This is a genomic window from Herbaspirillum sp. DW155 (genome assembly GCF_037076565.1).
GTDB lineage: Bacteria > Pseudomonadota > Gammaproteobacteria > Burkholderiales > Burkholderiaceae_D > Herbaspirillum.
The window spans coordinates 1,610,327-2,066,823 of the sequence record NZ_AP029028.1 but is presented as its reverse complement, the minus strand read 5'-3'; the positions used below and the strand labels follow the sequence as shown (position 1 = coordinate 2,066,823).

The window sequence follows — 456,497 nt, the reverse complement described above, 5'->3', positions numbered from 1 at the left end:
GCAAGGTGGAGGCACGGACCAGAATGCCGTCCGACACACGTCCGGCCATGCCGTCTTCAAAGATCTTCAGCCGCGCGGCGAGGCCGCCGTTGGGGAACCCGTCACCGATCCGCACCCAATAGGTCACCGCTTCCACGCGGTTCTGATGCGCCGCGATGAATTGCGAGCCCATCACGCCTTTCTTTGCTCCCGGCATCTCCAAGGCCAATCGTTTCTGGCCTTTCAGGCTGAAGCCCTGGGCGACGTAACACACTTCCGGAAGATGGATCTTCACGTCCTGAGTCTGCTCGCTCGCATAAGCCAACGCCAGCATCACCATCTGCCCCTCGCCGTTGACGTAAGTACGGGCGAGTACGTCGTCGTAGGGCTGATCCGAACTGCGATCCGTTCCATCCTCGACGTTGACGGTGACTTGAAGGAACGGAGAAGGGACTTCATGCCAGTCCCCAAAACGGGAGGGAATGATGTCATTGAACTTGCCCTTCTTGACGACGTTGACCTCATGTGGAATGAGCAATTGCACCGCGCCGACCGAGGCCACCATGAGCAGCGCGACGACTGTTGCCAGCCCGGGATTCATGGTGAACTTGGCCTTGTCGTCAGGACGGGGCCCGCCCGCCCGCTGGCGCTGCAAGGCTTCAGGTACGGCTACGCCGCGCCAGAGGGCATACCGTACGGCGATCCAGCGCAGCGCCCCGTCGAGCGCCATGATCAGGCCCAAGGCCACCAGGAACAGCAACATCCCGGCGAAACCGTGCAAGAAGCCCTGCCCGGCTGCATCTCCCATATAGAACGTGATGAGCGCCAGCACCATCACCCGCACGGTATTGGCCGTAAAGGAGATCGGTACGATCAGCACGGCCAACACCAGATTGCGGAACAGGGATTGGTGACGCACCAGGTTCATGTACAGCAAGCCAAGCGCTTCCAGCGTAAACAGCGAGTTCAGGCCAGCGCAGGCATCTGCCACCAGCAGCTGGTATGGCCCGATGTAGAGAATCACGCCGCTACGCGCAATCGGATAACCGAACTCGCGCAGAATCAGTTCGGAGGCGAAAGACACGCCGATCTTCAGCGGCTGGGTCAACAGGTCCACCACCGACGCCGGCAATGGCACCATGAACATCATGAAGAAAAACGCGAACCACAGCCGGCGGCAGGTACGCAATCCAAACTGCAGCAGCACGATACCGATCAGGATGGGGATCAGCGAGCCCGCCTCCATGAACAGAACCGTCTGTGACCGACCCAGTACGAAGCACGCCAGTCCCAGCAACAGGAACAGGCCGCCGAGGACCGGAGCCGGCTTGCGCTCGATCAGGCCCTCCTCCCGCAACTGTCTTACCCGCACGAACATGTAACAGCAAGCCACCGCAAGCACGATAGGCCCGTGTGCATTGCGCTCGGTACCCCAGACGCCATGGAACAGGTCGACGAAGCTGGGAATGTACATCGCTGCCAGTCCCGCCACCAGAAGAAGCCAGGGCAGGCCTGAAAAGCGCTGTTCAGGCATGGTCGGGCGGAGGGTTTCGGCAGTCATCTCGTCACTCGCACGAAGGCTGATTTTCAGAACTCGTTGACCACGCTGCCAACCACTGCCACGTGTGCACTGGTAAGTTTTTCAGTCAGGGTGCGCACGGCCGAGATATGAGTCGCGTTGGTCTTCACCACCACCAAACTGGCTCCCGTGCGGGCCGAGATCATGTTGCCATCTGCATACTGGCTGCCGGAAGGCGTATCCACCAGGATAACGTCGTAGTCCTGGGCCAGATCATTCAGCAATTGTGTGAAGTTGGGACGTCCCAACAGCTCCTGTGGATTGGGTGGCGTCGGGCCGGCCGGCAGCACCGACAGGTCCAGCAGATCGGGCACGCGCTGCAATGCATCAGCAATACTGCAGCGACCTGCGATTACGCCGGACAGGCCATTGCGATTGTCCAGGCCGAACAGCGCGTGCTGACAAGGAGAGCGCATGTCGGCATCAATGAGCAAAGTGCGTTCACCGAGCTGCGAGAACACAACGGCTAAATTGGAGGCGATGAAGCTGCGTCCTTCCCCGCTTTCAGGGCTGACGATGGACAGCGACTTGTGCTTGGCGTCCACATCGAACCAGCGCACCATCAACTGGCTGCGCAGCGCGCGCAGTGCTTCGACCTGCTTGCTGAAGGGGTTGTAGGCCGCCACGACTTTTTCACTGACCTTGCTTTCACCCTTGAGCAGATAAGGGTAGTCGAACTGGCGCGACAGGGCCTGCTCAATGTCGGACTGGGTCAGCAATCCCAACTGAATCGCCGCGTCCCCGAAACGCAGACCACGCTCGCGTTGCAGGCGGAGAATACGCTCAGCGTTCTCTGGGGAAAGCTTGCCGCTATCGACCAGGATGGCGCCGATCGAGCGATTTGGCAGGGCCGTGCCTTCGGTGAGTGTCAAGGTTGCTGTAGTCATGTTATTCCCGGAGAATCGTTTTTTTATTAGCGAAGAAATAGCCCTGCCTCAAACCGGCTTGGCACGTCCGAACCAGAAGCGACGACGGCGTTGCACGGTTGTCGGCCGAGAGATCAGACCGAGCACCGGCAGGCCAAGCTCTTCCACCAGATCATGCTCCGAGCGCACCCGACGATTGGCCAGTTCCAGGCCGACGGCCGCGATGACGCCCAGGATCGCGCCGACAAAGAGGGCCAGGATCAGGTTGAGGAAGATACGCGGGCTGGACGGCTGGGGCGGCGGTACTGCCGCCGACAGGAGAGAAATGTCCGACTGATTGGACTGGCCTTCCAGATTGGTCTGCGCGAATCGTTGCGAGGTCAGCTCATAGGCACGCTGCGCGCTGTCGAGTTCGCGGCTAAGCACGGACAGCTCATCACGGGTGCGGTTCATCTCCAGAACCTTGCGCTTCTGAGCCTCGAATTCCGCACGGATTTCCGCTTCGCGCTTGGCCAGAATCGTCGCATTGGTACCCACCGAGGAAGAAATCGAGGCAATGGCTGCGCTCAATTGGGAGCGTAGGCCATCTCGCTCTGCCTTGGCCGCGAGATAGTCCGGGTGATTAGCGCCCAGACGCTTGGATGCCTGTTCGAAACGCGCCTCCGAGGCAGCCAGATTGGTCTTGAGTGTTTGCACCAGCGGATTGGCGTTGACGTCCGGCGACTCGGTAGCGCCACCTGCAGCAGCCTGGCGACGGCGCGAATCGGCTTCCGACAGCGCCGCCTGTGCCATCACCAGTTGCGTGGACAGATCATTGAGGCGGTTGGTCTCCACATCGGTACGGTTGTCGATGTTCGTAATACCGTGCTCTTCCTGGTACTTCGACAGCTTTGCCTGGGCCTGCTCATAGGCATCGCGCAAGACCTTGACCTGATCATTGAAATAAGAGGAAGCCTTGCGGGTAGGATCCAACTTGAGTTGCATGCTCACCTTCTGGTACGAGGCTGCGAAAGCGTTGGCCACCAGCGCGGCAAACTGCGGATCCTGGGCTTTGAAGGTGATGTCAATGACGCTGCTTTCCTTGGAGGCAACCGCATCCATTTTCTTGAGCAGCAGTCCGGCCAGCCAATTGCGGATATCCAGATCGCCGTGGTCATCATCGGCATAGGCATCCTTGACTTCCTGCTGGTCGACAAGCTTCAGGCTATCCACCACGCCCAGCGCCACCGATGGACTGTTGATGATGGCCACCTGTGTCGGCATGAAGCCAGGTAATGCCTGCGGGGCAACCACAAGGCCGGTCACTGGATCGGATGCCTTGTAGTTCAGTACCACCGAGGAAGTTGCCTTGTACTGCTTGGGCAATACCAGGCTGACCACCAGGGCTACGAGCACCGTGATCGAGACGATAAGCAGGATTACCTTGCGGTAAGCCTGAAGGATCAAAAGAAATTGAGATAGATTCATGGGGTTACGCCTCCTGGTTGGCGTCTTCGATAGCTAAACGAAAAAACACTTGCTGCTGCGTAGGCATTACCCGCGCTTAGAACCAGCTTTCCTTGACGTAGACGATGTCATCAGCCTGCAACAGCTCGTCCTTCCTCACATCAATTTCTTGCAGGTTGCCTTCGGCATCCCGGCGCTTGACCATCAGGCCCCGCTCGGTTCCTCGTTGAGTCAAGCCGCCCCCCACCGACAGAGCCTGCAAGACTGTCGTACCGCGCTCCAACCTGTACATACCGGGACGCTGGACTTCGCCGTAAATATAAAAGCGCAAGGCGCGCTCCACATAGACCACATCGTTTGCCTTGACCTCCGGCAATTCGCTCGTGTCGCCGCTGTGGGTAATCGCGTAGATATCGACCAGTTGCTTAGTCACGGTCTTTCCATCATTACGCACGATGGTCAATGCATCACCGCCGTCGGGTGTTACACCTCCGGCAAGCGCGATGACGTCGGCCACGTTACGCTTGCCGTCCAGGGAGTAACGCCCGGGCTTGTTGACCTGTCCCAGCACGGAAACCATTTGGCTCTGGGGAACGGTCACCAAAATATTGACCTGCGGATTGAGCAGATAACCGCCCTTCTTCAACAAGCCGGCGATCTTGGTCTCAGCCTGGGCTGTCGACAATCCACCAACCTTGACCTCACCCACCAGCGGATAACTGATCACGCCAGCCTCGCTGATTCTGGTTTCCAGCGAGAGATCCTCGCTGCCATAGACCTTCACCCGGATGACGTCGCCCGCGCCCAGCAGAATATCGTCGGCCTGGGCAAACAAACTCCAACTGGCAAGCATCAGGCCAACCAACAGGAACACCACTTTTCTCATCATTGTCATTACTCCGCAGTACGTCAGGTTCTTGATTCAGGCGTCATGCGCCCGGATGTTGATCAACACTTGCTTACTTGAAACCGGCCACGCCGCGTGAAATCGCATCCTTGTTCACACTGGGCGCCTCCTGCGCGGCCCCTTCGACCGGCAAGGGCTCTGCAGGCGCAGCGCTCATATCCTTGAACGATTTGGCCTGTTCCGAATATTCGATCTTGGCATCCTTCTTGAGTCGCTCCACCAGTTGCTCGGAAGCCTGGCTCTGCCTCTGCGCCAGCAGATACTGCTGGATCTGCGGAGTCGCCACGGCCAGCGAGACCGGCACACTCTTGATGTCCTGCACCGATGTCAGGATGGCGGTCGGACCTTCGATCACCACAAACAAAGCACCACGCTCCATGTTCTTGAGGCTGGCATTCATCTGCGGTGGCAAATCGGCCGAGGTCTTGACGACCTGCTGACGGCCATACTGGATGCGGTGTGCATCAAGCCATGCAACGACTTCTTCCAGCCGCTTGCCCGGCTGCTCCATCAAGCTGTTGAGCTCGGGCGTCAGATTCGTACCGGCAATAATCAACTGAGAGAACTCATACTGCCTGCGCTGGGCGAACCAGTCAGGGTTCTTGCCATACAGGTCTTCGATCTCCTGCTCCGAAGGACGCGTCGGCGCCTTCACTTTGCGCGCGACGTAGCTCTGTGCCAGCACCAGATCACGCGCCCGCTCCATATCGGCCAGCACCGCCGGATCGATATCGAGCTTGTCCTTCTTGGCCGCATTGACCAGCAATTGCCGTGCCACCAGCCCATCGAGCAATTGCTTGGTCACTTCTCTGCCACCGGTCTTGGCCAGTTCGTTGTTGACCTGGTGGATGGTGATCTCCTGACCATCCACATTGGCCACCACCTGGCTGGAACCGGAGGATGCCTTCTTTTCACTGCAAGCGGCCAAGGCCATCAAGAGCATGGCCGAGACCAGCACCTTCGTGGCGAGACCATCATGCAGTGAAACTGCCGCCTTCCCTTTTTTCATTTGCGCAAGCTCTCTTCTTTTCTCTGTCACTTGTTGCCGGCAGTCTCGGCCGGTGCATGCAGCCCCCTCCCCTGTGAGGAGGCCCGGTCCATCAGTAAGCGTTGTCGCGCTTGATCACCATGCGCACGGTCTGGAAGATGATCCACAGATCAAACATCAGCGACCAACGGCGCAGATACTCCAGATCGAATTCAATGCGTGCCTTCATCTTGTCCAACGTTTCGGTCTCGCCGCGCAGACCGTTGACCTGAGCCCAGCCGGTGATCCCGGGCTTGACCTTGTGGCGCAGCATGTAGCCCTTGATCTGTTTGCGATACAGCTCGTTGTGGGCCACCGCGTGCGGACGCGGACCGACGATGCTCATGCGTCCCTGCAGGACGTTGAAGAACTGCGGCAACTCGTCCAGTGAGCTGGAACGCAGGAAACCGCCGATCTTGGTCAGGCGCATGTCGCCCTTGGTCGCCTGGGTGACCTTGCCGCCATCTTCCATGACCGTCATGGAGCGGAATTTGTAGACCACGATTTCCTCGCCATCCAGCCCGTAACGGCGTTGTTTGAAGATGACAGGACCGGGCGAGGTCAGCTTGACGCAGATGGCGATGACCATCATCACCGGCAGCAGCATGAGCAGGATGCCGGACGCCAGCACCAGGTCACTCAAACGCTTGACGACGTTGTTCGTGCCGGTAAAGGGTGTCTCGCAGATGGCCATCACGGCCATACCGCCCACATAGTCGAAGCGCGCCTGGATCAGGTTGAAGATGTAGATGTCCGGGATGAAGTAGATGGAGGCCGTGGTGTCCTGCAGCTCGTCGATCATCTGCAGTACGCGCGGCTGGGCCGAGATCGGCATGCTGATGTAGACCATGTTGATGTTGTTCTCGCGCACGTACGCGGCCACGTCGGTCATCTTGCCGTGCAGAGGCGTATAGGTCCCGGGAGGCTGGCGATTGAGCTCACGGTCGTCAAAGAATCCCATCAGCTTGATCATCAGGGAGGGATACTTTTCCATGCGGTCGGCCAGCTTGAGCGCGGCCGGATTGACGCCGATGATGATGGCCTTGCGCACTTCTCCTTTGGTATGCAGGTCGCGCATCACGCGCGATTGCAAATGCTGGGAGACGACCAGGCCGACAGGCGTACTGACCACCCAGAAGAAGATCGCCCGCATCGACAGGTTCTGGTAGAAGTCGCAGATGTACGCCACCAGCACCAGTACCGCCGCCACGGCAATCCAGTCCATGACGGGCGCGAACGACGATGGCCCTCTGGGATTGCGCCGCAGTCGGCGCTGGTGAAACTCGGTAAAGAAATAAGACGACAGGAAGAAGGCCATGATGGCGAGCACCCAGTAGTCGCCAACGAAGGGATGCCCATGCGTGCGCACCAGCACCCATAGATAAGCGACGATCAGCGCCGGTTCGACGAAGCGCTTGAATACCATGGTGATGGTATTGGGCTTGACGTTGACCAACGGCAGGCCATCATGCAGGTCGGTCATTTTGGGGGCCTCAGAATTCATAGCGCGAAGTCAAAGAGATGCCGTTGGAGAGATAACTGAAATTGGTGATGTTGGACTGCAGTTTTTCTCGGTAAACCGCCAGCACCAGAGACAGCGAATTCGTGGGCGCATAGGTCAGGCTCAGGCTGGCTTTGTCGTAAGTGTCACGACGATTGGATGGGGTGATCCCTGTAATGATTGACGCGCCGTTGTAGTTACGACGTTCGTGATCGATCAAGCCATCCACGCGAAGCTTGGCGGTGGGCAAATACGCGGCCGCCAAGTTGACACCAGTGGTCAATGCAAAATTAGCGTCGACATCATTGACTCCGCCAATCTCGCGCCAAAGGTTGGCCTTGAAGCCGGTCTTTCCGGTGGCTTGCCACTCGCCAATCAATCTTGCATTGAAACCGCGATAGCCATTGCCGCTAGCGGCCGAGTTGCGTTCACGACGGGTCAATCCCCCAAGAAACTGCAACTTTGTCTCGCCGCTGTACAACCAGACGATTTTGGCCTTGTAATCTTCCTGGGTGAAGGAGTTGTTGAGCGTGCTCGCCCCCACCACCGTATCGAAAGGATAATTCCCGACCGTCCTGCGCGCTTGCACGCCTGCCACACTTCCGCTTCGTGCCGTGTAATCCAGACCCACCTCCGCCAGATTCTGCGTGAAGTTGTTAGCCTGTTGGCTACTCAGGTCATAAGCCAAACCAAATTGCGAGGCTTGAGCACGCACTGTCCAGTCTGGATGCAGTTGCCATGCCGCACTGGCGTATTTGGTATCCATCGTTCGGATATTCGGCACAAAGACCCGCAAGTTCTGAAAAGGGGTCAAGGAGCGAGAATAGACATAGCCGACGTTGCCCGAGAATCGCTCGCCCAACACCCACGCCCAATCCGCCTTGAGATCCCGCGCGTCATTATCAAACTGCTTGAAAAAATCAAAAGTGTTCTTGGTGGCGCTTGCATCCACCAAGATGTGCTGCCGACTGATCATCCGATCAATCCGGATGCCGCCCACCTTGCTTTGAACGTTATCGGACAGCTTGGACGTTCCTAACGCTGCCTCCGCCGCCTCCGGACTGCTTAACCGCAACAAGTTGTCATCATGCAAATACGTGTACTGCACATACGGGACGACCACCTGACCGGGGTCTGCCGCGTATACAAAAGGGCAAGTCAGCGACACCACCAGAGCACACGCTCGCACCCGGGTCTTGCGCTTGCTGCTATTGCGAAACTGCCGTGGCATCACGAATCAGCGCCCTTTCTTTATAGTTTTACTTTTTAAAACAATGGCAACATTTAGCATTCAAATTGCTGCATTGCAACACGCAAAATTTAGGAGTAATCATGCATCATTTTTGAAATTTAGGCAAAAAAATATGATGAGAATTGCCTCACAGAAAAACAATCAGATCATGATACGCGCCAGTCAGCTCGCGGCAATCAGACAAGGACGCATGACTTTGTAGGACAACCAGATAATTTGCGATTTAGCAACAAACACATCAAATCACACAAACTATTTATATCGCGTTGCAGCAAAACTGAACGTTTATCTTGTGACAAGAGTCCCAGCGCTTTGTGCGCGCTGCACAACCCGTTAAGATGCCTTGGCAAAATCCCTTCAGAACCCTTTACAGACATCACAGATTGCTTCATGAACTGGCACACCATCACCTTCCTCGGCGATAGCACCATGACCATTCCAGGCGCCTGCATCCTTGCACTTTGGCTGGGCGCCAACCGGATGTGGCGTCAGATGTTCGCCTGGCTACTTGCCTTCGGCACGGCCATGTCCATCGTCGTCATCAGCAAGTTGCTGTTCATGGGCTGGGGCATCACCCTTCCCGGGCTCAACTTCACCGGCTTCAGCGGCCATACGGCTTCCTCCAGCGCGCTTTACCTGTCCATCGCACTGCTGCTGACCCAGGATGGCAGCCGCACCCGCCGCGCACTGGTACTGGCACTGACGGCGGTGCTGGTCACCGCTGTAGGCCTGTCACGGCTGATGATCAAGGTTCACTCTGAATCTGAAGTACTGCTCGGCCTGCTGGTGGGCGCCGCTGCGGCTTGGGGCTTTGGGCTGTCGCTGCGGCAATCGGCTCCGCCGTTGCGCCACCTGCTGCTACCAGTGGGCCTTGCTGCCGTGCTGATGATGACCGGCTTCGACAAACCCGCCCCTACCCAGAGCTTCCTGCAGGAATTGGCCAAAAACCTGTCCGGCCGTTCCGAACCCTACATGCGCCACGAACCACTCTGATGCGACTACTCTTTTCATGAAAACTGCCGCCCGACTGAAAACCTGACGGCAGCGCAGGCAGAATTTGCCTGCACTTACCTGCTTGAACTCACCCAAAATGTTGTAACTTTTTTATTAATTCTACGAGTTAAGTTGTCAATCGATCAAGCAAAAATCGAAGGCTGTAACAATTTAGGAAATATTTACCACAGTAAAAATAATCCCCTTGACTACCTTGGCCGGTGCCTCAGCGCCTGGCGGCCTCGTCCGGCACGCGCATGGACATGTAACATGCCTCTGCGCCATAGCTTTCCAGGCCCCGCCCCTCTGGCACGTCGGCCAACGCATCGACAGTGAACCCCGACGCCTGCCAGTAAGCACTTGATGCATGCACCGCCACCAGCGTGGCGCGCGGCAAGCCACTCAGTACGCAAAGACGCAGCAATTCCTCCACCAGCGCCCGCCCCAGTCCTGAACCGCGCGCCTGAGGCAGCAATGCCACGTCGTGCAGGTGCAGGCAGTCGGCGCCATCCAGACCGCCCAGCAAGGTATTCAACGCCGGCGCATGACCATACCTGGCTGGATGCATGAAGGCGTAGCCGATCACGTCTTCCGGCGCCTCTGAGGCCATCGCAATCCGGCAGCCCTGAGGAAACAAGGCCAGCCGCTCGGCGAAGACTTCTTGCGCCTCGAAATATGCTTCATGCACCTGTGCCGCGATATGCATCACGCGTGACAAGTCGTCGGCCCTCATCGGGCGCCATTGATAGTGAGTCATGAATGTTCTCCTTGCGGGCAGCGATCTGCGCACTGATCGCCCTGAAAAGAAAACGCCGCAGGGTGGTCAGGAAAGACCCGCCTGCGGCGTTTCAAGGGTGGCCTACGCCACGAATACGAACAAGTCTCCGTGCCAGGACACGGATGCGTCAGCTCGGGACCATCAGAACTGCTCAGGCGGCAGCTGCGCCCGGCTTCAAGGTCTCCAGCACGGCCTGCAGTTCTGCACGCAGCGCATCGATGGCAGCCTCATCCAGGCTGATGACGGGACGTTGCGGCTCCTGCGGCTGCTCGGCCTCGTGGGTGCCATCGAGCTTGTTGCGGGCTCCGCTGATGGTGAAACCCTGTTCGTACAGCAGTTCGCGGATACGACGGATCAACAGCACTTCATGGTGCTGGTAATAACGTCGGTTGCCGCGACGCTTCACGGGTTTCAACTGGGTGAATTCCTGTTCCCAGTAGCGCAGTACGTGCGGCTTGACGCCACACAGTTCGCTGACCTCGCCTATCGTGAAATAACGCTTGGCCGGGATGGGCGGCAAGACGATGGCCGCCGGTTTGTTGACACGATCATTCATAGATTAGACGGACATTTCAACGGGGCTGCCGCTGGAGAGTTCCACCATTTCCTTCAATTTCTGGCTGGCATGGAAGGTCACGACACGTCGCGCCGTGATCGGGATTTCCTCGCCAGTCTTGGGATTGCGACCAGGCCGTTGCGGCTTGTCGCGCAGCTGGAAATTACCGAAGCCGGACAGCTTGACGGCCTCGCCACGTTCGAGTGCGTTGCGGATCTCGTCGAAGAAAGTTTCCACCATGTCCTTGGCTTCGCGCTTGTTCAGACCGACCTGCTCGAACAAAAGTTCGGCCAGCTCGGCCTTGGTCAGCGTGGGCAGGTTCTTGTCGGCCTGCGAACGTGCCTGGGATTCCAGTACGGCACGATGCAGGTCGGCGTCCAGCACGGATTGAAATTCGTTCGAATTCACGTTGTTCATGGCGATGAATGGCTGGGCCTCAACCGATTCCGGTCTGTAATTATTTTCGCTCTCGGACATCACATCAGGCACGCAACCTGGCACCGAGCTTGGCGCTCGCCGCGGCCACCAGTGCATTCACCGCAAGGTCAACCTTGTCATCCTGAAGGGTGTTTTGAGTATCTTGCAAGGTGCAGCGGAACGCAAGGCTTTTTTCGTCCGCTTCAAGCCCACGGCCTTGATATTCATCAAATAAAACAAGGGCTTGCAAGATGGCGCAATCCGCGTTGCCCTGCTTTTCAGCGGCAAAGACGTCCAGCAATTGCTGGGCGGCGACCGATTGCTTGACCACCAGAGCGATGTCGCGGCTGACTGCCGGGAACTTGGAAATTTCCGTATAGGACGGCAGGTCGCGCTGCTGCAGCGCCTCGGCATCCACCTCGAACACCACTGGCGCCAGCGGCAGGTCGTACTTCTGCTGCCACTTGGGATGCAGTTCGCCGATCACGCCGACCACCTTCTCACCCAGCAGCACGTGGGCGGTGCGGCCAGGATGCAGGGCCGGATGTTGCGCCTTGACGAAGCGCAGCGCGCGCGGAGCGAACAGGGCTTCCAGATCCGCCTTGACGTCGAAGTAATCGACATTGCGGGTGGACTGCCCCCACTGCTCTTCGGCGACCGGGCCATAGGCCAGTGCGGCAACGCGCTTGGGCTGCTCGAAGCCGGCAACCGCCAGCGGGCCATCGGCGATGGCAGCGTTCTTGCTGAACACGGCTCCCACCTCGAAGACGCGGATGCGCGCCGCCTTGCGGTTGACGTTGTAACGCGCATTGGCGACCAGACCGGCGATGAGCGAAGAACGCATCACGCTCATCTGGCTGGCGATCGGATTCAACAGCTTGATGGGATCGGCATTGCCGGCGAAGTCGGCTTCCCAGGTGCTCTCCACGAAGCTGAAGTTGACCACTTCCTGGTAATCCTGATCGGCCAACAGGCGGCGGATGGCGAACAGCGAACGGGTGTTCTCGGGCGCGATGCGCATGGCATTGGCAGCCACCGGCGGCAGCGCCGGGATGTTCTCGAAGCCGTACACGCGCGCGACTTCCTCGATCAGGTCTTCCTCGATCTCGATGTCGAAGCGGTAGGACGGCGGGGTCACCGAGAACAGTCCAGGCTGGTAGTCGAACGACAGGCCGAGGCGCTTGAAGATGTCCGACACCATCTCGTCAGTGATCTCCACCCCGATCACCTTGGCCGCGCGGGCGGTGCGCAGCGACACCGGTTCGCGCTTGGGCAGGTTAACGATCTGGTCGTCCACGGGACCGACGCGGGTCTCGGGCGTGCCGCAGATTTCCAGCAGCAGCGCGGTAATGCGTTCGATGTGATCGACCACGGTGGCGAAGTCCACACCACGCTCGAAACGATGCGCCGCATCGGTCGAGAAGTTGTAGCGGCGCGCACGCCCCTGGATCGCCTGCGGGAGCCAGAAAGCGGCTTCCAGGTAGATGTTGGTGGTCTCCAGCGAGACCGCAGTGGCGTCGCCACCCATGATGCCGGCCAGCGATTCGATTTCCTTGTCGTCGGAGATCACGCCGACCCATTCATCGACTTCCACGGTATTGCCGTTGAGGAGCTTCAGGGATTCACCCTTGCGGCCCCAGCGCACGTCCAGGCCGCCATGGATCTTGTCGAGATCGAACACGTGCGAAGGACGACCCAGCTCCAGCATCACGTAGTTGGAGATGTCCACCAGCGCCGAGATCGACCGCTGGCCGCTGCGCTCCAGGCGCTGCTTCATCCACTGCGGGGTGGCGGCCTTGGCGTTGAGGCCACGGATCACGCGGCCGGCAAAGCGGCCGCACAGGTCGGGTGCGGAAATGCGTACCGGCAGCTTCTCGTCCAGGTTGACGGCAGCGGCCTGATAGACCGGGGCCTTCAGCGGGCTGCCCGTCAGTGCAGAAACTTCACGTGCCACGCCCAGCACCGACAGGCAATCCGCCTTGTTGGGGGTCAGCTTGATGGTGAACTTCAGGTCGTTCAGTTGCAGGTAGTCGCGGAAATTCTGGCCGACCGGTGCATCGTCGGGCAGCTCCAGCAGGCCGCCATGATCTTCCGACAGCTTCAGTTCGCGGGCCGAGCACAGCATGCCCTGCGACTCCACGCCGCGCAGCTTGCCGACCTTGATCTCGAAAGGCTTGCCATCGGCACCGGGCGGCAGCACGGCACCGACCATGGCGCAAGGCACCTTGAGACCGGGGCGCACATTGGGCGCGCCGCAGACGATGTTGAGGATGGTGCCGGTATGAACATTGACGCGGCAGACGTTCAGACGGTCCGCATCCGGATGCTTGCTCACTTCCAGCACCTCACCCACCACCACGTTGGTGAAGGGAGGCGCGACCGGTTCGACTTCCTCGACTTCCAGACCGGACATGGTCAGCAGGTGCGACAGTTCATCCGAGGTCATGGTCGGGTTGACCATGGTACGCAGCCAGTTTTCAGAGAATTGCATGATTCAGACTTTCAGCTATCGGCTATGAGCCAGAGGCACGCCGCGACAGCGCGGCGCCCTGCGTGATCGAATTAATTGAATTGCTTCAGGAAGCGCAGGTCGCCTTCGTAGAACAGGCGCAGGTCATTGATCCCGTAGCGCAGCATGGTCAGGCGCTCAAGGCCCGAGCCGAACGCGAAACCGATGTACTGCTCGGGATCCAGGCCCATGTTGCGCACCACGGTCGGGTGCACCTGGCCGGCGCCGGAGACTTCCAGCCAGCGCCCCTTCAGGGGACCGCTGCCGAAGGCGATGTCGATCTCGGCGGAGGGTTCGGTGAAGGGGAAGTAGGACGGACGAAAACGTACCTGCAGATCGTCGGTCTCGAAGAAGGCCTTGACGAAGTTGAGGTACACGCCCTTCAGGTCGGCGAAGCTGATGTCCTCGGCGATCCACAGACCTTCGACCTGATGGAACATCGGCGAGTGAGTCGCATCGCTGTCGACACGATAGGTGCGGCCCGGGGCGATGACCTTGATGGGCGGCTTGTTCATGCGGGCGTAACGCACCTGCATGGGGCTGGTGTGGGTACGCAGCAGCAGGGGCTTGCCCTGGGTATCGTTGCCTTCGATGTAGAAGGTATCCTGCATCGAACGCGCCGGATGGTTCTCGGGGCTGTTCAATGCGGTGAAATTGGTCCAGTCGGTCTCGATCTCGGGACCGTCGGCGACGTCAAAACCGATGGAACGGAAGATTTCCTCGACGCGCTGCCACGAGCGCATCACAGGGTGAATGCCGCCCACGCCGCGGCCGCGGCCCGGCAGGGTGACGTCGATAGCTTCCGCATTCAGGCGCGCCTGCATCTGGGCATTGGCCAGGGCATCGCGGCGTGCGGTCAGCGCGTTTTCGATCTGTTCCTTGGCGACGTTGATGATCGCCCCTTGTACCTTGCGCTCTTCCGGCGCCAGCTTGCCCAGTCCCTTCATCTGCTCGGTGATCTGGCCGGTCTTGCCGAGGTACTTGGCCTTGGCGTTTTCCAGTGCAGCGGCGTCGGGCGCGGCGGCGAAATCAGCCTGCGCCTGCGTGACCAGTTGGCCCAGGAGTTGGTCTAGGGGATTCATGCGGTAAGTCTCGCTCCAATCGAAAATCCGACGACGAAGTCGAAAAGGAAAAAAATCCACGAAACCGTGGATCAAAAACATACGGGGCATCGGTGTAACACCTTTGCCCCGCAGGATTTTGCAGCGCCGGCTGCTCGTCAGACTTGCGTCGGATGTTGCGGCCGGCTACCGCAAACACGCTGTCGATTTAGGCGGCAGCGATGTTGGCCTTCACCTGATTGACGATGGCAGCGAAAGCAGCCTTGTCGGTGACAGCCATGTCGGCCAGAACCTTGCGGTCCAGTTCGATCGCAGCCTTCTTCAGGCCGTTCATGAACACGCTGTAGGTCACGCCGTGCGAACGCGCAGCGGCGTTGATACGGGCGATCCACAGGGCGCGGAACACGCGCTTCTTGTTACGACGGTCACGGTACGCGTACTGACCAGCGCGCATGACTGCTTGCTTGGCGATACGGTAGACGTTTTTACGACGGCCGCGGTAACCCTTGGCGAGTGCGAGGACTTTCTTGTGGCGGGCACGTGCTGTTACCCCACGTTTGACTCTAGGCATAGTAGCTCCTTAGTGTATGGTGAGGTTAAGCGAACGGCAGCATCGCGCGAACGGAGTTCAGGTTCGTCTCATGGACGCCCTCGGTACCGCGCAGTTGACGCTTGTTCTTGGTGGTCTTCTTGGTCAGGATGTGACGCTTGAAGGCTTGACCGCGCTTGACGGTACCGCCCGGGCGGACGCGAAAACGCTTCTTCGCGCTGCTCTTCGATTTCATCTTAGGCATAGCAACTCTGTCCTTTCGGACAGCTCCATTTTTTGATGATTGCAGGTGGCAGCACGCTCGCTGCTCTTGGATGCCTGCTCTCACTTATTTGACAGCGGGATAACCCGCTGCTTTTGCCTGGCGCAGTCACCTGCGCCAGGCAAATCCTTTGTCGGCCTTGGCTGCCGCAAGGTCTGCGGCATGGACGACACCGGGGTGATGTCGCCCTGATACGGCTAACTGCTTAAAACCAGGAAAACTGAAAAAGATATAAATGATTTATTTCTTTTTCTTGGGCGCCAGCACCATGATCATCTGGCGACCTTCCATCTTGGGAAACTGCTCGACCTGACCATACGGCTCCAGGTCAGCCTTCAGGCGCTCCAGCACGCGCATGCCGATTTCCTGGTGAGCCATTTCACGGCCACGGAAACGCAGCGTGATCTTGGTCTTGTCGCCGTCTTCCAGGAACTTGGTCAGGTTGCGCAGCTTGATGTTGTAATCGCCATCATCGGTACCCGGACGGAACTTGACTTCCTTGACCTGGATGACCTTCTGCTTGAGCTTGGCCTCGTGTGCCTTCTTCTGCTCCTGGTACTTGAACTTGCCGTAGTCCATCAGACGGCAGACCGGAGGTTGCGCAGTGGGCGCAATCTCGACCAGATCGACTTCAGCCTCTTCGGAAAGCCGTAAGGCTTCGGCCAGGCTGACGATGCCCAGAGGCTCGTTGTCGACACCCGAAAGGCGCACTTCCGGCGCAGTGATCTCGCGGTTGAGGCGATGCGACTTGTCAGTAGCTATTGCAGTTTCCTTTTAAAATCCAATGAATTAAGCCGTGCTCTTGCGCTGGGAGGAAGCCCTAGGCTTCCCCGTCTCAGGCTTTGGCGGCCACCTCATCCTTGAGGCGCTCCACCAAGGTGTCGATGGACATCACGCCCAGATCGACATTGCCCCGCGCACGCACGGCCACAGTGTTGGCATCCCGTTCTTTATCGCCGACAACCAGGATATAGGGCGGCTTCTGAATAGAATGCTGCCGTATTTTATAGGTAATCTTCTCGTTGCGCAAATCGGTCTCGACCCTAAACCCTTGTTTTTTCAGCGTTTGTGCAACGTTCTGCACATAATCGGCCTGCGCGTCGGAAATATTCAGGATGACAACTTGCGTTGGCGCCAGCCACAAGGGCATCGCACCGGCGTGGTTTTCGATCAGGATGGCGATGAAGCGCTCCAGCGAGCCAACGATAGCGCGGTGCAACATCACGGGCACCTTGCGGTTGTTGTCTTCCGTGACATATTCCGCACCCAGGCGCGCCGGCATCGAGAAGTCCACCTGCATGGTGCCGCACTGCCAGGAACGGCCGATGGAATCCTTCAGGTGGTATTCGATCTTCGGGCCATAGAACGCGCCCTCGCCCGGCAGCTCCTCCCACTCCGAACCGGAGGCGCGGATGGCTTCACGCAGGGCGTTCTCGGCCTTGTCCCAGACTTCTTCTGCGCCGATGCGCTTTTCCGGACGCAGAGCCAGCTTCACGGCCACGTCCTTGAAGCCGAAGCAGTCATAGACTTCACGCACCACGCGGTTGAAGGCGGCGACTTCTTCCTGGATCTGGTCTTCGGTACAGAAGATGTGACCATCATCCTGCGTAAAGCCACGCACGCGCATCATGCCGTGCAGCGCGCCGGAAGGCTCGTTGCGGTGGCACTGACCAAATTCGCCATAGCGCAGCGGCAGGTCGCGATAGCTGTGCAGACCGGAATTGAAGATCTGGATGTGGCCCGGGCAGTTCATCGGCTTCAAGGCATAGGCGCGGCTTTCCGATTCGGTCGTGAACATGTTTTCACGATAGTTTTCCCAGTGGCCGGTCTTTTCCCACAGCGAGCGATCCAGAATCTGCGGCGCCTTCACTTCCTGATAGCCGTTGTCCTGGTACACGCGGCGCATGTATTGCTCCACCTGCTGCCAGATGGTCCAGCCCTTGGGATGCCAGAAGATCAGGCCAGGCGCCTCATCCTGGAAATGGAACAGGTCCAGCGCGCGACCCAGCTTGCGGTGGTCGCGCTTTTCGGCCTCTTCCAGCATGTGCAGGTAGGCTTCCTGGTCTTCCTTCTTGGCCCACGCGGTGCCGTAGACACGCTGCAGCATCTCGTTGTTGGAATCGCCACGCCAGTAGGCACCGGCCAGCTTCATCAGCTTGAACACCTTCAGCTTGCCAGTGGACGGCACGTGCGGGCCACGGCACAGGTCGGTGAAGTTGCCTTCGGTGTAGAGCGAGACATCCTCATTCTGCGGAATGGAGGCGATGATCTCGGCCTTGTAGTCTTCGCCGATGGACTTGAAGTAAGCCACGGCCTCGTCACGCGGCAGCACCTTGCGGGTGACCGGCTCATCCTTCTTGGCCAGCTCGGCCATCTTCTTTTCGATGGCCTGCAGGTCTTCCGGAGTGAAGGGGCGCTTGTACGAGAAGTCGTAATAGAAACCGTTGTCGATGACCGGACCGATGGTCACCTGCGCCTCGGGAAACAGCTCCTTGACCGCGTAAGCCAGCAAGTGGGCGGTGGAGTGACGGATCACTTCCAGGCCGTCCGGATCCTTGTCGGTGATGATGGCCAGATCCGCATCCTTGTCGATCAGATAAGAGGTATCGACCAGCTTGCCATCGACGCGGCCCGCCAGGGCGGCCTTGGCCAGACCGGTGCCGATGTTGGCGGCGACCTGCGCCACCGTGACCGGGTTGTCGAACTGGCGTTGCGAACCATCGGGAAGACGAACTGAAACCATTTTGCACTCCATGTCGGCAGCCTTGCTGCCTTGCCTGTTGAGGGTAATGTCGAAAAGACGGACGAAAAAAAACGCGGACCAGCCGCGCTTTTTCAAAGGACGAAAAAGAACCCGACTAGCGTCGCGTGAAAACCTCGGTGGTAGTTCGCGGTGTCATAACCGGTTTGCCTTTCTCGCTCTTACAGATGAGGGGGGAATGTAATCCGGGAGCCGCTGCCCACACGGGCAGATCAGTCCGAAGCGCCGCATTATAGCAAACTTTGCACGAACATCGGCGCGCTTGCCACACAGCACCACGCCACACCCCGGACGGTACGGCACTGTCGGGCTGCCCGTGCCCGGCGCAAAGGGCGATAACCGGCAAGCCTCTTCACTTCCATCGATCGGAAATGAAGCCACACGCCAAAAAACGAAACGGCATCCGAAGATGCCGTTGCGGTCTCAAGCGAAGCGAATCAAGCGACCATCAAGCGTTGGCCATCGCGGCGCGGCGCGCCAGGATCTTCTCGATCTTTTCCTTGAGGGTAGCCGCAGTGAAGGGCTTGACGATGTAGCCATCGGCGCCCGACTGGGCCGCCACGACGATATTTTCCTTCTTGGCCTCGGCCGTGATCATCAGCACCGGCAGATGCGCCAGCGAAGGCGTCGCGCGGATTTTCTTGAGCAGCGTCAAGCCATCCATGCCCGGCATGTTCCAGTCGGTCAACACGAAGGTCACCGGCAAGGCGCCCGCCTCCAGGATTTTCAAGGCCGAGGAGCCGTCATCAGCCTCCACCATCTTGGTATATTCAAGCTCCTTCAGCAGGCCGCTGACAATGCGACGCATTGTCGAAAAGTCATCAACCACGAGGAAATACTGATCATCTGCCGCCATAGGAAAATTCGTTGCGCCGTGAAATGAGGATTGGAGATGTTATCCGCGAAAAAATTCGGGGCAAGTGTAAAGCATTTGAAATGCTTCCGCGAAACATCTGACCCATTCCTTCATAAAAATTCACTTTTTCTCGCCCGCCATTGACCACCCGCAAACCATGGAGGCCGCCGCCACGCCATCGGCGTCGGCAGCCATCAGCAATCGCGGGGGAATGTATAGAAAGGAAGGGCGGCGCAGAAAAACAAAAAGGAAGCCGCCAGCGCGCTTCCTCTTGTGGATTCCTGCCATGTTTGCATATTCTTCGCCTATTTCTTCACCCAACCCCTCAGCCTCATCAGGAAGCAAAAGAATTGGTAGGCACGATTGGACTCGAACCAACGACCCCTACCATGTCAAGGTAGTGCTCTAACCAGCTGAGCTACGCGCCTATCGAAGAATGCTGCTTAACTTTGCTTAACTTGCTACTCGATAAAACAAAAAAGGAAGCCGAGAACGCGCCTCCTTTTTATCGCTTCGCGCCAATCCGACCATCCCGTACGGGACCAGAAGAATTGGTAGGCACGATTGGACTCGAACCAACGACCCCTACCATGTCAAGGTAGTGCTCTAACCAGCTGAGCTACGCGCCTAACGAAGAAGCGAGAGTATAGGAGGCTTTTTAAAATTTGCCAAGGGGTAAATGCTGAAAATGATGAAAAAGTAAAAATAGTTCTCGTCTTTCAACAGGCATCCGCCCCCCCTGCCCGCGCTCTTCCTATTGCCGCTTGGCCTCGATCACCCCTTTGACTTCACGGATCACCGTCAAGGCTTTCTGCAACTGCTCGGTCGAACCGATCTCGGCCGTGAAGGCCATGCGTGCCTGCCCCTTCACGCTTTGGGTACTGACGCCGATGACGTTGATCTTGTCGCGCAGGAAGATATCGGAGATATCGCGCAGCAAGCCCTGCCGGTCACTGGCCAGCACGAAGATATCGACCGGATACACCGTATCGCGCGCCGGCGCACCCCAGGTGGTCTGGATCACCCGTTCCGGCGCGTGCGAACTCATCTCGGCGAAGTTCTTGCAGTTCACCCGGTGGATGGAAACGCCCTTGCCGCGCGTGACAAAGCCGGCAATCACGTCCGGCGGCGCCGGCTTGCAGCAGCGCGCCAGTTGGGTCAGCAGACCATCCGTGCCGACCACCAGCACGCCCGACTTGGCGCCCTGCACGATGCTCGACGCCCGGCTCTTGCGGGTGATCAGGGCTTCGTCGTCGATCTCGGGCTTCTTTTCCTCGCCCACGTGCAGCGCCTGCTCCACGTGCCGCAGGCTGAATTCCTCCTTGGCCAGCGACAGGCACAGGTCATCGACCTTGGCAAAGCCCAGTTTCTGGGCCAGCTCTTCCAGGTTGACGGCGGTCTTGCCCTCACGCTGCAAGGTCTTTTCCAGCAGGCCACGACCTACCGAAAGTGTCTCCTGCTGCTCGATGGCATTGAACCAGGCGCGGATCTTGGAACGCGTGCGCGAACTGGCCGCATAGCCGGGACTGAGCCAGTCGCGCGAGGGGCCCACGCCGGGGCCGCTCTTGGCGGTGATCACTTCCACCGTCTGGCCATTCTTGAGGGTGGTATTCAACGGCACCATCACGCCATCCACGCGCGCACCACGGCAGCGATGGCCGACATCGCTGTGCAGGTGATAGGCGAAGTCGATGGGCGTGGCGCCGCTGGGCAGTTCGATCACACGTGCCTGGGGCGTGAGCACATAGATGCGCTCATCCAGCGTGGCCGACTTGAGCTTTTGCACCCAGTCGCGGCGCACTTCTTCCTGGTCCACCACGGCATCGGTGACTTCATTCTTCCAGGCCAGCAGCTGGCGCAGCCAGGCGATTTTCTCGTCATATTTCTGCGCCGAGAAATTCGATCCGCCGCTTTCCTTGTAGCGCCAGTGCGCCGCCACGCCGTATTCTGCAAAGTGGTGCATCTCGTGCGTACGGATCTGCACCTCGAGCGCCCGGCCATCCTCGGCCATCACCACCGTGTGCAGCGACTGGTAACCGTTCTGTTTGGGACGCGAGATGTAATCGTCGAACTCTTCGGGAATCGGCGTCCAGATGTTATGCACGATGCCCAGCACCGAGTAACAAGTCTTCACATCGTCGACGATGACACGGAAGGCACGCACATCGTAGAGCTCGGAAAAGTCGATGGACTTGCCGCGCATCTTGTTCCAGATGCTGTAGATGTGCTTGGGCCGTCCGCTGACCTCGGCGCGGATGTCCTGGGCCGCCATCTCGGCGCGCAGGCGTGCGATCGCATTGGCCACGAAGGCTTCGCGCTCGAGGCGTTTTTCTTCCAGCATCTTGGCGATGCGCTTGTAGGTCACCGGCTCCAGGAAGCGGAAGGACAGGTCTTCCAGCTCCCACTTCAACTGCCAGATGCCCAGCCGGTTGGCCAGTGGTGCATACAGATCGAAGGTCTGGCGCGCGTACTGCGCGCTGGCCTCGTTCTCCTGCTTGGTCTCGGCGAAGTAGCGCAAGGTGGCCACGCGCGAGGCCAGGCGCACCAGCACCGCACGCATGTCGGTGGCCATGGCCAGCAGCATCTTGCGCAGGGTTTCCACCTGGGCGGCGGCCTGCTGGGCGGCGTTCTTGCCGCGCAGGACTTCCTGGTTCTGGGGTTGGAAGCTGAGGCTGTGAAAGCGCATCAACTGGCGCACATTGCCCACCAGCTCGGCGATTTCCTTGCCGAAGCGTTCTTCGAGCTTTTCGTCCAGCTCGGGATGCAGCATCTGCGCCTCAAAGGCCAGCCCGGCGATGCGGGTGGCGGCATCGACGTTCAGGGCGGTCAGCACGGTGGCCACCGAGACGGCGAATTGCAGCGCATTCTGCCCGGACAGGATCTGCCTGTCGGCATACAGCGGTTCGAGTTCAGCCAGCGCCTGCTCGACCCGTGCCACATCCTCAGGACCGAGACCGGCAGTGATGGCCGCCAGGCCTTCGCCCTGGGTACTTGCTACCGAAACCATACCCGCTTACTTCTGTGCGGCGACGATGATGATTTCCACCAGCAGTTCAGGACGGGCCAGCTTGGCTTCGACGGTGGCGCGCGGCGGCGCATTGCCGGGAGCGACCCACTCGTCCCAGACCGCGTTCATGCCGGCAAAATCCTTCACATCGGACAGGAAAATCTGGCACGACAGGATCTTGGTCTTGTCACTGCCGGCCTCGGCCAGCAGGCGGTCGATGTGACCCAGCACTTCGCGGGTCTGGCCTTCGATGTTCTGGGTGGCGTCTTCGGCGATCTGGCCGGCCAGGTAGATGGTGCCGTTGTGAATGGCGACTTCGGAGAGGCGCTTGCCGACGTGCAGACGTTGTACTGACATGAAATTTCCTTCCTGGTGAAACCCGGCGCCAGTGAGCGCCGGTGATGATAAAAATTGATCAGACCGGGGACCGCTCAGCCCAGCAGGAACTGGCGCGCCACCTCGATCTGCGATGCATGCATGAAGGTCGGCGCATGGCCCACGTCGGGCAGCTCGACCAGTGTGGCCCTGGGGCCGCGGCGCGTCATTTCCTGCGCCACTTCCGGCAGCAACAGGTCAGACTGGGCGCCGCGCACCAGCAGCGTCGGGCAGCCGATGGCATCGTAGGCCGCCCACAGCATCTGTTCGGCCGCGCTGGCCGCTTCCGGCGTGGTCAGCTTGAACGGCACGGCCAGGCCCAGATCGTAATGGCGCACCCACTTGCCCTCTTCATTCTGGCGCAGCACGTCCTTGGCCAGCTTGTGCCATTCTTCATCGCTGTGTTGACCGAAGCTGGCCGAAATGGTGCGGATGTATTGGGCCGCTTCCTCGAAGGTATCGAAGCGCACGTCCTGGCCGATGTACTCGCCGATGCGCGCCAGTGCGGCACCGTTGAGGGAGGGTCCGATGTCGTTGAGCACCAGGCGGCGGATCGGGTTGCCCGGCAGCGAGGCCAGCGCCATGCCGATCAGGCCGCCCATGGAGGTGCCGAACCAGTCGACGATCTCGGCATCGGCGCGCGCCAGCAGGGTCACCATGTCGCTCACGTACTGCGGCACGGTATAGAACTGCGGATTGGCCAGCCGCCCGGAACGGCCGCGGCCCACCACATCGGGACAGATCACCCGGTAGGTATCGCACAGCTCGCGCGCCATGCGGTCGAAATCGTCGGAGACCCGGGTGACACCGTGCACGCACACCAGCACATTGGGATTGCGCGCATCGCCCCACTCCTTGTAGGCCATGGTATGCAGGCCGGCGGGCGAAATGCACTGCACTGTCTTGACTACGGCTTCAGTCATGGTGAGGGCTTTCCGGATGAAAGAAGACGTCATTCTACCCTCTCACGACAGCTTGTCGGCCGGAAATGACACCCTCGGACAGGATGGAATGCTGTGCGGCGCGCGCAAACGGGCTCTGCGATGGGCATCGGGCAGCCTCATCAAAAAACCGGAGTTTTCCGCAGGAAAAAACGGATGATGTGGCGCAAGTCGCTGCTATAATGCGTCCCTTTTCCGGCGGCCCTCGCCGGCATCCCTCATGCCTGAGTGGTGAAATTGGTAGACACAGCGGACTTAAAATCCGCCGCTTACCCGGAAGGGGGCGTGCCGGTTCGACCCCGGCCTCAGGCACCAGTCACGGTTGCAAAAGCAATTCCGCCGGCCGCGGCTTTCCTGGTCGGATGGTTGCCAATTCCGATGAGGCAGCGAGCCTCATCCATTTCAAGCACATTGAACCCTGTAGAGAAGAGTGTCGCCCGACCGGAGCCGACTTGGCGGCGTTCGTCCATCCATCATGGAGTCTGCCCCAAAGTCCATATTGTGTAATCGTGTGTATAATTCACAATACGCTGCATGGACAGCGCAACCCTCATCAAAAGACTCAAGGCCGACGGCTGGTATCTCGCGCATACGGTAGGCTCGCACCACCAGTTCAAGCATCCAGCCAAGCCCGGCAAGGTGACGGTGCCGCATCCCAAGAAGGATTTACCCCTGGCAACGCAGAAAAGCATTCTCAGGCAAGCAGGCCTGAAATGACGTCCATCAGGAGAACCCCATGCTCTACCCGCTCTACGTCCACAAGGATCCCGACAGTGCCTATGGCGCTGCCTTCCCCGATTTCCCCGGCTGCTTCGCCGGCTCGGACGAACTGCAGCATCTGCCCGCCGCCGCGCAGGAGGCGGTGGAGGCGCATTTCCATGGGCAGGCCGAGCCCATTCCTGCCCCGAGCGCGCCTGAAGACTGGGCTGACGATGAACGATTCCAGGGGGGGTACTGGATGTTGGTGGAGATCGATCTGTCGCGCGTGAACGCCAAGTCAGTGCGACTCAACGTCAGCCTGCCGCAGAACCTGGTGGCGCGCATCGATTCCGTGGCACAGGCGCGGCGCATGTCACGCTCTGCCTTCCTGGCGCTGGCGGCCGAGCATGAAATGCGGGCCGGGATGCGATGACGCCCAAGGCAGGACATCGACAATAGCAGTGAAGGCAGGCACCGGAACTGCCCGATCAGGATGAGGCTCAGCGCTTGAGCAACTCCAGCGCATCCTCCGCCACGCTGCGCAGATTGGTAATGGTGGCATTGAGGTCAGCCAGTTCGGCCGGCGTGGGCGGCTGGTCCATGCCGTTCTTGACCAGCGAGGCCTTGATGATCGTCGCGGCCATCTGCCACGCAGCCTTATTGTGTGCGTCCACCAGTTCCTTCTGGATGCGCTCCAATTCCGCTTTCTGATTTTTATCCATTATCCTTGACGAGGCCGTATGCGAATTTGCCCAGCGTGCTGCGCAGATTCGTGATCGTCCCGATGGAAGACCACTCCCTTGAACTTCCTAACATTACTTTCAGTCAGGCAATTCGACAAGTGATTTTACCTTCATGTCAGCAAACTGCGGGAGCGGCTTCATCCGCTTTCTCAGACACTGATAAGCACCCTGTTACGGTTCTTTACCATCCGTCCAAACCCTGCACTGCGTGAATCCTTTACAATCCACGCCATCCTCTTCTGTCCCGTCTTTCTGTCGCTGGAGATCCGCTGCATGCCGCGCTTGCGTTTTTCTGTTCCGTTTTTCTTCGTCACCTCGCTCAGCCTGGGCCTGACTGCCTGCAGTACAGGCAAGACCGCCTTCTATCATCAGGAGGAATTCAGCGATACCAGCGCCTTCTCGCGCAGCTTCCCCGGCAGCGAAAAAGCCGTCTGCGAAGCCGCCCGGCGCGCACTGCTGGGCCAGGGCTACGTGATCAGCAAGTCGACGGACAATACCCTGGATGGCAACAAGAGCTTCCAGCCCGCCAGCGACAAGCACATGGAAATCGCCTTCCACGTGGTCTGTGCCTCCAATGGCAACGGCAAGAGCTCGACCATGTTCGCCAGCGCCACCCAGGATGGCTACGGCATCAAAAAGAGCAACAGCTCGGCCAGCCTGGGCGTGAGCGTGCTGGGATCGGTGTCGATGCCCTTTGCCGCCAGCGATGATTCGATGGTGCGCGTGTCCAGTGAAACCATCCGGTCGGCCGACTTCTATGACCGTTTCTTCGGTGCAGCCGAACGCTATCTGCTGGTGGACGTCGATGACGACACCGCGCCCGCCAAGAAATGAAGGCCAAGGAAATTCACCCGCTCAGTACTTCCCGGGGATGAACGTGACAATGGCGGCCGAGGCCGCCATTTTTCTTGTCCGGTTTGTCCGATATTGCCGGCTCAACGAGCCCAGTAGCCCGGAGGCGGCGGACGGTGCCAGTGACGATGATGGCCGCGATAGTAGTACTCCCGTTCCACATAGACCGGCGGCGGCGGGTTGACGTAATAGACAGGAGCCGGACGCACATACACCGGCGGCGGAGGCACATACACCGGCGCCGGCGCCACGTACACAGGCGGGGGAGCCACGTAGGCCGGCACGCCGATATTCACGCCGATCGAGACATGCCCGGCCATGGCCGGCGCTGCGCACAGACCGGCGACGGCTGCAAAGACGGCCATGCCGGCCATCATGGGAATCGACTTGTTCACGATAGCTCCTCGTTGTTCTGAATGACGTAGCGTGACTATATCCCCCGATTCCTGACAACTCTAGGCGAAAGCCGTAAGGTTTGTAAGCAAATGCTTCACAATTTATGAGGCGAAAGTGACGCAAATTTACGGCACTTTCGCCTCCAGCGGGCTGTTCAGGCCGACTGGCCTCCTGGCGTACTTCAGGCGGGCATCAGGCCGCGTTCAGGGCCCGCTGCGCTGCCTCGGCCGCCCGCACCTCGGCCAGCTTGGCCACGGTGGTGGCGCAAGCCTGTGCAACTTCGCGGCCCTTGACCAGGAAATGCTGATGGAAGTAGTCATGGTGCTCGCTGTGCGCGTGGAAATGATGCGGCGTGAGCACGGCCGAGAAGACCGGCACCTCAGTGTCCAGCTGCACTTGCATTAGCGCCGAGATGACCGATTGCGCCACGAAGTCATGGCGATAGATGCCGCCATCGACCACCAGGCCGCTGGCGACGATGCCGGCATATTTACCGGTCCTGGCCAGGACCTTGGCGTGCAGAGGGATTTCGAAGGCGCCCGGCAGTTCGAAGAAATCGATGCTGGCGGCGGGCCAGCCCAGCCTGGCCATTTCCTCGGTGAAGGCGATGCGGCACTGGTCGACGATATCCTTGTGCCAGCTGGCCTGGACGAAGGCGATGCGTTGACCGTGGTGGGAAGGGACTGCAGAGAGATGCGCTTGCGACATGGTTCAGGACTCCTGTTCGATGAATAAACAGGGCGTGGGAATGCGCGGCCGCACGCGCAGCCCGAGCAGCTGCGCGACACCGGACATCCCGTTCTCTTTCATCCGGACTGTGACCGTCGGCCCCGGAATCGCACCAGGTCTGCTGACCCCGGCTCGTCGTGGAGACAGGCCGGGCGCTCGCGGGCTACACGCGGCACCGAAGGCGCCGCCTGATTACCGCCGGTGGGGAGTTTCACCCCGCCCCGAGAACTTGTTGCCGCGCAGCGGACCGAGGGTCCGCTGCGATAGCAGCCGCGACTTTAGCATGTGAAGCAAAATGCTGCAGGCGCACCGCTTTTTCTTGCCTCAGCCGCCCTGCCCCACCGCGTCCAACATGCCCCGCGCAATCTCGCGCTCGCCCATGATGACGCGCTGGGCGCCATGCTTTTCCAGATGCTCGATCTCGGCATCGGAATGTGCGCGCGCCACTACCTTCAGGCCGGCATTCAGTTCCAGTGCATTTTCGATCACCTGCCCCGCTTCGAAGACTTCCGGAATCGCCACCAGCAGCCAGCGCGCGCGCTCCACCGCAGCGGCCTTCAGCAACTCGCTCTGGGCCGCATTGCCATACAGCGCCGGCACGCCATCCTGGCGCAGGGCATCGAGATGCTCGCGCTGCGCCTCGATCACCACGAAGGGCTTGCCCTGCGCGCGCAGCTGCTCGCCGATACCACGGCCGACACGACCATAGCCGACCAGCACCACGTGATCCTGCAGGTCGACCGTGGCCGGCACGTCCTGCACGTCAGCTGGCTCGGCGTGACGCGCCTCGTAGCGATCCAGCAGCGAGAACAGCAAGGGATTGATCAGGATCGACAGGATCGCCCCGCCCAGGATCAGGTCGCGCGCCATCGGCGAGAGCAGGTCCAGAGACAGGCCGAGTGTGGCCAGGATGAAAGAAAATTCACCTATCTGTGCCAGGCTGGCCGAAATCGTCAGCGCCGTAGAATTCGGGTGACCAAATGCGCGCACGATCAGCCAGGCCGCCAGCGACTTGCCGACCACGATGATGAGCAGCGTCGCCAGCACCAGCAGCGGTTCGCGCACCAGAATGGAGGGATCGAAGAGCATGCCCACCGAGACGAAGAACAGCACCGAGAAGGCATCCCGCAACGGCAGCGATTCTTCGGCGGCGCGGTGGCTCAGTTCAGATTCGGACAGGATCATGCCGGCAAAGAAGGCCCCCAGCGCGAAGGACACCCCGAACACATAGGCCGAGCCCAGCGCAAACCCCAGCGCGATGGCCAGCACCGCCAGCCGGAACAGTTCCCGCGAACCGGTATCGGCGATACGTTCCAGAATCCACGGAATGACGCGGCGCCCGACGATGAGCATCACGGCCACGAAGGCCACCACCTTGCCCAGGGTCAGCCCCAGCGTCAGCAGCACGGCGTTGCCGGAGAGCGCCTCGCCCTTGCCGCCGAGAATGCCCGAGAGCGCCGGAATGAGCACCAGCGCCAGCACCATGGCGATATCCTCGACGATCAGCCAGCCCACCGCGATGCGGCCGCGCTGGGTCTCCACCAGGCGGCGTTCCTGCAACGCCTTCAACAGCACCACGGTACTGGCCACGGAGAGCGCCAGTCCAAACAGGAAACCCTCGCCGAACGGCCAGCCCAGCAGCCCGCCCAGGCCCATGCCGAGCAAGGTGGCGATGGCGATCTGGGCGACCGCGCCGGGAATGGCGATGTTCTTGACCGACAGCAGATCCTTGAGGGAAAAGTGCAGACCGACCCCGAACATCAGCAGGATCACCCCGATCTCGGCCAGTTCCTGGGCCAGGTCGGCGTCACCGACAAAGCCGGGCGTGAATGGGCCGATGGCGATACCGGCCACCAGATAGCCGATCAGGGGTGGCATTTTCAGGCGATGGGCCAGCGTACCGAAAATGAAGGCCAGGACCAGGCCGGCGACGATGGTGGCGATCAGGGGCGTGTGATGGGGCATCAGTCAGGGATCCTTTCTAATGTGGATGAATTGATTGGAGATGACTGGAGCACTGGCTCATGCCCGTACCTTCATGAAGACTAACACGCGCATGAAGTCATAGGCATGACAAGCACAATCAGCAGAGCGCGCCAACGGCAGACGGCGCCTGGCGCGGCGCCCTCTGCCATTGGGGAGAGCCGCTCAGCTCAGCGCATCAGCGTGCCGACTGCAGGGCGGCGATGCGCGCCTCCAGCGGCGGGTGGCTGGAGAACAGGCCCAGCCAGGATTGACGGCCGGAGATGCCAGACGCCTGCAGGTTCTGCGGCAAGCCATCCGCCTGCAGTCCGCCCAGGCGTCGCAGCGCGTTCATCATCGGCACCTTGCTCCCCATCAGGGCAGCCGCACCGGCGTCGGCGCGGTATTCGCGCTGGCGCGAGAAGTACATCACGATGATGCTGGCCAGGATGCCGAAGACGATTTCGCAGACGAACACGGTGACCATGTAGCCGATGCCGGGGCCGGAATTCTCTTCATTGTTGCGGCGCAGGAAGGAATCGACGAAGTAGCCGACGATGCGCGCGAAGAACATCACGAAGGTATTGACCACACCCTGGATCAGGGTCAGCGTGACCATATCGCCATTGGCGATGTGCGCCACTTCGTGGGCCAGCACGGCTTCCACTTCTTCCTTGGTCATGCTTTGCAGCAGGCCGGTGGACACCGCCACCAGCGAACTGTTCTTGCTGGCACCGGTGGCGAAGGCGTTGGGCTCGCCGTCATAGACCGCCACTTCCGGCATGGGCAGCTGGGCGCGGGTGGCCAGGGTCTGGACGGTCTGCAGCAGCCACAGTTCGGTGGAATTCTGCGGCTGTTCGATCACGCGCGCGCCGGTGGACCACTTGGCGATGGTCTTGGACATGAACAGCGAAATGAAGGAACCGCCAAACCCCATCAGGCCGCAGAACACCAGCAGCATGCCGAAGTTGAGACCGTTGGCAGTGAGGTAGCGGTTCACACCGAGCAGGCTGGCGGTGAAGCTCAAGACCAGCATCACGGCCAGGTTGGTGACGAGGAACAGAACAATGCGTTTCATGGTTTTTCCTGTAGAACAAAAGGGGCCGTACGGGCAAGGTCGTACGGCGGAGCACACGATGGGAATGGGAAATGCGGGCGCAAGAGCGCACGGAGGCAGCCACGGATGCGCCCTGCCCCTCAAGGCAGGCGCGCAACCCGGCCGGTTCATGCCAATGGAGGAGGACGCAACTGGTCGCGCAGGAAGGACGACCAGCTCAGGCTTGCCGGAAAGGCGTGGGGAAACGGCATCCAGTGCAATCCGGGCGTGGCGATGGCCACCGGCAGGGCCGGGTCTTCCAGCTCGCCCTGGGCGGTCGGCTGGTCATCGTCTTCGCTACCGGACGATTGTTCATCGCCGGACAGGCTTTCGTGGCCCGAAAGATCGACCAGGGCATGAGTCCATCGCGCATCGGCGGCCAGACAGGACTCTCCGTGGGCAGACGACGACACCTGGCCGGCGACCGGCAACTGCTCGCGCAACCGTTCACGCAGCTGCAGCTCTCCCGTGGCTGCAAGCAATTGCAGCGGGATCAGCAGAGTCAGCAGCAGGAGCAGCAGTCGGCGCATCAAACCCTTGGTGAACGAAAATGTGAAGAAAACGCGGGTACCGGTATCCGGCAGGCATTTCAAGCGTGTCAGGCGATGGTCAGCATGAACGGATGCGCATTATACGCAAAATCGCTGTTGCGCCGACCCAGCCCGTTCCCCCCGGAAATCAAGCTACCCGGCAAGTTATCCACAAAAGCTGTGAACAAGCCTGTTGATAAGCACCCTCGCAGATTCTGACATGCTTGCTCAGCAAGGGTTTCCTATAAATTGCCCTTGTTTTACACAAATATGAAGAAATTTTCCCGCAGGCACGCCAGCCGTCCGAGGGAGCGCGCCGCATTGGTCGCCGGCATGTGCAAACGTCCATGACCCTCTCGTTGCACGGTACGGATGTCCGGCTTGCCTGCCTTTTCCCCGGCGCACGGGCCGCCGGAAAAAAGAAAGAGACCCAGCGGTCTCTTTCGATCTTTTTCTCAGTGGCCGCTACAGAGGCGCCCTTCAACAGCAACGCCCCACCCGCCCCTTGCCGCCGTAACGGGCTTCTTGCCGTTCCCGGAAGAATTCTTCATAGGTCATCACGCAATGATCCGGATGGGCCGCCTTCATATGGGCCACGTAGGTGTCATATTCCGGCATGCCTACCATCAGGTTCAGCGTGCGGCCGACCTGGCGCCGCCAGGCCATCAGTTGCGCCAGTGCGCCAGGTTTGCTCATGCTGTTCTCCTTGCTGCAAAAAACTTCACTGCGGCGCCACTGCACTGGCCGGCAGGGCCTGGTAGGCCGATTCCTTGACGCTGGGCTGATGGGCAGCGCGCGCCTTCAGGACGGTACGCAGACCAAACACCAGCACGCTCACCACCACCAGCATGAACATCGCGGCCAGACCGGCATCCACGTAGTCGTTGAAGATCACCTGGCGCATCTGCTCGACGGACTTGGCCGGGGCCAGCAGCCTGCCTTCGTCCAGCGCCGCCTGGTACTTGCTGGCGTGCGCCAGGAAGCCCACGCGCGGGTTGGCATCAAAGACCTTCTGCCAGCCGGCGGTCAGGGTGCAGATCAGCAGCCATGCAGTGGGCAGCACGGTGACCCAGGCGAAGCGGTCCCGCTTCATCTTGAACAGCACGCAGGTCGCCAGGATCAGGGCGATACCGGCCAGCATCTGGTTGGAGATGCCGAACAGCGGCCACAAGGTGTTGATGCCGCCCAGCGGATCGACCACGCCCTGGTAGAGGAAATAACCCCAGCCGGTCACGCACAGGCCGGTAGCGGTCAGGCTGGCGGCCCAGGAGTCGGTGCGCTTCATGGGCGGGATGAAGGCGCCCAGCAAGTCCTGCAGCATGAAGCGGCCGGCGCGGGTACCGGCATCCACGGCGGTGAGGATGAACAGCGCCTCGAACAGGATGGCGAAGTGATACCAGAAGGCCATCATCGCCTCCCCCGTCACACCGGAGAGAATCTGGGCCATGCCCACGGCCAGGGTAGGCGCGCCGCCGGCGCGCGAGATGATGGTATGTTCACCCACCGCCTGGGCGGTATGGGTCAGCATCTCGGGCGTGATGTGGAAGCCCCATTGCGAGATCACCTGGGCCACGTTCTCGGGCGTGGTGCCGATCAGCGCGGCCGGACTGTTCATGGCGAAGTAGATGCCCGGCTCGATGCAGGAGGCCGCAATCAGCGCCATGATGGCCACGAAGGATTCCATCAGCATGGCGCCATAGCCGATGAAGCGGGCGTGCTTTTCGTTTTCCAGCAGCTTGGGCGTGGTGCCCGACGAGATCAGCGCATGGAAGCCCGAGACCGCACCGCAGGCGATGGTGATGAACAGGAACGGGAACAGCGAACCCGACCATACCGGACCACTGCCGTCGATGAAGCGCGTCACCGCATGCATCTTCATGTGCGGGGCAATGAAGATGATGCCCAGCGCCAGCGCCACGATGGTGCCGATCTTCAGGAAGGTCGACAGATAATCGCGCGGCGCCAGCAGCAGCCACACCGGCAGCACCGAGGCCACGAAGCCGTAGCCGATCAGCATCCAGGTCAGCTGCTTGCCGTTGAAGGTGAACAGTTGGCCCAGCACGGCATGTTCCTGCACATACTGGCCGCCGACGATGGCCAGCATCAGCAGCACGAAGCCGATCCAGGACACTTCACCGATGCGGCCCGGACGGATGTAGCGCGAATAGACGCCCATGAAGAGCGCGATGGGAATGGTCGCAGCCACCGTGAAGGTACCCCAGGGCGACTCGGCTAATGCCTTGACCACGATCAGCGCCAGCACCGCCAGGATGATGACCATGATCATGAAGGCACCGAACAAGGCAATCACGCCCGGCACCTGGCCCAGTTCGGACTTGATCAGGTCGCCCAGCGAGCGGCCGTCGCGGCGGGTGGAGATGAACAGCACCATGAAATCCTGCACCGCACCGGCAAAGACCACGCCGGCCAGGATCCACAGCATGCCCGGCAGATAGCCCATCTGCGCGGCCAGCACCGGTCCCACCAGCGGACCGGCGCCGGCGATGGCGGCGAAGTGATGGCCGAAGAGCACGTACTTGTTGGTCGGCACGTAGTCCAGACCATCGTTGAACTTGTAGGCCGGTGTCATGCGGGTGCCATCCAGGCCCAGCACACGCTCGGCGATGAATTTGCTGTAGAAGCGATAGGCGATCAGGTAGACGCACACCGAGGCCACGACCAGCCAGACGGCATTGATCGATTCGCCGCGCTGCAATGCGACGTAGGCGCAGGCCCCGGCGCCGCCCAGGGCGACGGCCAGCCAGCCCAGTCTGGAAACCAAGCGGTTCATTGTTCTCCTCCTTGCGGATATGAATTGTTGTGGGAAATCTTGTCGTCGTCGGTGCGTCGGGATATGAAGACCTTGGACGCACTGCGCAGGATGAGCGCCAGTATCGGCATGGCCCTCCCGCCCCACAAGCGCAGCACTACGCAGAGCCGCTACGTAGAACTACGCAGGGCCACCGCTCAAGGTGAAGATTTACGCGGTCTGCGGGTGGCTTTGGGTAGAATCGCGGGCATGAAACTGCGCCAGAAAATCATCTTCCTCGCCATCGTCCCGCTGTGCCTGGCCTTTGCGGCCATCGCGCTGGTGGTGCGTTACCAGGCGGTGGAACTGGCGCGCCAGCAGCGTTCCACCATCGAGACCGCCTACCTGGCCAGCAAGAATACGGAGCTACGCCACTATGTCGACCTGGCCCAACATGCGCTGGCCCATCTCTACGACACCGGACGCACGGATGACGCCATCAAGGAAGAAGCCCGGCGCATCCTGGCCGACCTGGAGTTTGGGGACGATGGCTACTTCTTCGTCTATGACGACCAGGGCCGCAGCATCATGCATCCGCGCCAGCCCGAACTGGTCGGGCGCGAGATGTGGGACTGGCGCGATGCTTCCGGCAGCCCGACCATCCGGCACCTGATCGAACGCGCCCATCAGGGCGGCGGCTTTGAGCGCTACCTGTGGCGCAAGCCGTCCAGCAAGACGGTGGCGCCCAAGCTGGGTTACGTGATTGCGCTGCCACGCTGGGGCTGGGTGATCGGCACCGGCATCTATCTGGATGACGTGGAAGCGGCGCTGGCCCAGGTGGATCACCAGAATTCCGGTTACCTGCACCAGACCATGCTGTTGATCGCCGCCATCGCCCTGGCCAGCGCCCTGGCGGTGGGACTGGCCGGCCTGCTGTTGAATCTGAGCGAACATCGTGTGGCCGATGCCAAGCTGCGCCAGCTGGCCCAGCGCGTGGTGCGCTCGCAGGAAGACGAACGGGCGCGCCTCTCACGCGACCTGCATGACGGCATCAGCCAGTGGCTGGTGTCCATCAAGCTGCAGATCGAAGCGGCGCTGGAGCGCCTGCGTGGCACGCCGGAACAGGCGGCCGCAGCGCGCGTGGGCTTCGAGAAGACCGCGACGCAGATCAACGGCGTGCTGGCCGAAGTGCGTCGCATCTCGCACGACCTGCGCCCGGCCATCCTCGATGACCTGGGGCTGGCAGCCGCGCTCGAACACCTGTGCGGCGAATGGCGCGAGAGCAGCCCGCAGACGCAGATCGTCTTCGAGCACGAGGGGCTGCGCGAGGATGGTGCCGCCCTCTCCGATGTGATCAATACGGTGCTCTTTCGCGTGGCCCAGGAAGCGCTCACCAACATCGCCCGCCACGCCAACGCCAGCCAGATCCGCATGCGTCTGTATGACGGCCACAACCTGCTGATGCTGCAGGTACAGGACAATGGCGGCGGCTTCGATCCCGGCCACGTCGATGATCACTCGCGCCACGGCATCGGCCTGCGCAACATGCGCGAACGCATGGAGGCCGTGGGCGGTGAGCTGGCCATCGATTCCTCGGCCGCCGGCACCAGCATCAGCGCCGTCATTGCCCGTTCTTCTCTCTTCCCTTCGCCCCATGTCTGACGCCACTCCCGCCACTCCCGCCACCACGCGCATCATGCTCATCGACGATCATCCGCTGGTGCGCGACGGCTTGCGCGCGCGTCTGGAAACGGTGCCCGGACTGGCGGTGGTGGCCGAGGCTGGCAATGCCGACGAAGCCCTCGCCGCCGCCGCGCAGCACCAGATCGACCTGACGCTGATGGACATCAATATGCGCGGCGTCAATGGCATCGAGCTGACCGCACGCTTTCATGCGCTGCATCCCGAGATCGCGGTGCTGATCCTGAGCATGCATGACAAGGCCGAATACGTGATGCAAGCCATCCAGGCCGGCGCCCGTGGCTATGTGCTCAAGGACGCGCCCAGTCAGGACATCGTGCATGCCATCGAGGCGGTCCGCTCGGGCGGCATCTACTACAGCGCCGCGCTGGCCCGCCAGCTGACCCAGCCACTGCCGGTGCGCGAGCTGCTGACCCAGCGCGAGCGTGAAGTGCTGCAGCATATCGCCAATGGAGAATCGAACAAGCAGATCGCCCGCGAACTGGACCTGAGCGTGCGCACGGTGGAAACGCATCGCCTCAACATCAAGCGCAAGCTCAATATCGATGGTCAGGCGGAGCTGATCAAGTTTGCAGTGGAGTCGCGCGGCGCGGGCTAGCGGACGTTCACGTCCAGCGTGATCGGGCGGGCGTAAGGAATTTCACTGCGCAGGGCGACGGCATGCAGGGCGATGTCGGCGAAAGCAGCTTCATCAGGCTGGGTAGAAATGCCCTGCTCAGTGCGCCACGCGGCACAGGCGTGCAGCATGCGGATGGAGCCGGCGTGGCAGACAACGATCACGCCCTTGGAAGGCTCGGCCAGCAAGTCCGTGAAGGCCTGCCACATGCGCTGCGCCACGGCGCACAAGGTCTCCCCGCCGCCTGGCGCATAGCCGGGGAGATCGGCATTCCAGCCCTCGACCTCGGCCCAGGGGATGTCGTCCCACAGGCGCAACTCCCAGTGGCCAAAATCCATTTCCTGCAGACGTGCATCCAGCCTCGGCCCGGGCTTTTCCAATGATTTGGCCAACGCGCCGGCCAGCGTTGCGCAGCGCTGCAGGGGACTGCTCACCAGGGGCCAGTCACGCGGCAGCGCCTGCAACTGCGGCAGCAATTGCGCCACGCTCTGCGCCAAAGTCTCGGGTGCCACGGCGATGTCGCTGCGGCCATAACAGGTGCGCTTGTCCAGCACCGGCTGGGGATGGCGAATCAGTTGCAGTTGCATGGTCAGGCGTTCCACCAGCCCGGCAGCGTGACCAGCGCGCCAAGATAGAACGCGGTCTCGCTCAATTGCTGGACCGCGCCCAGGCAATCTCCGGTGTAGCCACCCAGGCGCCGCTGGAAGCGCCAGGCCAGCCAGGCTGCCGCCAGCACCGCCAGCAGCACGCCGGCGGCGATACGCTGCCAGGCCATCATGCCCAGCGCGACCACACCGATCACCGGCAGCACTGCAAAGAGCGAGGCCAGCAGGAATTCTCCAAGGCTCATCTGCTGCGCCAGCGGCTTGGCCTTGCCTTCTTCGCGCACGTAATCCATGCGCCAGATCAGGCAGGTGGCCAGCCAGCGCGAGAGCGGATGGGCCATGCCGAGCGCCGCGAGCACCTGCAACGGCAGCAGCGCCTGCAATGCCGCCAGCTTGCTCAGCAAGAGCAGGACGATGCCGATCACGCCATAACTGCCCAGGCGCGAATCGCGCATGATCTCCAGCGCACGTTCACGGCTGACTGCACCACCGAGGCCATCGCAGACATCGGCAAATCCATCCTCGTGGAAGGCACCGGTGAGCCAGATGCCGGCCGCAGTGGACAGCAGCACGGCCACCATCTGCGGCCAGAACTGCACGGCCAGCAGATACACCAGCGCGCAGGCCCAGGCCACGATCCAGCCGACCAGCGGAAAATAGCGCGTGGCGTGCTGCAACCAGTGCGGCTGGAAGCCCACCCAGCGCGGGATCGGGAGCCGTGTGAAGAATTGCAGCGCTGTGAAGAACAGGCGCAGTTGGTAGAGCGGGCCGTCGCTGCGTTGAGGCGGCGGTGATGTGAAGTCTTTTTCAGACATGCTTTTCGCTGACGCTGGCCGAGGAGAAGGTAGCCATGCGCGCCAGGAAATTGACGGCCGCCCGCAGCAAGGGCAAGGCCAGCGCAGCACCGGTCCCCTCGCCCAGACGCAGGTCCAGCTGCATCAGCGGCGTGGCGTCCAGGGATTGCAGCATGCGGCGGTGGCCGGCTTCATCCGAGCAATGCGAGAACACGCAATACTCCAGCACGGCCGGTTGCAGGGCGGCAGCGACCAGCAGCGCCGAGGTGACGATGAACCCGTCGATGAGCAGCACCTTGCGCCGCTGCGCGGCCCGCAGCATGGCGCCCGTCATGAAGGCGATCTCGAAACCGCCCAGCGCAGCCAATCGGTCCAGTGGCGCAGTAGCGTGCGCATGCAAGCGCAGCGCACGTGTGATGGCATCGGCCTTGCGGGCGATGCCCTGGGCATCCAGGCCGGTGCCGGCGCCCACGCACTCCGGCACGGGCACGCTGGTGAAAGCGGCCATCAGCGCGGCGGCGGCAGTGGTATTGCCGATGCCCATTTCGCCAAAGCCCAGCACGTCGGCTTGCAGCGATTCCGCAAATTGCATCCCCGCCTGCATGGCCGACTCGCACTGCTGCGCCGTCATGGCCGGGCCCTGGCAGAAGTTGGCGGTGCCGGGCGCGACCTTGCGATCCAGCAGGCCGTCGCGGGCGCCGAAATCGTGATTGACGCCGGTATCGACGATGTACAGCGCGCACTCGTTCTGGCGCGCGAAGACGTTGATCGCCGCACCACCGGCGAGGAAGTTCTCGACCATTTGCCAGGTCACGCTTTGCGGGTAGGCCGAGACACCCTCCTCGGTGACCCCATGGTCGCCGGCACAGACCACGATGGCGCACTGGCGCAGCACCGGGTGGTCCGTGCCCTGGATCAGGCCGATCTGGCGCGCCAGACGCTCCAGCGCCCCGAGGCTGCCCAGGGGCTTGGTCTTGTCGTTGATGCGGGCCTCGAGGCGGGACGCCAGCGAGGCGTCGAACGGGGAAACGATGGCGGGAATCTGCATGAAAGGACGCTCTGCGCCGCCGGCTGCGGCAGGATCAAGGGAGCGTCAGTATACGAGATCGCGCCGTTGGCGGCATGGCGACGCTGGCCTGATGGCAAAAAGAAAGGGAGCCTGGGCTCCCTTCTTTTTGCCGCAGCCAGGGTGCTTCAAGCCCTTGCGGCAGACTTGTCGAGCACGCCGAAGATGGTCGAGGCCAGTTCGTTGGCTTCGAACTTGGCCACATAGGCGTCGCCGCCCACGCTTTTCACATGGTCCTCGTTGGCCGAACCGGACAGCGACGAGTGGATGATGACCGGGATATTCTTCAGGAAATCCTCGCGCTTGATATTGCGGGTGAGCGTAAAGCCGTCCATTTCCGGCATTTCCAGGTCGGTCAGCACGAAGGAAATCTTGTCGGCAATCGGCTTGCCTTCAGCGCGGGCTTCAGCGGCCAGCTTCTGGATCTTGTCCCAGGCATCCTTGCCGGTGACGTGCATCTCGAAAGGAATCTCCATGGCCCGTAAGCCCTGCTCGATCAGCGAGCGCGCAACCTTGGAATCATCGGCGGCGATGGCAATGGCACCAGGGCGCATGGAGTGGCCGCTGCTCTTTTGCAGGCGCTCCATCTTGAGATCGCGGTCACTGGGCATGATCTCGTGCAGGATCTGCTCCACGTCCAGCACCTGGGCCAGGCGACTGGTGTCCTTGTCCTGATCCAGGCGTGCGATGCTGGTGACGAAGGCGCCGCCGCTACTGGTCTCGGCCGAGAGCACCTGGCTCCATTCCAGGCGCACGATCTCGTCCACCGATTCGACCGCAAAGGCCTGGGTGCTGCGCGCATATTCGGTGACCAGCAGGATGTTCAGGCCGCTCTTGGGCACACAGCCCACCACGGCCGGCAGGTCGATCACCGAAATGATCTGGCCACGGATGTTGACCATGCCCAGCATCGGCGACTGCGTACCCGCGGCCTTGGTCACCGGCGGCATGGGGACGATTTCACGGATCTTGAAGACGTTGATGCCGAACAGTTCGGAACGCTCGCCATGCGGGTCCGCCCCCAGGCGGAACAGCAACAGCTCGAACTTGTTGGATGCGGTGAGATTGGTTCTTTCATCAATCTCTTTTTGAAAATTATCCATGCCCCCTCCCCAGGATGCGAATGATTAGACAGGCAAACCCCTGCCCCAGCAATGTAGTAGGGAAAAATGGCCGTGGCAATCAGGCAATCACCGATAGCCGGTTTTTTTGACGTTGGGCAAATGTACATGCACCGAAATACCACGCTGGCACTGATGCGACAAGACGCTCCGTGCCGCCAGCACACAAAACCGCTGGGCCGCACCTGCAGAGAAAACGGAGAAAAGGGGAACGAAAAATGCGGCGCAGAAATGAAAAGAGGAAGCCCGAAGGCTTCCTCTTTCAATCTGGAGCGGGAGAAGAGTCTCGAACTCTCGACCTATACCTTGGCAAGGTATCGCTCTACCAACTGAGCTACTCCCGCATGGGAACTTACATCTACTGCAACAGGAGCCGAAGCTGCCTGCCTTGAAACTGGAGCGGGAGAAGAGTCTCGAACTCTCGACCTATACCTTGGCAAGGTATCGCTCTACCAACTGAGCTACTCCCGCATGGGAACCTGCATCTACTGCAACAGGAAGCCGAAGCTGCCTGCCTTGAAACTGGAGCGGGAGAAGAGTCTCGAACTCTCGACCTATACCTTGGCAAGGTATCGCTCTACCAACTGAGCTACTCCCGCATGGAGCGTTTTGGAGGCGGGGGTCGGGATCGAACCGGCGTAGACGGCTTTGCAGGCCGCTGCATAACCACTTTGCTACCCCGCCTTGGGGACACGCATACTACCTAAAACACGTGTTGTTTGCAAACATCTTTTTTGACTTTCTTCGACTTGCGCCGCAGCCAAAATTTCAATGCATGCTCACCTATCACAATAAAAAAAGGAAGCTTTGTTAGGCTTCCTTTTTTCCAAGTAACCTGGAGCGGGAGAAGAGTCTCGAACTCTCGACCTATACCTTGGCAAGGTATCGCTCTACCAACTGAGCTACTCCCGCATCGAAAACAGAACGCTATTATAAGGCGCCGTTGGTATTTGTCAACTATCGATCTTAATTATTTAATTATTTTTTTCTGTTCCCAGCATCGGCATCCTTGATCATCGGCATCGCGCGGCGCAGGTAGTACAGCATCGACCACACCGTCAGCACCGCCGCCACCAGCAGCAGCAGGCTGCCCCACAGGCGGGTATCGACCAGGCCGAACAGGGTGTCGTAGTACAGCAGCATGGGGATGGCGATCATCTGCGCAGTGGTTTTGATCTTGCCCAGCGAACTGACGGCCACCGACTTGGAGGCGCCGATCTGGGCCATCCATTCGCGCAGCGCCGAGATCGCGATCTCGCGTCCGATGATGATGAAGGCGATCACCGGATGCACACGCCCCAGGTGCACCAGCACCAGCAAGGCGCCGGTCACCATGAGCTTGTCGGCGACCGGATCGAGGAAGGCGCCGAAGGCAGAGGTCTGGTTCCAGCGGCGGGCCAGGAAACCATCGAACCAGTCGGTGGCGGCGGCGACGACGAAGATGGCCGTGGCGGCGATCCCCTGTTCGTAGCGGTTCAGGCCAATCTCAGGCAGGTAGTAGACCCCGACGACCAGAGGAATGAGCGCCACCCGCAACCAGGTCAGCAGAATCGGAATATTGAAAGGCATACGTCTTGGTGGGTTGGAGCGGCGTACACGAAAAAAAATTTAACGAATAGTAGCAGAGTCACCCTCTGCTGCGCCCGCCTTTACGTCGGCGGCGGCACTAACGATGGGCGGGACTGGCGGTCTCAATGCAACTGCCGATAGATTTCCTCGGCCAGCTGACGCGAAATGCCTTCCACCGAAGCGAGGTCATCCACGCTGGCATCGGCCACGCCGCGCAGGCCGCCAAAGCGCACCAGCAGGCGCTGGCGACGCTTGGCGCCGATGCCTTCGATCTCTTCCAGGCGCGAACTCTGGCGCGCCTTGGCGCGCTTGGCGCGCATGCCGGTGATGGCAAAGCGGTGCGCTTCATCGCGGATCTGCGCGATCAGCATCAGGGCGGCCGATTCCTTGCCCAGCTCCTTGGGCGCACGGCCATCGGCGAAGACCAGGGTTTCCAGGCCGACCTTGCGCCCTTCTCCCTTGGCCACGCCGACGATGAGACTGATGTCCAGGCCCAGTTCGGTGAGCACCTGGCGCGCCATCTCGACCTGGCCTTTGCCGCCATCGATGAGCACGATGTCCGGCATGACGCCCTCGCCATTGGCGACCTTCTCATAGCGCCGCGTGAGCACCTGGCGCATGGCGGCGTAATCATCGCCTGGCGTGATGTCGTTGATGTTGTAGCGGCGGTATTCACCGTTCTGCATCGCGTGGTGATGGAACACCACGCACGAGGCTTGCGTGGCCTCGCCTTGCGTGTGGCTGATGTCGAAACATTCGGCGCGCAATTCGTCGAGGTCTTCACGTTCCAGTTCCAGCACCTCGGCCAATGCGCGCGTGCGCGCCTGCTGCGAACCCTGTTCGGAGAGCAGCCGCGCCAGCGCGATCGCGGCGCCCTTGGCAGCCATCTCCAGCCATTGACGCCGCTGGCCTTGCGGCTGGAAGGTCAGCGTGATGCGGTGGCCGCACTGCTCCATCAACGCCATCATCAGCGCCGGATCATCGAATTCCGTGCCGACGATGAGCGAGCCGGGGATGAACTTGTCGATGTAGTGCTGGGCCAGGAAAGCCTTCAGCACTTCGACCTCGATGCTGTCCTCGGCGGTGTCCATCGCATCATCCACATGCGTGGGGAAATAAGCGCGGTCGCCCAGGTGGCGGCCGCCGCGCACCATCGCCAGGTTCACGCAGGCGCGACCACCCTGCACCACCACCGCGATGATGTCGATGTCGGCGTCGCTCACCGTTTCCATGCTCTGCTGGTGCAGCACGCTGGAGAGCGAACCGATCTGGTCGCGTACGGCGGCAGCCTGCTCGAACTTGAGGTCGGCCGCGAAGGCGTACATCTTTTGCTCCAGCGCTTCCATCACTTCGCTCTGGCGGCCGCGCAGGAATTTCGATGCGTTCTCCACGTCGATGGCGTAATCCTCGGGACTGACCAGATTCACGCAGGGACCACTGCAGCGGTGGATCTGATGCAGCAGGCAAGGCCGCGTGCGATTGGTGAAGACGGTATCTTCGCAAGTGCGCAGCTGGAACACCTTCTGCAGAATCTGGATCGATTCCTTGACCGCGCCGGCATTGGGGAACGGGCCGAAATACTGGTTGCGCTTGTCCACCGCGCCGCGATAGTAGGCCATGCGCGGGAAGGCATGGCCGGTGATCTTCAGATAGGGATAGGACTTGTCGTCGCGGAAGAGAATGTTGAAGCGCGGACGCAGTGTCTTGATGAGGTTGTTTTCCAGCAGCAGCGCTTCGGCCTCGCTGCGGGTGACCGTGGTTTCGAGGCGCGCGATACGCTCGACCATCATGGCGATGCGCGGGCTGGTCAGGGTCTTCTGGAAATAGCTGGAGACGCGCTTCTTGAGGTCGCGCGCCTTGCCCACGTAGAGCACGTTGTCTTCAGCATCGAAGTAGCGATACACGCCCGGCAGGTGCGGCAGCCGGGCGACCGTCTCCAGCACGACCTCGCGGGGGTCGGGGAGCGGGGAAGCAGGAAGTTCGGACATGAGCGAAAAGCGAAAGACTTACAGCGACTGCACCAGCGTGCGCGCGGCCAGATAGCGCGGATCGGCTTGCAGCGCATCCCATTGCAGCGCCTCGCCACAGGGCAGCAAGGTCGCGCGGCGAGCGGCAGAAGCGGCATCCCTGCCCCCCTGCAAGCCGGCCAGGATGGCATCGGCCTTGTCGGGCGAATTGCAGATCAGGGCCACGTCGCAACCGGCATCCAGCGCCGCTTGCGCAGCCTGCAGCGGACCACCGGCGACACTGGCCCCATGCATGCTGAGGTCGTCGCTGAAGATCACGCCCTGGAAGCCGAAGCGCTCGCGCAGCATGGACAGCCAGATCCTGGAAAAACCGGCCGGTTGCGCATCCACCTTGGGATAGATGACGTGCGCCGGCATCACGGCGGCCAGGCTCATGCCCAGCCAGTCATACGGTGTGGCATCGTCACCCAGGATCTCATCGAGTGTGCGCTCGTCAACCGGAATGGCCACGTGCGAATCGGCCGTGACGAAACCGTGGCCGGGGAAATGCTTGCCGCAATTGGCCATCCCGGCCAGTGCCAGGCCGTGATTGAGGCTCTTGGCCAGCAGCGTGACCACGCGCGGATCACGATGGAAGGAACGGTCGCCGATGACGCTGGAAACCCCGTAATCCAGATCAAGCACCGGCGTGAACGACAGGTCGATGCCACAGGCGCGCAGCTCGGTCGCCAGCACGAAGCCGGTGGCCGTGGCCACCTTGGTGGCTTGCAGCACGTCACGGTCCCACAGCTGTCCAAGCTGGCCCATGGCAGGCAGGCGCGTGAAGCCATCGGTACGGAAGCGCTGCACGCGTCCGCCTTCGTGGTCGACCGTAATCAGGATGCCGGGACGGGCCTGGCGGATCGCGCTGGTCAACGCGACCAGTTGTGCACGGTTTTCGTAATTGCGGGCAAACAGGATCACCCCGCCGGTCAGCGGGTGCTGGATACGGGCGATGTCGGCCGCATCCAGCCGGGTGCCGACCACATCGAGCATCACCGGACCGAGCGGCTTGACGGCTTGATTCATGACTTCTCCACGATGACAAAGGCGACGGCGTATTCCGCTTCGTCGGTGATGGAAACCTGGGCGCTCAGGCCCTGCTCTTCCATCCATTGTTGCAGGCTTCCGCTACACACCACCACCGGCTTGCCGCTGGGCGCATTGAGCACCTGCATGGCGCGCCAGGTCATGGGCATGCGCATGCCCATGCCGATGGCCTTGGAAAAGGCTTCCTTGGCGGCGAAGCGGGTGGCCAGGAAGCGGATGCCACGGGCTTGGACCTTGGCCTTGCGGCGCAGGTATTTTTCCATCTCCTGCGGGCCCAGGATCTTGCCGGCAAAGCGGTCGCCATGCCGTTGCAGCGCCGCCTCTACCCGCGAAATCCGGAGGATGTCGGTACCGATGCCATAGATCATGCGGCGCGCCTCAGCCCCGGGCCTTGATGGCGTCCAGGCGGGCCTTGACCATGATGGCCTTCATCTCGGACACCGCATTGCGCCAGCCCGCGAAGACCGCATGAGCCACCACGGCGTGACCGATGTTGAGTTCGGCGATCTCGGGGATGGCTGCGATGGCCTGGACGTTGGTGTAGTGCAGTCCGTGGCCGGCATTGACCTTCAGGCCCAGCTTGACGCCAGCCTGGACGGCGACGCGGATGCGTTGCAGTTCTTCCTGCTGTTCCTGTTCGCTGGTGGCGTCCGCATAACGGCCGGTATGAAGTTCGATGACAGGGGCACCCGATTCAGCGGCGGCCTGGATCTGCTCGACATCCGGATCAATGAACAAAGAGACGCGAATGCGCTCCTGCTGCAACTGGCGGATCGCCGCCTGCACGTCGGCAAAATGGCCACGCACGTCGAGGCCGCCTTCGGTCGTCACTTCGGTGCGCTTTTCGGGCACCAGGCAGACATCCTGGGGCTGGATGGCACAGGCGAAATCGATCATCTCCTGCGTCACGGCGGCTTCCAGGTTCATGCGCGTCTGCAGCAGCGGACGGATGGCCTTGACGTCATCGTCGCGGATATGGCGGCGGTCTTCGCGCAGATGCAGGGTGATGGCATCGGCACCGGCTTCCTCGGCTTCCAGCGCCGCGCGGATGGGGTCGGGATAGCGCGTGCCGCGCGCATTGCGCAGGGTGGCGACGTGATCGATGTTGATGCCCAGGTCAATGACCGGGCCGGCAGGCTGCAGGAAACTCATGGCGTCAGAAAGCTTCGGTTGAATGATGTTCGGATGTGCTCAGCGCTGCACATGAAGGAATGTGCAGCCAGATCTGGATTGTAGCGGCTCGCGATCCAATGCGGGAGCAGACGGGGCCGGCGGCGCGGGCCGCCGTCTCGTCACAGTTGCATGAGGTCGATCAGGATCTGGCGCGTGTTCAGCTGCGCACCGCCCAGGTGATGCGACAGCAGGTAGCGCATCAGGAACTTGCTCTGCAATTGCGTGGTGGGATCGCTGTAGTCTTCGCGTTCCATATCCAGCAGCGTCTTGCCGGACACCTTGGGCGCGCGGTCGGAAATACGTTCCGGACGCGTGCCCTGCTCCGGATCGACGACGTAGATGCCATCAGGCTGCACGGTCTTGCCGCTGACCACGCAATGACTCCAGTTGCCGGCCACGCCGGTCTGCTTGAGGAGGATGCGTTCGAACTGGCGCAGCACGATGGGGGCATTCTCGCCATGAGCCAGCTTGTTGAGGGTGGCCACGTAATGGTCGAACAGCGCCGGATGCGCGTCTTCGCGCGCCAGCAGCTTGACCAGCAGTTCATTGAGATAGAAGCCGCACAGCAGCGCCGATTTTTCCAGCGGCAGCATGCCGCCCACCCATTCGGCATCGGTCAGCGTGCGCACCTCGGACTTGCCGCTCCACGACAGCGCCAGCGGCTGGAAGGTCTGCAAGGCCCCGCGCAGCTTGGAATGCGGACGCTTGGCCCCCTTGGCCACGAGCGCGATGCGGCCGTGATCCCGCGAGAACACGTCGATGATGAGGCTGGTTTCCTTGTAGGGATAGCTGTGCAGCACGAAGCCCGGCTGCGCCAGTACCTTGTGCTCCTTTTCCGGCACGACGCGGCTGCGCGCGCGCGGCGTGGCCGCTTTGCGCGCGGGCGCCTTGGCGGGTGCCTGCTCCACGGCCGGAGTGGCCGGCGTAGCCGCAGCGGCGACCTGGCCGTCGAGCTTGGAATCGGTGAGCATGGTAGTCATGGATATCCGTCCTGAATGCGTGAAGCCACGTCGTTGGGGCGCGGCGTAGTGCCATGATGATGCCGGAATGTCGCGCGGCCCGCAGAGGGCCGCGCACGGGCTCATTCGTAGCCGTAGGCGCGCAGGCCAGCCTCGTTGTCGGCCCAGCCCGATTTGACCTTGACCCAGATCTCCAGATAGACCGGCCCACCGAAGAGGCGCTCCATGTCCAGCCGCGACTGGGTGGAAATTTCCTTCAGGCGCGCACCCTTCTGGCCGATCACCATGGCTTTGTGGTTGTCGCGTTCGACCAGGATGGCGGCGAAGATGCGGCGCAGGTTGCCTTCCTGTTCGAACTTCTCGATCAGCACCGTGCTGGTGTAGGGCAGTTCTTCGCCGACGAAGCGGAACACCTTTTCACGCACGATTTCGGAAGCCAGGAATTTCTCGCTGCGGTCGGTGATGTCGTCTTCGTCGAACATCGGCGGATTCTGCGGCAGCAGCTTGCGCACTTCTTCCTGCAGACGGTCCAGCTGGAAGCGCTGCTTGGCCGAGACCGGCACCACGGCGGCGAAATCATGATGCGAGGCCACTTCGCGGGCGAAGGGCATGAGCGTGGTCTTGTCCTTGTTGCGGTCAGCCTTGTTCAAGACCAGGATGCAGGGCACGTTGGCCGGCAAGAGATCCAGCACCTGCTTGTCGGCCGGGCCGAAGGTACCGGCCTCGATCACGAACAGGATCACGTCGGCCGCCGTCAGGGTATTGGTGACGGTGCGGTTCAGGGTCTTGTTGAGGGCGTTGCTGTGACGGGTCTGGAAACCCGGGGTGTCGACATACACGTACTGGGTATTGTCGATGGTCTGGATGCCGGTGATGCGGTGGCGCGTGGTCTGGGCCTTGCGCGAGGTGATGCTGACCTTGGCGCCGACCAGTACGTTCATCAGGGTCGACTTGCCAACGTTGGGACGACCGACGATGGCGATGTAACCGCAACGGTAATCGTCATCGGGGGTCTGCGCCGACGCGTCGCCGGCCATGGGGGAATCTATCATGCTGTTCTGGATTGCGTGGCGGATGAAGCCGCCGAAATGGGCTCTGCTGCGACCGTTTCAGCGCGGTCGCCGGTGTTCTTGCCTTCACTGCGAGCCGTGGCCGGCGCGCTCTTCTGCTCCTTGGATTCCTTCGGCGGCTTGGCGGGCTTGCCGCCAGTGGCCGTCGACACCTCGGGACGATTACCCTTGAGCGCCTCGTGCTCGGGTGCATCCGGCTGGATGGTGGCGATGCCGGCCAGCTTCAGCTGGGTGGTGCGGGTGCGCGGCTTGCGCCCCGCCGAAGGGGTCTTGGCCAGGGCCAGCTGCACCGCTTCCAGCGCCAGCTTGGCCGCTGCCTGTTCGCCGGCGCGGCGGCTGCCACCGGTACCGAAGACCTGGATGTCCAGCTTGGGCACCAGGCACTCGATCTCGAATTCCTGGCTGTGGGCGGCACCGTGAGTGGCGATCACGTTGTATTGCGGCAGCGGGATCTTCTTGCCCTGCAGGAATTCCTGCAGCAGGGTCTTGGCATCCTTGCCCAAGGTCTTGGGATCGACGTGTTCCAGCACCGGGACGTAGAGCGAGCGGATCACCGCACGCGCCGCCTCGAAGCCGGAATCGAGGAAGATCGCGCCAAAGAGCGCCTCCAGCGTATCGGCCAGGATCGAGGGGCGGCGAAAACCGCCCGACTTCAGCTCGCCCTCGCCCAGGCGCAAGAATTGCGACAGCTCCAGCCGCTGGGCGATTTCATACAGGGATTGCTGCTTGACCAGATTGGCACGCAGGCGCGAGAGGTCGCCTTCGTCGATCTTGTCGTAACGTTCGAAGAGCAGCGAGGCCACCACGCAGTTCAGCACCGAATCGCCGAGGAATTCCAGCCGCTCGTTATGCAAGGCGCTATGGCTACGATGGGTCAAGGCCTGCTGCAGGAGCGAGGCGTCCTTGAAAGTGTGGCCTAGCCGTTGTTGCAAGAGTTGAGGATCCATTTTTTCATCCGTCATTCAGTCTGCCGCCCCGATACGCGCAGCAGCGCGTGGATCGGGGATTACCAGCCTGACCAGTCAGCGGGATCGGTTCAAAGCAAAGCTGAAAACTGCTCCGGGTCTGCCTCCACAATGCGAAGTTGCCAGTTGGAAACTGCGGAAACTACGAAAGCTGCTGGACCAGGATGCGGCGCGCTTTTAGTGGAAGCTGCCGATCCGCTTGATATCGCCCAGGTTCATCCAGACAAAGAAGGCCTTGCCGACGATGTTCTGGTCCGGTACGAAGCCCCAATAACGACTGTCGAGGCTGTTGTCCCGGTTGTCTCCCATCATGAAATACTCACCCGGCGGCACCGTGCAGGCGAAACCTTCGGCGTTGTAGGTGCACAGTTCGTGATGCGGGAAGGCATCGGGATTGGGCACGAAGTTGGGGGCACGCTCATCGGTCAGGATCTTGTGCTCCACGCCGGTCAGGTTTTCCTGCCATTGCTTATAGTACGTCAGATTGTCGTCGTCCAGATAATCCGGCAGCGCTTTGTAAGAAATTTGTTCACCATTAACCGTTAAGCGCTTGTTTTTATAGACTATTTTATCACCAGGCACGCCGATCACGCGCTTGATGTAGTCCACCGACGTATCCTTGGGGTACTTGAAGACCATGACGTCGCCGCGCTGCGGCTCGCCCACTTCGATGATTTTCTTGTTGATGATGGGCAGGCGGATACCGTAGGTGAATTTGTTCACCAGAATCAGGTCACCGACCAGCAGGGTCGGCACCATCGAGCTGGACGGAATCTTGAACGGCTCATACAGGAAGGAGCGCAGGCAGAACACCAGCGCGATCACCGGGAAGAAGCTGCCCGAATACTCGATCCAGGCCGGCTGCTTCAGGTGGCGTGCCTGCAGTTCGACGCGGCTGCTGGCCACGGCACCGTCACGCTTGATGCCCTGCGCCTCGTCGCGCGCCACGCGGGCATCGAATTCGGCCAGGGCGGCATCGGCGCGTGCACGGCGCTGCTTGGAGAGGAAGAAGGTGTCTGCGAACCAGATGACGCCGGTCACCAGCATCAGGACGAACAGAATGAGTGCGAAGTTGCCCAACAAAGCCTGCATGTTATTTATCTTCCACTTGTAAGATTGCCAGGAATGCTTCCTGCGGAATTTCGACCGAGCCCACCTGCTTCATGCGCTTCTTGCCGGCCTTCTGCTTTTCGAGCAGCTTGCGCTTACGTGAGATGTCGCCGCCGTAGCACTTGGCCAGCACGTTCTTGCGCATGGCCTTGACGTTTTCACGCGAGATGATGGTCGCACCAATGGCCGCCTGGATGGCCACGTCAAACATCTGGCGCGGGATCAGTTCACGCATCTTTGCCGCCACCTGGCGACCGCGGATCTGGGCTGCGGCACGGTGCACGATGATGGCCAGCGCATCGACCTTCTCGCTGTTGATCAGCATGTCCACCTTGACCACATCGGCGGCGCGGTATTCCTTGAACTCGTAGTCCATCGAGGCATAGCCGCGCGAGGTGGACTTCAGGCGATCGAAGAAGTCCAGCACGATCTCGGCCATCGGCATTTCATAGGTCAGCTGCACCTGCTTGCCGTGGTAGCTCATGTTCATCTGGATGCCGCGCTTCTGCGTGCAGAGGGTGATGACCGAGCCCACGTATTCCTGCGGCATGTACAGGTTGACGGTGACGATGGGTTCGCGGATCTCGTCGATCTTGGAGACTTCCGGCATCTTCGACGGGTTGTCCACCATCAGCAGGGTGCCGTCGCGTTGCTGCACTTCATACACCACCGTCGGCGCGGTGGTGATGAGGTCCATGTCGAATTCGCGCTCCAGGCGCTCCTGCACGATTTCCATGTGCAACAGGCCCAGGAAGCCGCAGCGGAAGCCGAAGCCCAGCGCCTGCGAGACTTCCGGTTCGTACATCAGGGCGGCGTCGTTGAGCTTCAATTTTTCCAGCGAGTCGCGCAGGGCATCGTACTGGTTGGCTTCCACCGGGAACAGGCCCGCAAACACCTGCGGCTGCACTTCCTTGAAGCCGGGCAGCGGCGCCGGAGCCGGCTTGCTGGCCAGGGTGATGGTGTCGCCCACGCGCGCGGACTTCAGTTCCTTGATGCCGGCGATGACGAAACCGACCTGCCCTGCCGTCAAGGCTTCACGCGATTGCGACTTGGGCGTGAACACGCCGATGCTTTCAGTGAGGTACTGGGTCTCGGTGGCCATCAGCAGGATCTTGTCCTTGGGACGCAAAGTGCCATTGACGATGCGCACCAGCATGACCACGCCGACGTAGTTGTCGAACCAGGAGTCGATGATCAGTGCCTGCAGGGGCGCGTCCGGATCACCCTTGGGCGCCGGCACCTTGGCCACGATAGCTTCCAGCACGTCTTCCACGCCCAGGCCGGTCTTGGCCGAGCAGGGAGTGGCGTCGGACGCATCGATGCCGATGACGTCCTCGATCTCGCTCTTGGCGTTGTCCGGATCGGCGGAGGGCAGGTCGATCTTGTTCAAGACCGGCACCACTTCCACGCCAAGGTCCAGGGCGGTGTAGCAGTTGGCAACCGTCTGCGCTTCCACACCTTGGGAGGCATCGACCACCAGCAGTGCGCCTTCGCAGGCCGACAGCGAACGCGAGACTTCATAGCTGAAGTCGACGTGACCGGGGGTATCGATCAGGTTGAGGTTGTAGATCTGGCCATCCTTGGCCTTGTAGGACAGGGCTGCGGTCTGGGCCTTGATGGTGATGCCGCGCTCGCGCTCGATATCCATCGAATCCAGCACCTGGGCTTCCATCTCGCGGTTGGACAAGCCCCCGCACAACTGGATGATGCGGTCGGCGAGCGTGGACTTGCCGTGATCGATGTGGGCGATGATCGAGAAATTACGGATATTGTTCATTAACAGACTGGAAACGATGAAAAAAGGCGCTCCGAAGCGGGCAGTGCCCAGCCGAGCGCCTTTGCAGCAGCTTATTCGACCCGGCATTTTACCGGAATTCACAGGGACAAGCCCGACTTTCCGGTACCCCCGCCGTACAACGGCGCCTGGCTGCGACAGCGGTCGTTATTGCCTAAAAGCAATAAATTCACGCAGCCGCACCGGGTCCAGATGGTAATGGCACAGCTCCTGCCATTGCCCATCGGCGCCCTGCCCCATCAGCACCGGGACCAGCTCGTCATAGCGCGCCACCAGGGCTTCATCGGCATCGACGTCGGTCATCTCGATAACGGCGGGAATCTCGCCCAACGCCTGGCGCAGGGCCTCATGCAGGTCTTCGCACAGATGGCAGTAGCTGCGCGAATAGATGATGAATTGCAATGGACGGGCGGGCGCTGCAAGCGGATCGGGGGTGGTCATAGGCTCATATGAAGGTTTTTCCCTCAGCACGGCCGAGAGGCAAGGAAAAAGGCTGCGGCCCGTGGGAGCCGCAGCCTTCATGCTGAAGTTTCTGGCAATTTTCCGGGGAAATTTCCCGTCAGTTGCCGCCGTTCGGGCGCAGCGGCACGAACTGCGAAGAGTCGCCACGCCGCACCAGGACGGCCGCGCGCTTCTTGGCATCCAGCTTGGCCACCAGCTGGCCGAACTGCTTGGTGTCGTTGACATCCACTTCGTTGAGCCGCTGGATGACGTCGCCCGGACGAATGCCGGCCGCTGCAGCAGCGCCACTGACAGCTTCCACCAGCACGCCGTTGTCGACCTTCAAGTCCTTCTTCTGCGCATCGCTCAGGTCGCTCACCACCAGGCCCAGGGAATTGGGCGTGTTGTCGGGCTTGGCCTTCTTTTCTTCGGTCTGCTTGGGCTTGTCGGCTTCCATCTCGACCACGGTCAGGGTGACGTCGCGGGCACTACCCTTGCGCCAGATGTTGACGGTGGCCTTCACGCCCGGCTTGGTGGAACCGACCATGCGCGGCAGGTCGCTCGGGCGCTCGATGGCGGCGCCGTTGTACTTCAGGATGATGTCCCCGGCTTCCAGTCCCGCCTTTTCGGCCGGGCCGCCGGCTTCCACGCGCTGCACCAGCGCACCCTGGGCACGCGCTAAGCCCAGCGATTCGGCCACATCCTTGGTCACTTCACCGATCTGCACGCCGATACGGCCGCGCGTGACGCGTCCGCTGGCCTTCAACTGGTCGGCCACGCGCAGCGCTTCATCGATGGGCACCGCAAAGGAAATCCCCATGAAGCCACCGGACCGGCTGTAAATCTGCGAATTGATGCCGACCACTTCGCCCTTCAGATTGATCAGCGGACCGCCCGAGTTGCCCGGATTGACCGCCACGTCAGTCTGGATCAGCGGCAGGTAGTCGCCGGTATCGCGCGCCTTGGCCGAGACGATACCTGCAGTTACGGTGTTTTCCAGACCGAAGGGCGAGCCGATGGCCAGCACCCATTCACCCACGCGGATCTTGTCGGAGTCGCCCATGCTCAGGCGCGGCAGGTTGCTGCCATCGATCTTGAGCACAGCCACGTCGGTACGCGTATCGGAACCCACGATCTTGGCCTTGAATTCGCGCTTGTCGGTCAGGGTCACATAGACCTCGCTGGCACCATCGATCACGTGGGCATTGGTCATGATGAAGCCATCTGCCGAGATGATGAAGCCCGAGCCCACGCCGCGCGGCACTTCTTCCTGCTGGCCCTGGCCACCCTGCTTGCCATTGCCGCGCGGGGTGCCGGGCTGCTGCTGGCGCGGAATGGGAATGCCGAAGAAGCGGCGGAAGAATTCCTGCATCTCCGGATCATCCATGCCGCCCTGCCCCTGGGCATTCTGGCGCACGCGTTCGGTAGTGCGGATGTTGACCACGGCCGGTCCGGTCCGCTCGACGATATCGGCAAAATCAGGCAGCGCTACTGCAGGCGCAGCCACCGGGGGCGCGGCCAGCACGGCCGGCGCGGCAGCAAGGACGGAAACGGCCAGCAAGGCGCCGGCAAGGGTATTCTTCAAGGGAGTCATTGGAACGGTCTCTATTATTTGGATTTCAGTTCAATAGAATTGGCGACCTGCCGGATCGCCGCGGCAGGCACTTCCCCCACAACGGTGAGCCAATAATCACCCTGGCGACGGCCGAGGATGTTCATGGCGCCCTGCTGTATCGTACCTTCTTCCCGACCCTGGCTGCCAGGCTCGATGAAGACCGAGATCGCGGCCAACCCGTCGGAAAACACGATCTGCAAGACCTCACGCTCCGCCGGGCGGTTCTGGGCCGGTGCAGCACCCGCCGGACCGCTGTCGGAAATCATGCGTCGCACCTGCTGGATCTTGCGGAAACCCGGGGGCGGCGTCACCTGCCAGGCCGACAGATCGACAGGGGCCATGGCCGCCTTCTCGATACGCCAGCCGTGCGTGTCCTTGTAAGTGGGGTTGACCCGGGCACGATCAATACCGCCGATCTGGATCTGGGTGAAGGCAATCTGCTCGATCACCTCGCCCTTGGCATCCAGCGTTTGCGCGCGCAGCAGCAGGCCGGTGGCCTGGTCGGCACAGAAACGATAGCCGTAGCGCAGCTTGTCGCGCGGCGCCAGCACGATGGACTGGCAGGCCCGCCCGGCCACACGCTCGTCGGCATCGGCCTGGATGCGATAGTGGCTGGCAAGGTCCTCCGGACGGGCATCGACGATGGCCGGGAAAACGTCGCGGGTGACCCGCTTTTCCATGCGTACGATGCGCAAGTCGGGCTCGTAACTGGCTACGTCGTCGTTGTCGCGCACGAATTCGCGCGGCTTGCCGTCTAGCAGCTCCAGCTTTTCCAGCTCGCTCTTGCCGGCCACCACGTGGGTGACCCGCGAACTGCGCATCAACGCGGCCTGCTGATAGACAAAACTGCCGGAATAATTGAGATGCTGGGCGGCAGATTGCATTTTTTGCAATTGCGCCAACAGCGCGGAAGAAGCGGAGGCTTCACTGACCGTAGTTGCAGAAACGCCATCCGCCGCTAAAGCGGATGGCGCCAAGGAGAACCCTACCAACGTGGACAGCAAGCACAGTACGCCGTACAGACGCCCGGTCAGATGCATCTTACTTGTCTGCGTCCGAGGAGAAGGCTGCGGAACGGGCGTATTGCGCCGAACTGTAGGAAGGCGAGAAGCGCTGGTGGGCGAACAGGTACTCGTCGATGCGCGGATCGCGCTTGACTTCACCCTGCTGGGCCAGCGAGCTCAGCTGGCTCACGTTTTGCGGATTGCCATTGGTCTCGGCGACGGTCGCAATGGCCGAAGGCACATTGACCGGTGCCGACGCCACCTGGGCCATCGGCACCACCGCCTTGGAATCAGCCGTCACCACGGCCTGCTGCGGCATGGCCACGAAGACTGCTGCCACGGCAGCGGCAGCCGCTGCGGCGCTGGGCATGAGAAAACGTACCAGGCGGCCGGGACGGCGCGCACGGTGGTCCCCATTGGCCGCACCCGCTGCGGTTGCCGTCGCCACGGCTGGCGCGGCAGGCGCAGCCACCGACTGCGCAGGCGCAACCTGGGGCTGCGGCGCGACGATGGCCGGCTCGGCATCTAGCCACGCACTCATCTTGGCGGAGAAGCCAGCGCTGAGGGAAACATCCATCTCCTCCGAACGCAGCACCTCGCCGATGCGATGGTAATCCTCCCAGGCGTCCTGGGCGTCCTTGGAAGAACGCAAGGCCGCAAGGGCAAGGGTCATTTCTTCAGAGCCCAGCTCGCCATCGGCGAGGGCTGAGATCTGCTCTTTGGTCGTTACTTTGGTATCCATGTGCAGTCACCCGGCAAATATCTTAGTTCCATACCCGCTTTATTATTTTCTTTTTGACAACAGGCTTGTCGCCTCATCACCAGCGCTTGTCCGCCGCCGTATCCAGCAGTGGACGCAACTTCTCGGCAATTGCTTCCCGGGCGCGGAAAATGCGGCTGCGCACGGTGCCGATCGGACAATTCATCGCATCTGCAATCTCGTCGTAGCTCAACCCCTCGATCTCGCGCAACGTGATGGCAGTACGTAATTCTTCCGGCAATGCCTCCATCGCCACGTTGACCGTCTGAGCAATCTGCTTGGTGGCCAACATCGACTCTGGAGTGTTGATGTCCCTCAGATGGTCTGCATCGTCAAAAGTTTCAGCTTCTTCTGCATCTGCTTCTGTCGAAGTTGGCGCCCTGCGGCCCATCGTTACCAGATAGTTCTTTGCAGTGTTGATGCCGATGCGGTAAAGCCAAGTATAGAAGGCAGAATCGCCACGGAATTGGGGCAACGCGCGGTAAGCCTTGATGAAGGCTTCCTGCACCACGTCCTCGGCTTCGGCCTGGTCGCGCACCAGGCGCGACACCAGGCGCATCAGCTTGCGTTGATACTTGACTACCAATAGCTCGAACGCCTTCTTGTCGCCACGCTGGACGCGCTCAACAAGCTGTTGGTCAATTTCGCGTTCTGTCGTCAAACCGGGTTCCTTGTTTTTTATAGCCGTGTTGTTTTATCGTCATTGCCTAGGGCAGATGCCTCCAGCTCGGCAATTTTCAAGGCTGCCGGGCTTATTTTTCCAGCATCTTCGCCTTGGCCGTATTGTGACTGATCAACCAGCGGCACGCCACGGAAAGTGCACGGAATGTATCTTCGGAGACGGAATCCGTGAGAATGGGGATAGTACGGGTCTTGCCATTTTCCAGCCGCAGGCGCAGAAACAGCATGCCCGGCCAGATGGTACTGCCCGCCAGGAGCTGGGCCAGTCCGGCTTTCATCACCTGAGGCTTGGCGCGCGCCGACGGCAACAGGTGTTCCACCACGCGGATCTGCCCGGTGCCGGAAATGTGCAGCCAGATCACCTTGCGACCGCGCAACACCAGCGCCAGAGCGAGTGCGGCAGCCAGTATGCAGGCCATGGCCAGAAGACAGCGCGCAGTCCAGGACAGCGAACCCGACATCCCGAACGCCAGCAACACACCGGTCAGCGCCACGCAAAGAGAGGCGAAGGCAGAGACCAGGAGGAGCAAGCGGGAAGGTTTGATATCCGCAGAAACTGCTATCGACATAAGCTGCCCGGGCGGAAGCGGCGCAATGCGCGCCATTAAAACGACAAACCCGGCTTCCGAAGGGAAGCCGGGCCTTGCATTTTACATCTTGCCGATGACCAGGGTGCCGTTGGTGCCGCCGAACCCGAAGGAGTTCTTGACGGCAATGTCGATCTTCATGTCCCGCGCCTGGTTGGCGCAGTAATCCAGATCGCATTCCGGATCCTGGTTGAAGATGTTCATCGTCGGCGGCGACACCTGATTGTGCACTGCCAGCACGGTCAACACCGTTTCCAGACCGCCAGCGCCACCCAGCAGGTGACCGGTCATGGATTTGGTCGAATTGACAACCATCTTGTAAGCATGGTCGCCGAATGCGGCCTTGATCGCGTCGGATTCGTTCTTGTCGCCCAGCGGGGTCGACGTACCGTGCGCGTTCAGGTACTGCACTTCATCCGGATTGACGCCGGCATCGCGCAGTGCATTGAGCACGCAGCGGCGCGGACCATCCAGGTTGGGCGCAGTCATGTGGTAAGCATCGCCGCTCATGCCGAAGCCGAGCAGTTCTGCATAGATCTTGGCACCACGGGCCTTGGCGTGTTCGTACTCTTCGAGCACCATCACGCCGGCGCCCTCGCCCAGCACGAAACCGTCGCGATCCTTGTCCCAGGGACGGGAAGCGGTGGCGGGATCATCGTTGCGGGTCGACAAGGCGCGGGCCGAAGCGAAACCACCGATGCCCAGCGGCGAAACGCTGGATTCGGCGCCGCCGGCAACCATCACATCCGCATCGCCGTACATGATCATGCGTGCGGCAGAGCCGATGCAATGCAGGCCGGTGGTGCAGGCGGTGACGATGGCCAGGTTGGGGCCCTTCAGACCAAACTTGATGGACAAGTTGCCCGAGATCATGTTGATGATCGAGGCAGGGATAAAGAAGGGGCTGATGCGGCGCGGACCACGGTTGGTCAGTTCGGCGTGGGTTTCTTCGATCAGCGGCAGGCCGCCGATGCCCGAACCGATCATGACGCCAATGCGCTCGGCATTCTCATCCGTTACCGTCAGGCCACTGTCCTGCATGGCCTGGATACCGGCGGCCATGCCGAAGTGGATGAAGGTATCCATATGACGCGCTTCCTTGGCGGGGATGTAATCCTCGATATTGAAGCCCTTGACTTCACCGGCGAAGTGCGTGGTGAAGGGGGTTGCGTCGAACTTGGTGACGGTAGCGATGCCGGACTTGCCTTCCTTGATGGCACTCCACGTATCGGCGACGTTGTTGCCGACAGGCGAGATGCATCCCAGGCCGGTAATGACTACACGACGTTCACGAGTGCGGCTCAAGCAATTCTCCTGATACTTTGACCAAAGCCCTTATCAGGCCTTGACTTGCGACTTTGCGTAGTCGATCGCCTGTTGCACGGTGGTGATCTTTTCGGCTTGTTCGTCGGGGATTTCCATTTCGAACTCATCTTCCAGTGCCATGACCAGCTCGACGGTGTCCAGCGAGTCGGCGCCCAGGTCGTCCACGAACGACGATTCGTTCTTGATGTCGGCTTCGGCGACGCCCAGTTGCTCAGCGACGATCTTCTTCACGCGTTGTTCGATATCGGACATAGTGTTCCTCCAGAGGGATGATAGGTTACAAAAGTGCGCGCATTTTAGCAGGTTTGCGCGCGGAAAATTTACTTTTAACTATTCCTGGCAAGATTGCGCCAAGTCCAGCTTAACTGCAAACAAAAGTCGTCAAAAGGACTTGCATCAAGCCCGGAAGACTTGCTTAACCCATGTACATGCCGCCGTTGACGTTGAGCGTCGTACCGGTGATGTAGGCGGCCTGGGGCGAGGCCAGGAAGGCCACCGCATAGGCGATTTCCTCGGCCGCACCCAGGCGGCCCAGCGGGATCTGCTGCAGGATGGCGGCAGACTGCTGTTCGTTGAGCGCCTTGGTCATATCGGTATCGATGAAGCCGGGCGCCACGCAGTTCACGGTGATGTTGCGGCTGCCGATCTCGCGCGCCAGCGCGCGGCTCATGCCGGCCACGCCGGCCTTGGCGGCGGCATAGTTCATCTGGCCTGGATTGCCGGCCTCGCCCACCACCGAGGTGATGTTGATGATGCGGCCGGTGCGGGCCTTCATCATGCCGCGCAGCACGGCGCGCGAAAGACGGCCCACGGCGGTGAGGTTGGTGGCGATGACGCTATCCCACTCCTCATCCTTCATGCGCATGGCCAACTGGTCCTGGGTGATGCCGGCGTTGTTGACCAGGATGGAAAGCGTCCCGAATTCCTTCTGCACCTGTTCCACCAGAGCCACGCTGGCTTCTGCGTCGTTGACGTTGAGGACCGCGCCACGGCCGGCTTCCGGGTCCAGCGCTGCCAGGTACTCGGTGATGGCGGCCGCACCCGATTCGGAGGTAGCCGTACCGACCACCTTTGCGCCCTGCTTTGCCAGTTCGGTGGCGATGGCACGGCCGATGCCGCGCGAGGCGCCGGTCACCAGGGCGACCTGGCCTTGCAGATTCTGTGCACTCATTTCAGCAACTCCAATACTTTGTTCAGGGATTCCTGGTCGACGATGGCCTCACCCACCAGTTCGCCATTGATGCGCTTGGTCAGGCCGGTCAGTACCTTGCCCGGACCGCATTCGACCAGATGGGTGACGCCATCGGCAGCCATCTTCTGCACCGTCTCGACCCAACGCACGGGCGCAGCAGCCTGACGCACCAGGGCGTCCTTGATGGCGGCCGGATCATTGACCACGGCCACGTCGACGTTGTTGATCAGGGGGATCTGCGGGGCGGAAAACGCCACGTTGGCCAGATAGGCCTGCAGGCGATCCGAAGCGGGCTTCAACAGCGAGGAGTGGAACGGCGCCGACACCGGCAGCGGCAGCGCGCGCTTGGCGCCCTTGGCCTTGGCGATGTCGCAGGCGCGGCCCACCGCAGCCTTGTGGCCGGCGATCACGACCTGGGCCGGGGCGTTGAAGTTGACGGCTTCGACCACTTCGCCTTGTGCAGCTTCGGCGCAGGCAGCACGCACATCCTCATCGGACAGACCGAGAATGGCCGCCATGCCGCCCTGCCCGACGGGCACGGCTTCCTGCATGGCTTGCGCGCGGAAGCGCACCAGCGGTACCGCATCCTTGAAGGCGATCACGCCAGCGGCGACCAGCGCCGAATACTCACCCAGGCTGTGGCCGGCGACCAGCGCCGGTGCCTTGCCGCCTGCGGCCAGCCAGGCACGGCAGAAGGCCACGGCGGCCGTCAGCATGACCGGCTGGGTGTTGGTGGTCAGGTCCAGGTCTTCCTTGGGGCCTTCGGCGATGAGCTTGCCGAGGTCGAACTGCAGGGCATCGGAGGCTTCGGCGACGGTCTGGCGCACGACGTCGTTGTCGGCAAAACCATTGAGCATCCCGATCGCCTGAGAACCCTGGCCGGGGAAAACGAAAGCAAATGTTGTCATGCTTGGATGTGTGTGAAGTTGTATAAAAATGCAGTAGATGAGCGAGCAATGTGAAGCACGATGCCACGACGGCGGCGCATCCCTGCCTTACATGCGCACCAGCACGGCGCCCCAGGTGAAGCCGCCGCCCACGCCTTCCATCATGACGGTGTGGCCCGGCTGGATGCGGCCGTCGCGCACCGCCTGGTCCAGCGCCAGCGGAATGGAGGCCGCCGAGGTATTGCCATGTTCGGCTACGGTGACCACCATCTTTTCCAGCGGCAGGCCCATCTTCTTGGCCGTGCCCTGCATGATGCGGATATTGGCCTGGTGCGGCACCAGCCAGTCGACGTCGGTGGATTGCATCTGGGCCGCTTCCAGCGCTTCGCGCGCCACCTTGTCCAACAGGGAAACGGCCAGCTTGAAGACCGCCGGACCATCCATGTACAGATAGGCACTGCCAGCAACGGCGCCGTTGTTGACGCTACCCGGCACGCAGAGGATGTGGCCGTGGCTGCCATCGGCGTGCAGCTTGGTCGCCAGCACGCCCGGCTCCTGCGAGGCGCTCATGACGACGGCGCCGGCGCCGTCGCCGAAGAGCACACAGGTGGTGCGATCCTTGAAATCCAGAATGCGCGAGAACACTTCCGCACCGATCACCAGAACGTTCTTGTGCGCACCGGATTTGATGAAGCTGTCTGCCACCGACATGGCGTACACGAAGCCGCTGCAGACCGCCTGCACATCCATGGCAGGCGCACCGTTGGTGATGCCCAGCTTGCGCTGGACCACACAGGCGGTGCTGGGGAAGCCACCCAGGTGGTCCGGGGTGGAAGTGGCCATGATGATCAGGTCGATGTCATTGGGCTGCATGCCCGCCGCTTCCAGCGCACGCTGCGCCGCTTGCAGGGCGAGGTCGCTGGAGAGCTGGGCCGGTTCAGCGTAGTGGCGCGCGGAAATGCCGCTGCGGGTGACGATCCATTCGTCCGAGGTCTCGATACCCTGCTCGGCCAGCTGCGCGGCCAGTTCGTGATTGGTGACGCGCTTGGCCGGCAGGTAGCTGCCGGTGCCGACGATTTTGCTGTAAGTGGTCATGCCGTCTTCTTGCTCTGTTAGTTCGGTTGATCCAGCGAGACCGGTGCCGACTCGAAAGCCACGGCAGCGGCCTCGGCCGTGCGCCCCTGTCCCTGGGGCATGAGCTCCGCCATGCTGGCGGCAATACGGGCGAGCACATCATACTTGGCCGCGTCATAGGCGCGGCGGATGGCCCATTCGAAAGCGTACACATCCGCCCCGCCGTGGCTCTTGAAGACCAGGCCCTTCAGGCCCAGCAAGCTGGCGCCATTGTAGCGGGAAGGATTGAGGCGGCGCGACAGCGCCTTGATGGCACCATAGGCGATCAGGGCGCCGAGCTTGTTGATGAAGCCCTTCTTGAATTCACTGGTGAGCACCTGCTTGACGAAACGCCCCAGGCCTTCGGACGCCTTCAGGGTCACGTTGCCCACGAAGCCGTCACACACCACCAGGTCGGTGGTGCCTTCGAAGATGTCGTTGCCTTCCACGTTGCCGTAGAAGTTGAGGATGCCCTTCTCATGATCGGCACGCAGCAGGCCGGCAGTCGCCTTGACCAGCTCGTTGCCCTTCATGTCTTCCTCACCCACGTTCAACAGGCCCACGGTCGGTTTGGCCTTGCCTTCCATGACCGCCACCAGGGCCGAGCCCATGAGTGCAAATTGATGTAAATGCTGTGGCTCGCAATCGACGTTGGCGCCGAGGTCGAGCATGTAGGTGGGGCCATCCTTCTGGTTGGGCAGGATGGTGCAGATGGCCGGACGGTCCACGCCCGGCAGGGTCTTCAACACATAGCGCGAAACCGCCATGAGCGCGCCGGTATTGCCGGCCGAGACGGCCGCATGAGCCTGGCCATCCTTGACCAGGGTCACGGCCACGCGCAGAGAAGAATCCTTCTTGCGGCGCAGGGCGACCTCGATTGGGTCGTCCATGGTCACCACTTCCGTGGCGTTGTGAATGCGGATGCGGGCTTCGCCGGCCAGCTTGTATTTCTTCAGCAGCGGCTGCAGCACGGCTTCCTGACCGACCAGGATGAGCTCTGCATCAGGTTGGCGCTTGAGGAAGGAGGCAGCGGCCGGGAGCGTGACTGACGGGCCATGATCGCCACCCATGCAGTCGATTGAAATTTTGATGGTCATCGATTTGATTCAGAGCCTTGCCAGCCCACATTATGAGGCAGATTGCAAAGCCTTCAAAATGGCACACTTGGACAGCGCACCAGATGAAGCTTCACGCAAGCAGGCAGGCGGGTCCGCTGACGGATGCCGCGGACATAAAAAAGCGGCGCAAAATGAACCTCTTGAAACAGAAGCTCATTGCGCCGCTTTTCTCCAAAAACAGCAAGCTCAATGAATGAGATTACTCGTCGTTCTTGGTCTTGAGCACCTTGCGACCACGGTAGAAACCGTTGGGGCTGATGTGGTGACGCAGGTGGGTCTCACCAGTCGTCGGCTCCACAGCCAGCGGGGGTGCAGTCAGAAAGTCGTGTGCACGATGCATACCGCGCTTGGACGGGGTCTTTTTGTTCTGTTGAACGGCCATGATTACTCCTAAACCTTACTTAAGATTGAAAATTTTAACACACCGGATTCCTGTTTTAGGTAAACCCGCCGTGCCGCTGCCCGGCCTTTGCCAGACATTCCCCAACAATACTTGTTACTGCTTCAACTTCTTCAGTACCTCAAACGGGGAAGCCCGTTCAGCACCTTTGGCCTGGTCCGCCACGCCACCATCAGGACAGACGTCATGCTTGGGCGCCACCGGCAGGGCCAGCAGTGCTTCGTCTTCGATCAGGTAGTTCACGTCGAAGGCGGCTGATCCGACGATGACATCGATCTCGTCATCGTCCAGCAGTTCTTCGATGGTGTCGGCTTGCGCCTCATCTTTTGCCAATACCAGCAGCGACTTCGAATCAATCTCGAAATTCAATGCCGTCAGGCAACGCTGACAGATCAGATTAACTGCACCCGACACTGCCAGACTGAGTTGAGCATGTCCCAGCTTGTCGATATCGCCGGACAGAGCCCAACGAATCCTGCCGGAACGGTCAACCGTCTCTTGCGCCAGACGACCTAATTCAGCAACCGGAATCTCACCCTGCGCCTGCTGTTTCAGCCTGCAGAATTCGAACGCGTCAATGACAAATGCATTCATAGCTAAAGCAGAATCCGGAAAACCTGCGATCATAACAGAAAATTTCCTTACCAGTCAAAGCCTTAGCGCGCCAGGTGCGTGTTACGCGCAAAAAAATCCGCCACAGGTGGTAACAAAGACGCTTTGGCGAGGTTTTTCGGCCAAAATCCGGGTTTTACCTGCCAACAGCATCACATTGATCGCTTCCGATATGTCGCAAAATCACCCCAATCCAACACCGGTGCGCCTCATCCTCGGCTCCAGCTCCGTCTACCGCAAGCAATTGCTGAGCCGCCTCGGCCTGCCCTTCGAGACCATCGCACCGGACATCGACGAAACCCCGCACCCCGGCGAGACGCCCGAAGCAACCGCCCTGCGCCTGGCACGCGAGAAGGCCGCCGCCATTGCCGCACGCGTCGGCCCGGCCCTGGTGATCGGCTCGGATCAGGTCGCCACGCTGGACGGACTGCAGATCGGCAAGCCCGGCAATCACGCCAATGCCTTAAAACAATTACAACTGATGCGCGGCCGCGAAGTGATCTTCCATACGGCACTGTGCCTCTGGGATGGCCGCCGGGCCGATGCCGCCGCAGCGGCACAGGTCCGCAACGTGCAAACCCTGGTGCGCTTTCGCCACCTGGACGACGCCGAGCTGAATGCCTACCTGCGCATCGAGCAGCCCTATGACTGCGCCGGCAGCGCCAAGAACGAGGGCCTGGGCATCGCCATCCTGGAGAGCATCCGCAGCGACGACCCGACTGCCCTCACCGGACTGCCGCTGATCGCCCTGACCGGCATGCTGCGCCAGGCTGGCGTGACTTTCTTTGCGGCCGGTGCCGCGAATCAGTAATTGCGGCGCGGATAACCTTCGGCCAGGATGCGCTGCCACACCACTTCGCGCTGCGCCTGGTCCATGAAGACCCATTGCGCCACCTCATCGACGGTCCGGCCGCAGCCACGGCAGACGTCATCGAAGGTCGTGGAGCACACGGCCACGCAAGGCGTGTCGGGGCGCTCGGGTGCAGGCTGGGGGGCGGACGGCAAAGGGAGACTGGAAGACATTGACTGAATCTGCATGAGGAAGGTGAAGCAGCGCGCAGGCGCTTGCCCCGCGCTCAGGTAAAAACATTCACCTGGACGGGGCCGCAATGCTTCATATCTTACCAAGAACCGGCGCCAGCCTCTCCCTACCGACGGAAGGGATATGCACGCGACAGGCAAAAAAAAGCCCGCGACCATCAGGTGCGGGCTTGAATCCAATTTCTTAAGGAGGAGATTGGAGGAGACAGGTGCAACTATAGCGATGCACTCCGGCTGAGTCTGCTTTATTGTGGCAATAGCAGATATTCACGCCGCTCATATCTTTCGTCCGAACGGCGCCACAGGCCCGCTCAGCCGCTCCTCTTCTCCCTCTTCTTCCCCTTCCCTCTCCCCACATTCATCCCATCCGCAGAGGGGTCTGCAGTGCGGAGGTCACCGGCTTCGGCGGATTGCCGCCTTTGCGCTCGCAGGCTTGCAACAGCAGCAGTGCAGACATCAGCAAAATCAGCGCATTCGTTCTCATCGCCGCCCCCATGAATGAATTGTCTTGCATAAAATGCCACCTTCCGCCCGACCTGCCCGGCTGTCAAGCCCATCAGGCGGCGCTACGCAAGCCCTGTTGCGCCACCATTGCCGGGACGGCGCGTGCGGTAGCAAGGTTCTTCTCATAAAGCGCGGCAATCATGTCCGATTGCGTCAACATGCCGGCCAGCTTGCCATCGGCCTGCACCACGGGAATCTGATGCAGCCCGTCCGCCATGCGCGGCACCAGCGCCAGCACCGGCGTATCGACCTGGGCGGTGACGACGGGCCGGCTCATGATCTGGCCGACCACTTCAGGCTTGTCCGAATGCGTGAAAGGCACCCGGTGCAACAGCCGCCGCAACTGCGCTGCCAGGCCGGTGTGCACCTCCACCCCGGCATGCTCGAGGAAGTCACTGCGGCTGACGATGCCGATGACGTGCCGGCCACGATCAATCACCGGCAAGGCCCGCAGGCGGTGCTGCCGCAGCAGGCGCCAGGCCTCGTCCAGGCCGGTGGCGAATTCGACCGCCACCACGTCGCGCGACATCACGGCCGCACAGAGCGTCTGACCGAAGCGGCGGTGATAGGCGCGCATTTCGGTCTGCAGGAAGATTTCCTCCAGATCGTCGCGGCCGATGTCGAGCACCTGGTTGAAATTCTTCAGGACCTCATCCAGATCTTCATGTGAAAACCCCAACCGCGTGATCGGCAATTCATCCCGGGTCTGGTGCGGATGCGGCGAGGCGCTTTGCTGGGCGTGCGGATAGCGGCGCCCGGTGGCGTTGTTGTAGAACAGCGCTGCCGCCAGCAACAGCAGCGAATTGAGCAGCACCGGCGAAAGCACGAAGGCATAGCCCATCTCATGCACCACCGGCCCGCCCAGCACCGCCGTCAAGGCCACTGCCCCGCTGGGCGGATGAATGCAACGCAGCAGGAACATGGCGCCGATGGCCAGCGAAATGGCCAGCGCCGCCGACAGGGCCGGCTCCTGCACCAGCTTCGCGCAACTCACGCCAATCAACGCCGCGCACAGGTTGCCGCCGATGATGGACCAGGGCTGGGCCAAAGGGCTGGACGGCACCGCAAACAGCAGCACCGCCGACGCCCCCATGGGCGCGATCAGCCAGATGGTGCGCGCTTCATGCGGCAGCAGCGCGTAACTGATGAGCCCCACCAGCAGAATACCGAACAGACTCCCGGCGCAAGCGCGCATGCGCTCGAAACGATCCACATTGGTCTTGGCAGGAACAAAACTTTTTAACCACAGCAAGATAGAATCGGGCATATCCGTTCCGAGAAGACGGTTCTCACCAAAGCCTCAATTACATCACAAGATGATACATATGTCCTGTTTGCCGCTCTTCCTTTCCTTTCACCACGCAGGGTCGTTCCAATGAACGCCGCGCCCCGCCTGCAAAAGGACGATTTCGAGGCCTTGTCGGAATTTCGCTACCAGTTGCGCCGTTTCCTGCGTTTTTCGGAAGAGGCGGCGCAGAGTGAAGGCCTCACGCCCCTGCAATACCTGCTCATGCTGCACATCAAGGGCTATCCCGGCCGCGACTGGGCCAGCATCAGCGAGCTGGCCGAACGCCTGCAAGCCCAGCATCATGGTGTGGTGGCGCTGGTGACGCGCTGCGTGAAGGCCGGCCTGGTGGTCCGCCGGCCGGATGACCGCGACAAGCGCCTGGTTCAGGTGCGCCTGACCGAACTGGGAGAACAATACCTGCACCGCCTGGCGCAATTGCATCGCAATGAATTGCACTCGCTGTCGGGGGTGTTCCAGGTCTCGCACATCTCGGCCTTCAACGACCGCGACTGAACCGGCGCATCCCTGTCGAAACCGGGCTTTCGGATCGCCGAAAGCCCGGCGAAAGCAAGCAGCTGTTATGCTTGCGACAACTTGCCATCACCCGCCCCCCCATGACCCGCAAAACCGATCCTGCCGCCCCGCTCGCCCGCGCCATTACCAAGGAAGACGTGGCACGCGCCGCCGGGGTCTCGCACATCACAGTGTCGCGGGTGATCAATACGCCTGAAAAAGTCGCCCCTGCCACGCGCGAGCGGGTTGAAGCCTTCATCAGCAGCATGGGCTACATTCCCAACATGCTGGCCGGCGGCCTGGCCTCGCGCCGTACCCGCATCGTTGCGGCCATCGTCCCCACCATCAGCCATTCGATCTTTGCCGAAACCGTGCGCGGCCTGTCCGAGCAGTTGAGCCTGCAGGGTTACCAGTTGCTGCTGGGGCAGACCAATTATTCGGAAGAGGCGGAAACCGGCCTGGTGGAAGCCTTCATCGGCCGTCGCGTGGATGGCCTGGTCTTGACCGGCGTGCAGCACTCGGCCCGCACGCGCCAGCGCCTGAAAGCGGCCGGCATTCCGGTGGTGGAAACCTGGGACTTGAGCACGCAGCCCATCGATATGCTGGTGGGCTTCAATAACCATGCCGCCGGGCACGCCATGGGGGATTATCTGGTACGCAAGGGCTATCGCCGCATGGCCTTCGTGGGCGGCGAGGACCCGCGCGCACTGGCGCGCTTTGCCGGCATGCGCGATGCCTTGCTGGCCCAGGGCGCACCCGAGCCGGTGCATCTGGTGGTCCCGGTGGGCAGCTTCCTGCAGGCCGGGCGCGAGACCCTGTGCCGGCTCCTGGCGCTGCAGCCGGCCATCGAGGCCGCCTTCTTCAGTAATGACGTCATGGCCGCCGGCGCCGCCCTCGAATGTGCGCGACGCGGCATCGCCGTGCCGCAGCGCATGGCACTGGCCGGTTTCGCCAATCTGGAAATTGCCACCGAAGTGCTGCCCGCCCTGACCACGGTGCAGATCAGCGCGCACGAGATCGGCGTGACGGCGGCCGAGATGCTGCTCACCCGTTTCGATGGACAGGCGGTATCCGAGCCGCTGTGCGACCTCGGCTATTGCATTTTGGAACGCGACAGCGCCTGAACCGGCTGCACCGGCTCAGGGCTCCTCCAGCGCATCCCCGGCCAGTACGACACGATTGCGCCCCAGCCGCTTGGCACGATAGAGCGCCACGTCGGCGCGCCGGGTCAGCTTGTCCAGCGCCTCGCCTGCCACGTGGGTGGCCACGCCGAAACTGGCCGTCACCCTGATCTGGCGATCGCACTCAGTCTCGAAGACACGCTCGGCCAGCGCCGCGCAGAGCTTGTCGGCCACCGCCCCGGCCTGCGCCAGGTCGGACTCGGGCAGCAGGATGACGAATTCCTCGCCGCCATAGCGCGCCAGCACATCCACCTTGCGCAGCAGTTGCGCCACGCACTGTGCCACGCCGATCAGGATGGCGTCCCCGGCCTGGTGACCATGGCTGTCGTTGATGCGCTTGAAGTGATCGATGTCGAACAGCACGACCGACAATCCCCGTCCATAGCGCTCGGCCATGCCCAGCTGCTGCTCGGCATGGGCGTAGAAGGCGCGCCGGTTCAGCACCCCCGTGAGGAAATCCGTGTTGGAGGAAGCCTGCAACTGCGTGATCAGAGCTTCGCGCTCCCTGGCCAGGCTGTTGCGCTCGACCATGCGCTGCTTGAGCACGTGCAAGGCCCGCATCATGGCACCGATTTCATCCTGATGGCGGGCCTCGGGAATCTCCTGTTCCAGCCTGCCTTCCACCAACCCCGCGACCAGATCGGTCGCCTCTACCAGGGGCCGGACCACGCGCCGGCCGATCAACACCACCAGCAACTGGAAGAACAGGCAGGCCAGCAGGGTCAGACTCACCACCAGAATCAGCAGATTGCGGGCGCGGGTATTGTGGCGCTCGGCCTGCCTCTGAAGATCGCTCAGCAGCAGGTCGCGCAGGTCGGTAAGCGGGGCCAGCTGGGGCACGTAGAACTTGAAGAGATCATTGGGCATGGCGCCATAGTCGCCCGACTTCAAGCCCATCTGCAGCAGGAAATCCAGGAACTGGAAGCCGCTATCGAAGTATTCCTTCCCCACCCGCTCCTGGGCTGCCGCAATGTCGGGCCGGCTGCTGTAGCTGGACAACTGCGTATTGACGAACACGCGCAGCAGTTCGATGCGACCGTAGAGGCGGCCGATTTCGATCACCTCATCCTGGGTCAACTGGCGATGCGCGATCATGGGCGCCACGAAGCGCGAGCCGAGCTGACCCGCATATTCGCGCAGCGTAGCCACGCCGCGCACCGCCGACAGCCCATCCCGCAGCAAGGGATCGGCCCGGTCCACCTCGTTGCCCAGCTCGGTCATCACCCGCAGCATCGGCGGCATCAGATCCACCATGCGGGACACCGCCGACGCCACCAGCACGTCCCTGCGATCCTCCGGCGCCAGGGCCGCCACCCGATCAAGGTTGGCGCGCGCCGGGCCCAGGCCTTCCTCCACCAGGCGCACCTTGTCCATGGCCCACGACTGGCGCAGCTGCGGACTGGCTTCCAGCGCCGCATGCAGTTGCGCCAGCGCTGCATCGCTCTCGCTTCGGGCAGCGGCCAGTCTGCCCTGCAGTTCAGCCGGCAGCGGCACACCACTGGCTATGGCCGCATTGGCCGGAGCGCGCTCGGCGGAAATCTTTTCCATGGCCAGCAACGCCAGGCGCAACCTGCGCAAGGCCGGCACACTGTTGGCACCATGGTGATAGGTATTCCATTCCGTCCAGACCAACGCCACCGCAAATGCCAGAAACAGCATCAGCAAGGCGATGGAGATAAACCGGAACAGACGATTCAAGGACATGACAATCCCGCCAAGGAAATCAAACGCAAATGCACATGCATGAGACGAATATAACAAGCCGCAGTCCGGCACAGCACGGCGACTTCTTGAGCGGGAAGAAAATTTGGCCCAGGCATCGCAGCAACGCCGCGACACTGGAAGCCCCCCCCCCTCCCGTAGTCCGGGATGGGCCTGGCGCGAACCCGGTGTTCTCCCCCTCGAAAAACACCTGGCGGCCAAAAACTGCCTGCCCGCAACTCGCACTCCCTCCAGCGCGGAACCGACGGACAAAAAAATAAGGCCCTGACAAAATCAGAGCCTTATCTCTACAACTTCTACAACATGTGAGCCAACTGGCGGAGAGGGTGGGATTCGAACCCACGGTACGGGAAACCGTACGCCTGATTTCGAGTCAGGTACATTCGACCACTCTGCCACCTCTCCGGTTAACTTCGGTCGTTTCACTGCGTGGTGCAGCAAAGACAGCGACTATAGCAGAACTATTTTCAGAAGGGAACTATTTTTTAAAAAAACTTCCAGAAAATTATCTGATCGCCATTGCTTCTGGCAGAAGACGTACTAGCGGAAGCATACTTCATCTATAAAAACAAAAAGCTGAATTGCTTATCATCATCTTGTCATAAATCACTTCTAGCATCCGTAAACTATTTTCTGATGCTTAGCCGTCCTTTGGACCTATCAACTCCGGATTCAGCCAGATGGCTCCCCTTTCCAGCACTTCCTTCCCGCTCGGCGCCGAAGCCGTCGACCTGATCGCCCGCGCCTCGGGAGCGGCCCTGCGTGGCGTCGACGATCCGATGTTGTCATTGCTGCACGAGATCATTGCCCAACGCAAGCTGTCGGCGCTGTTCCAGCCCATCGTGCGCATGCGCAACGGGGAAATCGTGGGATATGAAGGTTTGATCCGCGGCCCGTCCAATACCCCGCTGCATTCGCCGCTGGCGCTGTTCAAAGTGGCGCGCGCGCACAACCTGTCGGTGCAGATGGAATACCTGTGCCGCCACATCGTGCTGACCCGCTTTGCCCAGTTGGGCTTGCAGGGCAACCTGTTCCTGAACGTCTCGCCGGGTGCGCTCATGCAGCCCGAGGCGATTCAGGGAGAGACCCTGCGCTACCTGGAAAAGCTGGGAGTCAATCCGCAACGCATCATCATCGAGCTGACCGAGAACGAGCCCACCTACGACTATGCGCAGTTGCGCAATGCGGCTATGCATTACCGCGACATGGGCTTCCAGATCGCCATCGACGACCTCGGCGAAGGCTTCTCCAGCCTGCGCCTGTGGTCGGAGCTGCAACCGGAATACGTCAAGGTGGACATGCACTTCGTGCAAGGGATCAACCATGACCCCATGAAGCTGCAGTTCGTGCGCTCGATCCAGGAGATTGCCGAGAAGTCCGGCTCCATCGTCATCGCCGAAGGCATCGAATCGCAGGCGGAGCTGCTGACCATCCGCGACCTCGGTATTGCCTGCGGCCAGGGCTACCACATCTCGCGCCCGCTGCCGGAGCCGCCGGTCTCGATCTCGGAGGATGTCAGCAAGACCCTGCGCCGCGACAAGGTGCCGCTGTCGGCCAACAAGTATGGCCCGGGCAAGCGCAGCGCCACCGTCGCCAAGCTGCTGCGCGAGACCCAGTACGTCAGCCCGGAAGTGACCAATGATGCTGCCTACGACATGTTCGTCAACGATCCGCAGTTGCAGGCGCTGCCGGTGGTCAGCAATGGCCTGCCGATCGGACTCATCAACCGCTACAGCATGGTGGAGCGCTTCGCCCGTCTGTATGGACGCGAGCTGTATGGCAAGAAGTCCTGCGCCTTCTTCATGGACCCCAATCCTATCCTGACCGAACAGGACACCAGCCTGCAGGATCTCTCCAACCTGCTGGTGCATGCCGAGTCGCATCACCTGTCCAACGGCTTCATCATCACCGACCGGGGCCAGTACATGGGGCTGGGCACCGGCCACGATCTGCTGCGCGAAATCACGCAGATGCAGATCGACGCCGCCCGCCACGCCAATCCGCTGACGCAGTTGCCGGGCAACGTGCCCATCAACGATCACATCGAATACCTGCTGCAAAGCGGCGTGGAATTCTGCATCTGCTATTGCGACCTGGACCAGTTCAAGCCCTTCAACGATGTCTACGGCTACCGCAAGGGCGATGACATGATCCAGACCACCGGCCGCGTGCTGCAGCAGGCCTGCGATCCCAACCTGGACTTCATCGGCCACATCGGCGGGGATGATTTCCTCATCATGTTCCAGAGCGAAGACTGGGAAAAACGCTGCCGCAGCATCCTCGAGCAGTTCGAGGCGGAAACGCGCGCGCTCTACTACGACGAAGACGTCCAGCGCGGCGGCTACTACACCGAGGATCGCCAGGGCAACCGGATATTTCACCGGCTGGTGTCGCTGTCGCTGGGCTCGGTGAGGATCGAACCTTCGCAATACTCGTCGCCGCACCAGATCGCCTCGGCCGCCACCCGCGCCAAGAAGGAAGCCAAGAAGATCCAAGGCAACAGCCTCTTCATCGAGCGCCGCATCCCGACCACCTTCTCCTGGGCCCTCAAGGACGTTTAGCCAGCGCCACCAGGAAAACGTTTTCGCGCCCTTCCCCCCTTGCTGCGACGATAAAAAAACGGCTGCCTCTTGCGAGACAGCCGTTCTTCATATCAGAAGCCCGAAAAATGAATCAGGCGCCCGGCACCAGCCTGGTCACGCCGCCCATGTAGGGCTGCAGCACCTCGGGGATGTCCACGCTGCCATCGGCCTGCTGGTAGTTTTCCAGTACGGCCACCAGGGTGCGGCCCACCGCCAGGCCGGAACCGTTCAGGGTATGCAGCAGTTCCGGCTTGCCCTGGGCATTGCGGAAGCGGGCCTGCATGCGGCGCGCCTGGAAGGCTTCGCAGTTGGAGACCGACGAGATTTCACGATAGGTATTCTGCGCCGGCAACCAGACTTCGATGTCATAGGTCTTGGCCGCGCCAAAGCCCATGTCGCCGGTGCACAGGGTGATGACGCGATACGGCAGGCCGAGCTTCTTCAAGATGGTCTCCGCGTGGCCCAGCATCTCCTCCAGGGCTTCGTAGGACTTCTCGGGATGGACGATCTGCACCATTTCCACCTTGTCGAACTGGTGCTGGCGGATCATGCCGCGGGTGTCGCGGCCATAGGAACCAGCTTCCGAGCGGAAGCATGGCGAGTGAGCCGTAAATTTCATCGGCAGGGCATCGCCTGCGACGATTTCATCCCGCACGAAGTTGGTCAGCGGCACTTCGGCCGTGGGGATCAGGTACAGCGCGGCGTTCTCGGCCTCGCCTTCCTGGCCACCCTTCCTGGCTGCGAACAGGTCGGCCTCGAACTTGGGCAGCTGGCCGGTGCCGCGCAGGCTGTCGGCATTGACGATGTAGGGGGTGTAACACTCGGTATAGCCATGCTCCATCGTGTGGGTGTTGAGCATGAACTGCGCCAGCGCGCGGTGCAGGCGGGCGATGCCGCCCTTCAGGACGGCGAAGCGCGAGCCGGTCAGCTTGGTCGCGGTATCGAAGTCCAGGCCCAGCGGCGCGCCGACGTCGACGTGATCCTTGATCTCGAAGTCGAAGCTGCGGGGCGTACCAACCTTGCGCAGCTCGACGTTGCCGCTTTCGTCATTGCCGGCCGGCACGGATTCGTGCGGCAGGTTGGGCACGGCCTGCAGGAACAGGGTCATCTGCTGCTGCACCTCTTCCAGACGGGTAGCGGAAGCCTTCAACTCGTCGCCGATGCCGTTGACCTCGGCCATGACGGCAGAAGCGTCCTCACCTTTGCCCTTGAGCATGCCGATCTGCTTGGACAGCGTATTGCGCTTGCCCTGCAGTTCTTCGGTACGGGTCTGGATCTGCTTGCGCTCGGCTTCCAGCGCATTGAAGCCGGCCACGTCCAGGACGAACTTGCGGGCCGCCAGGCGGGCTGCGACGTTCTCGATGTCTTTACGGAGGAGTTGAATGTCGATCATGGGAAGAAATTACGATAGGGTTGATGCTCGAAACCGCGATTGTACCAAGTCGCGCACCCGCTACGGGCTTCCCGTGCGGCCGCGCCGCAATAAAATGCCACGGCAGCGGTAGCGGCCACCGTCCATGCGGGTTACCATGCCGCCCATTGCCTCCCTCTTGAGACCCGTTTGCCCATGTCCGTCCAGCCCGATCCCCGTCCGCCGCGCGAAGTCCCTGTCCTGTTTTCCCTGCTGGGCCTGGTGGCCGCCCTTGCCATCGGGCTCTGGGCCGGCATCCACTACATGTCCAACGACGCCAGCCTGTTCTATGGACTGATCGCCGGCCTCTCCTTCGGCGCCGCCTTCGCCTTCGGCCAGCAGATCAAGAACCGCCTGGTCCCGCCCAAGGAGCGCAAGACCGGCTGGAAGGTGCAGGCGCCGGGTGCCGCCGAGCTGTCCCCCACGCGCGTGGCCGCACAGCAGGCACGCAAGATCAGCGTCGAATTCGATGAAGAAGAAATCCGCACCATCGTGCGCGGCGCCAGGCGCGAGGGCATTGCCTGGCGTGAGGTGGACGACGTGACCATCCGCATCAGCGAGGATGCCCTGCCGCAACCGCAATGGATTCTGGCCGGCAAGAGCGGCGAAGATCACAAAGGCGTGTTGATTCCCAACGATGCCGATGGCCTGGAAGCGCTGATGGAGGCCATGAAGACGCGCCTGCCCGGCTATGACGATGACAAGAGCTATGAGACCGTGATCGCCGCCATGTCCGCCATGGAAGGCAGTTTCCACGTCTGGCACCGCCCGGCCGCCTGAGGCCCGCCTCAGTGCGGCGACTTGCCGCTTCCTGCCAATACCGGTTCCTCTGCCAGCCGCTGCGCCAGGAACTGGACGAAAGCACTCAGGCGCGGCGGCAGGTGACGCGTGGCCGGATACAGCGCCCACAAGTCGCCGCAATAACGTGTCCTGAAACTCCACTGCGGCAGCACCTGCACCAGACTCCCCTGCTCCAGCGCCGGCCTGGCGATGAAATACGGCAGGCTGGCAATCCCCAGATGCCGCAGCGCCGCGTCCAGCCGCACGCCGGTATGGTTGGCCGCATACCTTCCCCGCACCTCGACGTTGACCGATTTGCCCTGGCGGCGAAAGCGCCAGCGTGCATCTGCCGGTGATTCACCCAGGTAGATGCAGCTGTGTTCCTTCAGGGCCTGGGGCTGGGCAGGCGTACCGTGGCTGGCCAGGTAATGCGGCGTGGCGCACAGCAGGTGATCGATGCGCATCAGACGCCGCCCCATCAGCCCGAGCGGCGGCTGGTCGGTGATGCGGATGGCCAGGTCCACCTGGTCGTCGATGAGGTCCATGTAGCGGTCTTCCAGCCGCAGCAGCACGTCCACCCTCGGATGCGCGGCCAGGAAATCCGGCATATGCGGGTGGACCAGCGCATGTCCGACCGCCTTGGGCACGCTCACGCGCACCTGCCCTTGCGGTTCGGTATCGAAAGCGCCGGACACCGACAGCACGGCTTGCGCGGCGCTGAGCATGTCGCGGCAGCGGGCGTGGATCTCTTCGCCGCTTTCGCTCAGGCGCAGCTTGCGGGTGGTCCGCTGCAGCAGTTGCGTGCCGAGGGCTTTTTCCAGGCGGGCGACGGCGCGGCTGATGGCCGAGGGCGTGGCGCCCAGCTGGCGGGCGGCTTCCGAGAAGCTGCCGGTCTCGACCACCTTGGCGAAGACAGCCATTTCGTTCAACAGAGCGATGCTTTGATTTGTGCTCATGGTGCAAAGATCCTTTGCGTCGGTGCCGGATTATCGCAACTTGGTCCGGCCGATACAATGCACGACACTCGCCGCAAGCCACATTGAAAGCCTAGCCATGACCGAACGCCTCTACCTGACCGACCGCGCCCTGCGCGCCGACATCCACGTGCAGGACTGCACCCCGCAGGACGATGGCCGCTACGCCGTGCGCCTGTCGGCCACGCCCTTTCATCCGCAGGGCGGCGGCTAGCCCAGTGATACCGGCTGGATCGGTGACGTGGAAGTGCAGCGTGTGGTCAGCGAAAGTGAAGGCATCGTCCATTACACCGCAGCCCCCATCGCGCCGGGCCCGGCCGTGGCGACCGTCGACGCCGGGCCGCGCCGGTTGCATGCGCGCCTGCATTCGGCAGGCCATGTGATCGGGCAAGTGATGGCGGAACGGGGATGGAAGCCGACCAAGGCCCATCACTGGCCGGGAGAAGCGCGCGTAGTGGGCGTGGCTGCCGCGGCTGATGGGGCTGATGGCGCGGCGCAGGAACTGGTGCCGGCAGAACTGGAGCGCCGCTGCAATGACTTGCTGGCGCAGGATCTGCCCTGTGTGATGGCCATGGAAAACGGCTTGCGGCAGATCGGATTTGGCGATCTACCCGCCTATCCTTGTGGCGGCACGCATGTGGAGGCACTGGGGGAGATCGGGCAGATCCGGATCGAATCAGTGCGGGTCAAGAAGGGGGAGGCCTTGGTTCGGTATGACGTCTTCGCCTGAACACTATTGCTTGCGCGCTTCTTCATCCCACTGCCGCAGCGTATTGAGCTTCTCACCGATCTTGATCTCCAAGCCCCGCGGCACCGGCTGATACCAGCCGGGCTCGGCAATACCGTCGGGCAGATAAGTCTCCCCCGCCGCATACGCATTGGGCTCATCATGGGCATACCGGTATTCATGCCCGTAGCCCAATTCCTTCATCAGCTTGGTCGGCGCATTGCGCAGATGCACCGGCACTTCGCGGCTCTTGTCCTGCTTCACGAAAGCACGCGCCGCGTTATACGCGTTGTAGCCGGCATTGCTCTTGGCCGCCACCGCAAGATAGATCACCGCCTGCCCCAGCGCCAGTTCGCCTTCAGGGCTGCCCAGCCGTTCATAGGTCAGCGCGGCATCATTGGCGATCTGCATGGCGCGCGGGTCAGCCAGGCCGATGTCTTCCCAGGCCATGCGCACGATGCGCCGCGACAGGTAGCGCGGATCGGCACCGCCGTCGAGCATGCGCGTCAACCAGTACAACGCGGCATCCGGGTGCGAACCGCGCACCGACTTGTGCAGCGCTGAAATCTGGTCGTAGAAATTGTCGCCGCCCTTGTCGAAACGGCGGCTGTTGAGCGTCAGCGCATTCTGCAGGAATTCGGCCGTGACCAGTGGCGTGCCGGTAGTGCGTGCGGCCGTCTGGGTCTGCTCCAGCAGATTGAGGAAGCGGCGGGCGTCGCCATCGGCATAGCCGATGATGGTGTCCGTAGCCTGTGCGTCGAATTGCAGGTCGCCCAGCGCCTTCTCTTGCGCACGCTTGAGCAGCTGCTTGAGCTCCTCATCAGTGAGCGACTTCAACACGTACACCTGCGCACGCGACAACAGCGCCGAATTGACCTCGAAGGAAGGGTTCTCAGTGGTGGCACCGATGAAGGTCACCAGCCCGCTTTCTGCATAGGGCAACAGCGCATCCTGCTGCGACTTGTTGAAGCGGTGAATCTCATCCACGAACAGAATCGTGTGCTTGCCCATCGCCAGATTCTGCTCGGCCTGCTCCATGGCCGCGCGGATATCCTTCACGCCCGAAAACACCGCCGAGAGCGCAATGAATTCGCAGTCGAAAGCCGTCGCGGTCAGCCGCGCCAGCGTGGTCTTGCCCACGCCGGGCGGCCCCCAGAAGATCATCGAATGCGGCTTGCCCGACTGAAAGGCCAGCCGCAAGGGCTTGCCTTCGCCCAACAGATGCGACTGCCCGATGACCTCATCGAGCGTCTTGGGACGCAGCGCCTCAGCCAGCGGCGCGGCGGGTTCTTGCGCGAACAGGTCAGCCATGCGCCGCCTCCTGCACATCAGCAAGATCGGAGAAGAAGGACCGCTGCATGGCGGCCAGGGAAATAAAGTTCATAGTCATCAGGATGCGGGCGCAGCGCCGGATTGCAAGGCGCGTTCACCAAAGGCCGTAGTCTAACGCAGCAGGCCGGCGCGAGGGCGATTGCGCGATGAAGGGCTGCGCCGGCGGCCATCCGCCGCAGAGGTTAAAATGCGGCCTGCGCGTTTTTCTTCATATCGCCCTTTTCCCTGCCCTTTCCTCTGCTTTCCATGCCCTTCGTCGTCACCGATTCCTGTATCCAGTGCAAGTACACCGATTGCGTCAGCGTCTGCCCCATGGACTGCTTCGTGGAAGGCCCGAATTTCCTGGCCATCGATCCGGACGGCTGCATCGACTGCTCCATGTGCGTGCCGGAATGCCCGGTCGGCGCCATCTACAACGCCACCGACCTGCCCGCCGCGCTGGCCCATTTCGAGGACCTCAACGCCCGTCTGGCCAAGATGCCGGGCTGGAGGCCCATCACCAAGGCCCAGCCGCCCCTGCCCGATCATGCGCAGTGGAAGGATGTTACCGACAAGCTGCCCCTGCTGCAGATGCCCGAGCCCTGAAACGCACGCGCCTCACATGAAAACAGCCCCGCAAGCGCAAGCCTGCGGGGCTGTTTTCATGTGAGGCGAAAGCCGATCAGTTCTCGAACACGTCGGCACCCTTCGGCACCGTGAAGTTGAAGCTGTTGCCCTTCAACGGCGGATTCTTCTCGAAGCTGTCGAAGCTCAGTACCGAGACCTGACCAAAGGAATCATGCAGTTCCATAGCCACCGGCGTGCCATTCTTCAGGCCGATGCCGATGTTGTCAAAGGTCGTGTCCTTGCTCTTGGGTACGGCTTGCAGCCATTCCAGACCATCCTTGGTGCCGGCTTCCTTGAGTGTGAAGTTTTTTTCCAGATCGTTGCTGCCGAAGAGGATGGCCGCCGGCGAAGAGCCCAGCGCATTGCCCAGTTTCTTGGTGGTGACCTGGTTGAGATCCTTGTCGTAGATGAAGAGTTTTTCCCCATCGGCCTGAATCACCTGCTCATAAGGCTTCTGGTAGGTCCAGATGAATTTGCCGGGACGCGAAAACACAAAGCTGCCGCTGGACGTGTTGACCACCTTGGACGTGCCATTCTCCACCCGCACCATGCGCTGGGTGAACGTACCCTTGGCCGACTGCGTGCTGCTGACGAACTGCTTGAACTGGTCCAGCGCGGCGGCCGAAGCGCGGCCCGGGGTCAGCGCGGTGATGGCGATGGCACCGGCCACGGCCAGAGCGGAAAGACCTGCTGCCATCATCAGGCGGCGCAGCTTGAACGTACGGGCTTGCGCAGGGCGCGAGCGGAAAGCGTTTCTGGAATTGTCCATGTTGTTTGATTCCTTCTTGACTTGACGCCACCGGCAAGGTGGCGGCCGGCACGATGGTGGCCGGCCTTCAGGGCAGGTTGATGAGGAGGGAAGACCGCTTATTCAGCCGCATCGCCGGCACCTGCCGGCACCAGGATTTCACGGTTGCCATTGGATTGCATGGTGGAGACCAGGCCACTTTGCTCCATCTGCTCCAAAAGGCGCGCGGCGCGGTTGTAGCCGATGCGCAGGTGACGCTGCACCAGCGAGATCGAGGCCCGGCGATGTTTCAGGACCACGGCCACGGCCTGGTCGTACATCTCGTCGCCTTCGCCGCCACCGGCACCGGCCGCAGCACCGCTGCCACTGCCACCGCCACCGTCGGCGTCCTCCAGCACGCCTCCCTCTAGGATGCCCTCGATGTAATTCGGTTCCCCCTGGGATTTCAGGTGTTCCACCACGCGGTGCACTTCGTCATCCGACACGAAGGCGCCGTGCACGCGCACCGGCAAGGCCGTGCCGGGCGGGTTGTAGAGCATGTCACCCATGCCCAGCAGGGTTTCGGCGCCCATCTGGTCAAGGATGGTGCGCGAGTCGATCTTGGACGACACCTGGAAGGCGATACGCGTAGGCACGTTGGCCTTGATCAGGCCGGTGATGACATCCACCGAAGGACGCTGCGTAGCCAGGATCAGGTGGATGCCGGCCGCGCGCGCCTTCTGGGCGATACGGGCGATCAGTTCTTCGACCTTCTTGCCCACCACCATCATCAGGTCGGCCAGTTCGTCGATGATGATGACGATGGTTTCCAGCTGCTCCAGTGGCTCCGGCGCATCCGGGGTGAGGCTGAAGGGATTGGGGATCTTCTCGCCACGCTTCTCGGCGTCGATGATCTTCTGGTTGTAGCCGGCCAGGTTGCGCACGCCCAGCTTGGACATCTTCTTGTAGCGGCGCTCCATCTCTTCCACTGCCCAGTTCAGGGCGTGGCCGGCCTGGCGCATGTCGGTCACCACCGGCGCCAGCAGGTGCGGAATGCCTTCATAGATCGACAGTTCCAGCATCTTGGGATCGATCAGGATCAGGCGCACCTGGCGCGGCGAAGACTTGTAGAGCAGCGACAGGATGGTGGCATTGATGCCCACCGACTTGCCCGAGCCGGTGGTACCGGCCACCAGCAAGTGCGGCATCTTGGCCAGGTCGGCCACCACCGGATTGCCGGCGATGTCCTTGCCCAGCGCCACGGTCAGGCTGGAATGGCTGTCGTTGTACACCTTGGAACCAAGGATCTCGGTCAGGCGCACGATCTGGCGCTTGGGATTGGGCAGCTCCAGGCCCATGAAATTCTTGCCCTGGATGACTTCCACCACGCGAATCGACGTCAGCGACAGCGAACGCGCCAGGTCGCGCGCCAGGTTGACGATCTGGCTGCCCTTCACACCCGTGGCCGGTTCGATCTCGTAGCGGGTGATCACCGGGCCGGGATAGGCCGCCACCACCTTGACTTCGACACCGAAGTCGGCCAGCTTCTTTTCGATCAGGCGGCTGGTGAATTCCAGGGTTTCCACCGAGACCGTCTGCTGCGCAGGCGGGGCCTCATCCAGCAGCGACAGCGGCGGCAGTTCGCTATTGAGGTCATCGAAGAGGCTGGTCTGCTTCTCCTTCTGCACGCGGTCCGATTTCTGCACCTCCACGATCTGCGGTTCGATGCGGATCGGCGGGGCTTCCACGATCTTGGCGCGCTCCTGCACCACGCTTTCCTCGCGCTTGACGGCGGCTTCCTGGCCGGCGCGGCGGTCGGCACGGGCAGCGAAGAAGTCGCGCACGGCGAAGAGGCCATCCTCGATCAGGCCGCCAATGCGCTCCACCGCCGCCAGCCAGGACACCTGGAACAGCAGCGAGAAGCCCAGCCCGAAGAGCAGCAACAGCAAGAGCGTAGAGCCCGTGAAGCCGAAGGTCGGCTGCATGGCCGAGCCGATCATTTCGCCCAGCACGCCACCGGAAGAATGCGGCAGCCTGGGTGCGAAGCGATGCATGCGGGTGAATTCGATGCCCATGCTGCCGGTGAGCATGAAGACGAAGCCGACCGCGCGGATGAGCGGTTCCTGCTGGTGTTCCGGCTCCACCGGCTGGGCCACCAGGAAACGGTTGGACAGGCGCCGATAACCGGTCCACACCGAGCGGCCCAGCAAGACGCACCACCACCAGGCCGACAGGCCGAAGATGTAGAGCAGCAGGTCGGCCGTCCAGGCGCCGACGCGGCCGCCCCAGTTGCCCACGTGCGGCACCGAGCTGGCCACCGACCAGCCGGGATCGGTCTTGGCATAACTCAGCAGGATCAGCGCCAGATAGGCCAGCAAGGCCGCCAGCGCCAGCCAGCGCGCCTCCGATAACAGCCGCACCAGACGGTTGGGCATGGGAGGCGCCGGTGTCTTGGTGGTGCGAATGTGGGCTTGACTCGTCTTGGACATAACTTCCGTACAAAAAAATACGCCGTCATTGTAACGGCATTGCATTGGCGCTTCGCGGTTTTGCGCAGGGCGGCGGGAAACCCGCTGCACTGACCGTCATGGGCCGCTATCGTTCTGGTTGTGCTGTCTTTTTGTTCATATTCTGAACAGCGATACTGTTATTCCAAACCCCTCCCGGCTATCGCCGACATAGCGTAATTCCATGAGCCCGAATGAAGGCATGGACTATAATCTTACCCGTTTTGCAGCGCCGCAAACCGCAAACTTGCGCGCACGCAACCGCTTCCCCTGCCCTGGCCGCGCTGGTGTCTACGCCGGCCGGGAATTGAAATCCCGCGAGTCGCCTCAAGCTGCAGAGGCCATCCCGCAACCTTTTTTGATGAGTAGCTTATGAGCACGCCCAAACATGCCAAGGTCCTGATTCTCGGCTCCGGCCCCGCCGGCTATAGCGCCGCCGTCTATGCCGCGCGCGCCAACCTGAACCCGGTGCTGATCACCGGCGTGGAGCAAGGCGGCCAGCTGATGACCACCACCGACGTCGAGAACTGGCCCGGCGACCCGCTGGGCGTGCAAGGTCCGGAACTGATGCAGCGCCTGTTGCAGCACGCCGAGCGCTTCAATACCGAGATCATCTTCGATCACATCCACACCACCAGGCTTTCCGAGCGCCCCTTCCGCCTCATCGGCGACAACGGTGAATACACTGCGGACGCGCTCATCATCGCCACCGGCGCCTCGGCCCAGTATCTCGGCCTGCCTTCGGAACAGGCCTTCATGGGCCGTGGCGTGTCAGCCTGCGCCACCTGTGACGGTTTCTTCTATCGCGGCCGCGAAGTGGCCGTGGTCGGCGGCGGCAACACTGCCGTGGAAGAAGCGCTGTACCTCTCCAACATCGCCAGCAAGGTCACCATCGTGCACCGCCGCGACAAGTTCCGCGCCGAGCCCATCCTGATCGACCGCCTGTTGCACAAGGTCAGCGAGGGCAAGATCGCCATCCAGTGGCACTCCACCCTGGATGAAGTGGTCGGCGACGACAGCGGCGTGACCGGCATCAAGATCAAGTCGACCCAGGACGGTTCCATCACCGAGATCCCGGTGCATGGCCTGTTCATCGCCATCGGCCACAAGCCCAATACCAGCATCTTCGAAGGCCAGCTGGAGATGCAGAACGGCTACCTCAAGACCCGCACCGGCACCGAAGGCTTTGCCACCGCCACCAGCATCGATGGCGTCTTCGCCGCCGGCGACGTGCAAGACCATATCTACCGCCAGGCCATCACCAGCGCCGGCACAGGTTGCATGGCAGCACTGGATGCACAGCGCTATCTGGAAGGCCTCGAATAAAGTAAATTGCTGTAAAATGCTGCACTGCGAGAACTCGCAGCGCAACGGGCACTCCAAAAGCCGGTGACGAGTTGTCGTCCCGGCTTTTTTGTTTCACTCGAGCAATCCAACCAGAAGAATCATCAAGTCCGAGGAAAGCATCGTGCCCTATTATCCGTCCCCCTCTCCTGCGCGCGGCCACTCGCCCGCGCTCAAGGCAGCACTGGCCACCGTGAGCCTGGGTGCCGTACTGATCGCCTGCAGCGCTTCGCGCGAAACGCCCGGGGCGCAGGCCGGCGGCGGCCAATGCGATGCGTCGCGGGCCGACCACCTGATCGGCGAAAACTACAGCGGCTACATCGAACGCCAGGCCCTGGCTGAATCGGGTGCGACCGACATCCGCGTGCTCAAGCCGGGCGACGCCGCCACCATGGACTTCAACCCGCGCCGCCTGAATCTGCACGTCGATCCGGGCCTGGTCATCATCCAGGTCGCCTGCGGCTGAAGGCTGCGCCCGCTTCTGCTAAAGTAGCCATTCAGGGAACTATTCGCTACAGGGGTTGGGTGGCTGTCATGGCGACAATGAAGGATTTCTCGGCGCTCAAGGGATTGCGCCGCGATTTGCAGGAACAGGAAAAAGCGCGCGCACTGGCCTTGGCCGAGCGCCAGCGTCAGGAAGCGGCAGCCCGCGAGGAGGCCAATCTCTTCCGCAACAGCATCGGCGCGGTCGCGCCCTTGCGCCCCACGGTGGTCGACAAGGCCCATTACCCGCCCCAACCGCCTCTGCCCATTCCCCGCCAGCATCTGGCCGATGAACAGGCAGCGCTGCTGGAGTCGCTCTCGGATGAGTTCACCATCGAGACCTTGATGGACAGCGACGAAAACCTCAGTTTCGCCCGTCCCGGCGTGGGCGTGGATGTCTTGAGCAAGCTGCGCCGTGGCAACTGGGTGATCCAGGCCCAGCTCGACCTGCACGGCTATCGCCGAGACCAGGCGCGGGAGGCATTAGGTGAATTTTTGCGCCAGTCGCGCCGCCGCGGCCTGCGCTGCGTGCGGGTGATCCACGGCAAGGGGCTCGGTTCGGTGAACAAGGAGCCCGTTCTCAAGCACAAGGTGCGCAACTGGCTGGCCCAGAAGGATGAAGTGATGGCCTTTTGCCAAGCCCGCGCAGCCGATGGCGGCGCGGGCGCGCTGGTGGTGCTGCTGCGCTCCAGCGAGCGGGCCTAGGGCGAAGGCGAGAGGCCGCCACGACGTCGGCCTCAGGCCGTGGCCAGCGTATCAAGCATGGCCACGATGGCCTCGAAATGCGGCCGTGCCGCTGCATCGGCCGACAGGCAGGCCTGGCGCAAAGCCGCCAGGGTAGCGCGCTGCTTCTGTCCCGCTTCATCGACTGGCTGGCCGTGCGCCAGCAATTCTTCCAGCAGACATCCATAAGCCCGCACTTCCATGGCCTGCACGCCCCAGGCATGCGGCGCGCCGGCATCGTAAAACCAGGCCGCGCCAAAATCTCCCAGCAAGGCTTCCCCTTCCCGATGCAGGATGTTGTGGCCGTACAGGTCGCCATGCACGATGCCCTGCGCATGCAGATGTGCCGCCGCCGAGGCGATATCGCGTGCAATGGCCAGCACCTGGGTCCAGGCCAGGGTGAAGTCTTGTGCATAGACGTCGCGCGTGCAGGATTGCAGGCTGGGCGGGCCGGCCAGGGTCTTGAAATCCGGATCGATCAGGGGCATCACCAGGCCTTGCGCGGCCTGCGGATGTCCTTGCAAGCGCCCCAGCACGGGGATCAGACCGCGATGGCTGCCGGCCGTGATGCAGGCGGCCATTTCACGCTCGGGCAGGCCGTCGCTGGTGACGGCGCCCTTGAAGAGCTTGACCGCCACGGGCTGGCTCTTGTCCTCCACTGTCCAGCGCGCCGCGTGGATCACGCCGGAAGCGCCCTCGCCCAGCTTCTCGGCCAGCTGTAGATCGTCCCAGTCTATGCCCGCCACCTGGGCATTGCGATCCGCCGCGTCCTCCACTGCCCGGCACCAGGGATTGCCCGCCATGGCCAGCCAGCTCAGGCGCGGCAGCGTCAGCAGCCAGTGCGGAAACTCTTCCAATGCATTGGCCGACAGGCGCAGCAGCTCCAGATTGCGGCAGGCCGCCAGTTCGGGCGGCAGGGTGCGCAGGCGGTTACCGGCCAGCATCAGCTTCTGCAGGCGCTTGCACTGTCCGATGCTGAACGGCAACTGCGCGATACGGTTGTCGGTCAGCACCAGCCAGCGCAGCGCGGGTGGCAGCGATTCGGCAGGAACGTGTTCGATGCGGTTGGCCTTGAAACCGATCATCTCCAGCGACGGGCAGCGCCCCAGAACGGCGGGTAACTCGGTAAAGGGATTGTCGGAACAGAAGACGATGCGCAGCCGGTGCAGACGCGGCAGGTCATCTGGCAAGGTCGTCAGTTCGTTGCCGCTCAAGTCCAGAATCTCGAGGGTTTCAGCCAGGGTGAAGATTTCTCGCGGGAATTCGCGCAGGCCGCACGAGAGAGACAGGCGGGTAATGCCTTCCAGGGCGCCGCTGCGCAGTTGTTCCAGGGTGTGCATGCAGAGAAGTGAAGAAACAGACGAAAACGCGGAGTTTAGCAGCCACAGCCCTGGCATTCAGAACAAATCGAGCTGCGCATCATTGCCGGTGGCGCGGCCCGGTACCAGCACAGGCCGCCGAAAACGACTGGCATCCAGCGTAGCAAAAGCCCGGTTGCGATGATCGATGCCCAGGCGCCGGCTGGCCTTCTCGAAGCGCTGATGCAGCAGGTCGGCCCAGACACCCGTGCCGCGCATGCGGGTAGCGAAATCGGCGTCGTAATCCTTGCCGCCGCGCATGTCCTGGATGCGGTTCATCACCCGCGCCGCACGGTCGGGGAAATGCGCCTGCAGCCACTGCCGGAACAGCGGGCTGACTTCCCACGGCAGGCGCAGCACGATGTAACCCGCTTGCCGCGCACCGGCTTCGACGGCGGCTTGCATGACGCGCTCCAGGTCCGGCTCGGTCACGAAGGGAATCACCGGGGCGATCGATACGCTTACCGGAATGCCCGCCTCGGCCAAGGTGCGGATCACCCGCAACCGCCGCGCCGGACTGGCCGCACGCGGCTCCAGCGTGCGGGCAATGGCGGGGTCGAGCGTGGTGATGGTGACTGCGACGATGGCCTGCCCTTTGGCAGCCATCGGCGCCAGCAGGTCGATGTCGCGCTCGATCAGGGAGGACTTGGTAATCATCGCCACCGGATTGTCGCAATCATGCAGGATCTGCAGGATGCGCCGGGTCAGCTGGCGTTCGCGCTCGATGGGCTGGTAGGCATCGGTATTGATGCCCACCGTGATGGTGTCGGGCTGGTAGGACGGCCTGGCCAGCTCGCGCAGCAGCACTTCGGGCGCATTGCGCTTGGCCACCAGCCGGCTTTCGAAATCCAGCCCGGGCGAGAGGCCCAGGTAACTATGCGAAGGCCGCGCGAAACAATAGATGCACCCATGCTCACATCCACGATAGGGATTGAGGGAAAGCGAAAACGGCAAGTCCGGCGAACTGTTGCGGCTGATGATGGACCTGGCGTCTTCCTCGGTGACGATGGTCTTCAGGCGCGGGGCTTCGTCTTCCTCTCCAAGCTCCTCCACAAGTTCCCCCGTAGCAGGAAAACCGATGGCCTGCCAGCCATCGTCGAACTCTTCCCGCGCCACCGATTCGTAACGCCCGCGCAGGTTGGTGACGGCACCCCGGCCCTTCCGGGCGACCTGGCTGCGATGGACGAAGCTTTCCGGCGTGAGCGTGGCGTCGTCCTCGCCGGAAGGCGCCGGCTGGTCCGGAAAAGGCCGGGCAATGCCCTGCGGAAATTTGGGGAAGGAGGCCAAAGGCAAGCTCAACGATACTGTATATATAAACAGTATTTTGCCTTCACTTTGAGGCTACTGCAAATGCTGTTTCAATTTGTCCGGCTGCCGCATTAATCGGTTATGCTAGTTCACCCTCAGCTTCCCGACAGCGAAGAAAGCGACCATCAAGGGGGAACAAGGACCGCCAGAGGTCCCAAGGAGACAAGGATGCAATACCAGGCAAACCGGCCCGGTGCCGGCGCATTGCTGGGCGCCTCGCCGCTGGTGCAGGCCAGTGCCGAGGGCATGCCGGATCTGCAGGCCATCGAACGCTCGCACCAGCGCAGTTCGTCCTACGGCATCACGCGCGGCCAGCGGCCCGATCTGGACTCGCTCTCGCGCGCCGACCTGGCGCAGACGCTGGAAGCCAACCAGACCCTCTCCGGCCACGCCCGCCCGGTCATGGAAACCCTCTACGACCAGATCCGCAATACCCACAGCATGGTGATCCTGTCGGACGCCGAAGGCACCATCCTGCACACCCTGGGCGACAGCGATTTCCTCGCCAAGGCCGACCGCGTGGCGCTGGGTGCGGGCAGTCGCTGGTCCGAACAGTTGCGCGGCACCAATGCCATCGGCACCGCCCTGTTCGAACAGAAGCCGACCACCGTGCATGCCCAGCAGCACTATCTGGACGCCAACCGCTTCCTGACCTGTTCGGCCGCTCCCATCTTCGACCATCGCGGCCAGGTGCTGGGGGTGCTGGACGTCTCCGGCGAATGCGGCAGCTTTCACAAGCACACCATGGCGCTGGTGCGCATGTCGGCCCAGATGATCGAAAATCATCTGCTGGCCGGCAGCTTCCCCGATTGCATCACCCTGCACTTCCACAGCCGCGCCGAATTCGTCGGCACGCTGGTCGAAGGCATCGTCAGCTTCACGCCCGGCGGGCGTTTCCTGGCGGCCAACCGCAGTGCCCAGTTCCAGCTCGGGCTGACGCTCTCGGCGCTGCAATCGCATACCTTTGCGTCCCTCTTCGGGGTGCCGCTGTCGCTGCTGTTCGAGCACCACCGCAAGGCTGCCTCGGGCTTGCTGGAGCTGTGCCTGCACAATGGCATCCGCATCCATGGCCGCGCCGAACTGCGGTTGCGCGACCAGCATTTCCAGAATGCGCGCGAAGCTGTCATCGATACGCCGCACGCCATCCCCGCTGCGCGCCCGGCACCGGCCGCGCGCCCGCATCCGGGCCAGACCCGGCCGGGCCTGCAGGCGCTCGATACGGGCGACGCCCGCATGAGCGCCCTCATCGCCAAGTTGCGCAAGGTGATCGACCGCGACATCCCTGTCCTCATCACCGGCGAAACCGGCACCGGCAAGGAATGGCTGGCCCAGGCCATCCATCGCGAGAGCGCGCGCTTCCGGGCCGCGCAGACCCGTGGTGGCGCAGCGCCCTTCGTGGCGGTCAATTGTTCGGCCATTCCCGAGAACCTGATCGAGGCCGAACTGTTCGGCTATGAAGACGGCGCCTTCACCGGCGCACGCCGCAAGGGCGCGTTGGGCAAGATCGCACAGGCCCAGGGCGGCACCCTCTTCCTCGATGAGATCGGCGACATGCCGCTGGCCCTGCAAGGCCGTCTGCTGCGGGTCTTGCAGGAACGCGCCGTAACGCCGCTGGGCAGCCAGCGCGTCATCCCGGTGGACTTTGCGCTGGTCTGCGCGACCAACCAGCCACTGCGCGACATGGCCGCGCGCCATACCTTCCGCGAAGACCTGTACTACCGCATCAACGGCTTGCAGGTAAAGCTGCCCGCCTTGCGCGAGCGCAGCGACCTGAGTGCATTGATCGACCGCATCCTGGAACAGGAAGGCGGCCCCGATGCGCCGCGTTTTGATGCCCAGGCCCTGGCATTGCTGCAATCCAGCCGCTGGCCGGGCAATCTGCGGCAACTGTCCAACCTGATCCGCACGGCGCTGGCCATGGCCGAGGGTGAGGCCTGGATTGGGGTGGAACACCTGCCAGATGACTTTCTGGAAGAGGCAGCGCCGGTGCAGGCGGCTTGCGCGCTGCCTGCCCAAACGGCATATGAAGAAAAACGCGAAAAATCGCTGACCATGCACGACAGCGAATGGGCCGCCATCGAGCGCGCCCTGCGCAGCCATGACGGCAACGTCAGTGCCGCCGCCAAGGCGCTGGGGGTGTCGCGCAATACGCTCTATCGGCGCTTCAAGTCACGCGGGCACTGAGCGGCGCGAGAGCGTCATATTCCTCATCGGTGAACAACCTTGAGCGCGTCAGGAAGCGCTTGCCGCTGCCGTTCTCCAGCGAGAACATGCCGCCGTTGCCATTGACCACATCGATGATCAGTTGCGTGTGTTTCCAGTAGTCGAACTGGTCAGCGCCGATGTAGAACGGCACGCCATCGATCTGGCCAAGATGCACATCGGTATCGCCCAGCGTGAAGTCGCCGGCCGGATAGCACATCGGCGCACTGCCATCGCAGCAGCCACCGGACTGGAAGAAGATCAGCTCGCCATGCCGCGCCTTCAACTGGCGCAGCAACTCCACCGTGGCCTCGGTGGCCGTCACCCTGGGCAATGCATTCATCGCCGCTCTCCTGTTGGATCTGCAAAAAAAAACGGCGCCGGCCGCGGGGGAAGCGGACCGGCGCCGAAGCTGCCTTGCTGCAAGGAGTCAGACAAGGATCACGCGATCAGAAGAAGCCCAGCGCCTTGGGGCTGTAGCTGACCAGGAGGTTCTTGGTCTGCTGGTAGTGGTCCAGCATCATCTTGTGGTTCTCGCGGCCGATGCCGGATTGCTTGTAGCCGCCGAAGGCCGCATGCGCCGGATACAGGTGATAGCAGTTGGTCCACACGCGACCGGCCTGGATTTCGCGCCCCATGCGGAAGGCACGGGTGCCATCGCGGGTCCACAGGCCAGCGCCCAGGCCGTACAGGGTGTCATTGGCGATGGCCAGGGCTTCTTCCTCATCCTTGAAGGTGGTCACCGACACCACGGGGCCGAAGATTTCTTCCTGGAAGATGCGCATCTTGTTGTTGCCCTGGAAGACCGTCGGCTTGACGTAGTAGCCCGAGGCCAGGTCGCCGCCCAGTTCTTCCCGTCCGCCGCCGGCCAGCACCTTGGCGCCTTCCTGCTTGCCGATGTCGATGTAGGAGAGGATCTTTTCCAGCTGTTCCTGCGAGGCCTGCGCGCCGATCATGGTGCTCTTGTCCAGCGGATTGCCCTGCTTGATGGCGGCCACGCGCTTCAAGGCACGTTCGATGAAGCGCTCGTAGACCGATTCCTGCACCAGCACGCGCGAGGGGCAGGTGCAGACCTCGCCCTGGTTCAGCGCGAACATGGCGAAGCCTTCGAGCGCCTTGTCGAAGAATTCGTCATCCTTGTCCAGCACATCGGCAAAGAAGATGTTGGGCGACTTGCCGCCCAGCTCCAGGGTCACCGGGATCAGGTTCTGCGAAGCGTATTGCATGATCAGGCGGCCGGTGGTGGTCTCGCCGGTGAAGGCGATCTTGGCGATGCGCTTGTTGGAGGCCAGCGGCTTGCCGGCTTCTACGCCGAAGCCCTGCACGATATTGACCACGCCGGGCGGGATCAGGTCGGCGATCAGTTCGATCAGGACCATGATGGAGGCGGGCGTCTGTTCAGCAGGCTTCAACACCACGCAGTTGCCGGCCGCCAGCGCCGGGGCCAGCTTCCACACCGCCATCAGGATGGGGAAGTTCCAGGGGATGATCTGGCCGACCACGCCCAGCGGCTCATGGAAGTGGTAGGCGTAGGTGTCGCTGTCGATGGGGCAGATGCTGCCTTCCTGGGTGCGCACGGCAGCGGCGAAATAGCGGAAGTGGTCGATGGCCAGCGGAATGTCGGCGGCCATGGTTTCGCGGATGGGCTTGCCGTTGTCCAGGGTTTCGGCGGTGGCCAGCAGCTCCAGGTTGGCTTCCATGCGGTCGGCGATCTTGAGCAGCACATTGGCGCGCTCGGCCGGGGAAGTCTTGCCCCAGCTCTTCTTGGCGGCGTGCGCGGCATCCAGCGCCAGTTCCACGTCTTCGGCGCTGGAACGGGCCACTTCACAGAAGGCGCGTCCGATCACCGGGCTGATGTTCTCGAAGTATTCCCCCTTGACCGGCGGCACGAATTTGCCACCGATGAAGTTGTCGTAACGTTGCTTGAAGGGATCGCGTACGCCGAGTTTGCTGATGTCTGCCAGGTTCATGTCGTCTCCGTTGGTTATGGTTGAAATCCCGCCGCGATCCGGGCCGCAGCGGGCGTTCATCCCTCCAGATGGCAAATCGCATGCCAGCCGCCAAAGGCCCGCCTGGCGCGGCGCTTCGGGCCATTGCCTTGTCACGCTGTGTCAGTCTGGCGCAGCGTGGGACAGTGCCGGGCAACACGCTGCAACACCTCGGCGGCCGACCGGGGACGTAAAAAAACCGGCCAGCGGCCGGTTTTTGATGCTGCACTCAGCAGGTCTGGATCAGACGGCATCCGGCCCGGTTTCGCCGGTACGGATACGGATCACCTGTTCCACTTCCTGCACGAAGATCTTGCCGTCGCCGATCTTGCCGGTGCGGGCGGCCTTGATGATGGCATCCACGGCCTGCTCGACCACATTGTCATCCACCACGACCTCGATCTTGACCTTGGGCAGGAAATCGACCACGTATTCGGCACCGCGATAGAGTTCGGTGTGGCCCTTCTGGCGACCGAAGCCTTTCACTTCGGTGACCGTCAGGCCCGTGACGCCGACTTCGGCGAGGGATTCACGCACCTCGTCCAGCTTGAACGGTTTGATGATGGCGGTCACTTGTTTCATGGCAATTCCTCTCTTGGTATGTCGTAAAGAAACGATCTGTTGATCTGTTGAATAGCGGGTAAGGATTGTTGTTTTTTTACTGGCAGGGCCGTGGCACCCTGCCCACTTGCACATTGTCAATCAGGCTCGGACAGCTTTCAACCTTATTGGACAGGCTGGACCATAAAAAGCCGCTTTCAGCCCTCCAGATCGGGAATACGCTCCAGATCCCTGAGCCAGACGGTGGCCTCGCCATCACTGGGCGCACGCCAATCCCCGCGCGGCGAGAGCGAGCCGCCGGTACCGACCTTGGGGGCATTGGGCACGCAGGAGCGCTTGAACTGGCTGGTCTTGAAGAAGCGATAGACGAAGATGCCCAGGTTTTTCTTGATCTGCGGCAAGCTGTACTGGTTGCGCGGGCCGTGCAATCCCTCGGGCCAGTGGCCGAGCGTACGGTCCTGCCAGGCGCTGTGCGCCAGGAAGGCCACCTTCGCCGGCGCGAAGCCATAGCGCAGGATGTAGTAGAGATTGAAATCCTGCAGCTCGTAGGGGCCGATGAAGTCCTGCGTGCGCTGGCCCGGCTCGCCGTCCGAGGCGCCCGGCACCAGTTCCGGGCTGATCTCGGTTTCCAGGATGTGGATCAGCACTTCCGGCTGCTTCAGTTCCAGCGAACCCGATTCGGCCACCCAGCGCACCAGGTGGGTAATCAAAGTCTTGGGCACGCTGGCATTGACGTTGTAGTGCGACATGTGATCGCCCACGCCATAGGTGCACCAGCCCAGCGCCAGTTCGGACAGGTCGCCCGTGCCGATGACGATGGCGCCATGATGGTTGGCCAGGCGGAACAGGTGATTGGTGCGCTCGCCGGCCTGCACGTTTTCGAAGGTGATGTCATAGACCGGCTCGCCGCGCGAATACGGGTGGCCGAGGTCTTTCAACATCTGTTCGCAGCTGGGACGGATATCGATTTCCTGCGCCGCGCAGCCGACCTGTGCCATCAGCTGATGCGCCTGCACCAGCGTGCGGCTGCTGGTGGCAAAGCCGGGCATGGTGTAGGCCAGGATGTTGGAACGCGGCAGGCCCAGCTTGTCCATGGCCTTGGCGCAGACCAGCAGCGCGTGCGTCGAATCGAGCCCGCCCGACACACCGATGACCACCTTCTTCAACCCCGACGAGGACAGCCGCTGCACCAGCGCCTGCACCTGGATGTTGTAGACCTCGCGACAGCGCAGTTCGCGCTGTTCGGCATTGGCCGGCACATACGGGAAACGCGCCACCCTGCGCTGCAGCGGCAATGCCTGCTCCACCGGAATCTGCACATCGAAGCGGACCACCTCGAAGCGACGTACTTCTTCTGCATGACGACGCACCGACTGGCCGAAGGTGGTCTGGTGGATGCGCTCACGCGAGAGGCGTTCCAGGTCGACATCGGCATAGATCACGTGACCGCCTTCGGCGAAGCGCTCGGACTCGGCCAGCAGTTCGCCGTTCTCGCAGATGAGTGCCTGGCCATCCCAGGCCAGGTCGGTGGTCGATTCTCCATTGCCGGCCGAGGAATACAGATACGCCGCCAGGCAGCGCGCCGATTGCTGCGACACCAGCTGATGGCGATACCCCGCCTTGCCCACCACGATATTGGAAGCCGACAGGTTCACCAGCACGGTGGCCCCGGCCAGCGCCGCGAAGGAAGACGGCGGGACCGGCACCCAGACGTCTTCGCAGATTTCGATGTGGAAACGGAAGTCGGGGATATTGCCGATCTCGAACAGCAGATGGCTGCCGAAGTCCACATCCTGCCCCAACAGACGCGTGCGGCGCGTGACGGCGCAATCGGCGCTGCTGAACTGGCGCGCTTCGTAGAATTCGCTGTAGTTGGGCAGGTAGCTCTTGGGCACCACGCCCATGATGCGGCCGTTATGGACCACCACGGCGCAGTTGTAAAGCTGGTGATCGACCTTCAGGGGCATGCCCACGACGAGCGCGGCGCAGATGCGCATGGACGCTTCCAGCACCGATTGCAGGGCCTGCAGGGACGCTTCCAGCAAGGCACGCTGCTGGAACAGGTCTTCGCAGCTGTAGGCCGACAGGCCCAGTTCGGGGAAGGACACCAGGGCAGCACCACGGGCGGCGGCCTGTTCGGCCAGGGCGATGGTGCGCTCGGCGTTGAAGCCGGGATCGGCCACCTTGCAGTCCGGCACCGCCACTGCGACGCGGGCGAAACCGTGGCTGTAGAGATTGAAGAAGGGGCTTTGCATAGCGTGTTCGGGACTCCGTGGACATCGCCATGGCGGCGACGCGTTCTGTTCATTTTGCGTAGAATGCCTGTTCCAGCGGGGCCGAGGGCCGCGCCAACTTTCGCAGGTCACTCGCAGTCCATGGATTATCGCACGCGAATCGTTTCTTCTCTGGCCGAGATCGGCCAACAGCGCTGGGATGCCCTGGTGGCGTCCCAGGCCGAGGGCAATCCCTTCCTCTCCTATGCCTTCCTGCATGCGCTGCATGAGAGCGGCAGCGCCAGTCCCGAATCCGGCTGGGAGCCGCATTACCTGACACTGTGGCAGGGCGATGCACAACAAGAACAACTGGTGGCCGCCCTGCCCCTGTACCGCAAGTTCCACTCTTACGGCGAATACGTCTTCGACTGGGCCTGGGCCGAGGCTTACCAGCGGCATGGCGTGGACTACTACCCCAAGCTGCTCTCGGCCATCCCCTTTACGCCGGTACGCGGCGCGCGCCTGATGGCCATCGACGAGACCGCACGCGGCGCGCTGGTGGCCGCGCTACGGGCGCTGCAAGAGCGAAATGAAGTTTCCTCCACGCACATTCTGTATCCCCCGCCGGAACAGGCGCAGCAGCTGGCGGACGACGGTTTCCTGCTGCGCAGTGGCGTGCAGTTCCACTGGCACAATGAAGGTTATGGCGATTTTGCGGAATTCGTCGACACGCTGGACCGCAAGAAGCGCAAGAACATCCTGGCCGAACGGCGCAAGGTGGCCGAGCAAGGCGTGCGCTTCGTCTGGCTGCGCGGAGCCGAGATCACCGAGGCGCACTGGCGCTTCTTCAATCGCTGCTACCGGCACACCTATGCGGCGCACTATTCCACGCCCTACCTGAACCTGGATTTCTTCCGCCGCATCGGCCAGACCATGCCGCAGCATCTGCTGCTGACGGTGGCCCTGCGCGGCGAGCAGCCGATTGCCTCTTCGCTCACCGTGCATGACGACGACACGCTCTATGGCCGCTACTGGGGCGCGCTGGAACACGTACCCTGCCTGCATTTCGAGACGGCGTATTACCAGCCGCTGGAATTCTGCATCGCCGAGAAGATCACCTGGTTCGAAGGCGGCGCCCAGGGCGAGCACAAGATGGCGCGCGGTTTTCTGCCGCAGAAAACCTGGTCGGCGCACTGGCTGGCGCATCCGGGGTTCTACGATGCGGTGGAGCATTTCCTGTCGCGCGAAAGCAATGGCATCGATGGCTATATTTCCGAGCTGAACGAACACAATCCCTTCCGCGATCCGCCGCGCTGAAAATGCGCAAAGCACCGGTTCGTGCTACACACGGATCGGTTTCAACTGAAATGCGCAAATGATTTAAATTGTTTATATTTTCAGGCTGGCTTACGCTTACCAGGATTTCTGCGCGCCATTTAGGGTTGTCTCTGATGTGGAAGCACAACCATGCGAATCAACTACGCGTTTTTTGATTGCCTGACTCAAGCGTGGATGCAGGCACCACACCGCGCCAAGCCTCCAGGTCTTTCCCGGTGAGTGGGTTGCCCCCGACGCTTGCCAGAATTTCCGCAGGCCATTTTGGCTTGTCTTTGATGTGAAAGCACAACCAACCCACCAGCCCAAATGGAACGGTGAACCATATAAAAAACGCCGTAAAGATTTGCGCCAGCACCATGCCGACACTCGGCGCATGTCGTCCCGGACCAATGAGCGGTTGGCCCCAACACAATGCTCCCCACAATGACTGCGTAGCCGGTGGAATATACGGCCCGTCATCTTGCACAAACAACGGCCCTTCATGTTCCATGAAGCGGCGCACATGTTCCCAGCGGTCTAGCAGTAACTGCACCGCCAGCGCATTGGTGCTGCCGCCCACTTCGAACTGGCCTATCACCGTGGGATCTTGTGGGCTTTGCACTACCACACAAGAAAGCGAAGCGAGTTCTTGGGCGACATTACCTGTGACCACGCGAGAGCGTGTCACTTGGCCGCGTATGCAAGACCAGTCGTAGGTCTGAATTTCATACTTGCCACCACCCCATAGCGGTAGCCAGCGAAACAGCAGCGTTTGATCAAAGAACACATGCACCTTCCCTGCGGCACGGTCAAAGAGTACAGGGGCGTAGCGGTAGCCGGTGATGTCCCAGCGGATAAGGAACCAGACCATTAACACACAGAATACAAACAAACAAAACGACAATCCAAATGCGAAACCGCTGCCCAAACCACCCTGGCCAATCTGGCTAAATAACCACGGGAGCCCTTGTATTCCCACTGAAAGAATTGGTAAGCCCATAAATAATGCACCAAACGCCGCCATGCCTAGCCCACCTGCAATCTGATCGGCGTAAGCCAAACCATGCGGATAGGCTTCCATTGCCAAGCCACCTGTATGGGGTGCGCGACTCACACTCAAACTGTGCGGGGGCAGTAGTACTGCATCGGTGCCAAAGCCTTTAAAAGCAGGATCATTACGCAGAGCAAAAAATGCATCGCTGGCAGCTTGCCCTGTCCAGTCATACAGCACAAAGTCACTCTCATGAGCGGCTGACCCATCTGGCTTGAACGAACCATAGGGCTTACCTTGCGCACCTTCTTGTTGCGCACGCTGTGCAATGCGTGCGGCTTTGCGATCGCCCTTGCTCATCGTTTTTTACTCATCATATTTCGCGGCTGCCGGCCAGGGCAATTTGCAGTGCAAATCAACTACGAGCTTTTTGATTGCCAGACTCATCTTTGGATGCAGGCACCACCCCGCGCCAAGCCGCCAGGTCTTTCCCGCTAAGTGGGTTACCTCCCACGCTCGCTAGAATTTCTGCAGGCCATTTAGGTTTGTCTTTGATGTGAAAGCACACCCAACCCACCAGCCCAAACGGAACGGTGAACCACACAAAGCACGCCGTAAATAATTGCGCCAACACCATGCCGACACTCGGCGCATGTCGTCCTGGACCAATAAGCGGTTGGCCCCAGCACAAAGCGCCCCACAATGACTGCGTAGCCGGTGGAACATACGGCCCGTCATCTTGCACAAACAGCGGCCCTTCATGTTCCATGAAGCGGCGCACATGTTCCCAGCGGTCTAGCAGTAACTGCACCGCCAGCGCATTGGTGCTGCCGCCCACTTCGAACTGGGCTACCACTGTGGGATCTTGTGGACCTCGTACCACCACACAAGAGAGCGAAGCGAGTTCTTGTGCGGTGTTCCCAGTGAACACACGAGAGCGCGTCACTTGGCCGCGTATGCAAGACCAGTCGTAGGTCTGGATTTCATACTTGCCACCTGTAGTTGCCCCCGCAATTCAGGACACTCAGACATCGTTAAGTTACTGATGCTGCAGCCCGTCTGAACTCGCGAGGCGAGCGGTATTTCAGGGCCTTGTGCGGATGGCGCTCATTGTATTGCTCGAAGGCAGAGGCCAGATGCGTGAGCGCCGTAGGCACATCGGGCTTGTCCATGAAGGCGATGTAATCATGCTTCATCGTTTTTACGAACCGCTCCGCCATGCCGTTACTCTGTGGCGAGCGCACGGGCGTGGTCAAGGGCTCCAATCCCAGCTCGCGAGCGAAGCTGCGTGTGCGATGGTCGATGTAGGCCGAGCCGTTGTCGCTGAGCCATTCAATCACCTGTGGAGTCTGCGTGCTTCCAAACCTCTGCTCCACGGCGGCCAGCATCACGTCGCGCACGACATCCCCGCTATGCCCACCGGTAGTGGCCGCCCAGCTGATGGCTTCACGGTCACAACAATCCAGTGCAAACGTCACTCTCAATGCAGCCCCGTCATCACAACGGAATTCGAAGCCGTCCGAACACCAGCGCGCATTACTTTGCTTGACCGCTACGCGACCATCGTGGCGTCGATTGTCGCGTCTCACACCAGGTCGGCGCAGCAGCAACGCGTGCTCTCGCATGACGCGATAGACCCGCTTATGGTTCACGCACGCTTGCCCCAGAGATTCCCGGCTACGTCGCAGCAAAGCCCAGATGCGGCGATAGCCATAGCTCGGCAAGCTCGCGACATACAGCTCAATCTCTTCGAGCAAGCCGCTGTCGCCGACTTTGCGAGCACTACGGCCATCTCGCCATTCCGGGCTCCGGGCTCGTTTTACTGCCACTGCAGAGCGCGCCACACCGAGAACGTCACAGACCACTTTCATTGGTCGTCCTCCGGCAGCAAGGGCGAGCGCGCAATCAGGTTTTTTGACCGGCCCCATTCGACGGCCTCGCGCAGAATCTCGTTCTCCATGGTCTTCTTGCCCAACAGCCGCTGCAGTTCTTTGATTTCCTTGATGGCCGCGGCCAGCTCCGAGGCCGGGACTACCGTCTCGCCAGCCTTGACGGCGGTCAGACTGCCTTCCTGGTACTGCTTGCGCCAACCAAACACCTGGTTCGCGTTCACCCCGTGTCGCCTGGCAACGGCTGATACGGAAGCTCCAGGAGCCAAGGTCTCCTGGACGATGGCTATTTTTTCTTGGGGCGTGCGTCTTCTGCGACGCTCCGGCTCGGTCAGAATCTCGATGTGCTCCACGGTTTGCCTAGTCGTAAAACTGGTCATAAGACTATCCTCTATTTTAAGAGAGTCTTCGTGTCCTGAGATTCAAGGGGCTATTCCACCACCACCCCATAGCGGTAGCCAGCGAAACAACAGTGTTTGGTCAAAGAACACATGCACTTTGCCGGCGGCACGGTCAAAGAGTACAGGGGCGTAGCGGTAGCCGGTGATGTCCCAACGAATCAGAAAGTAAAGAACTACTGTACTAAATGCATTCAGGCACATTATCAAAAATCCCCAGAACCATCCAAGAGAGCCTAGTCTTGCGATAGATTCATAAATGCCGAGAAAAATAATAGGAGAAGACAACAATGCACCAAACGCTGCCATTCCCACCATCCCCGCGATCTGATCGGTGTAAGCCAATCCATGCGGATAAGCTTCGATGACCGAGCCGCTTGCATTGGGGGTGCGACTTACGCCCAAGCTGTGCGGGGGCAGCAGCACGGACTCAGTGCCCAAACCCTTAAAGGCAGGCTCGTTATGCAGCGCAAAAAATGTGTCACTGGCGGCTTGCCCTGTCCAGTCGTACAGCACAAAGTCACTCTCATGGGCGGCTGCACCATCTGGCTCGAACGAGCCATAGGGCTTACCTTGTGCACCTTCCTGTTGCGCACGCTGGGCAATGCGTGCGGCTTTGCGGTCACCCTTGCTCATCGTTTTTTACTCATCAAATTTTTCGCCTTCTGGCCAAGAAAATTTGCAGTGCAAATCAACTACGAGCTTTTTGATTGCCAGACTCATGTTTGGATGCTGGCACCACACCGCGCCAAGCGTCCAGGTCTTTCCCGGTGAGTGGGTTGCCCCCGACGCTTGCCAGAATTTCCGCAGGCCATTTTGGTTTGTCTTTGATATGGAAGCACAACCAACCCACTAGCCCAAATGGAACGGTGAACCATATAAAAAACGCCGTAAAGATTTGCGCCAACACCATGCCGACACTCGGCGCATGTCGTCCCGGACCAATGAGCGGTTGGCCCCAACACAATGCTCCCCACAATGACTGCGTAGCCGGTGGAACATACGGCCCGTCATCTTGCACAAACAGCGGCCCTTCATGTTCCATGAAGCGGCGCACATGTTCCCAGCGGTCTAGCAGTAACTGCACCGCCAGCGCATTGGTGCTGCCACCCACTTCGAACTGGGCTACCACCGTGGGATCTTGTGGACCTCGCACCACCACACAAGAGAGCGAAGCGAGTTCTTGTGCGGTGTTCCCAGTGAACACACGAGAGCGCGTCACTTGGCCGCGTATGCAAGACCAGTCGTAGGTCTGAATTTCATACTTGCCGCCACCCCATAGCGGTAGCCAGCGAAACAACAGCATTTGATCAAAGAACACATGCACTTTGCCGGCGGCACGGTCAAAGAGTACAGGGGCGTAGCGGTAGCCGGTGATGTCCCAGCGGAAAGAAAAGTAGAGAACAGTTCCACCGAAGAGAATCGTCAACAATCCGAATAGCTGAATTCCAAAGCCGAACATTCCATTGTTATGAATAGTGATAAGAAGGTGACACATAAGTAAGAAGAGTGGCGAAAACATTAATGCACTAAACGCTCCCACTCCCACCATCCCTGCAATCCGATCAACATAGGCCAAGCCATGCGGATAAGCTTCGATGACCGAGCCGCTTGTATTAGGGTTGCGGCTCACGCTCAAGCTGTGCGGAGGCAGTAGTACCGCATCATTACCTAAGCCTTTAAATGCAGGCTCGTTATGCAGAGCAAAAAATGCGTCACTGGCGGCTTGTCCTGTCCAGTCGTACAGCACAAAGTCACTCTCATGAGCGGCTGACCCATCTGGCTTGAACGAACCATAGGGCTTACCTTGCGCACCTTCTTGTTGCGCACACTGTGCAATGCGTACGGCTTTGCGGTCACCCTTGCTCATCGGTTTTTACTCATCAAATTTTTCGCCTTCTGGCCAAGAAAATTTGCAGTGCAAATCAACTACGAGCTTTTTGATTGCCAGACTCATGTTTGGATGCAGGCACCACACCGCGCCAAGCCTCCAGGTCTTTCCCGGTGAGTGGGTTGCCCCCGACGCTTGCCAGAATTTCCGCAGGCCATTTTGGTTTGTCTTTGATATGGAAGCACAACCAACCCACTAGCCCAAATGGAACGGTGAACCATATAAAAAACGCCGTAAAGATTTGCGCCAACACCATGCCGACACTCGGCGCATGTCGTCCCGGACCAATGAGCGGTTGGCCCCAACACAATGCTCCCCACAATGACTGCGTAGCCGGTGGAACATACGGCCCGTCATCTTGCACAAACAGCGGCCCTTCATGTTCCATGAAGCGGCGCACATGTTCCCAGCGGTCTAGCAGTAACTGCACCGCCAGCGCATTGGTGCTGCCACCCACTTCGAACTGGGCTACCACCGTGGGATCTTGTGGACCTCGCACCACCACACAAGAAAGCGAAGCGAGTTCTTGTGCGGTGTTCCCAGTGAACACACGAGAGCGCGTCACTTGGCCGCGTATGCAAGACCAGTCGTAGGTCTGGATTTCATACTTGCCACCACCCCACAGCGGTAGCCAGCGAAACAGCAGCGTTTGATCAAAGAACACATGCACCTTCCCTGCGGCACGATCAAAGAGTACAGGGGCGTAGCGGTAGCCGGTGATGTCCCAACGGAAAGAAAAGTAGAGAATAGTTCCACCAAAAAGAAGCATTACCACTCCGAGTAACTGAATTCCAATACCCAAATTTCCGTTTTGATGAATAGAGATAAGAAGGTGACACATAAGTAAGAAGGCTGGCAAAAACATGAACAAAGCCATAAAAGCCATCGCCCCCACAATCCCCGCAATTTGATCGGTGTAAGCCAACCCATGCGGATAGGCCTCGATGACCGAGCCGCTTGTATTAGGTGTACGGCTCACGCTCAAGCTGTGCGGTGGCAGCAGCACCGCATCATTGCCCAACCCCTTGAAGGCAGGCTCGTTATGCAGAGCAAAAAATGCGTCACTAGCGGCTTGCCCCGTCCAGTCATACAACACGAAGTCACTCTCATGGACATCTGGGCCATCGGGTTCGAACGAACCATAGGGCTTACCTTGCGCACCTTCTTGTTGCGCACGCTGTGCAATGCGTGCGGCTTTGCGGTCACCCTTGCTCATCGTTTTTTACTCATCAAATTTTTCGCCTTCTGGCCAAGAAAATTTGCAGTGCAAATCAACTACGAGCTTTTTGATTGCCAGACTCATGTTTGGATGCTTGCACCACACCGCGCCAAGCCTCCAGGTCTTTCCCGCTAAGTGGGTTACCTCCCACGCTCGCTAGAATTTCTGCAGGCCATTTTGGTTTGTCTTTGATGTGAAAGCACACCCAACCCACCAGCCCAAACGGAACGGTGAACCATACAAAACACGCAGTAAACATTTGCGCCAGCACCATGCCAACACTCGGCGCATGTCGTCCCGGACCAATGAGCGGTTGGCCCCAGCACAATGCGCCCCACAATGACTGTGTAGCCGGCGGTACATACGGGCCGTCATCTTGCACAAACAACGGACCCTCGTGTTCCATGAAGCGGCGCACATGTTCCCAGCGGTCTAGCAGTAGCTGCACCGCCAGCGCATTGGTGCTGCCGCCCACTTCAAACTGGGCTACCACCGTGGGATCTTGTGGGCTTTGCACTACCACACAAGAAAGCGAAGCGAGTTCTTGTGCGGTGTTCCCAGTGACCACGCGAGAGCGCGTCACTTGGCCGCGTATGCAAGACCAGTCGTAGGTCTGGATTTCATACTTGCCGCCACCCCACAGCGGTAGCCAGCGAAACAGCAGCGTTTGATCAAAGAACACATGCACCTTCCCTGCGGCACGATCAAAGAGTACAGGGGCGTAGCGATAGCCGGTGATGTCCCAACGGATAAGGAAATAAAGAATGCTTGTACTAAAGACCAAACATATCCATCCAAATAATGTTGAAAAAATTCCGAATTGGTTAAATCTCACAATTGAATCGTAAATATATATACCAGCAAGTGGCGAAAACATTAATGCACCAAATGCCGCCATTCCCACGATTCCTGCGATCTGATCGGCGTAAGCCAGCCCATGCGGATAGGCTTCGATGACCGAGGCACTTGTATTAGGGGTGCGGCTCACGCTCAAGCTGTGCGGTGGCAGCAGCACTGCATCAGTGCCCAAACCCTTAAAAGCAGCCTCGTTATGCAAAGCAAAAAATGCGTCGCTGGCAGCTTGCCCCGTCCAGTCGTATAGCACAAAGTCACTCTCATGGGCGGCTGCGCCATCTGGTTCGAAGGAACCATAGGGCTTACCTTGGGCACCTTCTTGTTGCGCACGCTGCGCAATGCGTGCGGCTTTGCGGTCACCCTTGCTCATCATCTTTACTCATAAAATAGTTAGTATCGGGTCAGCCACGCTTGACTTCCAAGGTATCTTGCACGATGGGCACCCGAGTACGAAGGTCATATATCGTATAGGTAAACCGCACAGACTCTGCGGCTTTCCATGACGGCGCGCCTAGCGGCAGCTTGAGGCTAAATACGTAGTGCCCGCTATCTTTATCTAGCGTCATGGGGGCTGCGCCATCTGTTTGTGGAAGTGCGCTGGCGGGAGAAGGTATCAGCTTATAGGTTACGCGATGGTTTTCGTCACCCGCACTGGCTTCGATGCGAGCCTCCAGCACGTTGGCACTGACATAGTTGGTGTGCCATGTGAGCGTGGCTTTGACCCCGACGGAAAGGGCATTGAAACCGTCGACCTCGGCGGCCAAACCACGCTGTGCCCAGCGAATCATGGCTTCCGCATCGCTCTTGTCTTGTGGCTCTTCGGAGGCTGCGAACTTGCCTTCGCCGCGCTCACCGTTTCCCCAGTAGCTGCGCTTGAGGAAGACTTCATTGAGGTCATCTTCCAGACTCTCTGCATACAGCATGGCTGCAAAACCCAAGACCCCCGCTACAATGCCAATGCCTGTGAGCGACGCTCCCAGTAATTCAGCCGCTGCTGCACCACCAAGGCGAGTGACTACCAGCCGCGAAATAGCAAAGCGGGCAACCGTGGCGTTCGCGAAGGCAATGGTAGTACCGCCTAACAATGTAATGTTAGAAGCCAAGAACAAAATACCTCCGTTTCTATACATAGTCCCCGCTTCTAAGTCTCCCCTCACCAAACGTGAGTGGTATTTAGCAAACGCAGCAATAGCATCAAACCCCGAACTCGCAGCCCCAGCAATCCCCGCCACCAAACGCAGTGATGCCGCCGCCGCAATGCGGCTGGCCAACACCAGCTTGCTACCAGATGCCTTGATTTCAAACACCGCAGCCGCCAAACCAAACCCACCCTCGAACAAGCCCGCACTGCTGCCCATCACGGACATCAAGGTATCGGCATAGGCATAGCCTTCTTCGTCGGGGAGTTTGCTCAATGCACTAAGCAATGCCCGGCACTGAAAGAACCCCACGATCGCCACCACACCGCCCTGGCGTGACCAGAAGGCTTTCTTGCTGGCCAGGGCAAAACTGGCTTGCTCCTGCACCAGATGCAGTGCCGTGGACTTGGGCAGCTTGAAGCTGCGCGATAGTTTGCCCAAGGTGCCTTCGGCCACCACGTCCACCAACTCCTCGCCTTGACGGATGGCTTGGCGGGTGAGTTCAGCCAGTTTGGCCTCGGTCAACATCAGCGGCTGAAACTCGGCAAGCTGTAGCGCGGGGGTGTCGTGGACGCTGAGCTTGCGCAGCGTGTTGCGACTTTGGCGGCGGGTCTGGCGGTTGGTGCTGCTTTTGGTCTCAAGAGTGGTTTCAAAGGTTCTGGGACGAAGGCCTGCTGCCATCGCATCAAGCGTTTCCCCTGTCGGCAGTTTGACAGCGATGGTGACATACCGCTCTGCGCCGGGGTTGAGCATGATGTTCATGATGGCCGCAGTGCGGATATGCACAGCAAATGCCTGCATGACTTTTTCCGGCGTTGCCAGCGCGGCCCCTAGTTGCTTGGCCCGTTGTGGGTCCAGCATGACGGCCTGCAACTGTGCGGCTTGCTGCTGTACCTGGAGCAGGCTATGAATATGCGCTTCATGCTTTTCATGTCGGGCGTGCAGGGCTTCTTTCACGACTTCGGGCAACTCCCCTATCAGTCCATTGATCTTTTCTGCCGTGTCCTTGTGCTTGCCCGGATCGCTCTTGATGGCACTGAACAGCCCCCACGGCTCCAGCATGGCTTTATCGATCCATGTGGCCGGTGCCTCAGGGTCTTTGCCATAGGCTTTGGCTAGCTCTTTTACGGTGATGGGCGTGATGGCACCACCACCCCATATCTTTTCCTGTGCGCCCAGGTGGTCGAGGTACTCCTCGACCTGCTGCCGCGCTGTACCGTGGGCGGCCTGGGGCTTGATGAGCGATAACTGCTGATTGAAGTCGTGACGCACGGTGACGGCCAACGGCGCAGCGGTCAACCACTGCACGTAGTCGCTGTCAAACTTGGCGATATGGGCTTGCCATTGCTCCAGACCCGCCTTGAATTTGTCACGGAACTGATTCAGTTCAGCCATGCGCAGCTTGCCGTGATAGCGCTCGATGCGCGATTGGCTGTCGGCTCTTGCCAGGCCTTCCAAGCCTTTTTGTACTTGCGCTTCCGGCAGCGTGACCCGGTATGTCACGGGATTACTCCCGTTGGCCGTGATGGAGGTACCTGCCGGGTAATACGGTTTTCCGGTTGAACGCTCCTGGGCACGCATCTGTTGCAACTCTTCTTCGGTAATCGTCAGATGTTCCCGATAGACACCGGCGTTACGCAGGTCTTTCTGGTAACTGAGCTTTGCTGAAAAAACCCAGTGCTCGATCATTTCGACGTGCAAGGCGGAACGCAACTTCCAGCTGCGTAATGCATCATGGTCTGTTCCATTGGGATTGGGGCGCCCGCTACCCATGCCTTTTGCGCTTCCACGGCACACAGGCGCAAGTGGTTCAACTGCTCGATCACGCCCACGTCATCCGGCAACATGAGCAAGAGCGATTTGTTGACGTACAGGGTCGGGTGATCGACTTTTTCAGCGGCACGCACGGCGTTTTCAAGGGCTTGCGCTTGTCCGAAGCGGGCGCTGTCGAGCGGGCGCAAGGCCAGCTCAAACGCCTTTTTATACGCAGGGCTGGCCTCCTTCACAAAGTCTGCGACGTTGTGCTGCAGCGACGCCGCATTGAGCGGCAGGCATCCGGTCTTGGGAAACTCGCCTTGCATGACGATTTTTTGAGGATGCAGTTCACGTCCGCGCAAGTCCCTGAGCTTCTTTTTGCCTGCCGGCTTGCCATCGGGGCCGGGCACATCCACCAAGGGATTCTCTGCATACTGCTGGAGCACGGTGGCTGACCACAGACGCGGCGTATAGGCCAGCCACACGGTGGCGATGTTCTTGGCGCCAGCGATACTGATGAGGTGCGCCGGCAAATTGGCGCCGCCACGCGAGCATTGTTTGGGTTCTGAAGCATTGACAAAACCGTCTTGCAGTTTGGCGTACTGCTTAACACTGACCTGATGCATGATTTTGCGGGTCAGTCCGTTGGCCATCACTTGCCAGACATCCCAGCGCTCATTGTGCGCAAAGTACAGTTTGATGTAGCCGGCGCGTGCAATGCGGGCGACGGGCGTGGTCGCTTCGCGTTTGATGCTGGCGAACTCTGCATCGAAGCCCGATGCCCAAGCGTAGCCGGCATCACGCAAGGCTTGTGCATGCGCTTGCGCAACCACCGAGGGCGTGACCACCTGGATTTGCAAGTCCGCACGATGGCAGGCCTGGCACGCAGCCTTGGCGCTCAGTGGCGGCACCCCGGCGATGGCGTTGATGGTGTGGTTGGCGACTTGCTGTTGGTATTCTGCCGCTGCTTCATCAAGCATGTTGTTCTTCCTGAAATCATGTTGTTATCCCTCCCAACCGATTTAGTTTTCTGGCTGCTTCAGCGCGCGCTTTTCCCGATAACGGTCCAATAAGGCAGGCAGGCTCTGGCTGAGTTTGTCACCCTGCTGCACCGCGTTTTTTACTGCTGCAATCAACTCGGCATCCTCTGCAAAGCGACTTGGCATCTGCATGGCGGTAATGGCATAGACTGCGATGTCTTCACCATCGAGTCCCATCTCTCGTGCGCGGTACACCCATTGGTGTAGCTGCTCCTGGGCGTCCGGCTGGAGGGGGCGGGCAGTTTCGTGGCATAGGCTTTTCCACTGCTGGAGCAGTTGCTGCACCAGTGGCACGTTCTCCAGTTGCAGCCACTGCGTGGTGTCCAGTCGCACAGCGGAGGGCGGCAATGTATTCCATGCAGCTTCATGCTCAGATGCATATGTCTTGAGTCTGCCGTTGCCATCATGGGCGATCCACACGCCCTGCCCCAGCAGGCCCTGTTTCTGGGTGGCGGTGAGGGTAGGCCAGAGCACCTCCAGATAATCGGGGTTGTACCAACGCACCCCGGATCTGCGCCGGTGAATACCCATGCCGATGGAGGAGGCACTGAGGCGCACACTGATCTGTGCGGCAGTTTCGGGGCTGACTATCCAGCCACATACCGCCCGCTCAGCCTGTCCGGGATCATCATTGGTCTGCAGTATGTTGACCCGCTGGCCGAGCAGGGATTCTGCATACGACTGCGAAATGCTGCTCTCCATCAATGGGTCGTCCATGCCCGCATCCGTTTCCAGAAAATATGCCGCGACTCGTCGACAATCGAGCGTGATGAGGCGCCCACATGCATCTTCAGACCAACCGACCACATCGGGGATAGCTGGCTTTATCAATGCAACTTCACGTTTGCTTTCACCCAGAAGCTCAAGTGGGTCCGCCAGCTCGGGGGCATAGACCAAATGAAGGTAAGACTGTGGCTGGTGGGCCTTGACCGCGGTAATGGCATCCAGTATGGCGCGACGAAAGTGTGACAACCCTTGCTGTGCGGGATTCATGAGCACTCGTTAAAAGTCTGAAAACATCGATAGGCAGATTTTTTGATCTATTGTTTGCAACACAAAATTGTGGTGGCAATCCGCTTGCTTGAAACGCCCACTACAGGTTGCATCAAGCGTAACTGCAATGTCGGGACTTAGGACTATTCCTCTACTGTTCAGTTCAACGGCTCTTGGCATTTCTGAAAGGCAGTGGCTCCTGCCCCAGCGTGCCGAATGAGAATGAAGAGGCGTAAAAAAGCCGGTCCGTGCATCACACGGACCGGCCTTCACACGAGGAGATGAATGATTCTGTTTATTTGTAGCCGACGCGATCCAGCATCTGCAACACCTTCTGCTGGTTGGCCCCCACCGCACCGACGTTAATGACTTCGGCCTTGAACGGCCCCATCTTCGCCAGCGCCGGGTTCTCCGTCTTCACGCTCTGCACGGCCGGCCATTCATTGTTGCCTTCGGCGAAGTAACGCTGGGCCGAATCGCTGGCCAGGTATTCCAGGAACTGCACCGCTTCGGCCTTGTGCGGGGCATGCCGGGCCACGCCGCCACCGGCGATGTTCACGTGCGCGCCATAGCTCTTCTGATTGGGCCAGACGATGCCGACCTTCTCCATCAGCGCCACGTCTTCCGGCTTGGTGGAACGCAGCAGGCGCGCCACGTAGTAGGAGTTGGAAATGGCCACGCCGCATTCGCCCGAACCGACCGCCTTGATCTGGTCGGTATCGCCGCCCACCGGCTGGCGCGCCTGGTTGGCGACCATGCCCTTCAACACGGCTTCGGTCTTGGCCGCGCCGTCATGTTCCAGCAGCGCGCCGAACAACGACACGTTGTAGGGATGCGAACCGCTGCGGGTACACAGCTTGCCCTTGTTCTTCGGGTCGGCCAGGGCTTCGTAGGTATCCACGTCTTCCGGCCTGACGCTGGCCTTGTTGTAGACGATCACGCGGGCGCGCGTGGAGAAGCCGAACCACTGCGTGCCTTCGCTGCCTTCCTTGCTGTGCAGGTTGGCGGGAATGCGCTCGTCGAGCAGCCTGGACTTGACCGGCTGGAACAGCCCTTCGCTCTGCGCCTTCCACAGGCGCGCGGCATCGACCAGCAGGATCACGTCGGCCGGGCTGGAGGCGCCTTCGCTCTTCAGGCGCGCCAGGATGCCGGCGTCATCGCCATCGACACGGTTGATCTTGATGCCGGTGGCCTTGGTGAAATCGGCGTAGAGGGCTTCGTCAGTCTGGTAGTGACGCGCCGAGTAGAGATTCAATACCTTTTCCTGCGCGACGCTGGAAGCGGCAATGGCAGCCAGCATGGCGCCGAGGACGAGTTGACGGTGGAACATGGACCATCCTTTTCAAAAAGAGTGAACAACCGCCGTCACAGGAACGGCGTTTTCTTTTGGCGCGGAAGGCGGTCCGGGGATGTGGGACTTGGCTGTCGCAGTGGGCGATCTCGGGATCGCCTCGTTGTGAATTCAGGGCGTGACGCCCGAGCGGTTCATGGACCGCTGGCGACTATATCACAAACAAGAAGCATTATCATCTACGCACATCCATCCGGCGCAGCACGATACGAAAACGCCCTTGCCGGCAGCCGCGCGGCAAGGGCGTGTTCAAGCCGATATGAAGCCGTCAGATGACCTTGACCGCAAAGTCCACACCGATGCCGGCCCACCACTCCTGCTCCTTCTGGAACCAGAAGGAAATGCTCGGATGTTCCTTGATGTAGTCGCGGCGGATCTCCAGGTCGATGCGGCTCTTGAGCTTGACCCGAACCTTGTCCAGGTCCAGCGTGATGTGCGCATGGCGGAACATCACCGCCAGCCGCAAGGCCAGCACCGCCTTGGCGAAATCGACATCGGCCAGCATCTCGCTGATCTTCTTGAGGTTGCCCTTCTGCCCGAGGATCAAGGTGCTCATCAGGCGCTGCTCGCGCGTGGTGAACCCCGGCAGGTCGGCATTGGCGATCATGTAGGCCGAATGCTTGTGATAGCCGGTGGGCGAGACCACCAGGCCGGTTTCATGCAGCAGCGCACTCCAGAACAGATAGCGCGCATAGGAATCGGTGGTCGGCTTCAGGATCTGGAAGAAGCCCAGCGCGGTATCGGCCACGCCATGGGCGCGGGCGGCATCGACATGGAAACGGCGGGCGAACTCTTCCACCGAACGGTCGCGGCGGTCGGCCTTGGTGGCGCGCAACTGCAAGTCCCACATCACACCCATGCGCAGGCCGGCTTCCACCGGCGTGATGACCTCGATACCGAACTCCTGCATGAAGCCGATCAGCACCGCCAGCCCGCCCATGATGACGCCGGCACGGTCCGGCTTCATGCCGTCCAGGGAAATCTGGCTGACGTGGCCGAAATCGATCAGTCGCTGCATCAGCTCAGCCAGGCTGGGCAGCGTGACGCGGCCGTCGCCCATGTTGTTGCGGCGGATGGTATCGGCAATGGCACGCATGGTGCCGGAAGACCCATAGACATTGACGCTGGCCGCATCGAAGCTGAACAGATGCACCGCATCTTCCACATGCGAGCGTGCCGAAATGATGGCGCGCTCGAAGGCTGCCGCCGTGATGGCGCCATCGGGGAAGAAGGCCAGGCTCTGGTTGACGGTACCGATGCCGAAAGATTCGACGTGGCGGATATGTTCGCCCAGGCCACGGATGACTTCGGTGGAACCGCCGCCGATGTCGATGACCATGCGTTCTTCACCGGCATCGGAAAGCACGCCGGCCACGCCCATGTAGATCAGGCGCCCTTCTTCCTCGCCGGAAATAATCTCGACCGGATAGCCGATGGCGCGCTCCAGTTCAGGCAGCAGCTCGGTGGCATTCTTGGCCACGCGCAAGGTATTGGTGGCGACCACCCGCACGGCGGTCAGCGGATAGTCGCGCAGGATGGCGCGAAAGCGCGTGAGCGAATCGATGGCGCTCTGGCAGGCCTGCGGCGTCAGGTTGCCGCTCTTGTCGATACCCGCAGCCAGGCGGATGGGGTCACGCGCGCTCTTGATGACGCGTATGCTGTCGTCCTCATACTTGCCGATGTGCAAGCGAAAACTGTTGGAACCGAGATCTACCGCAGCAAACATGCATTTCCTTTCGCAACGGTTACGGGCGGATGGCCCCGCAACAATTGCTAAATAATTTAAACCGCATCCTGTCTCCCAGCCGACAAGATAATGGGCGCGCATTACACTTTGATGACAGCCTGCACCCTGTAGAATGGCGGCTCAGCGACGTCGTGCTGCGTTGCACATATTATTTTATACAATTTATCCCATTTCCCTTCCATGCCCGGCATTCTTTACCTGGTTCCCAACACGCTGGGAAGCACCAACCTTCCTGCCGAACCCGGCGCAGCGCATCCGCTGGAGGCCATCATCCCGCGCCAGGTGCAGGCCATCGCGGCGCGCCTGGATTATTTCGTGGCCGAGAACGCCAAGACCACGCGCGCCTTCCTCAAACTATTGGGGAGCAATACACCGCTGCTCAAGCCGATCCAGCAAATCCAGATCAGCGAGCTCAACATCAACACGCCAGCCGCCGCCCTGCCCGCCTTGCTGGCGCCGCTGCTGGCGGGCCGTGACGGCGGCCTGATCTCCGAAGCCGGGGTGCCTGCCGTGGCCGACCCTGGCGCCAACCTGGTGCGGCTGGCGCATCAGCATGGCATCCAGGTACGCCCGCTGGTCGGTCCGTCTTCGCTCCTGCTGGCGGTGATGGCCAGCGGATTGAATGGGCAGAGCTTCGCCTTCAATGGCTATCTGCCCACCGATTCCGAAGCGCGCGCCAGGCGCATCGGCCAGCTGGAAGATCGTTCCCGCAAGGAGAAGCAGACCCAGCTGCTGATCGAAACGCCCTATCGCAACGGCGCCATGCTGGAGGCCCTGGCGCAATCCTGCCAGCCGGGCACGCTGATCTGCGTGGCGACCGATCTGTCGCTGCCCACCGAAGCAGTGCGCACGCAGACCGCTGCGCAATGGAAGGCGGCGCTGGCAGCGAACAAGGCGCCGGACTTCCACAAGAAGCCCACGGTGTTCCTGCTGCTGGCCGAATAAGCCCACGCCCGTCACCGCAAAATCAAAAGGCCGGTCGCATCAGCAACCGGCCTTTTGCATGGGGCTGCGGATCGGCTTATCGCAACTGCGACAGCGGTGCCGACATCATGGTCTTGGCAAACCCGGCACCGAAGGCCACGCCAAATTTCTTGAGCACGCGTTCGGAGAGATTCTCGGTCTGGGTGTAGTCCACCACGTCCTCGGCCTTGATCACATCGCGCGCCACGCTGTCGACCGTGCCATAGCCATCGGCCAGGCCCAGCTCGACCGCCTTGGCGCCGGTCCAGACCAGGCCGGAGAAGGTATCCGGGGTTTCCTTCAGACGCGTACCCCGACCCTGGCGCACCACTTCGATGAACTGCTGATGGATCTCCTGCAGCATCGACAGCGCATAGTCACGCTGCTTCGGGCTTTGCGGGCTGAAGGGATCGAGGAAGCTCTTGTTCTCGCCAGCCGTCAGCAGACGACGCTCCACGCCCAGCTTGTCCATCAGGCCGGTGAAACCGAAGCCATCCATCAACACGCCCACCGAACCGATCAGGCTGGCCTTGTTGACGTAGATCTTGTCGGCCGCCACGGCGATGTAATAGCCACCGGAGGCGCACATTTCCTCGACCACCACGTAGATCGGTTTCTTGGGGTATTCCTTGCGCAGGCGGGTGATCTCGTCATTGATCATGCCGGCCTGCACGGGGCTGCCGCCGGGACTGTTGATCTTCAGGATCACGCCCACCGAATCGCTGGCGGCGAAGGCCTTGTCCAGTGCCGGGATGACCACGGCCGCCGACCCCTGGCCTTCGGATTCGATGGTGCCGCGGATCTCGACCAGGGCGGTATGCGGACCCAGCGGCTCGCTCTCGATCTTGTTGTAGGCAAAGGCCATCCAGCCACCGACCACAATCACCGCCAGGATGGCAATGCGGAAGAACACACCCCAGCGACGCCGGGCGCGCTGTTCCTTGACGGCGAACAGCGCCAGTTTTTCCAGGACATCACGCTCCCAGCCGCTTTTCTTGTCCTCGCGCACGCTGGCGGGGATGGACGAAGACGGCGGCGCAGAAGCCGGAGAGGAGGAAGACTGAGGGGGACGGTCTTGCGGGTTTTCAGATTCGTTGTTGCTCATAGGCTCACTCTAGGCAGCGCCAACGCGCTGCACTGGTTTTTCCGCGAAGCTCATGCCTCGGCGGGCTGAACGATGTCATCCGGACGCCAAACCACCTGGCCGTCGCGCTCCATCGTCATGATCTTACGCAAATGCGCGCCGGTACAAGGTCCGCCTTTGCATTTTCCGGTATCGGGCGCATAAACCGCGCCGTGTGTTGCGCACATGAGATACAGGCCGCTGGATTCAAAGAATTCTCCCTCGGCCCAATCCAGTTCGACGGGCACATGCGCACAGCGGTTCAGGTAACCGTACACCACCCCGCCATAACGTACCACGAAGCCCGTGGCCGCTTCCCCATGCACCCGCACCGCAAAGCGCTTGCCCAGGCCGCCCTCCAGGAGGGCGCTTGAGGGGCAGATGAAGATATCTTCAGGTGTCGTCACGGGCAGCCGCCTCAGGCGTGCTCATTGAGCCATTGATGCAGCTCACGGATCGAACGGGCTGAATAAAGTGGCGCCAAACTCTGCAATTGCTCCGGCGGATGCGCCCCGAACTCCACCGCCACGCCCTTGGCACCGGCATTGAGGGCCATCTGCAGGTCGTGGGTGGTGTCGCCGATCATCAGGGTGCGGTGCATGTCCTGGCCCAGTTCGCGGGTCAGTTCCTGCAGCATGGCCGGATGCGGCTTGGAGAAGGTCTCATCGGCACAGCGGGTGGCATCGAACTTGGAGAGCAAGCCGGTGGTATTCATGGCCCGGTTCAGCCCGACCCGGCTCTTGCCGGTGGCCACCGCCAGGAAGTAACCCTGCTGCGACAGGTCGGCCAGCATCTCGGGCACGCCGTCGAAGAGGGTCAGGTCCTTGTCCTGGCCGAGATAGTGATGCCGGTAGCGCTCCACGATGCGCGGATAGTACTTCGGGTCCACATCCGGAATGGCCGCCTGCATGGCATCCTGCAAGCCCAGGCCGATCACGTAGGACGCGGCGCTCTTGTCAGGAATGGGCAGGCCCAGGTCGCGTGCGGCCGCCTGGATGCAGCGCACGATGGTGGAGGTGCTGTCCATCAGGGTGCCGTCCCAGTCGAAAACGATCAGGTCAAATTGCTTTCTTGCCATGTGTCGAGCTCTTTCCGCTGGCATGTCCTCCCTGATTGCCGGATCGGCAATTGGCAGATGGACATGCGATTGTGTTAATGCCGGGCAGAAAGTATCACATCCCGGCCCACTGCGTGCACCCCTTCACTGTTCTGTCCCGGCCAGCATGTTGTGCGGCAACAGGTCGCCCTCGGCGCCGCCTTCGAGACTGCGCAGGAAACGCGCGCATTCATCGGGCAGGCCGGCCTTCAGGGTCACCGTTTCGCCGCTCTCGGGATGGCGGAAGCTGATGCGCCAGGCATGCAGGAACATGCGCTTGAAGGCGATGCGGCTGCCATCGGCTTTCTGCAGGGCCTTGTTGAGGGTGAAATCGCCGTACTTGTCGTCGCCCACGATGGGAAAGCCGCTGGAAGACAGGTGCACCCGGATCTGATGGGTGCGACCGGTCTTCAGTTCAGCTTCCAGCAGCGCAAATTCACCGAAGCGGCGCAAGAGCGAAAAGATGGTGTGCGAAGGCTGGCCATCGGCCTGCACGCGCACACGGCGCTCGCCATCCGGGGTGCTGTACTTGAAGAGCGGCAACTTCACGTGCTGGCGGGCATTCTTCCAGTCGCCCTGCACCAGCGTGAAATAGCGCTTGTCGGTAGTGCCTTCGCGCATCTGGTCATGCAGGTTGGTCAGGGCCGAGCGCTTCTTGGCGATCAGCAGCACGCCCGAGGTATCGCGGTCCAGGCGGTGCACCAGTTCCAGGAACTTGGCCTGGGGGCGCGCGGCGCGCAGTTGCTCGATCACGCCATAGCTCACGCCCGAGCCGCCATGGACGGCCACGCCGGCGGGCTTGTCGATGACCAGCAGGTGGCTGTCTTCCAGCAGGATGCGGAATTCGGCGCCGGGCACCACCTGTTCTTGCTTCTCTGCAACTCGTATTGGCGGCACGCGCACCACGTCGCCTTCGGCCAGACGGTAGGTCTGGTCGATGCGGCCCTTGTTGACGCGCACCTCGCCCGAGCGCAGGACACGGTAGATATGACTCTTGGGCACACCCTTGCAGATACGCAGCAGGAAATTGTCGATCCGCTGCCCGGCTTCTTCGTCAGAAATGGTCAGCAACTGCACCTGGGGAAGGTTCTGCGAGGCTGCTTCGCTCCGGGAGGCGGGCGCGGCTGCGGCGCTTTCAGAAGCCCCCCTAGAAAATCTCGCTAAGTCCTTCATTTTGAATATATAATCGTTTGACGCCGATCAAAAAACGGCGTCAGTAGAATAAAAAATGAACATTCTACACAAGAGGAGTCTTCGTCAGCCTCGCTCATTTGCAAAATAGACGAAGGGGGCCCCGAAAACCACGACGCGCGGCATCGCAGACGCAATAAAAGCGCTGCAACGGTTGACAATACAGCCGATCATGCCGCTTGCCTGGTCCACGTAAAGGCCTCGAAACGAGTACGCACCTTCCCTGCGCGAGTTCAGTTTGCACCGCAGTTGCAATCGGACAGCGCGCCTGGAAGTGGAACAGAATTGTTTGGATCATCAGGATAAAAGTCTGGCAAGACTCGCATCCGGTGTTCCGGTTCAGGTCCGCAGCGCACAGCCCCCGGCAAAGCAGTATCTTGCAGCGCAACCGGCAGCAGGCTCATCCGCCCGCCCCTCTTGCAGCGCATTGCCCGGGCCAATGCCGCAGTCCTGGCCGAAGCACCGCGAAGCTTGCCGGTTGATGCAACAGAACCCGATCGCCGTCGCCAACCCATCATCATGTTACGTTTGGCTCCACAGACCAGCTTACCGTCCGCAGTTGCCTGCGCGACCGCCTATGGCGGAGCGCGCGGCGCGGATACGGTGCTGCCCGGCGTTCCCGTCTGCCGCATCCGCGCCCCCTTGTGCTGGAGCGCCTTCTAAGGCGCACTCACACAATCAAGGCAATTCCCTCCCCAATCACTTCGTTCTCGCGTACATCCCCTGTACTTTTGGCCCGCTACCACATACGGACGGGCCATTTGAAGGATCTTCGGATCCCGGAGTGAAAACATGAAACGTATGTTGTTCAACGCCACGCAGCAGGAAGAACTGCGCGTAGCGATCGTCGACGGTCAGAAACTGATCGACATCGACATCGAAACCACCGGACGCGAGCAGCGCAAGTCCAACATCTACAAGGGCGTCATCACCCGCATCGAGCCCTCGCTGGAAGCCTGCTTCGTCAACTACGGCGAAGAACGCCACGGCTTCCTGCCCTTCAAGGAAGTGGCCCGCACCTATTTCAAGGAAGGCATTGACGTCCGCAACGCCAGCATCAAGGAAGCGCTGCGCGAAGGCCAGGAAATCATCGTCCAGGTCGAGAAGGAAGAACGCGGCAACAAGGGCGCTGCCCTGACCTCGTTCATCTCCCTGGCCGGCCGCTACCTGGTGCTCATGCCCAACAACCCGCGCGGCGGCGGCGTCTCGCGCCGTGTCGAAGGCGAAGACCGCCAGGAACTGCGCGAGACCATGGACAAGCTGGACCTGCCCAGCGGCATGTCCGTCATCGCCCGCACCGCCGGCATCGGCCGCAACGTCGATGAACTGCAGTGGGACCTGAACTACCTGATGCAACTCTGGCGCGCCATCGAAGGCGCCGGCCAGTCCGGCTCGGGTGCCTTCCTGATCTACCAGGAATCCTCGCTGGTCATCCGCGCCATCCGCGACTACTTCCAGCCCGACATCGGCGAAATCCTGATCGACACCGACGACATCCACGACCAGGCCCAGCAGTTCATGGCCCACGTGATGCCGGACATGGTTCACCGCGTCAAGCGCTACCGCGATGATGTGCCGCTGTTCTCGCGCTTCCAGATCGAACACCAGATCGAGACCGCCTACTCGCGCACGGTCCCGCTGCCCTCGGGCGGCGCCATCGTCATCGACCACACCGAAGCGCTGGTGTCGGTGGACGTCAACTCGGCACGCGCCACCCGTGGCAGCGACATCGAAACCACCGCCTTCAACACCAACCTCGAAGCCGCCGATGAAGTGGCCCGCCAGTTGCGCCTGCGCGACCTGGGCGGCCTGATCGTGATCGACTTCATCGACATGGAGAATTCCAAGAACCAGCGTGAAGTCGAAGGCCGTCTCAAGGACGCCCTGCACTACGACCGCGCCCGCGTTCAGATGGGCAAGATCTCCCGCTTCGGCCTGATGGAACTGTCGCGCCAGCGCCTGCGCCCCTCGCTCTCCGAAGGCAGCCACGTGACCTGCCCGCGCTGCAACGGCACCGGCCACATCCGCGATACCGAATCCTCCGCCCTGCAGGTGCTGCGCATCATCCAGGAAGAGGCCATGAAGGAAAATTCAGCCGCCATCCACGTGCAAGCGCCGGTGGACGTGGCTGCCTTCCTGCTCAATGAAAAACGGGGCGAAATCCTGAAGATCGAGACGCGCCATCGCGTCACCGTCATCATGATCCCCAACAAGCACCTGGAAACCCCGCACTACAAGATGGAACGGATCAAGCACGACGATCCGCGCCTGGACGACGCCCAAGCCAGCTACGCCATGGCCGAGCAGGCCGATACCGACATCGGCTACAGCAAGCGCCAGAAGGACGAAGTGCGTCCGCGCCAGGAAGCCGTGGTCAAGGGCATCACCCCCGACCAGCCGGCGCCCATCGTCGAACGCAAGGCACCGGAGCCGGTCGCGGCCCCCGTGCCGCCGCCGACTCTGGCTCCCGAATCGGGCCTGCTGGGCAAGATCTTCGCCTTCTTCCGCAAGAAACCGGTCGCTCCGGTGGAAGCCCCGGCACCGGTCGAAGCCAAGGCTCCGGCCAAGCGCGAAGGCGAGCGCAGCGGCCGTGGTGGCGACCGCAATGGCCGCAACCGCAACCGTGGTGAACGCGCTGAGCGTGGTGGCGAGCGCGCCGAACGTGGCGAACGCAATGCCGAGCAGCGTGCAGCACGCGGCCCGGCCGCCGTCGAACTGAAGACGGGCGACGCCACCGAAGCCAAGCAGGCCCGTGCACCGCGTGGCCCGCGCGAACCCAAGGAAGGCCGCGAGCCGCGTGAAGGCCGTGAACTCCGTGAAGGCCGTGAACCGCGCGAGACCCGTGAAGCCCTGCCCCGCGAAGGCCAGGAGCCCAAGGAAGCGCGCCGCAATGAGCCCCGCGAACCTCGTGAACCGCGTGAAGCCCGCGAGCCGCGTGAAGGTCGCGAAGGCCGCGAACCGCGTGAACCGCGCCAGCCCCGTGAACCGCGCGCACCGCGTGGCGAACGCAAGGACCCCAAGGCCGAGGAAGGTCTGCCGCTGGAGGCCGCACTGGCTGCCGGTGCCGCGACCGCAGGCGTGGCCGTGGCCGCCGGTGCCGTCGCCCTGTCCAATGACGCACAGGCCGCCCAGCTCGACGTGGGACAAGTGGAAGCTACCGAAGGCGTGGAAGGTGTCGAAGGTACGGAAGCTGCCGAAGGCGGCACCGAGCCGCGTCGTCGTCGTCGCCGTGGCGGTCGCAACCGTCATCGTCGCGAACGCGATGAGAACGGCAACGTGATCGAAAACGGCGAAGGTGAAGCTGCTGACCAGTCCGACGCCGCTGAAGGCGCCGAACCGGCATTCGTGGCCAGCGCCGCAGCCGTCAGTGTGAACGCCGAGACCGTCGTGGCCGACTCCTCGGCTGCGCCGGTGGAAGTCGCCCAGGCTGCCGTGGCCCAGGCTTCCTTCGCCGCCTCGCCGGTGCCGCAACAAGCCCAGCCCGACGCCGCTGTCCAGGTCGAAAGCGGCGTGAACTCGGTGGAAGCCGTGGCCGCTGCGGCTGCCGAAGCGACCCAGGCCGTGTTCTCGAACCAGCCTGCCATCGAACCGGCTGCACCGTCCATCGATGCCAGCTTCGCCCCGACCCCGGCCTTCGAGCCGGTGCAAGCCCCCGTTGCTGCCCCGGCCGCATCGGAAGCTCCGGTCGATGTGCAGGTGGCGGCTCCGGTGGTGGCCCCTGCTGCGGTGGCCCCGGCCGTGCCGCAACAGATCAGCCTGCTGGATGCCGTCGAAGCCAGCCCGGCTCCGGTGGCCGCCGAACCGGCTCCCGTGGTGGCTGACGCCGCACCGGTCGCTGCTTCCGCAGCCGCTGCCAGCACCGGCAACGGTGCCCAGTGGGACTCGCTGCAGCAGATGCTGTCGCAAGCCGGCCTGACCCTGGCCACTACCGATCCGGCCAAGCTGCGCGCCGCCCAGGAAGCCGCTGCGGCCTTCGTCCCGGCACCGCACGTGCCGCGCGAGCGCAAGCCGCTGCCGCCGCAGTCGACCGAGCCGCTGGTCCAGGTGGAAACCCGCCGTTGAGATGGACCTCAGGGTGTGCCCGCCAGCGGGTGCCCCTGATGGCCTGTACCGTGGCAATGAACAAGGGAGCTTCGGCTCCCTTTTTCATGTCTGCACATCCCGATATGAGGTCTTTGGCGCCCAGGCTCATCGGCAACGGAACGCCTATTTGCGGACAGTTGCCATCCGCTGGCAACGATACAGTTGCGGCGCCCACTGATGCCCTTGCAAGCCAGATCCCGTCCGGGCCGGGCGTTTGGCGGCGACAGGCGCTCAACGTCAGCCGCAGGCATGCGCTATATGCATGATCGTGCATCTACGCCACTGCGCCAGCCGTGCTATCTTTACACACCTGTTACCGCCAGAACGTATGAACAAGCGCGTCATTCCCATCGTCGATTATCGGCAAGCCTCATCCGCCAGCCCGTCAGGTGTCGGCGCGCCGGTGGCCGTCCAGCCTACCGGCCGGCTCTCCGACAGCCTGGGACGTCCGCTGCATGACCTGCGCATTTCAGTCACCGACCGCTGCAATTTCCGCTGCGTCTATTGCATGCCCAAGGATGTCTTCGACAAGCAATACCAGTTCCTGCCGCATTCCGACCTGCTGACCTTCGAGGAGCTGACCCGCGTGGCGGCCCAGTTCGTGGCGCATGGCGTACGCAAGATCCGCCTGACCGGTGGCGAGCCGCTGCTGCGCAAGAACATCGAGACCCTGATCGGCATGCTGGCCGCCCTGTGCACCCCCGACGGCGAGGAAATCGACCTCACCCTGACCACCAATGGCACCCTGCTGAAGCAAAAGGCCGTGGCCCTCAAGGCAGCCGGACTCAAGCGCGTGACGGTCTCGCTGGATTCGCTGGATGACGCGAGCTTTCGCCGCATGAACGACGTCGACTTCCCTGTGGCCCGTGTGCTGGAAGGCATCGAAGCGGCGCACGCTGCCGGCCTCGGTCCGATCAAGATCAACATGGTGGTCAAGAAGGGCGTCAACGACGACCAGATCCTGCCGATGGCACGCTACTTCAAGGGCAGCCCGGCCATCCTGCGCTTCATCGAATACATGGATGTGGGTTCCTCCAACGGCTGGCGCATGGACGAGGTGCTACCCTCCAGCGAGGTGGTACGCCGCATCGCCGCCGAAATGCCGCTGGAAGTGGCCGATCCCAACTACACCGGCGAGACTGCCGAACGCTGGCGCTATGTCGATGGCAGCGGCGAGATCGGCGTGATCTCCAGCGTAACGCAAGCCTTCTGCCAGGATTGCTCGCGCGCGCGCCTGTCCACCGAGGGCAAGGTCTACACCTGCCTGTTTGCCAGCGAAGGGCACGACCTGCGCAGCATCGTGCGCAATGGCAGCAGCGATGCCGAAATTGCCGGTGCCATCGCGGCCCTCTGGGGGCAGCGCGGCGACCGCTATTCCGAACTGCGCAGCGCCATGCAGGACGCGCCGGTGCGCAAGGTCGAGATGTCCTATATCGGCGGCTAGTGCCGCGCGCCTACCCTCCCCGTCTGCATCATGTCTTCCACCGCCAATCTCTACTGCACCAGCCACATTACCGGCCTGGTCCTGGCCGGTGGCCGTGGCACGCGCATGGGCGGCGTGGACAAGGGCCTGCAAGTCCTCCACGGCAAGCCGCTGGTACAGCATGTGCTGGAACGCCTGGCACCGCAGGTCGGCACGCTGGCGATCAACGCCAACCGCTCCCAGCTGGAATATGCGCGCTTCGGCTATCCGGTCTGGCATGACTTGCAGGGGGATTTTCCCGGCCCGCTGGCCGGTCTGCAATGTGGCCTGGCCCATTGCCACACGCCGCTGCTGGCGACCGTCCCGTGCGACTCGCCGCTGATTCCCTATGACCTGGTGGCACACCTCTACGCCGCCCTCAGCGCCCTCAGCGCCAGCGGTGCGCAGGCCGCCATCGCGGTCACTGAAGGCGACCACGGCCGCCAGCGCCATCCTGTATGCTCGCTGCTGCGCACGGACACGCGCGCCTCGCTGGATGCCTTCCTCGCCGCTGGCGAACGCAAGATGGACCGCTGGTTTGCCAGCCTCGCTTGCGTCGAAGTGGCGTTTCCTGACGAACGCGCCTTCTGCAACATCAATACCGGGCTGGAACTGCAACAGCTCGAATCAGAACAATGACCCAACCCAAGACTTCAACGCCCACGCTGCAAGAGATCGTCAGCTGCATCAGCGGCTATGACCCCAACGCCATGACGGTGGCGCGCGCACAAGCCGTGATCCAGGACTTCATCACGCCCATCGAAGCGGTCGAGAAACTGGCTATCCGCAGCGCCCTCTCGCGCGTGCTGGCGCAGGACATCATTTCCCGCATCGACGTGCCGGCCCACGACAATTCAGCCATGGATGGCTACGCCCTGCGCGGCGAGGAGGTGGCCGAGGGCAAGCAAGTGCGCCTGCAGATCATCGGCGCGGTGCATGCAGGCGAGCGCTTTGCAGGCAGCGTCGGCCCCGGCCAGTGCGTGCGCATCATGACCGGCGCGCCGATGCCGGAAGGCTGCGATACCGTGATCCCGCAGGAACTGACCACGCACGCCGATGCACAAGGCGTCACCCTGCCGGCTGGCCGCGTGCGCCCCGGCGACAACCGCCGACTGCGCGGTGAAGACCTGGCCCTGGGCAGCGTAGCCCTGCCGCGCGGCCGGGTGCTGCGCCCTTCCGACATCGGCCTGCTGGCTTCTCTGGGCATCGCCGAAGTGCCGGTGCAGCGCCGTTTGCGCGTGGCCTTTTTCTCTACCGGCGACGAGTTGCGTTCGGTGGGTGAACCGCTCGATGCCGGTTGCGTGTATGACTCCAACCGCTACACGCTGCACGGCATGCTGACCCGCCTGGGCTGTGATGTGCTGGACCTGGGTGTGGTGCCGGACGATCCGGCCGCCCTGGAAGCGGCCTTCCGCAGCGCCTGCGAGCAAGCCGATGCCGTCATCACCTCCGGCGGCGTCTCGGTCGGTGCAGCGGACTACACCAAGCAGATCATGGCCAAGCTGGGTGAGATGAGCTTCTGGAAAATCGCCATGCGCCCGGGCCGGCCACTGGCTTTCGGCCGCATCAGTTCGCGCGGGCGCGATGCCTATCTGTTCGGCCTGCCCGGCAATCCTGTGGCGGTGACGGTGAGCTTTTCCTTCTTCGTGCGCGACGCCCTGCTGCGCCTGGCCGGTGCCGAAGCCAATCCGCTGCCGCGTCTGCGTGTGCAGACCGCAACAGCGATCCGCAAGAAGGCTGGCCGCACCGAATACCAGCGCGGCATCCTGGCCCCTGATGAAGAGGGCCGATGGCGCGTGCGCCTGACCGGCATGCAGGGTTCCGGCATCCTGCGCTCGATGTCGGATGCCAATTGCATCATCGAGCTGGAACATGAACGCGGCGACGTGGCGGCGGGCGAAGAGGTGGCGGTGGTGCTGTTCGACGGACTGGTCTGACACGGCTGCGGCGCACATGAACAAAAAGGACGGCAAGCCGTCCTTTTTCGCATGAGCACTTGCGCAGCCTCACACGCCGTCTGCATCCTCGCCAAGATCCGGCTCGCCGGTACCCAAGAGCTTCTGCGCATTCTCCACCGGCAGGGCTTCCACCGACTTGAGCTTGCGCGTCATCTGACGGGTCCGGGTCTCGGCCTGGTCGATGTTCTTGGCCACGCGTTCCAGCGCACTCTTGGTGGAGGCCAGCACTTCGCCGAACTTGCCGAACTCGGTCTTGACCGCGCCCAGCACCTGCCATACTTCCGAGGAGCGCTTCTCCAGCGCCAGCGTGCGAAAACCCATCTGCAAGCTGTTGAGCAGGGCCGACAAGGTGGACGGGCCGGCAATTGTCACCCGACAGGTGCGCTGCAATTCATCCGACAATCCCGGCCGGCGCATCACCTCCGCATACAACCCTTCGGTAGGCAGGAAGAGGATGGCGAAGTCGGTCGTCAGGGGCGGCGACAGGTATTTCTCGGCAATCGTCCTGGCCTCCCCGCGCACGGCGCGTTCCAGCTCGCGGCCGGCCGTGGCGACGCCCTCGGCATCGGCACGTTCGGCGGCATCGACCAGGCGCTCGTACTGTTCCTTGGGGAATTTGGCGTCGATGGGCATCCAGACCTGGCCCGCGTCTTCCTTGGCACCCGGCAGGCGGATGGCGAATTCCACCCGCTCGCCGCTGGCCGGGACGGTCTCGACGTTCTTGGCGTACTGGTCGGGAGTGAGCATCTGTTCCAGCAGGATTTCCAGCTGCACTTCGCCCCAGGTGCCGCGCGTCTTCACATTGGTCAGCACGCGCTTCAAGTCGCCCACGCCGGTGGCCAGTTGCTGCATCTCGCCCAGGCCCTGGTGCACCTTGTCCAGCCGGTCCGAGACCAGCTTGAAGGATTCACCCAGGCGCTGCTCCAGCGTGGCATGCAGTTTCTCATCCACGGTCTTGCGCATCTCTTCCAGCTTGTGCGCGTTGTCGTTCTGCAGGTCCTTGATCTTGGCTTCGAGCGTAGCGCGCACCTCGGCCATGCGCTGGGCGTTCGATTCGGTCAGCGCCGACAGTTGCTGGTTCAGCGTATCGCCGAAACGCTTGAGCGACATGGCCTGCTCTTCGCGGTTGACCTGCGCCTGCAGCGTGATGGACTGGCGCATGCTCTCCAGTTGCTGGGCATTGCTCTCGTTCAATTTCACCAGTTGCTGCGCGAAGCCATCGATCTGCTGGTTCTGCAGCCCGGCCACGCTGGACATCTGCGTGGCCAGCGTCTGCTGCAACTGGGCGAAATTGGCGCCCAGCTCCTGGCGTGTGCTCTGGGCGCTGGCCTGTACCTGGGCACGCAGCTCGCGCTCGATGCGCTCGCCCGTGTCCTGCTGATGGCGCTGCAGGTCTTGCTTGACCTGCAGCAACGCATCTTCGATCACCAGCGCGGTGTCGTCATCCTGCCGCTGGCTGCCACGCAGCAGGATCAGCACTTGCAGCACAAGGCCGACCACCACCAGGCCGGCCAGGATCATTTCAAAAAGGGACATGAGACCAATCCAGGGCGATTCATTCGGGCTTGTTGCGCATCCAGTCGGCCGTCTGGTAGAGCGCCGCCAGCAGGCGCTTCATCAGGTCTTCCGGCAGGCCCACGTCCTGCATGGCCCAGGTCATGCAGCGCAGCCACTGGTCACGCTCCGAGATGCCGATGGGGAAAGGCAGATGGCGCGCCCGCAGACGCGGATGGCCGAATTTTTCCATGTACAGGCTGGGACCGCCGGTCCAGCCGGAGAGGAACATGTAGGTCTTCTCGCGCGAGCCGTCCAGCGAAGGCGGATGCAGCGCGCGGATGCCGGCGAACTCCGGCTCCAGGTCCATCAGGTCATAGAAACGGTCGACCATCTCGCGCAGCTTGTCAGCGCCGCCGATGAGTTCGAACGTGCTCGGTTGGTTGGGATCTTCGATTTGCATAAGACCGCCATGATACCGCAGCCGGACTGGCGCGTCGGCGCAGTCCGGCAGCTGTTGCCGGCTTTCTTGATCTGCTTCGGATCAGGCCTCGCGCAAGGTCTGCAAGGGCGGACGGCGCAGCACATGGCGCAATCCGGCCCAGCCGCCCAGCGCCGAGCAAGCCGCGCCCAGGCCCATGCCGGCCACCCACACCAGGGGACTGAAGCTCCAGTCGAAATTGAAGACGTAATGCGCCAGCGCCCAGCCAATGCCGGCCGCCCCGCTGGCGGCCAACAGGCCGGCCAGCGAACCCACCAGCAGCACCTCGATGCGCTGGGCGCGGGACAGCTCCTGCCGGGTCGCACCGAGGGCACGCAACAGGCCAGCTTCCCGTACACGTTCATCCTGGGACCCTGCCAGTGCAGCGTACAGTACCAGTACACCTGAACACAAAGTGAACAGGAACAGGAACTCTACAGCTGCAATCACTTGACCGACCACTTCCTGAATCTGTCTCAGTACACTTCCTATGTCCACCACGGTCAGATTGGGAAAATCGCGCGCAAGTGTATTGGCCAGCATCTCCTGCTGCGGTGTCAGGTGTACCGCAGTGATCCAGCTTTGCGGCGTATCGCGCATCAATGTCGGGTTGAGGATCACGAAGAAATTCACCCGCAGTGACCCCCACTCCAGCTTGCGCAGGCTGGTCACCGGCGCCTCCACCAGTTGCCCGGCGATGTCGAATTGCAGGCGGTCGCCCAGCTTAATGCCCAGGGTCTGCGCCAGGCCGCGTTCCACCGAGGCTTCCGGGCGACTGTCGTCGTACCAGCGGCCGGCCACGATGCCATTGCCCGGTGGGATATCGGCCATGGTCGAGAGATTGAATTCACGGTCCACCAGACGCTTGGCGCGGTCTTCCTTGTAATCGTCCGGATTGACGGCACGGCCATTGATCTGCACCAGCCGTCCGCGAATCATCGGATACAGCGCCACATCCTGCACCCCGCCCTGGCGCAGCACCTGCTGCACGCCCTGGCGCTGGTCGGGCTGGATGTTGATGATGAAGCGGTTGGGTGCGTCAGGCGGGGTCGCCTGCTGCCACGCGCCAACCAGATCGCCACGGATCACAGTCAGCAGCAAGAGCGCCATCAGTCCCAGCCCCAGCGCCACCACCTGCATGACGGCCGCGGCCGGACGGCGTTGCAGGCCGTCGATGGCAAAGCGCCAGCTCTGGCGGTCCACCAGCCCGCGCAAGGAACGCAGCGCGCGCAGACAAAGCCAGGCCACCAGCGCGAACAGGCCAAAGCCGCCCAGGAAACCGGCAATGGTCAGTAAACCCAGCTTGAGATCGCCCGCCTGCCACAGCAAGAGACCTGAAAACACCAGCGTGCCCAATCCATAGGTGGCCACGGTGAGCGCCTGCGGTGCGCCCTGCTCGCGGCGGATCACGCGGTTGTGCGGCACGTTGCGCAATTGCAGGATGGGCGGCAGGGCAAACCCGACCAGCAGCAGCAAGCCGGTGGCCACGCCCTGCAGTGCGGGTGCCCAGCCCGGCGGCGGCAAGGCGGTGGGCATGAAACTGCCCAGCCATTGCAGCAGCGCGAAGTGCGCGGCAAAACCGACCAGCATGCCGATGACGCTGGCGGCCAGGCCGATGAGGATGAATTCGGTCAGATAGAGCGTGGTCACCTGCGATTGCGTCATGCCGAAACAGCGCAGCATGGCGCAGGCATCCAGATGGCGCAGCATGAAGCGGCGCGCCGCCATGGCCACGGCCAGCGCGGCCAACATGGCCGACAGCAGCCCGACCAGGGACAGGAACTGCTCGGCGCGGTCCAGCGTGGCGCGCATTTCGGGACGGCCGTTTTCCAGCGATTCCAGACGCACGCCGCGCAATTTCCCGGTGTCGATCTGGCTTTCGATCTGCTTCTGGTAGCGCTGCACCGCCTCGGCCGGCCCGGCGATCAGGAGCCGGTAGGTCACGCGCGAACCGACCTGTATCAGGTGCGTGGCGGCGAGATCGCTTTCACTGAGCATCACACGCGGCGCGAAGTTGACGAAGGCGCTGCCGCGATCCGGTTCCACCGAGATGACGGCCGCGATCTGCAGCGGCAGATCGCCCAGCCTGATGGTCTGGTCCACCTTCACATCCAGCTGCGAGAGGATCTGCGGGTCCACCCACACGGTGCCCGGCCGGGGAATGCCCTCGGCCGGACGGTCAGCGCCATCGGCGCCCTGCAGCCGCACCTGGCCGCGCAGCGGATAGCCTGCGCTGACGGCCTTGATGGACGAGAGCACCGAACGCGCCGTATCGCCCTCGCCGGCCTGGGCCATGCTGGGAAAGACCTGGGTCTGCGCCTGCAGCAAGCCTTGCGCGCCGGCCTGCTGCAGCCATTGGGGCGGCAGCGGCTGATCGGCGGCGATCAGCAGATCGGCCCCCAGCAACTGATGCGCATCGCGCGTCATGCCGGCGCGCATGCGGTCAACGAAGAAACCCACCGAGGACAGGGCCGCCACTGCCACGATCAGCGCGATCAGCAGGAAGCGGAGTTCACCAGTGCGCCAGTCGCGCAGGGTCATGCGCAGTGCTTGTTGGAACATGCGGAAGCCAGGGAAAAAGAATCAGGAAAAATGCCGATAAAAAACTCAGCGCAGCCACACCGCCGCCACGCCCACGGCCAGCAGCACGCAGACGGCGCTCAGCATGCGCAGGCGGCGGCGCATGGCATCCATGGTCGCCACCAGTTGCGCATTCTGCTCGGCCAGGGTGTTGATCAGCTGGCTGGCGTCGAGTTGCTCGGCTTCCAGCTGGGCGATGCGCTGCGCCAGCTGGCCGACGTCGCCCGCGACCGGTGCGGCAGGCGCGGTCTCCACCGCCGTCTTGGCCTTGCGCGTGCGCGACCAGAGATCGCGCGCGCCCTTGACGATGCCGGGGGTGGCCTGGACGACATCGCCCCAGGGAATCAGTTTGATGGCGGATAGCCAGCTCAAGCCCATCTGCAGGTCTCCTCAAGCGGGTTGGATAGGGGCAAGTCGGATACGACTTGTTGCAATTTCGTGGCAGAAACGGACGAACCGGGTAGCTCATCCTTCTTCTAAGACAGGCAAAATGTGATTTTATCCCGACAAGCTGCAAACGCGCCGCGATGCCCTGCAGCCACGGGCCCCTGAGAAACCGGAGTTCCGATCATGAAAGCCCCCCTGTCCCTGCTGGCAGCCGCGCTGCTCCTGAGTGCCGGCAGCGCCTTTGCCGCCGATTGCACCAAGGCCACCACCCAGGCCGAGATGAATGCCTGCGCCTCCGAGACGCTGACCCAGAACGATGCCGATCTCAACGCCACCTACATGGCCTATCGCGACAAGCTGAACAAAGCCAGGCAGAACCAGCTGCGCGAGGTGCAACTGGCCTGGCTGAAGTACCGCGACCTGTCCTGCCGTTTCGAGAGCGCGGCCAGTGCAGGGGGATCGGCGGCCTCGCTGGCACTGCAGACCTGCCTGGCCGACAAGACCCGCCAGCGTGCGGACGAACTGAAGAATCTTGCAGGCTGCAAGGAAGGCGACTTGAACTGCGTGCGCTAGTCAGGACACAAACTTTCATGCTGTAATGCTCGCGTCTGAATACGCAGACAGATTACAGACACACGAATCCACTTGCCCCAGGGAGTCCCTATGAAAAAACTGCTCTTCGCCATGACCACCTTCGCGCTGACCGCTCCGCTGCTGCTCAGCTCCCCTGCGATGGCGCAGAATGCGCAACAGGACAAGATGAAGCAATGCAACGCCGACGCCGCCGGCAAGAAGGGCGACGAGCGCAAGGCCTTCATGTCCTCCTGCCTGAAGAAGGAACAACCCAAGCCGGCCACCCAGCAGGACAAGATGAAGCAATGTAACGCCGACGCTGCCGGCAAGAAGGGCGACGAGCGCAAGGCCTTCATGTCTTCCTGCCTGAAGAAGAACAAATAAACCGGCTCTTCCGGCCCGCCCGACACAAGCGGGCCACCCATGAAAAAACCCGCAAGGCGACTTGCGGGTTTTTTATTGCCTGTGCTGCGCCACGCGAGGAAGGCACGAGGCCCTCAGTGCGGCGTCCGCTTGAAGAAGAACAGACCGGCGCCCACCAGCATGAGCATGCCGCCGAAGAAACGGTTCTGCGTTTTGATCGCCTTCTGGCTGCGGAAGAAGCGCTGCAAGCGGCTGGCGGCGAAGGCATAGCCATGCATCACCACCAGATCCACCGCCACCATGGTCACGGCCAGCACCAGCAGTTGCAGCCACAACGGACGCTCGTGGTCGATGAACTGCGGCAGCACCGCCACCATGAAGACGATGCCCTTGGGATTGGTGGCGTTGGTGAGGAAACCGGTCATGCAGCGCTGCCACCACTGCTGGCCGCGCTGGGCGCGGGCGGCGGCATTGGCCAGATCGATGGCTTCGCCTTCCTGCTCGGAGGGCACCGGGGCGCGCCATTGCGAGAAGCCCAGATAGATCAGGTACAAGGCACCGCAGATCTTGACCACGTTGAAGGCGGTTTCGGAAGCCACCAGCAGCGAGCCGACCCCGGCACCGGCAATGATCAGCACCATCACCAGGGCGATTTCCAGGCCGAGGATGGTGGCACTGGTGCGGCGCAGGCCGTAATTGAGGCCGTGGCTCATGGACAGGACGGCGCCCGATCCGGGCGAGATCGCGATGAGGCAGGCAGCGAAGAAGAAGGTGATCCAGGTTTGATAAGCCATGAAGAACTCGTTGGGAGGGCGCGGCGTGGAATGTGGAGTCACCCATTATAAGCAAAGCAGCAACGAATGCTTACAAATACGTGATGAATTGAAACACTTTCGCGTCGTCTTTCACGTCGACGGGTCGTTATAGGAAGCAAGGCGACACAAACGATGAAGCGATTACGCAAAATCAAGCGCCGAGCGTAACAACCACTTTCTAAAGGAAATTGCCATGAAAACCAAATCCGTCATTGTCGCTTCCCTGCTGACTGCACTGGCCCTGCCGGTGTTCGCACAGACCGGCAGCGCTGCGCCGGCCGCGCCCGCAGCAGCCACGGCCAAGGCGGAAGCCGGCAAGACCGACACTGCGCCCAAGGCCAAGAGCGAACATCACGCCAAGCACAAGAAGTCCGAAAAGTCGGAGAAGTCTGAAAAGTCGGAAAAGAAGGCTGACGCCAAGAGCGAAGCCAAGACCGACACCAAGGCGGCTACCGAGTCGGCCACCAAGACCAAGTAAGACCGTACCGGGCCAGTACCGATACAGATTGCAGACACGCAGCACACACCGTACACACAGTACTACTGACGCAAACCAGACACTTGTCTCCGAAAGGACATCATCATGAAAACCAAGACCATCATCGTTGCCTCCCTGCTGTCGGCCCTGACCCTGCCGGTGTTCGCCCAGACGGGCGCTGCCGCCACCACTGCGGCTCCGGCTGCCACCACCGCCGCCCCGGCCAAGGCTGATGCCGCCAAGACCGAAGCCACACCGAAGGCCAAGGTCCATCACGCCAAGCACAAGAAGTCGGAAAAGAAGGCTGAAAAGAAGGACGCAGCCGGTACCGACACCAAGGCCGCTGCCGAACCGGCTGCCCAGACCAAGTAAGAACTGTACCGGGCCAGTCCCGGTACAGAATGCAGACACGCAGCACACACCGTACATACAGTACGCACAATACTACTGACGCAAACCAGACACTTGTCTCTGAAAGGACATCATCATCATGAAAACCAAGACCATCATCGTTGCCTCCCTGCTGTCGGCCCTGACCCTGCCGGTGTTCGCCCAGACCGGCGCAGCCGCCACCACTGCGGCTCCGGCTGCCACCACCGCCGCCCCGGCCAAGGCTGACGCCGCCAAGACCGAGACCGCACCGAAGGCCAAGAAGGCCCATCACGCCAAGCACAAGAAGTCGGAAAAGAAGGCTGAAAAGAAGGAAGCAGCCGGCACCGACGCCAAGCCGGCTGCCGAGGGCGCCGCCAAGTAAGCCGTCCGCAAGGAGCAGTACACCGGGCGTCTGACGCCCGGACATGTCAGGGATGACAGGGATATCGCCTCCGCGCCATCGGGTTCGGAGGCGATATTTTTTATATCGTTTAAATCATTTGAATTGTTTGAATTTTTTGAATTGCCTGAGCAGTTCAGTCCTGCCGCCAGCGCAGCGCAATGCGCTCACCCGCAGAAGAGCCGGCGAAGTGGGCGCAATCCATGCCGATCCCCGCCGCGAACAGCAAGGCCTCGCCCGCCCATACCAGCGGCAGATACGGGCGCTCCCAGGCCGGCACATCGGCGCTCTGGTATTGCTGCTTGAGACTGCGCGCAGGACGGTTGGCCGCCAGCCTGATGCGTTCACCGCCACTGCGGCCACAGACCTGCAGCGTCTGCGCGCCCAGCCAGCCGGGGTCGAAGCCGGGCCGCGCATCACCTTCAGCGAGGCGTTCGAATACCAGCGTGCCGTAGAAGGCGGGCACATGCACCTGCGCCTGCCCGCTCCAGCGCAGCGACACGGATTCCCCCTCATCGGGCAAGCTGCGGCGCGGCGCCAGGAACACGCGCTCGCGATAGCGGTGCACCTCGCCATCAGGATGGGAGACGCATACCTGCGCCTCCACGTCGGCCTGCAGCAATTGCGTGCGCATCTCCTGCATCCACGCCGCGGAGGGCATGCGCATGCCGCGTAGCGCAAACCAGTGACGCATCAGATTGAGGAAGCGCTGCTCGCTCAAGGCACGCAAGGCCGGCATGCGCAGGTGATCTTCATGGCGGCATTGCGCCAGATCCTGTTCGGCCACTTCGCGCAGCAGTTCCTGTGCGCCTTGCGCATGACCGGCCGCACGCGCCAGGCGCTGCTGGTAGCCCGGGAAGACCTGGCCCAGCGCGGGCATGACCTGATGGCGCAAGGCGTTGCGGGTATAGCGCGGATCGCTGTTGGATTCATCCTCGATCCAGGTGAGCGACCAGCTGCGTGCCGCCGCTTCCAGCTGGGCGCGGGGCACGCTCAGGAAGGGCCGCGCGATCAAGGTGTGCGCATCGCCCAGCAAGCCCGGTGCGGCATTCCATTGATCCATGCCGGACATGCCCGCAAGGCCGCTCCCGCGCAGCAGTTGCAGCAGCACGGTTTCCGCCTGGTCATCCAGATGGTGCGCGCTCAGCAGCAGGCGCGCGCCGTGCTGGCGACACAGCCGCCCCAGCGCGGCATAACGCGCCAGTCGCGCGGCCTCTTCGATACCGCTGTCGGCCACGCGCTCCAGCCGGACGCGCTCGAAGGCGCAGGCGATGCCCCGCTGCGCGCAAAAATCCTGCACATGGATTAGCCAGGCATCCGCATTGACGGAGAGTCCATGATGCACGTGCAGCGCCACCAGCCGTCCACCGCTCTCCTGCTGCCACTGCGCGGCCACCTCCAGCAGCACGGTGGAATCGAGCCCGCCGCTGCAGGCCACGGCCAGCGTGTCGCGGGTGGTATCGAAAGCGGTGGCCGCCAGCGTGGCCTGCAGCGCCTGCCTCAGTGCGCTGGTGGTCTTGCCGGAGGAAGAGGAAGAATGTTCGGACATGAAAAAACAGCGCCGGAAAAGACAAACGCCAGCGAAGCAATCGCTGGCGCCTGGAGTGACGGAAAGAACAAGCGGCAGATTACTCGGCCGAATTCAGTTCCTTGAACTTGCCATAGGCCATCAGCTTTTCGTGACGGGCGGCCAGCAGGTCCTTGGTCTTCATGCCCTGGAACTGGCGCAGCGAATCCGACAGCGCGCGCTTGAGCAGGCCAGCCATCTGCTTGGGATCGCGATGGGCACCGCCCAGCGGCTCATTGACGATCTTGTCGATCAGGCCGATGGCCTTCAGGCGATGCGCGGTCAGGCCCAGTGCTTCGGCGGCGTCAGCGGCACGGTCGGCGGTCTTCCACAGGATGGAAGCGCAGCCTTCCGGCGAGATCACCGAGTAGGTCGCATATTGCAGCATGAGCACCGAGTCGCCCACGGCGATGGCCAGCGCGCCGCCGGAACCGCCTTCACCGATGATGGTGGCGATCAGCGGCACCTTCAGCTCGGCCATCACGTAGAGGTTGTGGCCGATGGCTTCGGACTGGCCGCGCTCTTCGGCATCGATGCCGGGGAAAGCACCCGGGGTATCGACAAAGGTAAAGATAGGCAAACCGAACTTCTCGGCCACCTTCATCAGGCGCATCGCCTTGCGATAGCCTTCCGGCTTGGGCATGCCGAAGTTGCGCATGGCGCGTTCCTTGGTGTCGCGCCCCTTCTGGTGGCCGATCACCATGCAGGCCTGGCCGTTGAAACGGGCCAGACCGCCGACGATGGACTGGTCGTCCGCAAAGGTGCGGTCGCCGTGCAGTTCGTGGAAATCGGTAAAGATCTCGCGCACGTAGTCCATGGTATAGGGACGCTGCGGATGGCGCGCGATCTGGGAGACCTGCCAGGGCGTGAGCTTGGCGTAGATGTCCTTGGTCAGCTGCTGGCTCTTCTTGACCAGGCGCTCGATCTCTTCGGAGATGTCGACGGCCGAGTCATCCTGTACAAAACGCAACTCTTCGATCTTGGCATCCAGCTCGGCGATGGCCTGCTCGAAGCCCAGAAAAGTCGTTGTCGATTTACTCATTGTGTTCCTTTTTCAACAAGTCCGATGATGCGGCGAGAATCGGTGGAAATGCCGGCCCGGTGCGGGTTGCGGCGCGATGATCCCCGGATGCATCGGTTTGCCTTCAAATCTTGGGAGGACGGGAGTATACACCAGCGCTGCCCGCGCCCTCTCCCTCTTGGATCAATAATCGGAGGGCAGCGGATCCAGGCTGCGCCACAGATACCAGGTGGCCACGGTGCGCCACGGTTCCCAGTTCGCGGCGACTTCCCGCGCATCGCTGCGCGAGACCGGCTCACCCGAGAAGTAGCTGATGCTGATGCCCTTGAGCAATCCCAGGTCATCCAGCGGCAGCACGTTCGGGCGCAGCAGATTAAATATCAAAAACATCTCGGCTGTCCAGCGGCCAATCCCGCGGATCTGGATCATCTCGGCAATGACGGCTTCGTCTTCCATCTCCGCCCATTTGTCGGGATGCACCGTCTTGGCCTTGAAGTGCGCCGCCAGATCGAGGATGTATTCGGCCTTGCGCTTGGACAAGCCGCAAGCGGCCAGCCCTTCGGGCCCGGTGCGCATCACCTGGGCCGGCGTGCAGCGCGGACAGGCTTCCAGGAAGCGCTGCCAGACCGCATTGGCGGCCTTGGTCGAAATTTGCTGGCCGATCACCGAGCGCGCCAGCGTGGTGAAGGCGTCGCCGCGCACCGTCAGTTGCAGATCCCCGAATTGCGGGATGATCTTGCGCATGATGCGGTCGCGCTTCATCAGCTCGGCCTTGGCCTCTTCCCAGTAGGCCGGGACGATCAGGCTGGGATCGGCCTCGCTGGCTTTTCGGTTGGTATTCAAATCAAGCTCTCCGCCATTCGGTCAGGCCGCCCGGTTTGTCTTCCAGAATGATGCCGGCCGCGGTCAGCTCGGCACGGAGCCGGTCGGCTTCGGCGAAGTTCTTGGCCGCCTTGGCCGCCTTGCGCGCTGCGATCAGCGCTTCGATCTCGGTTTCGCCCAGACCGTCTGCCGCTGCCACGCCGCCCTTGAGGTACTCGCCCGGCTCGCGCTGCAACAAGCCCAGGATGCCGGCCAGCGCCTTCAGCTGGCGCGCCTGCGATGGCGAACGGCTGCGGTTGACTTCATTGGCCAGCTCGAAGAGCACGGCGATGGCGACCGGGGTGTTGAAGTCATCGTTCAGGGCCTCTGTGAACCTTTGTGCATGCGCCTCATCGGCCTGCAGGCCGCCTGCTTCCGGCGGCACGTCCTTCAAGGCCGTATACAGGCGGGTGAGCGCCTGACGGGCATCGTCCAGGTGGGCATCGGAATAGTTCAGGGGACTGCGGTAGTGCGCACGCAAGATGAAGAAACGTAACACTTCCGGGTCGTACTTCTTGAGCACGTCGCGAATCGTAAAGAAGTTGCCCAGGGACTTGGACATCTTCTCGTTGTCGATGCGCACGAAGCCGTTGTGCATCCAGTAATTCACGAAGGTGTGCTGGTGCGCGCCTTCGGACTGGGCGATTTCATTTTCATGGTGCGGGAACTGCAGATCCTGGCCGCCGCCGTGGATGTCGAAATGCTCGCCCAGCAAGTCACCGGACATGGCCGAGCACTCGATGTGCCAGCCCGGACGGCCGCAGCCCCAGGGCGAGTCCCACTTGGCCTCGTCCGGCTCGCTGGGCTTGGCGGCCTTCCAGAGCACGAAGTCCAGCGGATCGCGCTTGCCGGTGTTCACATCCACCCGCTCGCCGGCGCGCAGGTCGTCCAGCGACTTGCCGGAGAGCTTGCCGTAGCGGGGGAAATCGCGCACCGAGTAATTGACGTCGCCATCGCTGGCCTTGTAGGCCAGGCCGTTCTTTTCCAGCTTGCCGATCAGGTCCAGCATCTGCGGCACGTATTTGGTCGCGCGCGGTTCATGGTCGGGACGCTGCACGCCCAGGGCGGCGGCATCCTCGTTCATGGCATCGATGAAGCGGTTGGTCAGCTGGGCGATGGTTTCGCCGTTTTCGACAGCGCGTTTGATGATCTTGTCGTCGATATCGGTAATGTTGCGCACGTAGGTCACGGCGTAACCGGACGCGCGCAGCCAGCGCTGCACCATGTCGAACACCACCAGCACGCGCGCATGGCCGATATGGCAATAGTCATAGACGGTCATGCCGCACACGTACAAGCGCACCTTGCCGGGTTCGATCGGGGTAAAGGTCTGCTTATCACGCGACAGCGTGTTGTAAATCTTGAGCTCGCTCATGGGATGGGAATTCTGGGTTGGCGGGACCGGTGAGGACGCCTGGTTCATGCAATCTGCGAAGGGCCGGCACCGTGAAGAAGCGTGGCGCTGGCAGGCCCCTGCCTGGGTTTCATTGTTCTAGCAGCAATTGCAACATGAACGGGTCACGGTAGCCAAACCTCTTTTTGTCTTACTTGTTTGATATAAAATGCCAGCTTTCTTCGAATTTCTTCGAGTATAGCATCGATAAAACCATGCCCCCAGAATCACAAGAACAGACATCCATTCATGGTTTGCGCGGTTTGATCAGCAAAACTGCCCACAAGACGGCAGTATTGTCCAGCCTGGTGGCCGCCCTGTTTGCGGTGCCCGCCAGCGCTGCGCATGCCAGTGAAATGTCTGACATCAACAAGCTGATGCGGGCGGGGCAGTATGCCGAAGCACTGACCAAGACCGATGCCGTACTGGCGAAACACCCGCGCGATGCGCAACTGCGTTTCACGAAGGGCCTGATCTTAGCAGAACAAAACCGTTCTGCCGAGGCCATTGCCGTGTTCACCAAGCTGACCGAAGACTTCCCCGACCTGCCCGAGCCGTACAACAACCTGGCGGTGCTGTATGCGGCCGACGGCCAGTACGACAAGGCCAGAGCTGCGCTGGACATGGCCATGCGCACCAATCCGACCTATGCGACGGCGCTGGAGAACCTGGGCGACGTCTATGCCAAGCTGGCCAGCCAGGCTTATGACAAGGCGCTGCAGATCGATCCGGGCGCCAACGTGCCGCAGCCCAAGCTGACGCTGTTGCGCTCACTCAACGGCAACACCACCGGCGGCACCGTGCCGCGCCTGGCCTCGGCCGCCTCCACGCAACGCGATGCCAAGGCCAAGGCCGAGGCGGCTGCCGCCGAGCAGCAGGAACGCAACCGCGCGCTGGCCGCCGAGAAACTGGCACAGCAGGCCGCCGCCGACAAGGCCGAGGCCGAGAAGACCGCCATCGCCAAGGCCACCAGCGACAAGGAAAAGGCGGCTGCGGACAAGGCTGCGGCCGACAAGGCAGCGGCCGAGAAAGCTGCTGCCGACAAGGCCGCCGCAGACAAGGCAGCGGCAGAAAAAGCGGCCGCCGAGCGCGCCAAGGCCGAGAAGGCCCGCGCCGAACAGTTGGCCGCCGAACAGGCGCGCGCCCAGAAGGCTGCTGCCGACCAGGCCGCCGCCGAGCAAAAGCAGAAGGAACTGCAGGCGCAGAAGGACAAGGAACAGGCCGACAAGCTGGCCCGCGAGCAGGCTGCCCGCGCCGAGAAGGAAAAAGCAGCCCAGGCGGCCGCAGAGAAAGCCAAGGCTGACAAGCTGGCCGCTGCCGAGAAGGCGAAGGCCGACAAGCTGGCCGCTGCCGAAAAGGCCAAGGCTGACAAGGCCCGCGCCGACAAGGAAAAGGCCAAGGCCGAAGCCAGCGCCGAACAGGACAAGGCCACCGTGCTGGCGGCCTTGAATGGATGGGCCAAGGCCTGGAGCGACAAGGACGTGCGCAGCTACCTGGGTCATTACGCCAGCGACTTCGAGACACCCCGTGGCGCCTCCCGCAAAGAATGGGCCGAAGAGCGCCGCGCCCGCATCGAGGACAAGGGCCGCATCAGCGTCAAGGTCAGCAATGCCACGGTGAGCATCAACGGCAACATCGCGACCGTGCGCTATCGCCAGATATATAATTCGGATCGGCTGACGGTGGACAGCCGCAAGACCCTGATCTTCGTCAAACAGGGCAATCGATGGCTGATCAAACAGGAACGATCGGGAGGGTAATTGGTGGCTAGCGCTTTGCAAGGGCGTCCCGCGCGCATGCTCGGACGCCTTCTGATGTTGTGCCTGGCAGGGCTGCCTGTGATGGGCAGCGAGGCATCCTCTTCTTCCATTCCGCCGCAAGGCAATACGGTCGGTGCGCCGGCCGCCAAGCCCGATCCGGAAGCCCTGCTCATCGATATCTACAAAGACCTGGGGGCCAACCGCCTGCGCGAAGCCCAGGCCAAGGCCGATGCGCTGGTGGCGGCCTATCCCACCTTCCGTCTCGGCCACCTGGTGCGCGGCGATCTGCTGCTGATGCATGCGCGACCGGTGCGCAACTTCGGCGCGATGGCCGATGGCCCCAGCGACAAGCTCAAGGAACTGCGTGATGAAGCCATGGTGCGCATTCGTTCGCTGCAGCAAAAACCCGACCCCAGCCTGATCCCCAAGGCCGTGCTGCAGGTCGGCGACGACCAGAAAAACGTGCTGGTGGTCGACACCACGCGCTCGCGCATGTACGTCTACGAGAACCAGGGTGGCGATCTGAAGTACCTGACCGACTACTACATCTCGCAAGGCCGCTTCGGCGCCAACAAGACCAAGTCCGGCGACCAGCGCACGCCCATCGGCGTGTATTACGTGAACAATCGCATCCCCGGCCCCAAGCTGCCCGACTTCTATGGCACCGGCGCTCTGCCGCTGTCCTACCCCAATGAATGGGACAAGCGCAACGGCCGCAGCGGCTATGGCATCTGGCTGCACGGCACGCCCTCGGACAACTTCAGCCGCCCGCCCCTGTCTTCGGACGGCTGCGTGGTGCTGGCCAATCCGGATCTGCAGAGCCTGTATTCCACCGCCGAGGTCGGCAAGACGGTGGTGGTGATCAGTCAGAACGTGCAGTTCGTCAACAAGGACGCCCTGGCCAAGGATCGCGACGCCGCTTCGGCCATGCTGGAACAGTGGGGCCAGTCGCTGGAGAATGCGGATGCCGACCAGGTGCTGTCGTATTACTCGCCCGAATTCCGCTCGGCCCAGGGCGAAAACCTGGCCACCTGGTTCAGCCGCCAGCAGAAGAGCCTGAACGGGGCGCGCTACACCAGTGTCAAACTCCGCGATGTCAGCCTGTTCCGCTATCCCGGCACACCGGAAGACATGATCGTCAGCACTTTCACCCAGGAAAGTGCGGTCGGCAAGAGCAAGAACGCGATCCGCAAGCGCCAGTACTGGGTGCGCGAAGGATCGCAATGGAAAATCATTTACGAAGGCAACGCATGATCCTCTCCCGTCGTCACCTGCTGCGCATGGCAGCAGCGTTTTCCCTGTCGGCCACCCTGGCCGCTCCGGTCCTGGCCGCTGACGCGCCGCGCGTGCTGCTCAAGACCAGCATGGGTGACATCACCCTGGAACTGAATCCCGAAAAGGCCCCGGTCTCGGTCGACAATTTCCTCAAGTACGTCAAGAAGGGCCAGTACAACGGCACCGTCTTCCACCGCGTCATCAATGGCTTCATGATCCAGGGCGGTGGCTACGACCAGAACATGCGCGAAAAGCCCACCGACGCGCCCATCAAGAACGAGGCCAATAACGGTTTGAAGAACGAGGTTTATACTGTGGCGATGGCGCGCACCTCGGCACCGCACTCGGCCACCGCCCAGTTCTTCATCAACGTGGCGGACAACCGCTTCCTGAATTACCCCGGCCAGGATGGCTGGGGCTACGCGGTGTTCGGCAAGGTCATCGCCGGCGCGGATGTGGTCGACAAGATCAAGCAGGTGCGCACCGGAGCCGGCGACGTACCGGCCACGCCGGTGGTGATCGAATCGGCCACCCTGGTCAAGTAAGGCCGGCGTCCCTTGACGTAGCCAAGCAGCCAAGGCGGGCCAAAGTCGCCCGCCGGTTTTTTTCATTCCCCCACAAGCAAAGGATTCATCATGGCAGTTCTGCTCACCACCAACCACGGCAACATCAAGATCGAACTGGATGCAGAGAAGGCTCCCAAGACCGTTGAGAACTTCCTGGCCTACGTCAACGCCGGTCATTACAACGGCACCATCTTCCACCGCGTCATCGACGGTTTCATGATCCAGGGCGGCGGCTTCGAACCCGGCATGAAGCAGAAGGAAACCCGTGAGCCGATCGAGAACGAAGCCAAGAATGGCTTGAAGAACGAGCCCTACACCCTGGCCATGGCCCGCACCGCAGCCCCGCACTCGGCCTCGGCGCAGTTCTTCATCAACGTCAAGAACAACAGCTTCCTCGACTACCCGGGCCAGGACGGCTGGGGCTACTGCGTCTTCGGCAAGGTCGTCGAAGGCACTGAAGTGGTCGACAAGATCAAGGGTGTGAAGACCACCCGCGCCGGCATGTTCGCCGACGTGCCTGCGGAAGACGTGGTGATCGAGAAGGCAGAAGTGGTCTGAGACTGACCATTTCCCTCATCGACCATGACTGATTTCCAGTTCATGCAGAAAGCGCAACCGACGGTTGCGCTTTTTGTTTCCGACCTGCATTTGCAGGCCGCCCTGCCCCGCACCACCGAGGCTTTCCTGGCCTTCCTGCAAAGCCATGCGGTACAGACGCAGCAACTGTACCTGCTGGGTGACGTGTTCGAGTACTGGGCCGGTGATGACGACCGTACTGGCCCCTACAACCAACTGATTGCTGATGCGCTGCGAACTGTACAGGGCCACGGCGTGCAACTGTACTGGATGGCCGGGAACCGCGATTTCCTGGTCGGCCAGGCTTTTGCCGATGCCGCAGGACTGACGCTGCTCGATGACCCGCACGTGGTCACCCTGGCTGGCCGCACCCTGGCGCTGGCTCATGGCGACGCGCAATGCACCGATGACCATGCCTACATGGCCTTTCGCGCGCAGGTGCGCCAGCCGGCCTACCAGCAGCAGTTCCTGGCCATGCCCCTGGCGCAGCGCAAGGCCATCATCGAGGGTATCCGCAAGAACAGCCAGGACGCCAACCAGAGCAAGGACATGGCGATCATGGATGTGAATGCCGGCGCCATCGATGCGCTCTTTGCGCAGACCGACACCGATGTGCTGATCCACGGGCACACGCACCGCCCTGCCCTGCATCGTCTCGCCGATGGCAAGCTGCGCTATGTCCTGCCGGATTGGGAATATGACGTAGAGACGCCGCGTGGCGGCTGGATCAGCCTGACGGCCGATGGCGTGCTGCATCGGCATGACGTGGACGGCAACGAGATCGCCTGATCCGGCATTTCACTTCACCGCAGCCGGATGGTCCCGGCTGCAGTTTTCTCTTCAATCGACCAGCCGGTTCAGTTGTGCGGCGTCGAATTGTCCGGCCTCTTCCATGCGCCGACACCCTATCCCAGCTCGCTGCAATGCGGCCAGCACGGCTTCCAGTTGCTGCTCCTGTGCGGCCACCTGATTGATGAGCCCATGCAAGGCTTTCGACAGCGGATCATCGCCATTGGGCATCACGCCATAGGCCGCAAAGAGTCGCGCTGCCGCCTGCTCGCGCCCGCCCGGCGAAGCATTGCGCTCGACGATGCGCGCCGGGTTGCCCACCGCCGTGGCACCGGCCGGCACTTCCTTGGTCACCACCGCGTTGGAGCCGACCTTGGCGCCATCGCCCACCGTAAAGCCGCCCAGCACCTTGGCCCCGGCACCGATGATGACGCCGCGCCCCAGCGTCGGATGGCGCTTGGCGCCCTTGGCCAGCGAAGTGCCGCCCAGGGTCACGCCTTGATAGATGGTGGAATCGTCACCGACGATGGCGGTCTCGCCGATCACGACACCCATCCCGTGATCGATGAAGACACGCCGGCCGATGGTGGCGCCGGGATGGATCTCGATGCCGGTCAGCGTGCGTCCGAGCTGGGAGATGAAGCGGCCCAGCCATTTCAGATCGGCCGTCCAGCAGGCCTTGGCCCAGCGATGCAGGATCACCGCATGCAGGCCGGGATAACAGGTCAGCACCTCCCAGCTGTTACGCGCGGCGGGGTCGCGCTCGCGGATGCTGGCGATGTCTTCTCTGAGTCGGCTGAACATGGTGTGCTTCCTGAAACGTTGAAAGGAAAAAAGCTGCGAAGTGATACAGAAATGGAATGGCAAAAAAAATCGCCGGACACGAAGTCCGGCGATGGTGTCATGCGGGATGACCGGACTTACTTGGGCAAGCGCTGGCGTCGCGCCTCGTACAGACAGACGCCGGACGCCACCGAAACGTTGAGGCTCTCGACCGATCCGAACATGGGAATATTGACCAGCACGTCGCAGGTCTCGCGGGTGAGACGGCGCATGCCTTCGCCTTCGGAGCCCATCACCAGCGCGGTGGGACCGGTGAAGTCGCCTTCGTAGAGACCCTTCTCGGCATCGTCCGAGGTACCGATGATCCACACGCCGCGTTCCTTCAGGTCGCGCATGGTGCGCGCCAGGTTGGTGACGGTGATGTAGGGCACGGTGTCGGAGGCACCGCTGGAAACCTTCATGGCGGTCGCATTCAGGCCCACGGCGCGGTCCTTGGGCGCGATCACGGCATGCGCGCCGGCACCATCGGCCACGCGCAGGCAGGCGCCCAGGTTGTGCGGATCGGTGATGCCGTCGAGGATCAGCAGCAGCGGCGGGCCGACCACGGCATCCAGCAGTTCATCGAGGGTGCGTGCCAGCGACAGCGCGGCGGCCTTGGCCACCACGCCCTGGTGGCGGCGCGTACCGACCATGGCCGCGAGGCGCTGGTCGTCGGCCTGGATGATGCGCACGTTGGCTTCCTTGGCCGCATGCAGCAGATCCAGCATGCGGCGGTCGCGGCGCTCGGCATCCACGTAGATCTCTTCCACCGAGGAAGCCTCGTGGCGGATGCGGGAGGTCACGGCATGGAAGCCGAAAATCATTTTGCTCTTCATAGATCCTGCTTGTGTCTTTCGTCTTGCTCGGGACAGGCGTCCCTCGTTCCATCAAACCCGACCAGCCGCTTGCGGCCAGACCGGGGACATGCTCATCGCTTCTTCTTGCCCTTGCTGAAGCCCTTGGCGGCAGCGCGCTTGCGGTCGGCCTCGCCAGGACGCGCCGTACCGCTACGGGCGGCACCGGCCTTGGCACCGCCCTTGGACTTGCCGGCAGCGGCTGCCGGCTTGGCCGGCGCAGCCTTCTTGCCGCGTGATGCGGGCTGACTTGCAGCGGCTTGCTTGCTGCCACCTGACTTGCCGCGTGCAGCGCTTTCGGCGCGCTTGGCTTCGTTCTTGATCAGGGTGCGGATGCCCGGCTCGTTGACCAGTGACAGGTCGATCTTGCGCGCATCCAGGTCCACCCGGCTGACCTGCACGGTCACGCGGTCGGTCAGCTGGTAGCGGATGCCGGTGCGCTCGCCGCGCAGCTCATGGCGCGCTTCGTCGTACTGGAAGTAATCGGCACCCAGTTCGGTGACGTGCACCAGGCCTTCGATGTAGAGCGCATCGAGCTGCACGAAGATGCCGAAGGTCGCCACGCCGGCGATGGTGCCGGTGAATTCCTCGCCCAGCTTGTCGCGGATGAAGTAGCACTTCAGCCAGGCTTCCACATCACGCGAGGCCTCGTCGGCACGGCGCTCGTTGGCCGAACAGTGCAGGCCCAGCGCTTCCCAGATCGCCAGCGCGCTTTCGCCACGCGGCTTCTTGCCGGCGGCCTTGTCGGTGGCACGCTGCAGCGCCTGGGCCTTGCGCGCGGCGGGCGAGATCGAGGTATTGAGCGCGCTGCTGTCGATGCCCTTGGGTTCGTAGCGCTTGCCTTGCAGCACGGCCTTGATGGCACGGTGCGTCAGCAGGTCGGGATAGCGGCGGATCGGGCTGGTGAAGTGCGCGTAGGACTCGTAGGACAGGCCGAAGTGGCCGATGTTGTCCGGGCTGTAGACGGCCTGCTGCATCGAACGCAGCAGCATGGTCTGGATCAGCACGCCATCCGGACGCGCCTTGACCTTGGGCATCAGCTCGGCATAGTCGGAAGCGCTGGGGGTGTCGCCACCGCCGAGACTCAGGCCGACCTGCTTCAAGAAGGTGCGCAATTGCGTCAGCTTTTCCTTGGTCGGGCCGGCGTGAATGCGATAGAGCGCCGGATGATCGTGACGCTTCAACAGGTCGGCCGCACAGACGTTGGCGGCCAGCATGCATTCCTCGATCAGGCGGTGAGCATCGTTGCGGGTGCGCGGCAAAATCTTCTCGATCTTGCCGGCGGCGTTGCAGACGATGTAGGTCTCGGTGGTCTCGAAGTCGATGGCACCGCGTGCCTGGCGTGCCGTCAGCAGCGCCTGGAAGACTTCGTAAAGATGCGTCAGGTGCGGTACCAGGCCGATGCGGCGCGCCGCTTCCGGGCCCTTGGTATTGGCCAGGATCGAGGCCACTTCGGTATAGGTCAGGCGCGCTGCCGAGTGAATCACGGCCGGATAGAACTGGTAGGCCTTGATCTCGCCCTTGGCGGTGATGACGGCATCGCACACCAGGGTCAGGCGGTCCACGTCCGGGTTCAGCGAGCACAGGCCGTTGGAGAGTTTTTCCGGCAGCATCGGGATGACCCGGCGCGGGAAATACACCGAGGTGCTGCGCTCCAGCGCATCCACGTCGAGGGCGTCGTTGGGCTTGACGTAATGGCTCACGTCAGCGATGGCCACGATCAGGCGATAGCCCTTGCTGCGGCCGATCTTGACCGGTTCGCAGTAGACCGCATCGTCGAAGTCGCGCGCGTCTTCGCCGTCGATGGTGACCAGCGGCACATCGCGCAAGTCCACGCGGTCCTTCAGGTCAGCCGCCTTGACTTCGCTGGGCAGCTTGGAGGACAGCTTCTTGGCGGCATCCGAGAATTCGTGCGGCACGCCGTACTTGCGCACGGCGATTTCGATTTCCATGCCGGGGTCGTCGATGTCCCCCAGTATCTCGACGATCTTGCCCACCGGTTGCGTGTAGCGCGAGGGATGCTCGGTCAGCTCCACGCTCACCACCTGCCCTGCCTTGGCCTTGCCCGGAGGGCCGGCCAGCAGCACGTCGTGGCCGATGCGCTTGTCTTCGGGGGCGACCACCCAGACGCCGTTTTCATTCAACAGGCGGCCGATCACGTGCGTATTGGCGCGCTCCACCACTTCGACGATGGTGCCTTCGGGACGGCCGCGACGATCGGTGCCAGTGATGCGCGCCTGCACGCGGTCGCCGTGCATGACCTTCTGCATTTCCTTCTCGGGCAGGAACAGGTCATCGGTTCCTTCATCGGGCAGCAGAAAACCGAAGCCATCGCGATGGGCCGAGACGCGGCCGAGGATGAAATCGGGCGAATGGGTCAGCTTGTAGTTTCCGGCGCGATCCGGCTTGATCTGGCCGTCGCGTTCCATGGCGTTGAGGCGGCGCGTGAGGCCATCCATTTCTTCGGGCTTGACGCCGAGCGCGGCTGCCAGTGCGGCAGCATTTTGCGCGCCGGACGAAGTACGCAGGATGCCGAGGATCTCTTCCCGGCTGGGAATGGAATAGGGAAATTGGCTCAAAAGTTTCGTTTCGCGCAATTGTTATAAATGCCAAGGCGAAGTGTGCCCAGGCCGACGGATGTGCCTAGTGTAACGGAGTTGCGGCCATTTACCTAACCGCAATACGGGGGCAAAAAGGGGGATGGGCATCGTATTGCAACGAAATTTGCTTCATGGGAATGAAAAAGTTGTTGACAGCGCGCCCAGACTGTCTATAATCACGGTCTTCGCTTTACAGCGCAGCCCACGTGGCGGAATTGGTAGACGCGCATGGTTCAGGTCCATGTGCCGCGAGGTGTGGGGGTTCGAGTCCCTCCGTGGGCACCAAAATAGAAAAGGTCGATTGACGAAAGTCAGTCGGCCTTTTGTATTTTGGGGTCCACGAGCAAGGCGCCTACGCCCTCCTCCTTCAAATTCACGCACTCCGCGTCAAAGCCGTGTCACGGCAGCCTCACCCGGATTGGCGCAGGCGAAATCTTTTATCATGCGCCAAGCCTGCTACCCGGCGGCTCTTCAATCTTTCATCACGACGCATGCCCCACTTCGACAAGTCCCTGGTCTGGTTCCGCCGCGACCTGCGCCACACCGATCACGCCGCCCTCTACTACGCGCTCTCGCAGAGCCGCGCGGTCTGGTGCGTGTTCGTCTTCGATACCGATATCCTCGATGCACTCAAGGCCGAGGGCGTACGGCAGGATCGCCGCGTCGATTTCCTGCTGGCCAGCGTGGCCGAGCTGGACCAGGCCTTGCGCAAGGCCGGCGGCGGATTGATCGTGCTGCACGGATCGGCCGTGACATGCATTGCGGCACTGGCCGCCGAGCTGGAGGTGCAAGCGGTCTTCGTCAACACCGACTATGAACCCGCCGCAACGGAACGCGATGCAGCCGTGGCCCGGGCCCTGCAGAAGACCGGCGCGCAACTGCTGAGCCACAAGGACCAGGTGATCTTTGAAAAGGATGAAGTGCTGACCCAATCGTCCAAGCCCTTCTCGGTCTTCACGCCCTACAAGAATGCCTGGATGGCCAAGCTGGCAGCAGCGGGCGGCGACTTCTACCTCAAGCCCTATCCCGTCGAAAAATATTTCCAGGCGCTGGCCAGGCCGCCCGGTGCGATGCCGCAAGCCCTCCCCACGCATGCGGCACTGGGCTTCCAGCCCAGCAATCTGGACGAACTGAAGATTCCTGTGGGCATGTCGGGCGCGCATGCCCTGCTGGAGGACTTCCTGGGCCGGATCGGCGCCTACGGAACGGCGCGCGATTTTCCGGCAGTGAAGGGTCCGTCCTATCTGTCGATCCACCTGCGCTTCGGCACCGTCTCCATCCGCACGCTCGCGCGCGCGGCCATGCAGGCCATGCGTGCGGGGCAAGGTGGCGCCGGGGCTTCCATATGGCTGTCAGAACTGACCTGGCGCGATTTCTATTTCATGATCCTGCACCATCATCCGCGCGTGACCGCCAAGGCCTTCAAGCCCGAATACGACGCCATCCAGTGGGAGCAAGGCCAGCACGCCGAGGAGCTCTTCGCCGCCTGGTGCGAGGGACGCACCGGCTATCCGCTGGTGGACGCCGCCATGGCCCAGATCAACCAGACCGGCTACATGCACAACCGCCTGCGCATGGTGGTGGCCAGCTTCCTGACCAAGGACCTGGGCATCGACTGGCGCCGGGGCGAAAAATATTTTGCGATCCATCTCAACGACTTCGACCTGGCTGCCAACAACGGCGGCTGGCAGTGGGCCTCGTCATCAGGCTGCGATGCCCAGCCCTACTTCCGCATCTTCAATCCGGTCACGCAGTCGGAGAAATTCGACCCCGAGGGCAAGTTCATCCGCCGCTATCTGCCGCAACTGGCCAAACTGTCCGACAAGCGCATCCATGCCCCATGGACCGCAACACCCGATGAACGCCTCTCAGCCGGGGTAACGCTGGGGCAGAACTATCCGCGTCCCATCGTCGATCATGCGCAGGCGCGCGAACGCACGCTGGCGCGCTATGCGGTGGTCAAGAAAACGGAAAAAGCAGAGTAAGGCGGACACAAAAAACGGACTGCATGCAGCCCGTTTTTTATTCATTCCGACATGACCGGCTCCACCTTCTTGTCCTGATCAAAGCGGATCGGCGGCACCCGCCGCACCATCCACAGTCCCACCAGCGCAGCCACGATGGCAATGGCGATACCCATGTGGATGGCGCCGACCAGCGCCTCGCGCGCGGCCTCCAGCAAGGCCGAGCCATCATGTCCGGCGCGCATCAGCTGGGCCAGCAGCACAGACTGGATGTCATGATTGACCAGCACTTCCGGGTCGCTGAAGTCCTTGAGCCACTGCGCCGCGTGATCCCCTTCCAGGGCCTTCTGCACGCCCGCTCCATACATCTGGCTGACCAGCGTACCGGTGATGGCCGTGCCCAGCATGCCGCCGATCATGCGCAGCGATTGCAGCAAGGCGGTGGCAATACCCAGATGCTCGCGCGCGGCCGCCTGCTGGGCAAACACGGTGAGATTGGGCAACACCAGACCAAGCCCGAACCCACCGGCCAGCATCACCGCCAACAGGAAACCATTGCCGGTGGTGCGGTCGCTCAGCACCACACCCAGGCAAGAAGCGGCGATCAGCGCAAAGCCCAGGTTCATCATCAGGTTGGGATTGGGAATGCGCGTGATGATGCGGCCATTGACGATACTGGCCACGGTGATACAGGCCACCAGCGGCGTGATGAGCAAGCCCGCCTCGCGCGGACTCAAGCCGAAGCCGCCCTGGAACAGCAGCGGCGCATACATCAGCAGCGAGAACATGGAGAATCCCGCCAGCACCGACAGCAGGAACAGGCTGGCCAGCGCGCGATCGCGCAGCATCTCGAAGGGCAGGATGGGTTGCGCCGCACGCTGCTCCCACTTCCACAGCGCATAGAAGGCTGCTGCCGATACCGCCAGCAAGACCAGCATGCCGCTGGTGATGCCACGCTTGGGCAAGAGCTCCACCAGCAATTGCAGGCTGCCCAGCGAGAGCGAGATCAGCAATGCTCCCGGCCAGTCCAGCCGCATCTTGCCAGCATGCTGCATGTGGCGGATGTGCGGCACGAAGCGCCAGACGAAGAACAGCGACAGCACGCCGATAGGGAGGTTGCAGTAAAACACCCAGCGCCAGCCCAACCCTTGCGTGAGGAAGCCGCCCAGCGAAGGACCGACTGCCGTGGCAATGCCGAAAGAGGCCGACAGGATGATCTGCCAGCGCAACCGTACGCGCGGATCAGGGAAGAGGTCGGCAATGGACGCGAAACAGGTGCCCACCAGCATGCCGCCGCCGATGCCCTGCAGGCCGCGCGCCAGCACCAGGAAGAGCATGCTGTTGGCCATCCCGCACAAGGCGGAGGCGCCGACGAAGACGATGATGGACGCGATCACGAAGGGCTTGCGGCCGAAGTAATCACCCAGCCGTCCGAAGATGGGCACGGTGATCACCGAGCTCAACAGGTAGGCCGTCGCCACCCAGGCGTAGAGTTCGAAGCCCTTCAACTCAGCCACGATGGTCGGCAGCGCAGTACCGACGATGGTCTGGTCCAGCGCCACCAGCATGATGACGAAGCAGATGCCCAGGGTGGCCAGCAGGGATTCGCGGAACGGCAGGACTTGGCCGCTGGAGTGGGCGGCGTCGGTATGTAGGGCCATGTTGCGGAGAATGGATATCCGAAGTTGCGCGCTTGCGCCAATCCGCCATTTTAGCGTTGCATGGCGCAGCCCGCAGAGTGCATCACAGCAGCAGTTCGTAGCGCTGCTCGTTGAGTTTCACCCCCCAATGCGAGCCGATGCGCTCTTCTGCGAGGACGAAACCGTGGCGCTGGCAAAGGCTGTGCGCAGCGTGCAGGCCTTCGAAGGTCCACAGGTAGATCGACGGATAATCGCATTCGGCGCAGAAGCGTATCGCTTCGGTCAGCAGGGCATCACCCACCCCGCGGCCGCGCAATTTTTCGGAGGCGATGAACCAGCGCAGCCACGCGCCCCGCTCTTGCGCATGCTGGCCGTCGATGGTCAGCGAACCTTCGACGCGGCCGTGCACGGTGGCCGTCCAGAAACCGTCGCGGCGGTCGTCGTAGCGGCTCATGAAGGCCGCCAGCTCGGTGGCGATACGGGCTTCGAAGTACACCCCGAAGCTCCAGTTCTCGGTGTAATAGGCGGCGTGCAGTTCGGCTACACGTCCGATGGCGCCTGGCAGATAGCCGCGCCGGATGTGGATGTCGTCCATGGCTTGCCTCCCCCGTTGGGCGGCGCTGGCCGTGGTGCCGCCAGGCGCGCCGCAGGCGCCCGGGCGGCATACTCCAGGCTCAGTCGCCAGCGATGGTCATGTGGTCCAGCAGGATGGAACCCGTTTCCTTGGAGCCGCGAATGAGCGTGTCGTTACCCACGGCCACGATCTGGCGCAGCATGTCCTTCATGTTGCCGGCGATGGTGATTTCTTCCACCGGATACTGGATCACGCCATTCTCCACCCAGTAACCCGATGCACCACGCGAATAGTCGCCCGTCACGTAGTTCACGCCCTGCCCCATCAGCTCGGTCACCAGCAGACCGGTACCCATCTTCTTCAACATGCCCTTGAAGGTATCGGCCTTGGTGGTCAGGTCCGAACGCAGCGTGAGGTTGTGCGAGCCGCCGGAGTTGCCGGTGGTCTGCATGCCCAGCTTGCGCGCCGAATAGGTCGAGAGGAAGTAGCCCTGCACCACGCCATCCTTGACCACTTCGCGGCGCACGGTGCGCACGCCTTCTTCGTCAAAGGGGGCGGAACCGACCCCGCCGATGACGTGCGGATCTTCCAGGATCTGGATGTGCTCGGGAAAGACCTGCTGGCCCAGCGAATCGAGCAGGAAGGTCGACTTGCGATACAGCGCACCGCCCGACACCGCCTGCACGAAGGCCCCCAGGAGACCTGCCGCCAGCGGCGCTTCGAACAGCACCGGGCACTTGCGGGTAGTGAGCTTGCGCGCGTTCAGGCGGGCCAGTGCGCGCTCGGCGGCGTAGCGGCCGATGGCTTCGGGCTGGGCGAGTTTCTTCGGATCGCGTTTGGAGGAATACCAGTCATCGCGCTGCATGCCCGCGCCCTTGCCGGCGATGGGCGCCACCGAGATGGTGTGGCGTGAGAACGGATAGCCGCCCATGAAACCACGGCTGTTGGCTGCGATGAAATGCGAGTGCTGCACGTAGACGCCGGCGCCTTCGCTGTTAGTGATGCGCGGATCGGTGTCGAGCGCCGCGGTCTCGCAGCGTTGGGCCAGCGCCACAGCTTCTTCAGCGGAAATGTTCCATGGCGAAAACAGTTTCAGGTCGCGCGGGGCCATTTCCAGCATCTCGGCGTCGGGCAGGCCGGCGCAGTCGTCGATGGCGGTAAAGCGGGCGATGTTGTAGGCGGCCTCGACCGTTTCCTTCAAGGCCTGCTGCGAAAAGTCCGAGGTGCTGGCGTTGCCGCGCCGCACCTGGCGGCCTTCTCCGAGGAACACCGTCACGCCGATGCCCTTGTCCTTGTTCTGCTCGATGGTCTCGATCTTGCCCTTGCGCACCGCTACCGAGAGGCCACTGCCTTCGCTGATGTCGACGGCGGCGTCCGAGGCGCCCTTGTCCCGGGCATAACGCAGGACATCCTGCGCCAACTGCTTCAACTGGTCCTGACTGTGCGTGAATGGGGTATCGCTCATGAGCCTGTTTTCTCTGAAATCCGGGTAAAACGGTTATCATAGCAGCCGTTAAGCTTTATTTCTCGACCTCACGATATGCCCAATGCCAATCGCGGCGCTGTCGGATTCCAATCCAGCGAATTCGAACAGGAATACGACCGCCCCTCCAAGTCCCAGCTCAAGCGCGAGATGGATGCCCTGCAAAAGCTGGGCGAATCGCTGGTCAACGAACCGCGCGACCGCGTAAAACGCGTCCCCATGCCCGAAGACGTGCGCGACGCCATCCTCGAATGCCAGCAGATCAAGGATCACGAAGGCCGCCGCCGCCAGATGCAATACGTGGGCAAGAAGATGCGCACGCTCGAACCCGACGAGATCGCCATCATCCAGAAGACCATCGACAGCTGGCACGGTGCATCCAAGGCCGAAACCGCCGCCATGCACGCGCTGGAACGCCGCCGTGAAAAGCTGCTGGCCGACGACCAGGCACTGACCGAACTGCTGAACCGCCATCCTGAAGTGGACGTGCAGCACATGCGTACCCTGATCCGCAATGCCCGCAAGGAGCAGGCGGAAAACAAGCCGCCCAAGGCCTACCGCGAAATCTTCCAGATCCTCAAGCAGTTGCAGACCCAGGCCGCGCTGGCCAAGGGCGAAGCGGCCGGGGACCAGGACGATGAGCAGGACGACGATGAGCGTTGAAGCCGTGGCACCCGTCGCGCGTGAGGTACTGCGCGTGGGCCTGGTCTCCGTTTCCGACCGCGCCTCCGGTGGCGTCTATCAGGACCAGGGCATCCCGGCCCTGCAGGAATGGCTGGGCAGCGCGCTGTCCAGCCCGTTCGAAGTCGAAACCCGTCTGATCCCCGATGAACGTGAGCGGATCGAACAGACCCTGGTGGAACTGGTCGACGCGGCACGATGCGACCTGGTGCTGACCACGGGCGGTACCGGCCCTTCGCGGCGCGACGTCACGCCCGAAGCCACGCTGGCCATCGGCACCAAGGAAATGCCGGGCTTTGGGGAGCAGATGCGCCAGATCAGCCTGCAGTTCGTGCCCACCGCGATCCTCTCGCGCCAGGTGGCCGTGATCCGCGAGACCGAGGGCCATGCCGCTCTGGTGCTGAACCTGCCCGGCCAGCCCAAGTCCATCCGCGAGACGCTGGAAGGCTTGAAGGACCAGGACGGCAAGGTCAAGGTGCCGGGCATCTTCGCCGCCATCCCCTATTGCATCGACCTCATCGGCGGTCCGTATATCGAGACCGTGGAAGCTGTGTGCAAGGCCTTCCGCCCCAAGTCGGCAATCAGGCCTGCCAGCAAGTAAAAAAAGTAAGTAAGGCAGGCAGCGGCCCGCACAACACTGCGGGCCACCCTTCCCTCAGTTCGGACACTTCCCTTCCTCCGGCCCGCCGCACAGCGTGGCCGCATTGATCAGATCCAGATACTGTTGCAGCCCGGCCGGCGAGATGCGGAAAGGATATTGCTTGTTGGCCGCGTCAGTGGGCGGACGCCAGCTGAACTGCACCACGAACAGTTGCTGTTTCCCCTGATACACCGCCAGTACAGTTCCCTCGCCATAAGGCGCAACTGGACCGGTACGGTCACAGAAGCCACCGCTGACAGACAGCGGGATATTGTTGGTACTGCCATTCTTCTGCGCCATGGCCACGAAGCGGCCCGGACAATTGCGCTGCGCTCCCTGCATCACCTCGCTCAAGGCCACCTGCGCCACGGTCAGATTGCGCGCCTGGATATTGGCCAGCAATCCGGCCTCGGGAAAACTGCGGCGCTGCACGCCCATGTAACCTTCGCGCCAGGAGTCGTGGGCTTCGTTGGCCGGCAGGAAATCCACCATGTAGTCCCCGTCCGGATCGCCATCCATGTAGGCCAGGCGCCAGCCCGGCGGCGGCGAGATCATCAGGTTTTCACCCTTGGGCTGGAACAGCCGGCCCTCAGCTTCGGCATGGCCGGACAGCGGCGCCAGCGCCAGGCTGGCCGCCAGCAAGGGGAGCAACAACGCAGCCAGCGGGCGGCGCGATGGGATGGACTTCATGGGATTTCCTTGTTCGGCGCCGCCATGAGGGCGGCGTTCATCGTATGATGTCAGCCCATTGCAGCAGATGCTGCGTATGACAACGGGCAAGGGCGTATTGTGCTCCCGCGCAAGAGCAGACACAAATGCCCTGCCCCTTCCATCCACAGACCGCAACAGGAACCGCCCTCTCATGTCCGCTCCCCTCGAGACGATCCAGATCGATACCGCCCCCAATCCCACTGCCTCCGTCATCTGGCTGCACGGCCTGGGTGCCGATGGTTCGGACTTCGTGCCCATCGTGCGCGAGCTGGACCTCTCCGGCTGCCCGCCGATCCGCTTCATCTTCCCCACCGCACCGACCATGCCGGTGACCATCAACGGCGGCTACGTGATGCGCGCCTGGTACGACATCTTCGCCCCCGACCTGGTGCGCCGCGAAGACGAATCCGGCCTGCGCGCCTCGCAGGCCGCCATCGAAGCGCTGATCGCGCAAGAGCGCGCACGCGGCATCCCCTCCGAGCGCATCGTGCTGGCCGGTTTCTCGCAGGGCTGCGCGATGACATTGCAGACCGGCCTGCGCCATCCGGAGCGGCTGGCCGGCCTGATGTGCCTGTCGGGCTACCTGCCGCTGGCCGCCACCATCGCCGCCGAGCGCCATGCGGCCAACCATGACACGCCCATCTTCATGGCGCACGGCACCATGGATCCGGTGGTGGTGCTGGAGCGCGCAGTGAAGTCGCGCGAACTGCTCACGCAACTGGGCCACAAGGTCGAGTGGCATGACTATCCGATGCAGCATTCGGTGTGCGGCGAGGAAGTCGACGATATCGGTGCGTGGCTGACGCGCGTGCTGAAGTAAAGGATTGAATGGCAAGAGGAATGCAAAGAATCGTTTGCGCCCCACTACCCGTTCGTCCTGAGTAGCCGCGCCAGCCGCGTATCGAAGGCGCTGCGGGCTGTCCGCCTTCGATACGGCCCTTGCGGGCCTACTCAGGATGAACGGTCTCCAGATAGGCAAAAGGTGAAGGCACAAGGCCCTGGACGCATGCGTCGTCCAGGGCCTTGTGCGTTTGGATAACCGCCTCCTGCGCGACTTCACGCGCAGGTCAAACGGCAGCGATTACTTCAGGCGGAACTTCAGTTCCTCGCCAGCCTGGCGCATCGCGGTCTGCACGGCCGGCACCTTGGCCAGCACATTCAACAGGCCGAAGTCGTGGATCATGCCGTTGTAGCGCACGCTGGTCACGGCCACGCCTGCGGCTTGCAGCTTGCGGCCATATTCCTCGCCTTCATCACGCAACACGTCCTTCTCGGCCGTCTGGATCAGCGTCGGCGGCAGGCCGGCCAGTTGCGCCGGAGTCGCATTCAAGGGCGAGGCGGTGATTTCCTTGCGCTTGGCGGCATCGGTGGTGTAGCTGTCCCAGAACCACTTCATCATGTTCTTGGTGAGGAAGTAGCCATTGGCGAACTGGTTGTAGGAAGCGGTCTCGAAGTTGGCATCGGTCACCGGCCACAGCAGCACTTCCGAACGCAGGGCGGGGCCGCCCTTTTCCTTGGCCATCAGCGCCACGACTGCGGCCATGTTGCCGCCGACGCTGTTGCCGGCCACGGCCAGGCGCTTGCCGTCGACCTTGATCTCCTTGCCGTGCTCGGCCACCCACTTGGTGGCGGCATAGGCCTGGTTGATCGCCACGCCATAGCCGGCTTCCGGTGACGGCGTGTAGTTCACGAACACAGCCACCGCACCCGAGTTGGCCACCAGGTCACGCACCAGACGCTCGTGGGTCGGGAAATCGCCCAGCACCCAGCCGCCGCCGTGGAAGAACATGAAGGCCGGCAAGGTCTTGGTCACGCCCGCCGGACGCACGATGGTCAGCTTGATCTGCTGGCCGTCGACGGTGATGGTCTTTTCCGATACGTCGGCCTTGGGCAGGTCCAGCTTCACGCTGGCTTGCGCACCGACCAGCACGGCGCGCGCATCCTGCGGCGAGAGCTGTTCCAGGGGCTTGCCGCCACCGGCTTCCAGCGCCTGCAGGAAAGATTGGGTGGTCGGTTCCACGCCGGCATCACCGGCGGCATAGGCGTTACCAAAAACCAGGCCGATGGCGGCGACGGCGGCGAGTTGCTTGAACGAGGTCATGATCTTCTTCCTTTTCTCTGATGATCGGATCGGTGAGATTCACCGGGTAGGTGCTGCGAGGGAACTGCTTTCTTGTTGCCTGATACTGCGGTACTGCTCTGGCATACGACGCCAGAAAAATGCGCCTTGCGGCAATAAAACTAAAATCCTATTAAATAGCAAACTACTTATTTAGGCTATTGGCTCTGCGTATAACAGTCCATTCAGGTGATGCCACCTGAGAAGCCGGTCGTAAGCGGGCAGGATTTGTTGCCCCACTCCCGTCGCAATAACATAAAACACTATTTAGTAGCGCGCTATATATTTGACTTTAAAAAAGGGACGCGGCCAGCTCACCCCATCCCTTCAGACCACCCTCTGCTCACTCGCCCGTATTCTTGTGCAGGCGGGCGCGCAAGGACATCAATTCTTCCTTCATCGCTGTCAGCTCGGCGGCGGTCGACTCGGTGGCGCGCAACACTTCGCGCGGCAGATCGGCTGCCTGCCCGCGCAGCTTGTCGCCTTCCGCGGTGAGCGAGATGACTACCTGACGCTCGTCATTGGCCGCACGCTCGCGGGTCACCAGGCCCTGTGCTTCCATGCGCTTGAGCAGCGGGGTCAGCGTGGCCGAGTCCAGCACCAGGCGCTCACCGATCTCGGAGACGGTCAGTTGGTCCCGCTCCCACAACACCATCAGCACCAGATACTGCGAATAGGTGATGCCCAGCTTGCGCAAGAGCTTGCGGTAGAGCTTGCTCATCGACAGCGACGTCGAATACAGCGCAAAACACAACTGGGCATCCAGTAGCGGGGCCACCTTGCGTTTGTCTGTTTTCGAATTCATGCTGCGCAGTTTAGCGAGGCCAAAATTAAATAGCAAGCTATTTAATCAAAATATTTACGGACAGGCGTGGCCGCCTGACCACTACCCCATCTTCCCTGCTCCCCGCACATGCGCGCACATCGGCGCACATGAACGGCCATCATCGCGCACCGTCCACGCGCATGCGTGCACACGCAGATCGCACCGCCCCCGCATCAATGCGGTGACCAAGACTGCGGCAATCATTTTCGGAGAAGCCCGGCCGCCCGGATTCCCAACCACCGGTAGCACCTTCCCGCCTGACGCAATCCTGACGCCATGGCACGCTTCCTGCATGTCTTCTTCGTTGTATACATTGACGTATCCGCCCCTGACTTCACCGTGTCCATCACCTGATCCGGCCCGATGGCTGCGGCAGGCGGGCTCGCCGCCCTGGCCGGTTGCCCGATGCGTGATGACTTCTGAAAGGAATGACGAATGAACCAGCGTGTCTCCCGTTTCCTGCTGTCCACGATGTCCTCGGCCGTGCTGGCCGCCTGTTCCCTGCCCGCGCTGGCGGTCACGCTCAACATCTCCCTGGATGCCGATCCCGGCAAGCTGGACCCGACGCAATCGTCGATGTTGAACGAGCGCATCGTCTACCAGAGCCTCTTCGACAAGCTGCTGGACCTCGATGGCGAAGGCAAGATCGTCCCCATGCTGGCCGAGCGCTGGACCGTGTCCGACGATCAGAAGACCTACACGCTGTACCTGCGCAAGGGGGTCAAATTCCAGGACGGCACGCCCTTCGACGCCAAGGCGGTGGAATTCAACCTGCTGCGCGGCCAGGAGAAGACTTCCCTGCGCCGCAACGAACTGAAATACGTCAGCAGGATCACGGTGGTGGATGACCACACCATCAGGCTGGAGCTGTCCACGCCCTTCGCGCCCTTCCTCTCCATCCTCACGGATCGCGCCGGCATGATGTCCTCGCCGGCTGCCGTCAAGAAATACGGCGAGGATTACATCAACCATCCGGTCGGCACCGGTCCCTTCATCTACGAAGGACGCCTGAAGGGCGCCACGCTCACGCTGAAGAAAAATCCCGACTACTGGCGCGCCGGCCTGCCCAAGGTCGATGAGGTGGTCTACAAGATCATGCCCGACGTCAATGTCGCCTTCAACAACCTGCGCAGCGGCCAGGTCGATATCAGCAACCGCTTCCCCTACAAGGAAATCACCAACGTTCCGGCCAACGCCGGTTACACGGTACTCAACAAACCCTCGCTGGGCTTTCGCGGCATCTACCTCAATACCACCAAGCCCCCCTTCGACAAGAAGGAAGTACGCGAAGCCGTCGACATCCTGATCGACCGCAACGCCATCGCCAAGGTGGTCTACAACAATGCAGTGGCACCCGGCCATTCGCCCTTCTCCAAGGCACAGTTCGCCAATGGTCCCAGCGACGCGCCACCCAAGGTCGATGTGGCCCGCGCCAAGGCCCTGCTCAAGGCGGCCGGCAAGGAAGGCGGCTTCAGCTTCAGGCTGCCCCTGCCGACCACGGCCGATGAATTGCAGGCGGGCCAGATGATCCAGGGCATGCTGCGTCCGGCCGGCATCACCGTCACGCTGGAGAAGACCGAGATCGCCTCCCAGGTGGAGGCTGGCAAAGCCGGCACCTTCGAAGCCCTGTTCCTGGGATGGAGCGGACGCCCCGACCCGGACCAGAACATCTTTGACTTCGTGCATTCCGGCGGCTCGATGAACTATTCGCACATCGCTGCCAGGGAGGTGGACGACCTGCTGCAGCAGGCCCGGGTGGAAGGCGACCAGGCCAAACGCAAGGCACTCTACGACCAGGCCATGACCATCCTGGTCAAGGAAGTGCCCTACCTCTACCTGGTGCATGACAACGTGCTCTTCGGCATCGCCAAGTCGGTCAAGGGATTCCAGTACGTGCCCGATGGCGTGATCCGTACCGCCACCGTCTCCAAGTGAGCCCATGCCCAAGCTACCCAAGCTAGTGAAGCGACTGCTGCTGTCGCTGCCGACCCTGCTGCTGGTGAGCATGGTGGTGTTTTCCCTGCTGGCGGTGCTGCCGGGCGATCCGGTAGCCGCCATCCTCGGCATGGAAGCCACGCCCGAAGCCGCCGCTGCGCTGCGTCTCAAACTGGGGCTGGATGATCCGCTGCTGGTGCAGTACGGACGCTGGCTGTGGGCGGTGCTGCACGGCGACCTGGGCCGCTCCTTCATCGACAACACCCCGGTGGCCGAGGCCCTGTGGCAGCGCCTGCCGGTCACCATCGAGCTGGCCATCGGCAGCTTCCTGGTGGCCGTCATCATTGCGGTCCCGGCCGGCATCCTGTCGGCCGCACGGCCGCGCGGCTGGGCCAATGCCATCGGCACCCTGATCGCACTGTTCGGCATGTCGGTGCCGCACTTCTGGCTGGGCATGCTGTTCATCATCCTGTTCGCGGTCAAGCTGGGCTGGCTGCCGGCCTCGGGCTTCGTGCCGCTGTCGGTGGACTGGCACGCCAACCTGATCGCCATGACCATGCCCATGGTCGTGGCCGGCCTGCGTGAATCGGCCATCCTGATGCGCATGGTGCGCAGCAGTTTGCTGGAAGTCCTCAACGAGGATTACATCCGCACCGCCTTCTCCAAGGGCCTGCGCGACTGGCAGGTGGTGCTGGGCCATGCGCTGCGCAATGCCATGATCCCGGTGGTCACGGCCAGTGGCCTGATGGTCTCGGGCATGCTGGGCGGACTGGTCATCACCGAGAGCATCTTCGGCATTCCCGGCATGGGCAAGATGATCGTCGACGCCATCTTCCAGCGTGACTACGTGACTGTACAGGCAGGTGTACTGGCCGCCACCGTCATGGTGGTCATCGTCAATCTGTGCGTGGATCTGCTCTACAGCGTGATCGACCCGCGCATTGCCCGCTGAACGTTGAATCCCAAGATGACGCCTCCCGACATGAACACCCCCTCCACTGCCCAAGCCCTGCCGGCGCAGCCCCGCTGGCGCACCCTGCGCCGCTTCAGCCGCAACCGTCTGGCGGTGATCGGTGCCGTGATCATCACTGTACTGGTACTGTTGGCGATAACTGCACCGGTACTGGCCCGGTACGATCCGATTTTTGATCAGGACTACGGCAATCTACTGTCTGGTCCCAGTGCCGAGCACTGGCTCGGTACGGATGACCTGGGCCGCGACATCTACACCCGCATGCTGTACGGCTCGCGCATCTCGCTGCAGGCTGCGCTGATCTCGGTCGGGCTGGCCTTTTCGCTGGGCGTGCCCATCGGCATCGTCAGCGGCTACTATCGCGGCGCGGTCGATGCCATCGTCATGCGCGTGGTCGATGCGCTGCAGGCCTTCCCCTCGCTGATCCTGGCACTGGCGCTGGCGGCCGCGCTGGGCGGCGGTTTCTACAATGCCATGGTGGCCGTGGGCATCGGCTTCACCTCGTCCTTCGTACGGCTGGCGCGCGGGCAGGCCATGACCATCCGCAACCTCGACTACGTGATGGCGGCCCGCTCCATCGGTGCGGGACACCTGCGCATCATGTGGCGCTACATCCTGCCCAATGCGCTGGCGCCGCTGGTGATCCAGGCCACCTTTGCGATGGGTACGGCCATCATCGCCGAGGCCGGGTTGTCCTATCTCGGCCTGGGTGCCAAGCCGGAAGACCCGAGCTGGGGCTCCATGCTGCACATCGCCCAGGGCTATCTGAACACCACGCCGATGCTGGCCATGTGGCCGGGTCTGGCGATCTTCCTGGTGGTGCTGGGCTTCAACCTGCTGGGCGATGGCATTCGCGAAGTGTTCGACCCCAAACTGAGCCGCTGAGGAACACCCATGCTCACCATCGAGAATCTCAAGATCGAATTCAAGAGCCACGGCCGCCGCGTTGCGCCGGTCGATGGCGTCTCCTTCTCATTGGGCCAGGATGAAACCGTGGGCCTGCTGGGTGAATCCGGCTGCGGCAAGAGCGTCACCGCGCTGTCCATCCTGCGCCTGTTCCCCATGGCCAGCCAGGCCCGGCTGTCGGGCAGCATCCGCTTTGGCGAACGTGAGCTGCTGCAGGCCGACGACGCCACCCTGCGCGGCATCCGCGGCAAGGAGATCGCCATGATCTTCCAGGAGCCGATGACTTCGCTGAACCCGCTGCACCGCATCGGCGCGCAGTTGAGCGAGATGCTGCGCATCCACACCGCCCTGCCGCGCCAGCAGATCGATGCCAACGTCATTGCCATGCTGGAGCGCGTGGGGCTCGCGCGCGCGGCACAGCTGGTGCACGAATACCCGCACAGCCTCTCCGGCGGCATGCGCCAGCGCGTCATGATTGCCATGGCCTTGCTGTGCCAGCCGCGCCTGCTGGTCTGCGATGAACCGACGACCGCACTGGACGTGACCATCCAGGCGCAGATTCTCGACCTGATGCGCGACCTGAAGCGCGAGCAGCAGACCTCCATCCTCATGATCACCCACGACCTCGGCGTGGTGGCCGAGATGTGCCAGCGCGTGGTGGTGATGTATGCCGGCCAGGTGGTGGAGCAAAGCAGCGTGGAGGATCTCTTCGACCGCCCCGCCCATCCTTACACGCATGCACTGATGCGCGCGCGTCCGGCGCTGGATGCTGTGCCCGGCGCGCCCCTGACCGCCATCCCCGGCAGCGTGCCGCCGCCCGGCACCATCACCCAGGGTTGCCGCTTCGCCGCCCGCTGCGCACGCGCTCAGGACATCTGCCGCCAGGAGATGCCGGCATTGGAAAACCTCGGTGATGGCCACAGCGTGCGCTGCTGGTATCCGCATTGAAGGCAAGGCCATGATTCCACTTCCTCCCCTGCTCGGCGTCCACGGGCTGAAAAAATATTTTGCCGCCGGCGGCAGCACCGTCAAGGCGGTCGATGACGTCTCCTTCAGCATTGCCCAAGGGCAGACCCTGGGCCTGGTCGGCGAATCCGGCTGCGGCAAGTCCACCACCGGACGCAGCGTGTTGCGCCTGACCGAACCCAGCGAAGGCAGCGTGCGCTTCATGGGCCAGGAACTGACCTTGCTGCCCGAGGGCCAGTTGCGTGCCATGCGCCGTCACATGCAGATGGTGTTCCAGGACCCGTATGCTTCGCTGAACCCGCGCATGACCATCGGCGAAGTGCTGGAAGAACCGCTGATCGTGCACAAGCTGCACGACCGCGCCACCCGCAAGCGCAAGGTGGCCGAGGCGCTGGCCATGGTGGGACTCAATCCCGCCTATGCCGCACGCCATCCGCATGAATTCTCCGGCGGCCAGCGCCAGCGCGTGGGCATCGCCCGCGCCATCATCACGCGGCCCAAGCTGGTGGTGGCCGATGAAGCCGTGTCGGCGCTGGACGTGTCGATCCAGGCCCAGATTCTGAACCTGTTGCGCGAGCTGCAGCAGGAGCTGGGGCTGACCTATCTCTTCGTCTCGCACGACCTGGCCGTGATCCGCCACGTCAGCGACCAGATTGGCGTGATGTACCTCGGGCGCATGGTGGAATTAGGCACATGTGAAGAGCTGTACACGAACCCGCGTCATCCCTACACGCAGGCGCTGCTCTCTGCGATCCCACCTGAACATCCGCGCCAAAAACGGGAACGCATCGTGCTGCAGGGAAGCATTCCCAATCCGGCCGCGCCGCCCACGGGCTGTCACTTCCATCCGCGCTGCCCGTCCTGCATGGAGATCTGCAAGACCGAGGCGCCGCCTGCCATCAAGATCGGTCCTACCCATACGGTGGCGTGCCACCTGAGCCGCCCGGAGCCGGCGCTACGGCCGACCCGATAAAATACGCCCCTGAACCAAGAACGAGAGACCGCCATGCCCGCCTTCCCCGACTTCAGCAGCAACCACTATCCCTACTTCTCGCGCCGCAGCGCCGTCTATGCCCGGCGCGGCATGGTAGCGACCTCGCAGCCACTGGCCGCACAGGCCGGGCTGGAAGTCCTGCAACGCGGCGGCAATGCCATCGATGCGGCCATTGCAGCAGCGGCCGCATTGACGGTGGTGGAACCGACCGCCAACGGCATCGGCGGCGATGCGTTCGCGCTGGTCTGGCATGGCGGCAAGCTGCACGGCCTGAACGCCAGCGGCCCCGCCCCGCAGTCGATGTCGGCCGACAAGCTCACCCGCGCAGGCTTGAAGGAGATGCCCAAATACGGCGCCCTGCCCGTCACCGTACCCGGCACGCCCAGCGCCTGGGCCGCCATGGCCAGGCGCTTCGGCAAGCTGGCGCTGACCGACTCGATGGCCGGTGCCATCACCCTGGCGCGCGAGGGTTTCCCGGTCTCGCCGATGGTGGCACATGCATGGCAGGTGGCGCAGCAGAACTTCAGGCGCGAGTTCAAGGAGCCGCATTTCCAGCCCTGGTTCGACACCTTCTGCATCGATGGCCAGGCACCGCAAGCCGGCCAGCTGTGGCGCTCGGCGGGCCATGCCGCCACTCTGCAGGCCATTGCCGAAGACGGCGCCGAGAGCTTCTATCGCGGCGCCCTGGCCGACAAGATCGCCGCCTTCCTGCAACAAGCCGGTGGCTACATGCAAGCCTCCGACCTTGCCGCCTTCCAGCCGGAATGGGTGGACCCCATCGGCGTGAACTATCGCGGCTATGACGTCTGGGAAATCCCGCCCAATGGCCACGGCATGGTGGCCCTGATGGCGCTGAACCTGCTGAAGGCCTACGACTTCAGCGAGCGCGATACGCTGACCACCTACCACCGCCAGATCGAAGCCATCAAGCTCGCCTATGCCGATGGCCTGGCCCACATCGCCGATCCGGCGCACATGAAGGTGACGGTGGAGCAATTGCTGTCGGATGCCTATGCCGATGAACGCCGCAAGCTGATCGGCCCGCGCGCCACGCTGCCGGTAGCGGGCGACCCTTCGCGTGGCGGCACGGTGTACCTGTGCACGGCCGATGCCGAGGGCAACATGGTGTCCTTCATCCAGAGCAACTACATGGGCTTCGGTTCGGGTCTGGTGGTGCCGGGCACCGGCATCGCGCTCCACAATCGCGGCAACAATTTCACGCTGGAAGCCGGACATCCCAATGTGCTGGCACCGGGCAAGCGTCCGTATCACACCATCATCCCCGGCTTCATGACGCGCAACGGCCAGGCCGTCGGCCCCTTCGGCGTGATGGGCGGCTTCATGCAACCGCAGGGCCATGTGCAGATGGTGATGAATACCGTCGACTTCGGCCTCAATCCCCAAGCCGCGCTGGATGCGCCGCGCTGGGAATGGGAAAAAGGGAACAAGGTCAGCATCGAACACACCACCGCCGAGCACCTCTTCCGTGGACTGGGCGGACTGGGCCATGAAGTCGCGTGGTCGGGCAACCAGCTGGGCTTCGGTCGTGGCCAGATCATCTGGCGCAATGACGAAGGCGTGCTGTGCGGCGGGACCGAGCCGCGTACCGATGGCTGCGTGGCGGCCTGGTAAGAAAGCCCCTCGTGAAAAGCCTGGCTGCCCCCTCCCCCGCCGCTGACGCGCTCGCACCCGATATCGAGAGCGAGGATGCGCTGGTGCGCAGTGGTTCGCTGCCCGAATATGTCTATGCGCAATTGCGACAGGACATCTTCGACATGCGCCTCTTGCCCGGCGACCAGATCACCGAGACCGAGATCGCGGCGCATTTCAAGGTCTCGCGCACGCCGGTGCGGCAGGCGCTGCAACGCCTGCAGAACGATGGCCTGATGCAGGGCTATGTGCGCGGTGGCTGGGAGGTGGTGCCGATCGACTTCAAGCGTTTTGCCGATCTCTACGAAATGCGCAAGCTCATCGAGACGCACGCCGTGCGCCGCCTGTGCGCGCAGGCCGCAGACCAGTCGGTACTGGCCGGGCTGCGTGCCACCTGGTGCGTGCCGGCCGGTGCACGCGAACCGGATGGTCCCAAGGCAGCGCAGCTCGACGAGATCTTCCACCAGACCCTGGTGCGCGCGGCCGGCAACCAGGAGATGGCCGAGTCATTTGATCGTTTGACTGATCGCATCCGCATCGTGCGGCGGCTGGACTTCCTGTATGGCGATTGCCTGCATTCGACCTACGAGGAACATGCCGCCATCCTCGACAGCATCGCCACAGGCGACGCGGAGGGCGCAATGCGCCTGATGGGCGAGCACATCGACGGCAGCCATGCGGAGGTCAACCAGATCACCTTGCATCGGCTGCACAGTGCGCGGGCTACGACGACCACCAAGCCGCCGGCTTATGTGTCGGTGCGGGTGCGGCGTTCGTTCTGACCGATACTGACTCCCCCCCTGAAATCGCCCCGGTGCTGTGTTAGGCTTGGCCCCTGATTTCACTTTGCCAAGCGGGGAGACACACATGAAAGTAGCCGTGATGGGCGCAGGCGCCGTGGGCTGTTATTTCGCCGGGATGCTGGCGCGGGCGGGACACGAGGTAGTACTGGTGGGCCGTCCGCAGCACGTGGAAGCCTTCAACACCAAAGGCTTGCGACTGGAAACCAAGACCTTCGACGAGACCATCGCCGTCAAGGCCAGCACCGATCCGGCCATTGCAGCCGGGGCCGATCTGGTCCTGTTCTGCGTCAAATCCCCCGATACCGAAACGGCCGGCGCGCAACTGCGCCCGCACCTCGCCCCCGATACGCTGGTGCTGACGCTACAGAACGGCACCGACAATGCCGAACGCCTGCGCACCGTGATCCCGCAGCCGGTGTCCGCCGCCGTGGTCTACGTCGCCACCGAGATGGCCGGTCCCGGACACGTCAGGCACCACGGTCGCGGCGAGCTGGTGATCGAGCCCGCTGCGCGCAGCCAGCAGGCAGCCGATGCGCTCATCGCCGCTGGGGTGCCCACCGAGATTTCCGACAACGTGCGCGGCGCGCTGTGGTTGAAGCTCATCATCAACTGCGCCTACAACGCCCTCTCGGCCATCACGCAGCTGCCCTACGGCAAGCTGGTCGAAGGCGTGGGCGTGCTGGAGGTGATGGGCCATCTGGTGACCGAATGCAAGGCCGTAGCGGCGGCAGAAGGTGTGACCCTGGCCGGTGACGTGGACGTGGCCGTGCGCAAGATCATCGAGACCATGCCCACGCAGTTTTCTTCCACGGCCCAGGACGTGGCACGCGGCAAGCCCAGCGAGATCGATCATCTCAACGGTTACATCGTGCGGCGCGGACAGGCGCATGGCATCGCGACACCCGTCAACCTGACCGTGCATGCGCTGGTCAAGCTGATCGAGAGCAAGGCGCGCTGATCACTGAAACGCGAAGACCGCTCAGCCAAACAGCCGGGCATCGAACCGGAACGGCTTCTTTTCCAGCACCTTGACGCTCGCCATCTGGGGATGCAAGGGATTGAGCAAGAGATTGAAATCGGTCGGGCTGACCACCGACGGCACCTTCATCACCAGTTGCTTGCCCTGTTCGATCCAGTGCTGGCCGAGGGCCGCCGTACTGACCGGATCGCGGGCAATGTCGGCCCAGTCCGGCGGCAGGCCCGGCACGTAGGCCTTGCGCACCTCGGCATCCGGGACTTCCAGCACGATCAGGTAGTAATGCGCCCGAGGCATCAGCCCGGCCATGTGCACCAGCGATTCCAGCAAAGCCGTCGAAGCGCTGCAGCAGGTGTAGAGCACGCGCAATCCGCGCGGATTCCAGCGTCCACCGCTCAAGGCGGCGCCATTGCCGGACAGGTCATCGGCAGCGTAATGCCCCGGCTTCTCCTTGGCCAGGCGATAGACTTTCAAGCGGCGATCCCGAAGGCAATGCGCGAAAGAATGTCGCGCACCCGGTCATAGCCCGGCTGGGTATCGAGCACCTCCAGCGGCGTCAGTCCACCGAGCGCGGCATTGGCGCGGCGCATCCATTCTGCGGCCAGGCCCTCATCCTCGAACACATCGGCCGCCTGCTCGCGGATGTAGAGCACGCGGGCGATGCGGTCCGATTCCGAACCGGACAGCCGTTCCTTGCGGGAAATCTTGCGCAGGATGGTAGAGCTGGGCAGGCCCAGGCCGGCCAGCAGGGTCTGCAAAGGGATCTGCAGCAGCTCGCGCGCCACGCGCTCGGCGATGATGGCATCCATGCCGTCGCGGATGGTACGGCCCTGGCTGATCGGGTCCATACGGGCGAAACGCTCGAAGTCGCGCGGCCTGGCCCCCAGGCCGGCGGAACGCTTGCTCGCGGCGGATTCGACAGCGGCGCGTGTTGCCATGGTCAACCTCTCATTTGGTCAGGTTCGGACTCTCATCTTAGAAGCTTCCCAAATGAGCGTCAACGTCCCGTCAAATGAGATTTGAGGTGATCAGCGCAGCATCGCCGACATCGCCGACAAGCTGTTGAGCACGCGCACCGCATATTCCGCAGTCGGCGCATCGAATTCGACAGTGACGTGATCGCTGCGCTCCAGGATGGGCAGTTGGCTGAAGAGATCGGCCAGCGCCACCGTCTGCGCCTGCAGGCGGCAGCGCAATGGGCCGCGCAGGGGCAGCACCGGCATGGCAGCCGGGTTGGCAACGAGCGCGGCCACGGCCTGGCGGGCGCGCTCTTCCAGCAGCACGCAGGATTGCTGCGGCGTGAGCGAGTCGCCGCTGTTGGCACCATAGGCCTTCTTGGTTTCAGCAAAAATCGCATGCGGGAACAGCGACTGATTCTCTTCGATGAAGGCATCATCGCCGCTGCCAAAGATCACCGGCACGCCATGTTCGGCCGCCAGTGCGCCATACAGCCCGGCCTCGCCCAGTTCCTGCCCACCCAGCCACACGCGGGCGAAGGCAAAACTGTTGGTGGTGTGGGCGAGGATGCCGCGCCCCTGCGCGCGCGAGTGGTAACCCACCAGCATGACCGCATCGATATCGTGATCCACCCCGCCCATCATGCCCAGCACGCGCGGTTTTCCCAGGACCATGCGCGCCTGCGGGTGCAGCAGGTCCGGCAGCAGATTGCGGAAACCGCCATGCGAATCGTTGACCTTGATGGCCGTGGCACCGGCCGCCAGCGCGCCACGGATGACGGCATTGGCTTCCTCGGTCATCCAGCGCCGCGCACGTTCATATTCGCCATTGCCGGCGCGGGTCTGCTCGGGATGGAAGACCCCGGCGACGCCTTCGATGTCGACGGAGACCAGAATGTTGGCACGTGTGTTCATAGAGCGGTTTTTCCAGGTAGATCGGCAGCACAAGCCAGCCGTTCACGCAGGCTGACGCGCACGTTGCCATCGCGCCCGCGCACGGTCTCGGCCGCGAAGAGCGCATGCACGATGGCTTGCTCCACGCTGTCGGCGGCGGCATGGAACAGCGGGTCCAGCAGGTGATCGGCCAGCAGGGACAGGTGCAGGCACTCGGCCTGGGCCTCGATGCGCCGGGCAGTCGAGAATGCCAGTGCGATATCGCCGCTGCCGTGACCATAGGCCGATCCTGTGCGCGCCAGTCCGGCGCCGGCACGGGTGGCCAAGCGTTTCAGCTGCCGCGCATCCAGTGGCGCATCGGTGGCAAGGATGATGATGATGGAGCCCTTCTCGGGCGCCGTATCGGGCGCTTCGCTCGCCGCCAGCCGCGCCCCCAGCGGATCGCCGGCCAGGATCAGTTCGGGTAGCCGGCCGAAGTTGGACAACACCAGCGCACCGACCGTATAAGCCTGGCCCGACGCACCCACTTCGGCAATACGCGAGGCCGTACCGATGCCGCCCTTGAGACCAAAGCTGGACATGCCGCGCCCGGCGCCCACCGCACCCTGTGCCACCTCTGCCGACAAGGCCTGCATCGCCGCGTCGAAATGTGCGGGCTGCACGGCCAGGGCTTGCATGTCATTGAGATAGCCGTCATTGCATTCCAGCACCAGCGGATTGACGGTGGGCAGGCTGCGGCCGCATTCCGGGTTGGCACGCAAGGTATGGAGAATCTGCGCCGTCAGCAGCGTGCCCACGGCAAAGGTGTTGGAGAGCGCAATAGGCGTTTCCAGCAAACCCAGCTCCTCCAGCTGCACCAGTCCGGCACTCTTGCCGAAGCCATTGATGACGGTGGCGGCAGCCGGCAGCTTGTGAGTGAAGAGATTGCCGCCATGCGGTGCAATCACGGTCACGCCGGTCTGCACCGCACCGGCATCGAGGGTGCAGTGGCCGACCGTGACGCCGGCCACATCGCTAATGCTGTTGTGCGGACCGGCCTGCAGCCGGCCGATATGCGGCACCTGCAAGTTCATCATCAACGCTGGTCGATCTTGGGATCGAGCGCGTCACGCAAGCCATCGCCCAGCAGATTGAAGGCCAGCACGGTGAGGAAGATGGCAATGCTGGGTACCAGCGCCACGTGCGGCGAGGTCACCATGTCGGCGCGGGCTTCGTTCAACATCAGGCCCCACTCCGGCGTGGGCGACTGCGCACCCAGGCCGAGGAAGGACAGGCCGGCCGCGGTGATGATGGAGGTACCGATACGCATGGTGAAATACACCACGATGGCCGAGATGGTGCCGGGGAAGATGTGCTTCCACATGATCGTGGTGTCCGAGGCACCGATGCTGCGGGTGGCCTCGATATAGGTCAGGTTCTTCAGTTGCAGCGTATTGCCGCGCACCAGCCGCGCAAAGGCCGGAATGCTGAAGACCGATACCGAGATGATGACGTTGACCATGCCACCGCCCAGGATGGCGACGATGCCGATAGCCAGCAAGATGCCGGGGAAGGCGAACAGCACGTCGCAGATGCGCATGACGATGCGGTCCCACCAGCCCTCGTAGTAACCGGCCAGCAAACCGAAGACGGTACCAATCACGGCACCGATGGCCACCGAGAAGAAACCCGAAGCCAGCGAGATGCGCGCCCCCATCAGGGTGCGGCTGAAGATGTCGCGGCCCAGCGAATCCACGCCGAACCAGTGGACCCAGGTGGGCGGCGAGTTCAGCGCATCGTAGTCGAAGAAATTCTCGGGATCGAAGGGGACGATCCAGGGCGCGATGATGGCGATGACGATCAGCAGCAGGATGAACACGCCCGCATAGACGGCCAGGCGCTGCTTCTTGAACTTGCGCCAGAATTCGCGCCAGGGGGTGCGGATCTTCTGGCCGGAAGCGGCCACCGCAGCCGGATCGGGCGGCGGCAGCGGCGCACCGGTTTCGGACGTGGTTGCCAGAGGCGAATTGGAGAGCGACATGATTCCCCTCACTTGAAACGAATGCTGGGGTTGATCACGGCATAGAGCACGTCCACCACCAGGTTGATGAAAATGAATTCCAGCGAGAACAGCAGGATCTCGGCCTGGATGATGGGGTAGTCGCGCATCTCGACGGCATCGACCAGCAGACGTCCCATGCCCGGCCAGTTGAACACCACCTCGACCAGGATCGAGCCACCCAGCAGGAAGCCGAACTGCAGGCCCATCATCGTCACCACCGGAATGAGCGCATTGCGCAGGCAGTGCTTGATGACCACCACGGTTTCGGTCAGGCCCTTGGCGCGCGCGGTGCGCACGAAGTCTTCCTGCAGGATCTCGATGAAGGAAGAACGGGTAAAGCGCGCCATCACTGCGGCCACGGCCGCGCCCAGCGTGATCGAAGGCAGGATGTAGTGACGCCAGCTGTCGTCACCCACGCTGGGCAGCCAGCCCAGCTTGACCGAGAAGATCTGCACCAGCAGCACGCCCAGTGAGAAAGCCGGGAAGGAAATGCCCGATACCGCCAGCGTCATACCCACGCGGTCGGGCCACTGGTTGCGCCAGACGGCCGAGGAGATGCCGATGACCAGGCCGAAGATCACGGCCCAGATCATCGCCACGATGGTCAGCCACAGGGTCGGCCAGAAGCGCGCGGCGATCTCTTCGGAGACCGGGCGCTTGCTGCGGATGGATTTGCCAAAGTCGCCCTGGGCGGCCTTGACGAAGAAATTCACGAATTGCTCGGGCAGGGGCTTGTCCAGGCCGAGGTCGGCGCGCACCAGCGCGACCGTCTTGTCGTCGGCTTCGGGACCGGCCGCCAGCCGCGCCGGATCACCGGGCAGAAGGTGCACGAACAGGAAAACCAGGACCGCCACCAGCAGCAGCGTGGGGATCAGGCCTAACAGGCGTTTGATGACAAAGGAAAACATGATGCTCTCTGAAGAAGGCCGCTCGCCCTGGCGGATCGAAGCCTTGCTTGTTGCCGCGACGGGCGCGGGCCCGTCACAGGAATGCGGCCGGCGGCGCGCATGACCGCGCCGCCGGCCGGGTACTGCCGCCTTACTTGGTCAGCTCGATGTTCTCGAACTCGAAGGCCTGGTCAGGCATCACGTAGACACCCTTGAGGTTCTTGTTGCGGGCATAGAGCAGCTTTTCGGTGACCAGGAAGGCCCACGGTGCGTCCTTCCAGATTTCCTGCTGGGCATCCTTGTAGAGCGCTTCCTTGTCCTTGCGATCGGTCAGGGTCAGGGCCTTGGCGATGTCGGCATCCACCTTGTCGTTCTTGTAGTAGGCGGTGTTGTACAGACGCGGCGGGAAAGCCTCGGAAGCCAGCAGCGGACGCAGGGCCCAATCGGCTTCACCGGTGGAGGACGACCAGCCGATGTAGAGCAGACGCACCGGGGCGGTGGCCGGGTCTTGCCAGCTTTCCACGCGTTCCACGCGCTGGCCTGCCTCCAGGGCCTGGATCTTGGCCTTGATGCCGACCTGCGCCAGTTGCTGCTGCAGGAACTGGATGATCTTCACGGCGGTGCTGTGCGTGTAAGCCGACCACAGTTCGGTTTCGAAGCCGTTCGGATAGCCGGCTTCGGCCAGCAGCGCCTTGGCCTTCTTCGGGTCATACGGCCACGGACCGGTCTTGAAGGCGTAATCCACGCCTTGCGGCACCACGCCATCCATCGGGGTGGCATAGCCATTGAAGGCCACCTTCACCAGCGCCTGCTTGTTGATGGCGTAGTTGATGGCTTCGCGCACCTTCGGATTGTCGAAGGGCTTCTGCCTGGTGTTCATCGACATGTAGCGCTGGATGATCGAGGGTGCGGCGATCACATCCAGGTTGGGCTTGCTCTTCAACAGGTCGGCCTGTTCGTAGGGCAGCGGATAGGTGAACTGCGCCTCGCCGGTCTGCATCACGGCCGCGCGGGCGTTGTTGTCGACCACTGGTTTCCAGATGATTTCATCGACCTTGGGATAGCCCTTCTTCCAGTAGCCGTCGAATTTCTCGACCTTCACGTAATCGGTCTGTTTCCATTCCACGAACTTGAAGGGACCGGTACCGACCGGGTGGAAGGCGATGTCCTTGTTGCCGTACTGCTTCAGGGCAGCGGGCGAAATCATTACCGCCGAGGGGTGGGCCAGCACGTTGATGAAGGCCGAGAACGGTTCCTTCAGGACGATCTTGACGGTGTAGTCGTTCAGGATCTCGGTCTTGGCGATGCGGTTGAAGAGGTTGTAGCGTTTGAGCTTGTTGTCCGGGTTGGTCACACGGTCGAAGACGGCCTTGACGGCATCGGCCTTGAAGTCGGTGCCATCCTGGAACTTCACGCCCTGCTTCAGGCGGATGGTGTATTCCAGGCCATCCTTGCTGACCAGGTAGCCTTCGGCCAGCACCGGCACCAGCTTCATGTCCTTGTCGAAACCGAACAGGCCCTGATAGAAGGACTTGGCCATGGACAGCGAGAGCGTGTCGTTGGCGTCATAGGGATCCATCGTGGTGAAGGTCGAATACACCGCCAGCGTCACGGTCTTGGCCGCGAATGCATGCGCTGCGGCGAACTGCAGCGTGGTACCCAGGGCAGCGACAGCCAGCCATTTGGCAGCCGATACACCCTTTTGAGTTGCTGTTGTAGACATGTGGTCTCTCCTGATCAGTAAAGCGAGGTTGGTACGACGTAGTTGAGTTTTACTGCGCTGACTGCATTTTGGTACGACATGAAAACAGGCCGCCGCTCAGAAAGCGCCGGCAATACGGTGCTGGGCCACGAAGTGCCCCGGAGCCACTTCCCGCAATGGCTCCACCCTGGGCTCATCGCCCACCAGCCGGATCGGGCTGGGAATTTCATCGGTCATCAGTTTCTTGCCCGGCTGGCGCAGGGTCGGGTCGGCCACCGGCACGGCCGCCATCAGCTTGCGCGTATACGGGTGCTGGGGATTCTCGAAGATGGCGCGGCGCGGACCGATCTCCACGATCTGCCCCAGGTACATCACCGCCACCCGATGGCTGATGCGCTCCACCACGGCCATGTCGTGCGAGATGAAGATGAAGGAGATGCCCAGCTCGGCCTGCAGGTCCAGCATCAGGTTGACGATCTGAGCCTGGATCGAAACGTCCAGCGCCGATACCGATTCATCGGCGATGACGATCTTGGGATTGAGCGCCAGTGCGCGCGCGATGCAGATGCGCTGGCGCTGTCCACCGGAGAATTCATGCGGATAGCGCTGGCCGTGCTCGGGCGTGAGACCCACGCGCGTGAGCAGCGCATCGACACGTTCCTGTGCGCCCTCCTTCATGCCGTGGACCAGCATCGGTTCCATGATGGAATAGCCGACCGTCATGCGGGGGTCCAGCGAGGCGAACGGATCCTGGAAGATGAACTGGATGTCGCGACGCAACTGGCGCAGTTCCGAATGCGGCAATTGCGCCAGGTCGCACCCGCCGAATTCGACGTGGCCGCCAGCGATGTCGACCAGGCGCAGCAGCGAGCGGCCCGTGGTGGACTTGCCGCAACCGGACTCGCCGACGATGGCCAGGGTCTCGCCCGCATACAGATCGAAACTCACCTTCTCGACCGCATGCACGCGCTGCCTGACGCGACCGAAGATGCCGCTCTTGACGTCGAAGCGCGTGGTCAGGTCGCGTACCTTGAGGATGGGCTGACGCTGGGCGGCAATTTCCGCCTGGGCCTGCAGTTCGCTGGCGATCAGGTCGGGACGTACCTCGGCCTGCGGCACGATGCCAAAGCGCAGCGGCTTGTCGGTGCCGCGCATGGAACCCAGGCGCGGCACGGCGGCCAGCAGCGATTGCGTGTAGGGATGGGCGGGCGCGGCAAAGAGTTGCCTGACCTCGTTCTCTTCCACCTTCTCGCCACGGCACATCACCACCACGCGGTCGGCCACTTCGGCCACCACGCCCATGTCGTGGGTGATGAAGATGACGCCCATCTGCATCTCCTGCTGCAGCGAGCGGATCAGTTGCAGGATCTGCGCCTGGATGGTCACATCGAGCGCCGTGGTCGGTTCGTCGGCGATCAGCAGCGAAGGCTTGCAGGACAGCGCCATGGCGATCATCACGCGCTGGCGCATACCGCCGGAAAGCTGGTGCGGATGGCGGCCCAGCACGCGCCTGGCTTCCGGAATGCGCACCATCTCCAGCATGCGCAGCGCTTCAGCCTGGGCGGCCGCGCGGCTCATGCCCTGGTGCAGGCGGATCGATTCGGCGATCTGTTCGCCGACGGTGAAGACCGGATTGAGCGAGGTCATCGGTTCCTGGAAGATCATGGCGATCTCCGCGCCCCGGATGCTGCGCATGGTAGCGTTATCAGCCTGGGCCAGATCCAGGATCTGGCCGCTGCGGCGCTGGAACTGCAGGCTGCCGCTGGCGATCTTGCCGCCGCCATGTTCGATCAGACGCATGATGGCCAGCGAGGACACCGACTTGCCCGAGCCCGACTCCCCTACGATGGCCAGGGTCTCGCCCTGGTTGACGTGGAAGGACAGGTCGCGCACCGCATCGACGGTGCGCTCGGAAGTAGCAAAGCGCACGTTGAGGTGACTGACGTCGAGCACGCGTTGGGACTGTTGCATCTTGATTCTCTCCTGCTCGGCCGCTTCAGGCCGGTGCTGCGTAAATGGCGGTGACCGGGGCCAGTTCGCCACGGCCATAGGCGCGGTACATGCCTTCGGTATTGAAGGGCAAGGCCAGGTTGCCGTGGGCGTCGATGGCGATCACGCCACCGCGTCCGCCGACCTTGGGCAGGGTCTCGAAGACCACGGCGCGGCTGGCTTCTTCCAGCGACTGGCCGGCATAGGCCATGCGCGCGCCGATGTCGTAGCAGGCGGCGGTGCGCATGAAGGCTTCGCCGGTGCCGGTGGCCGACACGGCCACGGTGGCGTTGTTGGCGTAGCAGCCGGCCCCGATGATGGGAGAATCGCCCACGCGGCCGGGTTGCTTGTTGGTGATGCCACCGGTCGAGGTGGCGGCGGCGAGGTTGCCGAACTGGTCCAGCGCGACGGCGCCGACGGTGCCGAACTTGTGATCGGGGTCGATGGGTTCCCTGGGCCCGGCGGACTTTTCCGCGAAGGCGAACGAGGAAGCATCATGATCCAGCATCGCACGCGACTGGCCGCGCACGCGCAGCCATTGCTCGTGGCGCGCATCGGTATGGAAATAGTCCGGCTCGACGGTCACCGCACCATGGCGCGCGGCGAAGGCTTCGGCGGCGGGGCCGACCAGCAGCACGTGCTCACTGTGTTCCATCACCTTGCGCGCAGCCAGGATGGGGTTGCGCAGATGGGTCACACAGGCCACCGCGCCCGAGGCGAGGTCGGCCCCATTCATGACGCAGGCGTCCAGTTCATGCTTGCCTTCGCTGGTATAGACCGCGCCGTGGCCGGCGTTGAAGAGCGGACAGTCTTCCAGCAGGCGCACCGCTTCGGTGACGGCTTCCAGTGCCGAGCCGCCGGCGTTGAGCACGGCCTGGCCGGCGGCCACGATGTCGGCCAGCGCCTGGTGATAGCGGGCTTCGTCATCGGCCGAGAGGGATGCGCGCGTGATGGTGCCTGCGCCGCCGTGGATGGCAATTACCGGAGTGGTCATGCGTTGGTCTTTCCTTTGGTGGATGCGCGTTTGGGGGCAGTGCGGACGGGCTGGCCGACCGGCGTGGTGCCTGCACGCTGTGGCTGCTGGGCCAGATACAGCCAGGGCAGCACGAATTCGGCCATCTGCGTGGCGGCCTGTACCGAGCGGCGCGCACGGTGCGCCACCGCATCGCACAGCGCCTGGATCAGGATCAGCGCAGCGGCGTCCGAGGTCGGCGAGAGCCGGCCATCGGTCTGGGCATACAGGGTGACGTCGGCCAATGGCACCAGCGGAGAGCCCGGCGTATCGGTCAGGGCCAGCACCCGCGCGCCCTTCTCCACCGCGCGCTGGGTCAGCCATACGGTGTCGGCGGCATAGCGCGGAAACACCATCGAGATCACCAGGTCATCGCTGTCGAGCTTGAAGAACTGGCGCGCCGCCTGCGATGGGCCACCGGCCATCGCCACCGAATTGACGCTGCGCACATAGGGTTCCAGCGTATGGGCCATCAGGCCCGAGAGATAAGCCGAGGCGCCAAAGCCGGTGATGAAGACGCGCTGCGCCGAGAGGATCATGTCGACCGCCTGCTCGCAGTGCTCGGGCGTGAGCATGCGGCGGGTCGCCTGGATGTTGGCGATGTCGCTGTCGAAGGCGGCGGCCATGATCTCGGCACTGGTGGCGGTGCGCTGCACCTGCTCGCGCAGCTTTTCCACGGGCGCCAGGGTGGTGGCGAAATCCGAGACCAGCGCCGCACGGAAGGAGGCATAACCGTCGAAGCCCAGCGCATGGGCGAAGCGGTTGGCGGTGGCTACCGAGATGCCGGCTGCTTCCGAGAGTTCATCGATGGTCATGGTGGCGGCGCGGAAGGGATTGCCCAGCACGTAATCCGCCGTCTTGCGGTGCGACTTGGACAATTGCGGATACAGCTTGCCCACGGCCTGCGCTACCGCACCGGCTCCTTGCAAACTGATGTTCTTCGGTTGTTGTTTCACCGCCCGCTACCCCGTCTTCATTGAACTCTGCCGCTGCGCAAAAAAAAGAGATGAATCATTTAAATGATTTAAGTCATTTACCTCATCCGCTGCCGCGACCGCCCTCTTTATCACCCGACGAGACTGATCAATCCCACCCCGTCCCGCCGAAAAAATGTAAATATATTTTCATTTTCCCGGCGAGTAAAGAAAAAATACTTTCAAAAAACAAATATCGATATAACGCACCAGAAGCACGCGATTGCCCGCATGAAATGCACCAGATGTGCGCCAGTTGCAGGAAGATTCATGGCGCGGCGCACCAAAAATGACGGCAGGAGCGGCGCCCCGAAGACGATAAAATAGGCCCCTTCCCTCCGCCCTGCCCGCTCATGAATATCCGCTTTCTTGAAACCTTCGTCTGGCTGGCCCGGCTGCGCAATTTCCGCCTCACGGCCGAGCGCCTGCACACCACGCAGGCTGCGGTTTCCAGCCGCATCGCCTCGCTCGAACAGGACTTCGGCGTGCGCCTGTTCGACCGCAGCGCGCGCGAGGTGGCGCTGACCGCCGATGGCAGCAAGGCGCTGGTGTATGCCGAGCGCATGGTCAAGCTCATGCGCGAGATGAAGGACGACATGTCCGACCGCGAAGTCTTTGCCGGCGTCATCCGCATCGGCGTGATCGAGTCCATCGTGCACAGCTGGTTTCCGGATTTCCTCGGACGCCTGCACAAGGCCTTTCCGCGCCTGCAGATCGAGATCGTCAGCGACACCACCATCCACCTGCACGAGCAGTTCAGCAAGAGCAATCTCGATCTGGTGCTGCAGGCCGAACCGGTGATCGGGCCGCAGGTCAGCAACATCGCGCTGTGCGAATTTCCGATGCGCTGGGTCGGCAGCCCCAAGCTCGACATCGGCAGCGAGACGCTCTCGCTGGCGGACCTGGCGGCCTTCCCCATCATCAGCTTCGCCCGCAATTCCGGACCGCATGCGGTGATCGAACGACTGTTCTCGGGCAGCGAGCGGGCCGAACGCACGCTGCACATCAATTGCATCGCCTCCGTGGCCACCATGATCCGGCTGGCCACCGATGGCTTCGGCATCACGGCCGTGCCACCGGCCATCATCCAGCGCGAACTCAACGAAGAAAGTCTGCACCTGCTGCGGGTGGATACCGAGTTCCCGGCGCTGGCCCTGATCGCCTGCTTCCGCGCGGATCATGAGAACCCGTTGACCGAAACCGTGGCCCGCATCGCGCAGGAAACGGCGTCCGACTTCGCACTCAATTGGGGCCAGGAGATTGCGCGACTGCCCGTCCCGCCCGGCTGAGATCGCCCGTCCTCCCGCCTGCACGCTGTGCTGCGCGCCGATGAGCGGCCACGCGGGGACAGCACCATCCTGAAGCAAATGGCGCCCCGCTTTTGCTCATAAGATTTTTCAATCAACGCTGCTCAGATTTTCTTGTTGGACAGCGCCCGCCCTGCCTCTCCATACTGAATTCAGACCGGCGCCTTCGGGCTGGCTGCAGTGCTGGTCCTTGCAGCCACGCCGGTCCCATCCATGCAGAACACAACACGGCGCCGTCACGCGGACGCCGGCCACACCTGAGGAGGTTTTCCATGTCCTGTTCCCCATCGGCTACCGCCAGCGCGGCGCTGCCCGCCAACGCTGCCGCCAGCCTGGACGCCACCTACGGCAAGATCGCCTGGCGCCTGATTCCTTTCCTGGTCTTCCTGTTCGTGCTGGCCTGGATCGATCGTGTCAACGTCGGCTTCGCCAAGCTGCAGATGCTGCAGGACCTGCAATTCTCCGAAGCGGTGTATGGCCTGGGCGCGGGCATCTTCTTCATCGGTTATTTCCTCTTCGAGGTGCCCAGCAATCTCCTGCTGGAAAAGATCGGCGCCCGCAAGACGCTGGCGCGCATCACCATCCTCTGGGGCCTGGCCTCGATGGCCATGGCCTACGTCTCCACACCGACGAGTTTCTACGTGCTGCGCTTTTTGCTCGGCATCTTCGAGGCCGGCTTCTTCCCGGGCGTGGTGCTCTACCTGACCTACTGGTTCCCGGCCCAGCGCCGTGCCCGTGTCAACGGTCTCTTCATGACCTCGTTCGCCATCGCCGGTGCGGTCGGTGGTCCCATTGCCGGGCTCATCATGAGCAGCATGGAAGGCGTGGGCCATCTGGCCAACTGGCAGTGGCTCTTCATCATCGAAGGCATCCCCTCCATCCTGGCGGGCTTCGCCGTGCTGGCCTTGCTGCCGGAAAACCCGGCCAATGCCAAGTGGCTCACCGATGCTGAAAAAACCGCCGTCACCCAATCCCTGGCCGCCGAGAACAGCGCAGCGGGCAAACATGTCTCCTTCAAGGAGGCCTGTGCCAATTACCGCGTCTGGATCTGCGCGGCCGTGTATTTCTGCGTGGTCAGCGGCAATGCCACCATCGCCTTCTGGGCGCCGTCCATCATCAAGGAAATCGGCGTGAAGGGTAATCTGCAGATCGGCCTGATCTCCGCCATCCCCTTCGTGGCCGGCACGCTGGCGATGATCTGGAACGGCTTTCACTCCGACAAGACCGGCGAGCGTCGCCTGCACAGTGCCATCGCCACCCTCATCGCCTGCATCGGCCTGATCGCCACCGGCATGACGCTGGGCAATGCGACGCTGGCCCTGTGCGCGCTGACCCTGGCGGCCATCGGCATCCTGGCGGCGTTCCCGGTGTTCTGGTCGATTCCCGCCGCCTTCCTGGCGGGCACCGCAGCGGCCGGCGGCATCGCCCTCATCAACTCCATCGGCAACCTCGCCGGCTTCGTGGCCCCTTACATGATCGGGGCATTGAAGACCAGCACCGGGTCGCTCTCCTCTGGCCTGTACTTCGTAGCCGCACTGGAGTTCCTCGCGAGCTTCCTGGTGGTGATGTTCGTCAAGAAGCACTGATCTTTCCCCCTGGCTGGCCGCATCCCCGGCCCGCCTCTGCTGACTCACCCTGTAGGAACAGAAACTCATGAAGCTGACCTTTACCCTCCCCGATCAATCCACCCTCCAGACCGACATCCACACCCTGGTCATCGCCGGCTGGGCCGGCCGCGACATGGCGGCCATCGAACATCACATCGAAGAACTGGAAGCCCTGGGCATCTCGCGTCCCAGCGCGGTGCCGCTGTTCTACCGCGTCTCGGCCAACCAGCTCTCGCAAGCCGCGCAGGTGCAGGTGCTGGGCGAGGCCTCGTCCGGCGAAGTGGAGACCTTCGTGTTCAACAGCGGTGGCGAACTGTATGTCTCGATTGCCTCCGACCACACCGACCGCAAGCTGGAAGCGCACAGCGTGGCCTTCTCCAAGCAGGCGTGCGTGAAGCCCGTGGGCAGCAGCGCATGGAAGCTGTCGGAGGTGGCCGGGTACTGGGATGAACTGGTGATCCGCTCCTGGATCGAGGAAGACGGCGCCACCCGGCTCTATCAGGAAGGCACGCTGGCTTCGCTGCGCACGCCGGACGACCTGATCGCACGCTTCACGCAAGGCGGCGCCACCCTGCCCGAGGGTTGCGGCATGACCTGCGGCACGGTGGCTGCCATCGGCGGCATCCGCCCTGCGGCGTCCTTCACGATGGAATTGTTCGACCCGCGCCGCCAACGCGCTCTGCGTCACCATTACGTGGCCGAGTCGCTGGCCGAAGTGGCCTGATAAGCAGCCTGATAAGCGACCTGATTCCACGGGGCGACCCAGCCGGGCCGCCCATGCGTCTTTGTTGGATGCGCGAGGCAATGCGATACTTGCGCATCTGCGAATTTGTCATCCGACCACAGCGACTTCCTCCTATGCCCAGCACACTTTCCCAACTGGCCGCCGACCTCGATGCCGGCCGCATCACTTCCCAGCAACTGACCGAACAAGCCCTGGCCCGCATCGCCGATCCGGCGGGCGAAGGCGCGCGCGTCTTCACCAGCGTCTATGCGGACCAGGCGCGCGCGGCCGCCCGCGCTTCCGACACCCTGCGCGCGGCCAAACTGTACCGGTCGCCGCTGGAAGGTGTACCGGTCTCGGTCAAGGATCTGTTTGACGTGGCGGGCGAAACTACCCTGGCCGGTTCGGTCGTGCTGCGCGGCAAGCCCGCCGCCACCGCCCATGCGGCCGTGGTGCAGAACCTGCTCAAGGCCGGCGCCATCGTCATCGGCAAGACCAACATGACCGAGTTCGCCTACTCGGGCCTGGGCATCAATCCGCATTACGGCACCCCGCAAAACATCTGGGAGCGCAACGTCGAAGGCGGCCGTATTCCCGGTGGTTCCTCGTCCGGCGCGGCCATCTCGGTCACCGATGGCATGGCCTTTGCGGCCGTGGGCTCGGACACGGGCGGCTCGGTGCGCATCCCCTCGGCGCTGAACGGCCTGACCGGTTTCAAGCCAACGGCGGCGCGGGTGTCCATGCAAGGTGTACTGCCACTGTCCGCTTATCTGGACTCGATTGGCCCGCTGGCTGTATCGGTAGAATGCTGCGCCATCATGGATGCTGTACTGGCCGGTGAAGACTATGTGTCCGTCGTCGCCCATCCCCTGCGCGGCCTGCGCCTGCTGGCCCCGACCAACATCGTCAGGGATGGCATGGACGAGACCGTCGCCCAGGCTTACCACGCCGCGCTCAACAAGCTCGCCACGGCCGGCGCCGTGATCGTCGAGGAAGAAGTGCCGGCCTTCAACGCCCTGGCCGCCATCAATGCCAAGGGCGGCTTCACTGCGGCCGAAGCCTACGCCTGGCACCGCGCCCTGATCGCCGAGAACGCGGCCGGCTACGACCAGCGCGTGGTCTCGCGCATCCTGCGCGGCAAGGACATGAGCGCGGCCGACCTGCTGGACGTGCTGCATGCCCGCCCGCGCTGGATCGCCGAGGTCAACGCGCAACTGGCCGGCTACGATGCGCTGGTCATGCCCACCCTGCCCATCGTGGCGCCGCGCATTGCCGAACTGCAAGCCAGCGACGACGCCTACTACGCGGCCAACGGCAAGATGCTGCGCAATCCCACGCTGATCAACTTCCTCGATGGCTGCGCGGTCTCGCTGCCCTGCCATGAGCCCGGCAGCGCGCCGGTCGGGCTGTCGTTGGCGGCAGCCGGGGGCGAGGACAAGCGCCTGCTCTCGATTGCCCTGGCAGTGGAAGGACTGCTGGCCGCCTGATCCGCTCATTTGCCCCTCTGACAAGGCTTGCGTACGCGCAAGCCTTTTTTGTGCGCGTTTTTAGCCGCATTTACACGCTGTTACCGACAAGTACTGTCCGACAGGGAACATTCCGGCGCGCCGGACGCCGAATCCACGGAATTTTCATTAGAATGCGCCTTTGCAGCGCAGGATGGCCCCCCGGCGGGCGCCTGCGCTGGATGAACAGACAACAATCCTCCGGCATCAGCCACGACCACTCATCTGCATGGCAACCAAAAAAACAACCCCGTCCGATTACAGTGAATCATCGATCCGTGTCCTCAAGGGACTGGAGCCGGTCAAGCAGCGTCCGGGCATGTACACGCGCACCGAGAATCCGCTGCACATCCTCCAGGAAGTGATCGACAACGCCTCCGACGAAGCGCTGGGCGGCTACGGCAAGAGCATCATCGTCACCATCAACGGCGACGGCAGCGTCAGCGTCGAGGACGATGGACGCGGCATTCCGGTCGGCCTGCACCCGGAAGAAAAAGTCCCGACCGTCGAGATCGTCTTCACCCGCCTGCACGCGGGCGGCAAGTTCGACAAGGGTTCCGGCGGTGCGTATGCCTTCTCGGGCGGCCTGCACGGCGTGGGCGTCTCGGTCACCAATGCCCTGGCCACGCGCCTGGAAATCACGGTCTGGCGCGAGGGCGGCGTGCACACGCTGGCCTTCTCGGGCGGCGATGTCATCGAGAAACTGAAGTCGCGCCCCGCCACCCGCGAGGACAAGAAATCCGGCACCCGCGTCACCGTCTGGCCCGATGCCAAATATTTCGACTCGGCCACCATTCCGCTGGGCGAGCTGCAGCGCCTGCTGCGCTCCAAGGCGGTGCTGCTGCCGGGCGTGAAGGTCACGCTGATCAACGCCAAGACCGGCGATACCCAGAGCTGGCAATACGACCAGGGCCTGCGCGGCTACCTCATGGAGCAACTGGCCCAGACCGGCAGCGGCGAAACATTGATCCCGCTGTTTGAAGGCGAACAGTTCGCCGGCAAGGATGCCGAAGGCTTCGCCGAAGGCGAAGGCGCCTCGTGGGTGGTGGCCTGGACCGAGGAAGGCGCGGTGGTGCGCGAATCCTACGTCAACCTGATCCCCACCTCCAATGGCGGCACCCACGAATCGGGCCTGCGCGAGGGTCTGTTCTCGGCGGTCAAGAGTTTTGCGGAGATGCATTCGCTGCTGCCCAAGGGCGTCAAACTGCTGGCCGAAGACGTGTTTGCGCGCGTCTCCTTCGTGCTCTCGGCCAAGGTGCTGGACCCGCAATTCCAGGGCCAGATCAAGGAACGCCTGAACTCGCGCGACGCCGTGCGCCTGGTGGCTGGCTTCTCGCGTCCGGCGCTGGAGCTGTGGCTGAACCAGCACGTGGACTACGGCAAGAAGCTGGCCGAGCTGGTCATCAAGCAGGCCCAGAGCCGCCTGCGCTCGGCGCAAAAGGTCGAGAAGAAGAAATCTTCAGGCGTGGCCGTGCTGCCCGGCAAGCTGACCGATTGCGAATCCTCGGATGTGACGCGTAACGAACTTTTCCTGGTCGAGGGCGACTCCGCTGGTGGCTCCGCCAAGATGGGCCGGGACAAGGAATTTCAGGCCATCCTGCCGCTGCGCGGCAAGGTCTTGAACGCCTGGGAAACCGAACGCGACCGCCTCTTCGCCAACAATGAAATCCACGATATCGCGGTGGCCATCGGCGTCGATCCGCATGGCATCAACGACACGCCGGACCTGTCCGGCCTGCGCTACGGCAAGATCTGCATCCTGTCCGACGCGGACGTGGACGGCTCGCACATCCAGGTGCTGCTGCTGACGCTGTTCTTCCGTCACTTCCCCAAGCTGATCGAGAAGGGCCACATCTGCGTGGCACGCCCACCGCTCTATCGCGTGGATGCCCCGGCACGCGGCAAGAAGCCGGTGCAGAAGCTCTATGCCCTGGACGATGGCGAACTCGAAGCCATCGAAGACAAGCTGCGCAAGGATGGCTTGAAGGAAGGCGCCTGGAGCATTTCGCGCTTCAAGGGCCTGGGCGAGATGAATGCCGAACAGTTGTGGGAAACCACCATGAACCCGGACACCCGACGCCTGTTGCCGATCAGCTTTGGCGAACCCGGCGTGCAGACTTCCGAAGAGCGCTTCAACATGCTCATGGGCAAGGGCGAAGCGGCCTCCCGCCGCGCCTGGATCGAAGAGCACGGCAACGAAGCCGAAGCGGACATCTGACATGCGCCGCGCCGCGTTCCTGCCTGCCCGCGTGTTCGCCACCGCCCTCCTGGGCGGCCTGACACTGCTGTGCACTGGACCGGTACAGTCGCAACAAGTGGTCCGGTACACCGATGCCGATGGTGTACAGCACATGCGGGTGGAAGCAGCAGACAGTGGCAAGGACAGTACCGGTACGGTTGCGGGCGCAAAGAAGTCCAAGACCATTGTGTACCGGTACACCGATGCCGATGGCGCGGTCCACTTCTATGCGCAGAATCTCGACGACCCGGACAAGCTCATGGCCAGCAGTGCATCGCTGCTCAATCATCCGGGCAGCAAGGAAGCGGTGACGCCGGCCGATCCGCCTTTCGTCAAGACCATGCTGGCCCATCGCGATGCGCGCAAGTACGACAGCCTGCTCACCGAAGCGGCCAGCGAATTCGGTCTGGATGCGGCGCTGTTGAAGGCCGTGATGACGGCCGAGTCCGGCTTCAATGCCACGGCCGTCTCCAGCAAGGGCGCGGTGGGCCTGATGCAGATCCTGCCCGACACGGCCGAGCGCTATGGCCTGCAAGGCGACCGCCGCAAGACCCTGCACCAGAAGCTGACCGACCCGAAGATCAACATCCGCCTGGCTGCGCGCTACCTGCGCGACCTCATGGCGATGTTCCCGCAGCATGTGGAACTGGCCATCGCGTCGTACAACGCCGGTGAAGGCGCGGTGCAGAAGTATGGCAACAAGATCCCGCCCTATCCCGAGACCCAGGGCTATGTGCGGCTGGTGTCGCGTTTCTATGAACTGTATCGCCCGCCCGGTGCGCTGCGCCTGGCTTCCGGCGAGCGCGCCGCCGCTGCCGGTAACGGCGGCAATGCGCGCCTGAAGGTGACGCTGCCGCCGCGCGAAGCGGCCATCAACGATTAACCAAGTCAAACCGAACACAACAAGACAAGCTCCATGACCGATCAACCGACCCTGTTTGACCAAGCTCCGGCGACGCCCGATGGCGAATCGCTGACGCTCTCCACCTTCGCCGAACGCGCCTATCTCGATTACGCGATCTCGGTGGTCAAGGGCCGCGCCCTGCCTGATGTCGCCGATGGCCAGAAGCCGGTGCAGCGCCGCATCCTCTACGCGATGAATGAACTGGCGCTCAACGCCGCAGCCAAGCCGCGCAAGTCCGCCGCCGTGGTCGGCGACGTGCTGGGCAAGCTGCACCCGCACGGCGACCAGTCGGTGTATGACGCGCTGGTGCGCATGGCGCAGGATTTCTCGCTGCGCTATCCCCTGATCGACGGCCACGGCAACTTCGGTTCACGCGATGGCGACGGTGCCGCGGCGATGCGCTACACCGAAGCGCGCCTGACGCCCATCAGCAAGTTGCTGCTCGATGAAATCGACATGGGCACGGTGGAGTTCCAGCCCAACTACGATGGCTCCACCGAAGAGCCGCGCCTCTTGCCGGCGCGCCTGCCCTTCCTGCTCTTGAACGGCGCCTCCGGCATTGCGGTGGGCATGGCCACTGAAATCCCCTCGCACAACCTGACCGAAGTGGCGAGGGCCGCCGTGGCGATGATCCGCAATCCCAAGATCACGCATGCCGAGCTGATGGAGCTGATCCCCGGCCCGGACTTCCCCGGTGGCGGCCAGATCATCACCCCGAAGTCGACCATCGCAGAGATGTACCAGAGCGGCCGTGGCAGCCTGAAGGTGCGCGCGCGCTGGAAGATCGAAGACCTGGCGCGCGGCCAGTGGCAGGCGGTCATTACTGAACTGCCGCCGGGCGTCTCCTCGCAGCGCGTGCTGGAAGAAATCGAAGAACTGACCAATCCCAAGCTCAAACTCGGCAAGAAGTCGCTCACGCCCGAACAGCAGGCGCAGAAGACCGCCATCCTCGGCCTGCTCGACGCCGTGCGCGACGAGTCCGGCCGCGAAGCACCGGTGCGCCTGGTCTTCGAGCCCAAGTCCAAGAACCAGGACCAGACCGAGTTCATGAACACGCTTCTGGCGCAGACCTCGCTGGAGACCAGTGCCTCGCTGAATCTGGTGATGATCGGCGGCGATGGACGTCCGCGCCAGAAGAACCTGACCGATATCCTTACCGAGTGGATCAGCTTCCGTTTCGAGACGGTGACGCGCCGCACGCAGTTCCGCATGCAGAAGGTCAACGACCGCATCCACATCCTGGAAGGCCGCGAAGCGGTGCTGTTGAACATCGACAAAGTGATCCGGATCATCCGCGAATCCGACGAACCGAAGCCGGCCCTGATCGCCGCCTTCAAGCTCTCCGACCGCCAGGCCGAAGACATCCTGGAAATCCGCCTGCGCCAGCTGGCGCGACTGGAAGCCATCAAGATCCAGCAGGAACTGGCCGAGCTGCGCAGCGAGAAGACCACGCTGCAGGACCTGCTGGACAATCCTTCTTCGATGAAGAAGCTGGTCATCAAGGAAATCGAAGGCGACGCCAAGACCTATGGCGACGCCCGACGCACCATCATCGAAGAAGCCGAGCGTGCCACCTTCGAGCAGAAGGTGATCGATGAACCGGTGACGGTGATCATTTCGCAGAAGGGCTGGGTACGCGCGCGCACCGGTCATGGCCACGATGCGACGCAATTCACCTTCAAGGCCGGTGACAGCCTGTATGGTGCCTTCGAATGCCGCACCGTGGACAACCTGCTGGCCTTCGGCTCCAACGGCCGGGTCTACACGATTGCGGTCAATGCGCTGCCCAATGCGCGCGGTGATGGTGTGCCTGTCACGACGCTGATCGAGCTGGCCAGCGGCAGCAGCATCCAGCATTACTTTGCCGGTCCGGCCGATACCACCTTGCTGCTGGCCTCTGATGCGGCGGCCGGTTTCATCGCCAAGGCGTCCGACATGTTTGGACGCGTCAAGGGGGGCAAGAGTTTCTTCACGCTGGACGAAGGTGCGCTGCCGCTGGCCCCCAGCGTGGTGGCCGCTGACGCCAGCGCCGTGGCTTGCGTCTCGGCAAACGGCCGTCTGCTGGTGTTTGGCCTGGACGAGATGAAAACCCTCTCCTCCGGTGGCCGTGGCGTGAACCTGATGGAGCTGGAGAAGAACGAGAAGCTGGTCGCCGCCCAGGCCATCAGCCAGAAGGGTGTGGTGGTTTATGGCACCGGCAACATGAGCAAGCCCAAGGAAATTGCCTTGAGCGGCGAGAAGCTGCTGGCGCATGTGGGCAAGCGCGCACGCAAGGGACGCGTGCTGGAGTCGCGCATCAAGGCGACGGGATTGCGCTCGCAAGGCTGACGCCGGTTCCTCTTCACTGTGAGATCGCCCCCTGTGCAGTTTGACAGGGGGCGATTTTTTTGATGGCTGGCACAACTGATTGCTTCATGGGCAAGGGGCGTTCGAAGCATTTCAAATGCGGGATGGATTATCGGAAAAATGGAAGCGGAGGCAAACATGAATAAGGTCAAGGCAGCGGTTTCCCATCATGAACGGGAAATCGCCGAGCTCCGGGCGAACCATGCTCTGGCAGTCGAATATCTGAAGGCATCCATGGAATCACTGGAGGCCCCGAACGATCGCGTAGCGGGGTTGTTGGCACTGCTGGCAGTACTCAAGACCGTCGGCATGCGGTTGTCAGTCGAACCCGAACGCGAGCTTCATGCCTGAGTTTTCAGTGCTCTCGATCCCTCGTGGCTGAGCAAAAGAGCTTGCTTCAGCCTATCGCCACCGACACCCGATACACCAACACCCCCAGCAATCCAAACGCCCCCGCCAGCATGCAATACGGCGCCCACGCGCGGGCGCGCATGCCATAGCCGATCAGGAGCAGCGCAATGCTGATGACGGGTATCCAGGTGGATGGGCTGTTGAAATCCATGATGCTTGCTCCTTGTCGATGACATCGCTAATCAACCATCTCCTTGCGCGGGCGCTGTCTCTGCACACCCGCGCCGCCATCACGCCATCTGGCTGATGGTCTTCCTGAACCGGCCCAGTGCAGCTACAAACAGGACCAGGCCAATTCCCAGGATGGCCAGCAGTTGCGGCCAGATCACTTCCAGGCCAGCGCCCCGGTACAGTATGGCCTGCCCCGCCGCGACAAAATGCGTGGTCGGGGCGGCCAGCATGATGTCCTGTACCGGTACAGGCATGCTCTCACGCGGCGTGGAGCCGCCCGACAGCAGTTGCAGCGGCAACAGCACCAGTACGGCGAGCATGCCGAACTGCGGCATCGAGCGCGCCAGCGTGGCCATGAAGATGCCCATCGAGGTGGTGGCAAACAGATGCAGCACCGTCACCAGCATGAACAGCGCCAGCGAGCCTTCAATAGGCACCTGCAGTGCCCAGCGCACGATCAGCAGCAGCGAAGCCAGTGCCGCCAGGGCGACCACCGATCCCATCGCCCACACCTTGGCCAGCATGATCTCGGCCGGACTGACCGGCATCACCAGCAGGTGTTCGATGGTGCCGTGCTCGCGCTCGCGGATGAGTGCGGCACCGGTCAGGATGATGGAGAGCATGGTGACGTTGTTGATGATCTCCATGAGCGAACCGAACCAGGATTGCTCCAGGTTGGGATTGAAGCGCATGCGCAAGGCCAGACCCACCGGCGCAGTGCCGGCGGCCTCGCTACGACGCACGAACTGCGTGACCTCGCTGGTGACCATCTGCTGGATGTAGCTGTTGCCGGTGAAGGCCTGGCTCATGCGCGTGGCATCCACGTTCAGTTGCACCGCCGGGGCGCGCCCGGCCAGCACGTCGCGCTGGAAGTCGGCCGGGATGTCGAGCACGAAGGTGTAGTCGCCCGCATCCAGCCCGGCATCCGCCTCGCGCGCCGTAACCAGGCTGGCAGCCTTGAAATGCGGCGGATAGAACAGCGACGCAATGCGCGCCGACAACGGTGAGCCATCGTTGTCGACGATGGCGATGGCGGCGTTGTGCAGGCTCTCCGGCATGGCCGTGGCGGCGACATAGATGGACAGCGTAAAGGTGTAGGCGATCAACACCAGCATGGCCGGATCGCGCAGCAGGCTCCACAGCTCCTTGATGCCGAGGCGGAAGATATTGGACAGGCTGGCAGGAGCGCGGCGCATCTCACTGCTCCTGCTTCTTCAACAGCAGCACCGAGAAGCCCAGGATCGCGGGCGCCGCCACCACCAGCGGCCAGAACGAAGCCCCCAGGTCCCCCACCGCAAGCGCCTTGCTGAACACGCCGCGGCTGATGGTGAGGAAATGCGTGGCCGGATAGATCTGCCCGACCAGCGCCCCCATGCCTTCGAGCGAGGAGACCGGATTCAGGAGTCCGGCAAACTGCACGCAGGGAATGATGGTGCCGATCATAGTCACGAACAGCGCTGCGATCTGGCTGCGGGTAAAGGTCGAGGCCAGCAGGCCCAAGCCGGTGGAGCAGATCACGAAGATCAGCGCGGCCAGCGTCAGCGTGAAGAGACTGCCCTTGACCGGCACCCCGAACACGGTCACCGCCAACACCGTGAGCATGGCGAAATTGAGCATGCCCAGCAGCAGATAAGGCAGTTGCTTGCCCAGCAGAAATTCGGTGCGCGTGACGGGCGTCACGTAGAGATTGAGGATGGAGCCCAACTCCTTCTCGCGCACTACCGACAGGGCTGTCAGCATCGCGGGAATCATCATCAGCAGCAACGGAATGATGGCCGGCACCATCGCCGGCAGGCTCTTCACATCCGGGTTGTAGCGATAGCGCGTCTCGATGGTGGCGGCCTGGCCCACGCGCTGTCCGAGCCGGTGCGTGGCCATGTCGGCCAGCCACAGCTGATGCATGCCCTGCACGTAGCCGCGCACGGTCTCGGCGCGCGTGGGCATGGCGCCATCGACCCAGGCCCCCACTTCCACCGGTTTGCCGCGCGCAATATCGCGGGCAAAACCGGGCGGGATTTCAATGGCCAGCGAAATCTCGCCGCTGCGCATGCGGCGGTCCAGGTCCTGGTAATCGCTGATGGGCGGACGCTCGATGAAGTAGCGCGAGCCCGAGAGGTTGAGCGCATAGTTCTGGCTCAGGCCGGTCTGGTCGCGGTCGAGCACGGCATAGCTGAGGTTTTCCACGTCCAGGTTGATGCCATAGCCGATGATGAACATCAGGATCACCGTACCCAGCAAGGCCAGCGTGGCGCGTACCGGGTCGCGCCGCAACTCCAGGCTCTCGCGCTGGCTGTAGCTCAGCGCCCGGCCCAGGCTGGTGCGCAGGCGTCCGGGGCGTAGCGCAAGGCCCGCAGGACGGCGGTTTGGAGCCGATGTGAGCTTTGCTTCAGGTGCGGGCGGATTCACGCCCTTGGCCGCCGCCTCTTCCAGATAGGCGATGAAGGCTTGTTCCAGAGTTGAGGCACCGCGCTGCCGGATCAGTTCGTCGGGGGTGGCGCTGACCAGCACGCGGCCCGCATGCATGAGCGAGATGCGGTCGCAGCGCTGGGCCTCGTTCATGAAGTGGGTGGAGATGAAGATGGTCACCTGGTCGCGCCGCGCCAGGTCGATCATCAGTTGCCAGAACAGGTCGCGCGCAATCGGGTCCACGCCCGAGGTCGGTTCATCCAGGATCAGCAGCTCCGGCTTGTGCACCATGGCCACGGCCAGCGAGAGCCGTTGGCGGATGCCCAGGGGCAGGCTCTCGGGCAGGCTGTCCATCACCTCCAGCAGGCCGAAGCGCTGCGCCATCTCCTCGGTGCGCGCAGCGATCTGCTCAGGCGGCACACGGTACAGACGCGCATGCAGGACCAGGTTCTGGCGCACGCTCAGTTCGCCATAGAGTGAAAAGGCCTGCGACATGTAGCCCACGCGGGCGCGGGTAGCCATGTCGCGTGGATCGACGGTCTGGCCGAACAGCCAGGCCTGGCCTTCGCTGGCGGGCAAGAGGCCGGTCAGCATCTTCATGGTGGTGGACTTGCCACAACCGTTAGAGCCGAGAAAACCGAAGATCTCGCCGCGCCGGATGCGGAAGTCCACATGGTCCACCGCCATGAAGTCGCCAAAGCGCATGGTCAGGCCGCGCGCTTCGATGGCGATGTCGGCCTCGCGCGCCGGGTCCAGCGGGCTCACCTGCACCGGCTGGTGGCCGCGCCGCTTGTCCGGTGGCAGCAAGGCGATGAAGGCCTCTTCCAGCGAAGCGGTGCCGGTGCGGGCGTGCAGTTCGGCGGGGGTGCCGGTGGCCAGGACCTGACCATCGTCCATCGCCACCAGGAAATCGAAGCGGTCGGCTTCTTCCATGTAGGCGGTGGCGACGATGACGCTCATGCCGGGTCGCTGCTGGCGGATATGCGCGATCAGCTCCCAGAACTGCGCACGCGAGAGCGGATCGACACCGGTGGTGGGCTCGTCCAGGATCAGCAGATCGGGATCATGGATCAGCGAACAGCACAGCCCCAGCTTCTGCTTCATGCCGCCGGAGAGCTTGCCGGCAGGCCGTGTCAGGAAGGGCGCCAGGCCGGTGCCGGTGGTGAGCGTATCGATGCGGCTGCGGCGTTCCTGCGCGGACTGGCCGAACAGGCGGCCGAAGAATTGCAGGTTTTCTTCCACGGAGAGCGTGGGATAGAGATTCTTGCCCAGCCCTTGCGGCATGTAGGCGATGCGCGGGCAAACCTGTTCGCGGTGCCCCGCGCGGCGCATGTCGCCGCCCAGCACCTCCACCGCGCCCTGCTGCAAGGCGCGCGCACCGGCCACCAGCGACAGGAGGCTGGATTTGCCCACGCCATCGGGCCCGATCAGGCCGACCATGCAGCCGACCGGGATCTCCAGCGATACCGCCTGCAAAGCCGGCTTGCTGCCATAGTGCAGCGACACGCCCGACAGGCGCGCCACCGGGCCCTGGCCGAGCGGCTCCTTCATCGCGGAACCTTCACCGCCAGCGTGGCCGGCCAGTCGCGGGCCTCATCGGTGCGTATCCAGGCCACGCCCGGCAGGCCGGTCTTGACCAGCGTCAGATGCTGACGCAGCAGCGCCGGATCAATCTGCGCCTTGACGCGAAACATCAGCTTCTGCCGCTCGCTGGCCGTTTCCACTGTCTTGGGGGTGAACTGGGCGGTGCTGGCGACGAAGGAAATCCGCGCCGGGATCACGTACTGCGGCGCTGCATCGAGCACGATGCGAGCCTCGCCGCCCAGCGCCAGCCGGCCGGCCACGGCCTCGGGCACGAAGAAGGTCATGTAGACGTCGCTCAGGTCGACCAGGTTGAGCAGCTTGCCGCCACTGCCCAGCACTTCACCCGGCTGGGCGATGCGATATTGCACGCGGCCGGCACGCGGCGCGGTGAGCGTGCTGTCATCGATGTCGACCTTGATGCGCTGGACCGTGGCCACGGCGGCAGTCACCGTGGCGCGTGCACCGCTGACCTGGGTGCGCGCGGCGGTCACGGCGGCTTGCATGCCCGCGACGCGGGCACGGTCATCGTCCACTTCCTGCAAGGACGATGCGCCCTCCTTGACCAGCACTTCGGAGCGCGCCAGCCGGCGCCGCGCTGCATCGAGTTCACTCTCGCGCTGGGCCGCCTGGGCCAGGGCGGCCTGATGGTCGCTCTCGCGCACGGCTACCTGGGCTTCGGCACTGGCCACGGCCGAGACCGCTTGCTGCTGGCGTGCCTGCGCTTCGTCGCGCTGGGCCTCCAGCGACAGCACCTGCATGCGCGCCAGCGGCTGGCCGGCGCTGACGAAATCGCCTTCGTTGACGAGGATGGTATCGACCCGGCCACCCAGCTTGGTGGCCACATCCACCTCGGTGGCTTCGATGCGGCCATTGCCGCTGGCGAAGCCCTCGCCGGGGCCGCTCTGGTGCAGGCGCAGCCAGGCGTAGGCCGCACCGCCGGCAAGGATGACGGCCAAGGCAGCGGCCAGCAAAGGTTTCTTGGCGTGAGGGAGCGTCATGGTCGAGGTCCGGAAGAAAGGGGGAAGGCCGTGGCCGCATTGCTGTCGCCACCCAGCGCCGCATACAGCGCCACGGCCGAAGACAGCAAGGCGCGCCGGATCTGTACGCGCTGCTGGCGGGCGCTCAGCAGGTCGCGCTGGGCATCGAGCACGTCGAGGAAAGGTGCGGCGCCGTTGTCATAACGCAGCGTGGACAGGCGCGCCCGCTCGGCCTGGACCTGCTCGGCCGTCTCGGCAATGGCCAGCTGGCGGGTCAGCCACTGGCGGGCGGCCAGGGCATCGGCGACGTCGCGGAAGGCGGCTTGCACGGTCTTCTCGTAATTGGCCACGGCCAGATCGCGCCGCACCTCGGCCAGGTCCAGGTTGTTGCGCAGGCGGCCCGCCGTGAAGATCGGCAGCGAGATGCTGGGCGAGAAGCTCCAGGCATGGCTGCCGTCGCGGAACAGTCCGTTCAGTTCGGCGCTGGCGGTGCCAAGGCTGCCGGTCAGCGAGATGCTGGGGAAGAAGGCGGCACGCGCGGCGCCGATGTTGGCATTGGCGGCCTGCAGGCGATGCTCGGCGGCGGCGATATCCGGGCGGCGCGTGAGCAATAGCGAAGGCGTACCGGCTGCGATATCGGGGAAGACGGTATCCAGAGCAGTGCGCGCCCGGCCGACCGACAGCTCCACCGGAGCGCCGACCAGCAGCGTCAAGGCATTCAGGCGCTGTGCGCGCTGCTGTTCCAGTTGTGCGCCCAGCGCCTGGGCCTGGGTCAGCAGGGTTTCGATCTGGGTCAGGTTCAGGCGCGAAGTGGCCCCGACCTCAACCCGGCGCGCAAAGATGCGATAGCTCTCCTGGCGGCTGGCGATGGTATCGCGGGCAATGGCCAGGCGCTCATCGATCTCGGCCAGTTCCAGCCAGGCATCGGCCACCTGGGCCACCAGGCTCAGCGCAGCGGCGCGGCGCGTGGCTTCGCTGGCCAGGGCGCTTTGCAGGGCAGCGTCGTCGAGGCTACGCAGGCGGCCCCACAGGTCCAGTTCCCAGGTGCTCAAACCCAGTCCGGCCTGATAGGCGCTGCCCACCAGCGGACGGCCGGTCAGGTTGAGATCGGCCGGGGTGCGCGAGCGGTCCACGCCCGCCTGGGCGCCGATGGCGGGAAACAGATCGGCGCGCTGGATACCATAAAGCGCCCTCGCCTCCTCGACCCGCAGGGCGGCAACGCGCAGGTCGCGGTTGTTGGCCAATGCCTGGGTGATGAGGGCCTGCAGTTGCGGATCGCGGAAATACACTTGCCAGACCAGTGCCGGTGCAAGCGCATCGGCTGCATCGGCCTGTTGCGGATAGCGTGCGGCCACCGGCGCGGCGGGACGCTGGTAATCCGGCGCCATCGACTGGCAGGCCGCCAGCATCAGGGGCAAGGCCGCCAACAATGGACGCCAGTGACGCAAGGCACGCAAAGGACGGACTCGCAGTGAGGGCTCGCACATCGTGATTCTCGGCAGTGGCAGGAAATGTGGCGACAAAATGCTTCGCCTTGTGTGTCCACATTATGAAGAGCCGTGCTGAAAACCTGATTGATGTACGTCAGGTTACTGACTGATGAGTCGGTAATTTGGGGGAGGCGTTACCGCACACCGGCGCTGCGCGGCGCAAAGGACGGGCAACAGAAGGAGCAATGGTGAAGGGAAATGCGATGAAGCGTACTGCTACTGTGCTACACCGACCTGATCGATGTAATGGCGCACCTCGGCGTCCACGGCGGCAAACAGCGACTGCAGCTCGGCCAGGCGGGGCTGTGCGCTTTGCGGGGGATCGTTGCGGGATTGGGTTTCCACGCTCTTGAGCAGTTCGGTCAGCACGCCGGCGCCGACCAGGGCGGTCATGCTCTTGAGGCTGTGTGCCTCGCGCTTGACCTGGGCCGCGTCGTCGGCGCGGATGGCCTGCTCCAGCCGGGCGAAGGTGGCCGGGGCGCTTTGGGCGAAGGTGCCGAACATGTGGCGGCAGGCGGCGACGTCGCCGCCCATGGCATCGAGCAAGGGCTCGGGATTGATGTGCTGGTATCGGTTGTCGTTCACGCGTTTCTCCCTGGGGCCGACGCAATATACGCAAGATATTGCTTCTTACCAATTTCTTTTTGACAGCGGGTCCGGCGGTCTGAGCAATGTGGCCTGATGGCTTCATGGCCTTGATGCCGGGTCGTGAGCGGAGACGGTAATACGGTGCAGAAGTTGTAACGTAACCAAGCAGGTCGCGGGCGTCAATCACAACCGCTGCGACAGACGCAAAAAGCCGCCCCATGAGAAGGGCGGCGGGTACTCAGGGGCCATGCAGCGGCCATCCATGATGACCGCCATTCAGTGCAAGCGCGAGGATCAGGCAGCGCGTTCGAGGCGCTGGACGTTGCTGTCTTCGACAGTGCCGATTTCGATCTTGCGCGGCTTCAGTGCTTCGGGGATTTCACGGACCAGCTCGATGTTGAGCAAGCCGTTTTCCAGGTTGGCACCGACCACCTTGATGTGGTTGGCCAGCTGGAAGCGCTGTTCGAAGTCACGGGCGGCGATGCCACGGTGCAGGAAGTTGACCTGCTTGTCTTCCTTCTGCTTGCGGCCGGTGATCTTGAGGGTTTCGTTTTCGGTCTCGATGTCGATTTCGCTGCGGGCGAAACCGGCCACGGCCATGGTGATCCGGTATTTGTCCTCGGCCACCAGTTCGATGTTGTACGGCGGATAGCTGGGCTGATCAGCACGCTGGGCGTTGTCGAACATCTGGGCCAGGCGATCGAAGCCGATAGCGGTACGGTACAGGGGAGAGAGATCAAAGGTACGCATAAAAAAATCCTTTCAAGTAAGCGATGTTTTCGTCGCAGACCTCAACGTCAAGCATCTGCTGGTACCGATCTAGGGATGGGGATTTTTGTTTTCAAGGGATTTTTTTGAAAAAATTCGAGCCCTCTGGACGGCTTCAGGTCAGCAGCAACTATCCTGCTCCTGTCACCCCGCCTTCAACGCCGCCACCAGCGTGCGCAAGGCCGTCTGCGTGCGCGGTTCCTTGAGCCGTGAATGCAGCCTCACCTGCGCCAGCGGCAGGCTCGGCAAGCCCAGGCGTTCGCCGACTTCCACGGCACCCGGCGGCGCACTGCGATGGAGCAGCGCCGATACCGCCAGTCCCGCACTGACCGCCGCGCCCACAGCCAGGATGCCGCCGCCGACGAACACTTCCACCCAGGGGATACCGGCCGCATCCAGTCTGCGCAAGGACAATTCCCGGATGCGGCAGGCCGATGAAAAGGTCGCCACACGCAAGGCCGGCCCCGCCCAGCATTGCGCATCGGGATGGGCGAACCAGCCGATGCGTTCTTCCATCACCAGTTTGCCGCCCCGGTCCTGCGGTTCGCGGCGCACGATGACGGCATCCAGTTCTCCGCGTTCATAGGCCGGCATCAGGTCGTGCGAAGACCCTACCCGCACTTCCACCACCACGCCAGGATCGAGCGCATGCACCTGCCCCAGCGCACGCGGCAGACCGGCACCGGCCACGTGGTCGCTGATGCCCACAGAAAGCCGTACCGGCCCCTGATCCAGCTGTTCCAGCGCGCGTTCATGCGCGGCCAGCAGGTTGCGTGCGGCCGGCAGGAACTGCTGCCCTTCGGCCGACAGGCGCACCTGGCGTGGGGTGCGCTCCAGCAGACGACGGCCCAGGCGGTGTTCCAGTTTTTTGAGCTTGAAGCTGACGGCCGATTGCGTGCTGTCCAGCGCCTCGGCGGCGCGCGTGAAGCTTTGCAGGTCGGCCGTCAGCACGAAGGCTTGAACGGTGTCCAGATCCAGAGGTTTTTCCATGGTGTGAGGCTTCCTTGCGGTCAGGAATCCATGATGACGAATTTCAATCATTGAAATCATCAATCAGTGGTTTTTCAAATCATCGTGCCAGCATAGCATGCAGGGCATGGAGGCTTCGCGCCGCCTGCCATGTTCCATCGTCAACCTCACAAGGAGAGCCTCATGCCCCTGGTCCGCATTTCCCTGTTGCGCGGCAAGTCCCGCGCCTATCGCAGCGCCATCGCCGAGAACGTCTATGAAGCCCTGCGTGAAAGTTTCAACGTGCCGGAGGATGACCGCTTCATGGTCATCAGCGAGCACGATCCGGAAGAACTGGTCTTCAGCCGCAGCTACATGGGCATGGCGCGCACGGATGACTTCGTGCTGATCCAGCTGACGGTCAGCAATACGCGCACGCAGGCGCAGAAGAACGCGCTCTATGCGCGTATCGTCGAGCGCCTGCAGCAGAACCCCGGCATCGGCCCCGATGACGTGATGATCAGTCTGGTCGAGGGCGACAAGGGCAACTGGTCATTCGGGCGCGGGCTGGCGCAATACGTGATCTGAACGTGGCGCCCCATGCGCCCTGCCCTGCATGCCGCGCGCTCACCTGCTAGGATGTTGCGCATTCCAATGATTGCGCGGCTGCCGCGCCTCTTCCATGCCACCTGCGACATCCTGCCTCGTGCCGCAAGCACGCCGCCTGTGCCGTTGCCTTGCCATCCTGCTGCTGGCGGCCGGCCTGGGCGCCTGCTCTTCCTCCGGCAAGTACTACGATCCCAACAAACCCAATCGCACCGAGACGGGCTTTCGCAACAACTATGCGCAACCCGAGCGCGGCTCCTTCTGGAAGTGGCAATGGGAGCGCCTGACCCAGGGCCTGCCCAGGCCGCCTGAAAACAATTACCGGTTTCCCGTCGTCAAGCCCGACCTGGCCTGGCTCAAGGCCAACCATGACACGCCCAGCGTGACCTGGATCGGCCATGCCACGGCCTTGCTGCAACTCGGGGGCAAGAACGTACTGACCGATCCCATGTTCTCGCAGCGGGCCTCGCCGTTCTCCTTCATCGGGCCGGCGCGCAAGGTGCCGCTGCCGATGCAGATCAGCGAATTGCCGCACATCGACGTGGTGGTGATCTCGCACAACCACTACGACCACCTGGACCGGGCGAGTGTGGAGCAACTCAATCTCCAGGCAGGCGGGCCGCCGCTGTTCCTGGTACCGCTGGGGGTGCGCGACTGGTTCCTGGCGCTGGGCATTACCAACGTGAAGGAAATGGACTGGTGGGACAAGACCGTGCTGGACAACCTGGACATCTATTTCGTCCCGGCCGTGCACTGGTCGGCACGCGGCATCTTCGACCGTTCCGAAACGCTCTGGGGTGGCTGGGTGATGCAGACGGCAGCGCAGGCGCCTGCCAGGAAGGCCGGCGCTACGGCACCCGCCTCATCCGAGCCTTTCTCGGTGTACTTCGCCGGTGACACCGGTTACTCCAAGGACTTCCGCGACATCGGCGAGCGCTTCGGCCGCTTCGACCTGGCGCTCATTCCCATCGGCGCCTATGCGCCGCGCTGGTTCATGCAGAACCAGCATGTCGATCCGGCCCAGGCGGTGCTGATCCACGAGGACGTGCGGGCCAAGCGTTCGGTGGCCATCCATTGGGGCACATTCGAACTGGCCGACGAGGCGCTCGACGAACCGCCCAGGGAGCTGGCCAAGGCACTGCGCGAGGCCGGCCTGCCGCAGGAGCAGTTCGTTACGCTCAAGCATGGGCAGACGCTGAAGCTGGATGAGTGAATCAGCAGCGTATCAACGACAAGGCCCGCATCATTTCGGATGCGGGCCCTGGCGAATGGTAGAGAAACGCCGCGATCGCGGCGAATCAAATTACAGCTTGGACGCGATCAGCCTGCCCAGGCGTTCCACACCAGCGCGGATCTGCTCCGGCGGCACGGTCACGAAGGACAGGCGCAGCGTGTTCTTCTGCGCCACGTTGGCATAGAACGGCGCGCCCGGAACGAAGGCGACCTTCTCCTGTTCCACCGCTTCGTTCAACAGCGCGCCGGCATCCAGGTGCTCGGGCAGGGTCACCCAGATGAACATGCCGCCTTCCGGCTTGCTCCAGCTGCAGCTGGCCGGGAAGTACTGTTGCAACGCGTCCAGCATGGCCTGGCACTGGTCGCCGTAGAGCTTGCGGATGGTCGGCACGTGCTGATCGAGGAAGCCGTCCTTGATGGCTTCGTACACCACCATCTGCGTCAGCTGCGCAGTGTGCAGGTCGGTGGCCTGCTTGGCCTGTTCCATCTTCAGGATCAGCGGGCGCGGCGCGACCACGTAACCCAGGCGGATGCCAGGGGTCAGCACCTTGGAGAAGGAACCCATGTAGATCACGCCCGAGGGATTCATCGACAGCATCTTGGGCAGCGGTGCATTCTGGTAGCTCAGGGCGCCATACGGATCATCCTCGATCAGCGGCAGGCCCAGGCGGGCACAGGTTTCCACCAGCTTGAAGCGGCGCTCCACGGGCAGGGTGCGGCCGGTCGGGTTCTGGAAGTTGGGCAGCGAATACAGCATGCGCGCACCACCGGCGATGGCTTCGATGGTCTCGGGTTGCAGGCCGAATTCATCGCTGGGCACGGACTCGAACTTGGCGCCATAGAGCGAGAAGGCTTGCAGCGCACCCAGGTAGCTGGGGGTCTCGACCAGCACCTTGCTGCCTTCGTCGATCATCACCTTGCCCAGCAGGTCCAGGCCTTGCTGGGAACCGGACACCATCAGCACCTGTTCGGCCGTGATCTGTGCGCCATTGGTCGACAGCGATGCCGCGATCCATTCGCGCAGCGGCAGGTAGCCATCGGTGGGGCCGTATTGCAGGGCCATCTTGCCTTGCTGGCTCAGCACGCGGTCGAAGGCGGTCTTCATGTGCTCGACCGGGAAGGTCAGCGGCGAAGGCAGGCCACCGGCGAAGGAGGTGATGTCGGGACGCATCGTCACCTTCAGGATTTCACGGATGGCCGAGCTTTTCATGGCTTCGGCGCGCTGGGAGAACTGCCACTGCAGCGGTGCGGGATTTTCGAGTTTCATACGGGTCGTTCAGTCTGTGTTCGGTGTGAGTGTGCTTCGGGCCGTGCGGCTTCTGCGGCCGCAACAGCCGGTCAGGCGAGGGGTCAGGCGATCTCGGCAATCATTTCGATTTCCACGCAGGCGCCCATGGGCAGCTGCGCCACGCCGAAGGCGGAACGGGCATGCTTGCCGGCGTCGCCGAAGACTTCGCCGATCAGCTCGGAGGCGCCATTGGTGACCAGGTGGTGCTCGGTGAATTCGCCGGTCGAATTGACCAGGCTCATCAGCTTGACGATGCGCTTGACGCGGGTCAGGTCGCCGCCACAGGCCGCCTGCAGGGTGGCGATCAGGTCCACGGCCACGGCGCGTGCGGCCAGCTTGGCGTCGTCGGTGCCGATGTCGCGTCCGAGCTGGCCGACCCATACCTTGCCATCCTTCTTGGCCAGGTGGCCGGAGAGGAAGACGGTATTGCCGGTTTGTGCGTACATCACATAGGCTGCTGCCGGGGTGGCCACGGCGGGCAGTTCGATGTTCAGTGCTTTCAGCTTTTCATAGACGGACATGCGGTACTCCCTGTTGGACAACGCCCGTTTGCGGCCAGAAGGCAGGGGCGTTGCGCGTTGACAAAATGTGAAAAAACAAGTGTTCGATTATCTCAAAAAACCGGGCCTTTAGCCCGCGCCTGCTGAACTATTTCGGCTCGCAAACCCGGTCAGAGCAGCGTCAGCGCCGTTTTTGCAGCCCTCGCCGGGCCAGGCTCAGCGGCGCACTGCCATGCGGCGGCCAATGGCCACCACCACGATCACGGCCAGGGCGAAGAGCATGTTGCTCGCATCCAGCGCTTCATGGGCGATCACGGCGGCGCCCAAGAGGCTCATGAAGGGTTGCAACAATTGCACCTGGCCGACGCGGGCGATACCGCCCAAGGCCAGCCCCTTGTACCAGAAGAAGAAACCGATGAACATCGAGAACAGCGACACATAGCCAAAGGCCAGCCAGGCCGGGCCCGAGGCACTCACACCGTACTGCCAGCCCAGCCACACCGACACCGGCAGCATCACCGGCAAGGCCACTACCAGCGCCCAGGCGATCACGTTCTGTCCGCCCATGCTCTGCGCCAGCCGCCCGCCTTCGGCATAGCCCATGGCGGCGGTGATGACGGCGGCAAAGAGCGCAAAATCGGCCAGATGAAAACTGCCGCCCCCTTCCCGCAAGGCGAAGGCGATCACGATGCCGGAGCCGGCCAGCGCCGCCAGCCAGAAGCCCATCGAAGGACGCTCACCGAAGCGCAACGCGCCGAACAAGGCGGTCGCCAGCGGCAACAGGCCGACCACGACGGCGCCGTGCGCGGCCGGTACGTAGCGCATCGCGATCGAGGAAAACAGCGGGAAGCCCACCACCACGCCCAGCGCCGTGATGACCAGACCGCGCAGTTGTGGCCGGGTCGGGCGCGGCGCCTTGATCCAGGCCAGCAGCACCAGCGCGCAGACCCCGGCCACCACCGCGCGGCCGAAGGCGACGAAGGCCGGATTGAGTTCGGCCACGGCGATGCGGGTAAAAGGTAGCGTGAGACTGAACACGGCCACGCCGATCAGGCCCAGCCACATGCCGCGGCTTTCGTGGCGGACCGGACTGATGGCCGGGGATGGCGCCGTGGAGTTGCCTGGTGGACTGCCTGCCTGCATGAATGCCCCCTGTGGTCGAAATGATGGATTGATATAAATGATTTATACGTTACCGCTACCGGCCCTGCCCTCATCTCTCCTTACAGCCAGATCGCCAGCGCCGAATAGAGCGTCAGCAGGATCATGCTGCCCGCAAAGAGCAGGCGCCAGCGTGGCTGTTCGAGATAGCGCCGCAAGACCGCACCGGCACCGGCCCATAGCGAGATGCAAGGCAGGTTGATGATGCAGAACACCGCACAGTAGATCAGGATGGCCAGCCAGCCGGACTGCTCATGCAACAACGGCATGAAGGCCGAGGCACCGGTAATGGCCATGACCCAGGCCTTGGGATTGGCAAACTGGAACAGCGCCGCAGCCCCGAAGGACATCGGCCGCACCGCCCGCTCACCCGCGCCGGCGACGGCCATGCGGCGCAACTGCCAGGCCAGGTAGAGCAGATAGGCACAGCCCAGTGTCTTCAACAGCACCACCACGGGCGGCACCGCCACCACCAGCTCGCCTATACCGAATGCGCATACGGCCAGCAGCACGCCGAAGCCGAAGGTGATGCCCAGCATGTGCGGCAGGGAACGGCGAAACCCGAACCAGATGCCCGAGGACGTCAGCATGATGTTGTTCGGCCCCGGCGTGATGGAGGAGACGAAGGCAAACGACATCAAGGGCAGCAAGGCTTCGATCATGCCTTGCTCCTCTACGCCGCCGGCGTCAGCGCGAGCACCCGGGCCGGCGCCAGCAGGGCATCGGCGGCGGCACTGTCGCGCGCCAGCACGCGGGCAAACACATCGTGATCGACGTTGCCGCCGGAAAGCGTGATGCCGATCTTCTTGCCGCGCAGCCGCGCACGCAATTGCAGGGCCGCTGCCAGGGCACAGGCTCCCGCGCCTTCGGCGACGTTGTGGGTAGCGATGAAGGCCAGCTTCATGGCATCCATCACTTCATCATCGGTCACGGCCACGACTTCATCGACCTCGGACAGCATCACCTCCAGCGAAGCCTGGTCCGGCACCCGGCAGGCCACGCCATCAGCGATGCAGGTCGAGACCGGCGCCTCGATCTTGCGGCCGGCTTCAAAGGACAGCTTGTAGGCCAGCGCATGGGCCGACACCACCCCGATGATGCGGGTCTTCAGGCCCAGCGCATTGCGGGCCGCGACCGCGCCGCACATGCCCGAGCCCTGGCCGATGGGCACCAGCACCAGATCCAGCGCGGGCTGGGCCGTGAACAGTTCCATCCAATAGGTCGAGACCCCGGCCACCAGATCACGATGAAACGACGCAATCATGTGCAGTTGCCGCTCGGCGGCCAGGCGCTGTGCGTGTTCGCGGCTGTCCTGGAATTCGCGGCCGTGCTCGATCAGCTCCACACCCAGCGCGCGCATGGCGGCATTCTTTTCGCGGCTGTTGCCTTCGGGCACCACGATGGTGGCGGCAATGCCGAAGCGCCGCGCCGACAGGCCGACCGACTGACCGTGATTGCCGCGCGTGGCCGAGATCACACCGGACAGTTGCGGCTGCTGCCGGGCCAGATGATGCAGGTAGACCATGCCACCGCGCACCTTGAAGGCACCGGTCGGCGCGTGGTTCTCATGCTTGACCCAGACCTCGGCACCCAGCGCCTGGTTCAGCAGCGGCCAGCACAGTTGCGGCGTCGGCGCCATGCCGGCGTAGACGATGCCGGCCGCCTGTTCGATCTCCTCCATGCCGGGCAGCAGATCGCGGCCAGTACAGTTGGCCTGGGTGGCTTGGTGGGCAGGGGCGGACAGGCTGGTCATGGCGATGGTCTCCTCGAAAAGATGCGAAACAAGAGCATGGATTGCGGGGCATTCCGACGCATTTCCGCCAGGCCACTTACTCTTGCACTGGCTGATATCCTAGCCGACAATACCGGTACAGTACCTGTACACTTTTCCAAATAGTTTTGAACATTGTCACGGTAAAATGACCAATACAGTTAAGCATCTGCGCAGCATCCCGTCCCAGACACTTGCCAGCGACAGCGCCCTGCCCGGCTGGCCGTTGCTGATACGGGACAGTGGCGAGTCGCTGCTGGACCAGATCGTGCGAGGCGTACGCGCCCGCATCGACGACAAGCTCCTGCGCGGCGGTGCGCGCATGCCCTCGATCCGGCAGTTTGCCGAGGCCCACGAGATTTCCCGCTTTACCGTGGTGGAAGCCTTTGACCGGCTGGTCGCGCAGGGCTATCTGGAGTCGCGCCGGGGTTCAGGCTTCTACGTCAAGGAACGGGTGGCCATCGCCAACGGCTACGGCAACCTGGCCGCACAGGCCGAGGCAGTGGCCGAGGCCGAGCGCGGGCTGGATGTGGTCTGGCTGGTGCGCAACATGTTCCGCCAGATGCCGCCGCACAAGATGCCCGGGGGCGGCCTGCTGCCGCCGGACTGGCTCGATGGCGAACTGATCGCCAATGCCCTGCGCGCCATCAGCCGCGACAATCCTTCCCTGCTGCTGGGCTATGGCACGCCACTGGGCTTCCTGCCGCTGCGCCAGCAGTTGCAGCTCAAGCTGGCCGAACTGGAAATCGCCGCCGCTCCCGAGCAGTTCGTGCTGACCACGGGCGTGACGCAGGCCATCGATACGGTGGCGCGGCATTTCCTGCGGCCGGGCGACGTGATCTTCGTGGATGATCCGGCCTGGTTCCTGATGTTCGGCTCCTTTGCCGCGCTGGGCGCGAAGATCGTCGGCATCCCGCGCCTGGCCGACGGCCCGGACATCGCCCAGTTGCGCGAACTGGCGGCCATCCACCAACCCAAGCTGTACGTGATCAACTCGGTGCTGCACAACCCGACCTCGACTTCGCTGTCGGCCGCCAAGGCCTTTCAGGTGCTGCGCATTGCCGAGGAGCATGACTTCATCATCGTCGAGGACGACATCTATTGCGACATGCACCCCGGCTCGGGCGTGCAGGCCGCCACGCGCATTGCGGCGCTGGACCAGTTGCAGCGGGTGATCTACCTCGGCGGCTTTTCCAAGACGCTCTCGGCCAATTTGCGCGTGGGCTTCATCGCCACCTCGGCCGAACTGGCGCGCAGCCTGGCTGATCGCAAGCTGCTCTCGACCCTGACCACCGGCGAGATCGGCGAACGGGTGGCTTACCGGGTGCTCTCCGAAGGGCACTACCGCAAGCATGCGGAGCGCCTGCGCGCCCGTCTCAACGGCGCGCGCGACAAGGTGATGCGCCAGCTCGAACGGCTGGGCATGGACGTGGGCGATCCGCCGCCGTGCGGCATGTTCCTGTGGGTCGATACCGGGCGCGATACCAACGTGCTCACCGAAGAGGCCATGGAACAGGGTTTCCTCTTGGCACCGGGCAGCCTCTTCTCCCCCGCCCAGCTGCCCTCCACCCGCATGCGCATCAACGTGGCGGGGATGTCCGATCCCGGCATCTGGCGCTTCCTGGAACGGGCGATGGCCGGTTGAGGCCGCCGCACGGCGACCGGCAAATCCAAAAAAACTCACGAAGTGAAGAAAAACGCCAAAAATTGCGGTTGAAAAACTGCAAGTCTCTCCCTATATCCTGCCCACAGACGATCAGCTCTGCCTATTTCACTCATCCATTTCTTCAATAAGGACAACCACATGGCATCCGAAAAACAGACCATGGGCTTCCAGGCCGAAGTCAAGCAACTGCTGCAATTGATGATCCACTCGCTGTATTCGAACAAGGAAATCTTCCTGCGCGAGCTGGTCTCCAACGCCTCGGACGCGGCCGACAAGCTGCGCTTCGAGGCCATCAACAATGGCAGCCTGTTCGAGGACGATCCGGAACTGAAGATCAAGATCAGCTTCGACAAGGCGGCGCGCACCATCACCATCTCCGACAACGGCATCGGCATGAACCGCGACGAGGCCATCTCGCACCTGGGCACCATCGCCAAGTCGGGCACCAAGGAATTCTTCTCGCGCCTGTCGGGCGACCAGCAGAAGGATGCCGCCCTGATCGGCCAGTTCGGCGTGGGCTTCTATTCGGGCTTCATCATCGCCGACCGCATTACGGTCGAGACGCGCCGTGCCGGCACGCCCGCTTCCGAAGGCGTGCGCTGGGAATCCGAAGGCGCGGGCGATTTCTCCATCGAGCAGATCGACAAACCCCATCGCGGCACCGACATCATTCTTCACCTGCGTGAAGGCGAAGATGAATTCCTCTCCTCGTGGCAGCTCAAGTCCATCATCCGCAAGTATTCCGACCACATCTCCCTGCCTATCCTGATGAACAAGGAAGAATGGGATGAGGAAAAGAAGGAAACCGTGCAGAAGGACGAGCTGGAGACGGTCAACCAGGCCAGCGCCCTGTGGACCCGCAGCAAATCGGACATCACGCCCGAGCAATATGAAGAGTTCTACAAGCACGTCTCGCATGACTTCGGCGCCCCGCTGGCCTACACCCACAACCGCGTGGAAGGCCGCAGCGAATACACCCAGCTGCTCTACATCCCGGCACGCGCCCCGTTCGACCTGTGGGACCGCAACAAGCGCGGCGGCATCAAGCTCTACGTCAAGCGCGTGTTCATCATGGATGATGCCGAGCAGCTCATGCCGGTCTACCTGCGCTTCGTCAAGGGCGTGATCGATTCGGCCGACCTGCCGCTGAACGTCTCGCGCGAGATCCTGCAGGAATCGCGCGACGTGCGCGCCATCCGCGACGGCTCGGCCAAGCGCGTGCTGAGCCTGCTGGAAGAGCTGGCCAACAGCGAAGAGCAGGCACAGAAGGACAAGTACACGACCTTCTGGACCGAGTTCGGCCAGGTGTTGAAGGAAGGCATCGGCGAGGATGCGGCCAACAAGGAGCGTATCGCCAAGCTGCTGCGCTTTGCTTCCACCCACAATGACAGCGATGTGCAGAATGTTTCGCTGGCCGATTACCTGGGCCGCATGAAGGAAGGCCAGGACAAGATCTACTACGTCACCGCCGAGACCTGGCAGGCCGCCAAGAACAGCCCGCATCTGGAAATCTTCCGCAAGAAGGGTGTGGAAGTGCTGCTGCTGACCGACCGCGTGGATGAGTGGATGCTGTCCTTCCTGACCGAGTTCGAGGGCAAGGAACTGGCATCGGTGGCCAAGGGCGGTCTGGACCTGGGCAAGCTGGAAAACGAAGCCGAGAAGAAGCAGCACGAAGAGACGCAAGCCGAGTACAAGGAGCTGGTCGAGAAGATGAAGACCGCGCTGGGCGACAAGGCCAAGGAAGTGCGCGTGACCTTCCGCCTGACCGATTCCCCGGCTTGCCTGGTGGCCGACGAGAACGAGCTGTCGGGCAATCTGGTGCGCATGCTCAAGGCCGCCGGACAGGCTGCGCCGGAATCCAAGCCCACGCTGGAAATCAACCCGGACCACCCGCTGGTGCAGCGCCTGAAGTATGAAGAAGCGCGCTTCGACGACTGGTCGCACATCCTCTACGACCAGGCTCTGCTGGCCGAAGGCGGTGCCCTGGCGGACCCGGCCAGCTTCGTCAAGCGTCTGAACGACATGCTGCTGGCCATGGCCGCCAAGTAAATTCGTTCATAGGCCAGACCATGCCAGCGGGCCGTGATGGCTTGTGTGGCAGGAACGCCGCCTGCGGGGAATCTCGCAGGCGGCGTTTTCATTCATATCGGCTTGCAGCCATGATGCTGGCTGGTTAACATCGGCCTATGGAATTGCACTTCATCAATCCCCGCAAGAATGCGCTGGCCTACCTGATCAAGATCCTCTCCGGCTGCCTGATCCTGTGGTACGGCCTGCGGGCGCTGGGGATCGCAGAGCCCTACTGGGCCATGATTTCGCTCATCATCGTGACCGAACCGGACATGACGGTGGCCAAGGCCAACTTCCGTGCGCGGGTGATCAATACGATTTCAGGCTGTATCGTTTCCTGCATTGCGCTGGTGATATTCGGCCCGACCTTCATCGCCATGCTGGCCGCGCTGACGGCGGCCGTGGTGGTGGCCATGCTGTTGCAGAACTATCCCAGCAACTGGCGGCTGGGACCGGCCACGGTGGTGATTCTGCTGTCGGCGGCCTTTACCGGCAACGGACTGCACGAGGAACTGCACCTGGCCTTCATGCGCGTGGGGGAAGTGCTGGTCGGCAGTACGGTGGCGCTGTTGCAGACGGTGGTCTACATGTGGTGGCTGAAGCTGCGCAAGCCCGCAGGCGGGAGTGAGGCGGGCAGCTCCTGAGGTTGCGAAGAAAAGGGAAGAATCCCTAGCCTCAAACTGAAGAAACGGGCGAAAAAAAGCAGGACCGCAGTCCTGCTCAGGTTGATGACGAACCCCGTGTTTTCGAACACGGGGTTTTGTTTTTCAGGCGCAGGTAATTTGCAGATGGTCGATGGCGCAGAAGCCAAGCAATGCGCTCATTTTTCTCTGTAGCCACTTTTGTACGCTGGCATAGGCGTTCAAGCCCGGTAAAAGCGCGCGCAAGCGCGCCACCAGCAGGGCAATCTTCTTCATGTTCTGGGCCGCCGCCGCCAACAAGCACTGCTCGGCGACCTTGCGCAAGCCGCGCATGCGGGCATAGCGATGTCCGTGCAATTGCTTGGCGTCGGCGAAGCTGCGTTCTACCGTTTCCTTGCGTCGGGCATAGATGCGCTTGCCCCATTCGGTACGACGCCGATCATCCACCTTCTCCTTGGAACGCTCCCACACATGGCGCGTCACCACCTTGACCGCATTGGCGCTATTGGTGCATTGCTCGCGTACCTTGCAGCCCCGGCATTGTTCAGGCTTGGATTTGTATTCCCGATACCCCTGCCGATTGGTGGTGCTGTAGTGCAAGGACTGGCCCTGCGGGCAGATGTATTCGTCACGGTAGGCATCGTACTCATACGCCCGTTTAAAGAATGTCCCCGGCTTGTGGTTGGGTGTGCGGTAGCCCATCACGCCGCTGATCTCGCGATTCTCCAGTCCCTGGCAGACGGCCGGTGTGAAATAGCCAGCATCCAGGCCAACGGCCTGTACATCAAATCCGAACGTCTGGCGCTGACGATCCAGGCGTGCCAGATAAGGTTGACTGTCATGGACTGAGGCGGGCGTGACATGGGTATCGGTAATGATGCAATGCTTGGCATCGACGGTGCGGTGATCCAGGTAGAAGAAGCCCTTGGGCTTGTCGTCGCGCACCATGTAGCCGCTCTCGGGATCGGTGCGACTGACCTTGATTTCTTTGGTGGGCGGCTCATCATCATCGTCGCGCTTGAGCGGCTTCTTGCCATGCTCGGCACGGTCGATATCCACAGCCGCATCCAGTTCGGCCAGATAGGCCGAGGGGGTCTGGGTAACTTGAACGTAGTCGAACTTGTTCTTGTTGGCGTTGGCCTTGAGGTGGGTGCTGTCGCTGTAGAGCACACGGCCATCGACCATGCCGCGTCCAATGGCCTGGCGCACGATCTCGTCGAAGATGTCTTGATAGACGGTGGTATCAATGAAGCGGCGGCGCCGGTTCTGGGAGAAGGTGGAGGAGTCCGGCACCTTGTCGGTCAGACGGAATCCGGCAAACCAGCGATAGGCCACGTTGACCTGGACCTCGCGGATGAGCTGGCGCTCGCTGCGGATACCGAAGAGGTAGCCGATGAACAAGAGCTTGAAGAGTACCACCGGGTCCAGTGCCGGGCGGCCATTGTCGGCGCAATACAGATGCGCCACCTTCTCGCGGATGAACTCGAAATCCACCGCCGCGTCGATCTTGCGCAGCAGATGGTCCTTGGGCACGAGCATCTCGATGGTCACCATCTCTAACTCGTGCTGGGCGGCTGTCGGTTTTTTGAGCATGACCGATTAAACAACAAAGCCTTGGCTCTCGCCAGGGCTTTGTCATCAATCTGAGCAGGACCGCAGTCCTGCTTCTTCATACGCTGCGCAAAGATCAGTGCGTCACGCGGGTGGTGCGGCCGTTGGAGAGCAGACGCACACGTTCGCCGACGCGGAAAGGTTCATCGGCATCCTGGGTGATGGCGCGCAATTCGCCGTTATCCAGACGCACGGTGATTTCCAGGCCCGGACGGTTGTTCAGGTGGGCTTCGGCCTGGTTGCCCAGCACGCCGCCGGCCAGGGCACCGACGATGCCGGCAGCCAGGGCGCCGTTGCCGCCGCCGATGTTGGAGCCGGCAGCGATGCCGCCCAGCGCCGCGCCGCCGAGGGTGCCGATGCCGGTCGAACCCTTGTCGATGGTCACGTTGCGGATCGATTCGACGACGCCCATGCGCACGGTCTGTTCACCTTGGGCCTGGTGGGAGTTGTAGACGCTGGCCGAGTTGGGGGTCACTGCGCAGCCGGCCACGAGGGAGCCCAGGGCGGCGATCAAAAGCAATTTCTTCATACAAAAAACTCCGACTGATAACTGTTTGGCCCGTCTCCGGGCGGCGGGGGGAATTCGTGCGTCCGCGCGAACGCAACATGATCGCGCGTTTGGCGCCGGAGCACATAATCCTTTACATCTTAATACAAAGACGTCCCGAGCCGGAAATCCACCGCAATCCGGTGACATCAATAAGCGATGTGCCAGCGGCGATACAGGAAGGCCAGCACGAACAGCGGCCCGACCAGCAAAAACCGCAGATCCTCGAAGAAAGACGGCTTCTTGCCCTCGATGCGGTGGCCGATGAACTGGCCGATCCAGGCCAGCACGAAGACCACCGCCGACACCGGCAGCACCGCTGCGGCAGGCAGCCGTGCCAGCACCACCAGCATCAGCGCCGACATGGCCAGCATGCCCACGGCAAAGGGTGGCGAAAGGCGCAGATACCAGGCCAACGCGGCGGCGGCCACCAGCAGGGCCACGGCGGGAGAAACGCTCCAGCACAGCCCCAGCAGCGAAAACACGATGGCCGGTATGCAGATGCAGTGGATCAGTTCATTCATCGGATGGCGATGGCTTTGCGCATAGCGGGCCAGCAGTGCATCGATGCGGCGGGGGGAATTCATGCTGTCCATGCGGGGCTCCCTGCTCAGTGGCTGTTTAGTGGCTGTTTAGTCTGCTATTGACTGCCCAGGGCCTCAGCGGCCACCGGAAACGTCGATGAAAGTGCCGGTGGCATAGGAGGATTCGTCCGACAGCAGCCACAGGATGGCGTTGGCGACTTCGCCGGCGGTACCGCCGCGCTTCATCGGCACGGCATCCTTGAGCCGGTCCACCCGGCCGGCCTCGCCACCGCTGGCGTGGATGTCGGTATAGATCAGGCCCGGACGCACGGCGTTGACGCGAATGCCTTCGGCCGCCACTTCCTTGGCCAGGCCCACGGTGAAGGCATCGATGGCGCCCTTGGAGGCGGCATAGTCCACGTACTCTCCCGGTCCGCCCAGTTTGGCGGCCATCGACGACAAGTTGACGATGGCCCCACCCTGCCCGCCATGCCGTGTGGACATGCGCTTGACCGCCTCGCGGGCGCACAGCAGGCTACCGGTGACGTTGGCGACCAGCACGCGGGTGATGCGCTCGGCGCTCATGGCGTCCAGGCGCGACTGATGTTCCAGGATGCCGGCGTTGTTGACCAGGGCGGTGACGCGGCCCAGCTCCTGGTCGGTGGTGGTGAAGAGGCGCAGCACGTCTTCCTCTTTGGAGACGTCGCCTGCCACCGTGATGGCCCGCCCGCCTGCGGCGCGGATCTGGCTGGCGACCGACTCGGCCGCCTCGCGGTTGGAGACGTAATTGACGCAGACAGCGTAGCCGCGCTGCGCTGCCAGCAATGCGGTGGCCGCGCCGATGCCACGGCTGCCGCCTGTCACGATGATGACCTTATCTGTCATGTTCAGTCTCCCTTGAATGAATGGCCCGGCGCCTGGCGCCTGGGCGGGTTAAGCTAAGATATGAATTCTTGTGCATTTTGCCGCAAGCCAACCGCCTCTGCAGCCGCGCCATTGTGCACGGGCTGCGATGCAGGTGGCGCTTGCTGAAATTCTTTTCATCCCGGCCGTTTTCATGCCTGCTCGCTCTTCCTCTGCCGCCGCCCCTTCCTCTGCCGCTGATGCTGCTCACAATGGCGATACCGCCACTGCTGATCCCTTGCTGGCCAGCTTTGCGCCGGTGGTGGCGCCGGATACCCGCATCCTGATCCTGGGCAGCCTGCCGGGAGCGGCCTCGCTGGCGGTCCGCCAGTATTACGGGCATCCGCGCAATGCGTTCTGGCGGCTCGTGGGCGAAGTGATCGGAGTTGACCTTTACGCCATGGACTATGCCGCCAGGCTGGCCACCTTGCTGCAGCATCGCATCGGCCTGTGGGACGTGATCGCCCAGGCCCGGCGCATCGGCAGTCTGGACAGCGAAATCCGGGATCACAGCGGCAATGACTTGCTGACGCTGATCGCCACACTGCCGGCGTTGAAGACCATCGCCTTCAATGGTGGTACCGCTGGCAAGATCGGGATCAAGGCGCTGGGCGCCAAGGTGCAGGACTATCGGGTGGTGGTGTTGCCCTCGAGCAGTCCGGCGCATGCGGCGTTGGCGTATGAGGACAAGCGTGCGCGCTGGCTGGCTGCACTGCGCTGATCAGCGCCGGGTGATCAGGGTCATATCGGCATCTTCGACCACGCGATCAATCACGTTCTTGAGGTTGCTGCGGGCGTCGGTAAAGTGGGCTGTGCGCATGGGCAGCCTCCTGCGATGACCGAAAGCTGCACCCTGGCACATGTCCATATTGGTACATGTTGACCATTCCTTTCTTCATTTCCTGAAGAACAGATAGTCATAAAACTCCCCCGAAAACCCGCCATTGAAGATCAAATACTGCAAAGCCTTCGCGAAAAACACGATGGCGCAGAAGACGATGGCCAGCTTCAGGCAGAGGATGAGGTTCTTGAGCATGGCGCAAGTTTAATGGAGCGCGGGCCGCCAGCGCCCACCCCGACGGCAAGCGGACGAAAAAAAACCGCCCGGCCTGAGGGCGGGCGGCAGAGAGCGGCTCTTGAAGCGACGTTCAGAACGCTGGCACCAGCGATCCTTTGAACTCGGTCTCGATGAACTTGCGCACTTCCTCCGACTGGTAGGCCTGCACCAGCTTCCTGGCCCAGGGCTTGTCCTTGTCCTCGGCCCGGGTGGCGATGATGTTGGCGTAACGGCCGCGTGGATCCTCCACGGCGATGGTGTCCTTCTGCAGCGACAGGCCAGCCTTGTAGGCATAGTCATTGTTGATCGAGGCCGCCGCCAGGTCGTCCAGCGAGCGTGGCAGTTGCGCTGCATCCAGTTCGATGAGCTTGAGCTTGAGCTTGCGCGGATTGTCGATGATGTCCAGCGGGGTGGCATTGACGCCGTTTTCACCCACGCCCGGCTTGAGCTTGATCAGACCGGCCTTCTGCAGCAGCAAGAGCGCGCGGTTGCCGTTGGAGGGATCATTCTGGATACCGACCTGCGCACCATTGGGCAACTGCTCCACCGATCTGAACTTGCGCGAGTAGATGCCCAGCGGCGCCGTGATGGTCAGGCCGACCGGTACGATTTTGTAGCCGCGCGCAGCGATCTGGCTTTCCAGGTAGGGACGGTGCTGGAAGGCGTTGGCGTCGAGGTCGCCGGAGGCCAGTGCGGCGTTGGGCTGGAGGTAGTCGCTGAAGACCACGGTCTGGATCTCAAGACCCTCTCGTGCAGCAACTTTCTTGACGACCTCGAAGATGGCCTCGGCACTGCCGACCGAGATGCCGACCTTGATCTTGTTCTTGTCCTGCGCACTGGCGCCGTGCGGCACCAGGACCAGGGTCAGCGCAGCAGCGGCGGCGATGCGCTTGATGATGGCAGCCAATGGCATGGGAACTCCGGAAATGATGAGGTCCGCATCCTCACATGCGCGCGCGTCCGGCAGAAGGAATGAATTCGCATGTCGATATGCGCAAAGCGTGCTGCGGCCGCTGGCGGGCTCTCAAGGCAAGGTATCATTCGGCATCCGCAGGCAGCCTCTCCGGCTGCCGCGCCGTTTCATTCATATCATGCTCATCCGAAGAAAATCCATCGAAGCCCAGGCCAATACCAAGGCCGGTCCCAATCGCCGCCGTCAACAGCTGGAAGCCGACGCCAGCAAACCCCGCAAACCGAAATATGCGCCCGTCACGCTGTCCGAGCTGGAAGGCGTGCGTTACCTGCATTTCGGTACCGAGTGGGTGCAAGGGGCCATGCGCATTCGCAAGCCGGACTGGATCGAGCTGGAATACGCCCAACAGATGATGGCCTGGATGCTCTTCAACCGGGCGCCACGTCACATCGTGCAGCTCGGCCTGGGAACCGGGGCACTGACCAAGTTCGCCTACCGGCAATTCCCGCAGGCGCAGGTGACGGCGGTGGAGCTGAACCCGGCCGTCATCGCCATCTGCCACAGCATGTTCAAGCTGCCGGAGCCGGACGACAGGCTGATGATCATCGAAAGCGATGCCATGGATTTCATCGTCCATGCCGCAACCCACGGCATCATCGACGCACTGCAGGTCGATCTCTACGACGCCACGGCGCGCGGGCCGGTGCTAGACAGCCCCGAGTTTTACCAGGCCTGCTATGACAGCCTGGCGCCGGGCGGCGTGATGACGGTCAATCTCTTCGGCGACCATCCCAGCTACGCCAAGAACCTGCGGGCGATGGAATATGCGTTCGATACCGTGGTCTCGCTGCCGGAAGTCCATGATGGCAATGTCGTGGCGCTGGCCTTCAAGGGTGCGGTGGAATTCGATTTTCCCGAACTCTATGGACGCGCGGCCCTGATCGAGAGCCAGACCAAGCTGCCGGCCAAGTCCTGGGTCAACGGGATCAAGGCCGGCTTGTCGGGCGACTGAGCAGGAGAATGAGGCCAGGCGTGGCGTTGGAGACGAAAAGATAAAATATTTTTATCTTTTTTCCAAAAAAGGCTTGCACGACCCCGACCTCCCTCCTATAATGCGCTCTCTCTTGCAGCACTGAGGCAACAACGAAGTGCAGCAACGGGGCGTTAGCTCAGCTGGTAGAGCAGCGGACTCTTAATCCGTAGGTCCACAGTTCGAATCTGTGACGCCCCACCAAATTTCAAAAGGCCTCCCAACACGAGGCCTTTTTCACTTCCAGGTCGACCTGATCGTTTCAGGAACACCACGGGGCGTTAGCTCAGCTGGTAGAGCAGCGGACTCTTAATCCGTAGGTCCACAGTTCGAATCTGTGACGCCCCACCAACAACGAAAAGCACCACGAGTGATCGTGGTGCTTTTTTTGTTGCTGCATGCCTTGCGGATTTGCAGCCCAAGGATCTTGCCCCCTCGTGCCCTGTTCTGCCCTCTTGCCCCCCTGCCGCTCCTGCCACCTGCTGCGCGCGATGTGTCATTCCCGGTGCGCCACTACTTTTCCTGTGAGAGGTCTGTGGGGCTGACTGCCTTAAACTCGCCGCGCTCTGCCTGGCCCACCGCCACCTTGCGCTGCCGTCCGGGCCGGGTTCGCTTGTGCTCTGTGGCGGTGGGCAAATCGCGCTTCTTCTTCGCGCCCTTGGACATCTGCGACAAGCCCGACAACAACTGCACCAGCGAACTGCGCATGGTCGCATCAACGGCACGATAACAGGCAATCAGTTCGCTCTCCTCCGGGCTGGGCCTGGCGCCGCGTACGCCGGTCAGCACATAGGTGAGATCAATGCCGATCTCCTCCAGGCCGTGCAGATAATAGGCGTCCGGCGCAGTCTCGCCGATCTCATATTTGATTTGCGTGCGCGCGGTGATATCGAGGTGGTCCGCTACCGATTTCTGGGTATGGCCGCAGCGGCCTCGCTCTTCAGCAAGGCGATCACCAAGTATTGTCAAAAATTCAGTTTTATTCGATGACATATGAAAAGGACCTCTCCTAGAATGTTGCTTTCAGTCCAACAGCGAGGAGACATCTTATGGCACAGAAGCAACAAAGCGAACGTAAGCCCGCAAAAGGAGCGACGCGTCTGGTGAATTTTCGATTAAATGAGGCGGAATTCGAGGAAGCCGCCTTGTTGGCGAGACAAACTTACCGCTCGCGTGCCCTGTTTATCCGCACGATGTACCTGCTGGGATTGCGGGCTTATCGTCGCGAGCATCCGGTCGAGTGAATCCGTGCGCCCGGCGTGCGCGCATCAACGGGAAGAAAAATGGCTGCCGCCTGCATCAGAGGCCTGCGTCAGAGGAGGCCGTGCCGCAGCAGGAAACTGCTGGCCGCCTGCACGACCTGTTCCGGTTGCTCCCGGTGAAGGACATGGCCGCACTGCGCCAGTACCTGATACTGGCCCTGCCCCGGAAACGCCGATGGCAGACTGGCAATCATGCGGGGATGCGCCAGGCTGCCGAATTCATCCAGATCACCATGCAGTGCCAGCACCGGACACACCAGACGCGCCAGCATGGGCGCCAGCGACCAGTCCGCAAAAGACGGCGAGAGCCAGGTGTCGATCCAGGCCGAGAGTACCCAGCGCGCCCGCTGCAAGTCGTTGCCGTGATATTTGGCCAGGCGTGCCAGTTGCACCGGGTCGGCGAAGCTGGCCCGGGCATTGCGGATGCCTTGCAAGGTACGGTCTTCGACGAAAGCCTGCGCCGATTCGGTTATGACGACCAGCACCTGCTGCGGCATCTGCGCGGCGGCAGATATGGCCATGCCGCCCCCTACGCTGTGGCCGAACAGGATGGCCTTGGGCACGCCGAAATGCTGCAGCACCACCTTCAGCGAAGCATTGGCTTCGGCGGCAATGAAGTCTGGCGGCAAGGCATCGCTACGCGCGGTGGACTGGCCGAAGCCGGGACGGTCATAAGCGATCACGGGAAGCCCCGTGCAAGCGGCGAGCCTGGCCGGAAAATCACGCCACAAGGCCACGGCGCCCAAGGAATCGTGCAACAGCACGATGGGTGGACGCCCCGCCAGCGGCCCGCCCCACTGGCTCGCGTACAGGACAGCGCCAGCCACCTCGATGGTCTCATCCCGCCGCTCTGCCATGCTCGCTCCTCGTCTCATACGGCTTGCGCCAGCCACAAGATGAACTGCCCGCGCAAATAAAAAGGCGCACCCGGGGGGGGTGCGCCTGAATCAGCCTTCAAGGGGGTATGCCTCCCCCTCAATATACCGGACACGCTATCAGCTTGCGCGACGTGCGAGCCCCAGTATCATGCAGGCGCATGGCTGGTGATATGTTGGCCACGGCCCATCAGTGATGCGCACCACCGCCCAGATAGGCGGCCTTGACCGCCGGGTCGTTCTGCAGCTTGTCGGCGGGTCCGTGCACGGAGATCTTGCCATTCTCCAACACATAGCCGTAGTCCGCAACATTGAGCGCAGCGGCGGCAAACTGCTCCACCAGCAGCATGGTCACGCCCTGCTCCTTCAGGCGCGAGATGATGCGAAACACCTCGTCCACCAGAATCGGGGCCAGCCCCATCGACGGCTCGTCCAGCAGGATCACTTCGGGATTCAACATCACCGCCCGCGCCATGGCCAGCATCTGCTGCTCGCCGCCCGAGAGCGTACCGGCCAGCTGCGTCTGCCGCTCCTTCAGGCGCGGGAACAGTTCCAGTGCGCGTTCCAGGTCATGTGCGATGTCGCCCTTTGGACGTGCCCGGGTAAAGCGCGGGAAGGCACCCAGCAACAGGTTGTCGATCACGCTCATGGTGGCGAAGACGCGCCGCCCTTCGGGCGAATGCGCCAGCCCGAAGCGGGCAATCCGGTGCGAATCCAGGCCGGTGATGTTCTTGCCGCCCAGGGTGACTTCGCCCCCCTTGGGCTTGATCATGCCGGAGATGGCGCGCATGGTGGTGGTCTTGCCGGCGCCGTTGGAACCGATCAGGGTCACCACCTTGCCCTTGGGGACGTCCATCGAAATGCCATGTAGCACCTCGACCTTGCCGTAAGCGGCGTGCAGATTGGAAATGGTCAGCATGTTCAGGCTCCCGCGGGGCTGGATGTGTTGTCATGGGCATCGCCTGCGCCACTGCCGAGGTAGGCTTCGATGACCTTGGGGTCAGCCTGGACCTGGGCCGGCTTGCCTTCGGCGATCTTCTGGCCGAAGTCGAGCACGGTGACGGTATCGCAGATCGACATGACCACATCCATGTGGTGTTCGATCAGGATGATGGTGATGCCGGCTTCGCGGATCTTGCGGATGATGGCGACGAGCTCCTTGATGTCGGGCGCGGTCAGGCCGGCGGCCGGTTCATCCAGCAGCAAGAGGCTGGGGTTCAGGCCCAGCGCGCGGCCGATCTCCAGCAGGCGCTGCTTGCCATAAGGCAGGTTGCGCGCCTCCTCGTTGGCCAGATTGGCCAGGCCCACGAACTCCAGGATGGCCGCAGCGCGTTCGCGTGCAGCCTGCTCTTCCCGCACATAACGTGGCGTTTTGACCATGACGTCGACCACGTTGCTGTCGAAGGTGTGATGCAGGCCCACCAGCACGTTTTCGGTGGCGGTCATTTCACCGAACAGCTGCACGTTCTGGAAAGTCCGCGCCACGCCACCCAGTGCAATGGCCGAGGGCACATTGCCGGAGATCGGGCGACCATCGTATTCCACCACGCCATCGGTAGGACGATAGATGCCGGTCAACACGTTCATCATGGTGCTCTTGCCGGAGCCGTTGGGGCCGATCAGGCCGTGCACGGTTCCCTTGCGCACATCCAGGTCGACGCGGTTCAAGGCCTTCAGCCCGCCGAACTGCATCAGGATCTGGTTCACCTTCAACAGCGTGGCGCCCTCTTCCTTCACCGAGTCGGTGGTGATGACCGCACGCTCCTTGTCACCGGCGACCTGCTGCGCCACCGGCACGTGCTTGGTCAGCACACGGCCAAACAGGCTGCGGCAGAAGCCGACGATGCCATCCTGCAGGTAATACACCACGAACAAGGTCATCAGACCAAAGATGGTCAGGCGCCAGTCGGTGATGTTTTCCAGCTTGTACGAGAAGGCCGCCATGGCAATCGTCGCCACCACCGGCACGGCGATGCCGCGAGCGGTCTTGGTCCCCTTGGCCAGTTGCACGCCAGCGCCGATCACCACGATCACCGCCAATACGGTGGCGATCTGGCGGAACAGCGCGATGTCCGACAGCAGGCTGGGCAACATCACCACGATCAATGCACCGATCAGCGAGCCGATGCGCGACTTGCGGCCACCCATGATCACCGCCAGCAAGAACAGGATGGTCAGTTCGAAGTTGTAGGTATTGGGCGAGATGTACTCTTCCGAATACGCATACAGCGCCCCCGACAGACCGGCCAGCGCCGCGCTGATGATGAAGGCATACACCTTGTAGCGATACACCGACACGCCCATGCAGTCCGAAGCGATGGGGCTGTCGCGCAGCGCCTGGAAAGCGCGGCCGAGGTTGGACTTGAGGATGCGATGCACCACCAGCATGGAGATCACCATCAGGATCGCCACCAGGTAGAAGAACTGCACCTCATTCATCTTCTCGCCCCCGATCATGGGCTTGTGCAGCTTGATGCCCAGCGGACCTTCGGTAAGGAAGGTCATTTCGTTGATCAGGATCTGAATGATGGTTCCGAAAGCCAGCGTCACCATCGCCAGGTAAGGCCCGGTCACGCGCAGCGCGGGTAATGCCAGGATGGCGCCGAACACGGCCGTCACGGCAATGGCCGCCGGCACCGTCACGAAGATCGGCATGCCCAGCTTGAAGAACAGCACGCCGGCCGCATAGGAGCCGATACCGAATAGGCCCGCATGGCCCAGCGAGACCTGGCCGGTATAGCCGACCACGATATCCAGCCCGAACAGCAGGATGGCGTAGATGAGGATGGTTTCGATCAGGTGCAGGTAATACGGGTTGTGCACCACCAGGGGAATGCCGCCCAGCGCGACAATGCCCAGCAAGGACAGCAGCAGGATTTTCTTGTTCATCGCATCAGACCTTCTTGATCGCAGTTTTGCCGAACAGGCCTGCAGGTTTCACCGCCAGGACCAGCAGCAGCAGCACCAGTCCCGGAACTTCCTTGTAGCCGGTCGAGATATAGAAACCGGTCACGGTCTCGGCCACGCCCAGGATCAGGCCGCCGACGATGGCGCCCATGCCCGAGGTCAGGCCGCCGATGATGGCTACCGCAAAGGCTTTCAGACCGAGGGCCGCGCCCATGGTGGCGCCGGTCAGCGTCAGCGGCGCCACCAGCACGCCGGCAAAGGCGGCAGTGGCCGATGAGAGCGCATATGAAAAAGTGATCACCATGCTGGTATTGATGCCCATCAGCCCCGCTGCATCGCGGTCGTTGGAGGTGGCCACCACGGCCTTGCCGTAGATCGACTTGCGATTGAACAATTCGACCGCCGCCATGATCAGCAAGGCGCCGATCACGACCAACACCTGCATGGGCTGCACGTTGGCGCCGAAGATCTGGAAGGGCGCGCCGGAAATCGGCGAAGGGAACGGCAGGTCGTCCTTGCCCCAGATGTTCTCGGCGACGTTCTTGAAGATGATGGCCAGCGCGATGGTGGACATGATCCAGCCGAATTCGGACTTGATCTTGATGGCCGGGCGCACGCCGATCCATTCGACGAAAATGCCCTGCAGGGCCCCGAAGACCAGCACGATGGGGATCATCAGCCAGTAGTTGAGATAAGGCCCGCCGTGGATGTTGCCCACCACGGAGAGCCCGACCAGCGCGCCCAGCATTAGGGCTTCGCCCTGGCCGAAGTTGAGCGTACCGGAAGTGGCAAAGGTCAGTTGGTAACCGAAGGCGATCACGGCATAGATCATGCCGAGCGCGATGCCGGAGAAGACCAGTTGTAAGAGGATGTCCATTGTGTTTCCCAAGAAGCGGCTACCGCCGGGTGGCGGCGTAGAGCTGCGACGATCTCACGGCGACCGGAGCCGGTGCCGTTAGAAATTCGTCAACAGATCGTGTAAAAAAGGCCAGCCCCCGGATCGCAAGGACTGGCCTATTTGACTACGTTGCGTGAAGCGGGTCGTATCTTATTTGCCGAGGATGACGCGGCCGTTCTTGACCTCGCCCATCACGACCATGCCAGGCTTGATGGCTTCGTGATCGTCGTGGGTGAACGGCTTGTCGTAGGTGGTGACCACGCCTTCGACCTTGGTATTGAGGTTTTCCAGCGCAGCGCGGACCTTCTCGCCATCGGTCGTGCCAGCCTGCTTGATGGCAGCGGCCAGCAGCAGGATGGAGTCGTAGCCCTGGGCAGCCGAAACGGCCGACGGCATGCGGTCAACCTTGTAGGCCTTCTGGTAAGCCTCGATGAAGGCCTTGCGCTTGGGCGTGTTGCCGTCCTGGATGAAGGTCTGCGGCATGCGGGCACCGTTGCCGTTCTTGCCGGAGTTGTCGATGAAGTTGCCCATCGACAGCGGCCAGCTGCCGATGATGGGCACGTGCCAGTTCAGCTTTTCCATGCCGTTGGCGATCTGCGCCAGTTCGGGGCCGATGCCGTAGGTCAGCACGGCCTGGGCGCCGCCCTGCTTGGACTTGAGCAACTGGGCCGTCATGTCGACGTCCTTGATGTTGTACTTTTCGACCGCCACCGGGGTGACCTTCTTGTCGGCCAGCACCTTCTCCAGGTCTTCGCGGCCGAGCTGGCCGTAGTTGGTGGAGTCGGCCAGGATGGCGACCTTGGTGAACTTCTGCTTGTCGACCGCTTCATCGGCGATCATCTTGGCCTGGATCTTGTCAGCGGCCGAGGTGCGGAAGATGTAGTTGTCCTTTTCCTTCTCGAACTGCTTGGTGATCACGGTGCCGGTCGCCACGTTGTTGATCACGGGGATCTTGGCTTCCTGGTAGAAGCGCTGCGAAGCGAGCGCCACGCCGGTGTTGATGAAGCCGACGGTGGCGACCACCTTCTCCTTGTTGATCAGTTCCTGGGCGATCTGCACGCCGCGTTCGTTCTTGGCTTCGTCATCACGCTCGACCAGCTGAATCTGGCGGCCCAGCAGGCCACCGGCCGCATTGATCTCGGCCACCGCCAGCTTGACACCATCGCGCATGGAGACGCCCATCGGGGCAGAGCCACCGGTGTAAGGGCCGGAAACGCCGATCTTGATCGGATCCGCAGCCTGCGAAGTGAGCGCCAGGCTCATCAGGGCAGCGGCAACAAAGGCTTGGGTCTTGTAGCTCATGTCATCCTCCAGAATGTAGTTGTTGGCTAGCACGCGAGACGGGCATAGCGCTTTTGGAACCCGCTCCGTGTGAACGAATTCTCCGCTCCCCCCTTCGCTCTGTGGCGAATCCTTGCGGGAGTGTCGGGCCGATTCTGTCCCAGTTTCCTTGCGCCAAACTTACAAGCTTGTCAGGAGCTGTCGCAGCTTCTCGGGCAGTGCGGTGGACTTCTCTTTCCTGAAATCGACCCAGACGATTTTTGCGGCACCGTCAGCATAGATGATCTGCTCATCGGCGGCGTCGCGGATGACATACGTAGTTTCCACACTCGTACGACCCAGGTGGCCTGCCGCCATCTCCACGACGATGCTGGCGGGATACTTCATCTGGCGGAGGAAATTGCAGTGCGCATTGACGATCACCGGCCCCTCCTCGCCAGCGATGGTGGGACCGAACACTTCTTCCAGCCACTCGATGCGGCATTGTTCCATGAAGCGGAAATAGAGCGTGTTGTTGACGTGGCCAAAGGCATCCATGTCACCCCAGCGGATGCGTTGCTGTGATCGGTACAAGGGCTTCTTTGCTGTCTGGTCGGGATGGCTCATCGTGGTCCTTTTCTGGTTTGATTCATCAATGGATGTAATTTTTTTCATGCGCGATGCGCTGAGTCTGTCGCATTTGCGACGCAGTGACGTCCCGCATCACGCACCTCCTTGCGAGTCATTTCCGCGTCATCCTGGCGGCCGATCCGAATTCTGCGCACAACAGCAGTGATCTGGCCAAAACCAACGGGCCATGAGCCCCGCGCGGAAAATCCCCTAAAATACGGCACTTCCGGAAAACCCTCCGGCGCAGCACTCCGCTTGCGTGCATTGTTTCAGACATGCACGTTAGCAGCTGAATAAAAATGACAGTTAAATCACCCTGCCCTCTAGCGTTCTTTCGAAAAATACTTAACAATAGCACGGTCGTTCGAAAACAGGCAGTTCACATAACACGGGACACCCATGACTTCATCTCAAGACTTGCTCGCACAATACGGTCCACGCGAATCGATGGAATACGACGTGGTTATCGTCGGCGGCGGCCCCGCTGGCCTGTCGGCGGCGATCCGCCTCAAGCAGCTGGCCGCGCAACAGGACCGTGAAGTCTCGGTCTGCGTGCTGGAAAAAGGCAGCGAAGTCGGCGCCCATATCCTCTCCGGCGCGGTGATGGACCCGCGTGCGCTGACCGAGCTGATTCCCGACTGGAAAGAGCAAGGCGCCCCGTTGAATACGCCGGTCACCGAAGACCGTTTCCTGTTCCTCTCGGCCACCAAGGCCTACAAGACACCGCACTGGCTCTTGCCGACCTGCTTCCAGAACCACGGCAACTACGTCATTTCGCTCTCCAACGTCACCCGCTGGCTGGGCCAGCAGGCCGAGGCGCTGGGCGTGGAAATCTTCCCCGGTTTCCCGGCTGCCGAAGTGCTCTACCACGAGGATGGTTCGGTCAAGGGCGTGGCCACCGGCAACATGGGCATCAACAAGGAAGGCGAACCCACGGCCGAATTCCAGCTGGGCATGGAACTGCATGCGAAATACACCTTCTTCGCCGAAGGTGCGCGCGGCCATCTGGGCAAGCAACTCATCGCCAGGTACAAGCTGGATGCCGGACGCGATCCGCAGACCTATGCCATCGGCATCAAGGAACTGTGGGAAGTGAAGCCGGAAGTGCACCAGCCCGGCCTGGTGGTCCACACTGCCGGCTGGCCGCTGGCTAATGACACCTACGGTGGCTCCTTCCTGTATCACCTGGAAAACAACCAGGTGGCGGTCGGTTACGTGGTTGGCCTGGCCTACCAGAATCCTTATCTCTCGCCCTTCGAGGAATTCCAGCGTTACAAGACCCATCCGGAGATCCGCAAGTTCTTCGAGGGCGGCAAGCGTATCTCCTACGGCGCCCGTGCGATCACCGCGGGTGGCGTGCAGTCGCTGCCCAAGCTGGTCTTCCCCGGTGGCGCGCTGCTGGGTTGCGATGCGGGCTTCCTCAATGCCTCGCGCATCAAGGGCAGCCATGCCGCCATCAAGAGCGGCATGCTGGCGGCAGAGGCAGCCTTCAATGCGCTGGGCGAGAACCGCCAGGCTGACGAGCTGGCAGCCTATCCGGCAGCCTTCGAGGCCTCTTGGCTGAAGGAAGAACTGCACAAGGCGCGCAACTTCAAGCCCTCGATGAGCAAGGGTCTGGTGACGGGCACGCTACTGGTGGGCATCGACCAGGTACTGTTCGGCGGCAAGGCACCGTGGACGCTGCGTCATTCGCACGCCGACCACGAATGCCTGCGTCCGGCCTCGGACTTCGCGCCGATCGCCTATCCCAAGCCGGATGGCAAGCTGACCTTCGATCGACTGTCCTCAGTCTTCATCTCCAACACCAACCACGGTGAAGATCAGCCCGCGCACCTGACGCTCAAGGACAAGAACGTACCGGTGCAGGTGAACCTGGCCAAGTATGCTGGCCCGGAATCGCGCTATTGCCCGGCCGGGGTGTATGAGTTCGTGAAGAATGAAGACAATTCGGACCGCCTGCAGATCAACGCGCAGAACTGCGTACACTGCAAGACCTGCGACATCAAGGACCCGACGCAGAATATCGTCTGGGTCACGCCGGAAGGCGGTGGCGGGCCGAATTATTCGGGGATGTAAGCGCGCTGCACGGCGCCTTGAAAAACGAAAGCCGCATCCACCGGATGCGGCTTTTTCGTAGGGGCTGGCCTCAGATGCCAGCCGGGCGTTCCGGTGGTGTCCAGCTACCACTCACAATCTTCTCCAGCCAGAACACCCCGATCACGGTCTTCACATCGGTGATCTGCCCATTGCGCACCTGCTCCACCAACTCAGCCAGCGGGGCCTTGTAGATGTCGAGGAATTCACCTTCGTCCAGAGCGCGCTCCCCTTCTTTCAATCCGCGCGCTACGTACAGCACCAGATGCTCATCCGAGTAAGCGATGGCATTGTGGATGGTGCAGACGTATTGCCACTCGGCGGCGGTATAACCGGTTTCTTCCTTCAGCTCGCGCTTGGCGCACTCCAGCGTGTCCTCGCCCGGATCGATCTTGCCGGCCGGGAATTCGATGAACACGCGATCCAGCGGATAGCGGAACTGGCGCTCCATCAGGACGCTACCGTCATCGAACAAGGGCAGCACGGTGACCGCGCCGGGGTGCCTGATATATTCACGGGTGCTTTCCTTGCCATCGGGGAGCACGATGGTGTCCTTCTGGACCTTGAGGAAATGGCCGTCGTAGACCTGACGGCTGTCTTTTTGGATCTCTTTGAGATGGGCGTCCATGATATGAGCGAGGGAGTGAGGGTGAGGAGTGAAAGCGCATGGCGGTGCATTCAGCTCGCACCAAGTAAAAAGGCGCCGATCTCTGACCGGCGCCTCATGGGGCTGCTTCAGGCATGTTGCTTGCGCAGGTAGCGCATCACATAGCCCGGGTAGGCCAACACCAGGAACAGACAGCCGGTGATGGCATAGAATTCCCAGCCCTGCGAAAAGACGTTGCCGATGCCGGCTTCCAGCAGATGGGCGACCACGCCGACGGCGAAATACAGTACCACCAGCTCCAGCAGACGCAACCAGACCGGCTTGACCCAGGCTGCGTCCTTCTTCAGGGGAATCAATCCAAACAACTGCTGGTTGAAGAACGGCAAATTGGCCGCCAGGGCGGCCAACAGGATCACGATCCAGCTGAAGAGGGAAACGTTCATTTCCCCTCTCCCTTACGCCAGGAACTTGCTGATGTAGTTCGCCAGCGTGCTGCTCAGGGCACGGGTGCAAAGATCCATCAGATGGTTGGGCCACAGGCCGATGGCCAGAGCGGCGATACCGTTGAGGCTGAGCACCAGACGCATTTCGGGGGTCGCGACGATCTTGCTGGTGTCAGCAGGCTCATCGAAGTACATGACCTTGACCACGCGGATGTAGTAGAACGCGCCAATGAGCGAGAACACCACGGCCAGCACCAGCAGCCAGATCTGGCCGGTAGCCATGGCAGCCTGCAGCACGGACAGCTTGGCATAGAAGCCCACCAGCGGCGGGATACCGGCCAGCGAGAACATCATGATCATCATCACGGCAGCAAACCAGGGGCTGCGCTGATTCAGGCCCTTGAAGTCGTCCAGGGTATCGGCTTCGAAGCCCGAACGCGACAGCAGGATGATCATGCCGAAGGAACCGAGCGTGGTGATCACGTAGGTCACGGCATAGAACAGCGAGGAGCTGTAGGAATTGACGGCCGAGTACAAGTTGCCATCCACCACGCCGGCCAGCATGCCCAGCAGCATGAAGCCCATGTGCGAGATGGTCGAGTAGGCCAGCATGCGCTTGATGTTGGTCTGCGCGATGGCGGTCACGTTACCCAGGATGATGGACAGGACAGCCAGCACCATCAACATCTGTTGCCAGTGCTCGGCCAGCGGCAGCAGGCCTTCGACCAGCAGACGGAAGGTGATGGCGAAGGTCGCCAGCTTCGGCGCTGCACCCAGCAGCAGGGTCACGGGAGTGGGCGAACCCTGGTAGACGTCCGGCACCCACATGTGGAAGGGCACGGCGCCCAGCTTGAACGCCAGCCCGGCCACCACGAACACCAGGCCGAACACCAGCGGGGTCTGATCGACGGTGCCGGAGACGACGGCGCGGAACACTTCGTTCAGCTCCAGCGCACCGCCGGTCGCACCGTAGAGCATGGACATGCCGTACAGCAGGAAGCCCGACGCCAGCGCACCCAGGATGAAGTACTTCATGCCGGCTTCGGTGGAAGCCGCGTTGTCACGACGCAGGGCCACCAGCGCATACAAGGACAGCGACATCAGTTCCAGGCCCAGGTAGATGGACAGGAAGCTGTTGCCGGAGATCATGACCATCTGGCCCAGCAGCGCGAACAGTGCCAGGGCGTAGTACTCCCCGCCCAGGGCACCGCCGGTGATGCCGCGCACGGTGTTGTACTGGCGCGAGTAGATCAGCGTGACACCCACACCCAGGTAGGTGAACAGCTTCAACAGGTTGCTCAGCGGATCGGACACGTACATGTTGTTGAACGTGTAGACCGTCGCCCCCGTGTTGAGGTCAACAAAGCTCAGTACCGCACACACCACCAGCACTGCCAGGGACAGCAGATAGGTGATGACGCGCTTGCTTTCCGGCAGGAACATATCGATCAGCAGGATCGCGGAGGTCGCAATCAGCAGAAATATTTCCGGATAGACAGGGATCAGATTCATGTTATTCATTTAGTTACTACCGCTTGTGTTGCCCGCTTGTGTGTCGCGACCTTGGCCGCGCCGCCCGACCGGTCATGCCACACCGGCTCGTCTCGTTACTCGTTGTTGCCCAGCTTGTTTGCCGGCGGGACGCGAGCGCCCCGCCCTTTCACTTCATGACTGCGCAGATCAGTTGATCTTGGAGACCGCCACGTGCTTCAGCAGGTCGGTCACCGAGGTCTGGATGCTGTCGGTGATGATGCCCGGATAGATACCCATGACCAGGGTAGCAATCGCCAGCAGGCCCAGGATCAGGAACTCGCGGGCATTCACGTCCACCAGCTCGGCCACGTGGTGATTGGCCACGGCACCGAAGATGACACGCTTGGCCAGCCACAGCGAATACGCCGCGCCCAGGATCAGGGCGGTCGCAGCCAAGAGGCCAATCCAGAAATTGAACTTCACCGCACCCAGGATCACCATGAATTCGCCGACGAAACCGGAAGTGGCCGGCAAGCCGCAGTTGGCCAGCGAGAACAGGATGAAGAAGAAGGCGAAGCGCGGCATCTTGTTCACCACACCGCCATATTGGGCGATCTCACGGGTGTGCATCTGGTCATACAGCACGCCGATACACATGAACATCGCGCCGGAGACGAAACCGTGCGAGATCATCTGCACGATGCCGCCCTGCAGGGCCATGTCGTTGAACATGAAGAAGCCCAGGGTGACGAAGCCCATGTGGGCAATCGACGAATAAGCGACCAGTTTCTTCATATCCTGCTGGACCAGGGCCACCAGACCGATGTAGATCACGGCCACCAGTGACAGGAAGATCATAAAGCCCGACAGCGCATGGCTGGCGTCCGGCAGGATCGGCAGCGAGAAGCGCAGGAAGCCATAGGCACCCAGCTTGAGCATGATCGCCGCCAGCACGATGGAGCCACCGGTCGGCGCCTGCACGTGGGCGTCAGGCAGCCAGGTGTGCACCGGCCACATCGGCACCTTCACGGCGAAGGCCGCCAGGAAGGCGAAGAACAGGACCTTCTGCTCGATCATCGACAGCGGCACCTGGTGCCAGGTCGGGATCTCGAAGCTGCCACCGGACACGTAGTACAGGTAGATCAGGGCGATCAGCATCAGCAGCGAACCCAACAGCGTGTACAGGAACAGCTTGAAGGCTGCATACACGCGGTTGTCGCCGCCCCAGACGCCCACGATGATGAACATCGGGATCAGGGTCGCTTCGAAGAAGGCGTAGAACAGCATCGCATCCAGCGCCGAGAACACGCCGATCATGATGCCCGAGAGGATCAGGAAGGCACCCATGTACTGGGCCACGCGCTTCTGGATCACCACCCAGCCGGCCAGTACCACGATGACCGTGATGAAGGCGGTCAGCGGCACGAACCACAGCGAGATGCCGTCCAGGCCCAGGAAGTAGCTGATGCTGAAGCGGTCGATCCAGGGCGTCTTTTCGACGAACTGGTAACCGTGCGCCAGCGGATCAAAGTGCTGGATCAGCGGGAAAGTAGCGACCAGACCGACCAGCGAACCGAACAGCGAGAGCCAGCGGGCCAGGCCCGGATTGCTGTCGCGGCCCAGTGCCAGGACGAGGATGCCGAAGACGATCGGTACCCAGATCGCAAGGCTCAGGATGGGAAATGTTGACTGCATCATGGTTGTTATGTACTCGGACAGCTTATTTGGCGAACGGGAGCGGCATGAACCACACCAGGAAACCCAGCACCCCGATGATCATCACGAACGCATAGTGATAGATGTAACCGGACTGCCAGAGACGCGTGAATTTCGAGAACCAGCCGACGACCTTGGCGCTGCCGTTGACGAACAGACCGTCGATCAGGCCACGGTCACCCACGGTGGACAGTCCGCTGCCCAGCAGGCGTGCACCGCCGGCGAAGACGACTTCGTTGAACTTGTCCATGTAGTACTTGTTGTCCAGGATGGTGTAGATGATGCTGAACTTTTCCTTGAACCAGGTCGGCACGCGCGGGTTGATCATGTAGCAGTAGTACGCCACGACCACACCGGCAATGGCCAGCCACAGCGGCGCGCTGGTGAAGGCGTGCAGCACCATGGCCACCGGGCCGTGGTATTCGTGGGCCAGCTCTTCCATGACCTTGTGGTTTTCGCCGAAGAAGATCACGCCCTTGAAGAAGTCGCCATACAGCATCGGCGAGATCGCGAAGAAACCGACGATGACCGAGGGAATGGCCAGCAGGATCAGCGGCAGGGTCACCACCAGCGGCGACTCGTGCGGCTTCTGGCCCGGAGCCAGGCCGTGATGGTGCTCGTCATGGCCGTGGTCATCATGCGCATCGTGGGCATGGTCGTCATGCACGCCGTGGGCCGCAGCCGGGGCGTGATGATCGTCATGGCCGTGGGCCTGACCGAAACGCTCCTTGCCGTGGAAGACCATGAAGTACATGCGGAAGGAGTAGAAGGCCGTCACGAAGACGCTGGCCAGCACGGCGAAGTAGGCAAAGCCCGAACCCGGCAGGTGCGATTCGGCTGCGGCTTCGATGATCGAATCCTTCGAGTAGAAGCCCGAGAAGAAGGGCGTACCGATCAGCGCCAGCGAACCCAAGAGCGAGGTGATCCAGGTGATGGGCATGTACTTGCGCAGGCCGCCCATGTTGCGCATGTCCTGATCGTGGTGCATGCCGATGATGACCGAACCGGCGCCCAGGAACAGCAGTGCCTTGAAGAAGGCGTGGGTCATCAGGTGGAACACGGCCACCGAGTAGGCCGAAGCACCCAGTGCGACGGTCATGTAACCCAGCTGCGACAGCGTGGAGTAAGCCACGACGCGCTTGATGTCGTTCTGCATGGTGCCCAGGAAGCCCATGAACAGCGCCGTGATGGCACCGATCACCAGGATGAAGGACAGCGCGGTGTCCGACAGCTCGAACAGCGGCGACATGCGGGTGACCATGAAGATACCGGCCGTCACCATGGTGGCGGCGTGGATCAGCGCGGAGATCGGGGTCGGGCCTTCCATCGAGTCCGGCAGCCAGACGTGCAGCGGGAACTGGGCCGACTTGCCCATGGCGCCGACGAACAGGCAGATACAGGCGACGGTCAGCAGCATCCAGTCCGTACCCGGCAGAGTCAGCTGGGCCAGCTCGGCGCGCTTGGCGAAGACTTCGGTGTAGTTCATCGAACCGGCGTAAGCCAGCAGCAGGCCGATCCCCAGGATGAAGCCGAAGTCACCGACACGGTTGACCAGGAAGGCCTTCATGTTGGCCTTGATGGCGGTCGGACGGGTGTACCAGAAACCGATCAGCAGGTAGGACACCAGGCCCACCGCTTCCCAGCCGAAGAACAGCTGCAGGAAGTTGTTGCTCATGACCAGCATGAGCATGGAGAAGGTGAACAGCGAGATGTAGGAGAAGAAGCGGTTGTAACCCTCATCTTCGGCCATGTAGCCAATGGTGTAGATGTGCACCATCAGAGACACGAAAGTCACCACGCACATCATCATCGCGGTCAGGCTGTCGACCATGAAGCCGATCTCCAGCTTGAGGCCTGCCACCGTCATCCAGTTGTACAGCGTACCGTTGTAGGTGGCGCCGTCCAGCACTGCAAGCAGGGTCTGGAGGGAGATGATGGCGGCAATCAGCACGCCCAGGATGGTCGCGGTATGCGACACCTTGCGGCCAACCACGTTGCCGAAGAATTTGGTACCCAGCAAGCCGGCGATAGCCGAGCCTGCCAGCGGCGCCAGGGGTACAGCAAGAAGAAGATGTGGGTTAAGTTGCCCAGCCATGATGAACCTTATCGCTTATTGGCTGCCCCGCCTGCACCATCTGCTGCAAGGGGGCCTCCCATCTTTAAATGAAATTCAAACCAGAACGCAAAAACAGGACGCTGCGGATGCCGACTCAGCCCTTGAGGCTGTCGAGGTCTTCCACGTTGATGGTATCCAGGTTACGGAACAGCACCACCAGAATCGCCAGACCGATGGCGGACTCGGCCGCAGCCACGGTCAGGATGAAGAACACGAAGATCTGTCCGCCCGCGTCACCGAGGTAATGCGAGAAAGCAATGAAGTTCATGTTGACCGCAAGCAGCATCAGTTCGATGGCCATCAGGAGGACGATGACGTTCTTGCGGTTCAGGAAAATGCCGACGATCGAGATCGCAAACAGGATCGCGCCGATGATCAGGTAATGGGAGAGCGTGATTGCCATGATTCTTGTTCGCCCTTCTTAAGATTGTTGAGCCGGCTTGTCGGACGCAGCAGCGGCGGCGTCGGCAGCGGGTTCATTGCGGGTGGATTCGGCCTTCATGCTGACCAGGCGCACGCGATCCGATGCCTTGACCTTGACGGCCTGGGCCGGGTCGAAGTACTTGCTGTCCTTGCGGCGGCGCAGTGTCAGTGCGACGGCGGCGACGATGGCCACCAGCAGGATCACGGCTGCGATTTCGAAACCGTACACGTATTCGGTGAAGATCAGCTTGCCCAGCGGCTTGGTCTGGCCCAGCGTGTCAGAGGCAGCCGGCACCTGGGACTCGTAGACCCAGAAGCTGTTGAGCAGCACCGCCGCCATTTCCAGCACGATGATCACGCCGATGGTGGCAGCCAGCGGGAAGTAGCCCCAGAAGCCTTCGCGCAGCTTGTCCATGTTGATGTCGAGCATCATCACCACGAACAGGAACAGCACCATCACCGCACCGACATAGACCAGCACCAGCACGATGGCCAGGAACTCGGCCTTGAGCAGCATCCAGAGACCGGCTGCCGAGAAGAACGACAGCACCAGGAAGAGCGCCGCATGCACCGGGTTGCGGGCCGTGATGACGCGTACAGCGGCGATTACCACCAGCACCGCGAACACGTAGAACAAGACAGTTTTAAATTCCATAATCAACCAGAAGTTGGTTCATTCAATCAGCACGGGGACAGCACAGCAGGCCATCCCATCGCAATACATCCAGCACATTGCCGCAAGTCCTGCACCACCCTGCCGGCCGCCCTGTTTTACGCAGGGCCACCCGGCAGTACCGATCAACGGTAGGCAGCGTCGGCTGCACGTGCAGCGGCGATTTCGTTTTCGTAACGGTCGCCCACTGCCAGCAGCATTTCCTTGGTGTAGTACAGGTCGCCCCGCTTTTCACCGTGGTATTCCAGGATATGCGTTTCGACGATCGAGTCGACCGGGCAGGACTCTTCGCAGAAACCGCAGAAGATGCACTTGGTCAGGTCGATGTCGTAGCGGCTGGTGCGACGGGTACCGTCGGCACGCTGCTCGGATTCGATGGTGATGGCCATCGCCGGGCAGACCGCTTCGCACAGCTTGCAGGCGATGCAGCGTTCTTCACCGTTGGGATAACGGCGCAGCGCATGCAGACCGCGGAAACGCGGCGACATCGGCGTCTTTTCCTCGGGGAACTGCACCGTGATCTTGCGCTTGAACAGGTAGCGACCGGTCAGGGCCAGGCCCTTGAACAGCTCGCGGAGCATCAGGCTGCCGAAAAAATCCTTAATAGCTTCCATTTTTAGCCTCAGCCTTCCAACTTATTTCCAGATATTCCAGGGCGACTGGATCCAGATCGCCACGACCACCAGCCACACCAGGGTCAGCGGGATGAACACTTTCCAGCCCAGACGCATGATCTGGTCATAGCGATAGCGCGGGAACGATGCGCGGATCCACACGTACAGCGACAGGAAGAAGAAGGTCTTCAAGCCCAGCCAGATCCAGCCCGGGATGAAGTCCAGCGCGGACACCGGAGCCGACCAGCCGCCGAAGAACAGCAGTGCGGTCAGGATCGAGATCAGGATCATCGCGGCGTATTCGGCCAGGAAGAACATGGCGAAGGACATGCCCGAGTATTCGATCATGTGACCGGCCACGATTTCGGATTCGCCTTCCACGACGTCGAACGGGTGGCGGTTGGTCTCGGCCACACCGGAGACGAAGTAGATCACGAACACCGGCAGCAACGGCAGCCAGTTCCACGACAGGAAGTTCAGGCCCATGGCGGCGAACTGCCCCTTGGTCTGACCCAGCACGATGTCGGTCATGTTCAGGCTGCCGGAGACCATCAGCACCACCACCAGGCAGAAGCCCATGGAGATTTCGTAGGACACCATCTGTGCCGAGGCGCGCATGGCACCCAGGAAAGCGTACTTCGAGTTGGAGGCCCAGCCGGCGATGATGATGCCGTAGACTTCCATCGAGGTGATCGCCATCAGGTACAGCAGACCGGCGTTGACGTTGGCCAGCACGTGTTCCGGCGAGAACGGCACCACCGCCCAGGCGGCCAGCGCCGGCATGATGGTCATCACAGGCGCCAGGTAGAACAGCGCCTTGTTGGCCTTGGACGGAGTAGAGATTTCCTTGAAGATCAGCTTGACGGCATCCGCGATGGGCTGCAGCAGGCCGGCCGGCCCCACGCGGTTGGGGCCCAGACGCACGTGCATCCAGCCGATCAGCTTGCGCTCCCAGTAGGTCATGTAGGCCACGCACACCAGCAGCGGCACCATCACCACCAGGATCTTGACCAGGGTCCACACCAGGGTGAACAGGGTCGGACCCAGGTAGGCCGGGCCTACCGTATTGATTTGGGCGATCAGGTGATCCATTTTTACGCTTTCTCCACGACGATTGCGCCAAACATGCCGCCCAGTGCAGCGGTGGAGGCGTGCGCAGCGGCGACGCGAACCACGTTTTCCGGCAGTTTCTTATCGATGGCCGCGGTCAGCGCAGCGCTGCCCGAGCCTTGCTTGACATTCACCTTGTCGCCTTCAGCCACGCCCAGCTTGGCAGCCAGTGCGGCCGACAGCCATGCCTTGGGTGCCTGGCCGTCGCGGGTTTCCAGCAGCGGCGGCGAGCGGCGTGCGATCGCATCGGCGAAGTAGATGGGCACATCGGCCACGCGCTCCACACCGGCGGGAGCGGCTGGCACGGCCTGCGCTTGCACGCTGGCGATGTTGTTCAGGCGGGCCGACAGGTCGGTTTCCTTGCCCAGCAGTTCGTCGCGGATGGATTCGGCGGTTTCGTACTCGAAGTTTTCCAGCTCCAGCAGGTTGCCCAGCACGCGCAGGACCTTCCAGCCCGGACGCGCATCGCCAGCCGGCTTGACTGTGCCGTTGAAGCTCTGTGCACGGCCTTCGGCATTGACGAAGGTACCGGCGGTTTCGGTGAACGGCGCGATCGGCAGCAGCACGTCGGCGTAGTCGGCACCGTGCTTGAAAGCCGACATCACCACGACCATTTCGGCCTGGTTCAGGGCGGCACGAGCCGCTTGCGGATCGTAGCTGTCCAGTTCCGGCTCGGCGTTCAACAGCAGGTAGGCCTTGCGCGGCTGTGCGAACACGGCAGCGGCGTTGGCGCCCTTGCCCGGGGTCGGCACGGCATTGGCCAGGTAGCCACCAACGGCGTTGCCGCCTTCGGTCAACACGCCCAGCTTGGCGCCGGTCTGTTCAGCGATCCACTGTGCGGCGGCATGCAATTGCGCAGCTTGCGGATGCTGGACGGCAGCATTGCCCAGGAACACGCCACGGCCTTCGCCCGACAGCAGGCTGGCAGCGGTGGCCTTGGCCGCGTCCGATGCGACCACGCCAGCGTAGGCGGCGGGAGCAGCCACACCCTTGGCTTCAGCCACGGCCACGGCCACTTCGGCCAGCGCGGACAGCCATGCCGAAGGAGCGGCGATGATCTTGTTGGCGACCGGCATGAGCAGATCGTCGTCGGTGGCGTGCAGCACGCTGATCTTGGCACCGCTCTTGGCGGACTGGCGCAGGCGGGCCGACAGCAGCGGGTGATCCTTGCGCAGGAAGGAACCGATCACGAAGACGCGGTTCAACTGCGAGAACTCGACGATGGACATGCCCAGCCAAGGCTTGATCTGGCCATCCAGACCGAAGTCCGACTGACGCAGGCGGAAGTCGACGTTATCCGAACCGACACCGCGCACGACCTTCTGCAGCAGGCTCAGTTCTTCCAGCGTGGAGTACGGGGTACCCAGCGCAGCGATGGAATCGGCGCCGTGTTCGTGACGGATGTTGCGCAGGCCGTGGGCGACGTATTCCAGCGCGGTCTGCCAGTCCACTTCCTGCCACTTGCCGTCTTGCTTCAACATCGGCTTGGTCAGGCGCTCGGCGCTGTCCAGCGCTTCATAGGCGAAGCGGTCCTTGTCGGAGATCCAGCACTCGTTGACTTCTTCGTTTTCGAAGGGCAGCACGCGCATGACCTTGCCATTCTTGACCTGGACGATCAGGTTGGCGCCAACGCTGTCGTGCGGGCTCACCGACTTGCGGCGCGACAGCTCCCAGGTACGGGCGCTGTAGCGGAACGGCTTGGAGGTCAGCGCACCCACCGGGCACAGGTCGATCATGTTGCCCGACAGTTCGGAATCCACGGTCTTGCCGACGAAGGTGGTGATCTCGGAATGTTCACCGCGGCCCAGCATGCCCAGTTCCATCACGCCGGCCACTTCCTGGCCGAAGCGCACGCAGCGGGTGCAGTGGATGCAGCGGTTCATTTCCTTCATGGAGATCAGCGGACCGACATCCTTGGGCTCCACGACACGCTTTTCTTCCTGATAGCGCGAAGTCGAACCGCCGTAACCGACGGCCAGATCCTGCAGCTGGCACTCACCGCCCTGGTCGCAGATGGGGCAATCCAGCGGGTGGTTGATCAGGAGGAATTCCATCACGCCCTTCTGGGCCTTGACGGCCTTGTCGCTGGCGGTGCGCACGATCATGCCGTTGTTGACCGGCGTGGCACAGGCAGGCAGCGGCTTCGGGGCCTTTTCGACCTCGACCAGGCACATGCGGCAGTTGGCCGCGATGGACAGTTTCTTGTGATAGCAGAAGTGAGGGATGTACGTGCCGATCTTGTTGGCAGCGTCCATGACCATGCTGCCTTCTTGCACTTCAACCTTCTTGCCGTCTATTTCGATTTCAACCATGGCTGTTTGCCCAAGCTAAATATTCTTTGCCAACGATACCGGCGGAAGGCTTATCGCATCCCGCCCGGCATCCCCTGCCCTGTTCAGATGTAAGCCGGAACCAGGCAGTGTTTGTGCTCGATGTGGTATTCGAACTCTTCGCGGAAATTCTTCACGAACGCGCGTACCGGCATGGCCGCTGCGTCACCCAGCGCACAGATGGTGCGGCCCTGGATGTTGTCAGCCACCGAGTTCAGCACGTCCAGATCTTCCATCTTGCCGTGACCATTCTCGATACGCTCCACCATGCGGTACATCCAGCCGGTGCCTTCGCGGCACGGCGTGCACTGGCCGCAGGATTCTTCATAGTAGAAGTAGGACAGGCGCAGCAGCGACTTGACCATGCAGCGCGTTTCGTCCATCACGATCACCGCGCCCGAACCCAGCATCGAGCCGGCCTTGGCGATGGCGTCGTAGTCCATGGTGGTGTCCATCATGACGTCACCACGGATCACCGGAGCGGACGAGCCACCCGGGATGACGGCCTTGATCTTTTTGCCGCCGCGCATGCCACCGGCCAGTTCCAGCAAGGTGGAGAAAGGCGTGCCCAGCGGAATCTCGTAGTTGCCCGGACGCTCGACGTCGCCCGAGATCGAGAAGATCTTGGTGCCGCCGTTGTTGGGCTTGCCCATCTCGGCGTAGGCCTGCGGGCCCACCTTGAAGATGAAGGGCACGGCCGCGAAGGTCTCGGTGTTGTTGATGGTGGTCGGCTTGCCGTACAGGCCGAAGCTGGCCGGGAACGGCGGCTTGAAGCGCGGCTGGCCCTTCTTGCCTTCCAGCGATTCCAAGAGCGCAGTTTCTTCGCCGCAGATGTAGGCGCCATAACCGTGGTGCGCGTGCAGCTGGAAGCTGAAGCCGGTACCGAGGATGTTGTCGCCCAGGAAGCCGGCCGCACGGGCTTCTTCCAGGGCTTCTTCGAAGCGCTCGTACTCGGCGAAGATTTCACCGTGGATGTAGTTGTAGCCGACCGTGATGCCCATCGCGTAGCCGCCGATGATCATGCCTTCGATCAGCGCGTGCGGGTTGTAACGAATGATGTCGCGGTCCTTGAATGTGCCCGGCTCACCTTCATCTGTGTTGCAGACGAGGTACTTCTGGCCCGGGAACTGGCGCGGCATGAAGCTCCACTTCAGGCCGGTCGGGAAACCCGCACCGCCGCGGCCACGCAGGCCCGAAGCCTTGAGGTCGGCGATGACTTGTTCCGGAGTGATCTTCTCGTTGAGGATGCGCTTGAGCGACTCGTAGCCGCCGCGCTTGACGTAATCCTCGAGGTGCCAGTTCTCGCCATTGAGGTCGGCGAGGATCAGCGGTTTGATGTGGCGGTCGTGCAGGCAGGTCATTTCTTCAGTTCCTCCAGCAGCGCGTCGATCTTTTCGTTGGACATCCAGCTGCACATTTGATGGTTGTTGACCAGCATGACCGGTGCGTCGCCGCAAGCGCCCATGCATTCGCCTTCCATCAGCGTGAACTGGCCGTCGGCCGTGGTTTCGCGATAATCGATGCCCAGCTTGTGCTTCAGGTGATGGGCGGCGCGCTCGCCACCCGACAGCAGACACGGCAGGTTGGTGCACACGGTGATCTTGTGCTTGCCCACCGGGCTGGTGTTGAACATGTTGTAGAAGGTCGCGACTTCCTGCACGGCCACGGCGGGCATGCCGATGTAGTCGGCAATTTCCTGCTGCAGCTCGGCCGGCAGCCAGCCATGTTCCACCTGGGCGATGCGCAGTGCGGACATGACCGCAGACTGGCGCTGGTCCGCCGGGTATTTCGCGAGTTCGCGATCGATTTTCTTAAGGGCTTCTTGACTTAACAGCATATCGTTGGCCATCCATGCGCATCAGTACTGCGCGGTTATTGGATATTCCCCAAACCTGACGGGCTTCCTGAGAAGCCCGCCTTGACTCTTGCTCTTCGACTTACCGGTCGATTTCCCCGAACACGATGTCTTGCGTACCAATGATGGTGACCGCATCGGCAATCATGTGACCCTTGGCCATTTCGTTCAGGGCTTGCAGGTGGGCAAAGCCCGGGGCGCGGATCTTCAGGCGGTACGGCTTGTTGGCGCCGTCCGAGACCAGGTAGATACCGAACTCACCCTTCGGATGCTCGACGGCGGCATACGCTTCGCCGGCAGGCACGCGGAAGCCTTCGGTGAACAGCTTGAAGTGGTGGATCAGGTCTTCCATGTTGGACTTCATGTCCGCACGTTTCGGAGGCGCGATCTTGTGGTTGTCAGTGATGACCGGACCCGGATTGTTGCGCAGCCACTCCACACATTGCTTGATGATGCGGTTGGACTGGCGCATCTCGGCCACGCGCACCAGATAACGGTCGTAGCAGTCGCCGTTCTTGCCGATGGGGATGTCGAAGTCCAGCAGGTCATACACTTCATATGGCTGCTTCTTGCGCAGATCCCAGGCGATGCCCGAACCACGCAGCATCGGACCGGTGAAGCCCATCTGCAATGCACGTTCCGGCGAGACCACGCCCACGCCCACCAGACGCTGCTTCCAGATACGGTTGTCGGTCAGCAGGGTTTCGTATTCGTCGACATAGGTCGGGAAACGATTGGTGAAGTCTTCGATGAAGTCCAGCAGCGAGCCCTGGCGGTTTTCGTTCAGTTCGCGGATGGCCTTCTCGTTGCGCACGATGGAAGCCTTGTACTGCGGCATGCTGTCCGGCAGGTCGCGGTAGACGCCGCCCGGACGGTAGTAGGCCGCGTGCATGCGGGCACCGGAGACCGCTTCGTAGCAGTCGAACAGGTCTTCGCGCTCACGGAAGGCATACAGCAGCACGCCCATTGCGCCCACGTCCAGCGCGTGCGCGCCGATCCACATCAGGTGGTTCAGCAGGCGGGTGATTTCGTCGAACATCACACGGATATACTGCGCGCGCAGCGGCACTTCGATGCCCAGCAGACGCTCGATGGCCAGCACGTAACCGTGCTCGTTGCACATCATCGAGACATAATCCAGGCGATCCATGTAAGGCACGGATTGCAGGAAGGTCTTCTGCTCGGCCAGCTTTTCGGTGGCACGGTGCAACAGGCCGATGTGGGGGTCGGCACGCTGGATGACTTCACCGTCCAGCTCCAGCACCAGGCGCAGCACGCCGTGCGCGGCCGGGTGCTGGGGACCGAAGTTCAGCGTGTAGTTTTTGATCTCTGCCATTATTTGATCCCGTAGTTTTCTTCACGAATGATGCGCGGCGTGATTTCGCGCGGCTCGATCGTTACGGGTTGATAGATGACGCGTTTCTGTTCGGCGTCGTAACGCATTTCGACATAGCCGGACACCGGGAAGTCCTTGCGGAACGGGTGGCCGATGAAGCCATAGTCGGTCAGGATGCGGCGCAGGTCGGAGTGGCCGTCGAAGAGGATGCCGTAGAAGTCGAAGGCTTCACGCTCGTACCAGCCAGCCGAGTTCCAGATCGGATCGACCGAAGCCACGATGGGCAGATCGTCATCCGGCGCGAACACGCGCACGCGCACACGCCAGTTGTGCGAGATCGACATCAGGTGCGACACCACGGCAAAGCGCGGACCTTCCCAGGCACCGTCGCCGTAGGTGGAATAGTCCACGCCGCACAGGTCGATCAGTTGTTCGAAACGGGTGTCGGCATGGTCGCGCAGCACGCGCATGGCCGACAGGTAGTCAGCGGCCTTGACCACTACGGTGACTTCACCGAGGGCCACGGTCAGGTTCTGAAGATACCCTCCAAGCGCATTACGCAGGGCGGCTTCGAGAGTTTCCAATTTTGTCGTCATACTGCCCTCTTAGCGCGCGATGGTGTTGGTGCGCTTGATCTTGTTCTGCAGCTGGATCACGCCGTACAGCAGCGCTTCCGCTGTCGGCGGGCAACCCGGCACATAGACGTCCACCGGCACGATGCGGTCGCAACCACGCACCACCGAGTACGAATAATGATAGTAGCCACCACCATTGGCACAGGAGCCCATGGAGATCACCCAGCGCGGTTCCGGCATCTGGTCGTAGACCTTGCGCAGCGCCGGCGCCATCTTGTTGCACAGGGTGCCGGCCACGATCATCAGGTCGGACTGGCGCGGCGACGGACGGAACACCGCACCGAAGCGGTCCAGGTCGTAACGCGAGGCACCGACGTGCATCATCTCAACTGCACAGCAGGCCAGACCGAAGGTCATGGGCCACAGGGATCCGGTACGGGTCCAGTTGATTACCTTATCCAGCGAGGTGGTAACAAACCCCTCATTCAATACGCCTTCAATAGACATGGCTTACTCCCAATCCAGGGCACCCTTTTTCCAGATGTACCAAAATCCGACAACAAATTCAGCGATGAAGACCATCATCGTGACGAAACCTTGCCAGCCCAGCTCACGCATGGACACGCCCCAAGGGAAGAAGAAGGCGGTTTCCAGATCAAACAGGATGAACAGGATGGCGATCAGGTAGTAGCGCACATCGAACTTCATGCGCGCATCTTCGAATGCCTCGAAACCGCATTCGTAAGGAGAAGTTTTTTGAGCGTCCGGCTTGTGCGGACCAAGAAGACGACCGAGGAGCTGGGGAGCGACACCGACACCGATGCCGACAAGAATAAACAGGAGGACTGGGAAGTAATTTTCGAGGTTCACGATTGGCCGCTATGCGTTGGTTTATCGATGGGAATGATTCTCAATATCAATCAGAAACTTCCTCGACAAAAAGCCAGCTCAGGCACTAAGACCTTCGCTGGCTTTTCATTTCATTTCTATGGTGCCGACGACGAGACTCGAACTCGTACAGCTTTCGCCACTACCCCCTCAAGATAGCGTGTCTACCAATTTCACCACGTCGGCCTGAGACTGCTATTGTACCTTCATTTGTTACTCTTGTTCAATGCACAATCAGCGAAAAAGAAAGATTCTTACTACTTTATTCTGCGATTATTTCCGAATCCGCAAAGGCTTATTTCGGAATCTGATTCGACTGGTCGCCAGGCTTGGCAACCTCGGCCGGCGCAGCGGGCGCGGCAGGTGCTGCTTGCTGGGCCGGAGCAGCCGGAACCTGCAGATTATCCATCACACTGCCGCTTTGCGTCACGTGATGATTACCGATGAAGGTCAAACCCAGGGTTGCCACGAAGAAGATACCCGCAGCCACCGCAGTGGATTTCGACAGGAAGTTCGACGAGCCGGTAGCACCGAAGAGGCTACCCGACGCGCCGGAGCCGAAAGCGGCGCCCATATCAGCACCCTTGCCGTGCTGCAGCAGCACCAGACCGATGATCGCCAGCGCTGCCAGCACCTGAACTACAACCACAACAAAAAACAAAGTATTCATTTAAACAAGTCCACTCTTGATGTTTCAATCGTCAACTGCGGAAGTCTCGAATTATCGACCCCGCAACTGACAAACCCCTTACCCTACTTCAGGCCGCCTTGATGATGGCCAGGAAATCCGCCGCCTTCAACGCTGCACCACCAATCAGGCCGCCATCGATATCGGCCATGACGAGCAGTTGCCCGGCATTGTCCGGCTTCATGCTGCCGCCATACAGGATGCGGACCTTGGCGGCCGCCTCCGCACTCTTGGCAGACAGACGCGCACGCAGCATCGCATGCACTTCCTGCGCCATTTCCGGCGTAGCGGTCTTGCCCGTGCCAATGGCCCAGACCGGCTCGTAGGCCACGACGATGCGCGCGGCATCCTCGACCGTCAGGGCTGCCAGCACCACGTCGAGCTGACCACCCACGACGTCATTGGTCCGGCCGGCTTCGCGCTGCACCAGCGTTTCACCCACGCAGACCACCGGCACCAGCCCAGCCTTCAATGCCGCCACCGTCTTGGCCGCCACCGCCGCGTCGGTCTCGCCGTGATAGGCGCGACGCTCGGAGTGACCCAGGATGACGTATTGCACACCGAATTCCTGCAGCATTGCTGCCGACACTTCACCGGTATAGGCACCAGAAGCGTGCGCCGACATGTCCTGCGCACCCAGTGCCACGGCCGAACCGGCCACCGCACCCTGCACCTGCGCCAGATACGGCGCCGGTACGCACACGGCCACGTCGCACACATCGGCCGGCAGGCCCTCCCTGATACCAGCCACCAGGGCCGCATTGGCAGCCAGGCTGCCATTCATTTTCCAGTTACCGGCTACGAGTTTGCGACGCATAGGCTGAGTTCTACGAGATGGGTGTCAATTTGGATAACCTCGCATTGTAGCCGGACTAGGCGCTTGGCGCAAAGCCGCGCTGTCCAGACCGCGCATCGGCGCTTGCCGGATCACAATTCCAGCATGATCTTGCCGATGTGTGCGCTCGATTCCATCATGGCGTGTGCCTGCGCAGCCTGTTCCAGCGGGAAGCGCTGGTGAATGACCGGCTTGATCTTGCCCGCCTCGATCAGCGGCCACACCTGCGCGCGCAGCTTGGCCGCAATCGCAGCCTTGAACGCCACCGGACGCGGACGCAAGGTCGAGCCGGTAATGGTCAGACGACGGCGCATGACCTGACCCATGTCCAATTGCCCTTTGCTGCCACCCAACTGGGCAATGAAGACCAGGCGGCCATCATCGGCCAGCGCCTTGATCTCGCGCGGCAGGTAGTCACCGCCCACCATGTCCAGGATCACGTCCACGCCACGGCCACCGGTCAATTCCTTGACCACCGCCTCGAAATCCTCGGTTTTGTAGTGGATGGCACGCTCGGCGCCCAATTCTTCACAGGCGCGGCACTTCTCGGCGCTGCCTGCGGTGGCAAAGACACGATGGCCCAGCGCACGGGCGATCTGGATGGCCGTCACGCCGATGCCGGAGGAACCACCCTGCACCAGCAAGGTTTCTTCACCTGACAATTGTCCACGGTCGAAGACGTTACTCCAGACAGTGAAGTAATTTTCCGGCAGGGCCGCTGCCTCCAAGGCACTCAAGCCTTTGGGGACCGGCAGGCACTGCGCCAGCGGGGCGGCACAGTACTCGGCGTAACCGCCACCCTGCACCAGGGCACAGACCAGATCGCCCAGCTTGAAACCGCTGTCGCCCAGGTCGCCTGCCACGATCTCGCCGGCCACCTCCAGGCCCGGCAGGTCGGACGCGCCCGGCGGCACCGGGTAGTTGCCGGTGCGCTGGAACACGTCCGGACGGTTCACGCCCGCCGCATGCACCTTGATGAGTACTTCACCTGCCTTGAGCTCCGGCAGGGGCCGTTCGCAGGCCTGCAATACCTCGGGCCCGCCGAATTGCTTGATCTCGATTGCGCGCATGTGTCCTATCCTTCAGTTCAATGGAGTGTGATGGGTCTCAAAGCGACGCCGCCGCCCGCGCCGCCGTGTCATACAGCCCGGACGCATTGCGCAGCAATTGCGCGGCCTCGCCGATGGCCTGATTGGGAATGCCGCTCTCGGCCTGCACTTCGATCAGGCAGCGCTCGCGCACCTCGCGGTACTTCATGCACAGCGCCTGCCCGGCCGCAGTGGTGGAGAACAGCAGTTCCTTGCCGGCCTTCTCGCTCTTGACGTAGCCGGCCTTCACCAGCTTCTTCAAGGCATAGGTGACCACGTGGGTGTCCTCGACGTTCAATACGAAGCAGATATCGGCCAGTTTTTTCTTGCGGTCACGGTGATTGACGTGATGCAACAGCGATACCTCGATAGCCGTCATGTCCTTGGCGCCAGCGGCCGCCATGCAGCGCACCATCCAGCGGTTGAAGGCATTGCTGGCCATGATGAGCGCATATTCGAGCTCGGAAAGCTCGGCACTGCGCTCGGACACCAGGTGCTGGGAAGACACGATCTTGGTCGGGCGCGACGGCTTGGCGACCTCTTGCGCATCAGGCTGGACGGGGGTGGACGTCTCGTTGTTCTCTTGGCTCATGGGAAGCGGGCGGGTCTGGACGACGGAATGACAACACTATAGCGCAAACACTAAATAAATAATTTATCGACATATTGTTTATATTTTCTTTGAAATGTAATATCCGCAAAAAAGCAGGGCATCACCCGCAGACGCACCTGGACCCCGCCGGCGACATCGACGGGCTCTCAACACAATCACCGGCCAGGCGAGAGACACATGCAGCCACCCCAGCTCCACCCCTTGGGCGACCGCGCACTGCTATGCAGTTTGCCGGCCCCTGCCACCCTGCCCCAGCAGCAACGCATCTGGGCCCTGGCCGAACTGGCCGGCACATGGGAAGAAGTCAGCGAAGTCGTGCCCGGCATGAACAACCTGACCCTCATCGCCAAGCGCCCCGTCACCGACCTCGAGACCCTGGCACAACGCATTGAGAAGACCTGGCCCAAGCTCAGCGGCGAACGCAGCGCCGGACGCACGGTCGAGATCCCGGTGATCTACGGAGGCAGCGGCGGCCCCGACCTCGACAATGTGGCGCGCCACACTGGTCTGTCGACGCAGGAAGTGATTGCGCGCCACAGCGGCGCCGAATACGTGGTCTACTTCCTCGGCTTCCTGCCCGGCTTTGCCTACATGGGCGGACTCGATACCAGCCTGGCGACTCCGCGCCACACCACCCCGCGCGTGAGCATCCCGGCCGGCTCGGTGGGCATCGGTGGCGAGCAGACCGGCATCTATCCCATGGCCTCACCCGGCGGCTGGCAACTCATCGGCCGCACGTCCCTGCAATTGTTCGATCCCGCCCAGCAACCGCCGACGCTGCTGCGTCCCGGCGACCGTGTACGTTTTACCGTGGAGCGCGTGGCCTCATGATAGAAATCATCCAACCCGGCATGCTGGCCTCGGTGCAGGACATGGGCCGCTTCGGCCATCGCAGCCTGGGCATCCATCCCGGGGGTGCCCTCAATGCCCTGGCCCTGGCCAGCGCCAACCTGCTGGTCGGCAATCCCGTCGAGGCGGCCGGAATCGAAATCACCATGGGCGTGGCCGAGCTGCGCTTCACCCGCGCCACCCGCATCGCCCTGGGTGGTGACGACATCGGTGCCACGCTCGATGGCAAGCCCATCGCGGCCTGCTGGAGCCTGCCGGTGCAGGCCGGCAGCGTTCTCAAACTCAGCCTGGCTCCTGCCGATTCGCCCGAGCAGGCGCCGCGCCACAGCATGCGCACCTACCTGGCCGTGGCTGGTGGCATCGATGTGCCGCTGGTGCTGGGTTCGCGCAGCACCGACCTGAAAGCCGGTTTCGGCGGCCACCACGGACGCGCCCTGAAGCGCGGCGACAAACTCCCCATCGGCGATGCGCAAAGCGCTTCTGCAGCAGTACACGGCCCCGCCTTCGGCGTGCGTTCGCCGCGCTGGAGCGGCCTGGCGCTGCGCGCCGATGAACACAGCCAGCACGTCACCCTGCGCGTGTTGCCCGGCCCTGAATTCGAGCAGTTCAGCAAGAGCGCGCGCGAAGCGCTGTGGTCCGACACCTGGCGCGTCACACCCAACAGCAACCGCATGGGCTATCGCCTCGAAGGCCCGGAACTCAAGCGCAAGCAAGGTCGCGACATGCTCTCGCATGGCGTGGTGCCGGGCGTGATCCAGGTACCACCCTCGGGCCAGCCCATCATCCTGATGGGCGATGCACAGACTACCGGCGGCTATCCCAAGATCGGCGTGATCATCGGCGCGGACCTGTGGAAGCTGGCGCAAGCCCCGCTGAACGCCACGTTGCGGCTGGAGCCCTGCGAGATGGCCGATGCTCTGGCCGCCGCCGAAGAACAGCAACGCTATCTCGACTCCATCCGCGCCACGGTCGCCGCACTGGACTGGTCGCGCGCCACGCTCTACAAGAAATAAGGGAACGCCATGCATATCGATCTCAATGCCGACCTCGGCGAAGGCTGCGACACCGACGAACAACTGCTGACCCTGGTCAGCTCTGCCAACATCGCCTGCGGCTGGCATGCAGGCGATGCCAACACCATGCGCCGCAGCGTGCGCTGGGCGATCCAGAATCACGTGGCCATCGGCGCCCACCCCAGCTTCCCCGACCGTGAAAACTTCGGCCGCAGCGCCATGCAACTGCCGCCCGAGGAAATCGTCAGCGGCATGCTCTATCAACTCGGCGCGCTCGACGCCATCGTGCGCGCCGAAGGTGGCCGCATGACGCACGTCAAGCCGCACGGCGCGCTCTACAACCAGGCCGCCAAGGATGCCGTACTGGCCAATGCCATCTGCGCGGCCATCCGCACCTTCAATCCCGAACTGAGCCTGTATGGCCTGGCCGGCAGCGAACTGATCGCCGCCGCCCGCCATGCCGATCTCAATGCGGTGGAAGAAGTCTTCGCCGATCGCGCCTATGAGCCCGATGGCAGCCTGGTCGCACGCAGCAAACCGGGCGCCATGATCGACAACGATGCCGATGCCATCGCCCAGACCCTGATGCTGGTCAAGCAGAAGAAGGTCAAGGCCATCGACGGCAGCATCGTCGAGGTCAATGCACAGACCGTGTGCCTGCACGGAGATGGCGCGCATGCCCTGGATTTTGCGCGCCAGATTCGGGCACGCCTGCACGCCGAGCAGATTGCCGTACGCGCGGCGTTATGAACGTTTTTTCCCGCATCGTCGCAGCAGGCGGGAAGGACGGCCCCCGCTGTTGATTGAAGGTCGTCGCAAACTGTAGTTCCGTTCCAAAAACCACAAGAAAAGTCGCCGATCCGAGGCCCATGAGGTCGCAGGAAAAGTCACGCCCCTACGCCTGAGCATTCTTCGAAAAGGCAGACTGGGCGCGGCTTTCCGCGCCATGGCTGGCATGGACCTTGCACACTGGCGTATGGATTTTTTCTCATTCAACTAGGGAGTTTTTCATGGAGAGTTCGACACTGCTGCCGCTGATCGGGATACCGATCGTCGTGGCCGGTTTTGCCTTGCGTTTCAACCCGCTGCTGGTGGTCACGGTCGCGGGTCTTACCACCGGCCTGTCGGTCGGAATGGACTTCGGCATGCTGCTGGAAACCTTCGGCGAGAAGTTCGTCAACAGCCGTTCGCTGGCGACCTTCCTGCTGATCCTGCCGATCATCGGCCTGCTGGAACATTACGGCCTGAAGGAACGCGCCCAGGCGTGGATCTCCAGCATCGCCAGCGCCACTTCTGCGCGCATCCTCATGCTCTACTTCATCCTGCGCGAAGGCACGGCCGCACTGGGCCTGATCTATCTCGGCGGCCAGGCGCAGACGGTGCGCCCGCTGCTGGCACCGATGGCCGAAGGTGCAGCGGTCAACGCCTATGGCGAAGACCTGCCGCAACACATCCGCGACAAGATCAAGGCCCATGCCGCCGCCTGCGACAACATCGCCGTGTTCTTCGGCGAGGACATCTTCATCGCCTTCGGCGCGGTGCTGCTGATGGATGCGTTCCTGAAGGAAAACGGCATCACCAACATCGAGCCGCTGCACATCGGCCTGTGGGCCATCCCCACTGCCCTGTCGGCACTGGTGATCCACATGTTCCGCCTGACCCGCCTCGACGCTTCCATCCGCCGCGATGTCGATGCGTGGAAAGCCACCCAATCCGCTGCCAAGGTGTCCGCATGAATACGCTCATCTCGATCAACCGCATCTACTACCTCATCGGCATCATCGTCATGATGCTGACCGTGATGACCCTGCGCGACAAGGGCAATCCCAAGCGCTTCCCCACGGCGCTGTTCTGGTTCCTCTTCGGCGCCGTGTTCCTGTTCGGCGACCTGCTGGTGGAAAACCTGGGCAAGTCCATGGCCCACCGCATCATCGGCGGCACCGTCATCATCATCTCGCTCATCGCCGGTACCGGCATGCTCTCCATGGGCAGCTACGCGACCTCCACGCATGACGAGCGCGTGGCCTCTTCCAGGAAGCTCGGCAACTGGCTGTTCTTCCCGGCCGTGCTGATTCCGGTCATCACAGTGGCCTGTACCGTGCTGCTCAAGGGCGTCTCGATTGGCGGCCTGATGCTGCTGGACCAGAAACAACTGACCCTGGCCGCACTGTGCGTGGCTTGCGTGTGCGCGCTCATCGCCGGTTGCGTACTCACCCGCGGCACGCCGCTGCAGGCAGTGCGCCAGTCGCGCCGCCTGGTGGACTCCATCGGCTGGGCCGCCATCCTGCCGCTGATGCTGGCCATGCTGGGCGGCGTCTTCGTCGCCGCCAAGACCGGTACCTCGGTGCAGCAGGTGGTGAGCCTGTTCGTCAATCCGGACAATCGCTTCCTGGTAGTGGTGATCTACTGCGTGGGCATGGCGCTGTTCACGATGGTGATGGGCAATGCCTTCGCGGCCTTCCCCGTCATGAGTGCAGGCATCGCCCTGCCCTTCCTGATCGTGGGACACCATGCTGATCCGGCGCCGCTGGTGGCCATCGGCATGTACTCGGGCTACTGCGGTACGCTGATGACGCCGATGGCGGCCAACTACAACATCGTGCCCGCTGCGCTGCTGGAACTGAAGAACAAGTACCAGGTCATCAAGGTGCAGATCCCGACCGCGCTGACGCTGCTGACGGTGAACGTGTTCCTGATGTACTTCCTCGCCTTCCGCTGATCCACAACGGAGGCCGGACCTGACCGGACATGGCGTCTGGTCAGGTCGCCTTACACTGTTTCAAGGAGTCCCCCATGCAACTCACCCTCGAACGGGCAGAAGAATTTGCCCGCATGCCGCTGGCCTATCTGCGCCAGGAATATCCGAACCACATCATGCATCTGCTCAACGACGACGGCGACGTGCTCTCGCCGCGCGCGATGCATCCGGTCTTCTATGGCTGCTATGACTGGCACTCGGCGGTGCACGGGTTCTGGCTGCTGCTGCGCTGCTTACGCCAGTATCCATCCCTGGCAGTGGCAGACCAGATCACGGCAATCTTCGACGAGCATTTCACCCCTGAGTTGATGGAACGCGAGACGGATTATTTCCGCGCGCCCAACCGTGCGCCCTTCGAACGTCCCTACGGCTTTGGCTGGCTGCTGGCGCTGGATCAGGAACTGCTGATGTCGGCTCATCCACGTGCGGCCGGATGGCATGCGGCGATGAAGCCGCTGACGACCGAAATTCGCCGCCGCCTGCTCGACTACCTCTCCAAGCTGAGCTATCCGATCCGGGTAGGTGCGCACTTCAACACCGCCTTCTCGCTGGCACTAGCGCTGGACTATGCCCGTCACGTCAACGACGCAGAACTGGAGACGGTGATCGTCGACTGGTCGCAGCAACACTACGGCAAAGACACCGATTACCCGGCCCACTATGAACCGGGCGGGGATGAATTCATCTCCGGCGCACTGACCGAAGCCCTGTTGATGAGCAAGGTGCTGACGCCCGATGCCTTCGCTGCCTGGTTCGATCTCTATCTGCCGCGCGTGGCCGAGGTGTCGCAGCTCATGCATCCGGCCCATGTGTCCGACCCCACCGATCCCAAGGTGGCTCACCTCGACGGCCTGAACCTTTCTCGCGCGTGGTGCATGAAGAATGTGCTGCGTCACCTTCCTACAGCACACGCCGCCCGTAGCGCTATCGAGGCAGCCATCCAACGCCACATCGCCGCATCCATCGACCAGGTGGTCGGCAGCCACTACAGTGGCGGTCACTGGCTGGCCACATACGCCATGCTGGCCCTGGAGGACTGAGCCACACCGCGCAGCAAAGCAACAAGAAAGAACAAAGCCCTCGCTCCCGGTCACGGAAGCGAGGGCTTTTTGCTGATGCGTACAGAGCGCCTACTCAGCCACTTCCTTGCGCAAGGCCGTCTGCCCGGACTGTACCGGTACAGTGGACGAGATCACCCGCGCACTGCGCTTGAAGGTGAAATACGCCCAGGCCCAGTCCGCCATCACCATGATGCGGTTGCGGAATCCGATCAGGAAATACACGTGCACGAACAGCCAGAACAACCACGCCGGATAGCCCGAGAACTTGAGCTTGCCGACCATCGCAATGGCAGCCCGGCGCCCGATGGTGGCCAGCGATCCGTAATCCTTGTAGACGAAGGTCTCTGCTGCCCGCCCTGCAATGTGATGCTTGATGTTGCGCGCCGCCACCCGCCCCATCTGCTTGGCCGCCGGTGACACGCCCGGCACCGGCTTGCCTTCCGACTGTGCGGCGGCCAGGTCACCGATCACGAACACTTCCTCGTGGTCACCGATACAGAGCGTCGGCGTGACCGGTACACGACCAGCACGGTCCACCGGTACACCCAGCTTCTTGCCCAGCGGCGAGGCCGCTACACCTGCCGACCAGATCACGGTGCGCGTAGCCAGGCTCTGCTCGCCATCGAAATTGGCATAGCGCACGCAGGTCTCGTCAATGTGCACCACACGGCAGCCGGTGCGCACGTCCACGCCGAGCTTGTGCAACTGTTCGCGCGCCTTCTCGGACAGATCCTCCGGATACGCTCCCAGCACGCGCTCGGAACCTTCCACCAGTACCACCCGCGCCGAATGCGGATCGATATTGCGGAATTCGCCCGACAAGGTATGCCGCGCAATTTCCACCAGCGTACCGGCCATCTCCACGCCGGTGGCGCCACCGCCGATGACGGTGAAAGTCAGCCATTCCTGGCGGCGCCGTGCATCGGTCTCGCGCTCGGCGCGTTCGAAGGCCATCAGGATGCGTTTGCGAATCTCGAAGGCGTCTTCCAGTGTCTTCAGGCCGGGGGCCAGCGTGCGCCACTCATCGTGGCCGAAGTAGCTGTGCGTGGAGCCTGCGGCAACGATGAGGTAGTCATAGCCGAGCACGCTGCCGTCTTCCAACGTGACGGATTTGCCGGCGGTATCGATCCCGGTCACGGCGGCCATCAGCGTGGTGAGATTGCGCTGCTGCGCCAGGATGGCGCGGATCGGTGCGCTGATGGCCGGGGCCGACAGCCCGGCCGTGGCGACCTGGTACAGCAAGGGCTGGAACAGGTGGTGATTGCTGCGATCGATCATGGTGATGCGCACATCGGCATGGGCCAGTTCACGCGCAGCGGCCAGACCGCCGAAGCCGCAACCGATGATGATGACGTGGGGCATTGCCTTCCTTTCAAAAGTAACGTGTTGTTCTGTCCGCGCATGCCGGTCACTTGGCGTTGTGACCTGGCGGCGCAGCTGTCCCCTACTCTCTATTCGGATCTGCAGGTCTATCTGCAGGCATGACCGCGCCTCCCCTGATGAGCGCGGCACACCGGAACCTTGATGTCCCTCAAAGCAGACGGACAGAATCGCATACTTTTGGTTCGAAATCACTTGGGCAGATTGTCCGCATCCTCTTGCGCGCATAAAAAAAAAAATCCCCCGGCCTTGCGGCACGGGGGATTTCCTTGTTGCCTGTGCAGGCAGAAGGATTACTGCGCTTCTTGCCCAGCGGCAGCGTCGCCTTCTTCAGCCTGGGCAGCCTTCATCGACAGCTTCAGGCGGCCGCGGTCATCGGTTTCCAGAACCTTGACGCGCACTTGCTGGCCTTCCTTCAGGTAGTCGGCCACGGCGTTGACGCGCTCGTTGGCGATCTGGCTGATGTGCAGCAGGCCATCCTTGCCCGGCAGGACCTGGACGATGGCGCCGAAGTCCAGCAGCTTCAGGACGGTGCCTTCGTAGACCTTGCCCACTTCCACGGAAGCGGTCAGCTCTTCGATGCGGCGCTTGGCTTCCTGACCAGCCGAGGCATCCACGGAGGCGATGGTGACCACGCCTTCGTCGCTGATGTCGATCTGAGTGCCGGTTTCTTCGGTCAGCGCGCGGATGACGGCGCCGCCCTTGCCGATCACGTCACGGATCTTTTCCGGATTGATCTTGATGGTGATCAGACGCGGTGCGAAGTCGGACAGCTCGGCACGGCCGGCCGGCACGGCTTCCTGCATCTTGCCCAGGATGTGGTGGCGGCCTTCCTTGGCCTGCTCCAGCGCGACCTGCATGATTTCCTTGGTGATGCCCTGGATCTTGATGTCCATCTGCAGGGCGGTAATGCCGTTGGCAGTACCGGCCACCTTGAAGTCCATGTCGCCCAGGTGATCTTCATCGCCCAGGATGTCGGTCAGCACGGCAAACTTGTTGCCTTCCTTGATGAGGCCCATGGCGATGCCGGCCACGTGGGCTTTCATCGGCACGCCGGCGTCCATCAGGGCCAGGCAGCCACCGCACACCGATGCCATCGAGGAGGAACCGTTGGACTCGGTGATTTCCGAGACCAGGCGCACCGAGTAGCTGAACTCGTCAGCGGCCGGCAGCGCAGCGATCAGCGCGCGCTTGGCCAGGCGGCCGTGGCCGATTTCGCGGCGCTTCGGAGTGCCCACGCGACCGGTTTCGCCGGTGGCGAACGGAGGCATGTTGTAATGGAGCATGAAGCGGTCGGAGTATTCGCCCAGGAGGCCGTCGATCTTCTGCTCGTCGCGTGCGGTACCCAGGGTCGCGATGACCAGGGCTTGCGTTTCGCCACGGGTGAACAGGGCCGAGCCGTGGGTACGCGGCAGCACGCCGGTACGGATCGAGATCGGACGCACGGTGCGGGTGTCCCGGCCGTCGATGCGGGGTTCGCCTTCCAGGATCTGCGAACGCACGATCTTGGCTTCCAGGTCGAAGAGGATGGAACCGACTTCGGCAGCATCCGCAGCCACGCCGTTGTTGGCAGCGGCTTCAGCGACCAGGGCTTCGTTGACCTGGGCCGAGACAGCCTTCAGCTTTTCGGTACGGGCCTGCTTGTCCTTGGTCTGGTAGGCTTCGCGCAGCGGGCCTTCGGCCAGCTGTGCCACGCGCGCGATCAGGGCTTCGTTCTTGGCCGGGGCGGTCCACTGGACTTCCGGCTTGCCGCCGTCACGCACCAGGGCGTGGATGGCTTCGATGACGGCCTTGGACTGTTCATGACCGAACACGACGGCGCCCAGCATGACTTCTTCGGACAGTTGATCGGCTTCGGATTCCACCATCAGCACGGCGGTTTCGGTACCGGCCACCACCAGGTCCAGCTGCGAGGACTTCAGTTGCGAAGTGGTCGGGTTCAGCACGTACTGGCCGTCGATGTAACCGACGCGGGCCGCGCCCACGGGGCCGTTGAAGGGGATGCCGGCCAGCGACAGGGCAGCCGACGCACCGATCATGGCGGGGATGTCCGGATCGATTTCCGGGTTCACCGACAGCACGTGGATGATCACCTGCACTTCGTTGAGGTAGCCTTCCGGGAACAGCGGGCGGATCGGGCGATCGATCAGGCGCGAGGTCAGGGTTTCCTTTTCGGAAGGCTTGCCTTCACGCTTGAAGAAACCGCCGGGGATACGGCCGGCTGCATAGGTCTTTTCGATGTAGTCGACGGTCAGGGGGAAGAAGTCCTGGCCGGGCTTGGCTTCCTTGCGGGCCACGACGGTCGCCAGGATAACGGTGTCTTCCACCGACACCATCACGGCGCCAGAAGCCTGGCGAGCGATTTCGCCGGTTTCCAGGGTCACTTGATGCTGACCGTACTGGAAGGTCTTGGTTACTTTATTGAACACGGTATTTCCTTTCTTTTATGGAGCCGGCCCCGACTGTGTCCGCGGTGCACGGCTTCCTTTTGCCGACAGATTTTCAGGCGCTGTCGTTCACCTCACCACAGTGGCCGGCGAAACCGGTCACTCACGACGAACGCGGCATTGATCACACAAACAGCCTGCCGCGATGAAACGATGATGCATTCCTGCCCGAGGGGGGCGTTTGCGATGACGCTCGCTCCGGCTTATGCCTGAGCTTGCGGAATCGCAAAAAACAAAATGCCCGCGTCAACGAGTGACGCAGGCATTTCGTGGTGGTCCGAGGCGCACACCCCGAGACCCAGACGCGGAGTCAAATTACTTGCGCAGACCGAGTTTCTCGATCAGGGCGCGGTAACGGTCAGCGTCCTTGTTCTTCAGGTAGGACAGCAGGCTCTTGCGACGGTTGACCATCTTGATCAGGCCACGACGGGAGTGGTGATCCTTGACGTGGGCCTTGAAGTGGCCGTTCAGGTCGTTGATACGTGCGGTCAGCAGCGCCACTTGCACTTCCGGAGAACCGGTGTCGTTCGTGCCGCGGGCGTTTTCGGAGATAATGGCAGCCTTGGCTGCTTTTTCGATGGACATTGCTTTTACCTTTCACAAGCGGTGTGCGGAGCGTCGGAAAATTCCTGCCCTGCATACCGTGAACAAAAAATGAGAATCCGGTCAAACCGACCGGACGCGAAATTATATAGCAAAAAGTCATTCCGACCAACATTGGCAAGCAAGCGCGTCCGCCAGCCGGCCAATAACGCGGCGCCGCTGCCACAGAATGCCGGAATGACAATCCAACCAGGAGTCGACATGCAATCCCCCGCTTCCCTCATGCAAGCCGCCCGTCCCAGGCTGGCTGCCGCCCTGTTGGCCGCTGCCGCGCTGTCGGGCTGCGCTTCCCTGCTGCAGCCACCGGTACAGCCGGGCGAACCTGAAGACCAGGTGGTGGCCCGCCTGGGTGCGCCCACCAACGTGTATCCGGACGGCAACGGCCGGGTCTTCGAATATGCGGCAGGCGCCTTCGGTCAGTACCAGTACATGGCCCGCATCGGCGCGGACCATCGCCTCATTTCCTATGAGCAAGTCTGGACCCTGCAGAATTTCCACGCCATCCGCCCCAAGCTCGACACCAAGCTCGACGTCCTGCGCTGGGTCGGCCGTCCCACCGAAGTGACGCGCTATGCGCGCATTCCCTTTGAAGCCTGGAACTACGGCTTCAAGGAAAGCGGCGTCTGGAATTCGCAGATGACGGTGTACTTCAACGACCAGGGCATCGTGGAAAAGGTCGAGAACGGACCGGATCCGCGCTTCGACGATTCGCGTTTGCGCAACTGAGAACAGCACGCGGGCGTTACGCCTGAGCAAGAAAGAAAGGCTGTCCGGATCGCTCCGGACAGCCTTTCATTTTTCAGCAGGGCGATCTGCGCAACATCAGATCACGGTGGCCAGTGCCAGCGTGAACAGCAGCGCCAGCACCGAGACCAGGGTTTCCATCACGGTCCAGGTCTTGAAGGTCTGCGGCACGGTCATGTTGAAATACTCCTTGACCAGCCAGAAGCCGCCATCGTTGACGTGCGACAGGATCAGCGAACCGGCGCCGGTGGCCAGCACCATCAGTTCCGGGCGCACGCCGCCCACGGTAGAGACGATGGGGGCAACGATGCCGCAGGCGGTGGTCATGGCCACCGTCGCCGAACCCGTCGCCACGCGGATGAGCGCCGCCACGAACCAGCCCAGCAGCAGCGGCGAGAGATGCGCATCGGTAGCGATGCCGACGATGGCCTTGGAGACGCCGCCATCCATCAGGATGCGTCCGAAGCCCGCACCCGCACCCACCACCAGCGTAATGCTGGCGATCGGTGCCAGACATTCGTTGGTGAACTTCAGGATCTGGTCGGCCCCGAAACCACGGGCGCGGCCGAAGGTCCAGAAGCTCACCAGCGTGGCGATCAGCAGGGCGATCACGGAGTTGCCGATCAGCCTCAGGAAATCATTGGCGAAGGTCTTGGGCGCGAAGAACAGGTCGGCCCAGCTGCCGATCAACATCAGCACCACCGGCAACAGGATGGTGAAGAGCGTGATGCCGAAGCCCGGCAGTTCACGGTCCTTCTTGCCCTCGTCGACGAACTGCGAGACCAGCGGATTATCCGGATTGGGGATCACCACCCTGGAGATCAGCTTGCCGAAGATCGGGCCGGCAATGATGGCCGTAGGAATACCGACGATCAACGCATACAGGATGGTGCGGCCGATGTCGGCGCTATAGGCGGTCACCGCCAGCAGCGCGGCCGGGTGCGGCGGGATCAGGCCGTGCACCACCGACAGGCCGGCCACCATGGGGATACCGACCAGCACCATGTTGGTACCGGTGCGTCTGGCGACGTTGAAGGCAATCGGCACCAGCAGCACGAAGCCGACTTCGAAGAACACCGGCAGGCCGACGATGAAGGCCACCGTCATCATGGCCCAGTGCACGTTCTTTTCACCGAAGGCCTGGATCATCGTATTGGCGATGCGCTCGGCACCGCCCGACTCGGCCATCATCTTGCCCAGCATGGTACCCAGACCCACCACCAGCGCGATGTGACCCAGGGCACCACCCACGCCGGTCTCGAAGGCCTTGACGATATTGCCCATCGGCATGCCCACCGCCAGGCCCAGCACCAGCGACACCACAATCAGCACGATGAAGGGATTCATCTTGAATTTGGCGATCAGCACGATCAGTGCGATCACCGCTACCAGTGCATAGACCAGTAGCGCACTTCCTTGTACAGCCTCCATCTGTTGCTCCTCTTCAGAAGGTAAAAGACACCGCCAGCGATACAGCACCCCTGCCGGCAAACATGAACTGCCACATCCACAAATCTTTTATATCGTTTAAATCTTTTATTTTTTTTGTTCTTTTCGTTCTATTCATTCGTCACTGCACATGACCAGGCAGCGCCAGGCACTGCCCTGCCGTGACCAGGCTCAACGCTTGAAGGCCACGCAATCCACCTCGACCTTGCAGTCCACCACCATGCTGGAGACCACGCAGGCGCGGGCCGGCGGGTTGGCGCCGAAATATTCCTTGAAGACCTTGTTGAAGGACGGGAAGTCGCGTGCATCATCGAGCCACACGCCACAGCGCACCACGTGCTCGGGGCCGTAGCCGGCTTCCTTCAGGATGGCCAGCACGTTCTGGATGGCCTTGTGCGACTGCGCCACGATGCCGCCGTCGATCACTTCGCCATTTTCCATGGGCACCTGGCCCGATACGTACAGCCAGCCATCAGCGGCGACCGCACGCGCAAAGGGAAGATGCTGACCACCGGTGCCACTGCCGCCTTCCACACCAAATCGTTGAATGCTCATTGCTGCTCCTCTGTTGAACTTGAATTTGAATTTGAATTTGAATTTGAAAAATCGATTTGAAACCTGAAGTTAAGAATCCAGCCCTGACGTTTTCTGCACCGTGCGCGCCAGGAAGCGTCCCGCACGGGCGCTGGTGGCCTGCTTGTCCTTGCCGCGATAGGCCAGTTCTCCATTGACCCACACCGCCTCGATGCCATGTGCGGGCTGCATGGGATCGGTGAAGCTGGCGGCATCGCGGATGGTCTCGGGATCGAACAGCACCAGATCGGCGTGATAGCCCGCGCGTACCAGACCACGCTGCGCCAGGCCGAAGCGCTGCGCCGACAGGCCGGTCATCTTGTGGACCGCCGTGGCCAGCGAAAAGAGTTTCTGCTCGCGGCTGTAATAGCCCAGCACGCGCGGGAAGGCGCCCCACAGGCGCGGGTGCGGCAATGGATCGTTGGGCAGCCCGTCAGAACCCACCACGGTGGCCGGGTGCGAGAGGATGCGATTGACGTCATCGTCCGCCATGCAGTGATACACCGCCCCCGCCGGCATCAGGCGCGCGGCTGCCGCATGCAGGTCGACACCCCACTCGGCGGCGATCTGCTTCAACATCTTGCCGCCCTGCTCCGGATGGGGCTCCGACCAGGTGACCTGGATGTCGTAGTCGGACGTCACCTGTTTGAGGTCCAGCGTGGACGAGCTGGCGGTATAGGGATAGCAGTCGCAGCCCACGTGCTGGTGGCGCGAGGCCGCTTCCAGCGCTTGCAGCACTTCGCTGCTGCGCCCCCAGTTTTCCACGCCGGCGCACTTGAGGTGCGAGATCACCACCGGCACCCGTGCATGCTTGCCGATGCGGAAGGCTTCTTCCATTGCATCGAGGATGTCGGCGAACTCGCTGCGCAGGTGGGTGGCATACAGCCCGCCGAATTGCGCCAGCGGCTCGGCCAGAGCCACCACCTCTTCAGTGGGCGCATTGATGGCATTGCCATAGGCCAGGCCGGTGGATAGTCCCAGCGCACCATGTTCGAGCGCCTCGCACAATTGCGCGCGCATGCCGGCGATTTCTTCGTCGGTGGCCGCGCGGTCGAGGCGATCCATATGGTTGTTGCGTAGCGCCGTGTGCCCCACCAGCGCGGCCACGTTGATCGATGGCTGAGCCGCATTGACGGCCTCGACGTAGCTGGCAAAGCTGGGATAGTGGAAGGCTTCGGACTTGCCCAGCAGATTCATCGGGTCCGGCGGATCGCCCTTGAGCGTGACCGGTGCAGCGCTGATGCCGCAGTTGCCGACCACTACCGTGGTCACGCCCTGCGACAGCTTGGGGAACATCTCGGGCGTGCGGATGACGTTGGTATCGTCATGCGTGTGCACGTCGATGAAGCCGGGCGAAAGCACGCGGCCACGGCCATCGATTTCCTGTGCGGCGCGCCAGCCGTCAAGCTGACCGATGGCGGCGATACGGCCGGCGCGGATCGCCACGTCGGCCGGCACCGGCTCGGCGCCGCTGCCATCGATGACCAGCGCATGGCGGATCAGGGTGTCACAGTGTTGGTCGCCACCTGCAGCATGCGCAGTGGATGTCATGTCAGTCTCCCAGGGGCTGGTGCAGGTCACCGCCGCCACGGTGCGCGTCGAGCACGTACTTGAGGCGGCGCAGGCGTTCCTGGCTGCTTTCCTTGTGCAGCAGGGCCAGCTCCAGCACCAGCATGTCCAGCGTCGCCATCATGGCGTAGCGCGACGAGGACGGTTTGAAAATCAGGTCGGTTTCCAGCGTCTTGATGGGCAGCAGCACATCGGCCATCTTCGCCAGCGGCGAGCCCAGTGCGGTGATGGCGATGAGCTTCACGCCGTATTCGCGCGCCACTTCACAACTGGCCAGCAGCTCCGGCACGCTGCCGGTGGTGGAGAAGACCAGCAGCACGTCATCCTTGTCGAGGGTGGCCGCCACCATCTTCTGCAGTACCGCATCGTGATAGGTCGCCACCGGACGGCCCAGGCGCACCAGCCGGTAGCGCGCCTCGTCGGACATCATGGTGGAACCGCCCCCCATGCCGAAGCAGTAGATCATGCGCGCCTCCAGCAGCAGGTACGCGGCTTGCATGAGCATCTCCGGGTTGAGCATGGCGCGGTTCAGTTCCAGCACGGCGTGGATGTCGCGATAAACCACGTCGGCCAGTTCCGGCGGCTGGTCGGAGGGCACCGTTCTGGCCCCATCGAAAAAGCGCTGCCCCACGGCCACCGCCTGCGCCAGCAGGAACTTGAACTCGCGCACATCGCGGCAGCCCATGGCCTTGGCAAAGCGCGTCACGCTGGCCACCGACACCCCGGCCTTGTCGGCCAGTTCGCCAATGCTGGCACTGGCGGCCGCAGAGAGATCGCCCAGGATCGCTTCGGCCACCTTCTGTTCGGCAAAACGCAAGGTGCTGCTGCGCTCGGTGATGCGGGAAATGATGTCCAGTGTCTGTGCCATGGGAAGGAAAGAATCAGTCTGCGGGAACCTGCCGGCGAAGAAGAAACCGGCCCCGGAGGGCGCCATGCAAACAATTTATGTTATTTACTAACACGGCGTAAACATACTAGATTCAAGGATATTATTACGTCAATCCTAATTTCACAGGAATTAAATCGATGAGTGATACAAATTACCAAGCACAGTTTCAGGCCGGCATGATCGACCCGCTCAACAAGGGCTTGGGCGCACTGGCCCAGCCGCTCGCGCCGCATCAGGCTGGCAGCGTGCGCTGGAACCTGCTCAATGAAGACATCAGCCTGCCGGCTGCGGTGCTGTATGAGGAAAAGATCGCGCACAACCTGAAGTGGATGCAGGATTTCGTCGGCCAGTACCAGGTCAAGCTGGCACCGCACGGCAAGACCACCATGGCGCCCAAGCTGTTCGCGCGCCAGCTCGACACGGGCGCCTGGGGCATCACCCTGGCCACCGCCCATCAGACCCTGGCCGCCTATCACCACGGCGTGCGCCGCGTGATCATGGCCAACCAGCTGGTGGGCAAGCGCAACATGGCGATCATCTCGGACATGCTGGCCGATCACTCTTTCGAGTTTTTCTGCCTGGTCGATTCGGCCGCGCTGGTCGATCAGCTCGGCCGCTTCTTCGCCGAGCGCAAGCAAACCCTGAACGTGCTGCTGGAACTGGGTCCGGCGGGTGGCCGCACCGGCGTGCGCGACGAAGCGCAACAACAGGCCGTGCTGCAGGCCGTGGCGCGCTGGGACAGCATCGCGCTGGCCGGTGTGGAAGTGTATGAAGGCGTGCTCAAGGAAGAGGCCGACATCCGGCGCTTCCTGCAACGTGCGGTGGCCTGCCTCAAGGAGCTGGCCGCAGAAGGCCATCTGGCGCGCCGCCTGGCAAGGGGGCCGGCCGTGCTGACCGGTGCCGGCTCGGCCTGGTACGACGTGGTGGCCGAGGAATTCGGCCAGGCCGACATCGGTGCGCCGCTGGAGGTGGTGCTGCGCCCGGGCTGTTATCTCACCCACGACGTGGGCATCTACCGTGCCGCGCAGTCGCAGATCCAGGTGCGCAATCCGGTGGCGCACAGCATGCGCAGCCAGTTGCAGCCTGCCCTGCAACTGTGGGCGTACGTGCAATCGATCCCCGAATCCGACAAGGCGATCATCGCCCTGGGCAAGCGCGATGCCGCCTTCGACGCCGGACTGCCGGCCCCGGTCACGCGCTTCCGCCCGGGCCAGGACACGCAACCGCAAGCCACCCCGGCGCACTGGGAAGTGACCGGCATGATGGACCAGCACGCCTACCTGAAGATTGCCGAGGGCGACGACATCCGGGTCGGCGACATGATCGCCTTCGACATCTCGCATCCCTGCCTCACCTTCGACAAGTGGCGTCACCTGGTGGTGGTGGATCAGCGCTTCGATGTGACCGACATCGTGCAGACCTTCTTCTGATGCAGCGATGGGCGCCAAGAACATGAGCAAACCCATCCTCGCCTACGGCGAAGCCATGGTCGAATTCAACCAGCGCATCGAGTCGCCGCGCCAGTACCTGCAGGGCTTTGGCGGCGACACCTCCAACTTCGCCATCGCCGCAGCCCGCCAGGGTGCGGCCTGCGCTTACCTCAGCGCAGTGGGCGACGATCATTTCGGCCAGGACCTGCTGGACCTGTGGCGGCGCGAGAACGTCGATGCGCAACACGTGGCGGTACAAGCCGGTGGCAGCACGGGCCTGTATTTCGTCACGCATGACCAGGAGGGCCACCACTTCCACTATCGCCGCGCCGGCTCGGCGGCCAGCCGCTATCGCACAGCGGACCTGCCCTTGCAGGCCATTGCTTCTGCGGGCGCGCTGCACCTCTCCGGCATCAGCCTGGCCATCAGCGAGAGTGCCTGTGACGCCGGCCTGGCGGCCCTGGCCCATGCCCGCGCAGCGGGCGTGACCACCTCTCTGGACACCAACCTGCGGCTGCGCCTGTGGCCGCTGGAACGTGCGCGCGAGAAGATGGCCGAGGCCTTCCGGCTGTGCGATGTCTGCCTGCCGAGCTGGGAAGATGTGTCGATGCTGACCGGGCTGGATGACCGCGATGCCATCGTCGATCAGTTGCTGGACTATGGCGTGAGGCTGGTGGCCTTCAAGCTGGGCCACGAAGGCTGCTACGTAGCCACGCCGCAAGAGCGCCGGATGGTCGCGCCCTATCCTGTCGTGGCGCTGGATGCGACGGGCGCGGGCGACTGCTTTGGCGGAGCCTTCATGGCCGAGCTGATGGCGGGGAGCGATCCCTTCCGTGCGGCGCGCTACGCCAACGTCGCCGCCGCTCTCTCCACTACCGGCTACGGTGCGGTGGAACCCATCCCCCGCCGCGCCAAGGTAGAAGCCGCACTCCAGGCTGCTGCCTGATCGCAGCCATTCACCGGGGCCGCCGGTTTACAGCCGGCGCGCCACGAAGAGCATGCCGGCCACCGGCTGGCGCACTTCTTCGCGCAAGACCTGGTCGCTGTCGTGAAGAATCTCCAGCCCCTCGGCCTGCAAGCGGGTACGCACATAATCACGGCCATGACGATAGCGTCCGCTGGCATGCAGGCAATATCCCTCCCCGGCCGCATCCTGCGGCGTCAGCGCCTCCACCGTGAAGATGAAGTAGCCGCCCGGTTTCAAGGCGGTGGCCACCGCCCTCAGCACCCCGTGCAGATCCCCGAAGTAGATCATCGCGTCAGCGGCCGTCATGAGATCCCAGGACTGCGGATGACGCCCCAGGTAGTCACTGATCTCGGCCTTGTCGAGCTGGTCGTAATGGCCGGTCGCGGCGGCTTTTTCCAGCATCTTGCCGGCCAGGTCGATGCCGGTCAGATGGCGTGAATACGCCCGCAGCCCGAGACCGCACAGGCCGGTGCCGCAACCGATGTCCACCGTAATGAACTGGCGCGCCGGCTGCGCCACCAGCGCCACCCCCTGGGCGATCAGGCTGGGCCCGCGATAGCCGAGGCCTTGCAGCAGATGGGTTTCGAAGGTCTCGGCATAGCGGTCGAAATGCGCTTCGATGTAGCGGTCCGAGGCGCGCGCCGGCACGTCGCGCTGCGAGCAGGCGGCCAGCATGTGGGCCGCAATCGGATTGTCGGGTTCGCTGGCCAGCCATTGGCGATAGGCTTGTGCCGCTTCTTCCAGACGCCCCAGAAAGTAAAAGGAAATCCCGACCATCTGCCAGGACTTGCCCTCCATGGGCGGCAGCACGTAGGCGCGACACTGATAGTGCGACGCCTGCATCTTGTCGCCGGCCGCTTCGAAGAGGCTGCCCAGATGCAGCAGCGACGGCACGAAATCGGGCGCGATGGCCACGGCGCGCTCAAAGGCGGCGATGGCCTCGTCATTGCGGTTCTGCTGCAGGCGGGCCGCGCCCAGATTGTTCCAGACCGTATGGTCTTGCGGCGTGATCTCCAGCGCCGCACCGTAGGCCTGCGCCGCCGCTTCCAGCTCGCCCAGCGCGAACAGCACATTGCCCAGGTCGTTGTGCCAGGCCGGATTGTCAGGTTCGAGAGCGCTGGAGAGTTCCAGCTTGTCCAGCGCCTCGGCGTGGCGGCCGGCCTGATGCAGCCAGATGCCGTAAAAATGCAGCGCCACCGGTTCGATGGGATCTTCTTCAAGCACCGCCTCATAGACAGCGCGGGCCTCTTCCAGCCGGCCGGCCATATGGGCATCGATGGCCGCGTGCAGGCGTGCCATGGGGTGCGGCTGGATTTCCAAACTGTGCTGCGGCTCAGGCATGGCCTGCTCTCCCCTCGTAAAGCGCATGCGGCGCGGCATGGTCGACCCGCGCTCTTTACATTGTCTTTACAAGTCTGCAGCAGACTGTCCTTTCGGGCAATGCCTGATTCACCGGGATGTTTGCCCGACGCTACAGGCCTGCCAGGCTGTGACCGATACTCCCCAGCCGGCGCAGTGCCTGGTCCAGCTCGCGGGTGAAGGGATGGCCGCAGCAGATACGCAGGAAATGGCCATAGCGGTTGGAATTGGAGAAGATCGCCCCCGGCGAGACACCCACGCCCTCGGCCAGGGCGCGTTCGAACAACTGCTGGGAACAGACCTGCACCGGCAGCTCCACCCACAGCCCCACCCCGCCATTGGGGACGTTCAGGCGCGTACCTTCGGGAAAATAGGCCGCAATCGACTCGGCCATGCGTTCGCGCTGCTCCTTGAGCAACTGGCGCAGGCGGCGCAGGTGGCGGTCGTAGGCGGGGCTGGCGATGAAATCGGCGGCGGTCACCTGAGTCCATTCCTCGTTGGCGCGGGTATGGGTGAACTTGAGCATCTTGACCCGTTCATGCCAGCGTCCGCCATTCATCCAGCCCAGCCGCATGCCCGGCGCCAGCACCTTGTTCAGGGACGCACAATAGATCACATTGCCGCTGCGGTCGCGGCTCTTGAGGCTGGACGGGGCGGCGCTGCCGTCGGCCAGCTCGGAGTAGGCGTCGTCTTCGATCAGGGGCAGGCGCAATTCTTCACACAGGCGTACCAGCTTGTCCTTGTGCTCGTCGGGCATGATGCAGCCCAGCGGATTCTGCAGATTGGGCACCACCACCACGCCCTTGATGTTGCCGTAGGTACGCACCGCCAGTTCCAGCGCTTCGACCGAGATGCCGGTGTGCGGGCTGGTGGGGATTTCCAGCGCCTTCATGCCCAGGTTTTCCAGCGCCTGCAGCAAACCGAAATAGGTGGGCGACTCCACCGCAATGGTGTCGCCCGGCCCGGCCACGGCACGCAGGGCCAGGTTGAGCGCTTCGATGCAGCCGTGGGTGACCACCACTTCTTCATGATCGATGCGCATGCCGTGATGCAGTGCGCGCCGCGCCACCGCCTGGCGGAAGGTGGCATTGCCGTTGTGCGGCATGGCGCTGGTGAGCAGTTCGGGCCGCTCGCGCAGGGCGCGCATGGCGGCCTGCTTCAGGGTTTCCACCGCATACAGTTCGGGGGCACAGGTCATGCCGGAGAGGTCGATGCGGGGCGCACCGCTCTGGCGCAAGGCGATGTACCTGGAGACCTTTTCATGGATGCCCGCGTATTGCTCGGGATCGATCGCCATCAGGCTCTTGGGCTCCTGCACCGGGCGGATCGCCGAGCGGCGCGGCTGGCGCACGAAATAGCCGGAGCGCGGACGCGCCTCCAGCCAGCCGCCCTCTTCCATATGGCGCAAAGTCTGCAGGGAGGTCGACAGGCTGACCTGGTGCTGGCGCATCAGGTCGCGGACCGAGGGCATGCGATCGCCCGCCACCAGGGTGCCGGACTGGATGGCGCCCTGGTAATGCTCGGCCAGACGTCGATACAGCGGCTGGCGGCCGGTTTCCGGGGTGCCGGGCAGCGGTGCCGCAGGCGCGAGATCGGGGAGGTGCAGGCGGGTATCCATAACAGTCATCATCTTATTGAGGCTGAGACCAGAACAGATACAGAGTAGGCCAAATGCAGGGGTAACAGAACAAAAAAGCGCCGCCTGTTGCGCAGCAGAGTGCATTTTCCTGTGCCTGTTTGCCTTGGGCGGCCCTGCCTAGACTGCAGGCTGACCCATCAACAAGGAGAACACCATGCCCAGCCCGCTCCCCGCCCGGACCACCACGCAAGCGCTGCCCCTGCTGCCGGGCCAGCCTCTGCAACTGTGGCTGCCCGCCGGCACCCAGTTGCTCTGCCATGCTGCCGAGTTGCGGGTAACCGAACCGGCGCAATGGCAACTGGACCGGCTGGTCAGCCGCCAGACCCGACTCGCCGATGGCGAACGGCTGGTGTTGTCGCAGGCGGGCTGGATTGGCGTGCTCTCGCCGCAGGGTGGCGAACTGCTGTGCCTGCGTCCTGTTGGCCGGCCCGGGTGGGCGTCGGTGACGGCGCTGCTGCGCCGTCTGCAGCAGTCGCGTCCCCGCCTGGGTTGGGGGCCGGGACGCTGACCGGCTTCGTCGCAGAAATGCAGATTTATCGGCCCAAACACGGCCTGCGTCAATGAATCTGCAAGTTAACTGATATTTCAGTCATCAACTTGCACAAATAGTGAGAATGCAGTGAGGGAAGTGATGCGACAGTTTCGGTAAAACATTACACTTCATCATCCGTAGAAGATGAAATGTTATGCCGACCACAACCTCCCTCGCCAGCGTCGCCCCGGATGCCATCCCGGCCCTTTCCGAACAAGAGACTTTCGATCTGACCCCTGTTTCACTCTGGAAAGAGGATTACAGCGGCTTGAAACGCCTGTTCGACCAGTGGCGCGCCGAAGGCGTCACCGACCTGCGCAGCTACCTCACCCAGGATCACCGCCGTGCACAGGCCTGCGCCATGCAGATCCGCGTGGTCGATGTGAACCGCCGCACCCTGGAATGGTACGAAGCACGCGACCTGGAACATCTGGTGGCGAACCTGGACAAGGTGTTCCGGGATGACATGATCGAGACCTTCATCGATGAGATGGTGCAGCTGTGGAATGGCGGCACCACTTTCTCCAGCTATACCGTCAACTACACCCTGGGCGGCAAGCGGCTGGACATCCAGCTGTCCGGCCGCATCATGCCTGGCAGCGAAGAAAGCTGGGACTACGTGCTGCTGGCTATTGAAAACGTCACCGAACGCGAGACCGCGCGCAAGAAGCTCTCGCGCAGCGAAAACTATGCGCGCGGGCTGTTCGAATATTCACCCATTTCGCTGTGGGTGGAAGATTTCAGCGCGGTCAAGCGCCTCTTCGATGATCTGCACCGCATCGGCATCACCGACTTTCGCACCTTCACGGACGTGCATCCTGAATTCGTGGAGCGCTGCATGCAGGAAATCCGCGTCATCGACGTCAACCTGCAGACCCTTTCCATGTTCGGTGCGCCGGACAAGGCGACCTTGTTCTCGCGCCTGTCCGACGTATTCCGCGACGACATGCGCCCGCACTTCAACGAACAACTGATCGAGCTGTGGAACGGCAACCTGTTACATCAACGGGAAGTGATCAACTATTCGCTCAGCGGCGAAACACTGCACGTACACCTGCAGTTCTCGGTCTTCCCCGGCCATGAAGACAACTGGGACCTGGTCCTGGTGGCACTGACCGACATCACCGCCCGCAAGAAGGCCGAAGCCTATCTGGAATTCCTGGGCAAGCATGACGAACTGACCAAGCTGTACAACCGCGCCTACATGGTGGATGAACTGAACCGCCTGGAGCGCAAGGGCCCCTTCCCGATCAGCGTGATCGTGGCCGACCTCAATGGTCTGAAGGAAGTCAACGACGAGCTGGGCCATGCCGCCGGTGACGCCTTGCTGCGCCGTGCCGGCGAGGTGCTGGGCAAGGCGGTGGAACGCCCCGGCAGCGTGGCGCGCACCGGGGGGGACGAATTCGCCATCCTGCTGCCGGCCACCGACGAACGCGGCAGCCAGTTGCTGATGGATCAGATCCAGAAACTAGTCGAAGTGAACAATCAGTACTACTCGGGCCACCCGCTGAGCCTGTCGATGGGCGCGGCCACCGCCACACCGGGCGAACGCCTGGAACACGTGGTGCAACGTGCCGACACCCTGATGTATGAAGCAAAACGCCATTATTACGCCACCACCCCCGGCCTCGAACGCCGTCATCCGGACAACTGAGGCGATGTCCACGCCTGAGGCCTGTCTGCGCGAAGAGCTGGCCCTGGCAGTGGGCGCGGAAACGCTGGCGGCCGATCTGCTGCGCAGCAGGCCCGGCCAGCAGGTCCACACGCTGGTCCACCGCCTCCAGCGCCTGCCGCATCATCGACCTGCCGGGCGCGTGGATCACCGCATCAGCGAACGCAGTGCGCAGGATGCCGCGCTGTGCGCACAGCTGGCATCTTTCATCGACACTTGAATTGATCTGAACGAAAAGGGAAGTTGCTCAGGCCGTGGTCGAGATCAGTCCGCCGACCACGTTCTGGTTGACGATATCTTCGACGATGGAGCCTGTCAGGTCAGGTTCGGACTTGAGCAGCAGGGACAGCTGCGAACTGAGCCCCTGCCCGGCAAAGATGCCCGAGCCGTCATAGACGCCCGAGGTGCTGCCCGGCATGACGATGCTGCCCAGCACGCCCTGGTAGTAGGACTGCGTGGCCTGGTTCTGGGTGAGATCGGAGGAAGTGCCCGCCGATGAGCCGGCATTGACGATGGAATTGAACAGCCCGGCCGCGTTGTAGGTCTGCGCCGAATTGCCGGATGATCCCCCGCCCAGGGTGACGATCACCGACGCCTCCGAAGACAGCTCCACCGCCTGCGCGACGGCCGCAGGATTGCTGCCGGCGCTCACCGGATTGGTGGTCGAGGGGAGACTGCCCAGACTGTAAGGGTTCGGGCTGCCCAACGAATTCAAGGAGGAAGAATCGATCACCATATTCATACCGGCCATGCGGGATATGCAGTAACAGGTCTACATGGGGATTCTAGGAGACTCCTGCCTGCCCGGCAAGGCCGAACGGACGGCGGTGGCTGGCCGGAATGAAAAACACCCGGCATAAGGCCGGGTGTTTCTCGTTCTACAGGAAGAAAGTCAGGCTGACTCAGTGCGGAGCTTCGCCATGTTCATCCTTGGTCTGCACGATGCTGACTGGCTTGCCCTTGAGCCGGCGCCAGATGTAGACGCCATAGCCGGACAGGCCATACAGCACGAACAAGCCGAACAGCACCTTGGACGGATCGCTGGAAATGAGCACCAGCGCCACCACCACCAGCAGCGCCGCAATGAAGGGCACCGGCTTGCGGAAGTTAACATCCTTAAAACTGTAGAACGGTACATTGGTGACCATGGTGATACCGGCATACAGGGTGATGACCCAGCCGTACCAGCTGAGGTCAGTGCCGGCAAAGCGCAGGTCATCCATCAGCCAGACGAAACCGGCCACCAGGGCGGCTGCCGCCGGGCTGGGCAAGCCCTGGAAGTAGCGCTTGTCGACCACGGCGATGTTGGTATTGAAGCGGGCCAGGCGCAGCGCCCCGCCCGCGCAGTACACGAAGGCCGCCAGCCAGCCCAGCTTGCCCATGCCGCGCAGCGACCATTCATAGACCACCAGAGCCGGGGCGGCACCGAAGGAAACCATGTCGGACAGGCTGTCGTACTGGGCACCGAATTCGCTTTGGGTGTTGGTCATGCGGGCCACGCGGCCATCCAGGCTGTCCAGCACCATGGCCACGAAGATGGCGATGGCGGCGAAGTCGAACTTCAGGTTCATGGCCATGACGATGGCGTAGAAGCCGCAGAAAAGCGCGGCCGTCGTGAAGGCATTGGGCAACAGGTAGATGCCGCGCGAGCGCCGCCGCGCCACGACCTGCCCGGCCTCGTCCAGTTGCACCGCCTTGGGCTTGCGCAGGGATTTCGGGAAGGGAATGCCGGCTTTGGCCTTGCGTCGTCTTAGTGTGGGCATCGATGTCTATCAGTGAGGAGGACGGAAATCGCAGCATGCAGTCTGCGTGCGGGCCTCATCCGTGGCGGCACGGTGAGGCCATCAAGGTGTGATCAGAGTTCGGCCAGAATGGTTTCGGTGGCCGAGACCTTTTCACCGACGGTGACCTTGGGAGTGGCCGTCAGCGGCAGGTAGACGTCCACGCGCGAGCCGAAGCGGATGAAACCGTAGCGCTGGCCACGTGCCAGGGTGTCACCGGCCTTCACATAGCACAGGATGCGGCGGGCGATCAGGCCGGCCACCTGCACGCAGGTCACGCTGTGACCGCTGGTGGTGGTGATGGCCAGGGCATTGCGCTCGTTTTCCAGCGAAGCCTTGTCGAGGTCGGCATTGACGAACTTGCCGGGGAAGTACTGCACCTTCTCGATCTTGCCATCCACCGGGGCGCGGTTGGAGTGAACGTTGAAGACGTTCATGAAGACGCTGATCTTCAGGGCTTCGCGGTCGGTGTAGGGGTCATGGGCACGGGCCACCACGACGATGCGGCCATCGGCCGGCGACAGCACGGCATTGGCGGCTTGCGGAATCACGCGCGGCGGATCGCGGAAGAATTGCAGCACGAACAGCGCGATGATCCACAGCGGGAAGGACCAGGCGCCGCAGAAATAGGTTGCCAGCGCTGCCACGACCACGGCGATGGTCAGGAAGGGCCAGCCTTCGCGGGCGATGATGGGATGGGGATAGTGGTTATTGTTCAATGTTGCTCCAGGGATCGCGCGGTACTCGCGGAAAGTTCAAAAGTAAAAGCGTGCCTATTCTAGTCCAGCGCCCGTTAAATGCAATGAAATGCACCGCCCGGAAGCCTGTGGCGGTGCATTGCGGGCCGATGGTGCGCTGTTTTTGAGGAGCGAAGCTGCGCCGCCTCATGCGCGGCGCCTCAGGTTGACTGCAGGGTGACCTCAGCGCGGCTGCGGACGCGAGAAGCTCAGCTTGAGTTCGTTACGCGCCAGACCGCGCGGACCGCTCAGTTGCATCTGGCCGATCAGAATCGTCACTTCGGCATCGGCGTAATCCAGGCCGGTCACTTCCGTGATCTGGCGCAGGTCGCCCTGACGGCGCTCTTGGGGTTCGTCGGCGATGATGCCGGGCGGCTCCTTGGCCAGCGGTGCACAAGCCTTCACATTGCTCACCAGCCGCTGGTAGGCGCGCCCCATGTCAGCGGGCGAGGGATAGCGCCAGATGCAGGTATAGACCGAGGAATTGCTGGTAATGGCGCAGCTCTCGGCGCCATCGAGCATGAAGTTGGAGAGATAGATGGGACCGCGCTTGTCTTCCTTCATCACCGAATCGGGCCCATCCTTCTTCCAGCCATCGAAATGCGATTGCGACTGCTGGTGGATGGCGCGCAGGTCGGCGCAGATGTCGGCGTGGGCGGTACTGGCCACCAGGGCGGTAAAGAGCGGCAAGAGCAGCTTGGTGAAAGTCCGCATGATGAGATGATCTTCTTGAAACGGAAAGGGAGGCCGATTATAGCCTCCCTCCCTGCCAACCCGAGGCGGTTGACGATTCTTGACATGGCCACCGAGGGCGGCCGGCGGGTTACTTGAAGCGCACCTTGCCCACCAGGCGCATGGTGACGGTAGATTCGCCCGGTTCGAAGCTGGGCTCGGCGACGCTGTCGCTTTCCTGGGCGATGTTGTTGCGCATCATCATGGACTTGGCCATGGGGGCGGCGGCCGGCGCCGCATAATTGCCGGAACCCTCGAAGTCCACGGTATCAATCACGGCATCCGACGGGGCACGATGCATGGCATTGGCGATGAAGCCGATGCGCTCTTCGAGATTGCGATATGTGGCGTTGACCAGCGTGGCATCCAGCTTGCGTGCAGCGGCCGGGCTGAGGCCGAATTGCAGGCCATTCAGGCTCATCAGCGCTTGTGCGGACGAGACGGTCTTGGGCAGTGCGGCCAGGTTCTCGGTGGTCATCTCCAGATACTGACCTACGCGCCACCCCACCACCTGACGCGGCCTGGCCGGCTGGCGCGGCTGCTGCGGGCTCACCTGCGGCGGCTCGGCATAGACGGCGTAGGTGTAGTAGCCGTAGCTCTTCAAGACCGCTTGCGGGTCCTGACGCCTGAGCAGCTCGATACCCTGCTTCATCTTCTGGTTCACGCGCGAGGCGGCGGCGGACTTGTCCTTGTCCTGCTCCTCGACTTGCAGTGTCACGCGCGCCTGGTCGTTGGGCACGCTGATCTCGCCGTTGGCCGGTACTACGACCAGGGTGCCGCTGGTCGGCACGGGGGCCGGGGCGCTGGCGGACATCTGGGTCTGGGCTTGCGCAGCGATGCAGGCAGCGGCCAGGGCCGCGCCCAGCATCAGTTTGCGGGAAGGTGTCATAGGAATCCTCTTTATTCTTGGTCGGGGACGGGTGAAGATAGCTTCATATGGGAAGCAGCTACCCGCCACTTCGACGACCAGTGTAAAGAATTGGTTCTTGGCCAAGTGCAACAAGCCGTAACGACAAGGCAATGCCCTGCCCCCCCCCCTTTTGTCTGCGGACGAAAAAAAACGCCACGGCGAAGCGTGGCGTTTTTCTCATCAAGAGACCGATCAGTTCTTGCTTTGGTCGACCAGCTTGTTGGCCTTGATCCAGGGCATCATGGCGCGCAGCTTCTCGCCCACGATTTCGATCTGGTGTTCAGCGTTGATACGACGACGCGACATCAGGGTCGGTGCACCGGCCTTGTTTTCCAGGATGAAGCTCTTGGCGTATTCGCCGGTCTGGATGTCTTCCAGCACCTTCTTCATGGCAGCCTTGCTCTCGGCGTTGATCACGCGCGGGCCGGTCACGTACTCGCCGTATTCGGCGTTGTTGGAGATCGAGTAGTTCATGTTGGCGATGCCGCCTTCATAGATCAGGTCGACGATCAGCTTCAGTTCGTGCAGGCACTCGAAGTAAGCCATTTCCGGCGCGTAGCCAGCTTCGACCAGGGTTTCGAAACCGGCCTTGATCAGTTCCACGGTACCGCCGCACAGCACGGCCTGTTCGCCGAACAGGTCGGTTTCGGTTTCTTCGCGGAAGTTGGTTTCGATGATGCCGGCACGGCCGCCGCCGTTGGCGGTAGCGTACGACAGGGCCAGGTCACGGGCGGAGCCGGACTTGTCCTGGTGCACGGCGATCAGGTGCGGCACGCCGCCACCCTGGCTGTAGGTCGAACGCACGGTGTGGCCGGGAGCCTTGGGGGCGATCATGATGATATCCAGGTCAGCGCGCGGCACGACCTGGCCATAGTGGATGTTGAAGCCGTGCGCGAAGGCGACGGTGGCGCCTTGCTTGGCGAAGGGTGCGACGTTTTCGGCATAGACCTGGCCGATGTTTTCGTCCGGCAGCAGGATCATGATGACGTCGGCATCCTTGACCGCTTCGTTGACTTCAGCGACCTTCAGGCCGGCTTGTTCAGCCTTGTTCCACGATGCACCACCCTTGCGCAGACCAACGGTCACCTTGACGCCGGAATCCTTCAGGTTCAGGGCGTGGGCGTGGCCTTGCGAACCGTAACCGATGATGGTCACGTTCTTGTTCTTGATCAGGGACAGGTCTGCGTCTTTGTCGTAGAAAACTTTCATGATTTTTTCCTATGTTCCGAGTAACTCGAATTTGAATGTATGTATGTGTGTGTGATGCGTACTGCTGGCGCGGTCGATCAGATCTTCAGGATCCGTTCGCCGCGGCCGATGCCGGAGCCGCCGGTACGGACCGTTTCCAGGATCGCGGTGCGATCCAGGGCGTCGATGAAGGCGTCCAGCTTGCTCTTGGCGCCGGTCAGCTCGATCGTGTAGGTCTTTTCGGTGACGTCGATGATGCGGCCACGGAAGATATCCGCAGTACGCTTCATCTCTTCCCGTTCCTTGCCCACTGCGCGCACCTTGATCAGCATCAGTTCGCGCTCGATGTGCGCGCCTTCGGTCAGATCGACGACCTTCACCACCTCGATCAGGCGGTTCAGGTGTTTGGTGATCTGTTCGATCACATCATCCGAACCCGAGGTCACGATGGTCATGCGTGAGAGGGTCGAATCTTCGGTGGGTGCAACGGTGAGCGTTTCGATGTTGTAGCCGCGTGCGGAGAACAGGCCCACGACACGGGACAATGCGCCGGCTTCGTTTTCCAGCAGCACAGAAATGATATGGCGCATGTTAGAGATCCTCCGAACCCAGCAACATTTCAGTCAAACCCTTGCCCGCCTTGACCATCGGCCAGACGTTCTCGGTTTGATCCGTGATGAAGTTCATGAAGACCAGCCTGTCCTTCATGGCGAAGGCTTCGCGCAGCGCGCCGTCGACATCGCCCGGTTTCTCGATTTTCATGCCGACGTGACCGTAGGACTCCGCCAGCTTGTTGAAGTCCGGCAGCGAATCCATGTAGGACTCGGAATAGCGCGAACCATAGTCGATCTGCTGCCACTGGCGCACCATGCCCAGGAAGCGGTTGTTCAGGAGAATGATCTTGGGCGTCAGGTGATACTGCTTGCAGGTCGCCAGTTCCTGGATGCACATCTGGATCGAGGCTTCACCGGTGATGCAGGCGACCGTCGCGTCCGGGTTGGCCATCTGCACGCCCATGGCGTATGGCAGGCCCACGCCCATGGTGCCCAGGCCACCGGAATTGATCCAGCGGCGCGGCTTGTCGAAACCGTAGTATTGCGCGGCCCACATCTGGTGCTGGCCGACGTCGGAGGTGATGAAGGCATCGCCCTTGGTCACTTCCCACACCTTCTGCACCACCGATTGCGGCTTGATGAATTCGTCGGAGGTGGCGAACTTCAGGCAATCACGCTTGCGCCATTCGTTGATCTGCTTCCACCAGGCATCCAGCGCCGCGCCGTTCTGGCGGGTCTCGGCCGAATCCAGTTGCGCCAGCAGTTCCTGCAGCACGTCCTTGACGTTGCCCACGATGGGGATGTCGACCTTGACGCGCTTGGAAATCGACGACGGATCGATATCGATATGAATGATCTTGCGGGCATGCGAGGCGAAATGCTTCGGGTTGCCGATCACGCGGTCATCGAAGCGCGCGCCGATGGCGATCAACACGTCGCAATGCTGCATGGACATGTTGGCTTCGTAGGTACCGTGCATGCCGGGCATGCCCACGAACTTGTCGCTGGAGGCGCGATAGGCACCCAAGCCCATCAGGGTATTGGTACAGGGATAGCCCAGGCGATCGACCAGCTTGTTCAGCTCCGGCGCCGCATTGGCCAGGATGATGCCGCCGCCGGTGTAGATCATCGGGCGCTCGGCCGACAGCAACAGCTGCAGCGCCTTGCGGATCTGGCCCGAGTGACCCTTGTCGACCGGCTTGTAGGAACGCATTTCCACCGCCTTCGGATACTCGTAGGCGCAGGTATGCATGGTGATGTCCTTCGGGATATCGACCAGGACCGGGCCGGGACGGCCGGTGGTGGCGATATAGAAGGCCTTCTTGACGGTTTCCGCCAGATCCTTCACATCCTTCACGAGGAAGTTGTGCTTCACGCAGGGGCGGGTGATACCGACGGTATCGCACTCCTGGAACGCGTCCTGGCCGATGGCGGTCGACGGCACCTGGCCGGAGATCACCACCATGGGAATCGAATCCATATAGGCCGTCGCCAGGCCGGTGACCGCATTGGTCACGCCGGGGCCGGAGGTGACGATGGCCACGCCGACCTTCTGCGAACTGCGCGAATACGCGTCCGCAGCGTGCACGGCGGCCTGTTCGTGACGAACCAGGATGTGCTGGAATTTGTCTTGCTTGAAGATTGCGTCGTAGATGTAGAGGACGGCGCCACCAGGATAGCCGAAGACGTGTTCAACACCCTCTTCAGCCAGGCATCGGACGAGTATGTCCGCGCCGGTGAGTTGCTCAGCACTCATGCTGCTTCCTTTCAAGGTCCATTGGAAATTGATCGGATGTTCTCTCCTGACGGAATCGCATTCGTCGTCTTGCCGGCAGCATCCCTTTATTGTGCGGTCACGCCGTTTCTGCGCTCCAACCGTAGTGGAGTTTGAAACGCCGCTCAACGCGACTCGTTCAGCCTTGGATCAAGTTCGACTTTTACTGATTCCTCGCGCTTGTGGCGCGGGTTAGAACAAACAAGCTTTAAACCTATAAAGCGCTTCCTCGAACCGGCACGACCTTATGTGAAGCACCGGCGAGAAATAAAAACGCCCCAGATGTGGGAGGCGGAGAACAGGACAGTAATGCGTTGCATCATTTTGGTCAAGCGAATTCCGGTGAAATCGTTGCCAATACTCGCGTTCCCGCCTGCCTGCACGGATAAACTTCAGGACAAAGAGGGCCATTTTTGCTAGGATTCGGTCTGCTTTTTGACGATTTATTGCATTTTTCGCATCTCAGCCGACCCACATGAAGGTTTTTACCTGATTTGATCGGCCATACCCATCCGGCACACCGTATTGCATGGCAACTGACAAAGAACTCTCCGATTTTCTTGAAAGTGTCGAACGCCGCGCCTTCAAACAGGCGGTGTATGCCGTGCGCAAGGATGAAGCCGCGTTGGACATCGTTCAGGATGCAATGATCAAGCTGGCCGAGAAGTACGGCGACAAGCCGGTGGATGAGCTGCCGATGCTGTTCCAGCGCATCCTGCAGAACACCATCCATGATTTCTTCCGCCGCGAAAAGGTGCGCAACACCTGGGTGAGCCTGTTCTCCAGCTTTGGCGGCAATGGCGGCGACGGCGAGGGTGCCGAGGATTTCGACCTGCTCGAGAGCCTGGAATCGGAAGACGGCTCGGAAGCCGCCGAATCCAGCGCCGACAAGGTGGAGCGCCAGCAAACCTTGAATCTCATCGATGCCGAAATACAAAAGCTGCCAACGCGTCAACGGGAAGCATTCCTGATGCGTTATTGGCAGGACATGGACGTGGCGGAAACAGCCGCCGCCATGGGTTGCTCCGAAGGTAGCGTCAAAACCCATTGCTCCCGCGCAACGCACGCGCTGGCTCAAGCTCTCAGAGCCAAAGGAATCTCATTATGACCAACAAGGAAATGCAATTCGCCTACAAGGTGAAGCTGGCGCTTGACGCCAATCTTGACAACCTGTCCGACGACACGTTGCAAAGCCTGTCGGCCGCGCGCCGCGTGGCGCTGGCGCGCAAGAAGCAGGCGCCGATCCACAAGCGCGTGGAGCAGCCCGTGCTGGCCGGCGCCTTTGGCGGCACCCTGACATCGCCTGAAAAACCGTCGTGGTGGAGCCGCCTGGGCGTGGCTGCCCCGCTGCTGGTGGGCATCATCCTGTTCGCCGGCATCTACCAGCACGAAAATGCCAAGCGCGTCAGCTACCTGGCTGACATCGACGCGGCCGTGCTGTCCGACGAGCTGCCGCTGTCGGCCTATCTGGATCATGGTTTCAACGCTTTCCTGGCTGAAAAGGGACAATAAGACGATGCAAAAAACCACCGGCACTTCTGTCATGGCTTCCGCCCGCTTTTCGCGCATTGCGCTGGCGCTGGCGGTGCTGGCCGGTGGATTGAGCTGCGCCTGGACGGTCGCGCAGAACGCACCGGCCACCGCGCCGACCTCTGCTGCGGCTGCCGCACCGGCTGCAGCAGTCGCACCTCCCCCTCCCGCTGCCCCGGCAAACAATGCAGCCAGCGCAACCGCAGCGGCGAGTCAGCCGCCCGCCAATGCGGCTGCCGCTCACGCCAACAAATCGGGCGGCAAGCTGCTCCCGCGCAAGACCGAGAACCGTCTGGCCTGGGCCAATCTGTCCCCTGCCCAGCGCCAGGCGCTGGAGCCGCTGACCGGTGAATGGCCGCGCATGAGCGAGCTGCAGAAGGAAAAATGGCTGGAGATCGGCCGCCGCTACGCCAAGATGAAGCCGGAAGAACAGCAGCGCCTGCATGAACGCATGCGCGATTGGGTCAAGCTGACTCCGGCCGAGCGCAGCGCCGCACGCACCAATTACGCCCGCGCCAAGAAGCTGGATGCGGAAGAAAAGCACGAGCAGTGGGCCAAGTACCAGCAGCTTTCCGAAGAACAGAAAAAGAAGCTGGCCGAATCCAAGCTGCCCAAGCGCGTCGCCAAGCTGCCCACCTCGCCGTCTGCGGCGGCGCCGACCATTCAGCTGCCCGCTGAAGCACTGGAGCGCCCGCTGCCGGTCGCACCGGCACTGGTGCCGGCACCTGCCCCGGCGGCAGCCCCTGCACCCGCCGTGGTTCCGGGCTCGCAAGCCACGCCGGTACCGGCGATTGCGCCGACCGCCGCTGCCACCACGACCGTGGCATTGAGCTCGGCGGCAGCACCGGCTCCCGCCGTGACCACCACGACAAACGACAGCAAGTAAGCCGCAGCTGCGAACATCAGCTTCCGAATCCGGCATCACCCTGGACGCTGGCGTCCACCGCACATGGCCTTAAGCCCGTGCGTCAGGCAGGACACAGCGCACCACCCTCTTCCCGCTGAACCCCTCCTTGCTCTGCCTCAAGCACCCGCATAGGCAAGCGTCTCCGATTGCATTACCATCTGCCGGCCGCAGCGCACGCTGTCGGCCCAATATCTTCACTCCACCCAAGCCAGAATGGAACAAACAGGAACCATGCCGGAACTCACCACGCCCTCCCTGCGCCGCCGTATGAGCAGCATGCTCTATGAGTCCATGCTGCTGTTTGGCGTCCTGTTCATGTCGGGCTGGCTGTTTTCCACGCTGTTGCAGCAGCGCCATGCGCTCTACCTGCGCCACGCGCTGGAAGGCTGGTTGTTCCTGGTGCTGGCGGTGTACTTCATCTGGTTCTGGACCCACGGTGGCCAGACCCTCGCCATGAAGACCTGGCGTTTCCGCGTGGTGGACCGCAACGGCCAGCCGCTGCGCGCGTGGCGTGCCGGCCTGCGCTTCCTGCTGGCCTGGCTGTGGATCCTGCCAGGACTGGCGCTGGCCTCGCTGGCACGCGGCCAGGCCTGGCTGCTGGTGCTGATCCCTGCCGCCAACCTGCTGCTGTGGGCCATGACTGCCCGCCTGGACCCGCACGGCCAGTTCCTGCATGACCGCCTGGCCGGCACCCGGCTGGTCGATGCTCTTCCGGTTGCCAAGGCTGCAGCGGCCGCTCGCGCCAAGTCATGAAGCCGACATGAGCGCGTCGCTGCGCTCTGTTATGCTCTGGGGCGAACGCATGCAGCCGCATGCCCCCCCCCGTACCTGATCGCCCGGACTGACGCCCGCATGATTTCACGCATCTCCAGAACGCTGCTCCTCATCCAGTTCGGCATCGCGATCCTGTTTTACTTCCTGCTGCGGCATTTCGACTGGTCCATCCCGGCCGCGGCGGCGGGCGGACTGTTGATCGTGCTGCTGCTGCGCGCCCAGATCACCGCCAACAGCTTCTTCCTGACCTGGCCCTATCGCGGCCGCACTTCCAATCCCGTCGAGATCAGCTGGCTGCAAATGGCCACCCTGTTCCTGCGCGAATACCGCGCCACCATGCTGTGCTCTTCCTGGGCCATGCCCTTCCTGCGCTTCGACCAGTTCAGCTATCCCGACACCACGTCGCTACCGGTACTGCTCATCCACGGATACGGCTGCAACAGCGGCTACTGGCGCTGGATGAGCCTGGAACTGCGCGAAGCCCACATCACCCATTACGCGCTGGACATGGAGCCGGTCTTTGGCAGCATCGACGACTACGCCCCGCTGGTCCATGCGGCCGTCCAGCGCGTGCTGGCCGAGACCGGGCAAAAAAAGATCGTCATCGTCGCCCACAGCATGGGCGGACTGGCCGCCCGCGCCTACCTGCGCGACCACGGCTGCGACCGCGTGGCGCGCGTGATCACGCTGGGCAGCCCGCATCACGGCACTGCCATCGCCAACTTCGGCATCGGCATCAACTGTGGCGAGATGAACTGGCTGGGCCGCTATGAAGAAGGACGCAGCAGCGAATGGCTGCAGAAGCTGGCCGCCACCGAAGAAGCCGATGCGTTGAGCCACATCGTGTCCATCTACTCCCATCACGACAACATCATTTCGCCGCAAAGCTCGGCCCATCTGGAAGGCGCCTGGAACATCCCCGTCATCGGCATCGGCCACGTCGCGCTGGCGCTGGAACCGTCCATCCAGAAGCTGGTGATCGACCTGATCCACAACGCGCGCGACTGAGCAACGCCGCCCCCAAAAGCAAGATGCCGTCCGGCAAGCGCGGGACGGCATCCTGACAAACGCTGCGCAGCCTGAGGCTGCCTGCGTGAAGGGGGAAGAGCTTACTTCTTGGAAGCTTCCTGAATCTTCTTGCCCGCTTCTTCCATCTTTTCACCGGTCTTCTGGGCCAGATCCTTGGCGCCTTCCTTGGTCTTCTCGTAGGCTTCCTTGGCATCGGCCTTGGCCTGGTCCAGGGCGCTGTCGAGCTTGGAGCCGGACTCGGCCGCCTGGTCCTTGGACTGGCCGGTCACTTCATCGAGCTTCCTGCCGGCATCCTGCACGGCGCCATCGATTTTCTTGCCCAGCGTTTCGGCCGGACCCGGTTCTTCCTTCTTCTGGCAGGCCGACAGCAGGGAGATGGCGGCCAGGCTCAAGGCCGCACCGGCCAGCAGTTTGGACATCTTGTTCATGTTCTCATCCTTTCCGTTCATGGTTGACGATCCCGTCGTAGCGGGATTGGCGGTGACGATAGCACAGGGACGAGCCGCTGCCCGCCGCTGCGAAAATTGCTTACATTTCTTGCAAATCCGTCGATCATCGGGAAACGTCGGCGAACATCAGCATTTCTTCCTCCGAGAACCCGGCTGCGCGGCGCGCCTCGATATTGAAGGGGCCACGCAAAGGCGGAGCCCGATGGCGCTGGCACAGTTCCGCAAAGGTGCTCACCGGATCAAGCTGGCGCTGTTCGCAGAGCCAGTTGAACCAGCGATTGCCGATCAGCACGTGGCCGACCTCATCGCGCATGATGATGTCCAGTATCTCGGCGGCCGCCAGGTCGCCGGCCTGGGCCAGCTTGGCCCGCACCGGCGGTGCTGCGTCCAGGCCGCGCGCCTCCAGCGTGCGCGGCACCAGGGCGATGCGGGCCAGCACATCGCCCTTGGTCGACTCGGCCATGTCCCACAAGGCGTTGTGGGCGGTGAAGTCGCCATAGGCATGGCCCAGCGTGGCCAGGTGATCGGCCAGCAGAGTGAAGTGATAGGCTTCCTCGTCGGCCACGCGCAGCCAGTCGTCGTAGAAATCGCGCGGCATGCCGGCAAAGCGCCAGACCGCATCCAGCGCCAGGTTGATGGCATTGAATTCGATATGCGCCAGGGCATGGATCAGCGCCGCCCTGCCCTCCGGCGTGCCCATGGAGCGATGCTTCACCTGCAAGGGCGAGACCAGCTCGGGACGCACGGGACGGCCGGGAATGCCGCTGCCGGACTCGGTGGCGGCCAGGTCTTCGGTTTCCAGAGGTAAGTGGCCCTGCAGCCAGGTTGCGCGCAAGGCACGCACAAACCTGCACTTGGCCGCGGGATGTCTCTCCTTCAGGCAAGACAGCGCGGCGCTACGCAGGCTGGTGAATGAAAAGACTTCATCTGGGGACGGGACGTGATCCAAGGAGCTGACTTTCAGGGAAGGTAAAATACGGTTGAGGATGATGGTTTTGTCTCCATATGAAGACAAATGTCCGCCATGACAAGGCATCAAGGCATCCACCACCGACCGGCAGATAACGAGGAGACAATTTTATTATGGCAATCTACCAATTGGCGCAGGACATTCCCGAGATTGACGACACCGCCTTCGTGGCCGAGTCGGCCACGGTGGTGGGCAAGGTCAAGATGGAGGCGAATTCCAGCGTCTGGTTCAACGTGGCTATCCGTGGCGACAATGAACTCATCACCATCGGCGAGAACAGCAACGTGCAGGAAGGTGCGGTATTGCATACCGATCACGGCTATCCGATGGTGATCGGCAAGAACGTCACCGTGGGCCACCAGGCCATGCTGCACGGCTGCACCATCGGCGAGGGTGCCCTGATCGGCATCCAGGCGGTGGTGCTCAATGGCGCCAGGATCGGCAAGAACTGCCTGGTCGGGGCCGGTGCCCTGGTGACCGAGGGCAAGGAGTTTCCCGACAACTCCCTGATCATCGGTGCGCCTGCCAAGGCGGTTCGCCAGTTGAGTGAAGAAGATATCGCGCGCATGCGGGCTGGCACCGACAGCTACGTGCAGCGCGCGCAACAGTTCAAGACCCAGCTCAAGCGCATTGCCTGAGCGGGCAAGCAAAGGAAACGATGAAAGACACGCTGCAAAAATTCCTGGTCGACAACGCGCCCGTGCGGGGCGAGCTGGTCGAGATTTCCGACACCTGGCGCCAGGTGCAGGCGCGCCGCGACTATCCCGTTGCGGTCCGCACGCTCCTGGGTGAAATGCTGGCCGCCTCGGCCCTGCTGTCGGCCAATCTGAAGTTCAACGGCATGATCGTCATGCAGATCCACGGCGATGGTCCGGTCAAGCTGCTGGTGGTCGAATGCGACTCCGAGCTGCAACTGCGCGCCACCGCCAAGCTGGCCGATGGCGCCGAGATCGCCGACGAGGCCAGCCTGACCGATCTGGTCAATGCCAGTGGCAATGGCCGCTTCGTCATCACCCTCGACCCCAAGGACAAGCTGCCCGGCCAGCAGGCCTACCAGGGCGTGGTGCCGCTGGATGGCGAGAGCGTGGCCACCGTGATCGAGAACTACATGCTGCGTTCCGAACAGCTCGATACCAAGCTGTGGCTGGCCGCCGACGAAAACGTCTCGCGCGGCCTGCTGCTGCAGAAGCTGCCCTCCATCGGCGGCACCGCAGCCCCGACCGCCAAGCCGGAAGGCGAACTGGAAGCCTGGAACCACATGGTCATGCTGGGCGATACCTTGAAGCGCGAGGAATTGCTCTGCACCGACATCGCCACGCTGATGCATCGCCTGTTCTGGGAACAGACCATCCGCGTGTTCGATCCGGTGCATCCGCAATTCCACTGCTCCTGCTCGCGCGAGAAGGTCGGCAACATGCTCAAAATGCTGGGCCAGGAAGAAGTCGCCGAAGCCCTGTCACAGATGGAAAAACTGGCCATCGACTGCGATTTCTGCGGCCAGCATTACGAGTTCGATGCAGTGGATTGTGCGCAGTTGTTCGTGGCCGATGTGGGTGGCGCGAGCGAGGCCGGTGACGCGCGGCATTGAGCCCTCCGCGACGATCGGTCAGCCATGAAAAAACGCCATCGGTTTGAAGCCGATGGCGTTTTTCCTTGTGAGCCGGACTCGCCCGTCACTCCGCATCCGGCACCAGCAGTGCCATCTGCTCCGCATCCAGATACGTCCACTCCCCTTCTTCCAGTTCCAGGGCCGCCAGCTGCAGGCCACCGATGGCGGTGCGCTGCAAGGCGCTGCAATGGTTGCCGGCCGCCGCCAGCATGCGCTTGACCTGGTGATACTTGCCCTGCTCCAGCACGATTTCGAGCAGATTCTCGCCCAGCTGGCGGCAACGGGTGGCGGCCAGCGGTGCCGGTTCGTCATGCAGCTGCACGCCCGCCTTCAGTTGCGCGATCAGGGCATCAGTGACCGGCTCGGCCGTGGTGGCCGCGTAGACCTTGGGCACGTGGCGCTTGGGTGAGGACTGGGCGTGAATGAAAGCGCCGTCATCGGACATCAGCAGCAGGCCGGTCGTGTCGTGATCCAGCCGGCCCACCGGCTGCACGTCACGCCAGGTGAACTGTTCGGGCAGCAGCGTCAACACTCCCGGATGGTGGCTGGGCTTGCGCGAGCATTCGATATTTTGCGGCTTGTTGATGGCGATGTAGACGTGCTCGCGGTATTCCCAGTCTTCCTCGAAGATGGTCAGCACCAGGCCATTGGTATCCGGCGTGGCGCGGTAATCGTCCACCACTTCGCCATTGATCGACACTTCACCATCGTCGATCAGTTCACGACAATATTTGCGCGAACCGAAACCCTGCGATTGCAGGATGCGGTCCAGGGTCAGCTTGGCCATGTCAGCCTTCTCCTTGTTCGTTTTGTTCTTGCCGGCCGGCCTTGGCCTGCTTCGGTTCCAGTATCTGGCGGGCGATGCCGCGCAGGATGTTGACCTCTTCGGTCTCCAGCCGGGCGCGCGAGAACATGCGTTTCAGGCGCGGCATCAGCTTCTTGGGGTTATCTGGGTTGAGGAAATCGATGGCCACCAGCGCCTGTTCCAGATGCGCGAACATGCCCTCGATCTCCGCCACGCTGGCACTCTGCCCGTGAAAGCCCACCTCGCCCGGCGCGCGCGCATCGCCGCTGGTCTGCATGGGGCCGCCCTGCACTTCCAGCTCGGTCATGCGGCATTCATAGGCCAGCACCTGCACCGCCTGCGACAGGTTCAGCGAGGAATACTCGGGATTGGCCGGAATATTGAGCAAGGCATTGCACTTCTGCACCACCTCATTGGGCAGGCCGAAGCGCTCATTGCCGAACAGCAGCGCGGCGTTCAGCCCGGTATCGCGCGACAGTTGCCCCGCCAGCTCGCGTGGCGAGACCACAGGCGGCGAAAATTCCCGCAAACGGGCGCTGACGGCGGCGGCGAAGTTGCATCCCTGCAACGCTTCTTCCACGCTGCCGACGATGCGTGCATTTTCCAACACATCGATGGCGCCGCTGGCGAAGGCAATGGCTTCATCTTCCTTCACCGCGTCCGGAAAGCGCGGATTGACCAGCACCAGCTCCGAAAAGCCCATGGTCTTGATGGCCCGTGCGGCCGAGCCGATGTTGCCGGGACTGCTGGTATTGACCAGCACGAAACGCAAACGGCTGAAAAGAGATTGTCCTGACACTTGCTTGTTCATTTAAAATAGCGGGATTCGCGCCCCAGGATAAGACATTGGCAAAACGTCAATATTGCAGCAACGAGGTCAACCCAGGTCGACCGTTGTTCCTGCCCCTGGACTGCATGGCAAACCCGCAAGCATAACAGCCGCGGGTGGCGCAACGCTCATTAATTTCATCGTCGCACTGGTTTGACTGCCGGGTTTCGCCTGGCCAGCTGTTCCGCATGTTTGTCGCGGAGGGCCGGCCGGTCGGCCATGGCGACGATGAGCAACGCAGCCATCGTCTTCGATGGCCGCAATTTTAACGGAACCATCGGAATGATCATCCCACCCATGCTCAATACGGCGATCAAGGCAGCCCGCCGCGCCGCTACCATCATCAACCGCGCGTCCTTCGACGTGTCGCTGCTGAAAGTGTCGAAGAAGGCCCACAACGATTTCGTGACCGAAGTCGACAAGGCCGCCGAGGATGCCATCATCGACGTGCTCAAGAACGCCTACCCCGACCACGCCATCCTGGCCGAGGAATCCGGTGCTTCCGACAACCTGCACGATGAAAACGAAAACGTCTGGATCATCGATCCGCTGGACGGCACCACCAACTTCATCCACGGTTTCCCGCAATACTGCGTCTCGATCGCCCTGCAACAGCGCGGTGTCATCACGCAAGCCGTGGTCTACGACCCGACCCGCAACGACCTCTTCACCGCCTCCAAGGGTGCCGGCGCCTACCTGAACGAAAAGCGCATCCGCGTGGGCAAGCGCGACAAGATCGCCGATGCCTTGATCGGTACCGGCTTCCCCTTCCGCGACCTCGATGGCCTGAACGAATACGTGACCATGTTCAAGGTCATGACCGAGCACAGCGCCGGCCTGCGCCGCCCGGGCGCCGCTGCCCTGGACCTGGCCTATGTGGCTGCCGGCCGCCTGGATGGCTTCTTCGAGAAGGGCCTGAAGCCCTGGGACATCGCCGCCGGCTCCCTGCTGGTGACCGAAGCGGGCGGTATCGTGGGCACCTTCAAGGGTGACTCCGACTACCTCTACAAGGGCGACGTCATCGCCGGCAGCCCGAAGATCTTCGCGCAGCAGGTCAATCTGCTGTCCGAATTCGCCTGAACGGCGCTGCTGCAATAACCCCGTCTCCTCATTGCGTCCGGCATTGCTGCTATAGTGCGGCTACCGGCGCAGACCGAGGAGACGACATGAACATCCCTTCCCAGCAAGCCAGCAACGAGCAGACCCATTGCGCGTTGCCGCCCGGCTACCACAGCGTCACTCCCTACCTGATCGTCAAGGCCTCGGCGGAAGCCATCGCCTTCTACCGGCGCGCCTTCGACGCGGCCGAGATCATGCGGCTGGACGGCCCGCACGGCAAGGTCTGGCATGCCGAGATCCAGATCGGCAATGCGCGCGTGATGCTGGCCGACGAACATCCCGAACTCGGCTTCCTCAGCCCCCAGACCCTGGGCGGCGCCGGCGTGAGCCTGCTGGTCTACGTGGCCGATGTCGATGCCGTCTTCACCCAGGCGTTGGCGGCCGGCGCGGTCCAACTGCGGCCGGTGCAGAACCAGTTCTATGGTGATCGCTCCGGCACGCTGCGCGATCCCTTTGGCCATGTCTGGTCGATTGCCACGCATATCGAAGACCTCAGCAATGAAGAAATCTGCGCGCGCTCGCGCGAGATGCTGGCGCGCCGCTGCAAGAAGCTGGCTGACGAAAAGAACTGAATCACCCCCACCAGAATACGCACGAAAGCACCATGCCCTTTGCCCTCAGCGACAACCGCAAGATCCACTATCAGGTCGAGGGCAACGGCCCGCCCCTGCTGCTGCACCACGGCTTTACCAGCAGCCTGGAAGCCTGGCGCTTCTTCGGTTTCACGGCAGTGCTGCGCGAGCACTATGAGCTCATCCTCTTCGATGCGCTGGGCCACGGCCAGAGCGACAAGCCGCACGATCCGGCCGCCTACACCCAACTGCAGCGCTGCCGCGATGCGCTGGCCGTGCTCGATGCGGTGGGTATTGAGCGCGCCCATTTCTTCGGCTATTCGCTGGGCGGCTGGGTCGGTTACGGCCTGGTGCGCCATGCGCCCGAACGGCTGCACAGCATGATCCTGGGCGCAGCGCACCCGTATGAAGATCGCAGCTGGGACGGCTTCCACGGCATCGACGGACGCGACCCGGAAGCCTTCATCGCCACCTTCGAAGGCTTGCTCGACGAACGGATTTCGCCACAGGTGAAGATGCTCATCCGTGCCAATGACCTGGTGGCGCTGGCCGCTGCCGCCCAGCAGCCGCGCCCTTCGCAGGAAGACCTGCTGGCCCGCATGGAGCTGCCCTGCCTGCTCTTCTGTGGCGACGCCGATGCCCGCCATGCGGCGGTCCAGCGCACGGCGGCCCTGCTGCCGCAGGGAGAATTCGTCAGCTTGCCGGGCGTCACGCACTTCGGCGGACTGATGCAAAGCGCGCTGGTTTTGCCACCGGTGCTCCGCTTTTTGGCGCGCCAGCAAGGATGAGCTCAAGCCCGCAGCTTCTCAAAATAAATCACGTGATGCGCGGGTTGCGCTGTTATACTGCGGCCTGCGCGGCGTATAGCCAGTCAAGTCCGCGCCCTCCTCCAGTTCCAACCCGTTTGCCTGCGACTGGCGCCCGTACGGGGCCACAGGCCAAACCCAATTTCAGAGTCTCATGTCATTTTCCGCGCTCGGCTTGTCCGACGAAATCGTTCGTGCCGTTTCCGAACAAGGCTATACCTCCCCGACCCCGATTCAGGCCCAGGCCGTCCCCGCAGTGCTCTCCGGCGGTGACCTGCTGGCCGGCGCCCAGACCGGCACCGGCAAGACCGCCGGTTTTACCCTGCCGCTGCTGCAACGCTTGTCCACCATGCCGCGCCAGAAGATCAACGGCCACCTGCCGATCCGCGCGCTGATCCTGGCGCCCACCCGCGAACTGGCCGCCCAGGTCGAAGAAAGCGTGCGCCAGTACGGCAAGTATTTGCCACTGACTTCGGCCTGCATCTTCGGCGGCGTCGGCATCAATCCGCAGATCACCCTGTTGAAGCGCGGCGTGGACATCCTGGTCGCCACCCCCGGTCGCCTGCTGGATCACATGCAGCAAGGTACCGTGAACCTGCAGCACATCCAGATTCTGGTGCTGGACGAAGCCGACCGCATGCTGGACATGGGCTTCATCCGCGACATCCGCAAGGTGCTGGCCGCCCTACCGCCCAAGCGCCAGAACCTGCTGTTCTCGGCCACCTTCGCCGATGAAATCAAGAAGCTGGCCGACAGCCTGTTGAACAACCCGGCCCTGATCGAAGTGGCCCGCCGCAATTCCACCGTGGAAGTGATCGCGCAAAAGATCCACCCTGTCGACCGCGACAAGAAGCACCCCATGCTGGCGCACCTGATCAAGACCCACCAGTGGAAGCAGGTGCTGGTCTTCACCCGCACCAAGCACGGCGCCAACAAGCTGGTCGAACAGCTGGCCCGCGACGGCATCACCGCCATGGCGATCCACGGCAACAAGAGCCAGTCGGCCCGCACCAAGGCGCTGGCTGAATTCAAGGACGGCAAGCTGACCGCCCTGATCGCCACCGACATCGCCGCACGCGGCATCGACATCGACCAGTTGCCGCACGTGGTCAACTATGACCTGCCCAACGTGCCCGAAGATTACGTCCACCGCATCGGCCGCACCGGCCGCGCCGGCGCTACCGGCGAAGCCGTGTCGCTGGTCTGCGTGGACGAACGCGACCTGCTGCACGACATCGAGCGTTTCATCAAGCGCGAAATCCCGGTGGAAGTGATCGCCGGCTTCGAACCCGATCCGACCGCCAAGCCGCAACCGATCCAACTGCGCAGCGGCCAGGGCCGTCACCAGAACGGTGGCGGGCGCGGCGGTCAGCGCAGCGCCCCGCGCAAGCCGGCCGGCAGCGGCAATGCGGCAGCGCCCAAGCCGGCCGGTGGCAACGCCGGTCATGGCCAGGCCGCCAAGCCGCGCACGGCAGCCAATGGCAACGGTAACGGCAATGCCGCCCGTGGCCAGGGTGGACGTGGCAATGGCGGTGGCAATGGCAGCAATGGCGGCAATGCCGGCAACGGCGGCAACAATGCCAACCGCGCACCCAAGCCGGCCAATGCCAACAGCCAGCCGCGCAATGCCGGCCAGCAGCAGCGCCAGGGTGGTCCGCGTCCGTCGGCCCTGACCCACGGCGGCCAGCGCGCAGCGGGCAAGTAAGTCAGCAGGCTGCCCCTGCTGCCAGACATCGTTCATCGTCCATCACAAGAAAAGGAACGACATGAGTGTGACCGTCATCAAGGCCGACCTCGGCAACGCCGCCCACGCGGCAGCGCTGTTCGAGACCCTCAATGCCTACGCTTGCGACGCCATGGGCGGCGGCCAGCAGCTCTCCGACTACGTGCGAGAGAACCTGGCCGCCGAGCTGAAGAAGCGTCCCACGGCCTATGTCTTCCTGGCCTTCGATGGCGATACCCCGGCCGGTCTGGCGACCTGCATCGAAGGTTTTTCCACCTTTTCCTGCAAGCCGCTGCTGAACCTGCATGACCTGGCGGTGATGCCCGCTTATCGCGGCCAGGGCGTGGCCCGGCTGCTGCTGGCAGCGGTCGAGGAAGAAGCCCGCAAGCTGGGCTGCTGCAAGCTCACGCTGGAAGTCCTGGAAGGCAACACAGTGGCGCGTTCGCTGTATCGCTCCTGCGGCTTCGAGGGTTACGAACTCAAAGCTGAAACCGGCAAGGCCATGTTCATGCACAAGCCGCTGGCCTGAGTGCTGCCTGCCTGAACGCAAATGCCCGCATCTGATGATGCGGGCATTTTCGTTTTTGGGCCTGATCCTTCACGTGCCATCCGCCCTTGTGCGCCAGGCTCCGGATATCACGCCGGGCAGCATGCACAAACTTTCATACAGCCGCTTAGCCAGGCCCGGAGCGGGCTCCAGCCTGGTCGCGGAGCAGCTGTCATCAAGCCGCCATCGCCATCCCGCGCGACTTGCCGGAGCTGAGATAGCTGGCGATGGAATCCTGCGTCACTTCGCCCAGATAGCTGCCATCGTTGGCGATGACCGGCATCCAGCTGGTGCTGTGCTTGTACATCTTGGAGAGCACCACGCGCAGGTTCTCGTCCGGTGCGGCATTCATGGTGAAGGGCCGCACCTTGTCCTCGGCCACGCCCGTGTTGCCGCGCACGTCGCGGCGGGTCAGGTAACCCAGCGCCCGGTTGTCGGCATCGATGATGGTGAGATAGCGCGCATCCTGGTCATCCATCAGCGCCAGCGCCTGGTCGCAGGACACGTCCGGCCGGGCCGTGGCCGGGGTGGTCGCGGCCTCGCCGGCACGCACCAGCAGCAGGCGCTTCAGGGTGTGATCCTGGCCCACGAAGGCGCTCACGAAATCATCCTTGGGGCGCGCCAGCAAGGTATCGGGATTGTCGAACTGCACCAGTTTGCCGGCGCGAAAGACGGCCACCTTGTCGCCCAGCTTGATGGCTTCGTCGATGTCGTGGCTGACCATGATGACGGTCTTGTTCAGCTGGCGCTGCATCTGGAAGAACTCGTTCTGGATCGATTCGCGGTTGATCGGATCGACCGCGCCGAAGGGTTCGTCCATCAGCAGTACCGGCGCGTCAGCGGCCAGGGCGCGGATGACGCCGATACGCTGCTGCTGCCCGCCCGACAATTCACGCGGATAGCGCTTGAGGAATTTCTTCGGGTCCAGCGCCACCATGGCCATCAGCTCGGTGGCACGCTCCTGGCAGCGTTTCTTGTCCCAGCCCAGCAAGCGCGGGACGATGGTGATGTTTTCCTCGATGGTCATGTTGGGGAACAGGCCGATCTGCTGGATCACGTAGCCGATGTGGCGACGCAGTTCCACCTCATCGATGCCGGAGGTGTCCTGGCCGTTCAGGAGCACACGGCCCGAGGTCGGGTTGATCAGGCGATTGATCATCTTGAGGGTAGTGGTCTTGCCGCACCCCGACGGGCCGAGGAAGACGCAGATCTCGCCTTCGGCCACCTTCAGGCTGACGGCATCCACCGCCTTGACCTGCGTGCCATCCTTTTGAGTGTAGGTCTTGCTCAGTTGGTCCAGTTCGATCATTTTTGTACTCCTTTCGGTGTCAGGATTTTCTGCAGACGTTGCAGCAGCGTGTCCGCGATGATGGCCAGCACGCTGATCATCACCGCGCCCACCACGAGTTTTTGCATGTTGCTCTGGCTGATCGCATGCAGGATCAGCACGCCCAGCCCGCCCGCGCCAATGACGGCGGCAATGGCCATCACGCCGATGTTCATCACCACCGCCGTGCGCACACCCCCAAGGATGACCGGCACGGCCAGCGGCAGGTCCACCATGCGCAGGCGCTGCCAGAAGGTCATGCCGATGCCGATGCCGGCTTCCTTGATGCCGGCTTCGATGTTCTCCAGCGCCAGGTAGGTGTTTCGCATGATGGGCAGCAGCGAATACAGGAACACGGCGGTAATGGCCGGCAAGGGCCCGATGCCGGCGCCGAATTGCGAGAACACCGGAATCATCAGACCGAAGAGCGCGATGGAAGGCAGCGTCAGCACGATGGTCGCCAGTCCCATCAAAGGACCGGCCAGCCAGCGCACCCGCACGATCAGGATGCCCAGCGGTACGCCGATGGCAATGGCCAGGCTCACCGCAATGCCCACCAGTTCAAGATGCTGCAGGGTCAGGTCGAGGATGTTGCGCCAGTCCGAGTGCAGGTATTGGAAGATGTTCATGGTTCCCTCCTCAGATCAGGCCGGCTTGCTTGAGGAAATCGGCGGCCACCTTGGCTACCGGTTCCTGGTCGATGTCGACGCGCTTGTTCAGTTCGGTCATGGTGGCCGTGTCGATCTTGGCGGCCAGTTCGTTCAATTGTTCGGCCAGCCTGGGGTTCTTCTCCAGCACCTCCTGACGCACCACCGGGGTGGCCTTGTAGGCGGCGAAGTATCCCTTGTCGTCCTCCAGCAATTGCAGGTCGAAGCCCTTGATGCGGCCATCGGAGGCATAGGTCAGGCCGACGAACAATTGTTCATTCTTCAGCGCCGTGTAGACCAGACCCGGGTCCATCTGCTTGACCTCGCTGCGGTCCAGCCTGAAGCCATACAGCGCCTGCATGGGACCGAGACCGTCAGGGCGCGAAGCGAACTCGTAGTCCACGCCCATGAGGTGCGGCTTGCCACCCTCCTTGTCATCCTCATTGATGCGATCGGCGAGATCCTGTAGTGAACGGATGTGGTACTTCTCTGCCAGCTCGCGCGGCATGGCGAAGGCGTAGGTGTTGTTCAGTTCGGACTCGTTGAGCCAGGTCAGGCCGCGCGGCGCGTCCAGTTCCTTGACCTTCTGGTAGATCTGGTCGGGATCAAGCTTGTCCTCGATGTGGTTGTAGACGATCAGGGCGGTGCCGGTGTAATCCCAGACGATATCGAGCTGACCGCTTTCCAGCGCCGAACGCATCAGCGTGGTGCCAAGGCCGTTCTTCAGTTCGGTGTCATAGCCCTTGGCGCGCAGGTATTGCGCGGTCATGTCCGAGAGCAGCAATTGCTCGGTGAAGTTCTTGCCGCCGATGACCAGGTTCTGGGCCTGCGCACGGGCCGTGCCGAACAGGGCCAGCCCAATTGCGAGGGCGCACAGGGCGTATTTTGCGATGGTCTTCTTTGTCATGCTTTCCTCTCTGCCGCTGTGCCGGGATCTGCTGGCGTGCGGTCGTTCTTGTGATGGAAATGAGCTGCCGGATCAGGTGCGCAGCCCGCGACGCGCCAGGTAGAAACCCGACAGCGAGGTCACCAGGGCATCCAGCACCAGCGCCAGCAAGGCGGTGGCGGCCGCACCCAGCAGCAGTTGGCCGTGATTGTTCAGGTAGATGCCGGGGAAGATCAGGCCACCCAGGCTCTCGCCGCCGATGAGCATCGACAGCGGTGCGGTGCCCACATTGATCGCCAGCGCCGTGCGGACGCCGCCGACGATGATGGGCAGCGCATTGGGCAGCTCCACCCGGAACAGGATCTGATGCGGCTTCATGCCGATGCCGCGCGCGGCTTCCTTCATCGACGCCGGCACGTTTTTCAAACCCTCGTAGGTATTGCGCACGATGGGCAGGAGCGACGCCAGCCACAAGGCCAGGATGGTCGGGCCATTGCCGATGCCGAAGGCGGCCAATGCCAGCGCCAGCACGGCGATGGAAGGAATGGTGTTGCCGATGTTGAAGATCTGGATGAACTTCTCTGCACTGCGCTGCGCACCCGGGCGGGACAGCGCGATACCGGCCGGAATGCCGGTGATCAGGGCCAGCATCATCGAACTGAAGACCAGTTCCAGATGCTTGCCGGTGTAGTACACCAGGTCACCGCGATATTTCTGGATGACGTCCGGGCCTATCCACCAGACCAGGCCTGCAAGGACCAGCGCAAAACCGAACGCGCCGGCGAAGACGTGACGAACACGTGTCATGTTACCCCCTGTTGGTATAGCCGAGGCGACATGACGCCGCGACGACGGGTTTCTGGGATCAAGTTTTAAAGGGTTCGCTTGCCCGCTGGGCATATCGTTTGGATGCGAACCGAAAGCTGCAAAGGCAGCGATGAAACCGAAGCGATGACGCCAGCCCCGGCATGATGCATACCGGACAGGGATGGGAACGGGTCACCGTGGAGAACGGGAGAGCATTCGCGCTGCCAGCCGGAAATTTGGACAACCCGCACTCTGCGGATCGGACACTGCTAAAGGGTCGTTGTTGAACAAGTAATGTCGCGAAGACAAACGATAGTTTAGAGCAATCGCTTAATGCTGTCCAGCAATGAAACAATGTAAATCGATAACTTACTGATCTGAAGCACTTTTAAAAGTTCCCAACGGCAGTCAATATGCTGTCAAAAGTGGTCATCGTGAAAACCGCTGGATCGGTGCTATCCCTTGCCCCACGGGGGTTCCGGCCGAGCTTGAGGGTTGAGCAAGATGGGCAAAAAAATCGCCGGCCCCTTGTTCAGGAACCGGCGAATTTTTTGTGACACGGCGCTGACCAGCCCGATCCTGCCCCGCGTTCATTTGCCGCGCGACAGCTCCAGCCCCGCATTGCGCGGCAGCTTGCCGCTGATGGGCACCGAGGCCACCGAGAACAGGCCGATGACCAGGAAGGCCGGCCAGAAGTCGGCTTCGACGATGGTGGCATGGCCCTGCAGGTGGTTCGACAGTTGCAGCACGATCCCGGCCACCGTCACGCCCAGGCCCAGCGACAGTTGCTGGATCACGCTGGCCAGGCTGGTGACACGGCCGGCGTCGCGGCTGTCGATGTCGGCATAGGCGATCGAGTTCAGGCAGGTGAATTGCAGCGCCGGGAACACGCCGCCCATCAATACGATGGTGACGATCAGCAGATAAGGCGTATGCATGCTGAAGATGCCGTAAGCCGCCAGCGCAATGCCGGCAAACACCGCATTGACCATCAGCACGGTACGGAAGCCATAGCGACGCAGCACCCGGCTGGCCAGCAGACGGATGAAGAGCGAGCCGAACGCCGAGGCACAGGTGATGCTGCCGGCCTGGAAGGCGGTCATGCCCAGCCCTTCCTGCAGGGCCAGCGGCAACAGGAACGGCACCGCACCCAGGCCGATGCGAAACAGCGAGCCGCCCACCACGCTGGCATGCAAGGTGGGGATGCGCAGCAGGCGGAAGTCCAGCAGCGGATACGGGATCTGGGTGGAATGGCGGTAATACATCACCAGCGCAATGGCGCCGATGGAACACATGGCCACCGGCGTAGCGCCGTCGACCAGATGGCTGCCGAACAGCGACAGGCCCAGCATGATCATGGCCGCCCCCACCGAGGTGAGTACAAAACCCTTCACATCCAGCGGCGCCGGATCGTCTTCCTTGAAGTTCTGGATGAAGCGCTTGGCCAGGTACAACCCCAGGAAACAGAACGGGATGTTGATCAGGAACACCCAGCGCCAGTGGAAGTAAGTCGTGATGAATCCGCCCAAAAGCGGCCCGACCACCGGCCCCAGGAGCGCCGGCAAGGTGAGATAGCTGACCGCCTTGACCAGTTCGGATTTGTCGACCGAACGGGCGATGATGACGCGTCCCACCGGCACCATCATGGCTCCGCCGATGCCCTGCAGGAAGCGCGCGGCCACGAAGGTCACCAGCGAACCGGAGACGGCGCAGAGGATGGAGCCGGTCATGAAGACGATCATGGCCGTGCTGAAGACCTTGCGGGCGCCCAGCTTGTCGGCCATCCAGCCCGAGATCGGGATGAACACGCCCAGCGCCGCGACGTAGGCGGTCATGGCCAGTTTCAGGGTGATCGGGTCTTGATTGAGGTCGCGCGCCAGCGCGGGGAGCGAGGTGGCCAGCACGGTGGCGTCCATGTTTTCCATGAACAGCGCACAGCCGACAATGAGCGGAATGAGCAGCGAAGGTCGCACGATTGGCAACAGGGCGGATGACAGTGGCGGAATTTCAGGGAGGTTCTTGCGCCTCCTGAAGTTGCAGAGTTTAACCCAGTTGGCCTTTTCTTGCGGGCAAGCCGTCGGATCGGTGCAACGATATGAAGCCTTTGGCAGACAGATCGCCGCTGGATGGGAAGTTTCTCTGGACCCTGAACGCCCAGATTTCCGAACGCAATCACGGCGCCCGCAGCTGAGCCGCCCTACTTCTTCATCGCCTTCATGCGCCGGGCGGCCAGCTCCACGGTGTGGAGCTGCTGCTTGCGCTTCATGGATTTCCAGTCCTTGATTTCATCCCGGGTGCGGCCGCAGCCGGTACAGATTTCGTGCTTGAGCTTGCAGAGGGATACACAGGGGCTCTTGACGTCTTTTCCCAATTCGGTCTTCCACTTCATTCATGACAGATCCGACTGTACTGCAATGCGGCGAAGGCTGCTGGCGGCCTGGCGAAGCAACGGAAAACGGCGCCGCACAAGGCCAATAAAAAGGCCCGCATCCTTGCGAATACGGGCCAGCCCACGACTACCTTTGCTACTTACTACGGTTGGAACAGCCGCCTGCTTTCCCCGAGTACCAGTCTTTCAAGCAAGCGACTGTGCGGGAGTATCCGGATTTAGACGGCCCGTGAGGATAGGAAAAGTCTGAAAAATCAAGATGAAGTTGTATTGACTGCTATTCCGTTTTGCCGGATTGCACGCTCCTGTCGGATTTTTCTGGCTTGTCCTGCTTGTTGTCCTGCTTGTTGTCCTGCTTGAAGCGCGTCACCAGCAACTGGTTGATGCGGTTGCCCTCGATGTCCACCACCTCGAACTTGAAATCCGAGAAGAGCACGAAATCGGTCTTCTTCGGAATCTTGCGCAGCATGTACATGATGAAGCCCGACAAGGTTTCATAGCCGACCGGATTGGGATATTCCTCGATGTCCAGTTCGTTCATCACATCGTTCAAGGGCGTCAGGCCATCCATGAGCCAGGAATTCTCATCGCGCCGCACGATCTGCTGCTCTTCCTCGGTGATGGCCAGCAGATTGCCCATCAGCACGCCGGTCACGTCGGTGATGCTGATGATGCCCACCACCAGCGCATATTCATTGACCACGATGGCCAGGTCTTCATCCATGGCCTTCATGCGTTCCAGCACTTCCCACAGGTTCAGGGAATCGGGGATGGACAGCGGCGTATGCACCAGCCCCTTGTCGGCCAGGGAAAATTGTTCACCCTTGAGCAGGCGCTTCAACACATCCTTGCTGTCGATGTAGCCCAGCACCGCATCGATGTGCCCATCGCAGACCAGGAAGCGCGAATGCGGATGGTCGATGATCTTCTGGCGGATCGTGTCTTCGCTGTCGGTCAGCAGGAAATAGACGATGCTGTCCCGTGGCGTCATGGCCGACGGCACGTAGCGGCTTTCCAGCTCGAACACGTTTTCGATCAGGTGATGCTCCTGCGTGAGCAGCACGCCGGCCTGGGCACCGGCATCGACGATGGCGTGGATCTCGTTGGGCGTGATCACGTCCTGGCGCACCTGTGGCAAGCCGAACAGCGTGAAGATCGACTTCGACAGACTGTTGAAGAACCACACCAGCGGCTTGAACAGGGTTTCCAGCAGCAGCATGGGCTTGACCAGCACCACGGCCGCACGCTCGGGTGCGGCCATGGCCAGGCGCTTGGGCATGAGGTCGGCAAAGAGGATGAAGAAAGCCGTCACCGCAAGGAAGGACAAGGCGAAACTGATGTTTTCCAGCATCGGTCCGGTGTAGACGGTGCTGACGATCTCGCGCATGTGCGGCGTCAGGGCCGGCTCGCCCACCACGCCACCGAGGATGGCCACGGCATTGAGGCCGATTTGCACCACGGTGAAGAAGTTGCCCGGCTGGGCTTGCAACGACAGCACCCGGTCGGCGTTGTGTACGCCCTCCTTGGACATCATTTCAAGACGGATCTTCCGGGAGGCGGCGATGGAAATCTCGGCGCAGGAAAGAAAGGCGCTGACCACGACCAGGAGCAGGATCAGCAGCAGACTGGTGAATATGCTCATGTTGTTCTTATCTCATTGATTTGACGTGACATTCTCTCGCGCAACGGGGAGAAAAAGCAAATTCACGTCAATCGCGGGCCGCATGAAGCCTGGCGCCTGTGGGCGGCCCCGCATGAGATCAAGCCCGCAGAAATCGCGGTCACGGCGTCAATACACGTCGCGCCGGTAACGCCCTTGCCCGGCCAGCGCCTGCAGGACGTCTTCGCCGAGGATGTCCTGCAGCGCCCGGGCCACGCCACCGGCCATGCCCTGCAGGCTGCCGCAGACGTAGAGGCTGGCGCCCTCCTCCACCCATTGCCGCACGGTATCGGCGGCTTCGACCAGCTTGTCCTGCACGTAGATGCGGCGCTCCTGATCGCGCGAGAAGGCCAGATCCAGCCGTTGCAGCCAGCCCTGCGCCTGCCACTCTTCCAGCTCCTGCTGGTGGAAGAAATCGTACTGGCGCGAACGTTCGCCAAACAGCAGCCAGTTGCGCCGCTGCCCGGCCGCCACGCGCTGGCGCAGATGCGCGCGCAATCCGGCCAGGCCGGTGCCGTTGCCGATCAGGATCAGCGCACGGTCATCGGCAGGACCGTGGAAACTGCTGTTGCTGCGCACCCGCAGGGCAATCTCCTGCCCCGGCTGCGCATGCAAACCCAGCCAGCCGGAACCCAGCCCGGCGCGCCCATCGGGCAGGTGCATCAGGCGCACCATCAGTTCCAGCGCGCCATCCGCGGGCAGCGAGGCAATCGAATAGGCGCGATGTGGCAGTGCCGGCAAGGCCGCCAGCAGTTCGGCGTCCGGCAGCGTGCGCAGTTGCATCAGGGTGTCGGCCGCTTGCGGCAACATCCGGGTGACCAATGCGCTGCGCAGAGTCTCATCCTGGCGGCCAATGGCCTGCAGGAAGGCATCGACGGCCGCCGCACTATTGTGCGGGCCGATCTCGGCGATATCCCCGGCCTGCCAGTCAGGTGCAGGCAGATCCAGGGGCGTGAGGCGCACATGGAAGACCGGCTCGCCCACGCTGCCCGGATTGAGCACGCGGCGCTCTTCCAGGCGCCAGCGGCCATAGGCCGGCGCACTCCAGTCGGCCTCATCGCTGTGGCCGCTCAAGACACCGAGTTGATGCTGCCAGTGGCGCAGCGCGCCTTCATCACCGTTGTCGACCTCGATGGCATCGAACAGCGGCTGCGCATGACGGCGGCACAACCACGCGTGCAGTGCATGGCCGAAGGCGCAGTACTGTTGATAGCTGCGGTCGCCCAGCGCCAGCACGCCAAAGCGCAGCGCCGGCAGCGCCGTCCCTGCGCTGTCGCCCAGGCGCCGGGCCAGTGCGGCGGCATCGTCGGGGGCATCGCCTTCGCCGGTGGTGCTGGCCACAAAGAGGGCCAGCCGGGTAGCTGCCAGATCGGTATCGCTCAACTGTCCGGCCGGCAGGACGCGCACCTCCAGGCCACCTGCACGCAAACTTTGCGCGGTCTGCCAGGCCAGTCGCTCAGCTGTACCGGTCTGGCTGGCAAAGACGACCAGTGCAGTATCCGGGCCAGTGACCGGTACAGTTCCCCAGGCGGTTTGCTGGCGCTGCTGCGCACGGCGGTATCGCAGCGCCGTCATCACGCAGAACACCAGGTAAGTCAGCGCCACCAGCGCGGCCATCAGGTAACGGGTCTGCATCATGCCGCTCACTCCAGCATGGCGGCCAGGGCCGGGGTGAGGCTCTCGCGGAAGCCATCGGCTTCGCGGGTGATGAAAAGAGCGGCAATCCCGCGCTCACGGGCAAAGGACAGTCCGGCCTCCTCGCCCAGTACAGTGAGCACCGTGGCCAGGGCATCGGCCACCATGCATTGCCGGTGCAGTACCGTGACAGAGGCCGGTGCAGTGCGCACAGGTGTACCGGTACGGGGATCGATGGTGTGGGCATAGCGGTGACCATCATGATCGACATAGCGGCGATAGTCGCCCGAGGTGGCAATCGCCAGGCCGTGCAAGGCCACGACCATGCCTGGGCTGTCATCCTGGGGCGGGCGTTCCAGCGCCACCCACCAGGGCTGGCCATCGGTCTTGACGCCCTGACCGGACAACTCGCCGCCGACCTCGGCCAGCCAGCTCACGCAGCCGCACTCCCGCAGCGCCTGCGCCACCCGATCCACCGCGTATCCTTTGGCGATCCCGGAAAAATCCAGATGCACGCCCCCTGCCTGCTGCACCTTGCGCTGCGTGCGATCGAGCACGATGCGCTGCCAGCCGCAGCGCTGGCGCGTGGCCTCCAGCAGCGCCGCATCGGGCGGGCGGAAGGCACCCTGCTGCACGCTGCCGGCCCCGAATCCCCACAGGTCCACCAGCGGGCCCACGGTCGGATCGAAGGCAGCTTCGCTATCGACGGCCATCGTCAGGGCCGCATCCAGCACGGTGAAGAAACCCTCCGGCAATGCATGCCAGCTGCCTGCGGGCGCGCGGTTGAAACGGCTGATGTGCGAGCCGGGCTCCCAGGTGCTCATCTCATCGATGACCCGCTGCAATTGCGCCTCGACCGCGGCGGCGATGGTCTCTTGCGCCACGCTGCGCGCGGCCAGCGCCTGCACGCTCCAGGTCGTGCCCATGGTACGGCCGGACAGGCTGTGCGCCACGACGCCAGCGGGCAATATGGGCGGGGCTTGCAGGTCGACGGGGATCAGTACGCGGTGGGACATCGGCATCTTCGTCAAAGAAAACGGCGCCTGCATTGCAGGCGCCATCGGGGTCGATCAGCGTGGTTCAATCAAGGCAGAAGCGCCTCAGGGCAGCACTTCGAACGTGGCGATGTACATCGCACGGCGCTCTTTGGCCTGCGGCAGCGAGGTCTTGTTATCCGAGACCGTGGCTTCCATCCAGTACATGCCGGGGCCCGCCCACTTCACGCTGAATTTGCCCTCGGCATCGGTCTTGAGCTTGCTGTCCTGCAGCTTGTCGCGATAGCGGATGCCGCCCGGCACCAGTTCCACTTCCAACTCCGGGGCCGGCTTGCCATCGAGCAGGAGCTGGAAGGTGGCGGTATCGCCCGCCACCAGATCGGTGGGATGGGTGATGGGCTGCAACTCCAGGCCCACGCCGGTGGGCGCCAGTGCGGCCTTGGACGGCTTGCCGGCAGTGACGAAGGTTTCCACGCGGCTGTTCACCTGGGTCACCTTCAGTTCGGTGGCATTGGCCGGGACTTCCTTGGCCAGGGTCTCGGCGGTGCCGCGCCAGCGTTTTTGCTGGCCATCCACCTTGTAGCTGGCGAAGACGCCATTGTTGACCACGGCGATCTTGTAGGTGCCGGGCTGGCTCAACTGCACGTCGAAGGTGCTGCGGTACTTGCCGGTGGCGGCGTTGACGGCCTGCACCGGCTTGCCGTCGGGGCCGGTCACGACCAGGCCCTCCAGGCGCAGCGGGAAGTGTTCGAAGTAGAACAGGTCATTGGACACGGCCGCATCCACCGTGACCCAGGGATCATTGCCGGAGAGCACGGTGGCCGAGGGCAGCAGCCACTGGCGGTGGGCGTGGGCCGACAGAGGCAGGCTGATGGCCAGGGCCAGCGCGGCGATCTTCATGGAGCGGGCAGCGAAATGCTTGAGGGAAAACGACATGGCAGCTTCCTTTTTTCTGGTTGATCTTGAAGTGGATTCGGGACGGCTCAGGGCTTCAATTCCAGCGCCACGGCACCCAGCTCGCTGGTGCCTTGCGCCTTGGCGCTCTGGGCCGACCTGGGCGGCCACTGGAACGGCACCTTGACCAGCTCGCGGCCGCCGACTTCACGGGCGGCTTCCACCATCAGCACATAGTCGCCCGGCGCCAGATTGGCGATGGGGCCCTTGCCCGCGCCGAAATTGAGTTTTTGTTCACCAGGAGCGCGGGTGGCACCGCTGACGCCATCGATGGGCATCTGCTGCTCACGCCCGCTGCGACGCCACCACTGGCGCATGTCCTTCAACCACTTCTCGCCTTCCTTGTCCTTTTTCTTCACGTCGTACCAAACCGCCAGGTTGGCGGCCACGCTCTGGTCGGCGCGTTCGATCCAGGCGGCCAGGTAGGGACGGTGGTATTCGGCCACGTTCAGGGTCGGGATCTCGATCTTGATGTTCATCTCGGCCGCGCCCGCCGGGGCGGCCGAGGCAAACAGCGCCGCCATGGCCAGGGCCAGGGCAGTCGGTTTCAACAGGGCAGACTTGCTACGCTTCATGGGACCTCGCTAAAAAACAGGATGACTGGCTGCAAGCCGCAAAGGCTTGTCTGGCTGAGGGAAACGACGAATTCAGTGAATGAAGATCAGGGCCAGCAGCAACGGCGCCACCAGCCCCAGCGCCACCAGCGGCCAGGTCGCCGGGCGCTTGCCGGCATGCATCTGCAACAGGAACAGACCGGTGATGCAGAACACCAGGCAGGCCACCGCAAAGACGTCGATAAACCAGCTCCAGGCCGCGCCCGTATTGCGACCCTTGTGCAGATCGTTGAAGTAGGAAATCCAGCCGCGGTCGGTCTTTTCGTATTCGACCTGGCCATCCTCCAGCGCCACCCGCAGCCAGGCATCCCCACCCGGACGCGGCAGCGCCACATAGACTTCATCGGCCGACCACTCGGCGCTCTGCTGGTCCACCGTCACCGCCAGATCGCGGCTGATCCAGTCGCGCACGGCCGTCGGCAGCGGCGCCTTGCTGCCACCCTTGGACTCAGAGGCTGCGGCCTGCTGGCGCAGCGGCGCCAGCAAGGCGGCCGGCAGCGTGCCGGTGCGGTGCGTGACCTGCGGCCTGGCCTCGATCTGGGCGGCGTGGTTCAGCGTCAGGCCGGTAGCAGCGAAGACCAGCATGGCCACAAGGCAGATGCCCGAACTGATCCAGTGCCACTGATGCAGATGCTTGAGCCAGAAGGCCCGGCGTTTCTGGTCCGGAACGGCAGGCAGGGAAGGAGCGGCAGCGGGCTTCATGGAACGGCGGCGGGATCGTGAGCGAGCGAGGATCAGCGCCCTCGCACCAAATAATAATAGTTCTCAATTATATCTGGACTGAGGCGCACATCGCCAGCCGTTGCAAGCACTTTTACTTTGCGATACATGACGATACAAAAACGGCATCCCGTCCCACCGCAGTGGAATGAGATGCCGTCAGCACTACAATGCGCGAGCGTGATTCAGCGCAACAGCGCGTAAGGTCCGCCCTTTTCCAGCGCCCGCTGGTAAGCCGGTCGCGCGTGGATGGCTTCGAGGAACTTGAGCAGGTTGGGAAAGCGGCCATCCAGTCCGCCCCGCGCCCGCATGCCTTCCACCACGAAACTCATCTGGATGTCCGCACCGCTCAGGGTCTTGCCGGCGAACCAGCCATCCTTGCCCAGCTCCTCTTCCATGTAGCGCATCTGGCGCTCGATCTGCGGCGCCACCAGGCGGCTGCGCATGCCGTCGGCCAGCAGGTTGGCAATCGGCCGGATCAGCACCGGCACCGCCTTGGGCATCTTGCTGAAGATCAGCCCCAGCAACAGCCAGGGCATGGCCGAGCCCTCGGCGAAGTGCAGCCAGTAGCGGTAGCGCAGGCGCTCGGGGGTGCCGGCGGCCGGCAGCAGGCCGCTGTCTGCACCGTAGCGCTCCAGCAGGTATTCGACGATGTTGCCCGATTCCGCAATCGTCAGATCGCCATCGGTGATGACCGGGGATTTGCCCAGCGGATGCACCTTCAGCAGCTCCGGCGGGGCCAGCATGGTCTTAGGGTCGCGCTGGTAGAACCTGATCTCGTAGGCCAGGCCCAGCTCCTCCAGCAGCCACAGTACGCGCTGGGAACGGGAGTTGTTCAGGTGATGCACGGTGATCATGGCACGGTCCTTGTAAAATGCGAGGCGATAACTCTAACATCCACCACGAACCTGCTCCATGGCCGTCACGCCTCTTTACAAACAATTTGCCGACCAGCTCGCGGCCTCCATCCGCGACGGCGTACTGCGCCCGGGCGAGCGCATCGCCTCGGTGCGCATCGCCAGCCAGCAGCACAAGGTCAGCGTCACCACCGTGGTACGCGCCTACGAACTGCTGGAAAGCCGCGGCATCATCGAAAGCCAGCCGCAATCCGGCTACTTCGTACGCGAGCAGCCCGACGCCATTGCACGCCCCGTGGTGAAACCGCCCTCCCGGGCCGACCATCCGGCCTGGCAGGAATCGACCGAGGTCGACGTCAGTCGCCTGGTGCTGGCCACGCTCAAGACCATCCAGCAGGACGGCACCGTGCCGCTCGGTTCGCCCTATCCCAATCCGGCGCTGTTCCCCTCGCACCGGCTGGCGCAATACGCCGGCCGCATCGCGCGGCATGCCAGCCAGTCCAGCGTGTTCGACGATCTGCCGCCGGGCCACCCGGACCTGCTGCGCCAGATCGCCCGGCGTTATCTCGAAAACGGCCTCAAGGTCGATCCCGAAGAAATCGTCGTCACCGTCGGCGCCACCGAAGCCATCAATCTCTGCCTGCAGGCCGTGGCCCGTCCGGGCGACACCATCGCGGTGGAGACACCGACCTTCTACGCCATGCTGCACGCCATCGAACGTCTGGGCATGCGGGCGCTGGAAATCCCGACCGATCCGCAGCGCGGCATCGACGTGGGGGTACTGGAAGAACGGATGAAGACGCAGCCGGTGGCGGCCTGCATGGTGATGCCCAACTTCCAGAATCCGCTGGGTTTCCAGATGCCTGACAGCGAAAAGGAAAGACTGGTGCGCCTGGCCGGGCAACACCAGATGCCGGTGATCGAGAACGCCGTCTATAGCGAACTGTATTACGGCAATGCCCACCCCTCATCGCTGAAGAACTATGACGGCGAGGGCCTGGTGCTGCACTGCTCGTCCTTCTCCAAGAGCCTGACCTCAGCACACCGCATCGGCTGGGCCATGCCGGGGCGCTATCGGGCGCAGGTGGAAAAACTCAAGTTCCTCAACACGCTGGCCACGCCCACCGCACCCCAACGCGCCATTGCGGAATACCTCACGCAAGGCGGCTACGAACGCCACCTGCGACGCGTGCGTCGCGCCTTCGCCCAGCAGCGCGACATGATGCGGCACTTCGTGCTGCGCTTCTTCCCGGCCGGCACGCAGGTGTCCGAGCCGCAGGGCGGGTATGTGCTGTGGGTGGAATTGCCGCATCGGGTTGATGCGATGGAGTTGTATCGCCGCAGCCTGGCGCTGGGGATCACGGTGGCGCCGGGGCGCATCTTTGCGGCGACCAATCGGTACAGCCATTTCATCCGCTTGAATTACAGCTATGCCTGGTCGAAGGAGACTGAGCAGGCCTTGAAGCTGGTGGGGAAACTGGTGGAAGAACTGGCGGGGTGAGCTTGCTTTGGCGTGTCTTCGATACGGCGCTGTCGCGCCTACTCAGTCCGAACGGTTGCATGGATGCAGCCGAAAACAAAAAGCCCGTTCGCACTGATTTGCGCTGGCGTTTCCCTTCGACAAGCTCAGGACTGGCTTCGACACGGCGCTATCGCCCCTGCTCAGTTCGAACGGTTGTATGGATGTAGCCGAAAACAAGAAACCCGTTCGGACTGAGCAGGGGCGATAGCGCCGTATCGAAGGCGCTCCGTCAGCAATGCTTACTGAGGCGACACCAGCAAGCTCACGCTCCCGGTCCCATCCTCATTCATCTCGACCTTCACCACACCAGCCTCTTCCAGCGCCGACAAAAACCGCCGCAAGGTACTCATGCGCAATTGCGTGCGCTTGGACAAGCGCGCCAGCGACAGCGCCCCGCCCTCCTTCTCTTCGGCATCCGCCTGCAGGGTTTCCACGATCAGCAGCACTTCAGGCGGCACGCCCATCTGCTGCGCGCGGGCCTGCAGCCCGGCATCCGGCTGGGCGGACATTTCGATCACGCTCATGTCCACCTCCATCACGCTGCCGAACGCTGCACCGCCGAACGCGACAGCAGCACCGGAATGGATTTGGAAGTCGGCGTGCGCGCCTTGTCGGCAAAGCTTTCCAGCGGCACCAGCGGATTGGTCTCGGGATAGTAACTGCCGATACAACCGCGCGGAATGTCATATTCCACCAGCAGGAAACCTTCGGCCCGGCGCTCCACGCCGTCATCCCAGACGCTGGTGATGTCGACCCATTCACCATCCTTCAAACCCAGCATCTGCAGGTCCGCCGGGTTGATGAAGACCACCCGGCGCTGGCCGAACACACCGCGATAACGGTCGTCCATGCCATAGATGGTGGTGTTGTACTGGTCGTGCGAACGGGTAGTCATCAAGGTCAGCAGCTTCTCGCCATGAATCGCGCGGGCACGATGGATGGGCGTGTCCTTGGGAATCTCATGGACGATGAAATTGGCCTTGCCGCTGGCGGTCTTCCACACGCGGTCGCGCGAGGCCACGCCGAGATGGAAGCCCCCCGGATTGGCGATGCGTTCGTTGTAGCCCTTGAAGGCGTCATACACCTTCTCGATGGCGTCGCGGATGCGCGAGTAATCTTCGGCGTACCACAGCCAGTCGATCTTCGGACCATTGTTGCGCGACTTCATGGTGGCTTCGGCCAGGTGCGCGACGATGGCCGTCTCCGACATCAGGTGCTCGGAAGCCGGCTTGTTGATGCCGTAGGAGACGTGCACCATGCTCATCGAATCTTCCACCGTCACGCCTTGCGGGCCGGACTTCTGCAGGTCGATCTCGGTGCGGCCCATGGTCGGCAGGATCAGCGCATCCTTGCCATGCACCAGGTGGCTGCGGTTGAGCTTGGTGGTGATGTGTACCGTCAGGTTGCACGAGCGCATGGCCTCGAAGGTGCGCGGCGTATCGGGCGTGGCCATGGCGAAGTTGCCGCCCAGTCCGATGAAGACCTTGGTGCGGCCTTCCAGCATGGCCATGACCGAACCCACGGTGTCGTTGCCGTGATGGCGCGGGGCCTTGAAGCCGAACACCTGTTCCAGGCGATCCAGGAAGGCCGGCGTCGGCTTTTCATCGATGCCCACGGTGCGGTCGCCCTGCACGTTGGAGTGGCCGCGCACCGGGCACAGGCCCGCGCCCTTGCGGCCGATGTTCCCGCGCAGCATCATCATGTTCGACAGCAGCTGGATGGTGGCCACTGCGTGCTTGTGCTGGGTCAGACCCATGCCCCAGGTGGCGATGACGGCCTTGCCCTTGACGTAGACCTGGGCCAGCTTCTCGATGTCCTCACGCGAGACACCGGACTCGGCGATGATGTCGTCCCAGCTTTCCGCCCGTGCCTGGGCGGCGAATTCCTCGAAGCCGGCGGTATGTTCCTCGATGAACTTGACGTCGATCACGCGCTCGGTGCCGGCCACCTTGGCCGCGTCATCCAGTTCGATGGTGCGCTTGATGACGCCCTTGATCAGCGCCAGGTCACCGCCCAGCGTGGGGTGGATGAACATGGAACTGATGCGGGTGCTGCCCATGGTCAGCATCTCGACCTTGCTCTGCGGATCGGCAAAGCGTTCAAGGCCGCGCTCCTTCAATGGATTGATGGCGACGATGGTGGCACCGCGCTTGGCCGCGTGGCGCAGTTCGCCCATCATGCGCGGGTGATTGGTGGCCGGGTTCTGGCCGAACAGCAGCAGCGTGTCGCAATGATCGAAGTCTTCCAGCAGCACCGTGCCCTTGCCGATACCGACGGTGCCCGGCAAGCCCACGCTGGTGGGCTCGTGGCACATGTTGGAGCAGTCGGGGAAATTGTTGGTGCCGTACTGACGCACGAACAGCTGGAACAGGAAAGCGGCTTCATTGCTGGCGCGCCCGGAGACATAGAAGTCCGCCATGTCCGGATCGGGCAAGGCGTTCAGGTGCTTGGCCATCAGTTCGAAGGCGGCGGCCCATTCGATCTTCTTGTACTTGTCGGTGGCGGCGTCGTAGACCATGGGATGGGTCAGGCGGCCGTGTTCTTCCAGTTCGTAATCCGATTGCTGCATCAGCTCGGTGACGGTGTGCTGCTCGAAGAACTCGGGGGTGACGCGCTTCTTGGTGGCTTCTGCGGCCACGGCCTTGACGCCGTTTTCGCAGAATTCGAAGGTGGAGGTATGCTCGCGGTCCGGCCATGCGCAACCGGGACAATCAAAGCCGTCGGGCTGGTTCTGCGACAACAGGGTACGCAGGCCACGGCCGTCGGCCACGTGTTCCTTGACCAGGTTCAGCGCGACGTATTTCAGCGCGCCCCAGCCGCCTGCGGGTTGATTGTATTGCTCGATTCTTGGTTTGGAAGGCATGATGTCTCAGGATGGAGTGGAGTCCAGTGTAGAGCAAGTCTAGGCCACGCCAGCGGCCACCGGAATGCACAGGAAGCCCCGCCGGATTCAAGTACAGTGCCCGTCAATCAGCGCGGTCAAACGCACTTGCCACCTCTGATCGTTTATCTGCCCTCCTCTTGCGCGCGATCACGGGATCGCTCAGTCATCCAGCGGCAAGGCCAGGGTTTCCTTGATCTCTTCCATCACCACATAGCTCTTGGACTGCGCCGCGCCCGGCAGCTGCAACAGGATATCGCCCAGCAGCTTGCGGTATTCGGCCATGCCGCGGATGCGCGCCTTGATGAGGTAATCGAAGTCGCCCGACACCAGGTGGCATTCCTGCACTTCGGGAATGCGCAACACCTCGCGGCGGAACTGCTCGAACATGTTGCCGGACTTGTGATTGAGCGTGATTTCCACGAACACCAGCAAGGTCGCCCCCAATGACTCTGGATTGACGCGCGCGTAATAGCCGCTGATCACGCCATCGCGCTCCATGCGCCTGACCCGTTCGATGCAGGGTGTGACCGACAGGCCGACCTGCTCGCCCAGCTCCTTCATGGAGATGCGGCCATCCTTTTGCAGCACCGCCAGGATGCGGTGATCGAGCTTGTCGAGGGTACGGATGGACTGTTGCTGAGTTCTCATGAAATTTTCCCGTTTCAGCGCGATTTTCATGAAATTTTCATGAAATCACCAATAAATACGCGAACAAACACTACTTATTCGCCAATATGATAGCTGAATCTTCTAATCCAACAGCCTTTTGCAGCGGCATCATCAACACGGGGAGTTCAGCATGCGCGTCGTCATTCTTGGAAGCGGTGTCATCGGGGTCACCAGCGCCTGGTATCTGGCCAGGGCCGGCCACGAGGTGACCGTACTGGACCGCCAGCCCGGCCCCGCGCTGGAGACCTCGTTCGGCAATGCCGGCCAGATCTCCCCCGGCTACGCTTCACCGTGGGCTGCCCCCGGCATTCCGCTCAAGGCGATCAAGTGGATGTTCCAGGAGCACGCCCCGCTGGCCATCCGCCCCGACGGCACGCTCAATCAACTGCGCTGGATGTGGCAGATGCTGCGCAACTGCAATGCCCGGAGCTACGCCGTCAACAAGGAACGCATGGTGCGCCTGGCCGAATACAGCCGCGACTGCCTGCGCGACCTGCGTGCCGACGTCGGCATCCCCTATGAAGGCCGCCAGCAAGGCACGCTGCAACTGTTCCGTTCGCAAGAACAACTCGATGGCGCCGCCAAGGACATCGCCGTGCTGCAGGAAGCCGGTGTGCCTTTCGAACTGCTCACCCCGGAACAACTGGGCGGTGCCGAACCGGCGCTGGAGAAAGTGCGCGGCAAGCTGACCGGCGGCCTGCGCCTGCCCAACGATGAAACCGGCGATTGCCAGCTCTTCACCACGCGCCTGGCCGAAATGGCCGCGCAACTGGGGGTGAAATTCCGCTATGACGTCTCCATCGACGCCCTCACCATGGCCGGCGGCAAGATCGCCGGCGTGGTCTGCGGCAAGGAACTGGTACAGGCCGACAGCTACGTGGTCGCCCTGGGCTCCTACTCGCCGCAACTGCTGCGCGACGTGCCGGGCCTGCCGGCCATTCCGGTCTATCCGCTCAAGGGTTATTCGATCACCGTGCCCATCACCGATGCCTCGGCCGCGCCGGTCTCGACCATCCTCGACGAAACCTACAAGATCGCCGTGACCCGCTTCGACGACCGCATCCGCGTGGGCGGCATGGCCGAGATCGTCGGCTATGACACGGCCTTGAAGGCCAAGCGCCGCGCCACGCTGGAGATGGTGGTCAACGACCTCTTCCCCGGCGCGGGCGATACCAGAGAGGCCAGCTTCTGGACCGGCCTGCGCCCCATGACCCCGGACGGCACGCCGGTGGTGGGCGCCACGCCAGTCTCCAACCTGTACATCAACACCGGCCACGGCACGCTGGGCTGGACCATGTCCTGCGGCTCGGGCCAGTTGCTGGCCGACCTGATCTCCGGCCGCCGCCCCGCCATCGCCCATGAAGACCTGTCGGTGGCGCGCTACCTGTCCGCGACCGGCGAGATGCGCACGCCGCGCCTGGCGGAGGCCTGATCCTGCAATAGTCTCTTCTGCTTCCCTCGCAGAATGGTTGGCCGGAGCAGATTGCTCCGGCCTTTTTTACGTCCGCTGTCAGGCCAGCGACAGCGTGGCCGGTCTGCGTACCCCGGCCGATGCAGGCGCCACAGCCACCGCTTCCCCGGCATCGGCAGGCAGCCTGAAGGCCTGCATCAGCGTGACCAGCTTGCTGGCCTGGGCGCTCAGGCTCTCGGCTGCGGCCGCCGACTCCTCTACCAACGCAGCGTTCTGCTGGGTCACGTTATCGAGCTGCTCGACGGCGGTACCGACCTGGGCGATGCCCTGGCTCTGCTCCTGGGTCGATACACCGATCTCGCCCACCAGCGCCGCCACCTGACGCACCTGCGTGACGACGCCGCCAATCGCCTGCGAAGCCTCCTGCACCTTGGCATAGCCGCTATCGGCCTTGGCTACGCTCTCCTCGATGAGGGTCTTGATTTCGCGCGCGGCCTGGGCCGAACGCTGGGCCAGGCTGCGTACCTCGGTGGCCACCACCGCAAAGCCACGTCCCTGCTCGCCCGCACGCGCGGCCTCCACCGCCGCATTGAGGGCCAGGATATTGGTCTGGAAGGCGATGCCATCGATCACCACGATGATTTCCTTGATGCGTTCCGAGCTGGAGGCGATCTCCCCCATCAGCGCCACCACCCCCGAGACCGCTTCACCGCCGTGGCTGGCGGCCTGGCTGACGGATTCAGCGCGTTTGACGGCCTCGCTCACGGTCTGCGAATTGTTCCGGACCGAACCGGTCAGCTCTTCCATGGACGCGGCGGTCTCTTCCAGGTTGGAGGCCTGCTCCTCGGTGCGCTGGCTCAGGTTCAGGTTGCCGTCCGCGATCTCGGCTGCACCGGTATCGATGGCGTGGCAGCTCTTGTAGACCTCCTGCACCAGATGTGACAGGCGCAGTCGCATCCCTTCCATGGCCGCCAGCAGGCTGTGCTGGTCGCCGCTGCGCAAGCGCACCGGACTGGCCAGGTCACCTTGCGCAATCGTCTGCGCCACTTCCCTCGCGTACAGCGGTTCGCCGCCCAGCTGGCGGGTGATGGAACGCTGGACCAACGCACTGAAGGCCAGGCCCAGCACTACCATCGCACCCAGCAGCGCCACCAGCATCCAGGCGGTGCGCTCGACGCTGGCCGCCGACCGGTCGATGTGCTCCTGCACGGCCTGGTCGTACTGCTTGACGATCTTGAGGAACACGTCGCGCAGCTTGACGTGGGCAGGATCGGTATTTTTCTGCAACTCGGCCAGCGCACCGGCGACGTCGCCCTGATCAGCCTTCTCCATGAGACTCTGGAAAGATTGCCGATAGACCGGCCAGGCCTGGTTCAAGGCTGCCACCAGCGGCTCCAGTTCGGGGGTCTTGTCTGCGTGCTGCAGATAGTCGAAGGCTTCCTGGATCTGCGCCTCCGCTTTCTGATTGAAGGTGCGTGTAGCGGCCCGCGAATTGGGGTCGCCTGCGTTCGGATAAATATAGGAATACCCGCGTCTGAAGTGAATCGCCATGGCCAGCGCGGCCGTATTGAGCGTTTGCATCGGCGCCAGCCGTTCCTGGTACATCTGGCGCTCCTGGGCGCTGATGCTGCGCAGACTCAGAATGCTCCAGCTGACCATCACCAGCATGGCCAGCAAGAAAAGTGCAGACAGCAGAGCAAGCCGCGCAGAAACGCGCAGCGTTTGCAGAAAAGACATGGTGAAGCCTCCCAAGTGCAACGTGGTCTAGTTGTGGTTACCTTCGCAGCCCCTGCTGACCGCCCGGCTCCCGCCCGACGCGCCAGCACTGCGAATGACATCGCCAGGCCTGTGTTCGGCCTCTTGTACGATGTCGGTCTAATTTACACCAGAGTGAGCCCAAACATGAAGAAAATTGCCAATAATGCGGCTCAGCGACCGGAGTGCATCGCCCCAAGCGCCGCCGGATGGGTGGAAGGGACCTGCCCTGTCATCTTTTTGAACATCGTCGAGAACGCCGCTGGCCGTTCGTAGCCCAGGTCATAGGCAATGGCCGTCACGGAGTGCCCTAGCGCCAGCCGCGAGATGGCATTGACGATGCACGCGCGCAGGCGCCATTGCTGGAAACCCATGCCCGTCTGCGCCAGGAATTTGCGGTTGAAGCTGCGTTCGCTCATGTGCAGTTGCCCGGCCCACTCAGCCGGCCGAGAGCGGATCGTAGGAGCACGCATGAAGTTGCGGCAGAGCTCGCCCAGTTTGTCTTCCTGCGGCAAGGGCACATGCACGGGGATCTCGCGGGCGCGCCCGATCTCGTGGAGCAACAGATGCATCAGCGTTTCTTCGCGGCTGTGCGCGGCGTAGTGCGGATCGATGCGAGTGGCCTCGATGAGCAGTTCACGCAGCAGCGGATGCACCTCCAGCACCTGGCAGGTGCGCGCTGCGCGCGGCGCAGATTCCGGCTCGACGAAGGCGCTGAAGGTGGTCACCGGCAAGAGCATGCGGCTCTGATGTTCGCGCCCGGACGGAATCCATACCGCGTGCTGCGGCGGCACCACCCAGGCCCCGTCTTGCGTGACCACCTGCATCAGCCCGCCGAGTCCAAACAGCAGCTGCGCCCTGCGGTGGCTGTGCCACGGCTGCAGCGAACCGCTCGCATAATCGGCCCCGGCCGCCACCACCGGCCGGGCGATGCCATCCACCCGGTCGATGGGCAGCGGAGAACGAGACGAAGGCTTGCGCATGCGATGACCTCGGTTGGCGTGAATCCGTGGATTATGGCTCGAGCATCGAAAGTCCGTCAAAACGCAGCCATGCAATCACCCTGGCGTATATTCAAACATTGTTGACCAACCATCGAAAGACAGCCAAGCCACCCTGCTCTACCGTACGGGCTTTGACTGACCTGTTCCGCAATGAACCCACCCATCCTCTCCGGCATCCTGGTCGCGCTGATCTGGGGCATCCAGCCCGTGATCTCGCGCTACGGCTTCCAACAAGGGCTCACGCCACTGGACGCCACGCTGATGCGCTTTCTCACCAGCGGCTTGCTGATCCTGCCCTTTGCCTGGCGCCGTGGCGTACTCAGTGCATGCGGCGTAGGCTGGCGGCGCGGGCTGGTGCTGTTTCTGCTGTCCGGCCCCTTGTTCAGCCTGGTGCTGGTGGCCGGAGTCAACTATGCACCGGCCTCGCATGGCGCGCTGATCCATCCTGCGCTGACGCCCCTGTTCGGCATGGCCATCAGCCGCTTCGCACTGGGGCAGCGCGAACGCATCTCGCCGTGGGGCGTGATGCTGTTGCTGGCGGGCCTGGCACTGGTGGGCCTGAACGGCCTGCTCGCCAGCGGCGGCGTAGCGCCAAACGGAGCGTGGCGCGGCGACCTGCTGTTCGTGCTGTCGGCACTGATGTGGTCGAGCTACCTGGTGCTCAATCGCACCTGGAAGATTGCCCCGCTCGATGCGGTGGCACTGACGCAGGTACTCTCGCTGGCCTGCATGCTGCTGGCGTTGCCGTGGCTCGGAGTACAGACCTTCAGCAAGCCCCTCTCCGCCCTGCTGGTACAGAGCGCCTATCACGGCGTGCTGGTGAGCATCGTGAGTGTGGCCTTGTTCAACTGGGTGGTTGCGCGGCTGGGCGTGAAGGCGCTGATGCTCAATGCGCTCTCGCCCATGTTTGGCGTGCTGGCCTCGGCCTGGTTACTGGGCGAGGCGCTCTCGGTATCGATGATGGCGGGGGCGGCAGCGATTGTGGCCGGCCTGGCGGTGGCGCTGCGGAGTCCGCGCCGCGCGCCATCGCCAGCCGACCCGCGCCGGCTGCCCTGACCTGAGCGGAAGCGTTCAGGGGCGCACGGCCCCATTGACGGCCAGGTAGACCGCGTAGAGCGAGGTCGTGGCCGTGATGAAGAGACGATTTCTGCGCGGCCCGCCAAAGACCACATTGGAGACCACTTCCGGCACGAGGATCTTCCCCAGCAGCGTGCCATCGGGCGCATAGCAATGCACGCCATCGCCGGCCGAGGTCCAGATGTTGCCCTGGTCATCCAGCCGGAAACCGTCGGCCAGGCCTGGGTCGATAGTGGCAAACACTTCCCCGCCCTGGAGGGTGATGCCATCCACCACATCGAACACACGGATGTGATGCGGCCCGCCTGCGCGGTGCGTGAGGCCGGTGTCGGCGATGTAGAGCCGGCTTTCATCGAGGGAGAACGCCAGACCGTTGGGGCGTTCGAGCGCACTGCTGACTACGCTGATTTGTCCGCTCGCGCCATCGATGCGATAGACGTTGCAGGCACCGATCTCGCTGTCGGCCTTGTAGCCTTCGTAGTCGCTGTTGATACCGTAGTCCGGATCGGTGAACCAGATCGAGCCATCGGACTTGACCACCACGTCATTGGGCGAATTGAGGCGCTTGCCCTGCCAGTGCGAGGCCAGCGTTGTGATGCTGCCATCGTGCTCGGTGCGCACGACGGAGCGGCTCCCATGCAGGCAAGCGACGATGCGGCCTTCGCGGTCCAGGGTATTGCCGTTGTTGAAGTGGGACGGCTGGCGGAACACCCCCGCCCCGGCGCCTTCGGACCAGCGCATCAGGCGGTTGTTGGGGATATCGCTCCAGATCAGTTCCTGGGTGGCGGGCAGCCATACCGGGCCTTCGGCCCAGCGGCAGCCCTGGTAGAGGCGATCGAGCTGGGCGGTGTTGATGACCAGTCGGCTAAAGCGAGGGTCGAGGTGCTGGAAGGGGGTTTCTGGGAGGGGCATGGGGTGTCTCCTGCGTGGTTGGGTTTTAGCGGCAATCGAGACGGCGGACGGACAGGTGGTCAGTGCTGACATCGGTGCCGATGCTGATGTTGTTGACACCGCTGCGGACAACGAGCCTTCGGGGGTGACGTAAGGTGCCTGAGCGTTGATGTCACGGCCAGCGTATACGCTGATCTCTTCGCCTCGGAGCGTTCTTCTGTTTGTATTATCAAAGGCAATTTTTCGGTTCATCGCATATTTCCGGGGAACGCGGCTTTGAATTTGAGGAAGAAGTACTCCTCATCTCGATATCCGTATGAACTGCGCCGACTTTCGCGGAGGCTATTTGGTTTAAGTTATGCCGATACTGCGGTATTGCTGGCGAACCAGCTATAGTAGCTTTCCTCAACTTCTGCCGGAAAGGTATAGCCGATGGATTCGAGCAATCAATGATGGTTTCGGCCAAGGCGCTATCGTAGCTGTCGCCACGGCTGCCAACCGATGGCACAATGCCCGTCTCCGCTAGACGTTCACTATAGCGAATCCCGACGTATTGGGATCCACTGTCAGAATGAAGGATCAGGTTACCGTTACCTTGAGGCTGGCCAGCTTAGAGCGTCTGCTTCAGCGCAGCCAACTTTTGAATGCCATCCTTGCAAAGTATCTATCTTTACTATCTAGTGGAATTTAAGTACGGTTATCGCTTCAAGAAACAATGCCCCCGCCCCTCCCTTCGACAGGATAAAAAATGACGGCAGCACACTCCCCGACTCCGGCCCTGATTTCCCATACACCCGACGCCTCGGACGACCTAGGCGAAATCTTGCAAAGCACCAGAACGCGATTGCGTAACGCCGGCGATTTACCGCACGGCGACGTAGGGTACCAGATTGAATTATTGGAAGAACTGTCGCGCTTTGAACTGGGCCGCTTCCTGCTCAAGAATCGCGGCCTCAACGCATATTGGACTCACCAACTGGTCACCTATTCTCCAGAGTCCGTTCAACACACTAATATGCGGGGACTCGAACGCTGGACGTTCGAGAAACTACCGGCCGCCCAAGCTACCCGCGAACGCTACGGCATCTTCCGCCGCCATCTCCAGGCGCTGGTGCAGCACGGCCAAGTGCTGGCGTCGATACCCTGCGGCTGGATGGGAGAATTACTATTGCTTGACTATGGCCCCAATCCTGACATCTCACTGGTCGGCATCGATCTCGATGCGCAGGCGCTGAAAGGCGCTCAGGCGCTTGCCCAGCAACAAGGTTTATCCAAGCATCTGACGCTGCGCTGCGAAGATGCTTGGAGTGCGGGAGCAGAAGCCGAATTTGATGTGCTGACCAGTAATGGCCTCAACATCTATGAAACGGACGATAACCGTGTGATCATGTTGTATCGCGCCTTCTTTCGCGCACTGAAGCCGGGCGGGACGCTAGTAACCAGTTTCCTTACGCCGCCGCCAACGCTGTCTACGCAGTCACCATGGAACATGAATGAGATCGAACCGCAAGCGCTACAATTACAGCACTTGCTGTTCGTGCGTATCATCGAAGCCAAATGGAACGCGTTTCGCACGCATGCGCAAACTCGGGCCCAACTTGAAGAGGCGGGTTTTACCGATATCGTCTTTGACGACGACCGTAGCCGCATGTTTCCAACGGTCATTGCAAAAAAACGCTGAGCAATTGCTGCTCGGACCGTGGGGATTTTGTTTAATATCTTCCACTGACAAGCGTCCTACTCTTCACCAAATAAAAGCCCCGGAATTCCGGGGCTTCAGGTTGATGACGAACCCCGTGTTTTCGAACACGGGGTTTTGTTTTTCAGGCGCAGGTAATTTGCAGATGGTCGATGGCGCAGAAGCCAAGCAATGCGCTCATTTTTCTCTGTAGCCACTTTTGTACGCTGGCATAGGCGTTCAAGCCCGGTAAAAGCGCGCGCAAGCGCGCCACCAGCAGGGCAATCTTCTTCATGTTCTGGGCCGCCGCCGCCAACAAGCACTGCTCGGCGACCTTGCGCAAGCCGCGCATGCGGGCATAGCGATGTCCGTGCAATTGCTTGGCGTCGGCGAAGCTGCGTTCTACCGTTTCCTTGCGTCGGGCATAGATGCGCTTGCCCCATTCGGTACGACGCCGATCATCCACCTTCTCCTTGGAACGCTCCCACACATGGCGCGTCACCACCTTGACCGCATTGGCGCTATTGGTGCATTGCTCGCGTACCTTGCAGCCCCGGCATTGTTCAGGCTTGGATTTGTATTCCCGATACCCCTGCCGATTGGTGGTGCTGTAGTGCAAGGACTGGCCCTGCGGGCAGATGTATTCGTCACGGTAGGCATCGTACTCATACGCCCGTTTAAAGAATGTCCCCGGCTTGTGGTTGGGTGTGCGGTAGCCCATCACGCCGCTGATCTCGCGATTCTCCAGTCCCTGGCAGACGGCCGGTGTGAAATAGCCAGCATCCAGGCCAACGGCCTGTACATCAAATCCGAACGTCTGGCGCTGACGATCCAGGCGTGCCAGATAAGGTTGACTGTCATGGACTGAGGCGGGCGTGACATGGGTATCGGTAATGATGCAATGCTTGGCATCGACGGTGCGGTGATCCAGGTAGAAGAAGCCCTTGGGCTTGTCGTCGCGCACCATGTAGCCGCTCTCGGGATCGGTGCGACTGACCTTGATTTCTTTGGTGGGCGGCTCATCATCATCGTCGCGCTTGAGCGGCTTCTTGCCATGCTCGGCACGGTCGATATCCACAGCCGCATCCAGTTCGGCCAGATAGGCCGAGGGGGTCTGGGTAACTTGAACGTAGTCGAACTTGTTCTTGTTGGCGTTGGCCTTGAGGTGGGTGCTGTCGCTGTAGAGCACACGGCCATCGACCATGCCGCGTCCAATGGCCTGGCGCACGATCTCGTCGAAGATGTCTTGATAGACGGTGGTATCAATGAAGCGGCGGCGCCGGTTCTGGGAGAAGGTGGAGGAGTCCGGCACCTTGTCGGTCAGACGGAATCCGGCAAACCAGCGATAGGCCACGTTGACCTGGACCTCGCGGATGAGCTGGCGCTCGCTGCGGATACCGAAGAGGTAGCCGATGAACAAGAGCTTGAAGAGTACCACCGGGTCCAGTGCCGGGCGGCCATTGTCGGCGCAATACAGATGCGCCACCTTCTCGCGGATGAACTCGAAATCCACCGCCGCGTCGATCTTGCGCAGCAGGTGGTCCTTGGGCACGAGCATCTCGATGGTCACCATCTCTAACTCGTGCTGGGCGGCTGTCGGTTTTTTGAGCATGACCGATTAAACAACAAAGCCTTGGCTCTCGCCAGGGCTTTGTCATCAATCTGAAGCCCCGGAATTCCGGGGCTTTTATTTCCTCGGACTTGGCCGCAATGTCGATGTCTCCCTTAGGCGCTGCTACATCGCTGCCTACCTGCGTGTAGCGATTACCCGCCACGATGCTCACGTTCCCATCCGTGCTGCCCACCGTAGAAGCAGAGGCGGTCTGCCCCTGCGTCTTCCCGTCATGGCTTTGCTCACGGGTGCCTATGGTCACACCGAAGCCTGTACCCATCACACCGCTCGTAGTCTCCTTCCGGAAACTGTTCTGCGTTTTGTTATCCACGGCAGCAACGATGTTGACGTTGTTACCGGCGGCAAGGCCGGTGCCTTCCGTGGAAACAACATTGCTGCCCTTGATATTGATGTCATTACCGGCGCGCACCGCTACCGTATTGCCCGAGAAGGTCGTCCCCTGATTGATCGCCTGGCTGCTGCTGTCATCGGTAGTCACCGTGCGCGTGGCCAGCATGCCGCCGCTGTCGCTCTTCTTGTGCTGGTCTCGCGCACTAGCGGTACTTACATCGGTGCCGATGTTGATGTTGTTGACCGCCGTTGCAGACAACGAGCCTTCGGCGTTGACGTAGGCTGCCTGTGCGTTGATGTCGCGGCCCGCCGTGACGCTGATCTGCTTGCCCTGTACCGTGCTGCCGATGGCGTTGTCACGGTTGACTTCGGCGCGGTTGTCGTTGTCCCAGGTGATTTTTTCTTGGGACGTTTCGTGCACCGTGGACAGGTTCACGTCACGTTGCGCAACCAAGGTCACGTTGTCCGCAGAGGTGCTGCTGGCCTTGAGGTTGATGTCCCTCCCTGCTACTGCGGTGAACGAACCATTGGTCTCGGAGACCGACATCGATGCGCTCTGGTTGATGTTGGTGCCACTGGTGACCGCATTAGCCGTTGCTACCGTGGTGGAAGCGCTGTTGATGTCGCGACCCGCACTTGCCACCAGCGTATTACGCGCATCGATGGTGCCGCCGATATTGTTGATGTCCTGTGCAGCCGCCACACCCACCGCACCGCCACTGATACGCCCACCCAGGTTCTGCACGTTATTGCCCGCCAGCGACACACTCTGCCGCCCGGCAATCGTGCCCCCGCTGTTGACGATATCCTGTGCCGCCTGGAAGGCCACGTCATTGCCCGCGATCAGCGTGCCCTGACCGGTCACTTCCACATTGGCGGCGTGGATATAGACCTGCGGCACCAGCACTTCCTGCGTGCTGCCATCGGCCAGCGTCACCGTCTGCTTGACCAGTCAGGCGATCAGTAGCTAGAGGTATGAGGGGATCTATCTAATCTTTAGAAACGAAGCTCATGGCAGCCCCTTATTCTGTTCCATATAAAATCCACCTCAATTTTCTCTGCATAGGTTCAGTAGAGCTATCACAAAAGCTCTCCGATTTAACAGACAGCCTAAGCACTCCAGGTGACAGCTCCACAAGATTCAGATCATTAGAATGCTCTAGGATTTGCTTTCGGTCATGCCCAACTTTTACCCAAAATGCCTCACCCAACCACATCGGTGATCCGATGGCTTCAATATAATTTTCTCGAAAAAGCCATTTTCCAGGATTTACAGAAGTGTCGATCTCCACCTGCTCAAGCGGAGGTGGTAAGCCATTCGACTTAGTAGGTAAATTCCCGTAATCCCGTCCTGCCGCTTCATATTGAAGCGGATCTCGGACATTTTGCCAGTAATCGTATTCGACATCGGAAACCCATGCCTGTATAAAACCCTCTTTGTGGATAAATGACTCAATCCACTTCGTCCAATCTCCTGCGCTCCCTTTGTCTAGCTCCTCAATAGAAACAATGCAAATAGAAAATTTAGGTAAACTGGCAAAGCCGAAACGTAAGCCATCTATTTCCAGCGGACGATTCCAACATCCCTGCTGAGCAACTTTCCTAAGATAGAGGTCTGGTGAAATCGGTTCGCCTTCACCATTTTCCTTAAATTCCACCTTGGCATTGGCAGCATTTAGAATCTCGATAATCGTCTCCAACGCTTCCACGTCATTCACTCCGTTGCTCTGATCGTTCCGCCAGATTTCCAGCTTACCACTACGCTCGACTTTCTCGGATTGAACTTCAATCTCGAAAACTATTTTCAGTTTTTCCAATCTTTTCTGGCTCATTTATATTCCTTCACAATTACCGTAACTCCGTGACTCTTCCCATATTCAATTAAATCTTTAGCAGCGACACTTCCTCCGGGTTGAACACGAACATCTAACACCATAGTTGCCGGCACGTCATTCACAGTCGCGTAACTTGTCGCCAGGTCTCTGATGTGGTCCTGCATTCGACCGAGCCATCCGGCCCCATTTGTATCAACCGACTTAAGACTAACTAGCACGTTACCTTTTTGAAAATCAACCAATGGGAATTTCCCATTATCCAACTGCCCGACGTTAAACCAGTCCTTATATTCACTTTTAGCTAAGGAAGCTTCAATTAAGCTCCCACGTTCTGTCGGCGTTAAAAGCCATACATCAGCGAGATTTTTATTGGCTGCTTTTGCTGCAGCTGTTGTTGCATCTACAGCCTCACTGGACTTTACGCCAATCTGTACTACTTCATTTGCAGCTGATTCCGCCTTCGCTACTTTTCCAATCGGAACAGGAACGGCAAGGGTGAGCCACGATCCTGTATTCATACCCAACGCAAACGCATCGCCTCTTTCGTAAGCATCAGCGATTTTATTACGCTGTTCGTCTGAAATTCCTTGAATCAGTTTCCCAGTTACTGCTGGATTTAATGCCATCAGGACATTTCCGAGTGCCTTTGCAACATCGCGTTGAGCTTCCTCGCTACCGTTTGCAGCCTGTATTAGTCTAAAGAACGTGACAGTCAGAAGCTCACCGGTTTCCCCAACGACACTTGCAAGACGCGCAGCAACCCCTTTTACCTCATCAAGCCCAGATAAAGTGGAGCCTGCTTGAGCGATGGTATTCTCATATTGCTGTACAGCAGCCACGGACAAACGAATATCATTTTTTCGAATAAGATCCGCTGCCGCTGACCTAACTTCTTGCCGAAGCGATTCGCATTTCTGAGAATTCACACCTTGGCAGGAGGCCAAGGCCGCATCTCTCTCTTGATCTAAGATTTCCAGCCTCTTTTGCTCTTTGCAGTCTGAGTCATTTCCCTTAGCGCATCCAGCTTTAACTTTCAATAATCGATCGATTTCATCGTGGTTTAGGAAGTTGTTAATTACTTCGTTATAAGCGGTTGCTCCTCCCGTAGTCCCTCCAACAGCCGCACCCACAAAAGTACTCGATAACCCTGTCAACACCTTCACCACGTCAGGATCAACGCCCGCCTCCTTCAAGGCGGAGGATACGTTCGGCGCTGTCAATGTCCCCGCTGCTGCACCAGCTGCACCGGCAAGACCTCCCGTCATTCCACCCACAATCGTGTGTGCCAGAACTCGCATCGTCCCATCCGGCCCCCAGTTGCTTTCAAGCGTGCTGGCCTGATCATTGAGTTCCTTTGCCACAGCTGGATCGGTTGCTGCGCTTGCCTGCGTACGTAAGTCAGCAGCCTTTTTCTGCTGTTGCTCAGCATAGTCACCAATCAACTTGGAAGCCTGCTGCCCAAACGCCTGCGTAATCTTCGCCTGCGCCTCCACATCCTCACGCAGCTGATTACCATCCCAGTTCTTCGTCAGACTGTTGCTGCTGTCCTTGCCCGTACGCACAGACGTATCCAACGAGGCCACCGTTTGATCAGGGCTTTGTCCAGTCTTAGCCTGCTGCGCCTGTGCGTCGGTGATCTTCACAGCACCACCAGAAACACCGCTGCGCGTCACGCTGGTTTCACTCCCCGATGCGTTGCCGATGCCAGCACCGCCACCCGGCTTGCCGCCGGACATTCCTGCGCTAACACTCTGGCTCTCCGCCGAATACTGGCTACGATTCTGGATATCACTGCTGGTGAGGGTTCCTGTAGTCAGGCTGTTCTTGCCCTGCTCCACCGCCTGATCCGTGCTGGCGATCTGTGCGCCCTTCAGGTCCGTGTTGCCCTTGACGTTGATCTGGAATCCGCCATTACCCGCCATGATCCCGGCCTGTTGACCCACGCTGGCGTAATCCGCATCCACACGACTACGGCTCGCACTGATACTTCCTCCAGAAGCGGGGCCTATCGTGGCACTGCCGCCAATGCTCTGATCGCGGCTCTTGAAGGTGCTGGTGTCCTGCACACTGGCAATGTTCAGATCACGCCCCACATTCGCCACCACCTGCTCACCTGCCACGGTGGCACCGACCAGATTCGTATCGCGTCCCGAATCGATATTGACCTGCCCACCCGCACGCACCTGCGTTATGACGTTGGACACATCCTTGCCATCGCTGTTACCCCGGCTGCCTGCTGCATTGGCCGTAACACCAAATTGAGTCTTGGTCCCAAACTGCGCAGTGACGCCAACACCCCACGACGACGACGAGCGGTCGCTATGCTGTTCATCCGTATTTTGTGCAGCGATGAGATTGATATCGTTGTCCGCCTTCAACGCCAGATTGCCCTTGGCGTTGATGTCGCTGCCCGCGATGGTGATGTTGCTGTTGGCCCCATCGCCTGTGGCGCGGATGCTCATGTTGCCGCCAGAGGCCACGGTTGATCCGCGCTGGGTCACCGTGTTCTGCTCAGTACGGCTGCTGTTCTGGCTGCTACCGATGGTGGCACTGATGCCGATATTGGCCGAACCTTCCTCAGCGCCCTTCTGCATCTCACCCACGGCACTGTAGGCCGCCATGCCCGCAGTCGCCGCAGCCAAGGCCTGTACCCGGCCATCCTTGGTCTTGCTTGCCGCATCAGCCATCTGGTCTACCGTCTGGATGGCAGAGATCACCGGGCTGGTCACTGCCACCGTCAGGCCGCTTTGTTTGTACTTGTCTTCGGTGGTGGTTTTGCTGGCTTGCTCGGCTGCTTTTATTTCCACCGACTTGGCCGCGATATCGATATCTCCCTTAGGCGCCATCACATCGCTACCCACTTGCGTATAACGATTCCCCGCCACGATGCTCACGTTGCCATCCGTGCTGCCCACCGTAGAAGCAGAAGCGGTCTGCCCCTGCGTCTTCCCATCATGGCTTTGCTCACGTGTGCCTATGGTCACACCGAAGCCTGCGCCCATCACCCCACTGGTGGTCTCCTGACGGAAATTGCTCTGCGTACTGTTATCAACGGCCGCCACGATGTTGACGTTGTTACCTGCGGCAAGGCCGGTGCCTTCGGTGGAAACAACATTGCTGCCCTTGATATTGATGTCATTGCCCGCCCGCACCGCTACCGTATTGCCCGAGAAGGTCGTCCCCTGATTGATCGCCTGGCTGCTGCTGTCATCCGTGGTGACCGTGCGCGTGGCCAGCATGCCGCCGCTGTCGCTCTTCTTGTGCTGGTCCCGTGCGCTGGCCGTGCTCACATCCGTGCCGATGTTGATGTTATTGACCGCCGTTGCAGACAACGAGCCTTCGGCGTTGACGTAGGCTGCCTGTGCGTTGATGTCGCGGCCCGCCGTGACGCTGATCTGCTTGCCCTGTACCGTGCTGCCGATGGCGTTGTCACGGTTGACTTCGGCGCGGTTGTCGTTGTCCCAGGTGATTTTTTCTTGGGACGTTTCGTGCACCGTGGACAGGTTCACGTCACGTTGCGCAACCAAGGTCACGTTGTCCGCAGAGGTGCTGCTGGCCTTGAGGTTGATGTCCCTCCCTGCTACTGCGGTGAGCGAGCCATTGGTCTCGGAGACCGACATCGATGCGCTCTGATTGATGTTGGTGCCGCTCGTTACCGCATTGGCCGTTGCTACCGTGGTGGAAGCACTGTTGATGTCGCGGCCCCGCGTTGATGCGGTAGAGCGCATTGTTGGGCAGCGTCAGATCGAGATTGGCAATGCGGATGCTGGCCGCGCCTGACGTGGCACCCGATGCGCCCGACACCGACGAGGCCACCGCCCGGACCGAGTTGGCGCGATTGGGACCGGCACCGCTGGTCGGCGTCACGTCCAGCTGGAAGTTGGTGACGATATCCTGCGACTGGTACGGCGCATTGTCATAGCGGCGATCATCGGCGCTGAAGGTGTGGCTCTTGACGTAGGTGTAGCTGGCCGAGCCCGTCGAGACCACGCGCTGACGACCCAGCGGGCCGCTGTTGTTGATGGCTGTGCCGTTGACGCTATCGCCGGCCAGCGTGCCGCCCGCGATGATCTGGCTGGCGTAATTGTTGACGCTCCCGGCCACCAGATTCATGTTGCCGCCAGAGGTGATCATGCCCGGATCGCTCTTGGTGACGACCGTGCGCGTGATCTGCTCGGTGCCGTCGTAGATGGTCCATTCTTTGACCATACGACCGTGGAGATTATTGTTGAATGCAGCGATGGCGTCGTTCAAGGCCTGATACAGCGGCATTGCCGCATCATGGATGGCTTTCCATTGCTCATGCTTCGGCAGCCAGGCGTCATACTCCCGCTGGTAGAAAGGATTGGCACAATCGTATTCGCCGCCGCAACTGATCGTCATGGATGGGGCTACCGGCTCCTCGGGAACGACCGTCGTGGGACGGGGAATGCCAAAGATGTCCCAGATCCTGTCATCTGGTCCATACACAAATTGCTCAGGTACCGCAGGCGTGCTCGTATAGTCGCCGACCCAGGCAGCCTGTTTGGGAATATAGGCCACGCCGACTGTGCCGCTTGCACCGCGGCTGTAGGTAAACGGTGGTCCGTATTTCTCAAACGGATATTGAGTCGAGGGCAGCAGAAGCCTGAAGTTGTCCTCATCGCCCATGGCGCGCCAGTTCTCCGGCGCGATCAGCTGACCACTATCCTGATTAATGATCAGGACGCTTTTACCATCGATCAGCTGCGACGATCCATTGAGCCTGAAATTGACAATCCGATTCCCCGGCCCCGTCTGATCCGTCGTCTCCAGATGCGCATTGGTGTTGTTGATGGCACCCGCGGCAATCGTCAGGTTGCCATCCGCATTGATGGTGGCGCTGGTGTTGTTGATCTCACGGGCGCTGCCGGTGGCCCTCTTGTTCGCATCCAGCGCGCCGCCGATGGCCATGTCACCCACCGAATAGATCAGCGCGTGCTCGCTGTTGTTGATGACACCCGCGCCGATGTCGAGCCGGTTGCGCGCCGCAATCACCGGTGCGCTGGTGACGCCATCCACGGTCTCGGCCTGGTTGTTCAACACGTCCGCGCCGATGGCGATGTTGTCGCCATAGATGCGGCCGGTGCCGATGTTGTTGACGGTGCTGCTCTCGATGATGGTGTTGACGCCATCGATCAGGCCACGGTTGATGAAGGTGTGGATGTCGGTGGCCTTGAGCCTGAGCGTATTGCCCACCAGCGAGCCGCTGGCCTGGTTGTCGATGGTGGCGGCGGTGAGCATGAGCGTGCCGCCCGCACCGACCGCACCGGCATTGGTAAAGGTGCCGGCCGTGCGCAGATCGATGTCGCCGCTAGCCCCTATCTGGCCCGTATGAAGTATCGACGCCACCAGGTCCAGGCGCAGATCCTTCTGGCTCAAGAGCTTGCCGCTGCCGGTGAAGGAATAGGCTAAAACGCTGGTCTGCTGTCCGGCGATGATGGTGCCGTTGCTGTTGTCCACGGCCAGCGTGCGGCTGGCGGGATTGGCGTCGGTCAGGCTGGCGCTGTTGGTGGCGGAGATGAGGCCGGCGGTGTTGTCGATGCGCTGGCTGGCGGTGAGCGCAATGGTGTCGCCCCGCAGCGCGCCCTGACGGTTGCTGATGTCGGCCGCCGCGATGTTGATGGTGGCGCCTTCGATGCCCTGGTTCTGGCCCTGGGTGTTGTCGTTGCGCACCGACGCGGCCTGTACGTTGACGGTGCCGTCCGAACGCATCAGGCCGCCGCTGTTGTCCACGCTGCCGCTGCCGGCCCGGATGTCCACGCCCTGCCTGGCCTGCATCGCACCGCCGCGATTGCTGGTGCCATTGCTCTCCACGGTCAGGCTGCCATTGGCGCCGATCACGCCGGCGTCGTTGTCGAGGCTGGCGGTCTTGAGGGTGATGTCGCCGTTGGACGAGACATTGCCGCGATTGACCAGCGCGCCTGCCGCAACGCTCAGCGGACCTTGCGCGACAATGCCGCGCGTGCTGCCGGAATTGCTGTTGCGCACGATGCTGCTGCCGGCATCGATGGTCAGTGCATCGCCCGCCTGCAGCAGGCCGCCGTCATTGCCAATCTCGCCGCTGCGGATGTCGAGCTTGCCTTGCGCGACGATGTTGCCGCCGCCGTTGTCGAACGCGCCGCTGGCAATGCGGATGTCGCGCTGCGCGCCGATATTGCCCTGGCGATTGTCGAAGGACTGGTTCTGGCTGTCGATGCGAATGTCGTTGGCGCTGAGCTTGCCGCTATGGTTGTCGATGCCAGCCGCCGTCAGCGTGAGCGATTGCGCCGCGCTGACCTGGCCCTGGTTGCTGAGCGTCCCGCTGGTCACCACGCTGACCGCATCACGGCTGGAGGCCAGCGTGCCCTGGTTGGACAGGCTCGCGGCCTGGACCTCCACGCTGCCATTGGCGCCCACCGCGCCGCTGTTGCTCACGCCTTGCGCGGCGTCGATACGCAGGCGGTCGCCGGCATTGATGCCACCGCTGTTGCCCAGGCTGGCCGCCTTGAGGGTGACGGACTGCGCTGCTTCGATGCGGCCGCTGTTGTTCGTGCCGCCGCTGGTGGCGACGTTCAATGCGCCCTGGCTCGCACGCAAGGCGCCGCTGTTGTCCAGGGTAGCGGCATTGACGGCCGCGTCGCCGGTGGCCTGCAGCGTGCCGCTATTGCGGATGCCGCCGGCAATCTGCATCGCCAGGCTGGCGTTGCTGCCGATGCTGTTGCCGTTGTCGAGGCTGGCGGCGGCGATCTGCACGCTGCCCTCGCCACCGATGCTGCCGCTGTTCTGCACTGCCCCGCTGGCTTGCACGTTCAGCGTGCCGGCGCTGGCGATGCTGCCGGCGTTATCCAGTGTGGCGGTGTTGAAGGTGGCCGCAATCTGGCCGCCCATCTGACCGGTATTGCGCAGGGCACCGGCGGTCTGCACGGCCAGCACGGCGTTGGCGCCGAGGCTGCCGCTGTTGGTCAGGCTGTCCGCCTTGAGAATGACGGACTGCGCGGCCTGCATGCGGCCGCTGTTGCTGGCGCCTGCGCTGCTGCTGACGGTCAGGGTTCCCTGACTCGCCAGTACGGTGCCGCTGTTGTCCACGGTGGCGGCAGCGAGGTTAGTATCGCCCATGGCCTGCAACGTGCCGGCGTTGCTGATGCCGCCCGATGTCTGTACCACGAGCTTGGCGTCGCTACCGATGCTGCCGCGGTTGCCGAGACTGGCGGCGGTGATCTGGATGCTGCCCTGACCACTGAGACTGCCACTGTTCTGCATCGCCCCGCTGGCTTGCACGGTCAGCGTGCCGGCGCTGGCGATGCTGCCGGCGTTATCCAGTGTGGCGGTGTTGAGGGTGGCCGCAATCTGGCCGCCCATCTGACCGGTATTGCGCAGGGCACCGGCGGTCTGCACGGCCAGCACGGCGTTGGCCCCGAGGCTGCCGCTGTTGGTCAGGCTGTCCGCCTTGAGAATGACGGACTGCGCGGCCTGCATGCGGCCGCTGTTGCTGGCGCCTGCGCTGCTGCTGACGGTCAGGGTTCCCTGACTCGCCAGTACGGTGCCGCTGTTGTCCACGGTGGCGGCAGCGAGGTTGGTGTCGCCCATGGCCTGCAGCGTGCCGGCGTTGCTGATGCCGGCCGATGTCTGTACCACGAGGTTGGCGTCGCTACCGATGCTGCCGCGGTTGCCGAGACTGGCGGCGTCGATCTGGACACTGCCCTGACCACTGAGACTGCCACTGTTCTGCACCACCCCGCTGGCTTGCACGGCCAGCGCGCCGGCGCTGGCGATGTTGCCGCTGTTGTCCAGACTGGCGGCGTCGATCTGGACACTGCCCTGACCACCGAGACTGCCGCTGTTCTGCACCGCCCCGCTGGCTTGCACGGCCAGCGGTCCGGCACTGGCGATGTTGCCGCTGTTGTCCACGGTGGTGGTGTTGAGCGTGGCAGCGCTCTTGCTGCCCAGCTCGCCGGTATTGCTGAGGCCACCTGTGGTCTGCACCGCCAGCAAGCCGGTGGCGGTGAGGCTGCCGCTGTTCTCCAGGCGGCCATCGGCGGTCACCACCGCCTGCCCCACCGAGGCGCCGATGCTGCCCGCATTGCGCACGCCCACACCGTGCTCGGTGGAGGTCAGGTAGATGTGCCCGGCATACATGCCACCCAGTTGCGCCACGTCGATGGCCAAGGCCGGCGCAGCGTCGGCGGGGACCACGCCGGGAACCACGCTGGCGTGATCCGCGCTCACCGTGTTCAGGCCCGCACTGACCTTCAGTTGCGGCGCCCAGATGCCGGCATTGACCTGCACCGCGCGCGCGATGATCTCGGCGTAGTCGGTGCGGCTGGCGTCCATGCCATTGCCTTCGATGCTGACCGCACCGCTGGCCACGCGATAGCTCTCCAGGTTGCCGTTGACGACTTGCGGCACGCCCGTGGTGAGCGTGGCGCGGCTGGCATTGATGAAGCCGCAGCCCGAGCAGGTGATGCCGGCCGGATTGGCCACCACCACCTGCGCCCGCCCCCCGGCCACTTCGAGGTAGCCGCGCAGGTAGCTGGGGTTGGCCGAATTGACCTGGTTGACGATCACCCGGGCCGCGCCCGTGGCCAGCCAGGGATTGCCCGCCACGTAGCCACCGAGCTGGGTGGTCGTGGTGCCCTGGGCATTGTTGAGGATGGCGCCATTGGCACCGACATCGAATTGCCGATAGCGGTTGACCGATACGCCGGCCGTGCCCGGTGTCTGGATGTTGATCACCGGCACGCCATTGGGCGTGACCAGCACGGTGGGCTGCTGATTGCGCGGGGCGTTGCGGTCGCCCAGGATCTGCGCATGGGCCACGGTGTTCATGGCCAGCGCCAGCGCTACGGCCAGCAGCGAAAAACGCAGGGCCGACGGTAACAGGTCCGGCATCGTGGCCGCACCGGCCGGCGACCGGCCATGGTGCTGGATGCTGGAAGCGATTTCTGCAACGGCCATCAGTTGGCCGCGATGCCGGTTGAAAACCAGCTTGTAACGCTGACGATTCATGCTCACCCCGGGTTTTGTTGTCGTTATGACCGGCCACCGATTTGTTGTTTGTCGTTGCCAGTCAGCAATTTTTTGCTTGCCAGGTGCAGGATGTTAATTTAGGTTAACGAGGAAGGGTGATTTTTCATTACGCGAGAAGTTTTCCTGTCGGAAAAATCCAACATTTGTTTTTATTCCATTACTTTTTCTTTTGAAGCCTTGGCCGGTGCGGCTTGGGGCCGTGCTCACCATGTTTTCAGCTTGCCGTTTTCCTTCCTCCAGACTTGTCCTGATCCTTGGCCTGAATCTGCTCACTCCCCTTGCCCTGGGGCAAACCGCCGTCAATCCCGAGCAATTGCAGCGCGAACGTGAACGCGCCCTGCGCCAGCAGCAGGAGCAGCGGCCCGACGTGAATCTGGGCACACCGGCGGCGCCTGCGATGGCGCAGGATTTTCCGGCGCAGGAGCAACCCTGCCGGACGATTTCGTCGATCAGGCTGGAAGGTGACCAGGCCGAACGTTTTGAATTTGCGCTCGACAGCGTGACCGGGCCGCAGGGCGCCATCGGGCGCTGTCTCGGCTCGAAAGGGGTGAACCTGGTACTGGCGCGGGTGGAGAGCGCCATCGTCGCGCGCGGCTACACCACCACCCGCGTGCTGGCGCGTGCGCAGGATCTGTCGCGCGGGCAGCTGGTGCTGTCGGTGGTGCCGGGACGCGTGCGCCACATCCGCTTTGCGCCCGATGCCGATCCACGCGGCACCGCCTTCAATGCCCTGCCGGTCAACGCGGGCGACATCCTCAACCTGCGCGATATCGAACAAGGGCTCGAAAACTTCAAGCGCCTGCCAACCGTCCAGGCCGACATCAAGATCACGCCCTCCGAAGATGCCGCTGCCGAAGCGGGCGACAGCGACCTGGTGATCGAGTACCAGCAAGCGTTTCCGTTCCGTCTCACGGCAACGCTGGATGATGGCGGCGCGCAGGCCACCGGCAAATATCAGGCCGGACTGACCCTGGCCTATGACAACTGGTGGACCCTCAATGACCTCTTCTACGTCAGCATGAGCCGCAGCCTGAATCACTACGGCGACCACGGCAGCCAGGCCTATACGCTGCATTACTCGCTGCCCTGGGGCAACTGGCTGGCGGCCATCACGATGTCGGGCAATCAGTATCACCAGACCGTGGCCGGTGCGTTTGAAAACTTCGTCTACAGCGGCCGTTCGGAAACCACCGAATTGAAACTCTCGCGTCTGGTCTATCGCAATGCCGCGAGCAAGACCACGGTGTTCGGCAAAGGCTTGCTGCGCAAGGCCTACAACGCCATCGACGAGCTGGAGGTGGCGGCCCAGCAGCGCCGCACCACGGCGTGGGAAGCGGGGCTGAACCAGCACCAGTATCTGGGCGAGGCCGTGGCCGATGCCACGCTGGCCTATCGCCGTTCGTTAGACACCCAGGGCAGTGAACCGGGTACGCCCTTCGACCTGCCGCAGGTGGGCACGCACTATGGGCTGTGGCTGCTGGATGCCTCGCTCAATGCGCCCTTCCAGCTGGCCGGTGCCAGGATGCGCTATGCCGCTACACTGCGCTCGCAGTGGAACCGCGGCAGCCTGCCGCCGCAGGATCAGTTCTCCATCGGCGGGCGCTATACGGTGCGCGGCTTCGATGGCGAACTGAGCCTGCAGGCTGAGCGCGGCTGGTTCCTGCGCAATGAAGTGGCGGCGGGATTGGGCGAGAGCGGCCAGGAACTGTTTGCCGGCATCGATACCGGGGCGGTAGCAGGACCGACGGCGCAGTTCCTCACCGGCCAGCGGCTGACCGGCGCGGCGCTGGGCTTGCGCGGCAGCCTGTTCAAGCTGAGTTATGAGATGTTCGTGGCGACGCCGCTGGCCAAACCGGCGGGCTTCCAGACGGCAGCGGTGACCGGCGGATTCAACCTGCAGTGGGCCTTCTGAGCGCGGCACGTGGTGCCGGAAAAATCCGACACCATCCCCTGTCAATGGCTGACTGCCGGGCCGTGGCGATTGCTCAATAATGCGCTCACATGGACCGCATCACCACCGCGCCCGACGCGTCGGGTTCTTCGACCGCATCATCGTCATCGGCTCCACCGGCCGATGCCCGCGCGGCAAGGGCTTGGCGTATCACGATGCCGATGACCATCTGATCCACGATGAAGATGTGTTGGGGCCCCTGAAGGCCCTGGCCATTCCGCCGGCTAGCCAGAACTACGTGGCGCGCACCCTCCGAATGCGCGCCGCGCTCAGCGTGCGCGGCGGAAGGTCAGGTTGTAACGGCAGCGCCCGGTCAGTGCATGCTCGCCGTCGCGCAAGGTGTCGATGCCGTGGAAGGCCAGCCGTGCCGCTCCGCCCCACACCACCACGTCGCCGCTTTCCAGTCGCATGCGTTGCGGCTTGTCGGTGCGCGCCATGCCGCCGAAGAGAAAGGTGGCGGGCAAGCCCAGCGAGACGGAGACGATGGGTTGCGCCATGTCCTGCTCATTCTTGTCCTGATGCAGGGACATGCGCGCACCGGGGTCATAGCGATTGACGAGGCAGGCGTCCGGATCGAATCCGGCAAATCCCGCCGTCTCTGCCGCTCGCACGGCCAGCGCCATGAAGGCGTCGGGCATGGGTGGCCAGTCGCGTTCGGCCAGGGGATCGAGCGACTGGTAACGATAGCCGCGCCGGTCGGTGACCCAGCCGAAGCGGCCGCAATTGCTCATCGCCACCGACATGCGAAAACCGCCCGGCGTCTGCATGTGGCGCAGGGGTGAGGCGGCCAGCACGGTCTCGATTCCCGCCATCAGCTGCGCAGCCTCCTCCTCGCTGACGAAGGCGCGCAACAGCAGCGCACCTTCCGTGATGCGTTCCACGGAAGGATCGCGCGCGAGCCCGGCGAAGAGGTCGCCGGTCATGGAGTACGCTCCGTGCGCGGTGGCGCTCGCTCGATGAACTGGCTTACTTCGTCCAGCGTCGGTGCGATGAAGTCGCGCGAACTCAGGGCTTCGCCGACCAAGGCATAGTCCTTGCGACTGCCCTCGTTCCAGCTGCCGCCGTAAAAGAAGATCACTACCGGCAAGCCTTGCGCGAGGGCGAGACCGGCCTTGCCAAGAACATGCATGCGCGACTCCGGCAATGAATGAAGGGCTATTGTAGCTGCGCAAGCAGAAGCCTTCAGGCGCCCTCATCCTCCAGTGAAGCCGGCACTGCCCTGGCCGCCGCTTCGCGTGCCAGCAGGGCGGCCTTGCGTTCCACGCCCCAGCGATATCCGGAGGCGCTGCCATCGAGCCGCACGATGCGATGGCAGGGAATGAGCACGGCAATCTCGTTGCGTGCGCAGGCGTTGGCGACTGCCCGTACGGCCTCGGGCTGGCCGATGTGCGCGGCCAGTTCGGCGTAGCTCAGGGTGACGCCCGGCGGCACCGCGCGCAGGGCTTGCCAGACGCGCTGCTGGAAGGCCGTGCCCCGCACGTCCAGCGGCAGGGACGCGCCCTGTTGCGGATCGTCCAACGCCGCCAGCACCTGTGCCAGCGTCTGTTCGAAAGCGGCATCGCCGGGAGCGAGGTCGGCTTGTGGGAAACGGTCCTGCAGTTGCCGCACCAGGGTCTCGGGATCGCTACCCAAGGTGAGCGCGCAGATGCCCTGCCCGGTGGCCGCTACCAGCAAGGCGCCGAGCCAGCATTGGGCAACGGCGAAGCGGATCTTCTCGCCCGCACCGCCGCGCCGGTAGACGGACGGCTTCATGCCCAGCTGCGCCGCACTGTGCGTATAGAAACGTCCGCTGGAGTGAAAGCCGGCTTCGTAGAGCGCCTCGGTCACGCTGGCACGCTCACCGAGTTGCGCACGCAGGCGGGAGGCGCGGCATGCATCGGCATAGGCCTTGGGCGTGACGCCGGTGTGCTGCCTGAAGAGACGATGGAAATGGTAGCGGCTCAACCCCACAGCCTCGGCCAGGGTGGCGGTATCGGGAGTCTGCTCGGCCTGATCGATCAGACGGCAAGCCTGCGCGATGGCGCGGGCCTGGCGCTCCTGCAAGGGAGGCTGGTCAGGCTTGCAGCGCTGGCAGGGACGAAAACCGGCGGCCTCGGCAGCCGCACAGCTGGCGTGGAAGGCGACGTTCTTGCGCAGGGGCGTGCGCGCACCGCAGGAAGGTTTGCAGTAGACGCCGGTACTGCGGACCGAATACCAGAACCGGCCATCGGCCGCCCCATCGCGCTGCTGTACGGCCTGCCAGCAGGCGTCGGGATCGGGTGCGGTGGGCGGATGGGAAGAAGTCAGGGTCAGCATGCGGCGCTCCTCGGATCGGATGCCAGTGATGGATGCCAGTAATTCTAGGCGCGTGCTGACGGGACCGCACTCCGCTGATTGCTTTTGAATTCCCGCACCAGGGCAAATGCTGCATACGATTATTCAATGATTGAGGCGCTGAATCATTGAATAAGCGCATCATCGTTTTTTGCCCTCACTGCGAGAAGCGGATGCGCTGGCGTGACTTCACCGGCTGCATCACGTGCTCCAGCGGCAGTTCATGCGATTGCTTGACCTTCTTCAGGGTGATGTTGGATTTGACGTTGGTCACGCCCGGCAGGCGCAGCAGCCGCGTCATCATGAATTCGGAAAACGCCGCCAGGTCGGGCGCGACGATGCGCAGGATATAATCGCCCTCCCCCGTGACGGAGAAACACTCGGTCACTTCCGGCATCGCCTCCACGGCTTTTTCGAAGAGTTCGCCACGGGTTTCGCCCTGGCGGTCCAGGGTTACGGTGGTGAAGGCGGTCACGCCCAGGCCGACCACGGCCGGGTCCAGCACGGCGGTGTAGCGCTCGATGACGTGGGCTTCTTCCAGGCGCTGCACGCGGCGGCTGATCTGCGAGGTGGACAGATGGACTTTCAAGCCCAGGGCGCTGTTGGTAATATGGCCGTCCCGCTGCAGCTCGGTCAGCAATGCCAGATCATAGCGATCCACGTTGATGATGCTCATTTGTCTCTCCAAAGTGTGTATTTAAGAATTATTTGTGCATATTATCCGCTATATTGCGCAAAAAACAATCACAAATTGCACTCCCGGCGCAATAAACTCTTCGAACAGGCCGCACTTGCCGGCCTTCCCCACACGAGGAGACACACGATGGGCCATGCAGAATCCCAACTCACCAGCGCCGCCACCGCCACCGGTAGCCGCGACCTGTTCGACAATCCCATGGGCACCGACGGCTTCGAGTTCGTCGAGTACACCGCCGCCGACCCGGCCGCCATCGCAGGCGTGCTGGAGCTGATGGGCTTCACGGCCGTGGCGCGTCACCGCTCCAAGAACGTCACCCTGTACCGCCAGGGCCAGATCAACTTCATTCTCAACGGCGAACCGGGCAGCAATGCCGCCGCCTTCGCGCAAGTGCACGGGGCCTCGGTGAACGCCATGGCCTTCCGCGTCAAGGATGCGGCCCATGTGTACAAACGCGCACTCGAACTGGGTGCCGAAGGCGTGCAGGCCAAGCTGGGACCGATGGAACTGAACATTCCTGCCATTCGTGGTATCGGCGGCTCGCTGCTCTACCTGGTGGACCGCTATGGCGACAACGGCTCCATCTATGACGTCGACTTCCAGTTCTTCCCCGGCGTGGAGCGCAATCCCAAGGGCGTGGGCCTGACCTACATCGACCACCTGACCCACAACGTGATGCGCGGGGCGATGGATACCTGGTCGTCGTTTTATACCCGCCTGTTCAATTTCCGCGAGATCAAGTATTTCGACATCGAGGGCAAGGTGACCGGCCTGCGTTCGCGCGCCATGACCAGCCCCTGCGGCAAGATCCGCATCCCCATCAACGAGAGTGCCGACGACAAGTCGCAGATCGAGGAATTCATCAAGCAGTACAACGGCGAAGGCATCCAGCACATCGCCCTGGGCACCGACGACATCTACCAGACCGTGCGTGCCCTGTACGCACGCGGGGTGCCGCTGCAGGACACCATCGCCACCTACTACGACCTGGTGGAGCGCCGCATTCCCGGCCACGGCGAAGACCTGGCGGCCCTGCGCGAACTGAAGATCCTCATCGACGGCGCGCCCACGGCAGGCCAGGGTCTGCTGCTGCAGATCTTCACCCAGAACCTGATCGGTCCGGTGTTCTATGAAATCATCCAGCGCAAGGGCAATGACGGCTTTGGCGAAGGCAATTTCAAGGCCCTGTTCGAATCCATCGAGCTGGACCAGATGCGCCGCGGCGTGATCTGATTCCACGGCCGGCCTGGCTGGCCGCCCTTTTGCGGGCATCAAACAAAAGGCGCAGCGCCCTCCTCGGGCCTGCGCCTTTTCACTTACTTACGTTCTCCAACTCAAGCTTTACCGCACGCTGCCGTAAATCAACACATGCAGCATCGCAATACCCTCGCCATCCCTTGCGCCCTCAACGGGCTGGAGTTCGCATGAACGTCGCGTATGAACAAGAACAAGCTGCCCACGCCCCACGCGCAGTGGCAGACACGCTGGCCCATGATCCCGCCGAGCTGGTGGCGCACCTGAGCCACCGCATCCTGATCCTGCAACAGCAGGCGCAATCGCTGGCGCGCTTCCCCGGCAACCGGGATGGAAAGCAGCAGCGCCAGTTGCTGCAGCAGCAGATCCGCACGCTTTACCAGCAATTGTTCGCCCTGGAACAGCAGCAGGCGCAGATGCGCATGCGCAGCGAGAACTATCTCAGCATGGCGCTTTCGGTCGCCGCCCATGCCGCACACCATCACGCCCACGGCCAGGCGCTGCAGCCGGCTTTGTAAGTCCGGCCTGCGCGCGCACGAAGCTTCATATCCTTTTCAATAGCGCTGGCATGGCGGCAAACCGTCATGGTCAGTGGCAACGCAATGGCGAACGGTGGTGACGGACGTGGCGTGCTCAGGACGACTACCGGAAGGCCGAAATCGGTGTCAGCTTCTTGTCGCGGGGGATGTTGAACTTGGTCTTGGGGCCGAACCACCTGGTCCACAAGGCGTCGATCTCGCCGGCTGTTTCCATCTCGGCCAGGGCCTGGTTGACGGCATCGAGCAGCCTGCGCTCCCCCTTCTTGACGCCCAGCGCGGTCGGTTCCCAGGCCAGCGCGCCCTCGACGAAGCGGAAGCGTCCGCCTGATTCACTGACGAAACGAATACCGGAGGGTACCGAAATGGCCAGGGCGTCGGAACGCCCCTGGGCCAGCGCCAGGAAGGATTGCGGGGTATCGGGGAAAGTCAGCAACGTGGCCTTGCGCAGCAGGCGACGCACAGCCTGCTCCGGGGTGGAGCCACGCGCGACGCTGATACGCTTGCCGTCCAGGTCCGATACCAGGTTCAGGCCGGAGTCGCTGAAGACGATCAGCTTGAGCGGATTCTGGTAATGCGAGGCAGTGAAATCGATCTGCCGCGCCCGTTGGCGGGTATAGCCCAGCGCCGCCGACACCAGGTCGACGTCGCCATGCATCAGCGCCGGCAAGCGCTCCTCCACCGTCACGCTACGCTGCCGCATCTTCACGCCCAGCTTGCCCGCAATCGCATTGCACATGTCGACGTCGAAACCGACCATCTGGCCACTCTGCGGATCGGAGAAAGCCAGCGGCTCATTGTTGGCCAGCGTGGCGCAGATCAGCGAGCCGCGCTCCTGGATCTCGTCCAGACGGTCGGCATGCGCGGCAGCGGGAACCAGCCAGGCACTGGCCACCAGCAAGCTGCCCATGCCCAGTTGTTTCAGGTGCTGCGAAATCTTTTTCATGCTTCTCCTCGTCGAGTGTCGAGGATAGCCCGAAACAATCCCCGATGTCACTCGCAGTAGCCACTTGGCAGCATCATTGCCAACAAAAAAATCAGCGCCCATAAAAAGGCCGCCCAGCAGGGGCTAGGCGGCATCTGGTATGACACGTGGCGCGGTAGCAGCCTCTGTCTGCATCGACCCGGCGTACGACGGCGATGCGGCCCTTTTCATCGTGTTCGAGGCGATAGACCACCGCCTCGGTGATGACCTGCACGCCGCTGTCTTCGGTCTGCTGTGCCGCCAGTCCGCCGTGGTACTGCGCATCGATGGGGGTACAGCGGCAAAGCCTTGAGATGGCTTTGCCGCCCAATCCGGATTTCCCGTGGCACGTGCGGCTTGTGCCATTTACAATACCGCCTCACCCCTGCCATCCCCTGCCTTCCCGCAGAACAAGACCTGGTTTCGATGCTTCACTCCCCTTTCCGCCACCGCACAGACACCCGCACCGGCCTTTGCCTCCCCTTGCTGCGCCTGCTGGCGCTCGCTGTCCTGATGCTGGGCTGCCTCCGGGCCGGGGCTGCCGAGATTCGCCAGTACCAGTATCACCAGGTCTTCATCAGCACCTGCCGCGCCGATCCGCGCAGCGACACCATCCGCATGTACTGGAAGGACGCCAGCGGCACGCCGCTGGGCAACTTCAGCCGGCTCGACGCGCATCTGCGCAGCCAGGGGCAGGAGATGGTGTGCGCCACCAATGCCGGCATCTACGACAAGCAGTTGCAACCGCTGGGGCTGTACGTGGAAGGCGGCAACCAGTTGCGCAAGCTCAATACGCGCAAGAACGCCTATGGCAATTTCTATCTGCAACCCAATGGCGTGTTCGTGCTCAGCGAGCGGCAGGCCTATATCGTCGAGACCGACGACTACCAGGCCGAACTGGGCCTGTGGAATGGCGTGACGCGCTATGCCACGCAATCGGGCCCGCTGATGATCGTGGACGGCAAGATCAATCCCCGCTTCGACCCGGCCTCGGCCAATACGGTGGTGCGCAACGCGGTGTGCCTGGACGCGGCCGGCATCGTCACCCTGGCCATCGCGCGCAATCCGATCAGCTTCTACGATTTCGCCAGTTTCCTTCGTGATGAACTCAAGTGCAGTGACGCTTTGTACCTGGATGGCAGCATCTCGCGCATGTATCCCACGCTGGAAGCCAATATGGGTCCGGCGTTCGGGGCCATGATTGCGGTGGTGAAGCCGCACGCGGGGAAGTAGCCGGAAAGCCAGGCAAAAAAAGCCCGCAGCCAATGAACTGCGGGCAAGTTCCCTATCAAGAGGGAGGTTGAAGGAACAGTTCAACCACCTGTACGACTGCGGGCCGCAAAAAAAAGTTCGGAAAGATTTTTCACCCGCATGGCCTGTTCGGGCCTCGCGGCCAGGTGCCAGGAAAGCCGCTTCATCTGCTGCGCCAGATACGCCATTGCGCCATCCTCCCGCCCAAAAGAAAGCGCCGCAACAGTTACCTGTTGCGGCGCATTGCAGTGCTGTTCCCACTGCGGGAGATGGGTGCGGTTCTTGCCGTTCTTGTTGGCTCTTGTTGTAGTCGGTGCTGCGCTTACTTTTGCGTACCGGCGTTGCCGCCCGGCGTGCTCGGGCTGGTGGTCGAGGAATCCGATGGCGTGGTCGGAGTCGGGGCGGCCGGGGTGGCGGTCGAGCCGCCAGCGGTACCGGAGTCAGCCGGTGCCGGAGTGGTCGGGGTGCTGCTTGCCGGTGCCGGCTCGGATGCGGCCGGCGGGGTGGCGGCCGGGGTTGCCGGCGCTTCGTCGCGCTTGTTGCAACCGGCCAGGACAGCGGTGAATACGGCGGCAGCCAAGAGGGTGTGGCGAATCTGCATATGTTGCCTCCAAAGGTTGTTGATGGGATTTGCCGAAATGCACTGAACCAAGCACGGCATGCGTGCTTGCCCGGATTCGACAGCTTCTGGACACCGATTATTCCCGCTCTGGCGGTCTCAGGCTGTCAGAAAACGGCGCATCTTCATGTCAGCCATCGCAGGCAATGTGATTTTGATGACAACACTTCTTCACCCCAAAAAGCCGTATCATCGCCCTCCATGACGACCTTCACCGCCCGCTTCCCTGCCCTTGTCATCGCCTTGCCGGCCCTCATGCTGGCCATGACGCTCCCCACTGCCGCCCATGCCGGGATCACACCGGTATCGCCCGCGCAATGCGCCCGGATGCAGGCCAGCAAGGTCATCACGGCGGGTAATCCCGTACCCTGCTCCCGCCTGGCCACCGTGAGCTTCGACTACACGGACTTCGACGGCGCGACCCGGCAAGGCGCCGTGGTGGTGCTGGATGCGGTGGCGCCGCAAGTGGAGTCACTGTTCGGCGAACTGCTGCTGCGCTCCTTCCCGCTGGCCGGCGCCCGCGCGCTGGAAGCCTACGAGGGCGATGACCAGCGCTCGATGGCCGACAACAACAGCTCCGCCTTCAACGGCCGGCCGGTGACCGGGGGCGGCGGCTGGTCCAAGCATGCCTATGGCGCGGCCATCGACATCAATCCCCTGCAGAATCCCTACGTCAGCCAGGCCGGCAGCCCGCAGCAGGAAGTCCTGCCGCCGCAGGGCGCGGCCTGGCTGCAGCGCACGCCGCCACGGCCCGGCATGGCCGAGGAAGTCATCAGCGTGTTTTATGAACATGGTTTCCTGGTCTGGGGCGGCCAGTGGAAGCAGCCCATCGACTACCAGCACTTCGAAATCGGCAGCCGCAGCTTCATCCAGACGCTGGTGAGCCTGCCCAAGGCACAGGCGCGCGCCGAGTTCGAGCGCTATGTCGCGCGCTACCGGCAATGCGTGCATCCGGCTGCTGCCGCCCAGAGCGACGACGATGCCCCCGAAGACACCCGCTTGCGCGATCAATGCGCTGCACGCCTGCGCAGATAAGCGGCCGTAAAGACGCGCACCGACAGTCCACGCGATACAGGTAAAGATCCGCAAGTTTAAGTAAGCGGGCGCAGCAAGCTCCTGGTGCGCGCCTATACTGCCCCGGCAATACCGGTCTGGGCGCAGGCCCGGGTGACAGCCTTACTTGAGGAGTGCACGCATGTCGATCAATTCCGTTTCCAACGTCCATCAAACCAACACCAACACTACTGCCGCTGCCCAGCAGGCGCCGAAGAAGCAGGGTGTCAATTTCAACGACCTCCTGAAGGCCACCACACAGTCCACGCAAGTGGCCCAGTCCACTGCCTCGCAACCCAGCAGTACAGATTCCAGCACCATCACCACGACACCGACCCGTACGGTCTGAGCGTAACGACGCTGGCAACAAAGACAAAGGCCGGACAGTGTGCAGACACTTTCCGGCCTTTGTCATGACAGTCAGGCGAAGTGGCCCGGTACAGTTATACTGCGACGTCAGCCGCGCGCTGATCGAAGAACTGTACCGGTACGCCGCCGATGGCGCCGAGCGAGTGTACTGGCATACCCATCACACCAACGCCCGGGCGCGCCGGCTTTATGACACGCTGGCCATCGATTCGGGCTTCATCGTCTATCGCAAGAACCTGTAATACGCTCACCGCTTACGGCTGCGCATTGGCCTCATTGAGCGCATTGACGATATCGGCACGCTTGAGATCGGGCGCGAACTGCTGGATGAAATCGAAGGCATAGCCGCGCAGATAGGCGCCGCGCCGCACCGCCAGACGGGCGATGTTGGCCTTGAACAGGTGCGAGGCATTGATGGCCACCATGTCCGTGTGCTTGCCCTGGTCCACCGCCATCGAGGCCACCAGACCCACGCCCATGCCCAGCGAGACGTATTGCTGGATCACGTCGGAATCCATGGCGGTCAATACGATGTCGGGCTCGATGCCGGCCTGGCGGAAGGCTTCATCGATGTGGCCACGGCCGGTAAAGCCGACGTCATAGGTGATGAGCGGCCAGGTGCCCAGGTCTTCCAGCGAGACCTGTTCCAGCCCCAGCAGCGGGTGGCCTTGCGGCACCACGATCACGTGGCTCCACGTATAACAGGGGAAAGACACCAGCTCCTTGAATTGCGACAGGCCTTCGGTGGCGATGCCGATATCGGCCTTGCCCGAGATGACCCATTCGGCGATGTGTTCCGGCGCGCTCTGCTGCAGGGCGATGCGCACCTGCGGGAAGGCATCGCGGAAAGCCTGCACCACGCGCGGCAGCACGTAGCGCGCCTGGGTGTGGGTGGTGGCAATGGAGAGCGTGCCGCTCTGCTCGCCGGCGTATTCCTTGCTGGCGCGGCGCAGGTTCTCGGCTTCCAGCAGGAGCCGCTCGACGATGCCCAGGATGCCCTTGCCGGGTTCGGTCAGGCCGGTCAGGCGCTTGCCGTTGCGCTCGAAGATTTCCACGCCCAGTTCTTCTTCGAGCTCGCGGATCTGGCGGCTCACGCCGGGTTGCGAGGTGAAGAGCACATTGGCCACTTCGGTCAGGTTGAAGCCGCAGCGCGCGGCTTCGCGGATGGAACGCAGCTGCTGGAAATTCATCGTGCCTGCCCTCCTTGTTTCTGCGCGAAGACCTGCAGGCGACGCGGACGCACGACCAGGGTCTCGCCATTCTTCAAGCCCAGTTGCGCAAACCGTTCATTGGGAATGACGGCTTCGATCAGCTCGGCATTGTCATCGCGTTCCAGCTCCAGTTGCGCCAGCGGGCCGATGGCGTGTGCACGACGCAGTTGCACCACGATGCCTTCGGCACCGGGGGAATAACGCTCCACATCGAGATCATGCGGACGCACGAAACCGACCCCGGCCGCATCGCGGATATCATCGTGGCCGGGCGCTGCGAAGCGCGCGCCACCGGCATCCAGTACGCCTTCATGCAGACGGCCGTGGAACAGGTTCACATTGCCCAGGAAGCCGTAGACGAAAGGCGAAGCGGGATGGTTGTACACCGTCTCGGGCGTGCCGATCTGCTCCACTTGTCCCTTGTTCATCAGCACCACCTGGTCGGCCACTTCCAGCGCTTCTTCCTGGTCGTGGGTGACGAAGATGCTGGTGACGTGCAGTTCATCATGCAGGCGGCGCAGCCAGCGGCGCAGTTCCTTGCGCACCTTGGCATCGAGGGCGCCAAAGGGTTCGTCCAGCAGCAGCACGCGCGGCTCCACGGCCAGTGCACGGGCCAGCGCGATACGCTGGCGCTGGCCGCCCGAGAGTTGCGGCGGATAGCGGTCGGCCAGCCAGTCCAGCTGCACCAGCTCCAGCAGGCGCTTGACCTTCTCGCGGATGACGGCCTCCGAGGGACGCTGCGCACGCGGTTTCACACGCAGGCCGAAGGCGATGTTCTCGAACACGGTCATGTGCTTGAACAGCGCATAGTGCTGGAACACGAAACCGACCTGACGTTCACGCACGTGACGCGCCGAGGCGTCTTCGCCATCGAGCAGCACCTGACCCGAATCGGGCGATTCCAGACCGGCGATGATGCGCAAGAGCGTGGTCTTGCCGCAGCCGGAGGGGCCCAGCAAGGCCGTCAGTTCGCCCGCCGGGAAATTGAGGGACACGTCGTTGAGCGCGGTGAAGCTGCCGAAACGCTTCTGGATGTGATGGACTTCGATGCTCATGATGACTCCTTAAGCTTGTTCGCTGGCGCTGTGCTGCTGGTGCAGCCGCCATTCGATGACACTCTTGACGGCCAGCGTGACCAGCGCCAGGAAGGCCAGCAGCGAAGCCACGGCAAAGGCGCCGGTGATGTTGAATTCGTTATAGAGGATCTCGACCTGCAGCGGGATGGTATTGGTCTCGCCGCGAATGTGGCCGGAGACCACCGAGACGGCGCCGAACTCGCCCATGGCGCGGGCGTTGCAGAGGATCACGCCATACAGCAGGCCCCACTTGATGTTGGGCAGCGTGACGTGCCAGAAGGTGCGCCAGCCGGAGGCGCCCAGGACCAGCGCGGCTTCTTCTTCCTCGCTGCCCTGCGACTGCATCAGCGGGATCAGTTCGCGCGCCACGAACGGGAAGGTCACGAAGATGGTGGCCAGCACGATGCCCGGCACGGCGAAGAGAATCTTGATGTCATGCTCGCGCAGCCACGGGCCGAAGTAGCCCTGCAGGCCGAACAGCAGCACATAGATCAGGCCCGAGATCACCGGCGAGACCGAGAACGGCAGGTCGATCAGGGTCAGCAGCAGGTTCTTGCCGCGGAACTCGAACTTGGCAATGGCCCAGGCGGCGGCCACGCCGAAGACCAGGTTCAGCGGCACGGCGATGGCGGCAGTGATGACGGTCAGCTTGATGGCGGACCAGGCATCGTCCTCGGTGATGGAGGCGACATAGACATCCCAGCCCTTGCGCAGCGCCTCGTAGAACACCGACACCAGCGGCACGAACAGAAACAGCGTCAGGAACACCAGCGCGATGCCGATCAAGAGCGCACGCACCCACCAGGGTTCGGTGATGGCACCGGGTGTCAGCGGCGGCTCGCCACGGGCAATCGCGTTGGCTTGCGGGGCAGCACTCATCTCAGATCCTTTCCGGCTGGCCGCGCTTGCGGGTCCAGGCTTGCAGCAGATTGATGGTCAACAGCAGGATGAAGGAAACCAGCAGCATCACCATCGCAATGGCGGTCGCACCGGCGTAGTCGTATTGCTCCAGCTTGGTGACGATGAACAAAGGGGTGATTTCCGAGACCATGGGCATGTTGCCGGCGATGAAGACCACCGAGCCGTATTCACCGGAAGCGCGCGCAAAGGCCAGCGCAAACCCGGTCAAGAGGGCCGGCAGCACGGTCGGGAAGATCACCCGCGTAAAGGTCTGCCAGCGGCTGGCACCGAGGCTGGCGGCGGCTTCTTCAAGCTCGCGCTCGGCTTCTTCCAGCACCGGTTGCACGGTACGCACCACGAAGGGCAGACCGATGAAGGTCAGCGCCACCAGTACGCCCAGCGGGGTGAAGGCGACCTTGATGCCCAAGGGCGCGAGCAGCTTGCCCAGCCAGCCGTTCTGCGAATACAGCGTGGTCAGGGCGATGCCGGCAACCGCAGTGGGCAAGGCGAAAGGCAGGTCCACCAGGGCATCGATGATGCGCTTGCCGGGGAAGCGATAGCGCACCAGCACCCAGGCCACGATGCCGCCGAAGATCACGTTGAGAAAGGCGCCGATGAGCGAAGCGCCGAAGCTCAGGCGATAGGAAGCCATCACACGCGGCGAAGTCACCGCCTCGATGAAGCCGCCCCAGGTCAGGGTGAAGGTCTTCAGGAACAGCGCCGACAGCGGAATCAGCACGATCAGCGCCAGGTAGAAGATGGTGAAGCCCAGCGACAGCCGGAAGCCGGGCAGCACGCGCCGGCTGGTGCCGCCGGCAGCCTTCGCTGGCGCGGCCACGGGGGCGGCAAGGGATACAGGGGATGCGGACATGTCGTTCTCTTGTTATTACAAATGCGACTATAGGTGAGCGATATTCGCACCCACTAGTTATAAAGAGAACGAAGCTTTTTGCATGTCCTTAGAAGAAAAGCGCATAAAGCACGGCAGGAAACCGGCTTGATGCGCTCAAGATGTAACGGAATGAAGTGAAGAAAAAAGCTTCAGACGATGCGTTCCAGCAATTCCAGCAGCCATTGCTGGCCTTCGGTCCAGTCGCCCAGGCCGGATTCGGAATTGATGTGCCCGCGTGCGCCCACCGAACGGAATTGCGCACCCCAGGCCTCGGCCCAGTGACGGGCGCGCTCGGCGCTCATCCAGGGATCGTTGTCGCTGCCCACGACCAGGGCCGGATACGGCAGCTTGTGCCGCACTGCTGCACTCAGGCTGAACTTGACCGGATCAGCCGGCGCCACCAGCAAGGCAGCCACGATGGGATGGGCCGATCCCTCCGCTGCGGCTTGCAAGGCAGCCGTGCGATGCACCGTGGTCAGGCAGCCGAAGCTGTGCGCCACGATCACCGTAGGCCGCCCATCACGCGCCAGCACTTCGCCCAGGCGGGCCGACCAGCGCGGCAGGTCGGGCGTTTCCCAGTCGTCCTGCCTGACCCGCTCGAAGGCCGGATACAGCCGCTGCCAGCGCGATTGCCAGTGCTCCGGCCCGCTGTCGGAGAGGCCCGGGGCCACCAGCACGCGAAAATCCGCCAGGCGTGCCGGGGTAGTCGAAGAAGAGGGAGACGACAGACTCATGCAAGCCTCGCAGCAAGGGAAGAAGTCATGCAGTATGCCTCAGGCGGCGTCCCTGAGGCCGAGCAAAGTGTCCGGCAGACGCGCGGCCGGGATATCCCACAAATAACCTTGCGCCAAAGTGGACTGGGCCAGTGCCTGACAGTACCAGGCCAGTTTATCGAACACTTCCCGGCTTTCGACGCGCTTGAAGAAGATGCGCACCCCCTGCTCGGCCGCCCGCAACAGCAACAAGGCCACGCTGTCGGGATCGGCCAGTTCGCGCGCATCGACCTTGATCAGATCGGGCCTGACCTTATCGAGCAGGCCCAGCGCCTCCAGCGGACTATTGGCCGACACGCCCAGGCGAAAACCATTGCGGCGGTAATTGTCCAGCACGTAGTTGAGCAGCCAGCGCTGGTTGGGCGTGACCACCGGCAGTTGCAGCACGATGCGCTCATGCGGCAGCTCCAGCGCCTCCAGGATGCGGCGATAGGCCACGCCGTGATTGTTGTTGACGGCGGCCAGCAGGCGCGCATGGACCGACAGGTGCAGTTCCGGCGCGTCGTCACCGACCTGGCGGTAATAGTTGATGGCGTGCAGCATGCGGCACAGCCGGTCCAGTTCCACCGACTCGTCGTCGCTGGCGGCCTGGTCGAGCAACTTCCACAGATGCAGGCCGTCATCGACGGCCGAATGGCTGCGGGCAAAGGCCTCGCAGGCGACGATGTGGCCATCGTCGAAGCTGCGCACCGGCTGGAAGGCCGAGGTCAGCGAGGTATTGAAGAAACGCCCTGCGGCGCGCCCCTGCTCATCCAGCCAGACCTTGGAGGACGTTGCGCCGCCGGGCTGCTGCGCATCGAGGCGGGCCAGATAAGCCTTCAGTGCCTGATATGCCATCGGGCCTGCTCCTGAAAAAATGATGCCGCCCGGCCGGAATGAACGGCCGGGGCGGCCAGACGATCACAGCTTGGCGATCGAGACTTCGGTGGCCTTGACCAGTGCCACCACTTCGCTGCCGATGGTCAGGCCCAGGTCCTTCACGGAGCGGGTGGTGATGACCGAGGTCACGATACCGGCCGGGGTTTCCACATCCACTTCGGACACCACCGAACCTTCGATGATGGCCTTGACCTTGCCCTTGAACTGGTTACGGACGTTGATTGCTTGAATGGTCATGCTCTGCTCCTTGATGAAACGGCGTCGGCACCTGCCACGCCGCATGGGTTGAAATCAAATCGGGTAAAACTCTCAAAAACCTGTACGGACTCCATCAGAAACCGTTCGGACCGAGTAGGCCCGTGAGGGCCGTATCGAAGACGCACCGCAGGCCAAACCTGACAGCACGCTCCGGAGCGCCTTCGATACGCGGCGATGCCGCTACTCAGGACGAACGGTCGTCGTGGCACAACCTCTACAAATCGGCTGAATCATTCATGGCGGTGAAACTCACACCGCCCACTGCACCTGCTGTACGCCACGGGGCGTGAAGAAATCTTCAGATGGCTCTGTAACCGCCTCGCTACCGGGATGACGCAGCACGCGCGCCAGGATGGCTTCTTCCAGCGCGGCAAACTGCGCCTGGCCGCGTGAGCGCGGACGGGCCAGTTCGATGCGCTGGTCCAGCGCCACATGACCATCCTCGATCAGCAGCACGCGGTCGGCCAGGGCGATGGCTTCCTGCACGTCGTGCGTCACCAGCAAGGCAGTGAAACCACGTTCGCGCCAGAGCGATTCGATCAGGGTCTGCATCTCGATGCGGGTGAGCGCATCGAGCGCGCCCAGCGGTTCGTCCAGCAGCAGCAATTGCGGGTCGTGTACCAGTGCGCGCGCCAGGGCCACGCGCTGGCGCTGGCCACCGGAGAGCACGGCCGGCCATTCGCCGGCACGCTGATCCAGGCCGACCTGGCGCAGCGCATTGAGCGCCTGCGGCGCGGCCTGCCTGGGCAAGCCCAGCGCGACGTTGGCCTGCACCCGCTTCCAGGGCAGCAGGCGCGCATCCTGGAACATGATGCGGATCTCGGGTGCGCCGCTGCCTTCGTGTTCATAGAGGACTTCGCCGTCGCTGGCCTGATCCAGCTGGGCCACCAGTCGCAGCAAGGTGCTCTTGCCGCAGCCGCTGCGGCCGACGATGGCGACGAATTCGCCGGGTGCGATGTCCAGATCGATGTCGTGCAACACCGTGCGGCCGCTGAAGGACTTGGACAAGGCGCGCAGCCTGAGGCCTACGCCGCGGCCGGCGGCACGGCTGACTTGCTGGTGTTCATGGGTGTCATTGCGCATGATGGTTTCCTGATGCATTCATGGGGCAGGTCATTGGTAGCCGGGGTGCCAGCGCAGGAAGAAGCGTTCCAGCGCCCGCGCCGCGGTATCGGCCAGCTTGCCCAGCAAGGCGTAGAGCAGGATGCCCACCAGCACCACATCGGTCTGCAGGAATTCGCGGGCATTCATGGTCATGTAGCCGATGCCGGCCTGCGCCGAAATGGTCTCGGCCACGATCAGCAGCACCCACACCAGGCCCAGCGCAAAGCGCAGGCCGACCAGAATGGAAGGCAAGGCACCGGGCAGGATCACGTCGCGGTACAGCGGCCAGCCCGAGAGGCCATAGCTGCGGGCCATCTCGATCAAACCCTGGTCCACCGAGCGGATGCCGTGGAAGGTATTGAGGTACACCGGGAAGAACACGCCCACCGAGACCAGGAACAGCTTGGCCGTCTCGTCGATGCCGAACCACAGGATCACCAGCGGGATCAGGGCCAGCGCGGGAATGTTGCGCACCATCTGCAGGGTGGTATCGAGCAGCAGTTCGGCTGAACGCAGGCTGCCCGAGAGCAGGCCCAGGATCAGCCCCAGTCCGGCGCCGACCGCAAAGCCGGAAGCCGCGCGGCCGCTGGAGACGGCCAGGTGGTGCCACAGCTCGCCGGAGGCCGACAGGTTCCACGCCGCTTTCAATACGGCGAAGGGTTCCGGCAGGATGCGGCTGGACAGCCAGCCGGCCTGCGCCGCGATCTCCCACCACACCAAGAGCAGGACGGGCAGCAGCCAGCCGACCCAGGCGCCACGCGGCTTGCGGGCGGCCCGGGCGGCGGCCTTGGGGCGCGCCTGCTCCTGCGGTGCGGTGCTGGCGAGAACGGGATTGGATGCGCTGGTCATGGCGTCCTCAGCTGGCCGACACGCGCACCGGCGCGGCCTTGGGCAGTTCGGTATTGCCGACGATCTCGCCGAAGGGACCGGTCAGGTTGTGCCCGGCCAGGTCTTCACGCCGGGCCCGCGGCAACAGCGGGAACACCAGTTCGGCAAAGCGATAGGACTCTTCCAGATGCGGATAGCCGGAGAGGATGAAGGTATCGATGCCCAGGTCCGCATACTCCTTGATGCGTGCGGCAACCGTCGGGCCATCGCCCACCAGCGCCGTGCCCGCGCCCCCGCGCACCAGGCCCACGCCGGCCCACAGGTTGGGGCTCACTTCCAGCTTGTCGCGGCGCCCGCCATGCAGGGCGGCCATGCGGCGCTGCCCTTCCGAATCCATGCGGGCGAAATTGGCCTGGGCCTTGGCGATGGTCTCCTCATCCAGGCGGCTGATGAGTTCATCGGCGGCGCGCCAGGCGGCCTCGTTGGTCTCGCGCACGATCACGTGCAGGCGGATGCCGAAGCGCAGCGTGCGGCCCGCCCTGGCAGCGCGTTCGCGCACGCGGGCGATCTTCTCGGCCACGGCGGCGGGCGGCTCGCCCCAGGTCAGGTAGACGTCGACCTGCTCGGCGGCCAGGTCGATGGCTTCGTCCGAGGAACCACCGAAGTACAACGGCGGATAAGGGGTCTGCACCGGCGGATAGAGCGCCTTGGCGCCCTTGACGCGCAGGTGCTTGCCCTCGAAATGGGTCTCTTCGCCGGTATGGGTCTTGGTCAGCACCTCGCGCCAGATCTTGAGGAATTCGTCGGAGACTTCATAGCGTTCGGCATGGCTGCCGAAGACGCCATCGCTCTCCTGCTCCACCGGATCGCCACCGGTGACCACGTTGATGAGCAGGCGGCCATTGGAGAGGCGGTCGAAGGTCGCGGCCATGCGTGCCGAGAGCGTCGGCGCGGTCAGGCCGGGGCGCACCGCCACCAGGAATTTCAGGCGGCGGGTGGCATCGATCAGGCTGGCGGCAGCGACCCAGGCATCTTCGCAGGAACGGCCGGTGGGCAGCAGCACGCCGTCGTAGCCCAGCGTGTCGGCGGCCACGGCGACCTGTTTCATGTAATCGTGGCTGACCGGGCGGGCGCCCTCGGAGGTGCCGAGATAACGGCTGTCACCATGGGTAGGGATAAACCAGAAAACGTTCATGCTTGACTCCTGTGCTGCTGGACTGGGGTGTTCGGGAAAAGCGTCACTTGAGAACCGCGTCGCTGACCTTGAGCGGCTTGGGGATCAGCTTCAGTTCGTAAAAGGCGTCGGCGATCTTCTGCTGCTCGGCCAGCACCTTGGCATCGACCGGCTTGTAGACGTGGGCATAGCGCTTGAGGCCGGTTTCGATGATGTCGGCATCCAGGCCCTGGATGGGCGCCAGCTGGGCCGCCGCTTCGGCGGTGTGCGTGCGCACCCATTCGCCTTCGCGGGTGATTTCTTCCAGCAGGATCTTCTCCACTTGCGCATTCCTGGTCGCGAAGGGACGCGCACTCAGGAAGAACTGATGGTGATTGACCGCACCCACGCCCGTGGCCAGGCGGCGTGCGCCGACCTGTTTTTCGGCGGCCGCCTGGAATGGATCCCAGATGGCCCAGGCATCGACGGCACCGCGCTCAAAGGCGGCGCGTGCATCGGCCGGGGCCAGATAGACCGGCTGGATGTCGCTGTATTGCAGGCCTGCTTTCTTGAGCAGGGCCACCACCAGCCAGTGCACGTCGGAGCCCTTGTTGAAGGCGATCTTCTTGCCCTTCAGCTCGGCCACGCTCTTGATGGGGGAATCCTTTTGCACCAGCAGGCCTTCGGCATCGGGGGTCGGGATTTCATAGGCGGTGTAGACGAAATCGGCACCGGCTGCCTGCGCAAAGACCGGCGGTGCTTCACCGACGTAGCCGAAATCGACCGAACCCACGTTCAGCGCTTCCAGCAATTGCGGACCGGCCGCGAACTCGGCCCATTTCACTTCCACGCCCAGCGGTTGCAGGCGCTTTTCCAGCGCGCCGTGGGCTTTCAACAGCACCAGGGTATTGGCGGCCTTCTGGTAGCCGATGCGCAGCAGCTTGGTTTGCTGCGCCTGGACCGGGGCGGCACCGAGGGTGAAGGCCAGCGCGCCCAAGGCGATGGCCGACAGGCGCTGCAGGGTGCGGCGACGCGGGGAGTGGATGGTCTTGTTCTTGTTGACGGACACGATGTTTTCTCCAGATTCCAGAATGCGGGCGTGCAGAGGGCCTTCCGCTCTACCAGCCGGGTCTTTTTTCAGTTCGGATTGCGCTGCCGGATCAGGTCCGGCCAGGTTCAGTTCAGTAGGACACGCTGTATTGCAATTGCGAGAACGGAATCTCGCGGAATTCTTCAGGCGCCACCTTGTGCAGCGCCAGCAGGCTGGCCGAGAGCTGCTCCACGCCTTCATTGACGCGGGCCTCGATGGGGGCATCCAGCACCAGACCCGTTTCTTCACTCCAGGTCACCTGCGCCTCGGTGGCGTAGATGCTGGGCAGCACGTGCTTGGGGTTGAGCGAGGACAAGACCGGGCGCAGCGCATAATCCAGCGCCAGCATGTGCGACTGACTGCCGCCGGTGGCCAGCGGCAGCACCAGCTTGTTGGTCAGGCCGAACTGCGGCAGCAGGTCCAGGAAGGCTTTGAGGATGCCGCTGTAGGCCGCCTTGTAGACCGGAGTGGCGACCACCACGGCCGAGGCTTCTTCGACGGTGGCCAGTGCGGCCTTGATGTCGGCATCGTTCCAGTCGGCGCGCAGGATGGCCTGGCCCGGCAGGTCGCGCACGTCCAGGCGCGCATAACGGTGTCCGAGCCGGGCCAGCTTGTCGCCGACGTGGTGCAACAGACGGGTGGAGCGGGAGGGTGCCGAAGGACTGCCGGCCAGTAACAGGATGGTCATGTCGTGTGCTTGTGCTGGGGGGTGGATGGAACCGGCCAGGCCGGTTCCTCGTGCAGGGTCAGGTCACTTCTTGTTGGGGGCGTAGAGCTGGTCGAAGGTGCCGCCGTCGGCGAAGTGCGTCTTCTGTGCCTTCTGCCAGCCGCCGAAATCCTTGTCGATGGTCACCAGGTTCAGCTTGGGGAATTGCGCAGCGTACTTGGCGGCGATCTTGGGATCGATGGGACGGTAGTAGTTCTTGGCGATGATCTCCTGGCCTGGCTCGGTGTAGAGGTACTTCAGGTATTCCTCGGCCACCTTGCGGGTACCGCGGCGGTCGGCCACCTTGTCCACCACCGCCACCGGCGGCTCGGTCAGGATGGAGATCGACGGCACCACGATGTCGAACTTGTCCGGGCCCCATTCCTTGAGCGAAATCAGGGCTTCGTTTTCCCAGGCCAGCAGCACGTCACCGATGCCGCGCTCGACGAAGGTGATGGTGGCGCCACGGGCACCGGAATCGAGCACCGGCACGTTCTTGAAGAGCTTGGCGATGTAATCGCGGGCCGCGTCGTCGCTACCGCCCTTCTGCTTGGCATAGGCCCAGGCCGCCAGGTAGTTCCAGCGGGCGCCGCCCGAGGTCTTGGGATTGGGGGTGATGACGGAGACGCCCGGCTTGATCAGGTCGCCCCAGTCCTTGATGCCCTTGGGGTTGCCCTTGCGCACCAGGAACACGATGGTGGAGGTATAGGGCGAGCTGTTGTGCGGCAGGCGCTTTTGCCAGTCGGCCGGCAGCAGCTTGGCCTTCTCGGAGATTTCGTCGATGTCGTAGGCCAGGGCCAGGGTCACCACGTCGGCATCGATGCCATCAATCACCGAACGGCCCTGCTTGCCCGAACCGCCGTGGGATGCCTTGATGGTCACGTTGTCGCCGGTCTTTTCCTTCCAGTACTTGGCGAAGGCCTTGTTGTAGTCGGCGTAAAGCTCGCGCGTGGGGTCATAAGAGACATTGAGCAGCGAAATATCGGCCGCATGCGCCAGCGCGGCGGCTTGCGCCAGCACCAGGGCGGCGGCGACCGATTTGATGATCTTCTTCAGCATATCCGTTCCCGAATGTTCTGTTGTTTTGGAGCGCACAGGTTAATAAGCCTGCTGACCAAAAAGAACGAATACTTTCTTCTCTCGATATGCGGAAAACAGATATGAAAGAACAGCGCGCCGGAATAAGGACGGCAATCTATATAACCAAAGCCTTGGTTGGGAACACGGCCGTGCGAAAATCCTTACACCCTGCCCGGCCCGCCCGGCGCCACTTTGCGCCCCGCCCGCACGGCCGGATGAAGCTCTCGTCACACAGGAAAAGCACGTATGAACTTTTTGTTCTTTTCACATTGTGGTATAACCTTGACATTCATATTGCAACGCACCAGGCCGCACCATGAAAAAAGAAGCTGCAGGCGACACAGAACAGATTTCGATCCAGGTCATCGAGCGCATGGTGTCGCTGCTCGACGCGCTGGCGGAGTATCCCGATCCGGTAAGCCTGAAGGAATTGTCGGCGGCGACCGACCTGCATCCCTCCACCGCGCATCGCATCCTCAACGATCTGGTGGTCAAGCGCTTCGTCGACCGGGTGGAACCGGGCACGTATCGCCTGGGCATGCGCCTGCTGGAGCTGGGCAATATCGTCAAGAGCCGGCTGTCGGTGCGCGAGGCGGCGCTGGACTTCATGCGCGCGCTGCACCGCAAGACCCATCAGACGATCAACCTGTCGGTGCGCCAGGCCGATGAAATCGTGTATATCGACCGCTCCTTTTCTGAACGTTCCGGCATGCAGGTGGTGCGCGCCATCGGCGGCCGCGCGCCGCTGCACCTGACCTCCACGGGCAAGCTGTTCCTGTCGGTGGACGATCCCAAGAACGTGCGCGCCTACGCGACCCGCACGGGGCTGGCCGGCCACAACAAGAATTCCATTACCGATCTGGCCAAGCTGGAGCGCGAACTGTCGATGGTGCGCGCGCTGGGCTATGCGCGCGACAACGAGGAACTGGAACTGGGCGTGCGCTGCATGGCCGCCGGGATCTGCGACGACAGTGGCAAGCTGGTAGCGGGGCTGTCGATCTCGGCGCCGGCCGACCGTCTGCAGGATGACTGGGTGGATGACCTGGTGAGCACGGCCAGCCAGATTTCCTCGGCGCTGGGGTATCGCAAGGATCGCAGCTGAAGCTTCATATGGCAGCCCTGGGCAGCCCTGCACAGTCAATCAGGCAATAAAAAAGCGAACCCGAAGGTTCGCTTTTTTATTGGAGAAAGGGAAGAAAAAGAATCAGCCCTCGTCTGCCCGCACCATCTTCATGCGGGTCAGGTTGGGCTGGTCTTCCACCAGCCACTTGCGCATGCGGGTGGCATCGCCCACGTGCGAGAGGCGGCCCTTGGAATCGAGGAACACCATCACGATGGGACGACCTTCGATGCGGGTGTACATCACCAGGCAGTGGCCGGCTTCGTTGATGAAACCGGTCTTCTGCAGGCCGATGTCCCATTCCTTGTTGGAGGTCAGGCGGTTCGAGCTGTTGTACTGCATGGCATGGCCGCTGGGTTCGACCATGTACTTGGGATCGGTAGAGTACTGGCGGATGATGGGGTAGTTGTAGGCCGCCACCACCAGCTTGGCCAGGTCGCGGGCGCTGGCCACGTTCTGGCTGGACAGGCCGGTCGAATCGACGTAATGGGTATCCATCATGCCCAGCGAGCGGGCCTTGGCATTCATGGCCGCCACGAAGGCCGGCAGGCCGCCCGGATAGTTGCGGCCCAGCGCGGAGGCGGCGCGGTTTTCGGAGCTCATCAGGGCAATATGCAGCATGTCGTCGCGGCTCAGGGTGGCACCCACGCGCAGACGCGAGCTGCTGTGCTTTTCGCGGTCCACATCGTCATCGGTGACGGTGAGCACTTCTTCCATGTTCTGGTGCGCTTCGACCACCACCAGCGCGGTCATCAGCTTGGTGACGGAGGCGATGGGCAGGGCAACTGAAGAATTCTTCTCGAACAGGACTTGCGAGCTTGCCTGGTCGATCACCAAGGCCACGTTGGAACGCAGCGCCAGCGGATCAGGGGTGAGGTTCAGGCCGGCCAGGTCGCCCGCCGTCATCACCGGCGGCACCACCGGCACCGAGGGCGCGGCCGAGACACGCTGGTAGCTGACATGACGCTTGCCCTTGACCACGCTGACCTTGCGGACCAGTTTTTCGCGGTTGTTCAGGGAGCCTTTGGCCACCGTCTTGCTGACGGCCTGGGCCGGTCGCTTGGCTACGACTTTCTTGGCCGGCGCTTTCCTGGCGGCGTTGTTGACCGTCTGGGCTGCGGCAGGGGCCAAACCAGCGTGGATGAAGAGTACGGATGTGAAAATGGCCAGCGCTGTTTTGATCATAGGTGGAACTCCCCCCGAATTTACCCTGAAAGTACACAAGAGAAACGTCGGCAGTGTAGCAAAAAGCAGATTTTTCGCAAGAGAATTAAGACGTTAGCGCATTTTTTTAAACGCGTTTCTATCTCTCGCCCCGGCCAAGTGCCCCACACTTTTTCGGGATTTTCCTGCAATTTTGCCGGGTTGCTGCTCAAATTTTTCGACTTTTATCAAGCAAAACCCAGGCCAACGAGACGACATCATTCTCAGTTTAGCTGTCAGCAATCGGTCACAATGAGGATAACAGACGGCAATACTGGCCCCAGATGTTCGCTTTACGATGTTCTGGAGTGAACGAATAACGAGGGAGTGTCACACAGCGTTGACGCCTTGTCTCCTGCCATCAGAGGCGAAAACACGGCGTCAACAGTCTTGTTCATTGCGCTCAGGACTTGCGCGCCTCCAGCATGGCCACATCGATGGAGAAGGAACAGGCGGCATCGAGTTCGAAATAGGCTTTCACTTCCTCGGGGGCAGCCTGCCAGAGCGCGCGGATGGCGGTGATATGGTCTGGGGGCGTACGCATGCGGGCCACCCAGGTGTCGAATTCCAGGCGCAGCTTCCAGGTCTTGTCGCTGGCGATGGCAAAACCGGCCGCCTCCAGCAGCTTGCGCCAGGAGTTCAGGCTGATATTGCGGACATGTGAAGTATCGCGCAGCAATTCGATGGCCTGCACATAGGTCTCGGCCAGCACGTCGGCGGGGGCAGCCGTGTCGATGACGATGAAGCGTCCACCCGGCTTGAGCACGCGAAACACTTCACGCAATGCCTGCGGCAAGTGACGCCAATGGTGAGCCGAGAAGCGCGTGCAGACCAGATCGAAGCTGGCATCGGGAAACGCCAGCCGGTCGGCGCTGCCCTGGCGTACGGCCAGATTGTGCATGCCACGCTCTGCGGCAGCCTTGGAGACCACGGCCAGCATCTCGCCGGACAGGTCATAGGCAATCACTTTCTCCACCACCGGCGCCACCGCGAAACTGGCATGGCCGCCACCGCAACCCAGGTCCAGCACACGTGCGTTGGGCACGGAAGCGGCAATCTGTGCCAGCTCCTGCAGGTCGGCCCCCTGGGCATGGACGGCACTGGTGAGATAAGCGGCGGCGGTGCTGCCGAACTGTTCGGTGACGACTTGCTGATGGCTGCGCATGGCGGGGCTCCTGGGCGATATGAAAGAAAAGACAGTAGTGCAGTGGATGAGCCGCCAGTCTAGCGCCTTCATATCCTGTTACAAGTGAAGCATTTATACTATTACCCCGACCACCACCCTGCCCCGCCCATGGAACCCGATCTGGCCCGCCGCGCCCTTGGCGACTTCCTCAAATCCCAGCGCGAACAGACCGCGCCCGCCCAGGCCGGGCTGCCGCACCTGGCCTACGGCCGGCGTCGCACTCCCGGCTTGCGGCGCGAGGAGGTGGCGCAGTTGTGTGGTATCAGCGTGACCTGGTACACCTGGATCGAGCAGGGACGCACCGATTCGGTCTCGCCCCAGGCGCTGGCGCGTATCGCCGATGCGCTGCACCTGCCGCGCGCCAAGCGGGCCTATCTGTTCGAACTGGCGGGCAAGAAGGATCCGGTGTCGCCGGAACAGCAGGCCGCCACGGCAGTGGCACCGGAAATCCTGGAAGTGGTCAGCCAGTTCCGCGCCCCGGCCTATCTGCTGGATCGCTACTGGAACGCGGTGGCCTGGAATCCGGCTGCACGCAAGCTCTTTACGGGCTGGCTGGATGGCAAGGAGAAGCTGCCCAATCTGCTGCGCTTCATGTTCGCCAGCAGCGCTGCCCAGGCACTGACGGTGGAATGGGAGCAGCGGGCGCGGCGCCTGGTGGCGCAATTCCGCGCCGATAGCGCCAGCCTGCTGGATGATCCGGAACTGCTGGCGCTGGTGGAGGAATTGTCGGCGGCCAGCCCGCACTTCCAGCGGGCCTGGCATCTGCAGGATGTGGTGGAGCGCGAAGGCGGCGAACGCCGCTTCCGGCATCCGCAACTGGGAGAGTTGCTGTACCGGCAGGTCAATTTCCACGTGGCCAACCGGCCCGACCTGAAGCTGGTGACGCTGATGCCGGGTGCCGTCGCCGCCGCTTGAATCTGGCTGAGCTGATTACCTGCGCACCACGAAAGCAACGCCGATCACGCCCACCAGCATGCCCAGCGCACCGATGAGGCTGAAGGCTTCGCCAAACATCAGCCAGGCCATCACGGCCGTGGTGGGCGGCGTGAGATAGAGCAGGCTGGTGACGCTGGTGGCCGCACTGCGGCGGATCAGGGCAAAGAGCAGGAAGATCGCGCCGATCGACAGCGCCAGCACCGACCACAGCAGTGCACCGATGAATTGCGGCGTCCAGTGGACGTTGCTGACATGCCAGTCCAGCCCTTCCAGGGCCACTGCAAAGGGCAGTACCACCACGATGGACGCCATGAACTGGATGGCGGTGCCGGTGCGCAGATCGAAGTGGGCGCAGTAGCGTTTCTGGTAGAGCGTGCCGGCAGTGATGCACAGCAAGGCGAACACGCACAGCGCGATGCTGGCGGTGGACAGGCCAATCAGGGAAATCTTGTTGGCCACCACCAGCCCCACCCCGCACAGGCCCAGCGCCAGGCCGATCCACTGGCGTCCACGCACCGATTCCCCCAGCAGGGGCGCGGCGAAGGCGGTGAGAATGGGTTGCAGACCAACGATGAGGGCCGACAAGCCGGCCGGCATGCCGATCTTGATGGCGCACCAGACCCCGGCCAGGTAACCGGCCTGCAGCAGCACGCCGGCCACCGCCACATGGCGGATGCGGCCATGCGGCCAGGGCGCGCGAAACAGCAGCACCAGCGGCAACAACACCACCAGCACGCCAGTAAAACGCAACAGCAGGAAAGTCAGGGGCGGCGCATACGGCAGGCCGAACTTGGCCACGATGAAGCCGGTACTCCAGATCAGCACGAACAACAAGGGCACCAGGCTCATCAGGAGCTGGCGGGGCCGGCGGGGGCCGGCGGCGGATTGCATCATTTCTTTTCCATCAGCGGGCGCGGGGAGGCGTCCGGGTCATCTCGTCATGCGCTCCAGCGGGCTGCGTGGAGGCTGGCAAGCCTTATCGTTTGTATATGAACGGCTACGGTTTGTTCGATATCTCTGCCGTAACCGCCCGCCATCGTAACCGCAACCGGGATTTTGTGCTCGCGGGCATACGCGAAGACGGCTTCATCCCGCGCGGCCAGACCGGCCAGGGTCAGCTTCATCTTGCCCAGGCGGTCGCCTTCGTGGGGGTCGGCGCCGGCCAGGTAGATCAGCAACTGCGGGGCGAAGCGCTGCTGCAAGGTGTGCAGGGCCGCACGCAGGGCCTGCAGGTAATCGGCATCGCCCACGCCATCGGGCAAGGCGACGTCGAGGTCGCTCTGCTCCTTTTCGAAGGGATAGTTGTTCTCTCCATGCAGCGACAAGGTGAACACCGATTCATCGCGCGCCAGGATGGAGGCAGTGCCGTTGCCCTGGTGCACGTCCAGATCGACGATGGCCACCCGGGCGGCGCGACGTTCGGCTTGCATCAGCCGGGCGGCGATGGCGGCATCGTTGAAGACGCAAAAACCTGCACCGTGATCCGCATAGGCATGATGGGTGCCGCCGGCCAGATTGACCGCCACCCCATCGCTGAAGGCCGCGCGGCAGGCCGCAATGGTCGCGCCCGAGGAGCGGCGGGAACGCTCCACCATCTGCGGCGACCAGGGAAAACCGATCTCGCGCTGCTCGGCCGGCGTCAGTGCACCGGCACTGGCGCGGGCGATGTAATCGGGATGATGTGCCAGCGCCAGCTCACCATCGCTGGCGGGCTGGGCTTCATGAAAATCCAGGCCGGGGACGGCCGCCGCCGCCCCTTCCCGGATCATCCGGTATTTCACCATCGGGAAGCGGTGGCCCGGTGGCAGTGGCAAGACAAAGTGGTCGCTATAGAATGCCTTCAATTTTTCTCATCCTTTTCATCTATGCTGCATTGCAACAAAAGACCTTGCTGCGTCGCGCAAACGATTGCGCGCCATGTTGCGATAACCGGTTTTGGTGCTGCAGCACAAAAGCTCATCTTTAATGGCATGGTTGCTAATAAACATCCTCAGATCCTCGCTAAGTCATTGATTAGACTTGGATCAACTTTGAAGCGCTTTTCAACATTCCCGCGCGATGAAACATTTGACTTTATGCACGATTGAACTAGAATCGCCTTGTGCATCGCATCATATTCAAAGAAGAAATTACATCGGAGATCCACCTTTCAAACCTGATCGGTCCGTAAGCAATCACTGTCGCTGCCTTGTTCATCAACCCATCAAAGAGAAGGATGTTTCAACATGACGACCTACACCGAGCAATTTTCCGCTGCAGCCAAAGCCAACGCCGAAGCGCAAATCGCCCTCTTCAACCAGTTGGCCAGCAAGACCTTTGAAGGCGTGGAAAAACTGGTGGACCTGAACCTGAAGGCCGCCAAGTCCTCGCTCGAAGAAACCCAGGCCGCTGCGCAAAAGCTGTTCTCGGCCAAGGACCCGCAGGAATTCTTCACCCTGACCAGCTCGCATGCCCAGCCGACGCTGGAAAAGTCGGTGGCCTATGGCCGTCACCTGAGCGGCATCTTTTCCAGCACCCAGGCTGAACTGACCAAGGCGGCCGAAGCCCAGATCGCCGAAGTCAACCGCAAGGTTGTCGCAATGATCGACGAAGTGGCCAAGAATGCTCCTGCTGGTTCCGAGCAAGCCATCTCGATGTTCAAGTCGGCCATCGGCAACATGAGCGCCGGCTACGAGCAGTTCACCAAGAACGCCAAGCAAGCCGCTGAAGTGCTGGAAGCCAACGTGACCAACGCCGTGGACCAGATTTCCCAGGTCGGTGCCAAGGTGAGCCGCGCTGCCAAGAAGTAATCCCCAGTTTCACTGGCAGATACAAATGCCCCGGTCTGGCCGGGGCATTTTTTTGTCCTGCGCCAGCGTGCAGCGCCTCAGTTGCTGATCTGGAACTCGGCGTGCAGTGCGCGCAGACCTTCCTGCATCTTTTCGAAAGCCGGCTCGACCTGCGTGGGGTCGCCCTTGACGCCCAGGTCGATGTGGCGGCGGGTCTTGTCGTCGCCCACGTGCGGCAGGCTGAATACCTTCACCAGCGGGAATTGCGCCTCGATGGCTTCCATCAGCGGGGTCAGGGTCGATTCCATCGCCTCGAACACCAGCATGGAACGCTCGGCCCAGGCCTGGCGGTGGAACTGGTCGGCATAATGCGTTTCCAGTACCCATTCGAACATCGGCCAGGCCATCACCGGGAAGCCGGGCGCGAAGTAATGCGCCCCGCTGCCGCTGGTGTTGTTGAGCCAGAAGCCGGGAATCTTGTTGTAGGGATTGGGGATGATGGAGGCGCCCTGCGGAAACTCGCCCATCTTCAGGCGGTGCAGATTGTCCGGCGCGTTGAAGTCGGGCGTGGTGCCGGCTTCACGGCCCATGTCGGCGATGCGCTCCTGGATCTTTTCTTTCGCCTCGGGATGCAGCATCAGCGGCACGCCCAGCGCGGCGGCGGCGCACTGGCGCGTGTGGTCGTCAGGGGTGGCGCCGATGCCGCCGGTGCAGAAGACCACGTCGCCGGTAGCCAGGGTGCGCTTCAGGGTGGCCGTGATGCGCTCGGGATCGTCGCCGAGGTACTCGGCCCAGGACAGTTGCAGTCCGCGCTGGCTCAGCAGCTCCAGGACCTTGGGAAAATGCTTGTCGATGCGGCGGCCCGAGAGGATCTCGTCGCCGATGATGATGAGTCCGAATGCCATGAGTCTGTCTGCCCGAAAGTTGATGAAACACTGCGGCGATTATGCCCGATTCAGGCGGCCCACGGATCGGCCTGCCCGGCCCGCCACCGGCTGCCGCGCTGCTGCAACTGGCGTCAACGTGGCGTCACGTCGATGATGTCGGCGTCCGGCGGGCCGTCAGGCGCCTGGCCGCGGCGATATCGCAGCAGCGCTTCCAGGCAGTAGAACTGGAACCACAGGGCGGTGAAGACGAACACCAGTACATACAGCCAGATCGCCACCCCCGCCAGCGCCGGCAGCAGGATCACCGACAGCACCCCGCCCAGCCACAGCAGCGTGGGCGCCGCGCCCAGCGCACCGGCGACGGTGCCCACCGCCAGCAGCGGCCAGCGATGCAGGTGCAGCACGGCGCGTCGTTCGTCGGCGCTGGCGTAGTCGGCCAGGGTGTCGTAGGCCATGACGCGATAGGTCAGCCAGCCCCACAGCAGCGAGTGGATCACGAAGGCCAGCGGCGGGATCAGGAAGGCCCACAGCGTAGCCAGCCACAGCAACGTGAAGACAGCGAAGCACCACAGCGAAGTCCAGAGGCTGCCGGCCACGCTGCCGCCGTGGCGCTTGTCCAGCATCGGATAGTGGCGGTTGCCGATGTGGCGGGCGATGGCCGGGATGGTGAACAGGCCCACGAACACCAGCGCGGTGAGGATCATCAGCGGCAGCAGCGTCCACATGGCCAGGAGCGGCACCAGCACCGTCTTCAGGGCACCCATGCCGAACCAGGCCAGCATGCCGCCGATCTCGCCGAACATGCCGTGCGAGACGAAGTAGCCTTGCAGCCAGTCGATGATGGGTTGCAGTCCCAGCCACAGGCACACGGCCCACAATCCCAGCGAGACGACGAAGGGCAGCACCGTCAGCCACAGCATGCGGATATGCAGTTGCGCCAGCAAGGCGCGTCCGAAGGAGGCGATGAACAGGCGCATCAGCGGGGCTTGCGTCGGGTCAATTCCACCAGGCGCTTGACGCCCAGCCACTGCTGCGCCCAGAAGCCGCTGCCGTAATCACGTCCCTTGCCGGCCGGCGGCGGCAGCTGGTCGCGTATCCCGGTCATGGCGAAGCCCTTGCTGAAATGGGCGGTGCGGAAGATCACATCCCAGATCGGGAACAGCACCGCGAAGTTGTGCCCGCCCAGGGAATTGCGGCCACGGCTTTCATGGCCCAGGCCAATGGCGTGATGGGTGCGATGGAAGCGCGGCGACACCAGCAGGTACTCGCCAATACGCCCGAAGTGGATGCGCACGTTGGCATGCTGCAGGCTTTGCAGCATGCGCGAGAGCGAGACCAGCAGGATGTATTGCGAGGGCTCCACGCCGATCAGTACGGCGATCAAACCGAAGATGATGTCATGCACCAGGTTGTCCAGCACGTGGTCGCGGTCATCGCTCCACAGGTTCATGTTCTGCTGGCTGTGGTGCAGGCTGTGCAGCGCCCACATCCAGCGCACGTTGTGCTGAGCCCAGTGGTAGGCGTATTCACACAGGTCCAGCACCACCATGTAGAGCAGGAAGCTCACCAGCGCGCGATCGGTCACGCCGGGCCAGATCTGGTCGAGGTTGAAGGTACCCCAGCCTTCCAGGTGCAGGGCTTCCAGCACATAGGACAGCGCCGGGTCCAGCAGCATGAAGGAGAGGATGGGGATGATGCCCAGGCGCTGCAGCACGGTGTAGATGAAATCGTTCCAGCGGGCGTACGGGTCGGTGATGGGATGGACCGGAATGGCCGCCTCCAGCGGACGCAGGATCAGGAACAGGATCACCAGTTCGCAGATGCCCACCAGGACGAATTCGGTGCCGGTGAAGGCTTCTTCGACGAATTCCCCCATGCCGATGAAAAACACCAGCGGTTGCACCAGGGTCTGGAACAGCCAGCCCTGGACGGCGGCAAAGAGGTCGGAAATGGTCTGGATCATGGATAACGTGGCTTCGGTATAACGATGACGGCGCCCGCTCCCCTCCCCTGGGCCGGCGCCGCTTGGACTTGCGGGTGGCGGTCAGCGTTCCTTGGCGGCGGCGAACAGATGGCGGTAGGCCGGATGGTCCCGCAGCGTGGCAAAGCAGAACCCCTTCTGCTCCAGTCCGCTGATGAGCGGCTCCAGCACGGCCGGCGCCCACGGGTCCTGGCGCGACCAGATGCCCATGTGGGCGAGGAAGATATCACCATCCTTGAGTCCGGCGAGCGCTTTCTTCAACAGCATCGCGTTGGGGAATTTGTCGCTGGGCAGTTCATCCCCCGAGAAACCGGCCGGTGCCCAGGCCACGTGGGCATAGCCGCACCCCTGGCCAGCCTTGAGCAGGTTGGGGGTGAGCCGGCCACCGGGGGCGCGCCAGAGCGGATCGAGCTTGTGGCCGGTCAGTCGCTGGAAGCGCTCATCGACCTGTTTCATTTCTTCACAATACTGGGCCGGCGTCCACTGCAGCTTCTTGCCGGCTTGCGCACCAAATTGAGGACGCACCTCGATCTTGCCATCAGGCAGGTCGCGCACCACGTAGACGTGATCGAACGTGTGCGTACCGAAGGCGTTACCCTCCGCCACCAGCCGCTTCCACAGCGGCGCCCAGGCGGGGTCGAGGGAATAGTCGCCGTGGATGGTCTTCTCGTTGGCGAGGAAGAAGGTGGCGTTGATATGGTGGCGCTGCAGGGTCTGCTCGATCAGCTCGGCCTGGGACTGGCTGCCGGTATCGAAGGTCAGATAGATGTGGCCCTTGCAGGCCGGGGCCGCCGGGGCCACCGGTTGCGCCACTACCTGGCCGGCCGCCAGGATGGCGAACAGGCACAGGCCGCGCAGGGAATGCTGAGAAAAGGACTGCATCATTGATAAGCCGTCAGCGGTGAGCGAAGATCAGATATCAGGAGCGCGGTTGTACAGGTAGATGCCATGCGGCGAGCGCCCCACCGGGATCACCTTGGTCACCGAGCGGCTGGCCAGGTCGATCACGGCCACCTTCTTGACCCAACGCAGCGTGGCCCACATGGTCTTGCCATCGGAAGTCACTTCCATGCAGTCGGGGCCGCCCGGCACCTTGATGGTCCCAACGTTTTCCAGGGTATGCATGTCGAGCACGCTGATGGTGTTGGCCACGCGGTTGGAGACGTAGACGAAACGCTTGTCCCCCTGGGCACGGAAATTGTGGGCGCCGATGCCGGTCTTGATCTTCTTGACCACCTTCTGGGTACGCCAGTCGACCACGGCGACGTAATCCGCGCCCATGATGCCCACCAGGAGGTACTTGTTGTCCGGGGTCATGATGATCCCGGCCGGCAGCTTGCCCACCGGCATGGTCCATTTGACCTGCTGGGTGGCCAGGTCGATGGCGCTGATCTCATCGCTGCCCTGCTGGGTGATGAAGGCGGTGGTGCTGTCGTTGTCGAAGGCGATATGGCTGGGGGTCTTCGCCAGCGGGATGCGCTTGGACAGCTTCAGATCCTGGCCGTCATAGGCGTAGACGTCAACGCGGTCCAGGCGCAGGCCAGTGGCGACGAACCATTTCTGGTCGGGGGTAAAGCCGATCTGGTAAGGGTCGATGATGTCGCGCAGCTTGCGTTGCACCGCGCCGGTCTTGGGATCGAGGAACAGCAGCTGGTTACCGGTAGCGCTGGCCACGATCAGGGACTTGTTGTCCGGGGTGGCCATCAGGTGGTGGGGTTCCTTGCCCACCGAGAAGGTCGAGAGCTCCTTCTCGCCGGTTTCGTCCAGCAGCGACACGGACGCGTCGCCGGAATTAAGCACCACCACCACGTTGGCATGGGCCGGGGCGGCCACCAGGGACAGCACGGCCGAAGCGCATGCTGCGCGCAGGGAAAGGGATAAAAGTTGGCTGAATCGACGCAACATGACGAACTTTACTCAAAAATGCCTGATCTATCGTGCAAGAAGCACGTCCTCGGATACTAACGCTTGCCAGGATGATCCCGCTGACAGTCCTCTGACGCAATATGAAAAAATTCTAGATTTTTGGTTTACACTGCCTGCCGATCCGGTCGCATGACGCCACCGGGGCGGCCTGAAGGCCAGCCGCAGCGGGCCTGGAGCCCGATATGAAGATCAGTGCAAGGATGTTTCCAGCAGGCATCCCGCGCGGTCAACATTGGTCAGCAAGCCCGCAGTAACGGCCGCCACCCCATCCCCTCACCGAAAGGAAACCGATGTCCACCATCACGACAGCTTCCGGGCTGCAATATGAAGAAATCAACGTTGGCGCAGGCGACGAAGCCAAGGCCGGCAGCCATGTCACCGTGCACTACACCGGCTGGCTGCAGAATACCGACGGCACCGCCGGCAGCAAGTTCGATTCCAGCAAGGACCGCAATGACCCGTTCGCCTTCCCGCTGGGCGCCGGCCACGTCATCAAGGGCTGGGACGAAGGCGTGCAGGGCATGAAGGTCGGCGGCATCCGCAAGCTGATCATCCCCGCCGGCCTGGGCTATGGCGCCCGTGGCGCGGGCGGCGTGATCCCCCCGAACGCCACCCTGATCTTCGAAGTCGAACTGCTGGCCGTCTGAGCCCGCGGGAGGAGAGACATGAGCACCCTGCAAGAACAGTTCGAAGCCGCCGTGGCGGAATCCAAGAGCCTGCCCGAGCGTCCCGACAACATGACCCTGCTGAAGATGTATGGCCTCTACAAGCAGGGCAGCAATGGCGACGTCCAGGGTGAACGCCCCGGCATGACCGACTTCGTGGCCCGCGCCAAGTTTGACGCCTGGGCTGCGTTGAAGGGCAAGCCGCAAGCCCAAGCGCAGCAGGAATACATCGATCTCTTCAATGAACTGAAAGGTTGATGCGGCAACAACGGCGGCGTCTTGTGAATGCCCGCCGTCAGCCGGAAATGCCACGGGCGCACCTGCCATGCAGGTGCGCCCGTTTTGCTTGGGTGTGGTCCTGCCGGATCAGCCCTTGAACACATCCGGATTGAGGAGGTTGGGCGGACGCTGGCCCGACAACGCAGCGATCAGGTTGTCGGCCGCACAATTGGCCATCGCCAGACGCGTGGGCGTGGAAGCGCTGGCGATATGCGGAGTCAGCACCACGTTGCCGAGATCGAGGAATTCCGGCCTGAAGGCTGGCTCGTTCTCGAACACATCCACCCCGGCTGCGGCGATGCGGCCTTCACGCAGCGCGGCAATCAGCGCGGCATCATCGACGATGCCGCCACGGGCGATGTTGGTCAGGGTGGCCGTGGGCTTCATCAGCGCCAGTTCGGCTGCGCCGATGGTGTGATGGGTATCTTTCGAGTAGGGCAGCACCAGCACCACGTGGTCGGCCTGTTGCAGCAGTTCTTCCTTGCTGACGTAGCGGGCGTTGTTGGCCCGCGCTTCCAGCTCGGGCGCCAGGCGTGAACGGTTGTGATAGAGCACCTGCATGTCGAAACCCAGCGAACGGCGCGCAATGGCCTGGCCGATGCGGCCCATGCCGATGATGCCCAGGGTGGCACCGTGGATGTCGGGACCGACGAAGCTGTCATAGCTCCATTTCTTCCACTTCCCCGCGCGCAGGAAGTGCTCGGATTCGGTGATGCGCCGCGCCGCCGCCATCATCAACGCCCAGCCAAAGTCGGCGGTAGTTTCATTCAGGACATCAGGCGTATTGGTCGCCATCACGCCGGCCTGGGTGGCGGCACCCACATCGATGTTGTTGTAACCCACGGCCATGTTGCAGACCGCCTTCAATTGCGGATTGGCGGCGAAAAGAGCGGCCGTCACCGGCTCGCTGGGCGTGGTGAAGAGGCCATCCTTGCCCTGGGCTTTGGCCTGCAGTTCAGCGGCAGTGTAGATACGGTCATCCTGATTGGATTCGACCTCGAAATGCTGCTCCAGGCGGGCCAGGACTTCAGGGAAGACGGCGCGGGCGACGAAGATCTTGGGTTTCATGCGGGTCTCGTTGTCTCGGTTTCGTTATCGGAAGGGGTGGAACACTCAGAAGAACAGGAAGCTCATGACGATGAACAGCGGGACGAGGATCGCCCCTGACCAGGCCAGATAGCCGAAAAAGCTGGGCATGCGGATGCCGCGCTCCTCGGCGATAGCCTTGACCATCATGTTGGGGGCATTGCCGATGTAACTGTTGGCCCCCATGAAGACGGCACCGGCCGAGATGGCCGCCAGCGTCGAGGCCAGCGGCCCCATCAGCTCGCGCGCGTCGCCCGAGGCCGTGTTGAAGAACACCAGGTAGGTAGGCGCATTGTCGAGGAAGGACGACAGCAGCCCCGTCATCCAGAAATACATCACGTCGTCGGGCTTGCCATCCGGCCCGGTCACGGCCTGCACCACGGCGGCGAAAGCGCCCTCTTCACCCGCGCGCAGCATGGCGATCACCGGAGCGATGGTGAGGAAGATGGCGGCAAAGAGCTTGCCCACTTCCTGCATCGGTCCCCAGCTGAATTCATTGCCGGCGCGCGCCGACTTCGGCGTGAGCCACAGCGACAGCAGGATCACCAGCAGCAAGGCGCCATCGCGCAGCAGGTTCTGCCACTCCAGCGGCGTGCCCAGCAGCTCGGCGGCCACGCCCGGCTTCCACAGGCCGCTCATGAGCACCAGCCCGATCACCGCGCCCAGCAGCACGAAGTTGAGCCTTCCTTCCAGCCACAGCGCCGAGTCCGGCGTGGGATCGACCGGCCGACGCTCTTCACGGTTGAGGTAGAAGTGACGGTCCAGCAGATAGAAGATCAGCAGCAGCGCACCGCACAGGAAAAGCATCGGCCCCAGCAGATGGCGCGCGGTCCAGAAGAAGTCCACGCCCTTGAGGAAACCCAGGAACAGCGGCGGATCGCCCAGCGGCGTCAGGGAGCCGCCCGCATTGGCCACCAGGAAGATGAAGAACACCACCACATGCACCGTGTGCTTGCGGTCATCATTGGCACGGATCAGCGGACGGATCAGCAGCATGGCCGCCCCCGTGGTGCCCGTGAGGCTGGCCAGCAGCGTACCCAGCGCCAGCAGTCCGGTATTGAGCGCAGGCGTGCCATGCAGGTTGCCGCGCACGCAGATGCCGCCCGCCACGGTGAAGAGCGCGGTCAGCAGGATGATGAAGGGCAGGTATTCCGCCACCAGCGCATGCACGCTGATGGTCAGGGCGGCGTGCGTGCCATGCAGCACCGCGAAGGGCAGCAGGAAGGCCAGTGCCCAGGCGGCGGCGATCTTGCCGAAATGGTGATGCCACAAGACCGGCGCCACCAGCGGCAGCACGGCAATGGACAGCAGAACACCGACAAAGGGCAAGGCCCAGAACAGCGAGAGGCCGGCGCCATCCAGCTCGGCACCCCAGCCCGGCAAGGGCAGGAGCGACGCGAACAGGGCAAATAAAGCGAGGGGTGCGAATCGGATCAGCAAATGTCGTCCTGATGGAATGCAGAAGGAGAAACTCCCCGCCACCGCCTGCCGCGCAGGCCATCACGGGGAGTCACACTATAGCAGCCGACCTGCCGCCCGCACGCAAAAACGCCCGGGTGAAAAAACTTTCAGGTATGACCCGATCCGGTCAAGCCTTGATCTGGAACACCTGGCGCAAATAATTCACATAGGCCGGGTCATCGCACATGTTCTTGGAAGGCGTATCGGACAGCTTGGCCACCGGCTGGCCGTTGCAGCGGACCATCTTCATGACCACCTGCAAGGGCGTATAGCCCAGGTCATTGGTGAGATTGGTGCCGACGCCGAAGGCCACCTTGGCGCGGTCCTTGAAGCGCAGGTAAAGCGCGCGCACCTTGTCGAAGTCCAGGCTGTCGGAGAACACCAGCACCTTGCTGGAAGGATCGACGCGATTGTCGCGGTAGTGCTGGATCAGGCGCTCGCCCCATTCGAAGGGATCGCCGGAATCATGGCGCGCACCATCGAAGAGCTTGCAGAAATACATGTCGTAGTCGCGCAGGAAGGCGTCCATGCCATAGACGTCCGAGAGCGTGATGCCGAGGTCGCCGCGATACTCGCGCGCCCACATCTCGAAGGCGAAGGTCTGCGAATCGCGCAGGCGCGGACCCAGCGCCTGGCAGGCCTGCAGGTATTCGTGGGCCATGGTGCCCAGCGGGGTCAGGTCGTGCTGCATGGCGTACATCACGTTGGAAGTACCGGCGAAGTGCTCGCCCATGTGCTGCTTCATCTCGTCGATGACTTCGGCATGCCAGCTGCGCGAGAAGCGGCGACGGGTGCCGTAGTCGGCGATCTTGCAGCCGGCCAGTTCGGCATCATCGGTGATGACCGACATCTTCTTGCGCAGGCGCGCCCTGCCCTCTTCCAGGTCCGGCGAGCGCTGCGTGGCGCGGAAATACACTTCATTGACGATGGCCAGCACCGGCACCTCGAACATGATGGTGTGCAGCCACGGGCCCTTCACCTTGATCTCGATCTCGCCATTGCCGGCCGGGTCGGGCTGGACGGTGATGTACTTTTCGTTCAGGTGGAACAGGTCCAGGAAATCGACGAAATCGCTCTTGATGAAACGCAGGCCGCGCAGGTAGTTCAGCTCGTCTTCCTTGAAGCGCAGGCGGCATAGCGCGGCGATCTCGGCGCGGATCTCATCGACGTAGGGCGTGAGGTCGATGTTCTCGTTACGGCATTTGAATTTGTATTCGACCTGAGCGCCGGGGAAGTGGTGCAGGACCACCTGCATCATCGTGAATTTGTACAGGTCGGTATCGAGTAGGGAGGTGATGATCATGAAGTCCGGATGCGGAGCTGCCGCATGCTGCCATGTTGATGGTCCACGTGCATGGCGGGCCGCCCCGGAGCGGTCCGCACGATGCGCTGGTCACGCCCTGGGGCGTGGCGACCGCTATCTTAACCGAGATCGACCAGGGCAAAGCCCCCTGCCATGAGGGGGCTTTGGCGCGACTGAGCGGGAAGGCAAGGCCGGATTACCTGGCCGCCGAGGCCGGGCGGCGTCCACGCACGTAGGTGGGCGGCGGCAGGTAAGCGGCGCCATCCAGATAGTGCCAGTCGCGCATGGTGCTGCGCCCGTCCTTCTGCGAGACCAGGCCGACGAAGGCGCCCATGGTGGATTGCTGGTCCAGCGCGCGGAAACTCAGTTCGCCCAGCGGCGACGACCAGTGCAGGCCGCGCAGGGCTTCCAGCAGGGCCTCGCCTGCCGCGCCATCGCTCTTCTTCAGGCCGGTGGCGATGGCCATCATGGTGCTGTAGCCGAGGACCGCCTGCAACTGCGGGCGCTCGCTGAATTTCTTCAGATAGGCTTCCAGGAAGCGCTGGTGCTCGGGCGTGTTGATCTGCTCCCAGGGGTAGCCCACGGCGAGCCAGTCGCGGATGGCTTCACTCTGGCTGGCATCCAGGCTTTGCGGACCGGGCGAGGTCATCGACACCACCCGCACGCCATTGAACAATTGCTGGCGATTGCCGGCCTGTACGAACTTCTGCAGGTCCTCGCCAAAGGTGGCGTTGAAGATGGCATCGGGACGCGACTGGCCAATGGCCCGCACCACGTCGTCGGCCTTGATCTTGCCCAGCGCCGGCCATTGATCGTTGACGAATTCCACGTCCGGGCGAGCCTGCTTCAACAGCATCTTGAAACTGGCCACGGCACTCTGGCCATATTCGTAGTTGGGCGCCACCATGGCCCAGCGCCGGCCCGGCATGCGCACGGCCTGTTCGGCCAGCATGGCTGCCAGCATGTAGGTCGAGGGACGCACGCGGAAGGTGTAGCGATTGCCCTTGTCCAGGGTGATGGCGTCGGACAGCGCATCGCCCACCACCAGCACGGTCTTGCTGCGGGCGGCTTCACGCGCCACCGTCAGGGCCACATCGGAGAGCATGGTGCCGGTCAGCACGTCGACGTGCTCCTTGCTGACCAGTTCTCGCGCATTGCGGGCGGCCTGGTCGGCATCGCCCTGGTCTTCGCGTGTGACCAGCTGCAGCGGGCGGCCATGGATACCGCCGGACTCGTTGATCTGCTCCAGCGCCAGCGCCAGGCCCTTGCTGTAGGCCTGCCCGGCGCTGGAGGAGCGGCCCTGGCTGTTGATCTCGCCAATGCGGATGGCCTCGGCAGCGTGCGCCGCCAGCGGCAGCGCCAGGGAAACAGCGACTGCCAGCGCGCCCAGCAGGGCCGGCAGCAACGACAGACGGAATCGGGGGGAGGACTGGGGGCCTGCAGCGTTCACGCCGGGACTTCCTTTTCTTGATGCGCGACAAGCAGCGTCACACCGGGCAGCCTGGCTCCATGCACCGGAGCGGCAGGCCACAAGACCCTGGCGGCGACTGGGCTTATCGCGCGCTTGTTTATTTACTTATACGTAATCTGTATAAGCCTCATTTGTGGGAAAAATCGAATTACCTTAAAATACAAGGCTTTGCGGCGGGTTGCGCAGCGGCATCATGAGAGCCTTCAGCGGGACTCCAGGGGGCGTTCACAAGACACCGGAAGCCGGCCAATGCACCTCAACCACAGGTTGACCAGCCGCAACATGATTTTAACCGTGCCATATTGCCATCAATTGCGGCGCAGTTAGCCATCGGTTTGAAGAATTTTTACAGATAGGACAGTTATGACCCACGTTGTCACCGATTCCTGCGTCCGTTGCCGCTATACGGATTGCGTGGATGTTTGCCCGGTGGATTGTTTCCGCGAAGGCCCCAATTTCCTCGCGATTGACCCCGACGAGTGCATCGACTGCGCCGTGTGCGTGGCCGAGTGCCCGGTCAATGCGATCTACGCGGAAGAAGACGTGCCGGCCGACCAGCAGCAATATATCGCCCTGAACGCCGAACTGTCCCGCAGCTGGCCCTCCATCACCAAGACCAAGGCACCGCTGCCGGAAGCCGAGGAGTGGAAGGACAAGACCGACAAGCTGCAATACCTGCAGCGCTGATTGCTGCGGAGAATCAAACGGTCCGGGCCTGTCCCGGTCCACAATGGCGGTTGCGCATCCAGCCCGGCGGCATCTTCGCCACGCCAGATGCGCAGCCGTTTGTATTTGGCCGCCGGCAACACCCCTGAGAGCCTCATGGCCGGGCGTTAGCGCCCACGCGCATCGCCGGCCTGCTGCACTTCTTTTACCTGGCCTCTCCCACCGCCAGCGGCCCCGCCGCCAGCCCGCGCGCCGCGCAAGGGAAGAGCCGCTCTATTGATCTGATCTACTGAAACAGGAATATCAAGAAATCATGGAAAACAATGTCCAGACTGCGGCAGTCAACGGCGTCATCGACGCCGATGCCGTCATCATCGGCGCCGGCCCGGTCGGCCTGTTCCAGGTGTTCGAGCTCGGCCTGCTGGAAATCAAGGCGCATGTGATCGATTCCCTGCCGGTCGTCGGCGGCCAGTGCGTGGAGCTGTATCCGGACAAGCCCATCTATGACATCCCCGCCGTGCCCGTCTGCACCGGCCAGGAACTGACCGACAACCTGTTGAAGCAGATCGAGCCCTTCTCGCCCACTTTCCACCTGGGCCAGGAAGTGACCGTGGTGAACAAGCGCGAAGATGGCCGTTTCGACGTCGAGACCTCCACCGGCACCAAATTCATCACCAAGACCATCTTCATCGCCGCCGGCGTCGGTTCGTTCCAGCCGCGCACCCTGAAGGTCGAAGGCATCGAGCAGTTCGAAGGTTCGCAGGTGTTCTACCGCGTCAAGGACCCGGCCCTGTTCGAAGGCAAGAACATCGTCATCTGCGGCGGCGGCGACTCCGCGCTGGATTGGGCGCTGAACTTCGTGGGCAAGGCTGAATCGGTGATCCTGCTGCACCGCCGTGAAGAATTCCGCGCTGCGCCGGCCTCGGTGGCCAAGATGAAGGAACTGTGCGAACAGTACGAAATGCAACTCCTGATCGGCCAGGTCACCGGCACCGAGATCAAGGATGGCAAGCTGGCCGAAGTCAAGGTCACGGGCGCCGATGGCGTCACCCGTCGCCTGCCGCTGGACATGCTGCTGGTGTTCTTCGGCCTGTCGCCCAAGCTCGGCCCGATCGCCGAGTGGGGCCTGGAGATCGAGCGCAAGCAGCTGAAGGTGATGGATACCGAGAAGTTCGAGACCAACGTCCCGGGCATCTTCGCCGTGGGCGACATCAACACCTATCCGGGCAAGAAGAAGCTGATCCTGTCGGGCTTCCACGAAGCCGCGCTGGCCGCCTTCGGCGCTGCGCCCTACATCTTCCCGGAAAAGAAGATCCACATGCAGTACACCACCACCTCGCCCAAGCTGCACAAGATCCTGGGCGTGGAAAGCCCGGTCTTCGACTGATTTTCCGTCGCCTGACCACCAGGGCCGCTGCAAGCGGCCTGCAGAGCCCCCGTCCGGTACGGGGGCTTTTTTTTATGAAGGTTTTTGCAAAAACCTGTGGGGCCGGCGCCACTGGTCTGACCAGCAAGCGGGACATAAGGCAAAGCGTGCTATGCTACCGCGTCGCAACAAGGAAAAAGTTGACAAATTTGAAACACTCGGATTTGTCAGCCAATGATCGTCGCCAAACGTTTGTGGCACATGCTTGCTGCGCGCCTGGTCCGGGCTATCCGCCTGGACGGGCAAGCCAGCCGGTGCTTGTATAAAGGTCAGCTATGCTTTATCAACTGCATGAACTCAATCGCGCGTTCCTGAACCCCATGATGCAATGGGCCGAAACCTCGGCCAAACTGTTCTCGGACCCGGTCTCCCCGCTCGCCCACACGCCTTTCTCGCAACGCATCGCCGCCGGCTATGAGCTGCTGTATCGCCTCTCCAAGGAATACGAAAAGCCGCCCTTCAACATCGGCGAAGTCCCGGTTGACGGCAAGCCGGTCGGCATCATTGAAGAAGTGGTCGAGACCAAGCCCTTCTGTCGCCTGATCCATTTCAAGAAAGACCTGTCGGCCCGCCAGAGCGCAGCCTTGAAGCAGCCCACCGTGCTGGTGGTGGCGCCCCTGTCCGGCCACCACTCCACCCTGCTGCGCGAGACCGTAAGGGCGCTGCTGCAGGAACATGACGTTTTCATCACCGACTGGACCGATGCGCGCATGGTTCCGGTCGAGGCGGGTGACTTCCACCTGCACGATTATGTCTATTACGTGCAGGACTTCATCCGCACCCTGGGCCCGGACGTGCACGTCATTTCCGTCTGCCAGCCCACCGTACCGGTGCTGGCGGCCATTTCGCTCATGGCCAGCGCCAACGATCCCAAGCTGCCCAAGAGCATGACCATGATGGGCGGCCCCATCGATGCCCGCAAGTCGCCCACGGCGGTCAATGACCTGGCCACCGAAAAGCCCTATTCCTGGTTCGAGAACACGGTGATCTATAGCGTGCCGGCCAACTACCCCGGTTTCGGCCGCAAGGTCTATCCGGGCTTCCTGCAGCATGCCGGCTTCGTGGCCATGAACCCGCGCCGCCATGCCCAGAGCCACTGGGACTTCTACATGCACCTGCGCAACGGCGACGATGCCTCCGCCGAAGAACACCGCAAGTTCTACGACGAGTACAACGCCGTGCTGGACATGCCCGCCGAGTTCTATCTGGAGACCATCAAGGTGGTCTTCCAGGACTTCAACCTGGCCCGTGGCACCTGGGAAATCGAAGGCAAGCTGGTGCGTCCGCAGGACATCAAGTCGGTCGCCCTGTTCACCATCGAAGGTGAGCTGGACGACATCTCCGGTTCCGGCCAGACCCAGGCGGCACAGGAACTGTGCAGCAGCATCCCGAAATCGCGCAAGCAGCACTTCACCGTGCCCAAGGCGGGCCACTACGGCATCTTCTCGGGCCGCCGCTGGCGCGAGATCGTCTGCCCCAAGATTGGCGAATTCATCCGCGCCAACGCGTAAGCACGGCCATCAGCACAAGAACGGCGCCCCGTCCCGACGGTGGCGCCGTTTTGCTTTGATCTGTCGGCATGATCTGCCGGCATGACTTGGCGCCGGTTTGGCCGGATAATAGCGCCCTTATTCCGTTGAACTGCCTGACCGCCGTGCCGCCATCCGCCACCACCGCCACCACTGCCTCAGCCACCCTGGCCGACCGCCTCGAAGACCTGCTGCCGCAAACCCAATGCACCAAGTGCGGCTATCCGGCCTGCCGTCCCTATGCCGAAGCGATGGCCGAAGGCCGCGCCGCCTACAACCAGTGTCCGCCCGGCGGTGCCGAAGGCGTGGCGCGGCTGGCGCAGGTGCTGGGGCAGCCGGTGATCCCTTTGAATCCCGCCAACGGCAGTGAACAGCCGCGCCGCCTGGCGGTGATCGATGAAGCCATCTGCATCGGCTGCACACTGTGCATCCAGGCCTGCCCGGTCGATGCGATTGCGGGAGCGGCCAAGCAGATGCATACCGTGATCGAGTCGCTGTGCACCGGCTGCGACCTGTGCGTGGCGCCCTGCCCGGTCGACTGCATCAGCATGGTCGAGGCCACGCCGGGCCGCACCGGCTGGCAGGCCTGGAGCCAGGAGCAGGCCGACGCCGCGCGCGCGCGCCACGACTGGCGCACCCTGCGCCTGAAGCGCGACAAGGAAGAAAACGATGCCCGCCTGGCCGCCAAGGCCGCCGCCAAACTGAAGGAAGTGGAAGCGGCTGCAGCCGGCACACCCGAGGAGCAAGCCGAACTGGCCCGCAAGAAAGCCATCATCCAGGCCGCCATGGAGCGCGCGCGCCTGAAAAAACTGCAGGCCGAACAAGCCAGCACCCCGACCGACAGCCAACAGCCATGAATCCGACCAAACGCCGCGAGATCTTCGAGCGCCTGCGCCAGGCCAATCCCACCCCCACCACCGAACTGGAATACACCACCCCGTTCGAGCTGCTGATCGCCGTGCTGCTCTCGGCCCAGGCCACCGACGTCTCGGTCAACAAGGCCACGCGCAAGCTCTACCCGGTGGCCAACACGCCCGAGGCGATCTACCGCCTGGGGGTGGACCAGCTCATGCCCTACATCCAGACCATCGGCCTGTACCGTACCAAGGCCAAGAACGTCATCGAAACCTGCCGCATCCTGATCGAGCAGCATGGCGGCCAGGTGCCGGAGTCGCGCGAGGCGCTGGAAGCCCTGCCCGGCGTGGGCCGCAAGACGGCCAACGTGGTGTTGAATACCGCCTTCGGCCATCCCACCATCGCGGTGGATACGCACATCTTCCGGGTGTCCAACCGCACCGGCATTGCACCGGGCAAGGACGTCGATGAGGTCGAGCGCAAGCTGATCAAGTTCGTCGCGCCGGAATTTCGTCAGGATGCGCACCACTGGCTGATCCTGCACGGGCGCTACACCTGCATCGCGCGCAAGCCGCAGTGCTGGAACTGCATCATTGCCGACCTGTGCGAATTCAAGCAGAAAACGCCACTTCCGGCCAAGGGCGTCTGAGGCGCGCTAGCGCGCAAGGCCGTGCATGCGCGCTATCGGCACCCAGCGCTGGTCCTGAACTTCATACAGGGTAAAAGTCGGGTTGAGCAGGTCGCCTTCCTCATTGAAGGCCACCGGTCCGCTCACCCCCTCGAAACGCAGCCGGTGCATCGCCCGGGCGACGGCATCCGGATCAGTACTGCCGGCATGGCGCAGGCCGAGGATGATGGATTGCGCCGCTTCATAGGCGAAGACGGCATAGAGGTCCATGTCCGAATCGAAGCTTTCGCTGTAACGCTGGCGGAAAGTCTTCCAGCCCGGCATCTTGTCCTGCGGCGGCCCCGGCTCCAGCACCAGGGCGCCATTGGCATCCATCCCGGCGCCCATCAGGAAGGGCAATCCCAGCGTACCCGGCGAGGCCATCAGCCGCGCATCGAGCTGCAGACGCCGGATCGACCTGGCCAGCACAGCCGCCTGCCAGTCCAGGCCACCAAAGAAGATCAGGTCAGGCTTGAGTTGGCGGGCCTGCAGCAGCGGCGCGTTGAAATCGGAGGTCTTGTCGCTGACGTTGTAGCGCGCCAGCACCTTGCCGCCCTGCGCCTCCACTTCGCGGGCGAACTGCTCGGCCAGACCCTGGCCGAAGGGAGTGCGGTCATCGATGGTCACCACCGTACGTGCGGCCAGCTTGCCCACGGCATAGCGCGCCGACCAGCGGCCTATGCTTTCGTTATTGGGAATGGTGCGAAAGATGCGTGGATACGAGAGCGCCGTCAGCTTGCGGCTCATCGCCGAGGGGGTCACCTGGATCACGCCGGCGGCATGGTAGACCGGCGCGGCCACCAGACTGGTGCCGCTGGTCCAATGCCCCACCACGCCGATGACGTGCTGGCCGACCAGATAGCGCGCCACATACTCTGCCGTGGCGGGATCGGCGCGGTCGTCCTGGGAAACCAGCTTGAGCCGGTAACGCTTGCCCCCGATGATGAGGCCGCGCCGGTTGGCCTCGTCCAGCGCCAGCTGCACGCCATTGCGCATGCTGCGGCCCACGCTCATGGAAGGACCGCTCAAGGGGCCGGCAAAGCCAATGGCCAGCGTCTGCTCCCCGTCACCCAGCGCATCGCTGGCCGGTGCCGCGCTGGCGCCCTGGGCGCACCAGCACGACATTGCCACGGCGAGGCACGCCAGGGGCCACGTCCATGAATACGCGCGGCGCGCTGACCGGATCGGGCTTCCACCAAAACGCATGCATTATTCCTTCTCGCTGCCCGGCCTGGCGTTCCCCCATCGCGCCATGGCGATGCGGCCGGGTCCTCTCTTGGATGAATTATTCTGATGCTTGTCTTTGGGAAAGAATATTACTTCATCTGCGCATACCCTGCCGCAGGCTGCACAGCGGCCTCTGAAGCGGGACGCAGACCGGCGTAGAATAGCGCTTTGTCCCCGATTGACGCACCGCCATGTTCACGCCGTCCCAGCACGATGTCCGCCGCTTCTTCTGCGAAGCCTACCGCAAGCACCAGGGCAACCAGGTGCTCACGCCCCTGGAAGCCATCGCCCGCGACTGGATCCTGCAGCACCCCGAATACCACGATGCCCTGCGCGACGTCGAAGAAGCGCTGGCGGCCGACTATTCGGTCGAACGCGGCCAGAGCAATCCCTTTTTGCATCTGTCGATGCACCTGTCGATCACGGAACAGATTTCCATCGACCAGCCTCCCGGCATCCGTGGCGCCTTCCAGCTGCTGGCGCAGCGCCGCGGCTCGGAGCATGAGGCCCATCACGAGATCATGGAAGCCCTGGGCGAAATGATCTGGAATGCCCAGCGCAATGGCTTGCCGCCGGATGGGGCGGCTTATATCGAGAATATCAAGCGGCGGGCGCAGGGCTGATCAGCAAGCCCCGGGCTCAAACCGCCGTTTGACCAGGACGTGCGCGCTGCAGGAGATCAGGAATGCGCGCCACCAGCCCCTGATCCATATGCATCTTCTGCAGGCAAGCTGCAAGATAGGCAGGATCTGCAATCAATCCCAATGCCTTGTCATAAGCAACATCGATGCTCTGGCCATAGGCCAGACGCGCCTTGTCCCAGGCTGCTGCCGGAATGATGCCCCAATGCTGGATCATCAATGCCAGATCGATCAGGTCACGGCTCAAGGCGGATTTATCGCCCCAGCGGTCAGCGTTGGCCAACAGCTTTTCGGCATACATGTCCTCGCGTGAAAGGACAGGAACGCCCAGTCGCGCATTCATACCGCCTGCAACGGCAATACGACCCTCGCTGACCACCTCGAACTTGACCGCCACGCCATCGACCTTGACGAAGGTCCGGATGCCATAGCGATCCGCACGCACCTCTCTGGCCAGCTCCACAGGCGCTCGCAGCATGGCACCCAGGGAGGCATTGGTAATGGTGTTGCGCAATGCACGGTATCCGTCTTGCGAACTGCAGAGAAAATCCACATCCAAGGATTCCCGATACTCATCCAGCATCAGGACAATGGCCGTGCCGCCCCCAAAATAACAGCCGCAGGCCAGCAGGAAATCAGCATCCAGGGAAGAAAGCAGCTGCGCGATACGGCGATGATGGGGTCGCTCAAACATGCAGGATGCCATGGCCATATTGGCGCACCAAGCGGTCCAGCACAGCACGTTCCCGGGGATCCAGCGCTTCCTGGTCGACGAAGCGCCAGTTGCGCTCATAAAGGTCGAACGCCTCCTCGCCCGTAATCGCATCATGGGGATCACGGTTCCATGCGATCAGGCGCAGCTGGGGAAGGTCCCCGATCAGAAGGAGATCGGCTGTAGCGTTCATGAAACGATTATGCATCATGAACAAATCATTATCAAACCACTCTGCCGGCGCTCACCGCACCAACTGAAGGCAACAAAAAGCCACGCCGCAACACCCAGCCGGCGTGGCTTTTCCCATGCAGGACAGGCGCAGCTTACTTGCGCACCACCAGGCTCCCCGGCAGGCTGTGCAGATAAGCGGCGATGTCGTTGATGTCGCGGTCGGTCAGGGGCTTGGCCTGGGCCGACATGATGGCGTTGTTGCGCCCGTTCATGGCGGTGTCGCCACGGCGGTAGGCGGTCAGGGCGTGCTTGAGGTAGTCGGCGTGCTGGCCGGCCAGCTTGGGATAGCCCGGATCGATGGGCGAGTTGTAGTCCTTGCCGTGGCAGGAGGCGCAGTTGTACTTCTCCACCAGCGCGCGGCCATTGGCCACGTCGGCGGCGCCGGCCGCTTGCGACAGCAGGGCCGTGGCGGCCAGCAGCGACAGGGCAATCAGGTTGTTCTTCATCTCGTGGCTCCCCCTTACTTCTGCTGCGAATAGTAGGCGGCCAGGTCGGCGATATCCTGATCCGACAGCGTGGCGGCCACGCCCATCATGGAAGGATGCTTGCGCTCCCCCTTCTGGTAGGCACGCAGCGCGTTTTCGATGTACCTGGCGGACTGGCCACCCAGCATCGGCACCTGATAGACCTCGGGATAGCTGGCCTTGTAGCCAGGAATGCCGTGGCAACCGATGCAGTTGGAGATTTTGTTTTCGGCAGCCTTGGCATTGCCAACGATGTCCGCCGCGGACGCACTGGCAAGCACGCCAGACAAGGCAAGAAACACGATGTGTTTTTTCATGTGAGCAGGGTAAGTGATTGGACTTCCCATCCGTCCCGCATCAACCTGCGCGACGGACACCCGACGAAACGCATCTTTTGCTGCCAGCGGCAAACTTTTTCGTGCTTGTTCGATTGCCCTGGTGTTGCAGGTTTGGCTGTTCTGCTGTGGCTCAACCGGTGTTTCGGCTCAAGCGTGTCTCTCCACTCCCCCTGCCTTGCGCAAAAAACGTTTTCGATTCTAACCAATAAAACCGGCAGCGTCATCCCTGCCCGCAAACCCGGCCGATCCGCCGCAATCGCCCGCCCGGCCTTGCCAGACGGGCGATGGAGAGATTATTTGCACTGCAACATCAAGGGCGTGCCCTCGCACTGACGCCAACGCTAGGCGACATGCCGCGTCGCCTGAACATGCATATCTTGCCCGCGCTCAACTGAAGCCAGGCGCGGTTGCGGGTCACGCTGGGGCGGGCCACCTTCACCCTCATCATCGTCGTCCTCGTCGTCGCCGGACGCATCCTGCACCGCCGCATTGTTTTTTTGCGGCAAGATGAAGAACAAGGGCCGTGCGACGAAACGGCGCAACACCGCACGCATGGCGATATTGCGGGCGCGGCGCGGGAGGTCGCGCGAGCGCAGCGCCAGCGCCAGGGCACAGGCGAAGGCCACCGCCACCGACAGCAGCGCGGTGACGGCGACACCGCCTGCAGCCAGCCAGAAGGCCGGCGTCAGCAGGCTCTCCCAGCCCAGGCTGAAGACGGCCGCAGTCAGGGTGCCCGCCGCCAGCGTGACATGGCGCACATCCAGCGGCAGGCTGAAGAAGGCCGCCACCACCGGCGCCATGCCCAGCAGCAAGGCCAGCGCCACGCTGCCGGCGATGGTGGCGACATTGCGCTCCAGCCAGGCAGCGCAACGCTGGGCGCGCAAGGCGCCCAGGCCATGCACCAGGCGGCGGTGATTGGAGACCACTTCGCGCACCCGGCGCAGGGCGAACCAGTTGTCGGCAAAACCCGCCGCCAGACTGGCCAGCCACAGCAGCACACCGGTCAGCGCGGCATACAGGGGCGTGGGGCCCACCAGCGAGAGCGCGGCGATGGCATGGCGCGCCGCATCGGGCGGCATGGGCTTGCCACCCAGCGCAAACCAGCCCAGCGCGCACAGAGCGGCCGTGACCGGGATCACCCCCAGCAGGTTGCCAAAGATGCCGGCCGACTGCGAGCGCAGCAATTGTCCGGACTCGCCGATGAGGTCGCGCATGCCTTCGGCATCCAGGTCGCCCATGCGCGCAGCCAACGCGGGCGCAGTCACGGCGGGCTGGCGTGTGGCCAGCACACCGCCCAGCGCGGCAATGAGCAGGAAACTGGCGGCATAGTTGAGCGAGGCCAGCGCGCCATCGACGAAGTGCACCACGCCCAGCGTGGACAGGCTCTGCTTGACCAGCGCCGTGGCGGCGATGACCGCTCCGCCCAGCAGACCGGCCCGCATCACCCGGCGATAACCGGCACCGTCGCGGGCGATGGCCTGTTCACGGTGGTCGGCATTGCGCTCCACCATCTTGCGCGCCAGCAGGGCAAAGCTGCGCCGCATCAGGCCGCGCACCGAATCGCGATGATGGTGCGCCGAGATCAGGTCGCACAGCAGCAACTGCATGCGCCCCGCCCCGGCCAGCGCCGCCGGCCTGGCTGCCATGCCCGGTACGGCCGGACTGATGACCGGCCCCGGCACGCCGGAGCGCACGTCGATCAGACGCCCGATGCGCTGCAGATGCGCGCGCATGCGTTCGACGCGATAGACCAGGCTGACCGACACGCCATACTCATCCAGATGCGCATAGATACGATCAGTCTGCGCATGGCACACCGCCACCAGCATGCGCACACTGCGCAGGGCGCCCAGATCGCCCGGCTGCGCGCGCAGCCAGGCCTCCATCTCGCGCCGCAGCGCCAGGAAAGGCGTGGCGCGCATCGGCATCTTGGGTTCCAGCCGCTGGCGGAAGGCCGGGCTGATGCCATCGGCCACCACGGTGGTGGTGAGATAGGTGATGGCCTCCTCGATCTGCTGCCAGTACATGTGCGAGATGCCGTCGTCGGCCATCAGCTTCCACAGGCGCTGCAGCAATTCATTGTCCAGTTCGAGCAGCCAGGCGGCATCGTCCGGGTCGGGGAACATCGCCGTAAAGAGCGAAGACAGGTCGGTCGGCGACAGGTGGCGCGGCAGGATCAGCCGCGCCAGACGTTCGGAGAGTTCGCCGAAAAAGCCGGGTTCATGCGGCAGGCCGGTGGTGGAAAAGAGTTCGGGACCGCTGGCTTCGCGCAGGGTCTTTTGCAGCGCGTTCTGGACCGTGCGGCGCACGTCGCGGTGCTGGTCCAGCCAGTCCAGCATGATGGCCAGCCGCTGGCGCCGCACCTGGTGCCAGGCCTGGCGGTCCAGCAGCGACACCGCCGGCCGGTGACGCAGCCACTCGGCCACGTCGATCATCCAGTTGGCCCGCTCGTGCCAGCTGGCAGCGGGATCGATGCGGCGCATCAAGACCTCGATCTGCCGGCCCACATCATGACGGTCCATGTAACGCGCCTGCATGCCGTGACGCATTCGTCTCCACACCACCAGCATCTTGAAGAAAAGAAATTTCATAGGCAGTGAGCGCCTGGGGCGCTGTCAGTTTGTTACATGCGTAGCCACTGATATAGGAACGATTACGCCAATTTCAAGCGCTCGCTGGGGTGGGCAACTTTTCCCTTATACTCAGAGAAATGTCCGGCATGGCTGCTGCAATGCCGCATCCTCCCGACACCCCGACCACTGCAACCTGACAAGGACAGCATCCATGCCAGATCATTCCGCCGCGCCCGCCACCCCGATCAAATTTTCCGGCAGTGAGCACTACGTCGCCACCGATGACCTCAAGCTGGCGGTCAATGCCGCCCTCACCCTGCAACGCCCGCTGCTCATCAAGGGCGAGCCCGGCACCGGCAAGACCATGCTGGCCGAGGAAGTGGCGGCCGCACTGGGCCGTCCGCTGCTACAGTGGCACATCAAGTCCACCACCAAGGCCCAGCAGGGTCTCTATGAATACGATGCCGTCTCGCGCCTGCGCGATTCGCAGCTGGGCGACGAACGCGTCAAGGACATCCACAACTACATCGTCAAGGGCGTGCTGTGGCAAGCCTTCACGGCCGAGGAACCGGTGGTGCTGCTGATCGACGAGATCGACAAGGCCGACATCGAATTCCCCAACGATCTGTTGCGCGAGATCGACCGCATGGAGTTCTACGTCTACGAGACGCGCGAGCTGGTGCGCGCAAAGCATCGTCCGCTGGTGGTCATCACCTCCAACAACGAGAAGGAGCTGCCGGATGCCTTCCTGCGCCGCTGCTTTTTCCACTACATCAAGTTCCCGGACAAGCAGACCATGCAGCAGATCGTCGACGTGCACTTCCCGCACATCAAGCGCGACCTGCTGGCACGGGCGCTGGATGCTTTCTATCAGGTGCGCGACGTACCGGGCATCAAGAAGAAGCCCTCGACCTCGGAACTGATCGACTGGCTCAAGCTGCTCATGGCCGAAGACATCCCGCCCGAGGCCCTGCACAACCCCGACAACAAGGCCGTGGTGCCGCCGCTGCACGGTGCGCTGCTCAAGAACGAGCAGGATGTGCACCTGTTCGAGCGCCTGGTCTTCATGTCGCGCAACCACCGCTGAGCCTTTTGCCCCCACCGGAGCCGCCATGCAATTCCTCTCGCCGATCACCTTGAAGGGCCAGTTCGCCACCGTCGAGCCGCTACATCCCGAGCATCACGATGCCCTCATTGCCGCCGTCTCGGACGGCAAGCTGTGGAAGCTCTGGTACACCGCCATCCCCAAGCCGGAGAACATGCGCGCCGAGATCGAACGCCGCCTGCATCTGCAGCAGCAAGGCAGCATGCTGCCCTTCGTGATCCGCCGCAACGATACCGGCGCGCTGTGCGGCATGACCACCTACATGAATGCCGATGTCACCCATCGCCGCGTGGAAATCGGCTCCACCTGGTACGCCGCCAGCGCCCAGCGCACCGGCATCAATACCGAGTGCAAGCTGATGCTGCTGACCCACGCCTTCGAGGACATGCACTGCATCGCCGTGGAGTTCCGCACCCACTGGATGAACCAGCAATCGCGCGCGGCCATTGCGCGGCTGGGGGCCAAGCAGGATGGCGTCCTGCGCAACCACCAGCGCATGCCGGACGGTTCTTACCGCGATACGGTGGTGTTTTCCATCATCGAATCGGAATGGCCGACGGTGCGTCGTCATCTCCAGTTCAAGCTGGGCCGCTGAGGCCGCTCGCAGGCCGAACCCATGCTGATCGATTTCTTCTACACCGTGAAACAGGCTGGCGTGCCGGCCTCCATCAAGGAATTCCTGACCCTGCTGGAGGCGATGGACAAGCAGGTCATCTCGCCTTCACTGGATGAGTTCTACTATCTCTCGCGCCTGACACTGGTGAAGGATGAGGCGCATTTCGACAAGTTCGACCGTGCCTTTGGCGCCTACTTCAAGGGCATCGACACCCTCTTCGAGAAGCGGCCGGAGATTCCGCTGGAATGGCTGGTCAGGCAATTGCAGCGCGAGCTTACGCCCGAGCAGAAGGCCGCGATAGAGAAGTTCGGCTATGACAAGCTGATGGATCGCCTGAAGCAATTGCTGGAAGAACAGAAGGAACGCCACGAAGGCGGCAGCAAATGGATCGGCACCGGTGGCGTTTCGCCTTTCGGCCACGGTGGTTACAACCCGGAGGGCATCCGTATCGGCGGCAAGGGTGGCCAGCGCAGTGCAGTGAAGGTGTGGGAAGAACGCGAATATCAGGACTACGACGGCGAACGCGAACTCGGCACGCGCAACATCAAGGTGGCGCTGCGCCGCCTGCGCCGCTTTGCACGGGAAGGACTGGACGAAGAACTGGCACTGGACGACACCATCCGCGCCACGGCCAGCAATGCCGGTTACCTGGACATCCGCATGCAACCCGAGCGCAAGAACAAGATCAAGGTGCTGATGCTCTTTGACGTGGGCGGGTCCATGGATGACCACATCGCCCGCACCGAGGAACTGTTCTCGGCCGCGCGGACCGAGTTCAAGAACATGGAGTTCTTCTACTTCCACAACTGCGTCTATGACTACCTGTGGAAGAACAACCGCCGCCGCCACGCCGAGCGTTTCCCGACCTGGGACGTGCTGCGCAAGTACACGCCGGACACCAAGCTCATCTTCGTGGGCGATGCCACCATGAGCCCCTACGAAATCATGCAGCCTGGCGGCGCGGTGGAATACAACAATGCCGAAGCGGGTGCCGAGTGGCTGCAACGCTTTACCAGCAGCTTCCCGCATTTCGTCTGGCTCAATCCCGAACCGGAAGGGGTATGGCAATACCGGCAATCGATCACCCTGATCCGCCAGCTCATGAACGGGCGCATGTTCCCGCTGACCATGAACGGGCTGGAAGGGGCGATGCGACTGCTCAGCAAGTGAGCCGCCCCCCTCTGGCAAAACAAACTGCCGTTCGGCCTCGCCGCCTTGGTGGAACAAACTACCGTTCGGACTGAGTAGCCGCAACGCGGCGTATCGAAGGCGCGCCGTCAGGCAATCATCGGAGCGCCTTCGATACGCCGCAAGCGGCTACTCAGTCCGAACGGGTTGTGAGGACTCAGACAGCCACCGGCGTATAGCCCGCTTCCTCGATGGCCTCGGCAAACTGTTGTGCCGGCAGGCTGCTGTCGATGACCACGCGCTTGTCGGCCACTGCGATATCGACCCTGGCATTGGCATCCACATCCTTGACGGCCTTGGTGATGACGCCGGCACAGTGGTTGCAGGTCATGTCATTGACGGTGAAGGTGGTGCTCATGGCGTTTCCTTTCATGAAATGAGGACAATGCCTGAAGCTTAAACCTTCCTGCCGTGGCAAGGTCAAGCGCAGGAATGGACATCCATGCGAGAATCGGGCTTGACCTTACCATCATGGGAAGGATGATGATGCAAGCGTCGATTCATCCTTCCGGAGCTGTTGCCATGCGATCCTCTTCCCCTGCTGCCGCCGAGATCAGCCTCGACATCGAAGGCATGAGCTGTGCCTCCTGCGTGATGCGCGTGGAAAAGGCGCTCAAGAAAGTGCCCGGCGTGACCGCGGTCAGCGTGAACCTGGCCACCGAACGCGCCAGCATCGCCACCGCCGATCCCATCGCCCCCGCCACGCTGATCGCCGCCATCGAAAAGGCCGGCTATCAGGCGCACCAGCATCTCCCCGAAGACACCGCGAAGCCGGCTGCCAAGCCGCGCTTGCCCGGCTGGTGGCCGGTCGCGCTGTCAGCCGTTCTTTCGCTGCCGCTGGTGCTGCCCATGCTGCTGGCCCCGCTGGGGATCACCTGGAGCCTGCCGCCGCTGTGGCAATGGCTGCTGGCTACCCCGGTGCAGTTCTGGCTGGGCGGGCGCTTCTATCACGCCGGCTGGGGCGCATTGCGGGCGCGCTCGGGCAATATGGACCTGCTGGTAGCCCTGGGCACCAGCGCGGCCTACGGGCTCTCGCTCTGGCAATGGCTGAGCATGCCGGTCATGGATGAGCACGTGATGGCCACGCCCCATCTCTACTTTGAAAGCTCGGCCGTGGTCATCACGCTGGTGCTGCTGGGCAAGTGGCTGGAAGGCCGCGCCAAGCGCCAGACCGCCGATGCCATCGCCGCGCTCAATGCCCTGCGTCCGGATCGCGCCCGCGTGCGCCGTGACGGGCAAGACATCGAGCTGCCGCTGGCGCAGGTGCGCGTGGGTGACCTGGTGGTGCTGCGCCCCGGCGAACGGGTGCCGGTCGATGGCGTGGTGCGCGAAGGCCGCAGCCATGTGGACGAAGCGCTGCTGACCGGCGAGAGCCGTCCGCAAGCCAAGGACGTCGGTCACAGGCTGGCTGCCGGTGCCATCAATGCCGAGGGCGTGCTGGTGTTCGAAGCCACCGCCATCGGCGCCGAAACCATGCTGGCGCGCATCGTGCGCATGGTGGAACAGGCCCAGGCGGCCAAGGCGCCGATCCAGCGTCTGGTGGACAAGGTAAGCGCGGTCTTCGTGCCGGCCGTGCTGCTGCTGTCGGCGCTGACCTTCCTGGCCTGGGGCTTGCTGGCGGGCGACTGGCAACAGGCCCTGCTCAATGCCGTGGCGGTGATGGTCATCGCCTGCCCCTGTGCGCTGGGCCTGGCGACGCCCACGGCCATCATGGCCGGCACCGGCGTGGCGGCGCGCCACGGCATTCTCATCAAGGATGCGCAGGCGCTGGAGATCGCCCATCGGGTCGACGTGATCGCCTTCGACAAGACCGGCACCTTGACCATCGGCCGTCCGCGCCTGACTGAACTGGCAGCGGCCGATACCAGCGGCACCGATGACGAGACGTCATTGCTGGCCCTGGCAGCCGCCCTGCAAGCGCGCAGCGAACATCCGCTGGCGCGCGCCGTGCTGGAAGCCGCAGCGGCGCGTCAGGGCTTGCCGGTACCGCCGGCCAGCCAGGTGCGCAGCGTCGCCGGGCTGGGCATCGAAGGGGAAGTCCAGGGCCGCGCGCTCTGCCTGGGCAGCAGCCGCTGGATGCAGCAGTGGCAGGCCAGCGCCCCCGCCCTGCAAGCGCGCGCCGAACAACTGCAGGCCCAGGGCCGCACGCTGTCCTGGCTGGCAGAGCGCCGTGCAGAAGGCGTGCAGATCCTGGGCCTGCTGGCCTTTGGCGACGAGATCAAGCCCGGTGCGCAACAGGCCATCGCCACCCTGCATGCGCTGGGCGTGCGCACCGCCATGCTCAGTGGCGACAACCAGGGCGCCGCGCAGCAAGTGGCTGCCGCCCTGGGCATCCGGGAAGTCCACGCCGAAGTGCTGCCGGGCGACAAGGCCGCGACCGTCGCTGCCCTGCGTGAAGGCGGCGTCCACGTGGTGGCGATGGTCGGCGATGGCGTCAACGACGCGCCCGCGCTGGCGGCGGCTGACGTGGGCATCGCCATGTCCACCGGCACCGACGTGGCCATGCAGGCGGCCGGCGTGACATTGATGCATGGCGACCCGGGTCTGGTGGCCGATGCCATCGACATCTCCCGCCGCACCTACGGCAAGATCCGCCAGAACCTGTTCTGGGCCTTCATCTACAACCTGGTCGGCATCCCGCTGGCCGCCTTCGGCCTGCTCAACCCCATGCTGGCGGGCGCGGCGATGGCCTTTTCCAGCGTCAGCGTGGTCAGCAACGCCCTGTTGCTGCGCCGCTGGCGGCCGCATGCGCCCGTCAACACACAGGAGTGAAGATGAATATCGGAGAAGCCGCCCGCGCCTCGGGTGTCTCGGCCAAGATGATCCGCCACTATGAAGAAACGGGGCTCATTCCCAAGGCCGGCCGCACCGACGCCGGTTACCGCGTCTATAGCCAACGCGACGTCCACCTGCTGCGCTTCATCCGCCAGGCGCGCCAGCTGGGCTTCTCGATGGCCCAGGTGAGCGACCTGATCGGGCTGTGGCTGGACCAGTCGCGCTCCAGCCGCAAGGTCAAGCAACTGGCACAGACCCACATCGGCGAACTGGACCAGCGCATCCGCGAATTGCAGACCATGAAGAGCACGCTGGAACGGCTGGTGCACGACTGCCACGGCGACCACCGGCCCGACTGCCCCATCCTCGACGCCCTGGGCTCGGATTGCTGTGCCAGCCAGGCGACGCCCGCATGAACCCGCTGCGTCGAAAGCCAGCACCGCCCACACGGCGTGGATGATGGAGGCGATCCTGCAAAAATGGTAAAAATATTCACCTGCTGAAAATATTACCGGCCTGCAGCCCGCGCCCGGACTTGGGGCGATAATCAAACTTCATATGCCGTTCAAAACCGGCTTATCCGGGCCGCTCCGGCAAAGCCAACGCAAGCGAGGGGAACGCCGTCATGCCACAGACCAACCACCTGAGTTTCGTCGAGACTGACAAGCTGCGCATCGGCTTTGAAACCAGCGGCCCGCCCGAGGACCCCGCCGTGATCCTGCTGCATGGATGGCCGGATGACGTGCGCACCTGGGATGCCTTCCTGCGCCCACTGCGCGCGGCCGGCTACCGGGTGATCCGCCCCTACCTGCGCGGCTGCGGGCCCACCCGTTTCCTCTCTGAATCGACCCCGCGCAGCGGCCAATTGTCCGCGCTGGCCACGGACCTGATGGCCTTTGCGGACGCCCTCGGGCTGCAGCGCTATTGGGTCATCGGCCACGACTGGGGCGCGCGGGCGGCCTATATCGCGGCGTCGCAGACCCCGGAGCGCATCATCGGCTGCATTACGCTGTCGGTGGGCTGGGGCACCAATACGCCGGACCAGAAACTGTCCCTGCAGCAATCGCGCAGTTACTGGTATCACTGGTACTTCGCCACCCCGCGTGGCCAGGCCGAGCTACGCGCCGACCGCCGCAGCGTTGCGCGCTTCATGTGGAATACCTGGTCGCCCTCCTGGAAATTTGCCGAAAGCGAATTCGCCAATACCGCCGCCTCCTTCGACAATCCCGACTGGGCCGATATCTGCGTGCATTCCTATCGCCATCGCTGGGGCTTCGTGGACGGCGACCCTGCCTATGCGGCGCTGGAAGCCAGGCTGCAGGAGACCCCGCGCATCATGGTGCCGACCCTGCTGCTGCACGGCACCGAGGATGGCGCCAATCATCCGGCCAGCTCCGAAGATAAGGAACGCTACTTCGGCAATGACTACCGCCGCGTGCTCATCCCCGGCGCCGGTCATTTCCCCCAGCGCGAAAAGCCGGACGAGGTGATTGCGGAAGTCCTGGCCTGGCTGGGCCGCCCGGCCTGACTGTCCGGCTTCAGTGGCAGCCGCCGCCGTGGCTGCCGAGCCTGGCCGGCTTCATGTCGTCTGGCAGGCTGGCCAGGCCCTGCAGGATGCCGCAGTCGCGCGCCGGCTGTTCCATTTGGCACTGGGCGCGCAACTGGTGCAGCTGTTCCTGCAGCGCCTGCAACTGCGCGATGCGCTGGGCGACGTGGCCGATGTGCTTGTCCAGCAAGGCGTTGACCTCGCCGCAATTCTGCTCGGGTGCATCGCGCAGGCGCAGCAGTTCACGCACTTCGTCCAGCGTCATGTCCAGCGAACGACAATGGCGGATGAATTGCAGCCGCTCCACGTGGCGCGCGCCATACAGCCGGTAGTTCGACTGCGAACGTGTCGGCTCGGGCAGCAGCGCTTCCTTCTCGTAATAACGGATGGTTTCCACCGGGCAATCAGCCTGGGCGGACAGCTCGCCGATCTTGAGCGTATCCATGTGATCCTCGCTTGACCTTGTAGTTACTTCAGGGTTTTTAATATACCCCTGAAACCTGTTGGCTGCACAAGGAGCACCGGATGGCTGCACATACCCACACGCACGATCACGAACATTCGCATGACCATGACCATGAGCACGGCCATGCCCATCGTCACGTCCCCGAGGCGCACGGCTGCTGCGGTGGCCATGCGTGCGGCGGCGACAAGGCGGCCTCTGCGCCGGTTGCGGCTGCGCGCCTGGAGGGCGCGACCGAAGAGGCGGTCTTCTTCATCCAGAAAATGGATTGCCCCACCGAAGAAAAGCTGATCCGCGAACGTCTCGCGCAGATGCCCGGCGTGGGCGCGCTGGAATTCAACCTGATCCAGCGCGAACTGACGGTGCAACACCAGTTGCCCTCCATCGCCCCGCTGGTCGATACGCTCAAGGCGCTGGACATACTGCCCGCCGTCAAATCCGATTCCCTCGATGCCGAGGCCGGTCGCGACGCCCCCGACCAGGCCGCCGCCTACCGCATACCGGCGCGCCGCTGGGCGCTGCTGGGCCTGGCCGGTGTCGCTGCGCTGGGCGCCGAAGTGCTGGCCTGGACCAGCGGTGATGAACGCTCGCTGCCGGTGATTGCGCTGGCGCTGGCCGCCATCCTGCTGGGCGGCCTGGGCACGCTCAAGAAGGGCTGGATCGCGCTGCGCAACTTTTCGCTGAACATGAACTTCCTGATGTCGCTGGCCGTGATCGGCGCCGCCGTTATCGGCCAGTGGCCGGAAGCCGCCGTGGTGATCGTGCTGTTCACCCTGGCCGAGATGATCGAGGCGCTCTCGCTGGACCGCGCCCGCAACGCCATTGCCGGCCTGATGGCGATGACGCCCGACATGGCCACCCGGCGCGGCGAGGACGGTGTCTGGTCAACTGTACCGGTCCGTACCGTGACAGTCGACGACACTGTACGGGTCGCCCCTGGGGAACGTGTACCGCTGGATGGCCTGGTACTGTCCGGGAGTACCAGCATCAACCAGGCCCCCATCACCGGGGAAAGCATACCGGTACAGAAAGAGGCCGGTGACCCGGTGTTTGCCGGCACCATCAATGAGCAGGGCGCCTTCGAGATGCGGGTGACCGCTGCGCAGGGCGACTCCACGCTCGCGCGCATCGTCAAGAGCGTGCAGCAGGCGCAAGGCCAGCGCGCGCCGACCCAGCGCTTCGTGGACAACTTCGCGCGCTACTACATCCCGGCCGTCGTGGTGATGGCCGTGCTGGTGGCGGTGCTGCCGCCCCTGCTGGCCGGTGCGCCCTTCCAGCCCTGGCTGTACAAGGCGCTGGTCCTGCTGGTGATCGCCTGCCCGTGCGCACTGGTCATCTCCACGCCGGTGACCATCGTCAGCGGCCTGGCCTCGGCGGCCCGCCACGGCATCCTGGTCAAGGGCGGGGTCTACCTGGAACAAGGCCGCCTGCTGCGTGCGCTGGCACTGGACAAGACCGGCACCCTCACCTTCGGCAAGCCGCGCGTGACCGATGTGGTGTCACTGCAAGCGGATGCGGACCAGCCAGCCCTGCTGCAACTGGCCGTCTCGCTGGCCGCGCGCTCGGACCACCCGGTCTCGCGGGCCATCGCCGATCGGGAAAATATCGTCACCCTGGAGGTCAGCGAATTTGCAGCACTGGCCGGACGCGGCGTGCAGGGGCGCATCGCCGGTCAATCGCTTCACCTGGGCAATCACCGCCTCATCCACGAGCTGGGCCAGTGCAGCCCGGCACTGGAAGAGCGCCTGCAAGCCTTCGAGAAGCAAGGCAAGACCACCACCCTGCTGTGCCGCGAAGGCCAGCCGCAATTGCTGATCGCGGTGGCCGATACCGTGCGCCCGAGCAGCAGGGAAGCGGTAGCCGAGCTGCGGGCGCTGGGTGTGGACGTCATCATGCTGACCGGCGACAACAGCCACACCGCGCAAGCCATTGCCCGAGAGACCGGCATTGACGATGCCCGCGGCGACCAGTTGCCCGACGACAAGCGCAAGGCCATCGAACAGCTCAGCGCGCGCCACGGCGTACGCGGCGTGGGCATGGTCGGTGACGGCATCAACGATGCACCGGCACTGGCGCGCGCCGACATCGGTTTCGCCATGGGCGCGGCCGGCACCGATACGGCGCTGGAGACGGCCGATGTGGCCCTGATGGATGACGACCTGCGCAAGATCCCCGACTTCATCCGCCTAAGCCGCAAGGCCCATACCGTGCTGGTGCAGAACATCAGCATCGCGCTGGGCATCAAGGCGGTGTTCCTCGCGCTGGCGCTGGCGGGCATGAGTTCGCTGTGGATGGCGGTGTTTGCCGACATGGGAGCCAGCCTGATCGTGGTCTTCAACGGCCTGCGGCTGGTGCGCGGTTTGCGCCAGCGCAAGGCCGCCGCCTGAGTCCGGCCGTACAGGTTGCCCGGCGCCGCGCCGAGCGTCTATACTGCCGCCCATGATGCTGCGCGCAAAATTCCTCCTGCTCTGGCTGCTGGCGCTGGCGATTCCTCTTCAGGGTGTCGCCGCCGTCTTGCAGGCGTGCGCGCCGGCCATGCAGCATCACGCTCCGGTAGCGCAGAGCCCGCAGATGCCGCATGAGCATCATGCGCATCACGAACATCAGGCACAGCATGACGATCACGCCGGTGACGTTGCGACCATGCAGATGGCCACCGCCGATACCCCCGATACACAGCATCAGCAACACCACGCCAACGCCTCCTGCAGCTTCTGCGCCGCCTGTACCGTCGGCGGCCTGCTGCCGCTGGCCTTGAGTGCGCCGCCTGCCCCTGATCTTCCCTCGCGTGAATTCATCGCGCTGCCGGCTTCCGGCTTCGTCGGCTATCTGCCGGAAAACCCCGACCGGCCCCCTGCCCTCGCCTGATCCCGCCTTGCGCACAGTCCCGTGCGCCCAGCCCCTGCGCGTGCCCTGCACGTGCAGCCGATGACCATCATCATCAGACGAGGATTCCATGATCCCCCACGTTTCACGTCCCTGGCGGGCCGCTGCCGTGGCCGCCTGCGCGCTGCTGGCCGGCTGCGCGCAACTCTCGCCCGACGCCGGTTTCGCCCAGGTCGAGCAAACCAGCCACCAGCGCCTGGGCCAGACGCCCGCCTGGAACCGCACGCCAGAACAAGCCCAGGCCAGCAGCGAGCGCGTGCGCCAGTTGCTGCAAGCCCCGTCCGGCACGCCACGTCTGGCCAGCGCCGACGATGCCGTGCAGATTGCACTCATCAACAATCCCGACCTGCAAGGAGAGTTCGCTGCGCTCGGCGTGGCCGAAGCCGATCTGGTGCAGGCCGGCCGCCTGCCCAATCCGGGCCTTTCCTTCGCGCGCACCCATGCAGGCGACGACATCAAGATCGAGCGCAGCCTGTCGCTGGGCCTGATGCGCCTGCTCACCTTGCCGGCCGCCTCGCGCATCGAACAGCGGCGCTTCGAGCAGGTGCGCCTGTCGCTGGCGGCGCGCGTGCTGGCTGTGGCGGCACAGACGCGCCAGGCCTATTACCAGGCGGTGGCCGCGCAACAGGGCCTGCAATATCAGGAACAGGTCGCCGATGCGGCAGGTGCGGCGCATGAGCTGGCCGCACAGATGACCCGGCTGGGCAACATCAGCCAGCTCGATGGCGCGCGCGAGCAGTTGTTCTATGGTCAGGCGCAGGCCAGTCTGCAACAGGCACGCCGCCTGGCTGCGCAGCACAAGGAGACGCTGGCGCGCCTGCTGGGACTGGCACCCGATTTCGCTTTGCCCGGCCAATTGCCCGCACTGCCCCGGCAACTGGATGAGCTAGGCGACGTCGAGCAGCAAGCCCTGCAACAGCGCCTCGACGTGCAAGCGGCCCGCGCCGAACTGGAGGGCCTGCAAGGTTCGCTGGGCCTGACCCGCGCCACACGCTGGGTCAACGTACTGGACCTGGGCGCGCTGCGCACCTCCGAGAGCGGCAAGCCGCCAGAGACCGGTTACGAAATCTCGCTGGAGATTCCGCTGTTCGACTGGGGCGAGGCGCGTGTGGCCAAGGCCGAGGCGATCTATCTGCAAGGCGCGCACAAGCTCGCCGGCGCCATCCTCGATGCACGCGCACAGGCGCGCCAGGCCTGGCGCGAACGGCAGGATGCCTACACCCTCGCGCGGCGTTATCAGGACCAATGGCTGCCGCTGCGCCAGCGCATCGCCGAAGAAAATCTGCTGCGCTACAACGGCATGCTCATCAGCGTCTTCGCCCTGCTGGCCGATGCCCGCGAACAAGCCGCCACCGTCAATGCCGCCATCGAGGCCCAGCGCGATTTCTGGATCGCCGACGCCAGCCTGCAACAGGCCCTGGGAGGCCGTCCCCAACAAGGAAAGCAACCATGAACCCGACCGACAAAATGCGCAGACATTTCCTGCAAGGCGCGGCCCTGGCCGTGACAGCCGGCGCCGTCAGCCGCGCCGGCGCGGCTTCCCTGCCCGAAGCCGCGCTGCAATCCAGCGCGGCCACCCAGCCGCCCCTGCAACCGTCCAGCGGACGCCCCTATCAACCGGTCGTCACCCTCAATGGCTGGACCCTGCCCTGGCGCATGAAGAATGGCGTCAAGGAATTTCATCTGGTGGCTGAAGCGGTCGAGCGCGAGATCGCTCCCGGCATGAAGGCCAAACTGTGGGGCTACAACGGCCAGAGCCCCGGCCCCACCATCGAAGTGGTGGAAGGCGACCGGGTACGCATCTTCGTCACCAACAAGCTGCCCGAAGCGACCTCGGTGCACTGGCACGGCCAGCGCCTGCCCAATGGCATGGATGGCGTATCGGGCCTGACGCAGCCGGCCATTCCACCGGGCAAGACCTACGTCTACGAATTCACCGCCAGACGCGCCGGCACCTTCATGTATCACCCGCACGCCGACGAAATGGTGCAGATGGCCATGGGCATGATGGGCTTCTGGGTGACGCATCCCAAGGATCCGGGCGTCATGCGGGTGGACCGGGATTTCGTGTTCCTCATGAATGCCTACGACATCGCGCCCGGCGCGGCCGTGCCCAAGGTCAGCACCATGCTGGACTTCAACCTGTGGACCTGGAACAGCCGCGCCTTTCCCGGCATCGACCCGCTGGTGGTGCGGCAGAACGACCGCGTGCGCATCCGCGTGGGCAATCTCACCATGACCAATCATCCGCTGCACCTGCACGGCCACGAATTTACCGTCACCGGCACCGATGGCGGCTGGGTACCGCCTGCGGCGCGCTGGCCCGAGGTCACCACCGACATTGCGGTAGGCCAGATGCGCGCCATCGAATTCGACGCCACCGAAGAAGGCGACTGGGCCCTGCATTGCCACAAGGCGCATCACACCATGAATGCCATGGGTCATGACGTGCCGACCATGATCGGGGTGGACCAGTCCAAGGTGGTCAGCAAGATCAGCCGGCTCATACCCGACTACATGGCCATGGGCGACAAGGGCGGCTCGATGGGCGAGATGGAAATGCCCCTGCCCGACAACACCCTGCCCATGATGACCGGGCGCGGCCCGTATGGGCCCATCGAGATGGGTGGCATGTTCAGCACCGTCAAGGTCAGGCGCCACCTGGCGCGGGACGATTACCGCGATCCGGGCTGGTACCGCGCGCCGGCCGGCACGGTGGCGCGCGAATGGCAGGGTGAAATGCCCGAGGCGCGGCGCGCCGCAACCAAGGCCAGCCAGCCGGGACCGGCCACGCTGGAGGTGGTCAAGCCGGGGGGCCATTCAGGACATCATTGAATTCCCGACTCATTGAGCAGCTTGATCATCACATTATTGAATCATCGATTTTTGACGCAGCGAATCCCCTTCGCTGACGACTTCATGAAAGGAAACTCCATGTTGCGAACTCTCCTCCTCAGCACTGCCCTTCTCCTGCCCGCGCTGGCCGCCCATGCCCAGGCCGATGCGCCCCGGGTCGATGGTGAAATCCGCAAGGTTGACGCCAGCAATGGCAAGCTCACCATCCGTCATGGCGACATCCCCAATCTGCAGATGAGCGGGATGACGATGGTGTTCAAGGCCAATCCCGAGATCGTGGCGCGGGTGCGCGAAGGCGAGAAGATCAGCTTTACCGCCGACCGGGTGGATGGAGCGCTGACCGTCACCTCCCTGGAAGAAAAGCGCTGACGTGCACGTGGCCGGGACGACGCGGGCCGTGTCAAATTTCGTCGTCCCGGCGACCATCCTGCGGGAAACTTGGCGGTATCATCGAGGCTCCATCCAGAACAGGCGGTCATCCCGCCACACAACAAAGGAGACTCCGGCATGCCCCAAGCGATCGAGCAAACCCCTTCGGCCTATGGCTATCCGCTGCTGATCAAGCAGTTGCTGCACAGCGCCCTGGCCACTGCTGCCGAGCAGGAAATCATTTACGGCGAACGCCGCCTGACCTATGCCGGTTTCTACCAGCGGGTACAGCGGCTGGCCAACGTCCTCAAGGAAATGGGGCTGCAGCGTGGCAATACGGTGGCGGTGATGGACTGGGACAGCAACCGCTATCTGGAGTGTTTCTTCGCGGTGCCGATGATGGGTTGCGTCTTGCAGACGGTCAACGTGCGTTTGTCGCCGGAGCAGATTGCCTACACGCTCAATCATGCCCAGGCCGATGTATTGCTGGTGAATTCGGATTTCATGCCGGTGTTGAAGCAGATCCGGGGTGAGCTCAACACCCTGACGCGTTGTGTGCTGCTGACCGACGATGGCAGTCCCTGCCCGCGCGGTCCGGGCTTTGCGGGGGAATACGAAGCCTTGCTGGCCGCAGCCGCCGACCATTACGACTTCCCCGACTTCGACGAAAACGCCCGCGCCACCACGTTCTACACGACCGGCACCACAGGCTTGCCCAAGGGGGTTTATTTCAGCCACCGGCAACTGGTGCTGCACACGCTGGCCACCACGGCCGGGCTGGCACTGGCACCGCAGCAGGGGCGTCTGCACCGGGATGACGTCTACATGCCCTTGACGCCGATGTTCCATGTCCACGCCTGGGGTCTGCCCTATGTGGCGACGATGGCAGGGGTCAAGCAGGTCTATCCGGGGCGCTATGTACCGGACACCATTTGCAGGCTGATCCGCGAGGAGAAGGTGACGTTTTCGCATTGCGTGCCGACCATTCTGCAGATGGTGCTGACGTCGGAGCAGGCGCGCGATGCGGATTTGTCGGGCTGGAAGATGATCATCGGCGGCTCGGCGATGACGGGCAGTCTGGCGAAGATGGCGCGTGATCGGGGGATTGATGTGTTCACCGGGTATGGGATGTCGGAGACTTGTCCGGTGCTGACGCTGGCACAGGTGCCGACGGAGGAACTGGGCGGCGAGCGCGAAGCCAGTCTGCGCGTGAAGACCGGGCGGCCCTTGCCGCTGGTGGCCTTGCGCACGGTGGATGGCGATATGAATGATTGCCCGCGCGATGGCAAGAGCACCGGGGAAGTGGTGGTGCGCGCGCCCTGGTTAACCCAGGGGTACCTGCATCAACCTGAAGCTTCGGAAGAATTGTGGCGAGGTGGGTGGTTGCATACGCAGGATATCGGGCATCTGGATGGCGAGGGCTATCTGCAGGTGACGGACCGGATCAAGGATGTCATCAAGACGGGGGGCGAGTGGGTATCTTCGCTGCAGATCGAGGACATCATTGCGCGGCATCCGGCGGTGGCGGAGACGGCGGTCATCGGGGTGAAGGATGCGAAATGGGGAGAGCGGCCTGTGGCGCTTGTTGTGCTGAAGAAGGAGGCTGGCGAGGTTAGCGAGGAGGATATTCGGGTGCATGTGCGGGCGGCGGCTGATGCGGGGATTATTTCTCGTTACGGGGTGCCGGATCGGGTGCGGTTTGTTCCTGAGTTGGCCCGGACCAGTGTCGGGAAGCTTAACAAGCGGGTGATGCGGGAGCAGTATCCTGTTGCTGACTGATCTTCTTTGTGTTTTTTATTGATCTTGTCTTGGCTGGGTGTTTTTCTGGTTGTTCGGTTTGGCGTAGTCTGCACGGATTGCTTTCCTGCGCTCTAGCTTAATTAGAATTCATTTCATAAATAGGGTCTGTTAACTTTTTATCGTGCGTGTTAACTTCTTCGTATGGCACGAAGAGAAGAACTAACAGACGAACAATGGGCGATTCTGGAGCCGCTGATACCAGAAACACCTAGACGTGATGATGGGCGTGGACGCCCGGAATTGCACAGCAACCGCGCCGTCATGAACGGGATTCTCTGGGTGCTACGCACCGGTGCGGCCTGGTGTGATTTGCCAGATCGGTTCCCCTCTGGCACGACATGCTTCCGAAGATTTTCGCGCTGGGTCAAGAGTGGCGTGCTACGGCACATACTCGAAGCACTGGCGCAACACCTCGAAGAGGTTGGCCAAATCAATCTTTCCGAATGCTTTATTGACGGCACGTTTGTGTTGGCAAAAAAAGGGGCCCAAAGGTCGGAAAGACCAAGCGGGGCAAGGGTACGAAGCTCATGGTTATTGCAGACGCTACTGGTCTTCCACTCGGCGTGCACACGTCTTCTGCTAGCCCACATGAAGTCACCCTTGTCGAGGCTACCCTCGATGAGATTGTCACAGTGGGACGACCCGAACGAATTATTGGGGATCGCGCCTACGATAGTGATCCGCTCGATCAAAGACTTGCTGCCAAAGGCATTGAACTGATCGCACCACACAAGAGCAATCGAAAAAGAGCGGTCACTCAAGACGGCCGGGCGCTGCGCCGATACCGGCGCCGATGGAAGATCGAACGACTGTTTGCCTGGCTTAATGCCTTCAAGCGTGTACTTACCCGATGGGAGCGTTGCGCCGATCATTACACAGGCTTCGTTCATCTCGCTTTCTCCGTCATCCTCATGCGGCGCTATTTATGAAATGGGTTCTATTTTCTCTCTCCGGTCGGAGCCGAGCGCCGGGGGGCAGAAGCACTGCTTCTGCCGGCAGCCGCTCACTTTTCTTGTCTCGCCAAGAAAAGTAAGCAAAAGAAGGCGACCGCAGCTGCGCCGCCCTCCTTCGGAGGGTCCCCGCTTCAGAGACCAACAAAACGGGGAAAATAGAGTCGCTTCGCTCCGACTATTTTCCTGATCCGTTTTGTTGCTCTCTGAAGCGGCGGCGCAGATGCGGACGGCCGAAACGGCTCGCCTTCGGCATCGTGAGACCTCCTACTCGCCTTCAGCTTTGCGTTGGCGTTGTTTAGCCTTCGATACGTCGCTGCGCGACTACTCAGGTCGAACGGACAGTAAATTATTTAAACAATAAAAACCCAAGCCCTCGGATCGAAGAAAAATCGATGCCGCAGGCGAGCCCCCCCCCAAAGCCGAAGGCGAGTCGGAGAAGTGCGAGGCCGAAGGCGAGCCCGTTTGGACTTTCCCCATAGAGCCAGCCGCCGCAGCGGAGCGAAAAGTGGATCAGAAGAATAGTCGGAGCGAAGCGACTCTATTCTTCCCACTTTTCGCTTCGCTGCGGCGGGAACCCTCCGAAGGAGGGCTGGCTCTCTGGGGTCGCCTTCTTTTGCTTACTTTTCTTGGCGAGACAAGAAAAGTGAGCGGCTGCCGGGCCGCCCCCGGCGCGTTCTCCCGACCGGAGAAAGAAAATAATTAAGCTAGAGCGCAGGAAAGCAATCCGTGCAGACTACGCCAAACCGAACAACCAGAAAAAACCCCAGCCAAGACAACAAAACAAAAACCACAAAAACAAAAACGCCGCCCAACAAAAACCAGGCGGCGTCCCGATAAAACAAAAAACGGATCAGTTAAAGATCACAGTCTTATGCCCATTGAGCAAAATCCGATGCTCGGTAAACCATTTGACAGCCCGCGCCAACACCACGCATTCAATATCCCGCCCAATCGCAGTCAAGGTATCCGGCCCCATGGAATGGTCAACGCGTTCAACACCCTGCTCGATGATCGGCCCCTCATCCAGATCACCCGTCACGAAGTGCGCAGTAGCCCCGATGAGCTTAACGCCCCGGTCATGCGCCTGATAATAAGGCTTGGCTCCCTTGAAGCTAGGCAGGAAGGAGTGATGAATATTGATCGCCCGCCCGCGCAAGGCCTCGCACATCTCAGGCGACAGAATCTGCATGTAGCGCGCCAGCACCACCAGATCGATCTGATTGGCGTCCACGATCTCCATGATCCGCTGCTCCTGAGCACGCTTGACCTCGACAGGCGCCCCCGTCGCCAACGGCAGATGATGGAAGGGAATGTTATAGCTTGCAGCCAGCTGATAAAAATCAGTATGGTTAGACACGATCGCCGGAATCTCCACCGGCAGCAACCCGCTCTTGTAACGGAACAGCAGATCGTTCAGGCAATGACCGATCTTGGACACCATCAACATCACACGCGGCTTCTTGCCCGCATCATGCAACTGCCAGTTCATCTGCAAGGAATCGCCCAACACACCGAAGTCCGCCCGCAGCGCCGCATCCGACACCGAAGCATCCTCCGCCGAAAAATGCACCCGCATGAAGAACAGCTTGGACTGCGCATCGCCAAACTGCGCCGAATCGATGATGTTGCAGCCGTGATCGGCCAGAAAGCCCGAGACGCGATGCACGATGCCGCGCTGGTCCAGGCAGGACAAGGTAAGAATGTATTCCGGGTGAGCCATGAGTGAACTGAGCAATGAAACCAAACGCCAGCGTCCCACCGGCACCGCCACGCAGCGGCGGCCACCGGCCCGGCAGGCCGGGTAAAGGACGAAAGGGACGAAAGGCGCTATTGTCGCACGGCCCGGCCATGCGGACAAATCCGCACCCGCAAAAGCCCGCACGGTACGCGTCAAAGCGTGGTCATTCCACCAGAAATCACCGCAGATCGGCGCAACTTGATAACAAATCGCGCCCGCGACCGGAAATTATTTCCAACAGGAAATCCAGTCGAAAATCCGCCTGGCCCGGCCTCAGCCCGCCTCCTCATCGGATGGCAGCCGGCGCTGCACAGCCGGCACCACCCGCAGGGGAGCTCAGGCCGTCTTCTGCAACAAGTCCTTCTGCTCGTGGCCGCCGCCGACCTGCAGGTCGCCCGCCAGCTGGCCACCTTCCTCGATCACCAGCTTGCCGTAACGGATCTTGCCGGTCACCTTGCCGCTGGAATAGATCACCAGCTTCTGACGCACCGTCAGATCGCCATCGAACTCGCCGCGGATCTCCGCCAGATCGATTTCAGCCGAGCCCTTGAACGCGCCACGCTCGGCAATCTGCACCACGCGGCAATTGATGGTGGCCTGTACCTTGCCTTCGACCACCAGCGTATCGCAATCCTCGATCTCGCCCTTGACCTTGATGTTGGGCCCGACGGTGAGCTTGCTGCCGCTCTCTTCAGTGGCCGCCGGCGCGGTGGTGCTGGAAACCGAAGAAGGGTATTGGGTAGGTTTGTTGACGCTGGTCACATTGCCGCCTGTAGAAGAAGAGACGTTGCCCGCACTGCTGAACGGGGAATTGGTCGAACTGGTTTCGCGTTTGCCGAAGAGGGATTCCGAGCGAAGCATGTGATCTCCTGAAATGGTGGTGCCTGATGCGTAAAAATCTACGCGCGAAAAAATAGCCTGCGTCAAGGTGCGCACGAAAGACGCGCACAACGTGGGACGAGAACGGTTCCTCCGGGCGTTCGCGCGGGAGAGATGAACAGTCCGGGTGCGATGCCTGCAAGCATTGCCTCGAAGGAAACCTGTGCGATTCGGCAGGATGCCTTTTGCAAAGTTCACCGCAAATTTGTAACAGTAAAAGCACTGTTTTTCTGCAGTGAAGACAAGGCAAATTATTTATATTTTGAAGCGCCTTGTAACTAAAAAAAATGTAACAGTTGATGGTGCGAAGGCGTCGCCATAAGGCGACACACGGCGACCTAAAATCCGCTCTGGATAAAGCTTTCCGAACAGTAACGCCATTCCTGAATGATCCATTCCCGGCAATTCCAACGGATCAAAAACTTAGAATTTATCCCCTTCCGTTTTTTATGAAAAAGGCCGCCTTATACCGCACGGATGAGCCCCAAGCAGGTACCGGTATCGATGTGTCCTGATGTAAGCGTTGAAAATGAATGTCATGCGGCCAGCACAACCGCGCCCGCCGATTTATGATGTGGCACATCGCACGGCTGGCACAGCACGCACTTCCGTACTGCGGCCGTGGCCCTCTCCTCTTCCCTGAACACACCATGAGCAACGATAGGATCCCTTCGCCGGAATCGCTGGATTCCTTTGGCGCGCATCTCTTCCCGGCACACCGCCACTCGGCCGCCGCCCGCACGGTAGCCGCCCTGATCGCCGGCATCAGCTGGTTTGCCTTCGTGGCGCAGACCGACATCACCATCAGCCGTTTGCTGGCGCGCGGTGGTGGCGTGCTGGATGGGCTGGACCGGCTGACCATGTATCTGACCAACCTCACCATCCTGATGAGTGCCTTGTGCTTTACCTCGCTGGCCCTGTCATTGAAGTCACCGGTGAGCCGCTTCTTCCGGCAGCCCTCCGTCATCTCGGCCGTGGTGACCTATCTGGCCTTCGTAGGAATCGCCTACAACCTCTTGCTGCGCCATCTGTGGACCCCGACCGGGTTCCGCGCCCTGGTCAATGAGAGTCTGCATACGGTGGTGCCGCTGCTGGCCATCGTGTATTGGATTTTTTTCGTGCCGGTGTTCCAGGCGTCGCTGAGGAAGTCGCTGCTGTGGCTGATCTATCCTCTGGGCTACCTGCTGCTGACCCTGTGGCGGGGAGCGCTGTCGGGCTTTTACCCGTATCCCTTCATTGACGTCAACGCGCTCGGCTATGCGCGCGTGATCCTCAACGCCAGCCTGTTGCTGGCGGCCTTCGTGGGATTGATGGGATTGTTCATCGCGGTCAACCGCTCGGGCAAACCGGTCCTGCAGCGCAAATAGCGCGTGCAGGCTGCATGATGACGGGCTGGTGTGAAGACCGGACCGAGCGTCCGGCCAAGGCTCAGGTCAGCGGTTCGGTAATGGCCAGGGCCAGCACGAACAGCATGCAGGCACTGAAGCCTGCGCCGATGAGCACGTATTGAAAAGCTTTGAGCATGATGAATCCCTCGACAAACAAGACCGCAAAGACGTCGGCGCAACCTGCCGTCCCCTGGCGCGGCCCGCCCGCCTGGCCCTCCCACGGGCCGGGAAGCCCGGATCGATACCGGGGCGGTGGCTGAATTCTAGGCCGATCACGGCGCCGCGATAGCATCCTAGCCTGTCTTTTACTCAATCTTTCACTGTCTCTTGGGGCAAAATTCATCATTTCCGTGGTTGCAAGTATGATCGGAAAGACACATCCTTGTCATACGGTCGCGCTATGCTCCTGCCCCGCTACGCGCCAAACCCCGACAACAATATCCGACAGGAAACCCATCCATGAGCAAGCACGACGACGACATCGCCGGCAGCCAGCCTGCGTCCAGCGATACCCCGCAGATCCCGCAACAACCCGGCCGCCGCCGCTTCCTGGGCAGCATGGCGGCCCTCAGTGCCGGCACGACCCTGGCCGCCTGCGCCACCGAAGGCCAGGGACCGGTCGCCTACCCCAGCGGCAACCCGGCCGAGTCCGCCGCGCTGGACCGCGCCCTGCGCGAGAACGTCAAGACCATCGTGGTGATCTACGCCGAGAACCGCAGCTTCAACAACCTCTTTGCCGACTTCCCCGGCCTGGAAAAACCGCTGTCGTCCGTCAAGCCTTCGGAGTACCAGCAGCGCGATCGTGACGGCAGCCTGTTGAAGCAACTGCCGCCGGCCTGGAGCGGCGTGGTCAGCCAGGAGCAGACCGTCGAAGGCGTGACCTATGCGGCCGGCAAGCAATACCAGACCAACCTGCCCAACGCCCCCTTTGCCCTGAAGGGCCCGCAAGGCGAGGCATTGCCGCTGGGCCTGGTCACGCGCGACCTGTGGCACGTGTTCTACCAGAACCAGATGCAGATCAACGGTGGCAAGAACGATGGCTTCGTGGCCTGGGCCGACTCCGGTGGCCTGACCATGGGCCATTATGCGGACACCCGCTACAACCTGCGCCTGTGGGACGTGGCGCGCGAGTTCGTGCTGTGCGACAACTTCTTCCAGGGCGCTTTCGGCGGCTCCTTCCTGAACCACCAGTACCTGATCTGCGCCAGGCCGCCCTACTATCCGGATGTGATGAATTCGGTCTCGCGTACCCAGGTAGCCAAGACCAGAAACAATGATCCGCTCTCGCCGGAACTGGTCCCCGCCGAAGGCAGCCCGGCCAGTGCCATGGACGGCCCGCCAAAGTTCGGCCCGAGCGCACTGACGCCAGATGGCTACGCCGTCAACACCATGGCCCCGCCCTACTGGCCGACCTGGAGCCGCGACCGCAACAACCCCGCCTATGCCGAACCCAACCAGCCCAGCGTGCTGGTGCCGCAGACGCACGAGCACATCGGTGACAAGCTCAACAAGAAGGGCATCGACTGGGCCTGGTATGCCGGCGCGTGGCAGGCCACGCTGGATGAGTTCAAGGATTCCAAGGGCATCCCCAAGATCCCCAATTTCCAGTATCACCACCAGCCCTTCAACTACTTCAAGAACCTGGGTCCGGAAAATCCCGCCGAGCGCAACAAGCGCCTGCGTGACGGCGGCCTGGGCGACGAGTCGCGCACCAACCGCTTCCTGGCCGACGTCGAGGCCGGCCGCCTGCCGCCGGTAACCTTCTACAAGCCGCAGGGCAACCTCAACCTGCACGCCGGTTACGCCGATGTGGCCTCGGGTGACCGCCACATCGCCCACATCGTCAAGAGCCTGCAGGCCAGCCCGCAGTGGAAGAACATGGTAGTGGTCATCACCTTCGACGAAAACGGCGGCTGGTGGGATCACGTCGCCCCGCCCAAGGGCGACCGCTGGGGTCCGGGCACGCGCGTGCCGGCGCTGGTGATCTCGCCGTTCGCACGCAAGGGAACGGTGGACCATACCGTGTATGACACCGCATCCATCCTGCGCCTGATCACCCGCACCTTCGGCCTGGAAAAACTGGATGGTCTCAAGGAGCGCGATGACGCCATGATCGCGCGCGGCCAGCAGCCCATGGGCGATCTGACCAACGCGCTGCAGTTCAAGGCCTGACCGGCTCGAACAATCTCTGCCTCAACCGGGCCCCGATGGCATGCATGGCTTGCCATCGGGGCTTTTTTCCGTCCCTGACAATCGTTAGCCTCCTGATCTGCTGCTTGCTATTCTTGTGCAACGCAAAGACGAGAAGAGCGAGCGTTTCAGAGCATGATAAAGTACCGGGCTACCGTCTCTGGACGGAACCTGCATCAGCCACCTCACCGTGCGTTGCAGCCTGATTACTGGGGAAATACGTGAAGATCGAGTCAATCAGATTAAAAAATTACAAGACGTTCCGTGACGTACATCTCACGGATATCCCACCCTTCCTGGTCGTGGTCGGCGCCAACGGCGCCGGAAAATCTACGCTGTTTGACGTCTTCGGATTTCTCCACGACTGTCTGAAAGGCAATGTAAGACAAGCCTTGGACAAACGCGGCCGGTTCAAGGAAGTCCTCAGTCGCGGAGTTTCAGAGGATGAAAGTATCCTCATCGAGATTCAATACCGTATGCCAATTACTGACGTGGAACGGCTCGTCACCTACTCGCTGGAGATTGCCGAACAGGACGGATTACCGTTCGTCAAACGCGAAGTATTGCGTTATAAGCGTGGCCGTTATGGCAGTCCCTACCGTTTCCTGGACTTCACCAACGGCTCGGGATTCGCCATCACCAACGAAGAGGATTTCCATCAACCCGACGAATCACTGGATCGTGAACATCAGACCGTAGCGTCAGACACCTTGGCCATCAAGGGCTTGGGGCAGTTCGAGCGATTCAAGGCGGCCAACGCGTTCCGGCAGTTGATTGAATCATGGCACGTGTCCGATTTCCACATTACTGCAGCGCGAGGCCGCAAGGAAGCTGCCGGAGATTCAGAGCATCTATCAGAGACGGGCGATAACCTTCCTCGAGTAGCCTTGTATCTTCATGAGAGATTTCCTGAAAAATTTCAGGAAATCCTTCAAATCATGGCGCAACGCGTTCCGGGCATCAGCCGGATCGAACCCCGGCTGATGGACGATGGTTATCTCACCCTCAGGTTCCAGGATGGCTCTTTCAAGACGCCCTTTCTGGACAGATACGTATCGGACGGCACGATCAAAATGTTTGCCTATCTGGTGTTATTGCATGATCCGGTCCCTCACCCCTTGCTGTGTGTCGAAGAGCCGGAAAACCAGCTTTATCCGAAGCTGATGACTGAGCTGGCTGAAGAGTTCCGCCTCTACTCCAACCGTGGACAAGTCCTCGTGTCAACGCACTCCCCGGACTTCCTCAATGCACTGAATCTGGAAGAGGTGTGCTGGCTGGTCAAGAGAGATGGAACAACGGAGATACGCCGCGCCAAAGATGATCCTCAAATCGCAAAATACATGAGCGAAGGGGACCAGCTCGGCTATCTGTGGAAACAAGGATTTTTTGAAGGGGCCGACCCGCAATGAGGCCGGAACTCGTCTTTCTTCTTGAGGAACCGTCTGCAAAAGCCATGCTGGAAACGCTGCTGCCAAGAATCCTCAATCCCTCGGTGCATCATCGGTTCATCCCATTCGAAGGCAAGCAGGATCTGGAAAAACAACTCGAGCGAAAGCTTCGAGGCTATCTGAATCCTGCAGCGCGCTTTCTGATCATGCGCGATCAGGACAGCCATGCAGACTGCAAGGCTTTGAAGGCCTCGCTACTGACCAAGTGCGCGGACGGGGGCAAAGGAAACGTTTCTCTGGTTCGGATTGCCTGTCGCGAGCTGGAGAGTTTTTATCTGGCAGACCTGGGGGCTGTGGAGTCAGCACTAGGTGTCCCTGGACTGCACAAACTTCAAGGCCACGCGAAGTATAGAGATCCAGACCGGCTTGGATCGCCCAGCATGGAACTCAAGGAGCTGACGCGTGGCAGATACCAGAAGGTCGGCGGATCCAGATTGCTTGGATCACATCTGGCTCTGGAAAACACGCGTTCCTCCAGTTTTTCAAACCTGATCCAAGGTATCAAGCGGCTTGAACGACAACTCCTGAATTTGGACCCATAAGCGCTGCGGCGATGTGACTCGCCGGCCGTTCCAAGGAAGCGGGACAAGCGGTCAGGCCAGCCAGGGCGGTGCCGTCTCGCGCAGGTTGATCTTCTTCGGAATCAGCTTGAGCGCCAGGAAGGTATCGGCAATCTGCTGCTGCTCGTCCAGGATGGCATGGGTAATGGGCAGCGTGCCGTAGCTGTAGCGGCGTACCACCACATCCAGCACCCCCTTGGGCAGCCCGAGGATGCCGGCCAGTTCGCTGGCGTAATCGTCGGGGCGGGACTTAGCGAACTCATCCACCTTGGCCAGTTCCTCCAGCGCGATGCGGATCAGGTCGCCATTGTCGCGGGCATAATCGCGCGTCGAAAAATAATAGGCGCGATTCTTGACCACCCCGTCGGCATCGGCCAGGATGCGCGCCTTCAGGGTCTGCTGGGCCGCCGCCAGGTAAGGCTCCCAGATGGCCCAGGCATCCACCGCGCCGCGCTCGAAGGCCGCGCGCGCATCGGCCGGGGCGAGCCATACCGGGGTGACGTCACCATACTGGAGCCCGTGCTTCTCCAGCAGCTTGACCAGAAAGTAATGCACGTTGGAACCCTTGTTCAGGGCGATGCGCTTGCCCTTCAACTGCGCCGGTTGCTGCAGGCTGTCATCCTTGACCAGCACGGCTTCCACAAAGGGACGCGGTACCGTCGCCCCCACATAGACCAGCGGCGTGCCGGCCGCCTGCGAGAAAATGGGCGGCGCTTCCCCGACATCGCCGAAATCGATGGAGCCCGCGCCCAGGGCTTCGAGCTGCACCGGTCCGGCACTGAATTCGATCCACTTCACGGTCGCGCCCAGCGGGGCCAGACGCTGCTCCAGCGTGCCATGGGCGCGAATGATGCTCAGCGCCCCCTTCTGGTAGCCCACACGCAATTGACGCGTGGCGGCGTGCGCCGCACGCGGGCTCAGGAGCGCCGCCGCACCCGCTGCACCCAGTGCCAGTCCGGCTGCAACGAGGCGGCGGCGCTTGCTGCTCAGTTCCACTGCGGCCAGGGCACGGTGGCGTTTGTCTTCTTGCTGCGGCATGCGGGCTCCGTCTTTCATGGTTGAGGTCAGGGAATCGAGGTGCACAGCTTATCCAGCCGCTCTCATGCTGCGAACGAATCATTCCTCAAGTGCATAGAAGAAAAGCGGATAAGTCGCGCCATGCATACAACACCCATCTCATCCGCAACCACATTTTTATATCACGTTATGATATATTTGCCGCTTATTCCTTGACCACAGGCGTTCTCCCTTCTTACTGGCACGACGACGGCTGTCCAACCCGGCTCCTCCATGAAACACAAACGCGACTACACCGCCGACCGGCGGCTGCCCCTGCTATGCGCCATCGCCGTGCTCATCGGCGCGCTCTCTACTGGCGCAGCCTGGCTGCTGCTCAAGCTCATTGCACTGTTCACCAACCTGTTCTATTTCCAGCGGCTATCCTTTGACGCCGTTGCACCGGCCGGCCATACGCTGGGCTGGATCGCCGCACTGCTGCCGGTGGCGGGCGGGCTGATCGTCGGTCTGATGGCGCGTTACGGCAGCGACAAGATCCGCGGTCATGGCATCCCCGAAGCCATCGAAGCGATTCTTTTCGGCAAGAGCCGCATGTCGCCCAAGGTCGCGCTGTTGAAGCCGTTGTCTTCGGGCATCGTCATCGGCAGCGGTGGTCCCTTCGGTGCCGAAGGTCCGATCATCATGACCGGCGGTTCGGTCGGCTCGCTGCTGGCGCAATGGCTGCACCTGACGGCCGCCGAGCGCAAGACCCTGCTGGTCTCGGGCGCCTGCGCCGGCATGACGGCGATCTTCGGTACGCCCCTGGCGGCACTGCTGCTGGCAGTGGAACTGCTGCTGTTCGAACTGCGCCCGCGCAGCCTCTTGCCGGTGGCGCTGGCTTGCGCAGTGGCCGGGTTCCTGCGGCCCTGGGTGGTCGAGGCCGGCGTGCTGTTTCCCTTGCAGGTGGCGCCGGTCACGCCGGTCGCGCTGCTGTCCTGCTTCATGGCGGGTCTGGCCAGCGGGGTGCTGGCTGCCGTGCTGACGCTGGCACTGTATCGCATCGAGGATGGTTTTCACCGGCTGCCGCTGCACTGGATGTGGTGGCCCGCACTCGGTGGCATCGCTGTGGGACTGGGCGGACTGCTGCAGCCGCGTGCGCTGGGGGTGGGCTATGACGTCATTGCCGATCTGCTGAACCAGCACATGCTGGTCTCGGCGGCGCTGGCGCTGCTGCTGGTGAAGGCGGTGATCTGGCTGCTGGCCCTGGGCTCGGGCACCTCGGGCGGGGTGCTGGCACCGCTGCTGATGATGGGGGCCGGCCTGGGACTGGTGCTCTCGCCCTGGCTGCCGGGCGGCTCTTCAGGGCTGTGGCCGCTGGTGTGCATGGCCGGGGTATTGGGCAGCGTGCTGGGTGCGCCGCTGACGGCCATCGTCTTCGCCTTCGGCCTGACCCACGCGGGCAATGCCCTGCTGCCGCTGATCGCCACCACGTCGGTGGCCTATGGCGTGAACGTACTGTGGATGAAGCGTTCCATCATGACCGAGAAGATCGCGCGGCGCGGCTTGCACGTGCATCGGGAGTACGGTGTCGATCCGCTGGAACGGGTCCACGTGGAAGACCTGATGTCGCCGCCCCAGGCACTGGAAACGGATCTGCCTGCAGGTCAGGCACTGGCGCTGTGCCGCTCGGCAGGCCATACGCATCGCTACTATCCGGTGATTACGCACGGGCAGCTGGTCGGCATGGTCGCGCTGAGCCGCTTGCAGGCAGCCGATCCGGCCGAGGCTTGCGGTACGCTGCTGGAGCCCGATGGCGGCTATCTGCTGCCGCACCTGAGCGCCCGCGCTGCGGCCGGCGCCATGGCGCGCCTGGGAGTAGCGCGCCTGCCGGTGGTGGCCGGTCCGCAGCGGCGGCAACTGGTGGGGATACTGTCGCTGTCGGACCTGGCGCGCGCCAGCGCCAGCCATGCCGAAGAAGAATCGGTGCGGGAAAAACTGCTGGGCAACTGAAGCGTGCCGTGGCCTCAGATGCCACCGCTGAGCTTGCACATCAGGTTGTCGTGAGAAACCAGGATCACGTTGATACCGGCATTGCCGTTGTCCATGCGGAATTCACTATTGCCGTTGGACAGCGAGATGATGCGCACGGCCCGCGTGGCCGTTTCGGTCATCACGGTTTCTGCCGCCATGTTCAGGCAGGTCAGCACGCAGCCGCTGCCGGCCGCGCAAGTGCGGGTGATATCACTGGCCACCGGCGTGGGTGCGACAGCGCTGGCAGGAACCGGGACGGCCACCGCAGCCGCTGCCTGGGCTTGCGCGGCGTTATCCGAAAAGATCAGCAATGACAGCGGCAGTAACAGCAGGGCGACCTGGGTGGACGAGCGCAGACGGAGCGCAGGCATGGATGTTCCCCTTTTTTCTGGATGGATAGAATCGGGGGCTATTGCATCACAAACAAAAAAAAGACGCACCTTCTTGCGAAAGCGCGCCCAAAAGTAAGCCCCCCTCAGGGCTTCCCGGTAATCCTGTGGAGATGTCCCGCAACGGCAAGGGCCGGACATCGGCAAAACAATTCGGTCAGACTCGCGCTGCAAGTTGCCATCCGAAAACATCTGCGCTTGCTGATCGGCTGGTCCTGCGTAGTGCAGCTGGTATGGATGAGACTTTACGTTTTTGTTGTGCCACCCTGTATCGGGAGCTTCCTGAGAACGCCACGAAATGCATCAGGAATTTCCTGATGCACCATCCCGGCGGCCGACGCCATCGCCATCACCCCTTGGGGGCAAGGATTTGCGGCAGATCAAATTGGCATATGGATATGCGCAATGATCCTTTGCAGGAATGTGGATTCCCCGTTACAGTGCATTCCCAGAGCAGATTCAAATGCGGCGCCACTTTTCAGATAGAACTGGGTGCCGCGAATCGCTCTTCCTCCGGATTCCCTTCCCCTGCCCCTGCCGACGCGCGCCGCGCATTTTTGATAGCATGCGGGCATGGATACCTCTCACACCCCCGAATTGAGCGCGCTGACTGACTCGGCCGAGTCAGCCAGCCTGGGCCTGTCGGCCGTCGTCGCCGGCCTGCGCACCTCGCGCGAAGTGACCAACAAGATCCGCTACCGTGGCGAGATCCGCGAGATCCCCTCGCGCGAAGCCATGCAAAAGCTCTTGCAGCATCTGCAGGCGGCCTTGTTCCCGACGCATTATGGCCATACCGATTTATCCGATGAGACCATCGATTATTTCGTTGGCAGCCAGTTGAATGCGGCGCTGGCCATCCTGCGCGAGCAGGTGCGTCGCAGTCTGTATTTCAGCAGTGATGTGGAGGTGGATGGGCTGCTGCGCGAGCGCGCCACGGCCATCACGCGGGACTTCGCCCATCAGTTGCCGGCGGTGCGGGACATCCTGGTCAGCGACATCCAGGCGGCTTATCACGGGGACCCGGCGGCTTCCAGCATTTCAGAAATTTTGCTGTGCTACCCCGGCACCACCGCGATCATCTACCATCGCCTGGCGCATGCCCTGCACCAGCTGGGTGCGCCGCTGCTGGCGCGCCTGATCGCCGACATTGCGCACTCGGCCACCGGTATCGACATCCACCCGGCGGCGCAGATCGGTCCGAGTTTCTTCATCGACCACGGCACCGGCGTAGTGATCGGCGAGACCACCATCATCGGCCGCAACGTGCGCCTGTACCAGGCCGTAACGCTGGGTGCCAAGCGTTTCCCGCAGGAGGCTGACGGTTCACTGGTCAAGGGCATTGCGCGCCATCCCATCGTCGAGGATGACGTGGTGGTCTATGCCGGCGCGACCCTGCTGGGGCGCATCACCATCGGCCAAGGATCGGTCATCGGCGGCAATGTCTGGCTCACGCACAGCGTGCCGCCGGGCAGCAACATCTCGCAGGCGGAGATGCTCAGCGACTGCCGGCAGCCCTGATCTCCTTAGTGACTGCGTGGCATCGGGGCGCGTTCACAGGGGATTGCCGCCAGTGCCGGGGCTTGCTGTTTTTTGGTCTTGGCGTGGTGTTTTTCTGGTTGTTCGGTCTGGCGTAGTCTGCACGGATTGCTTTTCTGCGCTCTAGCTTAATTATTTTCTCTCTTCGGTCGGAGCGGAGCGCCGGGGGGCAGAAGCACTGCTTCTGCCGGCAGCCGCTCACTTTTCTTGTCTCGCCAAGAAAAGTAAGCAAAAGAAGGCGACCGCAGCTGCGCCGCCCTCCTTCGGAGGGTCCCCGCTTCAGAGACCAACAAAACGGGGAAAATAGAGTCGCTTCGCTCCGACTATTTTCCTGATCCGTTTTGTTGCTCTCTGAAGCGGCGGCGCAGATGCGGACGGCCGAAACGGCTCGCCTTCGGCATCGCAACACCTCCGACTCGCCTTCGGCTTTGCGTTGGCGTTCTCTAGCCTTCGATACGTCGCTGCGCGACTACTCAGGTCGAACGGACAGTAAATTATTTAAACAATAAAAACCCAAGCCCTCGGATCGAAGAAAAATCGATGCCGCAGGCGAGCCAACCCAAAGCCGAAGGCGAGTCGGAGAAGTGCGAGGCCGAAGGCGAGCCCGTTTGGACTTTCCCCATAGAGCCAGCCGCCGCAGCGGAGCGAAAAGTGGATCAGAAGAATAGTGGGAGCGAAGCGACTCTATTCTTCCCACTTTTCGCTCCGCTGCGGCGGGAACCCTCCGAAGGAGGGCTGGCTCTCTGGGGTCGCCTTCTTTTGCTTACTTTTCTTGGCGAGACAAGAAAAGTGAGCGGCTGCCGGGCCGCCCCCGGCGCTCCGCTCCGATCGGAGAATGATAAGAATTAAGCTAGAGCGCAGAAAAGCATTCCGTGCAGACTACGCCAGACCGAACAACCAGAAAAACACCACGCCAAGACAACATCAACCAAAACCACAAAAACAAAAACAAAAACCAACTAAGAAAAGAAGAAAACATTCTTAGCCACAACACCAACAGAGCGCTCTAATAACGCCAAAGTGAAAATCGCAAAAGGAAACTCTGGCATGTCATTAGAACTCTTCTGGTTCCTCCCAACATCAGGCGACACCCGCTACCTGGGCAAATCCGACTTCGGCCGCGCCCCCACGCTCGAGTACATGCGCCAGATCGCCATCACCAGCGAAACCCTCGGCTATGACGGCCTGCTGATCCCCACCGGCGCCTCCTGCCTGGACCCGTGGGTAGTAGCCGCCAGCCTGGTCCCGGTCACCCAGCGCATCAAACTGCTGGTCGCCCTGAGAACATCACTGGGCGGCCCCGGCCCCTCTGCAAGACAAGCCGCCACCCTGGACCAGGCCCTGAACGGACGCCTGCTCCTCAACGTCGTCCCCGGCGGAGACGCCACCGAACTGGAAGCCGATGGCGTCTTCCTCAAACACGACGAACGCTACGAAGCCGCCGACGAATACCTCACCATCTGGCGCAAACTGCTCCAGGGCGAAACCGTCAACCACGACGGCAAACACTTCCGCATCCGCAACGGCCAGCTGTTCCATCCATCCGTCCAGCAACCCTACCCGCCCCTCTACTTCGGCGGATCATCCCCCGCTGCCCACGACCTCGCCGCCAAACACGTGGACGCCTACCTCACCTGGGGCGAACCACCCGCCGCCGTCAAACAGAAGATCGAAGACGTGCGCGAACGCGCCGCCAAACACGGCCGCACGGTGCGCTTCGGCGTGCGCCTGCACGCCATCGTGCGCGAAACCACCGCCGAAGCCTGGGCCGATGCCGACCGCCTCATCAGCAAACTCACCGATGAGGACATCGCCCGCGCCCAGCAAAACTACGCAAAGATGGATTCAGTAGGACAACAAAGAATGGCCGCCCTGCACGGCGGACGCCGCGACAAGCTGGAAATCGCCCCCAACCTGTGGGCCGGCGTGGGACTGGTGCGCGGTGGCGCCGGCACCTCCCTGGTCGGCGATGCGGCGACCGTGGCCGAACGCCTGCAGGAATACGCGGACCTGGGCGTGGATACCTTCGTGCTGTCCGGCTACCCGCACCTGGAAGAAGCGATCCGCTTCGCCGAACTGGTCTTCCCCCTGCTGGGCAAGACCGCCGTCACCTTGCGTGACCGCGCACAGACCGGCGGCGCTTTCGATATCCGCGCCGCCGCCTCGGCCTCCTGAACGCAACGGCGCGTCAGGAAATCAGCCTGATGTAAGCCGCCGCATCAAGAAAGCCCTCCGCCGAAAATGGCGCGGCCGGCTTGAGCCTGAAGATCCATTGCTCATAGGGTGCGCCATTGATGGCGTCAGGGGTCTCGGACAATGCCCCGTTGATGGCGATCACTTCGCCATCAACGGGAGCATGCAAGTCCGAAGCCGTCTTGTTGGACTCGACGATGCCCGATTCAGCACCGCGCGCCAGCACCTTGCCCACGGCCGGCATGTCCACATACACCAGCGGCCCCAGTTGCTCCTGGCCGAAATCGGTAATGCCGATGGTCAGCGTGCCATCGTCTTCAAGCTTGACCCATTCGTGAGTCTCGGCATAGACCAGATGATCCGGAATGTGCATCACTGTCTCCTCATGTAAATGATTTACTTGGTCTCAGCCTTGCTGCCATCGGCAAACACCGGCTCGCCCAGGTTGAGCATCAGGCGGTTGGCCCAGGCAAAGATGGCCACCGAGTGGATCAGGTCGAGTACTTCCAGCTCGTTCAAGCCCACGTCATACAGCGTCTTGATCTGCGCCGCCCCGATCTCGCCCGGGGTCTCGGTCAGCTCGGCCGAGAACCTGGCGATGGCCTGCTCGCGCGCATCCACACCGGCACCATAGGGCGTATCGAACACTTGGCGCACCGTATCGTTGCGCTTGGCAAGCTGCTCGAAACGCTGCGCATGCACCGATGCGCAATACACACAGCCATTGATGCGCGAGACCACCAGCGAACCCAGCTCGCGCTCGGCACGCGACAATCCGCCCGGCGCGTACATGATGGCGTTGAAGGCCGCCGACCGCTGACGCAGGATGTCCGGCTGGTGCGCCAGGAACAGGTAATAGTCCGAGGTCTTGGCCTTGGGATGGCTCTCTTCCAGCACCTTGATCTGGTCCTCGCTGGCCGCTTCCAGCTGGATCACGTCCAGCCAGGCATCCCATTCCAGGGTTTCATTGGTAAAGCCGTTGGCCTTGATGATGTCGCTCATGTCGACTCTCCTTACTGGGCAGCGGCAGCACGCATGGCCTTCAGGCCCGCGACCACGCGCAATTGATAGGACACGAAAGCGATCAGCTGCGACAGCGCCACCACCGCAGGCGTGCTGATGCCAGCGACCGGCAGTTTCTCGATGGCCGCCTTGTCGCCTTCCACCGGGCGCTGCGTGAGCGCGCGCGTGAAGACCAGCATGGCCCGCAAACGGCCCTCCGGCAACTGCTCGGGCTCGCCACGCTCGGCCACCGCCAGTTGCGTCGCATCGGCCGGCACGGCCAGCGCACGTTCGCGGTAGTGCGCAGCCAGATCGGACGCACCCGCCAGACGGCAGGCGTACAGTGCCACCAGCAGGCGCTCGTCCAGACCTATCCCTTCCAGAGCCGGATCGAACAGCGTGTCATAGCTGCCCTGCGAAGCCACGGCCACCTTGTCGCGCTGATGGCGCAGGCCGTGCAGAGGGGTGCCAGCGGCCAGGCCGGCCAGCTGGTCGATGACATCCTTGCTGATGTCGTAGACAGGGGTACTCATGAAATTTCCTTTGTGGATGTGTGCCTGGCCAGCGCGTCGCGCAGGAAGTGCTGCGCCTGCTGCCAGGCGTCGAGATCGGCGCGGGCATTGGCGGCGGGTTCACCGCCACCGGTACTGATGCGCCCCGACACCGGATGCGCATAGGTGGTCTGCGTGGTCGGGACAAACGGGAACAGGATCGAATGACCGGCATGGGCATAGTTGCGCCACACCACCGGCCAGGGATGCGCTACCTCGGCCAGCCTGTCACGCACCATCGCGCAATACAGACTGGATGGCCAGGAACCATCGTCTGTGGCCGACAGCAGCAACACCGGTCCGGCAATCTTCTCCACCGGAATGCGGGCGCGCGCCACCGCCTCCGGATCTTGCAGCGCCGTCAGCATCGCCAGTTCATGGCGATGCGGCGACGGGCCTTCGTCAAACGGCGCCCAGCTGGCTGTGCGATTGCCCTGCCACTGATGCGGCAAGGGTTCGCCGCGCAGCAGCCAGGTCGGGCCTTCCCGCCCTACCGCCGGATCGGCCGCGTTCTGGCCACTGTGGACCAGCGCACTGGGCACATAGGCCAGCACCGCCGAGACCTTCTGCGGGAAGGTCGCCCCCAGCAGCAGCACCAGCTCGCCGCCGCGCGACTGGCCGCTGATGGCCACGAAATCGTGCAGCGGTTTTACTTCGGCACGCAGCCAGTCCAGACCGCGTTCGAAATATTCCAGCGGGGTATTGGAGATGTAATCCGACAGGCCCGGCGCCTTGAAATACGCCAGCGCGAAGGCGGCATAACCGCGCGAAGCATACAGCGCCGCACGCGGTTCGTTGATGCCGCCACCGGACCCGTTGAGAATCATCACCGCCGGATGCGGTCCGGGCGTAGCCGGCAGGAAGAGCGTGCCTACCAGCCCCTGCTCCCGCACCTCGCGCCGGGTCACCCCGGCAGCAACCAACCGCTGTACCAGTTCGGTACTGGCTGGCGCACACGGTGCCAGGCCCGGCTGATCCAGCGAAGAGACCGTCAGCGTGGTCACCAGCGGTGCCATGACATCGGCGTGGAAGTTGTCGCGGCGGCCGTCTTGCACCGGCTTCTGCGACCACAGCAAGCCCATGGGATCGATGCCGTGGTAATCGCCATCGATGGCCGGGTTCATGCTCACGTCGACGTGGCCGTAGGCATCGGCGATGTAGCAGGCCGTGCTGCGCCACTCCGCCCCGTTGCGCAGGGTGGACGAGGAAATGCGCACCGGCTCGCCCGGATGCGCACCCCGCACGATGATGCGGCGGGGCACGTCGATCAGGTCGTCGGCCGGGCTGACCTCGATGGAGAAGTTGGGCATGGCCTTACTTCTTGTCCTGGGTCACCATCATGGCCGTGGTGCGGTCGCTGCTGATGGGGGTGACCTTCAGGCCCTTCCTGGCGGCCCAGATGTTCTGGTAGTGATACAGCGGGATCACGCCCACTTCATCGGAGACCGTCTTGGCAGCGCCGCGCAGGATGGCTTCGCGCTTGGCGGCATCGAACTCGGCGGTCGAATCGGCCAGGGCCTTGTCCACGGCCGGGCTGCTGTAGTGATTCCAGTTGGAGGCACCGATGCCCTTCTTGGGATCGACCGTGCCCAGCACGTTGACCAGCGCATAGCTGGCTTCACCGGTACCGTTACCCCAGGCCAGCACCGAGACCGCGAACTCGTTCTTGTTGGCGCGCGAGGAATAGGACGCCCACGGCAGCACCTCGACCTGGGTCTTGATACCGATGCGGGTCCAGAACTGGGCCACGGCCTGCATGGTTTCCGGTGCTTGCGGATAGCGGTCGTTGGGCACGTGGATGGTCAGCTTGAAACCTTCCGGGAAACCGGCCTCGGCCAGCAGCTTCTTGGCCTGTGCGGCGTCGAAGGGAATGTTCTTGATCTCCGGGTTGTAGCCGAAGGTATCGGCCGGCATCCACTGATTGGCCTCGGTGGCCGCGCCCTGCAGGATGCGGTCGATCAGCGCCTTGCGGTTGATGGCCAGCGACATGGCACGGCGCACGCGCACATCCAGCAGCGGGTTCTTCTCCAGCGGCTTGCCGTTGTTGTCGGTGATGAAGGGACTCGGACCTTCATGGAAGCTCGGCTGGATCAGCAGCACGCGCAGGCCGTTGTAAGGGTAGACCTTGACGTTGGGTGACTGCTTCAGCTTGGCAAGGTCGGAGACCGACACCTTGTCGATCACGTCCACATCGCCCGACAGCAGCGCTGCAGTGCGTGCCGCGCCATTGTTGATGTAGCGGTAGTTGACCTTTTCCCACAGGGCCTTGCCGTTCCAGTAATCGTCGTTACGTTGCATCACCACGCGGTCGCCCGGCGTGTAGGAAACGAACTTGTAGGGGCCGGTACCGACCACGGCCGCACCGCTGTTGTAGTTCTCGGTGGTGGATTTCTCACCCACGTGCTTGCTGACGATGTGCACCGAAGCCAGGTTCAGCGGCAGGTCCGGATTGGGGATGTTGGTCTTGATGACCAGGGTCAGCGGGTCTTTGGCGGTGACCGATTCCACCGTGCGCAGATAACCGGCGAAGGTGGCCACGCTGCCCGGAACCGCGCGGGCGCGCTGGTAGGAGAAGATCACGTCGTCGGCGGTGAAGGGCTTGCCGTCCTGCCACTTGACGTTGGGGCGCAGCTTGAACTCCCAGGTCTTGGGGTCGATGTTCTTCCAGCTCACGGCCAGGCCCGGCACCAGCTTGTTGTAGTCGTTCTGGACCAGCAGATCCCAGAAATGCAGGTCCACCGAACGGTCGCCGGCGTGGTTGTTCAGTTGCGGATCCAGCGACGAGAGCGGATCGGCAAAGGCGATGTTGAGGTTCTGCGCATGCGCCGCATCGGCAGCGGCAGCCAGCGCCGCGCCGGTCAGGGCGACGGCCAGCAGGCGGGTCAGGAGGGTTTTCTTCATGGTCGGGTTCCTCTGTGGTCAGGGTGGAAGCACTACGGATACATCAGTTCGGGGCTTTCTGGACGGCCCCCTTACTCCCGTTCGGACTGAGTAGCAGCGAAGCTGCGTATCGAAGACGCTGCTACAGCGGCATCGGCGCCTTCGATACGGCCCCAGGGGGCCTGCTCAGTCCGAACGGCAGGTAGAACATTTCAACAAAACTTATCAACGGCCCTCATTGAGATGGCAGGCACTCATATGCCCCGGTGCGATCTCGCGCAACAGCGGCTGCTCTTCGCGGCAGCGCTGCGTGGCATGCGGGCAGCGCGGGTTGAAGTGGCAGCCAGTCGGCGGGTTCAGCGGACTGGGGATCTCGCCCTTGATGGCGGTGAATTCCTTCTTGCGCGCGCCCATGCGTGGCACCTCGGCCAGCAGCGCCTGCGTATAGGGGTGGTTGGGCTGGCCGAACAGTTCACCCACCGGCGCACTCTCCACCACGCGGCCCAGGTACATGATGACCACGCGGTCCGACACGTGCTCCACCACGCCCAGATCATGGCTGATGAAAAGATAGGTCAGGCCCAGTTGTTCGCGCAGGTCCATGAACAGGTTGAGTATCTGCGCCTGGATCGACACATCCAGCGCCGCCACGGCCTCGTCGCACACCAGCATCTGCGGCTGCACGGCCAGTGCCCGCGCAATGCCGATGCGCTGGCGCTGGCCACCCGAGAACTGGTGTGGATAACGGTCGCGCAGGGCCGGATCGAGACCGGCGCGCAGCAACTGCTGGCAGACATAGGCATCGAGGTCGCCCTCGACCTTGCCATTGACTTGTGCCGCTTCGCCCACGATCTGGTCGATGCGCAAACGTGGATTCAGGCTGGCATAGGGATTCTGGAAAATCATTTGCACCTGCAGCCGGGCCTGGGCCTCTTCCTTGCTGCTGAGGCTGGCGCGGTCGCGGCCATTGACCAGCACCTGGCCATCGGAAGGATCGAGCAGGCCGCAGGCCACCCGGCCCAGCGTGGACTTGCCGCAACCGGATTCGCCGACCAGCCCCACCACCTCACCCGGCAAGACCTTCAGGTCCACCTGATCCAGGGCATGGGTGACGGCCGGCGGACGGCTCCAGCCGCGCGCCTGCAACTGGCGTTCCAGCCAGCCCTGACGGCGCTCGCCGAAGCGGCGGCTGACGGCGCGGGTTTCGATCAGGGGAAGGACGGCCTTATCCATGGTGCTCGTTGCTCTGTGTGCTTGGGGTCGGGTGATAGCAGCGCACCCGGTGCGCCGGCAGCGGTTCGCTGATCGCGGGCGCCACCAGACACTGCTGCGAGAGACGCTCGCAGCGCGCAGCGAAAGCGCAGGTCGGCGGCAGGTGCAGCAGGTTGGGCGTCATCCCCGGAATCTGGCGCAGGCGCGCACCGCGCCGGTTGTTGCTGGGCAGGCTGCCGATCAGGCCTTGCGTGTAGGGATGCAGCGGTGCATCCAGCACCGCGTCCACACTGCCCTGCTCGACGATGCGTCCGGCATACATCACCGCCACTTCATCGGCCAGACCCGCCACCACCGACAGGTCGTGCGTGATCCAGATCAGTGCGGTGCCGTGCTGGCGCGCCAGCTTCTGCACTTCCGACAGGATCTGCGCCTGGATGGTCACATCCAGCGCCGTGGTCGGTTCATCGGCGATGATGAGGTCGGGCTTGTGCAGCATCGCAATGGCAATGGCCACGCGCTGGCGCATGCCGCCCGAGAGTTGATGCGGATAGGCCTGCAGTCGTTCCTCGGGACTGGCGATGCCCATCATGCCCAGCGTATCGCGCGCCAGTTCGCGCGCCTGCTGGCGGCTGAGCCTGCGGTGTGCCAGCACGGCATCGACCATCTGCGCTTCGACCTTCAAGACCGGGTTCAGGGTCATCATCGGATCCTGGAAGATCATGGCGATGCGGTTGCCCTGCAATTCGCGCAGGGAGGTCTTGTCCATGCCGACCAGATCGCGGCCCTGGAACAGGATCTCGCCGCCGACGATGCGCCCCGGCGCATCGACCATGCCGAGGATGGAAAAACCGGTCACGCTCTTGCCCGATCCGGACTCGCCCACCAGCCCGAGAATACGGCCACGGCCGACCGACAGCGAGACGTCATCGACGGCCGGCAAGACGCCTTCGGGGGTAAAGAAATGCGTGCGCAGATTGCGCACTTCCAGAGTGGGCGCGCTCATTTCTGCCACCGTGGGTTGAGGATGTCGCGCAGGCGGTCGCCGACCAGATTGATGGCCACGATCACCACCAGCAGCGTGATGCCGGGATAGAAGCTGATCCAGTATTCGCCCGAGAGCATGTATTGGTAACCATTGGAAATGAGCAGGCCCAGCGAGGGTTCGGTAATGGGCACGCCCAGGCCGAGGAAGGACAAGGTAGCTTCCAGCGTGATGGCGCGTGCCACCTGCAGAGTGCCGATGACGATCAGCGGCGGCAGGCAGTTAGGCAGGATGTGGCGCACCATGATGCGCCACGAAGACAGGTTCAGGCCCCTTGCGGCTTCGACGTATTCCTTGCGCCGTTCCACCAGCGCCTGACCGCGTGCGGTGCGGGCGTAATACGCCCACTCCAGCACCACCAGCGTGGCCATCACGTTGAAGATGCCCTTGCCCACATAGGCCAGGATCAGCATCGCCACCAGAATGGACGGGAAGGACAGCACCAGGTCGGCAAAGCGCATGAGCAGCGTATCGAGCTTGCCGCCCGCATAGGCCGCCAGCAGACCGATCAGGGTGCCGATCACGCCTGCGATCAGGGCCGAGCCCACGCCGATGCCCACGCTGATGCGCAGGCCGTAGAGGATGGCCGAGACCAGATCGCGACCCTGGCCATCGGTGCCCAGCCAATAGGTGAACGTCCCCGCACCATTGGGGCTGCCCGGATGCAGGCGCGCATCGAGCACATCCAGCTGCATCAGGTCATACGGGTTCTGCGGTGTGATCCACGGGGCGGCAACGGCACCGACGATGAGCAGCAGCACGATCACCAGACCCAGCATGGCCGAGCGCGAGGCCACGAAATGGCGCATCACGCGCCGCCACGGGGACTCGCGGCGCGGGGCCTGAAACGCAGACAGCTCGGCCACGCGGGCGCGCACCTGTTCTTGCGTCATCCTCACTTCGGTCTGCGGCGCGCTCATGCACGGGCCTCCACCCGCACGCGCGGGTCCAGTAGCTTGTAGAGCACATCCACCACCAGATTGATGGTGACGAACATGCAGACGATCACCATCAGGTAAGCCACGATGACAGGACGATCCAGCGCATTGATGCTGTCCAGGATCAGCTTGCCCGCACCGGGCCAGGCGAAGATGCTTTCAGTGACCACCGCAAAGGCAATGGTGGAGCCGAACTCCAGCCCCACCACCGTCACCAGTGGAATGAGCGTATTGCGCAGCACGTACATCAGCACCACGCGTGCCGGTGACAGGCCCTTGGCACGAGCGAACTTGACGTAATCCATCGGCAGCACTTCACGCACATTGGCGCGGGTCAGACGGATCACCAGCGAAATCTTGAACAGCGAGAGATTGATGGCCGGCAGGATCATGTGACGCCAGCCATCGGCGGTGAGCCACGACCACTGCACGCCGAACAGCTCGGCGGTCTGGCCGCGTCCGCCCGAAGGCAGCCAGCCCAGCGTGACCGAGAAGGCCATGATCAACATCAGGCCGATCCAGAAGGTCGGCAGCGAAAAACCGAAGATGCTGGAGGTCATCACCAGGCGCGAGAAGGGATGATCCGGCTTCATGCCGGCAAACAGCCCCAGCGGCACGCCTACCAGCAAGGCCAGCAGCAGCGCGGCGAAAGCCAGCTCCAGCGTGGCCGGCAGTCGCTGGAAGATCAGCAGGATGGCCGGCGTGTTGTAGACGAAACTGTTGCCCAGGTTGCCGTGCAGCGCGCCATTGAGGAAGGCCAGGTACTGGCGCCACACCGGCTGGTCCAGTCCCAGTTCCTTGATGATGCGCAGACGGTCCACCTGATCGACGTCCTGGCCGATCAGGATATCGACCGGATTGCCGATCATGTGCAGCCCGAAGAAGACGATGACCGTCATCAACAGCACCACCATCAGCGCCTGCAGCACGCTCTTTGCAATGGCCGCACTCATGCAGGCAACTCCCAGGGCGCTTCGGTCCACTCGTCGCCTTCCAGTTCCGGTTCTTCATAGGACTGGATGTTGCGGTAGTGATACTCGACGTCTTCGCTGTACATCAGCGCGGCAATGCCCTGCGCCAGACGGTAGGCACCATCGCTGATGGCCGGGATGTCGCCGGAGACCGTGCCGTGGCTGGCGGCGGCCGGATAGCAGAAGCAATGCACACGTTCGAGGCCCGGCAGGCTGCCGGGGGTCTTCTGCTGGAATTCGAACACCGGTCCCAGGTAAGGCGAGTCGGCCAGTTCCTGATCTTCTTCGCCAGCCGGCGGGGTGTAGCGGTCGCTCCAGTTGAGGATGTGCGGGGCGATGTCCTTGAATTCGCTGCGCAGGCTCCAGTCGATCTTGAAGCCGGTGGAGAAGAACAGGAAATCCAGTTCCAGCGGCCCGCGATTGGTCTGCAGCAGCAGCGTGCCGTCCGCCTTGATGTCGACCGATTCGATGGCGGTGCCCAGCAGGAAGCGCGCATTGGCAAAGCGCGAGACGCGGCGGGTGCTGCCCGAGGGCGGCGGCACCTGCTGCGCATTGACGTAATGACGGATGCGCCACTTCCACTCATCCGGCAGATGCAGGTGGCCATTGACCAGACCGGGGCTGCCCGATCCCTTGCCCTTGTTGATGCGCGGCAGATCCTTGCGGCGGATCAGCAGGTCCACGCGCGCCGCGCCCTCTTCCAGTGCCGTGGCAGCGCTGTCCATGGCCGAGGCGCCACCACCGATGACACCCACGCGCTTGCCCTTGAGGCTGGCATAGTCGAACAGGTCCGAGGAATGCGCCCAGCGATCGCGCGGCAACTGATCAGCCAGCGGCGGCAGGTAGGCACCACCGAGACCATCGCGGCCGGTGGCGACCACCACGCGGCGCGCCAGCACGGTCGAGGTACCGGCCGGCGATTGCAGTTGCAGTGCCACGATGCCGTCGGCGCGCGGCTGCACGGCCAGCACGCGGTGTTCGTTGCGGATGTCGAGCTGCATCACGCGGCGGAACCAGCGCAGGTAATCCATCCATTGCAGGCGCGGGATCTTGTCCAGCGCTTCCCAGGCGGCCAGCCCGAACTGGGCCTCGAACCAGGCGCGGAAGGTCAGCGCCGGAAAGCCCAGGGCAGGACCGGTCAGGGTCTTGGGCGAACGCAGGGTTTCCATGCGCGCGGTGGTGGCCCAGGGGCCTTCGAAGTCCTTGGGCGACTGGTCATAGATCACATTGGGAATGCCCAGGTGCGACAGCGCCACCGAAGCCGCCATGCCGGCCTGGCCGCCACCGATGATGGCCACGTCGATCACCGGCATGCCATCGCGTTCGATGGCCGGGGTCCACGACTTGCCGGGCAACGTCAGCCATTGCAGGTCCTGGCGCAGGCGCGCCTCCAGGGCGGCCAGCCCCAGCGGGTTAGCAGCCTGGTCAGAATGGCTCAGGGTCGGTTCGGTCTCTTGCATATCGCCTCGTCAAAAGCATGAAAAGACGCCACAGGCCGCATGGCCTGTGATCGTCTCGATTCGGGTTTTGTGATGCAACGCCCTTCCCGGTTGACGCTGCTTGCTTGGGTTTTTACTACGGTACTGCGTGCTGCGAAATCATTTACAACAATTCGTCATGCAGGCTGGCGTCGCGTTTGACGAAGCCCTGCAAGGTCGTGCGCGCGGCCTTCTCCACGGCATCGATCAGGCGTTGCGTCACGCCCTCGACCGGTTTGCCATAGGGCGTGACCACGCCAAAGTAAAACGGAATCTCCACCGCCAGCCGCTTGACCACCATGCCCTCGATGGGCATGCCATAGGCCGTGGCCGGCTCCACCAGCGCCACCCCCAGCCCGGCACGCGCGGCCATGATGGCGTTGAAGGAGGTGTTGGTATCGATGGCCACATCGAGCCGGCTGTCTTCGCCCAGTGCCGTTTCCACACGCTGGCGCAGACGATAGCGGTTGGACATGGTAATGACGCGCTGCCCCCGCAGGGCCGCGCGCGTGAGCTTGTCCTTGCCCGCCAGCGGATGATCGGCGCGCACCACTGCCACGCAGGGCGCTTCGCCGATCCAGTGCAGGTCCAGTCCGCGATGGGCCACCGGCAGCGAGGTCAGCCCCAGGCTGACGGTGCGGTGCAGGACCGCATGCACCACCTGCTCGGCAGAGGCGCTGCGCAGGTGGACATGCTCCGGGAAGGTGCAACGCGAATCGGCAGCCAGCAACTGCAGCGCCGACGGCGCGATGGTGGACGCCAGCGCCGGCGTGGCGATCAGATGGACCGGATGGACTTCTTCGCGGGCGATTTCCTGGGCCCGTTGGCGGATGCTGCGCAGGCCCACCAGCGAGCGTTCCACTTCCTCATAGAGCAGGAAAGCCTTGGCCGTGGGCGTGACGCGCGGACCGTTGCGGTCGAACAGGGCATAGCCCAGCTCGGCTTCCAGATCACCGATGGCCTTGCTGACGGCCGGCTGCGAACGACCCAGGCTGCGACCGGCACCGGTCACGCTCCCCAGGGTCATTACGGCCGCAAATGCCTCCAGCTGATTCAGGTCCATCGAAATCGCATTCCTTGATCAAAGTGCTTGCATATGATTTTCGAATTATAGGTTTGCTTGTATTCTATTTCAGTATAATAATTTTGTATAAGCAAATGCATGAGGCGTCCGGGGACCGGGAATCCCGCCGCCCTCCTGTCTTGCGGCCGGGCCCGTCGAAATGCTTTACATCAATTTTCGATAGTCGAATATACAAATGCGCGCAAAGTCGTATTCCAAATAAGGACGGCGGCGTTACTGTGTATGTACGGCCTTTGGCCAATCCTGCTCAACTGGAACACGCTGGACTCTCCGGAACACCGTCATGAATGCCCCCACCCCCTGTCGCCCGCCGGCCGATCTTCGCTTCCCCATCTACCTGGACTATGGCGCCACCACGCCGGTCGATCCGCACGTGGCCCGCGTCATGTGCGACTTCCTCACCGACAAGTTCGGCAATGCCGCCAGCAGCTCCCATCCCTTCGGCTGGGAAGCGCGACGCGCGGTGGAGCAGGCGCGTGCGCAGGTGGCCGGCCTGGTCGGTGCCCGTCCCGATGAAATCATCTGGACCTCGGGCGCGACCGAATCCAACAACCTGGCCCTGAAGGGAACGGCCCATGCCCTGCGGGCGCAGGGTCGCGGCAAGCACCTCATCACGGTGGCGACCGAACACAAGGCCGTGCTGGACACCATGCACACGCTGGAAAAGGCCGGTTTCGAGGTCACCTACCTGCAACCCGGCGCGGATGGCCTGATCACCCTGGCGCAGTTCCGCGCGGCGCTGCGCCCGGATACGCTGCTGGCCTCGGTGATGTACGTGAACAACGAGATCGGCGTGATCCAGCCCATTGCAGAACTGGGCGAACTCTGTGCCGCGCATGGTGTGGTCTTCCACGTGGATGCCGTGCAGGCGGCCGGCAAGATCGCCATTGACCTCGCGCAGCTGAAGGTGGACCTGATGTCCTTCTCGGCGCACAAGGTCTACGGTCCCAAGGGCATCGGCGCCCTCTACGTGCGCCACAATCCGGACCTGAAGCTGGAAGCCCAGATCGATGGTGGCGGCCATGAAAACGGCATGCGCTCCGGCACCCTGGCCACGCACCAGATCGTGGGCATGGGCGAGGCCTTTGCGCTGGCGGGCGAATTGCTGGAAGAAGAAGGACGCCGCATCCGCGCCCTGCGCGACCGCCTGTGGTCGGGGCTGGCGGCGTTGCCGGGGGTGCAGTTGAACGGCAGTGCCGAGGCGCGCGTGCCGCACAACCTCAACGTCAGTTTCCCGCCGACGCGCTATGGCACGCTGGGCAGCCAGTTGCTGGGCATTGCCGTATCGGCCGGCTCGGCCTGCAACTCGGCGGCATCCGCGCCCTCTTTCGTGCTGCTGGCCATCGGCCGCTCACCGGAAGTCGCGCGCAACGCCGTGCGCTTCTCGCTGGGACGCGGCACCACCGAGGCCGAGATCGACTACGTGGTCGCCACGGTGCGGCAGGTGCTGGCGCATGAGGTCGAGGCGGCCACGCTGGCCGGACACTGAAGCCGATGGCCCGGAGCAGTTTCTGCCAAACAGAAACCGCAAGATGGAACGCCTCATCCTGAGACGCGCAGCTGCCGAAGATGTCCATCCGTCACAAACGACCGACCATATTCCGACATGATCGGATGCGGGGACAGGCGCAAACTTGGTGAACCCCCGCCCCAAGATCGCCCTCACTGCCCTTGCATCGGCCATTGCCATTCGGCCTACCGGGGTGCCGGATCATCATGGCGCGCCCGGAGGCAAGCCATGCCTGCCAGCGCATCGCAAGTCCCCGCCAACACACCGCAGCCGGCCTGGCATGGTCATTGCAAACCCGCCCCGGCACGACACATCCATTTCAAGATTTCAAAAAGGGGGTTCCATGAAGTTTGCCAAACCGGCGCTGGCTGTCTCGCTGGCCCTTCTAGAACCCATTTCATAAATAGGCGTGAGTGCGAGCGAGTCCCGTTTGGGATGAAGTGCAAGGCGCGAATTTGGGTCAAGACTGGGCGTCTTGACCCAAATTCGTAACGCAGCAATTCGCCCAAACGGGCCGCTCCCTGCGGGTTCTGTCCAGAAAGGGCGCTGGCCGCGTTGCGCTCCTTGCGTGTGGCACCGCCACACGACGCGTCGCGCGCCTTGCCAGCGCCCTTTCTGGACAGAACGCATCTCACGCCTATTTATGAAATGGGTTCTAGGCATGTCCACCCAACCCGCGCATGCCGATGCACTGGCCGACATCCAGAAGGCGGGCACGGTGCGCATCGCCGTGCCGCAGGATTTTGCGCCCTTCGGCTCGGTCAATGCAGAGCTGCAACTGCAGGGGCTGGATATCGACGTGGCCAGGCTGATCGCGCAGAAGATGGGCGTGAAGGTGCAACTGGTCCCGGTCGCCAGCGCCAATCGCATCGCCTACCTGCAGACGCACAAGGCCGATCTGGTCATCTCCACCCTGGGCAAGAATGCCGAGCGTGAAAAGGTGATCGACTTCTCGCAATCCTATGCGCCCTACAACAACAGCGTCTTCGGCGTAGCCTCGGTCAAGGTGAGTGGTCCGGCCGACCTCGCCGACAAGACCGTGGGCGTGGCACGCGGCACCTTCCAGGATCTGCAACTGACCGACACCGCGCCCAAGAGCGCCACCATCAAGCGCTACGAAGACAACAATGCCATGATCTCGGCCTACGTCTCCGGACAGGTGCAACTCGTGGGCACGGGCGACTTCGTGGCCTATGCGCTGGCGGAGAAGGCGCCCGACAACAAGCCCGTGCTCAAGTACATCATCAATGAATCGAGCTGCAGCGTCGGTCTGAACAAAGGCGAAGCGGCCCTGCTGGCGAAGGTCAATGAGGTGCTGACGGCCGCCAAGAAGAGCGGCGAACTCAACGCGATCGTGCAGAAATGGCTGAACGTCCCCCTGCCCGCGAGGATGGCCACGACCTTCCAGTAAGCAGAAACGAAAATGGCCCGCCAGGGCGGGCCAGACGCTGTGCAAGGGGAAGAGGCGGCTTACTGGTAAGTGGTCGCGATCTTTTCCGGCAGCGGCACGTTGAGCCACTTCTTGACGATGCCATTGAGTTCACCGCTCTTCTTGGCGGCGGTCAGCGCATCGTTGACTTTGGCCATGAGCGCAGGCTCGCCCTTGTTCATGCCCACGTAGCAGGTCGAGACATTGATGATGTATTTCAGCACCGGCTTGTTGTTGGGGGTCTTGTCGGCCAGCGCATAGGCCACGAAGTCGCCCGTGCCGACGATCTGCACCTGACCCGATACGTAGGCCGCGATCAGGCCGTTGTTGTCTTCGTAGCGCTTGATGGTGGTGCTCTTGGGAACGCTCTCGGTGAGCATCAGGTCCTCGAAGGTGGAACGCGCCACGCCCACGGTCTGGTTGGCCAGGTCAGCCGGGCCTGCGATCTTGATGGCGGCCACGCCGAACACACTATTGTTGTAGGGCGCATAGCCCTGCGAGAAATCGATCACTTTTTCGCGTTCGGCATTCTTGCCCAGGGTGGAGATGATGAGATCGATCTTGTGCGTCTGCAGGAAGGCCATGCGGCTGGAGATGGGCACCGGCACCAGCTCGGCCTTCACCCCCAGGCCCTTGGCGACCAGCCTGGCCACGTCGATATCCAGGCCCTGCAGCTGCAGGTCGGAGGTGACCGAGCCATAAGGCGCAAAGTCCTGCGGCACGCCGATCTTGACCACGCCGGCCTTCTGGATATCGGCCAGGTTGTCAGCCTGCACCAAACCTGAGGTGACGGACAGCGCGGCCATCAGGCCCAGCGATGCAGCGGTGGCGGTCTTGATGAACTTCATGGTGTTTCCCTTGTGGTCGTTGAATAGGAAAAATGATGCAGCCGGGCAAAAACCTTAAGAAATCCCGGAATGGTCCTGCCCGCACCCTGTCCGGCAAACATATGGAATCACCGGCAGTGTGTCGCCTGAAGCTCTGCAAGGAACATGCCAGCACAGCATGGATGGTATAAACAGTTTCCGCACCGACAGGCTTCACGCTGCCCGCCTCCCTGCTTGCAGTATCGCTGTGGATATCGGTCATGCCGGCAAGGGGGGGCGGCTGAAGTTCTAAGTTTTGCGGGGACTGCCGTCCCATCCCGCTCCCTGCGTCCATACCTTGCTACAGAGGGAAAGCGAGCCCTGGACGTGATCCCCGCACGCGCCACGATCATAACGAAATCTAAATGATTGCAAACCCTGTCCCGTGAGGCGGGTTGCCAGAAATATGCTTGACACGACAGCCAAGCAGGAATAAAAAGCGGGGGGCGCGCGCGCTGTTGCGATCCGCTGGATATCAGCGCCAGCATTCCCGCCACATAAGAGCGGCCAGATAAAAATCGTAAAATCAGAGAAATTACTACGTCTGTTTTTACGATCGAAGTTATATTGCCGCAGGCACTCTACCAATGTCGTTCCAGACCAATCAAAAGGGAGATACCTCCATGCCCAAGCGTTCCAAGACACCCGAGCCAGTCGTGGTGGTTCCGCCGCAATTCCTGACCGAGCCGGATGGCTTCCTGAATGTCCCCGTGAGCCGCAAGACGCGCGACCACATCCATCATCTGAAGAAGAGCATGCGCGTCTCCAGCCAGGCCGAGGTGATCGAAAAGGCCGTGGCCATCGTCCGCGCCATCGACCTGGCCGCCAAGGGCGAACTGCCCGAAAACTGACAGATCCTCGCCGCAACCGGTCCCGGTTGCGGCCTCGCCTGCCGTCCTTTCCTGCCGTCCTTTCCTGTTCCTCCCCCTTTGCTCCAGTCGTGCGCTCCGGTGTGCAGCGATGCATCGGGTGCAGACTGTACCGGCAATAAAAAAGGCTGCCCGATCAACGGACAGCCTGCCTGCCAATACCTGCGGCGATTACATCATGCGCCACGCACCTGCTGCGGCAGCCGGAAGATCGCCACCTTGCTGGCCAGCTCTGCGGCCTGCCCCTGCATGGAACGCGAGGCGGCGGCAGCCTGTTCCACCAGCGCGGCGTTTTGCTGCGTGACTTCATCCATCTGCGCCACTGCCTGGTGCACCTGTTCGATACCGGCGCGCTGTTCGTCACCGGCGGCGCTGATCTGGCCGATGATGGTATTGACCTGGGCCACGCTGTGCACGATTTCCTGCATGGTCTGGCCGGCCTTCTTGACCAGTTGAGCGCCGGAATCGACCTTCTCCACCGAATCCCCGATCAAGACCTTGATTTCCTTGGCTGCAGCGGCCGAGCGCTGGGCCAGGCTGCGCACTTCGGTGGCCACCACGGCAAAGCCGCGTCCCTGCTCGCCGGCACGCGCCGCTTCCACCGCCGCATTCAGGGCCAGGATATTGGTCTGGAAAGCGATGCCGTCGATCACGCCGATGATGTCCACGATCTTGCGCGCGGAGGCATCGATGGCATCCATGGTGGAGACCACGTTACCGACGATCTCGCCGCCCTGGCCTGCGATGTGCGATGCGGCCTGCGACATCTCCGCAGCGTGGCGGGCGTTGGCACTGTTCTGCTGGACGGCGGAGGTCAGTTCTTCCATCGAGGAAGCGGTCTCTTCGAGCGAGCTGGCCTGATGCTCGGTGCGGGCCGAGAGGTCCTGGTTGCCGGCGGCGATCTGCTGGGACGCCGTGGCGATGGTGTCAGTCCCGGTGCGCACGTTGGAGACGATATCGACCAGCGCGGCATTCATCTCGCGCAGCGCGCGCAGCAGTTCGCCGGTTTCATCGGGTGCATGGTCGCTGATGGTCTTGGTGAGGTCGCCATTGGCCACCTTGCGGGCGGTATCGAGCGCATCGGCCATGGGTACCGTGATGGAGCGGCTGATGGCCAGCGTAGCGATCAGGCCGAGCAGGATCGCCACGGCGGCCGACACGCCCAGAATGGTGGCCGACGTGACGTAGGTCGCATGGGCGGCTTCGCTGGCCTCGTGCATCTGGGCCTCGAACAACGCGACCAGCTTCTGCAAGGTGGCCAGCAGTTCACCCTGGGTCTTGTAGCGCGGACCGAAGAGCAGGCGCTGTCCTTCCACATTCTGGTTCTTCAGGCCGAGGGCCACGACCTCGCCGGTGAAGGCGAAATAGGCCTTGCTCTGCTCGTCGGCCAGCGCGGCAAGGCGGCGGCCTTCATCGGTGACCACATGGGATCGCAAGAACTCCAGTGTCTTCTGATATTCCGCCAGGTCCTTGTCGATGGATTGCTTGTTGCTGGCCATCTGCGCATCATCCTCAAGGAGGATGATGTTGCGCGCCGAGCGGGCGATATTCATCATCAGGAATTGCAACTTCTGGGCCGCATTGACTTTGGGATAAATACGCTCGCTCAACTCGGAGGAGGTGTCATCGAGGGAGGACATGCGCGTGATGCCGATGGCGGTGATGATCACCAGTAACAGCAGAAGCGCGGCAAAGCCGGCAGACAGACGTGCGCCGAGGCGAAGACGACGGAGAGGATTCATGTGGATTCAGAAGTGGAGGAAACAAGACTGCGCAGGGTACCAGAGCGTCAATGATAAGCCGGACGGTTCCTGGCCCCGGGGCGGAAAAGAGGGGCAGACACAGGTCTGATCGGCCGTTGGAAGGCAGCGTCAGGTTGGATGGGATCTCTTGAGTCGTCCTTGCGCGTGCGTCCGGATACCGTGCAGACAGACAGCCTGCACATTTCCACCAGCTTGCCGGACTATGACGAGACGATCCGGTTCGCAAAGCCGGAAAAGCGGCAGCTTTACCGCGCAAGCGCTGGTTTGGAGCGCGGGTGAAGTCTGGTATAAACGGGGGGGGAACGTCATCCGCCCCCCCAAAAAATACCGCGGACGACACTCTCGCCCCCCCCGAACCCGAGAAACGAGCAAGCCATGACCCAGCGCCCCCCTCTCCCGCTTCACCCCGACCTTCGCGCAGCGGACTCCGCCCTGCGCCAAGGTGGATCTGGTGGTCAACAGCAAACGCGGCACCGGGCCGCTGACATTGCACTATTGCAAGAGACTTGTTCCACTGACTGACCACGTTACTGATAATTACCCATAGTTATTGATTCGCTGAACAGCGCGTACGACCCACGCGTCGATTGACCCGGCCAGCCCCGGCGGCATTCTGCCGTCCGGTCTGGCCAGGCTCCGTCACCACGCCAAGGGTCGGCATGACATTGACTGATTCCGCAGGATCACCCCTTCCCCCCTCAAGGACCTTCTCCATCATGGCTGATACAGACCAACATTTTCTCGTCGTCGATGATTTCTCGACGATGCGCCGCATCGTCAGCGGCCTGCTCAAGGAGCTCGAATACACCAAGATCGTGGAGGCCGATGATGGCTCCACGGCACTCAAGATTCTCGAATCAGGCGCCTCCGGCATCACTTTCGTGCTGACCGACTGGAACATGCCGGTCATGGATGGTCTGACGCTGTTGAAAAAGATCCGCGCCACGCCTGCCCTGTCGCATCTGCCCGTGCTGATGATCACGGCGGAAGCCAAGAAGGAAAACATCGTCATGGCGGCCCAGGAAGGCGCCGATGGCTATATCGTCAAACCCTTCAACGCCGCCACGCTCAAGGAAAAGCTCGAGAAGATCCTGGCGCGCCGCGCACAGATGAAATAAGGGGGCGCCATGGATATCCCCGCCAATGACGACCAGCAGGAACCGCAAGTGGGCAGCATCATCAAGCAGGCCTCGATGACCACCCGCATCCACCGCACCATCTATACCCTGGAGAGCCGGATCATCCAGCAGGAAGCGGGCGTGCAGCGCTCGGAATATCGCGTCCTGCTGGAACGTGATGTCATCAAGGACTGGACCGAGGGCGACGTCGCCCAGTATTTCGGACTGGACATCTACTGACCCTGGTGGCCGCGGCGCCGGCCACTTTCTGTCACACAGACGGCAACCTGCGGGTTGCCGTCAGATTGATGACAAAGCCCTGGCGAGAGCCAAGGCTTTGTTGTTTAATCGGTCATGCTCAAAAAACCGACAGCCGCCCAGCACGAGTTAGAGATGGTGACCATCGAGATGCTCGTGCCCAAGGACCACCTGCTGCGCAAGATCGACGCGGCGGTGGATTTCGAGTTCATCCGCGAGAAGGTGGCGCATCTGTATTGCGCCGACAATGGCCGCCCGGCACTGGACCCGGTGGTACTCTTCAAGCTCTTGTTCATCGGCTACCTCTTCGGTATCCGCAGCGAGCGCCAGCTCATCCGCGAGGTCCAGGTCAACGTGGCCTATCGCTGGTTTGCCGGATTCCGTCTGACCGACAAGGTGCCGGACTCCTCCACCTTCTCCCAGAACCGGCGCCGCCGCTTCATTGATACCACCGTCTATCAAGACATCTTCGACGAGATCGTGCGCCAGGCCATTGGACGCGGCATGGTCGATGGCCGTGTGCTCTACAGCGACAGCACCCACCTCAAGGCCAACGCCAACAAGAACAAGTTCGACTACGTTCAAGTTGCCCAGACACCCTCGGCCTATCTGGCCGAACTGGATGCGGCTGTGGATATCGACCGTGCCGAGCATGGCAAGAAGCCGCTCAAACGTGACGATGATGATGAGCCGCCCACCAAAGAGATCAAGGTTAGTCGCACCGATCCCGAGAGCGGCTACATGGTGCGCGACGACAAGCCCAAGGGCTTCTTCTACCTGGATCACCGCACCGTCGATGCCAAGCATTGCATCATTACCGATACCCATGTCACGCCCGCCTCAGTCCATGACAGTCAACCTTATCTGGCACGCCTGGATCGTCAGCGCCAGACGTTCGGATTTGATGTACAGGCCGTTGGCCTGGATGCTGGCTATTTCACACCGGCCGTCTGCCAGGGACTGGAGAATCGCGAGATCAGCGGCGTGATGGGCTACCGCACACCCAACCACAAGCCGGGGACATTCTTTAAACGGGCGTATGAGTACGATGCCTACCGTGACGAATACATCTGCCCGCAGGGCCAGTCCTTGCACTACAGCACCACCAATCGGCAGGGGTATCGGGAATACAAATCCAAGCCTGAACAATGCCGGGGCTGCAAGGTACGCGAGCAATGCACCAATAGCGCCAATGCGGTCAAGGTGGTGACGCGCCATGTGTGGGAGCGTTCCAAGGAGAAGGTGGATGATCGGCGTCGTACCGAATGGGGCAAGCGCATCTATGCCCGACGCAAGGAAACGGTAGAACGCAGCTTCGCCGACGCCAAGCAATTGCACGGACATCGCTATGCCCGCATGCGCGGCTTGCGCAAGGTCGCCGAGCAGTGCTTGTTGGCGGCGGCGGCCCAGAACATGAAGAAGATTGCCCTGCTGGTGGCGCGCTTGCGCGCGCTTTTACCGGGCTTGAACGCCTATGCCAGCGTACAAAAGTGGCTACAGAGAAAAATGAGCGCATTGCTTGGCTTCTGCGCCATCGACCATCTGCAAATTACCTGCGCCTGAAAAACAAAACCCCGTGTTCGAAAACACGGGGTTCGTCATCAACCTGACGGCAACCTGCGGGTTGCCGTTTTTCTTTGCGGGCTGCGCAGGCCCGTGCCGCACGCATTTGCGAGCAGGCGAAAAGCATGGCATCATCGCGCGCCGCATTTCCACAAAGAAATACAATCGAGATTTTCTGTGAAACTGCGGGCAGGTAAAAGCAGGTATAACGTAACCAACAATGATACTCATCCGTTAAGAGCGGACTATCAGGACTGTTTCATTTTGGGGATGTGAATCGACGTGGCAGTGTTAATCGTAGAGCATCCAGGCGAAGGGCCGGGGGTTGCGCTGAAGGCCTTGCATGCAAGCGGATTACCGATCAGGACTGTGACAGCATTGTCTGGGCTGGAAGAGGAGATTCAAAAAAAAAGCCTGCCATCCTGATCGTCGAGACGCACCGGCTCACCACAGGTTTGCGTCCTCTGGTGGCCGATCTGCGGCAGAAGTTTCCGATGTTGGGCATCGTCGTCATCGGCGAGAACCTCAGCGAGACCGTGCAGGAAGAAGCGCTGCACGACGGCGCGGATTACTTCCTCCCCAAACCCATCAGGGAAGGCCTGCTGCTGGCGACCGTCTGCTCCTTCCTGCGACGCCTGCGCATTCTGCACCTGCCTGTCGCCGGCACGACCGAAGCCTGGACCCTGTATCGCCGTCACGGCACGCTGGTCAGTCCCCACAATGAACGCCTGGCGTTGAGCGAGCGGGAATGCGCAGTGCTGACCACACTCTTCCTGAGCCCGCATTTCCCGGTCAGTACGGAACAACTGATGCATGCGCTCAACATCACGGCCGAGATCATCGACCCGCATCGTATCGATACCATCATCTATCGCATCCGGAAGAAGCTGACCCAGCTGGCGCACACCCGCTTCGAGATCCGGAACATCTATGGCAGAGGATTCATCTGCGTGGCAATGAAAGAAGGTGCGGCCTTTTATGTTTGGGATGGATAACAGCGAATTGGCCAGGCTCAGCCAGATGGCCTGGAAGCATGTCTCGATCGGCTCCCTGGGCCCCGGCTATGAACTTGGCCTGCTGGGCGGGCTGGGGGCTATGCTGGCATGGGCGCGCGTACGCTGCCGCCAGCTGCATCGACAGCTGCACGAAGCGCGTGCCGCCAATGACCGGCTACGCCAGCAGGCGCTCTACGATGATCTGACCGGCCTGCCCAACCGCTGGCTGCTGCAGCAGCGCATCGCGCGGGCCATCAGCCGCGCGCAGCGCGGACAAGCCTGCTTCGCGCTGTTGTTCCTGGATCTGGATGACTTCAAGTCGGTCAATGACGGTCACGGTCACGCCGCCGGCGACCTGCTGCTGATGCAGGTCGCCGAACGTCTGGGCAGCAGCCTGCGCCATGCCGACACGATTGCCCGCATCGGCGGCGATGAGTTCGTGGTGCTCACCGACATCGTGACCAGCGATGACATCGAGATCATCCGCGACAAGCTCACCCGGTCGCTGGAGATGCCCTTCCAGATCGGCCCGGCCGCACTGTCGGTCAGTGCCAGCCTGGGCCATGCCCGCTATCCCGAGGACGGACGTTCGATGGAAGAACTGCTGGCCTGCGCCGACCAGGGCATGTATCACCTCAAGCGTGCCCGCCAGTCACAGGCATCCTGCAACGCCGGCTGACCGAAACGATGGCCCGGCGCAGCGGTAAATTTTTAACCGGTCACGCGGCGCTGGCTGTGAATTCCTGCACATGCATCCAGGCGGCGTGCCTGGGTGCGCGTCGCGTGCGCGCCCACTCATCGAGCATCTCCCACTTGACCTCATCCAGGCGCCGTAACTGCTGCTCAGTGGCGCAATCGGCGGCCAGCTCGATACGGTGACCACTGGGATCGAAGAAGTAAATCGATTTGAAGATGGTGTGATCGGTGATACCGACCACCTCGATACCGTCGGCCTGCAGGCGCTGCATGACCTCCCTGAGCGTATCCTCGCTGTCTACCTTGAAGGCGATGTGCTGTACCCAGGCGGGCGTATTGGTGTCGCGTCCCATGGGCGGCGAGTTGGGGATTTCGAAGAAGGCCAGCACGTTACCCTGCCCGGCATCCAGGAAAACGTGCATATAAGGATCGGGCGCCTTGGTGGACGGCACCTGGTCTTCGGCGATGGCCAGGATGAAATCCATATTGAGATATTTCTGGTACCAGGTCACGGTCTGCCTGGCGTCCTTGCAGCGATATGCAACGTGATGGATGCGGTCGATCTTCATGGGCGTCTCCTTGGATGGCAATCCTTTAATTAGTAACGGATGTTACTATATGGAGGATGTGCAACCGGGGTCAACGCAGAATACCGGCCAGCGCGGTCCTGCATGCATTGTTCTTGATGTGGATCAAGCGCATGGCTGCCATGCCGGATTGGTAACGTCTGTTACCATAGCGGGATGAAACTGCAAAACTTTTTCCCTTATCAGCTGGCACAACTGGCCGAGGCCGTGAGCCGCTCGGTGGCCAGCGTCTATGCCGACCGCTTCGGCCTGAGCCGCGACGAATGGCGTATCCTCGCCGCCCTGGCCGAAGAGGGTCAGATGCAGGCCAGCGATCTGGTCCCGCACACCTCGCTGGACAAGATGCAGGTCAGCCGTGCTCTGGCGCGTATGGAGCAGGCCGGGCTGGTGGTGCGCCAGCCCAGCCCGGAGGACGCCCGTGCGCGCCTCGTCAAACCCACTGCGCAAGGACGCAAGCTGTACCGCAAGATCGTGCCGATGGTACAAGAGCGTGAAGCCCACCTCTTGCAGACCCTGAGCCGCGCCGAGCGCGAGGTCTTGATGCGGGCGATGGAGACGATCAGGGAGCGCGCATCGCACCCCCCGGAAGACGCCGGCTGAGACTGGCGGGAAAATTGTCAGTGCCTCGCTGACGTGATTCTGCGGGCGCTTCCGATAACAGCGGAAGGCTGACGGCGCTACCGTATGGATTTCTGAGGAGACTTCCATGACCCTGCCCCCACACAACGATCAGCACGACACTGAGCTAGACGAAGACCAGGCGCGTCGCCCCAAGGAAGGCCCCACCCGGACCCATGTCGAGAAGGAACCTGCGGGCCACGAAGGCACGCTGGGCGGACAGCCCCCGCTCAATGCCCCGGCCGGTATCCAGCGCATCGGGCGCGGTGGCGTGCTGGTGGAGAAAAGTCCGAACGCTGCCGACGACGAGGCGCCCCCGGCAGGCGCCGCCTGAGGCCTGCCGGTGGAGCTAGGCAGACCAGGCTACTCTGGTCCCGCTGCCGCTGAATTCCCGGAACACCCATTGGGCGCGCCCCTGTTCCTTGGCCTGATAGAGCGCCCTGTCGGCGCTGTCGATGAGCTCGCGCGGAAGGCAGTCGAACCCTTTCCTCGATTCGATGGAGGTGATGCCGATACTGACGCTGACCAGTCCGTCTTCAGCGGCGGCGTGCGCAATGGCGAGCGCCCTGACCGCTGCGATTAAGCGCCCGGCAACGACGAGGGCACCGGCACGGCCGCATTCATGCAGCAATACCGCGAATTCTTCGCCGCCGTAGCGCGCCACCGTATCGGTTTCACGCTGAGCGGCCGCCGAGATGGCTGAGGCGATCGCCTTCAGGCAGATGTCGCCGGCCGCGTGGCCATACCGGTCGTTGTATTGCTTGAAGTAATCGACGTCGATCATGAGCAGCGAGAACGCCCCGCCCGACCGGGAGAAGCGCGCGGTTTCCGACGCCAGCAGTTCATCAAAATAACGGCGGTTGGCGACACCGGTCAGTCCGTCGCGCCGCGACTGGCTCTGCAGCACCTGGAACATCGTCTCCAGCTCGGACTTTGCCTGCACGGCCTCGGCCTGGGCGCGTTCCCGCAGCGACACCTGCGCGACCATCTTGTTACCCCCGTAAGCGATGGCCAGCAGGAGCAGGATGATGCCGGCAGCGCGCCAGAGGGCATGTCGCCTCCAGGTCTGCAGGATCTCATCCTTGGAGACGGCAACGGCGACGAAGAGCGGATACCTCGCAAGGTGTCTGAAGCTCTGGATGCGCAGCACACCGTCCTGCGTCGAACGTAATTCGACCTGGCCCGCCTCGGCAGATCTGACATAACGCTGGAACAGTTGCGAATGCTCCAGCGACATTCCCATCGAGTCGACCCGCAATGGCCGGCGATACAGCACGGTGGCGTCGTTGGAGACCAGCAAGATGGTGCCTCGCTGTCCGATATCGAACTGGCGATAGAAGCGCTCGAAAAAATCGATGTCCAGCGTGGCCACAACGACCCCGCCAAACGTGCCGTCGGGCTTGTCGATACGCCGGCTCATGGTCAGCACCCAATGCCCCGTGGACTTGCTGCGCAAGGGCTTGCCGATGAAAGGGGAGTCGAGGCGATGCGCCTGGTGATACTGAAAATAATCGCGGTCGCTGTTGTTGAAACGTGTTTCCAGCACAGGTTGGGACGAGGCGATCCATGCGCCTTTTTCATCATAGACAAACAGGCCCGCCAGTTGCTCCACCTCGCCGACATTGCGGACCAGGAAGTTATGCACGCGCTCCTTGTCCGTCGATGCGAGCGGCTTGCCCTGCATCTGCTCCAGCACCTCCCTGAGCACGATATCGACTTCATCCAGCGCCTGGTCCGCATGCTGCGACAGCGCCAGCGCCATGTTGGCCGTGGAGCGGAACGCATCCTCCATCTCGGCGGCATGGCCGCGCCAGCTGGTCCATGTTTCCAGCGCGATGATGATGACACACACGGCGGCCACGAATCGCCTGGCTGCCCGGGACGCCACCTTGATCGAACACACTCCCATTGCTCTCCCCTGCACGGTGACGTCTGATGGCCCCATTATCGTTAGGACAACCGGGCTTCACCATCAGAGATTGCCTGAGGTTGGCGGTCACAAAGTTATCCCGATCCGGCGCGCGAAGGCAGAGGGCTCAGGATTCTCCTGATGGTGTTGTGTTGGCGAAGCGGGATAAAGTCATCAAGGGGAGAAACGATGATCAATCATTTTGTAAAAAATATTGCTGACCGATACGTGGCTATCGTCACGGAGCTTGCCGGGAAGGCCGGAGCCAATCTCATCGTCGGGGACCTGATCCGCAGCGCGACCAGAAATTGCCTCGTGGCGATGCATGCGGCCGGTGCGGAATCCGGCGAGATCAGGCAGTGCCTGGGCGCCTTGATGGCCCGGCATATCAACGCTGCGCACGCGCAAGGCGGGCGCACGCTGGCGGCGTGGGTACATGCGAGGAATCACATGGAGTTCTTGCTGTTCATCGAGGAACAGGAAGAACTGGCGCAATGTGCTGATCTCGAGGCGGGTGCCGGAGCGATGTTGCACTGAACCGGTCAACGCAACCAGGGACAGAAGACGGAAGAAAACATCGGCGCTCGCTGGAGAGCAGTGCGCTGATTCTGCGCTGATTCTGCGTTGATTCTTCGCTACGCGCCACGATGACTTTGGCGTTTATCCGGGCATCACCATCCAGTAAGTTCAATGAACAATGCCGACCCGGCGCGGCCCATCAGCCGGACGGAAACGGCACCCAGCGCGCAGCGCATTGCATCTGTTCCACACCGGCCGGCGGCGCGGTCAGTCCGGCCGGCAGAGGGGATACGCCACCCGGCCCCGCGCCCAAATGCGCATAGTCCACCTGCCAGATGGCTCCTCCAGCGAAGGCCACGCCATCGAGCATCAGCGCCAGCGGGTGATCCGCATCATGGCCTCGCACCACCAGACTGCCGCCCTCTCCGCTGACATGGCGCAGCAGGATATCGCGATAGACCGGAATGGCATCCCCCTTGGCGTGGGCATCATAGCGGGTATCAAACTCCAGCGGATGGCGATTATTGCGCAGGCATACATTCTCATAACGGACCGCGCTGACCAGGCCACCGCGGCTCGCATCACTCTTGATCCGCAGACCGGAGACGGCCCCATCGATGCTGACATCGCGAACCAGAATGTCGCTCACGCCGCCCGCTATCTCACTGCCGATGGACAAGCCATGCCCCCAATACAGATGATCGTCCACGATGGATACGTAACGGGTGCCGCCATGACCGGCCTTGATCGCAATATGGTCATCGCCGGTACGGATGAAGCTGTGGGCGATGGTGACATCCTGCGAGTCGGCAGGATCGATGCCATCCGTATTGCGGGCGTCGGCGGGGGTATCGATCCGTATTCCCCAGAGGGTCGCGCCCTCGGTCTGGCTCAGGGAGAGGTGGAAGTTGGGCGCATTGGTGAGGGTGATGCGATAGAACGTGATGTCATGCGCATGCACCACCTGAATCAGGCGCGGCACGTTCTGTTTGCCGTGCTCCTGCTGCGCGCGCCGGGCCAGTTGCCACCAGGATTGCGTACTGCCCGCCATGATCTCGCCGCCCTGCCCGTCAATGCGGCCTGTGCCGACGATGCCTCCGCCGCGCGTGCCTTCGAAGAGAAGGAAGGGCCGGCATCCCGCACCCTTCTCGTCAATGGTGCCGCAGCGGCCATTGCGATCAAACAAGGCAGGATCAGCGGCGGCCACAAGCGTGACGCCCTCGTCGAGCCAGAGCGTGACGCCTGACTTCATCACCAGCGGGCCGCTGACAAAACGGCCGCCCGCAATGCCGGCCATCAGCCTGACTGCCTGGCCGGCACCGCAGGCATCGATGGCCTGCTGCAAGCGGCGGGTATCCTGAGCAGACGAACTGGCCGGCACGGGCAGCAGTGTGATACAGACGGCCGACTGCGGCGGCAGCGATGGCTCGCTTACCATGCGGCGATCCTGGGCATGGGCAGTGACGCACGCGGTCATCATGAGGACAAGCAGCAGCGCTGCGACTATCAGCTGCAAGGTCGGATTCAGTGCAGGGAAACGGGTGGGCATCGTGCTGATCATCAGGTCCAGGGAAGCGATGGGATGCGATGGTACGCTCATCGGCCGGTTCGACTATGGGACAACTACGGTATCAATCGGAATCGCCCGCTCCTCGTGGACGCTTCATTTCCCAAGAGGTGAGGATGGACTGTATCGGCGATCCCACACACAGGTTCGACATGCGCAAAAGGGGTTAAATATTATCCTTGGCTGGATGTTTCCGGCTACCATCACGATTGCCCAAAGGCAATAACCAACAGATCCTTCCTCTTCGAATGGGCGCCGGGATAGCGAAGCCGGAATACCGAAGAGTGATCAAGAACTTAAAGACACAGATGCTCCTCGATTTGATCCAAGGCGCCCAAAGCATACTAAAAACGGTGGCGTATTTTTATCTTCTCTACGCCACGATTTGCGGATCGGCATTTGCGATCTGGCTCTTTTTCCACTTGCGCAAAAAAACCGCGTCGTCAGCAGCGGATCCATCCGCGCGAGGTCGCGATGCCCGCTCCGCAAAGACAACAAGCTGATGATTACGACGTCAGAGGGATTGTTGAATTGCAGTTAAAAGTGGGTTTTGGAAGGGGAAGGTGGTTTGCGGCAGGCCACCGATCGGATTAATTTTTCCCCAAAAAAAGCCCCGTAGTGCGGGGCTTTTTTGACTACTGGCGGAAAGGGGGGATTCGAATTAACGCACTTTGGCTATGCCATGCGGGTTTCCTCGGAAAGCTGGAAAAAGCTGTCATTCGATTAATTTTTAATCAGTTAGTTATCACCAACTATGGTGGAAAATCATGTGAATAAGGGCCATGCCCGCTATCTAGATGCGCCCCCCTGCCGACTTTCACAACGGTGCCTATTTTTTAGGCTTAACGGAATCATTATCCCAATGCAATCTCAATTTCTCTAAATGCCGCTTGGATGGACTCGGTTCTGAGTCAAATCCAATCTATGTAGCGACTTGTGCGTCATGTCTAACCTGGCGAGGTAATCATGAGTCGTCCATTCATCACCATTGGAGACAAGACCAGCCATGGCGGCACGGTCATCAGCGGCGATCAGACCTTTCTGATCCATGGCAAGGCCGTGGCAGGCATCGGTGACTTGACCTTCTGCCCGCGCTGCAAAGGGACCTTCCCGATCACCACCGGTGCCGAAGACATGATCACTAACGGCAAGGCACCTGCTCGCGAGGGAGACCGCACCGCATGTGGTGCGGTCCTGATGGCCACACAGGCGGTCACTACACACTCCATGGAACAGGATGCAGATACGGCCGCCAACGCTTCCACTGCCGCCAGCACCCTGACCAATGCACTGCCCCCAGCAGATTCTGGCATCTGCCTCAGTTGCCTGATGAATGCAGCGAAGTCCGGCGCAACCATGATCGTGCGCGACTGATGCCTGCCGACATTCAACAGCGGCTTGCGCAACTGCGCAGCACCATGCCGCACCTCAAGCTATATGCCCTGGTGGATGGCTTTCACTACCAGGCTCATTACGAAAAGGCCCTTGAGGAAGATCTGTACATGCGCGGGCTCTTCCTCGGTACGGTCGATGCGCATCTCGCTCCATCAGGACCGTGGCTACTGGATGCCGAAAACGCTCCCGCCGATCTGCACGGCGATGTGACGCGACTGGAAGCAAGGTCTCCCGCAGTGTCATGGCTCATCAGTCCAATGGGCCTGGATGAAATGGCGGCCACGCTGTAGGCCCGCGTGCAGGTCGTGCTGCCAGACGGTCGACAGGCCCTGCTGCGTTTATGGGATCCGCGAGCGCTGGCCAATGCCGCGCGGGATTTTGATGAGGCGCAGCGTAGCTATCTGTTCGAAGGGATTACCGAATGGCTGTTTTTCATGGATGGCCGTCGTGTGCGCATTGGAAGGCATCATGCTCAGAATCACTGAAGAACAATTCCAGAAGATACAGGCCCGCGACACTGACAATTTCGTTGCTGCGGTTGCCGATGAGTTCCTGGCAGATCGGGCTGATCTCCAGGCGCAGCCAGACCGCGCCGAGATCATCGGACGAATGCGCGCCGCCTATGACAATGGGCTGAACCTTGGATTCACGCAGACGCCTTCGCTCATCTACATGATGTACATGTCCGCCGATCTGCCCGGAATATTCCAACGGCCGGAGACGCAACAATACCTGAGCAAGCCCGATGCCACGCCTGAGCAGCGGCTGACTGATATGAAAGATGTGCTGCGCTACTTTGCTCGCACTTCAGAACAAGAAGAGGAATAAGCATGGGTTTTCTCGCTATCCCGTTCGTGCCGGTCATCTCTGCTGAAGTAGCAGCGTGGCTGGGAATAGCTGGCACTGCTGTCGTAGCGGGCGGCGCCGCTGCGGTCTATACAAATTCCAATAAAGCTGAAGAAGCTCAAAGCAAGCCGCTTGCTCAAGTTGACGTGACAAAGCAGAGCGAAAAATGTAAGGAATGTCCGCCTAACGGCGGTGCAGTAGTGTCGCGGCGATGGAATATGTCCGATATCTCTCGCGAGTACCAAGCGCGAGTGACGGGCTTTGCGCCCTATACTGAGTGGGCATTTTCTGGTGTGGACTTCGATGGATTCCGCTCTTCTGAATGTCTCTTGCAGGAAGCGAAGGCCCGATATGCACATTTTTTTGATCAAGAGACGGACACGCCAAAGTTCTTTTTCTCTTTCACCGGATATCAAGAACTGATGAATCAAGCGGAAAAACAAAGTCGTGTTACAACGGCTTCTCCGCCCGCAAGACTCAATTGGTACTTCATGGAGAAATTCGTTGCCGATCACATGAAGCGAATATTTCTGGACGAAGGACTGCTAATAACCGTGGTTTTTATGCCGTAATCCGATGAACATTAAATTCCCCTATCGATCTGGGCTCGAAACGCTGCCCAGCATTTCTGAGCAACTTAATCAGCTTTGGCGAGTGGCCATTCTCTTGGACCAAATAGGTATGCCGCTTGAGGATTGGTGCCCACCGGCGGACACCCCTGACAACGCCCGGCGTAACATCGCCTTTGATAAAAATGGACCATCACCAGCAGCTATCGCTATTTTTCAAGAAGAGGAAAAATCTGACCGATCTGAACAGTTTCGAAGATTAGGTGTATGGAACGGAAAAGAAGATACAGGCGGCGCCGTCTTGCTACACAAAGTGGCAATTGCCTCTAATCACTCGAGGTCCTCTTTCGAACTCAATTCCAAGGCTGTGCAAGCACTAGAGAAAAAGGGAAATATTGTTCAGATTATCAATACACTTCTAGAAATCTTCCCTGCGCCATTTATTCAGGTAAGCCCTCCTCCCTATGCAACCCGACATGCCGTCTTTGAAGATCACCCTGGCGTCGGCTGGATGCTCTATTTGCCTGAGATTTTGACTCCCGCACAGGTACCAGAGGCTCCAGAGCTGATTGCGGTTCGGGACAAAGACAAGAAGCAGAAAGGAACAATCGTCGTCAGCGTCTCGGACGAAACGTTCTCTGTAAAAAACAAGGAGCACATCAAGGCAGCAAATGCCATTGAGATTCGCCTTGCAGATCAAGATCTGCTTCCTCGCTTTTCGAATCTATAGCTGATGAATAGCACAACCGCTTTTGAATAGCACAAGAAAAAGGCCCGCATCGCTGCAGGCCTTTATTCATACTGGCGGAGAGGGGGGGATTCGAACCCCCGATAGGCTATGAACCTATACACGCTTTCCAGGCGTGCGACTTAAACCACTCATCCACCTCTCCTGGATTCGGGTTCGCATTCAGCGAAGCCATGCATTATAGCAAGCTTCTCACCGAAGCCAAGTCTTTTCTGCATATTTTTCAAAAAGACCATAAAAAACCGGCAGGGCCGGCGTCCATCCTGCAACGCCCTGCCCTGCCGGCTCGCCTGCAAACTGGCTTACTGCGCTTCCTTCAGCTGGTCCAGGATGGCCGGGTTTTCCAGCGTGGACACGTCCTGCGTGATCGCCTCGCCCTTGGCCAGCACGCGCAGCAGGCGGCGCATGATCTTGCCGGAGCGCGTCTTGGGCAGGTTGTCGCCGAAGCGGATTTCCTTGGGCTTGGCAATCGGACCGATTTCCTTGGCCACCCAGTCGCGCAACTCCTTGGCGATCTGCTTGGCTTCCTCGCCGGTCGGGCGCGGACGTTTCAACACCACAAAGGCGCAGATCGATTCACCGGTCGTTTCATCGGGCTTACCGACCACGGCGGCCTCGGCCACGATGCTGTTGGCGACCAGCGCCGATTCGATTTCCATGGTGCCCATGCGGTGGCCGGAGACGTTGAGCACATCATCGATACGGCCGGTGATGGTGAAGTAGCCGGTTTCCTTGTTGCGCACCGCGCCGTCGCCGGCCAGGTAGATATGGCCGCCCAGCTCCTCGGGGAAGTAACTCTTCTTGAAGCGTTCCGGATCGTTCCAGATGGTGCGGATCATCGACGGCCACGGACGCTTGACCACCAGGATGCCGCCATTGCCGTTGGGGATGTCGTTGCCGGTCTCGTCGACGATGGCCGCCGTGATGCCCGGCAGCGGCAGCGTGCAGGAGCCAGGCACCTGCGGCGTGGCGCCCGGCAGCGGCGAAATCATGTGGCCGCCGGTCTCGGTCTGCCAGAAGGTGTCGACGATGGGGCAGTTCTCGCGGCCGACGTTCTTGTAGTACCACATCCAGGCTTCCGGGTTGATGGGCTCACCCACCGAACCGAGGATGCGCAGCGATGACAGGTCATATTGCTTGGGATGGACCTTCTCATCCGCATCGGCCGCCTTGATCAGCGAACGGATCGCGGTGGGTGCGGTGTAGAAGATGGTGGCCTTGTGGCGCGCCACCATGTCCCAGAAGCGGCCGGCGTTGGGATAGGTCGGGATGCCTTCGAAGACGATCTGGGTCGCGCCCACGGCCAGCGGGCCATAGGCGATATAAGTGTGGCCGGTGATCCAGCCGATGTCGGCGGTGCACCAGTAGACATCATCGGGCTTGATGTCGAAGGTCCACTTCATGGTCAGCACGGCCCACAGCAGGTAGCCCGCCGAGGCGTGCTGCACGCCCTTGGGCTTGCCGGTGGAGCCGGAGGTGTAGAGGATGAACAGCGGATGCTCGGCATCGACCCATTCCGGCTCGCAGGTGTCGGGCTGGTTGGCCACCACGTCGGAGAGCCACAGGTCGCGGCCTTCGACCCAGTTGATCTCGGCACCGGCGCGCTTGTAGACGACCACGTGCTTGAGCGTGTCGCAGCCGCCCATGGCGAGCGCTTCGTCGACGATGGATTTCAGGGGCAGCTGCTTGCCGCCGCGCACCTGGTAATCCGAGGTCAGCACGGCCACTGCACCGGCGTCGATGACGCGTTCGTGCAGGGATTTGGCGGAGAAGCCGCCGAACACCACCGAGTGGGTCGCGCCGATACGCGCACACGCCTGCATCGCGGCCACGCCTTCGACCGACATCGGCATGTAGATGACCACACGGTCGCCCTTCCTGATGCCCAGGGACTTGAGGCCATTGGCGAACTGGCAGACCTTGCGGTGCAGCTCGCGGTAGGTCACGGGGGTGACCTTGCCATCGTCGGATTCAAAGATGATGGCGGTCTTGTCGGCATTGCCGTTTTCCAGATTGACGTCCAGGCAGTTGTACGAGACGTTCACCTGACCATCGGCGAACCACTTGTAGAACGGCGCATTGGATTCATCCAGTGTCTGGGTGAAGGGCTTGTGCCACTTCAGGTTGTCCTTGGCCAGCCTGGCCCAGGTGCCTTCGTAGTCCTTGGCGAATTCGGCGTTCAGGGCATGGTAGGCGTCCATGCCTGAAATGGCGGCGTGTTTGACCAGCTCGGCCGGGGGTGCGAATACGCGGTTCTCTTGCTTGAAAGTTTCGATGTCTGCCACGGTAGTCTCCACTAGGTTTGTTTTTGCTTTCCGCAAAACATAGGCCGTTTCACTTACTCAGTCCTTACACAAGCAGCGCCCCTCCGGCGCGGCAGGCCGCTTGCATCAGGGCTGACCAGCAATGGCGGCCACGTGCGCAAGCAGGGGCGGCAGATGCCACCCGGGCTACATGGACGCAGAACTTCATATCGCTGCGATGTTCTCTGATGTTCAAGACAACATCTTGGCATTCTGGCACAGGATGATGTTTCCCGCAGGCATGGCTGCAGCCGGGTGCACAGCGGATCGGCCATTGGATGAAGGGCCGTCCCCGGAATTGGCCCAAGGGCGTGTAGAATACGGCCCCAAATCCGACGCCATGCTGCGACAGCGGCATCGGTACCATCATCGGATATCGCCATAATCCGCCAGAATCAAGCGTAGCCAGACACATGAAAAACTCGTCGCCCCAGCCTCCCCGCAAGATCGGCATCCTGCCCAACCTGATTTTCATGAGCCGCTGGCTGCAGCTGCCGCTCTATCTGGGCCTGATCCTGGCCCAGTGCGTCTACGTCTATCACTTCTGGGTCGAGCTGGTGGACCTGATCGGCGCGGCCATGGGCAGCGCCAGTTCGCTGGATCATATCCTCGATGCGGTCGCCATCCCCGGTGCCATCCGCCCGGAAAAGCTCAATGAACAAACCATCATGCTGGTGGTACTGGCGCTGATCGACGTGGTGATGATTTCCAACCTGCTGATCATGGTGATCGTGGGGGGATATGAAACTTTCGTCTCCCGCATGAACCTGGAAGGCCATCCGGACCAGCCGGAGTGGCTCTCGCATGTGAACGCTTCTGTCCTGAAGGTCAAGCTGGCCACGGCCATCATCGGGATCTCGTCGATCCATCTGCTCAAAACCTTCATCAATGCCAATCTGTATGACGCCAAGACGCTCATCGCCCAGACCGGCATCCATATCGCCTTCCTTTTGTCGGCCATGGCCATCGCCTATTGCGACCGGCTGATGGTGCATCCTTCCGAACCCTCCGACAAGCCGCACTGACTTTGCCTCATCCAAACCGAGAGAACCAGCCATGACCATCATCAAGCAAGACGATCTCATCGAATCCGTCGCCGCCGCGCTGCAGTACATCAGCTACTACCATCCGGCCGATTACATTCAACACCTGGCGCGCGCCTACGAGACCGAGCAGAGCCCGGCCGCCAAGGATGCGATCGCCCAGATCCTGACCAACTCGCGCATGTGCGCCGAGGGCAAGCGCCCGATCTGCCAGGACACCGGCATCGTCAACGTGTTCCTGAAGATCGGCATGGGCGTGCGCTTCGAAGGCTTCTCGGGCTCGATCGCCGATGCCGTCAACGAAGGCGTGCGCCGCGGCTACTCGCACCCGGACAACGTGCTGCGCGCCTCCATCGTGGCCGACCCGCAGTTCGAGCGCAAAAACACCAAGGACAACACCCCGGCCGTGATCCACATGGAACTGGTGCCCGGCAATACGGTGGACGTGCAGATCGCGGCCAAGGGCGGCGGCTCCGAGAACAAGACCAAGTTCGTCATGCTCAACCCTTCCGACAACCTGGTGGACTGGGTGTTGAAGACCGTGCCCACCATGGGTGCCGGCTGGTGCCCGCCGGGCATGCTGGGCATCGGTATCGGCGGCACTGCCGAGAAGGCCATGCTGATGGCCAAGGAAGTGCTGATGGAAGACATCGACATGTACGAGCTCTTGAAGCGCGGCCCGCAGAACAAGACCGAAGAGCTGCGTATCGAGCTCTATGAGAAGGTCAACGCACTGGGCATCGGCGCACAGGGCCTGGGCGGCCTGACCACCGTGCTGGATGTGAAGATCATGATGCATCCGACCCATGCGGCTTCCAAGCCGGTGGCAATGATCCCCAACTGTGCCGCGACCCGCCACGGCCACTTCGTGCTGGATGGCTCGGGCCCCGCGTACATGGAACCGCCGTCGCTGTCGGACTGGCCGCAAGTGCAGTGGGTGGCCGACACCGAGAAGTCCAAGCGCGTTGATCTGGATACCCTGACCAAGGAAGAAGTCGCCTCCTGGAAGCCGGGCCAGACCCTGCTGTTGAACGGCAAGATGCTGACCGGCCGCGATGCCGCCCACAAGCGCATCCAGGACATGCTGGCCAAGGGCGAGAAGCTGCCGGTGGACTTCACCAACCGCGTGATCTACTACGTCGGCCCGGTCGATCCGGTGCGTGACGAAGTGGTGGGCCCGGCCGGCCCGACCACCGCCACCCGCATGGACAAGTTCACCGACATGATGCTGGAGCAGACCGGCCTGATCTCCATGATCGGCAAGTCCGAGCGCGGTCCCGCCGCCATCGAAGCCATCAAGAAGCACAAGTCGGCCTACCTGATGGCCGTGGGTGGCTCGGCCTACCTGGTTTCCAAGGCGATCAAGTCGGCCAAGGTGCTGGGCTTTGCCGACCTGGGCATGGAAGCGATCTATGAATTCGAGGTCAAGGACATGCCGGTGACCGTGGCGGTCGACGCCAACGGCATCTCGGTGCACAACACGGGGCCTGCCGAATGGAAGGAAAAGATCGCCCAGAGCGTGTCGCTGTCCAAGATCCCCGTCACCACGGCCTGATTGACCTCGGGCAAACCTTGCAGCAGGAGCGCGCGCAGCACCATGAATGAAGCCGTCAAGCAGGTCAGTGCGCCTTCTGCCGCAGGGTCCGCCAGCAGTACCCCGATGCCGGCCGCAGCCAACGCTGCGGTCGGCATTTTCGATTCCGGCATCGGCGGCCTGTCGGTGCTGCGGCACATCCACGCCGCCCTGCCCCGCGAACAGCTGCTCTACTTTGCCGACTCCGGCTATGCGCCCTATGGCGACAAGACCTGTGCGCAGATCGTGGAGCGCTCGCTGATCATTGCGTCCTTCCTGCTTGAACAAGGCGTGAAAGCCCTGGTGGTGGCCTGCAATACCGCCACGGCAGCCGCCATCCAGGCCATCCGCACACGCTGGCCGCAACTGGTGGTGGTGGGCATCGAACCCGGCCTCAAGCCGGCTGCCCAGCAAACCCGCAGCGGCATCGTGGGCGTGCTGGCCACGCGCAGCACGCTGACCAGCCAGCGCTTTGCCGCGCTGCAGGCGCAGATGGAGGCGCAATACCAGGTCCGCTACCTGCCGCAAGCCTGCGTCGGCCTGGTGAACCTGATCGAGAAAGGCGAACTGCACTCCCCGGCCACGGCACAACTGCTGGAACGCTACCTGGCGCCGCTGCTCGAACAAGGCGCCGACACGCTGGTGCTGGGCTGCACGCACTACCCCTTCGTGCGCCCGGCCATCGAAAGCGTCTGCCGGCACCTGGCGGGTGCCGTACCGGACGTCATCGATACCGGCCAGGCCGTGACCCGGCAATTGCAGCGCCTGCTGGAGACCCAGGGCCTGTTCGGCCAGGCCGCCACCGGCTCGCTGGCCGGCTTCACCACGGCCAGCCGCTCGACGCTGGAACAGGCTTTCAACGGCCTGCTCAGGCTCGACCCGCCGGTGCAGGCCTTGCAGCCGCAAGCCGGCCGATGATGCCGTTGCAGGAATGACTGGAAAGAAATTTCAGGGCAATTGCCAATTTGCATTGAAATTATGTTGCCATTGCCCTCAAGTGTTTGTATAATCTTTCGCTTACTTGATGACGGACGCAAGTCTGTCTGACAGTCGACGGTGGCTGTAGCTCAGTTGGTAGAGTCCAGGATTGTGATTCCTGTCGTCGTGGGTTCGAGTCCCATCAGCCACCCCAAAGATTCAAGCAAAAAGCCCGGTCCTGGTGACCGGGCTTTTTGTTTTGGCTTCCCGTTAATCTACGGTCCAAATCCTCCTGAATGGGCCCCGGCAATACAGGTGCCCCGGCACCGTGCTCGCGGCGCCGGGGACAGGCCGTTCAGTTGATCATCCCCGTCGAATACGCATACTTGATCAGCTCCGCATCCGTACTCAAGCCCAGCTTGCGCATGGCATTGTTCTTGTGGGTACTGATGGTGCTGGGCGTACGGGAGAGCCGCTCGCAGATTTCACCCAGCGTCTGCCCCTCCACGAACAGGCGCACCACCTCCAGCTCGCTCTGGGTCAGCTCGCGCACCAGACCGAACCCTTCACCTTGCGCCCAGCTCATCTCCAGCTCACCCCGCAACGACACCGGGAAGTACAGCTGCTTGCTGCTCTGCGTGGCCAGGCAGGCGTTGATCAGTTCGTCGGTCTTTTCACGCTTGTTGATGACGGCGAAGACGCCCATGCGATACAGGCGGCGGATCACGGCGCCATTGTTCATGGCGGTATAGACGATCACCTTGGTGGAGGGATGCTCGGTCTTGAGCCGCTTGACCAGCGCGAAACCATCAGACTCGTCGCTGTCATCGGCCGGCATGGCGAAGTCGGTGATGACGATCTCGCAGGGCGCGCGCTTGAGCGCGCTGATCAAAGCCTCGCCGTTCTCCACCTCCAGGTCGATGCGGATCTCCGGCAGGCGCGCCAGCTCACCCCTGAGCGCCCCCAGCACGATGGGATGATCATCGGCAATGGCAACGTGCAGGACTTTCTTCAAATTCATGCTACCCCCAAATGGTTCAATTGACTGATAGGTGGCGACTCCGCAACGTCATTACCCGGCTCCTGCTCCCTATGGTTTGCCTCGGCTTTCGGCCCTCGATTTGTCTGCATCGATGTCGGCTCCCCGTCTCGGGCGATGCCGCAACGGCATCGCGAAAACTTCCATCCCTAGGAGATAGAGAAAATCTGGAGAAAATAGAAAGAAAACTGCGTTTTATCACCAAAATTTCGAATTAATTCGAGGTGTCAATAGAAAATATTCGATCCACAGCTTTTAGTGCAGATACTAGAAAATTGTTTGTTCTATAGTTCGATATTCTGTGAAGTTCCCTCGAATTTCTCGCTGCCATCCTCATCTGCGCTACCGACGCCACCCTCCTCACCAATAATCCTCGGTCACGAACTGCCCGCCGCCGGTGCGCCGCAAGGGGGTCATGCCGCGTTCGCGCAGCAGCTCGCGCACCTCGGTCACCATGTCCGGATTGCCGCAGGCCATGACGCGGCTGTGTTCCGGGCTCAGGCTCAGACCGGCGGCCTGCTCCAGCCGCCCCTCCCTGAGCAGGGTCGTGATGCGTCCGGCCAGCCAGCCCGGCTCGGCCGGCAGATTGCCGTCCCGCGTCACGCAGCGCAGCAGATGCAGTCGCGCCGGCCAGCCCTGCTCACCGGCCTGCTGCTGCAGCCGGGCGAAGGTCTCGGCATAGGCCAGCTCCTCACGCTGGCGCACGCCGTGCACCACGATCAGGTCGGCGAAGCGTTGCCATACCTCGGGCTGCTGCAGGATCGAGACATAAGGCCCCAGCCCGGTACCGGTGGCCAGCATCCACAACTGCTGGCCATCGCTGAAACGGTCGGCCGTCATGAAGCCATAACTGAGCTTTTCCACCCAGACGGAATCGCCCGGCTGGAGCCGGTTCAGGGCTGATGTGAACTTTCCTTCAGGGACGATGATGGCGTAGTACTCCAGGTAGTCATCGCCTTCTGCGGAAGTGATCGAATAGGCGCGCGAGACGACCTCGCCGTCGATCTCCAGTCCCAGGCGGGCGAACTGGCCGGCGGTGAAGCGATAGCCCGCCGGGCGCGTGGTGCGAAAGCTCAACAGCTTGTCGGTCCAGCGATGCACCCACAGCAGGCGCTCGCAGGTGGCTTTTTCAGAATAGGTCTCCGTACTCACACTGCTGGTACTGCTCACATGAATCTCCTTCGATAGTCTGCCGCCCGGCAGGCGGTGCCGGGGCATTACAATAGCGGGATGAACAGGATGGAGCGCCCCCGGGGCTCTCCATCAGGCCATGACGCAAGTGGCGGGCGCCCGACCAACGTCGCAGGACGACACCCGGGGCGACCCGGAAATGAACCGCCCGCCGCCTGCCCCGGCCAGGAACTATCCGCGCCGCGTGCGGGTCAGGCCTGGGTGGCGTGCGCCGCCAGCCCTCATCCTACCTGACTTGCCGCGCGGCGCGTCAGGCCGGCCGCCTCAACCGACAACCGATGATGCAGTGAATCAATGACTTGGACCCGCAGCCTGGCCATCGCCTTCCTCTGGTGCGCCGCCGACACCGCCCATGCGGCCTACAAAGTACAGATCGACGCCCCCAGGCCAGTGCAGTCGTTGCTCAAGGATTTCCTGGATATCTCGCGCTATCAGGACCGTGACGACATCAGCGATGAACAGCTCAAGTTCATGATGGATACCGTCGGCGACCAGGTGCGCGAACTGACCTCCACGGAGGGTTATTTCACGCCCGTCACCAAGGTCAGCGCGCAGGATGGTGCGGCTGCCGACGGCAAGGAGGCGCTGCGCCACATCACCATCAGCGTGGACCCCGGCCCGCGCACCGAGATCAGTTCGGCCGACATCAGCGTGACCGGCGCGGCTGCGCGTGAAGACCAGCCGACCATAGCGGGCCTGCGTGCAGACTGGTCGCTGCCGGTCGGCCAGCCCTTCCGCCAGGAAGACTGGGACCGCGCAAAGAACGCCGGCCTGGAGAAGCTGCAACAAAGGAAATACGCCGCCGCCCGCATCGCCCGTTCCGAGGCGCGCGTCGATCCCGAGGAACACCAGGCCGACCTGGCCGTGCGCTATGACAGCGGCCCGGCCTTCACGCTGGGACCGCTGCAGATCACCGGAACCCGGCGCTATCCGGAAAGCATCATCCGCAACGTCAGTCCGCTGGTCGTGGGCGAACCGTATGACGTCAATCGTCTGCTGGCGCTGCAGCGGCAGATCCAGAACACGCCCTATTTCTCCAATGCCATCGTGGCCATCGATGATGATCCCGAGCACCCGGATCAAACTCCGGTGAAGGTGCAGGTCACCGAATTCCCGGCCCAGCGCATCCGTGCCGGCGTCGGCTACAGCACCGACACGGGCGCCCAGATCGAGGGCCGCTATTCGCATTACAACGTGTTCAACAAGGCCTACGTCTTCGACAGCCAGTTGCGGCTGGAACAGAAACGCCAGTATGGCGTGCTGTCGCTGGCCATGCCGCCGGATGACAAAGCCTTCGTCAACAGCCTCAATACCTCCTACGACCGTACCAAGCTCGAAGGCGTCGATCTGCGCAGCCAGCAGGTCGGTTTCAAGCGCGCACGCAACAGCGAGAACTACGACACCACCTATTCGCTGACCTACTATCGCGATGAACTGAGCCAGGAAAACGGCGCCACCCTGCCCGCCAATACCATCGTCACGCCCGGCAAGCACCGTGCGCTGGTACCGGGTTTTGCCTGGTCGCGCCGCAATGTGGATGATCCGATCTTCCCGCGCCGGGGCAATCTGCTGACACTGGAAGCCGGATTCGCCCTCAAGGGATTGCTGACCGACCAGACCTTCTCGCGCCTGTACGGCCGCTTCAAGCAGTTCGTACCGGTCGGCAAGCGCGACGTCGTGGTGCTGCGGGCCGAGCTGGGCGGGGTCTTCACGGCCGGCAGCGCCGGTGCGGTGCCGCCCTCGCTGCTGTTTCGCACCGGTGGCAATGATTCGGTGCGCGGCTACAGCTACCAGAGCATCGGCAACGAGCAGAATGGCACCGTCTACCCGACCAAGTACCTGGCCGTGGGCAGTTCCGAATATCAGCGCTGGTTCAGCGAACACTGGGGCGCAGCGGTGTTCTACGACGTCGGCGCCGCCGCCGACAACTGGAGCAACAAGACCTTCTATCATGGCGTGGGCAGCGGGGCGCGCTGGCGCAGTCCGGTGGGCACGCTCAACCTGGACCTGGCCTATGGCATCCAGAAGCGCCAGATCCGGCCGCACATTTCGCTGGGCATCGCCTTCTAGGGCAGCATGCAAGCCCGCCAGCCTCTCGTTGACCTGAATTCGAATCACCACCCAGCATGAGCGACCCGCACACCGATCCGCAGCAGCCCCCTTCGGCCCCGTCACCGCGCCGCCACCTCCGGCGTATTGCCGCCTGGAGCGGCGCGACCATGGCCGTGCTGGTGCTGGCCACTGCCGGCACCGCCCTCTACGCCACCCATACCGAAAGCGGTGCCCGCCTGCTCTGGAATGGCGCCGTCAAGGCCCTCGACGGCAAGCTCTCCGGCCAGCTGCTGGGCGGTACCGTGGCCGACGGCCTGCGCCTGCGCGACCTGCACTACCAGGATGAAAAACGCATCCTCGACATCGACAGCATCGATGCCCGCTGGCACCTGGCGCTGCTGCGCCGCCAGTTCAGCGTCGACCATCTGCGCGTAGGCAAGGTGCGGCTGAACCAGCAGCCTTCGCCGTCCGAACCGAGCAAGCTGCCGGCCTCGCTGGAGATCCCGCTGGCACTGCAGATCAAGGAAATCAGCGTGGCCAGCCTGAGCCTGACCGAAGGCACCTCCACCACCGAACTCGCGCGACTCAAATTGCACGGCAACTCCGACGGCGTGCAGCACACCCTGGTGCTGGACAGCCTTGCCACGCCCTATGGCGACGCCACCGCCCTGCTTCATCTGAACGGCAAAGCGCCCTTCGCCATCGGCGGCGGGGTGGAACTGGCAGGCAGCTATCAGCAAGGCCAGAACAAGGAGCAATACCAGCTGGCCGCGCAATTGTCCGGCTCGCTGCGGGAACTGGGCATCGCCCTCACCGCCGCTGGGGACAAGCTCAAGGGCAACGCGGACATCCTTGCCACACCTTTTGCCGGCGTGCCGCTCAAGCGCGCCAGGATCGACCTGCAGCACATCAATCCGCAAGCTTTCAACGCCGCCGCCCCGGCCGCCGACCTGACCCTGCGCGCCGACCTGGCGCCGCCTGCCGGCCTGGCCGCGGATGCAGCGCTGCAGGTGGCGGGCCGCATCGAACTCGACAACGCCCGCCCCGGCAGTCTGGACCAGCAACTGCTGCCGCTGCTCTCGGCCAGTGCCGACCTGAAGCTGGACCTGCAACAGCAAACCCTCTCGCGGCTGGCGATCCGCCTGCCGCACGAGGGGCGCATCGAGGGCAGCGGCCAGTTCCGCCCCGGCAGCAGCGAGCCCGGCAAGGAAGAACCGCTGGCCGGCCAGTTCAAGCTGCGCGTCAGCGATCTGGACCTGAACCAGCTACATCGCCAGGTGCGTCCGACGCGGCTTTCCGGCCCGGTGGAGCTGACCCTGGCACCCGATGCCCAGAATGTCCTGCTGACCCTGCAGGACAGCACCCTGAAACTGCGCGTGGACAGCCTCATCGGTGCAGACCGCGTACAACTGCGCGAAGCCTCGCTCACCGCAGGCAAATCGCGCCTGGAGACGTCCGGCACGCTGCAGACCGCCGGGGCCATGGATTATGCCTTCAAGGGCCGGCTGGTCGATTTCGACCCGACCGCCGTTCTGCGGGCGGTGAACCCGGCGCCTGCGGGCAAAGGCCGCAAGGGTAATGTGAACAAAACCACCTCCACGCCGGTGGCCGCACGCATCAACATGGATTTCGATGCGGCCGGTGCACTGTCTCCCGAACTCAGGCTCAAGCTCGGTTTCCGCATCCACGACAGCAGCTATGGCGAGCTGCCCATGAGCGGCCAGGGCGACATCCAGCTGGCCGGCCTGCACCTGTTGCCCAGCAGCGCCCACGTGCAGATCGCCGGCAATACGCTGGATCTCGACGGCAGCTTCGGCAGCGCGCGCGACAAGCTCAAACTCAAGGTCGATGCCCCGCAACTGACCAGACTGGGCTATGGACTGGCGGGCCTGCTGCGCGTGGAGGGCATCCTCAGCGGCACGCGCGAACGGCCCAACCTGCTGGCCAGCTTCCAGGCTGAGCAACTGGCCTTCGGCCCGTACAAGCTGCATCACCTGTCGGGCCAGAGCGAATTGCACAGCAACCTGGCCGCCGGCGTGGCCTCGCCCGACAATCGCCTGGCCCTGACGCTGGACGGCGACGGCTACAGCGGTCCGCAAGCCGAGCTGGCACGTCTGGCAATCAAGCTGGATGGCACCTACGCCAGCCACACCCTGGCCCTGCAAGCCAAGGGCAAGCTGGCCGATCAGGTGCTGGACCTGAACCTGGCCGCGCACGGCAAGGTCACCGAAAAGACCCGTGGCCATTACGGCTGGGCCGGCAGCCTCGACCAGTTCAGCAACCAGGGCTTGCCGCGCATTGCCATGACCAGCCCGCTCATGCTCGATGCCTCGGCCGATGGCATCGACGCCGGCAGTACCCGCATCGAGATCGACCGCACTGCCCTCGATCTCAGGCACCTGTCCTACCGCCAGGGCCGGCTGGCCTCGGCGGGTCAGGTGCGCGCGCTGGAGGTGGGCCGGGTGCTGGAACTGATGCAGCAGTTCACCGGCGCACCGCCACCGGTCAAGACCGACCTGGTGCTGGACAGCGACTGGGACTTCACGCTCGGCGAGAGCGCCAGCGGCTACCTGCAGGTGGCACGCAAGTCGGGCGACGTGCGCGTCACCACCAGCGTGGGCGAAGCCACGCTGGGGCTGTCCGAACTGCAGCTGCGCAGCCAGTTCCGGGGGGAACGCATGGACCTCACCGGGCGCGTCAATGCCGCGCGCATCGGCACCCTGGACCTGGGCGGCGAGATCGGCCTGCGCCGGGTAGATGCCTTGCTGGCGCTGGATGCGGAGTCGCCCCTGAACCTGAAGGCCAGCCTGGAGGTACCCGCGCTCAAGCGCGTGGGTGACCTGATCGGTCCGCAGCTCAGCCTCAGCGGCAAGCTGGCCGCCACCCTCAACGCCGGCGGCACCCTTGGCCAGCCACGGCTGTCGGGCGCCATCAATGGCGACAACCTGGCCGTGACCGAATTCGACCAGGGCATCCAGCTCAAAGACGGCATCGTGCGCATCGTCATGGACAGCAACGTGATCGATCTGCGCCAGATCGAATTCCACGGCGGCAGCGGCACCTTGCGCGCGGGGGGCAAGATCCAGCTGAGCGCGGACAACCCCGACCTCAACGCCACCCTGACGGCCGACCATCTGGAGCTGTTCGCCTCGCCGGACCGCCAGTTGATGCTCTCGGGCGTGGGCAGGATCAGCAACCTCAATGAACAGTTGCACGTGGATGGCAAATTCACCGTGGATCGCGCCCTGTTCGACCTGCCCAAGAGCAGCGCGCCCAAGCTGAGTGAGGATGTGGTCATCGTCAGCCGCAGCGGCAGGAACCGGGTCGGTGCGGCGGCGTCCTCGCAGGAGAAGCTGGAAGCGGCCACCGAAAAGCCGGCCAGCAGGTTCGCCCCGGTCATCAACCTGGTGGTCGACCTGGGCAACGACTTCCGCTTCCACGGCAGCGGCGCGGATGTGCGTTTGCAGGGCGATATGAACGTTCGCAGCGAACCGCTCCTGCCGCTGCGCGCCACGGGCACCATCAACGTGGCCGAGGGCAGTTATGAAGCTTTTGGCACAAAACTCAATATCGAGCGCGGCATCATCAACTTCCAGGGGCCCATCGCCAACCCCAACATCAACATCCTGGCCATGCGCCGCAATCAGGACGTCGAAGCCGGCGTCTCGGTCACCGGCAACGCCAACCAGCCCCGTGTGCAGCTGGTCTCCGAACCCAACGTACCGGACGACGAAAAGCTGTCCTGGATGATGTTCGGCCACGGTACCGACAGTTCCAGCATCGGCCAGCGCACCGCCAGCAGCCAGGCCCTGGCGCTGGTGGGCAACATGGGCGGCAAGCGCATTGCCAAGGATTTCGGGCTGGACCAGTTCAGCATCGGCTCCAGTGAATCGGGACTGACCGATGACCAGGTGGTCAACCTGGGCAAGGCCATCACCGAGAAGATCACGCTGGGCTACGAGCAAAGCCTGCAAGGCGCGGCCAGCATCGCCAAGGCCACCTGGCAGATCTCGCGGCGCTGGTCGGTGGTGGCGCGGGCGGGCACCATCAATGGCCTCAACATCCTGTTCAGCCGTCGTTACGACTGAGAGAAGCTGCCCCAGCAGATGCCCCATGCACCAGCAAGCCTTGCCCGCCGGCAAGGCTCGCCACTGACACGGAGGAATCTGTTAATCTTCATACAAGTTCAGGACATCCCTGATAGACGCGCCCAGCAAGTTCCACAACAATGGCGCCGGGGAAAGCCGTTTCGGGGGAAAGCTGCCACATGCCAGTACACACAAGCCAGCGCGCATCGCGCACAGCCAAGCTGTTCGTGGTGGTGGTCTGCCTCATCATCGTGGTGCTGGAGGCATGGTCGGCCTGGCGTGCCTACGAGGTGGCCGCCGACGAAGCGATCCGCAATGCCTCCAACATGGCGCTCGCATTGACGCAACATGCCGACCAGACCTTCAAGGAAGTCGACGTAGTGCTGCGGGGAATCCAGGAGCACATGGAATATGACGGCCCCGGTACCGCCGGGCGCCAGCGCACCCATGAGTTCATGGCGGGCTCGGTGTCGGCCGTTGCGCAGCTGGCCAGCCTGACGGTATATGACGAAACGGGCCTGGCCATCGGCACTTCGCAGGCCAACCTGGAGCACCGCTACATCCAGGATGATTATTTCCTGCACCACCAGCGCGTGCGGACCGACCGGGCCTACATCGGCAAGCCCATGCGCAGCCGCATCAACAGCCAGTGGGTGGTGACCATGAGCCGGCGCGTGAACCATGCCGACGGCAGCTTTGCCGGGGTGGTGGTGGCCGAAGTCGACCTGAGCCACTTCCAGCGCTACTACGAACAATTTGCCATCGGCCGCGATGGCGCCATCCTGTTCGGCCTCAACGAAGGTACCGTCATCTACCGCCAGCCGCTGCTGAGCTATTCGATCGGGCTGGATATCTCCAAGTCGGTGCTGCTGACGAAATACCTCAGCAAGGGCGAGCAAGGCAGCTTCGAGATGCGCTCGCCGCGCGACGACATCGTGCGCCTGACCAGCTTCCAGCATTGCAAGCTGTACCCCTTGTTCGTGGCGGTGGCGCTGGCCAAGGACGATGTGCTGGAAGACTGGACGCGACGCGTCTGGATCCGGGGCATCGCGGTGCTGGTCTTGCTCATCATCATCGTCTATGGCGGCAATCGCCTGGTGGCCCAGGTGGCCGGGCGCGAAAATGCCGAGCTAGAAGCCATCACTGCCCGCACCGAACTGGAACGACTCTATCGCACGCTGGAAGCCCAGTCGCAAAAGGATGGCCTGACCGACGTCTTCAACCGCCGCTACTTCGACGCCGCCCTCACGGCCGAGCTGGCGCGCCTGAACCGCTCGGGCGAGTCGCTCTCGCTGATCATGGTCGACGTGGACCACTTCAAGCGCTACAACGATACCTATGGCCACGCTGCCGGCGACGTCTGCCTGAGGCAGGTCGCCACGGCCTTGAACAGTGTGGCGCGCCGCCAGGGCGACATCGTGGCGCGCTACGGTGGCGAGGAATTCGCCCTGATCCTGCCCAACTGCAACGCCGCCAGTGCGGTCGCCATTTCGAACCGGCTGGTCCAGGCCGTGCGGGCACTGAAGATCCCGCATGAAGGCAGCTCGGTGGGCCATGTCACCATCAGCGTGGGGGCCGCCAGCCTGGCCAGCGGCAAGGGCGGACAGGTCGATGCCCGCGAACTGATCGACACCGCCGACGCCGCCCTTTACCGTGCCAAGGCACAAGGCCGCGACCAGGCCATCCAGCATGATTACCCGCGCCTGGCCGTGATCGGCGATTACCCCGGCCTGAGGTAGACGATGCGCTGCCTGATCCGCTACCAGCTGCGTGAAGAAGAGACGCCAGCCCACCACGAGTTCAGCACCGACGCCTCCGACACCGAGCAGGTCATCCTGCACCTCACCGCCTTCCTGCATCCGGAAGTGATCTTCGAATTCCTGCCCGTGCAAGCCGGTGGAAAAGACAGCATCGCGCAGCTGCGTGACCGCATGGCGCATGCGTGCGATTACCTGGAGCAGTATTGCGGGCTGCAGAGCCTGTCCTACATGCTCTTGCCGGAGGGCGCCACGTCGGCCCAAGGAAAATGGATCCACGTGCTGCTGAGCGGCCAGATGCCCGCCTCGCCCTCGTCCTTGTCCTTGTCCTCGCCTTCCAGTCCTGAGGACAGCGCTCAAGACCGCACCTGAACCGCTGGCCGCGACAGGACACTGCCCTGCTCAGGCGGGTTCCTCCCCCTGCCGCAGAGGCAAGCGGCGGTCGGCCACGCAACGAACGATATCGGCGTCATGCGTCACCAGCAGCACCGCGCTACCCGTTTGCCGGGCCTCTTCGACCAGCAGCGCCATGACTTCCTGCTGGGTCAGCGGGTCCAGGCGCGAGGTTGGTTCATCCGCAAAGATCAGCGCCGGACGCATGAGCAGCACGCGCGCCAGCGCGATGCGCTGCAACTCGCCGCCCGAGACCTGGCCCGGCCTGCGATCCAGCAAGGTGCGCGAGACGCGCATGCGCGCCAGCAGATCATCCAGACGCTGCCAGTCCAGCCCGTGCAGGCGCACCAGATCGTTGAGCGACTGGCGCAACGACAGGGTGGGCGCGAAGGCCGCCGCCGGGTCCTGGTAGATCTTCTGGAAGGCCGTGCGCGCCAGACCGGCCGCCCGCGTGACCTGCCCCGCATCGGGCTGCAACAGCCCCAGCACGATATTGCCCAGGGTGGTCTTGCCGGCCCCGCTGGGGCCGCTGATGGCCACGATTTCGCCGGCATGGATGCGCGCACTGAGGCCACTGAACAACTGCTGCTGCCCGAACGACTTGGCGACCCCGCTGATCTCGGCCACCACCGGGCGCGGCGTGGTCACCAGCGGCGCCGCGGGCAGCGGCCAGCAGGCCGGGTCTGCCCTCAGCAGACGGCGCGTATAGGCATGCTGCGGATGCGCCAGCAGTGCCTCGGCCCGCCCGCGTTCCACCATGCGCCCCTCCAGCATCACCGCCAGCTCGCCACCGAGCGCGCGCGCCAGCCACACATCATGGGTA

At 62.4% G+C, this 456,497-nt stretch carries 424 protein-coding genes, 15 tRNA genes, 6 pseudogenes and 1 riboswitch (2 of these 446 running past the window's edge); of the genes and pseudogenes, 160 read left to right on the top strand and 285 right to left on the bottom strand.

Features of this window, described 5'->3' with window-relative positions:
* The 7 genes from xrtB to epsL all read right to left on the bottom strand — a co-directional run.
* Positions 1-1,540 carry the 5' portion of an exosortase B gene (xrtB, locus tag AACH55_RS09400; RefSeq protein ID WP_338719146.1) on the bottom strand. The gene continues 110 nt to the left of window position 1, outside the view, so the window shows 1,540 of its 1,650 coding nt (coding positions 1-1,540); it begins with the start codon at positions 1,538-1,540; its stop codon lies beyond the left edge, outside the window.
* A 26-nt stretch (positions 1,541-1,566) separates the two neighbouring features.
* Positions 1,567-2,445, bottom strand: a complete 879-nt coding sequence (gene epsG / locus AACH55_RS09395; RefSeq protein ID WP_338719145.1) for a chain length determinant protein tyrosine kinase EpsG — start codon at positions 2,443-2,445, stop codon at positions 1,567-1,569.
* 48 nt (positions 2,446-2,493) lie between these two features.
* Positions 2,494-3,891, bottom strand: a complete 1,398-nt coding sequence (gene epsF / locus AACH55_RS09390) for a chain length determinant protein EpsF (protein WP_338719144.1) — start codon at positions 3,889-3,891, stop codon at positions 2,494-2,496.
* 76 nt (positions 3,892-3,967) lie between these two features.
* A complete protein-coding gene (gene epsE / locus AACH55_RS09385; protein WP_338720236.1) occupies positions 3,968-4,756 on the bottom strand; it encodes a polysaccharide export protein EpsE in 789 nt (262 codons plus the stop codon).
* 73 nt (positions 4,757-4,829) lie between these two features.
* A complete protein-coding gene (locus AACH55_RS09380) occupies positions 4,830-5,786 on the bottom strand; it encodes an EpsD family peptidyl-prolyl cis-trans isomerase (protein ID WP_338719143.1) in 957 nt (318 codons plus the stop codon).
* Positions 5,787-5,877: 91 nt separating this feature from the next.
* Positions 5,878-7,287 carry an undecaprenyl-phosphate glucose phosphotransferase gene (locus AACH55_RS09375; RefSeq protein ID WP_338719142.1) on the bottom strand — a complete coding sequence of 470 codons (1,410 nt, stop codon included), beginning with the start codon at positions 7,285-7,287 and terminating at the stop codon, positions 5,878-5,880.
* 10 nt (positions 7,288-7,297) lie between these two features.
* Positions 7,298-8,536, bottom strand: coding sequence for an XrtB/PEP-CTERM-associated polysaccharide biosynthesis outer membrane protein EpsL (gene epsL / locus AACH55_RS09370; RefSeq protein WP_338719141.1), 1,239 nt, complete (start codon positions 8,534-8,536; stop codon positions 7,298-7,300).
* Between the two features lie 411 nt (positions 8,537-8,947).
* On the opposite strand from epsL, the gene AACH55_RS09365 reads away from it, so the two are divergent.
* Positions 8,948-9,550 carry a phosphatase PAP2 family protein gene (locus AACH55_RS09365; protein WP_338719140.1) on the top strand — a complete coding sequence of 201 codons (603 nt, stop codon included), beginning with the start codon at positions 8,948-8,950 and terminating at the stop codon, positions 9,548-9,550.
* 226 nt (positions 9,551-9,776) lie between these two features.
* Here AACH55_RS09365 and AACH55_RS09360 read toward each other — a convergent pair whose 3' ends face one another.
* The 16 genes from AACH55_RS09360 to AACH55_RS09285 all read right to left on the bottom strand — a co-directional run bounded on the left by AACH55_RS09360 (position 9,777) and on the right by AACH55_RS09285 (position 23,605).
* A complete protein-coding gene (locus tag AACH55_RS09360) occupies positions 9,777-10,307 on the bottom strand; it encodes a GNAT family N-acetyltransferase (protein WP_338719139.1) in 531 nt (176 codons plus the stop codon).
* A gap of 172 nt (positions 10,308-10,479) precedes the next feature.
* On the bottom strand, positions 10,480-10,884 hold the full coding sequence (locus tag AACH55_RS09355) for a MerR family transcriptional regulator (protein WP_338719138.1): 405 nt from the start codon (positions 10,882-10,884) through the stop codon (positions 10,480-10,482).
* A gap of 3 nt (positions 10,885-10,887) precedes the next feature.
* Positions 10,888-11,301, bottom strand: a complete 414-nt coding sequence (locus AACH55_RS09350; protein ID WP_026051953.1) for an integration host factor subunit alpha — start codon at positions 11,299-11,301, stop codon at positions 10,888-10,890.
* Positions 11,302-11,365: 64 nt separating this feature from the next.
* Positions 11,366-13,792 carry a phenylalanine--tRNA ligase subunit beta gene (gene pheT / locus AACH55_RS09345; protein WP_338719137.1) on the bottom strand — a complete coding sequence of 809 codons (2,427 nt, stop codon included), beginning with the start codon at positions 13,790-13,792 and terminating at the stop codon, positions 11,366-11,368.
* Between the two features lie 71 nt (positions 13,793-13,863).
* Positions 13,864-14,892 (bottom strand): phenylalanine--tRNA ligase subunit alpha, encoded by a 1,029-nt coding sequence (gene pheS, locus AACH55_RS09340; protein WP_180668790.1) that lies wholly within the window; start codon positions 14,890-14,892, stop codon positions 13,864-13,866.
* A 187-nt stretch (positions 14,893-15,079) separates the two neighbouring features.
* Positions 15,080-15,442, bottom strand: coding sequence for a 50S ribosomal protein L20 (rplT, locus tag AACH55_RS09335; protein ID WP_006712690.1), 363 nt, complete (start codon positions 15,440-15,442; stop codon positions 15,080-15,082).
* A gap of 25 nt (positions 15,443-15,467) precedes the next feature.
* Entirely contained in the window at positions 15,468-15,665 is a 198-nt protein-coding gene (gene rpmI, locus AACH55_RS09330; protein ID WP_006712688.1) for a 50S ribosomal protein L35, read from the bottom strand.
* Between the two features lie 258 nt (positions 15,666-15,923).
* The gene (gene infC / locus AACH55_RS09325) at positions 15,924-16,445 is read right to left on the bottom strand and encodes a translation initiation factor IF-3 (protein ID WP_088753697.1); all 522 of its coding nucleotides are present in this window, start codon (positions 16,443-16,445) and stop codon (positions 15,924-15,926) included.
* A gap of 73 nt (positions 16,446-16,518) precedes the next feature.
* A complete protein-coding gene (gene thrS / locus AACH55_RS09320; protein ID WP_338719136.1) occupies positions 16,519-18,426 on the bottom strand; it encodes a threonine--tRNA ligase in 1,908 nt (635 codons plus the stop codon).
* 466 nt (positions 18,427-18,892) lie between these two features.
* Positions 18,893-19,300 carry a response regulator gene (locus AACH55_RS09315; protein WP_338719135.1) on the bottom strand — a complete coding sequence of 136 codons (408 nt, stop codon included), beginning with the start codon at positions 19,298-19,300 and terminating at the stop codon, positions 18,893-18,895.
* 120 nt (positions 19,301-19,420) lie between these two features.
* The gene (locus AACH55_RS09310; protein ID WP_338719134.1) at positions 19,421-19,588 is read right to left on the bottom strand and encodes a hypothetical protein; all 168 of its coding nucleotides are present in this window, start codon (positions 19,586-19,588) and stop codon (positions 19,421-19,423) included.
* A 63-nt stretch (positions 19,589-19,651) separates the two neighbouring features.
* Positions 19,652-19,728, bottom strand: a tRNA-Val gene (locus tag AACH55_RS09305).
* A gap of 124 nt (positions 19,729-19,852) precedes the next feature.
* Positions 19,853-19,929: transfer RNA gene (locus tag AACH55_RS09300), tRNA-Val, on the bottom strand.
* A gap of 125 nt (positions 19,930-20,054) precedes the next feature.
* The gene (locus tag AACH55_RS09295; protein WP_338719133.1) at positions 20,055-22,307 is read right to left on the bottom strand and encodes a bifunctional (p)ppGpp synthetase/guanosine-3',5'-bis(diphosphate) 3'-pyrophosphohydrolase; all 2,253 of its coding nucleotides are present in this window, start codon (positions 22,305-22,307) and stop codon (positions 20,055-20,057) included.
* 6 nt (positions 22,308-22,313) lie between these two features.
* On the bottom strand, positions 22,314-22,664 hold the full coding sequence (locus AACH55_RS09290; protein ID WP_338719132.1) for a RidA family protein: 351 nt from the start codon (positions 22,662-22,664) through the stop codon (positions 22,314-22,316).
* Positions 22,665-22,738: 74 nt separating this feature from the next.
* Positions 22,739-23,605 (bottom strand): alpha/beta hydrolase, encoded by an 867-nt coding sequence (locus AACH55_RS09285; protein WP_338719131.1) that lies wholly within the window; start codon positions 23,603-23,605, stop codon positions 22,739-22,741.
* Between the two features lie 240 nt (positions 23,606-23,845).
* Here AACH55_RS09285 and AACH55_RS09280 point away from each other — a divergent pair.
* The 3 genes from AACH55_RS09280 to AACH55_RS09270 all read left to right on the top strand — a co-directional run bounded on the left by AACH55_RS09280 (position 23,846) and on the right by AACH55_RS09270 (position 24,755).
* Positions 23,846-23,938 (top strand) — tRNA-Leu (locus tag AACH55_RS09280).
* Between the two features lie 219 nt (positions 23,939-24,157).
* A complete protein-coding gene (locus tag AACH55_RS09275) occupies positions 24,158-24,340 on the top strand; it encodes a type II toxin-antitoxin system HicA family toxin (protein ID WP_338719130.1) in 183 nt (60 codons plus the stop codon).
* Between the two features lie 19 nt (positions 24,341-24,359).
* Complete coding sequence (locus AACH55_RS09270; protein WP_338719129.1) at positions 24,360-24,755, top strand: type II toxin-antitoxin system HicB family antitoxin; 396 nt, start codon at positions 24,360-24,362, stop codon at positions 24,753-24,755.
* 67 nt (positions 24,756-24,822) lie between these two features.
* Here the strand turns inward: AACH55_RS09270 and AACH55_RS09265 are convergent, their stop codons facing one another.
* Entirely contained in the window at positions 24,823-24,996 is a 174-nt protein-coding gene (locus tag AACH55_RS09265) for a hypothetical protein (protein ID WP_227022621.1), read from the bottom strand.
* Positions 24,997-25,338: 342 nt separating this feature from the next.
* Here AACH55_RS09265 and AACH55_RS09260 point away from each other — a divergent pair, with 342 nt between their 5' ends.
* Positions 25,339-25,899 (top strand): DUF2242 domain-containing protein, encoded by a 561-nt coding sequence (locus AACH55_RS09260; RefSeq protein ID WP_338719128.1) that lies wholly within the window; start codon positions 25,339-25,341, stop codon positions 25,897-25,899.
* Positions 25,900-26,000: 101 nt separating this feature from the next.
* Here the strand turns inward: AACH55_RS09260 and AACH55_RS09255 are convergent, their stop codons facing one another.
* From AACH55_RS09255 to AACH55_RS09225, 7 genes are all read right to left on the bottom strand, one after another.
* A complete protein-coding gene (locus AACH55_RS09255; RefSeq protein ID WP_338720234.1) occupies positions 26,001-26,282 on the bottom strand; it encodes a hypothetical protein in 282 nt (93 codons plus the stop codon).
* A gap of 223 nt (positions 26,283-26,505) precedes the next feature.
* Entirely contained in the window at positions 26,506-27,021 is a 516-nt protein-coding gene (locus AACH55_RS09250) for a 6,7-dimethyl-8-ribityllumazine synthase (RefSeq protein WP_338719127.1), read from the bottom strand.
* A gap of 86 nt (positions 27,022-27,107) precedes the next feature.
* Positions 27,108-27,275, bottom strand: a riboswitch (FMN riboswitch).
* Between the two features lie 91 nt (positions 27,276-27,366).
* Positions 27,367-29,007, bottom strand: coding sequence for a YbaL family putative K(+) efflux transporter (ybaL, locus tag AACH55_RS09245; protein ID WP_338719126.1), 1,641 nt, complete (start codon positions 29,005-29,007; stop codon positions 27,367-27,369).
* 196 nt (positions 29,008-29,203) lie between these two features.
* Positions 29,204-30,082 carry a protease HtpX gene (gene htpX / locus AACH55_RS09240; RefSeq protein ID WP_338719125.1) on the bottom strand — a complete coding sequence of 293 codons (879 nt, stop codon included), beginning with the start codon at positions 30,080-30,082 and terminating at the stop codon, positions 29,204-29,206.
* A gap of 146 nt (positions 30,083-30,228) precedes the next feature.
* Positions 30,229-30,630 (bottom strand): hypothetical protein, encoded by a 402-nt coding sequence (locus tag AACH55_RS09235; protein ID WP_338719124.1) that lies wholly within the window; start codon positions 30,628-30,630, stop codon positions 30,229-30,231.
* A gap of 480 nt (positions 30,631-31,110) precedes the next feature.
* Complete coding sequence (locus tag AACH55_RS09230) at positions 31,111-31,326, bottom strand: YbdD/YjiX family protein (protein ID WP_051057547.1); 216 nt, start codon at positions 31,324-31,326, stop codon at positions 31,111-31,113.
* Between the two features lie 25 nt (positions 31,327-31,351).
* On the bottom strand, positions 31,352-33,421 hold the full coding sequence (locus AACH55_RS09225) for a carbon starvation CstA family protein (protein WP_338719123.1): 2,070 nt from the start codon (positions 33,419-33,421) through the stop codon (positions 31,352-31,354).
* Positions 33,422-33,649: 228 nt separating this feature from the next.
* Between AACH55_RS09225 and AACH55_RS09220 the strand changes: the two genes are divergently transcribed.
* A complete protein-coding gene (locus AACH55_RS09220) occupies positions 33,650-35,041 on the top strand; it encodes a cache domain-containing protein (protein ID WP_338719122.1) in 1,392 nt (463 codons plus the stop codon).
* Entirely contained in the window at positions 35,034-35,678 is a 645-nt protein-coding gene (locus AACH55_RS09215; RefSeq protein WP_338719121.1) for a response regulator transcription factor, read from the top strand. The genes AACH55_RS09220 and AACH55_RS09215 overlap by 8 nt, the downstream gene beginning before the upstream one ends.
* On the opposite strand, the gene AACH55_RS09210 is transcribed toward AACH55_RS09215, so the two are convergent.
* From AACH55_RS09210 to plsX, 31 genes are all read right to left on the bottom strand, one after another.
* The gene (locus tag AACH55_RS09210) at positions 35,675-36,283 is read right to left on the bottom strand and encodes a histidine phosphatase family protein (protein ID WP_338719120.1); all 609 of its coding nucleotides are present in this window, start codon (positions 36,281-36,283) and stop codon (positions 35,675-35,677) included. The two genes, AACH55_RS09215 and AACH55_RS09210, sit on opposite strands and share 4 nt — an antisense overlap.
* A gap of 2 nt (positions 36,284-36,285) precedes the next feature.
* Entirely contained in the window at positions 36,286-37,116 is an 831-nt protein-coding gene (locus tag AACH55_RS09205; protein WP_338719119.1) for an adenosylcobinamide-GDP ribazoletransferase, read from the bottom strand.
* Positions 37,109-38,143, bottom strand: coding sequence for a nicotinate-nucleotide--dimethylbenzimidazole phosphoribosyltransferase (cobT, locus tag AACH55_RS09200; RefSeq protein WP_338719118.1), 1,035 nt, complete (start codon positions 38,141-38,143; stop codon positions 37,109-37,111). Before cobT ends, AACH55_RS09205 begins: the two co-directional genes overlap by 8 nt.
* Positions 38,144-38,289: 146 nt before the next feature.
* A complete protein-coding gene (locus AACH55_RS09195) occupies positions 38,290-39,264 on the bottom strand; it encodes a chemotaxis protein (protein ID WP_338719117.1) in 975 nt (324 codons plus the stop codon).
* Between the two features lie 286 nt (positions 39,265-39,550).
* Positions 39,551-39,626: transfer RNA gene (locus AACH55_RS09190), tRNA-Gly, on the bottom strand.
* Positions 39,627-39,677: 51 nt separating this feature from the next.
* Positions 39,678-39,753: transfer RNA gene (locus tag AACH55_RS09185), tRNA-Gly, on the bottom strand.
* A 52-nt stretch (positions 39,754-39,805) separates the two neighbouring features.
* A tRNA-Gly gene (locus tag AACH55_RS09180) sits at positions 39,806-39,881 on the bottom strand.
* An 11-nt stretch (positions 39,882-39,892) separates the two neighbouring features.
* Positions 39,893-39,966 (bottom strand) — tRNA-Cys (locus AACH55_RS09175).
* Positions 39,967-40,118: 152 nt separating this feature from the next.
* Positions 40,119-40,194, bottom strand: a tRNA-Gly gene (locus AACH55_RS09170).
* A 66-nt stretch (positions 40,195-40,260) separates the two neighbouring features.
* The gene (pgsA, locus tag AACH55_RS09165; protein WP_338719116.1) at positions 40,261-40,851 is read right to left on the bottom strand and encodes a CDP-diacylglycerol--glycerol-3-phosphate 3-phosphatidyltransferase; all 591 of its coding nucleotides are present in this window, start codon (positions 40,849-40,851) and stop codon (positions 40,261-40,263) included.
* A 122-nt stretch (positions 40,852-40,973) separates the two neighbouring features.
* Positions 40,974-42,839, bottom strand: coding sequence for an excinuclease ABC subunit UvrC (gene uvrC, locus AACH55_RS09160; RefSeq protein ID WP_338719115.1), 1,866 nt, complete (start codon positions 42,837-42,839; stop codon positions 40,974-40,976).
* Between the two features lie 18 nt (positions 42,840-42,857).
* Positions 42,858-43,886, bottom strand: coding sequence for a beta-N-acetylhexosaminidase (gene nagZ / locus AACH55_RS09155; protein WP_338719114.1), 1,029 nt, complete (start codon positions 43,884-43,886; stop codon positions 42,858-42,860).
* Positions 43,883-44,275 (bottom strand): holo-ACP synthase, encoded by a 393-nt coding sequence (acpS, locus tag AACH55_RS09150; RefSeq protein ID WP_338719113.1) that lies wholly within the window; start codon positions 44,273-44,275, stop codon positions 43,883-43,885. The genes nagZ and acpS overlap by 4 nt, the downstream gene beginning before the upstream one ends.
* A 10-nt stretch (positions 44,276-44,285) precedes the next feature.
* The gene (pdxJ, locus tag AACH55_RS09145) at positions 44,286-45,059 is read right to left on the bottom strand and encodes a pyridoxine 5'-phosphate synthase (RefSeq protein ID WP_338719112.1); all 774 of its coding nucleotides are present in this window, start codon (positions 45,057-45,059) and stop codon (positions 44,286-44,288) included.
* 140 nt (positions 45,060-45,199) lie between these two features.
* Positions 45,200-46,060 carry a DNA repair protein RecO gene (gene recO / locus AACH55_RS09140; protein WP_338719111.1) on the bottom strand — a complete coding sequence of 287 codons (861 nt, stop codon included), beginning with the start codon at positions 46,058-46,060 and terminating at the stop codon, positions 45,200-45,202.
* A gap of 101 nt (positions 46,061-46,161) precedes the next feature.
* The gene (gene era, locus AACH55_RS09135; RefSeq protein WP_338719110.1) at positions 46,162-47,091 is read right to left on the bottom strand and encodes a GTPase Era; all 930 of its coding nucleotides are present in this window, start codon (positions 47,089-47,091) and stop codon (positions 46,162-46,164) included.
* Positions 47,088-48,056, bottom strand: a complete 969-nt coding sequence (gene rnc / locus AACH55_RS09130) for a ribonuclease III (RefSeq protein ID WP_338719109.1) — start codon at positions 48,054-48,056, stop codon at positions 47,088-47,090. Before rnc ends, era begins: the two co-directional genes overlap by 4 nt.
* 195 nt (positions 48,057-48,251) lie before the next feature.
* Positions 48,252-49,166, bottom strand: coding sequence for a signal peptidase I (lepB, locus tag AACH55_RS09125; protein WP_338719108.1), 915 nt, complete (start codon positions 49,164-49,166; stop codon positions 48,252-48,254).
* A 1-nt stretch (position 49,167) separates the two neighbouring features.
* The gene (lepA, locus tag AACH55_RS09120; protein ID WP_338719107.1) at positions 49,168-50,961 is read right to left on the bottom strand and encodes a translation elongation factor 4; all 1,794 of its coding nucleotides are present in this window, start codon (positions 50,959-50,961) and stop codon (positions 49,168-49,170) included.
* Positions 50,962-51,126: 165 nt separating this feature from the next.
* Complete coding sequence (locus AACH55_RS09115) at positions 51,127-51,420, bottom strand: glutaredoxin family protein (protein ID WP_338719106.1); 294 nt, start codon at positions 51,418-51,420, stop codon at positions 51,127-51,129.
* 118 nt (positions 51,421-51,538) lie between these two features.
* Positions 51,539-53,014 (bottom strand): DegQ family serine endoprotease, encoded by a 1,476-nt coding sequence (locus tag AACH55_RS09110; protein ID WP_338719105.1) that lies wholly within the window; start codon positions 53,012-53,014, stop codon positions 51,539-51,541.
* 14 nt (positions 53,015-53,028) lie between these two features.
* Positions 53,029-54,075 (bottom strand): MucB/RseB C-terminal domain-containing protein, encoded by a 1,047-nt coding sequence (locus AACH55_RS09105; RefSeq protein ID WP_338719104.1) that lies wholly within the window; start codon positions 54,073-54,075, stop codon positions 53,029-53,031.
* 1 nt (position 54,076) lies between these two features.
* Positions 54,077-54,781: a sigma-E factor negative regulatory protein gene (locus AACH55_RS09100; protein ID WP_338719103.1), complete on the bottom strand. Its 705-nt coding sequence runs from the start codon at positions 54,779-54,781 to the stop codon at positions 54,077-54,079.
* Positions 54,782-54,857: 76 nt separating this feature from the next.
* Entirely contained in the window at positions 54,858-55,460 is a 603-nt protein-coding gene (gene rpoE / locus AACH55_RS09095; protein WP_006463502.1) for an RNA polymerase sigma factor RpoE, read from the bottom strand.
* Between the two features lie 91 nt (positions 55,461-55,551).
* The gene (locus AACH55_RS09090) at positions 55,552-56,049 is read right to left on the bottom strand and encodes a protein YgfX (protein WP_338720232.1); all 498 of its coding nucleotides are present in this window, start codon (positions 56,047-56,049) and stop codon (positions 55,552-55,554) included.
* An 81-nt stretch (positions 56,050-56,130) separates the two neighbouring features.
* Positions 56,131-57,372 (bottom strand): beta-ketoacyl-ACP synthase II, encoded by a 1,242-nt coding sequence (fabF, locus tag AACH55_RS09085; RefSeq protein ID WP_013233925.1) that lies wholly within the window; start codon positions 57,370-57,372, stop codon positions 56,131-56,133.
* 33 nt (positions 57,373-57,405) lie between these two features.
* Positions 57,406-57,645, bottom strand: coding sequence for an acyl carrier protein (gene acpP / locus AACH55_RS09080; protein WP_006463505.1), 240 nt, complete (start codon positions 57,643-57,645; stop codon positions 57,406-57,408).
* A 163-nt stretch (positions 57,646-57,808) separates the two neighbouring features.
* On the bottom strand, positions 57,809-58,564 hold the full coding sequence (fabG, locus tag AACH55_RS09075; protein WP_338719102.1) for a 3-oxoacyl-ACP reductase FabG: 756 nt from the start codon (positions 58,562-58,564) through the stop codon (positions 57,809-57,811).
* A complete protein-coding gene (gene fabD, locus AACH55_RS09070) occupies positions 58,561-59,493 on the bottom strand; it encodes an ACP S-malonyltransferase (protein WP_338719101.1) in 933 nt (310 codons plus the stop codon). Before fabD ends, fabG begins: the two co-directional genes overlap by 4 nt.
* A gap of 87 nt (positions 59,494-59,580) precedes the next feature.
* Positions 59,581-60,567, bottom strand: coding sequence for a beta-ketoacyl-ACP synthase III (locus tag AACH55_RS09065; protein WP_338719100.1), 987 nt, complete (start codon positions 60,565-60,567; stop codon positions 59,581-59,583).
* A gap of 17 nt (positions 60,568-60,584) precedes the next feature.
* On the bottom strand, positions 60,585-61,682 hold the full coding sequence (gene plsX / locus AACH55_RS09060) for a phosphate acyltransferase PlsX (RefSeq protein ID WP_338719099.1): 1,098 nt from the start codon (positions 61,680-61,682) through the stop codon (positions 60,585-60,587).
* On the opposite strand from plsX, the gene AACH55_RS09055 reads away from it, so the two are divergent.
* A complete protein-coding gene (locus AACH55_RS09055) occupies positions 61,675-61,896 on the top strand; it encodes a hypothetical protein (RefSeq protein ID WP_338719098.1) in 222 nt (73 codons plus the stop codon). The two genes, plsX and AACH55_RS09055, sit on opposite strands and share 8 nt — an antisense overlap.
* Before the next feature lie 6 nt (positions 61,897-61,902).
* Here the strand turns inward: AACH55_RS09055 and rpmF are convergent, their stop codons facing one another.
* Positions 61,903-62,085, bottom strand: coding sequence for a 50S ribosomal protein L32 (rpmF, locus tag AACH55_RS09050; protein WP_006463510.1), 183 nt, complete (start codon positions 62,083-62,085; stop codon positions 61,903-61,905).
* Between the two features lie 114 nt (positions 62,086-62,199).
* Entirely contained in the window at positions 62,200-62,730 is a 531-nt protein-coding gene (locus AACH55_RS09045) for a YceD family protein (RefSeq protein ID WP_338719097.1), read from the bottom strand.
* A 157-nt stretch (positions 62,731-62,887) separates the two neighbouring features.
* Between AACH55_RS09045 and AACH55_RS09040 the strand changes: the two genes are divergently transcribed.
* Positions 62,888-63,526 (top strand): Maf-like protein, encoded by a 639-nt coding sequence (locus AACH55_RS09040; RefSeq protein ID WP_338719096.1) that lies wholly within the window; start codon positions 62,888-62,890, stop codon positions 63,524-63,526.
* Here AACH55_RS09040 and AACH55_RS09035 read toward each other — a convergent pair.
* From AACH55_RS09035 to AACH55_RS09025, 3 genes are all read right to left on the bottom strand, one after another.
* Positions 63,520-63,738: a DUF1289 domain-containing protein gene (locus AACH55_RS09035; protein WP_338719095.1), complete on the bottom strand. Its 219-nt coding sequence runs from the start codon at positions 63,736-63,738 to the stop codon at positions 63,520-63,522. The two genes, AACH55_RS09040 and AACH55_RS09035, sit on opposite strands and share 7 nt — an antisense overlap.
* Positions 63,739-64,114: 376 nt before the next feature.
* Positions 64,115-64,270, bottom strand: coding sequence for a hypothetical protein (locus AACH55_RS09030; RefSeq protein ID WP_338719094.1), 156 nt, complete (start codon positions 64,268-64,270; stop codon positions 64,115-64,117).
* Between the two features lie 42 nt (positions 64,271-64,312).
* The gene (locus tag AACH55_RS09025; RefSeq protein ID WP_338719093.1) at positions 64,313-65,527 is read right to left on the bottom strand and encodes an HPP family protein; all 1,215 of its coding nucleotides are present in this window, start codon (positions 65,525-65,527) and stop codon (positions 64,313-64,315) included.
* 108 nt (positions 65,528-65,635) lie between these two features.
* On the opposite strand from AACH55_RS09025, the gene AACH55_RS09020 reads away from it, so the two are divergent.
* Positions 65,636-66,061 (top strand): MarR family transcriptional regulator, encoded by a 426-nt coding sequence (locus tag AACH55_RS09020; RefSeq protein WP_338719092.1) that lies wholly within the window; start codon positions 65,636-65,638, stop codon positions 66,059-66,061.
* A 101-nt stretch (positions 66,062-66,162) separates the two neighbouring features.
* Positions 66,163-67,185, top strand: a complete 1,023-nt coding sequence (locus tag AACH55_RS09015; RefSeq protein WP_338719091.1) for a LacI family DNA-binding transcriptional regulator — start codon at positions 66,163-66,165, stop codon at positions 67,183-67,185.
* Positions 67,186-67,200: 15 nt separating this feature from the next.
* On the opposite strand, the gene AACH55_RS09010 is transcribed toward AACH55_RS09015, so the two are convergent.
* Together AACH55_RS09010 and AACH55_RS09005 are read right to left on the bottom strand one after the other, a co-directional pair.
* Entirely contained in the window at positions 67,201-68,946 is a 1,746-nt protein-coding gene (locus AACH55_RS09010) for a sensor domain-containing diguanylate cyclase (RefSeq protein ID WP_338719090.1), read from the bottom strand.
* 333 nt (positions 68,947-69,279) lie between these two features.
* Positions 69,280-69,369, bottom strand: a tRNA-Ser gene (locus AACH55_RS09005).
* Between the two features lie 275 nt (positions 69,370-69,644).
* Between AACH55_RS09005 and AACH55_RS09000 the strand changes: the two genes are divergently transcribed.
* Entirely contained in the window at positions 69,645-71,525 is a 1,881-nt protein-coding gene (locus AACH55_RS09000; protein WP_338719089.1) for a GGDEF domain-containing protein, read from the top strand.
* Positions 71,526-71,637: 112 nt separating this feature from the next.
* On the opposite strand, the gene serS is transcribed toward AACH55_RS09000, so the two are convergent.
* Entirely contained in the window at positions 71,638-72,939 is a 1,302-nt protein-coding gene (gene serS / locus AACH55_RS08995) for a serine--tRNA ligase (RefSeq protein WP_338719088.1), read from the bottom strand.
* Between the two features lie 174 nt (positions 72,940-73,113).
* Here serS and AACH55_RS08990 point away from each other — a divergent pair, with 174 nt between their 5' ends.
* Entirely contained in the window at positions 73,114-73,737 is a 624-nt protein-coding gene (locus tag AACH55_RS08990; RefSeq protein WP_338719087.1) for an anaphase-promoting protein, read from the top strand.
* Between the two features lie 8 nt (positions 73,738-73,745).
* Here AACH55_RS08990 and AACH55_RS08985 read toward each other — a convergent pair whose 3' ends face one another.
* Positions 73,746-74,693, bottom strand: coding sequence for a LysR family transcriptional regulator (locus AACH55_RS08985; protein ID WP_338719086.1), 948 nt, complete (start codon positions 74,691-74,693; stop codon positions 73,746-73,748).
* 97 nt (positions 74,694-74,790) lie between these two features.
* Here AACH55_RS08985 and AACH55_RS08980 point away from each other — a divergent pair, with 97 nt between their 5' ends.
* Positions 74,791-74,925: a hypothetical protein gene (locus AACH55_RS08980; protein WP_338719085.1), complete on the top strand. Its 135-nt coding sequence runs from the start codon at positions 74,791-74,793 to the stop codon at positions 74,923-74,925.
* 27 nt (positions 74,926-74,952) lie between these two features.
* Positions 74,953-75,441: an alanyl-tRNA editing protein gene (locus AACH55_RS08975; protein ID WP_338719084.1), complete on the top strand. Its 489-nt coding sequence runs from the start codon at positions 74,953-74,955 to the stop codon at positions 75,439-75,441.
* A gap of 3 nt (positions 75,442-75,444) precedes the next feature.
* On the opposite strand, the gene AACH55_RS08970 is transcribed toward AACH55_RS08975, so the two are convergent.
* Positions 75,445-76,749 carry a replication-associated recombination protein A gene (locus tag AACH55_RS08970; RefSeq protein WP_338719083.1) on the bottom strand — a complete coding sequence of 435 codons (1,305 nt, stop codon included), beginning with the start codon at positions 76,747-76,749 and terminating at the stop codon, positions 75,445-75,447.
* Between the two features lie 267 nt (positions 76,750-77,016).
* Here AACH55_RS08970 and fdxA (AACH55_RS08965) point away from each other — a divergent pair, with 267 nt between their 5' ends.
* Positions 77,017-77,355, top strand: coding sequence for a ferredoxin FdxA (gene fdxA / locus AACH55_RS08965; protein ID WP_338719082.1), 339 nt, complete (start codon positions 77,017-77,019; stop codon positions 77,353-77,355).
* A gap of 76 nt (positions 77,356-77,431) precedes the next feature.
* Here fdxA (AACH55_RS08965) and lolA read toward each other — a convergent pair whose 3' ends face one another.
* Positions 77,432-78,145, bottom strand: a complete 714-nt coding sequence (lolA, locus tag AACH55_RS08960; protein WP_338719081.1) for an outer membrane lipoprotein chaperone LolA — start codon at positions 78,143-78,145, stop codon at positions 77,432-77,434.
* A gap of 98 nt (positions 78,146-78,243) precedes the next feature.
* Positions 78,244-80,592, bottom strand: coding sequence for a DNA translocase FtsK 4TM domain-containing protein (locus AACH55_RS08955; protein WP_338719080.1), 2,349 nt, complete (start codon positions 80,590-80,592; stop codon positions 78,244-78,246).
* A 390-nt stretch (positions 80,593-80,982) separates the two neighbouring features.
* On the opposite strand from AACH55_RS08955, the gene trxB reads away from it, so the two are divergent.
* The 3 genes from trxB (at position 80,983) to AACH55_RS08940 (ending at position 83,142) form a co-directional block, all read left to right on the top strand.
* Positions 80,983-81,936 (top strand): thioredoxin-disulfide reductase, encoded by a 954-nt coding sequence (gene trxB / locus AACH55_RS08950; RefSeq protein ID WP_338719079.1) that lies wholly within the window; start codon positions 80,983-80,985, stop codon positions 81,934-81,936.
* Between the two features lie 142 nt (positions 81,937-82,078).
* Entirely contained in the window at positions 82,079-82,420 is a 342-nt protein-coding gene (locus AACH55_RS08945) for an I78 family peptidase inhibitor (RefSeq protein ID WP_338719078.1), read from the top strand.
* 68 nt (positions 82,421-82,488) lie between these two features.
* Positions 82,489-83,142: a Smr/MutS family protein gene (locus tag AACH55_RS08940; RefSeq protein ID WP_338719077.1), complete on the top strand. Its 654-nt coding sequence runs from the start codon at positions 82,489-82,491 to the stop codon at positions 83,140-83,142.
* Between the two features lie 32 nt (positions 83,143-83,174).
* On the opposite strand, the gene AACH55_RS08935 is transcribed toward AACH55_RS08940, so the two are convergent.
* Together AACH55_RS08935 and AACH55_RS08930 are read right to left on the bottom strand one after the other, a co-directional pair.
* The gene (locus AACH55_RS08935) at positions 83,175-84,500 is read right to left on the bottom strand and encodes a leucine-rich repeat-containing protein kinase family protein (RefSeq protein ID WP_338719076.1); all 1,326 of its coding nucleotides are present in this window, start codon (positions 84,498-84,500) and stop codon (positions 83,175-83,177) included.
* Between the two features lie 57 nt (positions 84,501-84,557).
* Positions 84,558-85,805 carry a PA0069 family radical SAM protein gene (locus AACH55_RS08930; RefSeq protein WP_338720230.1) on the bottom strand — a complete coding sequence of 416 codons (1,248 nt, stop codon included), beginning with the start codon at positions 85,803-85,805 and terminating at the stop codon, positions 84,558-84,560.
* Between the two features lie 189 nt (positions 85,806-85,994).
* Between AACH55_RS08930 and AACH55_RS08925 the strand changes: the two genes are divergently transcribed.
* The gene (locus tag AACH55_RS08925; protein WP_338719075.1) at positions 85,995-88,010 is read left to right on the top strand and encodes a sigma-54-dependent Fis family transcriptional regulator; all 2,016 of its coding nucleotides are present in this window, start codon (positions 85,995-85,997) and stop codon (positions 88,008-88,010) included.
* Here the strand turns inward: AACH55_RS08925 and AACH55_RS08920 are convergent.
* From AACH55_RS08920 to AACH55_RS08905, 4 genes are all read right to left on the bottom strand, one after another.
* Positions 87,991-88,371 carry a DUF779 domain-containing protein gene (locus AACH55_RS08920; RefSeq protein ID WP_338719074.1) on the bottom strand — a complete coding sequence of 127 codons (381 nt, stop codon included), beginning with the start codon at positions 88,369-88,371 and terminating at the stop codon, positions 87,991-87,993. The genes AACH55_RS08925 and AACH55_RS08920 overlap by 20 nt on opposite strands.
* Before the next feature lie 106 nt (positions 88,372-88,477).
* Entirely contained in the window at positions 88,478-89,998 is a 1,521-nt protein-coding gene (gene adh, locus AACH55_RS08915; protein ID WP_338719073.1) for an aldehyde dehydrogenase, read from the bottom strand.
* Positions 89,999-90,259: 261 nt separating this feature from the next.
* Positions 90,260-90,598, bottom strand: coding sequence for a P-II family nitrogen regulator (locus AACH55_RS08910; RefSeq protein ID WP_145602603.1), 339 nt, complete (start codon positions 90,596-90,598; stop codon positions 90,260-90,262).
* Positions 90,599-90,774: 176 nt separating this feature from the next.
* Entirely contained in the window at positions 90,775-92,832 is a 2,058-nt protein-coding gene (locus tag AACH55_RS08905) for an NAD(+) synthase (RefSeq protein WP_338719072.1), read from the bottom strand.
* A gap of 120 nt (positions 92,833-92,952) precedes the next feature.
* Here AACH55_RS08905 and AACH55_RS08900 point away from each other — a divergent pair, with 120 nt between their 5' ends.
* Entirely contained in the window at positions 92,953-94,107 is a 1,155-nt protein-coding gene (locus tag AACH55_RS08900) for a GNAT family N-acetyltransferase (RefSeq protein ID WP_338719071.1), read from the top strand.
* A 157-nt stretch (positions 94,108-94,264) separates the two neighbouring features.
* On the opposite strand, the gene AACH55_RS08895 is transcribed toward AACH55_RS08900, so the two are convergent.
* The 12 genes from AACH55_RS08895 to AACH55_RS08840 all read right to left on the bottom strand — a co-directional run bounded on the left by AACH55_RS08895 (position 94,265) and on the right by AACH55_RS08840 (position 109,354).
* On the bottom strand, positions 94,265-95,458 hold the full coding sequence (locus AACH55_RS08895) for a DUF6708 domain-containing protein (RefSeq protein ID WP_338719070.1): 1,194 nt from the start codon (positions 95,456-95,458) through the stop codon (positions 94,265-94,267).
* Between the two features lie 55 nt (positions 95,459-95,513).
* Positions 95,514-96,080 (bottom strand): DUF6708 domain-containing protein, encoded by a 567-nt coding sequence (locus tag AACH55_RS08890; RefSeq protein WP_338720228.1) that lies wholly within the window; start codon positions 96,078-96,080, stop codon positions 95,514-95,516.
* A 52-nt stretch (positions 96,081-96,132) separates the two neighbouring features.
* Positions 96,133-97,367 (bottom strand): IS3 family transposase gene (locus tag AACH55_RS08885; protein ID WP_338715475.1). Its coding sequence is split into 2 segments (ribosomal slippage): positions 96,133-97,007 and positions 97,007-97,367, totalling 1,236 coding nucleotides; the frame shifts between segments, so codons are not numbered across the junction.
* Positions 97,368-97,409: 42 nt separating this feature from the next.
* Positions 97,410-98,021 (bottom strand): hypothetical protein, encoded by a 612-nt coding sequence (locus AACH55_RS08880; RefSeq protein ID WP_338719069.1) that lies wholly within the window; start codon positions 98,019-98,021, stop codon positions 97,410-97,412.
* 55 nt (positions 98,022-98,076) lie between these two features.
* On the bottom strand, positions 98,077-99,255 hold the full coding sequence (locus AACH55_RS08875) for a DUF6708 domain-containing protein (protein WP_338719068.1): 1,179 nt from the start codon (positions 99,253-99,255) through the stop codon (positions 98,077-98,079).
* A gap of 55 nt (positions 99,256-99,310) precedes the next feature.
* On the bottom strand, positions 99,311-100,492 hold the full coding sequence (locus AACH55_RS08870) for a DUF6708 domain-containing protein (RefSeq protein WP_338719067.1): 1,182 nt from the start codon (positions 100,490-100,492) through the stop codon (positions 99,311-99,313).
* 55 nt (positions 100,493-100,547) lie between these two features.
* A complete protein-coding gene (locus tag AACH55_RS08865; protein ID WP_338719066.1) occupies positions 100,548-101,723 on the bottom strand; it encodes a DUF6708 domain-containing protein in 1,176 nt (391 codons plus the stop codon).
* Positions 101,724-101,751: 28 nt separating this feature from the next.
* Positions 101,752-104,178, bottom strand: coding sequence for a hypothetical protein (locus tag AACH55_RS08860; RefSeq protein WP_338719065.1), 2,427 nt, complete (start codon positions 104,176-104,178; stop codon positions 101,752-101,754).
* Positions 104,175-105,224: a toxin VasX gene (locus AACH55_RS08855; protein ID WP_338719064.1), complete on the bottom strand. Its 1,050-nt coding sequence runs from the start codon at positions 105,222-105,224 to the stop codon at positions 104,175-104,177. The genes AACH55_RS08860 and AACH55_RS08855 overlap by 4 nt, the downstream gene beginning before the upstream one ends.
* A 42-nt stretch (positions 105,225-105,266) precedes the next feature.
* Entirely contained in the window at positions 105,267-106,277 is a 1,011-nt protein-coding gene (locus AACH55_RS08850) for a hypothetical protein (RefSeq protein ID WP_338719063.1), read from the bottom strand.
* Between the two features lie 295 nt (positions 106,278-106,572).
* On the bottom strand, positions 106,573-107,607 hold the full coding sequence (locus AACH55_RS08845; RefSeq protein WP_338719062.1) for an extracellular solute-binding protein: 1,035 nt from the start codon (positions 107,605-107,607) through the stop codon (positions 106,573-106,575).
* 289 nt (positions 107,608-107,896) lie between these two features.
* A complete protein-coding gene (locus AACH55_RS08840; RefSeq protein ID WP_338719061.1) occupies positions 107,897-109,354 on the bottom strand; it encodes a Ppx/GppA phosphatase family protein in 1,458 nt (485 codons plus the stop codon).
* A 201-nt stretch (positions 109,355-109,555) separates the two neighbouring features.
* On the opposite strand from AACH55_RS08840, the gene AACH55_RS08835 reads away from it, so the two are divergent.
* A complete protein-coding gene (locus tag AACH55_RS08835; RefSeq protein WP_338719060.1) occupies positions 109,556-110,320 on the top strand; it encodes an SAM-dependent methyltransferase in 765 nt (254 codons plus the stop codon).
* 76 nt (positions 110,321-110,396) lie between these two features.
* On the opposite strand, the gene AACH55_RS08830 is transcribed toward AACH55_RS08835, so the two are convergent.
* The 4 genes from AACH55_RS08830 to rluC all read right to left on the bottom strand — a co-directional run bounded on the left by AACH55_RS08830 (position 110,397) and on the right by rluC (position 113,730).
* Positions 110,397-111,443, bottom strand: a complete 1,047-nt coding sequence (locus AACH55_RS08830; protein ID WP_338719059.1) for a S49 family peptidase — start codon at positions 111,441-111,443, stop codon at positions 110,397-110,399.
* A gap of 50 nt (positions 111,444-111,493) precedes the next feature.
* Complete coding sequence (locus AACH55_RS08825; RefSeq protein ID WP_338719058.1) at positions 111,494-111,868, bottom strand: Rieske 2Fe-2S domain-containing protein; 375 nt, start codon at positions 111,866-111,868, stop codon at positions 111,494-111,496.
* 11 nt (positions 111,869-111,879) lie between these two features.
* The gene (locus AACH55_RS08820; RefSeq protein ID WP_338719057.1) at positions 111,880-112,539 is read right to left on the bottom strand and encodes an HAD-IIIA family hydrolase; all 660 of its coding nucleotides are present in this window, start codon (positions 112,537-112,539) and stop codon (positions 111,880-111,882) included.
* A 123-nt stretch (positions 112,540-112,662) separates the two neighbouring features.
* Positions 112,663-113,730 (bottom strand): 23S rRNA pseudouridine(955/2504/2580) synthase RluC, encoded by a 1,068-nt coding sequence (rluC, locus tag AACH55_RS08815; protein ID WP_338719056.1) that lies wholly within the window; start codon positions 113,728-113,730, stop codon positions 112,663-112,665.
* An 810-nt stretch (positions 113,731-114,540) separates the two neighbouring features.
* Here rluC and AACH55_RS08810 point away from each other — a divergent pair.
* The 4 genes from AACH55_RS08810 to glp all read left to right on the top strand — a co-directional run bounded on the left by AACH55_RS08810 (position 114,541) and on the right by glp (position 121,230).
* Positions 114,541-117,810, top strand: a complete 3,270-nt coding sequence (locus AACH55_RS08810) for an Rne/Rng family ribonuclease (protein WP_338719055.1) — start codon at positions 114,541-114,543, stop codon at positions 117,808-117,810.
* 349 nt (positions 117,811-118,159) lie between these two features.
* Positions 118,160-119,275 (top strand): GTP 3',8-cyclase MoaA, encoded by a 1,116-nt coding sequence (moaA, locus tag AACH55_RS08805; RefSeq protein WP_338719054.1) that lies wholly within the window; start codon positions 118,160-118,162, stop codon positions 119,273-119,275.
* A 30-nt stretch (positions 119,276-119,305) separates the two neighbouring features.
* The gene (gene mobA, locus AACH55_RS08800; RefSeq protein WP_338719053.1) at positions 119,306-119,932 is read left to right on the top strand and encodes a molybdenum cofactor guanylyltransferase MobA; all 627 of its coding nucleotides are present in this window, start codon (positions 119,306-119,308) and stop codon (positions 119,930-119,932) included.
* Positions 119,929-121,230, top strand: a complete 1,302-nt coding sequence (glp, locus tag AACH55_RS08795; protein WP_338719052.1) for a gephyrin-like molybdotransferase Glp — start codon at positions 119,929-119,931, stop codon at positions 121,228-121,230. The genes mobA and glp overlap by 4 nt, the downstream gene beginning before the upstream one ends.
* Positions 121,231-121,299: 69 nt before the next feature.
* Here glp and rmuC read toward each other — a convergent pair whose 3' ends face one another.
* The 4 genes from rmuC to AACH55_RS08775 form a co-directional block, all read right to left on the bottom strand.
* Positions 121,300-122,787 (bottom strand): DNA recombination protein RmuC, encoded by a 1,488-nt coding sequence (rmuC, locus tag AACH55_RS08790; protein ID WP_338719051.1) that lies wholly within the window; start codon positions 122,785-122,787, stop codon positions 121,300-121,302.
* Between the two features lie 19 nt (positions 122,788-122,806).
* Positions 122,807-123,208 (bottom strand): group II truncated hemoglobin, encoded by a 402-nt coding sequence (locus tag AACH55_RS08785; RefSeq protein WP_338719050.1) that lies wholly within the window; start codon positions 123,206-123,208, stop codon positions 122,807-122,809.
* A gap of 81 nt (positions 123,209-123,289) precedes the next feature.
* Complete coding sequence (locus tag AACH55_RS08780; RefSeq protein WP_338719049.1) at positions 123,290-125,788, bottom strand: FtsX-like permease family protein; 2,499 nt, start codon at positions 125,786-125,788, stop codon at positions 123,290-123,292.
* A 45-nt stretch (positions 125,789-125,833) separates the two neighbouring features.
* A complete protein-coding gene (locus tag AACH55_RS08775) occupies positions 125,834-126,184 on the bottom strand; it encodes a hypothetical protein (RefSeq protein WP_338719048.1) in 351 nt (116 codons plus the stop codon).
* A gap of 192 nt (positions 126,185-126,376) precedes the next feature.
* Here AACH55_RS08775 and AACH55_RS08770 point away from each other — a divergent pair, with 192 nt between their 5' ends.
* Positions 126,377-126,766, top strand: coding sequence for a lysozyme inhibitor LprI family protein (locus AACH55_RS08770; protein WP_338719047.1), 390 nt, complete (start codon positions 126,377-126,379; stop codon positions 126,764-126,766).
* 111 nt (positions 126,767-126,877) lie between these two features.
* Complete coding sequence (locus AACH55_RS08765) at positions 126,878-127,150, top strand: PsiF family protein (RefSeq protein WP_338720226.1); 273 nt, start codon at positions 126,878-126,880, stop codon at positions 127,148-127,150.
* A 113-nt stretch (positions 127,151-127,263) separates the two neighbouring features.
* Here AACH55_RS08765 and AACH55_RS08760 read toward each other — a convergent pair whose 3' ends face one another.
* The gene (locus tag AACH55_RS08760) at positions 127,264-127,923 is read right to left on the bottom strand and encodes a LysE family transporter (RefSeq protein WP_338719046.1); all 660 of its coding nucleotides are present in this window, start codon (positions 127,921-127,923) and stop codon (positions 127,264-127,266) included.
* 214 nt (positions 127,924-128,137) lie between these two features.
* Between AACH55_RS08760 and AACH55_RS08755 the strand changes: the two genes are divergently transcribed.
* From AACH55_RS08755 to AACH55_RS08745, 3 genes are all read left to right on the top strand, one after another.
* Complete coding sequence (locus AACH55_RS08755; RefSeq protein ID WP_338719045.1) at positions 128,138-128,422, top strand: hypothetical protein; 285 nt, start codon at positions 128,138-128,140, stop codon at positions 128,420-128,422.
* A gap of 105 nt (positions 128,423-128,527) precedes the next feature.
* Entirely contained in the window at positions 128,528-128,794 is a 267-nt protein-coding gene (locus tag AACH55_RS08750) for a hypothetical protein (RefSeq protein WP_338719044.1), read from the top strand.
* Between the two features lie 118 nt (positions 128,795-128,912).
* Positions 128,913-129,176, top strand: a complete 264-nt coding sequence (locus tag AACH55_RS08745) for a hypothetical protein (protein ID WP_338719043.1) — start codon at positions 128,913-128,915, stop codon at positions 129,174-129,176.
* Between the two features lie 154 nt (positions 129,177-129,330).
* Here the strand turns inward: AACH55_RS08745 and tilS are convergent, their stop codons facing one another.
* The 4 genes from tilS to cysS all read right to left on the bottom strand — a co-directional run bounded on the left by tilS (position 129,331) and on the right by cysS (position 134,018).
* Positions 129,331-130,743 carry a tRNA lysidine(34) synthetase TilS gene (gene tilS, locus AACH55_RS08740; RefSeq protein ID WP_338719042.1) on the bottom strand — a complete coding sequence of 471 codons (1,413 nt, stop codon included), beginning with the start codon at positions 130,741-130,743 and terminating at the stop codon, positions 129,331-129,333.
* 79 nt (positions 130,744-130,822) lie between these two features.
* Positions 130,823-131,803: an acetyl-CoA carboxylase carboxyltransferase subunit alpha gene (locus AACH55_RS08735; RefSeq protein ID WP_008327848.1), complete on the bottom strand. Its 981-nt coding sequence runs from the start codon at positions 131,801-131,803 to the stop codon at positions 130,823-130,825.
* A gap of 162 nt (positions 131,804-131,965) precedes the next feature.
* Positions 131,966-132,625: a DNA-3-methyladenine glycosylase gene (locus AACH55_RS08730; protein ID WP_338719041.1), complete on the bottom strand. Its 660-nt coding sequence runs from the start codon at positions 132,623-132,625 to the stop codon at positions 131,966-131,968.
* Between the two features lies 1 nt (position 132,626).
* Positions 132,627-134,018: a cysteine--tRNA ligase gene (cysS, locus tag AACH55_RS08725; RefSeq protein ID WP_338719040.1), complete on the bottom strand. Its 1,392-nt coding sequence runs from the start codon at positions 134,016-134,018 to the stop codon at positions 132,627-132,629.
* Between the two features lie 233 nt (positions 134,019-134,251).
* Between cysS and AACH55_RS08720 the strand changes: the two genes are divergently transcribed.
* The 5 genes from AACH55_RS08720 (at position 134,252) to AACH55_RS08700 (ending at position 139,002) form a co-directional block, all read left to right on the top strand.
* The gene (locus tag AACH55_RS08720) at positions 134,252-135,796 is read left to right on the top strand and encodes a tetratricopeptide repeat protein (RefSeq protein ID WP_338719039.1); all 1,545 of its coding nucleotides are present in this window, start codon (positions 134,252-134,254) and stop codon (positions 135,794-135,796) included.
* A gap of 36 nt (positions 135,797-135,832) precedes the next feature.
* On the top strand, positions 135,833-137,050 hold the full coding sequence (locus tag AACH55_RS08715; protein ID WP_338719038.1) for a L,D-transpeptidase: 1,218 nt from the start codon (positions 135,833-135,835) through the stop codon (positions 137,048-137,050).
* Positions 137,047-137,616, top strand: coding sequence for a peptidylprolyl isomerase (locus AACH55_RS08710; RefSeq protein WP_338719037.1), 570 nt, complete (start codon positions 137,047-137,049; stop codon positions 137,614-137,616). The genes AACH55_RS08715 and AACH55_RS08710 overlap by 4 nt, the downstream gene beginning before the upstream one ends.
* 90 nt (positions 137,617-137,706) lie before the next feature.
* On the top strand, positions 137,707-138,195 hold the full coding sequence (locus AACH55_RS08705) for a peptidylprolyl isomerase (protein ID WP_338719036.1): 489 nt from the start codon (positions 137,707-137,709) through the stop codon (positions 138,193-138,195).
* A 24-nt stretch (positions 138,196-138,219) separates the two neighbouring features.
* Positions 138,220-139,002, top strand: a complete 783-nt coding sequence (locus AACH55_RS08700) for a UDP-2,3-diacylglucosamine diphosphatase (protein WP_338719035.1) — start codon at positions 138,220-138,222, stop codon at positions 139,000-139,002.
* Positions 139,003-139,053: 51 nt separating this feature from the next.
* Here AACH55_RS08700 and cysE read toward each other — a convergent pair whose 3' ends face one another.
* The 3 genes from cysE to rnr form a co-directional block, all read right to left on the bottom strand.
* Positions 139,054-139,806, bottom strand: coding sequence for a serine O-acetyltransferase (cysE, locus tag AACH55_RS08695; RefSeq protein ID WP_338719034.1), 753 nt, complete (start codon positions 139,804-139,806; stop codon positions 139,054-139,056).
* A 116-nt stretch (positions 139,807-139,922) separates the two neighbouring features.
* Positions 139,923-140,660 carry a 23S rRNA (guanosine(2251)-2'-O)-methyltransferase RlmB gene (rlmB, locus tag AACH55_RS08690; protein WP_121039396.1) on the bottom strand — a complete coding sequence of 246 codons (738 nt, stop codon included), beginning with the start codon at positions 140,658-140,660 and terminating at the stop codon, positions 139,923-139,925.
* A 92-nt stretch (positions 140,661-140,752) separates the two neighbouring features.
* The gene (gene rnr, locus AACH55_RS08685) at positions 140,753-143,257 is read right to left on the bottom strand and encodes a ribonuclease R (RefSeq protein WP_338719033.1); all 2,505 of its coding nucleotides are present in this window, start codon (positions 143,255-143,257) and stop codon (positions 140,753-140,755) included.
* A gap of 221 nt (positions 143,258-143,478) precedes the next feature.
* Between rnr and AACH55_RS08680 the strand changes: the two genes are divergently transcribed.
* Positions 143,479-143,563: transfer RNA gene (locus AACH55_RS08680), tRNA-Leu, on the top strand.
* A 206-nt stretch (positions 143,564-143,769) separates the two neighbouring features.
* Positions 143,770-145,263: a deoxyribodipyrimidine photo-lyase gene (locus AACH55_RS08675; protein ID WP_338719032.1), complete on the top strand. Its 1,494-nt coding sequence runs from the start codon at positions 143,770-143,772 to the stop codon at positions 145,261-145,263.
* A gap of 41 nt (positions 145,264-145,304) precedes the next feature.
* On the opposite strand, the gene AACH55_RS08670 is transcribed toward AACH55_RS08675, so the two are convergent.
* The 3 genes from AACH55_RS08670 to pmbA all read right to left on the bottom strand — a co-directional run bounded on the left by AACH55_RS08670 (position 145,305) and on the right by pmbA (position 148,921).
* Positions 145,305-146,903 carry an MDR family MFS transporter gene (locus AACH55_RS08670; protein ID WP_338719031.1) on the bottom strand — a complete coding sequence of 533 codons (1,599 nt, stop codon included), beginning with the start codon at positions 146,901-146,903 and terminating at the stop codon, positions 145,305-145,307.
* 82 nt (positions 146,904-146,985) lie between these two features.
* A complete protein-coding gene (locus AACH55_RS08665; protein WP_338719030.1) occupies positions 146,986-147,477 on the bottom strand; it encodes a GNAT family N-acetyltransferase in 492 nt (163 codons plus the stop codon).
* A gap of 79 nt (positions 147,478-147,556) precedes the next feature.
* Positions 147,557-148,921, bottom strand: a complete 1,365-nt coding sequence (pmbA, locus tag AACH55_RS08660) for a metalloprotease PmbA (protein ID WP_338719029.1) — start codon at positions 148,919-148,921, stop codon at positions 147,557-147,559.
* Positions 148,922-148,996: 75 nt separating this feature from the next.
* Here pmbA and yjgA point away from each other — a divergent pair, with 75 nt between their 5' ends.
* Together yjgA and mog are read left to right on the top strand one after the other, a co-directional pair.
* Positions 148,997-149,602, top strand: coding sequence for a ribosome biogenesis factor YjgA (gene yjgA / locus AACH55_RS08655; RefSeq protein WP_338719028.1), 606 nt, complete (start codon positions 148,997-148,999; stop codon positions 149,600-149,602).
* Positions 149,592-150,221, top strand: a complete 630-nt coding sequence (mog, locus tag AACH55_RS08650) for a molybdopterin adenylyltransferase (protein WP_338719027.1) — start codon at positions 149,592-149,594, stop codon at positions 150,219-150,221. Before yjgA ends, mog begins: the two co-directional genes overlap by 11 nt.
* 54 nt (positions 150,222-150,275) lie before the next feature.
* Here mog and AACH55_RS08645 read toward each other — a convergent pair whose 3' ends face one another.
* Complete coding sequence (locus AACH55_RS08645; protein ID WP_338719026.1) at positions 150,276-150,950, bottom strand: hypothetical protein; 675 nt, start codon at positions 150,948-150,950, stop codon at positions 150,276-150,278.
* Positions 150,951-151,122: 172 nt separating this feature from the next.
* Between AACH55_RS08645 and AACH55_RS08640 the strand changes: the two genes are divergently transcribed.
* Positions 151,123-151,791: an alpha/beta hydrolase gene (locus AACH55_RS08640; RefSeq protein ID WP_338719025.1), complete on the top strand. Its 669-nt coding sequence runs from the start codon at positions 151,123-151,125 to the stop codon at positions 151,789-151,791.
* Between the two features lie 261 nt (positions 151,792-152,052).
* Here the strand turns inward: AACH55_RS08640 and AACH55_RS08635 are convergent, their stop codons facing one another.
* Both AACH55_RS08635 and AACH55_RS08630 read right to left on the bottom strand, forming a co-directional pair.
* Positions 152,053-153,072, bottom strand: coding sequence for an alpha/beta hydrolase (locus tag AACH55_RS08635; protein ID WP_338719024.1), 1,020 nt, complete (start codon positions 153,070-153,072; stop codon positions 152,053-152,055).
* A gap of 361 nt (positions 153,073-153,433) precedes the next feature.
* Positions 153,434-153,895 (bottom strand): MarR family transcriptional regulator, encoded by a 462-nt coding sequence (locus tag AACH55_RS08630; RefSeq protein WP_338719023.1) that lies wholly within the window; start codon positions 153,893-153,895, stop codon positions 153,434-153,436.
* 456 nt (positions 153,896-154,351) lie between these two features.
* On the opposite strand from AACH55_RS08630, the gene AACH55_RS08625 reads away from it, so the two are divergent.
* The 8 genes from AACH55_RS08625 (at position 154,352) to AACH55_RS08590 (ending at position 163,101) form a co-directional block, all read left to right on the top strand.
* On the top strand, positions 154,352-155,851 hold the full coding sequence (locus AACH55_RS08625; RefSeq protein WP_338719022.1) for an ABC transporter substrate-binding protein: 1,500 nt from the start codon (positions 154,352-154,354) through the stop codon (positions 155,849-155,851).
* 4 nt (positions 155,852-155,855) lie between these two features.
* Positions 155,856-156,803, top strand: a complete 948-nt coding sequence (locus AACH55_RS08620) for an ABC transporter permease (protein ID WP_338719021.1) — start codon at positions 155,856-155,858, stop codon at positions 156,801-156,803.
* Between the two features lie 15 nt (positions 156,804-156,818).
* The gene (locus tag AACH55_RS08615; RefSeq protein ID WP_338719020.1) at positions 156,819-157,709 is read left to right on the top strand and encodes an ABC transporter permease; all 891 of its coding nucleotides are present in this window, start codon (positions 156,819-156,821) and stop codon (positions 157,707-157,709) included.
* Positions 157,710-157,718: 9 nt separating this feature from the next.
* On the top strand, positions 157,719-158,678 hold the full coding sequence (locus tag AACH55_RS08610; protein WP_338719019.1) for an ABC transporter ATP-binding protein: 960 nt from the start codon (positions 157,719-157,721) through the stop codon (positions 158,676-158,678).
* Positions 158,679-158,688: 10 nt separating this feature from the next.
* Positions 158,689-159,669: an oligopeptide/dipeptide ABC transporter ATP-binding protein gene (locus tag AACH55_RS08605; RefSeq protein WP_338719018.1), complete on the top strand. Its 981-nt coding sequence runs from the start codon at positions 158,689-158,691 to the stop codon at positions 159,667-159,669.
* Positions 159,670-159,702: 33 nt separating this feature from the next.
* Positions 159,703-161,322, top strand: a complete 1,620-nt coding sequence (locus AACH55_RS08600; protein WP_338719017.1) for a gamma-glutamyltransferase family protein — start codon at positions 159,703-159,705, stop codon at positions 161,320-161,322.
* An 11-nt stretch (positions 161,323-161,333) separates the two neighbouring features.
* Entirely contained in the window at positions 161,334-162,122 is a 789-nt protein-coding gene (locus AACH55_RS08595; protein ID WP_338719016.1) for a GntR family transcriptional regulator, read from the top strand.
* Between the two features lie 85 nt (positions 162,123-162,207).
* Positions 162,208-163,101, top strand: coding sequence for a 2-dehydropantoate 2-reductase (locus tag AACH55_RS08590; protein ID WP_338719015.1), 894 nt, complete (start codon positions 162,208-162,210; stop codon positions 163,099-163,101).
* Positions 163,102-163,122: 21 nt separating this feature from the next.
* Here the strand turns inward: AACH55_RS08590 and AACH55_RS08585 are convergent, their stop codons facing one another.
* From AACH55_RS08585 to AACH55_RS08540, 10 genes are all read right to left on the bottom strand, one after another.
* A complete protein-coding gene (locus AACH55_RS08585; protein WP_338719014.1) occupies positions 163,123-163,593 on the bottom strand; it encodes an RES family NAD+ phosphorylase in 471 nt (156 codons plus the stop codon).
* Positions 163,590-164,057, bottom strand: a complete 468-nt coding sequence (locus AACH55_RS08580) for an antitoxin Xre/MbcA/ParS toxin-binding domain-containing protein (protein WP_338719013.1) — start codon at positions 164,055-164,057, stop codon at positions 163,590-163,592. The genes AACH55_RS08585 and AACH55_RS08580 overlap by 4 nt, the downstream gene beginning before the upstream one ends.
* Before the next feature lie 90 nt (positions 164,058-164,147).
* The gene (locus AACH55_RS08575; protein WP_338719012.1) at positions 164,148-164,990 is read right to left on the bottom strand and encodes a M55 family metallopeptidase; all 843 of its coding nucleotides are present in this window, start codon (positions 164,988-164,990) and stop codon (positions 164,148-164,150) included.
* Positions 164,987-166,045, bottom strand: coding sequence for a P1 family peptidase (locus AACH55_RS08570; RefSeq protein ID WP_338719011.1), 1,059 nt, complete (start codon positions 166,043-166,045; stop codon positions 164,987-164,989). The genes AACH55_RS08575 and AACH55_RS08570 overlap by 4 nt, the downstream gene beginning before the upstream one ends.
* Positions 166,045-166,989: a glutathione ABC transporter permease GsiD gene (gsiD, locus tag AACH55_RS08565; RefSeq protein WP_338719010.1), complete on the bottom strand. Its 945-nt coding sequence runs from the start codon at positions 166,987-166,989 to the stop codon at positions 166,045-166,047. The genes AACH55_RS08570 and gsiD overlap by 1 nt, the downstream gene beginning before the upstream one ends.
* An 8-nt stretch (positions 166,990-166,997) precedes the next feature.
* Positions 166,998-167,918 carry a glutathione ABC transporter permease GsiC gene (gene gsiC, locus AACH55_RS08560; RefSeq protein WP_338719009.1) on the bottom strand — a complete coding sequence of 307 codons (921 nt, stop codon included), beginning with the start codon at positions 167,916-167,918 and terminating at the stop codon, positions 166,998-167,000.
* A gap of 130 nt (positions 167,919-168,048) precedes the next feature.
* The gene (gene gsiB, locus AACH55_RS08555; protein ID WP_338719008.1) at positions 168,049-169,620 is read right to left on the bottom strand and encodes a glutathione ABC transporter substrate-binding protein GsiB; all 1,572 of its coding nucleotides are present in this window, start codon (positions 169,618-169,620) and stop codon (positions 168,049-168,051) included.
* A gap of 96 nt (positions 169,621-169,716) precedes the next feature.
* Positions 169,717-171,570 carry a dipeptide ABC transporter ATP-binding protein gene (locus tag AACH55_RS08550; RefSeq protein ID WP_338719007.1) on the bottom strand — a complete coding sequence of 618 codons (1,854 nt, stop codon included), beginning with the start codon at positions 171,568-171,570 and terminating at the stop codon, positions 169,717-169,719.
* Positions 171,571-171,595: 25 nt separating this feature from the next.
* Positions 171,596-172,582 (bottom strand): isoaspartyl peptidase/L-asparaginase, encoded by a 987-nt coding sequence (locus tag AACH55_RS08545; protein WP_338719006.1) that lies wholly within the window; start codon positions 172,580-172,582, stop codon positions 171,596-171,598.
* Positions 172,579-173,556 (bottom strand): MurR/RpiR family transcriptional regulator, encoded by a 978-nt coding sequence (locus AACH55_RS08540; protein WP_338719005.1) that lies wholly within the window; start codon positions 173,554-173,556, stop codon positions 172,579-172,581. The genes AACH55_RS08545 and AACH55_RS08540 overlap by 4 nt, the downstream gene beginning before the upstream one ends.
* Before the next feature lie 371 nt (positions 173,557-173,927).
* Here AACH55_RS08540 and AACH55_RS08535 point away from each other — a divergent pair, with 371 nt between their 5' ends.
* The 8 genes from AACH55_RS08535 (at position 173,928) to AACH55_RS08500 (ending at position 184,557) form a co-directional block, all read left to right on the top strand.
* Positions 173,928-174,863, top strand: coding sequence for a LysR family transcriptional regulator (locus AACH55_RS08535; RefSeq protein ID WP_338719004.1), 936 nt, complete (start codon positions 173,928-173,930; stop codon positions 174,861-174,863).
* A gap of 290 nt (positions 174,864-175,153) precedes the next feature.
* A complete protein-coding gene (locus tag AACH55_RS08530; RefSeq protein WP_338719003.1) occupies positions 175,154-176,467 on the top strand; it encodes an MFS transporter in 1,314 nt (437 codons plus the stop codon).
* A 67-nt stretch (positions 176,468-176,534) separates the two neighbouring features.
* Positions 176,535-177,212, top strand: a complete 678-nt coding sequence (locus AACH55_RS08525) for a DUF2848 domain-containing protein (RefSeq protein WP_338719002.1) — start codon at positions 176,535-176,537, stop codon at positions 177,210-177,212.
* A gap of 134 nt (positions 177,213-177,346) precedes the next feature.
* Positions 177,347-178,699 carry an amidase gene (locus AACH55_RS08520; RefSeq protein ID WP_338719001.1) on the top strand — a complete coding sequence of 451 codons (1,353 nt, stop codon included), beginning with the start codon at positions 177,347-177,349 and terminating at the stop codon, positions 178,697-178,699.
* 247 nt (positions 178,700-178,946) lie between these two features.
* Complete coding sequence (locus AACH55_RS08515) at positions 178,947-180,935, top strand: DNA topoisomerase IV subunit B (protein WP_338719000.1); 1,989 nt, start codon at positions 178,947-178,949, stop codon at positions 180,933-180,935.
* Between the two features lies 1 nt (position 180,936).
* Positions 180,937-181,839 (top strand): lytic transglycosylase domain-containing protein, encoded by a 903-nt coding sequence (locus AACH55_RS08510; protein WP_338718999.1) that lies wholly within the window; start codon positions 180,937-180,939, stop codon positions 181,837-181,839.
* A gap of 33 nt (positions 181,840-181,872) precedes the next feature.
* Entirely contained in the window at positions 181,873-184,188 is a 2,316-nt protein-coding gene (parC, locus tag AACH55_RS08505) for a DNA topoisomerase IV subunit A (RefSeq protein ID WP_338718998.1), read from the top strand.
* A gap of 156 nt (positions 184,189-184,344) precedes the next feature.
* On the top strand, positions 184,345-184,557 hold the full coding sequence (locus AACH55_RS08500) for a hypothetical protein (protein WP_338718997.1): 213 nt from the start codon (positions 184,345-184,347) through the stop codon (positions 184,555-184,557).
* Positions 184,558-184,603: 46 nt separating this feature from the next.
* On the opposite strand, the gene AACH55_RS08495 is transcribed toward AACH55_RS08500, so the two are convergent.
* The 8 genes from AACH55_RS08495 to AACH55_RS08460 form a co-directional block, all read right to left on the bottom strand.
* Positions 184,604-184,768 carry a hypothetical protein gene (locus tag AACH55_RS08495; protein WP_338718996.1) on the bottom strand — a complete coding sequence of 55 codons (165 nt, stop codon included), beginning with the start codon at positions 184,766-184,768 and terminating at the stop codon, positions 184,604-184,606.
* 79 nt (positions 184,769-184,847) lie between these two features.
* Complete coding sequence (locus tag AACH55_RS08490) at positions 184,848-185,984, bottom strand: ABC transporter permease (protein ID WP_338718995.1); 1,137 nt, start codon at positions 185,982-185,984, stop codon at positions 184,848-184,850.
* 1 nt (position 185,985) lies between these two features.
* Positions 185,986-188,745 carry a ribosome-associated ATPase/putative transporter RbbA gene (gene rbbA / locus AACH55_RS08485; protein ID WP_338718994.1) on the bottom strand — a complete coding sequence of 920 codons (2,760 nt, stop codon included), beginning with the start codon at positions 188,743-188,745 and terminating at the stop codon, positions 185,986-185,988.
* Positions 188,742-189,776 (bottom strand): HlyD family efflux transporter periplasmic adaptor subunit, encoded by a 1,035-nt coding sequence (locus AACH55_RS08480; RefSeq protein ID WP_338718993.1) that lies wholly within the window; start codon positions 189,774-189,776, stop codon positions 188,742-188,744. The genes rbbA and AACH55_RS08480 overlap by 4 nt, the downstream gene beginning before the upstream one ends.
* Complete coding sequence (locus AACH55_RS08475; protein ID WP_338718992.1) at positions 189,773-191,242, bottom strand: efflux transporter outer membrane subunit; 1,470 nt, start codon at positions 191,240-191,242, stop codon at positions 189,773-189,775. The genes AACH55_RS08480 and AACH55_RS08475 overlap by 4 nt, the downstream gene beginning before the upstream one ends.
* A gap of 219 nt (positions 191,243-191,461) precedes the next feature.
* Positions 191,462-191,830 carry an Hpt domain-containing protein gene (locus tag AACH55_RS08470; RefSeq protein WP_338718991.1) on the bottom strand — a complete coding sequence of 123 codons (369 nt, stop codon included), beginning with the start codon at positions 191,828-191,830 and terminating at the stop codon, positions 191,462-191,464.
* 297 nt (positions 191,831-192,127) lie between these two features.
* Positions 192,128-192,583, bottom strand: coding sequence for an Hsp20 family protein (locus AACH55_RS08465; RefSeq protein ID WP_338718990.1), 456 nt, complete (start codon positions 192,581-192,583; stop codon positions 192,128-192,130).
* A 162-nt stretch (positions 192,584-192,745) separates the two neighbouring features.
* Positions 192,746-193,591, bottom strand: a complete 846-nt coding sequence (locus tag AACH55_RS08460) for a LysR family transcriptional regulator (RefSeq protein WP_338718989.1) — start codon at positions 193,589-193,591, stop codon at positions 192,746-192,748.
* Positions 193,592-193,753: 162 nt separating this feature from the next.
* Here AACH55_RS08460 and AACH55_RS08455 point away from each other — a divergent pair, with 162 nt between their 5' ends.
* Together AACH55_RS08455 and AACH55_RS08450 are read left to right on the top strand one after the other, a co-directional pair.
* The gene (locus AACH55_RS08455) at positions 193,754-194,137 is read left to right on the top strand and encodes a tautomerase family protein (protein ID WP_338718988.1); all 384 of its coding nucleotides are present in this window, start codon (positions 193,754-193,756) and stop codon (positions 194,135-194,137) included.
* A 94-nt stretch (positions 194,138-194,231) separates the two neighbouring features.
* Positions 194,232-195,368 carry an MBL fold metallo-hydrolase gene (locus AACH55_RS08450; protein ID WP_338718987.1) on the top strand — a complete coding sequence of 379 codons (1,137 nt, stop codon included), beginning with the start codon at positions 194,232-194,234 and terminating at the stop codon, positions 195,366-195,368.
* Between the two features lie 90 nt (positions 195,369-195,458).
* On the opposite strand, the gene AACH55_RS08445 is transcribed toward AACH55_RS08450, so the two are convergent.
* The 5 genes from AACH55_RS08445 to AACH55_RS08425 all read right to left on the bottom strand — a co-directional run bounded on the left by AACH55_RS08445 (position 195,459) and on the right by AACH55_RS08425 (position 200,090).
* The gene (locus AACH55_RS08445; RefSeq protein WP_338718986.1) at positions 195,459-196,655 is read right to left on the bottom strand and encodes a PLP-dependent aminotransferase family protein; all 1,197 of its coding nucleotides are present in this window, start codon (positions 196,653-196,655) and stop codon (positions 195,459-195,461) included.
* Between the two features lie 83 nt (positions 196,656-196,738).
* On the bottom strand, positions 196,739-197,197 hold the full coding sequence (locus AACH55_RS08440; protein ID WP_039786637.1) for a RidA family protein: 459 nt from the start codon (positions 197,195-197,197) through the stop codon (positions 196,739-196,741).
* Between the two features lie 195 nt (positions 197,198-197,392).
* Complete coding sequence (locus AACH55_RS08435; protein WP_338718985.1) at positions 197,393-198,319, bottom strand: DMT family transporter; 927 nt, start codon at positions 198,317-198,319, stop codon at positions 197,393-197,395.
* An 80-nt stretch (positions 198,320-198,399) separates the two neighbouring features.
* On the bottom strand, positions 198,400-198,999 hold the full coding sequence (locus AACH55_RS08430) for a LysE family translocator (RefSeq protein WP_338718984.1): 600 nt from the start codon (positions 198,997-198,999) through the stop codon (positions 198,400-198,402).
* A gap of 11 nt (positions 199,000-199,010) precedes the next feature.
* On the bottom strand, positions 199,011-200,090 hold the full coding sequence (locus AACH55_RS08425) for a threonine dehydratase (RefSeq protein WP_338718983.1): 1,080 nt from the start codon (positions 200,088-200,090) through the stop codon (positions 199,011-199,013).
* Positions 200,091-200,256: 166 nt separating this feature from the next.
* Between AACH55_RS08425 and AACH55_RS08420 the strand changes: the two genes are divergently transcribed.
* The 3 genes from AACH55_RS08420 (at position 200,257) to AACH55_RS08410 (ending at position 204,488) form a co-directional block, all read left to right on the top strand.
* Positions 200,257-201,753, top strand: a complete 1,497-nt coding sequence (locus AACH55_RS08420; protein ID WP_338718982.1) for a PLP-dependent aminotransferase family protein — start codon at positions 200,257-200,259, stop codon at positions 201,751-201,753.
* Between the two features lie 159 nt (positions 201,754-201,912).
* Entirely contained in the window at positions 201,913-203,823 is a 1,911-nt protein-coding gene (htpG, locus tag AACH55_RS08415; RefSeq protein ID WP_338718981.1) for a molecular chaperone HtpG, read from the top strand.
* Positions 203,824-203,960: 137 nt separating this feature from the next.
* Positions 203,961-204,488, top strand: coding sequence for an FUSC family protein (locus AACH55_RS08410; protein ID WP_338718980.1), 528 nt, complete (start codon positions 203,961-203,963; stop codon positions 204,486-204,488).
* Between the two features lie 123 nt (positions 204,489-204,611).
* Here AACH55_RS08410 and AACH55_RS08405 read toward each other — a convergent pair whose 3' ends face one another.
* The 4 genes from AACH55_RS08405 to AACH55_RS08390 form a co-directional block, all read right to left on the bottom strand.
* The gene (locus AACH55_RS08405) at positions 204,612-206,078 is read right to left on the bottom strand and encodes an IS1182 family transposase (RefSeq protein WP_338718889.1); all 1,467 of its coding nucleotides are present in this window, start codon (positions 206,076-206,078) and stop codon (positions 204,612-204,614) included.
* 94 nt (positions 206,079-206,172) lie between these two features.
* Positions 206,173-206,625, bottom strand: a complete 453-nt coding sequence (locus AACH55_RS08400) for a glycine zipper 2TM domain-containing protein (RefSeq protein ID WP_338718979.1) — start codon at positions 206,623-206,625, stop codon at positions 206,173-206,175.
* A gap of 167 nt (positions 206,626-206,792) precedes the next feature.
* Positions 206,793-207,239 carry an Mpo1-like protein gene (locus AACH55_RS08395; protein WP_338718978.1) on the bottom strand — a complete coding sequence of 149 codons (447 nt, stop codon included), beginning with the start codon at positions 207,237-207,239 and terminating at the stop codon, positions 206,793-206,795.
* Between the two features lie 63 nt (positions 207,240-207,302).
* Positions 207,303-208,052: an SDR family oxidoreductase gene (locus tag AACH55_RS08390; RefSeq protein WP_338718977.1), complete on the bottom strand. Its 750-nt coding sequence runs from the start codon at positions 208,050-208,052 to the stop codon at positions 207,303-207,305.
* Between the two features lie 256 nt (positions 208,053-208,308).
* Here AACH55_RS08390 and AACH55_RS08385 point away from each other — a divergent pair, with 256 nt between their 5' ends.
* A complete protein-coding gene (locus tag AACH55_RS08385) occupies positions 208,309-208,791 on the top strand; it encodes a DNA-deoxyinosine glycosylase (protein ID WP_338720224.1) in 483 nt (160 codons plus the stop codon).
* A 3-nt stretch (positions 208,792-208,794) separates the two neighbouring features.
* Here AACH55_RS08385 and AACH55_RS08380 read toward each other — a convergent pair.
* The 3 genes and pseudogenes from AACH55_RS08380 to AACH55_RS08370 all read right to left on the bottom strand — a co-directional run.
* Positions 208,795-208,890: pseudogene (locus tag AACH55_RS08380) on the bottom strand (type II toxin-antitoxin system prevent-host-death family antitoxin); the annotation flags it as partial.
* A 75-nt stretch (positions 208,891-208,965) separates the two neighbouring features.
* A complete protein-coding gene (locus tag AACH55_RS08375) occupies positions 208,966-209,106 on the bottom strand; it encodes a hypothetical protein (protein WP_338718976.1) in 141 nt (46 codons plus the stop codon).
* 112 nt (positions 209,107-209,218) lie between these two features.
* Positions 209,219-210,040 (bottom strand): MetQ/NlpA family ABC transporter substrate-binding protein, encoded by an 822-nt coding sequence (locus tag AACH55_RS08370; RefSeq protein ID WP_338718975.1) that lies wholly within the window; start codon positions 210,038-210,040, stop codon positions 209,219-209,221.
* A 178-nt stretch (positions 210,041-210,218) separates the two neighbouring features.
* Between AACH55_RS08370 and AACH55_RS08365 the strand changes: the two genes are divergently transcribed.
* The 3 genes from AACH55_RS08365 to AACH55_RS08355 all read left to right on the top strand — a co-directional run bounded on the left by AACH55_RS08365 (position 210,219) and on the right by AACH55_RS08355 (position 211,421).
* A complete protein-coding gene (locus AACH55_RS08365) occupies positions 210,219-211,052 on the top strand; it encodes a spermidine synthase (protein WP_338718974.1) in 834 nt (277 codons plus the stop codon).
* Positions 211,053-211,198: 146 nt separating this feature from the next.
* A tRNA-Lys gene (locus AACH55_RS08360) sits at positions 211,199-211,274 on the top strand.
* Between the two features lie 71 nt (positions 211,275-211,345).
* Positions 211,346-211,421 (top strand) — tRNA-Lys (locus AACH55_RS08355).
* Positions 211,422-211,583: 162 nt separating this feature from the next.
* On the opposite strand, the gene AACH55_RS08350 is transcribed toward AACH55_RS08355, so the two are convergent.
* Positions 211,584-212,063, bottom strand: coding sequence for a helix-turn-helix transcriptional regulator (locus tag AACH55_RS08350; protein ID WP_338718973.1), 480 nt, complete (start codon positions 212,061-212,063; stop codon positions 211,584-211,586).
* A 56-nt stretch (positions 212,064-212,119) separates the two neighbouring features.
* Here AACH55_RS08350 and AACH55_RS08345 point away from each other — a divergent pair, with 56 nt between their 5' ends.
* Positions 212,120-212,314: a hypothetical protein gene (locus tag AACH55_RS08345; RefSeq protein ID WP_338718972.1), complete on the top strand. Its 195-nt coding sequence runs from the start codon at positions 212,120-212,122 to the stop codon at positions 212,312-212,314.
* 68 nt (positions 212,315-212,382) lie between these two features.
* On the opposite strand, the gene AACH55_RS08340 is transcribed toward AACH55_RS08345, so the two are convergent.
* The 6 genes from AACH55_RS08340 to AACH55_RS08315 form a co-directional block, all read right to left on the bottom strand.
* On the bottom strand, positions 212,383-213,189 hold the full coding sequence (locus AACH55_RS08340; RefSeq protein ID WP_338718971.1) for an alpha/beta hydrolase: 807 nt from the start codon (positions 213,187-213,189) through the stop codon (positions 212,383-212,385).
* A gap of 208 nt (positions 213,190-213,397) precedes the next feature.
* Positions 213,398-214,126 (bottom strand): ABC transporter ATP-binding protein, encoded by a 729-nt coding sequence (locus AACH55_RS08335; RefSeq protein WP_338718970.1) that lies wholly within the window; start codon positions 214,124-214,126, stop codon positions 213,398-213,400.
* A gap of 2 nt (positions 214,127-214,128) precedes the next feature.
* Positions 214,129-216,096 carry a branched-chain amino acid ABC transporter ATP-binding protein/permease gene (locus AACH55_RS08330; RefSeq protein WP_338718969.1) on the bottom strand — a complete coding sequence of 656 codons (1,968 nt, stop codon included), beginning with the start codon at positions 216,094-216,096 and terminating at the stop codon, positions 214,129-214,131.
* Between the two features lie 4 nt (positions 216,097-216,100).
* Positions 216,101-216,991 (bottom strand): branched-chain amino acid ABC transporter permease, encoded by an 891-nt coding sequence (locus AACH55_RS08325; protein ID WP_338718968.1) that lies wholly within the window; start codon positions 216,989-216,991, stop codon positions 216,101-216,103.
* 171 nt (positions 216,992-217,162) lie between these two features.
* Complete coding sequence (locus tag AACH55_RS08320; protein ID WP_338718967.1) at positions 217,163-218,314, bottom strand: ABC transporter substrate-binding protein; 1,152 nt, start codon at positions 218,312-218,314, stop codon at positions 217,163-217,165.
* A 159-nt stretch (positions 218,315-218,473) separates the two neighbouring features.
* Positions 218,474-218,899 carry an acyl-CoA thioesterase gene (locus AACH55_RS08315; protein ID WP_338718966.1) on the bottom strand — a complete coding sequence of 142 codons (426 nt, stop codon included), beginning with the start codon at positions 218,897-218,899 and terminating at the stop codon, positions 218,474-218,476.
* 402 nt (positions 218,900-219,301) lie between these two features.
* On the opposite strand from AACH55_RS08315, the gene AACH55_RS08310 reads away from it, so the two are divergent.
* Complete coding sequence (locus AACH55_RS08310; protein WP_338718965.1) at positions 219,302-220,978, top strand: electron transfer flavoprotein-ubiquinone oxidoreductase; 1,677 nt, start codon at positions 219,302-219,304, stop codon at positions 220,976-220,978.
* A 70-nt stretch (positions 220,979-221,048) separates the two neighbouring features.
* On the opposite strand, the gene AACH55_RS08305 is transcribed toward AACH55_RS08310, so the two are convergent.
* The 21 genes from AACH55_RS08305 to AACH55_RS08205 form a co-directional block, all read right to left on the bottom strand.
* Positions 221,049-221,624 carry an NUDIX hydrolase gene (locus AACH55_RS08305; RefSeq protein ID WP_338718964.1) on the bottom strand — a complete coding sequence of 192 codons (576 nt, stop codon included), beginning with the start codon at positions 221,622-221,624 and terminating at the stop codon, positions 221,049-221,051.
* 107 nt (positions 221,625-221,731) lie between these two features.
* Entirely contained in the window at positions 221,732-222,046 is a 315-nt protein-coding gene (locus AACH55_RS08300; RefSeq protein WP_338718963.1) for a DUF2818 family protein, read from the bottom strand.
* A 12-nt stretch (positions 222,047-222,058) separates the two neighbouring features.
* Complete coding sequence (gene nuoN, locus AACH55_RS08295; protein ID WP_338718962.1) at positions 222,059-223,567, bottom strand: NADH-quinone oxidoreductase subunit NuoN; 1,509 nt, start codon at positions 223,565-223,567, stop codon at positions 222,059-222,061.
* Positions 223,568-223,726: 159 nt separating this feature from the next.
* Entirely contained in the window at positions 223,727-225,217 is a 1,491-nt protein-coding gene (locus AACH55_RS08290) for an NADH-quinone oxidoreductase subunit M (RefSeq protein ID WP_338718961.1), read from the bottom strand.
* A 22-nt stretch (positions 225,218-225,239) separates the two neighbouring features.
* Positions 225,240-227,330 (bottom strand): NADH-quinone oxidoreductase subunit L, encoded by a 2,091-nt coding sequence (nuoL, locus tag AACH55_RS08285; RefSeq protein WP_338718960.1) that lies wholly within the window; start codon positions 227,328-227,330, stop codon positions 225,240-225,242.
* A gap of 115 nt (positions 227,331-227,445) precedes the next feature.
* Entirely contained in the window at positions 227,446-227,754 is a 309-nt protein-coding gene (gene nuoK, locus AACH55_RS08280) for an NADH-quinone oxidoreductase subunit NuoK (RefSeq protein ID WP_013233782.1), read from the bottom strand.
* An 18-nt stretch (positions 227,755-227,772) separates the two neighbouring features.
* A complete protein-coding gene (locus AACH55_RS08275; protein WP_338718959.1) occupies positions 227,773-228,429 on the bottom strand; it encodes an NADH-quinone oxidoreductase subunit J in 657 nt (218 codons plus the stop codon).
* Positions 228,430-228,572: 143 nt separating this feature from the next.
* Positions 228,573-229,061, bottom strand: coding sequence for an NADH-quinone oxidoreductase subunit NuoI (nuoI, locus tag AACH55_RS08270; protein WP_006712947.1), 489 nt, complete (start codon positions 229,059-229,061; stop codon positions 228,573-228,575).
* A gap of 21 nt (positions 229,062-229,082) precedes the next feature.
* The gene (nuoH, locus tag AACH55_RS08265) at positions 229,083-230,153 is read right to left on the bottom strand and encodes an NADH-quinone oxidoreductase subunit NuoH (protein WP_338718958.1); all 1,071 of its coding nucleotides are present in this window, start codon (positions 230,151-230,153) and stop codon (positions 229,083-229,085) included.
* Between the two features lie 2 nt (positions 230,154-230,155).
* Positions 230,156-232,483 (bottom strand): NADH-quinone oxidoreductase subunit NuoG, encoded by a 2,328-nt coding sequence (gene nuoG, locus AACH55_RS08260; protein ID WP_338718957.1) that lies wholly within the window; start codon positions 232,481-232,483, stop codon positions 230,156-230,158.
* Between the two features lie 83 nt (positions 232,484-232,566).
* Entirely contained in the window at positions 232,567-233,862 is a 1,296-nt protein-coding gene (gene nuoF, locus AACH55_RS08255) for an NADH-quinone oxidoreductase subunit NuoF (protein ID WP_338718956.1), read from the bottom strand.
* Positions 233,859-234,350: an NADH-quinone oxidoreductase subunit NuoE gene (gene nuoE / locus AACH55_RS08250; protein WP_006712943.1), complete on the bottom strand. Its 492-nt coding sequence runs from the start codon at positions 234,348-234,350 to the stop codon at positions 233,859-233,861. Before nuoE ends, nuoF begins: the two co-directional genes overlap by 4 nt.
* A gap of 88 nt (positions 234,351-234,438) precedes the next feature.
* Positions 234,439-235,692: an NADH-quinone oxidoreductase subunit D gene (locus tag AACH55_RS08245; protein WP_338718955.1), complete on the bottom strand. Its 1,254-nt coding sequence runs from the start codon at positions 235,690-235,692 to the stop codon at positions 234,439-234,441.
* Positions 235,692-236,288, bottom strand: coding sequence for an NADH-quinone oxidoreductase subunit C (locus AACH55_RS08240; RefSeq protein WP_338718954.1), 597 nt, complete (start codon positions 236,286-236,288; stop codon positions 235,692-235,694). Before AACH55_RS08240 ends, AACH55_RS08245 begins: the two co-directional genes overlap by 1 nt.
* 9 nt (positions 236,289-236,297) lie before the next feature.
* The gene (locus tag AACH55_RS08235; protein WP_006712940.1) at positions 236,298-236,774 is read right to left on the bottom strand and encodes an NADH-quinone oxidoreductase subunit B; all 477 of its coding nucleotides are present in this window, start codon (positions 236,772-236,774) and stop codon (positions 236,298-236,300) included.
* A gap of 3 nt (positions 236,775-236,777) precedes the next feature.
* Positions 236,778-237,137 carry an NADH-quinone oxidoreductase subunit A gene (locus AACH55_RS08230; protein WP_006712939.1) on the bottom strand — a complete coding sequence of 120 codons (360 nt, stop codon included), beginning with the start codon at positions 237,135-237,137 and terminating at the stop codon, positions 236,778-236,780.
* Positions 237,138-237,256: 119 nt separating this feature from the next.
* A tRNA-Leu gene (locus tag AACH55_RS08225) sits at positions 237,257-237,341 on the bottom strand.
* Positions 237,342-237,450: 109 nt separating this feature from the next.
* Positions 237,451-237,825 carry a preprotein translocase subunit SecG gene (gene secG / locus AACH55_RS08220; protein ID WP_338718953.1) on the bottom strand — a complete coding sequence of 125 codons (375 nt, stop codon included), beginning with the start codon at positions 237,823-237,825 and terminating at the stop codon, positions 237,451-237,453.
* A gap of 88 nt (positions 237,826-237,913) precedes the next feature.
* Positions 237,914-238,660 (bottom strand): triose-phosphate isomerase, encoded by a 747-nt coding sequence (gene tpiA / locus AACH55_RS08215; protein ID WP_338718952.1) that lies wholly within the window; start codon positions 238,658-238,660, stop codon positions 237,914-237,916.
* 110 nt (positions 238,661-238,770) lie between these two features.
* Positions 238,771-239,748: an NAD(P)H-quinone oxidoreductase gene (locus tag AACH55_RS08210; protein ID WP_338718951.1), complete on the bottom strand. Its 978-nt coding sequence runs from the start codon at positions 239,746-239,748 to the stop codon at positions 238,771-238,773.
* A 37-nt stretch (positions 239,749-239,785) separates the two neighbouring features.
* The gene (locus AACH55_RS08205; protein WP_338718950.1) at positions 239,786-240,358 is read right to left on the bottom strand and encodes a winged helix DNA-binding protein; all 573 of its coding nucleotides are present in this window, start codon (positions 240,356-240,358) and stop codon (positions 239,786-239,788) included.
* Positions 240,359-240,556: 198 nt separating this feature from the next.
* Here AACH55_RS08205 and pxpB point away from each other — a divergent pair, with 198 nt between their 5' ends.
* From pxpB to AACH55_RS08175, 6 genes are all read left to right on the top strand, one after another.
* Complete coding sequence (gene pxpB / locus AACH55_RS08200) at positions 240,557-241,210, top strand: 5-oxoprolinase subunit PxpB (RefSeq protein WP_338718949.1); 654 nt, start codon at positions 240,557-240,559, stop codon at positions 241,208-241,210.
* Complete coding sequence (locus AACH55_RS08195) at positions 241,207-242,241, top strand: biotin-dependent carboxyltransferase family protein (protein WP_338718948.1); 1,035 nt, start codon at positions 241,207-241,209, stop codon at positions 242,239-242,241. Before pxpB ends, AACH55_RS08195 begins: the two co-directional genes overlap by 4 nt.
* A gap of 9 nt (positions 242,242-242,250) precedes the next feature.
* Positions 242,251-242,991, top strand: coding sequence for a 5-oxoprolinase subunit PxpA (gene pxpA, locus AACH55_RS08190; RefSeq protein WP_338718947.1), 741 nt, complete (start codon positions 242,251-242,253; stop codon positions 242,989-242,991).
* Positions 242,992-243,251: 260 nt separating this feature from the next.
* Positions 243,252-243,977: a DUF969 domain-containing protein gene (locus tag AACH55_RS08185; RefSeq protein WP_338718946.1), complete on the top strand. Its 726-nt coding sequence runs from the start codon at positions 243,252-243,254 to the stop codon at positions 243,975-243,977.
* Positions 243,974-244,960, top strand: coding sequence for a DUF979 domain-containing protein (locus AACH55_RS08180; RefSeq protein ID WP_338718945.1), 987 nt, complete (start codon positions 243,974-243,976; stop codon positions 244,958-244,960). Before AACH55_RS08185 ends, AACH55_RS08180 begins: the two co-directional genes overlap by 4 nt.
* A 74-nt stretch (positions 244,961-245,034) precedes the next feature.
* Complete coding sequence (locus AACH55_RS08175) at positions 245,035-246,039, top strand: DUF2891 domain-containing protein (protein WP_338718944.1); 1,005 nt, start codon at positions 245,035-245,037, stop codon at positions 246,037-246,039.
* Positions 246,040-246,129: 90 nt separating this feature from the next.
* On the opposite strand, the gene AACH55_RS08170 is transcribed toward AACH55_RS08175, so the two are convergent.
* The 3 genes from AACH55_RS08170 to rpsO form a co-directional block, all read right to left on the bottom strand.
* Entirely contained in the window at positions 246,130-247,422 is a 1,293-nt protein-coding gene (locus AACH55_RS08170) for an NAD(P)/FAD-dependent oxidoreductase (RefSeq protein ID WP_338718943.1), read from the bottom strand.
* Positions 247,423-247,733: 311 nt separating this feature from the next.
* Entirely contained in the window at positions 247,734-249,869 is a 2,136-nt protein-coding gene (pnp, locus tag AACH55_RS08165) for a polyribonucleotide nucleotidyltransferase (RefSeq protein ID WP_338718942.1), read from the bottom strand.
* A 333-nt stretch (positions 249,870-250,202) separates the two neighbouring features.
* Positions 250,203-250,472, bottom strand: a complete 270-nt coding sequence (rpsO, locus tag AACH55_RS08160) for a 30S ribosomal protein S15 (protein ID WP_006712917.1) — start codon at positions 250,470-250,472, stop codon at positions 250,203-250,205.
* A gap of 219 nt (positions 250,473-250,691) precedes the next feature.
* Here rpsO and AACH55_RS08155 point away from each other — a divergent pair, with 219 nt between their 5' ends.
* Positions 250,692-251,216, top strand: coding sequence for a hypothetical protein (locus AACH55_RS08155; protein WP_338718941.1), 525 nt, complete (start codon positions 250,692-250,694; stop codon positions 251,214-251,216).
* Between the two features lie 96 nt (positions 251,217-251,312).
* On the opposite strand, the gene AACH55_RS08150 is transcribed toward AACH55_RS08155, so the two are convergent.
* The 4 genes from AACH55_RS08150 to AACH55_RS08135 all read right to left on the bottom strand — a co-directional run bounded on the left by AACH55_RS08150 (position 251,313) and on the right by AACH55_RS08135 (position 255,693).
* Positions 251,313-252,665: a GntP family permease gene (locus tag AACH55_RS08150; protein ID WP_338718940.1), complete on the bottom strand. Its 1,353-nt coding sequence runs from the start codon at positions 252,663-252,665 to the stop codon at positions 251,313-251,315.
* 189 nt (positions 252,666-252,854) lie between these two features.
* The gene (locus AACH55_RS08145; RefSeq protein WP_017450656.1) at positions 252,855-253,238 is read right to left on the bottom strand and encodes a RidA family protein; all 384 of its coding nucleotides are present in this window, start codon (positions 253,236-253,238) and stop codon (positions 252,855-252,857) included.
* A gap of 69 nt (positions 253,239-253,307) precedes the next feature.
* The gene (locus AACH55_RS08140; protein ID WP_338718939.1) at positions 253,308-254,807 is read right to left on the bottom strand and encodes a D-aminoacylase; all 1,500 of its coding nucleotides are present in this window, start codon (positions 254,805-254,807) and stop codon (positions 253,308-253,310) included.
* Between the two features lies 1 nt (position 254,808).
* Complete coding sequence (locus AACH55_RS08135; RefSeq protein WP_338718938.1) at positions 254,809-255,693, bottom strand: MurR/RpiR family transcriptional regulator; 885 nt, start codon at positions 255,691-255,693, stop codon at positions 254,809-254,811.
* A gap of 158 nt (positions 255,694-255,851) precedes the next feature.
* On the opposite strand from AACH55_RS08135, the gene AACH55_RS08130 reads away from it, so the two are divergent.
* Together AACH55_RS08130 and AACH55_RS08125 are read left to right on the top strand one after the other, a co-directional pair.
* The gene (locus AACH55_RS08130) at positions 255,852-257,144 is read left to right on the top strand and encodes an amino acid deaminase (RefSeq protein WP_338718937.1); all 1,293 of its coding nucleotides are present in this window, start codon (positions 255,852-255,854) and stop codon (positions 257,142-257,144) included.
* A 22-nt stretch (positions 257,145-257,166) separates the two neighbouring features.
* On the top strand, positions 257,167-258,090 hold the full coding sequence (locus AACH55_RS08125) for a sugar kinase (RefSeq protein ID WP_338718936.1): 924 nt from the start codon (positions 257,167-257,169) through the stop codon (positions 258,088-258,090).
* Between the two features lie 27 nt (positions 258,091-258,117).
* Here the strand turns inward: AACH55_RS08125 and AACH55_RS08120 are convergent, their stop codons facing one another.
* Positions 258,118-259,410 carry a tetratricopeptide repeat protein gene (locus tag AACH55_RS08120; protein WP_338718935.1) on the bottom strand — a complete coding sequence of 431 codons (1,293 nt, stop codon included), beginning with the start codon at positions 259,408-259,410 and terminating at the stop codon, positions 258,118-258,120.
* 172 nt (positions 259,411-259,582) lie between these two features.
* Positions 259,583-261,088, bottom strand: a complete 1,506-nt coding sequence (locus tag AACH55_RS08115) for a PLP-dependent aminotransferase family protein (RefSeq protein WP_338718934.1) — start codon at positions 261,086-261,088, stop codon at positions 259,583-259,585.
* 175 nt (positions 261,089-261,263) lie between these two features.
* Between AACH55_RS08115 and AACH55_RS08110 the strand changes: the two genes are divergently transcribed.
* From AACH55_RS08110 to AACH55_RS08100, 3 genes are all read left to right on the top strand, one after another.
* Positions 261,264-261,617: a hypothetical protein gene (locus AACH55_RS08110; protein ID WP_338718933.1), complete on the top strand. Its 354-nt coding sequence runs from the start codon at positions 261,264-261,266 to the stop codon at positions 261,615-261,617.
* 178 nt (positions 261,618-261,795) lie between these two features.
* Positions 261,796-263,295: a sensor domain-containing diguanylate cyclase gene (locus AACH55_RS08105; RefSeq protein WP_338718932.1), complete on the top strand. Its 1,500-nt coding sequence runs from the start codon at positions 261,796-261,798 to the stop codon at positions 263,293-263,295.
* Positions 263,296-263,299: 4 nt separating this feature from the next.
* On the top strand, positions 263,300-263,533 hold the full coding sequence (locus tag AACH55_RS08100) for a hypothetical protein (protein ID WP_338718931.1): 234 nt from the start codon (positions 263,300-263,302) through the stop codon (positions 263,531-263,533).
* 27 nt (positions 263,534-263,560) lie between these two features.
* Here AACH55_RS08100 and AACH55_RS08095 read toward each other — a convergent pair whose 3' ends face one another.
* The 8 genes from AACH55_RS08095 to AACH55_RS08060 form a co-directional block, all read right to left on the bottom strand.
* The gene (locus AACH55_RS08095; RefSeq protein WP_338718930.1) at positions 263,561-264,064 is read right to left on the bottom strand and encodes a hypothetical protein; all 504 of its coding nucleotides are present in this window, start codon (positions 264,062-264,064) and stop codon (positions 263,561-263,563) included.
* A gap of 151 nt (positions 264,065-264,215) precedes the next feature.
* Complete coding sequence (gene pssA, locus AACH55_RS08090) at positions 264,216-265,076, bottom strand: CDP-diacylglycerol--serine O-phosphatidyltransferase (RefSeq protein ID WP_338718929.1); 861 nt, start codon at positions 265,074-265,076, stop codon at positions 264,216-264,218.
* 92 nt (positions 265,077-265,168) lie between these two features.
* Positions 265,169-265,813 (bottom strand): phosphatidylserine decarboxylase, encoded by a 645-nt coding sequence (locus tag AACH55_RS08085; RefSeq protein WP_013233751.1) that lies wholly within the window; start codon positions 265,811-265,813, stop codon positions 265,169-265,171.
* Between the two features lie 201 nt (positions 265,814-266,014).
* Positions 266,015-266,545: a vesicle formation protein gene (locus AACH55_RS08080; RefSeq protein ID WP_338718928.1), complete on the bottom strand. Its 531-nt coding sequence runs from the start codon at positions 266,543-266,545 to the stop codon at positions 266,015-266,017.
* Between the two features lie 109 nt (positions 266,546-266,654).
* Positions 266,655-267,452 (bottom strand): SIMPL domain-containing protein, encoded by a 798-nt coding sequence (locus AACH55_RS08075; RefSeq protein WP_338718927.1) that lies wholly within the window; start codon positions 267,450-267,452, stop codon positions 266,655-266,657.
* Between the two features lie 213 nt (positions 267,453-267,665).
* Positions 267,666-268,682: a ketol-acid reductoisomerase gene (ilvC, locus tag AACH55_RS08070; RefSeq protein WP_013233748.1), complete on the bottom strand. Its 1,017-nt coding sequence runs from the start codon at positions 268,680-268,682 to the stop codon at positions 267,666-267,668.
* A gap of 77 nt (positions 268,683-268,759) precedes the next feature.
* Positions 268,760-269,251 (bottom strand): acetolactate synthase small subunit, encoded by a 492-nt coding sequence (ilvN, locus tag AACH55_RS08065; protein WP_008327594.1) that lies wholly within the window; start codon positions 269,249-269,251, stop codon positions 268,760-268,762.
* A gap of 1 nt (position 269,252) precedes the next feature.
* Positions 269,253-270,971: an acetolactate synthase 3 catalytic subunit gene (locus AACH55_RS08060; protein WP_338718926.1), complete on the bottom strand. Its 1,719-nt coding sequence runs from the start codon at positions 270,969-270,971 to the stop codon at positions 269,253-269,255.
* A 547-nt stretch (positions 270,972-271,518) separates the two neighbouring features.
* On the opposite strand from AACH55_RS08060, the gene AACH55_RS08055 reads away from it, so the two are divergent.
* From AACH55_RS08055 to AACH55_RS08035, 5 genes are all read left to right on the top strand, one after another.
* Positions 271,519-272,097: an RNA polymerase sigma factor gene (locus AACH55_RS08055; protein WP_338718925.1), complete on the top strand. Its 579-nt coding sequence runs from the start codon at positions 271,519-271,521 to the stop codon at positions 272,095-272,097.
* Entirely contained in the window at positions 272,094-272,501 is a 408-nt protein-coding gene (locus AACH55_RS08050; protein WP_338718924.1) for a DUF3619 family protein, read from the top strand. Before AACH55_RS08055 ends, AACH55_RS08050 begins: the two co-directional genes overlap by 4 nt.
* 4 nt (positions 272,502-272,505) lie before the next feature.
* Positions 272,506-273,405 (top strand): DUF3106 domain-containing protein, encoded by a 900-nt coding sequence (locus AACH55_RS08045; protein ID WP_338718923.1) that lies wholly within the window; start codon positions 272,506-272,508, stop codon positions 273,403-273,405.
* A 252-nt stretch (positions 273,406-273,657) separates the two neighbouring features.
* Positions 273,658-274,179: an RDD family protein gene (locus AACH55_RS08040; RefSeq protein ID WP_338718922.1), complete on the top strand. Its 522-nt coding sequence runs from the start codon at positions 273,658-273,660 to the stop codon at positions 274,177-274,179.
* A gap of 99 nt (positions 274,180-274,278) precedes the next feature.
* A complete protein-coding gene (locus AACH55_RS08035) occupies positions 274,279-275,208 on the top strand; it encodes an alpha/beta fold hydrolase (protein ID WP_338718921.1) in 930 nt (309 codons plus the stop codon).
* 101 nt (positions 275,209-275,309) lie between these two features.
* On the opposite strand, the gene AACH55_RS08030 is transcribed toward AACH55_RS08035, so the two are convergent.
* Positions 275,310-275,657: a hypothetical protein gene (locus AACH55_RS08030; protein WP_338718920.1), complete on the bottom strand. Its 348-nt coding sequence runs from the start codon at positions 275,655-275,657 to the stop codon at positions 275,310-275,312.
* 124 nt (positions 275,658-275,781) lie between these two features.
* Positions 275,782-276,627, bottom strand: coding sequence for a ferritin-like domain-containing protein (locus tag AACH55_RS08025; RefSeq protein WP_338718919.1), 846 nt, complete (start codon positions 276,625-276,627; stop codon positions 275,782-275,784).
* 134 nt (positions 276,628-276,761) lie between these two features.
* Here AACH55_RS08025 and AACH55_RS08020 point away from each other — a divergent pair, with 134 nt between their 5' ends.
* Both AACH55_RS08020 and hslO read left to right on the top strand, forming a co-directional pair.
* Entirely contained in the window at positions 276,762-277,286 is a 525-nt protein-coding gene (locus AACH55_RS08020; RefSeq protein WP_338718918.1) for a gamma carbonic anhydrase family protein, read from the top strand.
* 20 nt (positions 277,287-277,306) lie between these two features.
* Positions 277,307-278,236 (top strand): Hsp33 family molecular chaperone HslO, encoded by a 930-nt coding sequence (gene hslO, locus AACH55_RS08015; protein WP_338718917.1) that lies wholly within the window; start codon positions 277,307-277,309, stop codon positions 278,234-278,236.
* An 85-nt stretch (positions 278,237-278,321) separates the two neighbouring features.
* On the opposite strand, the gene AACH55_RS08010 is transcribed toward hslO, so the two are convergent.
* Together AACH55_RS08010 and AACH55_RS08005 are read right to left on the bottom strand one after the other, a co-directional pair.
* Positions 278,322-279,044 (bottom strand): 16S rRNA pseudouridine(516) synthase, encoded by a 723-nt coding sequence (locus tag AACH55_RS08010; protein ID WP_338718916.1) that lies wholly within the window; start codon positions 279,042-279,044, stop codon positions 278,322-278,324.
* Position 279,045: 1 nt separating this feature from the next.
* Entirely contained in the window at positions 279,046-279,873 is an 828-nt protein-coding gene (locus tag AACH55_RS08005) for an RNA methyltransferase (RefSeq protein ID WP_338718915.1), read from the bottom strand.
* 300 nt (positions 279,874-280,173) lie between these two features.
* Here AACH55_RS08005 and AACH55_RS08000 point away from each other — a divergent pair, with 300 nt between their 5' ends.
* From AACH55_RS08000 to AACH55_RS07980, 5 genes are all read left to right on the top strand, one after another.
* On the top strand, positions 280,174-280,971 hold the full coding sequence (locus AACH55_RS08000; RefSeq protein ID WP_338718914.1) for an inositol monophosphatase family protein: 798 nt from the start codon (positions 280,174-280,176) through the stop codon (positions 280,969-280,971).
* A gap of 86 nt (positions 280,972-281,057) precedes the next feature.
* The gene (locus AACH55_RS07995; protein WP_338718913.1) at positions 281,058-281,582 is read left to right on the top strand and encodes a VOC family protein; all 525 of its coding nucleotides are present in this window, start codon (positions 281,058-281,060) and stop codon (positions 281,580-281,582) included.
* Between the two features lie 32 nt (positions 281,583-281,614).
* Entirely contained in the window at positions 281,615-282,370 is a 756-nt protein-coding gene (locus tag AACH55_RS07990) for an alpha/beta hydrolase (protein ID WP_338718912.1), read from the top strand.
* Positions 282,371-282,542: 172 nt separating this feature from the next.
* A complete protein-coding gene (locus AACH55_RS07985) occupies positions 282,543-284,093 on the top strand; it encodes a DEAD/DEAH box helicase (protein ID WP_338718911.1) in 1,551 nt (516 codons plus the stop codon).
* 61 nt (positions 284,094-284,154) lie between these two features.
* Positions 284,155-284,640 (top strand): GNAT family N-acetyltransferase, encoded by a 486-nt coding sequence (locus AACH55_RS07980; protein ID WP_338718910.1) that lies wholly within the window; start codon positions 284,155-284,157, stop codon positions 284,638-284,640.
* A gap of 193 nt (positions 284,641-284,833) precedes the next feature.
* Here AACH55_RS07980 and AACH55_RS07975 read toward each other — a convergent pair whose 3' ends face one another.
* The 13 genes from AACH55_RS07975 to AACH55_RS07915 all read right to left on the bottom strand — a co-directional run bounded on the left by AACH55_RS07975 (position 284,834) and on the right by AACH55_RS07915 (position 298,149).
* Positions 284,834-285,967, bottom strand: a complete 1,134-nt coding sequence (locus AACH55_RS07975) for a betaine/proline/choline family ABC transporter ATP-binding protein (RefSeq protein WP_338718909.1) — start codon at positions 285,965-285,967, stop codon at positions 284,834-284,836.
* Positions 285,964-286,614 (bottom strand): ABC transporter permease, encoded by a 651-nt coding sequence (locus AACH55_RS07970; RefSeq protein WP_088754142.1) that lies wholly within the window; start codon positions 286,612-286,614, stop codon positions 285,964-285,966. The genes AACH55_RS07975 and AACH55_RS07970 overlap by 4 nt, the downstream gene beginning before the upstream one ends.
* Positions 286,615-286,624: 10 nt before the next feature.
* Positions 286,625-287,539 (bottom strand): glycine betaine ABC transporter substrate-binding protein, encoded by a 915-nt coding sequence (locus tag AACH55_RS07965; RefSeq protein ID WP_338718908.1) that lies wholly within the window; start codon positions 287,537-287,539, stop codon positions 286,625-286,627.
* A gap of 72 nt (positions 287,540-287,611) precedes the next feature.
* The gene (locus AACH55_RS07960) at positions 287,612-288,325 is read right to left on the bottom strand and encodes an ABC transporter permease (protein ID WP_338718907.1); all 714 of its coding nucleotides are present in this window, start codon (positions 288,323-288,325) and stop codon (positions 287,612-287,614) included.
* A 590-nt stretch (positions 288,326-288,915) separates the two neighbouring features.
* Positions 288,916-290,250 (bottom strand): MFS transporter, encoded by a 1,335-nt coding sequence (locus AACH55_RS07955; protein WP_338718906.1) that lies wholly within the window; start codon positions 290,248-290,250, stop codon positions 288,916-288,918.
* Between the two features lie 272 nt (positions 290,251-290,522).
* Entirely contained in the window at positions 290,523-290,714 is a 192-nt protein-coding gene (locus tag AACH55_RS07950; RefSeq protein ID WP_338718905.1) for a DUF1289 domain-containing protein, read from the bottom strand.
* Between the two features lie 277 nt (positions 290,715-290,991).
* Entirely contained in the window at positions 290,992-292,356 is a 1,365-nt protein-coding gene (locus AACH55_RS07945) for a hemolysin family protein (RefSeq protein WP_338718904.1), read from the bottom strand.
* A gap of 147 nt (positions 292,357-292,503) precedes the next feature.
* Complete coding sequence (locus AACH55_RS07940) at positions 292,504-294,012, bottom strand: sulfite reductase subunit alpha (protein ID WP_338718903.1); 1,509 nt, start codon at positions 294,010-294,012, stop codon at positions 292,504-292,506.
* A 5-nt stretch (positions 294,013-294,017) separates the two neighbouring features.
* Entirely contained in the window at positions 294,018-295,025 is a 1,008-nt protein-coding gene (locus AACH55_RS07935) for an FAD:protein FMN transferase (RefSeq protein WP_338718902.1), read from the bottom strand.
* Positions 295,026-295,109: 84 nt separating this feature from the next.
* On the bottom strand, positions 295,110-295,940 hold the full coding sequence (locus AACH55_RS07930; protein WP_338718901.1) for a DUF4198 domain-containing protein: 831 nt from the start codon (positions 295,938-295,940) through the stop codon (positions 295,110-295,112).
* Positions 295,941-295,987: 47 nt separating this feature from the next.
* Positions 295,988-296,533: a DUF2271 domain-containing protein gene (locus AACH55_RS07925; RefSeq protein ID WP_338718900.1), complete on the bottom strand. Its 546-nt coding sequence runs from the start codon at positions 296,531-296,533 to the stop codon at positions 295,988-295,990.
* Between the two features lie 72 nt (positions 296,534-296,605).
* Entirely contained in the window at positions 296,606-297,307 is a 702-nt protein-coding gene (locus tag AACH55_RS07920; protein WP_338720222.1) for a PepSY-associated TM helix domain-containing protein, read from the bottom strand.
* A 170-nt stretch (positions 297,308-297,477) separates the two neighbouring features.
* Positions 297,478-298,149, bottom strand: a complete 672-nt coding sequence (locus AACH55_RS07915; protein WP_338718899.1) for a glutathione S-transferase — start codon at positions 298,147-298,149, stop codon at positions 297,478-297,480.
* 58 nt (positions 298,150-298,207) lie between these two features.
* Between AACH55_RS07915 and AACH55_RS07910 the strand changes: the two genes are divergently transcribed.
* A complete protein-coding gene (locus tag AACH55_RS07910) occupies positions 298,208-299,650 on the top strand; it encodes a PLP-dependent aminotransferase family protein (RefSeq protein WP_338718898.1) in 1,443 nt (480 codons plus the stop codon).
* Positions 299,651-299,910: 260 nt separating this feature from the next.
* Here AACH55_RS07910 and AACH55_RS07905 read toward each other — a convergent pair whose 3' ends face one another.
* The 3 genes from AACH55_RS07905 to AACH55_RS07895 form a co-directional block, all read right to left on the bottom strand.
* On the bottom strand, positions 299,911-300,195 hold the full coding sequence (locus AACH55_RS07905; protein WP_338718897.1) for a helix-turn-helix domain-containing protein: 285 nt from the start codon (positions 300,193-300,195) through the stop codon (positions 299,911-299,913).
* 11 nt (positions 300,196-300,206) lie between these two features.
* Positions 300,207-302,534: an FdhF/YdeP family oxidoreductase gene (locus tag AACH55_RS07900; protein WP_338718896.1), complete on the bottom strand. Its 2,328-nt coding sequence runs from the start codon at positions 302,532-302,534 to the stop codon at positions 300,207-300,209.
* 180 nt (positions 302,535-302,714) lie between these two features.
* Positions 302,715-303,203: an Lrp/AsnC ligand binding domain-containing protein gene (locus AACH55_RS07895; protein ID WP_026051927.1), complete on the bottom strand. Its 489-nt coding sequence runs from the start codon at positions 303,201-303,203 to the stop codon at positions 302,715-302,717.
* Between the two features lie 151 nt (positions 303,204-303,354).
* On the opposite strand from AACH55_RS07895, the gene AACH55_RS07890 reads away from it, so the two are divergent.
* Positions 303,355-304,656: a D-amino acid dehydrogenase gene (locus AACH55_RS07890; protein ID WP_338718895.1), complete on the top strand. Its 1,302-nt coding sequence runs from the start codon at positions 303,355-303,357 to the stop codon at positions 304,654-304,656.
* A 78-nt stretch (positions 304,657-304,734) separates the two neighbouring features.
* Here AACH55_RS07890 and AACH55_RS07885 read toward each other — a convergent pair whose 3' ends face one another.
* Together AACH55_RS07885 and AACH55_RS07880 are read right to left on the bottom strand one after the other, a co-directional pair.
* Entirely contained in the window at positions 304,735-306,372 is a 1,638-nt protein-coding gene (locus AACH55_RS07885) for a methyl-accepting chemotaxis protein (RefSeq protein ID WP_338718894.1), read from the bottom strand.
* Between the two features lie 191 nt (positions 306,373-306,563).
* On the bottom strand, positions 306,564-307,373 hold the full coding sequence (locus AACH55_RS07880; RefSeq protein WP_338718893.1) for a helix-turn-helix transcriptional regulator: 810 nt from the start codon (positions 307,371-307,373) through the stop codon (positions 306,564-306,566).
* 171 nt (positions 307,374-307,544) lie between these two features.
* Between AACH55_RS07880 and AACH55_RS07875 the strand changes: the two genes are divergently transcribed.
* Entirely contained in the window at positions 307,545-308,450 is a 906-nt protein-coding gene (locus AACH55_RS07875) for a DMT family transporter (RefSeq protein ID WP_338718892.1), read from the top strand.
* Between the two features lie 15 nt (positions 308,451-308,465).
* On the opposite strand, the gene AACH55_RS07870 is transcribed toward AACH55_RS07875, so the two are convergent.
* Both AACH55_RS07870 and AACH55_RS07865 read right to left on the bottom strand, forming a co-directional pair.
* Positions 308,466-309,383, bottom strand: coding sequence for an SMP-30/gluconolactonase/LRE family protein (locus AACH55_RS07870; RefSeq protein WP_338718891.1), 918 nt, complete (start codon positions 309,381-309,383; stop codon positions 308,466-308,468).
* A 335-nt stretch (positions 309,384-309,718) separates the two neighbouring features.
* Positions 309,719-309,999: pseudogene (locus AACH55_RS07865) on the bottom strand (IS3 family transposase); the annotation flags it as partial.
* A gap of 111 nt (positions 310,000-310,110) precedes the next feature.
* Here AACH55_RS07865 and AACH55_RS07860 point away from each other — a divergent pair.
* The gene (locus AACH55_RS07860) at positions 310,111-311,043 is read left to right on the top strand and encodes a methyltransferase domain-containing protein (RefSeq protein WP_338718890.1); all 933 of its coding nucleotides are present in this window, start codon (positions 310,111-310,113) and stop codon (positions 311,041-311,043) included.
* A gap of 142 nt (positions 311,044-311,185) precedes the next feature.
* On the opposite strand, the gene AACH55_RS07855 is transcribed toward AACH55_RS07860, so the two are convergent.
* The 5 genes and pseudogenes from AACH55_RS07855 to AACH55_RS07835 form a co-directional block, all read right to left on the bottom strand.
* Complete coding sequence (locus AACH55_RS07855; RefSeq protein WP_338718889.1) at positions 311,186-312,652, bottom strand: IS1182 family transposase; 1,467 nt, start codon at positions 312,650-312,652, stop codon at positions 311,186-311,188.
* A gap of 106 nt (positions 312,653-312,758) precedes the next feature.
* Positions 312,759-313,169 (bottom strand): annotated as a pseudogene (locus AACH55_RS07850) (hemagglutinin repeat-containing protein); the annotation flags it as partial.
* An 856-nt stretch (positions 313,170-314,025) separates the two neighbouring features.
* Positions 314,026-314,835: a hypothetical protein gene (locus AACH55_RS07845; RefSeq protein WP_338718888.1), complete on the bottom strand. Its 810-nt coding sequence runs from the start codon at positions 314,833-314,835 to the stop codon at positions 314,026-314,028.
* Entirely contained in the window at positions 314,832-318,458 is a 3,627-nt protein-coding gene (locus AACH55_RS07840) for a hemagglutinin repeat-containing protein (protein ID WP_338718887.1), read from the bottom strand. Before AACH55_RS07840 ends, AACH55_RS07845 begins: the two co-directional genes overlap by 4 nt.
* A complete protein-coding gene (locus tag AACH55_RS07835) occupies positions 318,349-323,844 on the bottom strand; it encodes a filamentous hemagglutinin N-terminal domain-containing protein (protein ID WP_338718886.1) in 5,496 nt (1,831 codons plus the stop codon). Before AACH55_RS07835 ends, AACH55_RS07840 begins: the two co-directional genes overlap by 110 nt.
* A 229-nt stretch (positions 323,845-324,073) precedes the next feature.
* Between AACH55_RS07835 and AACH55_RS07830 the strand changes: the two genes are divergently transcribed.
* Entirely contained in the window at positions 324,074-325,777 is a 1,704-nt protein-coding gene (locus AACH55_RS07830) for a ShlB/FhaC/HecB family hemolysin secretion/activation protein (protein ID WP_338718885.1), read from the top strand.
* An 85-nt stretch (positions 325,778-325,862) separates the two neighbouring features.
* On the opposite strand, the gene AACH55_RS07825 is transcribed toward AACH55_RS07830, so the two are convergent.
* The 5 genes and pseudogenes from AACH55_RS07825 to AACH55_RS07805 form a co-directional block, all read right to left on the bottom strand.
* The gene (locus AACH55_RS07825; protein ID WP_338718884.1) at positions 325,863-325,994 is read right to left on the bottom strand and encodes a hypothetical protein; all 132 of its coding nucleotides are present in this window, start codon (positions 325,992-325,994) and stop codon (positions 325,863-325,865) included.
* A 91-nt stretch (positions 325,995-326,085) separates the two neighbouring features.
* Positions 326,086-326,739 carry a DNA oxidative demethylase AlkB gene (gene alkB, locus AACH55_RS07820; RefSeq protein WP_338718883.1) on the bottom strand — a complete coding sequence of 218 codons (654 nt, stop codon included), beginning with the start codon at positions 326,737-326,739 and terminating at the stop codon, positions 326,086-326,088.
* 62 nt (positions 326,740-326,801) lie between these two features.
* A pseudogene (locus AACH55_RS07815) lies at positions 326,802-326,906 on the bottom strand (alpha/beta hydrolase); the annotation flags it as partial.
* 92 nt (positions 326,907-326,998) lie between these two features.
* The gene (gene ada, locus AACH55_RS07810; protein WP_338718882.1) at positions 326,999-328,111 is read right to left on the bottom strand and encodes a bifunctional DNA-binding transcriptional regulator/O6-methylguanine-DNA methyltransferase Ada; all 1,113 of its coding nucleotides are present in this window, start codon (positions 328,109-328,111) and stop codon (positions 326,999-327,001) included.
* 175 nt (positions 328,112-328,286) lie between these two features.
* Complete coding sequence (locus tag AACH55_RS07805; RefSeq protein WP_017454267.1) at positions 328,287-328,805, bottom strand: Lrp/AsnC family transcriptional regulator; 519 nt, start codon at positions 328,803-328,805, stop codon at positions 328,287-328,289.
* 147 nt (positions 328,806-328,952) lie between these two features.
* On the opposite strand from AACH55_RS07805, the gene hppD reads away from it, so the two are divergent.
* Positions 328,953-330,059 (top strand): 4-hydroxyphenylpyruvate dioxygenase, encoded by a 1,107-nt coding sequence (gene hppD / locus AACH55_RS07800; RefSeq protein ID WP_338718881.1) that lies wholly within the window; start codon positions 328,953-328,955, stop codon positions 330,057-330,059.
* 191 nt (positions 330,060-330,250) lie between these two features.
* Positions 330,251-330,598 carry a hypothetical protein gene (locus AACH55_RS07795; RefSeq protein WP_338718880.1) on the top strand — a complete coding sequence of 116 codons (348 nt, stop codon included), beginning with the start codon at positions 330,251-330,253 and terminating at the stop codon, positions 330,596-330,598.
* Positions 330,599-330,722: 124 nt separating this feature from the next.
* On the opposite strand, the gene AACH55_RS07790 is transcribed toward AACH55_RS07795, so the two are convergent.
* A complete protein-coding gene (locus tag AACH55_RS07790; protein ID WP_338718879.1) occupies positions 330,723-331,562 on the bottom strand; it encodes an ABC transporter substrate-binding protein in 840 nt (279 codons plus the stop codon).
* Positions 331,563-331,701: 139 nt separating this feature from the next.
* On the opposite strand from AACH55_RS07790, the gene AACH55_RS07785 reads away from it, so the two are divergent.
* Positions 331,702-331,893 carry a hypothetical protein gene (locus AACH55_RS07785; protein ID WP_338718878.1) on the top strand — a complete coding sequence of 64 codons (192 nt, stop codon included), beginning with the start codon at positions 331,702-331,704 and terminating at the stop codon, positions 331,891-331,893.
* Between the two features lie 113 nt (positions 331,894-332,006).
* A complete protein-coding gene (locus AACH55_RS07780; RefSeq protein WP_338718877.1) occupies positions 332,007-332,813 on the top strand; it encodes a phosphodiester glycosidase family protein in 807 nt (268 codons plus the stop codon).
* An 80-nt stretch (positions 332,814-332,893) separates the two neighbouring features.
* On the opposite strand, the gene AACH55_RS07775 is transcribed toward AACH55_RS07780, so the two are convergent.
* Positions 332,894-333,019 (bottom strand): hypothetical protein, encoded by a 126-nt coding sequence (locus AACH55_RS07775; protein ID WP_338718876.1) that lies wholly within the window; start codon positions 333,017-333,019, stop codon positions 332,894-332,896.
* Between the two features lie 134 nt (positions 333,020-333,153).
* Complete coding sequence (locus AACH55_RS07770; RefSeq protein WP_338718875.1) at positions 333,154-333,432, bottom strand: hypothetical protein; 279 nt, start codon at positions 333,430-333,432, stop codon at positions 333,154-333,156.
* Positions 333,433-333,651: 219 nt separating this feature from the next.
* Between AACH55_RS07770 and AACH55_RS07765 the strand changes: the two genes are divergently transcribed.
* From AACH55_RS07765 to AACH55_RS07755, 3 genes and pseudogenes are all read left to right on the top strand, one after another.
* Complete coding sequence (locus tag AACH55_RS07765) at positions 333,652-334,485, top strand: M15 family metallopeptidase (RefSeq protein WP_338718874.1); 834 nt, start codon at positions 333,652-333,654, stop codon at positions 334,483-334,485.
* 160 nt (positions 334,486-334,645) lie between these two features.
* Positions 334,646-334,852 carry a hypothetical protein gene (locus tag AACH55_RS07760; RefSeq protein WP_338718873.1) on the top strand — a complete coding sequence of 69 codons (207 nt, stop codon included), beginning with the start codon at positions 334,646-334,648 and terminating at the stop codon, positions 334,850-334,852.
* 106 nt (positions 334,853-334,958) lie between these two features.
* A pseudogene (locus AACH55_RS07755) lies at positions 334,959-335,114 on the top strand (GNAT family N-acetyltransferase); the annotation flags it as partial.
* A gap of 12 nt (positions 335,115-335,126) precedes the next feature.
* On the opposite strand, the gene AACH55_RS07750 reads toward AACH55_RS07755, so the two are convergent.
* The 13 genes from AACH55_RS07750 to AACH55_RS07690 form a co-directional block, all read right to left on the bottom strand.
* The gene (locus tag AACH55_RS07750; RefSeq protein ID WP_338718872.1) at positions 335,127-336,062 is read right to left on the bottom strand and encodes a CysB family HTH-type transcriptional regulator; all 936 of its coding nucleotides are present in this window, start codon (positions 336,060-336,062) and stop codon (positions 335,127-335,129) included.
* A complete protein-coding gene (locus tag AACH55_RS07745; protein ID WP_338718871.1) occupies positions 336,059-337,138 on the bottom strand; it encodes a sulfate ABC transporter ATP-binding protein in 1,080 nt (359 codons plus the stop codon). Before AACH55_RS07745 ends, AACH55_RS07750 begins: the two co-directional genes overlap by 4 nt.
* A 9-nt stretch (positions 337,139-337,147) precedes the next feature.
* Positions 337,148-338,038, bottom strand: a complete 891-nt coding sequence (gene cysW / locus AACH55_RS07740; RefSeq protein ID WP_338718870.1) for a sulfate ABC transporter permease subunit CysW — start codon at positions 338,036-338,038, stop codon at positions 337,148-337,150.
* 1 nt (position 338,039) lies between these two features.
* Complete coding sequence (gene cysT / locus AACH55_RS07735; RefSeq protein ID WP_338718869.1) at positions 338,040-338,930, bottom strand: sulfate ABC transporter permease subunit CysT; 891 nt, start codon at positions 338,928-338,930, stop codon at positions 338,040-338,042.
* Positions 338,931-339,100: 170 nt separating this feature from the next.
* On the bottom strand, positions 339,101-339,685 hold the full coding sequence (locus tag AACH55_RS07730; protein WP_338718868.1) for an alpha/beta hydrolase: 585 nt from the start codon (positions 339,683-339,685) through the stop codon (positions 339,101-339,103).
* 39 nt (positions 339,686-339,724) lie between these two features.
* Positions 339,725-340,561 (bottom strand): EAL domain-containing protein, encoded by an 837-nt coding sequence (locus tag AACH55_RS07725; protein WP_338718867.1) that lies wholly within the window; start codon positions 340,559-340,561, stop codon positions 339,725-339,727.
* Between the two features lie 63 nt (positions 340,562-340,624).
* A complete protein-coding gene (locus AACH55_RS07720) occupies positions 340,625-340,840 on the bottom strand; it encodes a TOBE domain-containing protein (RefSeq protein WP_006464491.1) in 216 nt (71 codons plus the stop codon).
* A 270-nt stretch (positions 340,841-341,110) separates the two neighbouring features.
* On the bottom strand, positions 341,111-341,944 hold the full coding sequence (locus AACH55_RS07715) for an ATP-binding cassette domain-containing protein (protein WP_338718866.1): 834 nt from the start codon (positions 341,942-341,944) through the stop codon (positions 341,111-341,113).
* Between the two features lie 30 nt (positions 341,945-341,974).
* A complete protein-coding gene (ssuC, locus tag AACH55_RS07710) occupies positions 341,975-342,814 on the bottom strand; it encodes an aliphatic sulfonate ABC transporter permease SsuC (RefSeq protein ID WP_338718865.1) in 840 nt (279 codons plus the stop codon).
* Positions 342,815-342,821: 7 nt separating this feature from the next.
* Positions 342,822-343,988: an FMNH2-dependent alkanesulfonate monooxygenase gene (ssuD, locus tag AACH55_RS07705; protein ID WP_338718864.1), complete on the bottom strand. Its 1,167-nt coding sequence runs from the start codon at positions 343,986-343,988 to the stop codon at positions 342,822-342,824.
* Between the two features lie 43 nt (positions 343,989-344,031).
* Positions 344,032-345,015: a sulfonate ABC transporter substrate-binding protein gene (locus AACH55_RS07700; protein ID WP_338718863.1), complete on the bottom strand. Its 984-nt coding sequence runs from the start codon at positions 345,013-345,015 to the stop codon at positions 344,032-344,034.
* 112 nt (positions 345,016-345,127) lie between these two features.
* The gene (gene ssuE, locus AACH55_RS07695) at positions 345,128-345,724 is read right to left on the bottom strand and encodes an NADPH-dependent FMN reductase (RefSeq protein ID WP_338718862.1); all 597 of its coding nucleotides are present in this window, start codon (positions 345,722-345,724) and stop codon (positions 345,128-345,130) included.
* A gap of 63 nt (positions 345,725-345,787) precedes the next feature.
* A complete protein-coding gene (locus AACH55_RS07690) occupies positions 345,788-346,801 on the bottom strand; it encodes a sulfate ABC transporter substrate-binding protein (RefSeq protein ID WP_338718861.1) in 1,014 nt (337 codons plus the stop codon).
* A gap of 337 nt (positions 346,802-347,138) precedes the next feature.
* Between AACH55_RS07690 and AACH55_RS07685 the strand changes: the two genes are divergently transcribed.
* Positions 347,139-347,924: an IclR family transcriptional regulator gene (locus AACH55_RS07685; RefSeq protein WP_338718860.1), complete on the top strand. Its 786-nt coding sequence runs from the start codon at positions 347,139-347,141 to the stop codon at positions 347,922-347,924.
* A 102-nt stretch (positions 347,925-348,026) separates the two neighbouring features.
* On the opposite strand, the gene pbpG is transcribed toward AACH55_RS07685, so the two are convergent.
* Both pbpG and AACH55_RS07675 read right to left on the bottom strand, forming a co-directional pair.
* Positions 348,027-349,127, bottom strand: coding sequence for a D-alanyl-D-alanine endopeptidase (gene pbpG / locus AACH55_RS07680; RefSeq protein WP_338718859.1), 1,101 nt, complete (start codon positions 349,125-349,127; stop codon positions 348,027-348,029).
* Positions 349,128-349,548: 421 nt separating this feature from the next.
* The gene (locus tag AACH55_RS07675; protein WP_338718858.1) at positions 349,549-350,310 is read right to left on the bottom strand and encodes a methyltransferase domain-containing protein; all 762 of its coding nucleotides are present in this window, start codon (positions 350,308-350,310) and stop codon (positions 349,549-349,551) included.
* A gap of 129 nt (positions 350,311-350,439) precedes the next feature.
* Between AACH55_RS07675 and AACH55_RS07670 the strand changes: the two genes are divergently transcribed.
* Positions 350,440-351,246, top strand: coding sequence for a helix-turn-helix transcriptional regulator (locus tag AACH55_RS07670; RefSeq protein WP_338718857.1), 807 nt, complete (start codon positions 350,440-350,442; stop codon positions 351,244-351,246).
* 15 nt (positions 351,247-351,261) lie between these two features.
* On the opposite strand, the gene AACH55_RS07665 is transcribed toward AACH55_RS07670, so the two are convergent.
* The gene (locus tag AACH55_RS07665; RefSeq protein ID WP_338718856.1) at positions 351,262-352,161 is read right to left on the bottom strand and encodes a DMT family transporter; all 900 of its coding nucleotides are present in this window, start codon (positions 352,159-352,161) and stop codon (positions 351,262-351,264) included.
* A gap of 44 nt (positions 352,162-352,205) precedes the next feature.
* Entirely contained in the window at positions 352,206-353,051 is an 846-nt protein-coding gene (locus AACH55_RS07660) for a histone deacetylase (protein ID WP_338720220.1), read from the bottom strand.
* A gap of 441 nt (positions 353,052-353,492) precedes the next feature.
* Between AACH55_RS07660 and AACH55_RS07655 the strand changes: the two genes are divergently transcribed.
* Entirely contained in the window at positions 353,493-354,056 is a 564-nt protein-coding gene (locus AACH55_RS07655; protein WP_338718855.1) for a phasin family protein, read from the top strand.
* Positions 354,057-354,133: 77 nt separating this feature from the next.
* Here the strand turns inward: AACH55_RS07655 and AACH55_RS07650 are convergent, their stop codons facing one another.
* The 5 genes from AACH55_RS07650 to AACH55_RS07630 all read right to left on the bottom strand — a co-directional run bounded on the left by AACH55_RS07650 (position 354,134) and on the right by AACH55_RS07630 (position 358,808).
* Positions 354,134-354,940: a molybdopterin-binding protein gene (locus AACH55_RS07650; RefSeq protein ID WP_338718854.1), complete on the bottom strand. Its 807-nt coding sequence runs from the start codon at positions 354,938-354,940 to the stop codon at positions 354,134-354,136.
* A gap of 113 nt (positions 354,941-355,053) precedes the next feature.
* Positions 355,054-355,899, bottom strand: a complete 846-nt coding sequence (locus AACH55_RS07645; protein ID WP_338718852.1) for an EI24 domain-containing protein — start codon at positions 355,897-355,899, stop codon at positions 355,054-355,056.
* Positions 355,899-356,885, bottom strand: coding sequence for a sterol desaturase family protein (locus tag AACH55_RS07640; protein WP_338718851.1), 987 nt, complete (start codon positions 356,883-356,885; stop codon positions 355,899-355,901). Before AACH55_RS07640 ends, AACH55_RS07645 begins: the two co-directional genes overlap by 1 nt.
* 81 nt (positions 356,886-356,966) lie before the next feature.
* On the bottom strand, positions 356,967-357,788 hold the full coding sequence (locus tag AACH55_RS07635; RefSeq protein WP_338718850.1) for a polysaccharide deacetylase family protein: 822 nt from the start codon (positions 357,786-357,788) through the stop codon (positions 356,967-356,969).
* Positions 357,789-357,815: 27 nt separating this feature from the next.
* Positions 357,816-358,808 carry a beta-propeller fold lactonase family protein gene (locus AACH55_RS07630; protein WP_338718849.1) on the bottom strand — a complete coding sequence of 331 codons (993 nt, stop codon included), beginning with the start codon at positions 358,806-358,808 and terminating at the stop codon, positions 357,816-357,818.
* 311 nt (positions 358,809-359,119) lie between these two features.
* Here AACH55_RS07630 and AACH55_RS07625 point away from each other — a divergent pair, with 311 nt between their 5' ends.
* Both AACH55_RS07625 and AACH55_RS07620 read left to right on the top strand, forming a co-directional pair.
* Positions 359,120-359,476 (top strand): FKBP-type peptidyl-prolyl cis-trans isomerase, encoded by a 357-nt coding sequence (locus AACH55_RS07625; RefSeq protein WP_338718847.1) that lies wholly within the window; start codon positions 359,120-359,122, stop codon positions 359,474-359,476.
* A gap of 18 nt (positions 359,477-359,494) precedes the next feature.
* Positions 359,495-359,752 (top strand): acyl-CoA-binding protein, encoded by a 258-nt coding sequence (locus AACH55_RS07620; protein WP_338718846.1) that lies wholly within the window; start codon positions 359,495-359,497, stop codon positions 359,750-359,752.
* Positions 359,753-359,860: 108 nt separating this feature from the next.
* Here the strand turns inward: AACH55_RS07620 and AACH55_RS07615 are convergent, their stop codons facing one another.
* The 4 genes from AACH55_RS07615 to AACH55_RS07600 all read right to left on the bottom strand — a co-directional run bounded on the left by AACH55_RS07615 (position 359,861) and on the right by AACH55_RS07600 (position 365,073).
* On the bottom strand, positions 359,861-360,841 hold the full coding sequence (locus tag AACH55_RS07615; protein WP_338718844.1) for a D-glycerate dehydrogenase: 981 nt from the start codon (positions 360,839-360,841) through the stop codon (positions 359,861-359,863).
* 45 nt (positions 360,842-360,886) lie between these two features.
* Positions 360,887-362,263 (bottom strand): sodium:proton antiporter, encoded by a 1,377-nt coding sequence (locus AACH55_RS07610; protein WP_338720218.1) that lies wholly within the window; start codon positions 362,261-362,263, stop codon positions 360,887-360,889.
* Positions 362,264-362,447: 184 nt separating this feature from the next.
* Positions 362,448-363,623, bottom strand: a complete 1,176-nt coding sequence (pncB, locus tag AACH55_RS07605) for a nicotinate phosphoribosyltransferase (RefSeq protein WP_338718843.1) — start codon at positions 363,621-363,623, stop codon at positions 362,448-362,450.
* Between the two features lie 196 nt (positions 363,624-363,819).
* A complete protein-coding gene (locus AACH55_RS07600; RefSeq protein ID WP_338718842.1) occupies positions 363,820-365,073 on the bottom strand; it encodes an ABC transporter substrate-binding protein in 1,254 nt (417 codons plus the stop codon).
* A 384-nt stretch (positions 365,074-365,457) separates the two neighbouring features.
* Between AACH55_RS07600 and fdxA (AACH55_RS07595) the strand changes: the two genes are divergently transcribed.
* From fdxA (AACH55_RS07595) to nth, 5 genes are all read left to right on the top strand, one after another.
* The gene (gene fdxA / locus AACH55_RS07595) at positions 365,458-365,781 is read left to right on the top strand and encodes a ferredoxin FdxA (RefSeq protein WP_013233640.1); all 324 of its coding nucleotides are present in this window, start codon (positions 365,458-365,460) and stop codon (positions 365,779-365,781) included.
* A gap of 292 nt (positions 365,782-366,073) precedes the next feature.
* A complete protein-coding gene (locus AACH55_RS07590) occupies positions 366,074-367,147 on the top strand; it encodes an NAD(P)/FAD-dependent oxidoreductase (protein ID WP_017454207.1) in 1,074 nt (357 codons plus the stop codon).
* Positions 367,148-367,461: 314 nt separating this feature from the next.
* Positions 367,462-368,697 carry a polyhydroxyalkanoate depolymerase gene (gene phaZ / locus AACH55_RS07585; RefSeq protein WP_338718840.1) on the top strand — a complete coding sequence of 412 codons (1,236 nt, stop codon included), beginning with the start codon at positions 367,462-367,464 and terminating at the stop codon, positions 368,695-368,697.
* 143 nt (positions 368,698-368,840) lie between these two features.
* Positions 368,841-369,572 (top strand): electron transport complex subunit RsxB, encoded by a 732-nt coding sequence (rsxB, locus tag AACH55_RS07580; protein WP_338720215.1) that lies wholly within the window; start codon positions 368,841-368,843, stop codon positions 369,570-369,572.
* Entirely contained in the window at positions 369,569-370,219 is a 651-nt protein-coding gene (gene nth / locus AACH55_RS07575) for an endonuclease III (RefSeq protein WP_338718839.1), read from the top strand. Before rsxB ends, nth begins: the two co-directional genes overlap by 4 nt.
* A 6-nt stretch (positions 370,220-370,225) precedes the next feature.
* On the opposite strand, the gene AACH55_RS07570 is transcribed toward nth, so the two are convergent.
* The gene (locus AACH55_RS07570; protein WP_338718838.1) at positions 370,226-371,362 is read right to left on the bottom strand and encodes a branched-chain amino acid ABC transporter substrate-binding protein; all 1,137 of its coding nucleotides are present in this window, start codon (positions 371,360-371,362) and stop codon (positions 370,226-370,228) included.
* A 293-nt stretch (positions 371,363-371,655) separates the two neighbouring features.
* Here AACH55_RS07570 and AACH55_RS07565 point away from each other — a divergent pair, with 293 nt between their 5' ends.
* A complete protein-coding gene (locus tag AACH55_RS07565) occupies positions 371,656-372,087 on the top strand; it encodes a DUF1841 family protein (RefSeq protein WP_338718837.1) in 432 nt (143 codons plus the stop codon).
* 16 nt (positions 372,088-372,103) lie between these two features.
* Here AACH55_RS07565 and AACH55_RS07560 read toward each other — a convergent pair whose 3' ends face one another.
* The 5 genes from AACH55_RS07560 to AACH55_RS07540 all read right to left on the bottom strand — a co-directional run bounded on the left by AACH55_RS07560 (position 372,104) and on the right by AACH55_RS07540 (position 376,444).
* On the bottom strand, positions 372,104-372,817 hold the full coding sequence (locus tag AACH55_RS07560; protein WP_338718836.1) for a nucleotidyl transferase AbiEii/AbiGii toxin family protein: 714 nt from the start codon (positions 372,815-372,817) through the stop codon (positions 372,104-372,106).
* The gene (locus AACH55_RS07555; RefSeq protein ID WP_338718835.1) at positions 372,792-373,028 is read right to left on the bottom strand and encodes a hypothetical protein; all 237 of its coding nucleotides are present in this window, start codon (positions 373,026-373,028) and stop codon (positions 372,792-372,794) included. The genes AACH55_RS07560 and AACH55_RS07555 overlap by 26 nt, the downstream gene beginning before the upstream one ends.
* Before the next feature lie 115 nt (positions 373,029-373,143).
* Positions 373,144-373,497, bottom strand: a complete 354-nt coding sequence (locus tag AACH55_RS07550) for a cytochrome c (RefSeq protein ID WP_338718834.1) — start codon at positions 373,495-373,497, stop codon at positions 373,144-373,146.
* A gap of 14 nt (positions 373,498-373,511) precedes the next feature.
* A complete protein-coding gene (locus AACH55_RS07545) occupies positions 373,512-373,832 on the bottom strand; it encodes a cytochrome c (RefSeq protein ID WP_338718833.1) in 321 nt (106 codons plus the stop codon).
* A gap of 362 nt (positions 373,833-374,194) precedes the next feature.
* Positions 374,195-376,444 carry a site-specific recombinase gene (locus AACH55_RS07540; RefSeq protein WP_338718832.1) on the bottom strand — a complete coding sequence of 750 codons (2,250 nt, stop codon included), beginning with the start codon at positions 376,442-376,444 and terminating at the stop codon, positions 374,195-374,197.
* Between the two features lie 193 nt (positions 376,445-376,637).
* On the opposite strand from AACH55_RS07540, the gene AACH55_RS07535 reads away from it, so the two are divergent.
* From AACH55_RS07535 to AACH55_RS07525, 3 genes are read left to right on the top strand one after another with little or no spacing between them, the layout of a single operon-like run.
* On the top strand, positions 376,638-377,513 hold the full coding sequence (locus tag AACH55_RS07535) for a MoxR family ATPase (RefSeq protein WP_338718831.1): 876 nt from the start codon (positions 376,638-376,640) through the stop codon (positions 377,511-377,513).
* A 25-nt stretch (positions 377,514-377,538) separates the two neighbouring features.
* Positions 377,539-378,126 (top strand): GNAT family protein, encoded by a 588-nt coding sequence (locus tag AACH55_RS07530; RefSeq protein ID WP_338718830.1) that lies wholly within the window; start codon positions 377,539-377,541, stop codon positions 378,124-378,126.
* Positions 378,127-378,147: 21 nt separating this feature from the next.
* A complete protein-coding gene (locus AACH55_RS07525; protein ID WP_338718829.1) occupies positions 378,148-379,317 on the top strand; it encodes a VWA domain-containing protein in 1,170 nt (389 codons plus the stop codon).
* A gap of 175 nt (positions 379,318-379,492) precedes the next feature.
* Here the strand turns inward: AACH55_RS07525 and AACH55_RS07520 are convergent, their stop codons facing one another.
* On the bottom strand, positions 379,493-379,693 hold the full coding sequence (locus AACH55_RS07520; RefSeq protein WP_338718828.1) for a heavy-metal-associated domain-containing protein: 201 nt from the start codon (positions 379,691-379,693) through the stop codon (positions 379,493-379,495).
* 164 nt (positions 379,694-379,857) lie between these two features.
* Here AACH55_RS07520 and AACH55_RS07515 point away from each other — a divergent pair, with 164 nt between their 5' ends.
* The 3 genes from AACH55_RS07515 to AACH55_RS07505 all read left to right on the top strand — a co-directional run bounded on the left by AACH55_RS07515 (position 379,858) and on the right by AACH55_RS07505 (position 383,638).
* Entirely contained in the window at positions 379,858-382,107 is a 2,250-nt protein-coding gene (locus AACH55_RS07515) for a heavy metal translocating P-type ATPase (RefSeq protein WP_338718827.1), read from the top strand.
* Between the two features lie 2 nt (positions 382,108-382,109).
* Entirely contained in the window at positions 382,110-382,526 is a 417-nt protein-coding gene (gene cueR / locus AACH55_RS07510; protein WP_338718826.1) for a Cu(I)-responsive transcriptional regulator, read from the top strand.
* A 209-nt stretch (positions 382,527-382,735) separates the two neighbouring features.
* A complete protein-coding gene (locus tag AACH55_RS07505; protein ID WP_338718825.1) occupies positions 382,736-383,638 on the top strand; it encodes an alpha/beta hydrolase in 903 nt (300 codons plus the stop codon).
* A gap of 10 nt (positions 383,639-383,648) precedes the next feature.
* Here the strand turns inward: AACH55_RS07505 and cadR are convergent, their stop codons facing one another.
* Positions 383,649-384,101: a Cd(II)/Pb(II)-responsive transcriptional regulator gene (cadR, locus tag AACH55_RS07500; protein ID WP_338718824.1), complete on the bottom strand. Its 453-nt coding sequence runs from the start codon at positions 384,099-384,101 to the stop codon at positions 383,649-383,651.
* Positions 384,102-384,181: 80 nt separating this feature from the next.
* On the opposite strand from cadR, the gene AACH55_RS07495 reads away from it, so the two are divergent.
* The 7 genes from AACH55_RS07495 (at position 384,182) to AACH55_RS07465 (ending at position 392,959) form a co-directional block, all read left to right on the top strand.
* The gene (locus AACH55_RS07495) at positions 384,182-386,506 is read left to right on the top strand and encodes a heavy metal translocating P-type ATPase (RefSeq protein ID WP_338718822.1); all 2,325 of its coding nucleotides are present in this window, start codon (positions 384,182-384,184) and stop codon (positions 386,504-386,506) included.
* A gap of 52 nt (positions 386,507-386,558) precedes the next feature.
* Positions 386,559-386,987 carry a hypothetical protein gene (locus AACH55_RS07490; RefSeq protein ID WP_338718821.1) on the top strand — a complete coding sequence of 143 codons (429 nt, stop codon included), beginning with the start codon at positions 386,559-386,561 and terminating at the stop codon, positions 386,985-386,987.
* A gap of 88 nt (positions 386,988-387,075) precedes the next feature.
* Positions 387,076-388,458, top strand: coding sequence for a TolC family protein (locus AACH55_RS07485; protein ID WP_338718820.1), 1,383 nt, complete (start codon positions 387,076-387,078; stop codon positions 388,456-388,458).
* Entirely contained in the window at positions 388,455-389,840 is a 1,386-nt protein-coding gene (locus AACH55_RS07480; protein WP_338718818.1) for a copper oxidase, read from the top strand. The genes AACH55_RS07485 and AACH55_RS07480 overlap by 4 nt, the downstream gene beginning before the upstream one ends.
* 99 nt (positions 389,841-389,939) lie before the next feature.
* Positions 389,940-390,230: a copper-binding protein gene (locus tag AACH55_RS07475; protein WP_338718817.1), complete on the top strand. Its 291-nt coding sequence runs from the start codon at positions 389,940-389,942 to the stop codon at positions 390,228-390,230.
* A gap of 138 nt (positions 390,231-390,368) precedes the next feature.
* Entirely contained in the window at positions 390,369-392,009 is a 1,641-nt protein-coding gene (locus tag AACH55_RS07470) for a fatty acid--CoA ligase (protein ID WP_338718816.1), read from the top strand.
* A gap of 162 nt (positions 392,010-392,171) precedes the next feature.
* Positions 392,172-392,959 (top strand): IS5 family transposase gene (locus AACH55_RS07465; protein ID WP_338717769.1). Its coding sequence is split into 2 segments (ribosomal slippage): positions 392,172-392,523 and positions 392,523-392,959, totalling 789 coding nucleotides; the frame shifts between segments, so codons are not numbered across the junction.
* Between the two features lie 874 nt (positions 392,960-393,833).
* Here the strand turns inward: AACH55_RS07465 and purU are convergent.
* Together purU and AACH55_RS07455 are read right to left on the bottom strand one after the other, a co-directional pair.
* Complete coding sequence (gene purU / locus AACH55_RS07460) at positions 393,834-394,703, bottom strand: formyltetrahydrofolate deformylase (protein ID WP_338720213.1); 870 nt, start codon at positions 394,701-394,703, stop codon at positions 393,834-393,836.
* Positions 394,704-395,057: 354 nt separating this feature from the next.
* Entirely contained in the window at positions 395,058-395,582 is a 525-nt protein-coding gene (locus AACH55_RS07455) for a polymer-forming cytoskeletal protein (RefSeq protein ID WP_338718814.1), read from the bottom strand.
* Positions 395,583-396,250: 668 nt separating this feature from the next.
* Here AACH55_RS07455 and AACH55_RS07450 point away from each other — a divergent pair.
* From AACH55_RS07450 to AACH55_RS07435, 4 genes are all read left to right on the top strand, one after another.
* Positions 396,251-396,967, top strand: coding sequence for a Pr6Pr family membrane protein (locus tag AACH55_RS07450; RefSeq protein ID WP_338718813.1), 717 nt, complete (start codon positions 396,251-396,253; stop codon positions 396,965-396,967).
* Positions 396,968-397,447: 480 nt separating this feature from the next.
* Positions 397,448-399,160, top strand: coding sequence for an acid phosphatase (locus tag AACH55_RS07445; protein WP_338718812.1), 1,713 nt, complete (start codon positions 397,448-397,450; stop codon positions 399,158-399,160).
* Positions 399,161-399,399: 239 nt separating this feature from the next.
* Positions 399,400-400,587: an AAA family ATPase gene (locus AACH55_RS07440; protein WP_338718811.1), complete on the top strand. Its 1,188-nt coding sequence runs from the start codon at positions 399,400-399,402 to the stop codon at positions 400,585-400,587.
* Positions 400,584-401,168: a DUF4276 family protein gene (locus AACH55_RS07435; protein ID WP_338718809.1), complete on the top strand. Its 585-nt coding sequence runs from the start codon at positions 400,584-400,586 to the stop codon at positions 401,166-401,168. The genes AACH55_RS07440 and AACH55_RS07435 overlap by 4 nt, the downstream gene beginning before the upstream one ends.
* Positions 401,169-401,219: 51 nt before the next feature.
* On the opposite strand, the gene AACH55_RS07430 is transcribed toward AACH55_RS07435, so the two are convergent.
* Positions 401,220-402,224, bottom strand: a complete 1,005-nt coding sequence (locus AACH55_RS07430) for a sulfonate ABC transporter substrate-binding protein (RefSeq protein WP_338718808.1) — start codon at positions 402,222-402,224, stop codon at positions 401,220-401,222.
* Between the two features lie 252 nt (positions 402,225-402,476).
* On the opposite strand from AACH55_RS07430, the gene AACH55_RS07425 reads away from it, so the two are divergent.
* Positions 402,477-404,192, top strand: coding sequence for a chloride channel protein (locus AACH55_RS07425; protein WP_338718807.1), 1,716 nt, complete (start codon positions 402,477-402,479; stop codon positions 404,190-404,192).
* Positions 404,193-404,206: 14 nt separating this feature from the next.
* On the opposite strand, the gene AACH55_RS07420 is transcribed toward AACH55_RS07425, so the two are convergent.
* A complete protein-coding gene (locus AACH55_RS07420; RefSeq protein ID WP_338718806.1) occupies positions 404,207-404,584 on the bottom strand; it encodes a hypothetical protein in 378 nt (125 codons plus the stop codon).
* A gap of 591 nt (positions 404,585-405,175) precedes the next feature.
* On the opposite strand from AACH55_RS07420, the gene epsC reads away from it, so the two are divergent.
* Both epsC and ssuD (AACH55_RS07410) read left to right on the top strand, forming a co-directional pair.
* Positions 405,176-406,120 (top strand): serine O-acetyltransferase EpsC, encoded by a 945-nt coding sequence (gene epsC / locus AACH55_RS07415; protein WP_338718804.1) that lies wholly within the window; start codon positions 405,176-405,178, stop codon positions 406,118-406,120.
* A gap of 1,065 nt (positions 406,121-407,185) precedes the next feature.
* Positions 407,186-408,313, top strand: coding sequence for an FMNH2-dependent alkanesulfonate monooxygenase (gene ssuD / locus AACH55_RS07410; RefSeq protein ID WP_338718803.1), 1,128 nt, complete (start codon positions 407,186-407,188; stop codon positions 408,311-408,313).
* Positions 408,314-408,326: 13 nt separating this feature from the next.
* On the opposite strand, the gene gcvH is transcribed toward ssuD (AACH55_RS07410), so the two are convergent.
* The 11 genes from gcvH to AACH55_RS07355 form a co-directional block, all read right to left on the bottom strand.
* Positions 408,327-408,704 (bottom strand): glycine cleavage system protein GcvH, encoded by a 378-nt coding sequence (gene gcvH / locus AACH55_RS07405; RefSeq protein ID WP_338718802.1) that lies wholly within the window; start codon positions 408,702-408,704, stop codon positions 408,327-408,329.
* A 23-nt stretch (positions 408,705-408,727) separates the two neighbouring features.
* Positions 408,728-409,333 carry a peroxidase-related enzyme gene (locus AACH55_RS07400; protein WP_338718801.1) on the bottom strand — a complete coding sequence of 202 codons (606 nt, stop codon included), beginning with the start codon at positions 409,331-409,333 and terminating at the stop codon, positions 408,728-408,730.
* A gap of 11 nt (positions 409,334-409,344) precedes the next feature.
* Positions 409,345-409,866 carry a CMD domain protein gene (locus AACH55_RS07395; RefSeq protein ID WP_338718800.1) on the bottom strand — a complete coding sequence of 174 codons (522 nt, stop codon included), beginning with the start codon at positions 409,864-409,866 and terminating at the stop codon, positions 409,345-409,347.
* A complete protein-coding gene (locus tag AACH55_RS07390) occupies positions 409,863-411,194 on the bottom strand; it encodes an acyl-CoA thioester hydrolase/BAAT C-terminal domain-containing protein (RefSeq protein ID WP_338718799.1) in 1,332 nt (443 codons plus the stop codon). The genes AACH55_RS07395 and AACH55_RS07390 overlap by 4 nt, the downstream gene beginning before the upstream one ends.
* Before the next feature lie 4 nt (positions 411,195-411,198).
* Positions 411,199-412,785, bottom strand: a complete 1,587-nt coding sequence (locus tag AACH55_RS07385; RefSeq protein ID WP_338718798.1) for an ABC transporter substrate-binding protein — start codon at positions 412,783-412,785, stop codon at positions 411,199-411,201.
* 204 nt (positions 412,786-412,989) lie between these two features.
* Positions 412,990-413,997, bottom strand: coding sequence for an oligopeptide/dipeptide ABC transporter ATP-binding protein (locus tag AACH55_RS07380; protein WP_338718797.1), 1,008 nt, complete (start codon positions 413,995-413,997; stop codon positions 412,990-412,992).
* A complete protein-coding gene (locus tag AACH55_RS07375) occupies positions 413,990-414,982 on the bottom strand; it encodes an ABC transporter ATP-binding protein (protein WP_338718796.1) in 993 nt (330 codons plus the stop codon). The genes AACH55_RS07380 and AACH55_RS07375 overlap by 8 nt, the downstream gene beginning before the upstream one ends.
* Positions 414,979-415,941 carry an ABC transporter permease gene (locus tag AACH55_RS07370; RefSeq protein WP_338718795.1) on the bottom strand — a complete coding sequence of 321 codons (963 nt, stop codon included), beginning with the start codon at positions 415,939-415,941 and terminating at the stop codon, positions 414,979-414,981. The genes AACH55_RS07375 and AACH55_RS07370 overlap by 4 nt, the downstream gene beginning before the upstream one ends.
* The gene (locus tag AACH55_RS07365) at positions 415,938-416,912 is read right to left on the bottom strand and encodes an ABC transporter permease (protein ID WP_338718794.1); all 975 of its coding nucleotides are present in this window, start codon (positions 416,910-416,912) and stop codon (positions 415,938-415,940) included. The genes AACH55_RS07370 and AACH55_RS07365 overlap by 4 nt, the downstream gene beginning before the upstream one ends.
* Positions 416,909-418,390, bottom strand: a complete 1,482-nt coding sequence (locus AACH55_RS07360; RefSeq protein ID WP_338718793.1) for an NAD(P)/FAD-dependent oxidoreductase — start codon at positions 418,388-418,390, stop codon at positions 416,909-416,911. Before AACH55_RS07360 ends, AACH55_RS07365 begins: the two co-directional genes overlap by 4 nt.
* Before the next feature lie 142 nt (positions 418,391-418,532).
* Entirely contained in the window at positions 418,533-419,471 is a 939-nt protein-coding gene (locus tag AACH55_RS07355; protein ID WP_338718792.1) for a LysR family transcriptional regulator, read from the bottom strand.
* A 304-nt stretch (positions 419,472-419,775) separates the two neighbouring features.
* Here AACH55_RS07355 and AACH55_RS07350 point away from each other — a divergent pair, with 304 nt between their 5' ends.
* Together AACH55_RS07350 and AACH55_RS07345 are read left to right on the top strand one after the other, a co-directional pair.
* On the top strand, positions 419,776-420,981 hold the full coding sequence (locus AACH55_RS07350) for an aminotransferase class V-fold PLP-dependent enzyme (protein ID WP_338718791.1): 1,206 nt from the start codon (positions 419,776-419,778) through the stop codon (positions 420,979-420,981).
* 682 nt (positions 420,982-421,663) lie between these two features.
* A complete protein-coding gene (locus tag AACH55_RS07345) occupies positions 421,664-422,413 on the top strand; it encodes a transporter substrate-binding domain-containing protein (RefSeq protein ID WP_338718790.1) in 750 nt (249 codons plus the stop codon).
* A 59-nt stretch (positions 422,414-422,472) separates the two neighbouring features.
* Here the strand turns inward: AACH55_RS07345 and AACH55_RS07340 are convergent, their stop codons facing one another.
* Complete coding sequence (locus AACH55_RS07340; RefSeq protein ID WP_338718789.1) at positions 422,473-423,279, bottom strand: transporter substrate-binding domain-containing protein; 807 nt, start codon at positions 423,277-423,279, stop codon at positions 422,473-422,475.
* Positions 423,280-423,920: 641 nt separating this feature from the next.
* On the opposite strand from AACH55_RS07340, the gene AACH55_RS07335 reads away from it, so the two are divergent.
* Entirely contained in the window at positions 423,921-424,148 is a 228-nt protein-coding gene (locus tag AACH55_RS07335; protein ID WP_338718788.1) for a hypothetical protein, read from the top strand.
* 194 nt (positions 424,149-424,342) lie between these two features.
* Here AACH55_RS07335 and AACH55_RS07330 read toward each other — a convergent pair whose 3' ends face one another.
* Positions 424,343-425,908 carry a methyl-accepting chemotaxis protein gene (locus AACH55_RS07330; protein WP_338718787.1) on the bottom strand — a complete coding sequence of 522 codons (1,566 nt, stop codon included), beginning with the start codon at positions 425,906-425,908 and terminating at the stop codon, positions 424,343-424,345.
* 737 nt (positions 425,909-426,645) lie between these two features.
* On the opposite strand from AACH55_RS07330, the gene AACH55_RS07325 reads away from it, so the two are divergent.
* From AACH55_RS07325 to AACH55_RS07300, 6 genes are all read left to right on the top strand, one after another.
* Entirely contained in the window at positions 426,646-427,047 is a 402-nt protein-coding gene (locus AACH55_RS07325; RefSeq protein WP_338718786.1) for a response regulator, read from the top strand.
* 9 nt (positions 427,048-427,056) lie between these two features.
* Complete coding sequence (locus AACH55_RS07320) at positions 427,057-427,287, top strand: hypothetical protein (protein WP_338718785.1); 231 nt, start codon at positions 427,057-427,059, stop codon at positions 427,285-427,287.
* Between the two features lie 114 nt (positions 427,288-427,401).
* The gene (locus tag AACH55_RS07315; RefSeq protein WP_338714814.1) at positions 427,402-428,868 is read left to right on the top strand and encodes an IS1182 family transposase; all 1,467 of its coding nucleotides are present in this window, start codon (positions 427,402-427,404) and stop codon (positions 428,866-428,868) included.
* 13 nt (positions 428,869-428,881) lie between these two features.
* On the top strand, positions 428,882-429,049 hold the full coding sequence (locus AACH55_RS07310; RefSeq protein ID WP_338718784.1) for a hypothetical protein: 168 nt from the start codon (positions 428,882-428,884) through the stop codon (positions 429,047-429,049).
* Between the two features lie 313 nt (positions 429,050-429,362).
* Positions 429,363-429,863, top strand: coding sequence for a winged helix-turn-helix domain-containing protein (locus AACH55_RS07305; protein WP_338718782.1), 501 nt, complete (start codon positions 429,363-429,365; stop codon positions 429,861-429,863).
* A gap of 25 nt (positions 429,864-429,888) precedes the next feature.
* On the top strand, positions 429,889-430,542 hold the full coding sequence (locus AACH55_RS07300; RefSeq protein ID WP_338718781.1) for a GGDEF domain-containing protein: 654 nt from the start codon (positions 429,889-429,891) through the stop codon (positions 430,540-430,542).
* A gap of 40 nt (positions 430,543-430,582) precedes the next feature.
* Here AACH55_RS07300 and AACH55_RS07295 read toward each other — a convergent pair whose 3' ends face one another.
* The gene (locus tag AACH55_RS07295; RefSeq protein ID WP_338718780.1) at positions 430,583-431,128 is read right to left on the bottom strand and encodes a VOC family protein; all 546 of its coding nucleotides are present in this window, start codon (positions 431,126-431,128) and stop codon (positions 430,583-430,585) included.
* A gap of 174 nt (positions 431,129-431,302) precedes the next feature.
* Here AACH55_RS07295 and AACH55_RS07290 point away from each other — a divergent pair, with 174 nt between their 5' ends.
* A complete protein-coding gene (locus AACH55_RS07290; RefSeq protein ID WP_338718779.1) occupies positions 431,303-431,746 on the top strand; it encodes a MarR family transcriptional regulator in 444 nt (147 codons plus the stop codon).
* 106 nt (positions 431,747-431,852) lie between these two features.
* The gene (locus AACH55_RS07285; RefSeq protein ID WP_338718778.1) at positions 431,853-432,098 is read left to right on the top strand and encodes a hypothetical protein; all 246 of its coding nucleotides are present in this window, start codon (positions 431,853-431,855) and stop codon (positions 432,096-432,098) included.
* A gap of 15 nt (positions 432,099-432,113) precedes the next feature.
* Here the strand turns inward: AACH55_RS07285 and AACH55_RS07280 are convergent, their stop codons facing one another.
* The gene (locus AACH55_RS07280) at positions 432,114-433,616 is read right to left on the bottom strand and encodes a sensor domain-containing diguanylate cyclase (RefSeq protein ID WP_338718777.1); all 1,503 of its coding nucleotides are present in this window, start codon (positions 433,614-433,616) and stop codon (positions 432,114-432,116) included.
* Between the two features lie 246 nt (positions 433,617-433,862).
* Here AACH55_RS07280 and AACH55_RS07275 point away from each other — a divergent pair, with 246 nt between their 5' ends.
* Positions 433,863-434,210, top strand: a complete 348-nt coding sequence (locus tag AACH55_RS07275; protein ID WP_338718776.1) for a hypothetical protein — start codon at positions 433,863-433,865, stop codon at positions 434,208-434,210.
* Positions 434,211-434,391: 181 nt separating this feature from the next.
* Here the strand turns inward: AACH55_RS07275 and AACH55_RS07270 are convergent, their stop codons facing one another.
* Complete coding sequence (locus tag AACH55_RS07270; RefSeq protein ID WP_338718775.1) at positions 434,392-435,792, bottom strand: glycosyl hydrolase family 28 protein; 1,401 nt, start codon at positions 435,790-435,792, stop codon at positions 434,392-434,394.
* 933 nt (positions 435,793-436,725) lie between these two features.
* Between AACH55_RS07270 and AACH55_RS07265 the strand changes: the two genes are divergently transcribed.
* The 5 genes and pseudogenes from AACH55_RS07265 to AACH55_RS07245 all read left to right on the top strand — a co-directional run bounded on the left by AACH55_RS07265 (position 436,726) and on the right by AACH55_RS07245 (position 439,299).
* A complete protein-coding gene (locus AACH55_RS07265; protein WP_338718774.1) occupies positions 436,726-437,133 on the top strand; it encodes a PAAR domain-containing protein in 408 nt (135 codons plus the stop codon).
* Positions 437,133-437,639 (top strand): annotated as a pseudogene (locus AACH55_RS07260) (DUF4123 domain-containing protein). The gene AACH55_RS07265 and the pseudogene AACH55_RS07260 overlap by 1 nt, the downstream one beginning before the upstream one ends.
* Positions 437,623-437,982 (top strand): hypothetical protein, encoded by a 360-nt coding sequence (locus AACH55_RS07255; protein WP_338718773.1) that lies wholly within the window; start codon positions 437,623-437,625, stop codon positions 437,980-437,982. The pseudogene AACH55_RS07260 and the gene AACH55_RS07255 overlap by 17 nt, the downstream one beginning before the upstream one ends.
* 2 nt (positions 437,983-437,984) lie before the next feature.
* Entirely contained in the window at positions 437,985-438,572 is a 588-nt protein-coding gene (locus AACH55_RS07250) for a restriction endonuclease fold toxin 5 domain-containing protein (RefSeq protein ID WP_338718772.1), read from the top strand.
* 4 nt (positions 438,573-438,576) lie between these two features.
* Positions 438,577-439,299 carry an immunity 52 family protein gene (locus AACH55_RS07245; protein WP_338718771.1) on the top strand — a complete coding sequence of 241 codons (723 nt, stop codon included), beginning with the start codon at positions 438,577-438,579 and terminating at the stop codon, positions 439,297-439,299.
* Between the two features lie 72 nt (positions 439,300-439,371).
* Here AACH55_RS07245 and AACH55_RS07240 read toward each other — a convergent pair.
* Both AACH55_RS07240 and acs read right to left on the bottom strand, forming a co-directional pair.
* Positions 439,372-439,462: transfer RNA gene (locus AACH55_RS07240), tRNA-Ser, on the bottom strand.
* Between the two features lie 157 nt (positions 439,463-439,619).
* Entirely contained in the window at positions 439,620-441,602 is a 1,983-nt protein-coding gene (acs, locus tag AACH55_RS07235; RefSeq protein ID WP_338718769.1) for an acetate--CoA ligase, read from the bottom strand.
* Between the two features lie 431 nt (positions 441,603-442,033).
* Between acs and AACH55_RS07230 the strand changes: the two genes are divergently transcribed.
* The 4 genes from AACH55_RS07230 to AACH55_RS07215 all read left to right on the top strand — a co-directional run bounded on the left by AACH55_RS07230 (position 442,034) and on the right by AACH55_RS07215 (position 445,368).
* Complete coding sequence (locus tag AACH55_RS07230; RefSeq protein WP_338718768.1) at positions 442,034-442,645, top strand: YqhA family protein; 612 nt, start codon at positions 442,034-442,036, stop codon at positions 442,643-442,645.
* Positions 442,646-442,676: 31 nt separating this feature from the next.
* Positions 442,677-444,218, top strand: coding sequence for a fumarate hydratase (locus AACH55_RS07225; protein WP_338718767.1), 1,542 nt, complete (start codon positions 442,677-442,679; stop codon positions 444,216-444,218).
* 42 nt (positions 444,219-444,260) lie between these two features.
* A complete protein-coding gene (murI, locus tag AACH55_RS07220; protein WP_338718766.1) occupies positions 444,261-445,154 on the top strand; it encodes a glutamate racemase in 894 nt (297 codons plus the stop codon).
* Between the two features lie 138 nt (positions 445,155-445,292).
* Positions 445,293-445,368: transfer RNA gene (locus AACH55_RS07215), tRNA-His, on the top strand.
* A gap of 141 nt (positions 445,369-445,509) precedes the next feature.
* Here the strand turns inward: AACH55_RS07215 and AACH55_RS07210 are convergent.
* Positions 445,510-446,175, bottom strand: coding sequence for a response regulator transcription factor (locus tag AACH55_RS07210; protein WP_338718765.1), 666 nt, complete (start codon positions 446,173-446,175; stop codon positions 445,510-445,512).
* Between the two features lie 378 nt (positions 446,176-446,553).
* Complete coding sequence (locus tag AACH55_RS07205) at positions 446,554-447,363, bottom strand: ferredoxin--NADP reductase (protein WP_338718764.1); 810 nt, start codon at positions 447,361-447,363, stop codon at positions 446,554-446,556.
* 315 nt (positions 447,364-447,678) lie between these two features.
* Between AACH55_RS07205 and AACH55_RS07200 the strand changes: the two genes are divergently transcribed.
* The 4 genes from AACH55_RS07200 (at position 447,679) to AACH55_RS07185 (ending at position 455,653) form a co-directional block, all read left to right on the top strand.
* Positions 447,679-449,454 (top strand): autotransporter assembly complex family protein, encoded by a 1,776-nt coding sequence (locus tag AACH55_RS07200; RefSeq protein ID WP_338718763.1) that lies wholly within the window; start codon positions 447,679-447,681, stop codon positions 449,452-449,454.
* 56 nt (positions 449,455-449,510) lie between these two features.
* On the top strand, positions 449,511-453,524 hold the full coding sequence (locus tag AACH55_RS07195) for a translocation/assembly module TamB domain-containing protein (RefSeq protein WP_338718762.1): 4,014 nt from the start codon (positions 449,511-449,513) through the stop codon (positions 453,522-453,524).
* Positions 453,525-453,703: 179 nt separating this feature from the next.
* Complete coding sequence (locus AACH55_RS07190; protein WP_338718761.1) at positions 453,704-455,263, top strand: sensor domain-containing diguanylate cyclase; 1,560 nt, start codon at positions 453,704-453,706, stop codon at positions 455,261-455,263.
* Between the two features lie 3 nt (positions 455,264-455,266).
* Positions 455,267-455,653 (top strand): hypothetical protein, encoded by a 387-nt coding sequence (locus AACH55_RS07185; protein ID WP_338718760.1) that lies wholly within the window; start codon positions 455,267-455,269, stop codon positions 455,651-455,653.
* A gap of 30 nt (positions 455,654-455,683) precedes the next feature.
* Here AACH55_RS07185 and AACH55_RS07180 read toward each other — a convergent pair whose 3' ends face one another.
* Positions 455,684-456,497: the 3' portion of an ATP-binding cassette domain-containing protein gene (locus AACH55_RS07180; RefSeq protein ID WP_338718759.1), read on the bottom strand. It continues 653 nt past the right edge of the window; 814 of the gene's 1,467 nt are visible here — the last part of the coding sequence; its start codon lies beyond the right edge, outside the window; the stop codon is at positions 455,684-455,686.

Coding starts and splice junctions, on each gene's coding strand:
- epsG (WP_338719145.1), bottom strand. CDS start 2,445: ATGACTACAGCAACCTTGACACTCACCGAAGGCACGGCCCTGCCAAAT.
- epsF (WP_338719144.1), bottom strand. CDS start 3,891: ATGAATCTATCTCAATTTCTTTTGATCCTTCAGGCTTACCGCAAGGTA.
- epsE (WP_338720236.1), bottom strand. CDS start 4,756: ATGAGAAAAGTGGTGTTCCTGTTGGTTGGCCTGATGCTTGCCAGTTGG.
- AACH55_RS09380 (WP_338719143.1), bottom strand. CDS start 5,786: ATGAAAAAAGGGAAGGCGGCAGTTTCACTGCATGATGGTCTCGCCACG.
- AACH55_RS09375 (WP_338719142.1), bottom strand. CDS start 7,287: ATGACCGACCTGCATGATGGCCTGCCGTTGGTCAACGTCAAGCCCAAT.
- epsL (WP_338719141.1), bottom strand. CDS start 8,536: ATGCCACGGCAGTTTCGCAATAGCAGCAAGCGCAAGACCCGGGTGCGA.
- AACH55_RS09365 (WP_338719140.1), top strand. CDS start 8,948: ATGAACTGGCACACCATCACCTTCCTCGGCGATAGCACCATGACCATT.
- AACH55_RS09360 (WP_338719139.1), bottom strand. CDS start 10,307: ATGACTCACTATCAATGGCGCCCGATGAGGGCCGACGACTTGTCACGC.
- AACH55_RS09355 (WP_338719138.1), bottom strand. CDS start 10,884: ATGAATGATCGTGTCAACAAACCGGCGGCCATCGTCTTGCCGCCCATC.
- AACH55_RS09350 (WP_026051953.1), bottom strand. CDS start 11,301: ATGAACAACGTGAATTCGAACGAATTTCAATCCGTGCTGGACGCCGAC.
- pheT (WP_338719137.1), bottom strand. CDS start 13,792: ATGCAATTCTCTGAAAACTGGCTGCGTACCATGGTCAACCCGACCATG.
- pheS (WP_180668790.1), bottom strand. CDS start 14,892: ATGAATCCCCTAGACCAACTCCTGGGCCAACTGGTCACGCAGGCGCAG.
- rplT (WP_006712690.1), bottom strand. CDS start 15,442: ATGCCTAGAGTCAAACGTGGGGTAACAGCACGTGCCCGCCACAAGAAA.
- rpmI (WP_006712688.1), bottom strand. CDS start 15,665: ATGCCTAAGATGAAATCGAAGAGCAGCGCGAAGAAGCGTTTTCGCGTC.
- thrS (WP_338719136.1), bottom strand. CDS start 18,426: ATGGTTTCAGTTCGTCTTCCCGATGGTTCGCAACGCCAGTTCGACAAC.
- AACH55_RS09315 (WP_338719135.1), bottom strand. CDS start 19,300: ATGGCGGCAGATGATCAGTATTTCCTCGTGGTTGATGACTTTTCGACA.
- AACH55_RS09310 (WP_338719134.1), bottom strand. CDS start 19,588: ATGGCAGGAATCCACAAGAGGAAGCGCGCTGGCGGCTTCCTTTTTGTT.
- AACH55_RS09295 (WP_338719133.1), bottom strand. CDS start 22,307: ATGGTTTCGGTAGCAAGTACCCAGGGCGAAGGCCTGGCGGCCATCACT.
- AACH55_RS09290 (WP_338719132.1), bottom strand. CDS start 22,664: ATGTCAGTACAACGTCTGCACGTCGGCAAGCGCCTCTCCGAAGTCGCC.
- AACH55_RS09285 (WP_338719131.1), bottom strand. CDS start 23,605: ATGACTGAAGCCGTAGTCAAGACAGTGCAGTGCATTTCGCCCGCCGGC.
- AACH55_RS09275 (WP_338719130.1), top strand. CDS start 24,158: ATGGACAGCGCAACCCTCATCAAAAGACTCAAGGCCGACGGCTGGTAT.
- AACH55_RS09270 (WP_338719129.1), top strand. CDS start 24,360: ATGCTCTACCCGCTCTACGTCCACAAGGATCCCGACAGTGCCTATGGC.
- AACH55_RS09260 (WP_338719128.1), top strand. CDS start 25,339: ATGCCGCGCTTGCGTTTTTCTGTTCCGTTTTTCTTCGTCACCTCGCTC.
- AACH55_RS09255 (WP_338720234.1), bottom strand. CDS start 26,282: ATGGCCGTCTTTGCAGCCGTCGCCGGTCTGTGCGCAGCGCCGGCCATG.
- AACH55_RS09250 (WP_338719127.1), bottom strand. CDS start 27,021: ATGTCGCAAGCGCATCTCTCTGCAGTCCCTTCCCACCACGGTCAACGC.
- ybaL (WP_338719126.1), bottom strand. CDS start 29,007: ATGCCCCATCACACGCCCCTGATCGCCACCATCGTCGCCGGCCTGGTC.
- htpX (WP_338719125.1), bottom strand. CDS start 30,082: ATGAAACGCATTGTTCTGTTCCTCGTCACCAACCTGGCCGTGATGCTG.
- AACH55_RS09235 (WP_338719124.1), bottom strand. CDS start 30,630: ATGCGCCGACTGCTGCTCCTGCTGCTGACTCTGCTGATCCCGCTGCAA.
- AACH55_RS09230 (WP_051057547.1), bottom strand. CDS start 31,326: ATGAGCAAACCTGGCGCACTGGCGCAACTGATGGCCTGGCGGCGCCAG.
- AACH55_RS09225 (WP_338719123.1), bottom strand. CDS start 33,421: ATGAACCGCTTGGTTTCCAGACTGGGCTGGCTGGCCGTCGCCCTGGGC.
- AACH55_RS09220 (WP_338719122.1), top strand. CDS start 33,650: ATGAAACTGCGCCAGAAAATCATCTTCCTCGCCATCGTCCCGCTGTGC.
- AACH55_RS09215 (WP_338719121.1), top strand. CDS start 35,034: ATGTCTGACGCCACTCCCGCCACTCCCGCCACCACGCGCATCATGCTC.
- AACH55_RS09210 (WP_338719120.1), bottom strand. CDS start 36,283: ATGCAACTGCAACTGATTCGCCATCCCCAGCCGGTGCTGGACAAGCGC.
- AACH55_RS09205 (WP_338719119.1), bottom strand. CDS start 37,116: ATGTCTGAAAAAGACTTCACATCACCGCCGCCTCAACGCAGCGACGGC.
- cobT (WP_338719118.1), bottom strand. CDS start 38,143: ATGCAGATTCCCGCCATCGTTTCCCCGTTCGACGCCTCGCTGGCGTCC.
- AACH55_RS09195 (WP_338719117.1), bottom strand. CDS start 39,264: ATGGATAATTTTCAAAAAGAGATTGATGAAAGAACCAATCTCACCGCA.
- pgsA (WP_338719116.1), bottom strand. CDS start 40,851: ATGCCTTTCAATATTCCGATTCTGCTGACCTGGTTGCGGGTGGCGCTC.
- uvrC (WP_338719115.1), bottom strand. CDS start 42,839: ATGTCCGAACTTCCTGCTTCCCCGCTCCCCGACCCCCGCGAGGTCGTG.
- nagZ (WP_338719114.1), bottom strand. CDS start 43,886: ATGAATCAAGCCGTCAAGCCGCTCGGTCCGGTGATGCTCGATGTGGTC.
- acpS (WP_338719113.1), bottom strand. CDS start 44,275: ATGATCTATGGCATCGGTACCGACATCCTCCGGATTTCGCGGGTAGAG.
- pdxJ (WP_338719112.1), bottom strand. CDS start 45,059: ATGAGTTTCCTGCAGCCTGCCGGCCCGGTCATTGACCTGGGCATCAAC.
- recO (WP_338719111.1), bottom strand. CDS start 46,060: ATGACTACCATGCTCACCGATTCCAAGCTCGACGGCCAGGTCGCCGCT.
- era (WP_338719110.1), bottom strand. CDS start 47,091: ATGATAGATTCCCCCATGGCCGGCGACGCGTCGGCGCAGACCCCCGAT.
- rnc (WP_338719109.1), bottom strand. CDS start 48,056: ATGGATCCTCAACTCTTGCAACAACGGCTAGGCCACACTTTCAAGGAC.
- lepB (WP_338719108.1), bottom strand. CDS start 49,166: ATGCAGGCTTTGTTGGGCAACTTCGCACTCATTCTGTTCGTCCTGATG.
- lepA (WP_338719107.1), bottom strand. CDS start 50,961: ATGAACAATATCCGTAATTTCTCGATCATCGCCCACATCGATCACGGC.
- AACH55_RS09115 (WP_338719106.1), bottom strand. CDS start 51,420: ATGACCACCCCCGATCCGCTTGCAGCGCCCGCCCGTCCATTGCAATTC.
- AACH55_RS09110 (WP_338719105.1), bottom strand. CDS start 53,014: ATGACTCCCTTGAAGAATACCCTTGCCGGCGCCTTGCTGGCCGTTTCC.
- AACH55_RS09105 (WP_338719104.1), bottom strand. CDS start 54,075: ATGCATCTGACCGGGCGTCTGTACGGCGTACTGTGCTTGCTGTCCACG.
- AACH55_RS09100 (WP_338719103.1), bottom strand. CDS start 54,781: ATGGATACCAAAGTAACGACCAAAGAGCAGATCTCAGCCCTCGCCGAT.
- AACH55_RS09090 (WP_338720232.1), bottom strand. CDS start 56,049: ATGTCGATAGCAGTTTCTGCGGATATCAAACCTTCCCGCTTGCTCCTC.
- acpP (WP_006463505.1), bottom strand. CDS start 57,645: ATGTCCGATATCGAACAACGCGTGAAGAAGATCGTCGCTGAGCAACTG.
- fabG (WP_338719102.1), bottom strand. CDS start 58,564: ATGAGTGCACAGAATCTGCAAGGCCAGGTCGCCCTGGTGACCGGCGCC.
- fabD (WP_338719101.1), bottom strand. CDS start 59,493: ATGACAACATTTGCTTTCGTTTTCCCCGGCCAGGGTTCTCAGGCGATC.
- AACH55_RS09065 (WP_338719100.1), bottom strand. CDS start 60,567: ATGACCACTTACAGCAAAATCGTCGGCACCGGCAGCTACCTGCCGGCC.
- AACH55_RS09055 (WP_338719098.1), top strand. CDS start 61,675: ATGGTCATCGATTTGATTCAGAGCCTTGCCAGCCCACATTATGAGGCA.
- plsX (WP_338719099.1), bottom strand. CDS start 61,682: ATGACCATCAAAATTTCAATCGACTGCATGGGTGGCGATCATGGCCCG.
- rpmF (WP_006463510.1), bottom strand. CDS start 62,085: ATGGCCGTTCAACAGAACAAAAAGACCCCGTCCAAGCGCGGTATGCAT.
- AACH55_RS09045 (WP_338719097.1), bottom strand. CDS start 62,730: ATGATCGCAGGTTTTCCGGATTCTGCTTTAGCTATGAATGCATTTGTC.
- AACH55_RS09040 (WP_338719096.1), top strand. CDS start 62,888: ATGTCGCAAAATCACCCCAATCCAACACCGGTGCGCCTCATCCTCGGC.
- AACH55_RS09035 (WP_338719095.1), bottom strand. CDS start 63,738: ATGTCTTCCAGTCTCCCTTTGCCGTCCGCCCCCCAGCCTGCACCCGAG.
- AACH55_RS09030 (WP_338719094.1), bottom strand. CDS start 64,270: ATGCAAGACAATTCATTCATGGGGGCGGCGATGAGAACGAATGCGCTG.
- AACH55_RS09025 (WP_338719093.1), bottom strand. CDS start 65,527: ATGCCCGATTCTATCTTGCTGTGGTTAAAAAGTTTTGTTCCTGCCAAG.
- AACH55_RS09020 (WP_338719092.1), top strand. CDS start 65,636: ATGAACGCCGCGCCCCGCCTGCAAAAGGACGATTTCGAGGCCTTGTCG.
- AACH55_RS09015 (WP_338719091.1), top strand. CDS start 66,163: ATGACCCGCAAAACCGATCCTGCCGCCCCGCTCGCCCGCGCCATTACC.
- AACH55_RS09010 (WP_338719090.1), bottom strand. CDS start 68,946: ATGTCCTTGAATCGTCTGTTCCGGTTTATCTCCATCGCCTTGCTGATG.
- AACH55_RS09000 (WP_338719089.1), top strand. CDS start 69,645: ATGGCTCCCCTTTCCAGCACTTCCTTCCCGCTCGGCGCCGAAGCCGTC.
- serS (WP_338719088.1), bottom strand. CDS start 72,939: ATGATCGACATTCAACTCCTCCGTAAAGACATCGAGAACGTCGCAGCC.
- AACH55_RS08990 (WP_338719087.1), top strand. CDS start 73,114: ATGTCCGTCCAGCCCGATCCCCGTCCGCCGCGCGAAGTCCCTGTCCTG.
- AACH55_RS08985 (WP_338719086.1), bottom strand. CDS start 74,693: ATGAGCACAAATCAAAGCATCGCTCTGTTGAACGAAATGGCTGTCTTC.
- AACH55_RS08980 (WP_338719085.1), top strand. CDS start 74,791: ATGACCGAACGCCTCTACCTGACCGACCGCGCCCTGCGCGCCGACATC.
- AACH55_RS08970 (WP_338719083.1), bottom strand. CDS start 76,749: ATGGCTGACCTGTTCGCGCAAGAACCCGCCGCGCCGCTGGCTGAGGCG.
- fdxA (WP_338719082.1), top strand. CDS start 77,017: ATGCCCTTCGTCGTCACCGATTCCTGTATCCAGTGCAAGTACACCGAT.
- lolA (WP_338719081.1), bottom strand. CDS start 78,145: ATGGACAATTCCAGAAACGCTTTCCGCTCGCGCCCTGCGCAAGCCCGT.
- AACH55_RS08955 (WP_338719080.1), bottom strand. CDS start 80,592: ATGTCCAAGACGAGTCAAGCCCACATTCGCACCACCAAGACACCGGCG.
- trxB (WP_338719079.1), top strand. CDS start 80,983: ATGAGCACGCCCAAACATGCCAAGGTCCTGATTCTCGGCTCCGGCCCC.
- AACH55_RS08940 (WP_338719077.1), top strand. CDS start 82,489: ATGGCGACAATGAAGGATTTCTCGGCGCTCAAGGGATTGCGCCGCGAT.
- AACH55_RS08935 (WP_338719076.1), bottom strand. CDS start 84,500: ATGCACACCCTGGAACAACTGCGCAGCGGCGCCCTGGAAGGCATTACC.
- AACH55_RS08925 (WP_338719075.1), top strand. CDS start 85,995: ATGCAATACCAGGCAAACCGGCCCGGTGCCGGCGCATTGCTGGGCGCC.
- AACH55_RS08920 (WP_338719074.1), bottom strand. CDS start 88,371: ATGAATGCATTGCCCAGGGTGACGGCCACCGAGGCCACGGTGGAGTTG.
- adh (WP_338719073.1), bottom strand. CDS start 89,998: ATGAACCTGGCAGACATCAGCAAACTCGGCGTACGCGATCCCTTCAAG.
- AACH55_RS08910 (WP_145602603.1), bottom strand. CDS start 90,598: ATGAAACAAGTGACCGCCATCATCAAACCGTTCAAGCTGGACGAGGTG.
- AACH55_RS08905 (WP_338719072.1), bottom strand. CDS start 92,832: ATGCAAAGCCCCTTCTTCAATCTCTACAGCCACGGTTTCGCCCGCGTC.
- AACH55_RS08900 (WP_338719071.1), top strand. CDS start 92,953: ATGGATTATCGCACGCGAATCGTTTCTTCTCTGGCCGAGATCGGCCAA.
- AACH55_RS08895 (WP_338719070.1), bottom strand. CDS start 95,458: ATGAGCAAGGGCGATCGCAAAGCCGCACGCATTGCACAGCGTGCGCAA.
- AACH55_RS08880 (WP_338719069.1), bottom strand. CDS start 98,021: ATGAGCAAGGGTGACCGCAAAGCCGCACGCATTGCCCAGCGTGCGCAA.
- AACH55_RS08875 (WP_338719068.1), bottom strand. CDS start 99,255: ATGAGCAAGGGTGACCGCAAAGCCGTACGCATTGCACAGTGTGCGCAA.
- AACH55_RS08870 (WP_338719067.1), bottom strand. CDS start 100,492: ATGAGCAAGGGTGACCGCAAAGCCGCACGCATTGCACAGCGTGCGCAA.
- AACH55_RS08865 (WP_338719066.1), bottom strand. CDS start 101,723: ATGATGAGCAAGGGTGACCGCAAAGCCGCACGCATTGCGCAGCGTGCG.
- AACH55_RS08860 (WP_338719065.1), bottom strand. CDS start 104,178: ATGATCGAGCACTGGGTTTTTTCAGCAAAGCTCAGTTACCAGAAAGAC.
- AACH55_RS08855 (WP_338719064.1), bottom strand. CDS start 105,224: ATGCTTGATGAAGCAGCGGCAGAATACCAACAGCAAGTCGCCAACCAC.
- AACH55_RS08850 (WP_338719063.1), bottom strand. CDS start 106,277: ATGAATCCCGCACAGCAAGGGTTGTCACACTTTCGTCGCGCCATACTG.
- AACH55_RS08845 (WP_338719062.1), bottom strand. CDS start 107,607: ATGTTCCACCGTCAACTCGTCCTCGGCGCCATGCTGGCTGCCATTGCC.
- AACH55_RS08840 (WP_338719061.1), bottom strand. CDS start 109,354: ATGTTTGCTGCGGTAGATCTCGGTTCCAACAGTTTTCGCTTGCACATC.
- AACH55_RS08835 (WP_338719060.1), top strand. CDS start 109,556: ATGCCCGGCATTCTTTACCTGGTTCCCAACACGCTGGGAAGCACCAAC.
- AACH55_RS08830 (WP_338719059.1), bottom strand. CDS start 111,443: ATGAGCAACAACGAATCTGAAAACCCGCAAGACCGTCCCCCTCAGTCT.
- AACH55_RS08820 (WP_338719057.1), bottom strand. CDS start 112,539: ATGGCAAGAAAGCAATTTGACCTGATCGTTTTCGACTGGGACGGCACC.
- rluC (WP_338719056.1), bottom strand. CDS start 113,730: ATGAAGGACTTAGCGAGATTTTCTAGGGGGGCTTCTGAAAGCGCCGCA.
- AACH55_RS08810 (WP_338719055.1), top strand. CDS start 114,541: ATGAAACGTATGTTGTTCAACGCCACGCAGCAGGAAGAACTGCGCGTA.
- moaA (WP_338719054.1), top strand. CDS start 118,160: ATGAACAAGCGCGTCATTCCCATCGTCGATTATCGGCAAGCCTCATCC.
- mobA (WP_338719053.1), top strand. CDS start 119,306: ATGTCTTCCACCGCCAATCTCTACTGCACCAGCCACATTACCGGCCTG.
- glp (WP_338719052.1), top strand. CDS start 119,929: ATGACCCAACCCAAGACTTCAACGCCCACGCTGCAAGAGATCGTCAGC.
- rmuC (WP_338719051.1), bottom strand. CDS start 122,787: ATGTCCCTTTTTGAAATGATCCTGGCCGGCCTGGTGGTGGTCGGCCTT.
- AACH55_RS08785 (WP_338719050.1), bottom strand. CDS start 123,208: ATGCAAATCGAAGATCCCAACCAACCGAGCACGTTCGAACTCATCGGC.
- AACH55_RS08780 (WP_338719049.1), bottom strand. CDS start 125,788: ATGTTCCAACAAGCACTGCGCATGACCCTGCGCGACTGGCGCACTGGT.
- AACH55_RS08775 (WP_338719048.1), bottom strand. CDS start 126,184: ATGGGCTTGAGCTGGCTATCCGCCATCAAACTGATTCCCTGGGGCGAT.
- AACH55_RS08770 (WP_338719047.1), top strand. CDS start 126,377: ATGAAAGCCCCCCTGTCCCTGCTGGCAGCCGCGCTGCTCCTGAGTGCC.
- AACH55_RS08765 (WP_338720226.1), top strand. CDS start 126,878: ATGACCACCTTCGCGCTGACCGCTCCGCTGCTGCTCAGCTCCCCTGCG.
- AACH55_RS08760 (WP_338719046.1), bottom strand. CDS start 127,923: ATGGCTTATCAAACCTGGATCACCTTCTTCTTCGCTGCCTGCCTCATC.
- AACH55_RS08755 (WP_338719045.1), top strand. CDS start 128,138: ATGAAAACCAAATCCGTCATTGTCGCTTCCCTGCTGACTGCACTGGCC.
- AACH55_RS08750 (WP_338719044.1), top strand. CDS start 128,528: ATGAAAACCAAGACCATCATCGTTGCCTCCCTGCTGTCGGCCCTGACC.
- AACH55_RS08745 (WP_338719043.1), top strand. CDS start 128,913: ATGAAAACCAAGACCATCATCGTTGCCTCCCTGCTGTCGGCCCTGACC.
- tilS (WP_338719042.1), bottom strand. CDS start 130,743: ATGTCCGAACATTCTTCCTCTTCCTCCGGCAAGACCACCAGCGCACTG.
- AACH55_RS08735 (WP_008327848.1), bottom strand. CDS start 131,803: ATGAGTAAATCGACAACGACTTTTCTGGGCTTCGAGCAGGCCATCGCC.
- cysS (WP_338719040.1), bottom strand. CDS start 134,018: ATGAGCGAGCTCAAGATTTACAACACGCTGTCGCGTGATAAGCAGACC.
- AACH55_RS08720 (WP_338719039.1), top strand. CDS start 134,252: ATGCCCCCAGAATCACAAGAACAGACATCCATTCATGGTTTGCGCGGT.
- AACH55_RS08715 (WP_338719038.1), top strand. CDS start 135,833: ATGCTCGGACGCCTTCTGATGTTGTGCCTGGCAGGGCTGCCTGTGATG.
- AACH55_RS08710 (WP_338719037.1), top strand. CDS start 137,047: ATGATCCTCTCCCGTCGTCACCTGCTGCGCATGGCAGCAGCGTTTTCC.
- AACH55_RS08705 (WP_338719036.1), top strand. CDS start 137,707: ATGGCAGTTCTGCTCACCACCAACCACGGCAACATCAAGATCGAACTG.
- AACH55_RS08700 (WP_338719035.1), top strand. CDS start 138,220: ATGACTGATTTCCAGTTCATGCAGAAAGCGCAACCGACGGTTGCGCTT.
- cysE (WP_338719034.1), bottom strand. CDS start 139,806: ATGTTCAGCCGACTCAGAGAAGACATCGCCAGCATCCGCGAGCGCGAC.
- rlmB (WP_121039396.1), bottom strand. CDS start 140,660: ATGAAGAGCAAAATGATTTTCGGCTTCCATGCCGTGACCTCCCGCATC.
- AACH55_RS08675 (WP_338719032.1), top strand. CDS start 143,770: ATGCCCCACTTCGACAAGTCCCTGGTCTGGTTCCGCCGCGACCTGCGC.
- AACH55_RS08670 (WP_338719031.1), bottom strand. CDS start 146,903: ATGGCCCTACATACCGACGCCGCCCACTCCAGCGGCCAAGTCCTGCCG.
- AACH55_RS08665 (WP_338719030.1), bottom strand. CDS start 147,477: ATGGACGACATCCACATCCGGCGCGGCTATCTGCCAGGCGCCATCGGA.
- pmbA (WP_338719029.1), bottom strand. CDS start 148,921: ATGAGCGATACCCCATTCACGCACAGTCAGGACCAGTTGAAGCAGTTG.
- yjgA (WP_338719028.1), top strand. CDS start 148,997: ATGCCCAATGCCAATCGCGGCGCTGTCGGATTCCAATCCAGCGAATTC.
- mog (WP_338719027.1), top strand. CDS start 149,592: ATGAGCGTTGAAGCCGTGGCACCCGTCGCGCGTGAGGTACTGCGCGTG.
- AACH55_RS08645 (WP_338719026.1), bottom strand. CDS start 150,950: ATGAAGTCCATCCCATCGCGCCGCCCGCTGGCTGCGTTGTTGCTCCCC.
- AACH55_RS08640 (WP_338719025.1), top strand. CDS start 151,123: ATGTCCGCTCCCCTCGAGACGATCCAGATCGATACCGCCCCCAATCCC.
- AACH55_RS08635 (WP_338719024.1), bottom strand. CDS start 153,072: ATGACCTCGTTCAAGCAACTCGCCGCCGTCGCCGCCATCGGCCTGGTT.
- AACH55_RS08630 (WP_338719023.1), bottom strand. CDS start 153,895: ATGAATTCGAAAACAGACAAACGCAAGGTGGCCCCGCTACTGGATGCC.
- AACH55_RS08625 (WP_338719022.1), top strand. CDS start 154,352: ATGAACCAGCGTGTCTCCCGTTTCCTGCTGTCCACGATGTCCTCGGCC.
- AACH55_RS08620 (WP_338719021.1), top strand. CDS start 155,856: ATGCCCAAGCTACCCAAGCTAGTGAAGCGACTGCTGCTGTCGCTGCCG.
- AACH55_RS08615 (WP_338719020.1), top strand. CDS start 156,819: ATGACGCCTCCCGACATGAACACCCCCTCCACTGCCCAAGCCCTGCCG.
- AACH55_RS08610 (WP_338719019.1), top strand. CDS start 157,719: ATGCTCACCATCGAGAATCTCAAGATCGAATTCAAGAGCCACGGCCGC.
- AACH55_RS08605 (WP_338719018.1), top strand. CDS start 158,689: ATGATTCCACTTCCTCCCCTGCTCGGCGTCCACGGGCTGAAAAAATAT.
- AACH55_RS08600 (WP_338719017.1), top strand. CDS start 159,703: ATGCCCGCCTTCCCCGACTTCAGCAGCAACCACTATCCCTACTTCTCG.
- AACH55_RS08590 (WP_338719015.1), top strand. CDS start 162,208: ATGAAAGTAGCCGTGATGGGCGCAGGCGCCGTGGGCTGTTATTTCGCC.
- AACH55_RS08580 (WP_338719013.1), bottom strand. CDS start 164,057: ATGGCAACACGCGCCGCTGTCGAATCCGCCGCGAGCAAGCGTTCCGCC.
- AACH55_RS08575 (WP_338719012.1), bottom strand. CDS start 164,990: ATGAACACACGTGCCAACATTCTGGTCTCCGTCGACATCGAAGGCGTC.
- AACH55_RS08570 (WP_338719011.1), bottom strand. CDS start 166,045: ATGATGAACTTGCAGGTGCCGCATATCGGCCGGCTGCAGGCCGGTCCG.
- gsiD (WP_338719010.1), bottom strand. CDS start 166,989: ATGTCGCTCTCCAATTCGCCTCTGGCAACCACGTCCGAAACCGGTGCG.
- gsiC (WP_338719009.1), bottom strand. CDS start 167,918: ATGTTTTCCTTTGTCATCAAACGCCTGTTAGGCCTGATCCCCACGCTG.
- gsiB (WP_338719008.1), bottom strand. CDS start 169,620: ATGTCTACAACAGCAACTCAAAAGGGTGTATCGGCTGCCAAATGGCTG.
- AACH55_RS08550 (WP_338719007.1), bottom strand. CDS start 171,570: ATGCAACAGTCCCAACGCGTGCTCGACGTCAGTCACCTCAACGTGCGC.
- AACH55_RS08545 (WP_338719006.1), bottom strand. CDS start 172,582: ATGACCACTCCGGTAATTGCCATCCACGGCGGCGCAGGCACCATCACG.
- AACH55_RS08535 (WP_338719004.1), top strand. CDS start 173,928: ATGAATATCCGCTTTCTTGAAACCTTCGTCTGGCTGGCCCGGCTGCGC.
- AACH55_RS08530 (WP_338719003.1), top strand. CDS start 175,154: ATGTCCTGTTCCCCATCGGCTACCGCCAGCGCGGCGCTGCCCGCCAAC.
- AACH55_RS08525 (WP_338719002.1), top strand. CDS start 176,535: ATGAAGCTGACCTTTACCCTCCCCGATCAATCCACCCTCCAGACCGAC.
- AACH55_RS08520 (WP_338719001.1), top strand. CDS start 177,347: ATGCCCAGCACACTTTCCCAACTGGCCGCCGACCTCGATGCCGGCCGC.
- AACH55_RS08515 (WP_338719000.1), top strand. CDS start 178,947: ATGGCAACCAAAAAAACAACCCCGTCCGATTACAGTGAATCATCGATC.
- AACH55_RS08510 (WP_338718999.1), top strand. CDS start 180,937: ATGCGCCGCGCCGCGTTCCTGCCTGCCCGCGTGTTCGCCACCGCCCTC.
- parC (WP_338718998.1), top strand. CDS start 181,873: ATGACCGATCAACCGACCCTGTTTGACCAAGCTCCGGCGACGCCCGAT.
- AACH55_RS08500 (WP_338718997.1), top strand. CDS start 184,345: ATGAATAAGGTCAAGGCAGCGGTTTCCCATCATGAACGGGAAATCGCC.
- AACH55_RS08495 (WP_338718996.1), bottom strand. CDS start 184,768: ATGGATTTCAACAGCCCATCCACCTGGATACCCGTCATCAGCATTGCG.
- AACH55_RS08490 (WP_338718995.1), bottom strand. CDS start 185,984: ATGCGCCGCGCTCCTGCCAGCCTGTCCAATATCTTCCGCCTCGGCATC.
- rbbA (WP_338718994.1), bottom strand. CDS start 188,745: ATGAAGGAGCCGCTCGGCCAGGGCCCGGTGGCGCGCCTGTCGGGCGTG.
- AACH55_RS08480 (WP_338718993.1), bottom strand. CDS start 189,776: ATGACGCTCCCTCACGCCAAGAAACCTTTGCTGGCCGCTGCCTTGGCC.
- AACH55_RS08475 (WP_338718992.1), bottom strand. CDS start 191,242: ATGTGCGAGCCCTCACTGCGAGTCCGTCCTTTGCGTGCCTTGCGTCAC.
- AACH55_RS08465 (WP_338718990.1), bottom strand. CDS start 192,583: ATGCGTACCTTTGATCTCTCTCCCCTGTACCGTACCGCTATCGGCTTC.
- AACH55_RS08460 (WP_338718989.1), bottom strand. CDS start 193,591: ATGGAAAAACCTCTGGATCTGGACACCGTTCAAGCCTTCGTGCTGACG.
- AACH55_RS08455 (WP_338718988.1), top strand. CDS start 193,754: ATGCCCCTGGTCCGCATTTCCCTGTTGCGCGGCAAGTCCCGCGCCTAT.
- AACH55_RS08450 (WP_338718987.1), top strand. CDS start 194,232: ATGCCACCTGCGACATCCTGCCTCGTGCCGCAAGCACGCCGCCTGTGC.
- AACH55_RS08445 (WP_338718986.1), bottom strand. CDS start 196,655: ATGAAACTCGAAAATCCCGCACCGCTGCAGTGGCAGTTCTCCCAGCGC.
- AACH55_RS08440 (WP_039786637.1), bottom strand. CDS start 197,197: ATGTCCGTCTATGAAAAGCTGAAAGCACTGAACATCGAACTGCCCGCC.
- AACH55_RS08435 (WP_338718985.1), bottom strand. CDS start 198,319: ATGCAGGCAGGCAGTCCACCAGGCAACTCCACGGCGCCATCCCCGGCC.
- AACH55_RS08430 (WP_338718984.1), bottom strand. CDS start 198,999: ATGATCGAAGCCTTGCTGCCCTTGATGTCGTTTGCCTTCGTCTCCTCC.
- AACH55_RS08425 (WP_338718983.1), bottom strand. CDS start 200,090: ATGACCAGCCTGTCCGCCCCTGCCCACCAAGCCACCCAGGCCAACTGT.
- AACH55_RS08420 (WP_338718982.1), top strand. CDS start 200,257: ATGACCAATACAGTTAAGCATCTGCGCAGCATCCCGTCCCAGACACTT.
- htpG (WP_338718981.1), top strand. CDS start 201,913: ATGGCATCCGAAAAACAGACCATGGGCTTCCAGGCCGAAGTCAAGCAA.
- AACH55_RS08410 (WP_338718980.1), top strand. CDS start 203,961: ATGGAATTGCACTTCATCAATCCCCGCAAGAATGCGCTGGCCTACCTG.
- AACH55_RS08405 (WP_338718889.1), bottom strand. CDS start 206,078: ATGCTCAAAAAACCGACAGCCGCCCAGCACGAGTTAGAGATGGTGACC.
- AACH55_RS08400 (WP_338718979.1), bottom strand. CDS start 206,625: ATGAAGAAATTGCTTTTGATCGCCGCCCTGGGCTCCCTCGTGGCCGGC.
- AACH55_RS08395 (WP_338718978.1), bottom strand. CDS start 207,239: ATGGACAGCATGAATTCCCCCCGCCGCATCGATGCACTGCTGGCCCGC.
- AACH55_RS08390 (WP_338718977.1), bottom strand. CDS start 208,052: ATGACAGATAAGGTCATCATCGTGACAGGCGGCAGCCGTGGCATCGGC.
- AACH55_RS08375 (WP_338718976.1), bottom strand. CDS start 209,106: ATGCTCAAGAACCTCATCCTCTGCCTGAAGCTGGCCATCGTCTTCTGC.
- AACH55_RS08370 (WP_338718975.1), bottom strand. CDS start 210,040: ATGCCATTGGCTGCCATCATCAAGCGCATCGCCGCCGCTGCTGCGCTG.
- AACH55_RS08365 (WP_338718974.1), top strand. CDS start 210,219: ATGCTCATCCGAAGAAAATCCATCGAAGCCCAGGCCAATACCAAGGCC.
- AACH55_RS08350 (WP_338718973.1), bottom strand. CDS start 212,063: ATGTCATCGAATAAAACTGAATTTTTGACAATACTTGGTGATCGCCTT.
- AACH55_RS08345 (WP_338718972.1), top strand. CDS start 212,120: ATGGCACAGAAGCAACAAAGCGAACGTAAGCCCGCAAAAGGAGCGACG.
- AACH55_RS08340 (WP_338718971.1), bottom strand. CDS start 213,189: ATGGCAGAGCGGCGGGATGAGACCATCGAGGTGGCTGGCGCTGTCCTG.
- AACH55_RS08335 (WP_338718970.1), bottom strand. CDS start 214,126: ATGCTGACCATTTCCAATCTGCACGCCGCTTACGGCAAGGTCGAGGTG.
- AACH55_RS08330 (WP_338718969.1), bottom strand. CDS start 216,096: ATGAACAAGAAAATCCTGCTGCTGTCCTTGCTGGGCATTGTCGCGCTG.
- AACH55_RS08325 (WP_338718968.1), bottom strand. CDS start 216,991: ATGGACATCCTCTTACAACTGGTCTTCTCCGGCATCGCGCTCGGCATG.
- AACH55_RS08320 (WP_338718967.1), bottom strand. CDS start 218,314: ATGAGCTACAAGACCCAAGCCTTTGTTGCCGCTGCCCTGATGAGCCTG.
- AACH55_RS08315 (WP_338718966.1), bottom strand. CDS start 218,899: ATGAGCCATCCCGACCAGACAGCAAAGAAGCCCTTGTACCGATCACAG.
- AACH55_RS08310 (WP_338718965.1), top strand. CDS start 219,302: ATGACTTCATCTCAAGACTTGCTCGCACAATACGGTCCACGCGAATCG.
- AACH55_RS08305 (WP_338718964.1), bottom strand. CDS start 221,624: ATGGACGCCCATCTCAAAGAGATCCAAAAAGACAGCCGTCAGGTCTAC.
- AACH55_RS08300 (WP_338718963.1), bottom strand. CDS start 222,046: ATGAACGTTTCCCTCTTCAGCTGGATCGTGATCCTGTTGGCCGCCCTG.
- nuoN (WP_338718962.1), bottom strand. CDS start 223,567: ATGAATAACATGAATCTGATCCCTGTCTATCCGGAAATATTTCTGCTG.
- AACH55_RS08290 (WP_338718961.1), bottom strand. CDS start 225,217: ATGATGCAGTCAACATTTCCCATCCTGAGCCTTGCGATCTGGGTACCG.
- nuoL (WP_338718960.1), bottom strand. CDS start 227,330: ATGGCTGGGCAACTTAACCCACATCTTCTTCTTGCTGTACCCCTGGCG.
- nuoK (WP_013233782.1), bottom strand. CDS start 227,754: ATGGCAATCACGCTCTCCCATTACCTGATCATCGGCGCGATCCTGTTT.
- AACH55_RS08275 (WP_338718959.1), bottom strand. CDS start 228,429: ATGGAATTTAAAACTGTCTTGTTCTACGTGTTCGCGGTGCTGGTGGTA.
- nuoI (WP_006712947.1), bottom strand. CDS start 229,061: ATGGAAGCTATTAAGGATTTTTTCGGCAGCCTGATGCTCCGCGAGCTG.
- nuoH (WP_338718958.1), bottom strand. CDS start 230,153: ATGGATCACCTGATCGCCCAAATCAATACGGTAGGCCCGGCCTACCTG.
- nuoG (WP_338718957.1), bottom strand. CDS start 232,483: ATGGTTGAAATCGAAATAGACGGCAAGAAGGTTGAAGTGCAAGAAGGC.
- nuoF (WP_338718956.1), bottom strand. CDS start 233,862: ATGACCTGCCTGCACGACCGCCACATCAAACCGCTGATCCTCGCCGAC.
- nuoE (WP_006712943.1), bottom strand. CDS start 234,350: ATGGCCAACGATATGCTGTTAAGTCAAGAAGCCCTTAAGAAAATCGAT.
- AACH55_RS08245 (WP_338718955.1), bottom strand. CDS start 235,692: ATGGCAGAGATCAAAAACTACACGCTGAACTTCGGTCCCCAGCACCCG.
- AACH55_RS08240 (WP_338718954.1), bottom strand. CDS start 236,288: ATGACGACAAAATTGGAAACTCTCGAAGCCGCCCTGCGTAATGCGCTT.
- AACH55_RS08235 (WP_006712940.1), bottom strand. CDS start 236,774: ATGTCTATTGAAGGCGTATTGAATGAGGGGTTTGTTACCACCTCGCTG.
- secG (WP_338718953.1), bottom strand. CDS start 237,825: ATGAATACTTTGTTTTTTGTTGTGGTTGTAGTTCAGGTGCTGGCAGCG.
- tpiA (WP_338718952.1), bottom strand. CDS start 238,660: ATGCGTCGCAAACTCGTAGCCGGTAACTGGAAAATGAATGGCAGCCTG.
- AACH55_RS08210 (WP_338718951.1), bottom strand. CDS start 239,748: ATGCGCGCAATCGAGATCAAGCAATTCGGCGGGCCCGAGGTATTGCAG.
- AACH55_RS08205 (WP_338718950.1), bottom strand. CDS start 240,358: ATGAGCCAAGAGAACAACGAGACGTCCACCCCCGTCCAGCCTGATGCG.
- pxpB (WP_338718949.1), top strand. CDS start 240,557: ATGCAGCCACCCCAGCTCCACCCCTTGGGCGACCGCGCACTGCTATGC.
- AACH55_RS08195 (WP_338718948.1), top strand. CDS start 241,207: ATGATAGAAATCATCCAACCCGGCATGCTGGCCTCGGTGCAGGACATG.
- pxpA (WP_338718947.1), top strand. CDS start 242,251: ATGCATATCGATCTCAATGCCGACCTCGGCGAAGGCTGCGACACCGAC.
- AACH55_RS08185 (WP_338718946.1), top strand. CDS start 243,252: ATGGAGAGTTCGACACTGCTGCCGCTGATCGGGATACCGATCGTCGTG.
- AACH55_RS08180 (WP_338718945.1), top strand. CDS start 243,974: ATGAATACGCTCATCTCGATCAACCGCATCTACTACCTCATCGGCATC.
- AACH55_RS08175 (WP_338718944.1), top strand. CDS start 245,035: ATGCAACTCACCCTCGAACGGGCAGAAGAATTTGCCCGCATGCCGCTG.
- AACH55_RS08170 (WP_338718943.1), bottom strand. CDS start 247,422: ATGCCCCACGTCATCATCATCGGTTGCGGCTTCGGCGGTCTGGCCGCT.
- rpsO (WP_006712917.1), bottom strand. CDS start 250,472: ATGTCCATCGAAAAAGCAGCCAAGGCTGCCATTATCTCCGAAAACGCC.
- AACH55_RS08155 (WP_338718941.1), top strand. CDS start 250,692: ATGCAATCCCCCGCTTCCCTCATGCAAGCCGCCCGTCCCAGGCTGGCT.
- AACH55_RS08150 (WP_338718940.1), bottom strand. CDS start 252,665: ATGGAGGCTGTACAAGGAAGTGCGCTACTGGTCTATGCACTGGTAGCG.
- AACH55_RS08145 (WP_017450656.1), bottom strand. CDS start 253,238: ATGAGCATTCAACGATTTGGTGTGGAAGGCGGCAGTGGCACCGGTGGT.
- AACH55_RS08140 (WP_338718939.1), bottom strand. CDS start 254,807: ATGACATCCACTGCGCATGCTGCAGGTGGCGACCAACACTGTGACACC.
- AACH55_RS08135 (WP_338718938.1), bottom strand. CDS start 255,693: ATGGCACAGACACTGGACATCATTTCCCGCATCACCGAGCGCAGCAGC.
- AACH55_RS08130 (WP_338718937.1), top strand. CDS start 255,852: ATGAGTGATACAAATTACCAAGCACAGTTTCAGGCCGGCATGATCGAC.
- AACH55_RS08125 (WP_338718936.1), top strand. CDS start 257,167: ATGAGCAAACCCATCCTCGCCTACGGCGAAGCCATGGTCGAATTCAAC.
- AACH55_RS08120 (WP_338718935.1), bottom strand. CDS start 259,410: ATGGCACGCCTGCACGCGGCCATCGATGCCCATATGGCCGGCCGGCTG.
- AACH55_RS08115 (WP_338718934.1), bottom strand. CDS start 261,088: ATGGATACCCGCCTGCACCTCCCCGATCTCGCGCCTGCGGCACCGCTG.
- AACH55_RS08110 (WP_338718933.1), top strand. CDS start 261,264: ATGCCCAGCCCGCTCCCCGCCCGGACCACCACGCAAGCGCTGCCCCTG.
- AACH55_RS08105 (WP_338718932.1), top strand. CDS start 261,796: ATGCCGACCACAACCTCCCTCGCCAGCGTCGCCCCGGATGCCATCCCG.
- AACH55_RS08100 (WP_338718931.1), top strand. CDS start 263,300: ATGTCCACGCCTGAGGCCTGTCTGCGCGAAGAGCTGGCCCTGGCAGTG.
- AACH55_RS08095 (WP_338718930.1), bottom strand. CDS start 264,064: ATGGCCGGTATGAATATGGTGATCGATTCTTCCTCCTTGAATTCGTTG.
- pssA (WP_338718929.1), bottom strand. CDS start 265,076: ATGCCCACACTAAGACGACGCAAGGCCAAAGCCGGCATTCCCTTCCCG.
- AACH55_RS08080 (WP_338718928.1), bottom strand. CDS start 266,545: ATGCGGACTTTCACCAAGCTGCTCTTGCCGCTCTTTACCGCCCTGGTG.
- AACH55_RS08075 (WP_338718927.1), bottom strand. CDS start 267,452: ATGACACCTTCCCGCAAACTGATGCTGGGCGCGGCCCTGGCCGCTGCC.
- ilvC (WP_013233748.1), bottom strand. CDS start 268,682: ATGAAAGTTTTCTACGACAAAGACGCAGACCTGTCCCTGATCAAGAAC.
- ilvN (WP_008327594.1), bottom strand. CDS start 269,251: ATGCGCCATATCATTTCTGTGCTGCTGGAAAACGAAGCCGGCGCATTG.
- AACH55_RS08060 (WP_338718926.1), bottom strand. CDS start 270,971: ATGAGTGCTGAGCAACTCACCGGCGCGGACATACTCGTCCGATGCCTG.
- AACH55_RS08055 (WP_338718925.1), top strand. CDS start 271,519: ATGGCAACTGACAAAGAACTCTCCGATTTTCTTGAAAGTGTCGAACGC.
- AACH55_RS08050 (WP_338718924.1), top strand. CDS start 272,094: ATGACCAACAAGGAAATGCAATTCGCCTACAAGGTGAAGCTGGCGCTT.
- AACH55_RS08045 (WP_338718923.1), top strand. CDS start 272,506: ATGCAAAAAACCACCGGCACTTCTGTCATGGCTTCCGCCCGCTTTTCG.
- AACH55_RS08040 (WP_338718922.1), top strand. CDS start 273,658: ATGCCGGAACTCACCACGCCCTCCCTGCGCCGCCGTATGAGCAGCATG.
- AACH55_RS08035 (WP_338718921.1), top strand. CDS start 274,279: ATGATTTCACGCATCTCCAGAACGCTGCTCCTCATCCAGTTCGGCATC.
- AACH55_RS08030 (WP_338718920.1), bottom strand. CDS start 275,657: ATGAACAAGATGTCCAAACTGCTGGCCGGTGCGGCCTTGAGCCTGGCC.
- AACH55_RS08020 (WP_338718918.1), top strand. CDS start 276,762: ATGGCAATCTACCAATTGGCGCAGGACATTCCCGAGATTGACGACACC.
- hslO (WP_338718917.1), top strand. CDS start 277,307: ATGAAAGACACGCTGCAAAAATTCCTGGTCGACAACGCGCCCGTGCGG.
- AACH55_RS08010 (WP_338718916.1), bottom strand. CDS start 279,044: ATGGCCAAGCTGACCCTGGACCGCATCCTGCAATCGCAGGGTTTCGGT.
- AACH55_RS08005 (WP_338718915.1), bottom strand. CDS start 279,873: ATGAACAAGCAAGTGTCAGGACAATCTCTTTTCAGCCGTTTGCGTTTC.
- AACH55_RS08000 (WP_338718914.1), top strand. CDS start 280,174: ATGATCATCCCACCCATGCTCAATACGGCGATCAAGGCAGCCCGCCGC.
- AACH55_RS07995 (WP_338718913.1), top strand. CDS start 281,058: ATGAACATCCCTTCCCAGCAAGCCAGCAACGAGCAGACCCATTGCGCG.
- AACH55_RS07990 (WP_338718912.1), top strand. CDS start 281,615: ATGCCCTTTGCCCTCAGCGACAACCGCAAGATCCACTATCAGGTCGAG.
- AACH55_RS07985 (WP_338718911.1), top strand. CDS start 282,543: ATGTCATTTTCCGCGCTCGGCTTGTCCGACGAAATCGTTCGTGCCGTT.
- AACH55_RS07980 (WP_338718910.1), top strand. CDS start 284,155: ATGAGTGTGACCGTCATCAAGGCCGACCTCGGCAACGCCGCCCACGCG.
- AACH55_RS07975 (WP_338718909.1), bottom strand. CDS start 285,967: ATGATCGAACTGGACCAACTGAGCAAGACCTACACTCAAAAGGATGGC.
- AACH55_RS07970 (WP_088754142.1), bottom strand. CDS start 286,614: ATGAACATCTTCCAATACCTGCACTCGGACTGGCGCAACATCCTCGAC.
- AACH55_RS07965 (WP_338718908.1), bottom strand. CDS start 287,539: ATGACAAAGAAGACCATCGCAAAATACGCCCTGTGCGCCCTCGCAATT.
- AACH55_RS07960 (WP_338718907.1), bottom strand. CDS start 288,325: ATGACACGTGTTCGTCACGTCTTCGCCGGCGCGTTCGGTTTTGCGCTG.
- AACH55_RS07955 (WP_338718906.1), bottom strand. CDS start 290,250: ATGGAAAACATGGACGCCACCGTGCTGGCCACCTCGCTCCCCGCGCTG.
- AACH55_RS07950 (WP_338718905.1), bottom strand. CDS start 290,714: ATGAAGTGGAAGACCGAATTGGGAAAAGACGTCAAGAGCCCCTGTGTA.
- AACH55_RS07945 (WP_338718904.1), bottom strand. CDS start 292,356: ATGAGCATATTCACCAGTCTGCTGCTGATCCTGCTCCTGGTCGTGGTC.
- AACH55_RS07940 (WP_338718903.1), bottom strand. CDS start 294,012: ATGATGCAGACCCGTTACCTGATGGCCGCGCTGGTGGCGCTGACTTAC.
- AACH55_RS07935 (WP_338718902.1), bottom strand. CDS start 295,025: ATGTCCCACCGCGTACTGATCCCCGTCGACCTGCAAGCCCCGCCCATA.
- AACH55_RS07930 (WP_338718901.1), bottom strand. CDS start 295,940: ATGTCGTTTTCCCTCAAGCATTTCGCTGCCCGCTCCATGAAGATCGCC.
- AACH55_RS07925 (WP_338718900.1), bottom strand. CDS start 296,533: ATGAAGCGTAGCAAGTCTGCCCTGTTGAAACCGACTGCCCTGGCCCTG.
- AACH55_RS07915 (WP_338718899.1), bottom strand. CDS start 298,149: ATGATCACCGTGCATCACCTGAACAACTCCCGTTCCCAGCGCGTACTG.
- AACH55_RS07910 (WP_338718898.1), top strand. CDS start 298,208: ATGGCCGTCACGCCTCTTTACAAACAATTTGCCGACCAGCTCGCGGCC.
- AACH55_RS07905 (WP_338718897.1), bottom strand. CDS start 300,195: ATGAGCGTGATCGAAATGTCCGCCCAGCCGGATGCCGGGCTGCAGGCC.
- AACH55_RS07900 (WP_338718896.1), bottom strand. CDS start 302,534: ATGCCTTCCAAACCAAGAATCGAGCAATACAATCAACCCGCAGGCGGC.
- AACH55_RS07895 (WP_026051927.1), bottom strand. CDS start 303,203: ATGAGAACTCAGCAACAGTCCATCCGTACCCTCGACAAGCTCGATCAC.
- AACH55_RS07890 (WP_338718895.1), top strand. CDS start 303,355: ATGCGCGTCGTCATTCTTGGAAGCGGTGTCATCGGGGTCACCAGCGCC.
- AACH55_RS07885 (WP_338718894.1), bottom strand. CDS start 306,372: ATGTCTTTTCTGCAAACGCTGCGCGTTTCTGCGCGGCTTGCTCTGCTG.
- AACH55_RS07880 (WP_338718893.1), bottom strand. CDS start 307,373: ATGCGCAAGCCTTCGTCTCGTTCTCCGCTGCCCATCGACCGGGTGGAT.
- AACH55_RS07875 (WP_338718892.1), top strand. CDS start 307,545: ATGAACCCACCCATCCTCTCCGGCATCCTGGTCGCGCTGATCTGGGGC.
- AACH55_RS07870 (WP_338718891.1), bottom strand. CDS start 309,383: ATGCCCCTCCCAGAAACCCCCTTCCAGCACCTCGACCCTCGCTTTAGC.
- AACH55_RS07860 (WP_338718890.1), top strand. CDS start 310,111: ATGACGGCAGCACACTCCCCGACTCCGGCCCTGATTTCCCATACACCC.
- AACH55_RS07855 (WP_338718889.1), bottom strand. CDS start 312,652: ATGCTCAAAAAACCGACAGCCGCCCAGCACGAGTTAGAGATGGTGACC.
- AACH55_RS07845 (WP_338718888.1), bottom strand. CDS start 314,835: ATGAGCCAGAAAAGATTGGAAAAACTGAAAATAGTTTTCGAGATTGAA.
- AACH55_RS07840 (WP_338718887.1), bottom strand. CDS start 318,458: ATGTCGGTCTCCGAGACCAATGGCTCGCTCACCGCAGTAGCAGGGAGG.
- AACH55_RS07835 (WP_338718886.1), bottom strand. CDS start 323,844: ATGAATCGTCAGCGTTACAAGCTGGTTTTCAACCGGCATCGCGGCCAA.
- AACH55_RS07830 (WP_338718885.1), top strand. CDS start 324,074: ATGTTTTCAGCTTGCCGTTTTCCTTCCTCCAGACTTGTCCTGATCCTT.
- alkB (WP_338718883.1), bottom strand. CDS start 326,739: ATGACCGGCGACCTCTTCGCCGGGCTCGCGCGCGATCCTTCCGTGGAA.
- ada (WP_338718882.1), bottom strand. CDS start 328,111: ATGCTGACCCTGACTTCTTCCCATCCGCCCACCGCACCCGATCCCGAC.
- AACH55_RS07805 (WP_017454267.1), bottom strand. CDS start 328,805: ATGAGCATCATCAACGTGGATCGCTATGATCTGGCATTGCTGACCGAG.
- hppD (WP_338718881.1), top strand. CDS start 328,953: ATGGGCCATGCAGAATCCCAACTCACCAGCGCCGCCACCGCCACCGGT.
- AACH55_RS07795 (WP_338718880.1), top strand. CDS start 330,251: ATGAACGTCGCGTATGAACAAGAACAAGCTGCCCACGCCCCACGCGCA.
- AACH55_RS07790 (WP_338718879.1), bottom strand. CDS start 331,562: ATGAAAAAGATTTCGCAGCACCTGAAACAACTGGGCATGGGCAGCTTG.
- AACH55_RS07785 (WP_338718878.1), top strand. CDS start 331,702: ATGACACGTGGCGCGGTAGCAGCCTCTGTCTGCATCGACCCGGCGTAC.
- AACH55_RS07780 (WP_338718877.1), top strand. CDS start 332,007: ATGCTTCACTCCCCTTTCCGCCACCGCACAGACACCCGCACCGGCCTT.
- AACH55_RS07775 (WP_338718876.1), bottom strand. CDS start 333,019: ATGGCGTATCTGGCGCAGCAGATGAAGCGGCTTTCCTGGCACCTGGCC.
- AACH55_RS07770 (WP_338718875.1), bottom strand. CDS start 333,432: ATGCAGATTCGCCACACCCTCTTGGCTGCCGCCGTATTCACCGCTGTC.
- AACH55_RS07765 (WP_338718874.1), top strand. CDS start 333,652: ATGACGACCTTCACCGCCCGCTTCCCTGCCCTTGTCATCGCCTTGCCG.
- AACH55_RS07760 (WP_338718873.1), top strand. CDS start 334,646: ATGTCGATCAATTCCGTTTCCAACGTCCATCAAACCAACACCAACACT.
- AACH55_RS07750 (WP_338718872.1), bottom strand. CDS start 336,062: ATGAATTTCCAGCAGCTGCGTTCCATCCGCGAAGCCGCGCGCTGCGGC.
- AACH55_RS07745 (WP_338718871.1), bottom strand. CDS start 337,138: ATGAGCATCGAAGTCCATCACATCCAGAAGCGTTTCGGCAGCTTCACC.
- cysW (WP_338718870.1), bottom strand. CDS start 338,038: ATGAGTGCTGCCCCGCAAGCCAACGCGATTGCCCGTGGCGAGCCGCCG.
- cysT (WP_338718869.1), bottom strand. CDS start 338,930: ATGTCCGCATCCCCTGTATCCCTTGCCGCCCCCGTGGCCGCGCCAGCG.
- AACH55_RS07730 (WP_338718868.1), bottom strand. CDS start 339,685: ATGAGTCTGTCGTCTCCCTCTTCTTCGACTACCCCGGCACGCCTGGCG.
- AACH55_RS07725 (WP_338718867.1), bottom strand. CDS start 340,561: ATGGCATATCAGGCACTGAAGGCTTATCTGGCCCGCCTCGATGCGCAG.
- AACH55_RS07720 (WP_006464491.1), bottom strand. CDS start 340,840: ATGACCATTCAAGCAATCAACGTCCGTAACCAGTTCAAGGGCAAGGTC.
- AACH55_RS07715 (WP_338718866.1), bottom strand. CDS start 341,944: ATGCGCAATGACACCCATGAACACCAGCAAGTCAGCCGTGCCGCCGGC.
- ssuC (WP_338718865.1), bottom strand. CDS start 342,814: ATGACCAGCGCATCCAATCCCGTTCTCGCCAGCACCGCACCGCAGGAG.
- ssuD (WP_338718864.1), bottom strand. CDS start 343,988: ATGAACGTTTTCTGGTTTATCCCTACCCATGGTGACAGCCGTTATCTC.
- ssuE (WP_338718862.1), bottom strand. CDS start 345,724: ATGACCATCCTGTTACTGGCCGGCAGTCCTTCGGCACCCTCCCGCTCC.
- AACH55_RS07690 (WP_338718861.1), bottom strand. CDS start 346,801: ATGCTGAAGAAGATCATCAAATCGGTCGCCGCCGCCCTGGTGCTGGCG.
- AACH55_RS07685 (WP_338718860.1), top strand. CDS start 347,139: ATGAAAAAAGAAGCTGCAGGCGACACAGAACAGATTTCGATCCAGGTC.
- pbpG (WP_338718859.1), bottom strand. CDS start 349,127: ATGATCAAAACAGCGCTGGCCATTTTCACATCCGTACTCTTCATCCAC.
- AACH55_RS07675 (WP_338718858.1), bottom strand. CDS start 350,310: ATGCGCAGCCATCAGCAAGTCGTCACCGAACAGTTCGGCAGCACCGCC.
- AACH55_RS07670 (WP_338718857.1), top strand. CDS start 350,440: ATGGAACCCGATCTGGCCCGCCGCGCCCTTGGCGACTTCCTCAAATCC.
- AACH55_RS07665 (WP_338718856.1), bottom strand. CDS start 352,161: ATGATGCAATCCGCCGCCGGCCCCCGCCGGCCCCGCCAGCTCCTGATG.
- AACH55_RS07660 (WP_338720220.1), bottom strand. CDS start 353,051: ATGGTGAAATACCGGATGATCCGGGAAGGGGCGGCGGCGGCCGTCCCC.
- AACH55_RS07655 (WP_338718855.1), top strand. CDS start 353,493: ATGACGACCTACACCGAGCAATTTTCCGCTGCAGCCAAAGCCAACGCC.
- AACH55_RS07650 (WP_338718854.1), bottom strand. CDS start 354,940: ATGGCATTCGGACTCATCATCATCGGCGACGAGATCCTCTCGGGCCGC.
- AACH55_RS07645 (WP_338718852.1), bottom strand. CDS start 355,899: ATGCGCCTGTTCATCGCCTCCTTCGGACGCGCCTTGCTGGCGCAACTG.
- AACH55_RS07640 (WP_338718851.1), bottom strand. CDS start 356,885: ATGATCCAGACCATTTCCGACCTCTTTGCCGCCGTCCAGGGCTGGCTG.
- AACH55_RS07635 (WP_338718850.1), bottom strand. CDS start 357,788: ATGATGCAGTCCTTTTCTCAGCATTCCCTGCGCGGCCTGTGCCTGTTC.
- AACH55_RS07630 (WP_338718849.1), bottom strand. CDS start 358,808: ATGTTGCGTCGATTCAGCCAACTTTTATCCCTTTCCCTGCGCGCAGCA.
- AACH55_RS07625 (WP_338718847.1), top strand. CDS start 359,120: ATGTCCACCATCACGACAGCTTCCGGGCTGCAATATGAAGAAATCAAC.
- AACH55_RS07620 (WP_338718846.1), top strand. CDS start 359,495: ATGAGCACCCTGCAAGAACAGTTCGAAGCCGCCGTGGCGGAATCCAAG.
- AACH55_RS07615 (WP_338718844.1), bottom strand. CDS start 360,841: ATGAAACCCAAGATCTTCGTCGCCCGCGCCGTCTTCCCTGAAGTCCTG.
- pncB (WP_338718843.1), bottom strand. CDS start 363,623: ATGATCATCACCTCCCTACTCGATACCGACCTGTACAAATTCACGATG.
- fdxA (WP_013233640.1), top strand. CDS start 365,458: ATGACCCACGTTGTCACCGATTCCTGCGTCCGTTGCCGCTATACGGAT.
- AACH55_RS07590 (WP_017454207.1), top strand. CDS start 366,074: ATGGAAAACAATGTCCAGACTGCGGCAGTCAACGGCGTCATCGACGCC.
- phaZ (WP_338718840.1), top strand. CDS start 367,462: ATGCTTTATCAACTGCATGAACTCAATCGCGCGTTCCTGAACCCCATG.
- nth (WP_338718839.1), top strand. CDS start 369,569: ATGAATCCGACCAAACGCCGCGAGATCTTCGAGCGCCTGCGCCAGGCC.
- AACH55_RS07570 (WP_338718838.1), bottom strand. CDS start 371,362: ATGTCGTGCTGGTGCGCCCAGGGCGCCAGCGCGGCACCGGCCAGCGAT.
- AACH55_RS07565 (WP_338718837.1), top strand. CDS start 371,656: ATGTTCACGCCGTCCCAGCACGATGTCCGCCGCTTCTTCTGCGAAGCC.
- AACH55_RS07560 (WP_338718836.1), bottom strand. CDS start 372,817: ATGGCCATGGCATCCTGCATGTTTGAGCGACCCCATCATCGCCGTATC.
- AACH55_RS07555 (WP_338718835.1), bottom strand. CDS start 373,028: ATGATGCATAATCGTTTCATGAACGCTACAGCCGATCTCCTTCTGATC.
- AACH55_RS07550 (WP_338718834.1), bottom strand. CDS start 373,497: ATGAAGAACAACCTGATTGCCCTGTCGCTGCTGGCCGCCACGGCCCTG.
- AACH55_RS07545 (WP_338718833.1), bottom strand. CDS start 373,832: ATGAAAAAACACATCGTGTTTCTTGCCTTGTCTGGCGTGCTTGCCAGT.
- AACH55_RS07540 (WP_338718832.1), bottom strand. CDS start 376,444: ATGAAATTTCTTTTCTTCAAGATGCTGGTGGTGTGGAGACGAATGCGT.
- AACH55_RS07535 (WP_338718831.1), top strand. CDS start 376,638: ATGCCAGATCATTCCGCCGCGCCCGCCACCCCGATCAAATTTTCCGGC.
- AACH55_RS07530 (WP_338718830.1), top strand. CDS start 377,539: ATGCAATTCCTCTCGCCGATCACCTTGAAGGGCCAGTTCGCCACCGTC.
- AACH55_RS07525 (WP_338718829.1), top strand. CDS start 378,148: ATGCTGATCGATTTCTTCTACACCGTGAAACAGGCTGGCGTGCCGGCC.
- AACH55_RS07520 (WP_338718828.1), bottom strand. CDS start 379,693: ATGAGCACCACCTTCACCGTCAATGACATGACCTGCAACCACTGTGCC.
- AACH55_RS07515 (WP_338718827.1), top strand. CDS start 379,858: ATGCGATCCTCTTCCCCTGCTGCCGCCGAGATCAGCCTCGACATCGAA.
- cueR (WP_338718826.1), top strand. CDS start 382,110: ATGAATATCGGAGAAGCCGCCCGCGCCTCGGGTGTCTCGGCCAAGATG.
- AACH55_RS07505 (WP_338718825.1), top strand. CDS start 382,736: ATGCCACAGACCAACCACCTGAGTTTCGTCGAGACTGACAAGCTGCGC.
- cadR (WP_338718824.1), bottom strand. CDS start 384,101: ATGGATACGCTCAAGATCGGCGAGCTGTCCGCCCAGGCTGATTGCCCG.
- AACH55_RS07495 (WP_338718822.1), top strand. CDS start 384,182: ATGGCTGCACATACCCACACGCACGATCACGAACATTCGCATGACCAT.
- AACH55_RS07490 (WP_338718821.1), top strand. CDS start 386,559: ATGATGCTGCGCGCAAAATTCCTCCTGCTCTGGCTGCTGGCGCTGGCG.
- AACH55_RS07485 (WP_338718820.1), top strand. CDS start 387,076: ATGATCCCCCACGTTTCACGTCCCTGGCGGGCCGCTGCCGTGGCCGCC.
- AACH55_RS07480 (WP_338718818.1), top strand. CDS start 388,455: ATGAACCCGACCGACAAAATGCGCAGACATTTCCTGCAAGGCGCGGCC.
- AACH55_RS07475 (WP_338718817.1), top strand. CDS start 389,940: ATGTTGCGAACTCTCCTCCTCAGCACTGCCCTTCTCCTGCCCGCGCTG.
- AACH55_RS07470 (WP_338718816.1), top strand. CDS start 390,369: ATGCCCCAAGCGATCGAGCAAACCCCTTCGGCCTATGGCTATCCGCTG.
- purU (WP_338720213.1), bottom strand. CDS start 394,703: ATGGCTCACCCGGAATACATTCTTACCTTGTCCTGCCTGGACCAGCGC.
- AACH55_RS07455 (WP_338718814.1), bottom strand. CDS start 395,582: ATGCTTCGCTCGGAATCCCTCTTCGGCAAACGCGAAACCAGTTCGACC.
- AACH55_RS07450 (WP_338718813.1), top strand. CDS start 396,251: ATGAGCAACGATAGGATCCCTTCGCCGGAATCGCTGGATTCCTTTGGC.
- AACH55_RS07445 (WP_338718812.1), top strand. CDS start 397,448: ATGAGCAAGCACGACGACGACATCGCCGGCAGCCAGCCTGCGTCCAGC.
- AACH55_RS07435 (WP_338718809.1), top strand. CDS start 400,584: ATGAGGCCGGAACTCGTCTTTCTTCTTGAGGAACCGTCTGCAAAAGCC.
- AACH55_RS07430 (WP_338718808.1), bottom strand. CDS start 402,224: ATGCCGCAGCAAGAAGACAAACGCCACCGTGCCCTGGCCGCAGTGGAA.
- AACH55_RS07425 (WP_338718807.1), top strand. CDS start 402,477: ATGAAACACAAACGCGACTACACCGCCGACCGGCGGCTGCCCCTGCTA.
- AACH55_RS07420 (WP_338718806.1), bottom strand. CDS start 404,584: ATGCCTGCGCTCCGTCTGCGCTCGTCCACCCAGGTCGCCCTGCTGTTA.
- epsC (WP_338718804.1), top strand. CDS start 405,176: ATGGATACCTCTCACACCCCCGAATTGAGCGCGCTGACTGACTCGGCC.
- ssuD (WP_338718803.1), top strand. CDS start 407,186: ATGTCATTAGAACTCTTCTGGTTCCTCCCAACATCAGGCGACACCCGC.
- gcvH (WP_338718802.1), bottom strand. CDS start 408,704: ATGCACATTCCGGATCATCTGGTCTATGCCGAGACTCACGAATGGGTC.
- AACH55_RS07400 (WP_338718801.1), bottom strand. CDS start 409,333: ATGAGCGACATCATCAAGGCCAACGGCTTTACCAATGAAACCCTGGAA.
- AACH55_RS07395 (WP_338718800.1), bottom strand. CDS start 409,866: ATGAGTACCCCTGTCTACGACATCAGCAAGGATGTCATCGACCAGCTG.
- AACH55_RS07390 (WP_338718799.1), bottom strand. CDS start 411,194: ATGCCCAACTTCTCCATCGAGGTCAGCCCGGCCGACGACCTGATCGAC.
- AACH55_RS07385 (WP_338718798.1), bottom strand. CDS start 412,785: ATGAAGAAAACCCTCCTGACCCGCCTGCTGGCCGTCGCCCTGACCGGC.
- AACH55_RS07380 (WP_338718797.1), bottom strand. CDS start 413,997: ATGGATAAGGCCGTCCTTCCCCTGATCGAAACCCGCGCCGTCAGCCGC.
- AACH55_RS07375 (WP_338718796.1), bottom strand. CDS start 414,982: ATGAGCGCGCCCACTCTGGAAGTGCGCAATCTGCGCACGCATTTCTTT.
- AACH55_RS07370 (WP_338718795.1), bottom strand. CDS start 415,941: ATGAGCGCGCCGCAGACCGAAGTGAGGATGACGCAAGAACAGGTGCGC.
- AACH55_RS07365 (WP_338718794.1), bottom strand. CDS start 416,912: ATGAGTGCGGCCATTGCAAAGAGCGTGCTGCAGGCGCTGATGGTGGTG.
- AACH55_RS07360 (WP_338718793.1), bottom strand. CDS start 418,390: ATGCAAGAGACCGAACCGACCCTGAGCCATTCTGACCAGGCTGCTAAC.
- AACH55_RS07355 (WP_338718792.1), bottom strand. CDS start 419,471: ATGGACCTGAATCAGCTGGAGGCATTTGCGGCCGTAATGACCCTGGGG.
- AACH55_RS07350 (WP_338718791.1), top strand. CDS start 419,776: ATGAATGCCCCCACCCCCTGTCGCCCGCCGGCCGATCTTCGCTTCCCC.
- AACH55_RS07345 (WP_338718790.1), top strand. CDS start 421,664: ATGTCCACCCAACCCGCGCATGCCGATGCACTGGCCGACATCCAGAAG.
- AACH55_RS07340 (WP_338718789.1), bottom strand. CDS start 423,279: ATGAAGTTCATCAAGACCGCCACCGCTGCATCGCTGGGCCTGATGGCC.
- AACH55_RS07335 (WP_338718788.1), top strand. CDS start 423,921: ATGCCCAAGCGTTCCAAGACACCCGAGCCAGTCGTGGTGGTTCCGCCG.
- AACH55_RS07330 (WP_338718787.1), bottom strand. CDS start 425,908: ATGAATCCTCTCCGTCGTCTTCGCCTCGGCGCACGTCTGTCTGCCGGC.
- AACH55_RS07325 (WP_338718786.1), top strand. CDS start 426,646: ATGGCTGATACAGACCAACATTTTCTCGTCGTCGATGATTTCTCGACG.
- AACH55_RS07320 (WP_338718785.1), top strand. CDS start 427,057: ATGGATATCCCCGCCAATGACGACCAGCAGGAACCGCAAGTGGGCAGC.
- AACH55_RS07315 (WP_338714814.1), top strand. CDS start 427,402: ATGCTCAAAAAACCGACAGCCGCCCAGCACGAGTTAGAGATGGTGACC.
- AACH55_RS07305 (WP_338718782.1), top strand. CDS start 429,363: ATGTTGGGCATCGTCGTCATCGGCGAGAACCTCAGCGAGACCGTGCAG.
- AACH55_RS07300 (WP_338718781.1), top strand. CDS start 429,889: ATGGCCTGGAAGCATGTCTCGATCGGCTCCCTGGGCCCCGGCTATGAA.
- AACH55_RS07295 (WP_338718780.1), bottom strand. CDS start 431,128: ATGAAGATCGACCGCATCCATCACGTTGCATATCGCTGCAAGGACGCC.
- AACH55_RS07290 (WP_338718779.1), top strand. CDS start 431,303: ATGAAACTGCAAAACTTTTTCCCTTATCAGCTGGCACAACTGGCCGAG.
- AACH55_RS07285 (WP_338718778.1), top strand. CDS start 431,853: ATGACCCTGCCCCCACACAACGATCAGCACGACACTGAGCTAGACGAA.
- AACH55_RS07275 (WP_338718776.1), top strand. CDS start 433,863: ATGATCAATCATTTTGTAAAAAATATTGCTGACCGATACGTGGCTATC.
- AACH55_RS07270 (WP_338718775.1), bottom strand. CDS start 435,792: ATGAGCGTACCATCGCATCCCATCGCTTCCCTGGACCTGATGATCAGC.
- AACH55_RS07265 (WP_338718774.1), top strand. CDS start 436,726: ATGAGTCGTCCATTCATCACCATTGGAGACAAGACCAGCCATGGCGGC.
- AACH55_RS07255 (WP_338718773.1), top strand. CDS start 437,623: ATGCTCAGAATCACTGAAGAACAATTCCAGAAGATACAGGCCCGCGAC.
- AACH55_RS07250 (WP_338718772.1), top strand. CDS start 437,985: ATGGGTTTTCTCGCTATCCCGTTCGTGCCGGTCATCTCTGCTGAAGTA.
- AACH55_RS07245 (WP_338718771.1), top strand. CDS start 438,577: ATGAACATTAAATTCCCCTATCGATCTGGGCTCGAAACGCTGCCCAGC.
- AACH55_RS07230 (WP_338718768.1), top strand. CDS start 442,034: ATGAAAAACTCGTCGCCCCAGCCTCCCCGCAAGATCGGCATCCTGCCC.
- AACH55_RS07225 (WP_338718767.1), top strand. CDS start 442,677: ATGACCATCATCAAGCAAGACGATCTCATCGAATCCGTCGCCGCCGCG.
- murI (WP_338718766.1), top strand. CDS start 444,261: ATGAATGAAGCCGTCAAGCAGGTCAGTGCGCCTTCTGCCGCAGGGTCC.
- AACH55_RS07210 (WP_338718765.1), bottom strand. CDS start 446,175: ATGAATTTGAAGAAAGTCCTGCACGTTGCCATTGCCGATGATCATCCC.
- AACH55_RS07200 (WP_338718763.1), top strand. CDS start 447,679: ATGACTTGGACCCGCAGCCTGGCCATCGCCTTCCTCTGGTGCGCCGCC.
- AACH55_RS07195 (WP_338718762.1), top strand. CDS start 449,511: ATGAGCGACCCGCACACCGATCCGCAGCAGCCCCCTTCGGCCCCGTCA.
- AACH55_RS07190 (WP_338718761.1), top strand. CDS start 453,704: ATGCCAGTACACACAAGCCAGCGCGCATCGCGCACAGCCAAGCTGTTC.
- AACH55_RS07185 (WP_338718760.1), top strand. CDS start 455,267: ATGCGCTGCCTGATCCGCTACCAGCTGCGTGAAGAAGAGACGCCAGCC.